Source organism: Streptomyces sp. NPDC026538 (assembly GCF_055567535.1).
This window is the reverse complement of sequence record NZ_JBVHQG010000003.1, coordinates 343,624-717,373: the sequence shown is the minus strand read 5'-3', so window position 1 is coordinate 717,373 and position 373,750 is coordinate 343,624. Positions and strand designations below refer to the sequence as shown.

General features: G+C 71.3%; 315 protein-coding genes, 2 tRNA genes and 11 pseudogenes (1 of these 328 cut by a window edge). 145 read left to right on the top strand and 183 right to left on the bottom strand.

Going from position 1 to position 373,750, the window contains the following annotated elements; all coding sequences use genetic code 11:
• Positions 1 to 178: 178 nt before the first annotated feature.
• Complete coding sequence (locus ACZ4N4_RS16315) at positions 179 to 646, bottom strand: GatB/YqeY domain-containing protein (RefSeq protein WP_360495990.1); 468 nt, start codon at positions 644 to 646, stop codon at positions 179 to 181.
• A 101-nt stretch (positions 647 to 747) separates the two neighbouring features.
• Between ACZ4N4_RS16315 and ACZ4N4_RS16310 the strand changes: the two genes are divergently transcribed.
• The 5 genes from ACZ4N4_RS16310 to ACZ4N4_RS16290 all read left to right on the top strand — a co-directional run bounded on the left by ACZ4N4_RS16310 (position 748) and on the right by ACZ4N4_RS16290 (position 6,245).
• Positions 748 to 1,674: a metallophosphoesterase gene (locus tag ACZ4N4_RS16310; protein WP_453570316.1), complete on the top strand. Its 927-nt coding sequence runs from the start codon at positions 748 to 750 to the stop codon at positions 1,672 to 1,674.
• Positions 1,675 to 1,782: 108 nt separating this feature from the next.
• Positions 1,783 to 2,541 (top strand): Pr6Pr family membrane protein, encoded by a 759-nt coding sequence (locus ACZ4N4_RS16305; RefSeq protein WP_467588891.1) that lies wholly within the window; start codon positions 1,783 to 1,785, stop codon positions 2,539 to 2,541.
• 74 nt (positions 2,542 to 2,615) lie between these two features.
• A tRNA-Pro gene (locus tag ACZ4N4_RS16300) sits at positions 2,616 to 2,689 on the top strand.
• Positions 2,690 to 3,103: 414 nt separating this feature from the next.
• A complete protein-coding gene (locus ACZ4N4_RS16295; RefSeq protein WP_467588888.1) occupies positions 3,104 to 4,993 on the top strand; it encodes a hypothetical protein in 1,890 nt (629 codons plus the stop codon).
• 184 nt (positions 4,994 to 5,177) lie between these two features.
• Positions 5,178 to 6,245, top strand: coding sequence for a PucR family transcriptional regulator (locus ACZ4N4_RS16290; protein WP_467588885.1), 1,068 nt, complete (start codon positions 5,178 to 5,180; stop codon positions 6,243 to 6,245).
• Here the strand turns inward: ACZ4N4_RS16290 and ACZ4N4_RS16285 are convergent.
• The 4 genes from ACZ4N4_RS16285 to ACZ4N4_RS16270 form a co-directional block, all read right to left on the bottom strand.
• Positions 6,227 to 11,104 (bottom strand): DNA repair ATPase, encoded by a 4,878-nt coding sequence (locus tag ACZ4N4_RS16285; protein ID WP_467588882.1) that lies wholly within the window; start codon positions 11,102 to 11,104, stop codon positions 6,227 to 6,229. The two genes, ACZ4N4_RS16290 and ACZ4N4_RS16285, sit on opposite strands and share 19 nt — an antisense overlap.
• 145 nt (positions 11,105 to 11,249) lie before the next feature.
• Positions 11,250 to 13,277 carry an SPFH domain-containing protein gene (locus ACZ4N4_RS16280; protein ID WP_467588880.1) on the bottom strand — a complete coding sequence of 676 codons (2,028 nt, stop codon included), beginning with the start codon at positions 13,275 to 13,277 and terminating at the stop codon, positions 11,250 to 11,252.
• A gap of 89 nt (positions 13,278 to 13,366) precedes the next feature.
• Positions 13,367 to 14,035 (bottom strand): hypothetical protein, encoded by a 669-nt coding sequence (locus tag ACZ4N4_RS16275; RefSeq protein ID WP_467588878.1) that lies wholly within the window; start codon positions 14,033 to 14,035, stop codon positions 13,367 to 13,369.
• A 255-nt stretch (positions 14,036 to 14,290) separates the two neighbouring features.
• Entirely contained in the window at positions 14,291 to 14,758 is a 468-nt protein-coding gene (locus ACZ4N4_RS16270) for a hypothetical protein (RefSeq protein WP_453570405.1), read from the bottom strand.
• Between the two features lie 306 nt (positions 14,759 to 15,064).
• On the opposite strand from ACZ4N4_RS16270, the gene ACZ4N4_RS16265 reads away from it, so the two are divergent.
• Positions 15,065 to 15,994, top strand: coding sequence for a hypothetical protein (locus tag ACZ4N4_RS16265; RefSeq protein ID WP_467588875.1), 930 nt, complete (start codon positions 15,065 to 15,067; stop codon positions 15,992 to 15,994).
• 125 nt (positions 15,995 to 16,119) lie between these two features.
• Here the strand turns inward: ACZ4N4_RS16265 and ACZ4N4_RS16260 are convergent, their stop codons facing one another.
• Positions 16,120 to 16,371 carry a hypothetical protein gene (locus ACZ4N4_RS16260; RefSeq protein WP_467588872.1) on the bottom strand — a complete coding sequence of 84 codons (252 nt, stop codon included), beginning with the start codon at positions 16,369 to 16,371 and terminating at the stop codon, positions 16,120 to 16,122.
• 228 nt (positions 16,372 to 16,599) lie between these two features.
• Here ACZ4N4_RS16260 and ACZ4N4_RS16255 point away from each other — a divergent pair, with 228 nt between their 5' ends.
• Together ACZ4N4_RS16255 and ACZ4N4_RS16250 are read left to right on the top strand one after the other, a co-directional pair.
• Positions 16,600 to 17,415: a class I SAM-dependent methyltransferase gene (locus ACZ4N4_RS16255; protein WP_467588870.1), complete on the top strand. Its 816-nt coding sequence runs from the start codon at positions 16,600 to 16,602 to the stop codon at positions 17,413 to 17,415.
• Between the two features lie 22 nt (positions 17,416 to 17,437).
• Positions 17,438 to 20,593 carry an ATP-binding protein gene (locus ACZ4N4_RS16250; RefSeq protein WP_467588867.1) on the top strand — a complete coding sequence of 1,052 codons (3,156 nt, stop codon included), beginning with the start codon at positions 17,438 to 17,440 and terminating at the stop codon, positions 20,591 to 20,593.
• Here ACZ4N4_RS16250 and ACZ4N4_RS16245 read toward each other — a convergent pair.
• Together ACZ4N4_RS16245 and ACZ4N4_RS16240 are read right to left on the bottom strand one after the other, a co-directional pair.
• Complete coding sequence (locus tag ACZ4N4_RS16245; protein ID WP_467588864.1) at positions 20,571 to 21,380, bottom strand: ABC transporter permease; 810 nt, start codon at positions 21,378 to 21,380, stop codon at positions 20,571 to 20,573. The genes ACZ4N4_RS16250 and ACZ4N4_RS16245 overlap by 23 nt on opposite strands.
• On the bottom strand, positions 21,377 to 22,393 hold the full coding sequence (locus ACZ4N4_RS16240; RefSeq protein WP_467588862.1) for an ATP-binding cassette domain-containing protein: 1,017 nt from the start codon (positions 22,391 to 22,393) through the stop codon (positions 21,377 to 21,379). Before ACZ4N4_RS16240 ends, ACZ4N4_RS16245 begins: the two co-directional genes overlap by 4 nt.
• Positions 22,394 to 22,618: 225 nt before the next feature.
• Here ACZ4N4_RS16240 and ACZ4N4_RS16235 point away from each other — a divergent pair, with 225 nt between their 5' ends.
• The 3 genes and pseudogenes from ACZ4N4_RS16235 to ACZ4N4_RS16225 all read left to right on the top strand — a co-directional run.
• Positions 22,619 to 23,566, top strand: a complete 948-nt coding sequence (locus tag ACZ4N4_RS16235; protein ID WP_467588859.1) for a sulfite exporter TauE/SafE family protein — start codon at positions 22,619 to 22,621, stop codon at positions 23,564 to 23,566.
• Positions 23,567 to 23,687: 121 nt separating this feature from the next.
• Positions 23,688 to 24,056 (top strand): peptidoglycan-binding domain-containing protein, encoded by a 369-nt coding sequence (locus tag ACZ4N4_RS16230; protein WP_453570421.1) that lies wholly within the window; start codon positions 23,688 to 23,690, stop codon positions 24,054 to 24,056.
• 146 nt (positions 24,057 to 24,202) lie between these two features.
• Positions 24,203 to 24,605: pseudogene (locus ACZ4N4_RS16225) on the top strand (cation:proton antiporter domain-containing protein); the annotation flags it as partial.
• A gap of 51 nt (positions 24,606 to 24,656) precedes the next feature.
• Here the strand turns inward: ACZ4N4_RS16225 and ACZ4N4_RS16220 are convergent.
• From ACZ4N4_RS16220 to ACZ4N4_RS16210, 3 genes are all read right to left on the bottom strand, one after another.
• The gene (locus tag ACZ4N4_RS16220) at positions 24,657 to 26,411 is read right to left on the bottom strand and encodes a hypothetical protein (protein ID WP_467588856.1); all 1,755 of its coding nucleotides are present in this window, start codon (positions 26,409 to 26,411) and stop codon (positions 24,657 to 24,659) included.
• Between the two features lie 120 nt (positions 26,412 to 26,531).
• Positions 26,532 to 27,257: a TIGR03943 family putative permease subunit gene (locus ACZ4N4_RS16215; protein WP_453570424.1), complete on the bottom strand. Its 726-nt coding sequence runs from the start codon at positions 27,255 to 27,257 to the stop codon at positions 26,532 to 26,534.
• Positions 27,254 to 28,294 (bottom strand): permease, encoded by a 1,041-nt coding sequence (locus tag ACZ4N4_RS16210; protein ID WP_467588853.1) that lies wholly within the window; start codon positions 28,292 to 28,294, stop codon positions 27,254 to 27,256. Before ACZ4N4_RS16210 ends, ACZ4N4_RS16215 begins: the two co-directional genes overlap by 4 nt.
• 171 nt (positions 28,295 to 28,465) lie before the next feature.
• Here ACZ4N4_RS16210 and ACZ4N4_RS16205 point away from each other — a divergent pair, with 171 nt between their 5' ends.
• Positions 28,466 to 30,355 carry an NAD-binding protein gene (locus tag ACZ4N4_RS16205; protein WP_467588849.1) on the top strand — a complete coding sequence of 630 codons (1,890 nt, stop codon included), beginning with the start codon at positions 28,466 to 28,468 and terminating at the stop codon, positions 30,353 to 30,355.
• A gap of 125 nt (positions 30,356 to 30,480) precedes the next feature.
• Here the strand turns inward: ACZ4N4_RS16205 and ACZ4N4_RS16200 are convergent, their stop codons facing one another.
• Entirely contained in the window at positions 30,481 to 32,289 is a 1,809-nt protein-coding gene (locus ACZ4N4_RS16200; protein ID WP_467588846.1) for a S9 family peptidase, read from the bottom strand.
• A 147-nt stretch (positions 32,290 to 32,436) separates the two neighbouring features.
• On the opposite strand from ACZ4N4_RS16200, the gene ACZ4N4_RS16195 reads away from it, so the two are divergent.
• Entirely contained in the window at positions 32,437 to 33,231 is a 795-nt protein-coding gene (locus ACZ4N4_RS16195; protein ID WP_467588843.1) for an SURF1 family protein, read from the top strand.
• Between the two features lie 33 nt (positions 33,232 to 33,264).
• Here ACZ4N4_RS16195 and ACZ4N4_RS16190 read toward each other — a convergent pair whose 3' ends face one another.
• From ACZ4N4_RS16190 to ACZ4N4_RS16160, 7 genes are all read right to left on the bottom strand, one after another.
• Positions 33,265 to 34,356 carry a hypothetical protein gene (locus tag ACZ4N4_RS16190; RefSeq protein WP_467588840.1) on the bottom strand — a complete coding sequence of 364 codons (1,092 nt, stop codon included), beginning with the start codon at positions 34,354 to 34,356 and terminating at the stop codon, positions 33,265 to 33,267.
• A 230-nt stretch (positions 34,357 to 34,586) separates the two neighbouring features.
• Positions 34,587 to 35,261, bottom strand: coding sequence for a SigE family RNA polymerase sigma factor (locus ACZ4N4_RS16185; protein ID WP_450761693.1), 675 nt, complete (start codon positions 35,259 to 35,261; stop codon positions 34,587 to 34,589).
• 472 nt (positions 35,262 to 35,733) lie between these two features.
• Entirely contained in the window at positions 35,734 to 36,813 is a 1,080-nt protein-coding gene (locus ACZ4N4_RS16180; protein ID WP_453570431.1) for an aspartate-semialdehyde dehydrogenase, read from the bottom strand.
• Entirely contained in the window at positions 36,810 to 38,081 is a 1,272-nt protein-coding gene (locus tag ACZ4N4_RS16175; RefSeq protein ID WP_351317465.1) for an aspartate kinase, read from the bottom strand. Before ACZ4N4_RS16175 ends, ACZ4N4_RS16180 begins: the two co-directional genes overlap by 4 nt.
• A gap of 234 nt (positions 38,082 to 38,315) precedes the next feature.
• The gene (locus tag ACZ4N4_RS16170) at positions 38,316 to 38,975 is read right to left on the bottom strand and encodes a DUF5063 domain-containing protein (protein ID WP_467588836.1); all 660 of its coding nucleotides are present in this window, start codon (positions 38,973 to 38,975) and stop codon (positions 38,316 to 38,318) included.
• Complete coding sequence (gene recR / locus ACZ4N4_RS16165; RefSeq protein WP_366354321.1) at positions 38,968 to 39,567, bottom strand: recombination mediator RecR; 600 nt, start codon at positions 39,565 to 39,567, stop codon at positions 38,968 to 38,970. Before recR ends, ACZ4N4_RS16170 begins: the two co-directional genes overlap by 8 nt.
• A 136-nt stretch (positions 39,568 to 39,703) precedes the next feature.
• The gene (locus tag ACZ4N4_RS16160; protein WP_351940561.1) at positions 39,704 to 40,048 is read right to left on the bottom strand and encodes a YbaB/EbfC family nucleoid-associated protein; all 345 of its coding nucleotides are present in this window, start codon (positions 40,046 to 40,048) and stop codon (positions 39,704 to 39,706) included.
• 300 nt (positions 40,049 to 40,348) lie between these two features.
• On the opposite strand from ACZ4N4_RS16160, the gene ACZ4N4_RS16155 reads away from it, so the two are divergent.
• Complete coding sequence (locus tag ACZ4N4_RS16155; protein ID WP_360495862.1) at positions 40,349 to 41,101, top strand: SLATT domain-containing protein; 753 nt, start codon at positions 40,349 to 40,351, stop codon at positions 41,099 to 41,101.
• A 286-nt stretch (positions 41,102 to 41,387) separates the two neighbouring features.
• Positions 41,388 to 42,542 (top strand): Gfo/Idh/MocA family protein, encoded by a 1,155-nt coding sequence (locus ACZ4N4_RS16150; protein WP_467588833.1) that lies wholly within the window; start codon positions 41,388 to 41,390, stop codon positions 42,540 to 42,542.
• A 19-nt stretch (positions 42,543 to 42,561) separates the two neighbouring features.
• On the opposite strand, the gene ACZ4N4_RS16145 is transcribed toward ACZ4N4_RS16150, so the two are convergent.
• Positions 42,562 to 44,091: a substrate-binding domain-containing protein gene (locus ACZ4N4_RS16145; RefSeq protein ID WP_467588830.1), complete on the bottom strand. Its 1,530-nt coding sequence runs from the start codon at positions 44,089 to 44,091 to the stop codon at positions 42,562 to 42,564.
• Between the two features lie 134 nt (positions 44,092 to 44,225).
• On the bottom strand, positions 44,226 to 46,034 hold the full coding sequence (locus ACZ4N4_RS16140) for a serine/threonine-protein kinase (protein WP_467588827.1): 1,809 nt from the start codon (positions 46,032 to 46,034) through the stop codon (positions 44,226 to 44,228).
• A 210-nt stretch (positions 46,035 to 46,244) separates the two neighbouring features.
• On the opposite strand from ACZ4N4_RS16140, the gene ACZ4N4_RS16135 reads away from it, so the two are divergent.
• From ACZ4N4_RS16135 to ACZ4N4_RS16120, 4 genes are all read left to right on the top strand, one after another.
• Positions 46,245 to 47,600: an aspartate aminotransferase family protein gene (locus tag ACZ4N4_RS16135; protein WP_453570440.1), complete on the top strand. Its 1,356-nt coding sequence runs from the start codon at positions 46,245 to 46,247 to the stop codon at positions 47,598 to 47,600.
• Positions 47,601 to 47,760: 160 nt separating this feature from the next.
• Positions 47,761 to 48,459, top strand: coding sequence for a GntR family transcriptional regulator (locus ACZ4N4_RS16130; RefSeq protein WP_453570442.1), 699 nt, complete (start codon positions 47,761 to 47,763; stop codon positions 48,457 to 48,459).
• Entirely contained in the window at positions 48,456 to 50,879 is a 2,424-nt protein-coding gene (locus tag ACZ4N4_RS16125; RefSeq protein ID WP_467588824.1) for a dolichyl-phosphate beta-glucosyltransferase, read from the top strand. Before ACZ4N4_RS16130 ends, ACZ4N4_RS16125 begins: the two co-directional genes overlap by 4 nt.
• 89 nt (positions 50,880 to 50,968) lie before the next feature.
• A complete protein-coding gene (locus ACZ4N4_RS16120; protein WP_453570446.1) occupies positions 50,969 to 51,619 on the top strand; it encodes a hypothetical protein in 651 nt (216 codons plus the stop codon).
• A 22-nt stretch (positions 51,620 to 51,641) separates the two neighbouring features.
• Here the strand turns inward: ACZ4N4_RS16120 and ACZ4N4_RS16115 are convergent, their stop codons facing one another.
• The 5 genes from ACZ4N4_RS16115 to ACZ4N4_RS16095 all read right to left on the bottom strand — a co-directional run bounded on the left by ACZ4N4_RS16115 (position 51,642) and on the right by ACZ4N4_RS16095 (position 56,271).
• Positions 51,642 to 52,076 (bottom strand): PIN domain-containing protein, encoded by a 435-nt coding sequence (locus tag ACZ4N4_RS16115; RefSeq protein WP_467588822.1) that lies wholly within the window; start codon positions 52,074 to 52,076, stop codon positions 51,642 to 51,644.
• A complete protein-coding gene (locus ACZ4N4_RS16110) occupies positions 52,073 to 52,339 on the bottom strand; it encodes a cupin domain-containing protein (RefSeq protein ID WP_453570450.1) in 267 nt (88 codons plus the stop codon). Before ACZ4N4_RS16110 ends, ACZ4N4_RS16115 begins: the two co-directional genes overlap by 4 nt.
• Before the next feature lie 75 nt (positions 52,340 to 52,414).
• Complete coding sequence (locus ACZ4N4_RS16105) at positions 52,415 to 52,762, bottom strand: hypothetical protein (protein WP_467588819.1); 348 nt, start codon at positions 52,760 to 52,762, stop codon at positions 52,415 to 52,417.
• 229 nt (positions 52,763 to 52,991) lie between these two features.
• Positions 52,992 to 54,824: a bifunctional metallophosphatase/5'-nucleotidase gene (locus ACZ4N4_RS16100; RefSeq protein WP_467588816.1), complete on the bottom strand. Its 1,833-nt coding sequence runs from the start codon at positions 54,822 to 54,824 to the stop codon at positions 52,992 to 52,994.
• A gap of 163 nt (positions 54,825 to 54,987) precedes the next feature.
• The gene (locus ACZ4N4_RS16095) at positions 54,988 to 56,271 is read right to left on the bottom strand and encodes an adenylosuccinate synthase (protein ID WP_453570454.1); all 1,284 of its coding nucleotides are present in this window, start codon (positions 56,269 to 56,271) and stop codon (positions 54,988 to 54,990) included.
• A gap of 197 nt (positions 56,272 to 56,468) precedes the next feature.
• Here ACZ4N4_RS16095 and ACZ4N4_RS16090 point away from each other — a divergent pair, with 197 nt between their 5' ends.
• Positions 56,469 to 57,308 carry a diacylglycerol kinase family protein gene (locus ACZ4N4_RS16090; RefSeq protein WP_453570456.1) on the top strand — a complete coding sequence of 280 codons (840 nt, stop codon included), beginning with the start codon at positions 56,469 to 56,471 and terminating at the stop codon, positions 57,306 to 57,308.
• Positions 57,309 to 57,543: 235 nt separating this feature from the next.
• Here the strand turns inward: ACZ4N4_RS16090 and eutC are convergent, their stop codons facing one another.
• Both eutC and ACZ4N4_RS16080 read right to left on the bottom strand, forming a co-directional pair.
• The gene (gene eutC / locus ACZ4N4_RS16085; RefSeq protein ID WP_467588813.1) at positions 57,544 to 58,326 is read right to left on the bottom strand and encodes an ethanolamine ammonia-lyase subunit EutC; all 783 of its coding nucleotides are present in this window, start codon (positions 58,324 to 58,326) and stop codon (positions 57,544 to 57,546) included.
• A complete protein-coding gene (locus ACZ4N4_RS16080; RefSeq protein ID WP_467588810.1) occupies positions 58,323 to 59,705 on the bottom strand; it encodes an ethanolamine ammonia-lyase subunit EutB in 1,383 nt (460 codons plus the stop codon). The genes eutC and ACZ4N4_RS16080 overlap by 4 nt, the downstream gene beginning before the upstream one ends.
• A 150-nt stretch (positions 59,706 to 59,855) precedes the next feature.
• Here ACZ4N4_RS16080 and ACZ4N4_RS16075 point away from each other — a divergent pair, with 150 nt between their 5' ends.
• Positions 59,856 to 61,367 (top strand): APC family permease, encoded by a 1,512-nt coding sequence (locus ACZ4N4_RS16075; protein WP_467588807.1) that lies wholly within the window; start codon positions 59,856 to 59,858, stop codon positions 61,365 to 61,367.
• A 134-nt stretch (positions 61,368 to 61,501) separates the two neighbouring features.
• On the opposite strand, the gene ACZ4N4_RS16070 is transcribed toward ACZ4N4_RS16075, so the two are convergent.
• Entirely contained in the window at positions 61,502 to 62,002 is a 501-nt protein-coding gene (locus tag ACZ4N4_RS16070; RefSeq protein WP_453570463.1) for a GbsR/MarR family transcriptional regulator, read from the bottom strand.
• Positions 62,003 to 62,076: 74 nt separating this feature from the next.
• Between ACZ4N4_RS16070 and ACZ4N4_RS16065 the strand changes: the two genes are divergently transcribed.
• Positions 62,077 to 62,976, top strand: a complete 900-nt coding sequence (locus ACZ4N4_RS16065) for an ABC transporter ATP-binding protein (RefSeq protein WP_467588804.1) — start codon at positions 62,077 to 62,079, stop codon at positions 62,974 to 62,976.
• Positions 62,973 to 64,541, top strand: a complete 1,569-nt coding sequence (locus tag ACZ4N4_RS16060) for an ABC transporter permease (protein WP_467588801.1) — start codon at positions 62,973 to 62,975, stop codon at positions 64,539 to 64,541. Before ACZ4N4_RS16065 ends, ACZ4N4_RS16060 begins: the two co-directional genes overlap by 4 nt.
• Positions 64,542 to 64,551: 10 nt before the next feature.
• On the opposite strand, the pseudogene ACZ4N4_RS16055 reads toward ACZ4N4_RS16060, so the two are convergent.
• From ACZ4N4_RS16055 to ACZ4N4_RS16040, 4 genes and pseudogenes are all read right to left on the bottom strand, one after another.
• Positions 64,552 to 65,144, bottom strand: a pseudogene (locus ACZ4N4_RS16055) (Uma2 family endonuclease).
• A gap of 90 nt (positions 65,145 to 65,234) precedes the next feature.
• Positions 65,235 to 66,440 carry a cytochrome P450 gene (locus tag ACZ4N4_RS16050; RefSeq protein WP_467588798.1) on the bottom strand — a complete coding sequence of 402 codons (1,206 nt, stop codon included), beginning with the start codon at positions 66,438 to 66,440 and terminating at the stop codon, positions 65,235 to 65,237.
• Between the two features lie 52 nt (positions 66,441 to 66,492).
• A complete protein-coding gene (locus ACZ4N4_RS16045) occupies positions 66,493 to 66,963 on the bottom strand; it encodes an RICIN domain-containing protein (RefSeq protein WP_467588795.1) in 471 nt (156 codons plus the stop codon).
• Between the two features lie 97 nt (positions 66,964 to 67,060).
• Positions 67,061 to 67,291: a hypothetical protein gene (locus ACZ4N4_RS16040; RefSeq protein ID WP_467588793.1), complete on the bottom strand. Its 231-nt coding sequence runs from the start codon at positions 67,289 to 67,291 to the stop codon at positions 67,061 to 67,063.
• A 67-nt stretch (positions 67,292 to 67,358) separates the two neighbouring features.
• On the opposite strand from ACZ4N4_RS16040, the gene ACZ4N4_RS16035 reads away from it, so the two are divergent.
• Positions 67,359 to 67,889, top strand: a complete 531-nt coding sequence (locus ACZ4N4_RS16035) for a GNAT family N-acetyltransferase (RefSeq protein WP_467588790.1) — start codon at positions 67,359 to 67,361, stop codon at positions 67,887 to 67,889.
• On the opposite strand, the gene ACZ4N4_RS16030 is transcribed toward ACZ4N4_RS16035, so the two are convergent.
• The 10 genes from ACZ4N4_RS16030 to ACZ4N4_RS15985 all read right to left on the bottom strand — a co-directional run bounded on the left by ACZ4N4_RS16030 (position 67,886) and on the right by ACZ4N4_RS15985 (position 79,103).
• Positions 67,886 to 68,551 carry a response regulator gene (locus ACZ4N4_RS16030; RefSeq protein WP_467588787.1) on the bottom strand — a complete coding sequence of 222 codons (666 nt, stop codon included), beginning with the start codon at positions 68,549 to 68,551 and terminating at the stop codon, positions 67,886 to 67,888. The two genes, ACZ4N4_RS16035 and ACZ4N4_RS16030, sit on opposite strands and share 4 nt — an antisense overlap.
• Positions 68,548 to 69,912: a sensor histidine kinase gene (locus ACZ4N4_RS16025; protein WP_453570486.1), complete on the bottom strand. Its 1,365-nt coding sequence runs from the start codon at positions 69,910 to 69,912 to the stop codon at positions 68,548 to 68,550. Before ACZ4N4_RS16025 ends, ACZ4N4_RS16030 begins: the two co-directional genes overlap by 4 nt.
• A gap of 130 nt (positions 69,913 to 70,042) precedes the next feature.
• Positions 70,043 to 70,732 (bottom strand): response regulator, encoded by a 690-nt coding sequence (locus ACZ4N4_RS16020; protein ID WP_467588784.1) that lies wholly within the window; start codon positions 70,730 to 70,732, stop codon positions 70,043 to 70,045.
• Positions 70,729 to 72,129 carry a sensor histidine kinase gene (locus ACZ4N4_RS16015; RefSeq protein ID WP_467588782.1) on the bottom strand — a complete coding sequence of 467 codons (1,401 nt, stop codon included), beginning with the start codon at positions 72,127 to 72,129 and terminating at the stop codon, positions 70,729 to 70,731. Before ACZ4N4_RS16015 ends, ACZ4N4_RS16020 begins: the two co-directional genes overlap by 4 nt.
• A 10-nt stretch (positions 72,130 to 72,139) precedes the next feature.
• Complete coding sequence (locus tag ACZ4N4_RS16010; protein WP_467588779.1) at positions 72,140 to 73,393, bottom strand: acyltransferase family protein; 1,254 nt, start codon at positions 73,391 to 73,393, stop codon at positions 72,140 to 72,142.
• A complete protein-coding gene (locus ACZ4N4_RS16005; RefSeq protein WP_467588777.1) occupies positions 73,386 to 74,396 on the bottom strand; it encodes an alpha/beta hydrolase in 1,011 nt (336 codons plus the stop codon). Before ACZ4N4_RS16005 ends, ACZ4N4_RS16010 begins: the two co-directional genes overlap by 8 nt.
• A 208-nt stretch (positions 74,397 to 74,604) precedes the next feature.
• Positions 74,605 to 75,477, bottom strand: a complete 873-nt coding sequence (locus ACZ4N4_RS16000; RefSeq protein ID WP_467588774.1) for an alpha/beta hydrolase — start codon at positions 75,475 to 75,477, stop codon at positions 74,605 to 74,607.
• A gap of 191 nt (positions 75,478 to 75,668) precedes the next feature.
• Positions 75,669 to 76,877 carry a kynureninase gene (gene kynU / locus ACZ4N4_RS15995; RefSeq protein ID WP_467588770.1) on the bottom strand — a complete coding sequence of 403 codons (1,209 nt, stop codon included), beginning with the start codon at positions 76,875 to 76,877 and terminating at the stop codon, positions 75,669 to 75,671.
• On the bottom strand, positions 76,870 to 77,715 hold the full coding sequence (locus ACZ4N4_RS15990) for a tryptophan 2,3-dioxygenase family protein (protein WP_450761760.1): 846 nt from the start codon (positions 77,713 to 77,715) through the stop codon (positions 76,870 to 76,872). The genes kynU and ACZ4N4_RS15990 overlap by 8 nt, the downstream gene beginning before the upstream one ends.
• Before the next feature lie 200 nt (positions 77,716 to 77,915).
• The gene (locus ACZ4N4_RS15985; RefSeq protein WP_467588767.1) at positions 77,916 to 79,103 is read right to left on the bottom strand and encodes a M23 family metallopeptidase; all 1,188 of its coding nucleotides are present in this window, start codon (positions 79,101 to 79,103) and stop codon (positions 77,916 to 77,918) included.
• Between the two features lie 127 nt (positions 79,104 to 79,230).
• Here ACZ4N4_RS15985 and ACZ4N4_RS15980 point away from each other — a divergent pair, with 127 nt between their 5' ends.
• Positions 79,231 to 79,650, top strand: coding sequence for a DUF3151 domain-containing protein (locus ACZ4N4_RS15980; RefSeq protein WP_453570503.1), 420 nt, complete (start codon positions 79,231 to 79,233; stop codon positions 79,648 to 79,650).
• Between the two features lie 228 nt (positions 79,651 to 79,878).
• Here ACZ4N4_RS15980 and ACZ4N4_RS15975 read toward each other — a convergent pair whose 3' ends face one another.
• The 8 genes from ACZ4N4_RS15975 to ACZ4N4_RS15940 form a co-directional block, all read right to left on the bottom strand.
• Positions 79,879 to 81,354, bottom strand: a complete 1,476-nt coding sequence (locus ACZ4N4_RS15975) for an MFS transporter (protein ID WP_453570505.1) — start codon at positions 81,352 to 81,354, stop codon at positions 79,879 to 79,881.
• Positions 81,355 to 81,441: 87 nt separating this feature from the next.
• The gene (gene fbaA / locus ACZ4N4_RS15970) at positions 81,442 to 82,464 is read right to left on the bottom strand and encodes a class II fructose-bisphosphate aldolase (RefSeq protein WP_360492664.1); all 1,023 of its coding nucleotides are present in this window, start codon (positions 82,462 to 82,464) and stop codon (positions 81,442 to 81,444) included.
• A 169-nt stretch (positions 82,465 to 82,633) separates the two neighbouring features.
• On the bottom strand, positions 82,634 to 83,182 hold the full coding sequence (pyrE, locus tag ACZ4N4_RS15965; protein ID WP_365800475.1) for an orotate phosphoribosyltransferase: 549 nt from the start codon (positions 83,180 to 83,182) through the stop codon (positions 82,634 to 82,636).
• A gap of 25 nt (positions 83,183 to 83,207) precedes the next feature.
• Positions 83,208 to 83,996, bottom strand: a complete 789-nt coding sequence (locus ACZ4N4_RS15960) for an aldose epimerase family protein (protein WP_453570507.1) — start codon at positions 83,994 to 83,996, stop codon at positions 83,208 to 83,210.
• 280 nt (positions 83,997 to 84,276) lie between these two features.
• Positions 84,277 to 84,999: an SRPBCC family protein gene (locus ACZ4N4_RS15955; RefSeq protein WP_467588762.1), complete on the bottom strand. Its 723-nt coding sequence runs from the start codon at positions 84,997 to 84,999 to the stop codon at positions 84,277 to 84,279.
• A 93-nt stretch (positions 85,000 to 85,092) separates the two neighbouring features.
• The gene (locus ACZ4N4_RS15950) at positions 85,093 to 86,727 is read right to left on the bottom strand and encodes a polyamine aminopropyltransferase (RefSeq protein WP_467588759.1); all 1,635 of its coding nucleotides are present in this window, start codon (positions 86,725 to 86,727) and stop codon (positions 85,093 to 85,095) included.
• Between the two features lie 84 nt (positions 86,728 to 86,811).
• Complete coding sequence (locus ACZ4N4_RS15945) at positions 86,812 to 87,342, bottom strand: DUF2617 family protein (RefSeq protein WP_453570513.1); 531 nt, start codon at positions 87,340 to 87,342, stop codon at positions 86,812 to 86,814.
• Between the two features lie 382 nt (positions 87,343 to 87,724).
• Positions 87,725 to 88,006: a hypothetical protein gene (locus tag ACZ4N4_RS15940; protein ID WP_467588755.1), complete on the bottom strand. Its 282-nt coding sequence runs from the start codon at positions 88,004 to 88,006 to the stop codon at positions 87,725 to 87,727.
• Between the two features lie 1,113 nt (positions 88,007 to 89,119).
• On the opposite strand from ACZ4N4_RS15940, the gene ACZ4N4_RS15935 reads away from it, so the two are divergent.
• From ACZ4N4_RS15935 to ACZ4N4_RS15925, 3 genes are all read left to right on the top strand, one after another.
• Positions 89,120 to 89,311, top strand: a complete 192-nt coding sequence (locus ACZ4N4_RS15935) for a hypothetical protein (protein ID WP_467588753.1) — start codon at positions 89,120 to 89,122, stop codon at positions 89,309 to 89,311.
• 167 nt (positions 89,312 to 89,478) lie between these two features.
• Positions 89,479 to 90,666, top strand: coding sequence for a pyridoxal phosphate-dependent aminotransferase (locus ACZ4N4_RS15930; protein WP_467588750.1), 1,188 nt, complete (start codon positions 89,479 to 89,481; stop codon positions 90,664 to 90,666).
• Positions 90,667 to 90,789: 123 nt separating this feature from the next.
• Positions 90,790 to 91,977, top strand: coding sequence for a hypothetical protein (locus tag ACZ4N4_RS15925; RefSeq protein WP_453570522.1), 1,188 nt, complete (start codon positions 90,790 to 90,792; stop codon positions 91,975 to 91,977).
• Between the two features lie 6 nt (positions 91,978 to 91,983).
• Here ACZ4N4_RS15925 and ACZ4N4_RS15920 read toward each other — a convergent pair whose 3' ends face one another.
• The 3 genes and pseudogenes from ACZ4N4_RS15920 to ACZ4N4_RS15910 form a co-directional block, all read right to left on the bottom strand.
• The gene (locus ACZ4N4_RS15920) at positions 91,984 to 92,517 is read right to left on the bottom strand and encodes a type III secretion system chaperone family protein (protein WP_450761793.1); all 534 of its coding nucleotides are present in this window, start codon (positions 92,515 to 92,517) and stop codon (positions 91,984 to 91,986) included.
• A 195-nt stretch (positions 92,518 to 92,712) separates the two neighbouring features.
• A pseudogene (gene clpB, locus ACZ4N4_RS15915) lies at positions 92,713 to 95,301 on the bottom strand (ATP-dependent chaperone ClpB); the annotation flags it as partial.
• Between the two features lie 551 nt (positions 95,302 to 95,852).
• Positions 95,853 to 96,149: a (2Fe-2S)-binding protein gene (locus tag ACZ4N4_RS15910; RefSeq protein WP_351317863.1), complete on the bottom strand. Its 297-nt coding sequence runs from the start codon at positions 96,147 to 96,149 to the stop codon at positions 95,853 to 95,855.
• Between the two features lie 302 nt (positions 96,150 to 96,451).
• Here ACZ4N4_RS15910 and ACZ4N4_RS15905 point away from each other — a divergent pair, with 302 nt between their 5' ends.
• From ACZ4N4_RS15905 to ACZ4N4_RS15890, 4 genes are read left to right on the top strand one after another with little or no spacing between them, the layout of a single operon-like run.
• Positions 96,452 to 97,489, top strand: a complete 1,038-nt coding sequence (locus ACZ4N4_RS15905; RefSeq protein WP_467588747.1) for a helix-turn-helix transcriptional regulator — start codon at positions 96,452 to 96,454, stop codon at positions 97,487 to 97,489.
• On the top strand, positions 97,486 to 97,743 hold the full coding sequence (locus ACZ4N4_RS15900) for a hypothetical protein (RefSeq protein WP_467588744.1): 258 nt from the start codon (positions 97,486 to 97,488) through the stop codon (positions 97,741 to 97,743). The genes ACZ4N4_RS15905 and ACZ4N4_RS15900 overlap by 4 nt, the downstream gene beginning before the upstream one ends.
• On the top strand, positions 97,743 to 97,928 hold the full coding sequence (locus ACZ4N4_RS15895) for a hypothetical protein (protein WP_467588742.1): 186 nt from the start codon (positions 97,743 to 97,745) through the stop codon (positions 97,926 to 97,928). The genes ACZ4N4_RS15900 and ACZ4N4_RS15895 overlap by 1 nt, the downstream gene beginning before the upstream one ends.
• Positions 97,925 to 98,905 (top strand): helix-turn-helix transcriptional regulator, encoded by a 981-nt coding sequence (locus ACZ4N4_RS15890; protein WP_467588739.1) that lies wholly within the window; start codon positions 97,925 to 97,927, stop codon positions 98,903 to 98,905. Before ACZ4N4_RS15895 ends, ACZ4N4_RS15890 begins: the two co-directional genes overlap by 4 nt.
• Here ACZ4N4_RS15890 and ACZ4N4_RS15885 read toward each other — a convergent pair.
• Complete coding sequence (locus tag ACZ4N4_RS15885; RefSeq protein WP_467588736.1) at positions 98,868 to 99,920, bottom strand: helix-turn-helix transcriptional regulator; 1,053 nt, start codon at positions 99,918 to 99,920, stop codon at positions 98,868 to 98,870. The genes ACZ4N4_RS15890 and ACZ4N4_RS15885 overlap by 38 nt on opposite strands.
• 394 nt (positions 99,921 to 100,314) lie before the next feature.
• On the opposite strand from ACZ4N4_RS15885, the gene ACZ4N4_RS15880 reads away from it, so the two are divergent.
• The 3 genes from ACZ4N4_RS15880 to ACZ4N4_RS15870 are packed head-to-tail and all read left to right on the top strand — an operon-like array spanning position 100,315 to position 103,635.
• Positions 100,315 to 101,862 (top strand): circularly permuted type 2 ATP-grasp protein, encoded by a 1,548-nt coding sequence (locus ACZ4N4_RS15880; protein WP_453570531.1) that lies wholly within the window; start codon positions 100,315 to 100,317, stop codon positions 101,860 to 101,862.
• Entirely contained in the window at positions 101,859 to 102,791 is a 933-nt protein-coding gene (locus ACZ4N4_RS15875; RefSeq protein ID WP_453570533.1) for an alpha-E domain-containing protein, read from the top strand. Before ACZ4N4_RS15880 ends, ACZ4N4_RS15875 begins: the two co-directional genes overlap by 4 nt.
• A 1-nt stretch (position 102,792) precedes the next feature.
• On the top strand, positions 102,793 to 103,635 hold the full coding sequence (locus ACZ4N4_RS15870; protein ID WP_467588732.1) for a transglutaminase family protein: 843 nt from the start codon (positions 102,793 to 102,795) through the stop codon (positions 103,633 to 103,635).
• 124 nt (positions 103,636 to 103,759) lie between these two features.
• Here ACZ4N4_RS15870 and ACZ4N4_RS15865 read toward each other — a convergent pair whose 3' ends face one another.
• Entirely contained in the window at positions 103,760 to 104,872 is a 1,113-nt protein-coding gene (locus tag ACZ4N4_RS15865) for a sugar ABC transporter substrate-binding protein (protein WP_453578112.1), read from the bottom strand.
• A gap of 294 nt (positions 104,873 to 105,166) precedes the next feature.
• On the opposite strand from ACZ4N4_RS15865, the gene ACZ4N4_RS15860 reads away from it, so the two are divergent.
• Positions 105,167 to 107,584 carry a PA14 domain-containing protein gene (locus ACZ4N4_RS15860; protein WP_467588728.1) on the top strand — a complete coding sequence of 806 codons (2,418 nt, stop codon included), beginning with the start codon at positions 105,167 to 105,169 and terminating at the stop codon, positions 107,582 to 107,584.
• Positions 107,585 to 107,648: 64 nt separating this feature from the next.
• On the opposite strand, the gene ACZ4N4_RS15855 is transcribed toward ACZ4N4_RS15860, so the two are convergent.
• The 5 genes from ACZ4N4_RS15855 to ACZ4N4_RS15835 all read right to left on the bottom strand — a co-directional run bounded on the left by ACZ4N4_RS15855 (position 107,649) and on the right by ACZ4N4_RS15835 (position 112,939).
• The gene (locus ACZ4N4_RS15855) at positions 107,649 to 108,110 is read right to left on the bottom strand and encodes a heat shock protein transcriptional repressor HspR (protein WP_362574813.1); all 462 of its coding nucleotides are present in this window, start codon (positions 108,108 to 108,110) and stop codon (positions 107,649 to 107,651) included.
• A gap of 5 nt (positions 108,111 to 108,115) precedes the next feature.
• Positions 108,116 to 109,291 (bottom strand): molecular chaperone DnaJ, encoded by a 1,176-nt coding sequence (gene dnaJ, locus ACZ4N4_RS15850; RefSeq protein ID WP_453578106.1) that lies wholly within the window; start codon positions 109,289 to 109,291, stop codon positions 108,116 to 108,118.
• 36 nt (positions 109,292 to 109,327) lie between these two features.
• Positions 109,328 to 109,987: a nucleotide exchange factor GrpE gene (gene grpE, locus ACZ4N4_RS15845; protein WP_467588724.1), complete on the bottom strand. Its 660-nt coding sequence runs from the start codon at positions 109,985 to 109,987 to the stop codon at positions 109,328 to 109,330.
• A complete protein-coding gene (gene dnaK, locus ACZ4N4_RS15840; RefSeq protein ID WP_467588721.1) occupies positions 109,984 to 111,825 on the bottom strand; it encodes a molecular chaperone DnaK in 1,842 nt (613 codons plus the stop codon). Before dnaK ends, grpE begins: the two co-directional genes overlap by 4 nt.
• A gap of 94 nt (positions 111,826 to 111,919) precedes the next feature.
• Complete coding sequence (locus tag ACZ4N4_RS15835) at positions 111,920 to 112,939, bottom strand: MraY family glycosyltransferase (RefSeq protein ID WP_453578097.1); 1,020 nt, start codon at positions 112,937 to 112,939, stop codon at positions 111,920 to 111,922.
• A 243-nt stretch (positions 112,940 to 113,182) separates the two neighbouring features.
• Here ACZ4N4_RS15835 and ACZ4N4_RS15830 point away from each other — a divergent pair, with 243 nt between their 5' ends.
• A complete protein-coding gene (locus ACZ4N4_RS15830) occupies positions 113,183 to 115,465 on the top strand; it encodes a (Fe-S)-binding protein (protein ID WP_467588718.1) in 2,283 nt (760 codons plus the stop codon).
• 69 nt (positions 115,466 to 115,534) lie between these two features.
• Here ACZ4N4_RS15830 and ACZ4N4_RS15825 read toward each other — a convergent pair whose 3' ends face one another.
• Positions 115,535 to 115,750: a DUF4177 domain-containing protein gene (locus tag ACZ4N4_RS15825; protein WP_352222334.1), complete on the bottom strand. Its 216-nt coding sequence runs from the start codon at positions 115,748 to 115,750 to the stop codon at positions 115,535 to 115,537.
• 115 nt (positions 115,751 to 115,865) lie between these two features.
• Positions 115,866 to 116,297, bottom strand: coding sequence for an Ohr family peroxiredoxin (locus ACZ4N4_RS15820; protein WP_453578091.1), 432 nt, complete (start codon positions 116,295 to 116,297; stop codon positions 115,866 to 115,868).
• Positions 116,298 to 116,497: 200 nt separating this feature from the next.
• Between ACZ4N4_RS15820 and ACZ4N4_RS15815 the strand changes: the two genes are divergently transcribed.
• The 3 genes and pseudogenes from ACZ4N4_RS15815 to ACZ4N4_RS15805 all read left to right on the top strand — a co-directional run.
• Positions 116,498 to 116,722 (top strand): hypothetical protein, encoded by a 225-nt coding sequence (locus ACZ4N4_RS15815; RefSeq protein ID WP_467588715.1) that lies wholly within the window; start codon positions 116,498 to 116,500, stop codon positions 116,720 to 116,722.
• A 44-nt stretch (positions 116,723 to 116,766) separates the two neighbouring features.
• On the top strand, positions 116,767 to 117,333 hold the full coding sequence (locus tag ACZ4N4_RS15810) for a CGNR zinc finger domain-containing protein (RefSeq protein WP_453578085.1): 567 nt from the start codon (positions 116,767 to 116,769) through the stop codon (positions 117,331 to 117,333).
• Between the two features lie 51 nt (positions 117,334 to 117,384).
• Positions 117,385 to 117,651 (top strand): annotated as a pseudogene (locus ACZ4N4_RS15805) (SDR family NAD(P)-dependent oxidoreductase); the annotation flags it as partial.
• A gap of 13 nt (positions 117,652 to 117,664) precedes the next feature.
• On the opposite strand, the gene ACZ4N4_RS15800 reads toward ACZ4N4_RS15805, so the two are convergent.
• The 3 genes from ACZ4N4_RS15800 to ACZ4N4_RS15790 form a co-directional block, all read right to left on the bottom strand.
• Positions 117,665 to 118,801 (bottom strand): sugar ABC transporter substrate-binding protein, encoded by a 1,137-nt coding sequence (locus ACZ4N4_RS15800; RefSeq protein ID WP_467588711.1) that lies wholly within the window; start codon positions 118,799 to 118,801, stop codon positions 117,665 to 117,667.
• Positions 118,802 to 119,077: 276 nt separating this feature from the next.
• Positions 119,078 to 120,055 carry a helix-turn-helix transcriptional regulator gene (locus ACZ4N4_RS15795; RefSeq protein WP_467588708.1) on the bottom strand — a complete coding sequence of 326 codons (978 nt, stop codon included), beginning with the start codon at positions 120,053 to 120,055 and terminating at the stop codon, positions 119,078 to 119,080.
• A gap of 4 nt (positions 120,056 to 120,059) precedes the next feature.
• The gene (locus tag ACZ4N4_RS15790) at positions 120,060 to 120,908 is read right to left on the bottom strand and encodes a phytanoyl-CoA dioxygenase family protein (protein ID WP_467588705.1); all 849 of its coding nucleotides are present in this window, start codon (positions 120,906 to 120,908) and stop codon (positions 120,060 to 120,062) included.
• 264 nt (positions 120,909 to 121,172) lie between these two features.
• On the opposite strand from ACZ4N4_RS15790, the gene ACZ4N4_RS15785 reads away from it, so the two are divergent.
• The 11 genes and pseudogenes from ACZ4N4_RS15785 to ACZ4N4_RS15735 all read left to right on the top strand — a co-directional run bounded on the left by ACZ4N4_RS15785 (position 121,173) and on the right by ACZ4N4_RS15735 (position 136,346).
• Entirely contained in the window at positions 121,173 to 122,270 is a 1,098-nt protein-coding gene (locus ACZ4N4_RS15785) for a LacI family DNA-binding transcriptional regulator (RefSeq protein WP_467588702.1), read from the top strand.
• On the top strand, positions 122,267 to 123,193 hold the full coding sequence (locus ACZ4N4_RS15780; RefSeq protein WP_453578069.1) for an ABC transporter permease: 927 nt from the start codon (positions 122,267 to 122,269) through the stop codon (positions 123,191 to 123,193). The genes ACZ4N4_RS15785 and ACZ4N4_RS15780 overlap by 4 nt, the downstream gene beginning before the upstream one ends.
• Positions 123,193 to 124,074 carry an ABC transporter permease gene (locus ACZ4N4_RS15775; RefSeq protein WP_467588699.1) on the top strand — a complete coding sequence of 294 codons (882 nt, stop codon included), beginning with the start codon at positions 123,193 to 123,195 and terminating at the stop codon, positions 124,072 to 124,074. The genes ACZ4N4_RS15780 and ACZ4N4_RS15775 overlap by 1 nt, the downstream gene beginning before the upstream one ends.
• Positions 124,075 to 124,123: 49 nt before the next feature.
• Entirely contained in the window at positions 124,124 to 125,659 is a 1,536-nt protein-coding gene (locus ACZ4N4_RS15770; RefSeq protein WP_467588697.1) for an ABC transporter substrate-binding protein, read from the top strand.
• Positions 125,656 to 126,690, top strand: coding sequence for an ABC transporter ATP-binding protein (locus ACZ4N4_RS15765; RefSeq protein ID WP_467588694.1), 1,035 nt, complete (start codon positions 125,656 to 125,658; stop codon positions 126,688 to 126,690). Before ACZ4N4_RS15770 ends, ACZ4N4_RS15765 begins: the two co-directional genes overlap by 4 nt.
• Positions 126,687 to 127,523 (top strand): ATP-binding cassette domain-containing protein, encoded by an 837-nt coding sequence (locus ACZ4N4_RS15760; protein WP_467588692.1) that lies wholly within the window; start codon positions 126,687 to 126,689, stop codon positions 127,521 to 127,523. Before ACZ4N4_RS15765 ends, ACZ4N4_RS15760 begins: the two co-directional genes overlap by 4 nt.
• Complete coding sequence (locus tag ACZ4N4_RS15755) at positions 127,520 to 129,667, top strand: MGH1-like glycoside hydrolase domain-containing protein (protein WP_467588689.1); 2,148 nt, start codon at positions 127,520 to 127,522, stop codon at positions 129,665 to 129,667. The genes ACZ4N4_RS15760 and ACZ4N4_RS15755 overlap by 4 nt, the downstream gene beginning before the upstream one ends.
• The gene (locus ACZ4N4_RS15750; RefSeq protein ID WP_467588687.1) at positions 129,664 to 131,280 is read left to right on the top strand and encodes an FAD-dependent oxidoreductase; all 1,617 of its coding nucleotides are present in this window, start codon (positions 129,664 to 129,666) and stop codon (positions 131,278 to 131,280) included. The genes ACZ4N4_RS15755 and ACZ4N4_RS15750 overlap by 4 nt, the downstream gene beginning before the upstream one ends.
• Positions 131,280 to 132,365 (top strand): dihydrodipicolinate synthase family protein, encoded by a 1,086-nt coding sequence (locus ACZ4N4_RS15745; RefSeq protein WP_467588684.1) that lies wholly within the window; start codon positions 131,280 to 131,282, stop codon positions 132,363 to 132,365. Before ACZ4N4_RS15750 ends, ACZ4N4_RS15745 begins: the two co-directional genes overlap by 1 nt.
• A gap of 315 nt (positions 132,366 to 132,680) precedes the next feature.
• A pseudogene (locus tag ACZ4N4_RS15740) lies at positions 132,681 to 134,198 on the top strand (nuclease/transposase family protein); the annotation flags it as partial.
• A 15-nt stretch (positions 134,199 to 134,213) separates the two neighbouring features.
• Positions 134,214 to 136,346 (top strand): golvesin C-terminal-like domain-containing protein, encoded by a 2,133-nt coding sequence (locus ACZ4N4_RS15735; protein ID WP_467588681.1) that lies wholly within the window; start codon positions 134,214 to 134,216, stop codon positions 136,344 to 136,346.
• A 33-nt stretch (positions 136,347 to 136,379) separates the two neighbouring features.
• Here ACZ4N4_RS15735 and ACZ4N4_RS15730 read toward each other — a convergent pair whose 3' ends face one another.
• On the bottom strand, positions 136,380 to 137,543 hold the full coding sequence (locus tag ACZ4N4_RS15730; protein WP_453578041.1) for a lactonase family protein: 1,164 nt from the start codon (positions 137,541 to 137,543) through the stop codon (positions 136,380 to 136,382).
• A gap of 127 nt (positions 137,544 to 137,670) precedes the next feature.
• A complete protein-coding gene (locus tag ACZ4N4_RS15725; RefSeq protein WP_467588678.1) occupies positions 137,671 to 138,516 on the bottom strand; it encodes an alpha/beta fold hydrolase in 846 nt (281 codons plus the stop codon).
• 265 nt (positions 138,517 to 138,781) lie between these two features.
• On the opposite strand from ACZ4N4_RS15725, the gene ACZ4N4_RS15720 reads away from it, so the two are divergent.
• The 3 genes from ACZ4N4_RS15720 (at position 138,782) to ACZ4N4_RS15710 (ending at position 141,772) form a co-directional block, all read left to right on the top strand.
• A complete protein-coding gene (locus ACZ4N4_RS15720) occupies positions 138,782 to 139,489 on the top strand; it encodes a type 1 glutamine amidotransferase domain-containing protein (protein ID WP_467588675.1) in 708 nt (235 codons plus the stop codon).
• Between the two features lie 71 nt (positions 139,490 to 139,560).
• Positions 139,561 to 140,943, top strand: a complete 1,383-nt coding sequence (locus tag ACZ4N4_RS15715) for an NADP-dependent succinic semialdehyde dehydrogenase (RefSeq protein ID WP_467588673.1) — start codon at positions 139,561 to 139,563, stop codon at positions 140,941 to 140,943.
• A 31-nt stretch (positions 140,944 to 140,974) separates the two neighbouring features.
• Positions 140,975 to 141,772 carry a maleylpyruvate isomerase family mycothiol-dependent enzyme gene (locus ACZ4N4_RS15710; protein WP_467588670.1) on the top strand — a complete coding sequence of 266 codons (798 nt, stop codon included), beginning with the start codon at positions 140,975 to 140,977 and terminating at the stop codon, positions 141,770 to 141,772.
• A 45-nt stretch (positions 141,773 to 141,817) separates the two neighbouring features.
• Here the strand turns inward: ACZ4N4_RS15710 and ACZ4N4_RS15705 are convergent, their stop codons facing one another.
• On the bottom strand, positions 141,818 to 142,327 hold the full coding sequence (locus tag ACZ4N4_RS15705) for a DinB family protein (RefSeq protein WP_467589127.1): 510 nt from the start codon (positions 142,325 to 142,327) through the stop codon (positions 141,818 to 141,820).
• Positions 142,328 to 142,661: 334 nt separating this feature from the next.
• Between ACZ4N4_RS15705 and ACZ4N4_RS15700 the strand changes: the two genes are divergently transcribed.
• Positions 142,662 to 144,623, top strand: a complete 1,962-nt coding sequence (locus ACZ4N4_RS15700; protein ID WP_467588667.1) for a YncE family protein — start codon at positions 142,662 to 142,664, stop codon at positions 144,621 to 144,623.
• A gap of 26 nt (positions 144,624 to 144,649) precedes the next feature.
• Here the strand turns inward: ACZ4N4_RS15700 and ACZ4N4_RS15695 are convergent, their stop codons facing one another.
• Together ACZ4N4_RS15695 and ACZ4N4_RS15690 are read right to left on the bottom strand one after the other, a co-directional pair.
• Positions 144,650 to 144,865, bottom strand: coding sequence for a bestrophin-like domain (locus ACZ4N4_RS15695; protein WP_467588664.1), 216 nt, complete (start codon positions 144,863 to 144,865; stop codon positions 144,650 to 144,652).
• Positions 144,866 to 145,065: 200 nt separating this feature from the next.
• Complete coding sequence (locus ACZ4N4_RS15690; RefSeq protein ID WP_467588662.1) at positions 145,066 to 148,116, bottom strand: FG-GAP-like repeat-containing protein; 3,051 nt, start codon at positions 148,114 to 148,116, stop codon at positions 145,066 to 145,068.
• A 343-nt stretch (positions 148,117 to 148,459) separates the two neighbouring features.
• Between ACZ4N4_RS15690 and ACZ4N4_RS15685 the strand changes: the two genes are divergently transcribed.
• The gene (locus ACZ4N4_RS15685) at positions 148,460 to 150,187 is read left to right on the top strand and encodes an eCIS core domain-containing protein (protein WP_467588660.1); all 1,728 of its coding nucleotides are present in this window, start codon (positions 148,460 to 148,462) and stop codon (positions 150,185 to 150,187) included.
• Positions 150,188 to 150,239: 52 nt separating this feature from the next.
• On the opposite strand, the gene ACZ4N4_RS15680 is transcribed toward ACZ4N4_RS15685, so the two are convergent.
• Positions 150,240 to 151,079 carry a DUF1206 domain-containing protein gene (locus ACZ4N4_RS15680; protein ID WP_467588657.1) on the bottom strand — a complete coding sequence of 280 codons (840 nt, stop codon included), beginning with the start codon at positions 151,077 to 151,079 and terminating at the stop codon, positions 150,240 to 150,242.
• Between the two features lie 188 nt (positions 151,080 to 151,267).
• Between ACZ4N4_RS15680 and ACZ4N4_RS15675 the strand changes: the two genes are divergently transcribed.
• Positions 151,268 to 152,107, top strand: coding sequence for an RNA polymerase sigma factor SigF (locus tag ACZ4N4_RS15675; RefSeq protein WP_453578021.1), 840 nt, complete (start codon positions 151,268 to 151,270; stop codon positions 152,105 to 152,107).
• 21 nt (positions 152,108 to 152,128) lie between these two features.
• Here the strand turns inward: ACZ4N4_RS15675 and ACZ4N4_RS15670 are convergent, their stop codons facing one another.
• The 3 genes from ACZ4N4_RS15670 to ACZ4N4_RS15660 form a co-directional block, all read right to left on the bottom strand.
• Positions 152,129 to 152,587 (bottom strand): ATP-binding protein, encoded by a 459-nt coding sequence (locus tag ACZ4N4_RS15670; RefSeq protein ID WP_453578018.1) that lies wholly within the window; start codon positions 152,585 to 152,587, stop codon positions 152,129 to 152,131.
• 288 nt (positions 152,588 to 152,875) lie between these two features.
• Positions 152,876 to 153,031 (bottom strand): DUF6131 family protein, encoded by a 156-nt coding sequence (locus ACZ4N4_RS15665; protein WP_404168753.1) that lies wholly within the window; start codon positions 153,029 to 153,031, stop codon positions 152,876 to 152,878.
• A gap of 114 nt (positions 153,032 to 153,145) precedes the next feature.
• Positions 153,146 to 155,296, bottom strand: coding sequence for a protein kinase domain-containing protein (locus ACZ4N4_RS15660; RefSeq protein ID WP_467588654.1), 2,151 nt, complete (start codon positions 155,294 to 155,296; stop codon positions 153,146 to 153,148).
• A gap of 488 nt (positions 155,297 to 155,784) precedes the next feature.
• Here ACZ4N4_RS15660 and ACZ4N4_RS15655 point away from each other — a divergent pair, with 488 nt between their 5' ends.
• Positions 155,785 to 156,333 (top strand): DUF4232 domain-containing protein, encoded by a 549-nt coding sequence (locus ACZ4N4_RS15655; RefSeq protein WP_467588651.1) that lies wholly within the window; start codon positions 155,785 to 155,787, stop codon positions 156,331 to 156,333.
• Positions 156,334 to 156,477: 144 nt separating this feature from the next.
• On the opposite strand, the gene ACZ4N4_RS15650 is transcribed toward ACZ4N4_RS15655, so the two are convergent.
• The 8 genes from ACZ4N4_RS15650 to arsM form a co-directional block, all read right to left on the bottom strand.
• The gene (locus ACZ4N4_RS15650; protein WP_453578010.1) at positions 156,478 to 156,831 is read right to left on the bottom strand and encodes a ribosome maturation factor RimM; all 354 of its coding nucleotides are present in this window, start codon (positions 156,829 to 156,831) and stop codon (positions 156,478 to 156,480) included.
• Between the two features lie 802 nt (positions 156,832 to 157,633).
• Positions 157,634 to 157,864 (bottom strand): DUF5133 domain-containing protein, encoded by a 231-nt coding sequence (locus tag ACZ4N4_RS15645; RefSeq protein WP_453578007.1) that lies wholly within the window; start codon positions 157,862 to 157,864, stop codon positions 157,634 to 157,636.
• Between the two features lie 233 nt (positions 157,865 to 158,097).
• Complete coding sequence (locus ACZ4N4_RS15640) at positions 158,098 to 160,050, bottom strand: outer membrane protein assembly factor BamB family protein (RefSeq protein WP_467588648.1); 1,953 nt, start codon at positions 160,048 to 160,050, stop codon at positions 158,098 to 158,100.
• A gap of 11 nt (positions 160,051 to 160,061) precedes the next feature.
• Entirely contained in the window at positions 160,062 to 161,648 is a 1,587-nt protein-coding gene (locus tag ACZ4N4_RS15635) for a VWA domain-containing protein (RefSeq protein WP_467588646.1), read from the bottom strand.
• A gap of 106 nt (positions 161,649 to 161,754) precedes the next feature.
• Positions 161,755 to 164,343: a hypothetical protein gene (locus ACZ4N4_RS15630; RefSeq protein ID WP_467588643.1), complete on the bottom strand. Its 2,589-nt coding sequence runs from the start codon at positions 164,341 to 164,343 to the stop codon at positions 161,755 to 161,757.
• 29 nt (positions 164,344 to 164,372) lie between these two features.
• The gene (locus ACZ4N4_RS15625; RefSeq protein WP_467588640.1) at positions 164,373 to 165,659 is read right to left on the bottom strand and encodes a hypothetical protein; all 1,287 of its coding nucleotides are present in this window, start codon (positions 165,657 to 165,659) and stop codon (positions 164,373 to 164,375) included.
• A 63-nt stretch (positions 165,660 to 165,722) separates the two neighbouring features.
• Complete coding sequence (locus tag ACZ4N4_RS15620; RefSeq protein ID WP_467588637.1) at positions 165,723 to 167,591, bottom strand: serine/threonine-protein kinase; 1,869 nt, start codon at positions 167,589 to 167,591, stop codon at positions 165,723 to 165,725.
• A 322-nt stretch (positions 167,592 to 167,913) separates the two neighbouring features.
• Positions 167,914 to 168,807: an arsenite methyltransferase gene (arsM, locus tag ACZ4N4_RS15615; RefSeq protein ID WP_467588635.1), complete on the bottom strand. Its 894-nt coding sequence runs from the start codon at positions 168,805 to 168,807 to the stop codon at positions 167,914 to 167,916.
• Positions 168,808 to 168,915: 108 nt separating this feature from the next.
• On the opposite strand from arsM, the gene ACZ4N4_RS15610 reads away from it, so the two are divergent.
• Genes ACZ4N4_RS15610 through ACZ4N4_RS15600 form a run of 3 tightly spaced genes read left to right on the top strand, consistent with a single transcriptional unit; the run spans position 168,916 to position 170,486 of the window.
• A complete protein-coding gene (locus ACZ4N4_RS15610; protein ID WP_453577989.1) occupies positions 168,916 to 169,290 on the top strand; it encodes an ArsR/SmtB family transcription factor in 375 nt (124 codons plus the stop codon).
• Positions 169,287 to 170,030: an aquaporin gene (locus ACZ4N4_RS15605; RefSeq protein ID WP_453577986.1), complete on the top strand. Its 744-nt coding sequence runs from the start codon at positions 169,287 to 169,289 to the stop codon at positions 170,028 to 170,030. Before ACZ4N4_RS15610 ends, ACZ4N4_RS15605 begins: the two co-directional genes overlap by 4 nt.
• Before the next feature lie 27 nt (positions 170,031 to 170,057).
• Positions 170,058 to 170,486 carry an arsenate reductase ArsC gene (locus ACZ4N4_RS15600; RefSeq protein WP_467588632.1) on the top strand — a complete coding sequence of 143 codons (429 nt, stop codon included), beginning with the start codon at positions 170,058 to 170,060 and terminating at the stop codon, positions 170,484 to 170,486.
• A 111-nt stretch (positions 170,487 to 170,597) separates the two neighbouring features.
• Here the strand turns inward: ACZ4N4_RS15600 and ACZ4N4_RS15595 are convergent, their stop codons facing one another.
• Complete coding sequence (locus ACZ4N4_RS15595; protein WP_467588629.1) at positions 170,598 to 171,839, bottom strand: PP2C family protein-serine/threonine phosphatase; 1,242 nt, start codon at positions 171,837 to 171,839, stop codon at positions 170,598 to 170,600.
• Between the two features lie 682 nt (positions 171,840 to 172,521).
• Between ACZ4N4_RS15595 and ACZ4N4_RS15590 the strand changes: the two genes are divergently transcribed.
• From ACZ4N4_RS15590 to ACZ4N4_RS15560, 7 genes are all read left to right on the top strand, one after another.
• A complete protein-coding gene (locus tag ACZ4N4_RS15590; protein WP_467588626.1) occupies positions 172,522 to 173,148 on the top strand; it encodes a DUF5994 family protein in 627 nt (208 codons plus the stop codon).
• Positions 173,149 to 173,188: 40 nt separating this feature from the next.
• Complete coding sequence (locus tag ACZ4N4_RS15585) at positions 173,189 to 173,329, top strand: hypothetical protein (RefSeq protein WP_467588623.1); 141 nt, start codon at positions 173,189 to 173,191, stop codon at positions 173,327 to 173,329.
• Between the two features lie 144 nt (positions 173,330 to 173,473).
• Positions 173,474 to 174,646, top strand: coding sequence for a sensor histidine kinase (locus ACZ4N4_RS15580; protein ID WP_467588621.1), 1,173 nt, complete (start codon positions 173,474 to 173,476; stop codon positions 174,644 to 174,646).
• On the top strand, positions 174,643 to 175,302 hold the full coding sequence (locus tag ACZ4N4_RS15575) for a response regulator (RefSeq protein ID WP_467588618.1): 660 nt from the start codon (positions 174,643 to 174,645) through the stop codon (positions 175,300 to 175,302). Before ACZ4N4_RS15580 ends, ACZ4N4_RS15575 begins: the two co-directional genes overlap by 4 nt.
• A gap of 113 nt (positions 175,303 to 175,415) precedes the next feature.
• Positions 175,416 to 176,054, top strand: coding sequence for a GOLPH3/VPS74 family protein (locus tag ACZ4N4_RS15570; protein ID WP_467588616.1), 639 nt, complete (start codon positions 175,416 to 175,418; stop codon positions 176,052 to 176,054).
• A gap of 16 nt (positions 176,055 to 176,070) precedes the next feature.
• Entirely contained in the window at positions 176,071 to 177,633 is a 1,563-nt protein-coding gene (locus ACZ4N4_RS15565; protein ID WP_467588613.1) for a carboxylesterase/lipase family protein, read from the top strand.
• A 116-nt stretch (positions 177,634 to 177,749) separates the two neighbouring features.
• Positions 177,750 to 178,337, top strand: coding sequence for a hypothetical protein (locus ACZ4N4_RS15560; protein ID WP_467588611.1), 588 nt, complete (start codon positions 177,750 to 177,752; stop codon positions 178,335 to 178,337).
• On the opposite strand, the gene ACZ4N4_RS15555 is transcribed toward ACZ4N4_RS15560, so the two are convergent.
• Together ACZ4N4_RS15555 and ACZ4N4_RS15550 are read right to left on the bottom strand one after the other, a co-directional pair.
• Complete coding sequence (locus ACZ4N4_RS15555) at positions 178,325 to 179,302, bottom strand: TolB family protein (protein WP_467588608.1); 978 nt, start codon at positions 179,300 to 179,302, stop codon at positions 178,325 to 178,327. The two genes, ACZ4N4_RS15560 and ACZ4N4_RS15555, sit on opposite strands and share 13 nt — an antisense overlap.
• Positions 179,303 to 179,575: 273 nt before the next feature.
• On the bottom strand, positions 179,576 to 182,683 hold the full coding sequence (locus ACZ4N4_RS15550; protein ID WP_467588605.1) for an FG-GAP repeat domain-containing protein: 3,108 nt from the start codon (positions 182,681 to 182,683) through the stop codon (positions 179,576 to 179,578).
• Positions 182,684 to 183,018: 335 nt separating this feature from the next.
• Between ACZ4N4_RS15550 and ACZ4N4_RS15545 the strand changes: the two genes are divergently transcribed.
• From ACZ4N4_RS15545 to ACZ4N4_RS15530, 4 genes are all read left to right on the top strand, one after another.
• Positions 183,019 to 183,756 (top strand): flavodoxin family protein, encoded by a 738-nt coding sequence (locus tag ACZ4N4_RS15545; RefSeq protein ID WP_467588602.1) that lies wholly within the window; start codon positions 183,019 to 183,021, stop codon positions 183,754 to 183,756.
• A 426-nt stretch (positions 183,757 to 184,182) separates the two neighbouring features.
• On the top strand, positions 184,183 to 185,619 hold the full coding sequence (locus tag ACZ4N4_RS15540; protein WP_467588599.1) for a molybdopterin-dependent oxidoreductase: 1,437 nt from the start codon (positions 184,183 to 184,185) through the stop codon (positions 185,617 to 185,619).
• A gap of 2 nt (positions 185,620 to 185,621) precedes the next feature.
• Positions 185,622 to 186,125, top strand: a complete 504-nt coding sequence (locus ACZ4N4_RS15535; RefSeq protein ID WP_453578115.1) for a hypothetical protein — start codon at positions 185,622 to 185,624, stop codon at positions 186,123 to 186,125.
• Complete coding sequence (locus ACZ4N4_RS15530) at positions 186,122 to 186,844, top strand: class I SAM-dependent methyltransferase (protein ID WP_467588597.1); 723 nt, start codon at positions 186,122 to 186,124, stop codon at positions 186,842 to 186,844. Before ACZ4N4_RS15535 ends, ACZ4N4_RS15530 begins: the two co-directional genes overlap by 4 nt.
• A gap of 38 nt (positions 186,845 to 186,882) precedes the next feature.
• On the opposite strand, the gene ACZ4N4_RS15525 is transcribed toward ACZ4N4_RS15530, so the two are convergent.
• On the bottom strand, positions 186,883 to 187,245 hold the full coding sequence (locus tag ACZ4N4_RS15525; RefSeq protein WP_467588594.1) for a hypothetical protein: 363 nt from the start codon (positions 187,243 to 187,245) through the stop codon (positions 186,883 to 186,885).
• A gap of 22 nt (positions 187,246 to 187,267) precedes the next feature.
• Entirely contained in the window at positions 187,268 to 187,612 is a 345-nt protein-coding gene (locus tag ACZ4N4_RS15520) for a helix-turn-helix domain-containing protein (protein ID WP_467588591.1), read from the bottom strand.
• 691 nt (positions 187,613 to 188,303) lie between these two features.
• Between ACZ4N4_RS15520 and ACZ4N4_RS15515 the strand changes: the two genes are divergently transcribed.
• Positions 188,304 to 188,678: a hypothetical protein gene (locus ACZ4N4_RS15515; RefSeq protein WP_467588588.1), complete on the top strand. Its 375-nt coding sequence runs from the start codon at positions 188,304 to 188,306 to the stop codon at positions 188,676 to 188,678.
• Positions 188,679 to 188,820: 142 nt separating this feature from the next.
• On the opposite strand, the gene ACZ4N4_RS15510 is transcribed toward ACZ4N4_RS15515, so the two are convergent.
• The 6 genes from ACZ4N4_RS15510 to ACZ4N4_RS15485 all read right to left on the bottom strand — a co-directional run bounded on the left by ACZ4N4_RS15510 (position 188,821) and on the right by ACZ4N4_RS15485 (position 193,582).
• Positions 188,821 to 189,132, bottom strand: coding sequence for an SCO5918 family protein (locus ACZ4N4_RS15510; RefSeq protein ID WP_467588586.1), 312 nt, complete (start codon positions 189,130 to 189,132; stop codon positions 188,821 to 188,823).
• A 47-nt stretch (positions 189,133 to 189,179) separates the two neighbouring features.
• Complete coding sequence (locus ACZ4N4_RS15505; protein WP_467588583.1) at positions 189,180 to 189,476, bottom strand: CBS domain-containing protein; 297 nt, start codon at positions 189,474 to 189,476, stop codon at positions 189,180 to 189,182.
• 84 nt (positions 189,477 to 189,560) lie between these two features.
• Entirely contained in the window at positions 189,561 to 191,051 is a 1,491-nt protein-coding gene (locus ACZ4N4_RS15500; RefSeq protein ID WP_467588579.1) for a DEAD/DEAH box helicase, read from the bottom strand.
• A 181-nt stretch (positions 191,052 to 191,232) separates the two neighbouring features.
• Positions 191,233 to 191,436 carry a cold-shock protein gene (locus ACZ4N4_RS15495; RefSeq protein ID WP_004986771.1) on the bottom strand — a complete coding sequence of 68 codons (204 nt, stop codon included), beginning with the start codon at positions 191,434 to 191,436 and terminating at the stop codon, positions 191,233 to 191,235.
• A 644-nt stretch (positions 191,437 to 192,080) separates the two neighbouring features.
• Entirely contained in the window at positions 192,081 to 192,863 is a 783-nt protein-coding gene (locus tag ACZ4N4_RS15490) for a hypothetical protein (RefSeq protein ID WP_467588576.1), read from the bottom strand.
• Positions 192,864 to 192,949: 86 nt separating this feature from the next.
• The gene (locus ACZ4N4_RS15485) at positions 192,950 to 193,582 is read right to left on the bottom strand and encodes an RNA polymerase sigma factor (RefSeq protein ID WP_467588574.1); all 633 of its coding nucleotides are present in this window, start codon (positions 193,580 to 193,582) and stop codon (positions 192,950 to 192,952) included.
• A 486-nt stretch (positions 193,583 to 194,068) separates the two neighbouring features.
• On the opposite strand from ACZ4N4_RS15485, the gene ACZ4N4_RS15480 reads away from it, so the two are divergent.
• From ACZ4N4_RS15480 to ACZ4N4_RS15470, 3 genes are all read left to right on the top strand, one after another.
• The gene (locus ACZ4N4_RS15480; RefSeq protein WP_467588570.1) at positions 194,069 to 194,566 is read left to right on the top strand and encodes a DUF1877 family protein; all 498 of its coding nucleotides are present in this window, start codon (positions 194,069 to 194,071) and stop codon (positions 194,564 to 194,566) included.
• A gap of 165 nt (positions 194,567 to 194,731) precedes the next feature.
• The gene (locus ACZ4N4_RS15475; RefSeq protein ID WP_467588567.1) at positions 194,732 to 195,502 is read left to right on the top strand and encodes a hypothetical protein; all 771 of its coding nucleotides are present in this window, start codon (positions 194,732 to 194,734) and stop codon (positions 195,500 to 195,502) included.
• A gap of 50 nt (positions 195,503 to 195,552) precedes the next feature.
• A complete protein-coding gene (locus tag ACZ4N4_RS15470; protein ID WP_467589124.1) occupies positions 195,553 to 197,721 on the top strand; it encodes a bifunctional polysaccharide deacetylase/glycosyltransferase family 2 protein in 2,169 nt (722 codons plus the stop codon).
• A 276-nt stretch (positions 197,722 to 197,997) separates the two neighbouring features.
• Here ACZ4N4_RS15470 and ACZ4N4_RS15465 read toward each other — a convergent pair whose 3' ends face one another.
• Both ACZ4N4_RS15465 and ACZ4N4_RS15460 read right to left on the bottom strand, forming a co-directional pair.
• On the bottom strand, positions 197,998 to 199,206 hold the full coding sequence (locus ACZ4N4_RS15465) for an MFS transporter (protein WP_467588564.1): 1,209 nt from the start codon (positions 199,204 to 199,206) through the stop codon (positions 197,998 to 198,000).
• 140 nt (positions 199,207 to 199,346) lie between these two features.
• A complete protein-coding gene (locus tag ACZ4N4_RS15460) occupies positions 199,347 to 199,586 on the bottom strand; it encodes a hypothetical protein (RefSeq protein WP_467588561.1) in 240 nt (79 codons plus the stop codon).
• Positions 199,587 to 199,727: 141 nt separating this feature from the next.
• Here ACZ4N4_RS15460 and ACZ4N4_RS15455 point away from each other — a divergent pair, with 141 nt between their 5' ends.
• Complete coding sequence (locus ACZ4N4_RS15455; protein ID WP_467588558.1) at positions 199,728 to 200,675, top strand: phosphotransferase family protein; 948 nt, start codon at positions 199,728 to 199,730, stop codon at positions 200,673 to 200,675.
• A 180-nt stretch (positions 200,676 to 200,855) separates the two neighbouring features.
• Here the strand turns inward: ACZ4N4_RS15455 and ACZ4N4_RS15450 are convergent, their stop codons facing one another.
• Positions 200,856 to 202,049: an alcohol dehydrogenase catalytic domain-containing protein gene (locus tag ACZ4N4_RS15450; protein WP_467588556.1), complete on the bottom strand. Its 1,194-nt coding sequence runs from the start codon at positions 202,047 to 202,049 to the stop codon at positions 200,856 to 200,858.
• 679 nt (positions 202,050 to 202,728) lie between these two features.
• On the opposite strand from ACZ4N4_RS15450, the gene ACZ4N4_RS15445 reads away from it, so the two are divergent.
• From ACZ4N4_RS15445 to ACZ4N4_RS15435, 3 genes are all read left to right on the top strand, one after another.
• Positions 202,729 to 203,094, top strand: a complete 366-nt coding sequence (locus tag ACZ4N4_RS15445) for a hypothetical protein (protein ID WP_467588553.1) — start codon at positions 202,729 to 202,731, stop codon at positions 203,092 to 203,094.
• Between the two features lie 338 nt (positions 203,095 to 203,432).
• A complete protein-coding gene (locus ACZ4N4_RS15440) occupies positions 203,433 to 204,398 on the top strand; it encodes an ABC transporter ATP-binding protein (protein ID WP_467589121.1) in 966 nt (321 codons plus the stop codon).
• Positions 204,399 to 204,445: 47 nt separating this feature from the next.
• Positions 204,446 to 205,240, top strand: coding sequence for an ABC transporter permease (locus ACZ4N4_RS15435; RefSeq protein ID WP_467589118.1), 795 nt, complete (start codon positions 204,446 to 204,448; stop codon positions 205,238 to 205,240).
• Between the two features lie 48 nt (positions 205,241 to 205,288).
• On the opposite strand, the gene ACZ4N4_RS15430 is transcribed toward ACZ4N4_RS15435, so the two are convergent.
• From ACZ4N4_RS15430 to ACZ4N4_RS15395, 8 genes are read right to left on the bottom strand one after another with little or no spacing between them, the layout of a single operon-like run.
• Positions 205,289 to 206,479, bottom strand: coding sequence for an FAD-dependent monooxygenase (locus ACZ4N4_RS15430; protein WP_467588551.1), 1,191 nt, complete (start codon positions 206,477 to 206,479; stop codon positions 205,289 to 205,291).
• A complete protein-coding gene (locus tag ACZ4N4_RS15425; RefSeq protein WP_467588548.1) occupies positions 206,476 to 207,687 on the bottom strand; it encodes an FAD-dependent monooxygenase in 1,212 nt (403 codons plus the stop codon). Before ACZ4N4_RS15425 ends, ACZ4N4_RS15430 begins: the two co-directional genes overlap by 4 nt.
• Entirely contained in the window at positions 207,684 to 208,610 is a 927-nt protein-coding gene (locus ACZ4N4_RS15420) for a thiopeptide-type bacteriocin biosynthesis protein (RefSeq protein ID WP_467588545.1), read from the bottom strand. Before ACZ4N4_RS15420 ends, ACZ4N4_RS15425 begins: the two co-directional genes overlap by 4 nt.
• Positions 208,607 to 210,196 (bottom strand): hypothetical protein, encoded by a 1,590-nt coding sequence (locus tag ACZ4N4_RS15415; RefSeq protein WP_467588542.1) that lies wholly within the window; start codon positions 210,194 to 210,196, stop codon positions 208,607 to 208,609. The genes ACZ4N4_RS15420 and ACZ4N4_RS15415 overlap by 4 nt, the downstream gene beginning before the upstream one ends.
• A complete protein-coding gene (locus tag ACZ4N4_RS15410) occupies positions 210,174 to 212,123 on the bottom strand; it encodes a TOMM precursor leader peptide-binding protein (RefSeq protein WP_467588539.1) in 1,950 nt (649 codons plus the stop codon). Before ACZ4N4_RS15410 ends, ACZ4N4_RS15415 begins: the two co-directional genes overlap by 23 nt.
• A complete protein-coding gene (locus ACZ4N4_RS15405; RefSeq protein WP_467588536.1) occupies positions 212,113 to 213,807 on the bottom strand; it encodes a hypothetical protein in 1,695 nt (564 codons plus the stop codon). Before ACZ4N4_RS15405 ends, ACZ4N4_RS15410 begins: the two co-directional genes overlap by 11 nt.
• Positions 213,804 to 216,407: a lantibiotic dehydratase gene (locus tag ACZ4N4_RS15400; protein WP_467588533.1), complete on the bottom strand. Its 2,604-nt coding sequence runs from the start codon at positions 216,405 to 216,407 to the stop codon at positions 213,804 to 213,806. Before ACZ4N4_RS15400 ends, ACZ4N4_RS15405 begins: the two co-directional genes overlap by 4 nt.
• Entirely contained in the window at positions 216,404 to 217,552 is a 1,149-nt protein-coding gene (locus tag ACZ4N4_RS15395; RefSeq protein WP_467588530.1) for a hypothetical protein, read from the bottom strand. Before ACZ4N4_RS15395 ends, ACZ4N4_RS15400 begins: the two co-directional genes overlap by 4 nt.
• A gap of 137 nt (positions 217,553 to 217,689) precedes the next feature.
• Between ACZ4N4_RS15395 and ACZ4N4_RS15390 the strand changes: the two genes are divergently transcribed.
• The gene (locus ACZ4N4_RS15390) at positions 217,690 to 218,256 is read left to right on the top strand and encodes a hypothetical protein (protein WP_467588527.1); all 567 of its coding nucleotides are present in this window, start codon (positions 217,690 to 217,692) and stop codon (positions 218,254 to 218,256) included.
• Between the two features lie 88 nt (positions 218,257 to 218,344).
• Here the strand turns inward: ACZ4N4_RS15390 and ACZ4N4_RS15385 are convergent, their stop codons facing one another.
• Together ACZ4N4_RS15385 and ACZ4N4_RS15380 are read right to left on the bottom strand one after the other, a co-directional pair.
• Positions 218,345 to 218,521 carry a thiazolylpeptide-type bacteriocin gene (locus tag ACZ4N4_RS15385; protein ID WP_127355226.1) on the bottom strand — a complete coding sequence of 59 codons (177 nt, stop codon included), beginning with the start codon at positions 218,519 to 218,521 and terminating at the stop codon, positions 218,345 to 218,347.
• 259 nt (positions 218,522 to 218,780) lie between these two features.
• Positions 218,781 to 220,298, bottom strand: coding sequence for a SagB/ThcOx family dehydrogenase (locus tag ACZ4N4_RS15380; RefSeq protein ID WP_467588524.1), 1,518 nt, complete (start codon positions 220,296 to 220,298; stop codon positions 218,781 to 218,783).
• A gap of 291 nt (positions 220,299 to 220,589) precedes the next feature.
• Here ACZ4N4_RS15380 and ACZ4N4_RS15375 point away from each other — a divergent pair, with 291 nt between their 5' ends.
• Genes ACZ4N4_RS15375 through ACZ4N4_RS15365 form a run of 3 tightly spaced genes read left to right on the top strand, consistent with a single transcriptional unit; the run spans position 220,590 to position 224,081 of the window.
• A complete protein-coding gene (locus ACZ4N4_RS15375; protein ID WP_467588522.1) occupies positions 220,590 to 222,149 on the top strand; it encodes a class I adenylate-forming enzyme family protein in 1,560 nt (519 codons plus the stop codon).
• Entirely contained in the window at positions 222,146 to 223,000 is an 855-nt protein-coding gene (locus ACZ4N4_RS15370) for a 2-amino-3,7-dideoxy-D-threo-hept-6-ulosonate synthase (protein ID WP_467588519.1), read from the top strand. The genes ACZ4N4_RS15375 and ACZ4N4_RS15370 overlap by 4 nt, the downstream gene beginning before the upstream one ends.
• Positions 222,972 to 224,081: a 3-dehydroquinate synthase II family protein gene (locus ACZ4N4_RS15365; protein WP_467588516.1), complete on the top strand. Its 1,110-nt coding sequence runs from the start codon at positions 222,972 to 222,974 to the stop codon at positions 224,079 to 224,081. The genes ACZ4N4_RS15370 and ACZ4N4_RS15365 overlap by 29 nt, the downstream gene beginning before the upstream one ends.
• A 68-nt stretch (positions 224,082 to 224,149) precedes the next feature.
• On the opposite strand, the gene ACZ4N4_RS15360 is transcribed toward ACZ4N4_RS15365, so the two are convergent.
• Both ACZ4N4_RS15360 and ACZ4N4_RS15355 read right to left on the bottom strand, forming a co-directional pair.
• A complete protein-coding gene (locus ACZ4N4_RS15360) occupies positions 224,150 to 224,755 on the bottom strand; it encodes a response regulator transcription factor (protein ID WP_467588513.1) in 606 nt (201 codons plus the stop codon).
• A gap of 1,918 nt (positions 224,756 to 226,673) precedes the next feature.
• A complete protein-coding gene (locus ACZ4N4_RS15355; RefSeq protein WP_467588510.1) occupies positions 226,674 to 227,048 on the bottom strand; it encodes a hypothetical protein in 375 nt (124 codons plus the stop codon).
• Between the two features lie 62 nt (positions 227,049 to 227,110).
• Here ACZ4N4_RS15355 and ACZ4N4_RS15350 point away from each other — a divergent pair.
• Positions 227,111 to 227,916: pseudogene (locus tag ACZ4N4_RS15350) on the top strand (IS5 family transposase).
• A gap of 91 nt (positions 227,917 to 228,007) precedes the next feature.
• On the opposite strand, the gene ACZ4N4_RS15345 reads toward ACZ4N4_RS15350, so the two are convergent.
• Positions 228,008 to 228,081: transfer RNA gene (locus ACZ4N4_RS15345), tRNA-Gly, on the bottom strand.
• Positions 228,082 to 228,364: 283 nt separating this feature from the next.
• Here ACZ4N4_RS15345 and ACZ4N4_RS15340 point away from each other — a divergent pair.
• The 4 genes from ACZ4N4_RS15340 (at position 228,365) to ACZ4N4_RS15325 (ending at position 230,440) form a co-directional block, all read left to right on the top strand.
• Complete coding sequence (locus ACZ4N4_RS15340) at positions 228,365 to 228,529, top strand: hypothetical protein (protein WP_453579955.1); 165 nt, start codon at positions 228,365 to 228,367, stop codon at positions 228,527 to 228,529.
• 73 nt (positions 228,530 to 228,602) lie between these two features.
• Positions 228,603 to 229,178 (top strand): dCTP deaminase, encoded by a 576-nt coding sequence (dcd, locus tag ACZ4N4_RS15335; RefSeq protein WP_453579952.1) that lies wholly within the window; start codon positions 228,603 to 228,605, stop codon positions 229,176 to 229,178.
• 10 nt (positions 229,179 to 229,188) lie between these two features.
• Positions 229,189 to 229,701 (top strand): phosphoribosyltransferase, encoded by a 513-nt coding sequence (locus tag ACZ4N4_RS15330; protein ID WP_453579950.1) that lies wholly within the window; start codon positions 229,189 to 229,191, stop codon positions 229,699 to 229,701.
• Positions 229,702 to 230,197: 496 nt separating this feature from the next.
• Positions 230,198 to 230,440, top strand: a complete 243-nt coding sequence (locus tag ACZ4N4_RS15325) for a hypothetical protein (protein WP_467588507.1) — start codon at positions 230,198 to 230,200, stop codon at positions 230,438 to 230,440.
• A 435-nt stretch (positions 230,441 to 230,875) separates the two neighbouring features.
• Here the strand turns inward: ACZ4N4_RS15325 and ACZ4N4_RS15320 are convergent, their stop codons facing one another.
• Together ACZ4N4_RS15320 and ACZ4N4_RS15315 are read right to left on the bottom strand one after the other, a co-directional pair.
• Positions 230,876 to 231,448 carry a hypothetical protein gene (locus ACZ4N4_RS15320; protein ID WP_467588504.1) on the bottom strand — a complete coding sequence of 191 codons (573 nt, stop codon included), beginning with the start codon at positions 231,446 to 231,448 and terminating at the stop codon, positions 230,876 to 230,878.
• Between the two features lie 138 nt (positions 231,449 to 231,586).
• Positions 231,587 to 232,129: a GNAT family N-acetyltransferase gene (locus ACZ4N4_RS15315; RefSeq protein ID WP_467588501.1), complete on the bottom strand. Its 543-nt coding sequence runs from the start codon at positions 232,127 to 232,129 to the stop codon at positions 231,587 to 231,589.
• Between the two features lie 690 nt (positions 232,130 to 232,819).
• Here ACZ4N4_RS15315 and ACZ4N4_RS15310 point away from each other — a divergent pair.
• Entirely contained in the window at positions 232,820 to 233,068 is a 249-nt protein-coding gene (locus ACZ4N4_RS15310) for an SCO4226 family nickel-binding protein (protein ID WP_453579947.1), read from the top strand.
• Between the two features lie 61 nt (positions 233,069 to 233,129).
• Here the strand turns inward: ACZ4N4_RS15310 and ACZ4N4_RS15305 are convergent, their stop codons facing one another.
• The 6 genes from ACZ4N4_RS15305 to ACZ4N4_RS15280 form a co-directional block, all read right to left on the bottom strand.
• Positions 233,130 to 233,441 (bottom strand): hypothetical protein, encoded by a 312-nt coding sequence (locus ACZ4N4_RS15305; protein ID WP_467588498.1) that lies wholly within the window; start codon positions 233,439 to 233,441, stop codon positions 233,130 to 233,132.
• Between the two features lie 251 nt (positions 233,442 to 233,692).
• Positions 233,693 to 234,721, bottom strand: a complete 1,029-nt coding sequence (locus ACZ4N4_RS15300) for a Yip1 family protein (RefSeq protein WP_453579942.1) — start codon at positions 234,719 to 234,721, stop codon at positions 233,693 to 233,695.
• A gap of 64 nt (positions 234,722 to 234,785) precedes the next feature.
• Positions 234,786 to 236,213 (bottom strand): FG-GAP-like repeat-containing protein, encoded by a 1,428-nt coding sequence (locus ACZ4N4_RS15295; protein WP_467588496.1) that lies wholly within the window; start codon positions 236,211 to 236,213, stop codon positions 234,786 to 234,788.
• A 2-nt stretch (positions 236,214 to 236,215) separates the two neighbouring features.
• Positions 236,216 to 237,658: an FG-GAP-like repeat-containing protein gene (locus ACZ4N4_RS15290; protein ID WP_467588493.1), complete on the bottom strand. Its 1,443-nt coding sequence runs from the start codon at positions 237,656 to 237,658 to the stop codon at positions 236,216 to 236,218.
• A gap of 233 nt (positions 237,659 to 237,891) precedes the next feature.
• Positions 237,892 to 239,361 carry an FG-GAP-like repeat-containing protein gene (locus ACZ4N4_RS15285; RefSeq protein ID WP_467588490.1) on the bottom strand — a complete coding sequence of 490 codons (1,470 nt, stop codon included), beginning with the start codon at positions 239,359 to 239,361 and terminating at the stop codon, positions 237,892 to 237,894.
• Positions 239,362 to 239,539: 178 nt separating this feature from the next.
• Positions 239,540 to 241,018, bottom strand: coding sequence for an FG-GAP-like repeat-containing protein (locus ACZ4N4_RS15280; RefSeq protein WP_467588487.1), 1,479 nt, complete (start codon positions 241,016 to 241,018; stop codon positions 239,540 to 239,542).
• Positions 241,019 to 241,214: 196 nt separating this feature from the next.
• On the opposite strand from ACZ4N4_RS15280, the pseudogene ACZ4N4_RS15275 reads away from it, so the two are divergent.
• A pseudogene (locus ACZ4N4_RS15275) lies at positions 241,215 to 241,346 on the top strand (antibiotic biosynthesis monooxygenase family protein); the annotation flags it as partial.
• An 86-nt stretch (positions 241,347 to 241,432) separates the two neighbouring features.
• Here the strand turns inward: ACZ4N4_RS15275 and ACZ4N4_RS15270 are convergent.
• On the bottom strand, positions 241,433 to 242,059 hold the full coding sequence (locus ACZ4N4_RS15270) for a hypothetical protein (protein WP_467588485.1): 627 nt from the start codon (positions 242,057 to 242,059) through the stop codon (positions 241,433 to 241,435).
• A 121-nt stretch (positions 242,060 to 242,180) separates the two neighbouring features.
• On the opposite strand from ACZ4N4_RS15270, the gene ACZ4N4_RS15265 reads away from it, so the two are divergent.
• On the top strand, positions 242,181 to 242,504 hold the full coding sequence (locus ACZ4N4_RS15265; RefSeq protein WP_453579924.1) for an antibiotic biosynthesis monooxygenase family protein: 324 nt from the start codon (positions 242,181 to 242,183) through the stop codon (positions 242,502 to 242,504).
• Between the two features lie 81 nt (positions 242,505 to 242,585).
• On the opposite strand, the gene ACZ4N4_RS15260 is transcribed toward ACZ4N4_RS15265, so the two are convergent.
• The 3 genes from ACZ4N4_RS15260 to ACZ4N4_RS15250 all read right to left on the bottom strand — a co-directional run bounded on the left by ACZ4N4_RS15260 (position 242,586) and on the right by ACZ4N4_RS15250 (position 245,688).
• Positions 242,586 to 243,785, bottom strand: coding sequence for an NAD(P)/FAD-dependent oxidoreductase (locus ACZ4N4_RS15260; protein WP_453579921.1), 1,200 nt, complete (start codon positions 243,783 to 243,785; stop codon positions 242,586 to 242,588).
• A gap of 162 nt (positions 243,786 to 243,947) precedes the next feature.
• A complete protein-coding gene (sigJ, locus tag ACZ4N4_RS15255; RefSeq protein ID WP_467588482.1) occupies positions 243,948 to 244,892 on the bottom strand; it encodes an RNA polymerase sigma factor SigJ in 945 nt (314 codons plus the stop codon).
• A gap of 10 nt (positions 244,893 to 244,902) precedes the next feature.
• Positions 244,903 to 245,688 carry an AAA family ATPase gene (locus ACZ4N4_RS15250; protein ID WP_467588479.1) on the bottom strand — a complete coding sequence of 262 codons (786 nt, stop codon included), beginning with the start codon at positions 245,686 to 245,688 and terminating at the stop codon, positions 244,903 to 244,905.
• 418 nt (positions 245,689 to 246,106) lie between these two features.
• Between ACZ4N4_RS15250 and ACZ4N4_RS15245 the strand changes: the two genes are divergently transcribed.
• On the top strand, positions 246,107 to 248,521 hold the full coding sequence (locus tag ACZ4N4_RS15245; RefSeq protein WP_467588476.1) for a SpoIIE family protein phosphatase: 2,415 nt from the start codon (positions 246,107 to 246,109) through the stop codon (positions 248,519 to 248,521).
• A 202-nt stretch (positions 248,522 to 248,723) separates the two neighbouring features.
• Here the strand turns inward: ACZ4N4_RS15245 and ACZ4N4_RS15240 are convergent, their stop codons facing one another.
• The gene (locus ACZ4N4_RS15240; protein WP_467588473.1) at positions 248,724 to 249,338 is read right to left on the bottom strand and encodes a peroxiredoxin-like family protein; all 615 of its coding nucleotides are present in this window, start codon (positions 249,336 to 249,338) and stop codon (positions 248,724 to 248,726) included.
• A gap of 71 nt (positions 249,339 to 249,409) precedes the next feature.
• Here ACZ4N4_RS15240 and ACZ4N4_RS15235 point away from each other — a divergent pair, with 71 nt between their 5' ends.
• Both ACZ4N4_RS15235 and ACZ4N4_RS15230 read left to right on the top strand, forming a co-directional pair.
• Entirely contained in the window at positions 249,410 to 250,069 is a 660-nt protein-coding gene (locus tag ACZ4N4_RS15235; protein WP_467588470.1) for a TetR/AcrR family transcriptional regulator, read from the top strand.
• Between the two features lie 406 nt (positions 250,070 to 250,475).
• Positions 250,476 to 251,534 carry a 2-dehydropantoate 2-reductase gene (locus ACZ4N4_RS15230; RefSeq protein WP_467588468.1) on the top strand — a complete coding sequence of 353 codons (1,059 nt, stop codon included), beginning with the start codon at positions 250,476 to 250,478 and terminating at the stop codon, positions 251,532 to 251,534.
• Between the two features lie 33 nt (positions 251,535 to 251,567).
• On the opposite strand, the pseudogene ACZ4N4_RS15225 reads toward ACZ4N4_RS15230, so the two are convergent.
• Positions 251,568 to 251,756 (bottom strand): annotated as a pseudogene (locus tag ACZ4N4_RS15225) (response regulator transcription factor); the annotation flags it as partial.
• On the opposite strand from ACZ4N4_RS15225, the gene ACZ4N4_RS15220 reads away from it, so the two are divergent.
• The 5 genes from ACZ4N4_RS15220 to ACZ4N4_RS15200 all read left to right on the top strand — a co-directional run bounded on the left by ACZ4N4_RS15220 (position 251,724) and on the right by ACZ4N4_RS15200 (position 255,174).
• Complete coding sequence (locus ACZ4N4_RS15220) at positions 251,724 to 251,939, top strand: hypothetical protein (protein ID WP_467589144.1); 216 nt, start codon at positions 251,724 to 251,726, stop codon at positions 251,937 to 251,939. The pseudogene ACZ4N4_RS15225 and the gene ACZ4N4_RS15220 sit on opposite strands and share 33 nt — an antisense overlap.
• Before the next feature lie 231 nt (positions 251,940 to 252,170).
• Entirely contained in the window at positions 252,171 to 252,509 is a 339-nt protein-coding gene (locus tag ACZ4N4_RS15215) for a MerR family transcriptional regulator (RefSeq protein WP_467588465.1), read from the top strand.
• A gap of 232 nt (positions 252,510 to 252,741) precedes the next feature.
• Complete coding sequence (locus ACZ4N4_RS15210) at positions 252,742 to 252,945, top strand: cold-shock protein (RefSeq protein WP_031482971.1); 204 nt, start codon at positions 252,742 to 252,744, stop codon at positions 252,943 to 252,945.
• Positions 252,946 to 253,124: 179 nt separating this feature from the next.
• A complete protein-coding gene (locus ACZ4N4_RS15205) occupies positions 253,125 to 254,663 on the top strand; it encodes a DEAD/DEAH box helicase (protein WP_467588462.1) in 1,539 nt (512 codons plus the stop codon).
• Between the two features lie 223 nt (positions 254,664 to 254,886).
• The gene (locus ACZ4N4_RS15200) at positions 254,887 to 255,174 is read left to right on the top strand and encodes an SCO5918 family protein (RefSeq protein ID WP_450760127.1); all 288 of its coding nucleotides are present in this window, start codon (positions 254,887 to 254,889) and stop codon (positions 255,172 to 255,174) included.
• Positions 255,175 to 255,413: 239 nt separating this feature from the next.
• On the opposite strand, the gene ACZ4N4_RS15195 is transcribed toward ACZ4N4_RS15200, so the two are convergent.
• Both ACZ4N4_RS15195 and ACZ4N4_RS15190 read right to left on the bottom strand, forming a co-directional pair.
• Positions 255,414 to 256,295 carry an LLM class flavin-dependent oxidoreductase gene (locus ACZ4N4_RS15195; RefSeq protein WP_467588460.1) on the bottom strand — a complete coding sequence of 294 codons (882 nt, stop codon included), beginning with the start codon at positions 256,293 to 256,295 and terminating at the stop codon, positions 255,414 to 255,416.
• A gap of 21 nt (positions 256,296 to 256,316) precedes the next feature.
• The gene (locus ACZ4N4_RS15190; RefSeq protein WP_467588457.1) at positions 256,317 to 257,336 is read right to left on the bottom strand and encodes an aldo/keto reductase; all 1,020 of its coding nucleotides are present in this window, start codon (positions 257,334 to 257,336) and stop codon (positions 256,317 to 256,319) included.
• 165 nt (positions 257,337 to 257,501) lie between these two features.
• Between ACZ4N4_RS15190 and ACZ4N4_RS15185 the strand changes: the two genes are divergently transcribed.
• The 5 genes from ACZ4N4_RS15185 (at position 257,502) to ACZ4N4_RS15165 (ending at position 262,333) form a co-directional block, all read left to right on the top strand.
• Positions 257,502 to 258,077: a TetR/AcrR family transcriptional regulator gene (locus ACZ4N4_RS15185; protein ID WP_453579873.1), complete on the top strand. Its 576-nt coding sequence runs from the start codon at positions 257,502 to 257,504 to the stop codon at positions 258,075 to 258,077.
• Positions 258,078 to 258,101: 24 nt separating this feature from the next.
• Positions 258,102 to 259,685 (top strand): RNA polymerase subunit sigma-70, encoded by a 1,584-nt coding sequence (locus ACZ4N4_RS15180; protein WP_467588454.1) that lies wholly within the window; start codon positions 258,102 to 258,104, stop codon positions 259,683 to 259,685.
• A 195-nt stretch (positions 259,686 to 259,880) separates the two neighbouring features.
• A complete protein-coding gene (locus tag ACZ4N4_RS15175) occupies positions 259,881 to 260,651 on the top strand; it encodes an SDR family oxidoreductase (RefSeq protein WP_467588451.1) in 771 nt (256 codons plus the stop codon).
• Between the two features lie 469 nt (positions 260,652 to 261,120).
• The gene (locus tag ACZ4N4_RS15170) at positions 261,121 to 261,798 is read left to right on the top strand and encodes a TOPRIM nucleotidyl transferase/hydrolase domain-containing protein (protein ID WP_467588448.1); all 678 of its coding nucleotides are present in this window, start codon (positions 261,121 to 261,123) and stop codon (positions 261,796 to 261,798) included.
• A 79-nt stretch (positions 261,799 to 261,877) separates the two neighbouring features.
• On the top strand, positions 261,878 to 262,333 hold the full coding sequence (locus tag ACZ4N4_RS15165; RefSeq protein WP_453568692.1) for a VOC family protein: 456 nt from the start codon (positions 261,878 to 261,880) through the stop codon (positions 262,331 to 262,333).
• Positions 262,334 to 262,474: 141 nt separating this feature from the next.
• Here the strand turns inward: ACZ4N4_RS15165 and ACZ4N4_RS15160 are convergent, their stop codons facing one another.
• Together ACZ4N4_RS15160 and ACZ4N4_RS15155 are read right to left on the bottom strand one after the other, a co-directional pair.
• Entirely contained in the window at positions 262,475 to 263,113 is a 639-nt protein-coding gene (locus ACZ4N4_RS15160) for a hypothetical protein (protein WP_059208097.1), read from the bottom strand.
• Positions 263,085 to 263,558, bottom strand: coding sequence for a hypothetical protein (locus ACZ4N4_RS15155; protein WP_159064051.1), 474 nt, complete (start codon positions 263,556 to 263,558; stop codon positions 263,085 to 263,087). The genes ACZ4N4_RS15160 and ACZ4N4_RS15155 overlap by 29 nt, the downstream gene beginning before the upstream one ends.
• Before the next feature lie 104 nt (positions 263,559 to 263,662).
• Between ACZ4N4_RS15155 and ACZ4N4_RS15150 the strand changes: the two are divergent.
• Positions 263,663 to 263,960, top strand: a pseudogene (locus tag ACZ4N4_RS15150) (barstar family protein).
• 21 nt (positions 263,961 to 263,981) lie between these two features.
• Here ACZ4N4_RS15150 and ACZ4N4_RS15145 read toward each other — a convergent pair.
• Together ACZ4N4_RS15145 and ACZ4N4_RS15140 are read right to left on the bottom strand one after the other, a co-directional pair.
• A protein-coding gene (locus tag ACZ4N4_RS15145) for an IS5 family transposase (RefSeq protein WP_467588444.1) occupies positions 263,982 to 264,841 on the bottom strand; the annotation gives its coding sequence in 2 pieces (ribosomal slippage) (positions 263,982 to 264,490 and positions 264,490 to 264,841; 861 coding nt in all).
• Positions 264,842 to 265,074: 233 nt separating this feature from the next.
• Entirely contained in the window at positions 265,075 to 265,938 is an 864-nt protein-coding gene (locus ACZ4N4_RS15140) for an LLM class F420-dependent oxidoreductase (protein WP_467588441.1), read from the bottom strand.
• Positions 265,939 to 266,159: 221 nt separating this feature from the next.
• Here ACZ4N4_RS15140 and ACZ4N4_RS15135 point away from each other — a divergent pair, with 221 nt between their 5' ends.
• Entirely contained in the window at positions 266,160 to 267,332 is a 1,173-nt protein-coding gene (locus ACZ4N4_RS15135; RefSeq protein ID WP_467588438.1) for a right-handed parallel beta-helix repeat-containing protein, read from the top strand.
• Positions 267,333 to 267,480: 148 nt separating this feature from the next.
• Here the strand turns inward: ACZ4N4_RS15135 and ACZ4N4_RS15130 are convergent, their stop codons facing one another.
• Positions 267,481 to 268,533: a chitinase gene (locus ACZ4N4_RS15130; RefSeq protein ID WP_467588437.1), complete on the bottom strand. Its 1,053-nt coding sequence runs from the start codon at positions 268,531 to 268,533 to the stop codon at positions 267,481 to 267,483.
• A gap of 248 nt (positions 268,534 to 268,781) precedes the next feature.
• Here ACZ4N4_RS15130 and ACZ4N4_RS15125 point away from each other — a divergent pair, with 248 nt between their 5' ends.
• Positions 268,782 to 269,822, top strand: a complete 1,041-nt coding sequence (locus ACZ4N4_RS15125) for a C40 family peptidase (protein ID WP_467588434.1) — start codon at positions 268,782 to 268,784, stop codon at positions 269,820 to 269,822.
• Positions 269,823 to 269,829: 7 nt separating this feature from the next.
• On the opposite strand, the pseudogene ACZ4N4_RS15120 reads toward ACZ4N4_RS15125, so the two are convergent.
• Both ACZ4N4_RS15120 and gndA read right to left on the bottom strand, forming a co-directional pair.
• A pseudogene (locus tag ACZ4N4_RS15120) lies at positions 269,830 to 270,168 on the bottom strand (response regulator transcription factor); the annotation flags it as partial.
• Positions 270,169 to 270,388: 220 nt separating this feature from the next.
• Positions 270,389 to 271,828: an NADP-dependent phosphogluconate dehydrogenase gene (gene gndA, locus ACZ4N4_RS15115; RefSeq protein WP_467588431.1), complete on the bottom strand. Its 1,440-nt coding sequence runs from the start codon at positions 271,826 to 271,828 to the stop codon at positions 270,389 to 270,391.
• 302 nt (positions 271,829 to 272,130) lie between these two features.
• On the opposite strand from gndA, the gene ACZ4N4_RS15110 reads away from it, so the two are divergent.
• Entirely contained in the window at positions 272,131 to 272,688 is a 558-nt protein-coding gene (locus ACZ4N4_RS15110; RefSeq protein WP_467588428.1) for a M23 family metallopeptidase, read from the top strand.
• Positions 272,689 to 272,814: 126 nt separating this feature from the next.
• Positions 272,815 to 273,732 (top strand): glycoside hydrolase family 26 protein, encoded by a 918-nt coding sequence (locus tag ACZ4N4_RS15105; RefSeq protein ID WP_467589115.1) that lies wholly within the window; start codon positions 272,815 to 272,817, stop codon positions 273,730 to 273,732.
• Positions 273,733 to 273,738: 6 nt separating this feature from the next.
• Here the strand turns inward: ACZ4N4_RS15105 and ACZ4N4_RS15100 are convergent, their stop codons facing one another.
• The 9 genes from ACZ4N4_RS15100 to ACZ4N4_RS15060 all read right to left on the bottom strand — a co-directional run bounded on the left by ACZ4N4_RS15100 (position 273,739) and on the right by ACZ4N4_RS15060 (position 282,204).
• Positions 273,739 to 274,020 carry a hypothetical protein gene (locus ACZ4N4_RS15100; RefSeq protein WP_467588425.1) on the bottom strand — a complete coding sequence of 94 codons (282 nt, stop codon included), beginning with the start codon at positions 274,018 to 274,020 and terminating at the stop codon, positions 273,739 to 273,741.
• 26 nt (positions 274,021 to 274,046) lie between these two features.
• Positions 274,047 to 275,450 (bottom strand): zinc ribbon domain-containing protein, encoded by a 1,404-nt coding sequence (locus ACZ4N4_RS15095; protein ID WP_467588423.1) that lies wholly within the window; start codon positions 275,448 to 275,450, stop codon positions 274,047 to 274,049.
• Positions 275,447 to 276,016: a phage tail protein gene (locus ACZ4N4_RS15090; protein WP_450760162.1), complete on the bottom strand. Its 570-nt coding sequence runs from the start codon at positions 276,014 to 276,016 to the stop codon at positions 275,447 to 275,449. Before ACZ4N4_RS15090 ends, ACZ4N4_RS15095 begins: the two co-directional genes overlap by 4 nt.
• A gap of 28 nt (positions 276,017 to 276,044) precedes the next feature.
• Entirely contained in the window at positions 276,045 to 278,006 is a 1,962-nt protein-coding gene (locus ACZ4N4_RS15085) for a putative baseplate assembly protein (protein WP_467588420.1), read from the bottom strand.
• Positions 278,007 to 278,011: 5 nt separating this feature from the next.
• Positions 278,012 to 278,455 carry a GPW/gp25 family protein gene (locus ACZ4N4_RS15080; protein WP_453568674.1) on the bottom strand — a complete coding sequence of 148 codons (444 nt, stop codon included), beginning with the start codon at positions 278,453 to 278,455 and terminating at the stop codon, positions 278,012 to 278,014.
• Between the two features lie 40 nt (positions 278,456 to 278,495).
• Positions 278,496 to 280,406: a VgrG-related protein gene (locus ACZ4N4_RS15075; protein WP_453568672.1), complete on the bottom strand. Its 1,911-nt coding sequence runs from the start codon at positions 280,404 to 280,406 to the stop codon at positions 278,496 to 278,498.
• The gene (locus ACZ4N4_RS15070; RefSeq protein WP_453382204.1) at positions 280,406 to 281,128 is read right to left on the bottom strand and encodes a CIS tube protein; all 723 of its coding nucleotides are present in this window, start codon (positions 281,126 to 281,128) and stop codon (positions 280,406 to 280,408) included. Before ACZ4N4_RS15070 ends, ACZ4N4_RS15075 begins: the two co-directional genes overlap by 1 nt.
• A 122-nt stretch (positions 281,129 to 281,250) precedes the next feature.
• Positions 281,251 to 281,673, bottom strand: coding sequence for a phage tail protein (locus ACZ4N4_RS15065; protein WP_093500599.1), 423 nt, complete (start codon positions 281,671 to 281,673; stop codon positions 281,251 to 281,253).
• A gap of 39 nt (positions 281,674 to 281,712) precedes the next feature.
• Positions 281,713 to 282,204, bottom strand: a complete 492-nt coding sequence (locus ACZ4N4_RS15060) for a hypothetical protein (protein ID WP_467588416.1) — start codon at positions 282,202 to 282,204, stop codon at positions 281,713 to 281,715.
• A 973-nt stretch (positions 282,205 to 283,177) separates the two neighbouring features.
• On the opposite strand from ACZ4N4_RS15060, the gene ACZ4N4_RS15055 reads away from it, so the two are divergent.
• A complete protein-coding gene (locus ACZ4N4_RS15055; RefSeq protein WP_467588413.1) occupies positions 283,178 to 285,139 on the top strand; it encodes a hypothetical protein in 1,962 nt (653 codons plus the stop codon).
• Between the two features lie 140 nt (positions 285,140 to 285,279).
• Here the strand turns inward: ACZ4N4_RS15055 and ACZ4N4_RS15050 are convergent, their stop codons facing one another.
• From ACZ4N4_RS15050 to ACZ4N4_RS15035, 4 genes are all read right to left on the bottom strand, one after another.
• Positions 285,280 to 285,447 (bottom strand): DUF6760 family protein, encoded by a 168-nt coding sequence (locus ACZ4N4_RS15050; protein WP_351316879.1) that lies wholly within the window; start codon positions 285,445 to 285,447, stop codon positions 285,280 to 285,282.
• Entirely contained in the window at positions 285,444 to 285,914 is a 471-nt protein-coding gene (locus ACZ4N4_RS15045; RefSeq protein WP_450760172.1) for a hypothetical protein, read from the bottom strand. Before ACZ4N4_RS15045 ends, ACZ4N4_RS15050 begins: the two co-directional genes overlap by 4 nt.
• A complete protein-coding gene (locus tag ACZ4N4_RS15040) occupies positions 285,914 to 286,357 on the bottom strand; it encodes a phage tail protein (RefSeq protein WP_189262970.1) in 444 nt (147 codons plus the stop codon). The genes ACZ4N4_RS15045 and ACZ4N4_RS15040 overlap by 1 nt, the downstream gene beginning before the upstream one ends.
• A 62-nt stretch (positions 286,358 to 286,419) precedes the next feature.
• Positions 286,420 to 288,003, bottom strand: a complete 1,584-nt coding sequence (locus ACZ4N4_RS15035) for a phage tail sheath subtilisin-like domain-containing protein (RefSeq protein WP_467588407.1) — start codon at positions 288,001 to 288,003, stop codon at positions 286,420 to 286,422.
• 255 nt (positions 288,004 to 288,258) lie between these two features.
• On the opposite strand from ACZ4N4_RS15035, the gene ACZ4N4_RS15030 reads away from it, so the two are divergent.
• From ACZ4N4_RS15030 to ACZ4N4_RS15020, 3 genes are all read left to right on the top strand, one after another.
• On the top strand, positions 288,259 to 290,385 hold the full coding sequence (locus tag ACZ4N4_RS15030; protein WP_467588405.1) for an eCIS core domain-containing protein: 2,127 nt from the start codon (positions 288,259 to 288,261) through the stop codon (positions 290,383 to 290,385).
• 149 nt (positions 290,386 to 290,534) lie between these two features.
• Positions 290,535 to 291,977, top strand: coding sequence for a hydrolase (locus ACZ4N4_RS15025; protein WP_467588402.1), 1,443 nt, complete (start codon positions 290,535 to 290,537; stop codon positions 291,975 to 291,977).
• Complete coding sequence (locus ACZ4N4_RS15020; protein ID WP_467588399.1) at positions 291,974 to 293,419, top strand: RICIN domain-containing protein; 1,446 nt, start codon at positions 291,974 to 291,976, stop codon at positions 293,417 to 293,419. The genes ACZ4N4_RS15025 and ACZ4N4_RS15020 overlap by 4 nt, the downstream gene beginning before the upstream one ends.
• A gap of 8 nt (positions 293,420 to 293,427) precedes the next feature.
• Here the strand turns inward: ACZ4N4_RS15020 and ACZ4N4_RS15015 are convergent, their stop codons facing one another.
• The 3 genes from ACZ4N4_RS15015 to ACZ4N4_RS15005 all read right to left on the bottom strand — a co-directional run bounded on the left by ACZ4N4_RS15015 (position 293,428) and on the right by ACZ4N4_RS15005 (position 296,815).
• On the bottom strand, positions 293,428 to 295,383 hold the full coding sequence (locus tag ACZ4N4_RS15015; RefSeq protein WP_467588397.1) for an ATP-binding protein: 1,956 nt from the start codon (positions 295,381 to 295,383) through the stop codon (positions 293,428 to 293,430).
• Positions 295,380 to 296,039 carry a Pvc16 family protein gene (locus ACZ4N4_RS15010; RefSeq protein WP_453568657.1) on the bottom strand — a complete coding sequence of 220 codons (660 nt, stop codon included), beginning with the start codon at positions 296,037 to 296,039 and terminating at the stop codon, positions 295,380 to 295,382. The genes ACZ4N4_RS15015 and ACZ4N4_RS15010 overlap by 4 nt, the downstream gene beginning before the upstream one ends.
• 125 nt (positions 296,040 to 296,164) lie before the next feature.
• Positions 296,165 to 296,815, bottom strand: a complete 651-nt coding sequence (locus ACZ4N4_RS15005) for a helix-turn-helix transcriptional regulator (RefSeq protein ID WP_453568655.1) — start codon at positions 296,813 to 296,815, stop codon at positions 296,165 to 296,167.
• 426 nt (positions 296,816 to 297,241) lie between these two features.
• On the opposite strand from ACZ4N4_RS15005, the gene ACZ4N4_RS15000 reads away from it, so the two are divergent.
• Positions 297,242 to 299,974: a LuxR C-terminal-related transcriptional regulator gene (locus ACZ4N4_RS15000; protein ID WP_467588393.1), complete on the top strand. Its 2,733-nt coding sequence runs from the start codon at positions 297,242 to 297,244 to the stop codon at positions 299,972 to 299,974.
• Positions 299,975 to 300,323: 349 nt separating this feature from the next.
• Here ACZ4N4_RS15000 and ACZ4N4_RS14995 read toward each other — a convergent pair whose 3' ends face one another.
• The gene (locus ACZ4N4_RS14995; RefSeq protein ID WP_467588391.1) at positions 300,324 to 301,559 is read right to left on the bottom strand and encodes an amidohydrolase; all 1,236 of its coding nucleotides are present in this window, start codon (positions 301,557 to 301,559) and stop codon (positions 300,324 to 300,326) included.
• Between the two features lie 168 nt (positions 301,560 to 301,727).
• Between ACZ4N4_RS14995 and ACZ4N4_RS14990 the strand changes: the two genes are divergently transcribed.
• Positions 301,728 to 301,961: an antitoxin gene (locus ACZ4N4_RS14990; protein WP_467588389.1), complete on the top strand. Its 234-nt coding sequence runs from the start codon at positions 301,728 to 301,730 to the stop codon at positions 301,959 to 301,961.
• Between the two features lie 114 nt (positions 301,962 to 302,075).
• On the opposite strand, the gene ACZ4N4_RS14985 is transcribed toward ACZ4N4_RS14990, so the two are convergent.
• The 3 genes from ACZ4N4_RS14985 to ACZ4N4_RS14975 all read right to left on the bottom strand — a co-directional run bounded on the left by ACZ4N4_RS14985 (position 302,076) and on the right by ACZ4N4_RS14975 (position 304,558).
• Positions 302,076 to 303,014: an MIP/aquaporin family protein gene (locus tag ACZ4N4_RS14985; protein ID WP_467588387.1), complete on the bottom strand. Its 939-nt coding sequence runs from the start codon at positions 303,012 to 303,014 to the stop codon at positions 302,076 to 302,078.
• 135 nt (positions 303,015 to 303,149) lie between these two features.
• Positions 303,150 to 303,815, bottom strand: coding sequence for an SDR family NAD(P)-dependent oxidoreductase (locus tag ACZ4N4_RS14980; RefSeq protein WP_453568645.1), 666 nt, complete (start codon positions 303,813 to 303,815; stop codon positions 303,150 to 303,152).
• A gap of 65 nt (positions 303,816 to 303,880) precedes the next feature.
• Complete coding sequence (locus ACZ4N4_RS14975; RefSeq protein WP_467588384.1) at positions 303,881 to 304,558, bottom strand: DUF4328 domain-containing protein; 678 nt, start codon at positions 304,556 to 304,558, stop codon at positions 303,881 to 303,883.
• A 109-nt stretch (positions 304,559 to 304,667) separates the two neighbouring features.
• Here ACZ4N4_RS14975 and ACZ4N4_RS14970 point away from each other — a divergent pair, with 109 nt between their 5' ends.
• On the top strand, positions 304,668 to 304,850 hold the full coding sequence (locus tag ACZ4N4_RS14970) for a hypothetical protein (RefSeq protein ID WP_467588381.1): 183 nt from the start codon (positions 304,668 to 304,670) through the stop codon (positions 304,848 to 304,850).
• Between the two features lie 171 nt (positions 304,851 to 305,021).
• A complete protein-coding gene (locus tag ACZ4N4_RS14965; RefSeq protein WP_467588379.1) occupies positions 305,022 to 306,344 on the top strand; it encodes a hypothetical protein in 1,323 nt (440 codons plus the stop codon).
• Positions 306,345 to 306,369: 25 nt separating this feature from the next.
• Here the strand turns inward: ACZ4N4_RS14965 and ACZ4N4_RS14960 are convergent, their stop codons facing one another.
• From ACZ4N4_RS14960 to ACZ4N4_RS14945, 4 genes are all read right to left on the bottom strand, one after another.
• On the bottom strand, positions 306,370 to 307,044 hold the full coding sequence (locus ACZ4N4_RS14960; protein ID WP_467588377.1) for a hypothetical protein: 675 nt from the start codon (positions 307,042 to 307,044) through the stop codon (positions 306,370 to 306,372).
• A gap of 193 nt (positions 307,045 to 307,237) precedes the next feature.
• Positions 307,238 to 307,657 (bottom strand): DUF7144 family membrane protein, encoded by a 420-nt coding sequence (locus ACZ4N4_RS14955; protein WP_453568635.1) that lies wholly within the window; start codon positions 307,655 to 307,657, stop codon positions 307,238 to 307,240.
• A gap of 84 nt (positions 307,658 to 307,741) precedes the next feature.
• Positions 307,742 to 308,485, bottom strand: coding sequence for a DUF4232 domain-containing protein (locus ACZ4N4_RS14950; protein ID WP_467588375.1), 744 nt, complete (start codon positions 308,483 to 308,485; stop codon positions 307,742 to 307,744).
• Positions 308,486 to 308,677: 192 nt separating this feature from the next.
• Positions 308,678 to 309,418 (bottom strand): DUF6445 family protein, encoded by a 741-nt coding sequence (locus ACZ4N4_RS14945; RefSeq protein ID WP_467588372.1) that lies wholly within the window; start codon positions 309,416 to 309,418, stop codon positions 308,678 to 308,680.
• A gap of 212 nt (positions 309,419 to 309,630) precedes the next feature.
• Here ACZ4N4_RS14945 and ACZ4N4_RS14940 point away from each other — a divergent pair, with 212 nt between their 5' ends.
• A complete protein-coding gene (locus ACZ4N4_RS14940) occupies positions 309,631 to 310,449 on the top strand; it encodes a DUF4142 domain-containing protein (protein ID WP_467588370.1) in 819 nt (272 codons plus the stop codon).
• On the opposite strand, the gene ACZ4N4_RS14935 is transcribed toward ACZ4N4_RS14940, so the two are convergent.
• The gene (locus tag ACZ4N4_RS14935; RefSeq protein WP_467588367.1) at positions 310,446 to 312,197 is read right to left on the bottom strand and encodes a glycoside hydrolase family 13 protein; all 1,752 of its coding nucleotides are present in this window, start codon (positions 312,195 to 312,197) and stop codon (positions 310,446 to 310,448) included. The genes ACZ4N4_RS14940 and ACZ4N4_RS14935 overlap by 4 nt on opposite strands.
• 181 nt (positions 312,198 to 312,378) lie before the next feature.
• Between ACZ4N4_RS14935 and ACZ4N4_RS14930 the strand changes: the two genes are divergently transcribed.
• The gene (locus ACZ4N4_RS14930; protein ID WP_467588365.1) at positions 312,379 to 313,323 is read left to right on the top strand and encodes an LAETG motif-containing sortase-dependent surface protein; all 945 of its coding nucleotides are present in this window, start codon (positions 312,379 to 312,381) and stop codon (positions 313,321 to 313,323) included.
• Positions 313,324 to 313,451: 128 nt separating this feature from the next.
• Here ACZ4N4_RS14930 and ACZ4N4_RS14925 read toward each other — a convergent pair whose 3' ends face one another.
• Both ACZ4N4_RS14925 and ACZ4N4_RS14920 read right to left on the bottom strand, forming a co-directional pair.
• Positions 313,452 to 314,441: a nucleoside hydrolase gene (locus ACZ4N4_RS14925; RefSeq protein ID WP_467588362.1), complete on the bottom strand. Its 990-nt coding sequence runs from the start codon at positions 314,439 to 314,441 to the stop codon at positions 313,452 to 313,454.
• Positions 314,442 to 314,745: 304 nt separating this feature from the next.
• Positions 314,746 to 315,636: an SDR family oxidoreductase gene (locus ACZ4N4_RS14920; RefSeq protein WP_467588359.1), complete on the bottom strand. Its 891-nt coding sequence runs from the start codon at positions 315,634 to 315,636 to the stop codon at positions 314,746 to 314,748.
• A gap of 95 nt (positions 315,637 to 315,731) precedes the next feature.
• Here ACZ4N4_RS14920 and ACZ4N4_RS14915 point away from each other — a divergent pair, with 95 nt between their 5' ends.
• Positions 315,732 to 316,304, top strand: a complete 573-nt coding sequence (locus ACZ4N4_RS14915) for a TetR/AcrR family transcriptional regulator (RefSeq protein ID WP_467588356.1) — start codon at positions 315,732 to 315,734, stop codon at positions 316,302 to 316,304.
• 60 nt (positions 316,305 to 316,364) lie between these two features.
• Here ACZ4N4_RS14915 and thrS read toward each other — a convergent pair whose 3' ends face one another.
• Positions 316,365 to 317,582 (bottom strand): threonine--tRNA ligase, encoded by a 1,218-nt coding sequence (gene thrS, locus ACZ4N4_RS14910; RefSeq protein WP_467588354.1) that lies wholly within the window; start codon positions 317,580 to 317,582, stop codon positions 316,365 to 316,367.
• Between the two features lie 308 nt (positions 317,583 to 317,890).
• Between thrS and ACZ4N4_RS14905 the strand changes: the two genes are divergently transcribed.
• Both ACZ4N4_RS14905 and ACZ4N4_RS14900 read left to right on the top strand, forming a co-directional pair.
• Entirely contained in the window at positions 317,891 to 319,558 is a 1,668-nt protein-coding gene (locus tag ACZ4N4_RS14905) for a hypothetical protein (protein ID WP_467588351.1), read from the top strand.
• Between the two features lie 143 nt (positions 319,559 to 319,701).
• Positions 319,702 to 320,481 (top strand): hypothetical protein, encoded by a 780-nt coding sequence (locus tag ACZ4N4_RS14900; protein WP_467588348.1) that lies wholly within the window; start codon positions 319,702 to 319,704, stop codon positions 320,479 to 320,481.
• Between the two features lie 28 nt (positions 320,482 to 320,509).
• Here the strand turns inward: ACZ4N4_RS14900 and ACZ4N4_RS14895 are convergent, their stop codons facing one another.
• Both ACZ4N4_RS14895 and ACZ4N4_RS14890 read right to left on the bottom strand, forming a co-directional pair.
• Positions 320,510 to 321,304 carry an SDR family NAD(P)-dependent oxidoreductase gene (locus ACZ4N4_RS14895; RefSeq protein WP_467589113.1) on the bottom strand — a complete coding sequence of 265 codons (795 nt, stop codon included), beginning with the start codon at positions 321,302 to 321,304 and terminating at the stop codon, positions 320,510 to 320,512.
• A 505-nt stretch (positions 321,305 to 321,809) separates the two neighbouring features.
• Complete coding sequence (locus ACZ4N4_RS14890; RefSeq protein ID WP_467588345.1) at positions 321,810 to 323,153, bottom strand: helix-turn-helix domain-containing protein; 1,344 nt, start codon at positions 323,151 to 323,153, stop codon at positions 321,810 to 321,812.
• 196 nt (positions 323,154 to 323,349) lie between these two features.
• On the opposite strand from ACZ4N4_RS14890, the gene ACZ4N4_RS14885 reads away from it, so the two are divergent.
• Positions 323,350 to 323,472, top strand: coding sequence for a hypothetical protein (locus tag ACZ4N4_RS14885; RefSeq protein WP_453568609.1), 123 nt, complete (start codon positions 323,350 to 323,352; stop codon positions 323,470 to 323,472).
• Between the two features lie 364 nt (positions 323,473 to 323,836).
• Positions 323,837 to 325,813, top strand: a complete 1,977-nt coding sequence (locus tag ACZ4N4_RS14880; protein WP_467588342.1) for an Ig-like domain repeat protein — start codon at positions 323,837 to 323,839, stop codon at positions 325,811 to 325,813.
• A 4-nt stretch (positions 325,814 to 325,817) separates the two neighbouring features.
• On the opposite strand, the gene ACZ4N4_RS14875 is transcribed toward ACZ4N4_RS14880, so the two are convergent.
• Positions 325,818 to 326,873, bottom strand: coding sequence for a hypothetical protein (locus tag ACZ4N4_RS14875; RefSeq protein ID WP_467588340.1), 1,056 nt, complete (start codon positions 326,871 to 326,873; stop codon positions 325,818 to 325,820).
• Between the two features lie 429 nt (positions 326,874 to 327,302).
• On the bottom strand, positions 327,303 to 327,992 hold the full coding sequence (locus tag ACZ4N4_RS14870; protein ID WP_467588337.1) for a hypothetical protein: 690 nt from the start codon (positions 327,990 to 327,992) through the stop codon (positions 327,303 to 327,305).
• 136 nt (positions 327,993 to 328,128) lie between these two features.
• On the opposite strand from ACZ4N4_RS14870, the gene ACZ4N4_RS14865 reads away from it, so the two are divergent.
• The gene (locus ACZ4N4_RS14865; protein ID WP_453568599.1) at positions 328,129 to 328,569 is read left to right on the top strand and encodes a hypothetical protein; all 441 of its coding nucleotides are present in this window, start codon (positions 328,129 to 328,131) and stop codon (positions 328,567 to 328,569) included.
• Between the two features lie 357 nt (positions 328,570 to 328,926).
• Complete coding sequence (locus ACZ4N4_RS14860) at positions 328,927 to 329,901, top strand: hypothetical protein (protein WP_467589110.1); 975 nt, start codon at positions 328,927 to 328,929, stop codon at positions 329,899 to 329,901.
• A gap of 19 nt (positions 329,902 to 329,920) precedes the next feature.
• On the opposite strand, the gene ACZ4N4_RS14855 is transcribed toward ACZ4N4_RS14860, so the two are convergent.
• Positions 329,921 to 331,246 carry an aminotransferase-like domain-containing protein gene (locus tag ACZ4N4_RS14855; RefSeq protein WP_467588336.1) on the bottom strand — a complete coding sequence of 442 codons (1,326 nt, stop codon included), beginning with the start codon at positions 331,244 to 331,246 and terminating at the stop codon, positions 329,921 to 329,923.
• Between the two features lie 79 nt (positions 331,247 to 331,325).
• On the opposite strand from ACZ4N4_RS14855, the gene ACZ4N4_RS14850 reads away from it, so the two are divergent.
• From ACZ4N4_RS14850 to ACZ4N4_RS14830, 5 genes are all read left to right on the top strand, one after another.
• A complete protein-coding gene (locus ACZ4N4_RS14850; RefSeq protein WP_467588333.1) occupies positions 331,326 to 332,114 on the top strand; it encodes an alpha/beta fold hydrolase in 789 nt (262 codons plus the stop codon).
• Between the two features lie 343 nt (positions 332,115 to 332,457).
• Positions 332,458 to 334,404: an FUSC family protein gene (locus ACZ4N4_RS14845; protein WP_467588331.1), complete on the top strand. Its 1,947-nt coding sequence runs from the start codon at positions 332,458 to 332,460 to the stop codon at positions 334,402 to 334,404.
• Positions 334,405 to 334,703: 299 nt separating this feature from the next.
• On the top strand, positions 334,704 to 336,506 hold the full coding sequence (locus tag ACZ4N4_RS14840) for a VWA domain-containing protein (RefSeq protein ID WP_467588328.1): 1,803 nt from the start codon (positions 334,704 to 334,706) through the stop codon (positions 336,504 to 336,506).
• Between the two features lie 156 nt (positions 336,507 to 336,662).
• Entirely contained in the window at positions 336,663 to 338,381 is a 1,719-nt protein-coding gene (gene metG / locus ACZ4N4_RS14835; protein WP_467588326.1) for a methionine--tRNA ligase, read from the top strand.
• A 170-nt stretch (positions 338,382 to 338,551) separates the two neighbouring features.
• Positions 338,552 to 340,030, top strand: a complete 1,479-nt coding sequence (locus ACZ4N4_RS14830) for a polysaccharide pyruvyl transferase family protein (protein ID WP_467588323.1) — start codon at positions 338,552 to 338,554, stop codon at positions 340,028 to 340,030.
• Between the two features lie 73 nt (positions 340,031 to 340,103).
• Here ACZ4N4_RS14830 and ACZ4N4_RS14825 read toward each other — a convergent pair.
• A pseudogene (locus tag ACZ4N4_RS14825) lies at positions 340,104 to 340,421 on the bottom strand (pectate lyase family protein); the annotation flags it as partial.
• A 152-nt stretch (positions 340,422 to 340,573) separates the two neighbouring features.
• Here ACZ4N4_RS14825 and ACZ4N4_RS14820 point away from each other — a divergent pair.
• Positions 340,574 to 341,047 carry a hypothetical protein gene (locus tag ACZ4N4_RS14820; protein ID WP_467588320.1) on the top strand — a complete coding sequence of 158 codons (474 nt, stop codon included), beginning with the start codon at positions 340,574 to 340,576 and terminating at the stop codon, positions 341,045 to 341,047.
• A 100-nt stretch (positions 341,048 to 341,147) separates the two neighbouring features.
• Here ACZ4N4_RS14820 and ACZ4N4_RS14815 read toward each other — a convergent pair whose 3' ends face one another.
• On the bottom strand, positions 341,148 to 342,062 hold the full coding sequence (locus ACZ4N4_RS14815; RefSeq protein ID WP_467588318.1) for an intradiol ring-cleavage dioxygenase: 915 nt from the start codon (positions 342,060 to 342,062) through the stop codon (positions 341,148 to 341,150).
• A gap of 132 nt (positions 342,063 to 342,194) precedes the next feature.
• Positions 342,195 to 343,958, bottom strand: coding sequence for an aspartate--tRNA ligase (gene aspS, locus ACZ4N4_RS14810; protein ID WP_467588315.1), 1,764 nt, complete (start codon positions 343,956 to 343,958; stop codon positions 342,195 to 342,197).
• Between the two features lie 170 nt (positions 343,959 to 344,128).
• On the opposite strand from aspS, the gene ACZ4N4_RS14805 reads away from it, so the two are divergent.
• Positions 344,129 to 346,246: a SpoIIE family protein phosphatase gene (locus ACZ4N4_RS14805; RefSeq protein WP_467588312.1), complete on the top strand. Its 2,118-nt coding sequence runs from the start codon at positions 344,129 to 344,131 to the stop codon at positions 346,244 to 346,246.
• A 66-nt stretch (positions 346,247 to 346,312) separates the two neighbouring features.
• Here ACZ4N4_RS14805 and ACZ4N4_RS14800 read toward each other — a convergent pair whose 3' ends face one another.
• The 3 genes from ACZ4N4_RS14800 to ACZ4N4_RS14790 form a co-directional block, all read right to left on the bottom strand.
• Entirely contained in the window at positions 346,313 to 347,344 is a 1,032-nt protein-coding gene (locus ACZ4N4_RS14800; protein WP_467588309.1) for an AI-2E family transporter, read from the bottom strand.
• Between the two features lie 354 nt (positions 347,345 to 347,698).
• Positions 347,699 to 348,676 carry a pirin family protein gene (locus tag ACZ4N4_RS14795; protein WP_450760268.1) on the bottom strand — a complete coding sequence of 326 codons (978 nt, stop codon included), beginning with the start codon at positions 348,674 to 348,676 and terminating at the stop codon, positions 347,699 to 347,701.
• 306 nt (positions 348,677 to 348,982) lie between these two features.
• Positions 348,983 to 349,465: an SseB family protein gene (locus tag ACZ4N4_RS14790; RefSeq protein WP_453568577.1), complete on the bottom strand. Its 483-nt coding sequence runs from the start codon at positions 349,463 to 349,465 to the stop codon at positions 348,983 to 348,985.
• 175 nt (positions 349,466 to 349,640) lie between these two features.
• Between ACZ4N4_RS14790 and ACZ4N4_RS14785 the strand changes: the two genes are divergently transcribed.
• The 3 genes from ACZ4N4_RS14785 to ACZ4N4_RS14775 all read left to right on the top strand — a co-directional run bounded on the left by ACZ4N4_RS14785 (position 349,641) and on the right by ACZ4N4_RS14775 (position 353,237).
• Positions 349,641 to 351,482, top strand: coding sequence for an acyl-CoA dehydrogenase (locus ACZ4N4_RS14785; protein WP_453568575.1), 1,842 nt, complete (start codon positions 349,641 to 349,643; stop codon positions 351,480 to 351,482).
• An 82-nt stretch (positions 351,483 to 351,564) separates the two neighbouring features.
• Entirely contained in the window at positions 351,565 to 352,914 is a 1,350-nt protein-coding gene (locus ACZ4N4_RS14780) for a M18 family aminopeptidase (protein WP_467588305.1), read from the top strand.
• Between the two features lie 80 nt (positions 352,915 to 352,994).
• Positions 352,995 to 353,237, top strand: coding sequence for a DUF6458 family protein (locus tag ACZ4N4_RS14775; protein WP_453568572.1), 243 nt, complete (start codon positions 352,995 to 352,997; stop codon positions 353,235 to 353,237).
• A gap of 9 nt (positions 353,238 to 353,246) precedes the next feature.
• Here the strand turns inward: ACZ4N4_RS14775 and ACZ4N4_RS14770 are convergent, their stop codons facing one another.
• Entirely contained in the window at positions 353,247 to 355,082 is a 1,836-nt protein-coding gene (locus ACZ4N4_RS14770) for a thioredoxin-like domain-containing protein (RefSeq protein ID WP_453568570.1), read from the bottom strand.
• A gap of 66 nt (positions 355,083 to 355,148) precedes the next feature.
• Complete coding sequence (locus ACZ4N4_RS14765; RefSeq protein WP_453568716.1) at positions 355,149 to 355,541, bottom strand: cupin domain-containing protein; 393 nt, start codon at positions 355,539 to 355,541, stop codon at positions 355,149 to 355,151.
• 74 nt (positions 355,542 to 355,615) lie between these two features.
• On the opposite strand from ACZ4N4_RS14765, the gene ACZ4N4_RS14760 reads away from it, so the two are divergent.
• Both ACZ4N4_RS14760 and ACZ4N4_RS14755 read left to right on the top strand, forming a co-directional pair.
• The gene (locus tag ACZ4N4_RS14760) at positions 355,616 to 356,614 is read left to right on the top strand and encodes a GlxA family transcriptional regulator (protein ID WP_467588302.1); all 999 of its coding nucleotides are present in this window, start codon (positions 355,616 to 355,618) and stop codon (positions 356,612 to 356,614) included.
• Positions 356,611 to 357,105, top strand: coding sequence for an LURP-one-related/scramblase family protein (locus ACZ4N4_RS14755; RefSeq protein ID WP_453568566.1), 495 nt, complete (start codon positions 356,611 to 356,613; stop codon positions 357,103 to 357,105). The genes ACZ4N4_RS14760 and ACZ4N4_RS14755 overlap by 4 nt, the downstream gene beginning before the upstream one ends.
• A gap of 66 nt (positions 357,106 to 357,171) precedes the next feature.
• Here ACZ4N4_RS14755 and ACZ4N4_RS14750 read toward each other — a convergent pair whose 3' ends face one another.
• A complete protein-coding gene (locus ACZ4N4_RS14750; protein WP_467588299.1) occupies positions 357,172 to 357,966 on the bottom strand; it encodes a carbon-nitrogen family hydrolase in 795 nt (264 codons plus the stop codon).
• A gap of 181 nt (positions 357,967 to 358,147) precedes the next feature.
• Between ACZ4N4_RS14750 and ACZ4N4_RS14745 the strand changes: the two genes are divergently transcribed.
• Both ACZ4N4_RS14745 and ACZ4N4_RS14740 read left to right on the top strand, forming a co-directional pair.
• Positions 358,148 to 358,972 carry a maleylpyruvate isomerase family mycothiol-dependent enzyme gene (locus tag ACZ4N4_RS14745; RefSeq protein ID WP_453568563.1) on the top strand — a complete coding sequence of 275 codons (825 nt, stop codon included), beginning with the start codon at positions 358,148 to 358,150 and terminating at the stop codon, positions 358,970 to 358,972.
• Positions 358,973 to 359,058: 86 nt separating this feature from the next.
• Entirely contained in the window at positions 359,059 to 359,823 is a 765-nt protein-coding gene (locus ACZ4N4_RS14740; protein ID WP_467588296.1) for an SAM-dependent methyltransferase, read from the top strand.
• 193 nt (positions 359,824 to 360,016) lie between these two features.
• Here the strand turns inward: ACZ4N4_RS14740 and ACZ4N4_RS14735 are convergent, their stop codons facing one another.
• Together ACZ4N4_RS14735 and ACZ4N4_RS14730 are read right to left on the bottom strand one after the other, a co-directional pair.
• The gene (locus ACZ4N4_RS14735) at positions 360,017 to 361,318 is read right to left on the bottom strand and encodes an MFS transporter (protein ID WP_467588293.1); all 1,302 of its coding nucleotides are present in this window, start codon (positions 361,316 to 361,318) and stop codon (positions 360,017 to 360,019) included.
• Positions 361,315 to 361,965, bottom strand: coding sequence for a GntR family transcriptional regulator (locus ACZ4N4_RS14730; protein WP_351696027.1), 651 nt, complete (start codon positions 361,963 to 361,965; stop codon positions 361,315 to 361,317). Before ACZ4N4_RS14730 ends, ACZ4N4_RS14735 begins: the two co-directional genes overlap by 4 nt.
• Positions 361,966 to 362,162: 197 nt before the next feature.
• Between ACZ4N4_RS14730 and ACZ4N4_RS14725 the strand changes: the two genes are divergently transcribed.
• A complete protein-coding gene (locus tag ACZ4N4_RS14725) occupies positions 362,163 to 363,062 on the top strand; it encodes a D-alanyl-D-alanine carboxypeptidase family protein (RefSeq protein ID WP_467588289.1) in 900 nt (299 codons plus the stop codon).
• A gap of 251 nt (positions 363,063 to 363,313) precedes the next feature.
• On the opposite strand, the gene ACZ4N4_RS14720 is transcribed toward ACZ4N4_RS14725, so the two are convergent.
• Genes ACZ4N4_RS14720 through pdhA form a run of 3 tightly spaced genes read right to left on the bottom strand, consistent with a single transcriptional unit; the run spans position 363,314 to position 366,952 of the window.
• Positions 363,314 to 364,744 carry a dihydrolipoamide acetyltransferase family protein gene (locus ACZ4N4_RS14720; RefSeq protein WP_453568553.1) on the bottom strand — a complete coding sequence of 477 codons (1,431 nt, stop codon included), beginning with the start codon at positions 364,742 to 364,744 and terminating at the stop codon, positions 363,314 to 363,316.
• Positions 364,745 to 364,754: 10 nt separating this feature from the next.
• A complete protein-coding gene (locus tag ACZ4N4_RS14715) occupies positions 364,755 to 365,735 on the bottom strand; it encodes an alpha-ketoacid dehydrogenase subunit beta (protein ID WP_453568552.1) in 981 nt (326 codons plus the stop codon).
• 2 nt (positions 365,736 to 365,737) lie between these two features.
• Positions 365,738 to 366,952: a pyruvate dehydrogenase (acetyl-transferring) E1 component subunit alpha gene (gene pdhA / locus ACZ4N4_RS14710; protein WP_467588285.1), complete on the bottom strand. Its 1,215-nt coding sequence runs from the start codon at positions 366,950 to 366,952 to the stop codon at positions 365,738 to 365,740.
• Between the two features lie 548 nt (positions 366,953 to 367,500).
• Here pdhA and ACZ4N4_RS14705 point away from each other — a divergent pair.
• Complete coding sequence (locus ACZ4N4_RS14705) at positions 367,501 to 368,517, top strand: phosphotransferase (protein WP_467588282.1); 1,017 nt, start codon at positions 367,501 to 367,503, stop codon at positions 368,515 to 368,517.
• A gap of 46 nt (positions 368,518 to 368,563) precedes the next feature.
• Here ACZ4N4_RS14705 and ACZ4N4_RS14700 read toward each other — a convergent pair whose 3' ends face one another.
• Complete coding sequence (locus ACZ4N4_RS14700) at positions 368,564 to 370,150, bottom strand: protein kinase domain-containing protein (RefSeq protein ID WP_467588279.1); 1,587 nt, start codon at positions 370,148 to 370,150, stop codon at positions 368,564 to 368,566.
• Positions 370,151 to 370,480: 330 nt separating this feature from the next.
• Here ACZ4N4_RS14700 and ACZ4N4_RS14695 point away from each other — a divergent pair, with 330 nt between their 5' ends.
• Positions 370,481 to 372,133, top strand: coding sequence for a Stk1 family PASTA domain-containing Ser/Thr kinase (locus ACZ4N4_RS14695; protein WP_467588276.1), 1,653 nt, complete (start codon positions 370,481 to 370,483; stop codon positions 372,131 to 372,133).
• 91 nt (positions 372,134 to 372,224) lie between these two features.
• On the opposite strand, the gene ACZ4N4_RS14690 is transcribed toward ACZ4N4_RS14695, so the two are convergent.
• Complete coding sequence (locus ACZ4N4_RS14690; protein WP_453568542.1) at positions 372,225 to 372,764, bottom strand: bacterial proteasome activator family protein; 540 nt, start codon at positions 372,762 to 372,764, stop codon at positions 372,225 to 372,227.
• A 184-nt stretch (positions 372,765 to 372,948) separates the two neighbouring features.
• On the opposite strand from ACZ4N4_RS14690, the gene ACZ4N4_RS14685 reads away from it, so the two are divergent.
• The gene (locus ACZ4N4_RS14685; protein ID WP_467588273.1) at positions 372,949 to 373,473 is read left to right on the top strand and encodes a hypothetical protein; all 525 of its coding nucleotides are present in this window, start codon (positions 372,949 to 372,951) and stop codon (positions 373,471 to 373,473) included.
• Between the two features lie 7 nt (positions 373,474 to 373,480).
• On the opposite strand, the gene ACZ4N4_RS14680 is transcribed toward ACZ4N4_RS14685, so the two are convergent.
• Positions 373,481 to 373,750: the final stretch of an NAD(P)H-quinone oxidoreductase gene (locus tag ACZ4N4_RS14680; protein ID WP_453568538.1), read on the bottom strand. The gene runs 711 nt beyond the window's last position; only the last 270 of its 981 coding nucleotides appear in the window; its start codon lies off the right edge, out of view; the stop codon is at positions 373,481 to 373,483.

The window sequence follows — 373,750 nt, the reverse complement described above, 5'->3', positions numbered from 1 at the left end:
GGCGGCACGACGGACGGCGCGACCACCGCCGGCACCACCACCCCGAACCCGACGTTCTCCTTCCCCGCCGTCGTACCGCCGCCCGAAGCTTCCGGCGCTGCGGGTGCTTCTGGTGCTGCCAGTGCTGCCAGTGCTTCTGGTGCTACTGGTGTTTCCGGTGCTACTGGCGCTTCCGGTGTCAGCCCTGGAGCCGCTTCTTCACCGCGGCGGCGACGCGGCCGCCCTCGGCCAGCCCGGCCACCTTCGGGTTCACGATCTTCATGACGGCGCCCATGGCACGCGGCCCCTCGGCGCCCGCCGCCTTCGCCTCCTCGACGGCCGCGGCGACGATCCCCGCCAGCTCCTCGTCGCTGAGCTGCTTGGGCAGGTACTCGTCGAGGAGCTCGCCTTCCGCCTTCTCCCGCTCCGCGCTCTCGGCGCGGCCGCCCTGCGCGAAGGCCTCGGCCGCCTCCCGGCGCTTCTTCGCCTCCTTGGCGATCACCTTGAGCACCTCGTCGTCGGAGAGCTCGCGCTTCTCCTTGCCCGCGACCTCCTCCTTGGTGATCGCGGCGAGCGTCAGCCGGAGCGTCGAGGAGCGGAGCTCGTCGCGTGCCTTGATCGCGGAGTTGAGGTCGTCGTGCAGCTTCGACTTGAGCGTGGTGGTCATGGTTCCGATTGTCGCAGGTGCCGCATGCGGACCGCCCGCCGATTTACCGCCCGGTCGGCGGCCGGTCATGAGTCCCGCCGCGCGTCTGACACGATGGTTGTATGCGCGCTCGATACGGAGTACCCCTGGGAATCGCGGCGTTCGGTGCCGCCGGTGTGTTGTACGCGGCCGGCTTCGAGGTCCGTTCGTTCCGCCTGCGCCGGGTGACGGTCCCGGTCCTCCCGCCGGGGATGCGCCCGCTGCGCGTGCTCCAGGTCTCCGACATCCACATGGTGAGCGGGCAGCGCAAGAAGCAGCGCTGGCTGCAGTCGCTGGCGGGCCTGCGCCCGGACTTCGTGATCAACACGGGCGACAACCTGTCCGACCCGGAGGGCATCCCCGAGGTCCTGGACGCGCTCGGGCCCCTGATGGACTTCCCCGGCGCGTACGTCTTCGGCTCCAACGACTACTACGGCCCCAAACCCCGCAACCCCGCCCGCTACTTGCTGGAGAAGACGAGCGGCAGGCACGGCCTCAACGGCAATCCGCCGGTGGTCGGCGCGATCCACCTCCCGTGGGAGGACCTGCGGGACGCGTTCGACGGGGCGGGCTGGCTGAACCTGACGAACACCCGCGGTGTCCTGAAGATCGAGGGCGTCTCGGTGGAGCTGACGGGACTGGACGACCCGCACATCAAGCGGGACCGGTACGTGCAGGTGGCGGGCGGCCCGTCCAGTACGGCGGACTTCTCGATGGGCGTGGTCCACGCCCCGTACCTGCGCGTCCTGGACGCCTTCACGGCCGACGGCTACCCGCTGGTCCTGGCCGGCCACACGCACGGCGGCCAGCTCTGCGTCCCCTTCTACGGCGCCCTGGTCACCAACTGCGACCTGGACGCGGACCGCGTGAAGGGCCTCTCGCGGCACACGGCGGAGGGTCGTACGTCGTACCTCCACGTCTCGGCGGGCTGCGGCACGAACCGCTACACCCCGGTCCGCTTCGCTTGCCCCCCGGAGGCGACGCTGCTGACGTTGGTGGGCCGGGAGTAGGAAGAGATCAAGGGGGAGCCCCCTCCCCTCTCTTTTCGTCCCCTTCCTGTAACCCACTCGGCGTAGAACAAAATGCCGGACATGCCCCTTTATTCATACTTTGAGGGCATGACGGCTCCCATACCCCGGGACATCCCGGACCTCCCCGCGGTCCCGGGCACGCCCGTGCTGCTGCCCGGCTACGTTCCGGCGACGGCGGTGGTGGCCCCGACCCGCCGCCCCGCGACCGCGGTGTTCCGCCTCCTGACAGCCGCACTGGCGTCGGCGGGCGTAGCCCTGGAGCTGCTGCTGGGCAGCCCGGGCCAGATCATGAGCTACTTCGGCGTCCAGGCGGCGATACTCCTGACCCTGGTCAGCCTGGCCTCGGCCCGCCGCGCCTGGCAGGCGTCCCGTCCGCTGCCCTCGTCCCTGACGGGCGCGGCACTGCTCTACATCGTGATCTCGGGGCTGGTCTACCACCTGCTCCTGGGCCACACCACGCCCCCCTTCTCCATGACGGGCGCGACACACCCGCCGGTGGCCTGGCACGGCCAGTGGCTGGCCCTGCAGCTCCTCTATACGGCGGCACCCGTCGCGGCCCTCGTGGACTGGCTGATCCTCACGCCGCCCGGCCGCCTCCACCTCCGCCAGACGGCGGCCTGGATGCTCTACCCCCTGGCCTACCTGGCGTTCTTCCTGACCCGAGCGGAGCTGTTGCTGCCCGGAACGCCGGGCCGCTACCTCTACCCCTTCCTGGACGCGGAGGAGCGCGGCTACCGCGGCGCGCTCGCCAACGCCCTCCTCCTGGGCCTCGCCTTCTACGCCCTGGCGGTCCTCCTGGTGGCCCTGGACCACACCCGCCCGAACCCGGTCGGCCGCCGCCCATAAACCGGATTTCGTCTCCGGCCACCGGTGGGCTAAAGTAAACGACGTCGCCGCGACAAGCAGGACAGCAGCGACACCGGGGTGTAGCGCAGCTTGGCAGCGCGCTTCGTTCGGGACGAAGAGGTCGTGGGTTCAAATCCCGCCACCCCGACGCTGGTCAGAGGCCGGATAGTAAATTTACTATCCGGCCTCTGACGTGTCCGGGGGGTCAAACAGGGGGCCAAACGGATTTGATCAGGCTCCGGCGCCGCTCTCCTCCGGGTCGGGGGATGCCGTGGTCGGAGAGCGGGGGAACCCGGCTCGGCTGTGCATCTGTCTCTTGATCATCTTGGTTCGGGTGGTGACGCCCTCGGTGCGTCCGGCGTCGACGGCGCAGATCCCGACTGTGTGCCGGACGCACCGCCCCCCTGCGCAGGTTCCACAAACCCCCTTGCTCCCGTATCGGAGGTGGGCACTAGAGTTCGATGCGTTGCGTGATGTTCACAGCAACCGTACAAAGAGCGCGGTCGGCCTCCGCATAACCGGGGCAGCGAAGCCGCGCCGTTCCCGTGGGGGGAATCCAGCAGTGAGAACACGCTCTTTGGTGTCGGCGGCCGTATCCGCCGCGCTGGGCGCCGCGCTCCTCGCCGCGCCCACGCTGGCGTACGGGGCCGACGGCGGCACGGCCGGGCAGGACCCGGCGGCCACCGCGACCGCGAACCCGACGCCCGATTCGACGCCGGCGGACACACCCACCGGCGCCCCGTCCGACACTCCTTCGGACACACCAACCGGCGCCCCGTCCGACAGTCCTTCGGACACCCCGACCCCGTCCGACACGCCCACCGGCGAATCGTCGGACACCCCGACCCCGTCCGACACGCCCTCCACCAACCCGACGCCCGACCCCAGCAGCAGTGCGCCTGCCGACGGTACCGGCGCCCCGGTGTTCGGCGACGTCGGCTCCGACCCTTCCGACGACGGTTTCCTGACGGTCGCCGTCTCCTCCGACTCCGCGATCACCGAGGTGTCCGCCGAGCTGACCGAGCTGCACGGCGCGGACCCGGTGACCGTCGCGGTCACCGGCTTCACGCTCGTCTCCGGCACGCCGCAGGACGGCGTCTGGCGCTCGCCGCGCATGTCGCAACTGCCTTCGTACGGCAGCTACGACGTGACGGTCAGCGCCCGGGACAGCGACGGCGACAGCACCTCGGCGGCGGACACCACCACCGTGGACGTCGAGCCGACGCCGGTCTTCGCCGACCGCAGCATCAGCCCCGCCGTGCTGGACGTGGAGCACACGCACGTCAAGCTCAGCGGCCGTATCTCGCTCTTCGACCCGATCACCGGCGACACCTCGCCGCTGGCCGGGAAGCCGCTGAGTGTGACGGCCGAGTACGCCTACAGCGCCGTCACCGCCGCCGACGGCAGCTACGCGATCGACGTGGCTCCGCAGCTGAACGGCGAGAACACCACGTCCGTGCCGGTCTCGCTCTCCTTCTGGATCGCGAACCCCGACGGCACGAACACCTATGTGCTGGTCGACGACAAGACCCTGCCGGTCGTGGTCAGCCCGAGCCGGATTCGGCTGGACCACTCCAGCGCGCAGATCAAGTACGGTGCCAAGGCGTCCTCATCCGGTGTCGTGGAGTACCTGTACGACGGCACCTGGCAGCCGGCCAAGGGCGTCGCGCTCGAGATGAACTACTACGCCAAGGCGACCAGCGGTGCCGACGGGCGCTTCAAGCTCACCTACCCGTACCTGCTGTCCGACGACACCACGTTCACGGTGGAGACCAGTCGGGACAGCTACCTGACCGACCCGTATCTGTCCGACTCGGACGCGCGGTTCAAGGTCGACGTCATCAACCGGACGAACATCTGCTTCTGTTCGAGCTGGCTCGACGAGTACTCCGACCTGCACATCCAGGGCAGCATGAGCGCCAGCAACGGCAAGGTGCCGCCGAACCGGAAGCTGTACCTCCAGCAGTCGGCCAACGGCAAGTCCGGTTGGAAGTCGCTCGGCTGGTTCACCGCGAAGTCCGACGGCACCTTCAACCTCGACGCGTACGTGTCGGTGCCCAAGGGCTACTGGCGGCTGTACTCGGCGGGCTCGTCGGACTACCAATCCGGCTACTCCAACTCCGTGCACTTCAACCGCACCGCCACCAGGATCGCCGGCTTCAACGCCGGCCCCGAGCCGGTACGCAAGGGCCACACCGTGACCGCCACCGGCACCTTGCAGCGGCTCAGCGGCTCGAAGTGGGTGGCGTTCGGCAAGCAGCGCGTCTACATCCTCTTCCAGGCCAAGGGCAAGAAGTCCTGGACGCAGTTGGGCTCCGTCAAGACCGACTCGCATGGCCGCTTCACGGCCCGCTTCACCGCGAGGCAGGACGGCACCTGGGTCGGGGTCTACCTCGCGTCCGGCTCCTACGTGGACGCCGAGAGCTACCACGACTACGTGGACGTGCGCTGACCAGCCTTCTCTGACGACCACCGCGAAGGGCGCGCCGGGAACCCCCGGGGCGCCCTTCGCCATGTGCGGCAGGGGGCCAAGCGGATTTGATCCGCACGTGGAAAACGTGACCTCAGGTGTCGGGTGTCCGCGGTGCGGCGTACGCTGGCACGTCGCTGTGGCAGTACGGGGGAGGAAGCGGGAGTTGGCTACGGACAGAGCGGCCTCGGGCGTGTCCGTTTCGTCCGAGGACGGTTCGTGGGGGCGGTTGCTGGAGGACGTGGCCAGGAGCGGACGGCGGCTGCGTCGCGAGGAGTTGGAGTCGCTGCGCGCATACGGCGACCGGGCCGCCGAGGAGGGGCGGGGGCTCCCCGAGCTGGTCGACGAGCGGCTGGCCGCGACCGGCAGGGTCTGGGAGGGGCAGCCGGTGGACGCGGCGTCGATGGCGGCGCTGCGGGCGGCGGTGGCCGCGCTCGCCGCGGGGCACGGGCGGGCCTACCGGGAACGGCTGCGCCGGGAGGAGGCCGGGCGGCGGGAGTTCGTGGCGGATCTGCTGAGCAGCCGCAGCGACCTGGGACGGCTGGCTGAACACGCCGAGCGCTTCGGGCTCAATCTGGCGTGCGCGCATGTCGTCGCGGTCGCCGAGGGCGACGGCTACGACCTGGAGGATCCCCAGGTGCGGGCGCTGGAGCGGCAGTTGCTCGGCCGCTTCGGTGAGGAGGAGGTCCTGCTGGCGGTGAAGCACGGCCGGCTGGTGTGCATCGTGCCCTCCGGCCCGGGTGAGGCCGCGGCGGTCAAGGCGTTCGCGGAGTTGACGCAGGGGCGGCGGGTCGTGGTGGGCCGTCCGCACAGCGGGCCCGGCGGTGTCGTGCACTCCTACGAGGAGGCGCGGAACGCGTTGGAGCAGGCGGCCCAGCTGGGGCTGGACGGGAAGTTGCTGAACGCGGCCGATCTGCTGGTCCTGCCGGTGCTGTTGCGGGACCGGGAGGCCCTGGAGGAGCTGGTGCACGGGGTGTTGGGACCGTTGCGGAAGGCGCGTGGAGGGGCGCAGCTGCTGCTGGAGACCCTGACCGCCTACGCGGAGTCGCGCTACGTCGCGGCGGAGGCGGCACGCCGGCTCGGACTGAGTGTCCGCGCCTTGGCGTACCGCATCGCGCACATCGTCCGGCTCACGGGCCTGGATCCGGACGACGCGCTGCAGCGCTACACCCTGGAGACGGCGGTGTTCGGTGCGCGGCTGCTGGGGTGGCCGGATCAGTCGACGGACGAGTAGGAAGCGGAGGGCGAGCCGGCGGACGGCTGGGCGGCGGACGCGTACGCGGCGCACAGCGCGTGCCAGCGGGCCGTTTGTTCGGGGGTGGACCGGCCGCGGAGCCGGGCGAGTTTGAGCAGGTTGGCCTCGGCGGCGCTGCCGAGGCTCCGTGCCTCGGCGAGGTAGTGGTCGTCGAGCAGGGCCTCGATCTCGGTGTCGCTCTGGACGGGGTCGATCCGGGCGGCCAGGTGGACCATGGTGCGGTAGGAGCCCTGGAGCAGGAACGGCGGTTCGAGGCGGTCGGTGTCCTCTTGGGCGGCGGAGGCGATGTAGGCGCTGTTGACGGCCAGGACGGTCTGTTGGACACGGCGCAGCCGGGTGAGAGTCGCCAGCACCCGGTCCAGGTCGTGCACCGGGTGGGCGAGCTGGTCGGCCTGTGCGCCCGGGTCGCCGTCGGCGAGGGCGGCCAGCAGGGCGAGGTCGGCCGGGTCGGTTCCGGCGAGCGGTGCCAGCACCGGGTTGGCGGCGAGGGCGTTCTCCAGGAAGGAGAGGGCGAACAGGTCCTGGTGGCCGGTGAGGACCTCGCCGAGGTTCCAGACGTCGGCGCGGTTGGCGAGCATGTCGGGGATCTGGAAGCGCCGCCCGTTCGCGGTGTAGGGGTTTCCGGCGAGGCAGACGGCGAAACGGCGCCCACGCAGGTCGAAGCTGCGGGCCACGCCGTCGCTGACGGCCTCGACACGGCGCTGCGCGTCGCACAGCGGGATGAACTTCTGAAGCAGTTCGGCGGAGACGTGCTGGATGTCGTCCACGTGCAGCAGGACGTTGCTGCCCGCCTCCAGGGCGAACACGATCTTCTCGACCTCGCGGCGGGCGGCCGCGTCGGGGGCGCGGTCCGGGTCGAGTGAGGTGGTGCCGGTTCCGAGCGCGGGGCCGTCGACGCGGACCATGAGCAGGCCGAGGCGGTCGGCGACGTATTCCAGCAGGGTGGTCTTGCCGTAGCCGGGCGGGGACAGGAGCAGCAGCAGGCCGCTTCGGTCGGCGGGGCCGGTGGTGTCGAGGGTGCCGAGCTGCTTGGCCAGGTTTTCGCCGACCAGTGGGAGATACACCTGGTCGATGAGCTGGTTGCGGACGAAGCCGGCGAGCGGGCGGGGGCAGTGGTCGTCCAGGCGCAGCCGGGCCCGCTCGGCGACCAGGACGTTCGCGCGCTGTCGCTGGAAGGCCCGGAAGGCCGGGGCTCGCTGCTCACGGAACACCCGTGCGCGCTGGGGCAGTTCGTCGATGCGTACGGTCAGTCGGCCGTCGCGGACGCGGGGGTGGGTGCCGAGGAGGCCGTCGACGGTCTCGCCGACGGGCGCGGTGATCTCGTAACGCGGCAGGTCGGGTGCGCACAGGTGCGCCACGCCCTCCGGCACGCCGTCGCCCTCCGCGTGCATGGCCGCGTACGAGCCCAGCCAGGCGCCGGCGAGCTGGTGCCGTGCGGGCAGGTCGGTGCCGAGCGCGACCAGGTCCGAGGTGAGGACGGGGGCGGCGGCGGTGTGGCGGAACCCGTCCAGGAGGGTGCGCGCGGCGACGCCGGTGGCGAATCCCTCCTGCGGGTCGGCGAGTTCCTCCTGGAGGTAGTCGCCGGCCCGTGGCACCGGCGGTAGTCCGACTGCGGCGGTGAACTCGGCGACCGCGTCCGTGAGTTCGGCCGCCAGCTCGGAGGAGGCAGTCGCCTGCGCGGACGGGGCGGTCGCCGGCGCGGCACCGTCGGGTCTGAAGTGGCCCTCGGCTCCGAAGTGGACGCGGGCCAGCGCCAGGGAGCGGGCGCGGCGCTGCCAGGCGGCCCGTTGGGCGTCGGTCGCGCCGTGGGCCCAGAACAGCTGGGCGGTGGCGCGCACTTCGGCGGGGTGCCGCAGCAGACCGGCACCGGCTCGCAGCCGCAGCAGCGCGCCGAGGATGGCCGCGGCATCGTGGTCGTGGACGCCGCGCTCGTACCCCTCGTCGTAGCCCCGCTCGGCCGCGCGGCGGACCTGGTCGAGCAGCGGTTCACCCGGTTCACCGGTGGCCGTGGCCAGCAGTGAGGCGGCCAGGTACTCGGCACGGTAGAGCGTCGGTGACTCGCTGACCAGGGGCTGTGTCCAGAACTCGCGGCCGGCCGGCATTTCGGGGAGGTCGGCGGGCCGGCGGTAGCCGGTACCGGTGATCACGAAGGCCAGACCGTCGTCGCCGTCCGGCTGGAGGGTGAGTTCCACCGGTTCGCGGCGGACGGCGAAGCGGTGGCGGCCCAGCCGGACGGTGGCGCCGCCGTCCTCGGACAGGTCGGCGCGGTCGCGCAGCTCGCGCAGGGCGGTGCGGACGGCACCGAGCAGGCCGTCCTCCAGTTCCTGGGCGCGTACCCGGTCGTCGAGGCCGCGCAGTTCCCCGGCGGCGGCGCGGACGCGCAGCGCCATCGGGTCGGCGGCCTGGGCGGCGTGGATGTCGGCCGCCGAGCCGAGCCCGGCGAGCCTGCGGCTCAGCGCCTGAAGGGCCCGGCGGGCGGAGGCGGCGGCCCGGTCGGCGCGGGCGGCGGCCTCGTCCAGCAGGGTCTGGCGGCGGGCGGCGAACGCCTGCCGGATCTCCTCCCGGCGCAGGGCCAGGTCGGCGGCGAGATCCTCGGCCTCGGCGAAGCGGGCCTCCAACGCGTCCACCCGCAGCAGCAGACGGGCGAGTTGGTCGTCGCAGGCGGCCGGGCTGTCGGCCGCGGACAGGGCGGCGGTCGTCGCCTGGGCGAGCAGCGCCGACTCCGCGGCATGCGCGGCGCGGTGCTCGGCGTCGAGCAGGACGCGTCGGCGGGTGGTCAGCACCGCCCGGGCACGGTTGACGGCTGCCAGGACCTCGCCGATGGCCAGCAGTACGGCTGTTCCCGCGCTCGGGTCGGCATCGGCCGCGCCGGTGACCAGGTCGGTGACGGTGGCCAGGGCGTCCGCCTGCTCGGTGAGGCGGTCGGCGAGCCGCGCGGCCTCGGCGGCGGTGGCGATCGAGGCGGCTTCCTCGGCGGCGCGCCGCGCGGCGGCGAGGGGGGCGGCGAAGGCGTCGGGACCGGCGAAGAAGGCGAAGGCGCGCTCGGTCGCCGCCGCGAGCTCGGCGGCCAGGTCCGCCTCGACCCCGTCCAGGGCGGCCAGGTCGAGCTGGGGCAGCTCGCGCAGCGTGCGGGTACGGCCCTGGGCCCTGCGCAGTTCGGTGAGGAGTACGGTCCAGGCGTCCGCGTCGGCGGGCGGTTCGCCGTGGGAGCGGCGGACCAGCGCGGCGGCCTCCGCAGCCGCCTGGTCCAGCGCCTGCGCGGCGCGCGCGGAAAGTTGCCGGAGCCTGGCTTGCTCTGCGACCAACTGCTCCGCCGTGGCCCGCAGTTCGGCAAGTGGTTCGAGCAGGCCGGTGTCGGCCAGCCAGTAGTGGCGGTCCGTCGCCTTGGCGCAGGCGTCGAGGATCAGCTCCGGGGAGGCCGTCGTCCGGTTCTCCTGCGCGGCGGCGGTCGCGCCGCGGACCACGTCGAGGCAGTCGGCGATGCCCGCGACCAGGTCGGCGTTGCCGATCCGCGCCAGCGGACCGTCCCCGACCGGCTGGGCGGCGGCGTGGTCGGCGGACTGGAAAGGGGTCTGCCACAGCTGGAGTTCGTGCGTGCGCACGGGCTCGTGGTCCGGTTTGAGGAGAACGAGAGTGCCGTCCGGCAGCAGGGCGTACGCCGCGCCGTGCAGGGCGCTCGCGGCCTCGCGGCGGACGGTGTTCCACGGCAGCAGCAGGACCTGGGCACGGCCAGGCCGGCTCAGGACGTAGAGCAGGTCCTCGCCGTTGGGTGAGGGGAGCACCGCGTCGAAGCGCAGCTCGTCCGCGGCGGACCGGTCGGCCACGGAACCGGCACCCGCACCCGCCGTACCGCCCGCACTACCCACACCACCCGCACTGGACGCACCGCCCGTTCCAGCCGCCCCGCCGCCGATGCGGAAGACCCGATGGCTGCCGTCCGCCAATTCGTAACCGCCGGGGAAGATCAGGCCCTGTTCGGCGGGGAGCAGCCTGGCACCGCGGCCCAGCGAGTCCTGTCGACGCACCGAACCGGTACGGGTGTTGACGACCAGGTAGCGGTCCGCAGGTTCGTTGTAGGGGCGGATCCGCAGAAGCAGCAGGGGTCCGGTCGCCGCGTAGGCGACCGTGGCGTCGGCCAGACTCTGCAGCGGCTCGTCGACCGCTTCCCGGAACAGCGACCTGTCACCGGGATGTGCCCGGACCGTGAGGCTGCCGCCGGTGGTGGCGACCGAGACCGCGCCCTCACCGCCTTGGATCAGGATCCTTCCGTCCGCGTGGTGTTCGCGTCCGGTCGTCGTCCACGGCAGCTCGGAGACGGGCGGCTGCGGCAGGTCGCGTTCACCGTGGTTGCCCAGGTACTCGACCCGGTCGGTCCCCAACTGCCAGCTCAGGACCCGCAGATCGCCCTCGTTCTCGCCGGTGCGGAACACGGCGAGCAGCCGCCCCGACGCGGTACGCCTCAGGTCGGTGAGGCGCGCGTCCCGGTAGTAGCGCAGCAGCTCGGCCAAGTCGCGGTGGAACCGCTCGTCGTCGAGCAGTCCGGGGACCTTCTCGGGTCCCAGGGGCGAACCGTCCAGGGTGTGCAGCGACAGCAGGCCGGCGTCGAGGTCGGGTGCGGAGGTCCCGAGCAGGAGGACGTCGGGCCGTACGGCGACCACGCCGCATGCGGTGGCCGCGCCGTCGGAGCGGGGTCGGGCCGAGCCCGCGAGCTCCAGCGGGCGGGAGCCGAACGCCTCCTGTCGCCGGGAGTTCAGCGAGGCGGCCCGCCGGCCGAGTTCCGCGGCGCGGTCGGCGAGCCTTGCCCGCAGGATCTGGTAGGTGCCGTCCTCGACGCCCATGACTGCTTCCCGTTCTCTCTGGCCCGAGCGCTGACAGCGCCGCGCCGTCGATCGTCTGCGGCGCCGTCGTGGCTGGTCGCGCCCGCGCGGCGGTGGCCGCACATCAATACAGCCCCGCGCCCCTGAAGGGGCGCTGTCGTGGTCGCTATGGGGCAGTGCCGTTGGCGAGCTGTACCGGGTCGGCCGATACGGGGTCCCCACTCTGCTGGCCGCCCAGCAGCTTCATCAGCAGGGCCAGGTTCCACGGGCCGCCGGCCGCCAGCGAGCGCAGCACCTCCGTCGCGTCGCCGCTGAAGCTCTTCTCGCCGTTCAGCCAGTCCGCCCCGAGGGCCTGCACCGTCTCCGAGCCCTGCACCGCGCCGTCGATGGACTTGCCGAAGGACACCGCGCCGACCAGCCGCTCCAGGAACACGCTGTCGCCGCCGACGATGTCGATGTCCGCGCTCTCCAGTCCGGCGGCCAGCACTGCCGCCTGGGCCTCGGCCACCTTGCTCTGGACCTCCAGCGCGGCCATCCGGACCTCCTTGTCCGCGGCCAGCCGCAGCCGGAACTCCTCGTGGCTCCGGGACACCTCGTCCAGCGCGGCCATCGCCGCCGCCTTCTCCTTGAGACCGGCGGCCTCGCCAAGGAGCCTCTCCCGGATGCCCGCCGCCTCCGCGTTCGCCTTGCTCTCCGCGACCGCGGCCTCGGCGAGCCCGACCTTCTCGACGGCCTCCGCCTTCTCCTTCAGGCCCGCGGCCTCGCCCTCCAGGCGGGCCCGCACGCCGGCCGCCTCGGCCATGGCCTGCCGCTCCGCCACCTCGGCCTGGGCCAGACCGGCCGCCCCGGCCAGGGCGCGCTCGCCCTCCGCCCGGCGTACGTTGGCGGCGGCCTCCAGCTCCGCGCGCTTCTGCCCGGCCTCGGCCAGCACCAGCTGCTCCTTGGCCCGCAGGTGCGCGGCCTGCTCGGCGGCCTCGGCCGCCTTGATGTCCTTGACCAGCTGCTCCTGCGCCTCCGCCTCGGCGGCGATGATCACGGTCTGCCGGGTGCGCTCGGCCTCCTGGACCACCCGGACCCTCTTGATCTCCTCTTCCTGCTCCGCGACCGTGCGGTCCACCGCGATCCGCTCGCGCACCACATCGGCCACGCCCCGGCGCTCCACCTCGACCTGCCGTTCCTTCTCCGCCCTGGCGAGCTCCACCTCCCGCTCCCGGTTGACGACCTCCATCAACCGGTCCTTCTCGATGCGCTCGCTCTCCACCGCGAGGACCCGCTCCCGGTTCTTCTCGGCGACCGCGATCTCCCGCACCTGGTTCTCCCGCTGGACACCGAGCAGTTCCTCGGTCCGCAGCAGGGCGCTGTGCGCCTTGAGCCGCTCCTCCTCCTGGACCTGCGCGGTGGCCGCCTCCTCCTGCGCGCGCAGGGTCTCGATCCCCTTGCGCTGCCGGATCTCCGCCTCCGCGCGCCGCCGTTCCAGCTCCAGGACGGCCTCGCGCGCGTCCACGTTCTGGCGGGTGATCTCCATCTCCTCGTTGCGCTGGAAGTCGTTGGTGCGGATGTGCTCCAGCGCCGTCAGTTCGGTGATCTTCCGGATGCCCTGGGCATCGAGGATGTTGGAGGCGTCGAGCTGCTCCAGCGGGGTCTGCTCCAGGTGGTCGATCGCGGCGTCCTCGAGGTGGTAGCCGTTCAGGTCGGTGCCGATGGCCGCGACGATGCGGTCCCTGAACTCCTCGCGCTTGGTGTAGAGGTCGGCGAAGTCGAGCTGCTTGCCCACCGTCCGCAGCGCCTCGGCGAACTTCGCGCTGAACAGGTTCTGCAGGGTCTCCTGGTGGCTGGCCCGCTCCGTGCCGATCGCCTGCGCCACCTTGACGACGTCCTCGACCGTCTTGTTGACCCGGACGAAGAACGTGATCTGGATGTCGGCGCGGATGTTGTCCTTGCAGATCATGCCCTCCCGCCCGGTGCGGGTGATCTCGATGGTCTTCACCGAGATGTCCATGACCTCGGCCCGGTGCAGCATCGGCAGCACCAGGGCTCCGGTGAAGGTGACGTCGACGCTCTTGGGCCGGGAGACGATCAGCGCCTCGCCCTGGACGACCTTGCGGAACAGCCGGCCGAAGAGCAGCAGTGTGCCCAGGCCGATGAGCAGCAGGACGGCGACCAACACGCCGATTCCGATGGTGACGACAGACATGGCTGTTCCCTTGGCCGACCTTGTCGTGGATGGATGGGCGAACTGTGGGCGTACTCGACGCCCGAACGAAGCAGGGGGGTGAGGCCGCGTCAGCCGGTGGCCGGCACGGCGGGCATGACCCAGAAGTACTCGCCCGCGTCGTCGTAGTCGTAGATGAGTGCCGACGCCCCGGCACGGAGTACGCCGCCCGGCCCCGCCGCGTCGTCGAGGCTCTGCCGGACCTGTACGACCGCGGAGGAGCCGTCGGCCGCATGGACCTCGGCCTGTCCGAAGTCGGGGCCGACCCGTCCGGTGCGGATCACGCAGCCGAGGCCGACGAAGTCCCGGCGCGAGGGCGGCGGGGCGGGGGCCGGCATCAGCCGCCGCAGCGGCCACGCCAGCAGCCGCGCCCCCGCCCACCCGCCGGCCAGGGCGGCCGGCAGCAGGACTCCCCCGTGGCCGCCGCCGAACACGACCCGGCCGCTGAGCGCGCTGAACCAGGCGAAGGCGACCACCAGCGACACCGCCACGGTGATCGGCACCCCGCCCAGGCCCAGCACCTTCTGCAGTCCCCCGTGGCCATGGCGTCCCCCACCATGCCCGTGGCCGTGGCCGTGGCCGTGGCCGTGGCCGTGGCCGTGGCCGTGGTGTCCTCCGCGCACCCCGTGGAAGTGGGCGCCCCCCAGGAGCACCAGCAGCCAGTAGACCGCCACCACGACGAGCGCGAAGGTGAAGACCACGGTCGGATACGCCGTGACCGCCCCGAGAAAGTCCCCCACCGCACTCGCCCGCCTCTGCAGAGCCCCCGACGGCCACGTTTCGTGTGCCGCACGCGCAAGGGTGACACCGCGGCAACGATCGCGCAGTGCGTGATCCCGGAAGTATCGGCGGCCCTTTCACGTCCCGGTTCAGCTCACACTGCGGACGCCGGTACCGGAGCCCGACCGCGCTGCTGGATACCCGTCGTCAGCGGAGCCTGCCAGGTCACCAACTCCGAGTTCCTCGACAGGGAGCGGTAGTCGAAGGGCTGCGGATCACGACGCTCCCGGCCGGGGCTCCTCGCCGTCGTAGGCCACCAGTGCAGCCTGGCGGCACTCCAGCAGGCTGCCGAGGATCTCGGGGGTCACGTGCTCCTGGGTCAGTGCCACCGTGGCCCTGGCCTCGACGGAGGCCCATGCGTGCCGGGCGCGCTTGTTGGCGCGGCGCCGGCTGTCGCTGCGCAGGAAGCCCGCTCCCGCCGCGAACCCGGCGGAGGTCAGAGCGGCGAGGGCGGCGGGAACGCGCGCGTCCGCGGAGGCCAGTCCCGCCGTTCCCGCCGTGCCGGCGAGCAGGGCCGCGGGGAAACCGAGGGCGATGTCCATCTTGGTCCAGAACTCGGCCCGGCGGTGGGCGAGCGTCCTCTGGCGCGTCGCCTCGTCCCTCAGCCGCTCGATCTCGGCACGCAGGCGCCGCTCGGGCTCGTCCGGACTCAGGTGGGTGGTTCCGTCAGCGGGAGTGGCCATGAAGGCATTCCAACACGCTTGTGTCGGAAGGTACTTGGTGAGTCCGAACAGCCTTCGGGGGCGACGGACGTGAGCTTCCGACGAATCGTGTTCCACCACACTTCGCAGCCGACCCCACCGACGATCTTCACCGCCACCCGGCTGCCGGGCCGTCAGTTCTTCGCCGCAGCAGGCCGGTCGGCAACCCTCGGGTCCTGAGCCTGTTCCTCGCCTCTGCCTCGGCCCTTTCCGCTCCCCCGCCGCATGGGTGACTCGGCCGGTGTCGGTCCCTGTCGCTAGCATCGCGGCAGTCTCCGGGGAGGAAGCATGGGTTACTCAGGCGATTTCGTTCTGGTGCGCAGCGATTCCCCGCTGCCGGACCTGTCTGTGTTCGACGACCCGGAGTGGTGCGTCGACGAGCGCACCGAACGCTTCCACGAGTGCCCGCCACGCCCCGGGGGCTGGCGGACGCTGCAGGTGAACGACTATCTGCCGGAGAACGACGACGACCGGTGGCTGCACCGGCTGGTCACCGCGACCGGCTCGCCGGTCATGATCGCAAGCGTCCTGGACAGCGACGTCTGCTACGTCCGCGGTCTCACTCCGTCCGGGGTGGCCTGGTCGGCCTTCCTTGATCCGGTGATGGCCGCCGACTACGGGGTGTCGGTGTCGCCGCCCTCGGAGGACGAGGCACCACAGGAGGAGACCGACAAAGACAGGAGGGTCCGCCGGCTGCTCGCGGACGTGCCCCGGACAGCGGAGGAGATAGCGGTCTGGGCAGCCGAGAGCGGGTACACGGCGGATCGTGAGGCGCTGCGCGTGGTCCTGGCCAAGAGGGCGGACCCCCTCGTGGAGAACCTCCTCTTCGAGCTGATCGATGCCTGCGGGCTGCCGTCGGCGGAGACGGTCCGAGAAGATCCCGCAGCCGTGGACCCCCCTGCGCACCCGGGCCACCGCCCCGAGCAGAACTGCCCACGCGGCGCCCGACTGGAAGCGGCGGTGTGGAACCTCCCCCGCGACGGGCACCTTGTGCTGCGGTGCGCTGCGGAGGCGGACTGTTACGCCCAGGTCTGGCTCCGCCCTGACGGCACTTACCAGCTCGAACACCGTGATCGCGATCCCGCCGAGCACTATCAGACACGGACACTCTCGGCGGACAAGGTCATCGCGGCCCTGGCAGGCTGGGCGGCGGGCGAGACCGCCTGGCGGGATGCCTTCCAATGGAACCCGATCGGCTCCTGGTTCAGCGATTCCTAGCCGAGCGGTCACGCGAATCGCCCGGCTGGGAAATCCCAGCCGGGCGATTCGCGAGAGGCCCTCGAATCCGCCGTCATGGCGCGGGGCTTTTGACATCTACTTCGACATGAACACCAGCGAGTCGACTACCAGCCGCGATCGCAGTCGGAACCCAGCTCGGTGACCTGGGCACCTGGGCTGCCTTCGCCGTTGATCAGGTTTCCGCCCAGACCGTTGAAGATGCCCACCTCGCCGAGGATGTCGAGGTTCAGGTCATGGGACCTGCACCCGCCGCCATGCCCACCGTAGGCGACCTGGGCACTGGCAGGGCTGACGCCCATGAAGCTGACACCGCTTATGATCGCGACCGCAACGGCAACCTTACGGAAACTGTTCATTTCTCCTCCTCGGGACAAGTGGAGCGCACCATCAGAAGATCCACTTAGCGCTCATTTCGGAGGCTAGATCGACATCCCGCCCTGCGCTCATCGGGGAAGCCATCCGGGGGTTCTGAGGGCCAATCGGTTGATGCGACGGTCTGAGGCAGGTGGTCTGGATGTCGTGACCGGGGCGGGGCACGATGCGTTCCAGAGGCCGAGCACCCTCATCGTGGACAGGGAGATCGTGTGGACGGTATCCGCCACGACGTCGCGCCCGCCGTGCGCGCCGTCTACGGGCCCCAGGACCTCAGCTCCGCACCGGCGTTCGGGGGCGGGTTCATCAACTTCGGTCACTGGGAGGGGATTCCGCTCGACGGGCCTCTGACCGCCGAGGACCGGGTGCGGAGCCAGCAGGACCTGTACCGCCGTGTGCTGGGCACGATGGGCGCGGCCGGCGGCCATGCCGTCGAGGTGGGCTGTGGGCTCGGGCTCGGTGCGGCACTCGCGCTGGTGGAACACGGGTTCACCTCCGTGACCGGACTGGATGTCCACCCCGAGCAGCTGGAGCGGGCCCGGCGGGTCAACGCCGAGCTGCTCGGCCGGGTGCCGGAGCGGCTTCGGTTCATTCAGGGGGCGGCGGAGGAGATGCCGTTCGAGGACGGTCGGTTCGCGTGCCTGTACTCCGTTGAGGCCGCCCAGCACTTTCGTGACCTGGGCGCGTTCGGGCGGGAGGCAGCGCGGGTGCTGCGGCCCGGGGGCCGGCTCGCCGTCACCAGTTTCTTCCTGCCGGCCGGGGCCGAAGACGTGGGTGCGGAGCTGGCCGCGCGGCTGGACAGCTTCGCGTCCGGGCTGGATGTGGCCCACTCGCTTGTCTCGCTGCTCGACGCCCTGGACGCCGCCGGGCTGACCGACGTACGAGCCGAGTCGATCGGTGGTCAGGTCTGGGCGGGTCTGGATCATTTCCTGTCCGGCATCGACCTGCCCGTGCAGTGGCCGCGGAACTTCCTGCCGGCCTATCGCGACGGACTGCTGGACTACTACGTCGTCTCCGCACGGCGTTGAGGAGGATGGCTACTCTGCACGGGTGACCACCGAGCTGATCCTGCTGCCCCGAGTCGCCTGCCGTGGACGGGAGATCACCGCGCCCCGGCTGCGCGGACTGCTGGCGTTGCTCGCGGAGGATCTGCGCGGTGGCTGCAGCACCGGCCGGCTGGTGGAGGGGCTGTGGGCGGAGGAGTTGCCCGAGCGGCCCGGCAAGGCCGTGCAGATCCTGGTGTCGCGGCTCAGGTCGCAGCTGGGTGCCGAGCTGATCGTGAGTACGCCGACGGGGTACCGGCTGGCGCTGGACGAGACGCAGGTCGACAGTTCCGCCCTGCTGCTGCACGAGGCGGACGGTGCCGAGCGGGCGCGGGCCGGGGATCACGAAGGCTCCCTGGCACAGGCCGAGGCCGGGCTGGCGCTCTGGGACGGGAGCGTGGGCGCCGGTGCGGGCGAGGACCTGCACGATCCGCTGGTGGCGCTGCGCGCCGGGCGGGTCCGGGCGCATCGCGCGCTGGTCCGGGCCCGGGCGCTCGCACTCGCCCGGCTGGACCGGCGGGCGGAGGCCGCGGCGCCGCTGACCGCGCTCGCCCGGGAGCTGCCGCGGGACGAGGAGGTGCTGGCGGAGCTGCTGCGGTGCGAGGCCGCTACCGCCGGGCGGGCCGCGGCGCTGACCCGCTACGACGCCTACCGCCGCAGGCTGCGGGACGAGCTGGGCACCGACCCGGGACCCGGGCTCAGATCGGCGTACCAGGAGCTGGTGCGGTCGGACGTGCCGAGGGTCCGGCACGGGGTTCCGCACGAGCCGAACCCCCTGCTCGGGCGGGACGCGGATGTCGCCGCCGTGGGCGGGCTGCTGCGCACGTTCCGGGTGGTCAGCGTCGTCGGTCCCGGCGGTCTCGGCAAGACCCGGCTCTCCCACGCGGTGAGCCGCGCGGCCGAGCAGCCCGTGGTGTACTTCGTCACCCTCGCCGGTGTCCTCGTCGACGACGACGTGGCCGGTGAGGTGGCCTCGGCCGTCGGTGCCGGGGAGGGCGGCCGGTTCAGCGGCGGCGGGGACGCGGTGACCGGCATCGTCGCCGCGCTGGGCACGGGACCAGCGCTGCTGGTGCTGGACAACTGCGAGCAGGTGATCGCCGGCGCCGCCGGTCTCGTACAGACGCTGGTCTCGCGGTCCAAGGAGCTGCGGGTACTGGTCACCAGCCGGGCTCCGCTGGGGCTGACCTCGGAGTCCGTGTACGCCCTGCCGGAGCTCTCACCGGCGATGTCGGTCGAGCTGTTCGGGCAGCGGGCGCGGGCCGCCCGGCCGGGTGTGGAGCTGCCCGCCGACCGGGTGGCCGAGATCTGCCGGCACCTGGACGGGCTGCCACTGGCCGTGGAGCTGGCCGCTGCCCGGGTGCGGGTGCTGTCGGTGGCCGACATCGCGCGCCGGTTGCAGGACCGATTCACGCTGCTGCGCGGCGGCGCCCGGGACGCGCCCGAGCGGCATCGCACCCTGCGGGCGGTGGTGGAGTGGAGCTGGAACCTCCTGGAGCCCGACGGTCAGGCCGCGCTGCGTGCCCTGTCGGTGTTTCCCGGCGGCTTCACCGAGGAGGCGGCCGAGTACCTGCTCGGGGAGAGCGGTGACGTGCTGGCCCTGCTGGAGCAACTGGCCGGTCAGTCCCTGCTCAAGGTGGGTGACAGCCCGTCCGGAGTGCGTTTCCACATGCTGGAGACGCTGCGGGAGTTCGGTGCCGGCCGGCGCGCCGAGGCCGGCGAGGAGGCGGCGGTGACCGACCGGTTCCTGGTCTGGGCCCGGGAGTTCGGGCGGGCCCACCACGACCTGCTGTTCAGCCACCGTCCGGGGCCCGCCTGGAGCCGTATCCGCGCCGAGCAGGACAACCTCGTCCTCGCCCTGCGGTACGCGCTGGCCCGCGCCGACGGACCCACCACCGCGGGCGTCACCGCCGTACTGTCCTCCTTGTGGTCCACCGGCTCCCACTACGGCCGGCTGGCCTCGCTGGCCGCCGACACCGCGGGCCCCCTCTCCCACTTCCGGCCCGAGAACCCCGCGGACGTGGAACCGGCCCGCAGCGCGGCGGCGGTGTGTGCGGCGAGTCTCTTCATGGGCCACGGCCCGCACGCCGTCCGCCAGTTGGTGACCCTGCGCCGGCTGCCGCCCGCCCAGCCGGACACCGTGCTGCGGGCCCTGTCCGTCGTGCTGTGCGCAGTGCCGGACATCAGGCCGCCGGAGTTCGCTCGGCTCCAGGAGTTGTGCGAGGCCGAAGAGCCGATGCTGGCGGGCATCGCCTCGGCCGTCGCCAGTTACGTCTGGGAGGCCGGGCACGACATGGAGCGGGCCCTGGAGAGCGCCCGGCGGATGCTCGACGCGCTCGCCCCGCTGAACAACCCGGCCATGCACCTGCTCAGCCACGGCCGGGTCAGCGAGCTGTGCCTGCAGTCCGAGCGGGGCGCGGAGGCGTACGACCATCTGCGTGCCGCACTGAGCGCGCTCGACGCGTTCGGCGACGGGGCGGACACCCTCGGCATCCGCTGGGGGCTGGTGCTGGCCTGTCTGCACATGGGCGAGATCGACGAGGCCGAGTACTGGCTGGGCCTCGCCGCCGTGGACCAGCCGCCGGAGTCGGACCAGATATTCAGCCCCGAGCTGCCGGCCAGGGCGGAGATCGCGCTGGCCCGGGGACTGACCGAGGTCGGGCTCGGGCTGTGGCGCCGGGCCGCGGAGCGGGTACGGCGGGCCGGTGCGCTGTTCCCCGACGATCCCTTCGTGGACTCGTGGGTCCTTCAGCTGCAGTCGGCGGCGGTGGCCGCGCACGCGCAGCACGGCCGGCCGGATCCGGTCGCCGCGCTCACCGAGGAGTTGGGGGCGTACCTGCTGGGGCTGCTGGCCGGCGGCCCGGCCGACGGTGCACCGGCCGAGGGGTCCCCGGTGGAACTGCCGGTGTACGGCACGCTGTTGCTGGCGCTGGGACACGCCCGGCTGGCCAAGGGCGATCCGGCGGCCGTACGGCTGCTGGCGCTGTCCGAACGGATGCCGGTGGTGAGGGAGTTCCCCACGCTGTCCCTGGACCGCTCCCGGGCGGCGGCCGAGCACGCGGATCGGGCCGCGTACGCCGACGCGAGGTCGGAGTACGCGGCCCTGGGGCGGGATCAACTGCGGGTCGCGGCCCTGCACGAGCTCACTGCCGGGGCTCGCGGGTGAACCGCGCCCTGGACCACAGGTAGCCCAGCACGGTCAGCCCCAGGCCCCAGGCCAGGGCCAGCACGGCGTTCTTCGTACCGATCCCGCTGCCCAGCAGCAGACCGCGCAGGGTCTCGATGAAGGGCGAGAAGGGCTGGTACTCGGCGAACCAGCGGAACCAGCCCGGCATGGCGTCCACCGGCACGAACGCGCTGGACAGGAACGGCAGCATGACCAGCGGCGTCCCGATGTTGCTGGCCCCCTCGGGGTTGGGGCTGATCAGACCGATGCCGACCGCGAGCCAGGTCATCGCGAGGCTGACCAGGGCCATCAGCCCGACCGCCGCGAGCCACTCCACCGGCGTCGCGTCGGGCCGGAAGCCGATGGCCAGTCCGATGCCCAGGACCACCACCAGCGCCATCATCGTCTGGATCACGCTGCCGATCACGTGACCGACCAGCACGGAGGGGCGGGAGATCGCCATGGTGCGGAACCGGGCCATGATGCCCTCGGTCATGTCGGTGCACACGGACACCGCGGTGCCGAGCGAGGTCATCGCCACGGTCAGGAAGAGGATGCCGGGGACGAGGTAGGCGACGTAGTCGGACCGGTCGGCGTGGCCGCCGGTGATGCCGGCGCTCATCACGCTGCCGAAGACGTAGACGAAGAGGAGCAGCAGGATGACCGGGGTGAGCAGGAGGTTCAGGGTGAGGGAGGGGTAGCGGCGGGCGTGCAGGAGGTTGCGCCGCAGCATGGTGAGGTTGTCGCGGAAGGGGTAGGCCCGCAGGGAATGGGGTGCGGTGTTCATCGGACGGTCTCCTTGTCGGTGGAGGCGGCGGTCTGCTTGCCGGTGGAGGCGGCGGTCTCCGTGCCGGTGACGGGCGCGGGGCTGCCCGTCAGGGCGAAGAACACGTCGTCCAGGTCGGGGGTGTGCACGGAGAGTTCGTCGGCCTCGATGCCGGCGGCGTCCAGCCAGTCGAGGATGGCGCGCAGTTCGCGCTGGGTGCCGCCGCTCGGGATCTGCAGGGCGAGCGCCTCGTCGTCGCGGGTGGTCTCGCGCAGGGCGGTGGCCGCCTGCTCGTAGGCCACCGGGTCGGAGAACCGCAGCCGTACGTGGCCGCCGGGGACGAGCCGCTTGAGTTCCCCTGCGCTGCCCTCGGCGACGAGCCTGCCGCCGTTGAGCACCGCGATGCGGTCGGCGAGCTGGTCGGCCTCCTCCAGGTACTGGGTGGTGAGGAAGACGGTGGTCCCGCCGGAGACCAGCTCGCGGATGATCTGCCACATGGTGTGGCGGGAGCGCGGGTCGAGGCCGGTGGTCGGCTCGTCGAGGAAGATGATCCGCGGGCTGCCGACCAGGGTCATGGCGATGTCGAGGCGGCGCTTCATGCCGCCGGAGTAGGTGGACGCGGCCTTGTTCGCGGCCTCGGTGAGGTCGAAGCGCTCCAGCAGTTCGGCGGTGACCCGCCGTCCCTCGCTCTTGGAGAGGTGGTGCAGGTCGGCCATGAGGAGCATGTTCTCCTCGCCGGTGATCAGACCGTCCACGGCGGAGAACTGTCCGGTGACCCCGATGGCGGCCCGTACCGACTGGGCCTGCGTGGTGATGTCGTGGCCTGCGATCCGGGCCTGGCCGCCGTCGGCGGAGATCAGGGTGGAGAGGATGTTGACCGCCGTGGTCTTGCCGGCGCCGTTCGGTCCGAGGAGGGAGAAGATCGTGCCGGCCGGTACCCGGATGTCGATGCCGTCGAGGACGGTCTTGTCCCCGTAGGCCTTGCGCAACCCGGTCGCCGCGATGGCGAGTTGTTCGTTGTCTGTCGTCGTCATGCCGCAGAGCTTGCGGCCGCGGCGGTTCAGCACGGCTTCAGCCGGGTTTCAGCGCGGGGCGGAGGGTTTCAGCGCAGGGTTTCAGAGGATACGGCGGACGGCCTCGCAGGTTCCGGCGGACGGTTTCGACGGACGGCCTCACGGAGGTCCGGCGGACGGCCCCAGGGAAGCGGAGAAGACAGTTCCACACCTTTCCCATTAGGAATGGTGTTTAAGGTCCGCCCCATGGATTCCACCGGCCCGATCATCATCGCGGGAGCCCTGGTCGGGTTCGCCGTGGGTCTCACCCGCATGGGCGGCGGAGCCCTGATGACCCCGATCATGGTCATGGTGTTCGGGGTGAACCCGACGGCGGCCGTCGGCAGCGACCTGGCCGCGTCCGTGTTCATGAAGCCGTTCGGCGCGCTGGTGCACCAGCGGGCCGGCACCGTGCGCTGGGACATCGTGCGCCGGCTGCTGCCCACCGCGGTCCCGGCGGCCTTCGGCGGTGTCTTCCTGCTCCGCGCCCTCGGCGACGGCGACGACCTGCAACAACGCGTCAAGTACGGCGTCGGTACGGCGTTGCTGCTCGCTGTCGTCGGCATGCTCACCCGGCTGTGGCTGGACCGCCGCCGCGCCGCCACCGGAGCCGACGCGGAGGACGCCCATGTCCCGGTACGGCCGGTGCCGACGCTGCTCATCGGGCTGGCGGGCGGGGCGATCGTGCGGATGACCTCGGTCGGTTCGGGCTCCCTGATCATCGTGATGCTGATGCTGGCCCACCCGCGTCTCAAGGCGAACCATCTCGTCGGTACGGACCTGGTGCAGGCCATCCCCATGGTGGCCGCCGCGGCCCTGGGGCACCTGCTCGTCGGCGACGCAGACCTGCGACTCGCGGCCACCGTCCTGATCGGCGCGGTTCCGGGTGTCCTGCTCGGCTCCGTCATCTCCAGCCGGGTCGCCGGCGGCGCGGTGCGCTGGGCGCTGGTCGTCCTGCTGACCGGGTCGGGGCTGTCGATGCTGAAGTCGTCGTCCACCGTCGTCGTGCTCGGCTGCCTGGCGATGGCGCTGCTCGGCGGGATCGTCGGCATGCGCGACCGCCGTACCGCGCACCACCGGGCGGCGGCCGGGACGGCAGGCGAAACGGCGGACGAAACGGCAGCCGACGCGGTGGGCGTGAGCGGCGGCTCGTAGACGCTCCTGCGGTCCCGCGGTCCTCCGGTCCTCCGGTCCTCCGGTCCAGGCTGCGTGTCCGACTCGCGGAGGTCGCCGCTCGCGCGCGACCATGGCATGAGCCGGCCCTGAAGGAGCGCGCATGCGACGGAACCGACTGCTCACCTCGGCCGCGGCACTGAGCGCGGCCGCCGCACTGGGCCTGGCGGTGCCCCACACCGCCGCGGCCGCCACCGACCACAGCTGTTCCTACGTGTCGTCGGGCTTCCGGCCCACCCTCACCTACGGCGACAGCGGCGCGGCGGTCCAGCAGGCCCAGTGCCTCAGCAACGCGTGGGGCGGCGAGCCGCCCCGACTCGACCCCGACGGCGTCTACGGCACCCTCACGCAGAAGAAGATCGAGTGGATCCAGGTCTGCCACGGCCTCCCGGAGAGCGGCGTGATCGAGGGCCGCACCTGGCAGGCCCTCTACCACCCGGCTCTGGACTGTTACGCGCCGTATCCGACCTGACGGCCGCCCGGCCCACGCGGAACCGAGGCGAACCGAGGCGCACTCCGGCTCGGTCATGTCCGCCCTGCTCCGGCCCCTGCTCGAACCGCTGATCCCGCGCACCCCTGCGAACCGTTCGTCGGTGTCATGCCGTCGGCCGTCAGGCTCTGCACACCGACCCGGCGAGCAGTCCGCCGGTGCTGTCGCCCGCGCTCGCCCTGGCGGTGGTCACCGCGCTGACGAAGATCGCCACCGGGTAGGGGCCGCGAAGCGCGCCGGGATCTCCGCAAGGGCCGCTGGCGGGCCGGCGGCACGCTGGTCGCCCGCGGCGAGTTCTCCATCGTCATCGCGGGCCTCGCCGTCACCGCCGGCATCGAACCCTCCCTGGGACCGCTGGCCACCGCCTACGTCCTGATCCTGGTCGTCCTCGGCCCCCTCACCGCCCGCTACACCGAGCCCCTGGCCCGCCGCCTCACCCGGCGGTCGGGGACTGCGGAACCCCTACCGGCCGAGGGCACCGTGCCCGTCCCGGCCGGCGCGGAGGAACCGGCCACTGTCCGCCGGGCCTGAAGACAGGTCACCCCGGCGGTCGGGTGGCCGGCCGGCATCTTCCGGTGAGGCTCACTGGCGCACGGTGAAGTACTGCCACGCTCCCCACGTGCTGAGGTTCCCGGTGTCCTTGGCGCTCGGGACGTACTCGGCCCGGATCCGGAATCTGCCGCCCGTCGACCTGGTCAGGGCCGTCGACAGGTCGGTGGTGCTCTTCGACGTCAGGGAGTGGCACGTCGACGTGGTCCCGGTGTGCCAGGCGCCGTCCTGGTAGCGCTGGGTCTGGAAGCGGACGCACTGGGCCGGTTTGGCCGGGGCGACCGTGACGGCCAGCTTGGCCTTGGCCGTGTGGTGGTAGACGCGGTAGAGGACGGTGCCGTAGTGGGTCGTCGTGTAGTTGCCCGTCAGGGACTCCGCGACCTTCGCCCGGGCCGTCACCGTCTTCGTGGCCGTCGCGGGGGCGTAATGCTCGTCGCCCTTGAACTCCGCGGTGAACACGGTCCGGCGGGTGACCCGGTACGTCGCGGTCAGGTTGCCGTGGCTGTCGGTCTTGGCCGCCTTGACCAGCTTCTTACTGCCGCCGTACGGCTGGGCGTAGAGGGCAACGGTGCGGTCGTCATACGTCTTGCCCAGGTGGGCGGTGAGTCGCGCCGTCGCGCCGTAGCCGTAGGAGGCGGCGTTCGTGGTCAGGCTCAGCGCCGTGGGTGTGCGGGCGACCTGGACCGTCGCCGACGCGGTCGCCGGCTCGTGCGTGGAGTCGCCCGGGTAGGTCACCGTGTAGGTGTCGGCGCCGGCGTCCTGCGGGACGTCGGTGAAGCGCAGCGTGCCGTTCGGGGCCAGGGCCGCATCGGGAAGGGCGACGCCGGCGGGGTGGGCCCGGTCCGTCCTGGTCACGTGCACGGTCTCGCCTGAGGCGTAGGGCGCCGCCGACAACTGGCCGGTGACCGTCAGCGAGGCCGCCCTGTTCGACTTGGCCGGGGCGGTGAGGGCGAGGGTGGGGGTCGCGGGCGGGAGTTGGTACGGGACCGTGAAGGTGTAGGCGGCGGGGGCCTGGGAGATGTTGCCCGCCACGTCGACGGCCGCGACGTAGAGGGTGTGGACACCCCACGAGAACGCGGTCGTCAGGCTCGCCCTGCCCTGCGCGTCGGCCGCGACCTGGGGCGCGCCGATGCCGGGTGCCTGGTCGAGGCCGTAGACGAAGTGGTCCAGGCCGCTGGTCCGGCAGTCCGGGGCGCCCGCCGTCGTGCAGCCCTCGGGCAGCGACTCGGCGGAGGCGAAGGTGAAGGTGGTCGGCTGCCCGGCCGCCTTCGTCGGCGTTCCCGCTCCCGGCGGCGGGAAGTCCGGGTTCGTGACGGTGGGCGTGACCGGTGCGCTGCTGTCCACCTGGAAGTAGCAGGGGTCGGTCGGGTTCGAGTAGGACGTGCCGTCGTACGTCGAGGCGTGCCAGCCGTAGGCGTGACCGTTCGTCAGCGGCAAGGGCACGTAGACGGACTGGGAGAGCACCGGCAGGCCGTCGACCGAACCGTCAGCCGACTGTGCGCCGTCCGCGTCCCAGGCGTGTACGACGCCCTGGTACTTCACCCCGTTCACGGTCGGCCGCGGGACACCGATCGACACGCTGAAACCCTCGGGCGACGAGGTGGAGGCGGTGCGCCAGACCGGGCTGTCCGCGGTGCCGCAGCCCGTGCCGGCCGGCACGGTGGGCGTCGGCAGCGCCGGGTCGACGGGAGTCTCGTCGGCGGACGCCACCGTCGCCGGGAGCATGGCCGCCAGCGCGCCTGCCAGCAGCAAGGCCAGCCGGGCGCGTCTGTGCGTGGGTCTGTTCATGGTGTCGTCCTCCCCGTGTGCCGCGGTCCCCGGCCGCGGAGCAGGCGGAGCGTAACACCGGGTTCGAACAGACCTGCCGCTTCTTGATCAAGCATTTACTGGAGCCCGTCCCAGGACCGGTCAGTTGTTCCAGGTCTCGTCGTAAGGGTCGGCCGGCGTCGGGATCGGCTTGGCCTCGGTGACCTTCAGGAACGGGATCGGGCCGCCGTTGACCGGGTCGCGGGTCTGGCGGGCGGTGTACGTGCCCGTCACCTGGAGCCAGGCGTCCGGCTGGAGGACCGGGGGTATCTTGCCGGTCAGGGCGACCTTCACCGGCTGGGCGTCCGCCGCACAGCAGTTGAGGGCCATCCGGACCAGGTAGGGGGTGCCGGCGGGGTCCACGGCCACGAAGCCGGAGATGCGGACGCGGTGGCCGTCGAGCGAACGCCCGTGGTCGTACACCGCCCGGCCCGCGTAGTCGACCAGGGCGAGCGGGATCGGGTCCCCGGTCGGCAGCTTCGTGTAGCCGTACGGCTGTTGCAGGGCCGTACCCGCGCGCATCGCGCTGTAGGAGCCGAGCGCGGGCGGGGCGATGAGGATCAGGGCCAGGAGGGGAAGGACCAGGAGCCAGGAGATCCGGGGTTCGGGGTGGCTGTGCTCCGTGCCGGCAGCGGCGGTACGACGGCGGCTGCGGCGCCACTCGTACCAGGCCGTCGCCAGGGCCGAGACGATCAGGACCGCGCCCGCCGCCAGCAGCAGCGGGCGCAGACCCGCCTTCACGTAGCGCAGATAGAGGTCGGTGGCGCCCGCGTGCAGCAGGGCCGCCCCCACCAGGAACATCATCGCCGCCTGGGCCTGCCGGTTCACAGCAGCACCGCCCCGGTCAGGACCGCGCCGGTGATCGCCGCGGCGAAGGTGGCCGGGGCGAAGCGCAGGGCGAAGCCGCGGCCGAAGGTGCCCGCCTGCATCGCGAAGAGTTTGAGGTCGATCATCGGGCCCACGATCAGGAACGCCAGCTTCGCGGTGAGCGAGAACTGGGTCAGGGACGCCGCCACGAACGCGTCCGCCTCCGAGCAGATGGAGAGGAGCACCGCGAGGATCGACAGGGCGAGGATCGCGATCAGCGGGTTGGCGGCGGCCGTGCGCAGCCATTCCGCCGGGGCCACCGCCTTCAGGGTCGCCGCCGCCATCGCGCCGAGGACCAGGAAGCCGCCCGCGTGCACGGTGTCGTGGCGGACCGAGTCCCAGAACGCCTCCGCCCTGGTCTCGCCCTCGTGGTGCGCGTGCGCCGGCAGGCGCAGCCAGTCGGTACGGCCGAGGCGCTGCCACAGCCAGCCCATCCCGCACGCCACCAGCAGGCTGCCGGCGAACCGCGCCAGCACCATCTCGGGGTTGCGTGGGAACGCCACCGCTGTCGCCGTCAGCACGATCGGGTTGATCGCGGGGGCGGAGAGCAGGAAGGCGATGGCCGCGGCCGGGGTGACGCCCCGGCGGACCAGGGCGCCGGCCACCGGGACGGAGGCGCACTCGCAGCCCGGCAGTACGGCGCCGGCCAGCCCCGCGACCGGGACGGCCAGCGCGGGGCGGCCGGGCAGGGCACGGGCGAAGAAGGACGGGGGCACGAAGACCGCGATCGCCGCCGAGAGAAGCACACCGAGGACGAGGAAGGGGAGCGCCTGGACGACCACCGCCACGAACACCGTCATCCAGCTCTGCATCACCGGCGTCGACAGCGCGCCGCGCACCGGGCCCTGGAACACCACGACCAGCAGGAGCAGCAGGGTCAGGGCCAGGGGGGAGCTGAGATGCCAGCCCTCCTGGCCGGGCGGGGTGCGGCTGCCCTCGCCCGGTGTCCCGTCCTCGGACGCGTGGCCGGGCGGGGCGGCTTCTTCGGTGATGGCCACGGGTGGGATACCTCCGGCACTTCGGTCAGATCCGGGATTATGCTCCCTGCCCTTCCCTACGGGCGGCCGGGGGCGGCTGTTCACCTCGTTGCTGGAACCATGCGTGCTGTTGAGGCAGTCTTTTCCCTTGTGGCGAGCGTTCCGTATCAAGGTGGTGGCGCCCCGGCGCACATGGTGGTCTGCGGCGACGACGGGCTCGCGCACCGGCTGGCGGCCGAGTTGCGCGTGGTGTACGGCGAACAGGTCACGCTTGTCGTGCCGCCGAACGTGCGGATCGTCAGGCCGCCGGTGGTCGGACGGGCCCGGGCCGCCTCGGCCGCGCTCCTCGACCGGGTGGTCAGCGCCACCGTCGGACGCGCCGACGGGAACGGCGGCAACGGTGCGGGCGGCGGCACCGTCCCGGCCGTCGGTGAAGGCCCGCGCGGGGAGCGGGTGCTGGAGGCCGTCGAGGCCACCGAGGCCGTGCTCGCGGAGGCGGGCGTGGAGCGGGCCGCCGCGCTCGCGCTGGTGTACGACGACGACGAGACCAACATCCGGGCCGCTCTCACCGCGCGCCGGCTGAACCCCCGACTGCGGCTGGTGCTGCGGCTGTACAACCGGCGGTTGGGGCAGCACATCGAGGAACTCCTGGACCAGGCCGCCGTGTTGGCGGTCGGCGACCTGGACGGCGGTGCGGGCGACACGTCCACGACCGTACTCTCCGACGCCGACACCGCCGCCCCCGCGCTCGCCGCCACCGCGCTCGCCGGGACCGGCAAGGTCGTCCAGACGGACGGGCTGGTGCTGCGGGCGGTGGACCTGCCGCCGGGGGCTCTCGCCGGGCCGGACGCCGGCCAGGGGCTGTGCACGCTGGCACTGTTCTCGGCGAACAACAACGGTCCCGAACCGGTTGAGGGCGCCTGGGAGCAGGGGCCGCGGCTGCTGCCCGACGACGCGGAGGTACGGGCCGCGGGTGAGCGTGGCGTGATGGTGCTGGAGCAGGTGTCCTCGTCCTCGTCCGCGGCGGCCTCGCAGGACCGGCACCGGGCCGGGTTCGGGGCCGGGGTCGTGCCGCTGCTCGTCTCGCTGTTCTCGCGGCGGCTGCGGTGGTCGCTGGCCGGGGTCGTGGGGTGTGTGGTCGCGCTCGCGGTCGCGCTGTCGGTGGTGACGGGTATTCATCCGGTACGGGCTTTCTACTACACGCTCCTCGATCTGTTCGCCATCGACGATCCCGCGATCGGTCAGTCGCTCGGGCGGCAGATCCTTCAACTGCTCTCCGGGTTGATGGGGTTGCTGCTGCTGCCGGTGCTGCTGGCGGCGGTGCTCGAAGCGCTCGGTACCTTCCGGACGGCTTCCACGCTGCGGAAGCCGCCGCGGGGGCTGAGCGGGCATGTGGTGCTGCTCGGGCTGGGCAAGATCGGGACGCGGGTGCTGACGCGACTGCGCGAACTGCAGGTCCCCGTGGTGTGCGTCGAGTCCGATCCGGACGCGCGCGGGCTTGCGGTGGCCCGGCGGCTGCGGGTGCCGGTGGTGCTCGGGGATGTCACCCAGGAGGGGGTCCTGGAGGCCGCCAAGATCCATCGGGCGCAGGCGCTGCTCGCGGTGACCAGCGCGGATACGACGAATCTGGAGGCCGTGCTGTACGCGCGGGCGGTACGGCCGGACCTGAAGGCGGTGCTGCGGCTGTACGACGACGACTTCGCGACGGCCGTGTACCGGACGCTGCGGGCCGCGCATCCGCGTGCGGTCACCCGGAGCCGGAGTGTGTCCTATCTGGCGGCGCCGTCCTTCGCGGGGGCGATGCTGGGGCGGCAGATCCTCGGGGCGATTCCGGTGGAGCGGAAGGTGTTGCTGGTGGCGGCGGTGGATGTGGGCGGGCATCCGCAGTTGGAGGGGCGGACGGTGGACGGGGCGTTCCGGCCGGGGGCGTGGCGGGTGCTGGCGCTCGAGGGGCGGCCGGTCGCCGGGGACTATCTGCTGAGAGATGGGGACCGGGTGCTGGTCGCGGTCACTCGACGGGGGCTGGCGGAGTTGTCCGGCCGCCGGGTGCCGCCCACCCACCCCCCGGACTCGCTCGGTTGAGAGATGGGGGTGGGTGGGTTGCGGTGGTGCGGTTCCGCGCGGGTGCGTGGCGACCGGTCGCGCCCACGCGGCGGCAGCCGCACATCGATGCAGCCCCGCGCCCCTTGCGGGGCGCCGAGTCCGGGTCAGTCCGTCGGCGCTGTCGCCGTGGGCATGAGGTGGGTTTCCGCGAACTCCATCTCCAGTCTCAGCTGCTTGATCCGTTCGTCGACCACCAGGGAGCCGTGGCCCGCGTCGTAGCGGTAGACCTCGTGGGGGGCCGAGCGGGCTGCCAGGCGGGTGACGTAGTTGTCGATCTGGCGGATGGGGCAGCGGGGGTCGTTGACGCCGGCCGAGATGTAGACCGGTGCCTTGACGTCGTCCACGTACGTCAGGGGTGAACTCGCGGCGAAGCGGTCCGGGACCTCCTCCGGCGTGCCGCCCAGCAGCGTGCGGTCCATGGCCTTCAGGGACTCCATCTCGTCGTGGTACGCCGTGACGTAGTCGGCGACCGGGACGACCGCGATGCCCACCGCCCAGGAATCGGGCTGGGTGCCCAGGCCCAGCAGGGTCAGGTAACCGCCCCAGGAGCCGCCGGTCAGGATCAGCCGGTCGGGGTCGGCCAGGCCGGACTCCACCGCCCAGTCCCGTACCGCCGCCACGTCCTCCAGCTCGATCAGGCCCACCCGGTGCTTCAGCGCGTCCGTCCAGGCCCGGCCGTAGCCCGTGGAGCCCCGGTAGTTGATGCGGACCACCGCGTAACCGTGGTCCACCCAGGCCGCCGGGCCCGCCGCGAAGCTGTCACTGTCGTGCCAGGTCGGGCCGCCGTGCAGGTCGAAGACGGTCGGCAGCGGCCCCTCCGCTCCCGCCGGCTTCTGGATCAGCGCGTGGATACGGCCGCCGGGGCCCTCCACCCACGCGTCCGAGACCGGGACGGACGGGGGGCACTTCATGCCCGGCGGATCCAGGACCACCTCGCCCGTCGTCGAGCGGACCACCGGCGGCTCGGCGGCGGAGGACCAGAGGTACTCGACGCTTCCGTCGGGGCGGGCCGTCGCCCCGGAGACCGAGCCCGCCGGGGTCGGGATCCCGGTCAGCTCGTGCGTCGCCAGGTCGTAGCGGAACAGTTCGCTGCGGGCCTTGTGGCTGTGGGCGATCAGCAGAGCGCTGCCGTCCGGATACCACTCCGCGCTCACGTCGCCCGGCAGGTCCAGGGTCAGGTCCGTCTGTTCGCCGGTCACGACGTCCCAGACCAGCGGCTCCCAGCGGCCGCGACGCTGGTGGCCGATGAGCAGCCGCGGATCGCCTTCGACCGGGGCGAAGCCCAGCACCTCCAGGCCCAGTTCCTCCGCGCCGCCCCTGGTGTCGTCCAGCTCGGCGACCGGCGTGGCGTCCGGGCGGATCACGCGCAGCGCCGAGTGCATCGCGTCGCCGTGCTCGGTGTGCTCGATGGCGATCAGCGAGCCGTCGTGGGAGAGGTCGCCGACGCCCGCCGACTCATGGTGGCGGTAGATCTCCCGCGGCTTCTCCCCCGCTCTGACCAGGTAGATCGTCGTACCCTCGTCGTCGGTGGAACGGCCCACGACCGCCGTACGGCCGTCCCGGCCCAGGGCCAGGCCCGAGGGGTACGACGGCTCCAGGCCCGGTGTCGCCTCCTCGTCCGCGCCGCCGCCGAAGGGCTGGCGGCGCCAGACGCCGAACTCGTCGCCGTCCTTGTCGTCGAACCACCAGATCCACGCCCCGTCCGGGGAGAGCAGCCCGTCCGTCGTGCCGTTCGGCCGGTTCGTCGCCTGGCGCTGCTCTCCGCTCGCGCGGTCCCAGGCGTACAGCTCATACGTCCCCGTCGCGTTCGACACGAACAGGGAACGGTCGGGGGCGTCCTCCGCCCAGTCGGGCAGGGAGACCCGAGGGGCGCGGAAGCGCTTCTCCCAGTCCGGCATGTCGCTCTCACTCATGGCCGCAGTCATGGCCCCATAGTGCCCGCACCCGCCCACAATGCGCTGGCGGGCGTCCTCAGCCTGTGGATAACTTTGCGCGCGGCCGCCCGCACGGGGCCGACCCCACTCCCAACCCGCCGCAAAGCGCCCCGTACCGTGGAAGGCGTGTACCGCTTTCTGCTGACACCCCGTTGGTGGGGCATCAACGTCTTCGTGCTGCTCGCCATCCCGTTCTGCATCTTCATGGGGTCCTGGCAGCTGAGCCGCTTCGAGTCGCGGGTCGAGGCGCACCGCAGCGCCGACAAGCAGGTCGAGACCGCCCGGACGGAAGCGGCCCGGCCCCTGGCCGACCTGCTCCCCGTCGACCAGTCGACCTCCGGGAAGCGGGCCACCGTCAGCGGCCGGTACGCCAAGCAGCTGCTGGTGCCCGACCGGCAGCTCGACGGCAAGGACGGCTTCTACGTCCTGACCCTGCTGCGCACCGACTCCGGCCAGGCCCTGCCCGTCGTCCGCGGCTGGCTGCCCGGCAAGGCCGACGCGGCCGAGGCGCCCGCCCCGCCGGCCGGCGAGGTCACCGTCACCGGGGCGCTGCAGGCCTCCGAGACGCCCGGGGACAACGGCGTCAGCACCCAGGGCGGGCTGCCGTCCGGGCAGACGGCGGCGATCAGCGCGGCCTCGCTGGTGAACCTGGTGCCGTACCGGGTGTACGACGCGTGGATCACGCTGGAGAAGGCCGACTCGGGGATGACGGCCGTCCCGGCGATCGCGCCGGACAACTCGGGGCTCGACCTGAAGGCGTTCCAGAACCTCGGCTACACCGGCGAGTGGTTCGTGTTCGCGGGGTTCACGGTGTTCATGTGGTTCCGACTGCTGCGCCGCGAGGTGGAGTTCGCCCGGGACGCGGCGCTCGGCCTGGTGCCGGACGAGGAGACCCAGGCCCGGCAGCCGAGCGCCGTCTGACGGACGCCGACGGCGCCGCCCCCGCGGCGCCGGTCACACCGCCGGCAGGACCCCGGTCCAGTAGACCGTCCCGGCGCACGCGTTCGTCACCGTCGCGGAGCCGGTCGGGGACCCGGCCTCCGGGGTGTACGAGACCGCGACGCCGCCGTCGGCCGTGCCGTCCTCGGTGAGCAGCTGGGCGGTGACGCCGTCCGACCCCGACGTGGTCGTACCGGTGCTGCTGCCGGGGTCCTCGGAGGGGGTCGGGGAGGGCGTGCTGCCGCCGGTGCCGCCGGTGTCGGTGGAGCCGTCGGTGCCGGAGCCGCTGGTCGGGCAGGTCTCCAGGGGGACGAAGCCGAACTTCTCGTCGTAGGCCGCGCCGGGGGCCAGGACCAGGCCGGTCAGCTCGGTGGACGGGTCGGGGAGCCCGGCCGCCGCGTCGCCCGAGGTGTGCCGGACCGCGCTGAGCTTGGTGGCGTCGGCCGCGCCCTGCGCGAGCAGGCCCACGCTGCCGGGGCCGCCGACCGTACAGCTCGTCTTCGAGACGTTCACCACCCGGAAGGTGCCGTAGACGACGCCCGTCGAGTCGGGGGCGTCGACGGTGGCGGTCGGGGTGGCGAGCTGGTCCGAGGTGCAGACCGGGGCCGTGGTGTCGGCGCTGGCCGAGGGGACGACCTTGGTGCCGCCGACGGCGCCGGTGGTCTCGTCCTTGCCGCCGTCCTTGGCGCCGCCGGTCTGCTGGTCGGTGGCCTGGCCGCTGCTGGCGCCCGCGGTGCTGGAGCCGCCGTCCGGGTTCTTGCCGCCCGCGGAGCCGCCCTGGGCCTGGGAGGCCTGGCCGGCCATCGAGGTGTTGGGGTCGATGCCGCCGGAGTTGGAGACGTGCACGAGGGCGGGGACCGCGGTGCCGATGAAGAGGGCCGCGGCCGCCATGCCCACGGCGGCCTGGCGCTTGCGGGCCCGGCGGGCCGGGACGGCGCGGCGCAGGTGGTCGAGGACGCCGTCGCGCGGTGCGAGATCGTCGACCGCGGAGTGCAGCATCCGGCGCAGCGCAAGTTCGTCGGCACCGAGCCCGTCATGGCCGGCGCCGAGCCCGTCGAAGCCCTGTCCGAGCTCCTCGGGGCCCTTTTCGTCGGGGCCGTGGTTCACAGTTCCGTTCCCAGCGTGCGATTGCTTGTGCTCTTGCTCGTGGTCCCGCGCCGGCTCTCGCCGGCCGGCAGGCCCGTGGTCCCGGGCCGGCTCCCCCGGACCGTGCGGCTCTCCCGAGCCGTGAGAACCGTGCGACTCGCGGCCGGCGCGTGGCGCACCGTCCCGTGTCGGCTCGTGCCAGGCGTAGGGCTCGTGGCGATCATGTGAGTCGCCTCCCTGGGGGCTGTCCGTCATGCCGCCGACTCCATCGCCACCCGTAGCGCCGCGATGCCGCGCGAGCCGTACGCCTTCACCGACCCCAGCGATATGCCGAGCGTCTCGGCGACCTGGGCCTCGGTCATGTCGGCGAAGTAGCGCAGCACCAGGACCTCGCGCTGCCGGCGCTGCAGGCCCTTCATCGCCTTGATCAGGTCGCGCCGCTCCAGCTGGTCGTAGGCGCCTTCCTCGGCGCTCGCCATGTCGGGCATCGGCTTGGAGAGGAGCTTGAGGCCGAGGATGCGGCGGCGCAGCGCGGAGCGGGAGAGGTTGACGACCGTCTGGCGCAGGTAGGCCAGGGTCTTCTCCGGGTCGCGGACGCGTTTGCGGGCCGAGTGGACACGGATGAACGCCTCCTGCACGACGTCCTCGCAGGAGGCGGTGTCGTCGAGGAGGAGCGCGGCGAGGCCGAGCAGTGAACGATAGTGCGCCCGGTAGGTCTCGGTGAGGTGGTCGACGGTGGTACCGGCCGCCGCCGTCTCCTCGGCGCCGTCGCGCTGGCTGGGTATGCGGGTGGGCCGCGCTGCGGGCATGGGCGCGATCACCGGCATGCCGCCGGCCGCGCCGGACATACGAGGGCGCAGGCCCGCGCGGGGCGGCCGCAAGGCCGTCGCGCCGAGGGGCGCACTGAGTTCGAGTACCTCTGCCACGTCAGTTGGACACGTCTACCCCCTTCGGGGTTGTACGTGCCGGGCATCACTTTCGTGTCAGGCGCGCCGGGCGGGTTCGCGCCGGGCATGCCGGGCCGGCCGGCCCGCGCGGTCGAGACCGTTCTCCGCGCGTCCGGCAGTACACCCGACGGTGCCTCACATGCCGTCATGCGTCCCGCTCTTCCCTTGTGTCCCATATGAACGGGCGTCCCCACGCCCTGATCACGGCGTCCCCACGCCAGGATCATGCGTCCCACGACCCGAGGGCCGGCCGCGTAAGCGCCCCGTAAGAGGGCGATCGCAAAGACGCTCCCCGCCGCCCGCGTGGTTGCGGAGGACGGGGAGGAAAATCTTCGAACGACGAGGGGCCGGGGTTCAAGTGGTTTGGACCATGCTCATGGCCACATTTCTTACTCGGCCCCTACTTGTGGGCCCGCTCCCACCCAGGACGTTTCCCGTGGTCACCGGCTGTTCACGCGAACTCCGCCATACCTGAACGGCCAGTCAGTTCCGCCGCCACCAGCTCGGCGATCTGCGCGGTGTTCAGGGCGGCACCTTTGCGAAGATTGTCCCCGCAGACGAAGAGTTCCAGCGCGGTCGGGTCGTCGAGCGCCCGCCGCACCCGCCCCACCCAGGTCGGATCGGTGCCCACCACGTCGGCCGGGGTCGGGAACTCCCCGGCGGCCGGGTTGTCGAAGAGGACGACCCCCGGGGCGGTGTCCAGGATCTCCCGGGCGCCCTCGACCGTGACCTCGCCCTGGAAGCGGGCGTGCACGGTCAGGGAGTGCGTGGTGATCACCGGGACCCGGACGCAGGTCACGGCGACCGGAAGCTTCGGCAGCCCGAGGATCTTGCGGGACTCGTCCCGCACCTTCATCTCCTCCGACGACCAGCCGTCCTCGCGCAGCGACCCGGCCCACGGTACGACGTTCAGCGCGACCGGCTCCGGGAACGGCCCGGTGCTGTCCCCGACGGCCCGCCGTACGTCACCGGGCTTGGTGCCCAGCTCGGTACCGGCGACCATCGACAGCTGGGCCCGCAGGGTCTCCACGCCGGCCCGCCCTGCCCCGCTCACCGCCTGGTACGACGACACCACCAGCTCGCGCAGCCCGAACTCGGCGTGCAGCGCGCCCAGGGCGACGATCATCGACAGGGTGGTGCAGTTGGGGTTGGCGATGATCCCGCGCGGCCGGCTGCGGGCGCAGTGCGGATTGACCTCGGGCACCACCAGGGGCACCTCGGGGTCCATCCGGAAGGCCCCGGAGTTGTCCACGACGACCACGCCCCGGGCGGCGGCGACCGGCGCCCAGCGCGCGGAGATCTCGTCGGGCACGTCGAACATCGCGACGTCGATCCCGTCGAAGGCCTCCTCCGACAGGGCGACGACCTCGACCTCCTCCCCGCGCACGGTCAGCTTGCGGCCGGCCGAGCGCGCGGAGGCGATCAGGCGGATCTCGCCCCAGACGTCCGCCCGCTGGGACAGGATCTGGAGCATGACCGTGCCGACGGCCCCGGTCGCCCCAACGACCGCGAGCGTCGGCTTGGCAGTCATCGGCCGGTGCCTCCGTAGACCACGGCCTCGTCGCTGTCGGAGTCGAGCCCGAAGGCGGTGTGCACGGCGCGCACGGCCTCCGGCACGTCGTCGGCGCGGGTGACGACCGAGATACGGATCTCGGAGGTCGAGATCAGCTCGATGTTCACGCCCGCGTCGGACAGCGCCTCGAAGAACGAGGCGGTGACTCCGGGGTTGGTCTTCATACCCGCGCCGACCAGCGAGATCTTGCCGATCTGGTCGTCGTAGCGCAGTGAGTCGAAGCCGATGCCCGGCCGGTTGCGCTCCAGGGCGTCGATGGCCTTGCGGCCCTCGGTCTTCGGCAGCGTGAAGGAGATGTCGGTCAGGCCGGTGGCCGCGGCGGACACGTTCTGCACGACCATGTCGATGTTGACCTGGGCGTCGGCGATGGTCCGGAAGATCGCGGCGGCCTCACCCGGCTTGTCCGGCACACCGACGACCGTGATCTTGGCCTCGGAGGTGTCGTGCGCGACACCGGAGATGATGGCCTGCTCCACCTTCTTGTCCCCAATCGGCTGACTGCTGACCCACGTGCCCTGAAGTCCGCTGAAGCTGGACCGGACGTGGATCGGGATGTTGTAACGGCGGGCGTACTCCACACAGCGGTGGAGCAGCACCTTGGAACCGGAGGCGGCGAGCTCCAGCATGTCCTCGAAGGAGATCCAGTCGATCTTCCGCGCCTTCTTCACCACGCGCGGGTCGGCGGTGAACACACCGTCGACGTCGGTGTAGATCTCACAGACCTCGGCGTCCAGCGCGGCGGCAAGCGCCACGGCCGTGGTGTCGGACCCGCCGCGCCCCAGCGTGGTGATGTCCTTCTTGTCCGCGCTGACGCCCTGGAACCCGGCCACGATGGCGATGTTGCCCTCGTCCAGCGCCGTCCTGATCCGCCCCGGCGTGACGTCGATGATCCGGGCTTTGTTGTGGACCGAGTCGGTGATGACGCCTGCCTGGCTGCCGGTGAACGACTGGGCCTCGTGGCCCAGGTTTTTGATCGCCATGGCCAGCAGTGCCATGGAGATACGCTCTCCGGCGGTCAGCAGCATGTCGAACTCACGCCCGGCAGGCATCGGGGATACCTGCTCGGCCAGATCGATCAGCTCGTCCGTCGTGTCGCCCATCGCGGAAACGACGACAACCACCTGGTTGCCGTTCTTCTTCGCTTCCACGATTCGCTTGGCGACGCGCTTGATGCCCTCGGCATCGGCAACGGAGGAACCTCCGTACTTCTGCACGACAAGGCCCACGTGCGCTCCTCGCTCGGTTTGTCTGTGTCGGCTCAGTTTAACGAGCGGTCGAATTCCACCAGCGTGCTCCCGCATGGTGAGACGTCCTGGCGGGGTGTTCCGCCGCTCGCTTCCGGGACGGAACATGCCCAGCTCGCGGCACACCACGCAGGAAAGTGCGGTGGCTCACAGTGACTGGCGCGACGGCACGACGAGGACGAAAAGGAAGACCTTTTTCCGGGCCGAAGCCCCGGCTCACTTGGCCCTGAGGCCCAGCTGTCCGCCGATCTCCTCCTGCATGACCTGGCCGGCCTCGAACTCCAGTGTCTCGTCGCCGATCGTGTCCTGGTCCGTGTCCAAGCCGTTCAGCTCCGCCAGGGGCTGGTCGAGGCGGACGTGGATGAGGATGGACTGGAGGGCGCGCAGGGTGGCGGAGGCGGTGGGGCCCCAGTTGGAGAAGTAGGAGAACTGCCACCACCACAGGGCCTCGGTGGTGCGGCCGGCCCGGTAGTGGGCCATGCCGTGGCGGAGGTCGGTGATGATGTCGGCCAGGTCGTCCGAGAGACGGGCCGGCACGGGCGCCCTGCGGGGCTCGTACGGGTCGAAGACCTCGGAGTAGACGTCGATGGGCTCCAGGAGGCGCGCGAAGTTCTCGCGGAGCTGGTCGACGTCCGGCTCGGGGCCGAGGTCCGGCTCGTAGCGCTCGTCGGGGACGATGTCCTCGTGCGCGCCGAGGCGGCCGCCGGCCAGCAGCAGCTGGGAGACCTCCAGGAGGAGGAAGGGGACCGCCGAGTCCGGCTCGTCGCCCTTGGCCACCTCCGTGACGGCCACCAGGAAGCTCTCGACCTGGTCGGCGATCTGGACCGCGAAGTCGTCGGGGTCCTGGGCGGTCGCGTGCAGTGTGGCGTCAGACATCTAGGAGTCGTCTCCCCTCGAAGGCGCGACCGAGGGTGACCTCGTCCGCGTATTCCAGGTCGCCACCCACCGGGAGGCCGCTGGCCAGGCGGGTGACCTTCAGGCCCATGGGTTTGATCATGCGGGCGAGGTAGGTGGCGGTCGCCTCGCCCTCCAGGTTCGGGTCCGTGGCCAGGATGAGCTCGGTGACCGCGCCGTCGGCGAGCCGGGCGAGCAGCTCCCTGATCCGCAGATCGTCGGGGCCGACGCCCTCGATCGGGCTGATCGCGCCGCCGAGCACGTGGTAACGGCCGCGGAACTCACGGGTGCGCTCGATGGCGACCACGTCCTTGGGCTCCTCGACCACGCAGATCACCGTCGGGTCGCGGCGCGTGTCACGGCAGATGTTGCACAGCTCCTCCTGCGCCACGTTGCCGCAGGTCGCGCAGAACCGGACCTTCGCCTTGACCTCCAGGAGGGCCTGGGCGAGCCGCCGTACGTCCGTCGGCTCGGCCTGCAGGATGTGGAAGGCGATCCGCTGCGCGCTCTTCGGACCGACGCCGGGCAACCGCCCCAACTCGTCGATGAGGTCCTGGACCACGCCTTCGTACAACGGACTGCCCTTCCTGGAGTCTTTCGGTACGTACCGTAGTTGGCTGCCGCCTGTCCTAGGAAGGCGGTGCGGGTGTCGCGCGGGCGACGAACATCAGAACGGCGAGATCAGAGCGGTGGCGGAAACCGCCCGGGGATCAGAACGGCAGACCGGGAATACCGCTGCCGCCGCCCAGACCCTGCGTCAGCGGGCCGAGCTTCTGCTGCTGGAGCGCCTGGGCGTTCGCGTTGGCCGCCTGGACGGCCGCGACGACCAGGTCGGCGAGGGTCTCGGTGTCCTCAGGGTCCACCGCCTTCGGGTCGATCTTCAGCGTGCGCAGCTCGCCGGCGCCGGTCACGGTGGCCGTCACCAGGCCGCCGCCCGCCTGCCCGTCGACCTCCGTGTTCGCCAGCTCCTCCTGGGCCCGTGCCAGGTCTTCCTGCATCTTCTGGGCCTGCTGGAGCAGCTGCTGCATGTTGGGCTGGCCACCACCGGGGATCACGATCAGCTCCTGGGTCCGCATCCGTGTCTGGTTCTGCTCTGCTGTGGATGAGCCTACGTGGTCGACGCAGCCATCGCCCCGCCACTCTTTCGAGTGAGAATCCTGACGGCCCTATACCTGATCAAGGCCCACTTCCGAGCGGAAAAGAGGCGAAAGCAAGGCCTTCGCCACCCATTGGGCGGTAGGAAGGGTTCCCGTTGTCAGCATCCATTGTCACGTGCAGTGCCATGGCCGACGCCATGCGCAACGACGGTCCGATGTCACGGAACGTGATCGGTTGTGATCAGTAGGGAGTGCCGGGTGGGCCAGCCGGAGATGCAGCCCGAGGGGCCGCCTCAGGACGGGCGGGGCGAGGGCGCGGCCGGACTGCGGCCGGGTGACCTGACCGGGCGGCCGTTCCCGCTCGGGGACTGGGGTGAACCGGCCGAGCGGCTCGACGAGCTGTACCGGTGGGTGGAGCGCGGGGCGCTGCAGACCGCCGCGTGGTACTTGGCGGACCGGGTGTGGAAGCGGCGGGGGGCGCGGGCGCTGCGGTGCGGGGCGGCCGTGGGCGCGGTGCTGGGTGCCGCGCTGCCGCTCCTTGACCTCACCGGCGTGGTCGGCGGGGTCGCGCCCTGGGGGTATCTCGCGCTGCTGCTGGCGGTGGCATGCGTCGGCGTCGACCGGTTCTTCGGGGTGACCTCCGGCTGGATAAGGGACATGGCGACCGCGCAGGCCGTGCAGCGACGGCTCCAGGTGCTCCAGTTCGACTGGGCGTCGGAGAGCGTCCGGGAGGTGCTGGGACCGGCGGAGGGCACGGCGAGCGAGGCGGCCGAGCGGTGCCTGGCGGTGCTGCGGCGGTTCTCGGAGGACGTGACCGAGCTGGTCCGCACGGAGACGGCCGACTGGATGGTGGAGTTCCGGACCGGACCGGCGCCGCTCGGCATGCAGGCGACGGTGACGGCGGGGCCGCGCGCGGACGCGGGACATCTGAACGGCCGCTTCCCGCTGCCCCCGGGCACGAACGGAACCCGCCCGAACATGCCCAGACAACGGCCACCGGAGCCGCGGTGAAGCCCTCGGCAAGTCCCGGTGAGGTCCCGGCTGACCCGGCGAGACCCGGCAAGGTCCCGGCTGACCCGGCGAGACCCGGCTGACCCCGGCGCGGTCCTGCCTGGTCCAGGCGATGTCATGGCCAGGTCCCGGCGAGGCCCGGCAAGGCCCCGGCTGGTCCAGGCGATGTCCCGGCCGGGCCCCCGTGAGCAGATTTGTCACGACGGCCTAATGTCTTGACATCGACGGAACCGGCCCCGCATCGTGAGCGGACAGTCCGCGGAACGGTCCGAAGAGGGGCAGCCACATGGTGCGTAGGCTCGGCGTCGCCGTCGTCGGGTTCGGCTGGATGGGGCGGGTGCACACCCAGGCCTACCAGCGGGTCCCCCACCACTTCCCGCAGCTGCCCGTACGCCCCGAGCTGGTGACCGTCGCCGAGGAGGTGCCGGGCCGGGCCGAGGAGGCCGCCGCGCAGTTCGGGTTCGCGTCCACCACCCGCGACTGGCGTGAGGTCGTCGCCGACCCGCGCGTGGATGCCGTCAGCATCACCGCGCCGAACTTCCTGCACCGGGAGATCGGCGTCGCCATGGCCGAGGCCGGCAAGCACATCTGGATCGAGAAGCCGGTCGGGCTGACCGCGGAGGACGCCGGCGCGGTCGCCGACGCCGTCGCGAAGGCGGGCGTCCAGGGCACCGTCGGCTTCAACTACCGCAACGCGCCCGCCGTCGCGTACGCCCGTGATCTCATCGCCGCCGGCGAGCTGGGCACCGTCACACACGTGCGCATCCGCCTCTTCAGCGACTACGCGGCCCACCCGGACGGCGCCCTGACCTGGCGCTACGAGCGGGCCCGCGGCGGTGGCGGGGTTCTTGGCGACCTCGCCTCGCACGGTGTCGACCTGGCCCGCTTCCTGCTCGGGGAGATCACCGCGCTCGCCGCCGACACCGCTGTCTTCATCCCGGAGCGCGCCCGCCCCACCGGCGCCACCGCCGGCCACACCCTGGCCACCGGCGGCGTACTCGGCCCGGTCGAGAACGAGGACTACGTCAACTGCCTGCTGCGCTTCGCCTCCGGCGCCCGGGGCGTCCTGGAGGCGTGCCGGGTCTCGGTCGGCGAGCAGAACAACTACGGCTTCGAGGTGCACGGCACCAAGGGCGCCGTCTTCTGGGACTACCGGCGGATGGGCGAACTCGGCGTCAGCCGCGGCACCTCCTACCAGGACCAGCCCGTCAGCACGGTCCACGTGGGCCCCGGGCACGGCGAGTACGGCGCCTTCCAGCCCGGCGCGGCCAACGCCATGGGCTACGACGACCTCAAGGTCGTCGAGGCCCGCAACTTCCTGCGCTCCATAGCGGAGGACACCCCGTACGGGCCGACCCTGCGGGACGCCGTGCACAGCGCGGCCGCCCTCGACGCGATGAGCCGCTCGGCCGCCGGGGGCACCTGGGTGAGTCTCGGCTGACCCCCGCGCCTCACCGGCATCACCGGCAGAGCTTCATCCCCACCGGGGTGTAACAGGGCACATGCCCGTGCGTGCGGATCACGTCCTGGCCGTTGCCCCTGACGACGTACGACAGGAAGCTCGACGCCAGTGTGCCGACCGCGGGCCGGCCGTAGGTGTACGCGTACTCGATCTCGCGGTACGGGTACGGGCTGAGGCCGCCCTCGATCGCCTCCACGGACGGGGCGTCGTGGTCCAGGGAGAGAATGTGCAGGCCCTTCGCCCCGGCCGCCACGTTCAGCTCGGCGTAGCCGACCGCGCCCTTCAGCTGGGCCACTTCCGACAGCACCTGGTCGGTCGAGTCCAGCTCGCAGCGGATCACCTTCGCCGTCGGGTCGTCCTTGTGCACGCAGTCGACGGAGGAGTTGGCGATCTCGCCACGCTTCAGCACCCGCCGCTGGAACACCTGCCGGGTCCCGGAGTTGGCGTCCCGGCTGACCAGCTTCACCGGCAGGTCGGGGCCGCCCAGCTGCTTCCAGTTGGTGATCTCGCCCCGGTACAGCCGGCGTACGTCGGCCGTGGCGAGGTCCGCCAGCTTCACGTCGTCGTTCACGACCAGGGCGAAGACCACCAGGGCGATCCGGTTCTCGCGCAGTTCGGGCATGCCGGGCGGCTTGGGGCCGTCCGAGAGCGCCACGACCGAGGGGGAGCCCTTCGTCTTCCCGTCGGCCCCCGCGCTGTTCAGGTCCCTGATCCCGGCCGTCGACCCGTGCGCGTCGACGCGGATGGAGGCCCCCTCGCAGTCCCCTTCGTACTTCTTGGCGGCGTCCGTGATCACCGGCGCGAACGCCGTCGAGCCGTAGACCTTCAACGAGCCCTTCGCGCAGCCGATCGGCGGCGGACTGTCGTCGCGGGCCACGACGATCGTGGCCAGGGTGACGACACTGAGCGTCAGCATGGTGGCGATCAGCCGGGAGGCGCGGCTGAACAGCGGGGTCGCGTCGTCCGGGGTGGCACTGCGGTTGGGGTGCACCTCGCCGTCGTGGATACCGCCTATGAGCCTGATCTCCCGGCCGACGTCGCCTCCGGACAGCAGCACGAGCAGCTTGAAGTGCTCACCGTGGTTGAGCGGGACGCGCGGGATGCGCAGGGAGTTGCCCGAGTAGCCGAAGCCGCGCTCCGGGGTGAAGTGCGGCATGAGGTGGTGGCTGTCGGTCGGCTGGGTGACCGAGACGCCGCGGATCGTCCGGTCGCTGAACACCGCGGTGAGGCCGTGCAGTTCGGGGCTGGTGTAGTCGTCGCGGCCGATGCCCTGCGAGCCGTCGTTCTCGATGCGCAGCAGGACGAGGGTGGCGTCGGCCATGTCCGGGGCCTCGTCGAAGAGGCCGAGGCGCCGGCCGAGCCGGCCCGAACGGACGTCGTCGCCGATCGGGTTGTCCATCTGCACGCGGTAGCCGATCCGTTTACGGCGTGGGACGCGCCGCTCGAACCAGAAGATGGCCGCCGACGCGACGATGCCCGCCACCGCGGTGCCGACGGCCACGATGTTCTCCGCGCTCAGCCACTCCATGTGGGTGCCCCCGCCACTCCCCGGAGTCGAATGGTGCGGTCACCGTAAGGGGCACGGAGGGGCCGGTACGGGATAATTCGGACACCTGGACGAATGTTCCCCGAACGTTCAACTACCCCAGGCGTCGCGGGAGTTCACCGCTTGCTGTACGTAAGGCTCTCCTCGCCGTCCTTCCTCTCCCGCTTCAGCCTGCCGTCCGACAGCAGGGTCACCTCGGTGGCCTCTCCGGCGCTGCACGACGAACGGGGCTTGCCCGTCGTGACCGTGGAAGGACCGATCTCCAACGGGCCGCCCGAGCCGGGCTTCTCGGCGAGCTTCGCGTCGAACTCGCAGTGGTAGCCGGGGCCGTCCGCGACCAGGGTGAGGACCGAGTCGCCCACGGCGCCCTGGCGGATGGTCAGTTCGCGGGTGTTGTGGCCGGTGGAGTTGTCTATCGCCGTGGTCCAGGTGCCGAGGAAGGCGGTGGGCACGGTGCCGGAGGAGGCCGAGGAGGAGGGCGACTCGCTGGGCGTCGGCTCCCCGGAGGAGGTCTGGGCGGTCGCCGAGGGGGTGGGGGTGGGGGTGCCGCCCGCCTTGTCGTCGTCGCCGTTGTTCATGAGCGCGTACACGGAGCCGCCGGCGGCCAGCACCACGACCGCGGCGACGATGACGAGAAGCGCGGTGGAACGGCGGGTACGGCGCGACTCGCCGTCGGGGGTCGGGTCGTACGGCGGGGGTGGCGGGGGTGTGTAGAGCGGCGGCTGGACGGGCTCGGGGGTGGCGACGGTGGTATGGGGGGTGTTGTAGGGATTGCTGTAGGGGTTGTACGGCTGCGGGTGCTGGTGGGGTTGGTTCGGGTAGCCGTAGGCCGGGTGCGAGGCCGGGGCGTGTTCGGGGGAAGGCGGGTCAGGTGCCGGCTGCGGGTGGGTCGCGGCTGGTCGCGCCCCCGCGCCGGCAGCCGCGGATTCAGCACCGCCCCGCGCCCCTTGGCCGGCCGGCCCCCGCGCCCATTCACTGGCCGAGCCCTGCCGGGGCCCCTGCACCGTCGGATCCTCCACCTCCAGCAGTTCGACCGCGTGGCGGCCCAGTTGGGCCACCAGCGAACCCGGTAGCCAGGGGTCCCTGGAGCGGCCCTCCTCGATCGTGTCGACCGCTCCCGTTCTCGCCAGGATCGCGTCCAGGGAGGGGCGGGTCGCCGGGTCCTTGCGGAGGCAGTCGCGGACCACGTCGGCGATGCCCTCGGGAAGCCCGGACAGGTTCGGTTCCTCCTGGGCGATGCGGAACATCTGCGCGTGCGGCCCGCCCTCTGTCGAGCCGAAGGGGAGCCGGCCGGTGGCCGCGTAGGCGAGCACCGAGCCGAGGCTGAAGACGTCGGAGGCCGGGGTCATCCGGTCGCCGCGCACCTGCTCGGGGGCCATGAAGCCCGGCGAGCCGACGAGTGACCCGGTCTGGGTGATGCCCTCGCCGGGGAGGGTCTCCAGCGCCCGCGCGATCCCGAAGTCGATGACCCGGGGCCCCTCTATGGTGAGCATCACGTTGGAGGGCTTGAGGTCGCGGTGGACGATCCCGGCGGCGTGGATGTTGGTGAGCGCGTGCGCCAGCCCGGCGGCCAGGATGCGCACCGACCGCTCGGGCAGTGGCCCGTGGTCGTGCTCGACGACCCGCTGGAGGCTCGGCCCGGCGACATAGCCGGTGGCCACCCAGGGCACCGCGGCCTCGGTGTCGGCGTCGAGGACGGGCGCGGTCCAGAACCCGCCGACCCGCTGGGCGTTGCGCACCTCCTGCCGGAAGCGGGCCCGGAAGTCCTCCTGTGCGGCGAGCTCCGCCCGTACCAGCTTCACGGCGACGGTACGGCCGCGCTCCGACCGGGCGAGGTACACGTGCCCCATGCCGCCCGCGCCCAGCCGCGCCAGCAGCCGGTACTTCCCGATGTGCTGCGGATCCCCGGGCCCCAGCTTCTCCATGGCAGATCCGCCCCTTCTCCACACTTGTGATCGAGCCGAGAATATTCCGGCAGCTCCGGCGGCCGGGACCCGCCTTGTCTACGGTTCCGTAACAGGTACCGGTCGCTCCGGTGTATCCACGGGCTGTGGACAACCTGTCGCGGAATCCCCCTGGCCATGGAACATGTCGCCGATATCGCGTCCGCACCGGATACTCCTAGGCTCGGCGCCATGACCCCTCAGCCCAATCCCCAGGCCGGAGCCGCCGTCAAGGCGGCCGACCGTGCGCATGTCTTCCACTCCTGGTCCGCGCAGGACCTCATCGACCCGCTGGCCGTGGCCGGCGCCGAAGGGTCGTACTTCTGGGACTACGACGGCAGGCGTTACCTGGATTTCACCAGCGGGCTCGTCTTCACCAACATCGGCTACCAGCATCCGAAGGTCGTCGCCGCGATCCAGGAGCAGGCCGCGAAGATGACCACCTTCGCGCCCGCCTTCGCCGTGGAGGCCCGGTCGGAGGCGGCCCGGCTGATCGCCGAGCGGACCCCCGGTGACCTGGACAAGATCTTCTTCACCAACGGCGGCGCGGACGCGATCGAGCACGCCGTGCGCATGGCCCGGCTGCACACCGGGCGCCCGAAGGTGCTGTCCGCCTACCGCTCGTACCACGGCGGCACCCAGCAGGCGATCAACATCACCGGAGACCCGCGCCGCTGGGCCTCCGACGGCGCCGCCGCCGGGGTCGTGCACTTCTGGGCGCCCTTCCTGTACCGCTCCCGCTTCTACGCGGAGACCGAGGAGCAGGAGACCGCGCGGGCGCTGGAGCACCTGGAGACCACGATCGCGTTCGAGGGGCCGGGCACGGTCGCGGCGATCGTCCTGGAGACCATCCCCGGGACCGCCGGGATCATGGTGCCGCCCGCCGGGTACCTGGCCGGCGTCCGGGAGATCTGCGACAAGCACGGGATCGTCTTCGTCCTGGACGAGGTCATGGCCGGGTTCGGGCGCACGGGTGAGTGGTTCGCCGCCGACCTGTTCGGGGTCGTACCCGACCTGATGACCTTCGCCAAGGGCGTGAACAGCGGTTACGTGCCGCTGGGCGGTGTCGCCATCAGCGGGCGGATCGCCGAGACCTTCGCCAGGCGGCCCTACCCGGGCGGGCTGACGTACTCCGGGCATCCGCTGGCCTGTGCCGCCGCCGTCGCCACCATCAACGTGATGGCGGAGGAAGGCGTCGTCGAGAACGCCAAGCGGCTCGGCGCGGACGTCGTCGGGCCCGCCCTGGCCGCGCTGGCAGAGCGGCACCCGAGCGTCGGCGAGGTGCGCGGCACCGGCATGTTCTGGGCGCTGGACCTGGTGAAGAGCCGGGAGACCCGGGAGCCGCTGGTGCCGTACAACGCGGCCGGGGAGGCCAACGCACCGATGGCCGCGTTCACGGCTGCCGCCAGACAGCAGGGTCTGTGGCCGTTCGTGAACATGAACCGGACGCATGTCGTGCCGCCGTGCAACGTCACCGAGGCCGAGCTGAAGGAGGGCTTCGCCGCGCTCGACGCCGCGCTGAGCGTGGCCGACGAGTACACGGTGTGACAGCGGCGCTTCCGGGTGGCGGGATGCGGGGGCTGAGGTTGCGCAGTTCCCCGCGCCCCTGAAGGGGCGTTCAAGGAACCCGAACGCGTAAGGTGGCGTGCTCGTAGATGTACATGTAAGCGAGCACGTCACCCGAACGCGTGAGGAGAGGCACCCGACGATGCCCGGCAACGGCGCTGTGACCCGCAGTACCCTGCGCCAGCAGATCGCGGACGCGCTCCGTGACGAGGTGCTCGCCGGGCGCCTCCAGCCGGGCCGGGAGTTCACGGTCAAGGAGATCGCCGAGCAGTACGGAGTCTCCGCCACGCCGGTCCGCGAGGCCCTGGTCGACCTGTCCGCGCAGGGCGTCCTCGACGCCGACCAGCACCGCGGTTTCCGGGTCCCGGAGTACTCCCTCACCGACTACCGGGGCATGATCGAGGCCCGCAGCCTGGTCGTCGACGGTATGTTCCACGCCCTCGCCGACGGCCGTCACCCCGCCTTCAAGGACCCCCAGGAGCCGCGGGTCGCCGCCGCCCTGGCCGCGGTCCGCCGACGCGGCGAGGAGGCCCAGCGGGCCGCGACCGCCGGCGACCTCACCGTCCTGATCGGCTACGACCTGCGCTTCTGGCGGGAACTGTCCGCGCTGTTCGGCAACCCCTACCTCGGCGACTTCCTGCACCGGCTGCGCGTGCAGTCCTGGGTGTGCGCGGTGCAGCAGCTGCGCCGCCTCCCCGATCTACGCGGGTATCTGTGGTCCCGGCACACCGAGTTGGTCGACGCGCTGTCCCGGCGGGACACCGAGGCCGCCCGGGGGATCGTCGCCGCGTACAACACACACTCCCTCGCCCTCATCGAGCGTCTGTCGGAGAACGGATGACCGCGCCCCCGGAGACCGTCGACCTGTCCGTGGTCATTCCCGCGTACAACGAGGAGGGCCGGCTCGGCCCGACGCTCGACGCCGTCACCCGTTACCTCGCCGACAACGAGTCCCGCTTCGGCACCTGGGAAGTGATCGTCTCCGACGACGGTTCCACCGACGGGACGCGCGAGGTCGCGGCCTTAGGGCATCCGCACGTCCGTCTGGTCACCGCCGACCGCAACCGCGGCAAGGGCAACGCCCTGCGCCTCGGGGTAGCCGCCAGCGGCGGCCGCCGGGTGCTGGTCACCGACGCCGACCTCGCGGCCCCGATCGAGGAGCTGGAGCCGCTCGACAAGGCGCTCGGTGAGGGTCACGCGGCGGCCATCGGCTCGCGCGCGGTGCCGGGCGCCGAGATATCCGACCACCAGCACCGGCTGCGCGAGCTGCTCGGCCGCGCCGGGAACCTGCTGATACGGGCCACCGCGGTGCCCGGCATCAAGGACACCCAGTGCGGTTTCAAGCTGTTCGACGGCGACCGGGCCCGGGAGGCCTTCGCCGGCTCCCGTCTCGACGGCTGGGGCATCGACGTCGAGGTCCTCCAGCATCTGCACCGGGACGGCGGATCCATCGCCGAGGTGCCGGTCCGCTGGAGCCACCAGCCCGGCTCCAAGGTCGGCCCGCTGGCCTACCCGAAGGTCCTCGCGGACCTGGCCCGCCTCCGGCTGCGCCGCCTGCGCCCGGCCGACCTGCTGGTCCCGGTGGTCTTCCTGGCCCTGTCGATCGCCCTCTACTCGGGCCGCTTCTTCGACCCGGGCCACCGCTATCTCACCGACTCCCTCCAGGACCAGAACCAGTGGGAGTGGTTCTTCGCGGTGACCGCGGACAACCTCGCGCACTTCCGGAACCCGTTCTTCTCCGACCTCCAGAACTTTCCCGACGGCGTCAACCTGATGGCCAACACGGTCATGCTGGGCATCTCCGTCCCCTTCGCCCCGCTGACGCTGCTCGCCGGGCCGGCGGTCTCGCTCAGCGTGTGCATGGCGCTCGGCCTGGCCGCGACCGCCGTCGCCTGGTACTGGCTGATCGTGAAGCGGGTGGTACGGCACCGGGGTGCCGCCTTCCTCGGCGCGGCCCTGGCGGCCTTCGCGCCGCCGATGGTCAGCCACGCCAACGCGCACCCCAACTTCGTGATCCTGTTCATGGTCCCGCTGATCATCGACCGCGCCCTGCGTCTGGCCGCGGGCACCCGGGTCCGGCGGGACGGGATCGTGCTCGGCCTGATGGCGGCCTACCAGGTCTTCCTGGGCGAGGAGCCGTTCCTGCTGGCGGCGCTGGGCATGGCGCTGTTCGCCGTCGCCTACGCGGCCGTACGTCCGCAGGTGGCCAAGGAGTCCTGGCGCCCGCTGGGCAAGGGTCTGCTGATCGCCGGAGCGGTCTGTCTGCCGCTCGTGATCTACCCCCTGTACTGGCAGTTCAGCGGCCCGCAGAGCTACCACAGCGTCCTGCACGGCGACAACGCCGGAAACAGCCCGCTCTCGCTGCTCGCCTTCTCCGAACGCTCGATGCTCTTCGGGGACGCGGCCCGGGCCAACGAGCTGTCCCTCAACCCCACCGAGCAGAACGCCTTCTACGGCTGGCCGCTGGTCCTGCTCGCCTTCGCGATCGTGGTACGGCTGTGGTCGCGGCCCCTGGTCAAGGCGCTGGCGTTCACCTCCCTGGCCGCCGCCGTCCTGTCCATGGGCCCGAAGATCCGGATCCCGCTGACGGACACGGTGTATCCCGGCCCCTGGGCGCTGGTGCGGAAGCTGCCGCTCTTCGAGTCGGTGATCGAGGGCCGGGTCGCGATGATCTGCGCCCCGGCGCTGGGCGTCCTGCTCGCGCTCGGGCTCGAGAAGGTGCTGGGCACCCGTCGTATCGGCAACCAGTACTTCGGCCTGCTCGCCATCGCCCTCGCGCTGCTCCCGATCGTCCCCGCCCCCCTCAAGTCCGAGCAGCGCACGGCGGTCCCGGAGTTCATCACGAGCGGGATGTGGAAGTCGTACGTGGGAAAGGGCGAGTCCCTCGTCCCCCTTCCCCTCCCCGATCCCGGGTACGCGGAGGCCCTGCACTGGCAGACGACGGCGGACCTCGGCTTCAAGCTCCCCGGCGGATACTTCAACGGCCCCTACGGCGATGACCGCATCGGTATCTACGGTGCCGTCCCGCGCTTCACCTCCTCCATGCTGCGTGACGTCCGCTACAGCGGGAAGGTGCCGGTGATCGGCAAGAACTGGCGGGCGCAGGCGGCGAAGGACTTCGCGTACTGGAAGGCGGGCGTCCTGGTGGTCGCCCCGCAGCCCAACGACGACAAGCTGCGGCAGGCGGTCCAGGCTCTGACCGGAAAACCCGGTAAGTGGACCGGTGGGGTCTGGGTATGGGACCTGCACGAGGGGAGCTGACCGGCGCCGCACCGATTACTCTTCCCTGACCACCTAGCTGAACACTTGCCGTGAACGCGCTGATATCGCGCTGATACGAGGAGCCCTCTTTGGCCTGTGACCTCTGGCTGGTACCGCTCGTCGACGTGTTGTGCCACACGCCCGACAACCCGTTCGCCGAGGAACTCGCGCAATACAACAAGGTGCTCGCCGAGGCCGGGCTGCCGCCGGTGCCGGTGTACCAGTACATGCCGGGGCTGTCCGGCGAGGTCGCCCCGGTGGCCGGCTTCGACTACGACGCGCTCCACTTCCTGCGCCGCGCCTATCTCCTCCAGGTCTGCGGTCTGCCCGTCACCCCGGTGGACGACCTGGGCGGCGACTACGAGCAGCTCCTGGAGATGTTCGAGTCGACGGCCCAGCAGTCGCACCTGGTCTGGCACTACGACCACGCGGGCGCGTACGTGCCGGTCGACTTCCCGAACCCGCTGTCCAGCGACGAACTCCTTGCGAGCGGCGGCCCGCTGGGCTCCTCGCAGAGCCTGCTGCGCGAGCTGGAGTACGTCGCCCCGTCGATCGGCATCGACCCGGCGAACCCGCCGGCGGCCCCGCAGGCCCCTTCCGCCCCCACCGACCTGGAGGAACCGGCGATTCCGGCCCCCTACGACCCGAGCCCTTTCGCCCGTGAACGCCACGTCTGGCTGGGCCTGCACGCGGCGGCGACCCGCAGCCTGGCCCAGGGGTCGATGATCGTGTTCAGCTGAGGCGAAGGAGGCCCGGCGTACGTCAGTTCTGCTCGACGATGCGGATCGTGCGGATGCCGGTGCCCCGGTAGCGCATCGGGGTCCTGGTCAGCACGGCACGGCCGCGCGGCCATTCGACGGTCGGCAGGGCGAGGTGCAGCACATGGGCGCCGCTCCAGTCGGGCTCGTCCTTGCCGTCCTCCGCCGCGCGCAGGCGCTTGCCCACGGCAGTGGCCGCCGCGAAGTCGAGCGCTTCGATGTCGACGGACGGCAGGGCTCCGACGTGCTCGGCGACACCGGCCCGCTCCCGCTCTGCGGCGGCCAGGCTCACCGCCGGGATGTAGACCCTCAGCGCGGGGTCCTTCTCAGCCTCGACGACCAGCCGCGAGGCCGTACTGTTCCCGGCGCCGAGCGCGAGGGCCGCCGTGTCGTCCAAAATGACGGCACGCGGCAGCGGGTACCGCTCCTCCCCTGTCACTGGACCTCCCCGATGCGCCCCGACTCGATGTCGGCCCACAGCTTCTCGCCGGCCTTCTCGTCCTCTTCCGTGTACGGCCGGCCGAGGAAGTGCTCCTCGACGTACGCCTTCGTCTCCTCGTACCGCTTGCGCTGCTCTTCCTTGGTGGGTGTGGCCCCGGCCAGCTCCGCCACGAGGTCCCGCATGCTCATTCCGCGTTCCCGGGCGAGCTCCTGGAGGCGGTCACGGACAGCCGGGTCGACCTTGATCGTGGTGTCAGCCATGAGGACAGTATACTGTCGGTATACCGTCTCTGGACGTACGAGTGCGACAGCCATCGACGTTCCTTTCTCTGGTTCCTACGCCGCCACCGGGTGAATTTTCCGCAGTTCACCCGTTGGTGATCCGGATTCGCACGGCCTCTCGAACACCTCGCAGGTCGTCGAGTACTGCCGGGTCACCGGATCGCGTCGCACCACCCGCCGTAGATAACCCCGTTCCTCCAGCTCACGCAGGGAGGCGACGACCGTCATGCACCCTTCCCGGCGCCGCGCCGCGAGCATGCGCTCCGTGATCCACGAGCCGTTCGGAAGACTCAGGAGGTACGCCAGTACGCCCGTCGCCGCCCAGGACAGACGGCGGTCCCTGAAACGGGAGTTGGCGAAGGCTGCGAAGGCGCGCAGGGGCGCCGTACGATGAATGCGCATCCGGAGTCAGCTCTCCCGGTGTCGAGCCCCCGGGTGTTGGCGCACCGCGGGGGCAATCTTGTTGATCGTGACTCTAAGGCCACGCAAAGTGGCGCGCGCAAGCCGGAACGCCCTTTTCCTGGGCTTTAGTTCACACATTTCACTCCGGCGAGTGAAACGCGGAAAGCGGAAGGGGCCTCGCGAAGAGGCCCCTTCCGTTTTCCCTGCTTGTCCCGCGACAACGGGTGTTCTAGAAGACCGGCGTGCCGTTCTGCGTCAGCTTCCAGTTGGTCGCCGCGAACGTCGACGGGTCGATGGTGCCCTTCGCCGTGGCGTAGGCGACCATCAGGTCGCGGACCTGGTTGGTGGAGCTGTAGGCGATCTCCGCGGCGGCGATGTGCGGGTAGCCGGAGCCGCCGTTGGCGCGGTAGTTGTTGACGGCGACGACGAAGACCTGGTCGTCGGCGACCGGCGTGCCGTTGTAGGTCAGGTTCTTGATGCGCGAGCCCTCGGCGGCCGCGATGTCGATCTCGTAGTCGACGCCGGCCGCCATGTCGTACATGTAGTCCCAGAAGCTGTTGGCGTTGGTGAGAGTGGCGGTGTTCACCGCCGTGCCGGCCGGGACCTGGTGGTAGTACTTCGCCGCGTACTCCAGGTAGTCCTTGAGCTGGGCGCCGGTGAGCTTCTTGCCGTACAGGGTGTTCTCGTAGACGTAGAGGCCCGCCACGTCGCGGATTGTCACGTCGCCGGCCGGGATGGTGGCCGTACGGCTGAAGCAGGCGGCCACCGAGATCAGCGGGAGCGCGGCGTCCGCCGCCGACAGGCCCGCCTTCACCGCGTCCATCTGGACCTGCTGGATGAAGTCGATGGCGGGGACGTCCTTCCAGCAGGCCTCCGCCGTCGACATCGCCGCGGTACAGGTGCCGATCGCGGTGTTGACGTACTTGACGACCAGGTTGTGGTCGGCGGTGAGGAGTTCGGTGATCCGCGGGTCCTCGGCGACCGTGTTGCTGTTCAGGGTGGTGGCCGTCTTCTTGGTGACCTTCCAGGAGCCGCGCACGTGCTCCAGCTCGAAGTCGAAGCGGGAGAGGCGGTAGCCGTAGCAGTACGGCTCGGAGAGGAGGACGTCCTCCCCGGTCTCCGCGTTCTTCACCGTGTACGACGGGACGTCGACGTGGGTGTGGCCGACGAGGATCGCGTCGATGCCGGGCACCTGCTCGGCGACCAGGTTCGACGCGTTCTCCACGTAGGGGAGTTCGTCGCCCCACGACGTCGAGCCGTCCAGGCCCGAGTGGTCGGTGAGGAAGACGACGTCACAGCCGAGGGCGCGCAGCCGCGGGACGTACTTCTTCGCCTGCTCGACCAGGCCCGTGAAGGCCATCTTCCCGGAGACGTTGTCCTTGTCCCACAGGGCGATGCCCGGGTTGGTGAGGCCGAGGATGCCGACCTTGATGTCCGGGCCGTGCGGGACCTTGATGTGCTTGACGGTGTAGGGCCGGAAGGCGGGCTTGAGCGTCTTGGCGTCCAGGGCGTTGGCACCGAGCAGCGGGAAGTCGCACTGCTTCTCGAAGGTGCGGACGACCTCGATGCCGTAGTTGAACTCGTGGTTGCCGAGGGCGGCCGCGTCGTAGCGCATCTCGTTCATGGCTATCGCCATGGGGTGCTTGGGGCCGCGCTTGCCGTCCTTGCCCGTGATCGGGTCGACGCTCGCGTAGTACGAGGCGAGGGACGTCCCCTGGATGATGTCGCCGGCGTCGACGAGGAGGACCCGGTCCTCGCCCTTCTCCTTGCGGATGTTCTTCACCAGCGTGGCGATGCGCGCGATGCCGTAGGTGTTGCCCTTGGAGTCCACGGGCGCCGCGTTGGTGTAGTAGTCCCAGTTGAAGACGTGGCTGTGCAGGTCGGTGGTGCCCAGGATGGAGAAGCTCCAGGTCTTGGGCGCCTTCGGGGGCTTGGCGTGACCGTGGCCCCGCTCGGCGGCCTGGGCACTGCCGGCGCCGACGGTTCCCGCGACGGCCACGGCCGCCGAGGTGACGGCCGACTTCTGCACGAACTCACGTCGGTTCATGGGATTGACGGGCATTCAGGACTCCTGGAAAGGCACAGAGGACGGGTGAGACGTGCGGGCCGCGGCGGGCTACCCGCGTAGATGCTGACCCTCGCCCGTTACCGGCGTAACCACGGATACCCCAAGGGCCGGTCAAGGATTCCCAAGACCGGCCCAAGTGGACGTGCGTACACATCACTTACAGGAACGAGTTGATCTCGATCGTCTCGTCGCGGCCCGGGCCCACCCCGATCGCGGAGATCGGGGCGCCGGACATCTCCTCCAGGGCCTTGACGTACGCCTGCGCGTTCTTCGGGAGGTCCGAGAAGGACTTGGCCTTGGTGATGTCCTCGGACCAGCCGGGCAGCGTCTCGTAGACCGGCTTCGCGTGGTGGAAGTCGGTCTGGGAGTAGGGGAGTTCCTCGACGCGCTTGCCGTCGATCTCGTACGCGACACAGACCGGGATCTGCTCCCAGCCGGTGAGGACGTCCAGCTTGGTGAGGAAGAAGTCGGTCAGGCCGTTCACGCGGGTCGCGTAGCGGGCGATCACCGCGTCGAACCAGCCGCAGCGGCGGTCCCGGCCGGTGGTGACACCCCGCTCGCCGCCGATCCGGCGCAGCGCCTCGCCGTCCGCGTCGAACAGCTCGGTCGGGAACGGGCCGGCGCCGACGCGGGTCGTGTACGCCTTGAGGATGCCGATGACCCGGCTGATCTTCGTCGGACCCACGCCGGAGCCGGTGCAGGCACCGCCGGCCGTCGGGTTCGAGGAGGTGACGAAGGGGTACGTGCCGTGGTCGATGTCCAGGAGCGTGCCCTGGCCGCCCTCGAAGAGGACGACCTTGTTCTCCTCCAGGGCCTGGTTGAGGACCAGGACCGTGTCGGCGACGTACGGGGCGAGCTTGTCCGCGTACGTCAGCAGCTCCTCGACGACCTGCTCGATGGCGATCGCGCGCCGGTTGTAGAGCTTGGTGAGGACCTGGTTCTTGACGTCGAGGGCCGCCTCGACCTTCTGGGTCAGGATCGACTCGTCGTAGAGGTCCTGGACCCGGATGCCGACGCGGTTGATCTTGTCCGCGTAGGTCGGCCCGATGCCGCGCCCGGTCGTACCGATCTTCCGCTTGCCGAGGAAGCGTTCCGTCACCTTGTCGACGGTGACGTTGTACGGCGTGATGATGTGCGCGTTACCGCTGATCAGGAGCTTGGACGTGTCGACGCCACGCTCGTTCAGACCGCTCAGCTCGGAGAGCAGGACCGACGGGTCGACGACGACACCGTTGCCGATGACCGGAACACACGTAGGCGAGAGGATTCCGGAAGGGAGGAGGTGGAGCGCATACTTCTGGTCGCCGACGACGACCGTGTGGCCGGCGTTGTTGCCACCCTGGTAACGCACCACGTAGTCGACGGAGCCGCCTAGCAGATCCGTCGCCTTTCCCTTGCCTTCGTCACCCCACTGAGCACCGAGCAGCACAAGTGCGGGCACGCGCGTACACCCCTTCCGGGCGGGGCATGTCCAAGGTCAGGGGCGTACGCGTAAGGTTCGGCGCCGCGTACCACCGCGACCGTCTTTGGCCGCACAACCGTCGGACCGGATGCCCCGGAATAGACGAAGCCCCTGGCGCAATAGCGCAAGGGGCTCTTGCACAGTGATGCTACCCGAGGAAGCGAGGCACGACCGAGGTGGCGACATTCGCGACGTCCGATCAGCTGCTGGTGATCATCGATCCGGCGGCACGGCAGACGGACGGTGAGTCCGTCCGGATCGTGAAAGACGTGCTCAGCGCGGGTGCGACCACGAAGGTGTGTCTGCCGGACGGGCCCGAGGAATTCGCCCGGGTACTTTCCCGCAGGGGGTCTCGGCGGCCGGTGGTGGTGGGCGACGACGGCGCGCTGATCCGTGCCGTGACCTTTCTGCACCGGCGGCGGGAATTGGCCGGATGTGTGCTCTCCGTGGTCCCGGTGGGGGGCACGCTGGGCGTCGCGCACGCGCTGGGGGTGCCCACCGGTGCGGTGGCGGCCGCGCGGGCCGTCCTGGACGGGGTGGAACGGCGTCTGGACCTGCTGGTCGACGACAGCGACGGGGTGGTGCTGGGCGCGCTGCGGATCCCGGCGCTGGCGGCGGTGCCGGTGGCCGCGGTGCCGGTTGGGGCCCGGGGGTGGCTGCGGCCCTACCAGACCCTCGTACGGTCCCTGTCCGCCCGCCCGCTCCCGACCGTGCCCCGCCCCGGGCCCGCCCGGCTGCGGGTCGAGGTCGACGGGCAGACGGTGGTGGACCTGGACCAGCCGGTGGAGGGGATCTCGGTGACCCCGGGCGGCCGCGACGGGCTGGCCGAGGTGGAGGTACGACCGCTGTCGGTGGGCGCGGAGGCGACGCCGCTGCGGGCCGCCGGGCGGACGGTGACGGTGACGGGCGCGGACTTCCGGTACCGGGCCGACGTGGGGGTGACGGGTCCGGTACGGCGACGGACCTGGCGGGTGGTGGAGGGAGCCTGGGGACTCACGGTGCCGGGGGCCTCGTAGCGGTCTCGGCGCCGCGGGGCAGCGCGGTCTCGGCGCCGAGAGGCAGCGCGGGCTCGGCGCCGCGGGGCAGCGCGGGCTCGGCGACGCGGGGCAGCGGGCTCGGCGACGCGGGGGACTCACGCCCCGCACCACTCCGCGACACCGGAGAACTCCCCGTGCCACCCCGCAGCACAGGAGACTCCCCATGCCACCCCACGGCGCGGGAAAACTCCTGGTGGCGTGGGACCGCTGTGGCTCAGTGGAGCCGCTCGGGTACGTTCCCCTGGTCGGGCTCGGATGCGGATTCGTCCTTCAGTGCCACGCCCGTGACCCCCAGCTCCCGCGCCCTGCTCAGCAACGCGGCCAGCTTCCCCGCCGCCGCCTCGTAGGTCAGCCCCAGCGGCGGCCGGATGTTGCTCAGACAGTTCCGGTCCGCGTCCGTGGTCACGCCCGGCACCGGCCGGTACGTGAGATAGGCGCCCAGGGAGTCCGCCGCCGACATCCCGGGGCGTTCGCCGATCAGGACCACCACCAGGGCCGTACCCATCGCGTGGGCGATGTCGTCACCGAGGGCCACCCGGGCCTGCTCGGCCAGGACGACCGGGGCGATGCGCCGGCCGGGGAGGCGGGCCGCGGTGGCCCGCACCATCGCCGCCCCGTGCTCGTGCACCGCCCGGCTGGACAGCCCGTCGGCGACCACGAAGACGACGTCCCAGTCACCGGCCGGCAGGTGCGCCCGGTCCACCGGGTGGAGCCGGCGGCCCAGGTCGGGGCGCTGGAGGTAGGTCGTCCGGTCGCCGGCCGCGCTGCGGACCCGTACCGTCGCCAGCCCCGCCAGCCCCGCCGCCACCGCGTCCGGGTCGAACGGCGAGTGCACCGCGTCCCGGGCGGCCGCGTGCGCGGACTGGAGGCCCAGCCGGTGCCGGGTGGGGAGCGCGGAGCCGGAGCGGCCGAGGCCGATCCTGGCCTGGGTGTGGCGGCGCAACAGCGGCCACAGGTCGTCGGGTCCGGCGGTGGGCGCCTCGGTCAGGTCGGTCATGCGGCCAGTTCCCTTCCGATCGCCGTCAGCGGATGGCCGCTGACCTCGCGCAGGCCGCCGTCCCCGTCCAGCAGCCCGATCGACTCCAGCCACGCCTCGAACTCCGGCGCCGGGCGCAGGCCGAGCACCTCCCGCAGGTAGAGCGCGTCGTGGTAGGAGGCTGACTGGTAGTTGAGCATGATGTCGTCGCCGCCCGGTGTGCAGATCACGAAGGAGGCGCCCGCGACGGCCAGCATGGTCAGCATGGTGGCGATGTCGTCGTCGTCCGCGTCGGCGTGGTTCGTGTAGCAGATGTCCAGGCCCATGGGCAGGCCGAGGAGTTTGCCGCAGAAGTGGTCCTCCAGGGCGGCCCGCAGGATCTGCCGGCCGTCGTAGAGGTACTCCGGGCCGATGAAGCCCACGACGGTGTTCACCAGGAGGGGCCGGTAGCGGCGGGCCACCGCGTACGCCCGCGCCTCCACCGTCTGCTGGTCCACGCCGTGGTGGGCGTCCGCCGACAGGGCGCTGCCCTGGCCGGTCTCGAAGTACATGACGTGGTCGCCGACCGTGCCCCGCCCCAGCCCGCGGGCCGCCTCGTACGCCTCGTCCAGCAGGCCGAGGGTGACGCCGAAGGAGGCGTTCGCCGCCTGGGTGCCGGCGATGGACTGGAAGACGAGGTCGACCGGGGCGCCGCGCTCCATCAGGTCCACGCTCGTCGTGACGTGGCAGAGGACGCAGGACTGGGTGGGGATCGCGTAGCGGTCGATCACTTCGGCCAGGAGTTCCAGCAGGTCCCGTACCGCCTTCGGACTGTCGGTGGCCGGGTTGATGCCGATCACCGCGTCTCCGGAGCCGAGCAGCAGACCGTCCAGGAGGGCGGCCGCCACTCCGGCCGGGTCGTCGGTGGGGTGGTTGGGCTGGAGGCGGGTGGCGAGGCGGCCGGGCAGGCCGATCGTCGAGCGGAAGGCGGTGACCACCCGCACCTTGCGGGCGACGGCCACCAGGTCGGCGTTCCCCATCAGCTTGGACACGGCGGCGGCCATCTCCGGCGTGACCCCGGGCGCCAGCGCGGCGAGGGCCCCGGTGTCCGCGGCCAGCAGCCACTCCCGGAACTCGCCGACCGTCAGCCCGGCCACCGGCGCGAAGGCCGCCGCGTCGTGCGTGTCGAGGATCAGCCGGGTCACGTCGTCGGTCTCGTAGGGGATCACCGGCTCGGTCAGGAAGGCGGCGAGCGGCACCTCCGCCAGCGCCCAGCGGGCCGCGACCCGCTCCCGCGCGCTCGCGGCGGCGAGGCCGGCCAGCCGGTCGCCGGAGCGTTCCGGACTCGCGGCGGCCAGCAGGCGGGCCAGGGAGTCGAAGCGGTGGCGTTCGCCGCCGAGGGTGGCCGTGTACGTGCTCATGGCGGCGACCGTACGGGCCGGGTGTTGCGGCCGGATTTCTAAAGGTCTGGTTGACAAACATTTAACGCACCGAGACCCTCTACCGACTCATTCGGGCTACAGAGTTCCGGTCCAGTACAGCCAGCGATCAGCAGGAGAGGGGCCACCCCGATGGCAGTGGACGAGGGAGTCGCCCCAGCGGCGAAGACAGACGGGGACGGCACGGTCCACCGGCTGAAGCCCAACGCGATCGGCCTGCTCGGGGTGGTCTTCATGGCCGTCGCGACCGCCGCGCCGATCACCGCGATGACGGGCAACGTGCCCTTCATGGTGTCGTCCGGCAACGGCATAGGCGCCCCGGCGAGCTACCTCGTCGCAATGGTCGTCCTGGCAATCTTTTCCGTCGGTTTCACGTCGATGGCGAAGCACATCACGTCGACGGGCGCCTTCTACGGCTTCATCTCCTACGGTCTCGGCCGCACCGCGGGCCTGGCGTCGGGGCTGCTCGCCACCTTCGCCTACGCCGTCTTCGAGCCGGCGCTGATCGGCATCTTCTCGGTCTTCGCCAACACGACCCTGAAGGACCAGACCGGACTTGACGTCCCGTGGTGGGCGTTCGCGATCCTGATGCTCGCCGTCAACGCGACCGGCACCTGGTTCGGCGTCAGCGTCGCCGAGAAGCTCCTCGTCGTCCTCCTCGGCACCGAGGTGACCGTCCTCGCCGCGATGGCGATCTCGGTCGCCCTGCACGGCGGCGGCCCGCACGGCTTCACCTTCGGCCCGGTCAACCCGGTCAACGCCTTCAAGGGCACGTCCGCGGGGCTCGGTCTCTTCTTCGCCTTCTGGTCGTGGGTCGGCTTCGAGTCCACGGCGATGTACGGCGAGGAGTCCCGCGACCCGAAGAAGATCATCCCCAAGGCGACGATGATCTCGGTCCTCGGCGTCGGCGTCTTCTACGTCTTCGTCTCCTGGATGGCCATCATCGGCAACGGCGAGACGGAGGCCGTCAAGGCCGCCTCCTCCGCGAACCCGCTCGCCCTCTTCTTCGACCCCACCGAGCACTACGTCGGCCACTGGGCGGTCGTCCTCATGCAGTGGCTGATGGTCACCGGCTCGCTGGCCTGCGGCATGGCCTTCCACAACTGCGCCGCCCGCTACATGTACGCGCTGGGCCGGGAAGGGGTGCTTCCCTCGCTCCAGAACACCGTCGGCCGCACCCATGCCCGGCACGGCTCCCCGCACATCGCGGGCCTGGTCCAGACGGTGATCTCGGCCGTCCTGATCGGGGCGTTCTGGGCCGCGGGCAAGGACCCGTACAACGCCCTCTACGTGCTGCTGGCCATCCTCGGCACGATGGCGATCCTGGTCGTGCAGGCCGTGTGCTCGTTCGCGGTGCTGGTCTACTTCCGGAAGAACCACCCCGAGAGCCGGCACTGGTTCAGGACCTTCGCCGCCCCGCTCATCGGCGGCGTCGCGATGCTCGCCGTGGTCGTCCTGCTGGTGTCCAACATGGGCGTCGCGGCCGGCACCGAGTCCGGCTCACTGCTGCTGAAGGCGACCCCGTGGCTGGTGGCGCTGGTGGCGGCGACGGGCGTCGGCTACGCGCAGGACCTCAAGCGCCGGTCGCCGGAGCGGTACGCGCTGCTGGGACGGACGGTGCTGGAGGAGACGCGGGAGCGCTGAACGCCCGTCAGGGGCGCGAGGCCGTATGGAACGTGCGGCTACCGTCGCGTGGGCGCGACCGGCCCCGACGCTCCCGCGCGGGAGTACGCACCTGCGGGAGCGTCCTCTGGTTGCTCGCGCGGTTCCCCGCGCCCCTATCGGGGCGCGTCCCCGAACTGTTTCTCCCGATGGACCCGCCAGCGCTCCATCATCCGGGCGATCTCGGCGTCCACGAACTCGAAGAACGCGAGCGTCTCGGCCATCCGCCGCCCCGCCGGGGTGTCCGCGCCGAGGCTGCTCACGCCCTCCCGCAGGGCGCCCTCCCACCGCTTGATCACGGCCTCCCGGCTGGTGAGGGCCTCGTACCACTGGTTGCTGTGCACCCGGTACCGCTCCCGCCGGGAGCCCGGCTCCCGCTCGCGCGCGACCATGTGCTGCTGGGCCAGATAGCGCACTCCGCCGGACACCGCCGCCGGGCTGACCTGCAACTGCTCCCCCAGTTCCGCCGAGGTCAGGGTGCCCGAGTCGGACGACAGCAGGGCCGCGAAGATCCGGGCCGGCATGCGCTGCATCCCGGCCTCGACGAGCTGTGCCGCGAAGCTCTCGACGAACTTCGAGACGGCCTCCTGATCGCGCCCCATCGCATCCGTAGTCATGGTCACCAGCCTAGCGGGGGTTTCCACGCTTCCTTAACTTCACAATTTTCTGAAGACAGCGTACGTTCGGAACCATGACGAAGGCAATCACGGTCGCCGGGCTCCACAAGTCCTTCGGCCGCACCCATGCCCTGGACGGCCTCGACCTGGACGTCGAGGCCGGCGAGGTGCACGGCTTCCTCGGCCCCAACGGCGCCGGGAAGTCCACCGCCATCCGGGTCCTGCTCGGGCTGCTGCGCCCCGACTCCGGCGCCGCGCAGATCCTCGGCCGCGACCCTTGGAAGGACGCCGTGGCGGTGCACCGCAGGATCGCCTACGTCCCCGGAGACGTGACCCTCTGGCGCAACCTCTCGGGCGGCGAGGTCATCGACCTCTACGGCCGGCTGCGCGGCGGCAGCCTCGACGCCCGCCGCCGGGCCGATCTGCTCGACCGCTTCGAACTGGACCCCGCCAAGAAGGGCCGCACCTACAGCAAGGGCAACCGGCAGAAGGTCGCCCTGGTCGCCGCGTTCGCCTCGGACGTGGACCTGCTGATCCTGGACGAGCCGACCTCCGGTCTGGACCCCCTGATGGAGGAGGTCTTCCAGCGCTGTGTGGAGGAGGAGCGCGACCGCGGCCGTACGATCCTGCTCTCGTCGCACATCCTGAGCGAGGTCGAGGAACTCTGCGACCGCGTCAGCATCATCCGTAACGGCCGTACGGTCGAGTCCGGTTCACTCGCCGACCTGCGCCACCTCACCCGGACCAGTGTGACCGCCGAACTCGCCGGCCCGCCCGACGGGTTGGCCCGCCTCCCCGGCGTGCACGACGTCGACGTCCAGGGCCACCGGGTCCGCCTCCAGGTCGATGCCGAGCAACTCACCGCCGTGCTCCGCTCGTTGAGCGAGACCGGCGTACGCTCCCTGACCTCCACCCCGCCCACCCTGGAAGAACTCTTCCTGCGTCACTACCAGGACGAGGCGGCCGCCCGATGACCACCCTCACGGGCACCGGTACCCTGCTGCGCTTCGCGCTGCGCCGCGACCGCGTGACGACACCGGTCTGGATCGCGGTGAACGCGCTGATGGTCCTCTCCATGCCGAACACGCTGAAGACCCTGTACGGCACGGAGTCCGAACGCGCCGACCTGGTCCGGCAGTTGCAGACCAACGCCTCCTTCCGCGCTCTGATCGGCCCGCTCCACGACACCTCGCTCGGCGGTCTGACGGCGTGGCGGGTGGGCGTGTACGCCGGTGTCCTCGCGGCCGTCACCAGTCTGCTCGTCGTCGTACGCCACACCCGCGAGGAGGAGGAGACCGGCCGCGCGGAGCTGCTGGCGTCCGGCGCGGTGGGCCGGCGGGCGTCGCTCACGGCGGCCCTGCTGGCGGCGGCCGTGGCGAACGGCGTGACGGCCCTGCTGATCACGGCGGGCCTGGCCGGACAGGGGGGCGCCGGGGCGCTGTCCTTCGGGCTCGGTCTGGCCGGAACCGGCATGGTCTTCGCCACGGCGGCGGCGATCGTGGCGCAGCTGACCGAGAGCGCACGCCTGGCGCGCGGCCTGACGTCGGCGGTCCTGGGCGCGGCCTTCGTGTTGCGCGCGGCGGGTGACTCCACGGACGGTGCCGGGTCGTCACCGCTGACCTGGCTGTCACCGCTGGGCTGGCTGGAGAATCTCCGGCCCTTCGCCGCCGAACGCTGGTGGGTGCTGGCGCTGTTCACGGCCGCGGTGCTGGTGCAGGCCGGGGTGGCCTACGTCCTGGCGGGCCGCCGTGACCTGGGGATGAGCTTCTTCCCCGCCCGGCCGGGCCCGGCCACCGGCGGCCTCGGCTCCGCCGCCGCGCTCGCCTGGAGGCTCCAGCGGGGCGGAGTGCTCGGCTGGTCGCTCGGTTTCTTCCTGGCGGGCGTGGTCTTCGGCGGGCTGGCGGAGGGCGCGGCCGATCTGGTCGGCGACAACGAGAACGCCCGGGAGATCTTCGAGCGGATGGGCGGCCAGAGCGGGGTGACGAACGCGTTCCTCGCCTCGATGGTCGGGATCCTGGGGCTGATCGCCACGCTGTACGTCGTGGCGTCGGTCCTCCGGCTGAACGGCGAGGAGACCGCGGGCCGCGCCGAACCGCTGCTGGCCTGTGCGGTGGGCCGGCTGCGCTGGGCGGCCGGGCATCTGACCATCGCCTTCGGCGGCTCGGTCCTGATCATGCTGCTGGCGGGCCTGGGCTTCGCGGTCGGCTACGGCAAGGAGGCGGGCCCGCTGCTGGGCGCCTGCCTCGTCCAGCTCCCGGCGGTCTGGGTGGTCGGCGGACTCGCGCTGCTGCTGTACGGGGTCGCGCCCCGGCTGGCCCCGGCGGCCTGGGCAGTGGCGGTGGCGGTGCTGCTGATCGGCTGGGTGGGCCCGGCCCTGAACGCCCCCCGACTCGTCCTGGACCTCTCCCCCTTCGGCCACCTGCCGAAGCTGCCGGGCGGGGGGATGCAGTGGGGGCCGGTACTGATCCTGCTCGGGCTGGCGGTGGCCCTGGCGGGCGGCGGCCTCGCGGGACTGAGACGCCGGGACATGACCGGCTGACGGCAGCCTCTCAATCGACGTACTGCTTGAGTTCCTCGGTGTCGAGTTCGATGCCGACGGGATCGGGGAGAGTGACCATGCCCCCGAGCCTCACCACGTGGATGTCCCGGTATCCGTCCTCCGGGTCGGGGTCGCTGTGCACGAGGACCGAGAGGTTGTCGCGGTCGATGAGCAATAGACCGGGATACCTGCCTCGGCGTAGGCGCGGGGTTTCTCGACCCGGTCCCGGTTGTGCGTGTCCGAGTCGTACGACGTGACCTCGACGACCATCAACACCCCCGGGGTTTCGGCCCAATCCCCCTGCCCCGCGAAGTGCCCCACGGGTGCGAGGGCGCCCTCGGGCCGGGCCCGGCCCCGGTGGTACGCCTCCACTTTCAGCCCCTGCGTCGGGTTGAGATCGAGCTCCGGCCGAGCCTGCATGCACTGGCGGATCAACCACATGATGATCGAGCCGTGGTCGCCGTTCGTCAGCTTCTTGACCCCGAGCCGTCCGTCGATGAATTCGAGCCCGACGGTGTCGTCCACGCGCTCGGCGAATTCGGCGATCCGATCGAACACGTCCACCGACATCTGGGACGAGGTGCGCTCTGCCATAACCGTCATGGTGCCTCCCTTCGCAGGCAGGCAGGCACCAGCTTGACCCGACACTCGCGACCGGCCATCGGAATCGGTCAGTGATCAGCCGACGGGTGATCACTCAACGCCGACACTCAACCCTTCCAATCCCCTGATCACGAAGTTCGGCTTCCGCCGCGGCTCCGCCGCCAGGCTCAGCGTCGGGGCCTTCTCCAGCAGGGCCGTCATCGAGGCCGCCAGCTCGATACGGGCGAGCGGGGCGCCGATGCAGTAGTGGATGCCGGCGCTGAAGGAAATGTGGGGGTTGTCGCGGCGGGTCAGGTCGAGTTCGCCGGGGTGTTCGAACACGTCCGGGTCGTGGTTGGCGGAGCCGAAGAGCATCGCGATCTCCGCGCCCCTCGGGATCGTCGTGCCGTCGATCTCGACCTCGTCCAGCACCCAGCGTTCGAAGAGCTGGAGCGGGGTGTCGTAGCGCATCAACTCCTCGACGGCGGTGGGGACCAGGGAGTGGTCGGCGCGCAGGGCGGCGAGCTGGGCGGGGTTGCGGAAGAGGGCGTACCAGCCGTTGACCGTGGCGTTGACGGTCGCCTCGTGGCCGGCGTTGAGGAGCAGGACGGCCGTGGAGATCATCTCCTGCTCGGTGAGCCGGTCGCCCTCGTCGTGCGCGGCGATCAGCCCGGAGATCAGGTCCTCGCCCGGCTCCGTGCGCCGCTCGGCGATCAGCCCGCGCAGGTAGTCGGAGAACTCCACCGAGGCCCGGACGGCCTTCGCGGCCGTGTCCTCGGAGGGGTTCAGCTCGTACATTCCGCAGATGTCCGCCGACCAGGGCCGCAGCGGGGCCCGGTCCGCCTCCGGGATGCCCAGCATCTCGGCGATGACGGCGACGGGCAGCGGTTCGGCGACGTCGGCGAGCAGGTCGCCGCCGCCCTTGTGGACCAGGTCGTCGACGAGTTCGCCGGCGAGTTTCGCCACGTACGGTTTCAGCCGCTCGACCGTGCGCGGGGTGAACGCCTTCGTCACCAGGCGGCGGATGCGGGTGTGGTCCGGGGGTTCGAGGTCGAGCATGCCGTGGTCGTTGAGCGTGTGGAACGGCTCGTGCTCCGGCGGCGGTGCGGTCCGCCCGAAGTCCTCGTGGCTGAACCTGTGCTGGTACGCCCGCCCCAGCCGCCGGTCCCGCAGCAGCGCCGAGACGTCGGCGTGGTGCGGGACCAGCCACTGGTCCGTGGGCTCGTAGTACTGCACCCGGCCCCGGGAGCGGAGCTCGGCGTAGGCGGGGTACGGGTCGGCGAGGAAGTCCGGGTCCCAGGGGTCGAAGGCTGCCATGGACGGACGTTAGACCGCCGGTCCCCCTCCTGACCAGGGGTGTCTCAGGGCCCTACGGGTTGGGCAGGGTCCACCACTGCCAGGTGTTGGAGCCGCAGTTACGGAGGTTGATCCCCGCGTGCTCGCGCTGGTCGCCGTTGTTCTGGATGCTCAGGCACTGGCTGTCGACGTCCGTGCGCAGCCAGCCGCCGTCCTTGTACCAGCGCTGGTTGGCCAGTCCGTGGCAGTCGCCGACCACCTGGGCCGCGGCGTTGACCTCGCCGTTCCGCACGTCGAGACAGTGCTGCTCGGCGCCGTTGACGAGCTTCTTGCCCGCCCAGTACCAGAGCTGGTTGCCGGTGCCCGCGTTGCAGGTCTGCACCTCGACGTTGTCGCCGTCGGAGGCCAGGCACTTGCCGTTCAGCTGGGTGATGATCTGGAAGTACTGCGGCACCGAGGTCGCCCGGACCGGCAGGGCGGTGACCAGGAGGGGGACGGCGGCCAGCGCGAGCGCGGTCAGGCCATGCTCCAGGGGCTTGATCATGTCTCTTGATGTAGCGGGATCCGGTCCCACCCCGACAGCCCCTGAGCAGCGGCTTCACCCGACTGGCGGAACGGTTTCACCGGCCCCGGGGTGATCATCACTGGGACCACCGAACGTGGTGCTGCTCCAGTAGCTGCGCGCGCAGCGCCTCGGCCGTGGTCAGATAGGGCGCCTCTCGGGGCATGCAGGGCCCGGTCATCTGGCTCGCGCCGCTGGTCACCTGTCCGCCGACCGGGCTGATGCCGTTGGCGCGCCCCGGCTGGAGCGTGGGAACGCCCGGGTCGGCACGGGTGGTGCACGGGGCCGACGACGAGCGTGCTTGTGGCATGCGCGTCCCGGTTCCGTCCCGGGAAAAGGGATTGCCCGGGCAACAGCGGTCACGTTGGCTGGGTGGCGTGACCGAACTGCGTACCGATCGCCTCGTCCTGCGCCGATGGCGTGACTCCGACCTCGAACCGTGGGCGGCGATGAACGCCGACCCCGAGGTTCGGGAGCACTTGGGCGACCTGCTCACCCGCGAACAGAGCGATGCCTCCGTGGCGCGGTTCCAGGCCGAGTTCGACCGGCGGGGCTACGGGTGGTGGGCGGTCGAGGTGCGGGCCACCGGCGAGTTCATCGGCTTCGCGGGCCTGGACGACGTGGACGACTACATGCCGTTCACCGGAGTGGAGATCGGCTGGCGGCTCGCCCGTCCGGCCTGGGGCCACGGCTACGCCACCGAGGCCGCGCTGACCGTCCTCGCCCACGGCTTCGACACCCTCGCGCTTCCCGAGATCCTCGCCGTCACCACAGCCGCCAACCTCCGTTCGCAGGCGGTGATGGGCCGGATCGGCATGACCCGGGACCCGGCCGACGACTTCGACGACCCCAACGAGCCCGACGGGCCACTGCGTCCGAACGTGCTGTACCGCATCGCCCCGCGCTAGCCAGGTGTCACCAGCCGTGCCTCGTAGGCGAAGACCGCCGCCTGGGTGCGGTCCCTGAGGCCCAGCTTCACCAGGATGCGGCTGACATGGGTCTTGATGGTCGACTCGGCCACCACCAGGCGTTCGGCGATCTCCGCGTTCGAGAGGCCCTGGGCGATGAGGACCAGGACCTCCGTCTCACGGTCGGTGAGGTCGCCGTAGGCGGCATGGGCCGTGGGCATCAGACGCGAGGCGCCGGAGAGCTTGGAGAACTCCGTGATCAGGCGCTTGGTGACCGAGGGGGCGAGCAGGGCCTCGCCCGCCGCCACCACCCGCACGCCGTCCGCCAGTTGCCGGGCCGAGGCGTCCTTCAGGAGGAAGCCTGAGGCTCCGGCGCGCAGGGCCTGGTAGACGTACTCGTCCAGGTCGAAGGTGGTCAGGACCAGGACCTTGGCCGCGCTGTCGACGGCCACGATCTCCCTCGTCGCCTCGATGCCGTTCAGCTCGGGCATCCGGATGTCCATCAGGACCACGTCGGGCGCCAGTTCACGGACGCGGTCCACCGCCTCACGGCCGTTGACCGCCTCGCCGACGACCTCGATGTCCGGCATCGCGTTCAGCAGGACCGAGAAGCCCTCGCGCACCATCATCTGGTCGTCCGCGATCAGTACGCGGATGGTCATGCATCACCTTCGGTAGGGGTGACGGCCGGCAGGAAGACCGTCACCTCGTAGCCTCCCTCGGCCGTCGGGGCCGCTGTCATCTCGCCGTTCAGCATCGACACGCGCTCCCGCATGCCCGTGATGCCGTGGCCGGCGCCGGGAGAGGGTTTGAGGAGGGCCGGCCGGGGCGGGGGCCCGTTGACTATGCGCAGGCCGAGGCCGCCGATGACGTATCCGATCTCCACCCTGGCGGGGGCACCCGGCGCGTGGCGCAGGGTGTTGCTGAGAGCCTCCTGGACGATCCGGTAAGCCGACAGCTCCACGCCCTGCGGGAGTTCACGGACCGCGCCGGTCACCGCCTTGTCGACGGTCAGCCCCGCCTCCCGCACGTTGGCGAGCAGCGCGTCCAGGTCGGCGAGGGTGGGCTGCGGGGCGTCGGGGGCCTCGTAGTCCTCGGCGCGGACCACGCCCAGGACGCGGCGCAGCTCGGTGAGCGCCGCCACCGCGTTCTCCCGGATCGTGACGAACGCCTTCTCCAGCTCCGGCGGCGGGTTCTCCACGCGGTACGGGGCCGCTTCCGCCTGAATGGCCACGACGGACATGTGGTGGGCCACCACGTCGTGCAGTTCGCGGGCGATCGTCGTGCGCTCTTCGAGGAGCGTGCGCCGGGACCGCTCGTGCGCCGTCTGCGACTGCTGGGCGGTCACCGTCTGTTCGGCCTCCCGGCGGATCTGCCGGACGGTGACGGTCAGCAGGGCTATCGCGGAGACGACCAGCATCGGGCCGACGTCGTTGGTGTAGTGGCCCCCGCCGAGGACCGAGACGAACGTGAAGCCGTAGACCGCGGTGATCGCCCACATCCAGGCCGCCGTGCGCGGACGGGTGCGGACCGCGACGACCGTGAGCACCACCAGGTGGGAGATGAAGTTGCCCGTCGTCCACGGCCAGTCCTCCCAGGACCTGCCCAGCAGGGTGCCGGCCCAGGTCGCGACGAGCGACAGCCAGAAGGCGGCGACCGGACGCGCCAGCGTGAGCAGCACCGGTGCCAGCACGGTCAGGCCGGCCAGCAGGCCCCCGGCCGACCCCAGCGGGCGGTCCGCGACGGTCGCCAGCAGCGCCACCGCGCCGGCCGCGGCCACCGCGATGTGCGGGGTCCAGACCGCGTACTCCCGCATGCGGCCGGACAGGCGGCGGATGCGCGGACCGTCGCTGCTCAGCGGGGGCAACGGCCGGTAGGCGAAGGCATCCTGGAACAGGTCCTGCCGCAGCCTGCGCAGGGCGTCCAGCGCGGCCCGGACCTCCGGACTGCGCGGCTTGTACGGCTCGAACGCGCCGTCCGGCGGCTCCGATGGCATCGCGTGCGTCTGGGTCGTCTCGGTCACGTTCACGACGGTATGCGGCGGGCGGGGTCGCCGTCGTCACCAGTGAGACGGGTTCTCCGGCATCCCCCTCAGGTACTACGGGGGTCACTGCGGGGTTCCGGCCGCGGCGTCACCACAGGGCTCCGGGCCGTCAGTATCCCGACGGCCGTACCAGCCCCGACTCGTACGCGAACACCGCCGCCTGGGTGCGGTCCCGGAGGCCCAGCTTCACCAGGATGCGGCCCACATGGGTCTTCACGGTCTGCTCGGCGACGACCAGCCGCTCGGCGATCTCCGCGTTCGACAGCCCCTGCGCGATCAGCGCGAGGACCTCCGTCTCGCGCTCGGTCAGCTCGCCGACGCGCGTCTTCAGCGGGGCGCGCACCCCGCCGCCGTCCAGCTGGGAGAACTGGGCGATCAGCCGACGGGTGACGCCGGGCGCGAGCAGCGCGTCGCCGGCCGCCACCACCCGGACCGCCTCGGCGAGCTGGTCCGCGGACGCGTCCTTGAGCAGGAACCCGGACGCCCCGGCCCGCAACGCCTCGTAGACGTACTCGTCCAGGTCGAAGGTGGTCAGCACCAGCACCTTGATGTCCGGGCGTTCGCCGACGATCCGGCGGGTGGCCTCGATGCCGTTGAGCTCGGGCATGCGGATGTCCATGAGGACGACGTCCGGGGTGAGTTCGGCGACCTTCACCACGGCTTCCAGCCCGTCCACGGCCTGGCCGACCACCTCGATGCCGGGCTGGGCGTTCAGCAGCACGGTGAAGCCCTGCCGGACCATCTGCTGGTCGTCGGCGATGACCACGCGGATGGGGCTGCTGCCATTGCTGCTCGTCATGCGCGACCGTCCTTCGAATCAAGGGCAGGGATGGTGCCGGTGCGACCGGTGGCACCAGGCAGGATGCCGGGGGTGCGGCGGGGCGCCAGGGCGGCGTCGGCACCGGCGGCCGGCAGCCGTGCGAAGACCTGGTAGCCGCCGTCCGGCCGGGGTTCCGCCGTCAGCGCGCCGCCCAGCATCGCCGCCCGCTCCCGCATCCCGAGCAGTCCGTGCCCGGCACCCGGCGACGGCGGAGCGGGCCGGGTCGGCCGGGTGTTGCCGACCCCCACCAGCAGCCCGTACGACATGTACTCGATCTCTACATGGGCGGTGGCCCCCGGCGCGTGTCGCAGGACGTTGCTCAGGGCCTCCTGCACGATCCGGTACGCCGACAGCTCCACGCCCGGCGGCAGCGGCCGGCTGTCGCCGACGATCCGCGCGGTGACCGTCAGACCGGCCGCCCTGGTGTTCTCGACCAGCGCGTCCAGCCGGTCCAGGGTCGGCTGCGGGCTGTGCGGGCCGACGCCCGCGTCGTCGGGCGCGTCCCCGTCGGGGCTCTCCGCGCGCAGGACGCCCAGGACTCTGCGCAGTTCGGTCAGCGCCTCCAGGGCGTTGTGCCGGATGCCGTCGAGGTTCTCGCGCAGTTCGTCCGACGGGTTGTCCACCAGGTGGGGGGCGACCTGGGCCTGGATGGAGATGACCGACATGTGGTGGGCCACCACGTCGTGCAGTTCGCGCGCGATCCGGCTGCGTTCCTCCAGCAGGGTGCGCCGGGCCCGCTCCTCGGCGGTCAGCGTGGCCTGGTGGCTGAGCTCCGCGCGGGCCTCGCGGCGGCCGCGCAGCGCCGCGCCGAACGGGACGACCACCGCGGACAGGGCGACGGTCACCACCGCGGTCGACGCATGCGGCCGCGCGCCCAGCTGTCCCTCCAGGAAGAAGGTGACGAGTGCGGTCAGCACCAGCGCCTCGACGGCCACCCGGAACCGGACCCGTAGCGCGAGGAGCAGCAGGACCAGCAGCTGCGCGATGATCCCGGACACCGTCCACGGCCAGGCGAACCGCGTTCCCGGGGGCATGTCCAGCTGGTCGAGCAGCGTCACCGCGTCCACCAGCATGCCGCCCGTCGACAGCCACCACGCCGGGATCGGCCGCGACATGGCGAGGACGACCGCGCCGCCCTGCGAGAGCGCGAGCAGGAAGGCGCCGCCGAAGCCCAGACGCCCGTGGTTCTGCAGCTCGGACAGGCCGGCGAACGTGATGACGACAGCCGTCAGCCACAGCACCCCGTGCGGCAGCCAGCGCAGCCACACCGAGGGGGGCAGCGGGTCCGCCCGGACGGTGCACAGGTCGTCCCGCAGGATCCGCAGCCCGAGCAGGACGCGGCCCGCGAACGCCCGCCGGCTCCCCGTTTCCGTCACGGCGGCCAGCCTAGACACGACGGGCTCCGATCGGTGTCGCCCGATCGGACGAGCGCTGGTCCGTGACGATGTGCGGGCGGGTGGTGTCCGGACGGGAGACGGCGACACGCGAGCGGGTGCGGCGGCGGTGTGGCGTGCCGGGGCGCTCGTACGTGTGGAACGCCGCCCAGCAGACGGCGAGCGCCAGGGCGAAGACCGGGAGCCACATCAGGCGGGCCGCGGCCCAGGTGAGGTGGTCGGGGGGTGTGTGCAGGCCGGGGAGGCGGCCGAACAGGAGGCCGGTGGCGGTGGTCGCCATCAGGGCCGTCTGATGCCACAGGAAGATCGTCATCGCGGAGAGGTTCACCAGGGCCACCGCCGCCCAGGCGAGCGGGCGGCGCATCGTACGACGCAGCCGCTCGCGCAGGAGCAGGGCCAGGCCGCACTGGGCCAGGCCGAAGGTGACGGCGGCCAGCGTGGGCGGGTTGAGGTTGGAGACGGACGCGCCGGGGACGCCGACCATCGAGGCCGGATAGCCCGCGCACGCGACGAGCCCGGCCGTCGCCGCCGTACCGCCGACGAGCAGGACCCAGCCGGCGCGTGGCTGGTCCAGTTCGCCACGGGTCCAGGCGGCGCCCAGGGTGTACGGCACCAGCCAGCCCGCCGCCAGGTTCACCCAGCCGAGGGCGGGCGGAGCGCCGAAGCCGAAACGGAGAAGGTCCACATGAAGGACGACGGCCAGCGGGCACAGGGGGTTGAGCCGGGCGACGAGCGGCGTCGCCGCCGTGAGTGCCGCGAAGACCACCAGGAACCAGAGCGGGGACAGGGCGAGTTTGACGAGGGTGTGGACGGTGGTGATGTCGGTGCCGGAGAGCAGGAGGGCGGTGGCCGCGATCGTCCAGAGGGCCAGAACCGCGGCGACCGGCTTGAAGAGACGGGACAGCCGGGACTTCAGCCAACGATGGTAGGGGGTGCCGTCGGCCTGGGCGGTGAGGTGGCTGCGGGTTGCCACATGACCGCCGACCAGGAAGAACACCGCCAGGGTCTGGAAGATCCAGGAGATCGGGGCCAGCCGGGGAAGCTGCTGGAGGGGGCTGCCGGTGTGCAGCCTGCCGCCGTCCGCCACCAGCGCCGTGACCAGCCAGTGGCCGAGCACCACACCGAGGATGGCGAACGCGCGGAGGGCGTCCACGGCGCGGTCCCGGTCGGGTGGGGTGGCGGTGTCGATGCGGTGGGCGAGAAGGCGTATGCGGTTCGGAAGGCGGGGTGGCGGTGACTCAGGCACGGGTGACCTCCGTGGGCGCGCCGAGGACGATCCGGGCGAGGTTGGCCAGAGAGACCGAGCCCGGGGTGAAGTAGTCGCTGTGGCCGCCGGGGCCCGCCGCGAAGACGCGGGCGCCGAAGGCCGGGGAGACGGGGTCGGTGCCGAAGCCGACGGTCGTGCCGAAGAGGTCGGCGGTGACGTGCGGGACCTCGGCTATCCAGTCGCCGGCGCCTCGGGCCGCCCAGACGCGGGCGGACGTGTGCAGGGCCGTGACCGAGTCGGCGCCGGTGCCGGGACTGCCGACCAGCGCGATGTCGGTGACACCGAGGCCGGTGAGGGCGGGGGCGGCACGGGCGCAGACCACCGTGCCGTAGGAGTGGCAGAGGAGGGAGACCGCCGCGGGCCCGGGGGCGGTGAGGGTGTGCAGTTCACGGATGAACGCGCGCAGGTGCGGGGCGGCCTGCTCGGCCCGGCCCGGGGTGAGGACGGTGGTGCTGATGGTGGCGGGGGTCCGGTAGCCGAGCCAGGCAACGACGGCGGTCCGGGTCCGCGGGTGCCCGCGGGTGAGGTGCCGGTAGAGGGACTCGGCCGCGGTGTGGAAGCGGGCGTAGGTGTCGAGGGTGGTGTCGGAACCGGGGACGAGGACGGCGACGCGGCCGGCGTGCGCCAGGTCGCCGAAGGCCTCGGTGGCCTGGCCGGTGCCCCGGGCGTCGAAGTGGAGGAGACGTCGGGAAGGGGAGGCGAGGGCGCGGTCGGCGGCGGCGCGGGAGCGGTCGCCGTGGGCGGCGGCCATGCGGGCGGCCTCGGCGGCGTTCTCGCGGTTGGCCTGGTAGGCGGTGGTGACGGCGGCCGGGGTGAGGGGCGCGGAGAGCGCGGCCGGTGCCGGCGCCGGGATCGGGGGCCGGGTGGCCGCGGAGAGGGGCAGGACCACGGCCGCGGTGAGGAGGGCGGCGAGCGTGGTGCGGCGCAGCCTGTGACGCCAGTCCCCGCGCCTCCGGACAGACCTCTCCCGCTCCCCCGCCATGGTGGGCCCCTCCCCGTTCAGTCCGCCCGGCCGTCGGGCTTGTCTGATCGGGAAATTACGGAGCGGGCGACGTCGTTCGCGTCCCGCCGGAGAACTCACCTGGCGGGTAGCTCTCAGGTACTACGGGTATGTGGGGGAGGCCCAGGAGCAGGTCGTCACGAGGTCGGCCGAGCCCGGTAGGTCGGCCCGGGCACGAGGCCGGCCGGGCTCAATACGCCAGTTGGGCGATCTCCTCCGCCACCACCGCGCACGCGTCCGCCGCCGGGTCGATGAGCGGGAAGTGGCCGACGTCCTCCAGCAGCGTCAGGCCCACCACCTCGCCCGCCTTCGCCGACGCCTCCGCGTAGGACTCGGCGACCGCCTGCGGGACGACGTTGTCCGTGCGGCCCTGGACCAGGGTGGTCGCGATGCCGGTGGGAAGCAGCAGCGCCGGGTCGGCGTAGCGCTGCCGGTCGGTGAACTGGTCGCTTCCGCCGAGGAGTTGGAGCGCCGCATGACCGCAGACCTCCAGCTTCTCCGCCACCGCGAAGTCCGCGATCGGGGCCAGCGCCACCACGCCCCGCAGCGACGCCGGCCCGGACGTGCGCCATGCGGCGTCCGCCGGGAGGACGTGCCGGGCCGCCGCCCACAGCGCCAGGTGGCCGCCGGCCGAGTGGCCGGTGAGGACGGTGCGGCGCAGGTCCGCCTGGGGCAGGGCCTCGCGGGCCAGCGCGGGCAGGGCGTCCAGCGCCGCCGCGATGTCGTCGAAGGTGTCCGGCCAGCGGCCGGCCACCGGGGCCGAGCCGCCCTCCCCGGGAAGCGCCGCGCCGCGCCGGTACTCGACGTTGGCCACCGCGAAGCCGCGCCGGGCCAGGAAGTCGGCGAAGGGGGTGATGTGGCCGCGGTCGTACGGTGCCCGCCACGCGCCTCCGTGCAGGACCACGACCAGTGGGGCCGTGGTCTCGTCACCGCGCGGGACGTAGAAGTCGATGACCTGGTCGGGGTGGTCGCCGTAGGCCGCCGTGGCGTCGGGCGCGACGTGCGGGTGCGAGAAGGCCGACTCCTCCTCGGCGGCGGCCCGTTCTGCTGCGGCGTCCGGCATGCTCAACCTCTCAGCGGCGTATTGACATTGGCGGACCAGGTGGGGAATTCGGCCGTTGGCCGGGACGGTATCAGGCCGGTGACGTGCGGCGACACGTGGATGTCACGCACGGTGAGGATTACACGGTTCTGTACCGTCCCGGTTTTTCCCGACCGGGTCGTCGTATCCGTATGTCGACTCGCCGAAGGGTGCTACACGGCCTCTGCGAGCACCCGCGCCGCCCGTTCCGCGTCCGCGAAACCGACGTACAGCGGGGTGAAGCCGAAGCGGAGGACGTCGGGATGCCGGAAGTCCCCGACCACCCCGCGCTCGATCAGCCGTTTCATCACGTCCCCGGCGTCCGGGCAGCGCAGCGAGATCTGGCTGCCGCGCTCCTCGTGCGCCAGCGGGGTCACGCACTCGACGCGGCCCGCCGGCAGGTACGCCTCGACGCACTCCAGGAAGAAGTCCGTCAGGGCCAGGGACTTGGCACGGACGGCGGCCACCGGCACCTCGTCCCAGACCTCCAGCGCCGCCTCAAGGGCCAGCATGGAGAGGATGTCCGGGGTGCCGACACGGCCGCGCACCGCGCCCGGGGCCGGGGTGTATGCCGGACTCATGCCGAACGGCTCGGCGTGCGAGTTCCAGCCGGGCAGCGGCGAGTCGAAGCGGTCCTGGAGGTCGCGGCGGACGTACAGGTACGCGGGTGAACCCGGGCCGCCGTTCAGGTACTTGTAGGTGCAGCCGACCGCCAGGTCGACCCCGTGCTCGTCGAGGCCGACCGGTAGCGCGCCCGCGCTGTGGCACAGGTCCCAGACGGCCACGGCACCCGCCGCGTGGATCGCCGCGGTGAGGGACGGCAGGTCGTGCAGCCGGCCGGTGCGGTAGTCGACGTGGTTGAGCAGGACGGCGGCCGTACGGTCGCTCAGCGCGGTGCGCACGTCCGCCGGCGCCACCGGACGCAGCGTACGGCCGGTGAGCCGGGCCGCCGACTCGGCGATGTAGCCGTCGGTGGGGAAGGTGGTCGCGTCGACCAGGATCTCGGTACGTTCCTCCCCCACGAGCCGTACCGCGCCGACAAGTGCCTTGAAGACGTTGACGCTTGTGGAGTCGCCGACCACGATCTGGCCGGCCGCCGCGCCGACCAGCGGGGCGATCCGGTCGCCGATCCGCTCCGGCGCCGTCCACCAGCCGCTCTCGTCCCAGGACCGGATGCGCAGCTCGCCCCACTGCCGCCGGACGACGTCCTCGACCCGGCCGGGGACGTGCGCGGGCAGGGCGCCCAGCGAATTGCCGTCCAGGTAGACGCCCGCGGCGTCGGCCGCGTGATCGGACACCGTGTCGAGGACGAAGCGGGAGCGCACCCCGGCAAGCTCGTCCGCCGCGTCCAGTTTCTCCGCCCGCAGGGCCAGTTCAGACATGGGACCTCGCCGTCCACAGCTCCGGGAACACGTTCTTTCGGGCACGCTTCTCCAGCCAGGCGACTCCGGCCGAGCCGCCGGTGCCGGCCTTGGCGCCCATGGCACGGCGGGTGGCGACCAGATGGTCGTTGCGCCAGCGCCAGACCAGTTCGGCGACGTCGGTCAAGGCCTCGCCGAGCCGGGCGAGTTCGGCGTCCCCGTCGCCCGAGTAGACGGCCGTCCAGGCGGCCTCGACGGCGTCCGAGGGGTCGTACCGCCGGGACACGTCACGCTGGAGCACCGCGTCCGGGACCGGGTGTCCGCGGCGCGCGAGGAGCCGTACCACCTCGTCGTAGAGGCTCGGCTCGTACAGGGCCTTCTCCAGTTCCGCGTGGACGCGGGGGGCGCCGCGGTGCGGGACGAGCATGGACGCGGACTTCTCACCGAGCAGGAACTCCATCCGCCGGTACATCGCCGACTGGAAGCCGGAGCCCTCGCCGAGGGCCGAGCGGTAGGAGTTGAACTGGGCGGGGGTGAGCTGGCCGAGTGGTTTCCAGGAGGCGTTCAGCGCCTCCAGTTCCCGGGTGGAACGCTTCAGCGCGTTGATCGCGGTGGGGATGTCGTCGCCGCGCAGGGCGGTCGCCGCGGTCTCCCACTCGTGGACGATGACGGTGAACCACAACTCCATCACCTGGGTCGTGACCAGGAAGACCATCTCTCCGGGATCGTCGGAGAGGGTGTGCTGGAGATGGGTGAGCACGTCCGCCTTGACGTAGTCCTCGTACGGCGTGGTGCCGGCGAAGTCGAGATGCGGGGTCTCGGGCTCCGAAGCCTCGTCGGGCTGAGCCTGAAGGGACATCGCTGTCTCCTGATTGTGTACTCCGGGTAGCGGTCCGCCCCTGCCGTTCTCGACACGGGGGCCCCGGTCCCCACCCGCATCTTCCGCAACGTACCCCGCACACGGCAAGGCCCGCCCGCTGCCAGACGGGCCACACCGGTCACCACCGGCACCGGATCACCCGGTCGGCCGAGCGCCCCGGGCCGCGGGAGCCGGCCGGGCTACGGCCGCACGCGGACCGTCCGCCCCCGGTACAGCCTGCCGGGTACGCCGGTGAACTCCAGGTCCAGGCCGACCCCGTCGCGTTCGGCGTGGATGTGCAGGTGGGGTTCGGTGGTGTTGCCGGTGTTGCCGACCTCGCCGATCGGCTGGCCCGCCCGGACCGTGTCGCCCGCGGCCACCGTGACCGAGCCGGGGCGCAGATGGGCGAGCTTGACGATCTCCCGGCCGGTGTCCAGGAAGACGTGGTTGCCGTAGGGCGGCTGGTAGCGGATCTCGCCGGGTTTCTGGTCCCCGACGGTGTCGGCGGCGGAGACCACCCTGCCGTCGCAGGGGGACCGCACCGGGCGCCCGTAGGCGGCGTACGCGGTCAGCTCGGAGCCCCGCCGGGTACGGGTGCCGTACGGGCCGAGCGCGACCAGGTCCAGGGCGCCGCGCTGCTCGGGCACCCGGGTGTGGTGGTTCAGCAGACGGCCGCCGCCCTGGACGACGTACCAGGAGCCCTCCAGCGGAAACAGCAGCGGCCGGGACAGCGGGGCCCGCCGGCGGGGCAGCCGGGCGGCGACGACCAGTCCCCCGGCCACCGCGAGGAGCAGGGCGCCGCCGGCGAGGCGCAGCACGCCGTGCCCGGTGGGCAGGCCGGGCAGCCGGCACGCGGAGGCGAGGGCCACGACGGCGCCCGCCTCGACCGTGCGCCGCAGCGGGCGGGGGTGCATCGCCGGTGCGCCCCAGCCCTCGACGACCACGAAGCAGGCGGCGAGGATCGCCAGGTCACCGGTCCAGGCCGTGCGGTCGGCGGCGGTCCAGAGGGTCAGGACGTTCCAGAGGACGACCAGGCCCACACAGACCGCCCAGGTCACGGAGGCCGGCAGGCGCGGGCGGCGGCGGGGCGGGGTGTAGGGGGCGCCTTCGATGCGCAACGCGGTGAGTTCGCCGTCCGGGCCCGCCTGGGCCCAGGCCCGCACCCGGCCCGTGCTGCCGGACACGATCAGGCCGTCCGGGCTGTCCGTGACGGTGCCGAACCCGCCGGTCCGGGCGGCCGTGGCGTGCACGATCCGCTCCAGCGTCGCCATCCCGACCGCCTCCGTCACCCGCGGGGCGAGCCGCGGCCACTGCTCCGGGTCCGCGGTGAGGAACCGGGCCAGGACATGGGCCTCCGGCGACTGCCCGCCGGGCATCGGATCACGCACGTGTGCTCCCCCCTTGCCGTCACGTACGGGGCGGCGGTCTGGAAGACGGCAGGACGCGGGGTGAGGTTGCCCCCGCCCGGCGGCCTCCCCGGGGCCCCGCCGCGGGCGGCGGTGGCAGACTGGCGCCATGACGACGCACACGAACCTGCTCGGCGGCCCGGAGCCGACCTATCTGCCCGAGAACGAAGAGGCGTACCGCCTGCTGGGCGACGAGAAGCTGGCTCCGGTCGAGGTCGCGGCGAAGTTCCCGACCTTCTCGCTGGCCTGGGCGCTGCTCGCCGACGACGCGTTCGAGCGCGGCGCGGTGGTCGAGTCGTACGCCTACGCGCGTACCGGCTACCACCGTGGGCTGGACGCCCTGCGCCGCGCCGGGTGGAAGGGACACGGACCCGTTCCCTGGGATCACCGGGCCAACCGCGGCTTCCTGCGCTGCCTGGCCGCGCTCGGCCGGGCCGCGGGCGAGATCGGCGAGAAGGACGAGTACGAGCGGTGCTGGCAGTTCCTGAAGGACAGCAGCGCGGAGGCGTACGCCGAGCTGAAGGGATAGCGCGCCGACAGGCGAAGGGCCCCGGCCACCGGCCCTTCGCCACCGGCCCTCCGGCCACCGGCCACCGCCCCTCCGGCCACCGGCTACCGCCCTCCGGTCACCGGCCCTCCGGCCACCGGCTACCGCCCTCCAGTCACGGCTACCGCCTCCGGTCACGGCTATCGCCCTCCGGCCACCGGCCACGGCTACCGCCCTCCGGCTACCGGCCACCGCCCTCCGGCCCTCCGGCTACCGGCTCTTCGCCTCCAGCGGTGGGGAGGTCACGTTTCCGTGGATGCGGCACTCCGGGCGGACACAGCCCGGGGTCGGCCTGCGAACCAGCGCGAACGCCAGGGCCGACCCCACCACCAGCACCCCCGCGCAGATCGGCATGGCCCGGTCGAACGCCGCGTCGAAGGCCGCGGGCGACCGGTAGGCCTCCGGCCCCATCCCCGCGAGCAGCGGCAGTGCCGCCACCGCGATCAGGCTCCCCGCGCGGGCCGCCGCGTTGTTGATACCGCTGGCGATACCCGCCCGGGCGGTGTCCACGGAGGCGAGGACCGAGGCGGTGAGCGGGGCCACCAGGGTGACCATGCCGGCGCCCATGACCAGGACCGCCGGGAAGACGTCCGTCAGGTAGTTCGCATGCTCGCCCACCCTCAGCATCAGCATCATCGCCGTGGCGCAGAGCAGGGGTCCGACGGTCAGCGGCAGCCGGGGCCCGATCTTGTCGGCCAGCGCACCCGAGCGGGCCGAGAAGAGCAGCATCAGCGCGGTGGAGGGCAGCAGGGCCGTGCCGGCGGCCAGCGCCGAGTAGCCCGCCACCACCTGGAGTTGGAGCGCGGTGAGGAAGAAGTAGCCGCCGAACGCGCCGTACACGCACAGGGTGACCACGTTCAGCGCGGTGAACTGGCGGGAGGCGAAGATGCCCAGCGGGAGCATCGGGTCCTGGCGGCGCTTCTCGACGTACACGAAGGCCACGCCGGTCGCGAGGCCCGCGAGGGCGAGCAGGGACGTGGTCCCGGCCTCGATCAGCGCGTAGGTCACGAATCCGAGGGTCAGGGCGGCCAGCACCGCGCCGAGCACGTCGAAGCGGCCGTGCGTCCGCCCTCCCCCACTCCCGGCCTCGCTCGAGCGGGAGGTGCCCCCGTCCGACTCCGGGACATGGCGCAGCGCGACCGGGACGCAGAGCAGGGCCAGCGGGACGTTCAGCAGGAACACCCACCGCCAGCCGGGGCCGTCCACCAGCCAGCCGCCCAGGAACGGCCCGACGGCCGCCCCGATGCCGCCGAACCCGGACCAGAGGCCGACCGCCTTCGCCCGGTCGTCCGGATGGAAGGAGGCCTGGATGAGGGCGAGGGAGCCCGGTGTGAGGAGGGCGCCGCCGATGCCCTGGAGGGCGCGGGCCGCGATCAGGACGATGTCGTTGGGGGCCAGGCCGCACAGCAGCGAGGCGGCGGCGAACCAGACGACCCCGAGCACGAAGATCTTCCGGCGGCCGTACTGGTCGCCGAGCGAGCCGCCGAGCAGGATCAGGCCGGCCAGCGTCAGCATGTACGCGTTGACCGTCCACTGCAGGGCCGAGAGGCTGGTGCCCAGGTCACGGCCGATGGTGGGCAGGGCGACGTTGACCACGGTCGAGTCCAGCAGCACCATGCTGGAACCGAGGACGGTGGTGAACAGGATCCACTTGCCCTGCGAGGAGGCCAGCCGCACGTCGGACATGGGTCCAGGTATACAGCGGACCCGGCGCCGTAGCACCGGGTCCGCCGAAACGCGACGTGGCTGTCGTACGACAGCCGTACGAACGCCTTACTTGATCTTGTTGCCCGCCGAGCGCAGGTGCTGGGTGGCCTCGACGACGCGGGCGGCCATGCCCGCCTCGGCCAGCTTGCCCCAGGTGCGCGGGTCGTAGGTCTTCTTGGAGCCGACCTCGCCGTCGACCTTCAGGACGCCGTCGTAGTTCTTGAACATGTGGTCGGCGACCGGACGGGTGAAGGCGTACTGGGTGTCGGTGTCCAGGTTCATCTTCACGACGCCGTTCTCCAGCGCGGTGGCGATCTCCTGCTCGGTGGAACCGGAGCCGCCGTGGAAGACGAAGTCGAACGGGGACGCCTTGCCGAACTTCGCGGCCACGCCGTCGGCCAGCTCCTTCAGCAGCTCGGGGCGGAGCACGACGTTGCCCGGCTTGTACACGCCGTGCACGTTGCCGAAGGAGGCGGCGAGCAGGTAGCGGCCCTTCTCGCCCAGGCCCAGCGCCTCGGCGGTGCGGATCGCGTCCTCGACGGTGGTGTAGAGGGAGTCGTTGATCTCGTGCGAGACGCCGTCCTCCTCGCCACCGGTCGGGGTGATCTCGACCTCGAGGATGATGTTGGCCGCGCGGGCCTGCTCGAGCAGCTCCTGCGCGATGGCCAGGTTGTCCGCGAGGGTCTCGGCGGAACCGTCCCACATGTGCGACTGGAACAGCGGGGTCAGACCGGCCTCGACGCGCTTCTTGGAGATCGCGATCAGCGGCCGTACGTACCCGTCGAGCTTGTCCTTCGGGCAGTGGTCGGTGTGCAGCGCGATGTTGACCGGGTACTTCTCGGCGATGACGTGCGCGAACTCGGCGAGCGCGACCGCGCCGGTCACCATGTCCTTGCTGTACTGGCCGCCGAGGAACTCGGCACCACCGGTAGAGATCTGGACGATGCCGTCGCTCTCCGCCTCCGCGAAGCCGCGCAGCGCAGCGTTCAGGGTCTGGCTCGAGGTGACGTTGATGGCCGGGTAGGCGAACTTGCCTGCCTTCGCCCGGTCGAGCATCTCGTTGTAGACCTCGGGGGTTGCGATGGGCATCTGTCCGCTCCTTGAGTGTGCGGGTCGGCGTACTGCTGGTTCTCTACGGCCCTGACCTAGACCTTGAGGTACGACGTCATCGTCGTCCCCATCTTTCCAGACATGAACCGATGCTCCGGGCGCCGGGCGCCGGTCGCATCCGGGTCAATCCCACTCGGCGACCGGGGTGTCAGTCCAGCCCCAGTTCATCCTTCGAGAAGGCGAACAGATACGGCACGCCCGCACCTTCGCGGATCTTCTCGTCGGCGCCGGTGGCCCGGTCGACGATGGTCGCGACGGCGACGACCTCGGCGCCGGCCTCGCGCACGGCCTCCACGGCGGCGAGCGGGGAGCCGCCGGTGGTGGAGGTGTCCTCCACGACGAGGACCCGCCGGCCCTTGATCTCCGGCCCCTCCACCCGGCGCTGCAGCCCGTGCGCCTTCGCCGCCTTGCGGACGACGAAGGCGTCGAGGTGCCGACCGCGCGCGGCGGCCGCGTGCAGCATCGCGCCGGCGACCGGGTCGGCACCCATGGTGAGGCCGCCGACGGCGTCGTACTCCAGGCCGTCGGTCAGGTCGAGCAGCACCTGGCCGACCAGCGGGGCGGCCGTGCCGTCGAGGGTGACACGGCGGAGGTCGACGTAGTAGTCCGCCTCCAGCCCCGACGACAGGGTCACCCTGCCGTGCACCACGGCCTTGTCCTTGATCTGTTGCAGCAGCTCAGCGCGTACGTCCGTCATGCCGACCAGCTTAGAGGCGGCGGGCTCAGAGGCGGCGCCAGGTCCAGATGGTGGTGGCTTCCAGCGGCTCAAGCGGGGTGACGAGACGGGGGAGCGTGTTGAGGCCGTTCGGCGGACCGGTCTGCGGCTCCACGCACACCGCCGCCTCCTGCTCGTCGTAGACCACGACCCACTGCTCGCGGCTGGCGACCTTCAGCTCCAGCTGCCCCGGCCAGGTGAGGGTGACGTCGACGCCGTCGGGCATCCCGAAGCAGTCGTCCCAGGGGCCGGGTTGGGGGTCGATGCGGTTGCCGGTGGGCAGATGGTCCGCGCCGCGCTCCTCCTGCCAGGCGGGGGCGAAGTCGACCTGGGCGTCCTGGCCGCCGAGGTTGCGGTTGAACCAGGGATGCCAGCCGATCTGCGCCGGGAAGGAGTTGTCGTACGTCTCCACGGCCATCGTCAGCGTCAACGAGTCCTCGGTGAGCTGGACCGCGTGCGTGACGCGGGCGGGGTGCGGCCAGGGGTCGCCGAGTTCGCACGTGATCACGGCCTCGTCCGCCGAGCGGCGGGCGATGCGCCAGGCGCCGTCGCGGGCCGTGCCGTGGATGGCGTGCGGCGGGGAGTTGAGCGGCATCTGGACGATGTCGGCGCCGTCGCGGAACCGGCCGTCCCGGATACGGCCGCACCAGGGCACCATCGGGAAACAGCCGAAGCGGTCGCCCTGGCGGAGGAGTTCGAGGGAACCGACTTCCAGTCCGGCGATACGCCCGCCGTTGCCGGGGTGCAGGTGGAGGGCGGCGTCGCCTGCGGTCAGCGTGATGTCTTCGTTACTCACGGGATGACAGTACTTGGGGAGGGGCGCCGAGTTTCGGGTGCGGTCTGTGGGGCCTGGTCGCGCCCACGCGGCGGAGCCGCACATCGATTACAGCCCCGCACCCCTTACGGGGCCCGTCGTAGCTGCGGGCGTCGTGCCTCCCCCAGTGCCTCAAGGGCCTGGAAGGTGCCCCCGGGCGGCACGGGTGGGCGAGGGGGGTCCCCCGCTCGAGCGAAGCCGAGAGTGGGGGGAGGCACCCCGCAAGCGCGGGCGAGTGGAACCCCTCCTGCGGCGGCCTCGCTCAGCGGCGTCTCCGCAACGCCCTCGTCACCACGATCGCGGACGCCAGGGCCAGTGCCGCCGCCGGTGCGGCCCAGCGCAGTGCCGAGGCAGCCGCCACCGTCTGCGGTGCCGGCACCGGCGCATAGCGGCCGCGGGGCGGCGCGTGGTCGACCTCCTCCGCGCTGCGGCCGATCATCGTGCGGCGGGCATGGGCGGCCTCGGCGAAGATCTCGGGCAGCGGCTCCTCGACCGGTTCGGGCGCCAGCGACGGCGGCGGGACCTCCGTCTCGAAGATCGACACCGGTTGGTCAGGGGCCTCGGGCCGCACCTCCCCCAGGCCCTCCACGAAGCGGTTGAGCAGCCGTGTCGCCGCCGACTCCACGGCCTCCGGCGCCAGTTCCGCGACCCGCCCGTCGGCGGAGGCCGTGCCGGTCACCGTGACCTGGCAGCCCTCGTCGGTGTCCGTGAGGCGGAGCGTGAGCGCCAGCTTCACCGTGCCGGCGCCGCGCGCCTCGGTGGCGTCGCCGTCGAGCGCGTAGGAACCGTCGGCACGGGAGCTGACGCGCAGGGAGCCCCGGTAGGTGATCGAGTGGCTGCCGATGCGGACCTTGACGCGACCGGTGCCGGGCGCGGCGCCCGCGTCCTGCTGGAGGCCGGGAAGCGCCCGGGCGACCCGCGCGGGGTCGGCCAGCGCCTCCCTGAGCCGCGAGGCCGGGGCCGGGACGTACACCTGGTGCTCCATGCCGACTGAGCCTACCCAGGAGTCAGGCCGACGTACCCTCCGCGACGCACGGCACGCTGCCGCGGTCCGGGCCCCCCGTGCCCGGGTCCGCGCTCAGTACCGCGGATCCACCAGCGTGGAGGCCGGCAGTTCCGTCGGCGGGGTCTCCAGTGCGTCTTCGCGCAGGTCCCGCCGGGTCAGCGTGTGCAGCCTCGGACCGTCGCCCGGCAGCCGCAGCCGGGGCCCGCGCGAACCCTCCGTCGCCAGGAGGAAGCCCCAGTCGTGCGGGGCCCTGGACTCGCCCGCCGAGCGGTCGGGGCCGGGGGTGAAGCCGGGGTCACGGCCGAGGACCCGGTAGGGGGTCGTGGCCAGGCCGGCGGCGCGCATGGTCGCCGCCACCGTCCAGAAGTCGCGGGGGCGGGCCCGGACCGGGCCGGCGTGCACGACCAGGCGGCCGCCGGGGGCGAGGGCGCGGCGGGCCAGGCCGTAGAACTCCTCGGAGTACAGCTTGGTGCTGGCCGTGATGCCAGGGTCGGGCAGGTCGGCGATCACGACGTCGTACGCGGCGGGCGGCGCGGTCCGGCGCAGCCAGCAGAAGGCGTCGGCGGTGACCACGTGGACGTGCGGGTCGTCGTAGACATGGCCGTTGAGCGCGGAGAGGGCGGGGTCGTGGCGGGCGAGGCGGACCAGGCCCGCGTCCAGCTCGACGACGTCGACGCGGTCGATGCCGGTGTGCCGGAGCACCTCGCGCGCGGCCATGCCGTCGCCGCCGCCGAGGATCAGCACGCGCGCGTGCGGGCCGCTCATCGCCGGGTGGACGAGGGCTTCGTGGTACCGGCGTTCGTCGCGGCCGCCGACGCGCAGCCGGCCGTCGAGGAAGAGATCGAGGGGACGTCCGTGGGTGCCGCCGGTGAGGACTATCTCCTGGACGTCCGTCTGGAGGGCGACCCGGACGTCGTCGCCGTAGACCGCGTGCCGGGCGGCCCGTTCGAAGTCGTCGACGTGGGCGGCGGCGGAGGCGAGGACGCCGAGGACGGTCACGTTGACGGCGAGGAGGGTCCAGCGGGCCCGGCGGGACAGGTCGCGGCGGAACAGGCCGAGGACCAGGGCGCCGCCGGCCACGACGTTGACCGTGCCGGTGAGCAGGGTGCCCGTCAACTGGCCGAGGAAGGGCAGCAGGAGGAACGGGAAGGCCAGGCCGCCGACCAGCGCGCCGACGTAGTCCGCCGCGAACAGGTCGGCCACCGCGCCGCCCGCGTCCTGGCGGCGGATGCGCTGGATGAGTTCCATCAGCAGCGGCACCTCGGCGCCGATCAGCAGGCCGATGGAGAGGGAGAAGGCGACCAGGAGGCAGCGCGGGCCGGCCGACCACAGGCCGCCCCAGCCGCCGGTCCAGGCGAAGACGGCGTACAGGGCCATGGCGCTGCAGCCGCCGACCAGTGCCAGCGCGGCCTCCACCGCGCCGAATCCGGCCGCCGCGTGCCAGCGCAGCCGCTTCGCGGCCAGTGAGCCGACGCCCATGGCGAAGACCATCACGGACAGCACCACGGAGGCCTGGGTGACCGAGTCGCCGATCAGGTACGAGGCGAGGGCGACGAGTTCGAGTTCGTACACCAGCCCGCAGGCCGCGCAGACGAAGACGCACGCGAGGACCAGGAACCGGCCCGTCCCCGGCCGCACGGGCAGCGGCGCGGGGGCACCCCAGGGCGGCGGTGCGCCGGGAGGGGCGGGTGCGTGCGGATCGATCACTCTGCGACGTTACGTCACTCGCTCGGTACGCTTCGTCACCCACACGTGTGGAAATCGGCCGCCTTGACGGCCCGTTGGTTTATGTCACCCGGGGAGGTGTCGGGCCACCGGAACCCGGATGCCGACCCTTGTCCGGGTCGCCACCAGTTGGCCGTCCTGCGGGTACGCGTGCCAGGTCCGCCAGTGCACCTGGCCCTCGTGGCGCTGGGCGAGCAGCGCGGTGAACGCGTGTGGGCTGCCCGGGAAGACCCCGGCGAGTCCGTGTGGGTGCTCGGAGACGAGGGCGAGCAGTTCCTGGGCGCGGCCGGCGAAGGAGCCCGGTGACAGCACCTCGACGCGGGCCGCGAACTCGTACTCCCAGTCGCCGACGCGCTTGGCGACCCCGAGCGGCAGCGGGGTGCTGGACCCCGGGATGCACGCCACCGTCTCCGAACAGCCGCCGCACTCCTCCTCCAGGAGTACCTGATGGGACGCGCCCAGCAGTCTGAGCTGCAGTTTCGCCCCGGACAGTTCCAGGTCGAGGGTGGCCAGGGCGGGCAGCGGCTCGCGCCCCAGGGCCCAGGCGAGGTCGGCCGCGCGCGTATCGGTGTAGGTGGTGTTCAGGGTCGTGAGCATGGATCGGCTCCGCTAACACGCAAATGGGGAGGAGGAGGGGGGGTCCGGCGCACCTCGGTGGACACCGGGAGATCGGCCCGGTCGGCCCAGCCGGGGGAGGGGTGTCGTCAGGACGTCCGAGGCGCTGCTTTCGTGATTTAGAGGGAATCATGAACTGTGGCGCTGCCACAGCGTTTTTACCCAACTTCGTGGGGTTTCCATCCCTCAGAGGGCTCCACAGCTCAACTGTTCAACCACGTTGTGCGCCCTGCTCCCTCTGGCGCACGCCGGGGCGCCCGGAGAAAGCCACCCACTCGCCGTCCGGACGCCCCGCTCCCCTGCTGCCCCGCTCCCCCCGTGTCCCCCGTGTCCCCCGTGTCCCCCGTGTCACCGAGGCTCCGGGTCAGCTGCCCCCGCCGCAGCCACCCCCGCCACCACAGGACGAGCCGCCGCCGCAGGAGGAGTGCCCTCCGCCGCACGAGTGACCTCCGTGGCCTCCGTGCCCGCCGTGGCCTCCGTGCGACGACGACCCCGAGTCCCCGGCCCACCAGCTGCCCGAGCTGTCGTAGGAGGAGGATCCGCCCCGGCCGGACGCCCCCCTGCCCACCCCACCCTTGCGGGCCGCGCTCCCGACGATCACCAGGCAGACGATCGCGGCCGCCGCCACGATGAAGACGATGCCCATGGCGTCACCTTCTTTCGGTTCGCGCGGAGCGACCCCCCGTGGGCGCCCCGGCCGCCGCGTGACCGCGGCGTGCCCCGGTGATGCCCGGGCCGCCCGGCGGCCAAAGCGGAGTTGAGGAACTTCTGAGGGTCCTTGCATGGAAATGGCCCCTGACCTGCGCACATACGCAGTTCAGGGGCCGACCGGATGTCGCTGGGCCGTCTGCGGGCCGTGTTCATCCTGCATGACGTGCTCAGTGGACTACCGCCAGTTGGCATGCGGAGACGAACCGGCAGCATCCGAGGACTGGCTGCCCGTCAGGTCCCATTCGGGCAGATCGCACTCGCAATAGCGCCGAGGCCAGGCTGCTTCACTGTGTCTGCCGCGGCCCTGGTCCTCCCCGGAACTGCGCTGGAACACCAGGTCGATTGCGTGGCGGGCACGCTGGCGACCGTCGGGCGTCAGGTGGGCGTACACCCGCAGTGTCATCGCCGGATCGGCATGCCCCATGCACTCGCTGACGGCGGAATGAGGCCCGCGACCGCCAGAGCAGGCTTCCACTCCTTGCCGCCAAGCCCCGGCATCTCCACCGACCGCTATTGGATATCCAGGTCAGGATGGCTAATGAGAAAGATCAAGTAAGCGACGGCGGCAACTGTCCCCACAGCGCCGAGCACCATGCCGGTTATGGGTCGCGTCCGGCTGAGGCCCTCGCGAGACGCGGCGCGGTACTGGACCCATCCGAGCGCGAGGCCAGCGAGACCGGCCGGCAGGGCAAGAGCCCACGTCAGCATCCAAAAGGGACAACAGAACCAGAAGGCCACGGACGATCCACCAAGCACAACGGCGGAACTCTTACGTCGCCGTTCCCCCTCAGCGCCAGTCACCGGATGATCAAAGCATTTTCTGCCCAGAGCGTGCTAGCTTCGCGCGCCGCTGAGCCGGAGAACCGCGAGGACACGGATCAGAAGGCGCCCGTGCCCCCTTCGTACCATCAGACGACGCATGGCGGGGAACAGCGGGGAACATCGGCGAGTGTCCCGAGAACCCGCAGTTCAGCGTCTCGCCAGTTCAGCCTCGATGCGCGTACGCCACGTGGGCATGCATGGACCAGGGATGACATAGGGTCGAAACATGGTGCAAATCAGTGATGTTGCCAAGATCCGACAACGGTGGATCGACGCCGGAAGTCCGGCATGCGAGCGCCATAATCTCGATCAGGAGTTCCACCTGGGAGCACGCGACACCGACTGGGCATGTCTGAACTGCGGCGAGGAGTTCAGCCGACAGGAAGCCCGCGCCATGCGCGAGGCCAACGGCAACTGACGACATGTGGGCCACCCTCGGGCCGTCTCCGGGCCGAGGGTGGCCAACGACGACCAACGTCGACAGATGACACCAGCCCTCGCCCAGCTCAGAGGAGCCGCATCGGGTATCGCCGCAGACACCACGCCCCGAACGTAAGTTGAGGAACTCCAGAGCTTGGGCGCAGGATGACCGCCATGACCTCCAGCGAACGCCCTCTCCTGAACCGCCGGCTCGCAGAGTTCGGGACCACGATCTTCGCCGAGATGTCCGCCCTGGCGCTGCGCACCGGGTCCATCAACCTGGGGCAGGGCTTCCCGGACACCGACGGCCCCGAGGAGGTCAGGGAGGCGGCCGTGCGGGCGCTGCGCGAGGGGCGCGGCAACCAGTACCCGCCGGGGCCGGGCGTCCCCGAACTGCGCACCGCGATCGCCGCACACCAGGAGCGCCGGTACGGGCTGTCGTACGACCCGGACGCGGAGGTGCTGGTCACGGCGGGCGCGACGGAGGCGATCGCGGCGGCCCTGCTCGCCCTGGTGGAGCCGGGTGACGAGGTCGTCGCCCTGGAGCCGTACTACGACTCCTACGCGGCGTGCATCGCGATGGCCGGCGGCACCCGGGTCCCGGTCACCCTCCGCCCGGACGGCGCCGCCTTCCGCCTGGACCTCGACGAACTGCGCGCCGCCGTCACCCCGCGCACCCGGCTCCTGCTGATCAACACCCCGCACAACCCGACCGGCACGGTCCTCACCCGCGCCGAACTGACCGCGATCGCCGAACTGGCGGTCGAACGGGACCTGCTGGTCGTCACCGACGAGGTCTACGAGCACCTGGTCTTCGACAAGGCCGGGCACCTCCCCCTCGCGACCTTCCCGGGCATGCGCGAGCGCACGGTCACCATCGGGTCGGCCGGCAAGACGTTCTCCTTCACCGGCTGGAAGGTCGGCTGGGTGACCTCGACGCCGGAGCTGGTCACGGCGGTGCGCTCGGCGAAGCAGTACCTGACGTATGTCGCCTCCGGGCCCTTCCAGTACGCCGTGGCCGAGGCCCTGCGCCTGCCCGACTCGTACTTCGAGGCCTTCGGCGCGGACATGCTGGCCAAGCGGGACCTGCTCGCGGGGGGCCTGGAGCGGGCGGGCTTCAAGGTCTTCCGCCCGGCCGGCACGTACTTCATCACCACCGACATCCGGCCCCTCGGTGAGAGCGACGGTTTCGCCTTCTGCCGTGCACTGCCGGAGCGCTGCGGGGTGGTCGCGATCCCCAACGCGGTCTTCTACGACCACCGCGAGCAGGGTGCGCCATTCGTACGGTTCGCGTTCTGCAAGCGTGCGGAGGTGCTCAAGGAGGCGGCGGAGCGGCTACGGCGGCTCGGGTAGCCGCGCCCGATACCACCCCCGGGCTCGCCCGCGGCCCGCGCCACGCCAGGAGGCGTGCCCCTCCGCTACCCCATCGGGCGCATATTTCTCGCACTTCGCCCCGGTCCCCCGCAGGGTGCGAATGTGAGCCACGCCAGCACCACCGCCAATTCGACCACCGGCACGACCACCGGTACCGCCGCTCTCGCCCCGTCCCTCGTCACCGCGGGCGGTGTCGCGGTGGGGCTGTTCGCGGCCGCCCGGCTCACCGGCATGGCCGTGGTCGCGCTGGCCGCCTGGGCGGGCGGCAGGCATCCGCTGACCCTGCTCGGCCGGTCCTGGGACTCGGTCTGGTACCTGGGCATCGCGGCGCACGGCTACGGCCGCACCCTGTACTTCCGCCCCGACGTCATCCACAGCGACCTGGCGTTCTTCCCGCTCTACCCGGCCCTGATCCGGATACTGACGGCCGTCACCCCGCTGAGCGGGGCGGGCGCCGGCCTGCTGGTCTCCTGGACGGCCGCGGGCGTCGCCGCCGCCGGCATCTACGCGCTGGGCGCCCGGCTGCACGGCCGCGCGGTGGGCACCGCCCTCGTCCTGCTCTGGGGGCTGCTCCCGCACTCCGTGGTGCTGTCCATGGCGTACACGGAACCGGTCCTGACCGCGTTCGCCGCCTGGTCCCTGTACGCGGTCCTGGCCGGAAACTGGCTGTGGGCGGGCACCCTGGCCGCCCTGGCGGGCCTGTCCCGGCCGAACGGCTTCGCGGTCGCGGTGGCCGTGCTGCTCGCCGCCGTCCGCGAGATTCACCGCTCCCGGGGCCGGGTTGCCCACAGGCTGTGGACGGGCGCGGCACTCGCCCCGCTCGGCTGGCTCGCGTACGTCCTGTGGGTGGGGCGCCGCGCCGGCGATCCGCTGGGCGGCTACTTCGGCGTACAGCGCCTGTGGGGGTCGCGCTTCGACTTCGGCCGGGGCTCGCTCCGCTTCGTCCGCGACCTGCTGCTGCGCGGCGACCGCTTCGTCTTCCCGACGGCCCTGGTGATCGTGGCGGCGGCGGTGGTCCTCTTCGCGCTCCTGCTGCTGGACCGGGCGCCGCTCCCGCTCGTCGCCTACACCGCCGTGCTCCTGCTGATCACGCTCGGCGGCTCGGGCTTCTTCGAGTCCAAGCCGCGCTTCCTCCTGCCGGCCTTCCCGCTGCTCCTCCCCCTGGCCCGGGCGCTGGTCCGCACGGCGAGAGCCCGGCCCTGGCACGCGTCCGTGGTGGTCGCGGCCCTGGCCGGGCTCTCGTTCGGCTACGGCGCGTACCTGGTCGTCTTCGCCGGCACACCCCTGTAGCGCTGCCTACTCCTCGTCGTCGCCCTCGGGCTGGTCGGCGTCGTTGACGGCCTCCTCCAGGCCGAGCTGCTCGACGAGCCACTTGTCGAACTCGATCGCGGCCCGCACCCAGCTGACCGTGGACGACACGAAGTGGTTGATGTCGACACCCATGCCGATCAGCATCTGTGCCTCGCCGATGAGACGGACGGTGCCGTCGTCATGGGTGTGGGTGTAGACCTTGGGCCACAGCGTCCGGCGGTTCCAGTCGTCGATGGACTCCAGGAGCTGGGGCTTCTCGTCGATCTTGTGGGGACGGTCGTAGAACGTCCGCACCGAGAAGACCGACTGCTCGTCCTCGCCGCGGAACATGAAGTACGTACGGAACTGTTCCCACGGCGCCGCGAGGTCGCCCTCGTCGTCGACGACGTACTTGAGCTCCATCTGGTCGAGGAGCTGCTTCACAAGATCCTGATCCGGGACGACGGGGCCCGCCGGTCCTTGGGGCTGCGGCTCGGGCTGGCCCCCGAAGTTCGGAATCGAGGACGGGTCGATGGTCACCGTGATTTTCCCTTCATACGGATCCCGCCATCCTCCCCCATCCGGGGAGGGGGGTGGCAACCCCCGCCCCGGCGGGTTCATCTCCCGTTGGCGGAATTCCGCTCAGAGCGTTTTTCCGGTCTCCTGACCGGTGCTTTCGACGGCTTCCCCGGCCGTTTCGGCGGCCGATTCCCCGACCGTTTCACCGGCCGCTTCCTCCGCCGTCACCGGGCCCACGATCAGGCCCTCGCCGAAGGCGTCCACCCGGATCGTGTCGCCGTCCTTGACCTCGCCGGACAGGATCTCCCTGGCGAGGCGGTCGCCGATGGCGGTCTGGACCAGACGGCGCAGCGGACGGGCGCCGTACGCCGGGTCGTTGCCCTCCTCGGCGAGCCAGGCCAGGGCCTCCGGGGTGATCTCCAGGGCGAGCCGGCGGTCGGCCAGCCGCTTGGCCAGCCGGTCGATCTGGAGCCGGGCGATCCGGGCCAGCTCGTCCTTGGCCAGAGCCGAGAAGACGACCAGGTCGTCCAGGCGGTTGAGGAACTCCGGCTTGAAGGAATGCCGGACCGTCTCCAGAACCTGCCGCTTCTTCTCCTCCTCGCCGAGTACCGGGTCGACCAGGTACTGGCTGCCCAGGTTGGACGTCAGCACCAGGATGGTGTTGCGGAAGTCGACCGTGCGGCCCTGGCCGTCGGTGAGCCGGCCGTCGTCCAGCACCTGGAGCAGGATGTCGAAGACCTCGGGGTGGGCCTTCTCCACCTCGTCCAGGAGGACCACGGTGTAGGGGCGGCGGCGGACCGCCTCGGTCAGCTGGCCGCCCTCCTCGTAGCCGACGTATCCGGGCGGGGCGCCGACCAGCCGGGCCACGCTGTGCTTCTCGCTGTACTCCGACATGTCGATCCGGACCATCGCCCGCTCGTCGTCGAAGAGGAAGTCGGCGAGCGCCTTGGCCAGTTCCGTCTTGCCGACACCGGTCGGGCCGAGGAAGAGGAAGGAGCCGGTCGGGCGGTCCGGGTCGGCGATACCGGCTCGGGACCGTCGTACGGCGTCCGAGACCGCGCGTACGGCCTGGGTCTGGCCGATGAGCCGGCGGCCCAGCTCGTCCTCCATGCGGAGCAGCTTCTGGGTCTCGCCCTCCATGAGACGCCCGGCGGGGATGCCGGTCCAGGCGGCCACCACGTCCGCGATGTCGTCGGAGCCGACCTCGTCCTTGACCATGGTGTCCCGGGAGGTCTCCACCTCGGCCTCGGAGGCGGCCTCCAACTCCTTCTCCAGCTGCGGGATCTCGCCGTACAGCAGCTTGGAGGCGGTGTCGAAGTCGCCGTCGCGCTGGGCGCGTTCGGCGGTGCCCCGGAGTTCGTCGAGCTTCTCCTTCAGCTCGCCGACCCGGTTCAGTGACTGCTTCTCGCGCTCCCAGCGGGCGTTGAGGCCGCGCAGGTCCTCCTCCTTGTCGGCGAGGTCGCGGCGCAGCTTCTCCAGGCGCTCCCGGGAGGCCGGGTCGGTCTCCTTCTCCAGCGCCAGCTCCTCCATCTTCAACCGGTCCACGACACGCTGGAGTTCGTCGATCTCCACGGGCGAGGAGTCGATCTCCATGCGGAGCCGCGAGGCCGCCTCGTCGACCAGGTCGATCGCCTTGTCGGGGAGGAACCGGGAGGTGATGTAACGGTCGGAGAGGGCCGCGGCGGCCACCAGGGCGCTGTCCGCGATCTGCACCTTGTGGTGGGCCTCGTAACGGCCCTTCAGGCCACGGAGGATGGCGATGGTGTCCTCGACGGTCGGCTCCGCCACCAGCACCTGCTGGAAGCGGCGCTCCAGCGCCGGGTCCTTCTCGATCCGTTCCCGGTACTCGTCGAGGGTGGTCGCGCCGACCATGCGCAGCTCGCCGCGGGCCAGCATCGGCTTCAGCATGTTGCCGGCGTCCATGGCGGAGTCACCGCCGGCTCCGGCGCCGACGACCGTGTGCAGTTCGTCGATGAAGGTGATGACCTGCCCGTCGGAGTCCTTGATCTCGGCGAGGACGGTCTTCAGCCGCTCCTCAAACTCACCCCGGTACTTCGCGCCCGCGACCATGGCCCCGAGGTCCAGCGCCACCAGCCGCTTGTTCTTCAGCGACTCGGGCACATCGCCCTTGACGATCCGCTGGGCCAGCCCTTCGACCACGGCGGTCTTGCCGACGCCCGGCTCGCCGATGAGCACGGGGTTGTTCTTGGTACGGCGGGACAGCACCTGCACGACCCGCCGGATCTCCTGGTCCCGTCCGATGACGGGGTCGAGCTTGCCGTCCCGCGCGGCGGCCGTGAAGTCGGTGCCGAACTTCTCCAGCGCCTTGTACTGGCCCTCGGGGTCGGCGGTGGTCACCCGGCGGCCGCCGCGCGCCTTCTGGAAGGCCTCCACCAGCTTCTTCGCGGTGGCCCCCTGCCGGTCGAGCACCTCACCGGCCGCGCCGCCCTTCGCGGCGATGCCGATGAGCAGGTGCTCGGTGGAGAGGTAGTCGTCACCGAGGTCCCGGGCGCGCTCGTCCGCGTCGGCGAGGACCGCGAGCAGTTCGCGGTTGGGCTGCGGGGGCGCGACCGTGGAGCCGGTCACGCTGGGCAGGGCGGCCAGCACCCGCTCGGCGCCCTGTCGTACGACGGCCTGGTCGGCGTCCACGGACGCGAGCAGGTCGGTGATGTTCTCGTTCTCCTGCCCCGCCAGCAGAGCCAGCAGCAGGTGGGCAGGCGTGAGGTCCGCGTGCCCCTCGGTCACGGCCCGGCTGCTGGCCGCGTTGATCGCGTCCCGGCTCCTGTTGGTCAGCTCGGCGTCCACGTTCGCGTTCTCCTCCTCGGCGTCGTTCGGCTGACTCAGCCAACGTACACAAAGTTGAGTCTATTCCACTCAAGGTGGAGACGGGACCCCTTCCGGGGACCAGCTTCGGGGCACGCGGACCCGGCCGGCCGAGAGGGTGGGCGCGGAGGGGCAGGTGGCCGGAAGAAGGCGGACCGGGGAGGCCCGGGGGTCGCAAGAAGGCGGGCCGGGGCGGCCGGGAGCGGGCGGCGAAAGCACGAGGAGGCCCGCGGAGGCGCGCGGAGCGGCACGGGAGAGCCGCCGGGGACGGGGAACGCCCTCCGCGACGGCCGCCGGGGTCACTGTGACGCGGATGCCGGGGCCTGGGAGCGGTATCGAGCCGGTCCCCCGGGGCGGCCGCCCCGTTCTTTCGGCGGTTCAGCGCCATGTTTCAGCCACGGTGGACCTTGGCCGAAACCGGCCGATACGCCGAAATGTCCCCGGAAACTGCAGCGGCGTCACCGTGTTCAGGTCACGGTGACGCCGCTGCGGGGGGAAGTACCTGAGCGATCTTTTACGACGGGGGAATCGCGTCAGGCACTGCGGGGGGTGGCCGAGATGGTCCTCACGTCCGGGACGTCCGGCTCAGCCAGCCGGTGGTCCCGTTGGTCCAGATTCACAAAAATCATTCCGTACCGGACGGCGCACCGCACGGGCTGCGGCGCACCCCGGGGCTTGCGCAGGCACCGGTAGGCCCGTACGTCCTCGTCCTCGTCCCGCGTGACGACGACCGGCTCACCGAAGACGGTCACCATCAGCGAGTCACCGCTGTGGGGGATGGCGGTGACCAGGTCGATGAAGTGCCAGCCGGAGCGGTAGGCGGTGGCCATTTCACGCCGGAAGGATCGGTCGTCGGGTGGGGTGGTCACGTCAGCTCCCGGTTCCTTCCACGGTGTCCACTGCAACACTCGGCCAGCTGGTATTTGCCCGAACGTCACCCTTCGCGTCGACAGCACCACTCCACGCAACAAGGGCCGCGACGATGGAGCAGGCGGCGACAAGCACCGACCGAAGCAATTTCCCGCGCATGTTCGGCTTCGTCCTCACTTGAAGGTCCCTGCTCCTTCGTCTTGTACGACGATGGCTCATTCGGGCACGTCGTGGCCACACAATCAATGCATCATGTTCCTGCATGTTCAGGACCCTGGGGGGTGGAGATTTGATAACGAATCAGACAAAGGAGACGCATCCCCACGCGGTGACAGAACTGTGTGAGGACGGTGCCCGCATCTACTCCACAGCTCTGCGCGCGGGACGCGTCGCGCGTAGGGATGTGGAGGCTGTCCCCTGCCTGATGGAGTTCGCCCTGCTCCACCCGGATCCGGACGACCCCGACTGGCTGCGTCCGGTGCCCCCTGCGGTGGCTCTGGCAAGACGGCTCGGCCCTCTCGAACACGAGATCTCCGAGCGTCGGCGTCTGTCGACCGAGTTGGCCGAGACATTCGAGCCCTTCATGACGCTCAGCACACAGGTCATGGCGACCAGCGACTCGATCGCCGTCCTCGAAGGCGGCGAACGTATCAACGCGGCGCTCAACCTGGCGACAGCACAGTGCCAGACGGAGGTGCTCAGCGTCCATCCGAGCGAACGCGTCTCCGAGCGCAACGTGCTGCGCGGAATGGAGCGTGACCGGCCTCTCATCGAGCGAGGGGTCCGTATCCGCACCCTGTACCAGCACACGGCCAGGCACAACCCGGAAAAGCTGGCCTACGCCGCCTATCTCGCGGACGGCAAGGCGGAGTACCGCACGATCGACGAAGTCGTGGAGCGCCTGATCATCTGCGACGAGACGGTCGCCTTCATCCCCATCCGGGACGACCAGCAGGTCGCACTCGAAGTACGCCACCCCGGCCTCGTTCGCTATCTGATCAAGGTCTTCGAGTTCATGTGGAGCCGCGCGGTGCCCCTGAACATCGACGGGCCGTACGAAGCGGCACCCGACGGCATCACAGAGATTCAGCATTCCATCGCGAAGCTGCTGGTGGAGGGCCATGTCGACGAGGCCATCGCCCGCCGGCTCGGCATGAACGTCCGCACCTGCCGCGCCCATATCGCCAAACTGGCCCAGGCACTGGGCAGTGGCAGCCGTGCCCAACTCGGGTACCTGATCGCACAGTCGGGGATTCTGAACAGTGGCAGCCCTCCCGCCGGTCCGGAGGGCGAGCGGTGACCCCGGAGGCAGCTCCCCCGCCACCGCATCCGAATCACGCCGTCACCAAGTTGGGCGAGGCCGGTGCCGGGCTGTACGAGCAGGCGCTACGCCAGGGCCACATGGACGCCGCCACGTCCGCCAGGTCTTCCTGCCTGGTCGAGACCGGGCTCGCGGATGCCCACCGCCGCGGCGGCCTCCTGGTGGACACGTTCGAGCCCCTGCTCCGGCTGGACCTCAACCCGATCGCCGACACCGGCACCGGCTTGCGCTGATGCGGCTCCACACCGGCACGGCGCGCATCAACGACGCCCTCACCAGCGCCATGTCCGAGGGGGACCAGGAACTGCTCTGCCTCCACCTGGCCAAGCTCGCCACCACCCTCGGCAGCGACAGCCACGCCCAGCTCGGCTGCCTCATCGGCCGGTCAGGAATCCTCAAGCCGGAGGCAGGTCCATGACCCACTACGAACACAGTGTCGAGGAGCTGTGCCCGACCGGGACGAAGCTGTACGAACACGCCGTGCGCGTGGGCGGCATCAGCATCGCGGATGCCGTGGACGCGCCCTGCCTCACCGACTTCGGCCTCCTCCACCCGGCCCTGGACGACCCCGGCCGGCTGGAGCCCGTCGCCCCCGCCGCCGCCCTCACCCGGCTCCTGCGCGGCGCCCGCGCCCGCGTCGCCGCCGAATGGCGACTGGAGGAGCGGCTGGTGGATCTGTTCGAACCACTGACGCACATCGAAGGCCAGGCCGGCGCGACGACGGACTCCCCAGCGCTACGCCTGCTCAGCGGCACCCGGCGGATCAACGAGGCCATCGGCGAGGCCATGCCGGACGCCCAGCGGGAGGTCCGCTGCGTCCAGCCCCACGCGGGTATGGTCGGCGAGCGCGGCGAGATCGCCAACTCGACCTCCTTCGCACGCGACCAGGCCTTCCTCGAGCGAGGGGGCAGCATCCGGGTCCTCATCCAGCACTCCATGGTCCATCTGCCGGGTGTCCTGGCCTACAACGAGATACTGACCGGCGACAACGAGGTACGCGGTCTGGACGAGTCCCCGGACCGGCTGATCGTCATCGACCGCACCGTCGCCTTCATCCCGGCGGGCGAAGACGGCGGCCTCGCCCTCGAAATCCGCCAGCCCTCCCTGGTCACCTACCTGGCCACGGTCTTCGATCGCCTCTGGCGACTGGCCGCCCCCGTCTACCCGCACCGCGAACAACGCCCCACCGTCAACGGCATCACCCCCCGCCAGCAGGCCATCGCCGCCCTGCTCGTCGAAGGCCACACCGACGCCGTCATCGCCGAACGCCTCGGCATGAACATCCGCACCGCCCGCGTCCACATCGCCAAACTCGCCACCACCCTCGGCAGCGAAAGCCGCGCCCAGCTCGGCTACCTCATCGGACGCTCGGGGATCCTTGATCAGGAAGGCTGACCACGGCCGGCGCCCCGCTCGCCTCGCCCGGCGGCCGGTCCAGCCCCACCTGCGCTATCCGCACGCCCAGTTGGGTACGGCTGGCCGCGCCCAGCGTCTCCGAGAGGCGGGCGATGTGGGCACGGCAGGTACGGACGCTGATGCCCAGGCGTTCGGCGATCACCGCGTCCTGGTGGCCCTCCGCGAGGAGCGCAGCGATGGACTGCTCCCTGTGTGAGATGCCCTCGATACCGGTGTCGGGGAGCGGGGCGGTGAGGGGGATCGCGAGACGCCACAGGCGTTCGAAGACGGTGACGAAGTACTCGACCAGGGCGGGGTGGCGCAGCTCCAGGGCCATCGTGCGGTCGGCGTTGGCGGGGATGAAGGCGACCGTGCGGTCGAAGAGGATGAGGCGGTCGATGACCTCGTCGAGCGTCCGGGCCTCCACCGCGTCGCCCATCAGCTCCAGGTAGTTGAGCAGGCCCTGGCCGTGCCGGGCGACATGGGTGTACAGGTCCCGCATGCGCACGCCCCGGCCGCGCAGGGCGACCGCCCGGTGCAGTCCCTCGGTCAGCTCCGACTCACGGCGGATACCGCCCGGCTGCACGGTCAGCACCTCGCTGGTGCACGCCTCCGTCGCCTCGTCCATCGCCGCCTGGATCCGGGACAGCCCGTCCAGGACCCGGATCGCCGCCGTGCCCTCGGCGGAGGCCGACGCGACCTGCAACTGCCGTCCCAGACCGGCGTACCACTCGAAGGCCGCGACCGCCGAGCCCACCCGCCGCTGGCTGTCGGTGACCTCGTCGTAGACCCCGCGCAGCAGCCGGGTCATGACCTCCTGCGGGGAGGTCGGCACCAGCCAGTCCATGTCGTCGGGGTCCGGGTGCAGCAGCGCCAGCTCCAGCAGACAGGGCACCGCGTCGGCGTCCTTGCGCGGTACCCGGCCCCGGCGCACGGCACGGGAATACACGCGATCCCCGGCGGCGCACAGTCGGTCGGCACCGTGTGGATGCTTGTCCGTCCCGTGCCCGGCCATCGCCCATTCCACCCCCGGTTTGCTGCCTCTTCCGCAGCGCAACTATGAGCGGTCCGGACCGGGTCCGCAACACGGCTCCCCTCGCACCGGGCGTCGTAATCCACGCATACGCCCCGCTATCTCCCGGCCTCCGCAGCCCGCACTGCAACAAGATGACGGTGTTGGTGGAGGGACCTGCGGGGCATCGTGGACACCGCTTCCCGCGGGTGTTCGCCGGACACCCGGAGGGGCCCCGGTCCGGCCTCCCCCGATCGGTCCCGGGGCCCCCGCAACGCGTCCACGGGGGAGGCGCGTTGCGGGGAGGGCCGCTCGCGGGCACGTCACGCGGGGACCTGGCGAATCCCCGAAATCCGCCGGTGATCACCGTGTTACGTGCCCGCTCTAACGTCCCTTCATGGCGGACATATTTGACGCGTACGCGTTGGCCGACGCGTGGGACGAGATGTTTGTGCGGCCGGGTGAGGTCAGGACCGCCTACGAGCCGGTACTGGCGGCACTCCAGCCGATCGAGCCGAGTGAACTGCGCTTCCGGGCCGACCAGATGGCCCGTGCCTTCACCGACCGCGGTGTGACCTACGCCTTCGCGGGCGAGGAGCGGCCCTGGCCGCTGGACCTGGTGCCCAGGATCCTCGACGCCCTGGAATGGGATCTCGTACGCAGAGGCGTCGCCCAGCGCGTCAGAGCCCTGGAGGCCTATCTCGCGGACGCCTACGGGCACGCCCGGGCCTTCGAGGACGGGGTGGTGCCCTGGCGGCTGCTGCTGTCCTCGCCCCACTTCCACCGGGCGGCGCACGCGGTGGAACCGCCCGGCGGGGTGCGCATCCACGTGGCCGGAATCGACCTGGTGCGGGACGAGGCCGGCGAGTTCCGGGTCCTCGAGGACAACGTGCGGGTGCCGAGCGGGGTGTCGTACGTCATCGAGAACCGGCGGGCGATGACCCGGATCTTCCCCTCGCTCTTCGCCGAGCAGCACGTGCTGCCGGTGGACGGGTACGCCGGGCGGCTGCTCGCCGCGCTGCGCGCCGCCGCGCCCGGCGGGGCGGCCGGCGACCCCCGGGTCGTGGTGCTCACCCCGGGGCCGGGCAACGCGGCCTACTTCGAACACGCCCTGCTGGCCCGGCTGATGGGCGTGCAGCTGGTCGAGGGCCACGACCTGGTGTGCCGCAACAACCGGGTGTGGATGCGGACCACCCGCGGCGAGGTGCCCGTGCACGTCGTATACCGGCGCCTCGACGACGACTTCCTCGACCCGCTCCATTTCCGCCCCGACTCGGTGATCGGCTGTCCCGGCATCCTGAACGCCGCCATCGCCGGTCACGTCACACTCGCGAACGCCGTAGGCAACGGTATCGCGGACGACAAACTCCTCTACACCTACGTCCCGGACCTCATCCGCTACTACCTCGGCGAGGAACCGATTCTCCCCAATGTGGAGTCCTACCGCCCCGATGAACCGGGCCAGTTGGCGGCGGTCCTGGACCAGCTCGACCAGCTGGTCATAAAGCCCGTCGACGGCGCCGGCGGACAGGGCATCGTGATCGGGCCGAAGGCCGACGCCGAGACACTGGAACGCACTCGCAAAGCCGTCCTCGCCGACCCGCGCGGCTTCATCGCGCAGCGTCCGGTCGCCCTCTCCACCTCCCCCACCCTCGCGGGTGAACGCATGGCACCCCGCCACATTGACCTGCGCCCGTTCGCCGTGAACGACGGCGACGACATCTGGGTGCTGCCCGGCGGACTGACCCGGGTCGCCCTCCAGGAGGGCAACCTGATCGTCAACTCCAGCCAGGGCGGCGGCTCCAAGGACACCTGGGTGCTCGCCGAGGGTCCCGCCGAGCGGCCCGCGCCCGCCCCGGCCGGCGCCGTCCCGGAGATCGCCCCGCGCCGCCTGGGCCCCGACGGCATCCGTCCCGACGTACCGGAAGGAGCGCACCAGCAGTGAGCGACGTGATCCTCTCCCGTATCGCCGAGGCACTGACCTGGACCGGACGGTACGTCGAGCGCGCCGACGCCACCGGCCGCATCCTCGACGCCTACCTGCACCGGATGCTGGAGGTCCCCTGGCGCGACGAGGACACCGCCTGCCGGTCGCTGTACGCGATCCTCGGTGTCGACGCCGGCCCGGAGCCCGTGGACATGCAGCAGGTCCTGGAGCAGCTCGCCTTCGACGCCCGCTCGACGGGGGCGATCGAGGGGGCGCTGGGCGCCGCCCGCCGGAACGCGCGCAGCGCCCGTGAGTCCGTCTCCTCCGAGATGTGGGAGTGCCTCAACTCCACCTGGCACGCCCTGGCCGGGCAGCGCCTGGCGGCCCGCCGCACCGGCCCGTACTCCTACCTGGAGCTGGTACGGCGCCGGGCCGCCCTCTTCTTCGGCCTCGCCGACTCCACCATGAGCCGCGACGACAGCTGGCGGTTCGTCGTCCTCGGCCGCAGCCTGGAGCGGGTGGACATGACCGTACGGCTGCTGTCGGTGCGCGTGCTGGACGCGGCGCACGCGCCGGACTGGCCGACGCTGCTCAGCGCGAGCGGCGCCGACGAGGCCTACGCGCGGGTGCACAGCGGGTTCGGGGACACCCCGAGAGTGGCCGGGTTCCTGCTCCTGGACCGGGACTTCCCGCGCTCGGTGCTGCACGCCCTGACCACGGCGGAGGAGTGTCTGGCCGCTCTCGGCCGGCCGCGCCAGGACCCGGCGCGGTCGCCGGTCGGGCGGCTGCGGACCCGGCTGGAGTACCTGGACACGCACACCCTGGAGGACCAGCTCCCGGTGCTGCTGCGGGATCTGCAGCAGGCCTGCATGGCGTCCGCCGACGCGGTGGCGGAACGGTTCTTCCCGTACCAGGGGCCCGTCGAGTGGGCCCAGGAAGGAGCCTGACATGGCTCGTCGCCTCCGGATCCGGCACGTCACCCGCGTCGCGTACGCCCGGCCCGCGGCCTCCTCGCACAACGAGGTCCGGATGACCCCGCTGACCCTGCCGGGGCAGACCACGCTGGACGCGCGGGTCACCGTCACGCCGGCGACCACCGTCTGGTCGTACTGGGACTACTGGGGGACCCAGGTCACTGGGTTCGATCTGCTGGAGCCGCACGAGGATCTGACCATCACGGCGTCGAGCCTGGTGGAGACCTCGGCGCCGGGGCCGTTCCCGGAGCCGCCGGCCTGGGCGGAGGTGACCGGACGGGCGGGCGGGTCACGTCTGTCGGAGTTCGTGACCGGGACGTCCCGGACGACGGTGCCGAAGAAGCTGGTGAAGAAGGCGCGGGAGGCCGCGGCCGGGCTGGGGCCGCACGAGGCCGCAGTGGCCGTCTCCGGGATGGTGGCCGACCGGGTGGCCTACCTGCCGGGGGCCACCAGTGTGAACACGTCACCGGCCGAGGCGTGGGCCCAGCGGGCGGGGGTGTGCCAGGACATCACGCATCTGACGATCGCCCTGCTGCGGGGGCTGGGGCTGCCCGCCCGGTACGTCTCGGGGTATCTGCACCCGGAGCGGGAGGCGGAGCTGCACCGTCCCGTCGCCGGGCAGAGCCACGCCTGGATCGAGTACTGGGCGGGTGACTGGTGCGGCTACGACCCGACGAACCGGGTACGGGTCGACGAGTCCCACGTGGTGGTGGCCCGGGGACGGGACTACGACGACGTCACGCCCCACAAGGGGATCTACCGAGGGGTCCCCGCTGGAACTCCCGAGGTGACGGTGGAGTTCACCAGGGTCGCCTAGGGCCTGTCCGACCATTCCCGTCGTCGCCCGGAGGGCGAGGCAGACGGGAATGGTCGGACAGGCCCCAGCGCTCGCGGGCCGGGCGGGGGCCGGTGCGGACCGGGGCCGCCCGCCGCGGCGGGGCCTACTTGAGGCCCGCCGCCGCGCACGCCGACTTGTAGTCGGCCGTGCAGATCTGCGAGATCTTGTAGATGCCGTCCGCGACGACGGTGTCCTTGATCTTGCTCTTCGTCACGGCGTTGACCTGCACCAGCTGGGCCGGGATGTCCTTGGTGGTCGGGCTGTCGACCTGGTCCTGGGTGAGCGCGTCGAACTGGATGTCCTTGCCCTGCACCTTGTAGACGGCCATCTGGGCGGCGGCCTCGGCCTCGTCCGGGTAGGGCTTGTAGACGGTCATGTACTGCTCGCCGATGAGGATCCGCTGAATGGCGTCGAGGTCCGCGTCCTGGCCGGTGACCGGCGGCAGGTTGGTGATGCCGGCCGCCTTGAGGGACTTGATGATCTCGCCCGCCATCGCGTCGTTCGCGGAGTAGACGCCGGCGACGTTGTCCTTGCCGATCGCGTCGATCGCCTTGGTGGTCTCCTTCCCGGCGGTCGGCGGGTCCCAGTCCTTGGTGTCGAACATGGCGCCGTCCGGAATCGTCACCTTGCCGGTCAGCTCGGACAGGGCGCCCGTCTTGAACTGCTTGGCGTTCGGGTCAGTCGGCGAGCCGTTGATCATGATGACCTTGTCGGAGGTGTCGACGTTCGACCCGAGGCCCTCCAGGAGCGTACGAGCCTGCACCTCGCCCACCAGCTCGTTGTCGAAGGAGACATAGGCGTCGATCGGGCCCTCGGCGAGGCGGTCGTAGGCGATGACCGGGATGCCCGCGTCCTTGGCCTTCTTCACCGTGGGCGCGATGGCGTGCGAGTCGACCGAGTCCAGGACGATGACGTCGACCTTGTCGTCGATCATCTTCTGCATCTGCTCGGCCTGCTTGGAGGCGATGGACCCGGCGTTCTCGTAGTCGACCTTGCCCTGCTTGTTGGTGAGCTCGGCGATCTTGGCCTTCATGATCGGGTAGTCGAAGTTCTTGTACCGGGTGTTGATGATGTCCGGCATCAGCACACCCACCGTGATGTCGTTGCCCTTGGTGGGGGTCGCGGTGGTCGACGATCCCGTCGCGTTGAACACGCCGCAGCCGGCGAGCGAGAGGGTCATCGTGGACGCGGCCACAAACATGGCTATACGACGCATTCGGGGGCTCACTTCAGGTGCGTTCCGGACATGGGGCTGCTTGCGACCCAGATGTCTGAAAAGACAACGCGTACGCCACACCCGGCGTCAAGCGGAACTACTTAACGAGTGCGCAACACTACCCTCCGCTGCACCTGTGAAGGCTAAGCGGAATCGTCTGCAAACACTCTTTACGGACCCTCCATCCAAAGGGAGTTCACGGGCAGGCAAAGATCAGTACAACCAACTCCTTTCCTCATGAGTCGACATCCGCAACGGCCATCTCCGTCGTAACGGGAACGACCAGAGGATCGAATGAAGTCAGCCAGACGCACCGCGGCCGGCGCCGTGGTGCTCGCCACCGCCGGCACCCTGCTCGGCGGCGCCACCGTGTCCGCCTCGGCGGCCACGACGACCTGCACCGCACCGGTCTACAAGCGGCAGCTGTTCGCGAACACCACGTTCAAGGGCACCCCGAAGAAGACCGCCTGCGACTCCGCGATCAGCGAGAGCTGGAGCGGCGCCCCCGCCTCCGGCCTGCCCAAGGACAACTTCGGCGTCCGCTGGACGGTGACCCGCGACTTCGGCTCCGGCGGCCCCTTCGCCCTCGCCGTCTCCGGACTCGACGGCATCCGGGTGTACGTCGACGGCGGCCGCAAGGTCGACCTGTGGAAGAACACCAGCAGGACGGTGACCAAGACCGTCAACGTCACCGTCCCCAAGGGCCGGCACACCCTGCGGATCGACTACGCCAACTGGACCGGCGCCGCCAAGGTCAAGTTCACGTACACGCCGAGGACTTCGGCCGCCGTGGACAAGGTCAAGCCGCTCGCGCCGAGCGGGACATCGGTCTCGTACGACACGGCCGCCGGCAGGGCGAAGCTCACCTGGTCGAAGAACAAGGAGTTGGACCTCGCCGGCTACCGGGTCTACCGGCGGATCAAGGGCGGCTCCTTCGGCAGCAAGCCGCTGGCCACGACCGCCTCCGCCACGTACACCGACACCCCGCCGAAGACCGGCGCCACCTACTACTACGAGGTCCGCGCCCACGACAAGGCGGGCAACCAGTCCCCCGGCAGCGCCGATCTGGGCGTCACGACCCCCGACAAGACCCCGCCGGCCGCGCCGTTCGTCGAGATGGACGGGTGCCCGTCCGACCAGCCCTACGCGGCCCCGGAACTCGTCACGACCGCGGAGAACGCGGCGGACATCGCGTGGTACGAGATGCAGCGACGGAACCCCGTCACCGGCGCCTGGACCACCGTGTACACCGGCGCCAAGGGCGCCATCTGCGACACCGGTTACCCGGCCGACGGCAGCAAGGTGACCTACCGGGGCCGGGCCCGCGACGCCGCCGGGAACTGGTCCGTGTACTCGGCCGCCACCACGTTCACCACCAGCGACCTGACGCCTCCGGCGACCGCGGCCGACGCCCGGTCCGGGTACCGCTCGGGCGTGCCCCACCTGGTGTGGTCCCCGGTCGACGGCGCCGCCTCCTACCAGGTCCTCCAGTACGACCCGGCGACCGGCGGCTATGTCGACGCCCTGCCCGGCACCGGCACCGCCGTCCACACCACGAAGGACACCGACGTCGTCCCGCTCCAGCAACTCGCGGTCGCCGACAGCTACCGGTACGCGGTGCGCTCGGTGGACGCGCAGGGCAACGCGGCGGCCCCGGTGGAGGTCACGCTGACGATGGCGGACCGCACCGAGGCCGTCCCCGCGTTCCGGACCACCGCGAACCGGTTCGACGAGGGCGTGATGGTCGAGTGGAGCAGCGCGGACCCGTGGACCTTCGGCGAGGACCGGCCGCTGCTCACCTACCGGATCGTCCGCACCGACAAGGCGACCGGCGTCAGCAGCACCGTGACCGGGTGCAAGCCGAACAACTCGCAGGACCTGCCGCCGGCGGATCCCGAGACGTATTGGACCTGGACCGGCGACGACGCCCCCGCGTACGCCGGGGACCGGCAGATCAACGGCGTCTGCTGGGACGTCTCCGGCGCGTCCGAGACGACGTACGACTACACGGTCGTGACGATCGACCCGTACGGCCACGAGTCGCGGCCCGGTCCGGCCGCCACGGCGACCACGCCGGACACCGTGCGCCCGGCTCCGGTGGAGAACCTGACGGCCGAACCCGTCCCCCTGGGCGTCCGCCTGACCTGGACACCGCCCGCTGACGACGACGTCACCGAGTACTACGTATGGCAGGGCATGACCGACCCGGACACCGGCGAGACGGTCTGGAAGAAGAACTGCTGGACCTCGAACTCCGCAGCCACCGGGATTGTCTGCCCGACCGTCCCCGACGGCGCCACCCACGTCTACCGCGTGGCCGCCGCGGACGGTTTCCACCTGTACGAGAACGAGGGCCCCGACTTCTTCCACACCACCACCGTCTCGGTCACCCTGCCCGACACCCGGCCGCCCGGCTGGACAAAGACCGAGATCCGTGCGGACCGTTACCCGGAGCTGTACGTGAACTGCTCCGCGAGCTCCGGCCTCGGCGACTGCTCCCGGTTCGCCGCCTACCGGGTGGAGCGCTGGGACCCGGCCGCGGCCTCCTACGTCACCCTGTCCGAGGGCCCTACGGGCAACACCGCGTACTACATGGACACCACGGTGTCCGGGGACTCGCTGGGCCTCTACTACTACCGCGTCGTCCGCCTGGACGCCTCGGGCGCCGAGGCCGCCATCACGTCGGCGGCGTACGGCATCTGGGACTTCTGACTCTGAGCGCAGGCAAAAGGGGCCCGGAGGTTCACCACCTCCGGGCCCCTTCGCGCGGGTACCGCTAGTCCTTGGCCTTCTTCGGCCGCCACACGACCAGCGCGCTGGTCTGCTGGACCTCCTGGTACGGGACCAGGTCACGGCGGTACGAGGCGTGTACCGCCGCTTCGCGCTGCCGCATCGCGGCCGCCGCGCCGTCCAGGGCCGCTTCCATCTCGGCCACGCGGGCCTGGAGCGCGGCGACCTGGTTCTCCAGTTCGATGATGCGCTTGATGCCGGCCAGGTTGATGCCCTCGTCCTGCGACAACGCCTGCACCTGGCGGAGCAGTTCGATGTCGCGGGCCGAGTAGCGCCGGCCCCGCCCGGCCGTGCGGTCCGGGGAGACCAGGCCCAGGCGGTCGTACTGGCGCAGCGTCTGCGGGTGCAGTCCGGAGAGCTGGGCGGCCACCGAGATGACGTAGACCGGGGTCTCCTCGGTCAGTTCATACGGCCCGCGGAAATTGTCACTGCGTCGACGGCCGTCCATCTCAGTCATGCTCCCTTCGCGGCCTCGAACAGCTCGGCACGCGGGTCCTCACCCGCGGTCGCCTCGCGATACGCCTCCAGTGCGTCACGAGCATTCCCCGACAGGTCCTTCGGGACACTCACCTCGACGGTGACCAGGAGGTCGCCGCGGGTGCCGTCCTTGCGGACCGCACCCTTGCCACGGGCACGCATGGTCCGGCCGTTGGGCGTGCCCGGGGGCAGCTTCAGGGTGACCGGCGGTCCGCCCAGGGTGGGCACCCTGACCTCGCCGCCGAGCGCCGCCTCGGTGAAGGTCACCGGGACGGTCACCGTGAGGTTGTCCTCCTTGCGGCCGAACACCGGGTGGGTGTCGACGTGGACCATGACGTACAGGTCGCCCGCGGGACCGCCGCGCTCGCCCGGCGCGCCCTTGCCGCGCAGCCGGATCCGCTGGCCGTCCGTCACCCCGGCGGGGATGCGGACCTGCATGGTCCGGGACGACTTGGCGCGCCCGCTGCCCTTGCAGTCGAGGCAGGGGTGTTCCGCGATCAGGCCGCGGCCCTTGCAGTCCGGGCAGGGGTCGGTGAGCGAGAAGCCGCCGCCGGATCCCCGCGCCACCTGGCCGGTGCCGACGCAGGTCGGGCACACCCGCGGGGTGCCGTTCTTGTCGCCGGTGCCCGAACAGGCCTTGCAGGGGGCCTGCGAGGACATCCGCAGCGGGACCGTGGCGCCCTCGATGGCCTCCGTGAAGCTCAGCGTGACCTCGGACTCGATGTCCTGGCCGCGCCGGGGCTGGGTGCGCGTGCCCGCGCCGCCGCCCCGGTTGAACAGGCCCCCCAGGACGTCGCCGAAGCCCCCGCCGAAACCGCCCCCGCCCTGCTGTTGCGCGGTGCCCCCGAAGAGGTCGCCCAGGTCGAAGTTGAAGTTGCCGCCGCCCGCGCCCGGCCCCGGGCGGAAGCCGCCGTTGCCGAAGAGGGCGCGTGCCTCGTCGTACTCCTTGCGCTTCTTGGGGTCACCGAGCACGTCGTTCGCCTCGGAGATCTCCTTGAAGCGCTCCTCGGCCTTGGCGTTGCCCTTGTTGGCGTCCGGGTGGAACTCGCGGGCGAGCTTCCGGTACGCCTTCTTGATCTCGGCCTCGGTGGCGTCCTTGGGGACGCCGAGGACCTTGTAGTAGTCCTTCTCGATGAAGTCCTTGGTGCTCATCCCCGACGCCCCTCCTTCCGCTCGGTACTTATTACGTCAGCCCTCCTCAGGGCCGTTGTCCTTCTCGTCGCCGGCCGCGGCGGCCTCTTCGGTCCCCTCGGCCTTCACCGGGGTCGCTCCCGGCTGCGGTTCGGCGACCGCCACCCGCGCGGGGCGGATGGTGCGCTCGCCGATGCGATACCCGGGCTGCAGAATCGCCACGCACGTCGTCTCGGTGACGTCCGGCGCGTAGCTGTGCATCAGCGCCTCGTGGATCGTCGGGTCGAAGGGCTCGCCCTCCTTGCCGAACTGCTGCAGGCCCATCTTCGCCGCGACCGTTTCGAGCGACTCGGCCACCGACTTGAAACCGCCGACCAGTTCGCCGTGTTCCCGTGCCCGGCCGATGTCGTCGAGCACCGGCAGGAGTTCGGTCAGGAGGTTCGCGATGGCGATCTCCCGGACCGTGATCCGGTCGCGGTCCACCCGGCGGCGGTAGTTCTGGTACTCGGCCTGGAGGCGCTGGAGGTCCGCGGTGCGCTCGCCGAGCGCGGTGCGCACCTGGTCCAGCTGGGCCGTCAGACCGGTCAGCTCTGCTGCGTTTGCGTCCCCGGCCGGGGCCGCCCCCTGTGCGGGAGCGGCCTTCGGCTCGGCGTCGTCGGAGGTGGCGCCGGAGGGGACGTCGGGCTTCTCCTCGAAGCCCGGGGTCTCCTCCGTCACGCGGCACCGTCCTTGCGCTCGTCGTCGACGATCTCGGCGTCCACCACGTCGTCGGCGTCACCGGCGGCCTCACCGGCGGGACCGCCGGCGGCGGCCTGCGAGGCCTGGGCGTCGGCGTACATGGCCTGGCCGAGCTTCTGGGAGACGGCCGCGACCTTCTCGGTGGCGGTGCGGATCTCGGCGGTGTCCTCGCCCTTGAGCGTCTCCTTCAGCTCCGCGATGGACTCCTCGACCTCGGTCTTGATCTCGCCCGGGACCTTGTCCTCGTTGTCCTTGAGGAACTTCTCGGTCTGGTAGACGAGCTGCTCGCCCTGGTTGCGGGTCTCGGCGGCCTCGCGGCGGCGGTGGTCCTCCTCCGCGTACTGCTCGGCCTCCTGGCGCATCCGGTCGACCTCGTCCTTCGGCAGCGAGGAGCCGCCGGTGACGGTCATCTTCTGCTCCTTGCCCGTGCCGAGGTCCTTGGCCGTGACGTGCATGATGCCGTTGGCGTCGATGTCGAAGGCGACCTCGATCTGCGGGACACCGCGCGGGGCCGGCGGCAGACCGGTCAGCTCGAACATGCCGAGCTTCTTGTTGTACGCCGCGATCTCGCGCTCGCCCTGGTAGACCTGGATCTGGACGGAGGGCTGGTTGTCCTCGGCGGTGGTGAAGATCTCGGACCGCTTGGTCGGGATCGTCGTGTTCCGCTCGATGAGCTTGGTCATGATGCCGCCCTTGGTCTCGATACCGAGGGACAGCGGGGTCACGTCGAGGAGCAGGACGTCCTTGACCTCACCCTTGAGGACACCGGCCTGGAGGGCGGCGCCGATGGCGACGACCTCGTCCGGGTTGACGCCCTTGTTGGCGTCCTTTCCGCCGGTCAGCTCCTTGACGAGCTCGGCGACGGCGGGCATACGGGTGGAGCCGCCGACGAGGACCACGTGGTCGATCTCGCCGAGCTGGATGCCGGCGTCCTTGATGACGTTGTGGAACGGCGTCTTGCAGCGCTCCAGGAGGTCCGCGGTCAGCTGCTGGAACTGGGCGCGGGTGAGCTTCTCGTCGAGGTGCAGGGGGCCCTCGGCGGAGGCGGTGATGTAGGGCAGGTTGATCGAGGTCTCGGTGGAGCTGGACAGCTCGATCTTGGCCTTCTCGGCGGCCTCGCGGAGGCGCTGGAGGGCCATCTTGTCCTTGCCGAGGTCCACGCCGTGGCCGGCCGCGAACTGCTTGACCAGGTAGTCGACGACGCGCTGGTCCCAGTCGTCACCACCGAGGTGGTTGTCGCCGTTGGTGGCCTTCACCTCGACGACGCCGTCGCCGATCTCCAGGAGGGACACGTCGAAGGTGCCGCCACCGAGGTCGAAGACGAGGATCGTCTGGTCGTCCTTGTCGAGGCCGTAGGCGAGCGCGGCCGCGGTGGGCTCGTTGACGATACGCAGGACGTTCAGGCCCGCGATCTCGCCGGCCTCCTTCGTCGCCTGGCGCTCGGAGTCGTTGAAGTAGGCCGGGACGGTGATGACCGCGTCGGTCACCTTCTCACCCAGGTAGGCCTCCGCGTCCCGCTTCAGCTTCTGCAGGATGAACGCGGAGATCTGCTGCGGGTTGAAGTCCTTCCCGTCCAGCTGGATCTTCCAGTCGGTGCCCATGTGACGCTTCACGGACCGGATGGTGCGGTCCACGTTGGTGACCGCCTGGCGCTTGGCGACCTCGCCGACCAGAACCTCGCCGTTCTTGGCGAAGGCGACGACGGACGGCGTGGTCCGGGCACCCTCGGCGTTGGTGATGACGGTGGGCTCGCCGCCTTCAAGAACGCTGACGACAGAGTTAGTCGTGCCCAGGTCGATGCCGACCGCACGTGCCATGGTGATTTCCTCCAGCTGACTTGAGTGGAACGGACTCAAGTGTGCATCAAGCCCGGCCAGGGGTCAACAGACCTGAGTCGTCAAGGCTCAACTCTTATCCGTTCCTTACACGCAAGTGCCCGCTGACCTGCGTGGACTCCAGACGCCGAGGCCCGTACACCGGCACCCGAAGGAGTAGCAGCACGACGCTGACGGTGACGCAGGCGACGCATGTGGCGCCTGTCCGCCCGACCCAGCCACCATGCACGAGCACCCCCACGAGCACCCCCGCGAAGGCTCCGGCGCCGAGGACGACGGTCGCGCCCGGCGGGGTGAGCCCGAGCCGCCGCAGCCGGTGGGCGAGATGGTCGGGCCCGCGCCGCAGCACCGGCCGCCCGGCGAGCAGCCGCGACAGCACGACGAGCAGGACGTCGGCGCTCGCGACGGCGGTGAGCGCGAACAGCACGCCCGCGCTGGCACCGGGGTCGTACCCGGTCCGGGTGATCAGCGCGGCCGCGGCCAGCACGAACCCGGCGAACAGCGAGCCGGTGGCGCCCAGCGCGATCCGCGCGGGGTGCCAGTTGTGCATGAGGAACCCGGTGAGCGCCGCCGCGAGCACGCTCAGCAGCACGGCCAGCCCGTCCATGACCTCGGCGGCGGCGCAGGCCCCCACCCCGAAGGCGGTGATCACCCCCACGGTCCCGGCCAGTCCGTCCGCGTGGTCGAGCCCCTTGAAGGCGACGGCGACGAAGGCGATCCAGCCGACCCCGAGCAGCCCTTCGCCCACCCCGAACTCCCCGTACGGCACCACACACGCGGCCGCCACGGCCGTACCGAAGAGCAGGAACCGGGTCTTCAGCCGCCACACGTCGGCGACCAGCCCGAGGAGCGCCACGGCTCCCCCCGCGACCAGCAGCTCCCCGACCCCGGTACCGAGCGGGGCGACCCCGCTCCAGTCGCCGGCACCGGCGACCAGACAGGTGGCGCCCACGACGGCGAACCCGCCGAGCACCGGGACGGGGCGCGCCCGCCGGCGGTCGACGAGCCCCAGCCGCAGCGCGAGCGGCCGGATCAGCGCGGCGAGGACGGCGGCGAGCAGCAGGGCGGTGGTGGCGGCGGCGATCCCGTAGAGCACAGGTCTAAATTAGACCTAAATGTAACAATTCCGTACGAGTAACACGAATAACACGATCACTTTGCCGCCGCAAGGCAGCGGCAGGTCAGGCACACCTCAGCGATTCAGATCACCCCGCACCTGACTACAGTGCGAGTAAAGATGCGGGTAGTCTCAGACCGACTGCATAAGTTACCGCTTAGTAATTTCGGGCACCCTCGCGTAGAGACCCGAAGAGACCCCTCGCAGGCCCGAGGAGCCCCCATGCAACTCGCCGCGATCATCGTGTCGCTGGTTCTGATCGTGGTCGGCGTGGCGTTGTTCGCCCGCGCCGTCCTGCAGATCTACAACTTCATGCGGCTCGGCCAGAACGTGCCCGCCGGCACCCGTACCGACGAGCCCGTGCAGCGGACCGTCACGGTGGTCAGGGAGTTCCTCGGCCACACCCGGATGAACCGGTGGGGCATCGTCGGCGTGGCGCACTGGTTCGTCGCGGTCGGCTTCTTCTCGCTGCTGCTGACGATCGTCAACGCCATCGGCCAGCTGTTCCAGGCCGACTGGCTGCTGCCGGTCATCGGCGAGTGGGCGCCGTACAACGTCTTCGTCGAGTTCATCGGCACCATGACGGTCCTCGGCATCCTGGTGCTGATCGTCATCCGCCAGCTGAGCAAGCCGAACCGGCCCGGCCGCAAGTCCCGCTTCGCCGGCTCCAACTTCGGCCAGGCGTACTTCGTCGAGACGGTCATCCTGATCGTCGGCGTCTGCATCTTCATGCTGCACGCCCTGGAGGGCGCCCAGCACCACGTGGACTCCTACGAGGCCTCCTTCTTCATCTCCTACCCGGTGGTCCACTGGCTCGGGGGCATGAACGTCTCCACGCTCCAGAACCTCACCTACTTCTTCGCCGGCCTGAAGATCGCGACCTCCTTCATCTGGATGATCGTGGTCGCCCTCAAGACCGACATGGGCGTCGCCTGGCACCGCTTCCTGGCCTTCCCGAACATCTGGTTCAAGCGCAACGCCACCGGTGAGACCTCCCTGGGCGCCCTGCTGCCGATGACCTCCGGGGGCCGGCCGATCGACTTCACCGACCCCGGTGACGACGACGTCTTCGGCGTCTCCCAGGTCGAGCAGTTCTCCTGGAAGGGCCTGCTGGACTTCTCCACCTGCACCGAGTGCGGCCGCTGCCAGTCGCAGTGCCCGGCCTGGAACACCGGCAAGCCGCTCTCCCCCAAGCTGCTGATCATGTCGCTGCGCGACAACGCCCACGCCAAGGCGCCCTACCTGCTCGCGGGCGGCGGCAAGACCATGGAGGGCGAGGAGAAGGCGAGCGAGGAGCAGCTGGCCGGGGTGCCCGCCGCCGCCCTCGCGGAGGCCGAGCGGCCGCTGATCGGCACCGCCGAGGAGAACGGCGTCATCGACCCGGACGTGCTGTGGTCCTGCACCACCTGCGGTGCCTGCGTCGAGCAGTGCCCGGTGGACATCGAGCACGTCGACCACATCGTCGACATGCGCCGCTACCAGGTGATGATCGAGAGCGCCTTCCCCTCCGAGGCGGGCACAATGCTCAAGAACCTGGAGAAGAAGGGCAACCCCTGGGGCCTGGCCAAGAAGCAGCGCCTGGAGTGGCTCAAGGAGGTCGACTTCGAGGTCCCGGTCGTCGGCAAGGACATCGAGGACCTCACCGAGGTCGAGTACCTCTACTGGGTGGGCTGCGCCGGCTCCCTGGAGGACCGCGCCAAGAAGACCACCAAGGCCTTCGCCGAGCTGCTGCACATCGCGGGCGTCAAGTTCGCGATCATGGGCGGCGACGAGAAGTGCACCGGCGACTCCGCCCGCCGCCTGGGCAACGAGCCCCTGTTCCAGGAGCTCGGCATGGAGAACGTCATGGCGCTGAACATGGCGTTCGGCGAGGAGACGGACGACGACGGCAAGGTGACCGAGGAGTCCCGCAAGCCGAAGTCGGCCAAGAAGATCGTCGCCACCTGCCCGCACTGCCTCAACACGATCGGCAACGAGTACCCGCAGCTCGGCGGCGACTACGAGGTCATCCACCACACCCAGCTGCTCCAGCACCTGGTGGACGAGGGCAAGCTGGTCCCGGTCACCCCGGTCGAGGGCATCATCACCTACCACGACCCCTGCTACCTGGGCCGCCACAACAAGATCTACACGCCGCCGCGCGAGATCATCGCCAGCGTCCCGGGCCTGCGCAACGAGGAGATGCACCGCCACAAGGAGCGCGGCTTCTGCTGTGGCGCCGGCGGTGCCCGGATGTGGATGGAAGAGCGCATCGGCAAACGCATCAACAACGAGCGCGTGGACGAGGCGCTGTCGGTGAACCCCGACATCGTCTCGACGGCCTGCCCGTTCTGCCTGGTGATGCTCACCGACTCGGTCAACGGCAAGAAGAACGACGGCAAGGCCAAGGAGTCCATCACGGTGGTCGACGTGGCCCAGCTGCTCCTCGACTCCGTGAAGACGCCGGTCGACCCGGCGGGCGAGGCGGAGCAGGAGAGCGCGCCGGAGCCGGAGCCGGTGAAGTAACCCGTTCACACGAAAGCGCCCCCCGACCCACTGCGGGTCGGGGGGCGCTTTCGTGTGCTTCCGGCTCGGTCAGCCGCGCGGGCGCTCGAAGGTGAGCAGCAGGCCCTCGACGGCGCCGGGACCTATCCGGCCCTTGACGTCGGCGGAGGTGATGGCCTTGAGGCCCCAGCCGTCCTCGGCGTGCTTGTTGAGGACCTTCTCCAGCTTGTCGCTGTCCAGCGCGTCGCCGATCAGCGACTCCCGGAAGGTGACGACCTTGTACTCGTACGCGTAGGCACTGCTCATGACTGAGGGATCCTCCTGCCGGCGGGGCCGGGTCGGGACGGGTTGCCGGGGCCAGACAATCACCCCGGGGCAACGCCGCACACCGCGGGACCGGAATTGGGGGGCGCCGGTCGCGTCAGGCCGCGGCGGCGGTGGCGTTGACGGTGACCGGGATGTTGCCACGCGTGGCCTTGGAGTAGGGGCAGATCCGGTGGGCGGCCGCACCCAGCTCGGCGGCGGTGGCCTGGTCGACGCCGCCGAGTTCGAGATTGAGTACGGCGGCGAGGCCGAACTCCCCGTCGTCACCGTGATGGAGGGTGACCTCGGCGGTGATGGCGGTGCTCGTCAGCCGGACCCTGCGCTCGGCGGCGGCGCGGCGCACGGCGCCCAGGAAGCAGGCCGCCCAGCCCGCCGCGAACAGCTGCTCGGGGTTGGTCGCGTCGCCGGCGCCGCCCAGCTCCTTCGGGATGGCCAGCGTGGTGTGAAGGAGCCCGTCGGCGGAGTGGACCCGGCCGCCGTTGCGGCCCTCTCCGTCGACGTTCACGACGGCGGTGTAGCTGACTGCCATGACAGTTCTCCCTTGTTCGTCACCTGTCGAAGCGGTGATCGGATACTTGCAGGGGTTAGCGTCACCAGTCAAGACGGTGACGAATTAGACCGGCGAACAGCTCAGAGGACCTAGTCATTGATAGGCGTCACTCTCTTGACCAGTGACGCTCTCCCATGCGACAGTCACAGAGCATCGAGTCGGACGAAGGGAGTTCAGCGATGGAGAGCCGGAACACCACGGACTTCACGGGCGCTGCCGCCGCCGGGGACGACGCGGCGGCGGCGCTGCGGCGGGCGCGGTTCGGGGCGCTGCCCGTGCGCATCCGCTACGAGGACATGATCGAGGAGCACACCGCGACCCCGGCCGACCCGGCCCGGTACGCCTACGACCCCGAGGGGTCCTGGCAGTCCTTCTCCTGCCTCGCCGCCGACCTGGGCCTCTGAGTGCGGGCCTTGATGGCAGGGGAGTCACCCGTCAGAATGGTGATGTGAACCTCGACAGCCCCCACGTATTCGTCTGCGGAAACCCGGCCCTCGACTTCGCCGCCACGCTCCGGGCGCGCCGTTCGGTGCGCTTCGAGATGTTCGTGACGCCGGACCGGCTGAACGCCTGGTACGTGGAGTCGGGCATCGTCGACGCGGTCTCGCCCGGCGAGGAGGCCGACGTCGAGCAGGCGAGGACCGTGCGCGAGGCCGTCTACAAACTGGTGACCGCCCGGCGGCTGGGCGAGGAGTACGACGGGGCGGCGCTGACCGTCGTCAACAACGCGGCACGCAGGCCGCCCGCGGTGCCGCAGCTCACCCCGTCGGGGCGCTGGACGCAGGCGACGCCTGAGGAGGCCCTCTCCCTGGTGGCGCGGCACGCCGTCGAGCTGCTGAGCGGGCCGGACGTGCCGCTGCTCAAGGAGTGCGAGAACCCGGAGTGCACCCGCACCTACATCGACCGCTCCCGGGGGATGCGCCGGCAGTGGTGCGGGATGGAGTCCTGCGGCAACAGGATCAAGGCAGCCGCGTACCGGGCTCGCAAGAAGACCGTGCCGTCGGCGGCCCGCTGACGCGCAGGTGCTCGATCCCGGTGTCGAGGGCCGCCCTGAGGTGGGTCGAGAACCCGGGCCTGGGCTGCGGAGTTCGGCCCCCAGGGGGTGCGGGTCAACGCCGTCTCACCGGGCGTGATCCTGCCCCCGACCCAGCCGGGCGCGGAGCCCCACCCGGGCGAGGTCATGATGAAGGGCACCCCGGCCGGTCAGGTCGGCACCCCGGACGCCATCGCCCATGCCGTGGTCTGGCTGGCCGGCGACGAGGCGTCCTTCGTGCACGGCACCGTGGTGGATGTCGACGGGGGCAGGACCGGGGTCGCCGTCATCGCCGCGTAGCGCGGCCGGTCCGTCACTTCAGGCCGATCGCCGCGCAGTCCGCCGCGTACGTCGGGGTGCAGATCTCGTCGACGGAGTAGACGCCGTCCGCGACCACCGTGTCCTTGATGTTGTCCCTGGTGAGGGAAACCACCGGCACGAGGGTCGCGGGGATCTTCCGCCCGCTCGGGCCGTCGACCGTGTCGCGGGTCAGCGCGTCGTACTGGATGTCCTTGCCCTGCACCTTGTACACCGCCATCTCGGCGGCCTGGGTGGCCTCGTCCAGGAACGACTTGTAGACGGTCATGTACTGCTCGCCCGAGACCACCCGCTGCACCGCGTCCAGGTTGGCGTCCTGCCCGGTGACCGGCGGGATCCGGGTGGCCCCCGCTTCCTTCATCGCGTCGATGACGGCGCCCGCCATGCCGTCGTTGGCCGAGTAGACGGCGGCGATGTTCTTGAGGCCGACGGTCCGGATCGCCTTCTTCATGTTCGCCCCGGCGACCGCCGGCGACCACTTGTCGGTGTCGTACGCCTTGGCTATCCGGACCTTGTTCCGGAGTTCGTCGAGGGCGCCGTCCTTGAAGCTCGCCGTGTTCGGGTCCGCGGGGTCGCCGTTCATCATGACGATCTCGCTGGTCTCGGCCTTGCTGCCGAGCGCCGCCGTGATGGCGCGGCCCTGGACCTCGCCGACGAGTTCGTTGTCGTGGGAGACGTAGGCGTCGACCGGGCCCTGGGCGAGACGGTCGTAGGCGATGACGGGGATGTCGGCGTCCTTCGCCTTCCGGACCTCCGGCGCGATGGCCTTGGCGTCGACCGCGTCCACCAGGATGATGTCGACCTTCTGCTCCACCATCCGCTGGAACTGCCGGCTCTGAGTGGCCGGGCTCGACTCGGCGTTGGCGTAGACGACCTTGCCCTTGCCGTGGGTCAGGGAGGCGACCTCCTTCTTGAAGATGGGGTGGTCGAAGGCCTCGAACCGGGCGGTGTCCTTGTCGGGCAGGAGCAGACCCACCGTGATGTCGTCGCCCTTCGCCGCGGTCGCGGAGTCACCGCTCCCGCCGATGCCGTCGACGACGCCGCACGCGGTGAGGGCGAGAGCGGACGTGAAGCCGGCCAGGGCCAGTGCGATGCGGGGCACGGGGGTGCCGCAGAGGACAGGAGCGCTCACATCAGGCGCCTTCCGAGTGGGGGGAACATCATGCGCAACCGACGATGTGAAGGAAGCAAACGCGGAGCGGACTTGCGCGTCAAGCCGTGAGGGCAGCCGACCCGTTGGGCGGTACCGGGTACGGCGGGGCGGCAACGGGTGGCAGAGCGAGGGTTGTTGCTGGTCAGGGAGGTGCGGACAGGAGGGCGAGCGGCAGGCCACCGAATGTGCGGATTTCGGTGGGCCCTGGCCGGGGAACAGTGAAGGCCTTGTGACGTCCCGGCCGCTTCGCGACCGCTATCGCCGGTAATCAGCCCGCTCGCCGGTCCCGGCGGCCGACTCGGAACCCGGCGCCGGCTGCCCGGAAGCGGTGTGCGCGGGCGGCGCCAGTGCCTGGAGCGCGGACAGCGCGCCGTTCGTGATCGGGGACGGCGGCGCCGACTCGGGCGGGACGGCACGGAAGACGCTCGGGGGCAGGCCGTAGACCGCGCGGAACCGGCGCGAGAAGTGGTACGCGTCGGCGAAGCCGCACTGGACCGCGATGGCGCGCAGCGAGAGGTTGCTCAGCCACAGCAGTGGTTCGGCGCGCGCCAGACGGAGCCGTTCCAGCGCTTCCACGGGGCCGGTACCGAGTCGCCGCCGGCAGATCCGGCACAGCGTGCTCTCCGAGACCCCGGCCGCCCGCGCCAGCCGCTCCAGGGCGAGCGGCCGGGCGACACCGTCCGACCAGTGGGCCCGGACCGCGGCCATCATGGCGACCAGCGGCGGAGGGAGCGTGCCCGCGCCGCTCTCGGGGCCGGGGCCGTGCACGAAGGTGAGGAGCAGCAGCCGCAGCGTCTCCTCGGCGTGCCGCTCCCAGGCCGGCCGGCGGGCCGCGCCGAGCGTCAGGAGGTACTGGCAGAGCGCGGCCATCGGATCGCCCCGCCCCGTGAGTTCGCGGACGACGGGCCAGCCGGTGTCGTCGGGGGGGTGTACGCCCCGTGCGGCCGGGGGCAGCCGGAAGTGCGTGTAGCCGTGCCGGGTGGGCCGGTTGGGGTCCCAGTGGAAGGTGTCGCGCATACCGGGACGTACGAGCAGCAGCGCGCTCGGCGTCAGCGGCACGGTCAGATCACCGCAGACCCAGCGGGCGCTGCCGTGCAGCAGCCAGACGAACTCGTACGACCCCGCCTCCCGGGGGCCGAAGACCGACCCGGGCGGGTAGTCGGCGACGGCGGGGCCCAGCCGGGCGAGGAGTGCGGGAGCCGGGAGCGGGACGGACCCGGCGTCCTCCGTCATGGCCTCACCGGTCGCAGCCTCCGGACCGGTCGCGGCGTACCCGGGGTGTGCGGATGCCGGTGGTGCCCTTGTAGGCGTACGGGTCGCTCCCCGCGACCAGCACGACGTCCCGGAAGTCGGCCTGGGCCATGGGCGTTTCGGCGTCGGGGGGCGCCCAGGGAAGCAGCGACGAGGCGCTCATGTAGTGGTTGACCAGGGCTCGCCGAAAGCCCCTTCGGCCGGTGTGGGGCAGCGACTTGTGCAGCAGGTAGCCGTTGAAGAGCAGTACCGATCCGGCGGCGATCTCGACGGGTACGGCGTCCGTCTCGTCGTACGGGAAGCCGTAGGACTGGACCGTGCAGTCGTAACGGGCGTCGTCGTGCTCGCGGTTGGGGTAGATGACGCCGGGCCGGTGCGAGCCCGGCAGGACCCACAGGCAGCCGTTGTCGACGGTGGCGTCGTCCAGGGCGAGCCAGGCGGCGGTCAGGGACCGGTCCCGGGTGGGGATGAACATCTCGTCCTGGTGCCACGCCTGGCCCGGCCTGCCCTCGGACTTGACGAACAGCATCGACTGCATCGACTTGACGTCGGGTCCGATCACCTCGGTCAGCGGCCCGACGACGGCGGGATGGCGCATGGTGTCGAGCATGAGCGCCGACAGCTTGTGCGGATAGTGCACGCACAGGAACCGGCGCACGGTGTCGTCGTCGCTCTCGGCCGCCACCGGCACCGGTGCCCCCTCGACGGCGCCCCGTTCGCCACGGCAGATGCGCACGGTCTCCGCGCGCAGCTCGGCCACCTCGTCCGGTGTCAGGGCGCCCGGCAGCACGGCGTAACCGTCCCGGTCGAAGCGGGCGGGGAGATCGTTTTCCACAGGGGCCCGGACGGTCATCGCATTCCCTTTCCTGCCGGGGCATCGGCTCCACGACGGAGAACGGCCGTGATTCCGATGTTCCTGAACGGCGCACCCGCCTGCCATGGCTCGCCCGCGCACGGAGATGGCGAATCCTGTCACCCGGCCTGATCGAAATGCGCGGGAAACGGTCTCGGCAAAGGGAGTTCACGCGTCTTGACGCGTTTCGCGACGCCCGAGTAGCGTCATTCGGCACTTGCTAATACGTATTAACCGGGGGTGCTCATGGTCCCTCCCGAACGGCGTAGACGCTCCACCCAGCGGGACATCGCCCGGCACGCCGGCGTCTCCCAGGCGACGGTGTCACTGGTGATCAGCGGCGGTGCGGCCAGTGCGCAGATCGCGGAACCGACCCGCCGGGCCGTGCTGGCGGCGGCCGAGGAACTGGGCTACGCGGCCAATGTCGCCGCACGCAGTCTGAAAGGCGGCCGGAATCGGCTGCTCGGGCTGTACACGTTCGAGTCGGTCTTCCCGACCGACCAGCGCGATTTCTACTACCCCTTTCTGCTCGGCGTGGAGGCGGAGACGGCCCGGCAGGGATACGACCTGCTGCTGTTCTGTTCCGGCGGGGGCGGATCCGGTCCCTCGGCGGCCGAACGGTCGATCTACGTCGGCGGGACCAACCGGCTGAAGATCGCGGACGGTTGTCTGCTGCTCGGCCGGAACGTCCGCCGCGAGGAACTCTCCGCCCTGGTCCGGGAGGACTTCCCCTTCGTCTTCGTCGGCCGCCGCGAGGTGGACGACGGTGAACTCTCCTACGTGGCCGCCGACTACGTCTCCGCGACCGCGGCACTCGTCGCCGAACTGGCACTCCTCGGCCACCGGCGGATCCTGTATCTGCGGGCCCTGGAGGACAGCGAGCCCACCCGGGACCGCGAGGAGGGATACCGGCGCGGGCTCGCCGAGGCCGGCCTCGACCTGGACGAGGCGCTGATCCGGAGCCTGGCCGACCCGGCGGACCTGACGGTCGAACACGTCGAGGACTGGATCGGCGGGCTCGGGATCACCGCGCTGCTGGTCGAGCCGACCGAGGACAACCGGCTCACCGAGGCGCTGGCGACGATGGCCGGCACGGAGCGCATCCGGTTCCCGGCGGACTGCTCACTGGCCCTGCTGGGCGATCCGCCGTCCTGGACGCCGGAGTTGCGGAACTGGACCCGGTTCTCCCTGCCCCGCGCCCAGATGGCGGGTGAGGCAGTGCGGCTGCTGATCGAACTCCTCGACCAGGAGATCTGCGAGCCACGACAGCTGACGGTGCCCTGCGCGTTCGTACCCGGCGACTCGATCGGACCCGCCCGTACCGGCGGGAGGCCCGGCGCATGATCCGGATGATCGTGCACCGGCTGCTCGTCGGCGTCTTCGTGATGTGGGGCGCCGCCTCACTGATCTTCCTCATCGTCCGGGCCGCGCCCGGCGACCCCGCGACCGTGCTGCTCGGACCCGACGCCGACCAGAGCCAGATCGACAGTCTGCGCGCCTCGCTCGGACTGGACCGGCCGCTCGGCGCGCAGTACCTGAGTTATCTCGGTGACGTCTCCCGCCTTGACTTCGGCGAGTCGCACCGGCTCGGCAGGCCCGCCATGGACGCGGTCCTCGACCGGCTGCCCGCCACCGTCGACCTCACGCTGACGGCCACCGTGATCGCGGTGATCGTGGGACTGACGCTGGGCATGCTGGCCGGCGGACGGCCGGGCGGCGTGGTGGACCGGGTGGTGTCGGCCTGCACGATCGCCCTCCAGTCGTTCCCCACGTTCTGGATCGGCATCATGCTGGTGCTGGTCTTCGCCCTGGGCCTGCGCCTGCTGCCCAGTTCCGGATCCGGCACACCCCAGCATCTGGTGCTGCCGGCCGTCACCCTCTCGTTCCCGTTCATCGCGATCATCGCCCGGCTGACCCGGACCAGCCTCGCGGAGACGATGCGCGAGGGCTACATCCAGACCGCGCTCTCCAAGGGACTGACCGGACGTCAGGTGCTGCTCGGGCACGCTCTGCGCAACTCGCTGATCCCGGTGGTGACCGTGGTGGGCGTCCAGGTCGGGGCGCTGGTCGGCGGCGCCGTGATCGTCGAGAACGTGTTCGCCTGGCCCGGCCTCGGCTCGCTGGTGGTGGACGCGGTGGCCAACCGCGACTACGCCGTCGTCCAGGGCGCCACCCTTCTGGTCGCCGGCATCGTCGTCGTCCTCAACCTGGTGGCCGACCTGCTCATCGCCCAGCTGGACCCCCGGATCCGGACGGGAGCCGTCTGATGGCCGACCTCGCCACCGCCCCCGAAACGCTGACGGCGGCCCCGCCGCGGGCGCGGCGCCGCGGGCTGCTCTCCCGGGTCCCCACCGCGGTCGTGGGCTGCTACCTGCTGGTCGCCGCCGTGGGACCGCCGCTGATCCACTACGACCCGGTGCACACGTCCCTGGACGACCGGCTGCTCTCCCCCGGCTCCCGGACCTCCACCGGGGGCACGGCCTGGCTGGGCACCGACGGGCTCGGCCGTGACCTGCTGGCCCAGATCGTCTACGGGGCCAGGACGTCGGTGCTCATCGGCGTGTCCACGGTCGCCCTCTCCTGCCTCGTCGGGGTCCTCCTCGGTGCCGTCGCCGGTTACGTCCGCGGTGCCGTGGACGCCGTACTCGCCCGGCTCTTCGACATCCTGCTGGCGTTTCCCGCGATCCTGCTGGCGATCGTGATCGCGGGCGCCTTCGAGCGCAGTGTCCTGCTGGTCGTCCTCGCGCTCTCGGCGACCGGCTGGATCACCTTCGCCCGGGTCACCCGCGGTGTCGCGCTCTCCCTCAGGGAGCGGCCCTGGGTCGACGCGGCCCGGGTGCTGGGGGTGCCGGGCCGGAAGATCCTCGCCCGGCACGTCCTCCCGTTCACGGCGGGGCCGATCGTGGCCCTCGCCACCCTCGAGTTCGCGCTGGTGGTGCTGGCGGAGGCCGGTCTCAGCTTCCTCGGTATCGGGCTGCCCCTGTCGACCGTGTCCTGGGGGCAGACCATCGCCAACGGCAAGGAGTACCTGGAAACGCAGTGGTGGATCTCCACCCTGCCCGGCATCGCCCTGTCCTTCCTGATCATCAACGTCGGCATCCTCGGTGACCAGCTCACCGCCCGCTACGGGCGGGGCCGCTCCGACTGAACTTCCCGGACTTCGCGCACCGCTCTCGTTCCCAGACAGGAGCACCTCCATGACCAAGACGCGTGCGTACGGGCGGAGCCGGCTGATCCGGCTCGCCACCACCTGCACGGCGGGCGCGGCCCTCCTCGCCGCCTGCTCGACGACCTCCGGCGACGACAACGGGGGCGGGGCCTCGGGCGACGTGACGGTCGCGGGCACCTACCCGATCGAGAGCCTGGACCCGCACGGCGCCCAGGGCGCCTCCACCGGGACCCAGCTGGCCGCCCAGGAGATCTTCGGCAGACTGGTGAAACCCGACGCGGACGGCACCCTCGAGGGCGACCTCGCCACCGCCTGGAAGCCCAACAAGGACGTCACGCGGTGGACGTTCACACTGCGCCCCGGCGTGACCTTCTCCGACGGCTCCCCGCTCGACGCCGACGACGTGGTGGCGTCCTTCCAGCGGATGATCACCCTGAACGGCCCCAACGCCGGCAACTTCCCCGGCTACACCATGACCAAGGTCTCCCCCACCGAGGTGGTCCTCAGGAGCCCGGCTCCCGACGCGTCCGTTCCGGGCAAGCTCGGCACCTTCTACGTCATCCCCTCCGGCGTCGGCAAGGAGGACACCGCCTTCTTCAACCACCCCGTGGGATCGGGCCCGTTCACCGTCGACGGGTTCACCCCGGGCCAGTCGCTGGTCCTGGTGCCCAACAAGAAGTACCGGGGCACGAAGCCCGCGCTCCACCAGGTCACCGTGCGCAACGTCCCCGACCTGTCGTCACGCCTGACCGCGCTGCGCACCGGCGAGGTGGACGTCGTCTGGGGCATCCCCGACGACCAGCTCGCCGCACTGAAGGGCGACAAGGACCTGACCGTGCGGACGGTGCCGAGCAGCGCCGAGTTCACCATGTGGTTCAACTCCTCGACCCCCGCCCTCAAGGACGCGAAGGTACGCAAGGCGATCTGGCAGGCGGTCGACTTCAAGACCATCATCGCCAAGCTCTATCCGGAGACCGGCAAGCCGGCCGACGCGCCCGTGACCGGCGTCGTCCTCGGCCACGTACCGCAGTCGCCGGTGGCCTACGACCCGGCCGCCGCCAAGGCCGCGCTCACCGCCGCGGGCTTCGACTTCTCCAAGAAGCTGCGGCTCCAGTTCGCCAACGACGAGTTCCGGCCCTTCATCCAGGCCGTCGTCTCCGACCTGCGGAAGGCCGGCGTGCAGGCGGACCCGCTGGAGAAGGAGCAGGCCACCTTCACGGAGGACCTGATCGCCCTCAAGTGGGACATCAACTTCCAGCAACTGGCCACCCCCAGCTACGACGCGGCCAGCAACCTCGGCCGCCTCTACACCTGCGCCGCCAACCGGATGGGCTACTGCAACAAGCAGCTGGACGGACTGCTGGCATCGGCCGGCGCGACGGCCGACAAGCAGCAGCGCACCGACCTCTACGGCCGGGCGAGCCAGATCATCTGGCGGGACGCCGTCGGCATGTACCCGATGTCGGTGAGCATCGCCTACGCCTGGAACAGCGACCTCAAGGGCTTCGTCCCCGACGCCAGCGGCCTGCCGGACTTCACCACCGTACGGACCGACGGCTCGTGACCCCCGCCGGAACCGCACCCGAACGCGGGGCCGCCGCACCGGCCCCGCCCGCGACCGACGGGCCGCCGCTGCGCGTCGACGACCTGGTGGTGGAACTGCCCGGCCCGCACGGCACCCGGGTGCGCGCGGTGGACGGCGTCTCCTTCGACGTGCCACGCGCCACCACCGTCGGGCTGATCGGCGAGTCGGGCAGCGGAAAGACCATGACCGCGCTCGCGGTCCTGGGCCTGCCGCCCGAGGGCGCCACCCTGGCGGGCCGGCTGCTCTGGCACGGCGAGGACCTGACCGCCGCCGACCCGGCCCGGCGCCGGGCCGTGCGCGGCCGGGAGATCGCGATGATCTTCCAGGACCCGCTCGCCGCGCTCAACCCGACCCAGCGGATCGGCCGACAGGTCGGCGAGATCCCCCGCCGTGACCGGCTGCCGCGCGCCGAGGTGACCCGTCGGGTCGTCGAACTCCTCGACCGGGCCGGTGTGCCGGACCCGGAGCGCCGGATGCGCGCCTACCCGCACGAACTCTCCGGCGGCCTGCGCCAACGCGCCATGATCGCCATGGCGTTGGCCGGCCGGCCCACCCTGCTGCTCGCCGACGAGCCCACCACCGCGCTCGACGTCACCGTGCAGTCCCGGATCCTGCGGCTGCTCGCCGACATCCGGACGGCGGACGGCCTGTCGATGCTGCTGGTCAGCCACGACCTGAGGGTCGTGTCGCACGTGGCCGAGCAGGTCGTGGTCATGTACGCGGGGCGGGTCTGCGAGCGCGGCCCCGCCCGCGACGCGCTGCGACGCCCCGCCCACCCCTACACCGCCGCCCTGGTCCGCAGCGTGCCCGCCGTCAGGACCCGCACCGCACTCGCCGACCCGCTGCCGGGCGCCCCGGCGACACCGGCGAACCGGCCGGCCGGCTGCGCCTTCCACCCACGCTGCCCGCTCGCCCGCGCCCGCTGCCGCGCCGAAGTACCGGAGGTACGGGAGGTGGCGCCGGGCCGCCGGAGCGCCTGCCACTTCGCCAAGGAGGTGCTGGGTTCGTGAGCACGAGCGAGGCCCCGCTCCTCGATGTGCGTGATCTGCGCGTCAGTTACGGCGGCCGGCGGCCGGGCCGCCGGGGCGGTCCGGCCGCCGTCGACGGGGTGAGCCTGTCGGTCGCACCCGAGGAGACACTCGGCCTGGTCGGCGAGTCCGGCTCCGGCAAGACGACCGTGGCCCGGTGCGTGGCCGGACTGCTGCGGCCCGGCGCCGGAACGCTCACCTTCGACGGCCGGCCGCTCGCCCGCGCGGGACGCAGGCCCCCCGAGTTGCAGCGCGCGGTGCAGATGGTCTTCCAGGACCCGCGTTCCTCCCTGAACCCGCGGATGACGGTCGCCGCGATCATCGCCGAGGTGTGGCGCACCCATCCGGTCACCGCGCCCGAGGGCGACCGCACCGAAGCCCTGCACCGGCTCCTCGCCGACATGGGGCTCGACCCCGAGGTGGCGTCACGGCGCGCGGGCGACCTGTCGGGCGGACAGTGCCAGCGGGTCAGCATCGCCAGAGCGCTGGCGGTACGGCCCCGGCTGCTGGTCTGCGACGAGGCGGTGTCGGCGCTCGACGTGTCGGTGCAGGCCCAGATCCTGCGGCTGCTGGTGGACCTGCGGAGCAGGCACCGGCTCGCGATGCTGTTCATCTCCCACGACCTGGGGGTGGTGCACCAGATCGCCGACCGGGTGGCGGTGATGCACCGGGGCGTGCTCGTGGAGGAGGGCCGGACCGCCGAGGTGCTGACCGCACCGCGGCACGCGTACACCCGGGCCCTGCTGGACGCGGCGCTGGACCTGGACGACTCGGTGCCCGGCGACGGCACCGCCGACGACAAGGCTGCCGTATGAGCGAGAGGCCCGCCGCGGTGACTCCGGCGCCGACCGGCTGGAACACCTGGGACGTCCGTACGCACACGGGTATGAGCAGGCTGCCGTCCGGCCCACGGGTGCGGTTCGGCGTACTGGGCCCCGACGGCCCGGTCCTCGACGGCTTCACCTGGCGCGACGGTCTCGACCGCCTGGGCCCGCACACCGTGGACGGCAGCTACGCCGAGGTGACGGTACGCGCGGCCGGCCACCGCCTACGCCTGACCTTCGCGGGCGGCCCGGGCGACGTGCTGGACGCGCGCGCCGAGAGTACGGGCGTGATCGTGCTGTCGGTGGAGGGCCTGGACGCCATCGAAAACTCGGCAGACCTGACGGCCACCGTCCGCGCGGGGGGCATCCGTTGGACCGTCACCGTCTCGGCTCCGGCCCGCAGGATCGAGGCCCCGGAGGGAGCGCTGACGCTGGCCTTCGACGCCGAAGCGAGTGAGAGCGCCGTATACCTGCGGATGGCGCCCCAAAGAGGCGCGGGGAACTGCGCGACAAGCCCCCACCGCGCGGCAGCCGAAAGACTACGCATCACGGCGCTGACAACGGAGCACACCTCGCTCCGCTCCACCGGCTGGCTGGGCGCAGCCGCATCCGCCCTGACCAGGGCCGTCACCTGGAACACCGTCTACGCCCCGGACATCGACCGCGTTCTCACGCCCACCTCGCGGGACTTCGTCTGCGCCGAACGCAACGGCTTCTACGGCACCTGGGCCCTGCACGCCTGGGACACCTTCTTCACCGGCCTCGCCGCCTCCGCGGTCGACCGGGACTACGCGCGCGGCGTCTTCGGGCAGATCCTCCCGTATGCGGACGCGGCCGGGATGATCCCGAACCGGATCTCGGACGAGCGGGGCCGCACCGACGACCGTTCGCAGCCGCCGGTGGGCGCACTCACGGTCCACCAGGCCTATCTGGCGGGCGGCCTGTCGCCCGGGACCCGTGACGCGGCGCTCCTCGCCGACACCTTCCCGGCGCTGCTGGCCTGGCACGACTGGTGGCCCCGGGCCCGGCGCGGACCGCACGGGCTGCTCGCCTGGGGTTCCGACCCGGTCCTGGACGACCCCGCGTCGGCGACCCTGGACCGGGCCAAGCGGGAGTCGGGACTGGACGATTCGCCGATGTACGACGAGGCCCGCTACGACCCGGAGACCCACACCATGGATCTCGCCGACGTCGGCCTGAACGCCCTGCACATCGCCGATGCCGAGGCCCTGGCGGAGATCGCCGGCATCCTGGGGGACGGTGCGACGGCCGGCCGGCTGCGCGCCGAGGCCGCGACGGCCAGGGCGGACGCCGACCGGCTGCTGTGGGACGAGGAGCGCGGCGGCTACCGCAATCTCACGGCAGCGGGTGCGCACGATCCGCATGTCTCGCCGACCATGCTGTACGCGCTGCTCGGCGGGTTGCCGGACGCCGACCGTGCGGTGGCCATGGCCACCGACCTGCTCCGGCCAGAAGTACTGGGCGGGGAGCGCCCGTTGCCCAGTGTGGCGCGCGACGACCCCGGGTTCGCCGCCACCTACTGGCGCGGCCGGATCTGGGCGCCGATGGCCTATCTCGCCGTACGCGGTTTACGGCGTTACGAACTCACCGAGTTGAGCCGGCCGGTGGTCGGGGCCCTGCTGCGGCTGTTCCTCGACGAATGGCGGGACTACGGGCATGTCAGGGAGAACTATCCGGCCGTGGCGGGCGAGAACCTGACAGGCCTCCAGAAGCGGTCGGACGGGCTGATGGCCTGGGGCGGCCTGCTGGCGTATCTCGCCTTCGGCGAGCTGGCCGACGCGCGGACCGACGGCTGGCGGTTCGCGCACCCGGGCGAGCCGGCCGAGCTGTGCAACCTGCCGCTCGGCGAGGGCCGCCTGGACGTCCGGGCGGCCGACCGGCTCACCGTCGGCCTCGACGGACGGGTGCTGCTCGACATGGCGCCCGGGGTCGTCGTACGCGGCTACCGGCTGACCGGCGACCGGGTGAGCGGGACCGCGGAGGGTGTCGGCGACGTCCTGGTCACCCCGCCGGGCGGTGGTCCGCCCGTGCCGGTGGACGTGCGGGGCGCACCTCGGAGCTTCGTGTTCGGCCCGGACGGCGGGCGTGACGCACAGGACGGGAGCGGGACATGAGCGCGGAGACGTCGGCGACCGCGGACATCCTCGTGGTGGGCGGGGGCCTCGGTGGTGTGGCCGCCGCGCTGGCCGCCCTCGACCGGGGGCGGTCGGTCCTGCTCACCGAGGAGACCGATTGGATCGGCGGTCAGCTCACCAGCCAGGGCGTACCGCCCGACGAGCACACCTGGATCGAGCAGTTCGGCGCCACCCGCACCTACCGGGCGCTGCGCGAGGCGATCCGCGACCACTACCGGAGGTGGTATCCGCTCACCGAGGAGGCCAGGCGACGCCGGTATCTCAACCCGGGTGAGGGGCGGGTCAGCGCGCTCTGCCACGAGCCGAGGGTGGCCGCCGCCGTCCTGGAGGCCATGGTCGCGCCCTATGTGGCGGCCGGCCGGCTGCGGATCCTGTACGGGTACCGGCCGGTGGCCGCCTCCGTGGACGGCGACCGGGTGCGGTCCGTGCTGGTCGAGGGCCCGGACGGGGCCGGGGTCGAGGTGTCGGCGCCGTACGTCCTGGACGCGACGGAACTCGGCGACCTGCTGCCGCTGACCGGCGCCGAGCACGTGACGGGCTTCGAGTCGCGTCGGGACACCGGGGAGCCGAGCGGGCCGGAGGAGGCGCAGCCGGCCAACATGCAGGCGTTCTCCTGGGTGTTCGCCGTCGACCATCTGGCCGGGGAGGACCACACCGTCGACCGGCCGGCCGGTTACGACGCCTGGGCCGCCTACCACCCCCCGCAGTGGCCGAACCGGCTGCTGAGCCTGAGCGCGCCCGACCCGAGGACGCTGGAGACCGTGGAGCGCGGCTTCACGCCGAACGCCGATACGGCGGGGCCGGTGGTTGCCGACCAGGGCAAGGACGCGGGGGACAAGGAGCTGTGGGAGTTCCGCCGGGTGGTGTCCCGGAAGCTGTACCGGCCGGGCTTCGCGGCGAGCGATGTGACCATCGTCAACTGGCCCATGATCGACTATCTGCCCGGACCGCTGATCGGGGTGGACGACAAGGAGCGGGACCGGCATCTGGCGGGGGCCCGTGAGCTGAGCATGAGCATGCTCTACTGGCTGCAGACCGAGGCACCGCGCCCCGACGGCGGCACCGGCTGGCCGGGGCTCCGGCTGCGCGGCGACGTGTTCGGTACGGCCGACGGGCTGGCGAAGGCCCCGTACATCCGGGAGTCCCGGCGGATCGTGGCCCGGCGCCGGATCGTCGAACAGGACCTGTCCCTGGCCGTCCGGGGCAAGCGCGGCGCGGTGCGCCACCCGGACTCCGTCGGCATCGGGATGTACCGGATCGACCTGCACCCCTCCACCGGCGGCGACACCTACATCGATGTCGCCAGCAGCCCCTTCCAGATCCCGCTGGGCGCCCTGCTCCCCGTACGGCTTCGCAATCTCCTGCCGGTGTGCAAGAACATCGGCACCACCCACATCACCAACGGCTGTTACCGGCTGCACCCCGTCGAGTGGAACATCGGCGAGGCGGCCGGATCACTGGCGGCGCACTGCCTCGACAACCGCCTGGAGGCCGACCAGGTGTACGAGGACGCCGAGTTGCTGAGCCGCTTCCAGACCGAACTCACCCACGCCGGAGTCGAACTGGCCTGGCCCGAGGTCAAGGGGTACTGATGGGCGGTCAGAACAACCAGGACGCAGGGGCCGACGAGGGAAGACGAGGTTCGGGCGCAGCGCCCCGAAGGGGCGCGGGGAACTGCGCGACCAGCCCCCACGGCGCCGCAGCCGAACGACGACACATCGCGGCCCGCACAGCGCAGCGCCCGGCCGACGGCGAGAAGGGGCAGATCGACGGCCGCACGCTGCTGTCCGGTGTCGTCGTCCCGCTGGTCACACCGATGGACCGCCCGGGACGGCCCTCGGCCCAGGCCGCCGACGCTCTGCTGGGCGCACTGGCGGCGGAAGGCGCCCGCGGCCTCATGCTCTTCGGCAGCAACGGCGAGGGCCCCCTGCTGCCCACCGCGGAACTGGGCGAGTTCGCCGTGGAGGTGGCCGAACGCTGGCGCCACCTGGTCGACGGCGGACCGGTGTTGGTGAACGTCACGGCACCCGGCACCGCCGGGGCGCTGGCGCGGGCGGAGGCCGTGCTGCCCGCCGCACCGGACGCGCTGGTGCTCAGCCCGCCGATCTACTTCCACCACCGGCACGACGAGATCGTCGCCCACTACGCGGCCCTGGCCGGCCTCGGCGTTCCCGTCGTCGCCTACAACGCCCCCCGCTACAGCAACCCGCTGACCCCCGCCCTGCTCGATGAACTGACCGGCCTCGCCCACCTCGTGGGCATCAAGGACAGCTCGGGCGACCCCGCGCTGTTCGGCCACGCCCTCACCGCGGCCCGGCGGCGCGACGACTTCGGGGTCAGCCAGGGCGCGGAGCGGCAGGCACTGGACGCGCTGCGCCTCGGGGCCGACGGGGTGGTCCCCGGGGTGGCCAACCTGGCGCCGGGCGCCGCCGTGGAGCTGTTCGGGGCCCACCGCGACGGCCGGGACGGTGACGCGCGCCGCGCGCAGCAGCTGCTCGACCGGGTGCTGGCGCTGCACACCGTACGACCGGGGGTGCCGGCGGTGAAGGCCGTCCTGGCCGCACGAGGACTGTGCCCGCCGCATGTCGCGGCCCCCTTCACCCCGTGTTCCGACGAGGAACGACAGTCCCTGCTCGACCTGCTCGCGCCCCTCGACGCACATCTCATACGCGCCTGATCCCGCACGCTCCTCGCTCCTGACCCGGTACGTGCCGGCGCCCGCTCCGCCGTACCGCCTCCTCCGTTCCGCCCGAAAGGGGTTGTGAACAGCTGGCGATCGGCGTCGATCGAACGCGTTCCGGCGCGCATGAGCGAGGGTCCCGGGCACTGGCAGGCGTGCTCCGGCAGGGAACGGGAGTTCTTGCGTCGAATGCGTGACCTTCACCGTTGGTGGTCGTTGGGTGGGGTGGCGGGTTTCGGCGACACCGGGGCGACACCGGGGCGGGGGTGCGGGCGGTGGGTGGACTGCGGGAGGTGGCGGCGCCGTTCGTGCCTGGTCGGTGACCATCTGGGTTCGCTTGCCTCTCGTGATCTCAAGGCACGGTGTGCGGCCGGGCTGGACCACGACAGTGAGCAGTGGGCGCAGCGTAAGCGTGTCCTGTCCGGGGAGTCGTCCTCCCGCTGGGCCGGGTCGGTCACGAAGGCCACGCACGACCAGTGGGCGCCGGCCCGGCGTGGTCAGCTCGCGCACGTCCAGAGCCTTCAGGTGGGGATTGCGACGATCGCGCACCGGTTGTCCCTGCCTCTGGGCGAGAGGGGCGGCAAGCGCGCTCCGGGCGGCTACCGCTCGCGCAAGGAGCGGCATGCCAAGTCCCGCCGCCTGCACGTTCTCGAAGACCGACTGGAGGCGGCGCAGGCCGACTGGCAGGCAGGCGTCGTGCACGTGGTGCGCGGCGGCAAGCGCCTGCTGACCACCCGCCACCACCTGAAGGCAGCGCAGCTCACCGAAGAGGAGTGGCGCAAACAGTGGCGGGCCGAACGACGGTTCCTCCAGGCCGACGGCGAGTCCGGCAAGCGATACGGCAACGAGACCATCCGCGTCACCCCCGACGGCGAGGTCTCCCTCAAGCTCCCCGCGCCGCTGGCGCACCTGGCCAACGCCCCACACGGCCGGTACGTCCTGGCCGCGACGGTGTCGTTCGCTCACCGGGGCGAGCAGTGGGCCGACCGGACCACCGCGAACCGGGCCGTGGCCTACCGCATTCACGAAGACACGGGCCGGGGCCGCTGGTACCTGACCGCCTCCTGGACAATCCCAACGGTCCAGACGGTGCCGCTGGAGACGGCCCGCGCGAACGGCCTGGTCGGCGTCGATACCAACGCCGACCACCTCGCCGCCTGGCGTTTGGACCGGCACGGCAACCCCGTCGGTGAACCGCTCCGCTTCGGCTACGACCTCTCCGGCACCGCCCAGCATCGCGACGCCCAGGTCCGGCACGCGCTGATCCGGCTGCTGCACTGGGCCAGACGCCATCGTCTCGCGGTCGCCGTCGAGGACCTCGACTTCACCGCGGAGAAGACCCGGGAGAAGCACGGCCGCAAGAAGCGGTTCCGCAAGCTGATCTCCGGCCTGCCCACCTCCCGGCTGCGGGCCCGGCTCGTGTCCATGGCGGCCGAACTCGGCATCCCCGTCATCGCCGTCGACCCCGCCTACACCAGCAAGTGGGGCGCACAGCACTGGCAGAAACCCCTCACCAGCAACACCAGGAAGACCACCCGCCACGACGCAGCCGCCGTGGCGATCGGAAGACGCGCCCTGGGACACCCGATCCGGCGACGGACGGCACCGCCCCGGCACCATTAGAGCGATGGTGCCGGGCATCGGACCGTCCAGGCCAGTTCGGTGGCCCCAGGGCGTGAGGGACACCGTCCCCGCATTCCCGGACCACGGACACGATCCGTCGGCGCCGGACGCGGAGCGAACGCGGTCGACCAGAACTCCCAACACCGTCCGGGGCGCTCGGCTGAGCATGAATCCTGGCAACAGGACTCACTCCCGCTCAGCCTCTAGGAACGGTGGCCCACCATGTCCGACAACGGACCGCAGCACACCGCCATGAACCGCAGATCCTTCGCCCTGGGCGTCGCCGGCGTCTCGGCGGCCGCCGCTTTCGGCCCCACGGCCCTGGCGTCCCCGGCCCACGCCGCCGACCGGTCGTCCGCGTCCGGCCGGCACGGCACCTTCTTCCAGGAGCAGACGCTCTGGGACTCCGCCGAGGGCCCGCTCGTGAACTACCACGTGCACGCACTCGCCGTGCTGCCCGACGACACGATCCTGGCCGTGACGGAGGGCCGGCACGAGGTGTGCGACGCCGGGCCGCGCGATCTGCTGCTGCGGCGCAGTACCGACGGCGGCCGGACCTGGGAGGAGAGCCGCACCCTGGTCGCCTCCGTCGACGGCGAGTCCTGGGGCAATCCGGCGCTGGTCGTGGACCGGCGGACCCGGGAGGTGTTCCTCTTCTACATGCTCTCGCTCCGGCTGCCGGAGAACACCTCCTGCTCGGGCGACTCGGGCGACCTCTACCTGATCTCCAGCCGGGACAGCGGCCGGACGTGGGGCGAAGTACGGCACCTGGCAGGCCTGTTCGACGGGTTTCCCTACAACTGGGCGCTGCACGGCCCCGGTCCGGGCCACGGACTCCAGCTGGGATCCGGCCGGCTGCTGCTCAACTGCCTGCACCGCAGGGTGATCGTCGGCAACACGGTGGCCGAGCGGTACTACGGCGTCGCGCCGATCTACAGCGACGACCACGGCGCCACCTGGCAGGCGACCGGCGAAGTGCCCGTCCAGGTCGCCTATCCCATCAACGAGGCGCGGATGGTGCAGCGCGCCGACGGCAGCGTGCTGGTGAACGGGCGCGCCGCGGCGGGCGGGGAAGGCCAGCGGATCGTCTCCGTCAGCGCGGACGACGGCCTGACCTGGTCGCAGCCGGCGCTCGACGGGGGCACCGGCTCGCTCAACGCGGTGGACGCGAGCCTGTTGCGCCACACCGGCGGCCCCGGCGGCCACGACACCGACCGGGTACTGTTCAGCCGCCCCGACTCCCCCGTCAGACGCAACATGACGGTGTCGGTCAGCTACGACGAGGGCTACTCGTACCGGTACTCACGGGTCGTGAACGAGAACCGTGCCTTCTACTCGGATCTCGCCCACCTCTCCGACGGCACCGTGATCCTGCTCTACGGCTGCGACGGCGACTCGGCGAGCGTCCCGCTCCGGGTCAACGTCTGCCGTTTCTCGCTCGACTGGCTGACCCGCGGCCGTGACAGCCTGCGCCACGGCCCCCACTACCGGGAGACCGTCGTCGCCCTGGCCGGCACGCACCGCGAGGTCACGGGCGGCGGCGCGGTGACCACCGTCGGCGACCCGCTGGCGCGCGGCGGCGAGCGACTGGTCCTGACCCCCGAACAGGTCGGCGACGCGGTCGAGTTCACGATCCGGGTGCCGCGCACCGGCGAGTACGAGCTGCTGCTGCGCTACCACCGCTCGGCGGACGGCGGCCTCGCGACCGTCACGGTGGACGACGGCACCGGGCTGCCCGCCTACGCGATCGACACCACGGCGCAGACGGCGGCCGGCTTCGACCTGGCTCACCTCGGCTCCGCCCGGCTGCGTGCCGGGCGGCACACCGTGCGGTGCGCGGTGTCGGGGACCGGCAGGGGCGGCGGAACCCTGCTCGGCCTCGACTCGCTCAGCCTGATCGAGGCGCCGGGCTCGGCCGACGTCCGCGCGGAGGTGGTCGTGGACAACGACCGGCTGGGCTTCGAGGTGGTCTCCGGCAGCTGGCCGACGGCGACGGCGGACCCCGGCTTCTGGTCGGGCAACTACCGCACGGCGCCCGCCGGTTCGGGCACGCGGAAGGTGCGCTGGCGGCCGGCCGTACCGCAGGACGGCGTGTACGAGATCCAGGCGTCGTATCCCCCGGCGGCCACCCGCGCGAGCAACGCCCCGTACACCGTCGTGCAGGCGGACGGTACGACCACGACCGTCCGGGTCGACCAGCGGACGGCGGGGGCCGCCGATCCGCGCGGCGGCACCTGGGTCTCCCTCGGCGAGTACCACCTGCCGGCCGGTCTCGGCACGTCGGTCGAGCTGACCAACGACGTCGACGCGACGGTGGCCGCCGACGCGATCCGCCTGCTGGGCCCGCGGAGCTGACGTCCCGGGGTACGCCACAGTGGCGGCCGGCGGCTACCGGGCCACGATGCCCTCGCCGCCGGCCGCGTCCGGGACGGTGACCGAGCCGATCGGGGTCAGCGAGCCGTCGTGGTTCACCCGGAACTCGTCCACGACGCCCTTGGCGCCGGTCTGCGCGTAGAGGTAGCGGCCGTCCGAGGAGACGGCGGCGTCGACGGTGCCGCCGTCGGTGCCGGTGTCGCCGAGCGGGACGAGGCCGTGCTGCCCGCCGGTGCGGAAGCCGGACAGGCTGTTGCTGCCGGCGTTGGACGCGTACAGGTGGCGCCCGTCCCGGACGATCCAGCAGGTCGCGGCCTGCCCGGTGGCGGCGGGGGAGCCGACCTGGGTGACCTTGCCGTCACGGGCCACGGCGTAGGTGGCCACGGCGTTGGTGCCGGCCTGGGTGACCTGGAGGCGGCCCTTGGCGTCGAAGACGAAGCCGAAGGGCACGGTCCCGGGCTCGGAGTTCACCACCGGCGTGCGGGCCGGGGCGCCGGAGCGGTCCAGCGGGAAGACGTCGATGCTGTTGGTCGCGGCCTTGGTGGTGACGACCAGCCGGGTGCCGTCGGGGGTGAACGCGATCTGGCCCGGCGTGTGGGTGAACCGGGGCGTGGCCGTGGGGTCCAGGCCCAGGCCGCGGTTCCAGGAGTGGACAGTGGCCAGGCGGTCGCCGACCCGGACGAACCCCTGCACCGAGCCGCCGTCGAGGGCGTTGAGCACGTAGACCCGGTCGCCGTGGACGGCGATGCTGACCGGGAAGGAGCCGCCGGAGGCCACCTGCTGGGTGCGCGTGAGCCGGTCGCCGTGCACGGCGAACACGGTGACGGTGTCGCTGCCCGCGTTCACGGCGTAGAGGAGCTGGTGCTCGCGGTCGTAGGCGAGCGAGCCCTGCGAGGCGAGGTGGTCCACCACCGAGCCGGCCAGGGTGCCGCCCAGGCCGCCGGTGGGGTAGCGGCCCGCGGCGGTGAGGGTGCCGTCGGCGCCGCGGTCGTAGGCGACGATCGCGTTCCCGGCCGGGCCGTTGGTCTGCACGAAGACCGTGGAGTGGTCGGAGTGGTGACGTGCGGTGTGGTGCGAGGTGGTGGCGGCGGCCGGGACGGCGAACGCGGTGGCCACGGCGAGCGCGGCGGTGCCGATCGAGGCGGCGATCCGGACAGTGCGGGCAGGCGTCATCGTCATTCTCCGTGTGTGGGACGGAAGTTCGGAATGACTGAGACGTTAGGTCGCCCGGGCCCGCGACAACCGGACGAATCCGGCATACCACCTGGACGTCCGCGACCCGTAAGGATTGCCGATCTGTTCCCTGCTACTGCTGTCCGGAGTTCCGGGCCGCGCTCACGATGAGGGCCGTGACCTCCTGGGGGTGCGAGATCAGGGACACGTGTGAGGAGTCGATCACCACGGTCTTGCGCGCGTGCGCGCGCTTGGCCTCGTACTTCTCCAGGCTCGGGTTGATCGACCGGTCCTGGCTGCCGACGAGCACGTAGACCGGCTTGTCCCGCCAGGCCGCCGCGGTGAGCTTGTCGCCGAACGCGGACTGCGCGATCGGACGCTGCGTCGCCGCCAGGACGGCCGTCTGCTGCTGCGGGAGGTCCTGGGCGAAGACGGCGTGCAGCTTGCCGGGCTGGACGTACACGTCCGTGCCGGTGGTGCCGTCGCCGTTGCGGAACGGCACCTGCTGGAGCGCGCTGGTGAGCGGGACGGCCGGGAACTTGGCGGAGAGACTGGAGAACGACTCGCCCTTGTCCGGCATGATCGCGTTGATGTAGACGAGCGCCTTGACGTTGTCGAGCCCGGCGGCCGCCTGCGAGATCACCTCGCCGCCGTAGGAGTGTCCGACCAGGACGATCGGCCCCTTGATCGTCTTCAACAGGCTGTTCAGATACGTGGAGTCCTGGGGTATCCCGCGCAGCGTGTTGGCCGGGGCGATCACGTGGTAGCCGTCCGCCTGCAGGCGCTTCACCACCGCGTTCCAGCTGGACGCGTCGGCGAACGCTCCGTGCACGAGCACCACGGTCGGTCTCTGCCCCTGCGGGGTCGCCCCGCCGGCGCCGTCCGCCGCGTGCGCCGGCACCACGGTCAGGGCGGCCAGCACCGTCACCCCGAGGGCCAGCCTGCCCTTGCCTGATTTCAAGATCCCAGAGGCGGTCATGTGCTTCCACTTCCTCGACGTGCACAGCGAAATGGGAGGGCCGAAGGGTCGATATTAGGGAGCCAAATCAGCGTAGTCCCGTATCGACAGCGGTCAAACCGGGACCTCCCCTAATAGGAAAGCGGTAATCAAATTACGCTCCGTGTCTCGCGATGCCGATATCCGTAAATGCACCAGCGCACCGGTCGGCCACAAGTTGCTACCACCAAGAGGCCAGCTCAGACTGATTTCATATGCCTGATCCGCGGAAATTCCGGAGCTCCCCATGGCCAAGATCCTATGCGTACTGACCGGCGCGAGTTACTGGACCCTGAAGGACGGGCACCGACATCCGACCGGCTACTGGGCCGAGGAGTTCGTGGCGCCCTACAGCGTGTTCACCGACGCCGGACACGAAGTCACCGTGGCAACTCCGCACGGTGTCGTTCCTGTTGTGGACACGATGAGCCTGGAGTCCCGGATGGCGGGCGGCGAGGAGAACTCCCTCCGCGAGGAGGCCGTCATCGAGAAGGCGGACGAGCTGCGGCATCCCATCTCCCTCCAGGACGTGCGCCTGGAGGACTACGACGCGGTCTACTACCCCGGCGGACACGGCCCGATGGAAGACCTCTCGGTCGATCGCGAATCCGGCGAACTGCTGCGCAGGGCACTCGCGTCCGGCAATCCGCTCGGCATCGTCTGCCACGCCCCGGCCGCCCTCCTCGCGACCCGGGACGCGAACGGCGACACGCCCTTCGCGAACTACCGTCTGACGGGATTCTGCAACGAGGAGGAGGCCGGCGTCGGATTCGCCGACAAGGCCAAGTGGCTGCTGGAGGACGAGCTGAAGAAGCTGCCCACCGAGTATTCACGGGGCCCCGCCTGGGAGCCGTACACGGTCGCGGACCGCAACCTCCACACCGGGCAGAACCCCGCTTCCTCGGGCCCCCTCGCCAAGGAACTCGTCGCCGTCCTGTCCGGAGGCACGTCATGAGTCCTGTCGCCGCCGGCCCCGACAACCTTCAACTCGAATTTCTCGCCGCACCTTGACGCCCTGGGGCAGACATGGCTATCGCAACGACGAGTCCGGTGACAGGTGAGGTCCTCAGGACGTTCGACGAACTGACCCCTGAGGAACTGGAGGACAAGCTCGCCCGGGCGGCGGCCGCGGCCGCCTCGTACCGGCTGACGAGCATCGAGGAACGGGCGGGATGGCTGCAGCACGCGGCCGAACGCCTGGAGAAGGAGGTCGAGAGCGTCAGCCAAATGATCACCCAGGAGATGGGCAAGACCTTCCGCGCGGCGGAGCAGGAGGTGGCCAAGTGCGTGCACGGGCTGCACTTCTACGCCGCCGAAGGCCCCGGGTTCCTGCGGGACCTGAACGGTGACGCCGAACGCGTACAGGCGAAGCAGACGTTCGTGACGTACCAGCCGATCGGTGTGGTGCTCGCGGTGATGCCGTGGAACCTGCCCCTGTGGCAGGCCATGCGGTTCGCGGCGCCCGCCCTGATGGCGGGGAACGTGGGCCTGCTCAAACACGCCTCGAACGTGCCGCAGTGCGCCCTGTACCTGGAGGAGCTCTTCCGTGACGCGGGCTTCCCCGACGACGTGTTCCAGACGCTGCTGATCTCCTCAGGGCGGGTGGAGCAGGTGCTGCGGGACCCGCGGGTGGCGGCCGCGACGCTGACCGGCAGCGAGCTGGCGGGACGGTCGGTGGCGACCATCGCCGGCGACGAGATCAAGAAGGTGGTCCTCGAACTCGGCGGCTCCGACCCGTTCATCGTCATGCCCTCCACGAACCTGGACCGGGCCACCGAGGTCGCCGTCAAGGCGCGGACCCTGAACAACGGGCAGTCCTGCATCAACGGCAAGCGGTTCTTCGTCCACCAGGACATCGGTGAGGCGTTCATCGAGATGTTCGTGGCGAAGATGGGCGCGCTGGCGGTCGGCGACCCGATGGACGAGAGCACCGACGTCGGCCCGCTGGCCACCGAGTCCGGCCGGCAGGACGTGGCGGCCTACGTCGACGACGCCGTCAGCAAGGGCGCGACGGTGCTGCTCGGCGGCCGGCTCCCGGACGGGCCGGGCTGGTTCTACCCGCCCACCGTGCTGACCGACATCACCCCGGAGATGCGGATGTACCACGAGGAGGTCTTCGGCCCCGTGGCCCAGGTGTGGACGGTCGCGTCCCTGGAAGAGGCCCTGCGGGAGGCCAACGGGCACCCCTACGGCCTCGGTTCGAACCTGTGGAGCGAGGACCATGCCGAACGCGAGCTGTTCGTCCGCGACGTGCAGTCGGGCATGGCCTTCATCAACGGCAACACGACCAGCTACCCCGAGATCCCCTTCGGCGGCCTCAAACGGAGCGGCTACGGACGCGAGTTGTCCGACCTCGGCATGCGGGAGTTCATGAACGCGAAGACCGTCTGGATCGGCCAGGACGCCTGACACCCCGTCCGGAACCCCAGAGGAAGGAACCATGACCCGTACCGGCATCGCCGCCGCGCGTACCTGCACGGCGGACCTGGCGGAGATCGTCTCCCGGACGGACGACGAGCAGTGGGAGCTGCCCTCGGCATGCGCCGGCTGGCGGGTCATCGACATGATGGCCCACCTCGCGGCCCTCGCCTCCGAGGCGGTGAACCCGCCGCCGCCCGACCCGTCGCTGCCGAAGAACCGCGAGCGCTACCACGACCTGCGCGTCGACCAACGCCGGGGCTGGAGCCACACCGATGTCCTGGACGAGTGGCGGCGCAGCACCCCGCGGCAGCTGGACCTCCTGGAAACGGCCCAGGAGCCGCCCGCCGCCGACGAGCCGGTCGAGGTGGCCGGGCTCGGCACGTATCCGCGCCACCTCCTGGCGAACACCATGGCCTTCAACGTCTTCTGCCATCTGCGCAACGACATGCTCGCCCCCGACGGCCCGCTCCCCTTCACCCTGCCGGAACCGACCGACGAACTGGTCGCCCCCGCCGTCGACTTCATGCTCGCCGGACTTCCCCAGATGCAGGGCCCCGAACTCACCGCCACCGTCAGCGGCCCCCTCGTCCTGGACCTCACCGGTCCGGGCGCCACCACGGTCACCGTCCTCCCCGCGACCGGGCCGGACGGGCAGCTGACCGTGGCTCCGGGCGCGGACGCGACGACCCGGATCCGCAGCACGGCACTCGACTTCATCGCCTGGGCCACCACCCGGAAACCCTGGCGCGACCACTGCCGCATCACGGGAGACCCCGCCACCGCGACACCGTTCCTCGACTGCCTCGACATCGTCTAGGCACCTGGCTGGTGTACCGGCGCCCGACGCGAGCGGCCCGGGCGTTCAGGCCCCCACGGACCCGTCGATGCCCTCCCGCAGGAAGTCCGCGTGGCCGTTGTGGCGGCCATATTCCAGGAGGACGTGGGTCATCACCTTCCGGAGCGACACCTCCTCCTGCCACCTGGGCTGGTATCCGGCCCGGTCCAGGGAGCCGGCGGCACGCTCGATGCGGCGCGAGGTCTCCACCTCGGCCTCCCAGGCCGTGAACGCCTCGACCCGGGTCGACGCGCTCGCGTCGTACGCCGCCTGGAAGTCGATCTCGTCGGACCAGACCATGGGCGCGTCGTTGTCCTCGAACACCCGCCGGAACCAGGCCCGTTCCACTTCCGCCATGTGCCGCACCAGACCGAGCAGCGAGAGCGTGGACGGCGGCATCGACTGCTGCCGCAACTCCTCGTCGGTGAGCCCTTCGCACTTCATGGCGAGGGTGGCCCGGTGGTAGTCGAGAAAGGCCCGCAGCATGTCGCGTTCGCTTCCGAAGGCGGGCGGTCCTGTGCGCTTGTCGCTGGTCACCGACAACTCCTCGTCCGTTCCGTGGTCCGGGAGCGGCAGCGCCCCCCGGACCAGATCATCCAAGGGCTCCCACCGCGTCGCGGCAAGTCCCGGACGGAGAGCGGCCGCGCCTGCCGTACGGCGGCAGGCACCACTGCGCGCTCCGCGGGTGCCCGCGCGCGATCGGGTCCGGGGGGGCGCTGCCGCTCCCGTACCCCGGGTTTCCGCGACCCCTGTACTGTGCCGCCCCGCACCATCACTTACCCTTCGCTTACTCGCCACGCGCGGCTCATGGTTCGTACACCGGACGCACGGGTGGCACTCACTCGCATTTCGTTCCGGGGGGTTCGACACCGTGCGTCTGCGCACTCTTCCGGCCGCAGCGGCCACCGTGGCTCTGGCGTCCCTGTTCAGCTCGGTGGTGCTCACCGCACCGGCGTCCGCCGACTCCAGCACGTCCCTGCCGGTCTGGGGCGTGAACGACACCGTGGTGGACGGCGTCCACCAGCGGGTGTTCATCAGCGACAGCTACGACAACCAGATCGTCGTCACCGACTTCACCGGCAAGGTCGTCACCAAGCTCACCGGCCTGTCCGAGGTCCGTGACCTGGAGCTGAGCCCGGACTCCGACACGCTGTGGGCCGCGGTCCACGGCGCCGACAAGATCGTCGCCATCGACACCGCGCAGCTCACGCAGAGCGCCGAGTACCCGACGGGGGACAAGACGGTCCCCTCCCACCTCGCCTACGCCGACGGCCGGCTGTGGTTCGGTTACGGCGACCAGTGGGACTCCGGGCTCGGCGAGGTCGACCTGAGCGCCGAGACGCCCACGGTGACCCTGGACCTGGCGGCCGGTCACGACTTCTCCAGCCCGCCCGTGCTCTACGCCGACCCCGAAAACCCGGGCACGCTGCTCGCGCTGGACGCGGGCATCAGCTCCGGCCCGATGGTCGTCTACGACATCTCCTCCGGCACCCCGGTGATCCGCGTCTCCGCCGAGAAAAACGGTTTCTTCAACGACGCGGCCCTCACCCCGGACGGCCAGAACGTGGTCGTCGCCGGACCCGGGACACGGGCGCTCACCGAGTACCGTCTCTCCGACCTGTCCGAGGTGCGCACCTTCCCGACCGTCTCGGTACCGGAGACGGTCAGCATCGCCCCGGACGGCACGCTCGCGGCCACCGTCCTCGACACCGACGACGTCGGCGACACGTATGTCTTCAGCACCGACCCGGCCCAGCCGGCCAGCGTCCGCAACCTGTCGCGCGACTGGATGCCGGGCGGCCACTCCACCATCTGGTCGGCCGACGGCTCGCGGCTGTTCGTGCTGACCGGGTCCGCCGACGCCATGCGGTTCCAGACCGTCGACGCGCCCCGCATGTACGCCCCCACCCTGACGGCGGCCGCCCCGGCGAAGGCCACCCGCGCCAAGTCCCTCACCGTCAAGGGCAAGCTCACCGCGAACCTGGCGCTGCCCGCGGGCACCCCGCTGCAGGTCACCCGCACCGACCTGGAGTCGCCGAACGGCAAGTCCCTGGGCACCAGGTACCTGGGCACGGGCGGCGCGTACTCCTTCACGGACACCCCGCCGGCCGGCGGCACGGTGAAGTACACGGTGACGTATGCCGGTGACGCCACGCACACCGCGGCGAAGGCCTCGGACACCGTCAGCGTCTCGCGCGCCACGCCCACGCTGACGCTGAACAACAACGGCAAGGTGTACGACTACGCCAAGTCCGTCACGTTCACAGCGCACCTCGGCACGACCTACAAGAACCGCACGGTCGAGATCTGGGCCGACCCGTACGGCTCCGACAAGCCCAACACCCTGGTGAAGTCCGGCAAGGTCAACTCCAGCGGCAACCTCTCGGTCGCCCTCACCCTGAAGCGGAAGACCAGGCTCACGGCGAAGTTCACGGGCGACGCCCGCTACGCGCCGGGGACGGCGACGAGCACGGCCGGCGCCCGGGTCAAGGTCTCCACGGCACTCAGCGGCCACTACAGGACCAAGTACACGTGGAAGCACACGTACTACTACTTCCACCAGTCCAAGGACCCGCTCGTCACGACCACGATGACGCCGTACCCGGGCCGCAAGCAGCTGCTGCAGATCCAGATCTACGCCGAGGGCGTCTGGCAGACCACGGCCAAGGAGTACTTCAAGCTCGACTCCGCGGGCAGGTCCGCCGTCAAGCTCACGGGCACCCCGCCCAAGGGCTACCGCTTCCGGGTCCGCGACTCGTACGTCAGCGGCTCGGGCGACAGCGTGAACACGACGACGTACGGCGCCTGGAAGTACTTCACCTTCACCAGCTGAGGCCCGGCCTCAGTCGTGGCCTCGGCTCACCGGGTCCAGTACCGGGCGAGGGCCCCTTCCCGATACGGGGTGGGGCTGACGCTGAGGTCGCCGGCGAAGGGGCGGTCCAGGACGAAGACCAGGAGCAGGCTGAAGCCGACGAGCCCGGCGACCGAGGCGACGAACAGGATCTGGACCCTCAGTTTGCGCATGACGACGGCCAGCGTGAGGGTGCTGAAGTGGTTGAGCAGCCAGAGCGACATGTGCGCGGAGTCCAGGCCGGGCACAACACCCCGAAAATCTCAACTTCGGCGCCCGCCGGGGATATACGGGACGAAGTTCACACCACCGAGTGAGCGCCCGGCACCACGACGGTCGACGTGAGTGCCGGGCGCGGCTCCCGGGGCCCCGACCCGAGGTTCACCAAGGTGAGGGTCGGCCGCCCCGCGGTTCTTCCGCCGGCTCAGAACACCCCCTTGTAGCCCTGCCAGCCGGTGGCGATCTTCGTGCGGGCGCCGAAGGAGCCCTTGCCGTTGCCGTTGTTGCGCCAGAGGGTGCCGGAGGTGTCACGGGAGACGAGGTCGGCTCTGCCGTCACCGGTGATGTCGCCGGCGCCCACGATCACGTTGTACGACGAACCCCAGTTGTCGAAGACCTTGACGCGGCTCTGGAACTTGCCGGGCGCGGTGGAGTCGTAGCGCCACAGCTCGTTGGACCTGTCCTGGACCAGCAGGTCCCCGTAACCGTCGCCGTCGAGGTCTCCCGCGCCCAGGATCTTCTTGTAGCCCGTCCACTTGGAGGCGATCCTCACCCGGGCGGAGAGCTTGCCCGTGCTCGTCGCCTTGTAGAGGTAGATGTCCCCGGTGGAGGCCTGGCGGGCGATCAGGTCGGGCCGGCCGTCCCCGCTGACGTCGCCCGGCGAGGTCAGCACGTCGTACTGGTTCCAGCCCGTGCCCAGCGAGGTGTACGCGGTGGACGGCGTCACCGCCGCCCCGCACGCGGGCCGGTAGGCGCGCAACGTACCGCTGCTCGACCGCACGAGCACGTCGTTGCAGCGGTCTCCGCTCAGGTCGCCGAAGGGCACCGCCTTCACCGTGGTCGGCCACCCGGAGCCCGTCCGCTTACCGGTGAACGTCCCCTTCCCCGTCCCGTACTGGTACGACAGCCCGCCCGAGCCGTTCAGCGTCAGCAACTCGCCGAAGCCGTCCGACCCGACGAAGTCGCGGCGGGCCGCGGCGGCCCCGGTGACCTTGACCGTGCCCGTCCTCGTCAGCGCCGTGCCCTGCCCGTCCGCGGGGGTGACGGTCAGCTTCCAGGTGTAGGCGCCGTTGGGGACCAGCCGGCCGGAGCCGTCCTTGCCGTTCCACGGCGGGGTGACCACACCGCGCGCCGGACCGCCGGAGAGCGTGCGCACCGTCGTAGCGGCCCTGTTGCCGATCACCAGTTGCCAGGAGGCCGCGGGCTTGTTCAGCCACCACTTCGGACTCCACTGCGCGGCGCCGCCCTTGACGTCCACCGAGGCGGCGACGGTGGCGTCGCGTTGCGCGAGGGCGGAGACGGGGACGTCGCTCGCGGTCAGCCGGACGCTGTTGTCGGAACGGAGCTGGGCGATCACGCCGGTGTAGGGGTCGACGTCCCAGGCGTTCCCCTCGAACGTCCCGGCGGTGTGCGACACGGCCGTCCCGTCGCGGACGTCGATCACCTTGAGCTGCCCGGCCTCGACGGTCGCGACGAAGCCGTCACCGAGCTGCGCCTGTTCCCAGTCGGAGCCCGCGAGCGTCAGGTTCCGCTTGGTGACGGTGTCGTAGACGCCCTGGCCCTCCGAGCCGAGCACGCAGTTCCAGAGCAGCCACCGGCCGACCGCCTGGAAGTCGTTCAGCAGGCAGCCGCGCCCGAACCACACCGGCTCGCCCTGCTTCCCGGTCAGCAGGTCGTAGGGGACCACGGTGTCGTTGCCGGACATCACCCACACGGTGGTGCCCCAGATCGCCCGCACGCTGTCCGTCGTCGTGTACACCGTGCGCCCGGAGTCGAGGTCGACGACCCGGGTCTCGGCCACTCCCTTGCTGTCGTACGGCCTGGTCAGGGCGGCGAAACGGCCGTTCGCGGCGGTCGCGGTCCGATAGCTGCGGGAGCTGTCGATCCGGGTGCCGGGCAGCGAGCGGCCGGCATCGAGGAGCTGGGGCTGCTGGGCGGCGCTCGTGCCGTAGCCGGAGATGACCGTCCGGCCGTCGCCGGTTTCGAGGAGACCCGGGCGGCCGCCCGCGAAGTCCTCCAGCGTGATACGGCCGCGGGTGGTGCGTGCCCCCGCCGTCGGGGAGCCGGCCACGCCGGTCTCCCTGGTGTGGAGATACGACCAGTCACTCACGGGGTCCTGCTCCACAGTGGTCAACCGCCCCTGGGAGAGGGTCAGCTGGGAAACCGTGTGGGCGGTCCGCCGGGGGTAGGCGTCCGCGATCCTGCGTATGGTGACCCCGCCGCCCGTGGCGGCCTCGACGAGGGAGACGCCCCAGTGGTCCGTGTCGGCGCCGCCCGCGACCAGGAGACCGCCGTCCGGAGCCGGCATGGCCTGCCGTGCCGTCCGGGCCAGCAGCGTCCGCGGCGTAGAGCCGTCGAGGGGGACGGCCTCGACCCGGGAGACCGCGCGGCTGGTGTCGCGGCTGCCCAGGGAGGAGTCGTACCGGGACACGATGACGTTGTCGCCGACCAGGCCCAGCACCTGCGTGATGTCGCCGACCGGCACGGTCCGCACGGCGGCGGCCGGGTCCTGGCGGGAGGCGATGTGCAGGACGCCGTCGTAGCACCACACCAGATGAGTCGGGCTGAGAGCGACCTGGTCGTACCACGGCAGCACGTCGTACGGCAGGGCGGTGAAGCGCCCCTGCTCGACGTCGAGCCACCCGGTGACCGTGTCGTCGCCCTTGCGGTACCGCACGACCTGCCCGCGCGCGTCGCCCAGCCCCGCGGCGGTCCACAGGTAGACGCCGGAGGGGACGCCTTCCACCGTGCGGTCCGAGACGGAGCCGTCGGCCCGCGCGTCCAGCAGATGCCACACGGAGTCGGTGCCCGGGGTTCCCGCCGTCGTGACGACCGTCGACCCGAGCGTGCTGAAGTACGCGTACCCGTCGGGGAGCGCGACCGTACCGACCTGACCGGACGTCATGTCCCGCAGCGTCACGGTCCTGGCGGAGCTGTCGTAGCGGGCGACGACGTCCGAGCCGGCGCCGGCACTCGTGACGCCGTACGCGTCCGTGCCCGACGCGTCGACGACCGTGTCGACACCGTCGTACGTCGTCCACAGCTGCCCCCGCCCCTCCTCGTACCGGAGGAACCCCGAGGGCCCCGCGCTCAGCAGGCCCGTCCGGGGAACCATGGCCGTGGTGGCCGGCACGACCACCTCTCCGGTGACCGGCTCCCCCTGCGCACTGCCGACCGTGAGCGGGCCGAGCCCGAGGGCGAGCGCGAAGGAAACAGCGGTGGCGGTGGCGCCTCGTACGAGCGCACGTCTGCCCATGCAGGACCTCTCCAGGGATGGTGGACAAAGCCTCGGAGACATGCGCGCGCACGCCACCGAGCCCCACGTCATGGACGTGCGGCACCTACGACGTTCGGACACCCCCCCAGGCGAGTGGCCGGATCGTAGCATTTTACCTGTGCATGACCTATGGGTCGGGAGGAGCGGCCCCGGCGACGGCCGGACGCCGGGTCCGCTCCCGCCCGCACCGGTGTCCGGGAACCCGGACGTACCGTCGTACCGTCCCTCATGGCTGCCCCGGGAACTGCCCTCGCGGACCTGTGGGCGACGGCGGGGCTCCGGTAAGGATGGACAGGCAGCAGTACGGGGCGAAGGGAACGTCATGCACGCGCGGGAAGAGCGGGACCGGTCGTCGGACGAACGGGCCGCCGCCCAGCGTGTGATCCGGCCCAGTCCGCTGGTCCAGCGGATGCTGGACCTCCAGCAGACGGCGGGCAACACCGCGGTGGCCCGCATGGTCGAGCAGGAGCGGCACCGGCACGGCCCGGGATGCGAGCACGTGGACCCGGCCGTCCAGCGCCGGGAGGCCCCGCACGGCCACCGGCACGACGGTGCCGAGGAGACCCAGCCGGGGGACCAACGCAGCCTCATCGACGCCGCGATGGCCACGCCGAGCAGCCCGCTCCCGGGCCCCTTCCTCACCAAGGCGAAGTCGTTCTACGGCAACGACGCCCTCTCCGTGGGCCGCGTCCACGACAACGCGACCGCCCAGCGCGCCACCGCGGCGCTGGGCGCGCGGGCCATGACGATCGGGAGCCACATCTTCCTCGGCTCGTCGGCCGTCGGCGACACCGAGATCCTCGCCCACGAGACCAGCCACCTCGACAAGAACCTCCGGGGAATCCGCGAGACGGGCAACGACAACGGCGCCGGTGTCACCGTGACCGACCCGGGACAGGGCTCGGAGCGCGCGGCCGTCGCCGACGGCGCCGCCTTCACGGCGGGCGCGGCCACCGCGCCGTCGGCCGTGGCGCAGCGCGCGGTCGCCCAGGACGCGGGCGCGGAGCGGACGGCCCAGCGGGTCCCGGACGCCGGGACGGCCGAGGTACGGGACGGCGGCCCGCACGGCGGCACGGCGGCGGTCCAGCGCGCGGTCTGGGAGTTCGACCAGGCCGCCAGTTTCAGCGACCCCCGCTCGGGCCAGGAGACCCGCTGGCGCGACAGGAGCAACCCGAACGACGTCCGCACCGCCACCCAGCTGGGCATCAACATCCAGGGCACCCCGCGACACGGGGACGTCTACGACGACGCGACCCACCAGGTGCACAGCAGCGCGAACGCGAGGTTCTCCAAGAAGGGCACCATCCCGGAGCGGGAGTACCCGCAGCGCGAGTCCCGGACCCGCCGGGCCCTGGTCGAGGCGAAGCAGGCCATCGCGACGGCCCTCGCCCTGCTGACGGCGGCGGGAGACACGCCGGGCGGTCAGCTGCTGACGGCACTCCAGTCGGGCTTCCCGGCGTTCCGGGCCGCGACACCCGGGCAGGTCGCCGCCTTCCTGCCGCGGATCGTCGAGGTCGTGCGGCGCATCCAGGCGGGACTGAACGCCCAGGGGGCGGAGATCGCCCTGGTGGGCGAAGGCAACGTCCCCCGCGGAGTGGCCGGCTGGGTCGGCTCCAGCTGGTACGACGTGTACAGCCGCGTGACCAACCCGGACCAGCAGAAGAGCGAGGAACTCCCGACCCTGGACACCGGCCGCAGCGGCCCCATCAACCTCACGGACGAGGGCCAGAACGCCTGGTACATCGTCCACGAGGCGACGCACCGGTTCGCCGGCACGCTGGACTACCAGTACAGCCCGCGCGCCTCGGAGTTGCAGGAGGAGGACTTCAACGCCGGGATGGCCGCCGTCGACCCCGACGCGGCGGCGGCGAGCGACGCGGCCACGCTCGCCAAGCGCGCCCTGCGGGACCCCTCCGGCTACAGCGGTGAGAACAACGACTCCAACCGCCAGCCGAACTGGTACTCCATGGGCCGCCGCGCCCTCATGAACGCCGATTCCTACGCCCAGTTCATCGTGATCGCCGCGGGGGCACCGGCCCCGCGGTTCTGACCCGCGGCACACCCGGGCCTCCCCGCCGGGCGGCTGCCGCGTCCACCGCCCGTCAGACCCTGCGCCAGCGCGCGTTGGCCCAGGAGAAGACCCCGAAGGCCATGAGGCCGACCGCTATCAGCGCCAGCAGCCAGGGGCCCGCGGGGGTGTCGGCGAACGTACGCAGGGTGTTGTCCATGCCCTTGGCCTTGCCGGGCTCGTGCTGGACGGCCGCGGCGATGGCGAAGCCGCCCGCGGTGGCGAAGACGATGCCCCGGGCCACACCGCCGAACACCCCGAGGAAGGAGACGACTTTACGCGTCTTCTCCGACATCTCCGACATCCTGAGGTGCTTCTCGAACTTGCGCCTCACGGCCCGGACGGCGATCCAGATGCCGGCAGCGGTCACCGCGGCACCCGCGACACCGACGATCCACTGACCGCCGGGCCAGTCCAACGCCCTCGCCGTGACGTCCTGGGAGTTCTTGTCGGAACTGCCGCTGCCGCTGCCCTTGTCCCCGGCGGCGTAGGAGAGCACCGAGTAGGCGACGAATCCGTAGAAGACGAAACGGCCCGCGGCCGCCGCCCTCTTGCCCGGCTTTCCGCCGTCGGGACCCGCCTGCCCGAAGGCGGCCTCGGACAGCCGCCACAGGGCCATCCCGGCCAGGGCGATGCCGAGCAGCCACAGCAGTACGGCACCGAAGGGCTTCTGGGCGATCTCGGCGATCGCGCCGCCCCGGTCTGCCTGCTGGCCCCCGCCGGAGAAGGCGATCCGCAGGGAGAGAACACCGATCAGTGCGTAGATGACCCCGCGGGCGACGAAGCCCGCACGCGCCGCCGCCGCGACCGCTTTGCTGTTCGCGGCACGTTGAGCCTGCCCGCGTCCGCCTGCCGTTGCCGATCCAGTAGCCATGCCCTACCGGATGCCCCCGAACGACGAGGCCATCCCGGACGGCTGAGAACACCCGGCGCCCGGCTGTCCCACATGGCTGCCGCCCAGGGAAAAAGTGCCAGGAATACCTGTCGGCGGCCAGGGTAGACGCGTGCTTGCCGGGCGACGACCCGGCGAGGACAAGGGCGATTCGACTGGGAGGGCGCATCATGCCGACGACGACCTTGCAGACCGCCGGGCGGACGGTGGAAGTTCCGGAGATAGCGGACCCTTCCAAGGTCGCGCCGAAGGACGCGCGGGAGTTGTCGAAGCTGTTCTTCGACCAGCTGGCGGTGGTCGAGGAGGGCACGCCCGAGTACCAGTACGCCCGCAACACGCTGATCGAGATGAACATGTCCCTGGTCCGCTTCGCGGCCGGCCGGTTCCGCAGCCGCGGGCCGGAGGAGATGGAGGACATCGTCCAGGTCGGCATGATCGGCCTGATCAAGGCGATCGACCGCTTCGACCTCTCCCGGGAGGCCGAGTTCACCTCTTTCGCGATCCCCTACATCGTCGGCGAGATCAAGCGCTTCTTCCGCGACACCTCCTGGGCCGTGCACGTCCCGCGCCGGCTCCAGGAAGCCCGTGTCCAACTCGCCCGCGCCACCGAGGAACTCCGCAGCCGCCTCGGCCGTACCCCCACGGTCAGGGAACTCTCGGACCTGATGAGCCTGCCCGAGGAGGAGGTGCGCGAGGCCCGTCTGGCCGCCAACGGCTACAACTCCTCCTCCCTGGACGCCACGATCAACGCCGGCGAGGAGGGCGAAAGCGCACTGCAGGACTTCATCGGCGCCGAGGACACCGCGCTGGAACTGGTGGAGGACTTCCAGACCCTGGCCCCGCTGATCGCCGAACTCGACGACCGTGACCGGCAGATCATCCACATGCGGTTCGTGGAGGAACTCACCCAGGCCCAGATCGGCGAACGCCTCGGTGTCTCGCAGATGCACGTCTCCCGGCTCCTGTCCCGCACCCTCGCCCGCCTGCGCGAGGGCATGCTCACCTGCTGATACCTGGGGGTGGCGGGCCCGTCATACCCAAGGGGTGGCGGGCTTGCGCAGCCGGAGGTGAGCGACGACCTGTTTGCCGGTGTCCCGTGCGACGGTGTGCAGCCGGCCGCAGAGCCGGGTGACCAGGTACAGGCCGTGTCCGCCGACACGGCCGGCGTCGGGTGCGCGCAGTTCGGGCGGGCGAGGGGAACTGTCGCTCACGGTGATACGCAACAGCGCGGCGTCGGGTGACACCTCCAACGCCAGGCCTACCGGGCCGGGTGCGTGCCGCAGCGCGTTGGTGACCAGTTCACTGACGACGAGTTGGGCGTCCTGGCTCGGCCGGTGCTGGGGGTGGTGGCCAACCCGCGCCAGCAGCACGCGTACGGCCGCTCTCGCGTCGGCGATCGATGTGTCCGTCCTGCCCCAGGCGGCGCTGTAGCGCAGCGGCGCCGCGGGTTCCCGTTCGTCCGATGCCCGGTTCTTCAGCGGGGTGACCATAGAACTCTTCCTGAGGTCGTCCTTTGCTCTTTTCGTCACAGGCTCTCGCCGTCGGCCCGGTTCGTCCGCCCAGGGTCGCCCTGTACGGGCGGCGGGTGCCGCACCCGGGGGCGGAAGGCGACGCCGGGGACGGTACGGGCCGGAAGACAGACCGGACGCCGGTGTCTTCCGGCCCGTGTCCTCCGGCCCGTGGTGTGCCCGGGCCGCGTGCGCTCCGGGCTGGTGCCCGCCGCGACGGCCCGGTCCCGGCCCAGGCGCGAGGAGCGCACCGGAGGTGCGGTGCGTATGTCACCAGTAGTGGCGGCGACCGCCCACCGCGTGGCCCACGGAACCCAGGACCCACAGGATGAGACCGATGACCAGCAGGACGATTCCTATCGTCCAGAGGATGCCGATTCCCGTGAGGAATCCGACGATGAGCAGAATGACACCGAGAGCGATCATGATTCCTCCAGTGGGTAACCTTCGCGGCTCATCGAGTACCCGTCCCCCGAGGATGTACGCGGCCGGAGATGCCTGCCGGGAGGGATGTCCGTCAGCCGGGTCCGTCCGGGCTCCTCAGCCGGGTCCGGCCGGGCTCCGGGAGAAGGCCGTGTCACCGGCCATCGCCACGATCGCGTCCTTGACGAACAGCACTCGCGGCGGATAGCCCTGCGCCTTGTCCCCGGGGTCGTCCAGCGCGGAGGTGCGCCAGATCTCCGCTCCGGTGCGGCTGTCCAGTGCCAGCAGACGGCCGAAGCGGTTGGAGAAGTAGACCCGCCGGTACGTCGGCGACACCGCGGGCGCGGACAGGCTCTCCACGTCCGTCACCTTGTGCCAGAGTTGCCTGCCGCTGTCCGCCGACACCGCGGTGACCGACCCGTCGGACCGGACGAAGTAGACGACGCCGTCCACCAGGGTGGCCGCGCCGGTCAGCGGATGTGCCAGCGGTGTCCGTCTGACCTGCCCGGTTTCCAGAACCACCCGCAGCAGTGCGTTGTACGGCCGCTCGTACCCGGCTTCGTACACGTCCTTGGCGGTCTGGGGGGCGAGGAACAGGGGCTGTCCGCCGACCGCGCCGAGCGCTTCCGCCTTCTTGGGCAGGGTGGCGGTCGAGGTCAGGCTGCCGGGTCCGAGCTTCATCAGCTCGACCGGGGCGTTGCCGGGCTCGGTGCCCTCCGAGCACAGGGCGTAGGGGACGCCTCCCAGCGCCGACGGAGTGCAGTACTCGTCCAGCGAGGGCGCCTGCCACAGTTCCCTGCCGGAAGGCCCGTAGGCCACGAACGACGAGTAGTCGGGGGACAGGGTCAGCAGCCCGCCGTCGTAGAGGACCGCGGCCTCGGACTTGTTGATGTCGCGTTGCCACCGCCGGTGCCCGGTAGTGGCGTCGAGGGCCACCACGCGCCGGGTCCTGTCGTCCGGATCCTCGTACACATAGACCAGCCCGTCGCGGACTCCGATCGGCTGCGCCCCCTGAGGGCGGGTACCGGTCCGCCACAGGGTGCGGCCGGAGGCCGCGTCGATCCTGGCGGCCGTGAAACCCGTACCGCCGCAGAACAGGGCGCTTCCCGCCGCCACGCATCCGGGGCTGTCGTAGTCGAGAGGAACACCCTTCACGTCGTACCGCAGTTCCTTCTGCCACGGCCGCCAGCCGGCGGGCAGTGACGCGGGACGGGCGGTGGCGTCCGTGGCGGAGGTCCGGGAGGCGGCGGTGTCCGGATCGGAGACGAAGGCGCCCACCCCGACGGCCAGCCCCGCGACGGCCAGCGCCGCGCCGAGGCCGGTGAGCAGTATCCGGGCCCGGCGTCGCTTCCCGGTGCCGGTGCCGGCCGCGGCGCCCGTGGAGGCGGTGGCCGCGCTGCGAGGAGCGGTGCGGACGCGTGGTTCCGCGGCCCGGCCCCCCGGGGACTCGGCGGCGTCGGATTCCGGCAGCGCCTGGAGCATGCGGTGGATGTCCGTCAGTTCCGGCCGTGCGGCCGGGTCCTTGTCCAGGCAGCGCTCGACGAGGCCCAGGAACGCTTCCGGCACGCCGGCGAGGTCAGGGGTCCCGTGCACCACCTGATAGCCGGTTATGTACGGGCTGTCGGCGTCGAACGGTCCCGTGCCGACGGCCGCGAACACCAGCAGCGACCCCAGCGAGAACACGTCCGAGGCCGGGGTGACGTCCCGGGGCGAGGCCAGTTGTTCCGGGGACATGAAGGGCGGGGTGCCGATCATCCGCCCGGTCGTGGTGAGGTTCTGGTTGTCGGAAGCGCGCGATATGCCGAAGTCGATGACGCGTGGCCCGTCCTCGGTCATCAGGACGTTGCGCGGTTTGAGGTCCCGGTGCACCAGGCCCGCCCGGTGGATGTCGCGCAGCGCCTCGGTGAGCCCCAGCCCCAGCGCGCGCAGTTCCGGCCGGCTCAACGGGCCGTCCTTCTCCACGACTTCGGCGAGGTTGAACCCCGGCACGTAGAGCGTCGCCATCCACGGCCGGTCGGCGTCCGGGTCGGCGTCCACGACCGGCGCGGTGAAGGCGCCGCTCACTCTGCGCGCCGCCGCGATCTCCTGCCGGAAGCGCGTGCGGAACTCCTCTTCCTGGGCGTACGGACCGTGTACGAGCTTGACCGCGACCTGCCGTCCCGAGGCGGAGACTCCCAGATAGACGACTCCCATGCCGCCCGTCCCGAGCCGTCCGAGGAGGGTGTAGCCGCCTATGGACTCCGGGTCCCCGGTGCTCAGGGGCGTCATCGCCGATCATCCTTCCCAGCGCCTGCCTGCCTCACGGGGATCACATTAGGGCCTGCCGTCCCGGAAACGGAGCCGCGCCCAAGCCGGAGCCGATGGCGGAGCCAACACCGAAGCCAACACCGGAGCCGGCGCCGAACCCGACGTGGAAGCCGACGTCAAAGCCAGCCGTCTCGTCAGCCGGCCGCACGGTCCGCCATTCCATTCGGCATTCCAGGGAGACCGCGTTTCTGCAGCTCAGCGCCGGTATGGGCATTCCAGCGTCCCGAAACCCCCGAGGGGAATGGCGGTCGGGACGCCGCAGGGCACAGGCTTCGGTCATCGAGAACGGCGCCCACCGGACGGGGCTCGTCCTCGCTCAACCCCGCGTTCACGGCCCGCACTTCCGGCGCGCCCACGCACACCACACGCAGCACACCAAGACAGGTCCGTCCGGCACAGTCCACAACCGGAAGTTCGCATTCCGTATATTCCGAGAAAGCAGCTCACTCATGCGTATCGCCACTCGTCTCGTCTCCCGCGCGGCCGCCTCCTCCATGGTCGTCGCCGCCGCCCTCGCCCTCGTCGGCTTCCAGGCCACCGAACAGGCCGCCTCCGCCGCCACCAAGAAGGCCACGTCGGTCGTCACCTGCACCACGGCGAACACCAAGCTGACCGTCACCGAGGTGTCCCGCCCGATCAACCACCTGCTGCTCAAGGCCACCAACACCGGTACCAAGCCCTGCTACGCCTACATCGCCCCCTACCTGAGGGCCGGCGCCGACGCCCAGGCCCCGCTGCCGTGGGCCGAGGAGACCACGCCGCAGGCCGTGGTGACGCTCGACCCCGGCCAGTCCGCGTACGCGGGCATCACGACGTCCTCCCCCGAAGGCGAAGGCGGAGCCAAGGAGAAGACTTTGGGCGTGTTCTTCGCCGACCGGAAGGGCAACGCGATCAACAAGGAGAAGACCCTGAAGCTGCCGAAGGCCGGTGTCTTCTTCAACAGCGCCGCCACCGTCACCTACTGGCAGGACAACGCGAGGGACGCCCTCGCCTGGTAGCAGCCCCGGCGCCCACAGCCGGTCCGCCTCGCCGACGACGACGACGGCGACGGCGACGGCGACAACACGGCGGCCGCACGCAAATGCGGGGGCCGACCGCGGTGTTCCGCGGTCGGCCCCCGCCGAGCGGGTTCGGGCGAGGGGTCAGATGCGGCGCTGGTCCGTGTAGTAGCTGCCCACCTGCTCGTGGTAGCCCGCGTCGCCCACGTGCTTGTCCTTGTCGAACTCCGGCGAGTTCTTGATCTCGTCCTTGGTGAGGTCGACGAAGATCTTCCGTTCGGCCTGGTCGACGGTGCGCACGGTGCCGGCCGGCAGCAGAACGTGCTTGCCGAAGATCCAGACGCCGGTGTCGACCACCAGATACGAGGAGTTGACGTCGTCCGAGTGCTTGTCGACCTTGCCGATGGCGCCGTCCGTGGCTTCGACCTTGTACCCGATCAGGTCGATTCCGGTGGTGTAGCCGGAAGTCGGCTGGTAGCCCCAGATGTTGTCACTCATAAAACTACTCCCTCATAGAGACTTCACGACAGACATTTCACGACAGAGATTTCACGCTGAACAGCCGAAAGCACGCAGCAGATCAGCGGCTCTGCGATATTCGGATACGCTCTGTCAAAACAGTGGGTGCCCATGATCCGAAACCCCACACATCAACACGGCAGAAAATCCTGAAAACCTCTTCGGCCCTCGAGGCGTGCTGCCGGCATCGCGGTGACCACCTCCCACCCGGCGGCGTAGGGCGGCACTGACGGGCCAGCGGGACAGAGCGAGCCACCGTCCCGTCGATCAACGGAATTTACGTACCGGGGCTGTCATCTCGTGCGTTTTCCAGAAGAGCGCCCTGGGTCGGATATCTCGCGGACGGGAGAGCGTCGACGCGTGTTCCCTCTGGGTTCGGTGTTGCGGTGGCGGACACGGATGTGGCTGTGACGACACGCGGCCCGCGTTCTTCCGCCGGCCCCGGGCCCTTCCGTCGAACATGCCGAAGAAGTCTGAAGGCTGAAAAGCGTTGACGGGGGCACCCGGTTTCTGCGGCACCGATGAGTGCCGCCCCCCTGAAGAAGGAGAAACTCGTGTACATAGGTCTGGGTACCATCGTCGTGATCATTGTCATCGTCGTTGTCGTCATGATGCTGCGCCGCTGACCCCGCGCCTCGTGGCGCCCGGCCATCCATGATCAGGGCCCGCCCCGAATGGCCTTTCCCAGGCCTGATGACCTACGTGACGATGCACTTCACCGCGGCCTCCGGTCACCCCTGGTCGGTGACCAGGGGTGACCGGAGGCCGCGAAGGCGTGAGGTCAGCCGACGCCGAGTACGGAGTCGTCCTGGGGGCGGGCGCCGGGAAGCTGGTGGCGGGCGGCGACGAGGGCGAAGTCGACGTCCCGGGTGCCGGTCGCGACGCACAGTGTGTAGGCGATGTCGTCCATCCGCCGCTGGGTGGCGCGGCTGCCGTTCTCGGCGTGCAGCACGCGCAGCGTCTCGTACTGCGCGACCAGGTCCTTCAACACCGCGGGGTGAGCCATCAGCACCAGGGGTCTCCCTTCACTTGAGCCTGCGACACGCGATGCGATTACCCCCGGCCCGCCCGCCCATGCGACGGGCCGTGCGACGGCCCGCACGCGACAGATCGGTTGCGTCCCCGGCCTGTACGGGAGCCCCGTACGGCCCGTGGGTTCGTCGAGGAGCCGGCCCGGTCGACTCGGTGAAGCGGTCGCGGAGTTCGTCCGTCGTCACTGCGGCGGCCGCGGAGCTCCCCCCTCGGTCACAGCGGTACGCCGTGCACCTCGCCACTCGCGGTCGCCGCGTACACGGCCTCCTGCGAGGGGGCACCGACCACGGCGAGCACCTGGCCGCGCACGTCGAAACTCTGCAGTGAGGTGCCCTCGAGCCCGTCGACGACATGCAGGCGCCCCTGCCACCCGCCCCACACCACGACGGTTCCGGTGGCACACAGCGCGAAGACCTCGTCCCCTCCCGGGCCGGCGCTCCGCCACCTCTCCGCTCCCGTGGCGAGATCACGGGCGTGCACCACTCCGGCCGTGTCGCCGACGACCACCGCGTCGCCCACCCGCACCGGCGCGGCGACGACCGGCGCCCCCAGCGGTACCCGCCAGCGCAGCGCGCCGTCGGCGGCCGCAACGCAGTACAACGCGCCCCGCGTGTCGGCGAGGTACACCGCGTCCCTCTCCGGCAGCGGCATCGCCCGCACCGGCGCCTGCAGAGCGACCGGCGCCGCCCAGGCGACCCTGCCGTCCTCGTCGTCGAGGGCGTGCAACCGCCGTCCGTGGTCGACGAGCGCGTACACCCGCTGCCGGCCGGCGGCCAGCGCGGTGGCGCCCGGCAACGGCTCGCCCTGCCACCACACGAGACGGGTGTCGGCGTCGAAGTGGTGCACCCTTCCCCCGGCGTCGCCGAGCAGGACATTGCGTCCGTGCAGCAGCGCCGGAGCCGGGCCCCGGCCCTCCGGTTCGGGCACCGACCAGCGGCGCGTCCGGGACACGGTGTCCCAGGCCTCCAGCCGTCCGGCGGCGTCCTGGACGAGGATCGCCCGCTCTCCCGCGTACAGCCGCAACGGCGGCCGGAATCCGACATCGGTGCGTTCCACCGCGCCCGTCCCCGGGTGCAGCCAGTGCAGCCGGCCCGCTCCGTCGGCGGTGGCCACGGTGTCGTCCCCGACGGCCGCGAGGGCGTGCGCCCACTCCCCCACCCGTCTGCTCCAGCTGCGGCGGCCCGGCCGGAACGGCACGGTGAGGTCGGCCTCGTTGTCGGCGCCCCGCAGGAACTCCGTGAGCAGGGCGCGGTGTGTGTCCAGGGCCCGCCGGACACCGGCCGGCAGCGTGAGAGCGCCGGGCTCGCCGAGCGCCGAGCGCAGTTCGCCGAGCGCGGGCCGGTCGCCGGCGCGTTCGGCGAGACAGGCGGCGACCGTCCGCGCGGCCTGGTCCCGCGGAAGCCCGGACAGATCCGCCGCCCGTCCGGCGGCGGTCCGCGGTCCCGGGTAGGGCGCGTGCCCGGTCAGCACGTACAGCAGGATCGCCGCGATCCCGAAGACGTCGGTGGCCGCGTCCGTCTCGGCCAGGCCCTCCAGCTGCTCCGGCGCGCAGTAGTGGGGATTGCCGAAGGCCTGGTCGAGGGGCCGGGTCAGCTGCTGGCCGCGGATCCGGGTCAGACCGAAGTCGATGATCCACGGCCCGTCCGCCGTCAGCAGGACGTTCCCCGGGTGCAGGTCTCGATGCCACACGCCCTGGTCGTGCGCCGCGAGCAGGGTGTCGACCAGGTCGGCTCCCACCGCGTAACCGGTCTCGGCCGGCAGCGCTCCGCCGTGCACCGCCATCACCCGGTACAGGGCGGGCCCGGGGATGAACCGGGTGGCGATGGCGGGCGGCCTGCCCGCGTCGAACTCGAAGGACAGCAGTTCGGGGATGCGGGCGCCGGCCCCCCGCAGGAGCGCCTTGCTCTCCTGACGGAAGCGCTGCACGTGCAGGGTGTTGCCGGAGTACTCCTGTTTGAGCAGTTTCACGGCCGCCAGCGTGTACGGGTCGCCGCCCGGGTCCACGGCGTGGTCGACCGCCCGTCTGCCCAGGTAGATGTGGCCGAAGCCGCCGGTGGCCAGCCGGCCCAGCAGCCGGAACCCCGCGGCCTCGGCGGGGTCGGACCGCTCCAGGGCGACGATCGGGGCGGGACCCGGGTGCGGGACCGCGGGCGCGGAGGGGTTCACCTGTGCTCCCGTCACCGGTCGGACGTGTGGGAGAAGCCGATCCCGCACAGGACGGTGGACTTGCCGAGTTCGCACTCCCCGCTGTCGACCAGGCGGGGGGCGTTGGCGCGTACGGGTTCCCGCACGCACTCCACGGCCAGCACCGTGCGCCCGGCCGGGCCCCGTCCGCGGACCCTGACCCGGGCGCGTACCTGTGCGACCTCGACGTCCTTCGCGAACAGCCGCCCGTCCAGGGGATGGTGGACCCGGTCGCCCGAGCGCAGGTCCGTGATGACGAGCGTCCCGGACAGCGGGTGGTTGCGCCGTCGGTACGCCGTCCACCCCGCCAGCACCCCGCCGAGCACCAGCACGACCAGCACCGGGTACAGCCACACGGGCGGTTCGCCGGGCACCTGGCCGTGCAGCCGCACCCGTGCCGTGGCGGGATCGGCGAGCCGGAAACCGGGGTAGCCCAGTGCCCCGTGGACCGTGGGCGTCCACGACGACGTCACCTCGGCGGAGACGGCCAGTCCCGTCTCGAAGGGCTTGGTGGAAGGGGCGAGGGCGGACCGCGGGTCCTGACGCCAGAGCAGGGTCAGGCGGTAGGTACGCCGCGCACCCGGTGCGAGGGTGACGGCCTCGTCCGGAAGTCCGACGGACGTCACGGACGGGCCGCCCCCGTCGGTTCGGGTGCGCAGCCGGACCCGGAGCGGCACGTGGTGGGCGGTGGAGGTGACGGTGAGCCGTACCGTCTGCCGCCGTGCGCCTTCGCGGTCGCCGGTGCCGAGGTCGAGCGCGTCGGAGCCGGTGCCGGAGGTGCCGTCGGTCAGGGACAGCCGCACCCCCGCGCCGGCGTCGTCGCGCAGGGTGCGGACCGCCTTGTCGGTCCGCACCCGGTCCTTGGCGCTGTTCAGCTGTGTTCCCAGGGCGGCCGCGCCGACAGGGAGGATGCGCGGCGTCGCGACGACCGCGCCCAGGATGTCGGAGACGTGCGTGTCGTCGGCGAGCGGCAGTCCGTAGCCGACCACCGTGCGGTCCTGGCCCAGCGCGCGGTAGCGCTCGCCGAGCTTGCGCCAGCTCGGCGAGCCCAGCTTGGCGTATGCGCTGTCAGGGGCGTTGATCGCGCCGTCGGTGAGCAGCAGCACCGCCGCCACCGGCGTACGGCTGTCGCGCAGTTGGTCGGCGGCGGTCTCCAGGGCGCTGCCGGGGTCGCTCGCGGTCTCCGTGGCCCGCGCGGGCAGGTCGTCGACCGCGTCCCGCGCGCCGGCCGCCGGGCCCAGCGGGTGGACGACGCCGACGGAGCGCCCGAAGGAAACCAGCGCCACCTGGTCCGAGGGCCCGAGTCCCGCGAGGAACGACCGCAGCCGTTTCCGCACGGTGTCGTACTGGGTGGCGCCGTCGGGGCCGCGGTCCTCCATCGAGGAGGAGGTGTCGACGAGGACGACGTACGAGGCGGGCACGTCGTCGACGTGCAGGGAGCGGCAGATGTCGTCGGGGGACGGCGCCGCGGGCAGGTCGTCGGCCCGGGGCGCCGAGGCGCCGAGGAGCATCGCGGCGGTGAGGAACAGGGCCGTGGCACTCGCGCGTACGCGCAGCGCGGACGGAGCGGATGTGATCATGACGTGCCAACTCTTCCTGGGCATGGCCCGGTCGAGACTCGCGGGTGGTGAACACCCCCGGCGCGGTGGGTGGTTCGCGTACGGACGGGGTCGGTGGTCGGGTCGATCAGCGGCGGGTCAGGTGCAGCGTTCTGAGCACCTGCCGACGATGCCGGGCCTCCTCGCGCAGTTGCTCGTTGCGTCGGATGGCGTCCGTGGCCCGCTCCTCCTGGTCCAGCAGGTGGGCCTCGGCTGCCTCGAAGTACGCGCTCCACAGCCGCTCGCCGAGCCGCTCCCACAACTCCTGCTCCAGCAGCGCCCGTTGCTCCGGTCCGGCCGGGTCGCCCTGTTCCCGGTAGGCCTCCCGGTAGGCGTCCAGCAGCTCCAGCACCGCCGTCCCGGGGCGCGCCCGGCGGTCCGCCCAGGCGGCCAGCGGGCCGCAGAGCTGGGCTCGGGTCGCACCGGCGCGCTGCGCCGAGCGCAGCCTCCTGCCGAACTCCTCGGCGCTCAAGGCCCCGTCCCGGGCCACTTCGCCCAGTGCGTACAGGCGCAGTGTGCCGCTGATCTGCGGTACGGACTGCGCCAGCCGCTCCAGCCACGCGGTCTCCTCGCCCTGCGCACGCCAGCCGGGCGCCGCCATCAGGTCGGAGACGGACTCGGCGGTGATGCGGCGCAGTGCGGGGTCCGTCGGCTCCTGCACCAGACGTTCGGTCACGGCCCGGGCCGCCGCTTCCGGGCGCCGTCCGGTGGCGGGGTCGAAGCGCAGCAGACAGCGCAGCAGGGTCTTCGCGGCGGTCTTGCGCCGATGCTGGGACAGCTCGTCCAGGTGGCGTTTCAGCGTGTCGGCATAGGGGTTCAACTCCTGCCTGGACAGCGCCTCGGCGTCGCGCGGCAGCGCGCTCGGGGCCTCACCGGCCAGCGCGCACAGCAGGTCCCAGCGGGCTCGCGAGGCCAGGCCGAGGGCGGCGCGGGGTCCGGCGGCCAGGGTGGCCCGCAGCCCCTCCTGTTCGGTGCGCGCACCGCGCAGGCGCAGGACGCGGGCCGGCCCGCCCGACCCCAGGGCGTCGCTCAGATCCTCGAAGAAGGACGAGGTCAGCAGGGTGTCGCCGCGTCCGCAGGCGACGGCCAGGCTCAGCAGCCGCGCGGCCTCGTCGGGATGCTTGGCGGGCCGCCACCCGGATCGCGGCTGCCAGACGATCGCCTCCGGCCGCAACAGGTCGTACAGCAGCGCCAGTTCCTCACGGGCCCCGCTGTCGAGCCACTCCAGCCAGCGGCGGACCGAACCGGCGGGCTCCGGGGTGCCGGCCGCGCCGTCCAGCAGGATCCAGGTCAGCTCGGGCCGGGCGGCCACCGCGCCGCGCGCGATGGGCATGGTGCCGGGAGTGAACGGCTCCAGCGACGGGAGCAGGTTCAGGGTGGCCGTGATGTCGATGTCCTCGTCGGGTCCGTCGACGGGGGCCACGAGGTAGCCGAGGGCGTGGTCGACGACGTCGAGGTTGGTGCCCTCCACGCGGGTGGCCCGCAGCAGGCTGTTGACCTTCTCCTGCGCGGCCGCGAAGCGTCCGGCGCGCAGGTCCTCGCGCAGCCGCAGCTGGAGCGAGGCCGCCACCTGGGGATCGTCCAGGTACGGAGGCAGCAGCGACAGGTCGGTGGAGGTCCCGGAGAGCTTTGCCCGGGCCATCATGCTGGCGGTCCTGCGGTTGGTCCGCGGATCGCGCAGGAAGCCGTCGACCACGTCGTCGGCCACCGGCCCGCCGCGCAACACCTCCGCCTCGACCTGGAGTTCGTGGTCCATGGCGCACAGCGACCGATGCGCCTGCTGTGCCGTGGGCAGGCCGGCGTGAGCGCTGTCGGGCAGGGCCGTGCAGCGGGCCAGATGGTCCAGGACCGTGTGGCCGCCCCGGGACTCCCAGGCGTGGATCAGCAGGTCGTGGTAGTGGCGCGCCACGGAGGACAGCCGCTCGACGCCCACCGCGCCGCCCCAGGGCACACAGGCCCGCCCGGGGGCGGGGCGCCCCCAGGACAGGCCGATGCGGTGGTTGGCGCCGGAGGAGGTGGCGGTGGCGGCCGACAGATACGCGCGCAGGCCGTACGGCAGCATGGCGGCGATGTTGTCCAGCAGTCGCAGCCGTTCCAGCGGGTCGTCCTCCGGTGCGCCGGTCACCACCACCGGCCCGTCCAGCAGCAGGGCGGCGACCGCCGCGTGCCAGTGCAGCAGGGAGTCGCTGGCCGAGACGAACTCCTCGTCGAAGCCGTTCATCAGGTGTTCGTCGGTGGACAGCGGCAGGCTTACCGGGCGGTGGAGCGCACCGGACTCGCCACCCGCGGCGATCCTGGAGAGCCCGGTCCGGCCGGCCAGGGCGGCGCGGGCCAGGGAGCTCCAGCCGAGACCGCGGTCGGCCGCCTCCTCGTAGGAGACCCAGAAGTGGGTGACGTGGTTGATCGGTCGGCTGTGGACGTCGGCCGTCTCGGTCCGGTCGAGGACGAAGACCCCGAGGGACATCCGGTTGTCCGGGTTCGTGCCCGGGCCGACCGTGACCCACGGCAGCCGGTCGGCGGGCGAGGGCGTGCCCGGGGACCAGTGCTGGATCGCCTTGGTGTAGTAACTGCTCCACTGCGGTGGCCAGGCCGCCATCACATGGAAACCCTGCGGGCTGTGGGGGCGCTTGCCCCAGACCGCCCAGCCCGCGCTCAGCCCGGCGCCGTCGGACGACATGGGCGCACCTCCCTCTCTCGCTCGGGACGTCATCGCTGCCGGGACAGGCCGCGCAGGAACAGGAAGGGCTCCATGACGTTGACCGGCCGGGGCGGGGCCACGAACCGGACCTTGTCGTCGACGGCGTTGACCAGCGAGGGGTTGTCGAAGTCGAAGCCCCGGTCCGGATCGACCCAGAAGCCGACCGCGCTGCACACGAAGTAGCCGACGCGCTCGGGCACGAAGTAGCGGCCGATCTGGTTCCTGATCTCGCCGAGACTGCCGTGCGGGAAGCGGTCGCACAGGTCGTCGAAGAGCCGTTTGGCGTCTACGGCCTCGGGCTGGCCGGTGCGCGGGTTGAGCCGTACGTTGCCGTGCTCGCAGGCGAACCGGAACACGTCGTCGTCGTCGAACTTGGCCAGGCAGACGGCGATGCTGTGCGGCAGCCGGTGCCCGTCGCGGTGCCCGCGGATGGCGATCTCGGTCGCCACCCCGTCCAGGACCTCGGTGAAGAAGTCGGCGCTCTGCCGCTCGTCCTCGTCCACGGGCCCGTTCTCGCCGTTGACCCGCCACTCGCGGGCCGCGTCGAGGACGTACACCATGGCCCGCGAGTCGGCCAGGTCGGTGACCAGCCGCGGGCCCATCAGGGCACCCATCTCCGAGCGCAGGTCGAAGGCCTCCCCGGGCATGTCCCGCAAGGAGACCTGGAATTCGAGCACGTCCGCCGCGGGCTGCCCACCGCGGCGCCACCGCCGCCTGCCACCGGGCCTGCTGGAGTAGGGAGTTCCGCCGACGTCCCCGACCAGCGTCAGCCGGACGGGCAGTTGCTCGTCCTGGGTGGCGCTGGGAAAGACGCGTTCGCGGTAGAAGGTGTGGGCGAGATCGCTGAGGTACTGCTTGGAGGCGTGGTCCTCGGGAAACACGTTCCACGAGCCGTACTCGGGATCCATCAGCGCTCGGGTGAGCGCGGCCAGCAGGGTCGACTTGCCGCTGCCCATGCCGCCCCACAGCGTGATGGTGGACGCGACCGTGTCGGTCCCGTCGGCGGTCGGGGCCGGGGCGACGGACTCCTCGGTGCTCTCGGCCCACTTCGCCGGCGGCTCCTTGCCCGGCCCCGGCCGGGTGCGGGGCAGCGGTGGTGTCCGTGGTTCCACGTCCTCCGCCCCCCGGGCGTCCTCCTGTACGGGGAACGTCATGGGCGGGCTGGGCGAGGGCGTGGGGCCGGGCAGCGCGAGGTGCTGTTCGAAGGCGGCATAGGGGTTCTTGCGGCCGCTTTCGGCGCGGCTGCGCCCCGCCTGCTGCGGTTCGGATTCGGTGGTGTCGTCTCGGTCGTTCATGTTCCCCCTGGGTCGGCGGCCTCCGCACGGCGCGGAAGCCGGTGTGCGGCGCCCGACGTCGTGTCAGGGCGCCTGCGGCGGCACGTACGGCAGCCAGCGCTCCGGCCGGCCCGCAGCCAGAGCGAGCCCCGGAAGCCCGGCGTCACCGGTCCCGGCGCGGGTGTCGAGCAACAGGCCCGTCACCACCCGCTCCGGGTCCTCGTGCGCGTCGAAACAGCCCTGGGCGCCGATGTGGGCCCAGGCCTGGCGGGCCCAGCGGGCCACCAGCGGTTCGCCGTCGTCGTCCATCCAGTCCGGCTCGTCCACCAGGGCGAGGCAGCTGAGCTGCTGCTCGTGGCGGAGCCGGGTCAGCGCGGTCACCCAGTCCAGCCGGTCGGGGCAGACCCGCACCGGGGCCCGTCGGCGCACCGCCTGCGGCTGCCGGCTGTGCGGATGCGGCGGCCGCGACCCGACGACGATCAGGCCGCGCAAACTGCCGGGGCGCCACCGGCCCTGCCAGGAGTGCAGTTCGTGCGGGACGTGTTCGAGGCCGGTGGCGAAGTCGTGGTGCAGCGGGCTGGGCTCCCACTCCTCCAGGATCCGCAGCGCCGAGGTGACGGGGGAGAATCCGGTCCGGTAGTGGAGGGGGCTGGTGTCGCCGGGGCCGGCCAGCGGCATGTGGTCCCGGTAGCCGATGAGCGCGACCCGCAGCGACTCCGGGTGGCGGGTGCCGTCCCGCACGGCCTCGACGACGGCCTTCGCCCGGCGGACGCGGGCGGCCAGCTGGGCCGCGCCCTGCCGGCGCCGGACCGCGGTTTCCACGGCCAGGACCAGGTCGAGGGGGCGCGGGGGTGCGAGTCTGCGCGGCAGTCTGTCGACGAGCGTGGTCCAGGCGGTGGACTCGGGCCGGTGACCGCCCTCGTACAGGAGCCGGACCCGTCCGGGCCCGTCGAGCCGGTAGCGCAGTGTCGCCTGTCCCGTGGCCGGGAGCACCAGCCGGTCGGCCCGGACGGCGTGCCAGTCGGCTGGGGCGTCCTCGACCGGTCCCGTGACGACGACGGCACCGGCATGCGGCTGTTCCTCGCCGTCGGAGTGGGCCTGCACCTCTACCTCGGCGAGCTGCTCCGCGGGCCCCCGTCCCGGCACAGGTGCCGTGCTGCCCGCCCAGAACAGGGGCTGCCGCACCACCTGCACCGCGCCGGTGGACGGCTGGACGCGCGCGGCGGCGAACCACAGGGTCCGGCGCAGCGGGGTCGGGGCGAGCAGGTCGTCGGGGCCGTCCGGCCACCCGGCCGGGAGCCGCAGCCACAGCAGGGCCGTGGGCGGAGCGAGCCGTTCGACGGCCTGCTCCAGGCGGGTCCAGCCGGCCGCGCGCACGGCGACGACGAGCGGTATGTCCCCGGCCGGGGGCTCGGGCAGCCGTCGCAGGGCCCGTTCCAGCGCCCGGCCCAGGGACCGGTCGAATTCCTCGGCCGTGGGCTTTCCCGACGCCAGCTCGAAAAGTCGTCGTATTCGGCCGGCGGAGCGATCTCCCTCGGCGGCCGGGAGGGTGTCCCATTCCGCTTCGAAAAGAACGCGACTGCTCGGAAAGGCGTCACCCGTGTCACCCGTGACCCGGCTGATCCGGATTTTCTCGCAGCCGCATTCCACGAAAGTCGCCTCGGCCATTTCCCCGCCGGCGAGTGCGGTGGCGAGCCACCCCCGTCCCGCCGGAAAGAGGTGCCGCCGCTCCTGTTCGCGGATTTTCCGCAGCGCCGCCCGCCATCGCTCGGGCGAGTGACGGGCGACCTCGGGCAGACGATCCCTGACCGTTTGTTCGACCTGCTCAAACACCTGCTCGGAACCCGGTTCGGCGGTGGCCGCCGCCGGTGCGCCCAGGGCGTGCACCACACGGGCGGCGGCTGTCAGGATGTCGTCACGGCCCAGAACCCCGTTGTCTTGCTGCGCTCTCACGTGCCCCCCAGGGAAGGACGCACCGCGGTACACGGATTGCCCTGCCCTCACATAAATCGAACGAATGACGCCCCACCGGATTCAGAAGGGCGCACAAATGCACGAATACGCGATGATGCGATTTGTGTGACGGTCGTGAAGATACACGAAATTCCGCCACCGATGGAGGTATCGGTGATTTTCCCGGAGGGGTATCGGACGCGAAACGGAGGGGCATCGGGCGGGAAACGATCGAGTCGCCGTTCGGCGTCCCGGCGCCCGCCCGCTTCACCTGCGACCGGCCGGCCTCCGTTTCCGCCGACCCGCCGCCGGCAGTGACGTGTCAGCCCCGGCAGCCGCATCCCGACGCGGCCTTGGCCTCGGCCACCGTGGCCGAGGGATCGGCGGCCCGCTCGTCCGAGGAGCAGCACGCGGAGACACCGCGGCACGTACCCGTTTCCGGAGCCGAACCGCGCTCCTCGACAACGCCGGAGGGCTTGACCGCGCGGACGATGGCGGAGTGCATGCCGTCGGCGACCAGGTGCGTCGGGGTGATCTCGACGTCCGTGAGGCCGGCGGCGGCCAGGCCCTCGCGGTACTCGGCGAAGGACAGGGCACCGGCGATGCAGCCGACGTAGTCCCCGCGTTCGGCCCGCTGCCCGGCGGTGAGGACGTCTTCGGCGACGACGTCGAAGACGCCGATACGGCCGCCGGGCTTCAGGACGCGGAAGATCTCGGCGAAGACGGCGGGCTTGTCGACGGACAGGTTGATCACGCAGTTGGAGATGACGACGTCGATGGTGTTCGCGGGCAGCGGGACGGCCTCGATGGTGCCCTTGAGGAACTCGACGTTGGTCGCGCCCGATTTCCTCGCGTTGCCGAGCGCCAGGGCGAGCATCTCCTCGGTCATGTCCAGTCCGTACGCCTTGCCGGTGGGGCCGACGCGGCGAGCGGAGAGCAGGACGTCGATACCGCCGCCGGAACCGAGGTCCAGGACGCGTTCGCCCTCGCGGAGTTCGGCTACGACGGTGGGGTTGCCGCAGCCGAGGGACGCGGCGACCGCTTCGGCGGGCAGCGCCTCGCGCTCGTCGTCGGCGTAGAGGGCGGAGCCGAAGTTCTCGTCGACCTCGACCGGTTCGGGCCCGCAACAGGCGGTGCCGCCCCCGGTGACCTTCACGGCTGCGGCGGCATACCGCTGCCGGACGGTTTCGCGCAGGTCGGTGGACTGCTCGCTCATGGCGTCACTCCTGGGTGAGACGGGGCATCGCGATACCCCGGAACGGCCTGTATTGACGTTCGTTGATGCAACCTTGCGGCTTGGATCGAAAAACGTCAACATAGAGGCATGTCGAAACAAGAGCTTGAGGTGCTGGGCCAGGACACGGCCTGCTGCCCGGGGCTGACCGCCGCGCCGCTGGACGAGGAACAGGCCGCCGAGCTGGCGAAGGTGTTCAAGGCCCTCGGGGACCCGGTCCGGCTCCGCCTGCTGTCGATGATCGCCTCGCGCGGGGAGGGCGGCGAGGTGTGCGTCTGTGAGCTGACCCCGGCCTTCGACCTGTCCCAGCCGACCATCTCCCACCACCTCAAGCTGCTGCGGCAGGCCGGACTCATCGACTGCGAGCGCCGCGGCACCTGGGTCTACTACTGGGTGCTCCCGCCGGCTCTCGACCGGCTCGCCGTGTTCCTCACGACTCCGACGGCCGCCAAGGCAGCGGCGTGAGCACCTCTCTGGGGCGCCGCGCCCTGGCCGAGGCCGTCGGCGCCGCCGCGCTGGTCACGGTCGTGGTCGGTTCGGGCATCCAGGCCACCGAACTGTCACACGACGTCGGCGTCCGGCTGCTCGCCAACTCCCTGGCCACCGTCTTCGGCCTCGGCGTCCTCATCGTGTTGCTCGGCCCGGTCTCGGGCGCTCACTTCAACCCCGTGGTCACGCTCGCGGCCTGGTTCACCGGCCGGCGCGCGGGCGGCGGACTCGGCGGCCGGGACGTCGCCGCGTACGTTCCCGCCCAGATCGCGGGATCGATCGCGGGCGCGGTCCTGGCCGACGCCATGTTCGGCAGGCCGCTGGTGCGCTGGTCGACGCACGACCGCTCGGCGGGCCATCTGCTGCTGGGCGAGACCGTGGCCACCGCAGGCCTCGTCCTCCTGGTCCTCGGCCTGGCCCGAGCCGGCCGTGACCGCTTCGCCCCGGTGGCGGTGGCGTCGTACATCGGCGCCGCGTACTGGTTCACGTCGTCGACGTCGTTCGCGAACCCGGCGGTGACGATCGGCCGGGCCTTCACGGACACCTTCGCCGGCATCGCGCCCGGCTCGGTCGCTCCGTTCATCGCCGCGCAGGCCGGCGGCGCGGCACTCGGACTGGCGCTCGTGACAGCGCTCTTCGGCCGCCCGGACCCCACGCGGGCACCGACGCCACCGGTGCATGGCGAGCCCGAACTCGCCGCTCCCACCCTCCCCTGACCCACCGCCCCGAAAGCAACCACCACCATGACCAGCACTCCCGCCGGCGACCGGCCCTCCGTCCTCTTCGTCTGCGTCCACAACGCGGGCCGCTCCCAGATGGCCGCCGCCTTCCTCACGCACCTCGCCGCAGACGCCGTCGAGGTCCGCTCAGCCGGCTCGGCGCCCGCGGACACGGTCAACCCCGCCGTCGTCGAGGCGATGAGCGAGGTGGGCATCGACGTCTCCGCCGAGACCCCCAAGATCCTGACCACGCAGGCCGTCCGGGCGTCGGACGTGGTGATCACGATGGGGTGCGGCGACACATGCCCCGTCTTCCCCGGCAAGACCTACCTGGACTGGACGTTGGACGACCCGGCCGGGCAGGGCGTCGACGCCGTACGTCCCATCCGCGACGAGATCGAGAACCGCGTCCGTGGCCTGCTCGCCGACCTCGGCGTGGAGTCCGGTGCTTGAGGGTGGCCACGCCGTACCGGTCCGGCGCGAGCGCTCACGTGCGGGCCCGTCGACCTCGTGAGGCGCGGGACCACCGCACCCGCCGAGGCCCGGCGCGTCTTCGTCGCGAGGTCAGTCGAAGGCGGCCAGATGCTCGGCGTCGCCGCCTCGCCACTCGATGAGGAAGATGGTCGCGTCGTCGCTCGTGGTGCCGCCACGTTGTTCCTTCAGGGCGTGGGAGAGGGATCGCACCACCGCCCGTACCTCGGTGCGGTCGCGGAGGATCCGGTTGGTCCACTCGACGAGCTGCTCCTCACCGAACTGTTCCCCGCCGGCCTGGTGCTCCTCGAACAGGCCGTCGGTGAAGCACAGCAGCCGGTCCCCGGGGAGCAGCGTCCGCTCGGTGACCACCGGCTCCTCGCCGCCGAAGCCGACCGGCAACGTGGTCGGGCTCTCCAGCCGGTCCACCACGGTGCGGTCCCGGATCAGGAACGGCGCCGGGTGGCCGGCGTTGACCCAACGCAGCCGGCCGGTGACGATGTCGAGAACCATCATCTGCGCGGTGACGAAGTGGTCGGGGCCGAACTGCTCGTTGATGGCCCTGTCCATGAACGAGTACACCTGGGACAGGTCCGTGTCGGCCCGTCGCGTGTGGCGATAGGCACCGATGGCCACCGTCGCCATCGTCGCGGCATCCAGCCCGTGGCCCATCGCGTCGATCATGGCCACGTGCAGGATGTCGCCGTTGAGGGCGTAGTCGAAGCTGTCTCCGGCCACGTCGTAGGCGGGCTCCAGGATTCCGGCCACCTCGACCTGGGGAACGGTCATCGACAGCGGGGGAAGCAGCGACCACTGGATCTCCGCGGCCACGCTCATCGGGGCGCTCCGGCGGGCCTGGAAGAACAGGTCGGTGTAGGCGTCCTTGGTGACGATCATGTCCGCCACCAGACCCGCGAGTCTGCGGAGCAGTCGACGGTCGTCGTCGTCGACCCTGTCCAGGGTGAGGGCCATCGCCCCGATCTGGTCGCTGCCGTCCAGCAGCGGCAGGTACATCCGCACACTGCCGTGCTGTGGCACCTCCACCGTTCTGCGGCTCAGGAACGCCTTGCCGGCGGGCGAGTCCTCGACCGACTCGGGGCCGCCGACCCTCAGCCTCCGGCCCGGCAGCGGCACCAGCAGCACCTGTTCGTAGTCCTGCAGGAGGATCGAGACATCCCGCCCCCCGACCCTGGCCACCTCTTCCGCGACGAGTGGGGCGATCAACTCCGGCGGCATCTCATGGGCCCGGTCCAGCAGCACACCCAGCAGTCGTTCGCCGAACCCTTCCGAGCGGTCCACCCTGATCCCGCCCGGCTTGTACCCACCGTCCGTCATGGCTGCTTGTTTCCCTTCACGCCGGGATCGCGATCTGCCCGGGGACCTCATGGGGCGGCCGCGTCCAACGCGGTCTTCGCCGGGCGGCCCGGCCAAGGCTTGCATCGCCGACCGGTCCGACGAGCCGATTACGCCCATGGGCGGCATGTCGCCCCCAACTGCCCGTCGCCACAAGACGCCAGAGCGACGGGGACGCGGGCACGCCGGCCAGTGAACGGGCCGGACCCGCGACACCGGTCCGGTCGAACCGGGCCGACGGTGGCTCTGGCCCGCTGGTCGGTGGTGACCACGTAGATCGCTCCCACCGAACCGAACCCGCGCCCCGCCCTGCTTCCGATCGCGCGCCCGCCGTCCCCCAACGACCCCGGCGTATACACACCGGGGTCGCCCTTCCAGGTCGGTCGCACGTGAGAGTGTGCCGACCCGCTTTTCACTCTATGCCTGATGCGCATTTCGGGCATCAGGGGTTTCGTGCTCCGCTCGGGGCGCTGGGAGTGGGACGTGCGACCAGGTCCCCTCCCCGGCGATACGCCGGACGCCGGCGCGACGGTCCGTTCGGTCAGTCCGAGGAGTAGGCTGAAATTACCGAGGATATTTCGCGCACCGGCTGCCACGCTCGTGTCGTTTTCGGCGATTGAATAGGCCGGGCCGATCTCGGTCGGCCCGGGGCAGGGTTCGCGTCATGACTGCCGCCATTTCCTTCTCGCCGACACTCGAAGACCGGTTGTCGTCGTCCGCACCATCTCCCTCCTCTTCCTCCTCGTCTTCCTCTTCCTCCTCGTCTTCCTCTACGTCCCCGCTCCGCCTGTCGCTGGCCCCCGTCGGTCGTGCACCGGCTCTCCTGGACGGCGCCTGGTGGCCCCGCTCCCGTGACCTCGGGGCGGAACTCCCCACCCTGACCGCCGTGCTGGACCCGCTGTGGGGGCGGATCACCCGGGTCACGGTGAATCCCACCTACTGGCCGGTCGTGCCACACAAGGTGCCCGTCGCCGGGCATGTGGTCAACGTCGGCTGGTTCCTGGCCGAGCAGGACCCACACGAACTGCTGCTGCTCTCCTACCGGGTGGGCCGGTGGAACCTGCTGGTGATACCGCCGGGGACGGACCAGGTGTCGGCCGCCTGGCTGATGACCGCCGCGAGCGACCCACTGGGTACGTCGACCGCGAGCCGGCTGATGGAGGAGGCGGCACGTCTGCGGACGGTGTCCGAGGCCGACCGGGCGGTGGAGGCGGTCTGGGACTCCGAGGGCGGACACCGAGTCCATGATCGGGCCGATCACGCCACCTCGAGAGTCGCCTGTTCCTCTTGATCCCTTCCTCACCGCATACCGGCTGGTCACGGATGCCGGTATGACCCTGCGACTGCACCACCCGCCGCAGGTCATGGCCCGTGTCATCGAGATCACCGGCTCCGGATTCCTGCTTCACCCGGTACCCACCGGTCGCCCGGCGTCGCGCCGGATTCCCGTCGCCATGGGCGGTGCGCTGTGATGGGCCCGTTCCGGCCGATCCGTATGTCGGGTCCTCCCGCGCGCGGCCCGGTGCGGAGTACCGGCACCGGGAGACGTCCGAACGGCGGCCGACCGGCGCCGTCGGACAGCCCGGCTTCACCGGGTCGCTGGGTAGGGTCGGAGCGTGGACCGCAGCAGCAGGCAGCCGGGCGACGCGTTCGCGGGTGAAGCCGGGGGTGAGCCGTCGCCGCGCGCGGTGCGGGCACTGTGGTGGGGGTCGGCCGGCCTGGTGCTCGCCGTACTCGGCACCTCGGTGCTCGTCGCCGGCGCGGATCGCGGAGAGCGACTGCTCGTGGCCGTGGTCCTGGTTCTCGTGCAGGTCTGGGCTCTGCGGTGGCAGGTGCGCGCCCCGGTCGCCGTACTGGCCGTGAACACGGCGACGGGGCTCGCGGTGTGGACGCTGCTGCCCACGGTGTCCTTGACGGGCGCACTGCTCGCGGCGCAGGTCGCGTTGTGCGTACTGTCGGCCACCAGACCGCGCCGGGCCTCGGTGTGGGCGCTCGCGGCGATGTGCCTGCCGGTGCCACTGGCGTTCCGGGCGGGCGGTGGCCCCACGGGGATGACGGTCTATCTGCTGGCCGTGGTCCTCGCCTGGACCGCGGGGCAGTGGCGCCGGGCGCAACAGGCGCGGCGGACGGCGGAGATGCGCCGGGCCGTGGCCGAGGAACGGGCGCGGATGGCACGCGAAGTGCACGACGTGGTGGCGCACACGCTGTCCGTGATGGTCGTTCAGGCGGGCGCCGCGGACGACGTGTTCGCGGCACGGCCCGACCAGGCCCGGCAGGCGCTGCGCGCCATTGAGACGGGCGCCCGCTCGGCACTGGGGGAACTGCGGCTCCTGCTGCGTGCGTTCGGGCCCGATACGCGCGACGACGAGGCCGGGGAGCAGCGCAGACCGGGCCCCTCGCTCGCGCGCCTGGACGAGCTGGCCGACACCGTGCGCGCGACCGGGATGACCGTGCGCGTGCACCGCGAGGGCGTCCTCGACGGGCTGCCGGCCACGGTGGACCTGGCGGCGTACCGGATCGTCCAGGAGGCCCTCACCAACACGCTGCGCCACGCGGCCGGTGCCGACGAGGTGAGCGTGCGCGTGACCGTCGACGGGGAGTGCGTGAAGATCACGGTGGCCGACAACGGACATGCTCCCCAGGGGAGTTCGGTGCCGGCCGGCGAGGGACGAGGTCTGGTGGGGATGAAGGAGCGGGCGCGTCTCGTGGGCGGCAGCCTGCGCGCCGGTCCGCTGTCCGGGGGCGGGTTCGAGGTGACCGCGCGGCTGCCGGTGGAGGGCGTGTCATGACGTTGCGTGTGGTGGTGGCCGACGACCAGGCCCTGGTCCGTACCGGATTCCGCATGATCATCGACGCCCGGGACGACCTGGAGGTGGTCGGTGAGGCGTCCGACGGCCGGGAGGCGGTGCGGCTGACCCGGGAACTGGCGCCTGACGTGGTGCTGATGGACGTACGCATGCCCGTGCTGGACGGCATCGAGGCGACCCGGCGGATCGTGGCGGACGGCAGTCGCGCCCGGGTGCTCGTGCTGACCACCTGGGACCTGGACGCGCACGTGGTCGCCGCCCTGCGGGCCGGGGCGAGCGGTTTCCTGCTCAAGGACATGCGTCCCGGCGAGCTCGTCGACGCGATCCGCGTCACCGCCCGCGGTGACGCGCTGCTGGCGCCGACCGTGCTGGGCCGCGTCCTCGACCGGTTCCTGAGCACCGCGCCCGACCAGGCACCGCCACCCTCCCTGCGGGACCTCTCCGGCCGCGAGCGGGAGGTGCTCACCCTGATCGGGCAGGCGTTGTCGAACGCGGAGATCGCCGAGCGGTTGCGTCTGTCGGAGGCCACCGTCAAGAACCATGTCACCGCGGTACTGCGCAAACTGGACCTGCGCGACCGCGTCCAGGCCGTCGTCGCCGCCTACGACCACGGCCTCGTGCAGCCGCGCCGCCCCTGACGGCCGGCCTCCTCCTCAGGGAGGAGGCCGGGCCGCGGTCCTCCCGCGTTCCCAGAGCCGTTCCGTTCCCGCAGCCGATCCGGGGCCGGGGTGCCCGGCCCTAGCGTCGAAGGGTGAACGACGACCTGGCCTGCCTCATGTATCTGCTCGCCCACGACGCCGCGGCCGAAGGCCCCTTCGACCGTTCCCGTACCCGGTTCCTGGTGCGGGCCGCCGCCCTCGTCGACCTCGCGTCGCGCGGCCGGCTGGGAGAGAACGGCGGCAGGGTCACCGTGTCCGGCACCGGACCGACCGGTGACCCGGTCCTGGACGGCGTGCTGCGCGACGCCGCCGCGGGGCACGGCTGGAAGCGTCTCGTACGCCGCCACCGCAGGCAGACCCTGACCCGGGTGGAGGACCGGCTCGCCGCGGCGGGAGTTCTCACCGTGAAGGCGCCCCGCACCCGCTTCGGCACCCGGCGCCTGACCGTGAGCGACCCCGCCGTGCCCGCCGCACTCCGAGCCCGCGTATCCGCGGCGCTGCACGGTGACGGCCCCGTGCGGGAGCTCCCCGCCGCCGACGCCGCGCTGCTGGCACTGGCCGCCGCGGGCGGCATCCGCTCGGTGGTCTCACGACAGGACCACAAGACCTTCCGGGCCCGTATCGACAGCTGCACGGGGTCGCTGGCCGCGCTCGCGCCGGGTCTGGAGAAAACGGTACGCACACTGCCGATGACCATGATCGCCGCACAGGGCGGCATGGGCGGCAGCTGACCGAACGGGGAAAACGATGAGCAAGCACCGCGTCCTGACCACCCTGGGCTGCGCCCTCACCGCCTTCCTCGCGACGGCCTGGTCCGCAGCGCCACCGCCCCAGCCCGCCCGGGCCGCCACCCCGACGGTGCGTGTCCACGACGGCCTGGTGCGGGGCACCGGCCACGACGGCTACCGCACTTTCGAGGGCATTCCCTACGCCGCGCCTCCGATCGGCACCCTTCGCTGGGCACCGCCCCGCCCCGCGGCCCCCTGGCCCGGGGTGCGGGACGCGACGCGGCCCGCGAGCGCCTGCCCGCAGCCGGCCGGCGAGGTGCCCGGCGGCAGCACCTCCGAGGACTGCCTCCACCTGAACGTCACCACGCCCGACAGCGCGGGACCGGCACACCCCCGGCCGGTGATCGTGTGGCTGCACGGCGGCGGCTTCACCACCGGAGCGGGCAGTTCCTACGACGCCCACCGCATGGCCACGCGAGGCGACGTCGTGGTCGTCACCGTCGACTACCGTCTCGGCGCCCTCGGTTTCCTCGCCCACAGCGGGCTGCCCGGCTCCGGCACCTTCGGCCTGGCCGACCAGCAGGCGGCGCTGCGCTGGGTCCGCTCCGCGATCGGCGCCTTCGGCGGGAACGCGCACGACGTGACGCTGGCCGGTGAGTCGGCGGGCGGCTACAGCGTCTGCGCCCAGCTCACCTCGCCCGCCGCCGCGGGCCTCTTCGACCGGGCGATCATCGAGAGCGGCCCGTGCACCGGCAGCCCCGACCGCCCGTTCGCGCCGTCCGCCGTTCCGCTGCCCACGGCGCGTGCCACGGGCGCGGGCCTCGCGGCGAAGGTCGGCTGCGGCTCCGCCCGCGACGTGATGGCCTGCCTCCGGCGCGTGACCGTCCCCCGCCTGCTCGCGGCCCAGGACGCCGACCATCAACCCGCCTACGCCACCCCGCTGTTGCCCGGTGACCCCGCGGCCACGATCAGCGCCGGCCGCTTCCACCACGTCCCCGTACTCATCGGCGACAACCACGACGAGGGCAACGGCTGGGCCGCCGGGATCATCCAGGCCGGCAACCCGGTCACCCCCGGCACCTGGCCCGACGTCGTGTCCGCCTTCTTCCCCTCCCCGGGGCAGGCCGAGGCGATCGTCCGCGAATACCCGGTGCACCGCACCGACGGGGGCCCGGTGTTCGGCGCGGTCATCGGCGACGCGGACTTCGCCTGCCCGACGGCGCGCACCGACGCCCTGCTCACTGACCACGTACCCACCTGGCGCTACGAGTTCGCCGACGAGCACGCCCCGCCGCTCACCTCCGGCACGCCCCCGTTCCCGCTCGGCGCACCGCACGCGAGCGAACTGCCCTACCTCTTCGACCTGGGCGGCCGCCCCCGCGACCTGACCGCGGCACAGCACCGACTGGCCGACACCATGATCGACTACTGGACCCGCTTCGCCCGCACCGCCGACCCCAACGGCCCCTCGTCGCCGCACTGGCCCCGGCAGACCGTGCTCTCCCTGGCCCCGGACCACATCGTCCCCACCCACACGGCGGAGGTCCGCCACCACTGCGCGTTCTGGAACGCCCACGGGTGACCGCGGCACGGGCACGAAGGGGCGAGGTGGACGCCGGGCGAGGTACCTGCCCGACAACCGTCGCGGTGGCGAGGCCATCTGGTTCACCATGGGGTGTGCGATTCGATTCCGTGCCCATGCCGGCGACCGTCGAGGCCAGACCTCGTGACAGCCGCGGCTATCCCGTGCCCGCCATCACCCCGTGGGAGGGCGACGCGCCCCAGTTCGCGCTCACCGACTACGGGCGCAGCGCCGAGTGCGCACGACAGCGTCTGTGTTCCGTCTGCAACACCCTGATCCCCAGGGGTCCGGTGTGGCGGGTGGTCGGCGCCGCGGAGAGTTCCGCGATCCGCGACGCGCTCGCCGCCGGGCGGCCGTACCGCAACATGGCGGCGACGCTGGAGGCGCCGGGGCACCGCGCGTGCATGCTCTACGCCTCGATGGTCTGCCCGTATCTGGCGCGGCCCAACGCACGGCGGGGGCTGACGGCACAGAGCCCGGACGACATGACCGCGCATGTCGTCCGGGGCGCCGTTCGTGGGGACATGGGTGCCGTGGTGGGGTACGGCGACTACGAGTTCGCCGTCACCAAGACCCAGGTCCTGTTCCGCTTTCTCGACGTGGTCGAGCACCTGCCGCACGACACCGCCGACCAGCACCTGCCCGAGCTGGAGGCCGAACTCGCCCGCTCCGGAGGCCGGTTGGGCGGCGGTCAGCCGCGGTAGGCGGGCAGGCCGGTGTGGTTGGAGACCTTGACGGGCTTGCCGAAGCCGTGGGTGGTCTTCGTGATGGTGTAGGTGCCGGTCGGGGCGCGGAAGGCAATGGTCTTGCCGTTGGGCGACCAGGTGGGCTCGGTGTAGTCGGTGGTGGCGTTGGGGGTGACGTCCTTGACGACGTGGGTGGAGCCGCCGAAGTCCTCGACGAAGAGGTGATCGTGCCCGTGGACGGAGCGGACGAAGACGACCTCCTCGTTGTCGGGGGAGAGAGCGGGCTCGGAACCCTTGGTCAGCGCGCCGCCCTGCTGCCGCAGGTAGTCGTCGCGGATGTAGACCTCGCCGGTGTGGGTGTTCTCGTAGACGGCCGAGCCGTAGTTGCCGCCGACATTCGGCCAGGTGTTGTCGGTCTGGGGAACGTTGCCGTCTCCCGGGTCACCGTTCAGGCTGATCCTGGTCGGCTTGCCGTGGTTGCTGGTGGCCTTGACGCCCTCCAGGACGGTGCTGCCGTGGATCTTGGCCGAGAAGATGAGGTTGTTCTTCGCGGGGATCCGGTTCGCCCGGTCGGCGGCGGTCACCTGCCAGGTGGGGTGGGACCAGGTCTGCCCGCCCGGGTTGGCGGCGACGGTGACGCGGTGGCTGCCGTCGGGGTTGGAGACGACGAGGTCGCCGTGCCCGTCGACGAAGGCGGCCTTGCTGCCGCTGGGGTTCCAGGCCAGGTCACGGACGGTGGTACCGAAGTCGATCGACTTGCCGTTGACCAGGACGTGGCGGGTGCCGTCGCTGATGGAGAGTCCCCTGGGCACGGTGACCGTGTGGGCGGACACGGCCGCCGCGACCATCGCGGCGCTGCCCTTGGCGTCGCCGCCGGAGGACGGGGCGGCCGTCGCGGCTGCGGCCGTGCCGCACAGGGTGAGCAGAGCGGCGGCGCCCGCGGTGGTGACTGCTGCGGTGTTCCGACGGTTACGAGCGGGCATCGAGGTTCCCCCAGGAATGTGATGGGCACTGCGACGAGAGTTACGCGGGAACCGCCCGCCGTCCCCGAGCCCTGAACCGGTCCGTCGGCTTGCTGCCCTTCGCGATGAGAGAAGTCTTCCCACAGCGAGTGACAGGGCTGTGCGCTCGTCGTCACAGCCCTGCAATAGCGGGTATTACGGCGTACCGCCCATGAGCTCGGCAAAACGCGGGAAGCGCAAAGGCGCCCGGTGACATCAAATCCCCGGGCGCCTTTGGCGGGCCGTACTCAGCGCCTACGAAAGGACCTTGTAGCCGCTCCAGCCGCTCGCGATCTTCACCCGCGCACCGAACGAGCCCTTTCCGTCGCCGCTGGTGCGCCACACGTTGCCGCTGGTGTCGCGGGAGACCAGGTCCGGCCTGCCGTCGTCCGTGATGTCGCCGACCCCGACGACCGCGTTGTACGAGCCGCCCCAGTTCGACAGCACCTTGACGCGGGCCGCGAACGTGCCGTCGCCCTTGCCGTTGTAGCGGTAGACGTTGTTGGACGTGTCCTGGGCCAGGAGGTCGGCCTTGCCGTCGCCGGTGATGTCACCGGTGCCGACGATCTTCTTGTAGCCCTTCCAGTTGTCGTAGAGCTTGACGCGGGAGGCGAGCTTGCCGGCGCTCGTCCCCTTGTAGAGGTAGACCGCTCCGGTGGACGCGTTCCTCGCGATCAGGTCCGGGCGCCCGTCGCCGCTCACGTCGCCGGGCGAGGTGAGCACGTTGTACTGCGTCCAGCCGCTGGTCCCGAGGGTCGTGTACGACGTCGACGGCTTGACCGCCGCCCCGCAGCCCGGCTTGTACAGCCGCAGCGCGCCGCTGCTGTAGCGCACGAGGACGTCGTTGCAGCGGTCGCCGCTGAGGTCGCCGAAGGGGATCGCCGTGATGGTCCTGGGCCAGCCGGTGCCCGTGTACCTGTCGCCGAGCTTGCCCGTCCCCGTGCCGCTGTGGAAGGTCAGCCCGCCCGAGGAGTTCAGGGTGAGCAGGTCGCCGCGGCCGTCCGGGCCGTCGGGGCTGACGAAGTCGCGGCGCACCGCGGCTCCGCGCTGCAGGAAGCCCTCGTCGCCGGTCACCGTGTTCGCCGTGCCGGTGCCGAGGCCGGTCGCCTTCAGGGTCCAGGTGAAGTGGCCGTTGGGGAAATAGCTCCCGCTCGCCGCCTTGCCGTTCCAGGTCGCCGTCACCCGGCCGGGGGTCGCGCCGCCGGTGAGCGTGCGGGTGGCCTTGCCGTTCGCGCCGCTCTGGACCGAGGTGAAGGTGAGCGACCAGGAGGTGACCGGGCGGGACAGCACCCAGGCGCCCTCGAAGGGCATCCCCGGGTCCACATAGCTGCCGGCTGACGTCTCGAAGGCGGTCACGGCGGACGGGGCGATGCCCGTGGTGGTGACGTGGGTACGCTCGTAGTCGTCGAACCAGGCGACCAGACCGGTGTACTCGTCGACCGTCCAGCGGTAACGGCGGTCCACTGAGCCCCTGTCGGGCAGGTCCGAGGCGACCGTGCGGGTGGTGCCGGTGGCCGCCTCGGTGAGGACGAGCGTGCCCGCACCGTGGTCGTGGCGGACGGTGAAGCCGTCGCCGAGCAGTACGTCGCCGGGGGTGACCGCCCTGGACGTACCGGCCTTGGTGTCGTACACGCCCGCGGAGTCCGTCCCGCAGGCCCAGTACACCCAGCGGCCCGCCGCCTGGAGTTCGCTCGGCACGCAGGCCAGGCGCGGGACGGTCACCGTGGTGAGCGTCTTCTCCTGCGGGATGCTGTACGAGGTCAGCTTGCCGGTCGTGGAGGCGCTCCACAGGGTGGAGCCGTTCAGGGCGGCGGCGCGCACGGACCGCTTCAGCTTCTGGCCCTGGCCGAACTCGCCGACGTACTGCGCCGGGGAGGCGCCGCCGGAGTCGAAGACGGCGTAGCGGTCGGAGACGTCGACGATGTGGCCGCCCTGGCCGCCGAAGTCCAGGTCGTTGCCGCCGATCTCCACCAGCCGGTCGTCGCCGAGGCCCTCGCCCTCGTCGGTGCCGCCGTTCGAGTCGAGGTAGACGTCCCGGGCGTCGAGGTTCCCCCACAGCGCCGAGCACGTGGTGCCCGCGTACGGGCAGAGGGCGGCGTAGATCGAGCGGCTCGCCGTGGCCTGGGACGCTGTCAGCGTGGCGGAGCCGTCGGTGGTGAGGGTGCGCACGGACGTGGTGTCCGCGGTGGCGTCCGGGTCGTCCTCGGCGACCCGCAGGCTGCCGCGGCTGAGCGCGATGCCCGTCTTGGCGTTCTCCACCGCCGGGGTCTGCTGGACCTTCTCCACCTTCAGCGTGCCGTCCTCGGCCTGCTTCACCCGCCGCACCCACCAGTCGGTGGCGTCGGTGCCGCCGGTGACCAGCGCACTGCCGTCACCCGCCGCCAGCGTGTACTGGCCGGCGCTCGCCAGCAGCGTCTGCTGCACCGACGGATCGTCGACGTCGACCGCGAGCAGCCGGGAGCCGAGCGCGCTGGAGGACAGCGGCAGCAGCAGCCAGTCGCCGACCAGGACCGGGTCGCCGTCGAGCGCGCCCGGGTAGGCGGGCAGCGTGACGACCTGCTCGGCGGCGGCGAGGTCGGTGCGGGACTTCAGGTGCAGCTCGGCCTTGCCGGCGTCGTACCAGCCGATGCGGTCCTCGCTCATCACGTAGTGCGAGGCGAAGGTGGCGTCGGTGAACGCGTAGGTGTTCACGGCCGAGCCGACGTCGATGTAACCGATCGTGCTGGTGCTGACCGACCAGAGCACACCGTCGGAGTCCGCCGCGCGTACGTCACCCCCCACGCTCGCCACGTCACCGGTGACCGCGCGGGTGCGCCACTCGCCGTCGACCTTGTCGATCAGGGCCCGGGAGGTGACGATCGTGTCGCCTGCGAGGGCGCGGTAGTAGCCCTGCCCGTACTGGCCGGAGCTGTTCCAGCTCACCTTCTTGGAGGTGGCCGTCGCCGGATCCCACAGGGTGGCGTACGCGTCGTTGGCCGTGGTCGGCAGAGCGACCAGGTCGCCGTCCGAGCCGTACCAGGCCTTACGGCACTCGGAGCCGATGGACGTGCAGCCGGTGCCCGGGGTGTAGACGCCGTCGGCGTTCTCGACGGTGACGGTCCTGCCGGTCGCGTAGTCGGTCCACAGCAGTCCGGTCCTGCCGGTCTGCCGGTGCAGAAAGCCGGTGTCGCCCGCGACGTACGGGCGGTCGGTGCGCGGTGTGGTCGAGCTGGGGTCGACCAGTGTGATCGCGGTGGTGCCGGCCTCGGTCGCTTCCGCGGAGCCGTCGCCCTCCGACAGGACGACGGACGCGGCCACGACGGCGACCACGAGCGAGGAGACGGCGGCGGTCAGCCCGCCCCGTCTCAGGGCGTGTCTGCCCACGTGATGTTCCCTCCCCTACGAGGGTCCGTACCCTCGCACAAGTGGCCGGATCTTACCAAGATTTGGTAAAGGCGGCGAGGCTCTCGCAATCTGAAGTGGGTGACGAGAGGAGGCGAGAGTGGCTGGACCGGGGGGTGCTCAGGACGTGCCGCGGTCCGGGACGTGTGGTCCGGCGGGAGCAGGCCGACGGGCCACCGCGAACCCGAGCGGACGGATGCGGGCGAGGCCATTCGGAGGCACTGCTGTGGCACCTGACGTGGGTGACTCGCACGCTGAACCTCGGACATGACGACTCGCCACGCACCACGTGATGGCAGGCCTTCCAGGAGGATCGTGTGACCGCTTCGTCGCCCGCCACCGACGCACCGCCGGCCCGGTACGACGACCTGCGCGCGCTGGTAATCAACTGCACCCTCAAGCGCTCGCCGGAGACCAGCAACACCCAGGGGCTGATCGACCGCAGCACCGCCATCCTGGACGCACAAGGAGTGCGGGTCGACGTCGTCCGGGCCGTGGACCACGACATCGCCACCGGGGTCTGGCCCGACATGCGGGAGCACGGCTGGGAGACGGACGCCTGGCCCGACCTGTACCGGCAGGTCATGGCGGCCGACATCCTCGTGCTGGCCGGCCCCATCTGGCTCGGCGACAACAGCTCCGTGACGAAGCAGGTGATCGAACGCCTCTACGCCTGCTCCAGCCTGCTCAACGAAGCGGGCCAGTACGCCTATTACGGCCGGGTCGGCGGCTGCCTGATCACCGGCAACGAGGACGGCGTCAAGCACTGCGCCATGAACGTCCTCTACAGCCTCCAGCACCTGGGCTACACGATCCCGCCCCAGGCGGACGCCGGCTGGATCGGCGAGGCGGGCCCGGGGCCCTCCTACCTCGATCCCGGCTCCGGCGGCCCGGAGAACGACTTCACCAACCGCAACACCACCTTCATGACCTGGAACCTGCTCCACCTTGCCCGCGCGCTGAAGGACCTCGGGGGCATCCCCGCCTACGGCAACCAGCGCACCGCCTGGGACGCCGGCTGCCGCCACGACTACGAGAACCCCGAACACCGGTAGGGACACCAGTGGCCGGAGCAGCCGCGCGCAGCCCAAAAGCAGCGTCCGTCTTGGCCACCGAGCGTGGCACGGTGCCGCATCGTCAGCCCAGTGCGTCGACAGCGGCGAGGATGTCAGCGGGTTCGGCAGAGGTGGCGAAGGCCCATCGGCACCAGGGCAGGAATTCCGCTGACGCCGGTGGGCGCGCGGCCGGCAGCCGAAGGATGCGGGCCCCTCTGTCGTCGAGCGTGCCGAGGGCATCCCCGCACGCGGCGCGGAGGCAGTGGTTCCGCCGTTCGGCTGGAGACGGACACCCGCTTGCACCTCGGGCCCGGACAGCCCACCTGACCTGTGCCAGCTTGAGGGTGCCCTGTTTATCCGGAACAGGTCGTGGCATTGAGGGCCGTCCACTAGTGGGCACGGCTCGAAGACTGGAGGAGACGGCCGATGGCAGGTGGCGGACGGCCGTCGGGTCCGGCCCCGACCGGTGGGTCGCGACGCCCGGGACCGGACGAGACGTCGGCGCCGAAGCGGCTGAAGCGCGTACGGGGCACTGTGGCTGCCGCCGCGGCTGCGGGCCGTGCCCGGACTCGTACAACGGCACAGCGTGTCGGGCAGCTGCCCCCGCCTCCGGGTCCGTTCCGCCCCGGATTCTGGCGCAGTCCGATCCGCGGGGCATGGCTGACCTCGGTGTTCGGCCTGGTCCTCCTGGTCGGCATTCCGCTGCTGTTCATCACCGGACTGCTCTCCTACGCCGCCTACAACCCCGGGCTGAGCCCCCTCAACGACGAGACCCCTGACAAGGGCGTCCTGGGCTTCTACCTCTTCAGCTGGCCCACGCATCCCTACTGGCTCTACCGGCTGCTCCAGGGCGTGCACGTGACACTGGGCGTGGTCCTCGTACCGGTGCTGCTGGCCAAGCTGTGGTCGGTGATCCCGAAGCTGTTCGACTGGCTGCCGGTACGCTCCGTCGCCCACGGCATCGAGCGGTTGTCCCTGCTGATGCTGGTCGGGGGCGTCATCTTCGAGTTCGTCACCGGAATCCTGAACATCCAGCTCTACTACGTCTTCCCGGGCTCGTTCTACCGCCTGCACTTCTACGGGGCCTGGGTGTTCATCGCCGCCTTCGTCGTCCACGTGTGCCTCAGACTCGGCCGGATGACCCGGGCCCTGCGCTCACGCAGCCTGAGTACCGAACTGCGCACCGACCTCGCTCACACCGTGCCCGAACCACCAGATCCCGACGGCCTGGTGGCGACCGCTCCCGCCCCACCGACGATGACCCGCCGCGGCGCACTCGGCATGGTGGGAGCGGGATCACTGCTGCTCCTCGTCGTGACCGCCGGCCAGAGCATCGGCGGCCGGCTGCGCGCCACCGCACTGCTCGCACCGCACAACCGCGACCCCGCCGGCGGCCCGAACAGCTTCCAGATCAACAAGACGGCGGCGAAGGTCGGCATCACCCCCGCACTCGTCGGCCCCACCTGGCGACTGGAGGTCCACGGACGCGGGGCGCCACGGATCCTCACCCGCGAGCAGCTCCTGGCGATGCCCCAGCACGCCGCCGCACTGCCGATCGCCTGCGTGGAGGGATGGTCCACCGAGGACCAGCAGTGGAGCGGCCTACGGCTGGCCGACCTCGCCGCCCTGTCCGGCCTGCCCGGTGCGGGAAGCGTCCTGGTCCAGTCGATCCAACCGCCCGGCCCCTTCACCAGGGTGGTGCTGCGCGGCAACCAGATCCACGACCCCCGGGCGCTGCTCGCCCTCCGCGTCAACGGCGCGGACCTCTCGCTCGACCACGGCTACCCGGCCCGCGTCATCGTCCCGGCCAACCCCGGCGTGAACAACACCAAGTGGGTCCACCGGCTCACCTTCAGGGCGTGACCATGGCACGATTCGGCCGCTGGTACGGCTCCGGACCCCTGCACCTGCTCGTCCTGATCGCCTCGTTCGCCCTCACCGGCTACGCCCTGGTGCGTCTGTTCGCCGTCCAGCCCTGGGAGGTGGCGATCTGGTTCGTCGGGGCGGCCATCCTCCACGACCTGATCCTGCTGCCGCTGTACTCACTGGCCGACCTGTCGGCCCTCTCCGTACTGCGGCACCGCGCCACCGCCGGAACGACGGTGCCGTGGATCAACCACCTGCGCGTCCCCACCTTCCTGTCCGGTCTGCTCCTGCTGGTCTGGTTCCCCCTCGTCTTCCGGCTTGCGGTCCCCTACCCCGGTGACACCGGGTTGTCCTACGACGTCTACCTCGGCCGATGGCTGGCGATCACCGGCGTGCTCTTCGCGGCCTCCGCGGTCGCCTTCGCCGTGAGACTGCGCAGTGGGCGCCGGTCCGGCGGCGACGACGGGAGCCGGCCCCCTGCCGGGGACGGCGCAGCACCGTGACAACGGACGAGGACGAGCTGTACGACGCAGGCGAGGATCCCTACGCGCTCGCCCTGCGACCCGGCCGTGAGCCGGTGTACCTGCGGCTGGACGACGGGCGCCGCATCCGGATGCCCGTCCACCGCTGGCACGAGCAGCCCACGGCGGCCGACAACACCGTCCTGGAACGCTGCACCGGCCCTGTCATCGACATCGGCTGCGGTCCGGGCCGCATGTGCAGAGCACTCCTGAGCCAGGGAGTCTTCGCCCTCGGGGTCGACATCACACCTCGCGCGGTCGAACTGACCTGCGCCCTGGGCGGGCTGGCACTGCGGGCGTCGGTCTTCGACCGGCTACCGGCCGAGAAGGGCTGGCAGACGGTGCTGCTCATCGACGGCAACATCGGCATCGGAGGCGACCCGCGCAGCCTGCTGAGCCGCTGCGGCGGCCTCATCGCCCCCACCGGATGCCTCGTCGTCGAGGTCGACCCCCAGGACGTGCAAGAGCAGTGCACCGCCCGGTTCGAGAACGTCCAGGGCCAGGCCGGTCCGTACTTTCCCTGGGCGCGGCTCGGACGACCAGCGCTCCACAGGATCGCCGCCGGGCTCGCCCTCACCGTCACCGACCAGTGGACGAGCGGCCACCGCTGCTTCGCCACCCTCACCCACCAGGGGTCATCCTGCGACCGTCCTGACGCGGACCCCACAGCGACGGAGGACGGCGGGGCAGCGGTCGTCTGAGCCGGACGCTGCCCCGCTCCCCTGCGAGAGCTGACCGCTCACTGGTCGGTGCGGTCGATGCGGAGGTTGGCCGTCAGCCGGTTGATGCTCCGGACCGCGAGTTCGGCGAAGTTCGAGCGGGCGACGCCGGCGGTGGTCTCCCCGTGCCGTCGGACGCTGCGCAGGTCGCGCTGGACCTGGCGCGAGAGCTGGTGCAGTTCGCGTGGGGCGGTGGCGAGTCGCTTCTCCGTGGCGGCGCGCATCTGACGGTGCTCTCGCCGGGTACGGGGTGTGCCGGTGCTGTCGGAAGAGGTCTCGGTGGGGACGTCGGTACTCGATTCCGTGGCGGTGGGTCGCGCCGCCGCGACGGGCCGGACGCCGAGGGTCTTGCCGGGGAAGCCGATGCCGAATGTAAGGCGCACCGGGTGGCCCGCGCCCACGCGATCAGCCGGAACCGGAGCTGCCGGCCGCCTCGTCCGCGGCGCGACGGTACTCGGCGTTGATGCGCTGAGCTTCCTCGAGCTGGTCCTCGAGGATGACGATGCGGCAGGCGGCGTCGATCGGGGTGCCCCTGTCGACGAGCTCGCGGGCGCGAGCGGCGATCCGCAGTTGGTAGCGGGAGTACCGGCGATGCCCGCCCTCCGAGCGGAGCGGAGTGATCAGACGAGCCTCGCCGATGGCCCGAAGGAAGCCCGGGGTGGTGCCGAGCATCTCGGCCGCCCGGCCCATCGTGTAGGCGGGGTAGTCGTCGTCGTCCAGAAAATCACTAAGAGGATTGTCCGCTGTCATGTCACCTCGCTGTGCAACGCGTCGAGGGGCCTTGGTGCCGTACGGCACCAAGGCCCCGAAGGAAATTCAACACCATCTGTCGGCCCTACTGCTGTGCCGACCTTCTGTTTCCGCTACCCGGCCCGGCAGAGGGCGGGGTAGCGGGGGATCGCAGCTGCTTGACCGGGGACCACCATCCATTCCGGGGTCTTGCGGTACCCGGCCGAGTGCTTCTCGGGCCGGGCGATCCTGATGGCGTCTGCTCCTCCGTTCCTCTCTGAACCAACCACTGGATGAATCGGCACTGCGGTACTGCTGCGGCAGCTCCTCGACATACGAGCCGCCCAGTGCGGCTCCCAGCGCCGTCGCCGTTCTGGGAAACCTTGGCTTCGAGGCTCGAGAGCCGCACTGACCTGCGAACTTCGTGTACAGCTACCCGCCAGTTCGTTTCTGCCGGGTCTCGTTCGACCGTGTTCTACGACAAGAAGCATAACTACGCCGCCAGGCAATGTCTACTCTGGCAAGAGTAGATTTCACCCCCATGGCAGAGGAGGAATCCTGCCACCTGCGACGATGTCCTCCCCCTAGGTCGTCGCGCGACGGCGGATGGGGCCCCCGCCGCTCGGTCAAGAACCGCCTCCCGCCGTCCGCGAAGCTGCTTCACCCCCCGCGGGGCGGCCCCGAGACAGGCAGCTGAATAGGATCTGCTCTCATGTCGAACCCTGATGAACTGCTTGTCGCTCTCTCGGCCGCGGTGGAGTCCGAGCGAAGCAATCAGATGTCGCTGACCGTGGTCGTCGGCGGCGCCGTCATCACCGGCCGGCTGGCTCCCGAGGCCGTGTGGAGGGAGCGGGTGGCGGAGGTCCTGAAGGGATCGGACCGCCTCGGCCCGTTCTCCGACGTCTTCACCGGCGGCCCGCGAGGGGAACGGCCCGGCCGCGGCGGAGATCCCACGCATCTGCACTTCCACCTCGCGCGGATCCTGCAGGGCAGCCTCGGGATCCCGGAGACGGGCGGCATGTACCGAGTCGCGATCAAGGACGTCAGCGCGTGGACCGTGGGTGATTTCAGCTACTTCGACCAGTGAGACGCCGTCCCCGCCCCGCTGCTCGGCCAGGAGTCCCCGAGCGGACGAGGACACAGCGGTGGGGGCTCTTTCGACGCACGTCGACAGACCCCCCACCGGGATCCTGAGGGCGGTTACCCGCCCGTCCGTTACCCGCCCGCCCTCACACGTCCACAGGGCAGGTGCCGTCGAGCAGTGCCGACGGGGTCCGGAGCGGAAGGGGAACGCTCACGGGCGCGGCCTCGGGGCCGTGGCAGGTGAAGCCGAGGCTCGCCATGGCCCGGGTGACTTCGCCGACGGTGAAGTCACGGCGGTCCTGTCCCGTGGTGACCTGGCCCACCTGCTTGACGGGGTAGCGGCGGCGGCCGATGGTCACGGACGCGCCCGTGACCGGCTCGGGCTTGACGCCCTTCATCGAGGCCAGCACCCCGATCTTGGTCAGGTCGAACGGGTACCGGGCGATGACACAACGCATGATGCCTCCCAGGCATGACGGAAAGGAACTGACCCGGACGGCGAGGATCAGCCGCGGACGGGAGCAGGCCGGAGCCGGCTGCCGAGGACGTCCCGCAGACGGATGCGGTCCGTGTACGTGGAACTGGCACGGAGAACGGCGAGCCGGGCCAGAGTGATCGAACCCGTGCTCTGGTCGTCCCCGTCGCACACCGTCAGGTACTCGACACGTGCACCCGCCATGACGGCCAGAGCCACCTCGACGGTCATGTCGTCACAGACCCAGGGCCCGTACCCTTCCATGCCGTCGACCAGGGTCGTCGATGCGGGTTCCGCCGTGCGGCACTGCGTCTGAGTGGGCGTCAAAAATGCCTCCTGCGATGCGGGTTGGGCGGCTTGGTGGCCACTGGGGCCTGGGGAGACCGCTGCGGCGCCGGGGTCGTGCAGGGCCTAGGCCGCCGAGTCGACGGCGGTGCGCCGCTGTGCCCTGCGGCGCACCGCCGCGCCGGCGGGCCGCCCCTGGCCGGCGCGGCCCTGACGGCCACGGGACGGGGAAGACGTGCGGCGGGGACGCTCCACGGCCGGAGCGGTGATGACGACCGGGACACCGGACGGCGCCTGGGCGCCGGTGATGCGGCTCAGCTCCGCCTCACCCGAGCGCACCGGAGTGATGCGCGGGGTGATGCCGGCCGAGGCCATCAGTCGGCTCATGTCGCGGCGCTGGCCGGGTGTCACCAGGGTGACGACGCTGCCGGACTCCCCCGCACGGGCCGTACGACCGCCACGGTGCAGGTAGTCCTTGTGGTCGCCGGGCGGATCCACGTTGACGACCAGGTCGAGGTTGTCGACATGGATGCCGCGGGCCGCGACGTTGGTGGCGACCAGCACCGTGACGTGACCGTCCTTGAACTGAGCCAGGGTCCGGGTGCGCTGCGGCTGGGACCTGCCACCGTGCAGGGCGGCGGCGCGGACGCCGCTGCTGAGGAGGTGCTTGGTCAAGCGGTCCACGGCGTGCTTGGTGTCCAGGAACATGATGACCCGGCCGTCCCGTGCCGCGATCTCGGTGGTCGTCCGGTGCTTGTCCGCGTCGTGCACGTGGAGCACGTGGTGCTCCATCGTGGTGACGGCACCGGCCGACGGGTCGACGGAGTGGACCACCGGGTCGGTCAGGTAGCGACGGACCAACAGGTCCACGTTACGGTCCAGGGTGGCCGAGAAGAGCATCCGCTGGCCCTCCGGCCGCACCTGGTCGAGCAGGGCGGTGACCTGGGGCATGAAGCCCATGTCGGTCATCTGGTCGGCCTCGTCCAGGACAGTGACGGCGACGTCCCGCAGTCGGCAGTCGCCCCGGTCGATCAGGTCCTTGAGCCGCCCCGGTGTCGCGACGACGACCTCGGCCCCGGCCCGCAGCGCACTCGCCTGCCTGCCGATCGACATTCCGCCGACCACGGTGGCCAGCCGCAGCCGGACGGCGCGGGCATACGGGGTGAGCGCGTCGGTGACCTGCTGGGCGAGTTCACGGGTGGGTACGAGGATCAGGGCCAGCGGCTCCCGTGGTTCGGCGCGCCGGCCTGCCGTGCGGGCCATGACCGCGAGGCCGAAGGCGAGCGTCTTGCCCGACCCGGTACGGCCACGACCGAGTACGTCACGGCCGGCCAGGGAGTTCGGCAGGGTCGCCGCCTGGATGGGGAACGGTACGGTCACGCCCTCGTGGCCGAGCGCGGCCAGCAACGGCGTCGGCATGGCGAGATCGGCGAACGACTCGACGGCGGGCAACGCCGGCGTGGTCGTCTCCGGCGGTGCGAACTCACCCTGTGCGGCCCGCCGATTCCCGTTGCCCTTGGAGCGGCTCTGAACACCGGAGCGGCCGCCGGCAGCACTTCCTCCGAAGCGGTCGTACGTGCGAGTCGTGCGGGTGCGAGTCGTGCGTGCACGGTTCATGTGGAACCTTCCTCGACGTGGGCGCGTATCAAGGAATTTCCGCAGCAAAACGAACGGCGCAGAGAATCGCGAGAACGAGCCGAAAAAAAACAGGGCTGCATCGCCCTGAAAATGAAGCGAGCTGGGGCCCGCACCCCAAGGTGCGGGCCCCAGCTGCGAAGTATGCGTCAGTGCCGACGCGTCACGCGGGAACGATGTTCTCGGCCGTCGGGCCCTTCTGGCCCTGCGCGATGTCGAACGAAACCTTCTGGCCTTCCAGCAGCTCACGGAAGCCCTGGGCGGCGATGTTGGAGTAGTGGGCGAAGACGTCGGCGCCGCCGCCGTCCTGCTCGATGAAACCGAAGCCCTTTTCCGCGTTGAACCACTTCACGGTGCCAGTAGCCATTTTATTTCTCCTTCGGAAACGGTGTCAGGAATACGCTCTGTGCGCTTTCCGTGTCGCCGTGATGCTCAGCCGCCGGAAAAACCATTCTGGCAACCACACCTGCAACTGATACTGACAGTAGCACGTCGTGAGCGACCCCACGCGGCAAGCAATTCCCGGCCGTCTCCCACCTCAGGAATATTTCTCGTGCGCCGTGTCGATTTCTCACTTCCCCACCACAGGAATTGCTCTCCCGGGCCACAGTGTTGCCGTCGAGTCCGTCCGGTCGCGGCGCCGTGACCTCCTTGGACGGCTTGGGCGCGGCTGCCGTCGCCATCAGCTGACGACATGCCGACGAAAGCGCCGCGACCCCAACACCGAGAGGAAGGCCACACGGCGGTTCCGGCGGGGCGACCGCGGCGGTCTTGTGGCCCGCGGACCGATCGAGCTCCGCATGTGGACGCGATTCTCACCCTCGACCGGTGCGACTTCCGCTGTCCGCCCGCTGGGCCGCCACAAGGCATTCCGGGTGCTGCCGACGATCGGCCGCTTTGCCGCGAGCGCTCATCATGGACTTCGACCCGGCCGACCAGGGTGTGTTCTCGGCGCCCGCCGCGGTCACACCGCTGTCGACCACTATGGGCCGCCCACGCGGGGAGGCGGGGCTACTTTTTCTTGCCCTTGCCCTTGCCCTGCCCGCCGTTCGCCTCGCTGCCTGCGGACGCGTTGCCGGAAGCGCTGGTGTCGCCCGCCGTGCCGTTGGCGGAGTTCGCGGCATGCTTGCCGGACTTGCCCGCACCGGCCGAGTGGCTCGGCTTGGCCGTCTCTCGTGTCAACTGCTCGGAACAGTAGACGGCAACCTTGTCCGCACCGCCGGCTGCCGCGACCAGTCGCTGCCAGGCCGTCGCGCTTAGCGCCTTGCCGCGTCCCTGGACCTGGTCGTAGGCACGGCAGTGGGCTTCGGTGTCCTGGGCGGTGGCGGGCCGGTCCGTCGGCCGAGCACTTCCGGACGGGTGGGACGCGGCCCCGGCTCCCGGCCGGGGCGAGGCGACCGCCGACGGGTGCGCCGTTCCCCTGCCGTCGCCCGCGCCCTCACCGGCGGAACCGGCGGAACCGATGGCCGCGACCGCCACACCTCCCAGCGCGAGGCTGGCGAAGGCCACGCCGAACGTCAGCTTCGCCGGGCGCCGGGCCCGCCGCTCTGCCGCAGGCCGCCAGTCGTCCCGGCGCCGGGTACGTGCGCGATGCGCACCCGAGGAGCGGGCGGCCCTGAAAGCGGCCATGGCCTGCTGCTCGCCCTGGGGCGCCAGATCGCCTGCGCGGACGGCGGCGCCCAGTGCCGTCTCCAGCACGGCGTCGTCACCCGCGTCCCCGGGGTCGGACGGGGCGCCGTCGGGCTGCACATGTCGACGGCCCCATCCCCCGTCGCCGCCCAGCCGTTCACCCATGTCCGCTTCCGTTCCCGACCGACCGCTTCGATTCGTCCGCCGCCCCGGATCCGACGCCTGCCTGTCGTTCCTGCCGCGGTTGTCGTTCATGTCGACTCCCCCAGCGCGCGGGAAGCCACATCCGTCACACCCTCCTCGACTCCGCTGCCGATGCCCAGCTGACGGCCGAGGCGTCTCAGGCCCCGGTGCGCGGCCGTGCGCACCGCACCCGGCCGCTTGCCCAGGACCCGCGCCGCGGCGGGACCGTCCAGGCCGACCACAACCCGCAGCAGCACGGCCTCGGCCTGGTCCCGCGGCAGTCCGCGGATCAACTCCAGAGCCCACTCCGTGGAGAGGGACTCCAGAGCCTGCTCATGAGTGTTGTGCGGGCCCGCCAGATCCAGTACGTCCTGGTCGGTACCGCCCGCCTGGGGCCGCACCCGCCGACGACGCAGGTGGTCCAGCGCCCGGTGCCGGGCGATGGTCGCGGTCCAGCCGCGGAAGCCCGCGCCGTCGCCCTTGAAACGCCCGAGGTCGCGGGCTATCTCCAGCCAGGCATCGGACGCCACGTCCTCCGCCTCCTCGCCGACGACGCCGCGAAGGTAGCCGAGCAGGCCCGGCTGCACGATCCGGTAGGCGACCTCGAAGGCGGCCTCGTCGCCGTCCTGGGCGCGCGCGACCGCCGCACCCAGTTCCCCGTCGTACTCCTGTACGCGCCAAGGTTGCCGCGCCTGGCCCAAGATCGCCCTCGTTCGCACCGATCACAACCGATTTCACGCCGTCCGCCGTGCTCCGGTCGCAGCGACGGCCCCACGATGACCAGCGTGTGCTCTCACAGAAACGTCACAACACCCCAGGAGCCCTGTCCGGTATCAACCGCCTCCCAGCGCTCAGCCGCCGGTTTCGGCAGGCGCGAGGGCGACGGAGCGGGACCGGCGCCGTTCGAGCCGGGCACGCTTCCCACCGGCCCTGCGCCAGGGAGCAGGACAGGCTCTGTACCGACCGCACGGGCCGCGGCGAACCTCGCCGACGACGGCACCACGACCCGCCCCGGCCCCCTCTCCGTACCGCTCGCGTCTCTCCCCACGTGAGCGGTACGGAGCGGGACGGCCGACCGGCCGGCAGCGGGCGATCAGCAACGCGCCTAAGCCCGCCACGGCCGCCGCCCCGAGCCCGTGACCGCCAGGCCGCGTGATGCTTCGGCACCCTCGTGCGCTCCCACAGTCATGAGTACGTACCTCCATCTGCGAGCGGTACCGGCTCCGGCACTGCGCAACAGTCCGGCTTGGCTGGAACGGCTTTTCGCGAGCGATGCCGCGACCGTCCGGCACCAGCCCGGCCAGTGCCTCGAAGAGGTGCTGGACGAGTGCTGCCTGGACCAGGAGCGCATCTACACCGGAGCTCCGCCGGCCGGTCCCCCGGAACGGCCCCAGGCCCAGGTGGTGCTCGGCGGCCGCCCGGTGTTCCGCACCGACCGGCAGAAGCCGCCGTTGCTGGTCCTCACGGCCGCCCAGGCCCGCCGGGTGGCCGAATTCCTGGAACAGACCGATTTCGACGCGCTGTGGGACTCCGCCCGGGACGGACTGCTGCCCCGCTACGGCGGAGCGACCACGGAGCCCGAGACGTCGCGCGCGTTCGCCACCACGCACCGGGAGCTGCGGGAGTTCTACGCGCACACGGCCGCGTGCGGGAACGCGGTGGTGAAGTGCCGTTCCAAGGCGTGAGGAGTGGCGATCCGAGACGGGAGAGGTGCCGCCGCGAGGCGGGACATGTGGCTTTCCTGAGAGGGACATATGACGGTCCGAGGGGGGAGGTGTAACAGTTTCGGCCCGCTGCGGTCTTTCCATGCGGACGACCACGTCGGTCGGCCCGGAGAGGAGACAGGACTCGTGCAGTGGACGGGCGACAGCGGCGAAGCGTACGGCGAGGATCCGTACGGCGGCGTCGGGTACAGGTATGCCCACGGCCACGAGGGCACCGGCGGCACCACCACCGACACGGCCATGCCGGAGCCCCGGGCCGCCGGCGCGCCCCTGCACGTCGCCGGGCCTGACCACCTCGCCACGGCGGAGTGGGACTCTCCACACGGTGCCGTCATCACCGTGCTGCCGACGGACCACGACGACTGCGGCCGTCCCGCGTCGGAGCCGGACGCAGCGGAGAACGATCCGGCGCGGCCCGTCTTCGTGGACGCCTCCGGGCACCGCCAGCGCCGCGTGCGGCGCGCCGCACGACTGCTGGTGATCCCCGCCGGCGTCTATGTCGCCCTGCTGGTCAGCACGTTGCTGGGCGGCCCCACACTCAGCGCTCCGTTCGTCCCGCTCCCGGACACCACGCACCCGGCCGCGCCCCGTGCGACCGCCCCCGGCTCCCCCGCCGGTACGGGTCACACGGCAAGGAGCGCGACCTCCGGCGCGACAAACGAGAACGCCCGTGCCACGTCGCCGCGGACGGCCTCCGGCCAGACCGGCAGGCAGACGGCCGCGACCACCCCCGTGGCCACGTCCGCCACGTCCGCCACCACCGCGACGCCCACCCGAACCGCCTCCCCGACCACGACCGCCAGTCCCGCCACCAGCGCCGGCGCCGGCGCCACCAGCACCGACGCACCCTCCGCCAAGGGGCGCGCCAACGCCGCGTCCCACAAGCCCAAGAAGTGATCCAAGGCCCTGACGTGACCGATCCGACCGATCGCGGACGCCGCTCCGCCATGCCCCGCCTCCGCGGCCGTACCCGCGGGGTCACACCCCGCACCCACTGGCTGCTGCTGTCCGTACTGGTGGTGACCCTGTCGGCGGCCCTCCTGCTGCAGGGCTACACCCACCACATGTTCGCGATCACCTCGGACGACGTGACCGGCCCCCGCGGCCGTGCCGACGTGGTGCCCGGTCAGGTGGCCCACGGCGGCCCCGTGATCGCGGACGCCGCCGGCTCCCCGCACACCGCCCGCCCGAAGGCCGGCACCATCGCCCTCACCTTCGACGACGGCCCCGACCCGGTCTGGACCCCGCGCGTCCTCGACGTGCTGCGTCGCAACCACGTGCACGCGACCTTCTTCGTCGTCGGCACCCAGGTCGTGGCCCACCCGGAACTGGTCCGCCGGATCGTCGCCGAGGGCCACCAGATCGGCATCCACACCTTCACCCACCCCGACCTCTCCCGCCTCGCCCCATGGCAGCGTTCCCTGGAACTGCGCGAGACCCAGCTGGCGGTGGCCGGCGCGGCCGGCGTCACCAGCGCGCTGCTCAGGCCGCCGTACTCCTCGGAGAACGACGCCCTGGACGACGCCGACTGGTCCGTCCTCAAGCAGGGCGACGCGGCCGGGTACGTCACGGTGCTCTCCACCCTGGACGCCGAGGACTGGCAGCGCCCCGGCACGGCCCGCGTCCTCGCGAACGCGACACCGCACGGCAAGGCCGGGCAGATCGTGCTGATGCACGACGCCGGTGGTGACCGCTCCCAGACCGTCGCCGCCCTGAACACCCTGATCCCCCGGCTCAAGGCACGGGGCTTCCGGTTCACGACGGTCGGCGCCGCGGTCGGCATGGCCGCCCCCGTCCAGCGTGCCGGGCTGGGGAACCGCCTCCAAGGCATCGCCCTCATCAAGATGCTGCAGCTCGGCGACGGGACCATCCGGCTGCTCGGCGCGCTGATGTACGCGGCCGGAGCGATCAGCGTGCTGCGCGCGGCCGTCGTACTGGTAGCGGCCCATCGGCACCGACGGCTGCGCACCGGGCGCCGGGCCAGGCCCTGGGGACCGCCGGTGACCGAACCGGTCAGCGTCATCGTCCCGGCGTACAACGAGAGCGCCGGCATCGAGGCGGCCGTACGCTCCCTGGTCGCCTCGGACCATCCGGTGGAGATCATCGTGGTGGACGACGGCTCCACCGACGGGACCGCCGCCCTGGTGGAGGCCCTCGGTCTGCCGGGGGTGCGGGTGATCCGGCAGCGGAACGCGGGCAAGCCCGCCGCGCTCAACACCGGTCTGGCCGCCGCCACCTGCGACCTGGTGGTCATGGTCGACGGCGACACCGTCTTCGAACCCGACGCCGTCCGCACGATCGTGCAGCCCTTCGCCGACTCTCGGGTGGGTGCCGTCTCGGGCAACGCGAAGGTCGTCAACCGCGGTGGCCTGCTGGGCCGTTGGCAGCACATCGAGTACGTCGTCGGCTTCAATCTCGACCGTCGCCTCTTCGATCTCGCCGAGTGCATGCCGACCGTGCCCGGAGCGGTCGGGGCGTTCCGGCGCCGGGCGCTGCTCGCCCTCGGCGGGGTCAGCGACGTCACCCTCGCCGAGGACACGGACCTCACCATGGCCCTGTGCCGCGCCGGCTGGCGTGTGGTGTACGAGGAAGGGGCGGTTGCCTGGACCGAGGCGCCCGCGTCGCTGGGCGCCCTGTGGCGGCAGCGGTACCGCTGGTGCTACGGCACCCTGCAGGCGATGTGGAAGCACCGCGGCGCGCTCGTACAGAGCGGCGCCGGCGGCCGGCTCGGCCGTCGGGGCCTGCTCTACCTCCTTGTCTTCCAAGTCCTGCTGCCCCTGCTGGCCCCCGTGGTCGACGTCTTCGCCCTCTACGGCCTGGTCTTCCTCGACCCGCTCGGAATCACCGCCCTCTGGCTGGCCTTCCTGCTCCTGCAACTGCTGATGGGCCTGTACGCGTTCCGCCTGGACGGAGAACGCCCGGGCCCGCTGTGGAGCCTGCCGCTGCAGCAGTTCGTCTACCGCCAGTTGATGTACCTGGTGGTCATCCAGTCCGTCTTCACCGCCGTGTCGGGCTCACGGCTGCGGTGGCAGCGCATGGAGCGCTACGGCACCCTGCGGGCACCGGCAGGTGCGGAGACACCTGGCGAGGACCGCCCTCCGCGGATTCCCGCCTGACCGGGGGCCGGTCCCGGGTCCGGTCCCGGGTCCGGTCCCGGGGCCGGGCCCGGGTCAGGTCCCGGGGCCGGGCCCGGGTCAGGTCCCGGGGCCGGGCCCGGGTCAGGTCCCGGGTCAGGTCCCGGGAAGACGACACCATCCGCACCGGATTTCTGTGCCGCAGGTGGCAGGGTCGCCACACTTGGACCGTTCTTGACCAGAACCTGCCACTACCGACGGCCGGAAGCCGACCGGCTCGTCGCGCCTTCATCGGGCGCCTTCATCGGAGACTCCGGGTCAGAGGGCCGCGGTCCGCACACGGGCAAGGACCGGCAGCGCACCGGCGAGGGCCAGCGCGATGCCGCCGGAGACCAGCAGCGGGAGGTGGCCGTCGGCGCCCCAGGCGAGCCCGGCCCACACGCCCGCGAGCAGGACGGCGGCGCCGGTGGCGCCCTGGTAGAGGCCCTGCGCGGTGCCCTGCTGATGGTCGGGGACGAGCGTGGAGATCCAGGCCTTGCCGACGCCGTCGGTGCAGGCCGCGAAACCGCCGTAGAGCGGCAGCACCACGAACACCGACCAGGGGCTGTGGATCAGTCCGAGGCCCAGGTAGCCGATCGCGAAGAAGACCAGACCGGCGGCGAAGACCAGCCGGCGCGGCAGTCGGTCGGACAGCGCCCCCGCGGGGTAGGACAGGGCGGCGTAGACGAGGTTGTAGACCGCGTACGCGCCCACCACCCCGGCCGTCGAGAGGCCCAGGTCGTGGGCACGCAACAGCAGCAGTGCGTCGGGGAAGTTGACGAGGTTGAAGGCGAGCAGCATCCCGAGCACCCGCCAGTAGGGGCGGGGCAGGGACCGCCAGGGCGTGCGGGCGGCCCGCGTCGAGGAGCCGCCCGTCCCTATGGTTCGGGGGTCGCGGACGGCGGCGACCAGCGCGACCGACGCGACGGCAGGGATCACGGCGATCCAGAACAGCGGGCGCAACCGGTGGTCGAGCGCCTCGTACAGGACCAGCCCGACGAGCGGGCCGACCACCGCGCCGGCGGTGTCGGCGGCCCGGTGCAGCCCGAACACCTTGCCGCGCTGTCCGTTCGGAACGCCCTCGACGAGCAGGGCGTCGCGCGGCGCCCCGCGCATGCCCTTGCCGAGCCGGTCGGTGACCCTGGCGACGAGGACCGGCGGCCACGCGGTCGAGAGCGCGATGAGCAGCTTGCCGACCGCGGCCAGGCCGTATCCCGCACCGATCAGCGGACGCCGGGCGAACCGGTCGGCCAGGCGCCCGGCGGCCACCTTGGTGATCGAGGCGGCTCCCTCGGCCGCTCCCTCGATCGCGCCGACCACGACGGGCGGCGCGCCGAGCACCACGGTCAGGTAGATCGGCAGGATCGGATAGAGGAGTTCGCTGGCCGCGTCCTGGAGAAAGGACACCCCGCACAGCACCTTCACGTTGCGGGTCAGCCAGGCGGGGCGGCGTCCGGTCGGTCGCGGGGCGGGGCTGGGTTCTGTCACGGGTACAGGATCTCCCCGCAACGCGGGCCTGCTCGGGACGCGCTGGCCGATGCACGGTCCCGTGGGCAGCGTCAGCAGCCGTTCTTCCATCGAGATCTCCCAGAGCGGTCCGGTGCACCGAAGTGACGGATGAGTGGAGGTCACATGCCGGCAAGTCGGTTGATGTCACGGCTGGTCAGGATGCTGGGGTCCGTGTTCTCGGGACGGCTGAGGACGATCGCCGCGCGACCGATGGCCTCGGCCGATGTGGCCCAGTCGGGAAACACCCGACGCAGCACCGGGGAGAGTGGGCTGATCACCGTGGCGAACGTCTGCGCTGCCACAGAGGAGGCGCGGGCGCCGTTGAGGGGACGGATATGGCCGGCACTGTTCCGCCGCATACGCGTGGGGGACCGCACGGCGCCCTGCAGCGCTCCGTCACCGGGTGTCGCGCGGGCGACGGGCCTACCGTGGGAGATGGCCCCGGCGTCGGCCCCGCCGACCGGCCGGTCGTTCACGACGAGGGCGGAAGGAGGCACGAGATGTCCGATGCGATACGGGACACCACGGCCCGGCGCGTACGACATTTCGTCGACGCCGGATATCCCGACGCCGGACCCGTCGAGGCGGCGGTGGAGGGAGCTGTCTACCGTCTCGGGGACGGAACGGTGGCCAAGGTGTGGGAGCGCCGACGGGGATCCGAACTGCGGCGGATGCAGCGTTTCTACGCAGATGCTGCGGCGCACCTGCCGTTCGGCTCCCCGGAGATCCTCGCCGTCGAGGACATCGACGGTGTCCCGATGACCGTGGAGCGGGAGCTGACCGGCGAGCCCTTGGCGGGCAGGATCCGCACCGACGACCCGGACGAGGTGCTGCCCGAAGCGGTCGACTGCCTGGTCGGCGTGTTGCGCGCCCTCGCGGACGCCCACGACGTCGACGAGGTCAAGCACCTTCCTGTGCTGGACGAGGAACGCCCGCTGTGGGAAGGCCACACCACTTTCGGATCCGCCCTGGCGGACCTGGTGGACCGGCGGGTCAGCCGGTGCGCGGACCGGCTCTCCTCGCATGTCCGCGACTTCGGCGACACGCGCGCCCGGCTGCTACGGAAGCTGCGCTCGCTGCCCCGTACCGACCAGGCGGTCGTCCACGGTGACGTCTTCCCGGAGACCGTGCTGGTGGACGACGACCTGCGGCCGCTCGCCCTCGTGGACTACGGCTTCCTGTCCACGGGCGGGGACCCCCGGTTCGACGCCGCCGTGGCCGCGGCCATCTTCCCGGCGGCCACCGAGCACGCCCCGGAGATCACCCGGCAGCTCACCACGCGGTTCGCCGACGAGTTCGGCTACGCGGTCGACGACCTCCTGCTGTACCGGGCCGCCTATGCGATGGCCACGAGCGACACCTTCGCGCCGGGCGGCGGTGACGAGCACTTCGCCTGGTGCGTCACCGTGCTCGAGGACCCGGCCGTCGCCGAGTCCCTGCACCGGTGACCCACGGCGGCCACAGCCGAGCAGCCGGGAAGTTCCGGTGGCGGTGTGTGCGGTGCCCTACGTCAACCTTCTGACCAGCGGCGGAGCAGTCGACGTTGGTCAGCGTTGGTTGTCGCTGAGCAGCCCCCGCAAGGCCCACGGCCTCCGCGAACGGGGACCGCGGGCCGGGGAGGGCGGCCCTCAGGCGGGAATGAGGCCGTGGGGGTTGATGATGAACTTCTCGGGCACTCCCGTGTCGAAGGTCGCGTAGGCGTCGGGGGCGTCGTCGAGGCTGATCACCGTCGTGTTGAGCATGGCGCTCAAGTAGGGCATGCGGTCCCACAGGATCGCCATCATCAGCTCGCGGTTGTAGTGCATGATCGGTGCCTGCCCGGCGGAGATCCGCGGCGACTTGATCCATGCCTTGCCGAAGTCGATCGGGTACGTTCCCTCTTGCTCGGCCTTCGACTTCGCGAGCGGGTCGGGGCCGTAGACGCCGATGACTCCGGTGGCTCCGCCCGCCCGGGTCGCGTCGACCACCTGGTTGATGGCGTAGGCCGGGTCCATGTCCCCGCCCTCGCGGCCGATGCCGTGTGCCTCGGTGCCGACGTAGTCGACTGCGCAGTCGACCCTGGGTTCGCCCAGGATGGCCTCGATCTGGTCGGTGAGTGCTGCGTCCTGCCTCAGGTCGATCGTCTCGCAGCCGTTCTTCTTCACCAGCTCCAAACGGTCCGTGCTGTAGTCGCCGACGATGATGCAGGACGCCCCGAGGAGGCGCGCCGCTGCCGCGCCGCAGCGGCCGACCGGGCCGGCGCCGGCGATGTACACGGTCGAGCCCGGCTTGGCACCGGCCTCCATGAGACCGTGGAACGCGGTGGGCAGGATGTCCGAGAGCAGCGCCAGGTCACGGATCTTCGCCATGGCCTGGTCCCTGTCCGGGAAGCGCAGGAGCTGGAAGTCGGCGTACGGGACAAACAGGTACTCGGCCTGGCCGCCGGTCCAGTCGCCCAGGTTGAAGCCGTACGCGCCGCAGGACACCTTGGGGTTCGTGGTCTCGCAGACGTCGGTCCGGCGCGCCCTGCAGTTGCGACATCGGCCGCAGGCGACGTTGAACGGGACGGAGACGAGGTCGCCCTCGCTGAGGAACTCGACGTCGGGGCCGACCTCGATGACCTCCCCGGTCATCTCGTGCCCCATCACCATGCCCTGGGGCACGGGGAAGGACCCGCGGTAGATGTGCAGGTCACTACCGCAGATGTTGGTGGCGACGATTCTGAGGATGACGCCATGCGGGGCCCTTTTCCCGTTCGGCATCTCAAGCTTCGGGAAGTCGAGTGACTCTACGCGCATGTCCTTCGGGTTATGGAAGACGACGGCGCGGTTGCTGCTTGCCATGACGCTCTCCCCTGCTGATCCCGGGTGACTTGGCCGCGTATGCGCCTGTAGCATTTCGGTCGCTTTGCGACCTCGGCTTTCCAACGTAGGCCTGTCACCGAACGTCTGCACGGCGGGATCGGACCCCTCCATGCCCGCGCGCCATCGCACTAACGCTGCGTGCGACGCTCCCGGCCAAGCACGTCATCTCCATCCGCCCTCGCCCGTCCAGGCCGACGTCCGATGACGGGCGCTCGCGAGCGGACCTGATGCCTTCGGCAGGGTCTGCAAGGGCTTCAGAAGCGACGCGTTACGGACCATCCACCCTCAGCCACGACACACCCCCGCTCCCATCCCGTCCGAGGGGTCAGCCACCGAACGTCGTATCGCCGCCGGCGCCTCGTGATCTACCTCGGCACCCACGGCCCGATGCACCCCGAAGAACTTTTCGCTGGTATCGGAGTCGGCCGCGGCGACGGCCCTGTCCGTGTCGTCCGCCGGTCGCACCGCGCGCCTCGCTCGCCTCCCAAGCGACCTCGCGCCAGGGATCGTCCCGGAGTCCTTTGATCCTGTCCCCGCCCAACCGGGGTCGAGTGGGCCGGTATCTATGCTGAGAAGGACGCCTCGGTGGCCGCATGCCCGGCACCGAGAGGACAGGGCGGCCTCACCATGTACGGTCGCAGAGGGGGAAGGACGACTGATGGGCTGGGTCTGGTGGGTGCTGATCCTCTTTTGGTCAGGTGGCTTCGCGTGGGCCGCCGACACGATCCGTACCGCGTTGCGGAACCGCCACGAGCGGAAGCTGGAACTGATGGACGCGGCGAGACAGGAACGCCTAGCCGTCGAAGCGGCCCACCAGATGCCGGAACCCGTGTGCGGGTGCACGCACCATCTGGCCAAGCATGACAATCAGAGCCGCTGCCATGAACGTGTAGAGATCCCGACGGCCTGGGACGAGAACAAGAAACCGTTGCGCTATGAGGCAGGGCAATGCAACTGCCAGCAGTACGTTGGTCCGCAGCCACTGTCTCAGGTGTTTGCCGAGGATCTGACGGATCGAACGTGAGGCCAGGTCGGCCAAGGTCGCTGATCTCTTGTGGTTGGCTTCGTGGGCCGCGCCACTGGGCCATGCACCCGCTTGAAGTCTGACCTCATCCACTCGAAAGCAGACCCTTCACCAGGTGGGCTGTGTGGTGGGAACCACAGCCGCCGCTTCGCGATCGAGCGCTTCTCCGTCCGGGGCGCTTGACAACTGTCGCCGCTTCGATGACGTCCGTCATCAGTTCGTCGAGTACCGCTCCCTGTGGGCGAGGTGCCGCCCATAAGGTCCACCTGCCGGACCGTTCAGGTCGGCGAATTCGGCAACCTGAGGAGGAGCGGCATGAGGAAAGCGGAGTGTCCGCGATGACAGCAGTCGTCGTGGAAGGGCTGAAAAAGGCGTACGAGAGTCACGAGGTACTGCGTGGGATCGACTTCACTGTCGCCGAAGGTGAGATCTTCGCGCTCCTAGGGCCCAACGGCGCAGGCAAGACGACGACGTTGGAAATCCTTGAGGGCTTCCGCAGCCGGGACAACGGTTGCGTGAAGGTGCTCGGACAGGACCCCAGCACTCCCGGCGGCAGCCGTCGGTTGCGCGAACAGGTCGGGCTCGTCCTGCAGGACATAGCGGTGGAGCCGTACCTGTCCGTGCGGGAGACCGTCGCGCGCAGTGCCGGCTACTACCGAGCTCCCCGCGACGTCGACGGGGTCATCGAACTCGTGGGCCTGCGAGAAAAGCAGGGCGCCAAGGTCAAGGACCTGTCGGGCGGCCAGAAGCGTCGACTCGACCTGGCGCTGGGGGTGGTGGGCAACCCATGTCTGCTCTTTCTCGACGAGCCCACCACGGGCTTCGATCCCAGCGCCAGGCGCGGTGCCTGGGAAGTGGTACGGAACCTGAGGGATTCCGGAACCACGATCGTTCTCACAACGCACTACATGGACGAGGTGCAGGCACTCGCCGACTCGGTGGCCGTGATCGCGGACGGGCAGATCGTCGCGTCGGGAGCGCCGGCCACGCTGGGCGGACGGGACAGCGCGTTCGCCAAGATCCGCTTCGAACTGCCGTGGGGGACACAGACGGGGGATCTGCCGACACAGGAAATCAAGGCAGTCGAAGGTTCTCTGGTCACCATCGAGGTGGAGGATCCGACGCCGGTGCTGCACTCCCTCACCGACTGGGCCCTGCGTCGAGGAACGACGCTCGGCCGACTGACCGTCGAACGGCCTTCCCTCGAGGACGTATACCTCGACATCACCCGTTCCTACGACCACGAATCGTCCCAGCCGGCCACTGTCATCCGAGGGCGTCGACCGAAGCGGAGCCGTTCATGACCCCCCACTCCTCGCCGCCCACGGCGGAGGTCTCACGGACCGCGCCGATGCCGGCGCCGGTGACCAACGACTATGGATCGCCCGGTCGCGGCCGACTTGGCCTGCTGCTCCATCAGGTGCGGTACGAAGAACTCGCCTTCTGGCGCAATCCGCAGGCCGTGATCTTCACCTTTCTCCTGCCCGTGGTCGTGGTGACGATCTTCGGAGCGGTGTTCGGGGGAGGCGACAAGCAGGACTTCTTCTTCGGGATGTCCGGTATTCAGTACTACACGCCGACGGTTGCCGCGGTCTCTGTACTGGGCGCCTGCTACGGGCAGTTGGCGATCGTGCTGTCAACACGGCGGCAGACCGGCCAGCTCAAGCGGTTGCGTGCGACCCCTCTGCCGGCCTGGATCTACTTCGTCGGCCTGCTGGCCCACTGCCTCTTGGTCAGTTTCGTCGACGTCGTTCTGGTCATGGCCGTGGGAGCCTTTTACGGTGTGAGCTTTCCTGCCCACTGGATGGCGATCGTGCTGACGTTGATCCTGGGCGCCGCCAGTTTCTGCGCACTCGGAGTCGCCGTCGCGTCGTTGGTCAGGAACGCCGAAGCCGCCCCGGCGTTGGTGCAGTTCATCCAGTTCCCGCTGGTGTTCATCTCGGGCAGCTATTTCCCGATTCACGCCGGCGTGCTGAACGACGTCGCCGGTCTGCTGCCGGTGAAGCCTTTCAACGACGCGATGCTGTCCCCGTTCACACAGGGCGGCAGCTACCAGTGGAAGGATCTGGGGGTGTTGGCAGCCTGGGGCGTCGTCGGGGCCGTGGTGGCCGTGCGGCGGTTCCGGTGGGACCCCCGGCCCGAGTGACAGCCGGGTGCGGTGCGCCTCGAGCCGCACCGCACCCGTATCTGATCGTCAGCCGGCGACCAGCACCCGGCCCGTTCCGAAGGTGTCACCGTAGAGCCAGTCGAGATGCGCGAGGTCCGCACGATCCGCCAGGTCGGTGTCGCGCGCGTTCTGAAGCGGTCCGTCCGGGAAGTGGAAGGTCTCGGCGCGCATCCGTGACTGCCTGTGGACCTCTGCCGTGCGCGGCCTCCGGACGGCTTCGTACCTGCGCAACCCGCTCGGGACATCAGCGGGCTGCGCGGTGAGACAGTCCGCCAGCACGACGGCGTCCTCGAGCGCCTGGCTCGCTCCTTGCGACAGAAAGGGGAGCATGGGATGAGCGGCGTCTCCCACCAGTGCCACCCGACGCGTGCGGTACCGCGCGGACACGTTCCGGTCGAACAGCCCCCAGCGGGTCACTGATCCGGCGGATGCCAGCACCCGTGCGACATCCTCGTGCCAGTCTCCGAACTCCGCCATGAGGTCAGCGTTCCCGGCGCGGGAGCTCCGGGGGGCGTCTCGCCCGGCAGGATCTGCGCACACCGCACTGAAATGGATCGTTCGTCCGGATGAAACGGGGTAGTAGGTGACGTGCCGCCCAGGGCCGAGCCAGAACATCACTCGCGGATCGTCTTCGAAGGACGGGACGGCCGAGGCCGGTACCAGCCCTCGGTACACCGCATACCCCGCAAACAGCGGCCTGTCGTTCAGGACGGCATCACGCAGCACCGAGTGCACGCCATCCGCGCCGATGACGACGTCGGCCGTAGTCGAACCACCGTCGGGGAAGCACAGCTCCACCCTGTCGTCATGTTCCACGACTCCGCTCACCGCCTGCCCGAGGTGGACCCGCCCCGGTGGTAGCAGATCGACAAGGCAAGCCTGCAGATCGGCGCGGTGCACGAGGTAGTAGGGCGCGCCGAACCGATCCTCGCAGAGTGCTCCGTGCGGGACCCGGGACAGGAGCGTTCCGTCGTCCCAGCGACGGGTCTCGATCGCGTCCGCCACAATGGCGTTGCGGCGCATGGACGGCTCGGCCCCCAGTTGGTGCAGAATGCGAGCGCCGTTGGGGGACAGCTGGATTCCCGCACCTATCGCGGACAACGCCTGCGACTTCTCGTAGACGTCACATCTCATACCTCGCCGGCGCAGCAGGATGGCGACAGCGAGCCCCGATACCCCGGCACCGACAACAGCCACCCGCAGTCCGTCGACCGTCATGACACGCCTTCCCTTTCCTGCCGTGCGCCACGAAGGTTCCCGGCTTCGTGTCCGTAGAGCCAGGCGCGCTCACGTAGTCCCGCGGGGCCCGCGGCGAGCCGCATCACCCGGTCCCGTTCGCGTTGTGCCGGTCCGTCGGCGAGGTGCATGGTCTCCGAGTGCGCGCGGGACCCCCGCTGGATGGCTGCTGTACGCGGCGCGCGGGCCTGCTCGTATCGGGCCAGCAGTTCCGGTACGTCCACGCGGTCGGCCCCGGCCAGCAGCGAGGACAGCTCCATCGCGTCCTCGACGGCCTGGTTCGCTCCCTGTGCCATGAAGGGCAGCATCGGGTGTGCGGCATCACCGAGGACCGTGAGCCGGTCCGCGGACCATCTCGGCAGCTCCGGCCGGTCGTACAGAGCCCAACGGCGGACCGTGTCGGCTGTGTGAGCGATGTCCGCCACCAGTCCGTGCCATCCCTCGAAAGCGGCGGCCAGTTCGGCGGGGTCACCAGTGGCCGACCAGGACTCCGTTCCGCCGCCCGGGAGGGGAGCGATCGCGGCGAAGTTCATCAGTGCTCCGCCGGCCACGGGATAACAGACGAAATGCCGGCCCGGGCCCAGCCACATCCTGATCAGTGGTTCCCTTGCCTTTGCCGGCAGTCGGTCGACCGGAACGAGCCCCCGGAAGACGCCGAGACCGGAGAACACCGGTGCATCGCGCACCAAGAACTCCCGGACGACGGAATGAATGCCATCGGCGCCTACCACTACGTCTGCGCGATGCGTCGTGCCGTCCTGGAAGGTGATCACCATTTTGTCGTCGTCCCGGGAGACGGACCGAAGCCGATGGCCCAGCCGCAGCGGCCGGGGGCCGACCAGATCCAAGAGCGCTTTCTGCAGGTCCGCGCGGTGCATGGCGTAATAGGGTGACCCGTACAACTGCTCGCAAGCGGATCCGAACGGCGTCCAGGTGATCGGTTCGCCACCCCAGCCGTACACATGCATCTCCTCGACGGCCACGCCGTGCTCCCGCAACGCGGGGCCCAAGCCGAGCCGCACCAGATGACGCGCTGCGTTCGGGGCGAGCTGGATGCCGGCTCCGATCTCCGTCATCGCACCGGCCTGCTCGAACACCTCGCAGGGCGTGCCGGACCGGGCGAGCGACGCCGCCAGGGTCAGTCCCCCGATGCCGGACCCAATCACCGCGATCCGCAGTCGTCCGCTCATGACCGGCCTCCGTGAGCCGGGGCCCGGGCTGGCGACGGGGACGGGAATGCGTGCGTCAGCCATGCGTAGGTGCGGAGTTCGTCGAAGAGATTTCTGCCGAGACGATTGTGGAGCATGTGCACGTGGGAGACGAGGATCTGCCCGGGAACGGTCGTCGTGGTGGTGCGTACCGCCTCGACGAGGTCCGACAGAGCCGCGTGCCACACCTCGAACGGGCCGTGCCGGGACGGGTCGACCGGCTTGGCTCCCGTCCCGGCCGTACGGCACATCTCGTCCAGCTGTTCCTCAGTGCAGCCGAACCCGGCCGCCCATGCCCGCCAGGCCATGAGGCTGTGGGCGTAGAAGGCGGCCTGCTCCGTCCTGTCGCCGAGCGCGGCGGCCGCGGAGATCGTGGCGCGCAGCGCGAGAGCGGAGCGTGCTTGCGGGCTCGACACGTGGGGCAGCAGGGCGAGCACCAACTCGCTGGACAGCTGAAACAGCCGTTCCGTGCGGGGCATCAGGGCGGGGCCGCCATAGCGCGCGGTCTCCGGCTCGTAAACATCCCGGTGCACGCCCGGGGCGCGAAGCGCGAGTACATCCTCATCCCGGACCGATTCGTTCCGGGCGAGGAGCCGGGCCTCCGCGCTGTAGGTCTCTTCGTCCAGCGGGTTCTCACCCATCAACGGACGGCCGGCATTTTCCAGCCGCTCCTGCAACACCTTTTCCGTCTGGGCGTACTGCGCCTCAGTCAGGTCCCCCACCCGAAATCTGATGTGCGGGCCACCCTGCCAGTAGCGAATGAAGAACCAAGGCGCGCCATCGAGTTCGCTGACCGTGGGGGCGACGACGTCGCTCACCACTCGATCGAGCAATGACTGGGCGTCCGATGCCAAATGCAGGTGCCAGGAACTCCATTGCCGTGACAAGGTGTTCTCCTCCCTCATACCCTCACGTCCAGCAGCGCGTGGGCGGCGTGCCTGGGCATGCCCGACACTGCGGCAAGGGTGATCATCTCGTCGTCGTCGAGCCGGAGAATGTGCTGCGTCGGCATCTCGTTGAAGGCGCGGACCGGTCGGGTGAACATTCCGTGCGCCGTGGTGGACACGCACAGGCCGTGCAGAGCCCAGCCGCAGTAATACTGTGCCGCGCTCCACCCGTTGGGTCCGAGGCAGGCAAAGAGCTCGCGGGGCTTCACCGACAGGAACCAGATGGCCGAGGCGTGGCGTACGTTGCAACCGGCGTCTGGGCTGAGTCCGTACCCGTACTCCGCCTCCAGTTGCGATGCGGCGCTCCCGTCCGCGACGAGCAGCTCCGGCTTTCCGTCGCGAACGCGGTAGATGCCGTCCTCATGCCCCTCGACGTCCTGGAGTACGGCGGTGAGCGTCACCAGTTTTGAAGCGGCCCGCAGACTGTGTCCGGGCGGTGGTACGCCCAGCCAGCGGATGGCGTCAGTGACGCAGTCCTCGGCCACGCGGGCGGGTCGGCCGCTCATGCCGAGCAGACGGCGGGGCATCCGGCCGGAGTTGCGCCGCCACATTACCTCGGCCCAGGACAGTGCGCCGGGCGGCGCCGAAACGTGTGCGGGAACGGCCGGCGTCACGTCGGCGGGCGGGTCGTCGAATGACTGGGTGCGGTTGACGCGCACCACGTCCGCGAGTGAGACGTCGTCGGGCCGGTCCTCCGGCGATCCGAGGGGCCCGCAGGTGCGCCGGACCGAGGTGCCGGGCTCCTGCCCGATCTCGATCACGAGGGGGAGCGACCACTCCCAACTCGGTGCCAGGCCCAGTTCGTCCAGCAGGGCGGCGGAGCCTTCGCCCGGCGGCACCAGTCGTCCCGACAGCCCGAACAGTTCGAGCCCCATAGCCAGGGAACGCAGGGTGATGCCGAGTTCCAGGTTCACCAGGGGGCCTCGGACCCATTTGTAGGCGCGAGGTATGCGCGTGTATCTCCCGGTCAGCGCGATGCGTCGGCGTCGGCCGTGGTGGCTGCCGGCGGTGAGAGCGGTGAGTGAGTGCCGTTCGGGCTCCAGCAGGTGCCAGCGCTCACCGTCGTCGACGAACACCTGCACCGGGTAGAGGCAGCGCGGTGAGGCGTATCCGCGGTGTGGGTTGTAGACGTTGTCCGGGTCGGACCATTGCACGCCGAAGCCCGCGACGAGCGCACGGGTGAAGCTCTCGCCCGGACCCACGGAGACGGCTCGGCCGTGCGGGAAGGCGAGAGTGTCGAGCAGGTCGGCGGTGCCTCGGGGAAGCTCCGTACGGCTGCCGCCTTCGACGCACTCGGGTGCGCGTGGCATCACGTGCGAGGTCATGGGCGGTACCGGCATGCCGGTCCAGGCCGGTACGGGTGGCGCGTCGTCGCCGGCGCCGAACTCGTACCACAGCGATTCGCGTTCGATGTTGTGGTCGCCGTACGGCGGAGGAAGGTCCACGGGGGCCCGCCGCACCATGTCGGGGGACCATTCGATCATGCGCTTCACCTCGGCGCGTGGCAGGGCGTCGACGCGTTCACGGGAACGGGTGCGGGTCATAGGGGATCTCCCGGTTCTCCTGCGGTGTTCCGGTGAGCGCGGCCACCAGGCGGGGCAGGTTCTTCAGTCGCTGCTGGGCGTGGCCGAAGCACATGGGCAGGATGCCGGGGACGACCGCCTTGGCTACTGACACGCCGACATCGGCGTGCTCGCGGGTGGTCTGGTTCACCAGGACGATGCGGTCCAGGCCGGCTTCCGCGTACAGGCCGCGCACGTGCTCCAGGGCTCCGCGGACGGTCCCGCCGGAAGCCCGGCGCAAGGTGTCGGGCCAGCCGGGGAAAGCCTCCTGCAGGGTGATCTCCGGGCCACCGAGCACCTGGGAGACGCGGGGCAGTTTCTCCGGCAGTGTGTACAGCTGCGGGTGCTGTTCCAGTTCCACCAGCTTCCACGGATCGTCCAGCATCCGCTCGGCCTCTTCGCGGTTCCACTGCACCTTGTTGGTCACCAGCTGGGCGACCTCGCGCAGCGCACCGCGGATGGCGGTGTTCGGGTTGGCTCCCGATCCTCCGGAGGAATACGTGGCGGGGAACGGGTTCAGGCGGTTCACCACCAGCACCCAGACGATGGGCAGATCGATGTCCTGCTTCGCCAGCAGGATGTGCACATCAAAACCACGCGTCTGGATCAGGTCGATCAGACTCCGATTCTCCGGGTCCGTGATCGAGGCGTTCGATATGCGGGGCAGAGGTACCTGGCGGTGCCAGGAGAGTAGGAAGGCGTCACGTTCGGCCAGTTCGAGCAAGGAGTGCAGCGCGGCCTCGGCAAGGCTCCCCCCGGCCGCGCAGCCGCTGGACGAGTCATGGAAGTACTTCCTCAGGGTGCCCGGTTCGGGCGTCCCGCCCTCGGCGCGGATTTTTCGCGCGACGACGCGCGCCGCGCGCGCCGCGTGACGGGCGAGCTTGAAGCGCTGCTCGTACTGGTAGAAACCGGCCTCGGCTGGCACCAGGAGGGGCTCACCGGAGGCCAGGTCGTGACCCCACACCCAGTCCATGGGCGTGTCCGCCGTATAGGGGAGCACCTGACAGCTCGGGTGGGCCAGCTGCTTCTCGGTGTGCTCACCGAGCGTGGCCGGGTCGAGTGCGTGATCGGCCACTTCGCGATAGCTGCGCTCCAGCAGTAGCGGCGTGTCGAACGGGAAGCTTCCGAGCCTTTCGTACGTCTCGATGATGCCGACGGGATCGGCCTCGGCGAATGTTCCGGCGCGGCCGTGTCCCGGCGCGGCGGCATCGGGCGCCAGACACATGCTCATGGCGAAGGGAACGTTCGACTCACGCATGATGACCTGTATCGGCCCGTAGCGTGCGTCGAGCAGCCGGTCCCGCAGGGCGCCGGGCTCGACGAGGTGCGCACCGCCGGTGCCGCGTGTCGGGTCCTGGGGGGAGAGGGACTCGACGTCGAGCGTCAGCGGCGCCGGCCGCCAGTGGTCGTCGAGCACTGCTCCAGGTTGGGCGCAGACCGGGCAGAAGAAGCTGCGGGGGATGCGGTGCCGTCGTACGTAGTGAGCGCCGACAGCGTACAACTCGCCCGGCTGCAAGGGATGGTCCGCCAGGTTCTCCAGCGCGGCATCCAGGAGTACGGGCAACAGGGGCCGGGCAGCACGTGGTACGGCACGTGGTTCGTCCAGTGCATCGGCCAGCGGGTGCTCCGCCGTGTTGCGCTCGCGCACCTCGGCACAGCAGGCGCAGCCCGAGTCCGTGCGGGGGGCCCACCGCGGCCCGATGACCACCTCGTCGTCATGGACCCGTACGGAGACGAGTTCCTCTCCGTTCGCGGCGCTCTTCTCCCACTGTGCGCGCTCCCAGGCCAGATCCCAGCCCCGGTTCAGCGCGATCGGCGCGCGCACCGCGTCGCCGATCCGCAGGACGGTCTCCGCCCAGGACGCGTCGAGCGACGCCATGCCCGGGCCGTGGTGCTCTTCATCGCGCATGTCGGGTCTCCTGCGTGTGCTGCTGAGCCTGGACGGGTCCACACCAGAAGGGGAGGTCGCCGAGCGAGGGGTCGGTGCGGCGGGAGTGGCCCTGGTAGGAGACGTTTCGCGCCGCGGCGAGCCTCGCAACCTGTGTACGCAGCGAATAAATCTCCTGGTCGTCCGCGACGTTGACCGCGTCCGTGCGCAGGAGCGGCAGCCCCGCCTCGCCGCCACGGGCGGCCGTCACCTGTGCCGATGTGAGGGCCGTGCTGAGCGCCTCGCGCACCGCGGCGTCGCTGTCGGAAGCCCAGGCCGCCCCCAGCAGTCGGCCGCTGTCGGACACCTCCACACGTGCCAGCCGCCAGTCGAGGCCGGGAATGTGCAGAACGTGGACGGTGAGCGGCTCCGGCCGCAATTCCTGCAGGATCCGACGGATGCGTGCCGTTTCCTCGCGTTCCACCGTATCCGTGCACGTGGCCCGAGCCTCGTCGGCGAGCAGCCGCAACACGCCGTCCAGCAGCCAGCGTTCTTCCGTCAGGCCAGCGGCGGCCGTAGTGCCGTCCGTCGACGGGCAACAGGTCCGCAGCACCTCGAGGGCAGCCCCCACTGTCGCGGACCACTGATCCTGCGCCCATACGGTGACGCGTCCCCGGGCGCCGGTCCTCAGCTCCATCTCTCGTACTGCGAGGGGCATTTGGGAGAGGGTCTGCTCGGTGGCTGCCGGCGTGTACAGGCCCTTCCAGCGGGCCGTGAGAACGTTGACGCGCTCGATTGTGTCATCGGCGTCCGGGGCCTCATCGGCCGGTGCGTCTTCGAGCTTGCTGAGCCCGTCGTCCGTGACGGGGTCCCCGAGCAGGATCCGTTCCGCGACGAGTGCGGCACCGTGCACGACGTGCGCCGCGCCGACCTCGTCGATTCCCAGCAGGACGTCGACCGCCAGCTGGCCGGCGATCGCGCCGATCATCGCATCCGCCACGGGCCTGGCCGCCGGAGCGAGTTCCTCGCCGCGCGCCCAGCCGAGAATTCTGTGACGGACAGCGAGCGGCACCGGATCGCCGTCGGTGCCCCGGACGACCGGCCCGGCCTGCAGGACACGGTCGTGCACCAGGGCCGGCACAACCGGCACACCGGCCGGTATCAGCCGTGCACCATGGAAGTCGAACACGCCGGCCCGCAGCTCGTCGTCGGTGCCGCAGTACAACACGGCGTCCAGCTCGCCGCACGCGCCGAGTCCGGTCGCCTCCGGAATCAACACCTCGCCGACACCGGCCCGGCCGAGCCCGCGGGCAGCCGAGCGCACGGCGTCCGTCTGACCGCACACCGCGACCCTCGCGGAACGGAGACGAGCGAACGCGGTGTACGGGTCGGCGCACACCGACTCCGCATAGGCGAGCGAACCGGCGTACCGTTCACGGTCCGCGGTGCTTGGCTCGGGCCCGCTCAGCATCTCCGCGTCCAGTAGCATGCCGTGATCGCGAAGCCCTCGAGTCACCTGTCGCACGACGGACCGGGCCCGTTCCGATCCCAGCGCCGCGACGAGCTCGTCCTCGGTCGTCCCCTGTTCCAGCAGCGGCAGGCACAGGTCCGCGACCTTGAAGAGGTGGTCCCAGCCTTTGAGGACGAACTGCGTCCGCGCGCCACTGAAGTACACCCCTCCCGGCACCGGTGCGCAGTGCAAGTACGGCCTTGCTTTCATCGTCATCGGTTCTCCCCCTCGTACCTGAACAAGCCGCCGGGACGACGTCCTATCTCCACCACCCACTCCTGCGCGTGCGTCCCGTCCACGACCGAAGGCAGCGCCTCTTCCAGGTAGTTGACCGCTTCGTCCCCCGTCGTCCGGCGGTCCAGCATCTTCGGCAGGACACGCGTGCACAGCGCGCTGGCGAGGTCCACGTACTGCGGCTTGTGCTGGAGGCGGCGGGGCAGTACGTCGGTCGGGTCGAGCGTCCTTGGTGCGTCCTGCTCGAACGCCGTTTTCAGGACCACCTCCTCGGGTACGTCGTACCGCGCGCGCCAGGAGGTCAGTTGCCGCAGCAGTTCGTGGTCGGCGAGTCCCGCGTTCAAGGCCGAGGCCAGCTCCGCACCGCCGTACCAGCGGCGCCTGGCCAGTACGACGTCACCGACCGAGATCCTCGGCGACATCAGTGTCCGCCGCTGATCCCACGCCTGAGCACGATGCCAGCCGTCGACCAGGTCGTTGTTCAGCCGCCCTCCGGTGGACAGCGACGTCGCTAGGGACAGCGGAGGCGGGAAGAGCCCCGGATGGCCCGTGCCGAGTGCGAGTACCCGGATCCGTCGCCCGTCGGCGTCCTCGACGGCGAGCGTGTCGGTCTCCTCGTCGTGCGTCAGACGCAGGGAGAACCAGTCGTCCGGGTGCAGACCCTCCGGCAGGATCCGTGGATGCGCGTTGACGTTGAGGCGGTGCAGGCCCAACTCCTCCACCACGCGGGCGCCGTCCCACGCGTACCGGTCGAGCAGACGCCGTGCCAGGTGTTCGACGGCCTCGCCGGCCAGCTTCCGGTCGGCGTCGAGGAACCGGGCGTACAGCATGCCGTGTCCCGGCAGTCCGTCGTTGAACACGAGCCGGTCGCCCACGGCCTGCACCAGCACCCCGTAGCTCAGCGGATCCTGGCGGATGCGGACGGGCATGTCCGCGGTGAGGTCGCGGGCTTCCGGCGCGGACAGCGTGACGTCCGCCTCCTGGCCGTTCACCGCCCTGGTGATGCGGGTCTGCGTCTCCTCGATGACCCGGTGACGCAGGGCGAAGAGCCGCTCCAGACTGCCGTCGGGTGTGCCGAGACCGGCGAGGGCCTTCATGTCGCCTTGGGTGTAGGACGCGTTCATCACGCCCGCACGCCGGGAGACCTCCCGGACCAGCGACTCGGCATGCTCGGCGAGCGGAACGCTCGCTCCGGAACCGAAGCGCTGCACGAAGGCGGCCGTCGTCAGGACTCGTACGTCGTGGAGCCAGTCGAATGCCGAGAGGAGTTCCACGGTGGCGCCGAGGTCGTCGAGCCGGCCCTGCCAGCGGCCGGTGTCGACCCTTTGGGGGGAGAGCACATAGTCCTCTTCGACGGTGACGCGCGCGGGCCGCCGGGCCAGTGTGCTCAGCTCCCGGAAGTCGACCTCGATCGCGCGGAGTTCGTCCCGTCGAAGGGTGACCGGGCCGGTGGCCAGCTGGGGTAGCCGGGACCTGATGTCCTCCAGCAGCTCGCAGCCCGGGGTTCCCGGCCGCGCCAGCAGTTCCTCGAGGTCGGCGGCCCCGTCCTCCGGCTCGTTGTAGGTACACAGGATCCCTTGGTGGGCCGCCTGCAAGACCGCTTTCGCGGCGTCCTGTCCGGTACATCCTGTCTGCTCGGCGATGTGGCTCACTACCGAGCGCACCGGTCGGGGACCCATGACGGTCGCGTCGACCATTGCCCGCACGACGCCTTTGACGGGAGCGGACAGCCGTTGGAACCCGGAGTCGGCAGGACGGAGAAAGAAGAGCGTGCTGCGTTCCTCGTCGAGCGCCGAGGTCGGGGAGAGGGACACCCAGGCGTTGAGGAGCGCGGAGCCCGTGGGCTGCGGCAGTCCTCCGAGGACGTAGTTGAGCATGACGCGGTCCAGGCTCGGAAAGGCGGTCGCCCCCGCGAAGCCCACCTCGCCCGGATCGACTCCGCCGGGCCCGGGTGCGGCGATCCCGACGGCGGTGAAACGGGCGAGCGGGCTGGTCCGCACCATGGCTCGCGTCACGTACTGGATCAGCCCTCGCTCGGACTTGCGGCTCCGTGCGGGCAGTCGGCCGGGGCCTGCGACCGCGGCTCGGTAGCGCTCCGACTCCTCGTACACCTCGGGGGAGACGAGGGCCAGCGATCGGCGCAGGTCCTCGTCACCCAGCAGTTCGGCCAGCGAATGACGCTCCTGTTCGGCGGCCTGCTCGTAGCACTGGGCAACCTCCTCACGCAGCAGTCGCCGTTGGTCGGTGGCGTCGTGCCACGCGGCCACCGAGGGTGCACTGGGCAGGGCGCCCTTGACGGCACGGTCGTTGTGGATGGCGCGGCGCACGGCGATGAGCCGGCCGCGCGCGGTGTCGTCGGACGTCGCGCCGATGAGGGTGTACAGCTCCTCGGAGCACTGTTCGGCCGTTGCCCGTACGGCACGTTCGGCCTCCGCCAACCGCGTCAGCAGGTTCCTGAGGGCCCGGTCGCCGAGACGGCGACGTACGAGGGGGTTGATGCGCAGCAGCCACAGGGGCCCTTTGCCCGGAGCGGGGTGTAGCGACTGCGTGGCCGTGACGGCCGGTGTCTCCAGCGTGGTCATCGGACGGCCTCCCCGGCCTCCGCCCAGCGCAGCTGCCCTTGGGCGAGCCGCTCCTCCCAGGTCTCGCCGAGGACCTCGTCGATCGTTTCGGCGAGGGCGTAACACATGTAGTACCGCTGGACCGGGGAGACGGTGAGCAGCGGCAACTGCTGGTAGAAGAGGTTGATGAGCAGGCGGTATGCGGCGAACCATGGGGTCGGGTCGTCGATCACCCCGGCTTCCGCGGTGGCCCGGTGAAACTCGGTGTCGGGGTGCCTGCCCTGCGGCACCACCTCGGGAGCGGTGGGCGGGCCCATGGCGGTGCCGTCCACGGACGCGTTGACCGAGTCGAGCAGCGCGGGGGTCAGCCTGCCCTCCATCACCGCGCTGTCCAGTGCGCCGGTGCAGTAGGCGAACGCCACGCGCCAGTCTGCGGCCGCGGGGCTGACCTCTGCGGCGAGGCGTTGCTCGACCGCGGGGCGCAGGAGGTGTGCCTCTTCGGTCAGGCGAGCCGCGAACACCGGGCGCATGTCCTTGCTGGGGGACGCCCAGGCGAAGAACGCCTCGGCGTGGGAGCGGAACGAGAACGCGCCGTGCGCAAGGCCCAGGAAGTAGGAGTCGCCGAGTGCGAGGAAAGCCTCCGCGAGCCTGGTGGTGGCCAGCGAGGGGTTCCGAGTCAGTTCCTCGATCGTGTTCATCAGCGGCGGGCACAGGACCGCGGAGACCACTTCGGCTTCGCGCACATCGCGCAACAGCGGGTTGCCGGGGGCCACGTCGTCCGCGCCGAGGAATTCGATCTCGCCGTGCTCGCGCATGGGCAGATACGGCGGGGCCACCGCCTCGAGGCGGCCGAACTCTCGTGCCTGCGCGAGATAGGTCTCCTCGTTCAGCGCCTTGTCCGGAGGCAGCGGGCCGGCGTCCAGCCGGTGTGCGAGGTCGTTCCAGGAGTGTTCCCGCCCCGACGCGCGGCGTGCCGTGATGTCCACATGCGGTCCGTACAGCCATCCGCGGCGCAGCCGTACGCCCGTGGCTCCGCCGTCCCTCAGTGAACGGGCGAGTGGCACAACCGACCTGGAGAGCCATGACAGCGTCACCGGCGCCCTGGTGTAGAGCCGGATTCCTTCGATGCGGCCTGCCACCGGCCCGACGACACCATCTTCAGTCACGTTGGCTCCCATGGTCAGCCATCCTTCAAGAAACAAATGAGGCCAGAAAAGAGCTTCCGCTCGATTACTGACATGCGTCACGTGTCGCATGACACTTGTGTCATATTCCGTGCGATGTGCTGCGATAGGCTGAGCGGGTGACCAATGAATTTGGCAGGAGAAAACTGAGCGAAGACGGATCCCTGCAGGGTGCGGTGGTGATGTCTGTTTTCGCATCACTGTGGGAACTTCTGGGAGTCTCTGGGCTGATATCCCGGGTGTCGACGCCGGCATTGTCCTGCACAGCCGTCCTGGCCGTGGCTCTTGCCATCACCGCGGTGACCTTCACGATGCGCTTCGGCAGTTTGCCGGGGCCCAGACGCGCTCGCCGGCCTGCCCCGGACAGCTTCCGGGTCTTCGGTCAGGTGAACATCGGACAGACCGTGGCGATCGTGGTGGCTGTGCTTGCACTTGGCCGGCTCGGTCTGTGGTTGTACATCCCGTCCGCCGTCTGTCTGGTGGTGGGACTGCACTTCTTCCCGCTCGCGCGCTCCTTCGCCCAGCCGCAGTACTGGTGGACCGGCACACTGCTGACGGTCCTGGCGCTGGCCGGCGTACTGGCCCTGGCAGGAGGTGGCGCTGCCGCCGACGTCCGTGTGCTGATCGGTTTCGGAGCTGCCCTTGTGCTGTGGACCACCGCCCTGCACGTCGCCCGTCGGGGCTGATCCGGCTGCCCTGGACGGCACGGCGGTGTCCACCCGGCGAAGGGCGGACACCGCCGTCCGTCTCACTGGCTCAGACGAGCAGCCTTCGTCAGCAGGTGGACGAAGAGCAGGTCGACGAGGAGGACGAAGTGCCGCCGTTGCCGCCGGAAGCGCCCATCTCCGGCAGGGCCACGCCCTGGGAGACCTCGAGGACCTCGAGTTCGGTCACGTCGAACGAGTCGAAGACCTGCTCGATGTCAGCCGAGTTGACCGAGACGGTGTTCATGAAGAACTCCTCATAGTTGCCTTGTGCGACCGGGCGGCCGCACAAGGCAACTATTTCGAATTGCACGACTGAAAGCCACCGTGCGGCCTCTTCGATTGACGATTGTCACTTGCGTGATTACGGCTATCACGAGGGGGCGGGTCAGGGAAAAGCTGAAGAATCCCGGGGGGAGGGAAAACGGAATTTTTGCCTCCATGGAAAGATAAATGAAATGCCCCCACCAGAACGGCAGGGGCTTCATCGGGAGGCCGGCCGACGGTCAGATCCGGCGCAGTTCCGAGGCGGCCCAGGCCGCCCACTGGGCGTCGTTCTCCCATTTCCAGCCCTGCTCCTGGTCCCAGATGCCTGGGGCTCCGGAAGGCCGGCTGCCAAGAATGAAGTCGCCCACGGACGACTCCCGCAGATAGTCCAGGCCGAGCACGCGCGCTGACATGTCGGCGTCCCCGATGCCGATACCGCACGGAGCCATGCCCATTGCAGTGGCCACGAGATACATGGTCTGGTACAGCACTCCGGTGTGCCGGAGCGTCGTGGCGTACGCCATGCCGCTGTATTTCCATGACAACCGCTGGAAGCGGGACGTCATGGTGATCAGAATATCCGGATCGGCCTCCCGGTTTGTCGCCACGGACGCCACGTCCAGCATGGCCGTGCGGTCGCCCGGGTCAGCGTTCACCAGGACGAGCCGGTGCCCGACGGGATCGTAGTAGTAGATGCCCTGATCGATGCCGGCACACCGCTGGACGGTCAGGTACAGCTCCAGCTCGAAGGCCGAGCCTCCGGTGGGAAATGGACGGGAGACGATCTCGCCCCCCGGCTCGTCGTCCGCCGCCGGCACGAAGCGGGTCCTGATCCTGCCCACCCGGTATAGGAACTCCCCGATCTGCTGGGCCGTGAGGGGCAGTTCGCCGTATCCCCGGAACGATCTGCGGCCTTCGAGCGCGGCGGTCAGGCTCGGGTCACGGCGCTCGAGGTCGTCCAGCGAGGGACGGTACAGGTCGATGGACGGGCCGTCCGGCACGGGCTTGACGGCCGGCTGTGGCGCGACAGCCCCCTTGTGCGCGAAGACGCCCCCCAACGGTTCGTCGAACCGTCCGGCGCGAACGCGAGAGTGGAAGAGCAGGTCATGAAAGTCCCACTGACGCAGCGTCGGATCCTCGTCGAAGTCCTCCTCGGCGGCGTGGGCCTCGACGAAACCGGCGTCGGCCAGGACGCTTACGAGCGTGCGCACCTCTGCCGCGGTGAGGTTCCCCTCGGTTTCCTCGACCAGGTCGCCGAGACACCGCGGGTTCGTGAGCGATGCCACGAGCTGCCGGGCCGCTGGATGCACCAGGAGCACTCTGACCCTGGCCAGCGGTGACTCCAGCACCCAAGCTCCCGACCTGTTACGGCAGAGGGCGAACCGGGACAGCCTGACCAGGTGGCTCGGCGGCACGTCTGAGATGCCCGGGTCGGCGTCCTGCGCGGTGTGCTCAAGACGGATCAACTCCTGGCCGCCGACCACCAGGCCCCACACAAGCAGACGCCCGAGACGGCCCAGCAGCCGCTGGAAGGGCGCCCGTTCGGCGGGAAGAAGTCCGCCGAGTGCCTTGTCCAGGGGTATGAGGTCGTCGGCGAGCTGAGCGACAGCATCCCTCAGCCGCCCCTCTGGCAGCCGCACGGCGAACGTGTTGACGGGCGTGACGAGTCTGACCGACGTGGCGTCGAACTCGACCCGGACGTCCTCCCGGAAGCCCACGAGGTACTCGGCTTCCGGCCCCGGTTTGGCAGGCCGCATGCTGACCTCCGAAATCATGGTTGCGAAGTCACCATGGTCCGGTGAGGGACATCCGCTCCGGCAAGATGCCGATGACGCGAGTCAGAGGTCTCATGACATTGGTCACGTAGCCATGTCGATATTGTCGACGCAGCCGCCCGATTATATTTGTGTCGCCGTTGATGATGATTGTCATGCCTCTCCCTGCACTGCTTGCGGCTGGCCGGCTGCCATTTCACCATTGCCACTGATCACCTGATGCGCTGCCAGGATCGGCAACAAGGTGCAATGTGGCGGAGGATAGGGTCGCTAATGTCTGCTGGACAGGCGCTTGAAAGACGGACGGAACAGAGCCAGCACTATGTTCTGCGCATTCTGGAAGGGCTCGAAAGGGATCCGGAAAGAATCGCCGTGCATTCCTGGAACGGCGCCCTCACCGCGGCCGAGTTCCAGGGGGCTGTAGCACGTGCCGCGACCCTGTTGGCGGAAGTGGGCGTCGGGCCGGGCGACACCGTGGCCGTGCTCACCGAACCGAACTGCGCCGCCATGCTCGCCGCACGGTACGCGGTCCATCTGCGCGGTGCCGCCGTGGTCCACATCCGTTCCATGAATGCCCGGTCCGACACGGATGAGCTGCCCGCCGACGAGCAGACACGACTGCTGCGCGCCACGGGGGCGCGGGTGCTGGTGGTGGACGGGCCCAACCTCGAGCGCGGTCATGTTCTGTGCCGCGCCCCGGGCGGGCCGACCCTCGTCACGCTGCCCGGGGATGCTTCCCGGAACGGCGCCACGAACCTGCCCACCGCCGTTCCGTACGCGCCGCAGGACCTGGCGGTCGTGGACCTCACCAGCGGTACCACGGGCACCCCCAAGCTCGTACGCCGGTCGTTTCAGGTCAGAGGCCGACTCATCGACCTCTCCTTCGGCGCGTCGGCGCCCGAGCACCGTCCCACGCTGCTGTCGGTCACGCCGATCAGCCACGCCACGGCCACGATGGTGGATGCGGCGCTCGTCACCGGGGGCACGGTGGTTCTGCACAACGGCTTCCAGGTGAAGGACGTGCTGCATGCCCTCGCGGAGCAACGCGTGACCGACGTCTATCTGGCCGTGCCCCATCTCTACCGACTCGTCGACCAGCCCGGCATCGAAGAAGCAGTCTTCCCCGCTCTGCGGCAGATCCTCTACAGCGGTACCGCGGCCGCACCCTCGCGTATCGCTCGGGCTGCGCGCGTCTTCGGGACCGCCTTGGTCCAGCTCTACGGCAGCACCGAGGCCGGCGGCATGTGCACCCTCACCCCGCTGGACCACGCCGAACCCGAACTGCTCTCCAGCGTCGGCCGCCCTTTTCCCTGGGCGGAGACGCAGATCCGGCGGATCGAATCCGACGAGACCGTTCCGCGCGGAGAAACAGGGGAGATATGTGTCCGGTCGCCCACAGTCATGGACGGATACCTCGGTGACGAAGAGCCCGACGGTCCGGTGATACGGGGCGGTTGGCTGCGCACAGGGGATATCGGCCACTGGGACAAGTACGGATACCTTCATCTGCTCGGCCGGCTCGGCAGTGTTGTCAAGGCCAATGGCATAAAGATTCACCCGTCATCGGTCCAGGACGTTCTGCTACGGCATCCGAAAGTGGCGAATGCGGTGGTGCATGGAACGCGCGATGCGGAATCCGTCGAACAGCTGGAAGCCGCTGTACAACTTCACGCCGGGACCCGCTGTACCGTCGACGAGTTGCGCACGCATATTGCCGCCTCGCTTTCCGCGGCGCATGTTCCTGGACGTTTTTCCTGGTGGGCAGAGATACCCCTCAATTCTTCCGGAAAACCCGACTTTGCACTACTTCACGGTCGAAAGGATGCGCAATGATCCACCATGGGCATTTCGCACGGTCGTTGCGCTTGCGGCGGCTGTTCCACCACACCTTGTCAGGGTTGATGGTCGCGCCACTGGACCACTCGATCAGCGACGGCCCCGTAGTGCCGAGGAACAGCTCGATCGATCTGCTCGCGGGGCAGCTCGCGGCAGGCGGCGTTGACGCGGTCGTGGTGCACAAGGGCAGTGTCCGGCACATTCGTCCGGAACGCTTCGCCGACATGTCACTGATCATTCATCTCAACGCGAGCACGGGGCAGGCGCCGGACCCGGATGCCAAATACGTCGTCACCGAGGTGGAGGAGGCGCTGCGCCTGGGCGCGGACGCGGTGAGCGTGCATGTCAATCTGGGCTCCGGCGACGAGCGTCGGCAGATCGCGGACCTCGGCAGGATCTCCGACGCCTGCGACCGCTGGAACCTTCCGCTCATGGCCATGGTGTATCCCCGCGGACCGCGCATAACCGACCCTCACGACCCCAAGCTCATCGCCCATGCGGTGACTCTCGCGGCCGACCTGGGCGCGGATCTCGTCAAGACGTCCTTTCCGGGTTCGGTGTCCGACCTGATGGCGCTCACCGAGGCATGCCCGGTTCCGATCCTCATGGCGGGCGGCCCGGCGCAGGCCACCGAGGAGGGCGTCCTCGACTTCGTCGAAGGCGTGCTCGCGGGTGGTGCGCTGGGTGTGGCCATGGGACGCAACATCTTCCAGTCCACGGCTCCGCAGCGGATGGCCGAGCGGGTGGCGCGGCTCGTGCACCGGTTGCCGACCGGACAACCAGTACAAGAACTCAACGACTTGACGAGGGGACATCAGCGTGACGGACAGCAAGCTGTGCTGGCTTGACATACGCGAGGCAGGCGATCTGGCTCCGGCGATCCTCGAAGAGGCGATACATCAGCGCATAGACGCCGTGGTGGCCGACGACATGACGGCGCTGGCGGATCTGCCCCCTACGATCCGCCGAGTCCTCGTACATGACGCTGGTGAGCCGACGGACAGCTTTGCCGGCGCCGACCTGGTCCTGGTCGCCGGTAGCGCCGACGACCGGGCCAAACTTGCCCAAGCCCATCCGCCGATCGAATTCGGCCGCTACGTCGAGATCGTGGATGCGGACAGCCTGGAGGTGGCCTGCCTGTCAGCCAGAACCGAACAGTGGAGCCTGCTCGACTTCCGCGACCCCACGAAGATCCCACTGGAGATCGTCCTCGCGGCCGCGGCCGGCTGCGAGGGGACCATCGTGACCACGGCCGCGGATGTCGAAGAGGCCCGGATCGTTTACGGAGTACTCGAACTGGGCTCCGACGGTGTGCTCATGCCGGCGCGAACCATCGGCGACGCCACCGCGCTGAGGCAGGTCGCAGGAACCACCGTTGGGCAGATCGCACTCGTCGCATTGGAGGTCACGGCGACCACGCACCTCGGCATGGGGGAGCGGGCCTGCGTCGACACCTGCAGTTACCTCGGCCAGGACGAGGGCATCCTGGTGGGCTCCCACTCGAAGGGCATGGTCCTCTGTGTCAGCGAGACCCATCCCCTTCCGTACATGCCGACACGGCCCTTCCGGGTCAACGCGGGTGCGATCCACTCCTACACGGTCTCTCAACACGGCCGTACTCACTACCTCAGTGAACTCGTCGCCGGTAGCAAGGTCTTGGCCGTGGACACAAAGGGTCGCACCCGGGTGGTGAGCGTTGGGCGCGTCAAGATCGAAACCCGCCCCCTCATCTCGGTGGATGCGGTCGCACCGAACGGGCAGGCCGTGAACCTCATCCTCCAGGACGACTGGCACGTCAGGGTTCTCGGCCCGGGCGGTGCCGTGCTCAACAGCACGGAGCTGCGTCCGGGGGACAAGATCCTTGGGTATCTGCCTACGGCGGACCGACATGTCGGCTATCCCATCGACGAGTTCTGCCGAGAGCAGTGACATCGGCGCCGGTTCCCGGAGGCGAGATCCGCCACGGGAACCGGCGCCTTGGTTTGCCGGTCATCCATTCAGATCCAACATCGCTCGCTCGCTATGCGCACAGCGTCATAGCGATTGCGCGCGTTGAGTTTCTTGATCGCCGCCGAGGCCAGATTGCGAATCGTCCCTGCGGACAGGTACAGCTGGCCTGCCATCTCCTTGACGGATGCCCCTGATGCCGTGAGCCGGAGTACGTCCGCCTCGCGGTCGGTCAAAGGACCACACTCTGCGCCCGCGGCCGACAGTAGCCGCGGGTCCATGACCAATTGTCCTGATGCGACGCCACGCACCGACTCGACCAGTCTCCCCAGCCCGGCATTCTTGGGTACGACGCTCAGCGCTCCGGCCTTGAGGGCCCGGTTCACAAAGGGCCGCGTCGCGGTGTCGGCGGTCAACGCCACGCCGCAGGTGGGCAGCGTCCTGCGAATCTCACAGGTGGCCGCCGCCCAGTCTCCGTCGATCTTGTCCGGGTCTATCAGAGCAACCTGCGCGCTGGAGTGCTCCACGGCTTCGACCAATTTGTGATACTTGCTGACCACGCTCACCACCTCGAGGTCCTTTTCATAGCCGAGCGACCGGGCCAGCAGCTCGGCCGTGAGAAGGGCCCCACAGGCAATGGCAATGCGTTTCGCCATACTCGTTCCCCCATCGCGTCTGACGCGGCCCGTGTGGTCTGCACAGGCAGCTTGTGATCAACTCTAAAAACGTCCGTTCGAAAACTATGGCCTCCTGAGGAAGATCTGAGGTTGGACTTCTGCTCCTCCGCACGGTTCCCCGGACTGGATCGGCCGGGCCACACGCTGCGTCGCGCCAGCACGTTTTGTACCGGAGAGGTGTTATCTGGCGTTGGCGCATTGGGCCATGCCTCGCCCTATACCGCGACATCGAGGATGTCAGGCGTGCCTCCGACGGTGAGTGCGGTCCATGCCGGCAGGGCGAGGACGAGCTCTGGTGTGTCGTACGGCGGGGCGAGCACTCGCCGAGGCCAGTTCTCCTACAGGTTGGGGCCCCACTCAGACGCCTTCGGGGCCCGAGTGATCTGGAGAAGTGCGGTCTGCGGGGTCGAGTATCGGGGGCAGGACATGCGCGAAGGACATTGCGGGGCGGTGCGCGGCGGAGTAAGGGACAGCAGCAGCTCCTGGTGGGCACCCTTCGACGACACAAGCTCAAAGTTCAATGTCACAGGACATCGGCGCATCGCGGCCGAGTTCGACTTGGACGTCGTCCAGGGCGCGGCCAGCGGCAGTGATCCGCTCCCGCAGCACTGTAGGTCACATAGTGAGTGATGTATGTGGCTGCCTCTGATAACGGGGCGAAGGCTCGTGGCGTCCAGCAAGACATGTGCGTGCCTGATCGGTTAACGCTGGTGTAGGTGCGTGACGGGCCCGACCGAGAGAATCGGTCGGGCCCGTGGTGCAACGTGGGGTTGGTGACATCGGTGGTGATGTCGCCTACGGACCTTCGCCGGGATCAGCGGCGCGGTGTGCGTGATGCCGAAGGCGCTGCGGGGGGTGGTGTCATCGCCTGGCGGTCCGTGAGCTGGCCGCCCTGGCTGGTGGCCGGTGCGTAGGCGGGAAGGTCGGCCATGCGGCGCAGGCGCCACACCAGGACGTCGCTGGCGGAACCGGCGGTGTCCAGTTCCCTGCTGGCAGCGGCCTCGGCGAGGAGATCTCGTGCGTTGTGGCCTGCCTGTGTCGCGTCGGCGAGGGTGGCGTTCAGGACGTCCCAGCCGGGCTCGGCCAGGAGGGTTCCGCGAGCTCGGGCAGGGCGGCGCGCACGGTGGTGGTGTGCTGGCGGCGCAGCGTGGGGGGATACGGCGGCCCCGTTCGCGGAGCACGGTGAGGGGCTCGGCGGCTGCCTGCTGGTAGGCGGCCCGCAGGTGTGCGGCGGCCCGGCGGGCGGCCTCGGCCTGCTGGGCATGGTTACGCTGGGCGTGCCAGTGGGCTGCGGCGATGGCGAGGAAGACCAGCGTGTCGAGGAGCATGGCGGTGCCGGCCTCGTCCTCCCCTCGGCCGAACTCGGGTCCGCCGTGAACCAGGTCGCGGGCTGCCCGGGCGCAGGCCCGGCGCATGGCGGAACTCGGCTCGCGGGTGAGAGCGGGACACCCGCTCGAACTCCCAAGCCTTTTGACGCAGTTCGTCGCGGGTGTGCAGGGCGGAGGTCTTGGCGAGGGCATCGAGCACCTCGCCGCCGGCGCCGATCTGAGCGGCGGCTGCACCGTCGTCGCCACTGTGGTCGAGGACAGGCAACGCCGCCCAGGCCGCGTGTGCAGTGGTGCGCCGAGCCGCGGCAGGTGCTGAGGGCGCGATAGGCCGTTCTGGCGCTCGGCGCTGGTGGTGCGCTTCGCCGCAGTGCCGTCGCCGGGGGCAACGCGGTGGAGATCGTCCCCCTGGGCAGCCTGTTCGGCGAGAAACCGGGCAGTGGCCGTTGGAGGTTCGGACACTCCCCCGCAGGGGGAGCGCGGCGCTGTCCAGGTCGAGCTGACGCCCCAGGATCCTCTGAGTGGTCGTTTGGCCTGCACTTACTGATCGTTTCAGAATGAGAGCTGGACGATCATTCGTTGTCGAGCCGCTGGAGAACCTGTGTGAAGTCGCCGTCGTCGAGCAGGCCGGCCAGCACCTGCGTCATGTTGTCGATGCCGGGATCCCGGACGATGAGGCCGTCGGAGCACCAGAAGTAGCGGCCGTCCAGGGCCTCGCCGGTGCGCGACCACCTGTCCATGATGCGTTCGACCTCGGCGAGCGTGAACACGGTCGCGCTCCAGCGTGAGCCGTCCGCCGTCAGCCGAACCTCGACGTCGACGTTGCAGATGCTGTCCAGAGGCTCGCCCGCATTGGGTACGAACGACGCCTCGAACCGATCCGTGCGGACGCGGTAGAAGGGTCCGTCCCAACCCTGCTCCGCGGTTTCGCTCCTGGTGTTGGCCATCCGGGGAGTATGTCCAGCCAGCCCGAGCTGCTCAACTGGGTTCTCTGGCAAGCTTCAGCGTCGTGATCGCGAACCTTGTCCCCGACGAGCTGCGGGGGATAGCCCCGCTCTTGCCAGCGCGGCCCATGCGACGGCATCGCCACCCTGGGCGGCTCCCGGTGCCGGACCGGGTTGCCCTGGCCGGGATCGTCTACGTCTTGCGCAAGGGCGTGGCCTGGCGTGACGTACCGAGTGAAGTGGTGGGCTGCTCCGGGGTGACGGCATGGCGCCGCCTGCAGGACTGGACAGAGGCGGGCGTCTGACCTCGCCTCCATGCCGCACTGTTGACCGAACTGCGTCGAGCTGACTTGCTGGACCTGGACGACTGCGCCGTGGACGGCTCGCACATCCGGGCCCTCAAAGGGGGGATCACGTCGGCCCCTCGCCCGTCGACCGCGCCCGCCCCGGCTCAAAGCACCACCTGATCGTCGACCGCCACGGCACCCCGCTGGCCGTCACGCTCACCGGCGGCAACCGACACGATGTCACTCAGCTCCTGCCGCTGCTGGACGCGGTCCCACCGATCCGGGGTCTGCGAGGGCGGCCCCGCCGCAAGCCCCGGCGCCTATACGCCGACCGGGGTTACGACTTCGACAACTACCGCCGCCAGCTGTGGAAGCGCGGCATCAAGCCGGTGATCGCCCGACGCGGCATCGCTCACGGCTCCGGACTCGGCAAAGTGCGCTGGGTCGTGGAGCGCGCGTTCGCCTGGCTGCACCAGTTCAAGCGCCTGCGCATCCGCTACGAGTACCGGGCAGACCTTCACCAGGGGCTCCTTGAACTCGCCTGCTCGATCAGCTGCCTGCGGCGGCTCTCTCGATCATTCTGAAACGATCAGTTAGGGCACGCAGAGGGCACGCCACCCTCAAATTGGACTAGACAACAAACAAACCCCAGGCCGCTGACCTGGGGTTTCATCGTGGAGCGGGTGACGAGAATCGAACTCGCGCTCTCAGCTTGGGAAGCTGATGTTCTACCATTAAACTACACCCGCGTAAGACGTCGACCGGAGTCGGTGTCCGAACGCTCGCTCACTGTACCTCATCGTGAACCCCCGGCGCTCAGGCCTTGGGGTTCGCGTGCGTTTCAGGGGTGGGTCGGGGGTGGGATCCGGGTGCGGGCGGCCGGAGTTGGGGCGTACGGTGGGGGCTCGGGAGAGGGGCCGGGCGTGCCGGAGTGCCGCCTGGAGAGCCGTCCCTTTGATCCCGTAATGTGGCGTTTCGTCGTCACGGCAGTAAGCCCGACGCGGCTCCTGGGGAAGGGATTTAAGGGACTTGATGGAACGCACCGTCGTCCGCTGTGCCGAAGGGCACGTGTTCAGCACCACTTCGTTCCCGATGCAGCAGGCCGCGCGGCTCGGCCCCGGTCGGCTCGTCCGGTGTCCCAAGTGCGCCCGGCTGCGCAGCGTCGTGCCGGTCGCCCTGGAGAAGCAGCAGCAGTAGCCGGCAGCAGTAGCACGGGCGCGTGGACTGTCACGATTGTCGTGGGTCCGCGCGCCTTGCGTATCCTCGGGGCGTGCTTCTCTCAGACAAGGACATCCGGGCCGAGATCGACGCCGGGCGGGTACGGATCGATCCCTACGACGAAACCATGGTGCAGCCGTCGAGCATCGACGTGCGGCTGGACCGCCTGTTCCGGGTGTTCGAGAACCACCGGTACCCGCACATCGACCCCTCCGTCGAGCAGCCGGACCTGACCCGGCTGGTCGAGCCGGAAGGCGACGAACCCTTCATCCTCCACCCCGGGGAGTTCGTCCTCGCGTCGACGTACGAGGTCATCTCGCTCCCCGACGATCTCGCGTCCCGGCTGGAAGGGAAGTCCTCGCTCGGCCGGCTCGGGCTGGTCACGCACTCCACCGCCGGGTTCATCGACCCGGGGTTCAGCGGGCACGTGACCCTTGAGCTGTCCAATCTCGCGACCCTCCCCATCAAGCTGTGGCCGGGCATGAAGATCGGGCAGCTGTGCATGTTCCGGCTCTCCTCCCCCACCGAGCACCCCTACGGCAGTGAGCGCTACGGCTCCCGCTACCAGGGGCAGCGCGGGCCCACCGCCTCCCGCTCCTACCTCAATTTCCATCGGACGCAGGTGTGAGGGGCCGGCCATGAGCAGTGACGTACGGGAGAACCTCACCTACGAGCGGTTCGGCGTCGCCGTGCGCGAGCTCGCGCAGACCATCGCCGACGACGGGTTCGAGCCCGACATAGTGCTGAGCATCGCCCGCGGTGGCGTGTTCGTCGCCGGCGGGCTCGCCTACGCCCTCGACTGCAAGAACCTGCATCTGGTCAACGTCGAGTTCTACACCGGGGTGGGGACGACTCTCGAGATGCCGGTCATGCTCGCGCCCGTCCCCAACGTCATCGACTTCAGCGAGAAGAAGGTGCTGATCACCGACGACGTCGCCGACACCGGCAAGACGCTGAAGCTGGTCCGCGACTTCTGCCTGGACACCGTCGCCGAGGTCCGGTCCGCGGTGATCTACGAGAAGTCCCACTCCCTCGTGAAGTGCGAGTACGTGTGGAAGCGGACCGACGACTGGATCAACTTCCCGTGGAGTGTCTTGCCTGTGGTACGTAAGTCGGGCGAGCCGATCACGCCGTCAAAAGAAGCGCTCTGACCTGCACCTTCTCTAGATATCCGAGAGTCCCTCGCTAGATCAGCGAGGGACTCTCCTGCTGTCCGGGTCTTCGGACCGCCTTCTGATCCGTAGCTCTGGCCAGTACGGTCAACGACGTCATTCCGGTGGCTCCGAGGCCTCTGAGGGACGCCGACGGGCGCGGGCAGCCGCTGGGGTTGCGGTACCGCGCCGCTGTACGGCTTGCTTCGCTGCCAGATTCCGGGCGTGAGCTTCACGTCGTAGCCGCCGTTCGTAGTCGGCGATCTGGCGGGCGACGGGGACGCTGGTGCGTGTTCGGATCAACCGCTCGTTTTCACGATCCACCAGGAAGGGGCCGTTGCCTCCCAACCGAGGGCGCGGTCCGTTCGGACCATCCCGGACTGCCCCCCCCAGTAGAAGATCCACCCGAACGGCAAGGCCTCACACGCAGGATCCGAAGGTAGTTGACCGGAGGAGCCGCGGTTGCTCTACTGCGATGCCGGACCGGGGAGGACGTGTGGCAGAACTGCCGGAGAGTGTAGATCGCGACATTCTGGAGGGGCGCGCCATCCTCGCAGTGAAGGCGATTCGTGAGGCCCAAGGATGCCCGCTCCGCGAAGCGGTTGATCTCTACCATCAGCGCTACGGAGAGCTTCATCCTGAGCCGGTCTCAGCCCAGGAAGCTCCTCGGCCCCGCGTGCTGCGGTTCGAGCAGGATGGCTCTTTGGTCGTGCTTGAGGGACTGCAGGACGGTCAGTAGCCGAAGAAGTGAAGGACCCGAGCTGAGCTGTAGTCACAGCCCGTGCCCCACGATGACCGCCGATAGGGCGATGCCGCTTGCTGCGACGCCAGCGTGTAGCGCGATCCACAGAGGCGCACCTTGAAGATCTTCGGGAAGCGAAGACGCTGTGGAGCCTGCGCGCTGTCGTCCGTCTACCGAGGCCGACGCCACCGATTTTGCACTCTGGCTTCATCCTTTTCAGGTCGGTGACGGGTGGTCGGCGGCCTCGGTCATCCGGTGGTGGGCGTCGGCTGACCATCCGCCGGGGATACGGCGCTGATCGCTGGTGTCCGGGGCTGTTGGTGTCAGACGTTGGTGTCAGCCCCCACGGCCGGACTTGACAGGTTCGCGCTTTCAAGGTCTGACGGGTCACCGGTCACGGAATAAGCCGGTAGTCGACTACGTGCCGTCCTCTCAGGTGTCCGCGCCGTCGGTGGTCGGCAGGAGTGCGGCCAATTCGGCGTCGTCCGGGCGGTGGACCGCCTCGGCCGCCTTACGCAGAATGGCGCGGTCGACCTTGTCAGCGTCGGCGATCAGATGAATCACCACGCCGCCGTCGGGCACCGCGTATTCATGGCTGTCACCTGCCTTGCGGTACCAGGCGTCGCCGTCGTGCTCACAGGTGACCTGCCGCTTGTCCGACACCTCGCCCAGCGGCTGCTTGGGGCAGTTCTCCGCTGTCAGCGTGCCGCGACCTACGAAGAGGCCGAACTTGGTGGCACCCTTCTCAGACCGATACGCAGCGGCGAACTCGTCGTCGTACTCGCCGACCGACTGCTGGAACACGGTGTAGCCGGAGACCTTGGTGACATAGACGAGTTCCGGTGCGACGCCCCAGTCGCGAGCGGCAGCGTCGAGGGCGGCGCTGTCGGCGGCCGTCCCACCGTTCTTGTCCGCGTCGCATCCTGTGAGGAGAACTGGCAGCAAGAGAAGGGGGAGCAGCGCACGCGCGGGTCGCATCATGCGCACAACATTTCGCATGGCCATGCCACAAGCGCAACCGATTTCCGGATTCCCCCAGGTAACTCAGTCGGGGGCCGTTCTCGTGAGCATGGCCGTCAGTGACCGCGGCTCCCCGTTGTTTCCCGACCGAACGGGCACGCAAGGGCGGTGGAGGCAGAGGGGTCAGGGGCGGTTCAGACCCCACGTCTGTAGGGCGTAGGGTCGCCCCTTCTCCTCACCCGTGATCAGCGGCACGTCGAGCAGTCTGAAACCCGCCTTGGCGGCTACGGCGACGCTGGCGGCGTTCTCGGCCTCCAGCTCCAGGATTACCTGCCTCGCGCCCAGCTGCTCGAAGGCGTACGCGGCCATCACCCGCACCGCCCGCGCCGCCAGTCCCTGGCCGCGGTGCGCCGGACCGATCGCGTAGCCGAGCTCCGTGCCCTCGGAGGCACGCCGCAGCATCACCTCGCCGAGCGGTGCGCCGCCGTCGACGGTGATGGCGAGCAGGATCGTCGTGCCGTCCGCCCGCAGCTGCCGGTCCCGGTCCAGCCGTGCGCGGGCGGCCGCTTTGTCGAAGGGGGAGACCATCGGTGTCCAGTACGCGATGTCGGGGTGGTCAAACAGCTCCGGCATCGCGGCCAGGTCCGCCTCCGTCCAGTCGCGGAGGACGAGACCCTCCCCCGAGAGCTCGATCCGCTCGGGAAAGGAGGACATGGTGCTGCTCATGGTGGGGGACCTCCCTGGCCTGTTCAGGACGAGGCAGGATAACCGGGGGCAGGCAAAGGCTCACCAGTATTTTCCGGGGACTCTCGCACCTCGGCCGTGGTGGTGCGCTCGGCTTTTCATCAGCCCCCACCCCCACCTACCCCAGCTCCCATCCCGTCCGCCGTCGACCCACACTCTGTGGAGCGGGCGTGGTTCATGGCGTCCAGGTGGAGCGCGCCACTGTACGAACGACCTGGACGCCGTGGGCCGCGTCTGCTCGGCTCTGCCTGGGTCGACGGTGGGCGGATGGGAGCACCCCGCGCACGCCCCAACGGACCCGCCGTCGGAAACGGCGCCCCCTCCATCCCGGTGCCGGCCGATCCCCCGCCGGAGGCACCGTTCTGACCGTGGCCTTGCCCGTCCAGGTCTCGACTCAGGGCCGTAGCTCCCTGCGGCCCCAGGGGCCGGCCCGCGCTGTGCGCGGGCCCTTGACGAGTTCGTCATCAGCCTCGTTCTCGCCGAGCAGCGGGAGCGAACCGCGAGTACCACCGTGGAGCGCCTCTCCCATCCGATGCATTTCGCCGGCAACTCGCTGGCCCGGGCCTGCACGGTCGCCGTCATGGTCGTACGGGCACAGGATGGAGATGACGGAGCCGGCAGGCGCGACTCGGCGATTCGCCGGGCGCGAGAGCCGGAAGGAGGCGCGGAACCATGCCCCAGTTCATGGATGTCCACCACGGGATGAACGGCATCACGGCCGACCAGCTGAAGCAGGCCCACGGGGCCGATCTTGCCATTGAGCAGGAAGAAGGCGTCCACTTCGAGATGGCCTGGGCGGACCCGGAGTCCGGCACGGTCTACTGCCTCTCTGAGGCCCCCTCGGCCGAAGCGGTCCAGCGTATTCACGAACGTGCTGGTCATCGGGCCGACGAAATCCACCCGGTTCCCGTGACCGTGTGAAGACAGGAGTGGTCGTTCGCTGAGGTCCGGCGCCGATCGCCCCTGTTCACGCTTGTTGGTGTCAGCCGCTGGTGTCAGCCGATCCCCTCTGGGCGGGGGTATGCACCGCCGCCTCTTGGCCGCTTCCGAGGAACCGCATGGCCTCCTCGCGCCCGCCGGCGTCCTCGCCCGCGGTAAGCACTTCGAGTGGCCGCACGAACTGGCCCCGCTGACCATCTGCGTGAATCTCGACGTTCGTCGGCCCGAACTCGGTGTCGAAGTCGTTGCGGTCCTCACCCCACCGCGCCGCGATCGCTCGCGCTCGATCGATACGCTCGTGGGTGCCTCCCCTGTTGCCCTCCCTCGCGTTGATCACGGCGAGAACCAGGTTCATGGCACCCAACGGCGACAAGACTTCTGGTGGGCACGAGGGGGCATCCGCCCAGGGGTGTGGAGCCGCCCGTGGTGAAGCGGGACGGGCAGGTTCTCGACGCCTGACCGGGGGCCGATGAGCGGCGACCGGGGGCGGCAGAGGGCCGGACAGGGGTCAGCTGGAGGCCGGCCGGGGTCTTGGGGGCGGGTGGGGCACGCGGCGAGGGCCCCCGGCCGAGTCGCCGGGGGCCCTCGCCGTACGGGGGTGGAAGCCTAGAACGTGCCCAGCTTCACGATCGACAGCAGGGCGATCAGCTGGATCGCCGACGCGCCCAGGGCCTTGGGCCACGGCAGGTCGTGGGACTTGCCGACCATGAGGGTGAGGAGGGCGCCGGCCGCGATCCAGGTGGCCCAGCCGAGGATCTGTACGAAGCCCGCGTCGCCGCCGAAGAACATGGCGAAGAGCAGACGGGGGGCGTCGGTGATCGACATGATCAGCATCGACAGGCCGACCGTCGGCTGCCAGGCCCCGTCGCCGCCCAGCTGACGGGCCAGGGTGTGGGTCACCACGCCCAGCACGAAGGAGGAGAGCACCATCGCGACCGCCGTCGTCAGCACGATCGGTACCGCGTTGGTGAGGGTGGCGCTTATCGCGTCCGCACGGGCGCCGTCGAAGCCGAAGACCGCGAGCAGGCCGTAGAGGAAGGTCACGATGAGGGCGGGCCCCCACATCGCGTAGTCCCGCATCTGGAGGAACGTCTGGTTCGGGGCGAGCACGATCCCCTTCAGGAGGTCCTTCCAGTGCAGGCGCGGGCCGATCGGGCCGGACGGCGCCGCCGAACCGGCGTGGTAGGTCGCGCCCCGGGTGTAGCCGTCGGCCTCGTCGACCGAGAACGCCTGGGTGTGGCCCGGATTGTCGGCCGCGTACGGGTCCGGAGTGCCGGCGCCCCGGCCGCCGTACCCGTGGTCGTCGCCGAAGTACTCCGGGCCGTCGCCGCCGGGCTGCCCCTGCCCCGGGTAGCCGCCGCGGCCCTGCGGCCAGCCGCCGCCCCCGCCGTTCTGCGGGTACGGCTGCGGAGCCGACGGGTACCCGTACGACGGTCCCGCCGGCTGCCCGCCGAAGCTCTGGGGCGGCGTCTGCTGCCCGTACGCGGGTTGTTGCGGTCGCGTGTGCGGGGCACGGTCGTCCCGGCCGCCGCGTCCGATCCTGAATCCAGCCACGTCTTCGAACGTACCTGGTCCCGGAGATCCGTGTGGCGGGCTCGGGCGCCCGAGCCCGCCTTTGCCGCAGAGCTGTGACATCCCCTAAGGGATGCTCACGGAATACCCAAGGGGCGTCCAAGAACTCCCCGTAGGGGCCCGGGCGTCACTGGCCGATGGTGAATCCCAGCTGGGGCGCCCCCGCCGTCGAGACGCCCACCGACGTCGGTCCGAAGCTCACCGCGCCCGTCGCCGTCAGGCCCGAGGCGGAGCCGCGCAGGGTCCACACGGCGCCGTCCGAGCCGTTCTCGCCGCGCGCGCCGACCGCCAGGTCGGCCTTGCGGTCACCGTTGAGGTCCGCCAGGTGGACGGCGGAGCCGAAGAAGTCGTTGTCCTCGTCGGCGCCGGGGACACCGGGTGTGTTCTCGGTGTAGCGGGTGGCGCCCGCGCCGGTCAGACCGGCGGCGGAGCCGCGCAGCAGTGTGACCGTGCCGGTCTGCCAGGCCGCGCCGACCCCCTCGTACTCGGCGCCGACCGCGACATCGGCGTATCCGTCGCCGTTGACGTCGCCGATGGAGAGCGAGTCGCCGAACGAGCTGGTGCCCGGGGCGCGGGTGGCGCCGGGGACGCCCGGGCTGTCCTGGGTGAGCGCCGCCTGGGGTGTGGGGCTGATGCCGTGCGCGCCGCCCAGGTAGGCGGCGACCGTGCCGGGCCCGACCTTGTCGCCGTAGACCGTGTTGTAGGACGTGACGACGTCGTCGTAGCCGTCCCCGTTGAGGTCGCCGACGACCGCACGCTGCCAGCCGCCGCTCTCCAGCGTCCGCAGGGCCTTCGGCCGGGACTCCGCGCCCAGGTACACCAGGTTGCCGTCGATGTACTCGCCGTTCCCCGACCGGATCGAGCCACTGATCACCAGGTCGTCGACGCCGTCGCCGTTGATGTCGCCGGCGGCCAGGGACTGGGAGCCGTAGAGGTCGCCGGTCTCCAGGGACGGCACCACCCAGGTGCGGGACGCGGCCCCGGTGGTCTTGGTGAAGGTGCCCCGGAAGATCTGCACGTCGGCGCCGGTGCTGCCGACGGCCAGGTCCGCCCGGCCGTCCGCGGTGAAGTCGCCGACCGCCAGGGACATGCCGAAGCGGGTGTGGGAGGTACGGGCCGGGTCGGCGACGATACGGCCACCGGTCAGGCCCTTCTTGCTCCCCCAGACGATCGTCACCGACCCGGCCTCGCCGTCCTCGCCCTCGGCGCCCACGACCAGGTCGGCGTACCCGTCCCGGTTGAGGTCCCCGAAGGCGAGCGACGAACCGAACGCGTCGTCCTTCTCGGCCGTGCCCGGGACGCCCGCCGAGTTCTGGGTGACGACGGTGCGGCTGGACGCCCTGACACCGGACTTGGAGCCGTAGGTGACGACCACCGCGCCCGCCCGCGCCCTGCCGCCGACCGTGGCGCCCGGGGCGGCGGTGGCGAGGTCGCGGTAGCCGTCACCGTTGAAGTCGTCGGCGTACTTGGCCGGCGCGGCGGAGGCCGGGCCGGCCAGCGGGACGAGCCCTGCGGTCAGGAGTGCGGCGAGGGTCGCCGCCGTGCGCATACGCATGATCAGCCTTCCAGTACGTCGCCGAAGTAAGCGGTCCCCGACGGGCCGCCCAGCGTGGTGCTCGTGAAGGTCCTGGAGCCGCCGGCCTGGACGCCGGAGGCCGTGGACTTGAACAGCCAGACGGCGCCGGCGCCGTGGTTCTCGCCGTAGGCGCTCGCGACCAGCTCCGCGCGGCCGTCGCGGTTGGTGTCCGTGAGACGGACGGTGGAGCCGAAGAAGTCCTTGGACTGGGCGGTGCCCGGGACGGCCGTGGTGTCCTGGGAGAAGAGCTTGGCGCCGCTGCCCGTCAGGCCGCCGGCCGAGCCGCGCAGCACGGTGACCGTGCCCGCCTCCTTCTTCGCGCCGAAGGTCTCGGCGTAGGCGCCGACGGCGACGTCGGCGTATCCGTCGCCGTTGACGTCCCCGGCGGACAGGCTCCAGCCGAAGCCGTCGTTCTTCTCGCCCTTCTCGGGCACGCCCGCCGTGTCCTGGGTGATCCGGACCGGCGTACGGCTGCTGAGGCCGCCGGCCGCGCCGTACGTCACCGTGACCGCCCCGCCGAGGCCGCCGTTCGGCTCGGTGGCCGACTTCTCCATGAAGTTGCCGGTGACGATGTCGCCGTAGCCGTCCCTGTTCACGTCGGCGATGACCGCCTCGTAGCCGCCCGCGAGCTTCTTGCCGGCCTTGAGCGTGCCGGTGGCGGAACCCGTGTAGAGGACGCTGCGGGTGCGGTAGTCGCCAGAGGCGGTCTCCTCCTGGCCCATGACCAGCAGGTCCGTTCTGCCGTCGCCGTTGACCTCGCCTGCGATGATCTTGTCGGTGTTGATGCCGGTCTGGGTGGAGGTGTCGATGCCGACGAGGGAGGCCGCCTTGCCCTTGCGGGTGATGGGGCCCCGGAAGATGTTCAGCTCGGGCGCGGCGACGTTGCCGACGGCCAGGTCGGTGTGGCCGTCGCCGTCGAAGTCGCCGGACGCCAGCGCCCAGCCGAGTTCGTTGCGGTACCTCGGCATCGGCGAGGTGAGGTTGCTGGCGCCCTTGAGGCCGCTCGCGCCGCCCCAGAGCACGGTCACGTTGCCGTAGGAGTCGGTGGTGCCGATCCGCTCGCTGTGCACGCCCACGACGAGGTCGGTGTAGCCGTCGCCGTCGAGGTCGCCGGTGGTGAGCCGGTCGCCGAAGTAGTCGCCGGAGGCCGGGTTGCCGGGGACGCCGGTGGTGGCCTGGCTGATGATCTGGCGCTTGGTGGTGTCGAGGCCGTTCTTCGTGCCGTAGACGACCGCCACGTAACCGGCGCCGGACTTGCCGGAGACCTTGGCGACGGGTGCGGCGATCGCGAGGTCGCGGTAGCCGTCGCCGTTGAAGTCGCCGGACAGGCCCGAGGGGGCGGCGGTGGCGGTGGCGGCGGGCAGGGCGGTGAGCAGGCCCGTGGTGAGGGCCGTGGCGAGGAGCAGGGTGGTGCGCTTGGGCATGGATTTCCCCGTGAGGTGGTGAAGTGACGAGGTGAGGAGTGGCGAGGCGTGGGCGGGTGGCGGCGCGTCACGTCGTGGTGGTCACGCCGTAGTCGCCGTCGCCGTCGCGGTTGCTTGCGGCAGAGCAGGTCGCCGTGTTGCGGCAGAGCAGGTCGCCGTTGCCTGCGGGAGAGTTGTGGGATCACCCGGATCCGGCCCCCAGGGGCCGGATCCGGGACCACCCAGGGTCGAGGTCAGCCGGTGAGGCCCATGCCGAACGCACCGTACGTACGGGAGAGCCCGAAGGTGCCCGGGCCGAAGGACTTGGCACCCGTCGCGGTGATGCCTGAGGCGCTGCCACGCAGGGCGGTGACCGCGCCGACACCCCCGTCCTCGAAGCCGGCCGCGACGGTCAGGTCCGCCTTGCCGTCCTTGCTGACGTCCGAGAGCACGAGGTCCGAGCCGAAGTAGTCCATGGACTCGGCGGTGCCAGGGACACCGGTGGTGTTCTGGGAGATCGTACGGGCGCCGGTACGGGAGACGCCGCCTGCCGAGCCGTTCATCAGCACGACCAGGCCGGTGTCCTCGGCCGCGCCGATGTCCTTGAAGACGACGCCGATGGCCAGGTCGCCGTAGCCGTCGCCGTTGGTGTCGCCGATGGAGACGGCGCCGCCGAAGCCGTCGTCCGCCTTGTCGGTGCCGGGGACGCCGGTGGCGGACTGGGTGAGCTCGGCCATGGGGGCGTCGCCGTTGACCGGGCCGCCCTTGCTGCCGCGGATGACGACGACCTGGCCGCCGAGCGTGCCGGTGTGGTCGTCGTCCTTCGAGAAGACGTTGCCGATGGCGATCTCGTCGTAGCCGTCGCCGTTGATGTCGCCCAGGGCGAGGGAGGTGCCGCCGTTCAGCGGGCGCGGCTGGGTCACGACCACGCCCGTGGACGCACCGAGGTAGGCGGCGCCCTTGGACCAGCTGCCCGACGGGTCCGAGGTGAGCGCGGTGCGGTAGGTGAGGACGAGGTCGGCCTTCTTGTCGCCGTTGGTGTCGCCCGCGGCGAGCGCGTCGATACCGTACTTCGCCTTGTCCGGCGTGGGGACCTTCTGGGTGGAGCCGGTGGTGCCGGACTTGGTGAAGCCGCCCTTGACGATGTAGGCGTACGACGCCGCCGTGCCGGACGCCAGGTCGGCCTTGCCGTCGCCGTTGAAGTCACCGGCGGCCAGGACCGAGCCCCAGGCCTCGTGCTTGGTCACGGACGGGTCCTTGACCGTCGTACCGTTCTTCAGGCCGCTCGCCGAACCCCACAGGATCGTGACCGAACCGCCGTCGGTGTCCGAGCCGTTGTCCTCGCCGGGCGCGCCGACGGCGAGGTCGGTGTAACCGTCCTTGTTGAAGTCGGCCACCGCGAGCGCTCGGCCGAAGAGGTCCTCGGTCTCGGCGGTGCCGGGGACACCGGCGGTGTTCTGGCTGACGACCGTGCGCTTGGCCGGGTTGAGTCCGGAGGCGCTGCCGTAGACGACGGCGACGTACCCGGCCATGCTCTTGCCGCCGACCTGGGCGTAGGGGGCGGCGAAGGCGACGTCGCCGTAGCCGTCGTGGTTGAAGTCGGCCTTGTAGGCGTGAGCCGTGGCGGCGGACGCGACGGGGGCCGAGAGGGTCAGCAGGCCGCCGGTGAGCGCGGCGGCGGTGACCGTCGCGAGGGCGAGGCGGTGGCGGTGGTTTCCGTTCACGGGGAGGGAGCTCCTGAGATCGGCGGCATCGGTGCCGGAGGTACGCGGGTAGGCGGAGGCGGTGCGGCAGCAGGCTGGGGCTCACGTGCGGGAGCGGGCGCGGGACCGGGCGGGCCCGTGGTCGTACGACCGACGGGCCCGCCCGTACGCCGTCCGGAGAAGCTCTTCCGGCCTGCGGTCAGTCGGCGAAGATGGCGCCGAGCTGCGGGGTGCCGGTCGTCGACACGCCCAGCTTGCTCGTGGACAGGGCCCGGGAACCGGTCGTGGTGATCTTCGAGCCGTTGGACGGCAGGTAGGTGACCGCACCGTCGCCGGCGTTCTCGTACGAGCCGACGATCAGGTCGGCCCTGCCGTCGCCGGTGACGTCGTCGAGCTTGACGTCGACGCCGAAGAGGTCGTTCTTCTCGTCGTCGCCGGGGACGCCGGCCGTGCTCTGGGCGAAGGACTGGGCGCCGGAGGCGAGGTTGACCCCGGTCTTCGAGCCGTAGAAGACGGTGACCTGGCCGGTGTTGGAGTTGCTGCCGATGTCCTCGTACGGGGTGGTGACGACCAGGTCGGCGTAGCCGTCGCCGTTGACGTCACCGAGGTCGATCTCCCAGCCGAAGTTGTCGCCCTTCTCGGAGGTGCCGGGGACGTTGGAGGAGTTCTGGTTGAACATGGTGGCCTTGGCCGGGCCGGAGGCGCTGCCGTAGGTGATGGCCACCCGGCCGCCGGTGGCGGAGTCCGGGAAGACGGTCCCGCCGCTGCTGGAGTCCCAGGAGGCGCCGCTGACGATGTCGCCGAAGCCGTCGCCGTTGATGTCGCCGACGCCGGTGACGATGCCGCTCTTCAGCGTCTTGGCGCCGGTGACGGTCACGCCCTTGGAGCTGCCCGGCAGCCAGTAGTTGGTGTTCCAGTGGTCGCTGGTCTTCGTCTCGTACCCGTCGACGACAAGGTCGGTACGGCCGTCGCCGTTGACGTCACCGGCGGTCAGCTTCATCGGGCCGTACGGGTAGGAGCTGGTGCCCGGCTCGATCGGCGGCTTGACGGTGTACCGGCCGCCGGGCGTGCCGCTGGCGGAGAAACCGCCCTTGAACACCCACAGGGTGGCGGCGGAGCTGCCGACGGCGAGATCGGCCTTGCCGTCGCCGTCGAAGTCACCGGCGGCGAGCTGCAGCCCCCAGTAGTCGTGGCCGCTCGGCGACGGGTCCTTGATGTCGACGCCCTTGCCGGTGAGGCCGCTCCTGGAGCCCCACAGGAGGGTGACGGTACCGCCGTCGGTGTCGGTGCCGACCTTCTCCGACGGAGAGCTGACGGCGAGGTCGTCGTAGCCGTCCGCGTTGAAGTCGGCGTATGCCAGCGCCTCGCCGAAGCTGTCGCCGGCCTCGGCGGTGCCGGGGACGCCGGCGCTGTTCTGGCTGAGGGTGGTGCGCTTGGTGGTGGTGATGCCCGAGGCGGAGCCGTAGAGGGCGACGACCTGGCCGGCGCCCTTGTGACCGCTGACGTAGGCGGTGGTGGCCGAGGTGGCGATGTCGCCGATGCCGTCGCCGTTGAAGTCGGCGCGCGCGACCTTGAGGGAGTCCGCGGCCGTGGCCGAGGCGGCGGAGAACGTGAGCAGACCGCCCGTCAGCGCGGCCGCGGTGGCCGTCGCGAGGGCGAGTCGCGGGAACGTGTGCATGCGGGTCGTCTCCTGCGGCATGCGGGGGCCGCCCGCCTCCCGGCGGACGGCCGGAGTCAATTGGTGTCCGGCGATCAGGAGACCCGCACCGGGGAGTAAGGGTTGTACATGGGTTCGGTGAATCTTTGAGGCTGCTGTGACTTCGAAGCGGCCGTGACTTACGGGTCGTTGGTCCCGACTGGTGCTCGATGGGCCCATGAGCGTAGTGAAGATCAACGTGCTGACCGTGCCGGCGGAACAGCGGGAGATGCTGGAGAAGCGGTTCGCCTCCCGGGCCCACGCCGTGGAGAACTCCGACGGGTTCGAGTGGTTCGAGCTTCTCCGGCCGCAACGGGTGCGCTGATGTACCACTAGGCCTGTTCCGCGGATCCGTACGCAGGGGTCATCCGGCTTCGCACCTGACAGGTGAAGTTTTCATCGGTAGCGGATCTCGGCCGGATTGCTCCGGTCACGCAGGTCGCGGACGACGACGCTGCCCGGTCCGTGGGGATCACCGCAGTGCGGACCGTGCAGGTCCAGCGAACCAAGGTCGGTGGCAAGTACCGTCCGAGCCCCTGTATAGCTCTGGTCCAGTTCGAAAACCACCCGCGTTCCCGCGCCGGTCGGCGAATCGATCTCCTGGGGTTCCTCGATCGGACGGACCCCGGCAAGCTCCTGCCGGAAGCCGTGTCCGTCACGCCATACCTCGATCACGGTGCGCGAACTCAGAGCTGCCGCTGCGGCACTGGCCCACCGGTTGGGGCCAAGCAGCGAGCCGTAGTAACCCAGGTACGGCCTGCCCTGCTCATCCAGGGCGTCGGCCTGCTCATCGGCAACCCGGAATGTCAGATCACCGAGGACTTCCGCTTCGACCTGCGGGCTGTGTGCTGGTGCGACACGGGTCGCCGGATGCAGGGCGTGCCTCAGCACCGTGCACAGCACCTGGGTGGCCAACTCCGGGCTGCCCCGGCCCACCCCGAAGTACATGCTCGGTCTTGCACGCACATGCTGATCGAACTCGACGACCTGGACATCGGCCGCGCTGTAAGTCTTCCCCACCACAGATGCACGCTACTTTCCGGCTGAGCTGTGCTCCAGGGGCGGCTCGGCAACACTAGAGACCGACCTGACAAGTCCTCGTCGCTCACGCCCTCCTGATCACCCCTGCGGCAGGATGGGGCCCATGAGCGTAGTCAAGATCAACGTACTGACCGTGCCGGCGGAACAGCGCGAGACGCTGGAGAAGCGGTTCGCCTCCCGGGCCCACGCCGTGGAGAACTCAGACGGCTTCGAATGGTTCGAGCTTCTCCGGCCAGTCGAAGGGACTGACAACTACCTCGTCTACACACGGTGGCGGGACGAGGAGGCCTTCCAGGCATGGATGGAGGGGCCGATGAAGACGGCGCATCAGGGGGGTGCGGAGGGCGAGCGTCCGAAGCCGGCGGCCTCCGGGTCGACGCTGTGGTCCTTCGATGTGGTGCAGTCGGCGGGGCCCAAAGGCGAGTAGCGACCGGGCCGCGCGGGGATCACGGATCACGGCACGGCACGACCCGCCGGCTTGGCGGGCCGTGCCGGTGGGCCAGTCGGATCAGGCCGGGGTGGCTGTCCTCTCGGTTGCCGGGGCCGGCTTCGGCAGGACGCGGCGGGTGCGGGTCGGGAGGGCGAGGGTCGGGTTGGCGACGGCCCAGGCCGCGCCCTTGCAGACCAGTTCCTTGTAGAGGGCGGCGGTACGACCCGTCAGGGCCGCCCGTACGGCGCGGTCGTCCGCGGTGACGTACTGGATCAGGCCCTGCCCGCGGCCCAGCGAGATGCACTGGTTGAAGTAGCGCAGCGGCACCTTCGGGAGTTTTCCGCCGGTCAGGCGGGCCGCGAGGGCGTCGGCGGCCTGCCACGCCATCGGGGCGCCCGTCGCGCACGACATGCGCAGCGGCTTGTCGGCGGGGCCGGTCGCCAGCGCGGCGTCGCCGACGGCGTACACGTCCGGGTGCGAGACCGACCGCATGGTCCCGTCGACCACGATCTGCCCGGAGCCGGTGACCTCCAGCGTGCTGGCCCGCGCGATGGGGTGGACGGCGAACCCGGTGGTCCACACCGTGACCGCGGCGGGAATCGTCCCGCCTTCGGCGGTGGTGACCCGGTCGGCCGCCACGGCGGTGACGGCGGTGTGCTCGTGCACGGTGACGCCGAGACCGTCGAGGACCTTCCGCAGGTGCCGGCTGCCCTTGGCGGAGAGCCAGTCGCCGAGGGCGCCGCGGGCGGCGAGGGCGACGGCGAGGTCCGGGCGGGCTTCGGCGATCTCGGTGACGGCCTCCAGGCCGGTGAGTCCGCCGCCGACCACGAGCACCGGTTCTCCGGCCGGCAGGGCGGCGAGGCGCTCGCGCAGCCGGAGCGCGCCGGGGCGGCTCGCGATCTGGTGGGCGTGCTCGGCGGTGCCGGGGACTCCCTGGTCGTTCCAGGCGCTGCCGAGGGCGTAGACGAGGGTGTCGTACTCCAGCACCTCCGTATCCTCCCCGGCGTCGACGGTCGTGACCGTCCTGCGGTCGGCGTCCACGGCGGTGACCCTCGCGAGCCTCAGCTCCACGCCGGTGCCCGCGAACATCTCGGCGAACGGCCGGGCCTTGAGGTCCTGGCCGGTCGCGAGCTGGTGCATGCGGACACGTTCGACGAAGTCGGGTTCGGCGTTGACGAGGGTGATGGCGACGTCTTCGCGGTGCAGTCGCCTGGCGAGACGGCCGGCGGCGATGGCTCCGGAGTATCCGGCGCCGAGGACGACGATGCGGTGCTGCATGTCCGTGCTCCTGTCGGGAAACGGCGAGTCTGGAAACGGCGACCCGGGAAACGGCGAGTCGCCCCTTGAACCGGGCGGCCCGCCGTTTCCTGACAGGAACGCGGAGTGAGGCGGCTCACACCGGGTCAGAAGAGCCGGAGCAGGAGCAGGAGTTCGCCCGGGTCAGAAGAGCCGGAGCAGGGGTTGGCCGTGGCCGGTGGCCGCCCACTGCCTGGTCGCTCGTTCGAGCTTGTCGGGGTTGACCTGGTTGCGGAGCGCGGCGATGCCCTCGGCGGTGATCTCCAGGCACATGACGCCGAAGACCCGGCCGTCGACGACCGCCACCAGGGCGGGGCCGCCGTTGGCGGTCGCGGCATGGAGCTCGACCGTGCCTCCCGCCAGGGCCCGCTGCGCCGGGCCCGGCTTGAACAGGCCCCGCATGAACGTCGCGACCGCGAGGGCGCCCTCGAACGCCTTGGCGCGGGCCGGCACCTTCCCGCCGCCGTCGCCGACCGCGACGGCGTCCTGGGTGAGCAGCCGGACCAGCGGCTCGGTCCGGCCGCTGGTGGCGGCCGTGAGGAACTCCTCGATGATCCGCCGGGCGGCGGCCTCGTCGACCTCGGCGCGCGCCTTGCCGGCCGCGACGTGCTTCTTGGCCCGGTGGAAGGTCTGCTGGCTGGCGGCCTCGGTGATGTCGAGGATCCTGGCGATCTCCCGGTGCGGGTAGTCGAAGGCCTCCCGCAGCACGTACACCGCGCGTTCGCCGGGCGTGAGCCGCTCCAGCAGGGTCAGGACGGCGTACGACACGGACTCGCGCCGTTCGGCGGTGTCGGCGGGTCCGAGCATCGGGTCCCCGGCGAGCAGCGGCTCGGGCAGCCACTGGCCGACGTAGGTCTCGCGCCGGGCGCGGGCCGAGGTGAGCTGGTTGAGGCACAGGTTGGTGAGCACCTTCGTCAGCCAGGCCTCGGGGACCTCGATACGGCCGGTGTCGGAGGCCTGCCAGCGCAGATACGTCTCCTGCACGGCGTCCTCGGCCTCACTCGCGGAGCCGAGGAGGCGGTAGGCGATGGCCGCCAACCGAGGCCTGGCCGCCTCGAACCGGTCCACCTCGCTCATGGTCTGGCCCATGGCCCGGATCCTAGCCCGCACAGCCCACGGCGACCGCACCCCCGCCGGCCTCCGGTCCCCCGCCCCCGCCTCCGACCGCCCTCGCTCCCCGTCCACGCCGGGCGCCCCGTCCGACCCGTACGACCCGTCTGACCCGTCCGACCCGGCCGCCTCCGGTCCCCCGCCCCGCCTCCGACCGCCCCCCGGCCCCCCGTCCACTCCGGGCGCCCCGGCCGACCCGTCCGCCTCCGGACACCCGCCTCCGCCCAGGACGCCACGGCCGCCTTCGGTCGCCGCCCCGGCCGCCTCCAGTCGCCGCCCCGGCCACCGTTGCCGTAAGGGGCAGCAACGACGTCACCGCCTGGGTGGGGGTGACCGGGTTGTCGTCGTAGCCCGCGAGGTCGAGGAAGAGGGCGCCGCCGGCGAACCAGCCCGCGGTGCGTGCCCGGTGCGCGGCCTTCAGGGCGAGGGCGGTCTTGCCCATGCCGCCGAGTCCGGTGACGACACAGACCACCGGTGCGTCCGGGGCCGGGTCGGCGGGCGCCCGCAGCCGTGCCTCCAGCGCGGCCAGCTCCGTCGCCCGCCCGGTGAAACCGGCCTGGACCATGGGCAATGTGCACGGACCGGTCCGGTCGGGGGGCGTCCCGTGCTGCACGACCACCTTCCCGACGACGGGCCCCATGAAGGTGCTCCGGCGGAAGTCGACGCGGTCGCCGACGCGGTCGCCGACGTGGTCGCCGCCCGGGTCCCGGTGGTCGCCGCCGGGGGCCGGTTCATCGTTGCCGGAGTCCGGTGTCCGGCCGTCACCTGCGTGCACCCGTGGCTCCTCTTCGGCCGGCATCCGCCAGGCTCGGACCGCTTTGAGGTGTTTCACGGTAGAGCATCCCCACCGCCCGGGGGACGACTTCACCCAACCCGGCCCGCCCTGCCCGGTCACCGACGGCCTCGCGTTCACGGGGACGCCGGGCGGCTGCCTGGCCACCCTGCGAGCGAACCGGCCATCAGGGGCGAGGGCGCGCGCGCTCGGCTGCGCGGCAGAACCACCTGGCGGGGCGCCGCTCGTCGCGGTGGTCCTCGACTCGCCGCCCCGGCGCACGGGGGCCGCCGCCGGGCGACCCGAGGGGCCTGCCGCCCTGGCGAGGCCGCCGTCGGTTGAAGGGCGCACCGTGCGGCGGGATGCTGGGAGCGGGTGCGGGCGACCCGGACGCCCGGGCCGCCGGGCACCCGGAGGCACCATGGAGGGACGCGCACCGCAGGACCCGACGGCCGTACCGGACGACCTCGCGGTCGTCGTCGACGCCGACGGGTCGGTCCTGGTGTGGAGCGCCGGTGCCCGGCGGCTGCTCGGGTACGAACCCGCCGAGGTCGTCGGCCGCCCCGCCCGGAACCTGCTCGCCACCGACCTGCCGGCGTCCGCGCGCCGTCACATCGCCGTCGCGCACCGCTGGTCCACCGAGGCGGCCCTGCGGCACCGCAACGGCGACCGGATCGTCGTACGCCTGCAGGGCACCCCCCTCGTGGACGCGGGCGCCCGGCCGCTCTGGCTGGTGACCGATGACGTGCGGACGGCCGTGTCCGGGCGCGACCAGCCCGGGGCGGCGGCCCTGTGGGACCTCACGCTCGCCCAGCTGCCCATGCCGGTGGCGATCTACGACCGTGAGGCCCGGCTGGTCGCCGCCAACGAGGTCATGACCCGGATCATGGGCCTGTCCGTGGCGGAGATGCGGGGCCTGACCCTGCGGGAGATCGAGTCCGGGCCGCCCTTCGACGAGTACGACCGTCTCCAGCGGCAGGTGCTGCGCACCGGGCGGACGGTCTTCCACGAGCAGCACGGCCAGGCGCCCGGGGAGACCCGGGAGCACGCCTGGTCGATGTACTTCTCCCCGCTGAAGGACGAGTCCGACCGGGTGCAGGGCCTGTCCGCGATCGTCTTCGACACCACCGAGCAGTACTGGGCCCGCCGCCACCTGGCCGTCCTCAACGACGCCAGCCTGCGCGTCGGCAGCACCCTGGACGTGACCAGGACCGCCGAGGAGCTGGCCGAGGTGGCCGTGGGCGGGTTCGCGGACTACGTCACCGTCGACCTGCTGGAGTCCGTCACCGAGGGCGACGAGCCGGCCCTGCTGACGCCGGGCGAGGCGATCACCGTACGCCGTGCCGCGCAGCGCTCCGTCCTGCCCGGCTGCCCGGAGCGGGTGGCCGAACCGGGCGACCCGATCCACTACCCGGTGGACACGCCCCCGATGTGGACCCTGCTCGCCGGTCACGGCACCCGCAACCGGCCGGGCGACCCCGGCATGCCGGAGTGGATCAGCGCCTCCCAGGCCCGCGCGGACACCGTCGCCCGACACATGATCCACTCGGTGCTGATGGTCCCGCTGCGCGCCCGCGGGGTCACCCTCGGCCTCGTGCACTTCCTCCGGCACCGCACGCCCGAGTCGTTCACCGAGGACGACCAGCGGCTCGCGGAGGAGATCGTCGCCCGGGCCGCGGTGTGCGTGGACAACGCCCGCCGCTACACCCGGGAGCGCCGCACCGCACTCGCCCTCCAGCGCAGCCTGCTGCCCGGCCGGCCGCCGCCCGGCCTGGAGGCGACCGAGGTGGCCTACCGCTACCTCCCCACCGGGTCCGGCGCGGACGTCGGCGGCGACTGGTTCGACGTGATCCCGCTGTCCGGCGCCCGGGTCGCCCTGGTCGTCGGGGACGTCGTCGGCCACGGCATCCGCGCCTCGGCGACGATGGGCCGCCTGCGGACGGCGGTACGGACGCTGGCGGACGTCGACCTCGCCCCCGACGAACTCCTCACCCAGCTGGACGACCTCGTCATCAGGCTGGCCCGGGAGGAGGACCCGTGGACCACGTCGGGGGAGGTCGGCGCGACCTGCCTCTATGCCGTGTACGACCCGGTGTCCCGCCGCTGCACCATGGCCCGGGCCGGCCATCCGCCGCCCGCCCTGGTCACCCCGGGCGGAGCGGTCCGCCTCCTGGACCTCCCGGCCGGCCCGCCGCTCGGCCTCGGCGGTCTCCCCTTCGAGTCCACCGAGCTGGAACTGGCGGAGGGCAGCCTGCTCGCCCTCTACACCGACGGCCTGGTGCAGACGGCCGACCATGACATCGAGGTGGGCCTGGGCCTCCTCCGCCACGCCCTCGCCGCCCCGGCCGCGCCCCTGGAACAGACCTGCGACCGCGTCCTGCACACGGTGCTGACCGACCACCCGGCCGACGACATCGTGCTCCTGCTGGCCCGCACCCGCGCCCTGGACGCCGGGAAGGTCCGCACCTGGCAGCTCCCCCAGCACCCGGCGGCGGTCGCCGGGGCCCGCAAGATGGCCGGCCAGCAGCTGGAGGCCTGGGGTCTGACGGACGCGGCCTTCGCCACCGAGCTGATCGTCAGCGAGCTGGTCACCAACGCGGTCCGCTACGGCGACGGCCCGATCGCCCTCCGCCTGATCCGCGACGCGTCCCTGATCTGCGAGGTCTCCGACGGCAGCAGCACGGCCCCGCATCTGCGCCGGGCACGGGTCTACGACGAGGGCGGCCGGGGTCTGCTCCTGGTCGCCCAGCTCTCGGAACGCTGGGGCAGCCGCCAGACGCCGACCGGCAAGACGATCTGGGCGGAACAGCCGCTGCCCGCCCCGGCGCTCGTCTAGTGGGTGACCGGAATGTCCCGGCGCAGAAGGTCGATCACGGCGCGAGGGCCGCGGACGCGACGAAGGTCCCCACCACGTACCGGCCGGGGTGCGGCCCGCCGGGCTGTTCCCGTGCGTGCGGAGTGGCGCCGGGGTCACGGCCGTTCGGCGGCCGGGGTGCGGTCCGCCGGGCTGTTCGCGTGCGTGCGGAGTGGCGCCGGGGTCAGGGCCGTTCGGCGGCCGGGGGATGCGCGGAGGGCGGTGTCCGGGCCACGCGGGCGGCCAGTTCCAGGAGTTCGTCGACCGACCACTGGTCGTAGGCGTGCTCGCCGTACTTGGTGGCGAGGACCTGGCCGCCGGGGGCGATGAGGAAGTCGGCGGGAAGGCCGAGCCGGCCGCCGTGCGGGCTGTTCGACGGCAGGTGTTCGCGTCCGCGGACGACGTGCCACGCGCCGCTCACCACCGCTCGGACGATCGGCCCCCAGGCGCGCGGGTCGAGCAGGGCGCGGGGCGACTGTTCCACGCCGAACTCCCGGTACAGCCGTTTGTCCGGGTCGGCGAGGACGGCGAACGGGAGGTCGCCGGTGTGGGGGCGGAGTTCCTCGGCGGGCGAGTGGAAGACCACGACCTCGCGTACGCCGGCGTCCGCTATCTCTTGGTGCCGCCGTACCACCGAGCGCAGATGCAGATTGCAGACCGGGCATCCGGCGAAGCGCCGGAACTGGAGGTGGATCGGGCGGGCGGGGTCGGGGACGGTGACGAGGTCGCCGGAGACCGTGGTGAGACCGCGCTGAGGCACGGTGGCACCGGGGGTCATCTGACTCCGAGGTGTACGCATGACTTCTCCCCTCCGTAAGCGTACGGCATACGCTTACCAGCGTAAGCGTATGCCGTACGCTGTCAACCGCCATGCCACGACCGCGTTCTCTCACCCCCGACCAGCTCGCCTCGGCCGCTCTCGCCGTCATCGACCGCGAGGGGCTCGCCGGGCTGTCGATGCGTGCCGTCGCCAAGGAACTCGGCATGAGCACCATGGGGCTCTACCGGTACGTGCGTGACCGCGAGGAACTGGAGAGGCTCGTCGTGGAGCTCGTCCTCGGGGCCGTGGACACCGGGCCGCCGGATCCCGCCGCCGCATGGCGCGAACGGATCACGGTCATGGTGCGGCGCATGCGCGACGCCGTGGGCGCCCATCCCGCGGTCGTCCCGCTGATCATCGCCCACCGGCACCACTCTCTCGGGGTGCTCCGCTGGTCGGAGACCGTGCTCGTGGTCCTCGGCCAGGCGGGGGTCGAGGGCGAGCGGCGGGTCGTCGCCCTGCGCGCCCTGCTCAGTTACCTCAACGGGGCGATCCAGCTGGAACATCTCGGCCCACTGGCCGGCCCGGGGACGGTGGCCATCTCCGAGTTGTCGCCCGCCGACTTCCCGCACATGGCCGAGACCGCCCGGACCGCCCGGACCGTCGACGCCGACCGCGAGTTCCTGGGCGGCCTCGGCATGCTGCTCGACGGTCTCGAAGGACCCGGCGGCCCGGGCGGCCCAGTGGACCCCGGCGGTGTCAGCCGTTGATCACGCGGTCCACGACGAGGCTGTCGCTGACCTGCTGGAGCTTGACGAGCCTGCCGTAGTCCCGGCCCACGCTCTGAGGGCCGTGGTAGACCCGGCCGCCGGGGAAGCCGGGCGTGATGTCCCAGACGACTTCCGGGTCATGAACTCCTGGAAGACCTCCGGCGCCACCTTGGACTCGTGGAAACGACGGACGAGGGCGATGTTCTCCGATGCGGGCATGGGGTGCTCCTCTGACGGAAACTGACGTCGGATCAGGGACGGGGTCTGTATCAGAGCGTGAGAGCGGCGGGGCGGCGAGGAGAAGCGCCGTGCGACGGGTACGGGTGACGACGGGTACGTGTGACGCCGTCGCCAAGGGGGCGCGAACGTGAGTACGGTTGATCACGAGCCTTCCGCAGGAGCCCCCATGCCACCCGTGTCACCCGAGCCCCCCGTGGCCCCCAAGCCCAAGCCCCGCTTCGCCGTTCTCGGTGCCGGCACCATCGGGTGTCACCTCGGCGGCCATCTGCTCGCCGCCGGATACGACGTGACGCTCATCGGCCGGCCCGCGGCCATGGACGTGCTGCGCGAGCGGGGACTCACCCTCAGTACCTCCGTCCGGCCGGCCGTCCGTCTCGCGCCGGAGCGGCTGACGTTGGCCACCGGCCCACAGGCCGCGGCCGGCGCCGACTACGTGCTGGTCACCGTGAAGAGCGCCGGTACCGCGGCCGCCGCCGAGGACCTCGCCGCCCATCTCGCCCCCGGGGCGATCGTGGTGAGCTTCCAGAACGGGCTGCACAACCCCGCCACCCTGCGCGCCGCGCTCCCCGGTCACACCGTGCTGGCCGGGATGGTGCCGTACAACGTGGTGCAGTCCGAGCCGGGTGCCGTGCACCAGGGCATGCCGGGCAGGCTCATGACCGAGCCGGACGACACGCTCGTCGCCGCCTTCCGCGAGGCGCACCTGGCCGTCGAGGCCCGTACCGACATGTCCGAGGTGCAGCACGCCAAGCTGCTGCTGAACCTCAACAACGCGATCAACGCCCTGTCCGGGCTGCCGCTCCGCGACCAGCTCGGCGGGCGGGCCTACCGCCGCTGCCTCGCCCTGTGCCAGCGTGAGGCCCTCGCCGTCTACCGCGCCGCCGGGGTCACCCCGGCCCGCCTCGGCCCCACCGCGCCCGCCGTCACCCCGTACGTCCTGAGGCTGCCCGACGGCCTCTTCCGCCGGCTGGCGGGGGCGACCCTGCGGATCGACGCCCACGCCCGCTCCTCGATGTGGGAGGACCTGCAGCGCGGCCGGGCCACGGAGATCGACTCCCTCCAGGGCGAGATCGTCTCCCTCGCCACCGCCCACGGGCTGAGCGCGCCCGCGAACGCCCGTCTGGTCACCCTGGTGCGTGCGGCGGAGGCCACGCCGCGCACCTGGCAGGGCCCGGAGCTCTACGCCGAACTGCGCGCCGCCCGCGGCCGGATCCCCACCGGCTGAGTCCGACCGTGCCGGTCACAGGTGCGGTCGCCGCTACCCGCCGGCCGGTGGCGTGCCCTGCCGGTCGGTGAGGGCGCGGAGTTGGTGGCGGCCCGCGATGCCCAGCTTGGGGTAGGAGCGGTAGAGGTGCGAGGCGACCGTGCGCGGGGACAGGAAGAGCCGGTCGGCGATCTCGCCGTTGGTCACGCCGTGTCCGGCCAGGACGACGATCTCGCGCTGCTGGGCCTCCCGATCGGAGCCGCGGCGGCCACGGTGATCCCGGTCGGGACCACCGACACCGGGCACTCCAGCGTCGTCCACGTCCCCGAGCTGAGCCTGGTCGTCTCCGGTGACGTCGTCTGCAACCGGACCCACATGTGGCTGGCGGGCTCCACCCCCGGCTCCCGGGCCGACCGGGCGGGGTGACCCGCCGTCGCGACCTGGGTGATACGCCGAACGGACTGATCACGCGCCGGGCGCGGGCCGGCCCGCCACGCCGCGCACGGGCTCGACGCTAACAGAAATCTGTCACGGCGAAGCCACATCTCCAGGGCTGCCGGAGTTAGGGTTGCCGTGCGACGCGGATGGCGCCGAATCCTTCGGAGACCGGCGCCAGGCCCGCCCGGACCCTCGCCGCGTCCCCGAAACGAAGGTGTCATGCCCGCTGAGAACGCCCCGGTCGCCGGCAACCTCGACGATGACGACTACCCCGCCTACACCATGGGTCGGGCCGCCGACGTTCTCGGCACAACCCCCGCCTTCCTCCGCTCCGTCGGGGACGCCGGGCTGATCGCTCCGTTGCGTTCGCAAGGCGGTCACCGCAGGTACTCCCGCCGTCAGCTGCGCATCGTCGCCCGTGCCCGGGAGCTGGTCGACCAGGGCACCTCCGTCGAGGCGGCGTGCCGGATCATCTCCCTGGAGAACCAGCTGGAGGACGCCCTCCGGCTGAACCAGGAGATAAGCAGGAAGCTCGACGGGTGCCGCACAGATACCTAGTCCCGCCAGCACAGAAATATCCCCGACGGCGGCACTAGAATTCCCGTGCGGCCGCGAAAACACATGGCCGCCTACAGCCCACCTGTGTTAGCGTGATAGCAGTTGCAGTTTTGGTTGCCAGAGAAATTTTTTCTTTGTAAAGCTTTCCGGATCATTCCGGAGGGGTGATCATCGCGGCGACTCGGCTTCGTAAAGTGCGGAGTCCGGCACTGCCCCTCAAGGGAGATTCAATATGGCATCTGGCACCGTGAAGTGGTTCAACGCGGAAAAGGGCTTCGGCTTCATCGAGCAGGAGGGTGGCGGCCCCGACGTCTTCGCCCACTACTCGAACATCGCCACCCAGGGCTTCCGCGAGCTTCAGGAAGGCCAGAAGGTGACCTTCGACGTCACGCAGGGCCAGAAGGGCCCGCAGGCCGAGAACATCGTTCCCGCCTGAAGCTGACGCGAACCGTGGCGAGCCACTAGCTCGCGCGATTTGAGGCTGGGGCCCGCGCTCTTGGGGTGCGGGCCCCAGCTTTTTCCTTTTTTTCTCCGGCTCATTCTTGTGATTCCTCGCGCGGTCACCCGCCCGCCGGCCGGAATTCCTCGATACGCCGCATCGAGGAAGGTTCCTTCTTGAACCGCACCCGCCGCACCGGCGGCACTTCCGGCCGCCACCGCACGGACCGCAGCACCGCACGCTCGGCAGGCTCCAGTTCCACCCCCGGCAACCGCTTCCGCGGCCAGGGATCCGGCCACCAGGGCCCCCGTCAGGGCGTCGGCACCGGCCGCAAGAACGGCCAGGCCCAACGCTCCGCCCCGCGCCGCCAGGAGTTCGCCCTGCCGGTCACCCTCACCGAGCCGCTGCCCGCCGTCGAGACGTTCGACGAACTGGACATGCCCGAACGGCTGCTGGCCGCCCTCCGCACCGAAGGCGTGACCGTTCCCTTCCCGATCCAGGCAGCCACCCTGCCGAACGCGCTGGCCGGCCGGGACGTCCTGGGCCGGGGCCGCACGGGCTCGGGCAAGACGCTCGCCTTCGGCCTGCCGCTGCTGGCCCGCCTGGACGGGCAGCGTGCCGTGCCCAAGCAGCCGCTCGCCCTGATCCTCGTCCCCACCCGCGAGCTGGCCCAGCAGGTCACCGACGCGCTCACCCCCTATGCCCGCGCCCTGCGGCTGCGGCTCGCCACCGTGGTCGGCGGCATGTCGATCGGCCGTCAGGTCAGCGACCTGCGTGCCGGTGCCGAGGTCGTCGTCGCGACGCCCGGCCGCCTCCGGGACCTCATCGAGCGGGGCGCCTGCCGGGTCGACCAGGTCAACATCGCCGTCCTCGACGAGGCCGACCAGATGGCCGACATGGGCTTCATGCCGCAGGTGACCGCACTGCTCGACCAGGTCCCGGCCGGCGGCCAGCGGTTGCTGTTCTCGGCCACCCTGGACCGGAACATCGACCTCCTGGTCCGCCGCTACCTCCACGACCCGGTCGTGCACTCGGTCGACCCGTCCGCGGGCGCGGTCACCACCATGGAGCACCACCTGCTGCATGTGCGCGACGCCGACAAGGAGACCGCCGCCACCGAGATCGCCGCCCGTGACGGACGCGTGCTGATGTTCCTGGACACCAAGCACGCGGTGGACCGGCTCGCCAAGCGGCTGCTCGCCGTCGGTGTGCGGGCCTCGGCGCTGCACGGCGGCAAGTCCCAGTCGCAGCGCACCCGGACACTCGCCCAGTTCAAGGACGGCCATGTCTCGGTCCTGGTCGCCACCAACGTCGCCGCCCGCGGCATCCACGTCGACGGCCTCGACCTCGTCGTCAACGTCGACCCGCCCGCCGACCACAAGGACTACCTGCACCGCGGCGGCCGTACCGCGCGCGCCGGCGAGACCGGAACCGTCGTGACCCTCGTCCTGCCGCACCAGCGGCGGGCCGTGGACCGCCTCATGACGGACGCCGGGATCACCGCGAGTGCCGTCCAGGTCCGTCCCGGTGAGGCCGAACTGCATCGCATCACCGGCGCCCGCACCCCCTCGGGTGTGCCCGTCACCCTGGCCCCACCGGCCACCGAGGCAGCACGCGAGGGCACACGGTCCGCCGGCCGCGGCCGGGGCCGTGGTCGCGGAGGCCGGTCGTCCGCCGCCCGTACCCGCCGTACCTCCTCAAGGGCCGATTCGTAGCCGAAGGAGGACCGGCTCACTGCCGGAGCACGGGGACGCGCTCCCGGCGGCCTGGCCGAGCCGACGCCCGTCCCGGCCGCCCCGACGCTGGACCGCACCCCGGACGTGTCCCCCGTGGTCGACGAAACACGGATACACCCCGGGCGTTCTCGCCCTCGCCCCCTGACAGCCGTCCGAAATCCCGTCCCGCCGCGTCTCGCGGTCGCCCCCTGAGGAGGCATCCATGCGTGTTGTCATCGCCCGTTTCCCCTTCGACCTGACCAAGAGCGAGGTCGAACAGTCGATGAGCAGCCACACGCCCGAACCTGTCACCGGCGTCGGCGTGACCATCGACGGCCGCGTCTACCCCGTGATGCAGGTCGGTGAGGTGATCACCCGGCAGAACCGCCGCGACTTCACGACGCTGGAAATGCGCCGCGCGCTGACCCGCCTCGGATTCACCTGCCACGACCCGCGCCCGGTGACTCCGCCCCGGGAGGAGCGCGCCGACGAGGACGTCCTCGGCTGGTGACACCCTCGGGGCGACCGCGAGTACTGCGCGGTTCGCGGGTTGGAAAGCCTGAGATGTGGCACCCGGATCCTGAGCGGGCCGTACTTCGGTAGGAGCGGCCGACGGTTCAGCAAAGAGCCGCACACCGCACAGACCCGGCGCGCCCCGCTCAGCCGGTTGTCGCCGTGGGGCTGCCCGGCGGCAACCGGTACGCCGCGCGTCCGGGACGACATCTCTTCCCCCTCCCTCCCCCGGGGAAGTCAGGCCTCCTTGTCGATCAGTTCGTCTGTCACCCAGCTCGCGACTCCCTCCGGATACGGGGCCGGCAGGCCGAGGACGATGTGCCGGAAGCCGGCGTTCAGTGCCTCCGCGATCGCGGCGCGGGTCGTTTCCGGGTGGTCGTAGGAGACGGGGAGATGGATGGAGCGGGTGATCTCGGCGGGGTCCCGGCCGATCTCCGAGCAGTAGCGGTCCAGAAGGGCGCTGCGGCGCACGCAGTCCTCGATGTCGCCGCCCGGGATGTTCCAGAGGTCGGCGTGTTCGGCGGTCACCCGCAGGGTCGCCGCCGAGCGGCCCCCGATCAGGATCGGGGGATGCGGGCGCTGGACGGGTTTGGGGTTGGCGAAGGCGCCGGTGAGCTGGTGGTGGGTGCCGTGGAAGTCGAAGGGCTCGGCGGCCGTCCACAGCCGGCGGATCAGGGCGCAGGCCTCGGCGAGGTTCTCGACGGCCTGTGCCGGAGGGATGAAGGGCAGGCCGTGCGCCGGGTACTCGCGGCGGGCCTCGGGCGGGTGCGGCCGTGAGCCGACACCGATGCCGAAGTCGAGCCGGCCGCCGGAGACGACGTCGACGGTCGTGGCGATCTTCGCCAGTATCGCGGGCGGCCGGAGACGGTTGCTGGTCACCAGGAGACCCAGGCGCAGCCGTCGCGTCTGCGCGGCCAGAGCGGACAGCAGCGTCCAGCCCTCGAAGATCGGCCCTTCGGGATCGCCGCCGATCGGCATGAGGTGGTCGAACAGCCAGGCGTGCTCGATCTGGGGAAAAGCGTCCGCCTCCCGCCAGACCCGCAGGATGTCGTCGTACGACACCTGCATGGGAGCGGTCATGATCCCGAAGCGGGGTGGGGTCGTGGTCGTGGATGCCATGGGCGGCCTCTCTGCCGTCGGTCAGCGGCGGCGCAGCAACGGGTCGAGCAGGGCGGGCGGGGTGTCGTGCTTCTCGTGGGCGGCCAGGTCGGTGCCGGGGGCGACGATCGCGTCGATCGCGTCGAGGACATCGGCAGAGAGCACCGTGTCGGCGGCGGCGAGCTGGGAGTTCAGGTGGTCCTGGGTGCGGGGGCCGATGAGGGCGCTGGTGACGGCGGGGTGCGCGGTGACGAAGCCGAGCGCGAGCTGGATCAGGGTCAGTCCGGCCTCCTCGGCCACGGCGGCGAGCCGCTCCACGGCATCGAGCCGGGCCTGGTTGGCGGGCAGGGCGAGATCGAAGCGGTCGAGAAGGAGCTGGGACCGACTGGTGGTGATGGGCCGGCCCTTGCGCACGGCCCCCGACAGCCAGCCCGAGGCCAGCGGGCTCCACGCCAGCACGCCCATCCCGTACTCCTCGGTCACCGGCAGCACGTGGGCCTCGACGCCACGCTGGAGGAGGGAGTAGCTGGGCTGTTCGGTGACGTAACGGCTCAGGTGGTGCTCGCGCGCCGCCCATTGGCCCTGCACGATCCGGTACGCCGGGAACGTCGAGGAACCGAAGTGGCGGATCTTTCCCGCGCGTTGCAGGTCGGTCAGCGCCGACAGGGTCTCCTCGTCGCTCGTGGCCGGGTCCCAGCGGTGTATCTGATAGAGGTCCACGTGGTCGACGCCGAGCCGGCGCAGGCTGTTCTCCAGCCCGGTGACCAGCCACCGCCGTGAACCGCCGCGGTGATTGCGCTCGTCGCCCATCGGCATGCCCGCCTTCGTGGCCAGCACGATGTCCTCACGGCGGCCGGCGATCGCCTTGCCGACCATCTCCTCCGACTCGCCCTGGCCGTACATGTCGGCGGTGTCGATCAGGTTGATGCCGGCGTCCAGCGCGGCGTCGACGATCGCCGTCGCCTCCGCCTGCGTGGTGCGGCCGACCGCGCCGAAGTTCATCGCTCCGAGCGCGAGCGCGCTGACCTGCACACCGGTACGGCCCAAGGTGCGGTACTGCATGACCGAGTCTCCTCACATTGACGCAACACGACATAAAGACAAACAGGACGAACCAGAAAGCGGGACGATGTCCCGTTTCACGTCTTCGACGATACGGAACGCTGTCCCGTTTAGCAACGCCCCGATAGGGTGACACCGGAGGGAGCACCCGACGAAGGACGGACGATGAAGGACGAGGAGCAGGCGGTCCGGCCCCGCCGGGCGGACGCCCGCCGCAACGAGATGACCCTGCTGGAGGCGGCCGCGGCGGCGTTCGTCGCGTCGGGCGTGGAGGCACCGGTACGCGACATCGCGGCCCGGGCGGGCGTCGGCACGGCGACGATCTACCGGCACTTCCCGACCCGCGCAGACCTGATCATCGCCGTCTACCGGCACCAGGTGGAGGCCTGCGCCGAGGCCGGCCCGGCCCTGCTGGCCGACGCGCCCAGCCCGTACGACGCGCTGCGCCGCTGGATCGACCTCTTCGTGGACTTCCTGGTCACCAAGCACGGCCTCGCCGCGGCCCTGCGCTCCGACCAGGCGGGCTTCGACACCCTGCACGCCTACTTCCTGGACCGTCTGGTCCCGGTCTGCACCCGTCTCCTGGACGCGGCGACCGAGTCCGGCGAGATCCACACCGACATCGCCGCCATCGAGCTGATGCGCGGCGTCGGCAACCTCTGCATCGGCGCGGAGAACGACCCCGGCTACGACGCCCGCCGACTCGTCGCCCTTCTCGTCACCGGGCTGGGCCGGACATGACACGCCGGGCATAAGGTGCCGGGCATGAGAGGCAGTTGCGAGGCCTGCGGCAACCCGATCGAGAGCGGCGGCGGCCCCGGCCGTACCGCGTCGTACTGCTCCCAGGCCTGCCGCCAGCGGGCTTACCGGGAACGGCGACGGGCGGACGGCACGCCCCCGGCCAGGGAACTGCTCTCGGACCTCGGAGCCCGGCTGGGGCGGGTGCGGCTGGCGCCGGGGACCGCGTTCCACGCGGACGTGGAGGGCCTCACCACCCGCTTCGCCCAGCTACGACGCCTCGCCCGGGAGGCCGGGCAGGGGGCGGGGCAGGGGCCGGGGTCGGGGTCGGGGCAGGGACAAGGACCGGGCCGGACCACCCCCGGAGGCGTCGGCGCGGGAAGCGTCACGACCGCCGGTGCGGGAAGCGTCACGACGGTCGGCACGGGAGACATCACGGCGGCCGACGCGGGAGGTGCCACAGCGGCCGACGCGGGAGACGTCACAGCGGCCGACGCGGTAGATGTCACAGCGGCCGACGCTGGAGACGTCACGGAACACGTCGCACCCGCCGCCCCGGAAATCGTCACGGGAAGCGTCGCACGGCCCACCCCGGAAATCGTCACGCCCCCCACCGAGACGAAATCCGACGACACCGACTTCACCGCCCTCGTCGAGGGCCACCGCCGTGAACTGCGCGTGCACTGCTACCGGTTGCTCGGGTCCTACGACGAGGCCGAGGACCTCACCCAGGAGGCGTTCCTGCGGGCCTGGCGGGTCAAGGAGACCCTGGACGGGGTCGACAACACCCGCGCCTGGCTGTACCGGATCGCCACCAACCTGTGCCTGACCTTCCTGCGCAGGCAGAACCGGCGCCCGGTCCCCTACGAACCTGTGCCGGGCATGGACTCGGGCGACGGTCCGCCGCCACCCCGTATGCCCTGGCTGCAGCCGTTCCCCGACGACCAGTTGCCCGAGCCTGCCGCGCCGCAGCACGAGCCCGACGAGCAGGCCGTGGCCGGCGAGACCCTGGAGCTGGTCTTCCTCACCGCCATCCAGCAGCTCCCGCCCCGCCAGCGGGCCGCGGTGATCCTGCGTGATGTGGCCGGCTGGTCGGCGCAGGAGACCGCCGACCTGCTGGGCGCGAGCGTCGCCTCGGCCAACAGCGCGGTACAGCGCGGCCGTTCGGCCCTGCGGGAGGCGCTGCCCGGACGCCGGGAGGACTGGTCGGCCCCGGCCACCGCCCCCAGCGCCACGGACCTGGCCCTGCTCCAGCGCTACATGGAAGCCGCTGCCCGCGCCGACATCGACGCCATGGTCGACCTCGTCCGCGAGGACGCGGTGCTCACCATGCCGCCGAACCCGTTCTGGTTCACCTCCCGCGACGCGCTCTTCGGCTTCGTCCGTCCCAACCTCGACCCGGCGTCCCCGATGTTCGCCGGCCACTGGCGCCACCTGCCCGTGCGCGCCAACGGCCAGCCCGCCGTGGCCGGTTACCTGCAACGTCCCGGGACCAGCGTCTTCCGCGCCCAGCTCATCGACGTGCTGCGGATCGAGGGCGGCCGGATCGCCGAGATCACCACCTTCGAGCCCCACCTCTTCCCGGCCTTCGGCCTGCCGATGACACTCTGAACCGACCGACCGAACCGACCGACCGACCGAACCGAACCGACCGACCGAACCGACCGACCGACCGAACCGAACCGACCGACTGAACCGAACCGACTGAACCGAGCCGAACCGATTCGATGAGACCGATGAGTTCACGGCTGCCGCGCGTCCTATGAGGCGACGGACATTCACGAAGCCGAACGGAGCTCACCAGTCATGTTGCTGAAGGACAAGGTCGCGGTCGTGTACGGCGGAGCCGGTGCGCTCGGGGCCGGGGTGGCGCGGGAGTTCGCGCAGGCCGGGGCGCGGGTGTTCCTGGCCGGGCGTACGGAGGAGACGCTGCGGGAGGTCGCGGCGGAGACCGGCGCCGAGTTCGACGTGGTCGACGCCGAGGACGAGGCCGCCGTCGAGGCGCACGCGGAAGCCGTGGTCGAGCGGGCGGGCCGGATCGACGTCTCTTTCAACCTCGTACCGCGCGGGGACCTCCAAGGCGTCCCGCTGACCGAGATGTCGGTCGAGGACTACACCCGGCCGGTGGTGCGGGGCATCGCCTGCCAGTTCATCACCGCCAGGGCGGCCGCGCGCCGGATGGCCACGCAGGGTTCGGGTGTGATCCTCGCCCTGAACAGCGGTTCCCACAACGGCACCCCGATGCTCGGCGGCACGGGCGCCGCCGACGGCGCGACCGACGCGCTCATCCGCCAGCTCGCCCAGGAGGTCGGCCCGTCCGGCGTCCGGGTCTGCGGGATCTGGGCCGCCGGGGTCACCGACACGCTCACCCCGGAGAAGCTGAGCGCGGCGGGCGCCCCGGCGATGGACGAGGCGGCGGTGGCCGGTATCCGCGCCCACCTGGATTCGCTGCGGATGACGAAGCGCTCTCCGCGGATCGCGGACATCGCGGCGCTGGCCACGTTCCTCGCCTCGGACGCCGGGGTCGCCCTCACCGGCACCTGGGTCAACGCGACCGCCGGGATGTTCCCCAGCTGACGCCACGGTCCCAGACGCCGAGTGGGAACGGGGGTCACCGGTCCGGACGCCGGGTGCGGACCCGGATCACCGGGCCGGACGCCGGGTGCGGCTCCAGGTCGCCGACCCAGGCGCCGGTGTGGACCCAGGTCACCGACCCAGGCGCCGGTGCGGACCCAGGTCACCGACCCAGGCGCCGGTGCGGACCCAGGTCACCGACCCAGGCGCCGGTGCGGACCCAGGTCACCGACCCAGGCGCCGGTGTGGACCCAGGTCACCGGTCCGGACGCCAGCTGTGGACTCCGGTCACCGGCCGGGCGCCGCCGGTGGGCGTGGCCCCAGGTCAGGGGAGTCCGACCCGGCCGGGCGCCGCGCGGCGCTGCCTGCCTCCCCACCAGCCCACCAGCCCGTCCGTTCCACCCCCCGCCGACGCCGTTCGGGCCGCGGAATTGCCTGGCATCGGGGCCCGGCCCGGGCGGAGACTCGTGCCATGGCCGACATGAGGGCGTTCCGGGACGCGGTTGCCGACTGGGCGGGGAGTGCGGGCGCGGGCCGCGTCCCGGAGTCGGCCGGGCGGCTGGGCGAACGGCTGGGGGTGCGGGTCGCCGTGCTGCTCGAAGGGCCGAGTGATGTCGCCGCCGTCGACGCACTGGCCGCGCGGCGCGGGCGGGACCCGGCGGCCGAGGGAGTGTGCGTGCTGTCGATGGGCGGTGCGATGAACGTCGGGCGCTACGCCCGCCTGCTCGGACCACCCGGCCTCGGGCTGCGGCTGACCGGGCTGTGCGACGAGCGGGAGTGGCCCTACTACGCCCGTGGCCTGGAGCGGGCCGGTGCCACGCGGCACGGGTTCTTCGTCTGCGCCGCCGACCTGGAGGACGAACTGATCCGCGCCCTCGGTCCGCCCCGGGTCACGGAGCTCATCCGGGCCGAGGGTGACGGGCGAGCCCTGCGCACCTTCCTGAACCAGCCCGCCCAGCAGGGCCGCACCCCACAGCAGCAACTCCGCCGCTTCCTCGGCACGAAGAAGGGGCGGAAGATCCGTTACGGCCGGGTCCTCGTCGAGGCCCTGGAGCCCGACCGGGTGCCCGCGCCGCTCGCCGGGCTGCTCGACGCGTTGCTCGACGGCCTGCCCGACGGTCTCCCGGCGGAGGTGCGCGGCACCCGCTGAGGGCGGTTACGAAAGTGCGCCCATGCAGCCGGCGCGCTGGTCCGGCGTGAGTGTCAGACCCGTCTGCCACGCTCCGGTCATGGAGACGACGCTGCAACTGACGATCGACTGCGCCGACCCGCAGAGGCTGGTGGCGTTCTGGAGCGAGGCGCTGGGATACGTGCCCGAACCGCCACCGGGCGGCCATGTCACGTGGCGGGAGTACTGGGCGGCCATGGGGGTGCCGGAGGAGGAGTTGCCCGTTGGTGCGGGCGAGACCCCGGAGTCGATCGTCGATCCCGCCGGGCTGGGGCCACGGGTGTGGTTCCAGCAGGTTCCCGAACCCAAGGTCACCAAGAACCGGATACACCTCGACCTGAAGGTCGGCGGCGGACGCGGGGTCCCCTTGGCCGTCCGCACGCGGCGGGTCGTCGCCACCGTGGAACGGCTGGTCGAAGCCGGCGCCCGCGTCCTCCGGACCACGGACGAGCCCGACAACGGCCACTACGCCGTCGTGCTGCAGGATCCGGAGGGCAACGAGTTCTGCGTCGTCTAGAGGCTGTCTCCTTGAAGTGGCGGTGAGCTGGTGTCACCGGCACGGGGGTGAAGCAGCTCGTGGGTGCACCACGAGAACGACCAGCACGCGGAAGCGCGACTCTGCGGCAGCGCCGAGTCTCGTCCGGCCAGTTACTGTCGATCAGCCGTGTGTCGACCCATCGAAGTTTCGGTTGAGGCCGTGGCATCCCGCGAGGCACTTATCGCAGCTGAGCCTCACTCCCGGCCGAAAATTCGGCCCAAGAGCAGCACGCAGCTCGGTAGATGTGCCGAGCGACAGGCTGCCGAAGCGCGCATCCCGGAACCTCGGGTTAGCTACGAGGGCCACTGCCAGGATCTGGGCCTTCGTGATGATGACGAGGCACTCACGGCCTTCGTACGACTCACCGGGGATGTGATCGCATTCGTCAGGATCAAGTCCGCAAATCGAGCACTCCTGCTCGTCCACGCGTGTCTCCACGCTAAACCCGACTCGAAGATGCCCAAGATCGACTGGACACTCCCGGTAGTAGACGCCGTCGCGATAGGCCATGGTGCAAGCCTTCGGATAGGTTCGCCTCAGCAATCCGCCTACCTCGTCCAGCAGCTCATGAGCCCGGTCGAAGAGGGCAAGGTCGTACCCCTCGGAACGGTCCATTACCTGCCGCAGCTCCCCTCTCAGCCGCCGCAGGATCTCTAGCGCAGCTGGATCGGGGTGGCGTGCAGCTTTGGCCTGCTCAAGGTCGGCCTGGCACTGCTGGAAGACTTCGTTCTCATCCCTCGGGTAGCTGACGGCGCTCATCCTCAGAACCCCACCTCTCGATCCTGGTGATCGCTTCGAGGACCGAGTCAGCCGGGCCGTCCAGCACCAGCTTGGTGGTCAGGTCACCCTGCCGGGTTACCTCCACGTGCAGAACGGGGGACGGAACAGTCACCTCTTCGCCGGACGAATCGCCCCTCCTGAGGATCTTCATCGTCGTGTAAGAGGAGATCAAGCCGGTCAGCGTTGCGATCAGGGTCTCTTTCCCGACGTCCCTGGCGAACTCAATGATCGGCAACCAGAACTCGGCGGCGTCGTGGGTCAGGTAGGTGCGATCAGGCTTCTCGTCCTCGAACTCGACGGTCAAGCCGGCGGCTCGGATGAGCTTCGCCACCCTGATCGCTTCGTACGGGTAGTTCCCGGGGACATCCGAGCGGGACACGCTCGGCAGTCCGGCAACTCCGCGCCTGATCAGCACGTCAGCCAAGGTCAACCCCCTCAGGTTTCTTCTCAGTTGCCATGATTCCACAACTGGAGCCCGTCTCTTTGATCGGTGAGTGCATCGTGGTGGGGGCTGGTTAGTCTGCTGCGATGACGTATAGCGAGTTGATCGTTGATCTGCGCGGTCGGCCGATCGAGACACTCAACGACTTCTGGGATGCTGTTGCCGAGCCGTGCGGGCTGCCGGAGTGGTTTGGTCGGAACCTGGACGCGTAGTCGGACACGATCGAGGCCCGGGGCATCTCCGAGGTGATCGACAGCCACGACATTCTGATCGTCCACGTCGACCAGCGGGGTCTCTTCGGTGGGGACCGCCGGGGAGGCCAACGTCCTGGTCGGCATCTTTGACGGAGAACAGAATCGACTCGTCGTCCATGGGCTGGTCTGACGAATCCTTCGAACGCCTTGCTCAGCGCCGGGTCCAGATGAGGATGGCAGCAAGGTGGAGTGCGGCCTGGTAGGCGATGGCGAGCTTATCCGTCCGCATTGCGAGGCCGCGCCACTGCTTGAGTCGGGCGATGCACCGCTCGACGGTGTTGCGCTCCTTGTACGTCTCGGCGTCGAAGCCGGGCGGGCGGCCTCCGGCACGGCCTCGCCGCAAACGGTGACCGATCTGATCGGCGGGCTGTGGGATGACCCCACGGATGCCACGCCGACGGAGGTGTCCACGGATCGCGCGGGAAGAGTAGGCGCGATCCGCAAGCACGACCGCAGGGCGGGTTCTTGGCCTACCGAGTCCTCTTCGCGGGACCCGGATTCCGGCCATGACCGCCTCGAAGGCCGGCGCATCACCGGCCTGGCCTGCAGTGACGTGGATAGACAGAGGCCGCGCCCGGCTGTCGCTGGCCAAGTGGACCTTCGTGCTCAAGCCGCCGCGGGAGCGTCCGAGCGCGTGGTCCTCAGGCTCGGACCGGCCGGGCGCCCCCTTTTCCTGGCTCCGGCCGAATGCTGGTGAGCCCGGCAGACGGTGGAGTCCACCGAGACCGTCCAGCCCACGTCGTCATCGGCATCCGCCACTGCAAGTACCGCCGCGAGGACCCGTTCCCATGTGCCGTCCACGGCCCATCTGATCAGGCGCTTGTGCGCGGTCTGAAAGGGTCCCAGCTCTTCTGGCAGATCGCGCCAGGGTGAGCAGGTGCGGTACTTCCACGCGATAGCTTCCAGGGTCCGGCGGTGGTTGGCCCATCGTCGTCCACGGACCGGATCGTCCGGCATCAGCGGCTCGATCCGGTCCCACATCGCATCGGTGATCACTAACCGGACACACATATCCGATCAACTGATCAACCCGTCAAAGAGACACGCTCTAGTCGTCCAGGTGCTTTGGTTCGCCCAGGAGCTCTTGCCGGGCAGGAGTTCCGGCCGTCTACGACCTCTGGTCAGCCGATAGCTCTCGCCCTCTACGACATCCGGCCGGCCAGGAGCTCCCGGCCTCTACGACCTCTGGGCGTCTACGGCATCTCGCCATCCAGGACATCTCGTCATCTACGATCTCTGGTCGTCTAGGAGCCGTCACCCGCCCCGCCCAGCCCCAGCGCTTCCGCCAGTGCCCGGTATCCCGGCAGCGGGTCGGTGTCCGCGGGGTGCAGCAGCTGGAGCGCCACATGGTCGGCGCCCGCCTTCTGGTGGGCTCGGACGCCCTCCGCCACCCGGGCCGCCTCGCCGTGCAGGATCAGCGCGTCGAAGAGGCGGTCACTGCCGCCGTCCGCGAAGTCGGTGTCGTCGAAGCCGAGTCGGCGGAGGTTGCCGAGGTAGTTGGTCAGGTGCAGGTAGAAGCCCAGGGTGGCGTCGCCGATGACGCGGGCCCGGGCGGGGTCCGTCTCCAGGACCACCTTCTGCTCGGGGGCGAGGATCGGTCCGGCGCCGAGGATCTCGCGTGCCTGACGGGTGTGGTCCGGGGTGACCAGGTACGGGTGTGCCGCCGCCGTGCGGTCGCCGGCCAGGCGCAGTACCCGGGGACCGAGGGCCGCCAGGGCGCGGCGGGCTACCGGGACACCGCCCTCGTCGAGGACGTCCAGGTAGTCGTTCAGGGCTTGGTACGGCCGTACGAACTCCTTGGTCGCCTCCGGGTGGCCCGCGCCGATGCCCAGCAGGAAGCGGCCCGGGTGGCGCTCGGCGATCCGGCGGTACGAACGGGCCACCCGGTCGGCCGGGTTGGACCAGATGTTCACGATGCCGGTGGCGACGACCAGCGTCTCGGTGGCGTCCAGCAGTCGCTCGACCACGGTCAGGTCGGGGTCGGTCACGTTGCCGAGCCACAGCGTGCCGTAGCCCAGGCGTTCCAGCTCGACGGCGAGCTCCGGCTCGGTGTCCTCGTGGCGCCATGCACCGACGGCGCCCAGGTCGATCTTGTCCGTCTCATCCACGATCTCGTCCATGTCTGGCACAACCGGGGCCCGACGACAGCTATTCCGATTGCCATCGAAATAACGGTCACCGATTCTCGGTGATCACACATCTGAATTCTCTTTACATACATGACTATTGACGCGCCCACGACACCCTCCCTAGCTTCACAGAGAAAGCGCTTTCCGTCGCCATCTGTCCCGCACGTCCGGTCACACCTCTGAACGAACGGAGACGAACGATGCATGTGAGACCAGTCATCGCGTCCGTCGGCCTGCTCGCCGGCTCTCTCGTCGCACTGTCCGGCACCTCCGCGCAGGCCGCGTCCACCGTCCTGTACGTGTCGCCGACCGGCACCGACAGCGCGGCCGGCACCCAGTCGGCGCCGACCACGCTCACCTCCGCGATCGGCCGTATCGCCTCCGGCGGCACGATCTACCTGCGCGGTGGGACGTACAACTACTCCTCCACCGTGACCATCCCGGCCGGTTCCAACGGCAGTTCCGGCGCCCGCACCACCCTCTCCGCCTACCCGGGCGAGACGCCGGTGCTCAACTTCTCCTCACAGAGCGAGAGTTCCTCCAACCGGGGCATCCAGCTGTACGCCAACTACTGGCACCTGTACGGGCTCACCGTCCAGCACGCCGGTGACAACGGCATCTACGTCGGCGGCAGCAACAACGTCATCGAGCGTGCCGTGACCGCCTACAACCGCGACACCGGGCTGCAGCTCGGGCGGATCTCCTCCAGCACGCCCAGCAGCCAGTGGCCTGCCGGCAACCTCGTCGTCAGCTCCGAGTCGCACGACAACGCAGACAGCGACGGGGAGGACGCGGACGGGTTCGCCAGCAAGCTCACCACCGGGACCGGGAACGTCTTCCGGTACGACGTCTCGCATCACAACATCGACGACGGCTGGGACCTCTACACCAAGACCGACACCGGGGCGATCGGGCCGGTCACCATCGAGTACTCGCTCTCCTACGGCAACGGCACGCTCAGCGACGGCAGCCAGAGCGGGGACGGCGACCGCAACGGCTACAAGCTCGGCGGCGACGACATCGCCGTCAACCACGTGGTCCAGCACGACATCGCCTACGGCAACGGGCACCACGGGTTCACCTACAACAGCAACCCCGGCACCATGACCGTCTCGAACAACGTCGGCATCGACAACGCCGAGCGCAACTTCTCCTTCGACAAGGGCACTTCGGTGTTCCGGACCGACACCTCGTGCCGGTTCGCGGTCGACGGCTCCAACGACAAGACCGTCGGCGACGCCGACAGCTCCAACCAGTTCTGGACGGGCACCAACGGCTCCCGGTGCTCCTCCTACTCGGGCGCCCTCGGCTGGTCCTTCGCGTCGAACGGCAAGCTGAACGTCACCTTCGGCGGGAAGGTCGTATCACCCTGAGAGGCTCACCGGCCGGGCGTCCACAGCCTGTGGACGCCCGGCCGGGACATCGGCCGCACCGATCAGTCCGCCAGGCCCGCGCGGAGACCCCTGGGCGCGGAGCGGGGTTGCAGCGGGAGCTCGGGGAATGCCGCGCGGGGCCTGGGCCTTACCGCCGCGGGCCGGCGAAGCGGGCGAAGGTGTGACTGAACTGCCAGGTGTCCTGGGCGGTTCCGGAGCAGGAGTTGGAGCCGCCGGTGCCGACGCAGCCGCCGTTGTCGCGCTGGAGCGCCCAGAAGGAGAGGGTGTCGATGCCCCGGGCGGCGGCCCAGTGCTCGACCTCCACGGCGTTCTGGGTGGTGAAGGTCTCCTCGGGGCCGTAGTCGTCGATGCCGGGCATCTCGGTGACCCCGACCATCCCCCACAGCTCCTTGGCGCTCTTGTGCGGGTAGAGGGCGGCGAGTTGGGCGTGCAGGCCGTCGGCCGCGGTCCGGGTGTCGGTCGCCATGTCGTGGGTGGCGCCGTCGTAGTAGTCGAAGGTCATGATGTTGACGACGTCCACCCGCGCGTGGTGGGCGACGGCGTTCTGCAGGACGGCCAGGCCGTCGGCCTCCAGGCCCTTGGTGGTGGTCGGCAGGGTGTAGGAGAACTGGAGCGGGTGGCCGGTGCGGTCGGCCCAGCGCTCCGCCTTGGCGATCGCCTGGTTACGGCGGTCGACCCCCGCGGTGTCGGCGAGGGAGTCGGCCTCGATGTCGAGGTCGATGCGGGAGATGCCGTACGTCGTGACGAGCTTCTCGTACACCCCGGCGATGGCGTCCACGTCGGTGCAGCTGTCGGCGAGTTCGGTGCCGGTGGTGTCGGCGCCGTAGCCGCCGAAGGAGGGGACGGCGTTGCCGCCGCGGGCCTGGAGGGTGGCGATGTCGGCGCCGAAGGTCGACCGGGAGACCGGCTGGGTGGCGTCGCCGTTCCAGTCGGCGGTGCAGGAGCCGGCGGCGGGCGTCTGGAGGAAGGCCAGGGTGAGGTACTTGTTGCCGGACTCGGCGGCGAGCGCGGCGGGGCTCTGACCGGTCCAGGCCTCGAAGTAGGGTGCCGCGACCCGTGCGGGCATCGGCTTCGCGGCGTGCTGCGGGGAGGCGTGCGCGGCGCCTGATCCGACGGCAACGAGCGCGGTGGACAGAGCGGTTGCGGTCAGGGCGGCCTGCAGGGCACGAGTGCGTCTCATGGACGCCCATATTTGGTTTAGACCAATTGACTGTCAAGGTTCCTTACAATCGGCGCCCGGCACCCCGCGACCGACCGGCGGAGAAGGCCAGTTGGCGACAGGTGGCCGGATTTCTTCCATGCGGAGATTTGAACTGAACATAAGAGAGTCATTAATGTCTGTGACTCGTACTACCAGTTGAACGATCCACCGCTTGATCCGTTGCCTGATCCACCGCTCGACTCTTCGCTCGGAAGGAGATCGCCTCCGTGGCGTTCCACCGTCGTCCCAAGCAGCCGGGCCGTGCTCGGGTCACCGTGCTCACCACCGCCGCCGCTGCCGCCGTGGTCCTCTCCTCGCAGGCCGCGAACGCCGCGCCCAGTGAGAAGCCCAGCAAGGACGAGGTCAGGTCCCGGGTCGACAAGCTGTACGAGGAGGCCGAGCAGGCCACCGAGAAGTTCAACGGGGCCAAGGAGAAGCAGGAGAAGCTCCAGAAGCAGATCTCCGCGCTGCAGGACTCGGTCGCGCGCGGCCAGGACGAGCTGAACGAACTGCGGGACGGCATCGGCTCCATGGCCACCGCCCAGTACCGCAGTGGCGGCCTCGACCCGTCCCTCCAGCTGTTCCTCTCCGCCGACCCGGACGACTACCTGGACAAGGCCTCCACCCTGGACCAGCTGAGCGGCCAGCAGGTCGAGACGCTGAAGAAGATCCAGGCCAAGCAGCGCGAACTGGCCCAGGAGCGGGCGGAGGCCACCGGCACGCTCAAGGACCTGGCCGCCACCCGCACCGAACTCGGCACGAAGAAGAAGGAAGTCCAGGCCAAGCTGGCCGAGGCGCAGAAGCTGCTCAACAGCCTCACCGCCGCCGAGAAGGCCGCGCTCGCCGCCGAACAGGACCGCGCCAACCGCTCCGCCGGCGAGCGGGTGGACCTCGGCAACGACACCTCCGCCACCGGCCGGGCCGCGGCCGCCTTCGCCGCCGCCAAGACCAAGCTCGGCACACCGTACGTCTACGGCGCCACCGGCCCGTCCTCCTTCGACTGCTCGGGCCTGACCTCCTGGGCCTACGCGCAGGCCGGGGTCTCCATCCCGCGCACCTCCGAGTCCCAGACGGGGATCGGCACCAGGATCTACTCGACGTCCGACCTCCAGGTCGGCGACCTGGTCTTCTTCTTCAACGACCTGCACCACGTGGGCCTGTACGCGGGCAACGGGCAGATCCTGCACGCCCCGCGCACCGGCACGGTCGTCCGCTACGAGTCGATGAGCACCATCGGCGGGCCGTTCATGTTCGGCGTCCGCGTCTGAACCTGGATCAGCGAGTACGCGCCCGCGCGTACTCCAGGTAGTGCAGGACCGCCGCGACCCGGCGGTCCGCCCGGCCGGCCGGTGACAGGTCGAGCTTGGCGAAGATGGACCGGATGTGCTTGTGCACGGCACCGTCGGTGACGACCAGGCGTTCGGCGATGGCGGAGTTGCCGAGGCCCTCCGCCATCAGGGCGAGGACATCGCGTTCGCGTGGGCTCAGCCGCTCCAGGCGGGTGTCCTGCCGGGAGCGGGTGCACAGCTGGGCGACGACCTCGGGGTCGATCGCGGTGCCGCCGCCCGCCACCCGGTGCGGGGCGTCCAGGAACTCCTCGACCCGGCCCACCCGTGTGGCTGCTCCCGGCAGCGGCGGCGACGGTGTTCCTCACCTCCTACGTGACGATCGAACTGCCGACGAGAAGAGCCCTCGCGGTACCTCCGGCCGAGGCCGTCAGAGCCCCGTAAGGAGCGCGGGGAACTGCGCGACAAGCCACGACGGACCGGCAGACGACAACATGCGACATCGTCGTGGCTGATCGCGCAGTTCCCCGCGCCCCTAAAAGCATTGCTCAGCCCTGCGTTTCGGGGCGGCCCTCCGTCGCCCAGTGGGTGTGGAACGCCCCCGCGCGGTCGACCCTGCCGTACGTGTGCGCGCCGAAGTAGTCCCGCTGCCCCTGCAGAAGTGCCGCCGGAAGACGCGGGGACCGCAGCGTGTCGTAGTGGGACAGGGCCGCCGAGAACGCCGGGACGGGGATGCCCCGGCGGGCCGCCGAGGCCACCGTCTCCCGCCACGGCACCTGCGCGTCGGCGATCTCCTTCGCGAACTCCCCCTCGGCCAGCAGGCCGACGAGGTCCGGGTCGGCCCGGTACGCCGCGCGGATCCGGTCCAGGAACGACGCGCGGATGATGCAGCCGCCCCGCCAGATCCGGGCCACCGCGCCGAGGTCGATCTTCCAGCCGTACTCGGCGGCCGCGTCCTGGATCATCGTCCAGCCCTGGTCGTAGGCGATGATCTTGGAGGCGTACAGGGCGTGTTCGACACGGGAGGCGAAACGGTCGGCCTCGGTGGCGCTGAGCGGGGGCGTCGTACCACCGGGCAACCCGGCGTACGCGGAACGCAGTTCGCCACGGCCGGACGCGGCACGGGCGAAGGTCGCCTGGGCGATCGCGGTGACCGGTGAGGCGAGGTCCAGCGCGGTCTGGACGGTCCAGCGCCCGGTGCCCTTCTGCCCGGCCGCGTCGGCGACGATGTCGACGAACGGCGCACCGGTGGCGGCGTCGACGTGCGCGAGCACCTCCGCGGTGATCTCGATGAGGTAGGAGCCGAGCCGGCCGCCGTTCCACTGGCGGAAGATGTCCGCGATCTCGGCCGGCGGGTAGCCGCCGACCTGGCGGAGCAGGTCGTACGCCTCGGCGATGAGCTGCATGTCGGCGTACTCGATGCCGTTGTGGACCATCTTCACGAAGTGCCCGGCGCCGTCCTCGCCGACGTGGGTGGCGCACGGCTCGCCGCCGACCTTCGCGCTGATGTCCTCGAACATCGGCCCGAGGACGGCGTACGACTCCGCGGAGCCGCCCGGCATGATCGACGGCCCGTTGAGCGCGCCCTCCTCACCGCCGGAGACCCCCACGCCGACGAAGTGCAGGCCCTTCTCCCGCAGGGCGGCCTCGCGGCGGCGGGTGTCGGCGAAGTGGGCGTTGCCGCCGTCGATGACGATGTCACCGGGTTCGAGGAGCGGCACGAACTCGTCGATGACGGCGTCGGTGGCGGCACCGGCCTGCACCATGATCATGAGCCGCCGGGGACGTTCGAGGGCGGCGACGAAGTCCGCGGCGGTCTCGGCGCCGACGAACGTGCCCTCGTGGCCGTACTCCTCGACCAGGGCGCGGGTGCGGGCGGGTGTGCGGTTGTGGACGGCGACCGGGTAGCCGTGCCGGGCGAAGTTCCGGGCCAGGTTGCGGCCCATCACTCCGAGGCCGGTCACGCCGATGGCTGCGGATGCGTGCACGGGGGACTCCGATCTGCGGACGAACGCTGTCCCCGCAAGTACGGGCGGCCGAGGGCCGGGTGTTCAGTCCGCGGCCATGGTGAAGACGATCCGCCGGCAGAACCTGGTCCGGCGCCGTGAGCCCGAGGTCGAGCGGCAGATCCAGGCCCTCACCGACGCCCAGCGTGGCCGGCTCTCCCTGCTCGCGAGCGCCCTGGCCGGCCCCGCGCCCCGATCTGACCGCCGGATCCGAACGGGCGAAAGTCACGGCACCCGGCGTGTGAGGCCGCCCCGGGGCCGGCCGGCCGTCCGAGGATCCGACAATGCGAACGGATGATCTACGACTCGTGACGGCCGCGATGGTCCTCCTGCTGACGGGCGCGTTCCTCATCCCGCCCGCCAAGGCCGGCCCACGCACCGAGCACTGCGCCTTCGGCACGTCCAGCACCCCGCCGTCCGAGGGGCCCACCGGCCAGTGGAGCGCCCCGACGGTCCGCTACCGGCTCTCCGCCGGCTACTCCGCCGAGGGCCACCACTGGAGACACCGGCACACCGGGCAGGACTTCGCGGTCGAGGCCGGCACGCCCGTGTACGCCGTCGGCCCGGGCCGGGTCGTGACCGTGTCCTGCGGCGACGGCTACGGCAACCAGGTCGTCTTACGCCACCCGGACGGCTGCTACACCCAGTACGCCCACCTGTCCGTCGTCAACGTCCGTCCCGGACAGCCCGTCTCGGCCGGCCAGCGCATCGGCTCCGCCGGCTCGACCGGCAACGCGGACGGCCCCCACCTGCACTTCGAGGTCCGCACCGGCCCCGCCATGGGCTCTACCGTGGCACCGCTGCCGTGGCTGCGGCAGCACGGGGTGCCCGTACCGCCGTAACCGCGCCGGGCGCCGGCGGCCGGGGTCCTCGCACAGCAGTCCAAGATGCCCACAACGGGCAACTCGCCCCTCCGGAGCGGCCAGACTCACCTCATGGCACGTCTGAAGTTCCTCCTGGTCGCCACCATGGTCGCCCTGTTCCTGCTCCCCATCTCCCGCCCGGAGACCGCACGGCTCGCCGCCCCCGGCCCCTTCGGGGCGTACGTCGGCTACGGCGCCGACGGTGTGCGCCGGGTGAGCGCGCTCGGCAGCTGGCTGGGGCACGAGGAACCCCGGGTCGGGCACACCTACCTCCCCGGCGACGTGTGGCGGAACATCGAGGGCGCCCCCGACTTCGTACGGCTGTGGGCGAACTGGCGACGGGCCGAGCCGGACCGGCTCCTCGTGCTCAACGTGCCGATGCTGGAGGGCACGGAGGCCCATCTGCCGGACGCCGAGGTGCGCCGGCAGCTCCGGTTCGGGGCGCAGGGGCGGTACGACGGACACTTCCGGACGCTGGCCCGGCGACTGGTGTCGGTCGGCGCGCCGGACACCGTCGTGGTGCTCGGCTGGGAGATGAACGGGGTGACGTACACCCACCGCTGCGGACCGGACCCGGCCGCCTGGAAGGCGTACTGGGTGCGGATCGTCACGGCGATGCGGTCGGTGCCCGGCCAGCGGTTCCGGTTCGACTTCACGCCCAACCGGGGTCGGGACGCGGTCCCCTGGACCCGGTGCTATCCGGGGGACCGGTTCGTGGACATCGTCGGCATGGACGCCTACGACTCCCCGCGCGGGATGTCCTTCGCGGAACAGGTCACCGAGCCGTACGGGCTGCGGGCGCAGGTCGCCTTCGCCCGCGCCCACGGCAAGCCGGTCTCGTACCCCGAGTGGGGGCTGTACGAGAACGGCGACGACCCGGCGTACATGAAGGGCATGGTCAAGTGGTTCGCGGACAACCGGCCGCTCTACCAGACCATCACCGACTACTGCCCGCACGGGGTGTGGAGGTGCCGGGGCAACCCCAGGTCCACGGCCGTCTACCGGTCCCTGATGAGGAAATAGGGGTCTTCAGCTCTCCGGGCTCGGCCGGCCCCTCCTCGACCGGAGACGGTCGAGGAGCCAGAGGAGCAGGCAGACGACCACCAGGCCCGCGACCAGGTTGAGCACGGCGTGCAGCAACCTGCCGATGGAGAATCCGGAACCGGAGACGAGCGCGAAGGCGAGGAGGAGCAGCGTGCCGAAGAACTTCAGCACCCTGTTGCCCACGACCATGAGGGCCGCATGGCCCAGCGGGACATCGCGCCGGATCCTGCGCGCGCCGCGCCGCTCCCCTGCGTCCTTTTCGGCCACGGCCGGATTATGACATCACCATTTTGTCAGGAGGAGTTCGCGCTCGACGGGCCGAAGAACTCTATTTCGGCGATGGCCACCTGGGTGGCCCCCGAGGCCTGGTACGACGACTCGATCGTGAAGCGGACCGAGATGACGTTCTTGGCGCGGAAGTCCCGGGTCTGACCGCCGGCCGTCTGGTCGAGGGTGATCTCCCGGGTCTCCGTCCTGCCGTCCGACGTCTTGATGGTCGCCTTCATCCGGTGCGGCAGGGCCGACTTCTTCAGCTGGTCGAAGCGTTTCGACTCGCCGGAGGAGATGACGACGTTCAGCAGGCGCGTCGGTTCGTCGAAGCGCGCCTCGATCCACTCGCCCACGCCGCCCTGGACCACGCCGGGGCCCCACCAGGTGTTGTTCAGCTTGTCGAAGACGAGGTCCGGCTTGTGACCGGCGTAGGAGCGGGACGCGCTGACCCGGTCCGGGGAGACCTGGGCGCGCTTGGCGAAGTGGTCGCGGGTGGCGCTCACCGCGTTCGGGATGTTGAACGCCAGGACCGTGACGAGCGCGATGACGACGGCCGCGCCGAGCCAGGTCAGCACGCGGTCGAAGGTACGGCGCAGGCGGGGCCGGTCGCCGGCCCACGGGGTCTCCCGGTTGCGGAAGTCGAAGATACGGCGCCACCAGGGCCGGGGGGCCGAAGCCGCGGCGTGGCCGTGGCCGGCCATGGGCATGGCGCAGCGGGTGCAGAAGTGGCGGTCGGGACGGTTGGGGGTGGCGCACCAGGGGCAGGGGGTGCCGCCGTGGGCGCCGAGGTCCTCGCCGGGGGCGCGGACGGACTGGGGGCGCTGGGGGGTGGGGCGGCCGGGGAGGACGGGGGTGACGGAAGCGGGGGCCGGGGCGGGGGGGTTGGGGTCCGTCACGGGGATGAGCAGACGCCGGGCTCGGTCGTGGTCGCCTTCGGCGAGTCCCTGCGGGGGCTGGGCGGCGGTGTCGGTGACGGCGGCCTGGGGAGCGGGGGTGGCGGGGATGGGGGCGGGTGCAGGAATGGGGGCGGGTGCAGGGACAGGGGTGGTTTCCGCCGTGGGTGTGGTGACCGGGAGTGGGGGCTGGTCGCGCTCACGCGGTGGTAGCCGCACATCCGACTCGGCCCCGCGCCCCTGAAGGGGCGCTGTCGTCGCCGTTCCTTGTAGGTCCCGCTGGGGGGAGGCCAAGCCCGTTCCGCCGTCCCCGCGGGTGAAGGCGTCCCAGCCCGGGGCGGCCGGGGTCGCTGACGGAGTCGGTGCCGGGGCCGGCGCCGGTGCCGGTGCCGGAGTCGGCTCGGGGGCAGGGGCCTGCTGTGGGGCCTCTCCCCCGCTCACCGCCCAGCTCAGTACCGAGCCGCAGGCGTCGCAGAAGGACTGGCCCGGTTCGGCGACCGTGCCGCACTCCGTGCAGTTCCGGTTGGTCGTCATCGCTGCGGGGTCCTTTCGGCGGACGAAGAAGAAGCGGTCACCTGGACCGTGTAGGGCATGTGAGCGGGGCGGGCGGCCGCCACGAGGTGTTCCAGGCGGACCTCGTCGGCCGGGGTGGGGGAGGGCAGCACGAGGTGGACGTGCAGGCGGGGGCGGGCTTCGCCGGGGAAGGGGCCCAGCGGGCGGGCGTTCCAGTCGGCGCCGCCGCTCTCCGTGATCTCCGGTGTCACGCCGAAGGCCAGCCGGACCGCCTCGGACAGGCCGAGGCGGGTGCCCCGGATGCGGTGCAGATAGGCGGCCGCCGCCACGGCCGCACGGAGCAGGGGTTCCGCTTCCGTGCCGTCCGTCTCCGCGCCGACCCAGGTGCCGAGCCATTCCGCGAAGTCCAGTGGGGCCAGGGCCGGGTCGAAGTAACTGGGCAGGCAGTCGAGGACGTTCGGGATCGGGGCGATCATGTCGTCCAGGCCGGCGACGAAGCGCAGCGCCAGGTCGTCGTCGGCGAAGACCGCCGGGAGCATCGCGCCGATGGGGACGGAGGAGCCGAGGCCGTCGATGGACCCTCTCAACGGACGCCTCCTGTCGAGTCGTTGACGGTCATTCGCCGATCACCCGGACCCGGTGGTCGTAGGAGAAGACCAGGGACGGGGCGTCCAGGTCGATGCGGTCGGTCGGGTCGCCGCGCTTTCCGGTGAGCGGGTCGGCGGGGTGCAGCACGACCTCGTCGACGAGCTCGACGCCGGGGACCCGCTGCAGCACCGCGAAGACCTCGCCCGACTGCACCGGGCGCCCGAACGGCCAGCCCTTGCCGTCCGCGCCGCCGGTCAGCGGGTCCAGGTGCCGGTAGAGGGCGTCGTGGGCCTGGCGGCGGACCCGGTCGACGTCCACTCCACGGAAGGCGTGGACCGTGGCGACGACCGTGACGCCCTGGTAGAAGGGCGGCCCGACCGCCAGCCGGGTGCCGATCAGCCGGCGTTCGTCCAGGTAGCGGGTGATGCGGTCCAGCAGGGCGTCGCCGGGGACGAGTTGCTCGAAGCGCAGGCGGCCGCCGGGGTCCGGAACGGCCTGCGGCACCACCAGCACCCGTACCGCGTACGACCCGTGCTCGCCCTCCTCGCCCTCCAGGCAGGTGATCCGGGCCGTCTCCGGAGCGGCGCGGCGGGCCAGCTCCTCGTAGTCGCGCAGGGTCACCGCCCGCTCCTGGGCGCGGAGCGTGATCGGCGCGCGGACCTTCGCCTCGGCGACCGTCTCGCCGTCCACTCCGCCGCGCGCGGCCTCCCGGTTGACGACCTCCGCGACGTACGGGATGGAGGAGCGCAGGATCTGTACGGCCCCCCGGGCCACGTTGCCGTCCCGGCCGCCGCCCGTGCGGTAGCGGCGGGCCCGGATGACCGCTCCCTTCGCCGCCACCGTGCCGTACTGGCGCAGCGAGCCGTCCGGTTCGCGGACCGCGGGGCCGAAGGCGATCTCGCCGGTCGTCGCGTCGAGGGTGAGGTGCCGGTCGTACGGTCCCGAGGCCGCGAAGTGCGGGACGACCTGCCAGTCCACCCAGCCGCCCTCACCGTCGTGCTCGGCGGTCTGCAGGAGCAGCGGCGGGGTGTCCCCGACGACGGGGGCGTGGGCGAGCCGCAGGCGCTGGCCGGGCAGGCCCGTCGACTCGCCGAGCGCCTCGTCCTCCACGGTCTCCGCGTGCACGGCGCCGGTCGTGCCGCCCACCGTGCAGGCCTCGACGAACCGGACCGTCGGGGAGGTGGTGTAGAAGGGCTGGTCGGCACGCGGCTCGGTGACCCGGCAGCGCAGCCAGCTCGCCTCCAGGCCGCCGTTGCGGGACAGGACGTGACCGCCGGGGACGTGCAGCACGACCTCGCCGGGGCGGTTGAGGCCACCCGTGCCGTCCCGGTCGACCTCGCACTCCCGCCAGCCGTCCTCCGTCCACGCCTCCCACACCAGCGGGGGCTGGCGCGGGTCCACGCCGACACCGTCGACCCGGCTGTCCAGGTCGAGGGCGACCGCGCAGTGCGGGACGGCGGCGGACAGGCCGAGCAGCATGCAGTCACCGGGGTTCGGGGACTCCGTGAAGCACAACAGGTTCTTGCCCTCGGCGAGTTCGTGGGTGAGGTCGACGACGGCCGAACCCTGCTGCTGCCGCAGCAGGTGCCGCAACTCGCTGGGCACGATGGTCAGTTCGCGCTCGGTCGCGAAGACCACCGCTTCCTGCGTCTCGGTACGGCGGGTCGCCACCTCCGTGCCGACCGGCACCGGCACCGGTTCCTCCTGGGCCGCCGACAGCCAGAACGTCACGTCGGTACGGGCGGCCGACGGCGGGAACAGCGTGATGCCGACCAGGTCCAGGAAGGCGAGATGGTTCTTCTCCGGGACCCGGTTGAGGCGGTACACGATCTGGTCGGCCATGTGCGCGACCGTCTCCACCAGCGTGATGCCGGGGTCGGAGACGTTGTGGTCGGTCCACTCCGGGGCGCGCTGCTGGATGTAACGCTTGGCGTCGTCGACGAACTGCTGGAAGCGGCGGTCGTCGAGGTTCGGGGAGGGCAGGGCCATCGGGATCAGCGGTCGCTTTCGGAGGGGTCCGAGGAGGCGGGAGGCAGGTCCGGCTCGTCGTGGGAGGGGATGACGTAGAAGGGGAACACCAGGCTGCGCGGGTTGTTGGTGCCGCGGATCGAGTAACGGACGTCGATCATCAGCACGCTCGGGTCGGCGCCGGTGGTCACCTCGACGTCCTCGACCTCGATCCGGGGCTCCCAGCGGTCGAGACTGGCGTGCACCTCGTGCTGGATACGGCCGGCGGTCTGCTCGTTGACGGGGGCGAAGACGAGGTCGTGGATGGCGCAGCCGAACTCCGGCCGCATCGGGCGCTCCCCGGGGGCCGTGGAGAGGATGAGCCGGATGGCCTCCTCCACCTCCTTCTCGCCGCTGACCAGGGCGATGCCGCCGGTGGGTCCGATCCGCAACGGGAACGACCAGCCGGAGCCGACGAACTGCTCTGCCATCAGCCCCGCACCCGCCCCTCCGGGAAGACCTCGCACCCGCTCATGCCGGAATCACCATCACCGTCAGTCCGCCCATCATCAGGTTGCCCAGGACCGGCACCTCCGGGGCCTGGATCGCCACGGTGGCGAGGGAGGTGAGCGCGACGGCGGCGTTGCCGCGCAGCGACAGCGCGGCGTTCGCCATCAGGCTCACGGCGGAGGCGTTCACGGAGACCGCGCCCGCGGGCGCCTTGATGTCGACGAGTTCCGCGCTCTGCAGGGACAGCGGTCCCCCGCTCCTGATGCTGAGCGCGCCGCCCGCCTTCAGGGACAGGTTGGCGCCGGCCTCGACCGACACCGACCTGCTGCCCTTGATGGAGACGCTGCCCTTGCTGTCCACGGTGATCTCGGTCTGCTGCCGGTCCAGGAAGACGGTGAGTTTGTCGTCGCCGCTGGCCAGCCGGACGCCCTGTTTACGGCCCCGCTGGTCGAGCAGGTCCATGCGGTTGCCGACCCGGTCGGAGACGGTGTGCCGGGTGGCCCGGCCGCGCATGCCGTCGTGCAGCGGCACGTCCTTGACCCTGGTCGGCTTGTCCTTTCCGTTGTAGAGGCCGCCGACGACGTACGCGTGGTCGAGGGCGCCCCGGTCGAAGGCGACGAGCACCTCGTCACCGACGTCCATCGGGAAGACCCCGCCGCCGCGCACGCCGCCCCACTGCACGGTCCGGGTCCAGTCGCTGACGTAGGTGTCGTCCAGCCACGGGAACTTGAGCTTCACCCGCCCCTGCTGCAGCGGGTCCTGTACGTCGGTGACCAGGGCCTGCGCCACGCTGAGCTGCCGGTCGGCGCCGGCGTCCGAGGCGCCGCCGGAGGCCACGCCGTACAGGGACCGCCACTGGCGGCCGCTGACCGTCACCCAGGTCTCGTAGTGCTTGGCGTCGCCGAAGACATGCCGTACCGAGGTGACCGTGTACTTCCCCTCGAAGGGGTCCCCGACGTCCGCGAGCGCCACCGGAACCCCCGGCCGCAGCTTCGGGTTGCCCCGCACGACCACCTCCACCTCGGCGAACGTCGAGGTGACGTCGTCGGAGAGGGCGTCGGCCGCGAACTTCACCTCGGACTGCTTGTCGTACGGCGTCCGCGTCTCGACCAGCTTCGACGTCTTGAACTCGCCGGCCGCCGCGCCCGGGGTGGTGCCGATGCTGTAGCCGGTGTTACCGGCCGGCGTGACGGTCGCCGTGAGCGTCTTCTTCGTGCGCACGTCCCAGCCGCGTGACTCGACCTTGTTCACCTGGTCGGAGGCGGTGACCGCGGTGCGCAGCCGCAGGATGTCGTGCCCGGCCTCCAGCACGAACGGGCTCTTGTCGCCGTCGGTCTGCGGCGACGGCGCCCCCGAGGCGCTCTTCTGCTTCACGAACTGGAACTTGCCGTCCGCGTCCACCGACATGACCATCTCGTTCTCGTCGGCGAGCCGGGCCAGGAAGTCCCAGTCGGTGACGTTCGACTGGCTGATGAACTCGTAGACGGTCTTGGTGGCCTGGATCCGCCCGACCGGCACGCCGTCCTGCGCGGCCAGCTTGCGGGCGATGTCGGAGGCGGTCTGGTTGCGGTAGGCGACGACGCGGCGCTGCCGCATCAGCCGGAACCCGTAGTCGTAGCCGCGGACCACCGCGTAGCTGCCGGTGCCGTCGTACTCGGCCTCCAGCCCCGTGACCTCACCGGTGAGCAGCGGGTCGCCGGTGCCCTGCCCGTCGGAGACCGGCGTGATCACCACCGGGGTGCCGAACTGGACGCCCAGCTTGCCCAGCAGCTTGCGGGACGGGTCGCGGAAGGTCAGCTGGAAGGCGGCCGGCACCCCGACGCCCTGGTCGACGTGGGCGTCGACGAGATACCGCCCGTACTCCGAGGTGGCCGTCAGCTCCTTGCCGCCGATGACGACCTTGACGACGTTCGAGAAAGCGTGCTTCACCATCAGGACCGCACCTCCTCGGCGGCCGGCAACACCAGTTCCGTCCCCGTGGGCAGCCACCCCGGGTCGTCGATCCCGTTGGCGTCCGCGATCGCCCGCCAGGCGGCCGCGTTGCCGTACTCCCGCCAGGCCAGCGACTGCAGCGAGTCGCCGGCCACGACCCGGTGCACGCGCTGCGCGGTGAGCGCGCCGGACGTCGGGTTCTGTCCCGCGGTCTTGCTCGGGATCTCGTGCAGCTGAAGCCGGCAGCTGGCCCGGATCGGCATCCCGCTGGTCCCGAACAGGGAGTAGGAGACGTCGACGGAGGCGACGTACGCCGTGAAGTGGGCGGTCGAGAACGAGCCCCACTGGAACACCACCCAGGGCGGCGACGGCTGCTTGGCCGCGATGCTCTTGCTGGTGACCTCGCAGCAGGCCAGCAACGACTCCACCTTCTTCATCACGTCGTTGCTGTCCGGGTCGTCGGACCGGTCCAGGAAGATCTCCACGCTCATCTCGCGCGGGTGGGTGCCGAGGAACTCCGGCAGCGCGCCGTCCCGTTCGATCGGCGCCGCCGACGACTTCCAGTCCGCCCGGCGGGCGATCGACAGCTCCGCCGGGTTGAACTCGAAGCCGAACGTCTTGATGATGCCGCCCGGGCTGGTGCTGGTGCCCACGGGCGGCTCATGTATCGCGAGGGTGGCCCGCACGAGGCTCTTGCCGGCGCCCCGGCTGCTCCTGGCCATGATCTGATCTGCCTCTCAGTCCGCTCTGCTCGATCTGCCCGCGCTGTTCGCTCGGTTCGCGCTGATCGCTCGGTTCGCTCGGTTCGCGCTGATCGCTCGGTTCGCGCTGTTCGCTGGTTCGCTCAGTCGGTGAAGCCGTGATGGGCGATCTCCAGGACCTCCGTGGCCACGGACGGATTGCCCGCGTCCAGGGATGGCCCCTGCCAGCTCACCGGCAGCACGTCAAGGAGCCCCCACCGGGCCACCTCCGAACCGTCCGCGCGCAGCGCCGTGATCTGCCCGGTGGGCCGCTCGATCCCCGTCTGCACGGACGAGATCCACTTCGCGACCTTCGAGGTGTCCGGGGTGAGCGGCCGGGTCAGCCGGATGTGGGAGAAGGTGACACGGGTCGGCAGCTGCCACACGAACCCGTTGTTGCCGCCCTCCTGCCGCTGCTCGATCTCCACCTGCGACGACAGCCCCTCGCACCCGTTGAAGTAACCGAGGTCCTCGCCGTCGATGGAGAGGCTGAACCAGACTGTGGTTCCCGGGTCCTGGCGATCCATCGGGGGCCTTTCTGTGGGGTGGGTGCGCGGTCGTCGTGGTCAGGAGCGGAAGTCGCGGAGCTTTCCCACGCGTTCGCGGTCGCGGCGGAGTTCGGTGCGGACGTGCCGGGTGACCCGGTCGATGATCCGGTGGACGAGGGCGTCCACCTGGAACTCGGTGAGGGCGCGCGGGTCGAAACCGCCCTCCTCGACCGCCGAGTACCCGGGGGGCGAACTGTCCGAGGACGAACCGGAGCCGGAGCCGGAACCGGAGCCGGATCCGGAGCCGGAGGATGTGCCGGAGTACGAGGGTGGCGGGTCGGTGGGAGGCGGTGGCTGCCGCTCGGCCCGGGCGCTGGTGATCGGCGTCTCCTTCACGGTGGTCGTGGGGAGTGCGTCGCGCTGGACGGTGGGGCGGTTCAGGGGCGCCACGGGGAGGGGGGCGGTGGCGGAGATCGGGGTGGCGGCGCGCAGGGGTACGGGGTGGGTGGGCGCGGCGGTGGTGTTCGGCTTGACGGGCAGGGCGGCACCGGGGCTTGCCGCTCGCTGCACGGAGGGGGGCCGGGGCGCCGGCGCCGGTCGGGTGGGGGACGGGGTGGCGCTCGCGGGCAGGGGTGGTGACTGCGACCGGCTCCGGCCGGATGCCGGAGGGGCGCCGAGACCGGGAGTGGCGGGAGCGGCGGCACGCTGGAGGAAGGGGGGAAACGGCGAAGGACCCGTCGGTGCGGGGACGGGCAGAGCCGGTGGAGGCGGCATCGCCGGGGCGGCGGGGGTGGACCGGACGTGTTCGACCGTCGGCGTCGGCAGGTCTGACGGGGCGGCCGGCGGTGCCTGCCGGGGCGGTTCGGGCACCGGGCCGGAGCCGGCGGCCGGCCGGACCGCCGGACCGCTCGGCGCCTGCCGCCGCCGCACGGACGGCACCGCCGCCCTGTGCCCGGCACGCCTCGCCGGAGCCGCGCTCGCGGCCGGGCCGGTCACGGGGGCGCCGAGACCGAGGCGGGGGGCGCCGGGGGTGGTCGCCGTGGCGCGCTGCACGGATGCGGAGGCGGAAGCGGAAGCGGAAGCCGGCTTCGGCGCCGGTGCCGACGCGGGCCGGGCCGTCGTGGCCGGGCCGGTGGACGGGGCGGCTGCCCGCTCACGCGGACGCGGCGGTGTCGGTCCGTCGGGAGAGGAGGAGACCGAGGATCGCTCCGTCGTCCGCCGACGCTGCACGGCCGCGTCGCCCGTCCCGCCCGCCTTGCCGCCGTCCGTCGGAGAAGCTCCGGCGGTACCCGTGAGGGGGGCGCCGAGGCCAGGGCGAGGGGAGCCGGGAGCCGGCGCTGAGGGCCGGGACGCTGTCGAAGTACCTTCCGGCGCGACCCTGCCGGGCTCATGCGCGGGCATCGGCACGGCAGCCGGTACGGCGCCGGTGGCGGCCGCGCTCTCCGTGACCCGCCGCTGCACGGGCGCCTCGCGGCCACCGCTCGCGGCCGGGGAGACCGAGGCTCGCCGACTCTGCGACACGGCAGGGGGCACGGTGCCGGGGGTGGGCGAAGCAGCGGCGGCGGCTTCGGTGGTGGGGCCGGTCATGGGCCGCGGTGCCGAACTCCCCGCCGTACGACCGCCTTCCGGGGCGGGGGTGTGCGGGGCGGCCGGGCCCGTGGCCGTACGGCGCTGCACGGGAGGCGTCGCGGGGCTGCCGCTCGGGGTACCGCTCACCGTCCGCCGCTGCACCGGGGTCCGCGTTCCGGCGCCGGACATGCCGGAAGGCCCGCCGCGGTCCGGGGACCCGGCGGACGGCGCGGGCGTCGGGGGCACCGGGGGTGTCGCAGGGGGCGTGGCAGGGGCACGCGGAGGTGCCGTACGTTCCGTGGCCCTGGGAGACACGGGAGCCGCTGCCGTACCACGGCCACCGGACGCGGACCGCTGTACGGCGGCCGGTGCCGGTGCCGGTCCGGACGGAGCGCCGCCCGGGGCATGCGTGGAGGTATCGGGGGAGGTACGGCCACCCTCGTGCGGAGGCGACGACCAGCCGCCGCTCACCGGCACCGGATCCCCGGCACCGCCCGCCGCCGTTTCGCCCGCGGCTCGGTCACCCTCACCCGATGCCGACACCGCACTCTCGCTCGTCACCGTCCTGGGCGCCGACGGCAACGTCCGCCGCTGCACGGCCGTCACCGACGTGCCCACCGGCGCATGCGTCAGCGCGCTGCGGCGAGGCGGGACGGGCGGTGCGGCCGTGACCCGCGGACCGGTGGCCGGAGCCGGAGCGACCGGAGCCGCCTGCGGAGCCCATGCCACCGGTACGGCCGCCGGCACGACGGCCACCGCCCGCTGCACAGCAGGCACCGCCCGCCGCCCGTCCCCAGCGGTCCTCGTGGCGGAGGAGCCCGAGGAGAACGACGGGGTCGAGGAGATCGCGGGGGCCGCTACGACCGAGGCGGCCGACGCAGCTGGGGGAGCGGAGGGGGTGGAGGAAACCGACGGGGCCGGCGCGGCTGGGAAGGCCGACGAGGTCGAGGACGCCGACGGGGTGGACGAGGTTGAGGAAGCCGGCGAGGTGGACGCGGCCGAGGAGACCGACGGGGTCGCGGAGGTCGAAGGTGCCGAGGACATCGGCGAAGTAGGTGTAGGCGAGGTCGAGGAGACCGGCGGAGTCGGGGAGACCGACGGAGTCGGGGACATCGGCGAAGTAAGCGAGGTCGAAGGGGTCGAAGGGGTCGTGGACGACGGGGTGGACGGGGTCGAGGAAGCCGACGGGGTCGCCGGTATCGGCGCACTCCCCCCGCTCCGTACCGCTCCCGCTCCTGTCCCCGGCGTCCGCGCGGCCGCACCACCGCCACGCTGCCCCGCCGACGGCGCGCGCTGCACCACCGGAACCCGCTGCACCACCGGCGCGCGCTGCACCACCGGAACCCTCTGCACCGCCGGCGCGCGCTGCACCGCCGACCCAGCCGAACCCACCGATCCAGCGGACCCGGTAGACCCAGCCGACCTCACGAAACCAGGCGCACCCGCAGCCCCGGCCGAACCCGCACCGGAACCCGCAGCCCCAGCCGAACCCGCACTCCCGGCCCCAGCCAAACGCCTAGTTCCACCCGCACCCGCAGGTCCAGCCGAACCCGCAGCCGAAGCCGGCCCACCACCCGCGGTCGGCCCGCCCCCGCCCACCGGCGTCGAAGATCCTGCTCGTATCGCCCGCAGCGGCACCACCGGAACCGCCGAGGTCCGGCCGGTGGCCGGACCCGTCAGGCCCGGCGTTCCCGTCAGGCCGGCCGAGTCGGCCGGACCCGACAACGGCAGCCGCTGCACCGGGCGTTCCAGGCCGGACACGGCCCCCGTACCGGTTGTCCCGGTGCGGCCGCCGCCGGACAGGCCCGCGCTCGACTCGCCGTCCAGGACCGCGTGCGAGCGCATGCCCATGAACGACGGGTTCTGCCAGGTCGGCAGTCGGCCGCCGAACCCCGAGTCCGCGACCGGCCCGGCCGCCGTCCCCAGCGCACGCTGAATCGGCGGCAGCCCGGACCAGGCCGCCGCCACCACGGGACGCGGCGCCTCGACAGGACGCGGCGCCTCGACAGAGGCCTCGGCCCCGGCCCCGGTCGCTGCCGCCCCGCGCCCCCGTATCCGATCCCACAACCCCACCGCTCAGCCCTCCGCCCCTGCGGAGGCCGCCCGGGTCACCAGGGACGCGATCTCCGCCGTGTAACGGCGGCGGTCGGCGTGCTCCAGGTCCAGGATGTCCTCCAGGCTCCAGTGGAAGTGGTAGGCGACGTACGCGATCTCCTCGTGCAGCCGGTCGGTCGCGTACGTCACGATTCCCCCAGGCGGCTCCCGCCGAGTTCCACCTCGAAGGGCTCCGAGCAGTGCGGGCAGTTGACCGCGGCCCGGGTGTGGCCCTCCGCGTTGATCTGGCGGTAGAAGTCCTGCAGGAACGCCAGGTCGGAGGCGAACATGTTCTCCACGATCCCGTCGTGGACGAAGGAGAGCGTGCCGAGCCGGGTGATGACCCGGCCGAGCAGTACCACCGACAGGAACGCGGGATTCTCCTGGACGCGCACGTCCCGGAGCGGGATCAGTTCGTCCCGTGCCGTGGACAGGCGCATCACGCCGTCGCGGTGGACGGTGCCGTGCTCGTCGACGTACCCGCGGGGCAGCTGGAACGGGAACTCCGTGCGCAGCACCTCGACGGGTGTCTCCGGTTGCTGAGGGGCCTGGGGCGCCGGCTCCTCCGGTGCGAGCGGCGCGCCCACTCCCCCGGCCCTGGCAGCCGAACGCCTCATTACTCGATGACCAGTTCTTCGAACGTGATGGTCACCGTCTCGGTCAGCGCGGCCGCTTCGCCCGCCTTGACCGTGCTGGTGTCGATCTTGCTGCACCAGGCGTTGCGCAGGTTGTAGCGCTTCACCGGGTTGTTCTCGAAGTCCATCATGATGATGGAGGCGTTCTTGCGGGCCGTGGCCATCTGGCCGTTGATCGACTCGTTGATCCACTGGGTGAACGACGAGGACTGGGTCATACCGCGTACGACCGTGCAGGTGCCGTTCTTCTTCACGCCCGGCAGGTTGCGGACGTGGTTCTTCCCGTCCGGCGTGTTCTGCTGGTAGGTGATGACGTCCTGCTCCATCGTCATGCCGCTGACCTCGGCGAGGTACTCGACCATCACGCCGTCGATCTGCAGGCCGAAATTGTGCGATGTGAGGGCGTCACCCGGCTGGAGACTCATGTGTTACTGCCCGTTCTTCTCAAGATGCCTGGGAAACAAGGGGGTTGGGACCCGGGGGTCCGCTACTCCTGGAGCTCGCCGCTGCCGCTGGAGAACTGGGCCAGCCGGAAGATCACGAACTCGGCCGGCTTGACCGGCGCGATGCCGATCTCGCAGATCACGCGGCCGACGTCGACCGACTCCGGCGGGTTGGTCTCCTCGTCGCACTTGACGTAGTACGCCTCCTCGGGCCGCTGCCCGAACAGGGCGCCGCTGCGCCACTCGTTGACCAGGAACGCGGAGATGTTGCGCCGGATACGGGCCCAGAGGTTGTGGTCGTTGGGCTCGAAGACCACCCACTGGGTGCCGATCAGGATCGACTCCTCCAGGTAGTTGAAGTACCGGCGGATGTTCAGGTAGCGCCAGGCCGGGTCGGAGGACAGCGTGCGCGCGCCCCAGATGCGGATGCCCCGGCCCGGGAAGGCGCGGATGCAGTTGACGCCGATCGGGTTCAGCAGGTCCTGCTCGCCGCGGGTGATCTGGAGTTCCAGGTCGACCGCGCCGCGGATCACCTCGTTCGCGGGGGCCTTGTGGACACCGCGCTCGGCGTCGTTGCGGGCCCAGACGCCGGCCACGTGGCCGGACGGCGGGATCAGCCGGGACTGGCCGGAGGCCGGGTCGAAGGTCTTGATCCAGGGGTAGTACAGGGCCGCGTACTTGGAGTCGTAGCCGGCCGTCTCCTGGCGCCAGACCCGGATCTGGCGGGCGTTGAGGCTGGGCGGCGGGTCGATGACCGCGACCCGGTCGCCCATCAGCTCGCAGTGCGCGATCAGGCCGAGCTGGACGGCCTTGACGGCCTCCAGGTCGATCGCGCCGCGCTGGTAGGCGGCCATCAGGTCGGGCACGGCCACCATGGACACCTCGTCGACGGCCTCCAGGCCGCCGAAGCCGGTGCGGTCGGCCGAGTCGCCGAGGTAGGTGGCGGGGCCGGGGTGAGAACCGGCGTCCGCGACGGGGGACGCGGACGCCGGGGCAGGGGTCGGGGCCACGAGGGCCACCGTCTGGTTCTCCGGACGGGCCAGCTGCGCGGCGGGCGCGGCCTCGGTCACGGTGATGAGCTTGGAGCGCTCCTTGACCTGCGTGACGACGTAGTTGCGGCCGCCCTTCTTCGCGGTCACGTCGAAGGTCTCGACGGCCTTGCCGCCGTCCTTGACGACCAGCTTGAAGCGCTCGGCGGGGCCTTCGCCCTCCGGGTCGGCGACCTCGACGCTCAGGTCACCCGAGGCCACCGCGCTCACCGTGAAGGTGCCGAGCTGCTTGGCCTCGCCGGGCGGCAGCGCGGCCGGCGCGGCCGGACTCCCGACGGCGGCGGGCGCGTCGACGGCGCCGTCGGCGCCTCCCCGGGTGCCGCCGACACGGACGACGTAGGCCGCCGTGCCGCCGTTGTTGAAGAAGCCGTAGACGGAGTGCGCGAGGTAGTACCCGTCGGTGAACTCACCGAAGGACGCGACGTACTGCGTCCAGTTGGTCACCAGCGTCGGCTCGTTCAGCGGACCGGTCGGGGCCAGGCCCACGAAGGCCGCCACCGACGTGCCCACCCCCTCGATGGGGCGCGAGCCGCTGGCCACCTCCTCGACGTAGACGCCGGGCGACAGGTAGGACGGCATGCTCTGCTCTCCTCGGGGTACGAGACAGGAACAATCCCACCCTCACGCGCGAAGCGCGCATCCCGAAACGTCCTCCGGTGCCTCACCGGGGGCAGTTCCCTTGCCCGCAAGGGCAGTCCGGGCCGCCCCGCAGCCCTTCGGCCGGCGAGTCTGCCCGCGATCCTGCCCCCGCGGACCTCCCGGTGTCCGGGACCCGCCGGGTACGGAGGAGGAAGGCCCCTGTCGAGGCCTTTGTCGACCGAACGGGAACCGGCCATGCGCACTCAAGCAGAGAACCGCTCCACCGCGGGCCGTGACGGCGACCGCCCGACCACCCGGAAAGCCGCCGCCGCTCCCCCCTTGGCAGCCCTCCAGCGGTCCGCGGGGAACGCCGCGGTGACCCGGGCGATCCAACGGGCCCGCCAGGAGGGCGAGGCGGAGGAGCAGCAGGCCGACGAGGCCGTGCCGGTACGGCCGCGGACGTCGGTCGCCGACGCCGTCGGCACGCCCGGTGTGCCGCTGGAGCCCCGCATCCTGCAGCGGGCGGAGAGCGCGTACGGAATGGACTTCGGCCATGTGCGCGTGCACAGCGATCCGGTCGCCCAGCGCTCGGCCGAGGAGCTCGGGGCCCGGGCCTACACCACCGGCCCGCACATCGTGCTCGGCGGGAACCGCGTCACCGACGAGGTGCTGTACGAAGAGGTCGACCACGTCCGCCAGCAGGCCCTGGGACCCGTGCCCGGCACCGCCAACGGCAGGGGCGAGAAGGTCTCCCATCCGGACGACCCGTTCGAGCGGAGCGCCGGCTCCAACGGGCGCAAGCTGGCCCGGGGCGCCGCGCCCGACCTCGCCCTGCCCGGGTCCCCCGCACCGTCCGCCGACGCGGTGCAGCGCAGCCCGGACGAGGACGACGCGGTGCAGCGCAGCCCGGACGGGGACGTCCCCGTCCAGCGGGCACCCGGCGAGGGATCCACGACGGAAGCCACGGCCGAACCGGAGATCGCACCCGCGACCGAGCCCTCGCCCCCGGCCTCGCCCGCGGTCGGCGCCGCCACCCCCGTGTCCGCGCTCCCGGCCACCGCCCGCCTCGCGCGGCTCATCGTCGGGGGGACCGCCGAGATCCGGAACAAGCAGGTGCGGTCCGTCCTCGACAAGCGGGAGCGCAACGGCCCGAAGTTCACGGCCGAGGAACTCCAGATGATCAGGACCGCCGAGGCCGAGGATCCCGGCTGGCTGCGGACGGTCGGCCTGTGCACCCACCTCGAGGCAGAGGACTACATCAAGAAGGACGACTTCCACAGCTGGCTGGCGCAGCCCAAGGGCAAGCGTCTGCTCATCGCCACCCTGCGGTGGCAGCAGCACGCCGAGGGCAAGGGGAAGGCAGCGGCCGGTGCCGGCCCCCGGCCGGACTACCAGCTCGGCCGCCACCACGCCATGCGCGACGCGTCCAACCCCGAGGAGGAGCGGGAACAGCTCACCGGGGAGCGGAACGAGCAGATCTTCCGGACCTTCGTCGCGACCATGCTCCCTCCCGGTGTCTCCGACGACGTACCGAACGCCGCCGAGCACCGCAAGCGCGTGGAGCGCGGCACCGAGATCCTCACCAAGATCTTCCTGATCCTGAAGGAGGGGCTGCAGGTCTTCAACCCGAAGACCGGTCTCCACGAGGACTTCAAGGACGACGTCGCGCACGCCCTGGCCTACGGCGGTCGCGTCAACATCCGCATCCCGCAGCTGGCCGACGGCCAGCACGGCTACGAACTCCCCCGATGGCTCCACATCACCAGGGAGAATCCCAGGTTCTACGAGCCCAACGCGAAGCCCGAGGCCCCGGTGTACAAGCGCACGTACGCCACCCACCACATGGACATCGGCGACAACAAGCCCGGACAGCCGGGCCGCTTCGTGGAGAAGGGCGGGCTGGCGGCCACCGCCCAGAACCTCGTCGACCCCCACAGCCACCTCTACGGAATGGGGGTGGGCATCGGAGGCACGGGGAACAAGGGCTACCACGGCGGGACCATCCTCCCGGACGAGTCGCACGGGCACCTGTTCATGGGGTACAAGCCGCCGACCGGCAAGCGGGACGGGGCACTTCAGGTCGGCATCGAGACCGCCGGACCGGGCGGCCGGACCCCCGAGGGCTACGAACACAACTGGAAGAGCAGCGAGAAGACCGCCAACCCCTTCAGCAACTTCGGAGGCCACAAGGACGACAAGATCGGCGGCGACGCGCCCCTGAGTGCCAGTCAGCGCTATGTCGACCTACGGCAGTTCGGCGACTGGCTGAAGAAGCTGAAGGATCTGGAAGCGGCCTGGACGACCGAACTCGCCAAGGCGACGACCAACGAGGAGAGGGCGGCACTGTACCGGGACCTGATCGGAAAGCGCTCCGATGCGTAGGCCATCCGCACCGCACACGGCACGGCACGGCAGCGACGTCCGCACCGCACACGGCACCGTCCGCAGGGGCAACGAGTCCGGCCCCTGCGGCACCGCGGTGTGCCCCGCTGTCCGCTGCGTCGGCTTCGCGCCCCGCATAGCGTCGACGCGTGAGCCTGTGGACTTCCCTGGAACCCGCCTCCGCGACCGTGGACCCCGGGTCCTCCACCCGCGTCCGTCTGCGATTGCGGAACACGGGTGACGTCGTCGACGAGTACCGCTTCGAACCGGTCGGCCCGATCGCCCCCTGGACGACCGTCGAGCCTCCCACCCTCCGGCTCTATCCGGGCACCACGGGCACCGTCGAGCTGACCTTCGCCCCGCCACGGACCTCCGACGCCACGGCCGGACCCAACCCCTACGCGGTCCGCATCACGCCCACGGAGCACCCCGAGGCCGTCACCGTCCCCGAGGGCAACCTCACCATCACGCCCTTCACCGAGCTGCGCGCGGAGCTGGTCCCGCCCACGGTCAAGGGCCGCTTCCGGGGCCGCCCCAAACTGGCCATCGACAACCTCGGCAACACCAGACTCACCGCCTCGGTCAGCGGCAACGACAACGGCGACCAGCTCGTCTACGACCTCCACCCCAGCAACGTCCAGATCGAACCCGGCCGCGCCGCCTTCATCGACGCCAAGCTCAAACCCCGGCGAATCATCTGGTTCGGACCGAAGGAACAGCGGCCGTACCGGCTCACCATCCAGCGCTCGGGGCTGAATCCGGAGCCCGTCGACGGGACGTACATCCAGCGCGGGTTCCTGCCCCGCTGGCTGGCCACCCTCTTCGGCACCCTGCTGGCCCTCGCCATCACCTTCGCCCTGATCTGGTTCAACTACAAGCCCCACGTGGGGAGCCTCGCCGAGGAGCAGATCCAGGAGGCCGGGGTGAGTTCGCTCGCGCCCAGTCCCTCGGCCACCCCGACTCCGCCGCCGGCGCCCAGTGTCACGGCCTCCACCCCGCCCGCCACTCCGGACGCCGGGGACGGCGGCAACGGAAACGGCGGCGGCGGGGGCGGGGGAGGCGGTGGTGCGACGGCCACCGTGACCGCCAAGCCCAAGCAGGACACCGCGGCGACGGCCGTGAACCGGCTCGCCGCGGCCGACCCGGCCGGCCGGCACATCTGCTACCGCGCCTACGTCCAGGGCACCGGCTGGCAGAAGCCCGTCTGCGACGGCACCATGGCCGGCACGGTCGGCAAGAACACCCCGATCAAGGCCATCAACATCGCGGTGTACGGCGTCCAGGGCTCCGCCGCCAACGCCTTCCTCTACAACCCCCAGTCCACGGACGGCAAGGGCAAGTGGAACCCGAACTGGACGGCGATCATGCCCGACGGCAAGGACAACTACATCGGCAGCACGAAGGCGGCCGACCCCTACATCGAGGGCTTCGCCTTCAACGTCGGCAGCGGGCAGGGCTGCAACTACGCCAAGGTCCGCGACCACGACTGGGGCGACCAGTGGTGCAAGGGCGCCCGCCCCGACCTCGACTTCGTCGGCACCCTCGACAACACGCTCTGGCTGGAAGCCTTCAAGCTGACGGTGCCCGCATGACTCTCTGGACCTCCCTGGAGCCCGCGTCCGCGACCGTCGACCCGGGCGCCTCGACCCGGGTACGACTGCGGCTGCGCAACACGGGTGACATCGTCGACGAGTACCGCTTCGAACCGGTCGGCCCGATCGCCCCCTGGACGACGGTCGAACCGCAGACGCTCCGCCTCTATCCGGGCACCACGGGCACGGTCGAGCTGACCTTCGCCCCGCCACGGACCTCGGACGCGACAGCGGGCCCCAACCCCTACGCGGTCCGCATCACGCCCACGGAGCACCCCGAGGCCGTCACCGTCCCCGAGGGCAACCTCACCATCACGCCCTTCACCGAGGTACGGGCCGAGCTGGTCCCGCCCACGGTCAAGGGCCGCTTCCGGGGCCGCCCCAAACTGGCCATCGACAACCTCGGCAACACCAGACTCACCGCCTCGGTCAGCGGCAACGACAACGGCGACCAGCTCGTCTACGACCTCCACCCCAGCAACGTCCAGATCGAACCCGGCCGCGCCGCCTTCATCAAGGCCACGCTCAAACCCCGGCGAATCATCTGGTTCGGATCGAAGGAACAGCGACCTTACGCGCTCACCATCCAGCGCTCGGGCGTCAATCCACAGCCTGTGGACGGCACCTACATCCAGCGCGGCTTCCTGCCCCGCTGGATCGCCACCCTCTTCGGCACCCTGCTGGCCCTCGCCATCACCTTCGCCCTGATCTGGTTCGCCTACAAACCCCACGTGGGGAGCCTCGCCCAGGAACAGCCCCAGGAAGCCGGGGTGAGCTCCCTCGCGCCCAGCCCCTCGGCCGGCGCACCCCTCGCCGCCGCACCGGCGCCCTCCCCGTCCCAGGTGGAGCAGCAGCCGGACAACGACGACCACGACTCGTCCGACACCCAGGCGGGCGGAGGCGGCGGCCGGCCCCAGCCGTCTCCGAAGGCGTCGAAGAAGAAGGTCCCGAAACCCGTCGTACCGGCGTACAACATCCTGTTGCGCAACACCACGACCAAGAAGTGCGCGGACGTCCCCGGCTACGACAAGGGGAGCAGCAACGGCCCGGTGCGGGAGTACACCTGCAACGAGACCACCGCGGACAACCAGCTGTGGAACCTCGAGGTGCGCTACGCGAAGGGCGGCCCCGGCTCGGCCGCGCTCTTCCAGATCCGCAACGTCAAGGACCAGTTGTGCATGGACCTGCCCTACTACGGTTCGGCCAAGCTGTCCTCACCGATCACCGAGTACAAGTGTGACGGCACCAAGGCCGACAACCAGCTCTGGTGGATCGACAAGCAGCCCAGCGGCGCCTACTGGATCCGCAACTTCGCCAGCGACAACCTCTGCCTGGACGTGGCCGGGTACAGCACCGGCGCCAACGACACCAACCTGACTCTGTACTACTGCTCGAACACGGACGACCAGGAGTGGGGGATCGTGCACCCGTCGGGCGACTAGCGAACCGGTCACCAGGTGCCCGGTACCAGGCGTCCCGCCTTGCGGTATTCGCGCCGGGCGCCGTCCAGGAGGTTCGCCGCGGTGACCGGCTCTCCGGCTCCGGCGGCCAGGTAGGCGGCGGTGACCACCGCGCTGCGGATGGCGCCGCCGGCCAGTTCGAAGTCGCGGGCCAGTGGGCCGAGTTCGATGTCCGGCTCGCTCGGTACGTGCACCAGCCCGTGCCGCCACAGTGCCAGCCGTTGCTCCTCGTCCGGGAACGGGAAGTCGATCACCAGGTCCAGGCGGCGGGTGAAGGCCTCGTCGATGTTGGCGCGCAGGTTGGTGGTGAGCAGCGCGATGCCGTTGAAGGCCTCCAGTCGCTGGAGCAGGTAGGCCGACTCCAGGTTGGCGTACCGGTCGTGGGCGTCCTTGACCTCGGAGCGCTTGCCGAAGACGGCGTCGGCCTCGTCGAAGAGCAGCACGGCGTCGGTGCGGTCGGCCTCGGTGAAGATGCGCTCCAGGTTCTTCTCGGTCTCGCCCACGTACTTGTCGACGACGGAGGAGAGCTGGACGACGTAGAGATCCAGGCCGAGTTCGGCGGCCACGACCTCCGCCGACAGGGTCTTGCCGGTGCCCGACTCGCCCGCGAACAGGCCCAGCACCCCACGGCCCCGCCCGCCGCCGGCGCTCAGCCGCCAGTCGCCGAGCACTCGGTCGCGGTGGCGGGCGCGCAGGGCCAGTTCGCGCAGTTCGGTGAGCGGGCGATCGGGCAGCACCAGGTCCCGCCAGTCGACGGCGGGCCGGATCCGGCGGGCGTGCTGTTCGAGTCCCGAAGCCGACTGCTGGCGGGCGGCCAGCCGGAGGTGGCCGGCGGCCAGCGGGGTGCCGTCGAAGGCGGCCAGCGCCTGCGCCGCCCGCGCCGCCCGGGCGAGCCGGTCGCCGCCCAGGTGGTACGGGGCGACGGTGGCCGCCAGGTCGAAGCCGGAGGTGTCCGGCAGTACGGCCGCCCAGGCATCCACGGCCACGGCGCGCCGGGACGGCACCTCCAGGACGAGGGGGTCGCGGTGGTCGCACCACTGGGGGTCGTAGGGGTGAGGGGTGGTGATCAGCGCGGTGACGTCGGCGTAGCCGTTCAGCCTCTCGGCGAACGCCCGGGGCCCGGCCGCGTCGACGAGTACCGCCCGGCCGCGCAGCCGGGCCTCCCGGAGCACCTCCGGGACGTGTTCCTCGGGGCCGGTGTAGTGCAGGACCTCCATGCCGGCCAGCCGCAGCGCGGCCGTCGCACAGCCGAGGCCCTCGCCCTCCCGGCGCTCCCGCAGGTACCCGAAGAGCGGCCCGGCGGCGATCCGCCCGGCCAGCCGCCGGACGAACTCCTCGTCGACGGGTTCGCTGTCGTACGAGGGGGCGCGCAGGTGTCCGGCGAGGGCCGGGTCCGGGGTGTCGTCGCCGAGGAGGTGGGCCAGGACCCGGTCGGGGACGCGCAACGAGCGGCTGAGGAAGGGGCGTTCGGGCTCCTCGACGGTGAGCAGGCCGAGCGCGGTGAGCGGGGCGGTGGGATGGAAGCGGGCGCGGGCCTCGGCGAGCTGGGCGGGGACGCCGTACAGGTCGAGGGCGAGGGCGATGGTGGCGCGGCGGCGGCCGACGTCGTCGTTGAGGTAGCCGTACAGCGGCTCGAAGGTGCGGTCCAGGTCCGGGGCGAGCGCGATGAGCAGGATCGCGGTGTCGAGGGAGGTGAGACGGAGGCGGCCGGCGAGTTCGGCCAGCCGGTCGGTGAAGTCCTCGCCCAGCTCGGGGAGTTCGACGGGGGTCTCCGGGCGCAGAAGGTGCCGTACCGCCTCCTCGGAGAGGTACAGGCCGCGCAGCGGGTCGGTGGCCGTCGGGTCGCCGGCCGAGCGGTGGGCGACGAGGGCGGCGGCCCGGTCACGCAGTCCCGCCAGCCGGGCGAGAAGCGGTGCGACCGGCGTCAGGGAGACGTCGAGGGTCACGCCCGGGTCCTCCGGGCGGCCTTGGCCTGGGCGATCTGGCCGGGCCGGTGGGCCCGCTCCTCGAGGACCGGTGCGTCCTCCTCCAGTCCCCCGCGGACACGGACGGCGGCGCCCTCGGTGACCGGCGGACCGGCGTCGTACTCGGGGTAGGCCGGGAAGGGTGCGGTGATGACGACGTCCAGGGAGGGCTTGAGCTCACCGCCGAGCGCGGACCAGATCTCGGCCAGGGAGCGGGCCTCGGTCTGGATGCCGGCCACCGAGAGCTGCACGGTCAGCCCCAGTTCCCGCAGGGAGGGCGGCAGTTCGTCCGGATGGATCAGCTCTCTCGGGATCAGGGTCGCCAGCACGGCGCTGATCAGCCGGTGTTCGTCCTCGGGGCGCTTGGTCCACGCCGTCACCAGGTACGACAGCCGGAACCAGCGGGGCGGCTGCCGGCGCTTGACGACGACGTCCCGGTCGTCCCGGACGTCGATGTGCCCGCGCTGCCGCCGTTTCACGTCCTCCCGGATGTCGTACAGATAGCTGTTGATCACCGGACCGTTGCGGCGGGCCGCCCAGTCGCGGGTCGGGGCGTCGAAGGAGACGTCGATGCCGGAGCCCTCCAGCGCACCGCCGGACAGCATGTCCCGCAGCACCTGGTCCACCTCGTGGATCACGCCTGACTCACCACCCCATGGACCTGTCCGCACTCATGTCCATCCTGCCCTTCGGCCCCGGCGTGCCCGCAGGAGCGGCCGGGCAGACCGTGTTGCCCGGGAACCGGTGGCTGCTGCCCGTTCGGTCAGATGTAGCCTTCCCGGAGGGCATGGGCCACGGCGTGTGCCCGGTTGCGCAGATGCAGCCGGGTCGTCAGCCCGTGCATGACGTTCTTGACGGTGCGCTCGGAGTAGGACAGCTTGCTGGCGATCTCACCGGTGTCGAGCCCCTCGGCGACCAGCCGCAGTACGTCCACCTCGCGGGCGGACAGCCCGGAGGCCGGGGCGCCGGGACGGCCTGCGGCGTTACGGTGCAGGGTGCCGACCTGGTTGATCAGCCGGCCGAGCAGGTCGGCCGGGAGGTCGCCGTCGCCGCGGGCGGCCGCGAGCACGGCCTGCACGATGCGGAGTTCGGTGGCCTCGTGGCGCCAGACGATGGCGCCGACCCCGCACTCGATCACATCGAGCAGCTCGGTCTCGCGCAGCGCCCCGACCACGAGCACGGCCCGCGCGCCCTCGCTGCGTACGACGCGGCGCAGCCGGGTCAGTTCCGGTTCGTCGAGGCTGTCGCTGACGAGCAGGGCGACCGTGCCGGGGCCGGTCTCGGACTCCTCACGCACCTCGATCTCCGGGTGCCGGCGCAGCTGGCTGAGCGCGCCCTCACGGGAGATCGGGTCCGGTGCGTACACGGCGACGGGCGTGCGGGTGACCGACGCTAATGAGCTGTTGCTGACCAACCGCTTCCCCTATGTCCACGTGCTCGTCACCCCTGAGGGAACGGTGACGGGCGGGAGTACCCAGCCTGATGGGACCAAAGGGGCAACGACAATCGTGGACGACCACGACAGGGACCACGAGATGTGGGGGGGGTGCATCGGTCCGTGGCTCGCTGCGGGTACGTCGTGGCTGGTCGCGCCCACGCGGCGGCGGCCGCATATCGAACACAGGCCCGCGCCCCCCAGAAGGTGGGACCAGTGAACCGACCTGAAAGGGGCGGGGGGAACTGCGCGAACAACCCCCGCCGGCCCGCAGCGACCCACGGCCCCCTGCCGAATGTGCCAACCCGGCAACAAACCCCCAGCCCAGCCCGCCTCCCCACAACCTCTCCCGTTGCCGCCCCCTCTAACCCCCCGAACCCACCAGCGCACCGCGAGGAGCCAGGAATGATGCATTCGTCCCCTGAACTCGTCGACGCCATGCACCTGTTGGCCGAAGAGGCGACGCGCACCCGGTCCGGGACCGGCCGCCTCGTGCTGCTGCGGGGCGCCACCGGAACCGGCCGCACCACCGTCATGGAGGCCGTGGCCGAGCAGGCGGCCGCCCTCGGCCTGAGAACGCTCCGCGCCCGCTGCTCCCCCGCCGACACCGGCATCTCCTTCGCCACCGTCCTGCAACTCCTCGGGCCTGTTCCTGAGTTCGCCGACCTCGCGGTGGACGGCGACGAGCGGGCGACCGCCGCCGCACTGTGGCGGGTGCTGCGCGCCTACGCCGAGGACTCGCCGCTGCTCGTCGCCGTGGACGACGTGCACCTCGCCGACGCCCCCTCGCACCGCTGGCTCGTGGAGTCCGCCCGCCACATAGACCGCTTACCGATCCTCCTGGTCGTCGGCGAACGCAGCCAGTACGACCTCGACCCGCCCACCCCCGGCTTCGCCCACACCCTCCCCCCGGCGCTCGTCCGGACCCACACCCTCGCCCCCCTCACCCCGCAGGCCGCGGGCCGCCGGGTGCGTGACGCGTTCCCGGGCGCGGACCGGGCCTGGGTGGAGGACTGCGTGCGGGCCGCCGCGGGCAGTCCGCTGCTCCTGCGCGCCCTGCTGGACGACCTCCGCGAGGCCCGGCACACGGCGGTGCCCACCGCAACCGCCGCGCTGTACCCGGGCGCGTACCCGGCCGCCGTCCGCTGGTGGCTGGACAGTGCCGGACCGGCCACCACGGAGGTCGCCCGCGCCCTGGCCGTACTGGAGGAGAACACCGGCGCCGCACTGCCGGAGATCGACTTCACGCCCCTGCTCGCCGAGCTGGCCGGCGCCGACCCCACGCGGGTGGCCGGCTGGCTCACCGCGATGACCAACCTCGGGCTGCTCGCCCCCGGCCCCGGCGGCCGCCCGCACTATCCGCACCCCCTGCTGCGCGACGCGGTCCTCGCCGGTGTGCCCGCGGCCCGCCGCCGGGCCGTGCACCGGGCGATCGCCGAGGCGATGCTCCGCCAGGACGCCCCCGCCGAGGCCGTGGCCCGCCAACTGCTCGCGACCGGCCCGGTGACCGCGCCCTGGGCGGTGCCCCTGCTCCAGGACGCGGCCGCGCTCGCCCTCTTCGACGGCCGGGCCGCGGACGCGGTCGGCTATCTGCGCCGGGCCCTGGAGGAACCGCTCTCCGACGACCGCAGGCAGCGGCTGCTGACCGAACTGGGCTCGCTGGAGTACGCGGCGCCCCGCTCCTCCGCGGCGATCCCCCGGCTCGCCGAGGCGGTCCGGCTGCCCGCCGCCCCGCAGGACCGGGTACGCGCGGCCGTCGCCCTCGGCACCGCGCTGACCGGCCGGGGCCGCACCCGCAAGGCCGTCGAACTGCTGCGGTCCGTGGACGACGAGCTGAACGACCACCCCGACCTGGTGCGCACCCTGCACACCGCCACCGTCCTCCTCTCCGACCAGGACCAGGAGATACGGCAGGAGGTCTACCGCCGGCTGTCCGAGACCGCCGAACGCTCCCCGGAGCTGGTCGGCTCCGCCGGGCACGCCCTGCTGGTGCGGCACGCGGCCTCCGCGGGCCTCACCTCGGCCCGGGACGCCATGCGGCGGCTGCGCACCCTGCTCGCCGAGCCGACCGACCCGCTCACCGAGCCGTTCCTGGTCGGTACCGCGGCCACGGTCGCCCAGTGGGCCGACGAACTCGACGAGGCCGACCGGCTGGTGGCCCGGGGGCTGGCCGGGCAGCGCCCCGACCTGCTGCACCCCATGCACCAGGCCCTGCTCAACAGCCGCTCCGACATCGCGGCGGCCCGCGCCGACTACAGCCGCCCGCCGGTCGTGCCCGAGTCGGTCACGCCCGGCAACGCCCAGGCGCACACCCTGGTCGCGCTGGTGGAGACCGGCCGTACCGCGCAGGCCGAAAACCTGGTCGCCGGGCTCGACCTGCGGGAGGCACCGGACTCCTGGGAGCTGAACCGGTTCCTCTACGCGCGGGGAGTGGTGCGGGCCGCCGCCGGTGATCCGGCGGCGGCGCTGCACGACTTCCTGGAGTGCGGCCGCCGCCAGTCCGCCCGTGAGGTGATCAGCCCGGTGGTCACCCCCTGGCGTACGGCCGCCGCCGAGTGCCGGCTGGCCCTCGGCCGCCCCCTCGAAGCCATCGTCCTGGCCGAGGAGGAACTGCGGCTGGCCCGGATCTGGGGCACCCCGCGCACGGTGGGCCGGGCGCTGCGCGTTCTCGGTACGGCGACCGGCGGCCGCCGGGGTCTGGAACTCACCGAGGAGGCCGTGGCGCTGCTGCGCGGCGGCGGCCCCGCCGGTACCGAGCCGGCGCTGGCCCTGCTCGCCCTGGGCCGCCAGTTGACCGCCGCCGGCGAGGCCGTCCGGGCCCGCGACTGCCTGCGGGAGGCCCTGGCGTACGCCGAACGGCTCGGTGCCGTACGGCTGGTGGAGCTGGCGGAGGAGATGCTGCGGAAAGGCGGCGCCCGCTCCCCCAGACGCCGTACGGGCGCCGCCTCCCTGACCGGCAGCGAGCGCCGGATCGCCGAACTCGCCGCCGAGGGCCGCACCAACGTGGAGATCGCGGCCCTGCTCCATCTGGCCCGCCGTACCGTGGAGACCCATCTCACCCACACGTACAGGAAGCTGGGCATCCGCCGGCGGGCCGAACTGCGCCCGGCTCTGGATCAGGGCGCCCCGCGCCAGTAGAGGTCCAGGGCGTCCAGGGCGCGGCCTGGTCGCCGGTGAGCCGGTCCCGGACGTGCGGGGCGCGCGCGGTGTCCAGCATCCTCCGCGCGACCGTGCCGTACGCCGGATGGCCGGGGGTGCGGCCGTCCCCCAGCCATTCCAGGCAACTTCTCACCAGGTTCCGGTAGTTGGTGCGGGTCGCGTTGCCGTGTTCCAGGTCGGTCCCGTAGCCGGGGCCCTGCTGCCGGGCCAGCTCCGTCCACGGCTCGAGCACCCGCGGCGCGATCAGATGGTCCTCGAAGCGGCTGGCCGGCGATCCCGGCGGACCGGCGGACGAGCGCCCTGCGTTGACCCCGGAGCGCGCCCGGGGTCAGGGAGCCAGCCAGTGGCCGGCCGCCGCGAGCAGCGCCCGTACGCCCGTCTCGATGGTGGGCTCCGGGACGGGGGCGAAGTGCGGGGAGTGGTTGGAGGGGATCTGCGGCGGTATGCCGTCGCGGACCAGGGCCTCCAGGTCGACGTCCACGAAGAGCCGGTGGTCGGCGCCGCCGACGAACCAGAACACCGAGGGCGCCCCCAGGGCCGTACCGAAGGCGCCGAAGTCCTCGCTGTTGGGGACCGGAGAGGTCAACTCGAAGGTGAGGCTCGGGAATTCGGTGGCCAGCGCGGCCTGTACGGCCTCGGTGGCGGCGGGGTCGTTGTGGGTGACCGGGAAGGAGTCGATGGGGACGATCTCCGGTTCCCTCGGGGCGGCGGAGGCGGCCGCCTCGGCCAGGACGATCCGCTCGACCGCCGCCAGAACCCGCTCCCGTACGGCCGCGGTGGTGGAGCGTATGTTGATCTTCAGCTCCACAGTGTCCGGGATGATGTTCTCCTTGGTGCCGCCGTGGATCGAACCGACGGTGACGACGGCCTGCTGGCCCGCGCCCACCTCCCGGGAGACGACCGTCTGCAGCCGCATCACCACGGCGGCGGCCAGCACCACCGGGTCGACGGTCGCCTCCGGCGTGGAGCCGTGGCCGCCCCGCCCGAACAGCGTGACCCGCATGCTGTCCGCACCCGCCATCAGCGCCCCCGCCCGGGTCCCGACCAGCCCGGCCGGCGCGGCCGCCACATGCTGGGCCAGGCACACGTCCGGCCGCGGGAACCGCTCGGCGAACCCGTCCGCGAGCATCTTCGGCGCCCCGCCCACCTCCTCGGCCGGCTGGAACACCGCCACCACCGTCCCCCGCCAGCCGTCCCGCACGGCGGCCAGCTGCCCGGCGGCACCCAGCAGCCAGGCGACGTGCATGTCATGCCCGCACGCGTGCATCACCCCGTCGTTCTTCGAGGCGTACGGCAGCCCGGTCTCCTCCCGTACCGGCAGCGCGTCCATGTCGGCACGCAGCAGGACGACGGGGCCGTCACCGTTGGCCAGCACCCCGACCACCCCGGTGCCGCCGACCCGCTCGGTGACCTCCCAGCCCTGCTCCCGCAACCGCTCCGCGACCAGCGCCGCGGTCCGCTCCTCCTCGAAGGACAGCTCCGGATGCGCGTGCAGATCCTCGTACAGCGCCCGCAGTTCGGGGAGCTTCCCGGTCAGGCCGGTCAGGAGGGGGCTGTTGCTCATGGCGTCGTCTCCAGGGTGGGCGGAGTGCTTGCCTTCCGAGTCTCCACCGTCACCCGCCGCGGGGAACGCCCGAGCGCTCCTTTCACACCCTGCCGAACGCCTCACGCCCTGCCGAACGCCCCCGGTGCCGTCTTGCCGCGGCCCGCTTCCGCCGGAGAAGATTCCCGCATGTTCGATGGACTCGACGGACTGAAGAACCTGGCGGAGAAGGCGAAGGACGTCGCCGAGGAACACGGTGACGTCATCGAGACCGGTCTGGAGAAGGCCGGCGACCTGGCCGACGAACGCACCGACGGCAAGTACAGCGAGCAGATCGACACCGGCGTCTCGAAGGCCCAGCGACTGGTGCGGCGGCTGGGCGAACAGGGCGGCGAGCAGGGTTCGGAGAAAACCGGGCCCTGACCACCGCTCACCACAGCTCCGGCTACGGCTACGGCTACGGCCACGGCCACGGCTACGGCCACGGCTACGGCTACGACGACCGGTCTGCGGCCACGGCTCCAACGACCGGTCCGGCTACGACTCGTCCGTCGTCGGGCGGGTCCGGCCCGGCTCCGGCAGTTCGCCGCGCTTGAGCCGGGCGTGCAGGACGTCGCCGATGAACAGGTCGTAGATCAGTACCCCGATCACACCGCCGATCAGCGGTCCGACGATCGGGATCCACCAATAACTGCTGAACCCGGCCCCGTTGCCCGGGAACGCGAGACTCTTCCACCCGGCGAGCCAGGTGAACACCCGGGGCCCGAAGTCGCGGGCCGGGTTGATGGCGTAGCCGGCGTTCGCGCCGTAGGACATGCCGATGGCGGCGACGGCGAGGCCGATGACAAACGGGCCGAGGTTGGACCCCACGGCCGTGTTGCGCAGGTCGACGACCGCGACGACGAACATGACCAGGAACGCCGTTCCCACGATCTGGTCGATCAGCGGCCCCCAGATTCCGCCGTGGAAGTACGGCGCCGGGAAGGTGGCGAAGATGGAGAAGGTGGCCTCGGTGTGCCCGCCCACCTTCGGCGGCTTCGACACGGAGTCGAACGCGTTGATCGCGTCGTGGTAGACGAGGAAGACCAACGCGGCCCCGGCGAAGGCGCCCAGCACCTGCGACACCCAGTAGGGCACCACCTTCGCCCACGGGAACTTACGGCGCACGGCGAACGCGAGCGTCACCGCCGGGTTCAGATGAGCACCGCTGACACCGCCGGCCACATAGATGGCGAAGGTCACGGCCAGGCCCCAGCCCCAGGCGATCAGAAGCCAGTCACCGGCGGCGAGGAAGATCGTCGTGGGGGTCTCCGCACGCCCCGACCCTGGCAGCGCGGCCACTGCCATCGCCACCACACCCGCTCCGAACGAGAGGATGACGAAGGTCCCGAGAAACTCTGCCAGGCACTCACCGAGCAGGCCTCCACGGCTTCTGAGCCGGGAGGGCTTGAGGAGAGGAGATATTTCCACAGCCATCGCTGGCCCCCTTTAGCCATCGCTGACTCCCTGAGAGGAGCAATCGGGCCGAACACCATATTGACCCACAAATGATGTTCGCGCAGATCGGCCCATCGCGCCCGACGGGGCTACCGTCCGTCCCTCGTGCTACGGCTATCCCTCGAGGTCGTCGGCGTAGTGCCGGAATCCGTGCCGGTCCCGGTGGATCGCCCAGAGCGTGTCGGCGAGCACGGCAGGGTCCTTGCGCGGGTGCCCCGCGACGATGGCCCCGGGAATGATCAGTTGCGCCACATGGATCCCCTCCCCGGCGAGCCGGTCGTGCAGCAGATGCCCGTAGGCACTCTCGGCGGCGAAGGCGATGGAGGTCCCGGCGCGGTCCGGATGCGGGATGACGGCCGTGCCGCCGTTGACGAGGAGGATGGTCCCGCGGCCCAGCTCCCGCATCCCCGGCAGCACCTGCTGCACGGCGGCGACCGGCCCGTACACCGAGAACTCGACCGGCCCGAGCAGATCCGCATGGGTGGTCTCCAGCACGGGCCGCATGAAGTCCCGCTGCGGGACGGGACTGTACTGCAGGACCTCGACGGTCCCGAGTTCCTCGGCGGCCCGTTCCAGCGCACCGGCGAGGGCGAGCGGATCCCGTACGTCGGCGGAGTACCCGCGGGCCTCGACGCCGAGGCCGGAGAGTTCCCCGGCGATTCCGTCGAGCCGCTCCCCGTCCCGGGCGATCAGCGCGACACCGTACCCCTCCTGCCCGAACCGCCTGGCGACGGCGGCCCCCAACCCCGGCCCGGCACCCACGATGGCGACACTGCTCACGACGTGACTCCTGACGGCTGAGGCGGCGAGGACGTACCCAACTCCGTACCGCGCCGCCCCCGACTTCACACGTGCGCCCCGGCCCTCACCTCGACGAACCGCTCGCCCTCGCGCGCCATCTGCACCCGGGTGACGGCCCGCACGACCAACGCGCCCGCGACGGCGGCTCCGACGAGCGCGAGATCGGAGAGCACGAGCGGCCAGACGTTGCCGTAGGAACGGGCGATGAGTTCGTCGGTCGAGTTGCGGTTGATCAGCCCGACCCCGCTCACCAACCCGACCAGCCAGAGCCCCCACCACACATTGACGACCCAGGGCAACCGCTGTCCGGGTGCACTGTCCCGGAACACGTCGGCGATGATCCGGCGCGGAATCCAGAGATTCCCGAGGGGAATGACCCAGCCGACCAGCACCCAGATCCCGCTGTACCGGGGCGCCTGCCCGGACAGGAGCCGCGCGTTGTCGCGCACCCGCCCCAGCCACATCAGGAAGGCGACGGCGATGAGGAACGTCACCACACCCCCGACGGAACTGACGATGTGGTACCCGTTCTCCAGGGAGGTCAGCGGCCGATGCCGGCCGCCGCCCTGGTCCGGCACCCCGCCCGCGGGCGCCCCGGCCCCGGCCAACCGCAGCTCCCACACCGCCCGCACGGCCCAGGCACCACCGGCGAGCAGCAGCCCGGAAGAGGCGACGACCCCGATGGTCCGGACGGGGCTCAGGGAGACTGTTTCTTCACTCACCGGGTCATCCTGGCCCACCGCCGGCAACGGGGACCATGGCTGTTACCACCCTGGAACAGACGGGTTGCGGCATCTGCGCAGGTGGGGGACCGGGCCGGGGGCGACACCGGTGGGGACCGCGCCGGCGGGGACGGCGCGGGTGGTGGTCGTGCCGGTGATGGCCATGCCGGTGATGGCCGTGCCGGTGATGGCCGTGCCGGTGGTGGCCGTGCCGGTGGTGGCCGGCTTCGGGGCCGAGGGCTACTCGTACCGGAGGGCTCGGGCCGGGAAGCATGAGCGGGTGAGCGAGTGACGGGGGCCGCCTCACCCGTACGGCCTTCATGCGCTCGTGGGCGTGGAGGCGCCGGGTGAGAGTGGCAGTGGCCGCGTCCGCCATGGCGGCGCCGATGTCCGGCACGCCCGTGCCCAGCCTTCCGTTCGACGCCGGGCTCGCGGCCCGGTCGTCGGCGAGGAGGAGGCACGGATGGAGGAGGACGACGGCGCACCCGAGGACAGCGGCGCCGAGCGGGCCGAGTTGGAGGAGCTGCGGGGACGGCTGGCAGCTCTGGAGAACGAGCGGGCCCCGCGATCGTCCCGGCCCCGGCACCACGGCAGGTCAATCCTCGGCGCCGTGCTCATCGTCCTCGGCTGCCTCCTCGCCCCGCTGTCCGTCGTGGCCGCGTGGGCCGCCGACGTGGTGGACGACACCGACCGCTACGTCGCCACCGTCGCCCCGCTCGCCTCGAACCCCGCCGTGCAGGACGCCGTCGCCAACCGGGCCACCGACGCACTCATGTCCCGCCTCGACCTGCCCGCCCTGCTCGCCGACGTGACCCCCGCGGACCGGCCCCGGCTGCAACAGGCACTCGGCGGCAAGCTGGGCGGCGCGCTCGAAGGGGCCGTACGCAGCTTCGTCCACGACCAGGCCCGGAAGGTCGCCGCGTCGGACGCCTTCCGAACCGTCTGGACCGACGCCAACCGCCGGATCCACAGCACCCTCGACAAGGCCCTCACCGGCAAGGGCGGCGGCGCGGTCCAGCTGAAGGACGACACCGTCACCCTGGACATCGGTCCCCTCGTGGACCAGGTAAGACAGCGGCTCGTCGACGCGGGCCTGACCCCCGCCGAGCACATTCCCGCCGTGCACGCCGACTTCACCCTCGCGAGGTCCGACCAGATCGACCGGTACAAGACCTACGTACGGATCCTGCAACTCGCGGGCAACTGGCTGCCGGTGCTGGCCCTCCTGCTGATCGCCGCCGGTGTGCTGCTGTCGGTCCGGCGCCGCCGGGCCCTGGTCGCGGGCTGTCTCGGCGTCGCCGTCGCCACCGGGATCCTCGGCGTCGGGCTGAGCGTGTTCCGGGTGATCTATCTGGACCGGCTGCCCGCCGGTGTCTCCCCGGACGCGGCCGCCGCCGTCTACGACGCGCTGGTCCACTTCCTGCGGACCACCGTGCGCATGGTCGTCGCCCTGGCCGTGGTGGTCGCCCTGGGCGCCTGGCTCACCGGGCCGGGCCGGTACGCCGGGCTGGTACGGCGGCTGTGGGCCTCCGGAATCGGCGCGGTCCGCGCCACCGCCGGCCACGCCGGCCTGCGCACCGGCCCGGCCGGCCCGTTCGTACGCCGCCACCGCACCTGGATCAGCTGGCTCCTGGTCGCCGTGGCGCTACTGGTCTACCTGCTGTGGTCCTACCCCACCGGCTGGGTGGTGATCGGCATCGCCCTGTGCCTGCTGTTCGCACTGGCGGTGGTGGAGTTCCTGGCGGCAGAAAACCCGGGCACCGAGCAGCTCACCCGACCGGCATGAGCGGACGGGTGCACGCAGGCAAGCGCTATTCCTCCGGCGGCTGGGCCTCCATCAGTCGTTCCGCGATGTCGTCCGCCCAGGTCTGGGCCCACTGGCGGAGGGCCGTGACGGCCTCGTCGTCCAGGCCGTACGCGGTGAACTCCCTGTCGTCCATCCAGTCGGTGCCGGTCAGGCGGGACTGGAGGTCGGTGAGGTCGAAGGTGTCGCGGGCGTGGCGGCGGCCGAGGTCCTCGAGTTCGGGCAGGCTCCAGCGGTCCGCGGCCGCGTGCACGACGAGGAGGTCGCGGGGCAGGCCGCGGTCGGTCAGCGCCCAGACCCGCATGCCGACCGTGTCCTCGAGGGAGAGGGTGAGGCCGAGTTCCGTCCGGACCGGCGGCTGCCAGAGGGCCTCCTTGAGGAGGTCGACCTCGCCGGCCTCCTCCGACACCGCGTCGGTGACGATGAGTTGGGCGGAGAGCGGGTCCGTCTCGCGTCTGCGCACGTGCCAGCCGTGGTCGCGAAGGACCGCGGCGACCGTCTCGGCGATCGTCCGCATCGGCGCCGGGTGCTGGGTGGCGGCCTCCACCGTGCGGCCGGGACGGTCGAACAGGCCGTGGGCCAGGGCCGCGTAGTCACCGGTCAGGGCCAGGGGGTACGCGGCGCCGGCCGACAACAGGTCGGGCAGCAGACGGCGGTGGAGTTCGGGGAGGTCAACGTTCACGGGGCGGCCGGTGAGTGGTGCGGGGGGCGGGCGGCCGAGGGGGGTGCCATGGGGGGATTATCGCTGGTGGGGCGGGACACGGGTGCCACGACTCCGCGTACGGTGTCGCGAGTCCAGGTGCAGTGCCGTGCCGCGGCATCGCCCGGCGCCGACAGCCCCACCGGCCACACCGGTTTCGGCTGCGGCCCGGAGGTCAGGCGGGCTCCGGCCTGTACACGGCCAGCGCCCAGATCACGAAGAAGTCGATGCCGATCATGATGAGCGCCCAGATGGGGGCGTAGGGCAGGAAGAGGAACTGGGCGACCATGCTCAGCGCGGCCAGGAAGATGCCGACCACGCGGGCCCAGCCGGGGGCGCCCTTGAGGAGCGCGGCGCCCGCGATGACCCCGAGCGCGCCCAGGATCACCAGGATCCAGCCCCAGCCGGTGAGGCTGATCTTGTAGACGTAGTCGTGGACCCGTGCGTACACGTCGTCGGTGGCGATCGCGGAGATGCCCTGCAGGATGGCGAAGATGCCGTTCATCAGCAGGAGGACCCCGGCGAAGACGACTCCGCCGGTGGTCCAGCCGCTGCTCGGCGCCGGTGCCGGTGCCGGATGCGTCTGCTGTGTCATGGGTACGACGATCCGGCCGCCCTCGGCCCCTCACCACGGGAGTTACTCCGAACGGGTGAACCCGGGGTCCCGGGTCCCCGATCGTCACTTACCGACCGGGCCGACGTACGTCCCCGGGTGGGTCGCACCGTCCTGGAGCACCACGGCGCCGCCGCGCCACGGCAGGTCGTACGAGGTGCGCTGGTCCGGCGCGGTGATGACGACCGTGGTCGGCCTGAACGCGGTGGAGTCGCTCTGGTCCGACGCCAGGTAGGTGATGGTGAAGTGGGCGGAGTCGCCGCTCGCCAGGGTGACCCGCTGCGGGGTGGCGTCGGTGCGCCGCAGCGACCACTGCTGACCGCTGTTGACCAGATCGACGCCCGGGAAGCCGTAGAGCGTGCAGGAGTGGCCACTCTTGTTGGTGAGCGCCACGACGGCGTGCTTCTGGCCGCTGCCGCTGCCGGTGTCCGCCCAGGAGTAGCCGAGCCCGGAGGCCTGGCAGGCGGCCACCGAGCCGCCGGCGGCGGAACCGCCCGAGCCGGACGAGCCACCCGAGGTGGCGGAGCCCGTGCTCCCGCCCGTGCCGCTCCCCGAACCGCTGTTCCCGGCCGGCGTGGCCCCGGACCCGGAACCGCCTGAGCCCGTGGAGCCCGTGGAGCCGGTCGAGCCGCCGGAGCCCGTGGAGCCGCCGGTGCCGGCCGCGTCGCCCGCCGCCGGAGCCGCCGTACCGCCGTCGGAGGTGACGGAGCCGGTCGCGGTGCCGTTGCACGCGGTCAGCAGGGCCATCAGCGCGGCGGCGCCGGTCAGTGCGGCGGCGGTCTTGCGGAGGTTGCGGCGGCGGTTCGACATGGGGTCCCCCAGCGGTGGTGTTCTCCCCGGCTCTCTGCCGGACACCTCTTTCGATGCGGCCCCGGGTGGGGAAGTTCGGGGCCCGCCGTCACGGGACCGTCGTGGTCGTGTCACGCCCGCCGTTACAGAATCCGGTACCGAATCCCGTACCGAATCCCGTACCGGATCCGGCGGCTCAACTCCCCTGTGCCATCAGGCCATCCAGAAGAACACCGCCGTCATCCGCTTCTCCTCCAGCGTCTTGCCGGCGTAACCGGTGGCGCTGTGCACGAGGTTGGCGTTGTAGAGGAGCAGTCGGTTGTACCGGTGCGGGACGCGGACGTCCTCCTCGAAGTGGTCGCCCGGGACGAACCGGGTCCCCAGCGCATCGACCAGGTTGTTGTGCGGGGCCTGGACGATGTTGCCGCCTAGCCGGCCGCCGGGCAGCGACTGGCGGTAGAAGGCGGTGCCGCAGTCCTTGGCGACACCGGGGTTGAGATACAGCACCGCCGCGTACCGGCACAGCGCCCGTGAGTCGGTGTGCGGGCGCGGCTCGCTCTCGCCCTCACCGACGACCTGGACGCAGTTGTGGTTGAGGGTGCCGCCGCCCGGCGCCTGCTGCACCCACAGTTTCCCGGCGCCGGTCGCCTGCTTCACCAGGCCTTCCACGACGGCGAGTTCGGCGGGTTCGAGGCCGGGCATGGTGCGCAGTCCGGGCCAGGTCTCCGAGGTGTACGGGTATCCCTGGACCCAGTCGTCCTTGGCCAGGCAGCGCTCCCGTACGGCGTCCACGTCCGGCAGGACGTCGTCGAACACCCAGTAGTCACGGCCCTTGGTGGGCTTGCGGTAGGGCAGGACGGGCAGCGCGGCGGGGCCCCGGCCGGGTCCGCTGCCGGGACCACGACCGGGAGCGGCGCCGTGCGGAAGGCGCGGGAAAGGGGAGTGTGGGGGCATGCGGCGAAGCTAGTCCGCGGCTTTGTCATGGCCACACCCGCCAGAGGAACTCATCGCCTTCCCGTGGCCAAGACATGAGAAGACGGCGCCCCGGGCAGAGCAATACCTCACAAGTTCTTTGCCAAACCAAAAGGTTTCCGGCGCTCCGCCCTCCGTATTCACCGTCGACCGACCCGCCCCTGCGCGGGACCACTGACCGGCAGGAGGCACCGGTGCGCTTTTCGCGGAACGCGACGGGCACGCTCTTCGTGGGCGGAGCCCTGAGCCTGACCCTCGTGGCGCTGGCCTACCCGAGCATGCTGGGCGTGAACACCGTGTCCAGCGACACGACCCGCGTCATCGCCAACACCCAGTGGGGGCCCCTGACCGAAGGCGACCGTGACTTCGTGGTGAAGGTGCGCGCAGCCGGGCTGTGGGAGTACCCCGTGGGCCAGCTCGGCCTGAAGAAGGGCCAGAGCCAGGCGGTCATCACCGCGAGCAAGCACCTGATCGACGGCCACGCGGCGCTGGACGCCAGCTGCCGCAAGATCGCGCCCATGCTCAACATCACCATCCCGAACCTGCCCTCTCCGCAGCAGCAGGGGTTCGTCAACACCCTGACCGCGGACAGCGGCAAGAAGTTCGACACGGATTTCGCCAACATCCTGCGGGTCACGCACGGTTCGATCTTCAACACGATCGCCAAGATCCGCTCCACGACGCGGAACACCCTGGTGCGGATCCTGGCCGACCAGGCCAACGCCACGGTCCTCGACCACATCACGGTGATGGAGCAGACCGGCCTGGTCGACTTCCCGTCGGTCCTCTTCCAGGAGACGACCCCACCGAAGCTGCCCGCCACCGACCTGACGCCGCCGCCCCCGGACGGGGGCCAGCCGCAGGTCGTCCTCACCCCGCCGGTCAACAGCACGACCAGCCCGCCGGCGCTGCCCGGCGAGAACGGCTTCACGGGCAGCGGTGCCGGCGTCGGCACCGGCAACGCCGATGGCAATGCCGGCGCCTCCCCGACCCCCAACCCCACCGCCGGCTAGGCGCCCAGCCACACCGTGGTGTCGGGCGGCAGCGTGCCGTCAAGCGGCAGCGGCACGCTGGCCAGCAGCACTTCGCCCGGCGGCAGCGGCACCGGCGCGTCCGTCACGTTCGTGACGCACCGCCAGCCCTCCGACCGGGCGAAGTGCAGCACCCCGCCGGGCGCCTCGGCCCAGGTCAGCGTCTCGCCCTCGATCAGTTTGCGGCGCAGCCGCAGCGCGGTGCGGTAGAGCTCCAGCGTGGAGCCCGCCGTACCGGCCTGCGCCTCGACGGCGTACGACGCGAACCATTCCGGCTGCGGCAGCCAGGCACCGCCCGGCCCGAAGCCGTACGACGGCCCGCTCGCCGTCCACGGCAGTGGCACCCGGCAGCCGTCGCGGCCCTTGCGGGCATGGCCCGTCTGTTCCCAGACCGGGTCCTGGAGGACGGCCGCGGGCAGGTCGGCGGCCTCGGGCAGACCGAGTTCCTCCCCCTGGTAGACGTACGACGATCCGGGCAGCGCCAGCATCAGCAGGGTGGCGGCGCGGGCCCGGCGGAGGCCATGCGGAGCATCGATCTCCGGCGCCCGGCCGCCGGACAGCAGCCAGGCGTTCTCGTCGGTGCCTGGCGGCAGCATCAGCCGGGAGGCGTGCCGTACGACGTCGTGGTTGGAGAGCACCCAGGTGGCGGAGGCACCGGCCGCACGGGCGGTGGCGAGGGAGCCGGTGATGACCTCACGGAGCGCGGCGGCGTCCCAAGGGGTCTGGAGGTACTCGAAGTTGAAGGCCTGGCCCAGTTCGTCGGGGCGGGCGTACAGGGCGCGGCGGGCGCCGGGCACCCAGGCCTCGGCGACGGCCGTGCGGGGCGGGGTGTAGGCGTCCAAGATCTTGCGCCAGTCCCGGAAGATCTCGTGCACCTCGTCGCGGTCCCAGTAGGGGTGCGTGCCGGGCGGCACCCGCTCCAGCGCCTGCTCGCCGGTCGCGCCGAACTCCGCCACGTCCCGCAGCGGCTCGGCGAGGTCCTTCACCAGGGCGTGCGCCACGTCGATCCGGAAGCCGTCGACGCCCCGGTCGGACCAGAAGCGCAGGGTGGTGCGGAAGTCGGCGCGGACCTCCTCGTGCGCCCAGTTCAGGTCGGGCTGCTCGGGGGCGAAGAGGTGCAGGTACCACTCACCGTCCGGGACCCGGCGCCAGGCGCTGCCGCCGAACACCGACTGCCAGTCGGAGGGCGGGCGTTCGCCGTGCTCGCCGCGGCCGGGCCGGAAGACGTAGCGGTCGCGGGCAGCCGAACCGGGGCCCGCGAGCAGGGCCTCCTGGAACCAGGGGTGCAGATGCGAGGTGTGGTTCGGGACGATGTCGACGATCACCTTCAGACCCAGCCGGTGCGCCTCGGCGACCATCACGTCGAAGTCGTCCAGGGTGCCCAGGCGCGGGTCGACGTCCCGGTAGTCCGCGACGTCGTAGCCGCCGTCGGCGAGTTCGGACGGGTAGAACGGGCTGAGCCACAGGGCGTCCACGCCGAGCGCGCCCAGATGGGACAGCCGCTCGGTGACGCCCCGGAGGTCACCGTGCCCGTCGCCGTCCGCGTCGGCGAAGCTGCGCGGATACACCTGGTAGATCACGGCCTGGCGCCACCAGTCGGGGTTCCGGGAGGAGAGGTCGACCACGCGCGTTCCTTTCGGGCGGGACGGAATTCGAGCGGGGGGAAACCGAGAACAAGTCTGTCCATAATGCCGAGAAAGCGAACCTTCACACCGCACGGAGCTGATCATTCCCTGTGTGTAGGAGTTGTGATGAGCCCCGAACGCCTCTTGCTTACACGCAGGTTGACAGGGTTCGGCACGTCCCACGACCATGGGCGCACACCGTGGCGCATGCGATCAATGAGCCTGGTGTTTCTTCGCTTTCCGCAGCCTCCGCTGCCCTCCTCGCGAGATCCACGATGGGATATCCATGTCCATAACCAGACATGTCACCGCGCACCGCCTGCTGGGGACGGGCCTCGCGTCGTTCGCCCTGTGTGCCGCCTCCGTCGCCGGGGCGTCCGGCGCCTTCGCGCACGGCACCCCCGGCGGTGACGGCTGGAAGTCCGGCGGCCACTACAGCCCCGGTACGGGCGCCGGCACGGAGACCGGCACCGACAAGTGCCAGTTCTCGGTCGACGGCGTGAACTTCTTCGACTCGGTGAAGGTCGACGACCAGAACCTGAAGGTCACCGACGACGGCAAGGTCCACATCAAGGTGCGCGCCGCCGCCGACGCCGCGAGCTGCACCGCCTCGCTCGCCTCCTACCTGGCCCACGGCGCCACCTTCGCCACCTCGGGCGAGCAGATCTTCGTCGACTTCGACTCGGTGACGGTCAAGCAGGGCCAGACCGACTCCCTCGACATCGCGGTCCCGGACGCCGGCTGCTTCGCGCAGATCGACCTCTACCGGGGCGCGGTCAAGTTCGACGGCGAGAAGGACGCGAACGACGGCTTCGAGCACGGCGACCTGCCGGCCGGCCCGGACCACGCGGTCATCAAGGACAAGCTGATCGCGTCCTGGAACGGCGGTACGAAGGACTGCGCGACCGGCGAGTCCTCCTCCCCGTCGCCGACCCCGTCGCCCTCCGCCTCGGAGTCGACCCCGGCCGAGGAGAGCACGCCGCCGGCCGCACAGACCCCGTCGCCCTCGCAGAACGAGTCGACCGGCACGGCCACCCCGTCGGCCTCCGCCTCCGAGTCGACGACCGCCCCCGCGCCGGCCCCGAGCACCGACTCCGGCGGTGGCGGCGACCTGGCCCACACCGGCGCCAGCTCCACCACCCCGCTCCTCGCCGGCGGCGCGGCCGTACTGCTGGCCGGCGGTGCCGCGATCGTCGTCGTCACGCGACGCCGCAAGGCGACCCGCGCCTGACCCGAGGCCCCGCGCACCCCGCGACGCACGTACGCCCCGGCCGCCTTGAGCGGCTGGGGCGTACCTGTGCGGACGGGGCTCAGCAGTTCTTGACGTGCCGGACGAGACCCCGGTTGCAGGGGTGGTGCCTACCGCCCACCGCCGCCTTCGGCCCAGTCGGTGACGACCGTCTCCAGATACAGCTTCACGTACCGGGCCACGTCCACGTCGAGTGCCACGTCCACCATGGCCCGTTCCCGGCCACCGCCGTGGATCTCGGCCTCGCCCGGGCGGGGTCGGCGGTCGACGACGGTCTGGCCGCGGGTCGGTCCCGGGACCAGGGAGACCTCGACCGGGAGGTGCCAGGTGGTCAGACCGGCCGGGTCGGCGACGGCACAGACCGCGCCGGCGTCGCCGAGGCCGCCGGATGGGTCGTCGCCGTCCGGGTCCGGGGCGGCGGGCCGGTGCGCGAGCAGGTCACCGGCGAGCCGGGCGCCTGGTTCCGCACTCGCGCGCAGCCTCCGCACGTCCGCGCCCGGCACCACGACCCGCTGGAAGACGTCCAGGCCGTACATGGTGATCGGCACTCCGGCGGTGAGCAGGATCGCGGCGGCCTCCGGGTCGTGCCAGACGTTGAACTCGGCGACCGGCGTGGCGTTCCCGGTGGCGACCGCGCCGCCCATGAAGACGATCCGCTCGATGTTGCGGGTGACCTCGGGGTGGGTGCGCAGCAGCAGGGCGATGTTGGTGAGCGGCGCGGTCGGGACGAGGGTGACCGGGCGGGGCGAGGCGAGGATCTCGCGGCGGAGCAGGGTGACGGCGTCGACGTCGGCGGGGCGGCGGGTGGGCGCGGGCAGCCCCAGGTCGCCCATGCCGTCCGTGCCGTGCACGTGCCTGGCCGACCGGGCCGCCTCGACGAGCGGCCGCTCGGCCCCCCGCGCCACGGGAACGTCCCCGGCCCCAGCCCGCTCCAGCACGGTCAGCGTGTTCCGGACCACCCCGTCCACGTCGGTGTTCCCGGCCACACAGGTCACCGCCCGCAGGTCGATCCCCGGGTGCCGCACGGCGAACAACAGGGCGAGGGCGTCGTCGACACCGGTGTCGCAGTCGATGATCACGGGGATGGGCTGAGCGGGCACGGGGGGCTCCTTCCGTCGGCCCGACTCTATGCGCCGACCAGAACACCCGAACGAACGGCACGACAGCCGGGACAGGAGACGCCGGAAACTCCCCGACCGGCGGGAGGACAGCCGACCTCGGAGACGCCGGAAACTCCCCACCCAGAGGCAGGACAGCCGACCGGAAAGGGCACCCGGAACTCCCCGACCAACGGCAGGACAGCCGACCTGAAGGGGCAGGGGCCTGTGCCCTGGTGCGGCTCCGCCGCGCGGGCGCGACCAGCCCCACGGCGCCACACCGCCTCACGGGCAGTCCCCCCAAAAATCATTCGCCCTTGAAGTAGTGCCCCTCCTCAAGATCCCCGATCAGCCCCACCTCGACCGGCTCCCACCCCAGCAACTCCCGCGTCCGCGCACCGTTCACCGGCACGTCCATCGAGATCAGCGCCCCGAAGAACCCGAAGTGCCCGGCGACCCGCTCCTCCGGCACCCTTTCCACCGGCACCCCCAGCCGCCCCCCGATCACCTCGGCGATCTCCCGCACCGTGACCCCCTCGTCGGCCACCGCATGCAACTCCGCTCCCGCCGGCGCCTTCTCCAGTGCCAGCCGGTACAGCCGGGCGAGATCCAGCGTGTGGACGCCGGACCACCGGTTCCCGCCGTCCCCGGCGTATCCGGAGATCCCCGTGGCCCGCGCGATCCCGATCAGTATCGGCAGGAACCCGCCCCGGTCACGCGTGCTGTGCACGACCGGCGGAATCCCGACGACCACCGTGCGCACCCCCTGTCCGGCCAGCTCACCGAGCAACTCCCGGGTGGCGGACCGGGGATTCGCGTTGACCGTCTTCTCGATGTGCCCGTTGCCGTCACCCCGCCCCATACCGATCCCGACGAGGGTTTTGCCGGTGCCGGCGAGCGCCTCGCCGAACGCCCGCGTCACCACCAGGTCGGTGGCCGCGGCACCGGCCATGTCGCCGGCGGCCATGGCCGCGTGGTCGAAGGCGAGATGGACGACGGCGTCGGCTTCCCGCGCGGCCGCCCGCAGCCCGTCCAGGTCCGTGAGGTCACCGCGGCGGACCTCGGCGCCCAGTGCCGTGACGGCCGCGGCGGAGTCGTCGGAGCGGGCGAGGCCGACGACCTCGTGCCCGGCCCGGAGCAGTTCGGGGATGACGGCGGAGGCGATGTGACCGCTGGCGCCGGTGACGAAGACACGCATGACAGCTCTCCCGAGAACGAGAAGAAGGTGATGTGACTCGGTACCGTCACCGTAGCACTGTGACGGTACCGAGTCACATCACCTAAGCTGTGCCCATGGCTCGATGGGAACCGAACGCACGGCAGCGACTCGTGCAGGCCGCGATCGACCTGTTCGGCGAGCAGGGTTACGACAGCACCACCGTCGCCCAGATCGCCGAGCGGGCCGGACTGACCAAGACGACCTTCTTCCGGCACTTCCCGGACAAGCGCGAGGTGCTGTTCGCGGGGCAGGAACTGCACGGCCGCCTCCTCACGGAGGGCGTGGAGGCCGCGCCGGCCGCCGCGACCCCGCTGGAGGCGGTCGCCGCGGCCCTGGAGGCCCTGACCGCCTCCTTCACTCCGGAGCAGCGCGCGTTCGGCCCCCGCCTGAGCGAGGTCATCGCCGGTCACAGCGAGCTGCGGGAGCGCCTGGCCTTCAAGGAGCTCAACCTCGCGGCCACCCTGACCGACGCCCTCCGCCGCCGCGGCGTGCCCGACCCGACCGCGGGCCTCGCCGCCGACCTCGGCATCCGCGCGTTCGCCACGGCCTTCGCCCAGTGGATCACCCCGGCGAACGACCGCCCCTTCCCCGACCTGGCCCACGACGCCCTCACCGAACTCCGCGAAGCGGCGGCCGCCCTCACCTGACGGCCGCCCTCACCGGCCACCCCGCCACCCGGCCCGTCAGTCGCCCCGCCACCCGGTCCGTCAGTCCTCCCACAGTCCGGCCCCCCGCCCCGCCACCCGCGCCCCGATCCGCCGCACCAGCTCCGCCGCGGGCAACGCGCCCACCCGGCGCCCGTCCCGCAGCCGTACGGCCGCGAGCCCCGCCTCGGCCTCCCGCGCGCCGATCACCGCCTGGTACGGCACGAGCCGGCCGCCGCGCACTCGCGCGCCCAGACTCCCCTGCCCGGGACCGGCGACCTCGGCCCGCAGGCCGCCCGCGACCGCAGCATCGACCAGCGCCTCGGCCTGCTCCGACTGCGCCTCGGCGACCGGCAGGACGAGCAGCTGCACCGGCGCCAGCCAGACCGGGAAGGCCCCGCCGTGCACCTCCAGAAGATGCGCGACGGCCCGCTCCACGCTCCCGATGACGCTCCGGTGCACCATCACCGGCCGGTGCCTGCCGCCGTCCGCCCCGACGTACCGCAGATCGAACCGCTCCGGCTGGTGGAAGTCGATCTGCACGGTGGACAGGGTCGACTCCCGCCCCGCCGGGTCCGCGATCTGTACGTCGATCTTCGGGCCGTAGAACGCGGCCTCCCCCTCGGCCTCCTCGTACGCCACGCCCGCCCCGTACAGGACCTCCCGCAACAGGACGGTGGCCCGGCGCCACAACTCCGGGTCGGCGACGTACTTTCCGCCGTCGCCGGGCAGCGAGAGCCGGTGCCGTACGGCGCTGATGCCGAGGTCGGCATAGGCGCGGGCGATCAGCTCCAGGGCGGCGCGGGCCTCTTCGACGGCCTGATCGAGGGTGCAGAAGATGTGCGCGTCGTTGAGCTGGATGGCCCGTACCCGGGTGAGGCCGCCGAGGACACCGGACAGCTCGGCGCGGTACATGCCCCCCAACTCGGCGATCCGCACCGGTAGTTCCCGGTAACTGCGCGCCCGGGACCGGTAGATCAGGGCGTGATGCGGACACAGACTCGGCCGCAGCACGACCTCCTCCGCCCCCACCCGCATGGCCGGGTACATGTCCTCGCGGTAGTGCGCCCAGTGCCCGGAGATCTCGTACAGCTCGCGTTTGCCGAGGACGGGCGAGTACACATGCCGGTACCCGGCCCGGCGCTCCGCGTCCCGGACGTACTCCTCCAGGGTGTGCCGCACGACCGCGCCGTCGGGCAGCCAGTAGGGCAGGCCCGCGCCCATCAGCGGATCGGTGTCGAACAGGTCGAGTTCACGGCCGAGTCGGCGGTGGTCGTGCATGGCGGATCTCCTCCGTCAGGGAGGCGGACGACCCGCGACACGGCAGAGCCCCGGGGCGTTCGCCCCGGGGCTTCGGACAGGTCAGGTGTCAGCGCGCCGGGACGGTCTCCGGCGTCGTCGTGGAGAACGGACACGGCTGGGCGCGCTTCATGCGGTCCACGGTAACGAGCGGGGCGGCCGACGGGCCACGGGTTATCGGCTGCTTCGACGGGTCGGCCCCGGCCGGCGACCGCACCGACGTCACGCATTCGTCACAACTCCCTCACGTGATCCGATCGTCTGACTGACGGCGGGTCATGATCGGTCGTATGACGAAGACTTCGGCGCCGAGGAACCTGACCGCGGCCCTCACCGCCGCGCTCCTCGCCGGGACCGCGGCTACGGTCGCGGCCCCCTCCGCGGCGGCCGCGACGGTGCCCGGCTGTTCCTCGACCGCCGACTCCACCAACCAGAAGGCCGACATCCACAGTCTGGCGGACCACCGCGGCGTGGTGGTCCTCAAGCTGGACACCAGCGTGAACAGCCTCCCCACCGAGCTGCACGTCGGCTCGTGGACCATGCCGGTCAGCTGGGTGCCCACCGGTACCGCGAACACCTGGCAGACCGACGGGCCGATCCACCTGGACGCCTACGGCACGTGGGCCGCCTACGTCGACGCGCCGCTCATCCACTACCCGGGTCTGTCCACGGAGCTGTACGGCCTGGTGGACTACACACTCCAGCCGGTCGTCCAGACGGCCCGCACCGACCGGGCCGCGTCCGACACCGACCACCGGACAGTGACCGTCTCCGGCACGGTGCTCGGCCGCGATCCCTACACCGGGCAACTGCGGCCGTACGCGGGGCTGGCGACCGTGAAATGGATGTCCGAGACCGAGCGGGATCCCAGGACGACGGATGCCCCGCTGGCCGCCGACGGCACCTTCAGCCAGGCGATCACCGTGGCGGGCGGCGCCTGGATCTCGGTGACCGCCAACCCGGGCACCGACCCGGCCGCGCACGTCGCGGGCACCGCCGCCTGCACGCTGGCGCCCGACCTCGCCAGGATCGACGGCGCGGTCGGCATCGGCGCCAGGACGTCCGCCTCCCCGGCGCGCTCCGGCGCCACGGTCACGCTGTCCGGCAAGGCGACCTGGACCGAGCAGGTCAGCCCGTACACCGTGCATCCCCTGGCGGGCCGCACGATCCAGGTGAGCTACGCCGACGGGGGCGCCGCTCCGGCGGTCACCACCACCGCGGTGACCGGCGCCGACGGCTCGTACAGCGTGAAGGTCACCGTCACTCGTCCGGGCTCCTTCTCGCTCGGCACGTCCGCGGAAGCCCCGTACCTGAGCAACGCCTGGGCCGATGTCACCCAGCAGGTCCAGATGCCGCTGTCGATCACGGGCTTCAAGGCCACGCTGGGCGCCGACCACGAGGTCACCGCCTCCGGCAAGCTGGCCGCGACCGTGAGCCGTTCGCCCGGTCTGGGCGGCCAGTCCGTGGACCTGGAGTACTCGGCCGACGGACACACCGGGTGGACCCGCGTGGCCACCGGCAAGGCCAAGGCCGACGGCTCCTTCACGATCGGCGCGAGCAACCGTGCCTCCGGCTGGTACCGGGCGCACCACCGCGCTTCCACGACCTACCAGGACCAGGTCACCACCGCGGTCAAGAAGTCCCGGACCGCCAGCCGGATCACCACGCTGAAGATCACCCCGCAGCCGGTGGCCAAGGGCAAGACCCTCACCGTGACGGGGGTTCTGCAGCACCACACCACGGCCTGGAAGGCGTACGGCGGTCAGCGGGTCACCGTCCTGTTCCGGGCGACCGGCACCACCACCTGGAAGACCGTGACCACGGCGGCCACCAACAGCACCGGCCACTTCACGGCCAAGCCGAAGGCGACCCGCGACGGCACCTGGGTGCTCGACTACGCGGGCAACAGCACCCACTTCGCCACCCGGTCGGCACAGGACTTCGTGGACGTCCACTGACCCGGCGACGCCGGTGACCGCCCGGGGGAGCCACCCGCACCGTGGGACTCACCCGGACGGACCGGAGCGGTGGTAGGCGGGCGTCAGTGGTGATGGCGTGATCTCACGCGTCCACCGCTCCTGTTCCCGGGGAGGCCCCCGCCATGAGAGTCATCGCCTCCGGTCTTGCCGTGGCCGGCCTGCTCGCCGTCTCCGCCTGTACGGCCGGCCGGGCGCCGGAGGCGTCCGCCGCGGGCGCCTCCCCGGCGGCGAACGCGACCGCCGCCGAGCGTCCGGCCCCCGCCAGCCCGGCCGCCTCGCCCGGCATCCCGGCGCTCACCCCCGACCAGGCCCAGGCCGCGCTGGTCGAGGAGGGCGACCTCGGGGTGCCGTGGACGGCGGGCGAGTCCACCGCCACCTGGCACGACGGGCTGCTCAAGGCCGTCACCGGGCAGCCCGACTGCCAGCGCCTGCTCGACGCCCTGTACGCCGACGAACTGCTCGAACCGGCCGGCCCGCACGCCGTCACCGTCCTCGACGACGGTGACGACAACGCCCAGCTCCGCTACCAGGTCTACGCGAGCCGTGCCGCCGACGTGGACCGGACCCTGGCCTGGCTGCGGGCGGTGCCCGGCGTCTGCGGGCGGTTCGCCGCGCAGACCACCTCGGCCGGGACCGAGACCGTCCAGGTCGCCGACTCCGGGCTGGCGGCCTTCGGCGAGGCCCGGCAGGGGCTGCGGGTCACCCTCACCGCGCAGCCCTCGCCGAGCGACGACCCCACCACCCTCACCGTCGACATCGCCGTCGTCCGCGTCGGCGACGACGCGATCGTCCTCACCGCCGGCGCTCTCGGCACCCTCCCGGCGCACACCACCGAACAGACCCTCGACGTCGGCGTCCAACGCCTCGCCCAGGTGCGGGAACAGGGCCGGGCACAGGCGTAGAGCCCGCCCTGGACCCCGGCCCCCGCCGTCAGGGGAGGATCGAGTCGACGCAACCGCCGTCCACCCGCAGGGCGCCCCCGGTCGTGGCCGATGCCTGCTCGGAGCTGAGGTAGACGACCATGTGGGCGATCTCCTCCGGCTCGATCAGCCGTTGCAGCAGGGACTGCGGCCGGTACTCACGCATGAAGGTGCGCTGCGCCTCCTCCCACGGCAGATCCCGGTCCACGAGTCCGTATACGAAGTCCTCGACGCCGCCGGTGTGGGTGGGGCCCGCGATGACCGAGTTCACCGTCACGCCCGTGCCGGCCGCCTTCTTGGCGAACCCGCGGCTCACCGCCAGCAGCGCGGTCTTCGACATCCCGTAATGGATCATCTCGGCCGGGATGACCACCGCCGAGTCGCTGGCGATGTACTGCACGCGCCCCCAGCCGCGTTCGGTCATACCCGGCAGGTACAGCCGTGTCAGGCGTACCGCGGCGAGCACGTTGACCTCGAAGTAGCGCCGCCATTCGTCGTCGCTGAGCTCCAGCGGGTCGGCGGCCCCGAAGACACCCAGGTTGTTGACGAGGATGTCCACCTGGGGCAGCAGCTCCGTCGCCCGGGCCGCGCCCTCGTCGGTGGAGACGTCGGCGGCCACGGACACCAGGTCGGCGCCGGGGGCCTGCTCGGCCAGGGCCCGCACGCTGTCGGCCACCCGGCGTTCGTCACGGCCGTTGACACCCACGCGGGCGCCGGCCCGGGCGAGCCCCACGGCGATGGCCGCACCGATCCCCTGGGTGGAGCCGGTGACCAGTGCGGTGCGTCCTGTCAGATCGATATGCATGGGCGGGAGGGTTCCCTTCGTCCATCTGCGAATGCCAGGGTTCGTGGGCCGGTGCCTACGGATGCCACCGTCCGTCATGAGGGGCGGCACGACCCGGTCACGTGAGCCGAACGGGCTACGGCGTCTCGTAGGGGTCCGACGGCTGCCGCACCGTCTTCGCCGACCTCGCATGAACCGGCCGACCGGGAAGTCGGAGCCCGCGCTGGCCTGGGCGCCCAGGTCGACCCGGCCGCGGGCCGGGAAGAGGCGGGCGACCCGCTCCGGGCCCCAGAAGCCCTCCTCCACCTCGGCGGTGTCGTGCAGCAGGGGCTGCCGGATGGTGACGGGAACGCCGAGGGCGACCGCGCGGGCGCGCTGCTCGGGGGCTGCGAGACCGCCGTGCTCCATCACCAGGAAGCCGTCGGCCGATCGGCCGCCATATCGAGTCCGCTCACGCAGGGAACACGACAGTGGAGCCGCCCTCGACACCGATCATGCGACAACTACCGGGCGGTAGCGGCACCCCCTACAGCGGCGGCTGGGCCGGTGCCGGGCCCAGGGTCGTGGTGCCCGGGGCCGTTCGGTGGCCGAGGCCGGTGCGGTACGCGTCCAGGGCCGCCTCCACCCGGCCGGTGCGGCGCAGCAGGTCCCCCAGCAGCCGGCACAGGTCTGCCAGGTCGCCGGCCGCGCCCGCCCGCTCCAGCAGGCTCAGCGCGCGCACGTAGTGCTCCTCCGCGGCCTCCGTCTCCCGGGCGTCCTCGGCGATGATGCCGAGCAGGCGGTGCGCGGCGGCCGCGTGCACCGCGCCGCGCTCGGAGGAGAAGTCGCCGAGCACGTCGTGCAGCAGCGCGGCGGCCTCCTCGGACTTGTCCCGGCGGTGCAGTACGTCGGCCAGCTCGACGGCCGCCTGGCTGCGGTACAGGGCCGCCCGGGTCTCCGACAGCATCGCCAAGGCCTCCCTCAACTCCCCTTCCGCGCGCTCCAGTTCGCCGTTCTGGGCGTAGACGTAACCGCGCATCCAGTGACAGTTGGCGAGTTCGGTGCGCAGCTGGAGCTGGCGGTACAGCTCGGCGGCCTTGGCCAGGGAGGCGTCGGCCTCGGCGACCCGGCCCTCGGCGAGCAGGGTGCGGGCGACGGAGCGGTGCATCCGGGCGATCAGCGCGGGGTCGCCGGCCTGCGGGGCGAGGGCGAGGGCGAGTTCGGCGGCCTGGGCGGCGCGGGCATGGGCGCCCATGTCCATGTACGGGCCGATGGCGGAGGCGTAGAGGAGCAGCAGCGCGTCGGGGTCGTGCAGGCCGCTGCGGTTCAGTTCGTCGAGCGTGGTCTCAAGGAGGTAGACGGCGTACCGGAGTTCACCGGCCAGGTAGTGGCTGACGGCCCGGCCGCGGATCGCCGGGACGCGTACGGGCAGCGGCTCGTCGGCCGTCCACACCTCGGCCCGCTCGAAGAACTCCCTGGCCTGCCCCAGCTCACCGGTGTCCAGGGCGCACTCGCCCATGCCGAGCAGTGCGGTGGCCTGCTCGACCGCCAGCCCGTGCGCCTCCGCCTCCGCGAAGAGGGCGGTGTACAGGGCGGCGGCCTCCTCGGCCGCGCCGGTGGCCAGGGTGCGCTGGGCCTCGGTGAGCCGCAGCCTGAGGTCGGTGGCGAGATGGGCGGGGCGCCCGCTGGCCAGCTCCTCGAAGCCGACGCCGAGCCGCCCGGCGATGTGCCGCAGCGCCTCGTCGGAGGCCCGCACCCGACCCGCCTCCAGCGTGGAGATATAGGCCGGTGTGTAGGCCGGTTCGGCCAACTGCCGCTGGGTCAGCCCCCGCTCGGTGCGCAGTTGCTGCACCCGTCGCCCGATGGTCTCCGGATCGTCCCGTTCCTGCATTCTGTCACTCCCCCCAACTCCCCTTGGACCTCTTGCCGTTGAGCTCTGTCAGCCCCTAGGTTAAACGGCGAATTAAACACGCTTAACCCGCCCCTGTCGTTGCGAGGTCGCCGTGCTCGGACGCACATCCGCACGCCCTGCCGCACTCCCCCACTCCCGGCTCCGCTCGATCGGGGGGACCGCCACCGCCCGTAGTGTGGCAGCCGCCGTGATCGCCGTGGCCGCGCTCATCACGGCCGCCAACGCGGGGCCTGCCAGAGCGACGGACAACGGCTCCCGTTCCACCGCGCCGGCCACCGCCGAACACGCGTCGCGCTGAAACGCGCCCAGCCTGCCCCCGGCGGGACCGCCCCGGCCCCGCCGGGAGGGCTCCGCCCCCGTGCGGCGGCCCCGACCTCTCGCTCCAGGACTCCCGGTTCGACGACCACATCGAGGTAAAGCCGACCGGCACCACCTTCGACGCGTACGCCTGACCAGGTCGCGGCCGTGAACGCCCCCTCCCCGGCCGTCGGCGGCCGCTTCCCGACGGGGAATCCCGGGTGCTGATTGTCAGTGGCATGACCTAGTCTTCATCACATCCGCCACACGCGGCCCACAGCGCGCGCACACCCTTAGGCACCCGTGGGCCACCTCCCCGTGGCGCCCCACTTCATTCGATCCGGGGGGTTCGAATCAGCGTGCGTATGCGCACCCGCACCGTCACAGCCGCCACCACCCTGGCGGTCCTCTTCAGCTCGGCGGCCCTGGCCGCCACCACGCCGGCCTTCGCCGACACCAGCGCCCTGCTGCCGATCAGGTCGACCGGTGACATCGTCGTCGACGGCGTCCACCAGCAGGTCTTCATCAGCGATCCGAGCAACGGCAAGATCGTCGTCACCGACTACTCGGGCAATGTGCTCAAGCAGCTGACGACCAACCTGTCCGGGGTCACCGGCCTCGAACTGTCGGCCGACTCGGGCACGCTCTACGCGGCCGTCCGGGACCTGGACGCCGTCGCCGTCATCGACACCGCGACGGACACCGAGACCACCCGCTACACCGTCGGCGACAAGCCGCGCAGCGTCGCCCTCGCGGACGGCAAGCTGTGGTTCGGCTACGGCGGTGACGCCGAGGGCAACATCGGCTCCGTCGACCTGACGAACGACCAGCACGAGGTCACCCTCAACCAGGACAGCAGCTGGTACTCGGCGCCCGTCCTGGACGCGGCGCCGGGCACCGACATCCTGGTCGCGGGCGACCGCGACCTCAGCCCCGCCTCGCTGTCCTCCTACGACGTCTCGTCGGGCACCGCCACCCAGCTGGCCCACATCCGCACCGACGGCAGCAACCTCAACGACCTCCAGGTCACCCCCGACGGCAAGGACGTCGTGGTGGCCAGCGGCGCGCCCTACTACCACCAGGTGTACAGGACGTCCGACCTCAACGAGGACGGCAAGTACACCAGCACCGCCTACCCGAACGCGGTCGCGATCGCGCCCGACGGCACGGTCGCGGGCGGCAGCTTCGCCTGGTACGACCCGGACATCTACATCTTCCACCCGGGCAGCAGCGAGGCCGTGCGCACGTACGACTTCCCCAACACCGGCACGTCCAGCGGCGCCGACACCCTCGCCGACGGCGGTCTGGCCTGGACGCCGGACGGCTCCCGGCTGTTCGCGGTGACGTACAACGACGCGGACGTGTACTCCCTGCGCGAGTACGACACCCCGGGCCGCGCGGCCACCACCGTCACGGTGAACGCCCCGGCGACCGCGACCCGCGCCAAGCAGCTCACCGTCACCGGCACGGTCTCCTCGACGGCCGCGCTGCCCGCCGGCACCCAGCTCGCGGTCACCCGCACCGACCTGGACTCGCCGAACGGCAAGGCGCTGCCCGCCGTCACCGTCAAGACCGACGGCACCTACTCGTTCACCGACACCCCGCCGGCCGGCGGCAAGGTGACGTACCAGGTCTCCTACGCGGGCGACGCCGAGCACACGGCCGCCTCCGCCAAGGACACCGTGGACGTCTCCCGCGCCAAGCCGACGCTGACGCTGAACAACAACGGCAAGGTGTACGCGTACGGGCAGGACGTGAAGTTCACCGCCCACCTCGGTACGACCTACAAGAACCGCACGGTGGAGATCTGGGCCGACCCGTTCGGCCCGGACAAGCCCAACAAGCTGGCCAAGTCCGGCAAGGTCGACTCGCACGGCAACCTGTCCGTCACCCTGGACCTCAAGCGCGACACCAAGGTCACCGCGAAGTTCACGGGCGACGCGCGCTGGCAGCCGCGGTCGGTGTCCAGCTCGGTGGGCGCGAAGGTCAGCATCTCCATGTCGGCCAGCCGTCAGTACAAGACGAAGAAGACCTGGGGCCAGACCTACGCCTTCTTCCACAAGACCAAGAACCCGCTGTTCACGACCAAGATGCCGTACTACACCGGCCGTGCGCAGCGCTTCGACTTCCAGGTGTACTACCAGGGCAGGTGGTACTCCGACGACTCGAAGTACTTCGCGCTGTCCGGCAGCGGCATCTCCCAGGTCGAGTTCACCGGCAACCACAAGCAGGACGTCGGCTGGCGCTTCCGGGTCCGCTCCGACTACATCAACGGCACGTCCGGCGACACCGTCAACTCCACGACCTACGGCGCGTGGAAGTACTTCACCTTCACGAACTAGTGCATCAGCTGGTCTGAAGCTGCCGCAGGTGCTGCTGGACATGGTCCAGGGCACCCTCCCGGCGGCCCGGCACCCTGAGTCTCAACTCCGCGAGCGCGGGCCCCAGTTCACGGGCCCGCGCCGCGTCCTTGATGGCCCCCCACTGGTGGTGGGCCCGGTCCACGGCCGTCTCGACGGCCGGTGCGTCGGCCGGCTGCCCGGCGGCCAGCCGGGCATGCGCGACGGTCAGCCAGGTACGGCAGCTGCGCGCCGCGTCCCCGGCGAACATCGCCAGGTCGGCCCGCACCTCGGACCAGTGCAGGGCGTCCTCGGAGGCCGGCCCGTGCGCCCGCGCGGCGGCCTCCTCCCAGCGGGCGGCGAGCCCGTCGGCCTCCGTGTACCGGCCGCCCCGCGCGGCCGCGCTGATGGCGTCGTGCGGATCCCCGCTGTCCGGGGTGTGGGTGCTGAACAGAATGCCGCTCGCGGCCTCGGCACCGAGCCGCGCGAGCACCTGCTGGTGCAGCTGCGCCAGCGACGGCCGGTGCCCGCTGCGCAGCACGGTCGCCACGGCCTTCATGTACGACGGCGACGCGACCTCCCGGCGGGCCGGCGGCGGTGCGATACGCCCGTACACGGCGTTGTTGCGCCCGGAGTCCAGGGGCACGGTACGCAGCCACTCCCAGGTCTCGTGGTCGGCGTGCAGGTCGAGGACGAGCGTGGTCGCCCCGGCCGGCCGCAACCGCAGCTCCTCGCGGATCCAGTGCCAGGGCAGACCGGTGTAGCGGACGGTGGCGGGCGTGGTCCGGGCCAGCGCGAGATGCGGCAGCCGCTGCTTGCGGTCCAGCTGCAGCTGACCCGTGACGAACACGGTGAGCGGTCCGGGGGCGGCCGCGGCGGCCCGCAACCGGGTCAGGACGGCCTGCGGCTCCAGAGGGTCGGCGAGTTCCACCACGTTGGCGGTGTCGGTGCCGGAGAGTATCGCCGGGGGCACGGCCGCGAGCACGGGGAGCACGGAGGCCGCGTCCACCAAGCACCCCTTGCCCGTCGGCGAGGCCGCGAGCAGCAGCACGGTTCCGGGCATCGGCCCTCCCCTTTGTTCCCCAGGTCCACTTACGTCAGCACGGTAACCGCTGCGCCTGCAAAGCGGGGGGCACGGGAGAGGTTTGGGGCGGGATGGGAGTGTTCCGAGGTGCGAGAGAACACCACCGGCCGGTGACCTGTGCGCAAGGACCTGTTGACGACCACCGTCTTCCACACCCCGGCCACTGTGTTCCACACCCCGACCACCCCGGCTACCGCACCCGACCACCATCTTCCACACCCCGACCACCCCGGCTACCGCACCCGACCACCGTCTTCCACACCCCGACCACCCCGGCTACCGCACCCGACCACCGTCTTCCACACCCCGACCACCCCGGCTACCGCACCCGACCACCGCGTTCCACAGCCTGGCCACCGCCCTCCGCCGCACGTCGGCCACCGTCTTCCGCGCCCCGGCCGCCGTCTTTCACACACCGGCCCCGACTTCCCGGGCCCCTATCCCGGTGTCCGCGTTCTGCGGATCGCGAAGATCGTGGTGTCGTCGGAGAGGCGGCCCCGGCTGTGCCGGAGGACGCCGTCGCGGACGTGGGCGACAAGGAGGGCCGGGTCGGAGGTGGCGGTCCGGGCGGCCTCCTCGGGCAGCGCGTAGAACTCGCGTCCGCGTTCCGCGCCTCGGTGACGCCGTCCGTGGTGACGAGAAGCGTCTCGTCGGCGGCGAGGGTGATCGTGAGGGTCGGCGGGAGGCCGGACCCCTTCGCACGGCGATGTCCCGCATGTGCAGCAGCCGCCGCTCGCCGCCGGCCCGGACCACGCAGGCGAGTATGGCCAGCACCCCGGCGAAGGCGACCAGGATGAAGTCGGGCAGCCCGGCCTGGTACTGGTGCGGCCAGACGCTGTCCACGGCGATGTAGTCGAGGACCGCCAGCACCGCGAAGACGGCCGTCGCCCAGACCCCGCAGAGCGCCGCCGCGATCCCGGGGACCAGCACGATCCAGGAGATGATCCGGAACCGTTCCGTCGTGTTGAGGTCGACCGCCGTGATCCCGGCCAGCAGCAGCAACGGCGCGGCCCAGCAGAAGCTCCGGCCCCGGGCCCACTCCAGGGGCTGCCGGCGCAGCAGGTCCTGCCACCGCCGCGTGGCCGCGTGGTCGGTCACGACAGTCAGAGAATCATGCGCCGGGCCCCGCCGCATGTCGTGGGGGCCGCAGCAGAAACCCCGGACGGCCGACTTGCCAGGGGGTACCCGCAGGTGTGCCCTGGAAGCTGGGGGGCGAGGAGAGAGGAGCACTCTCATGGCTCAAGCGGCACCCACGTCCGGAGGCATGCCCCGGCGCGGCCCATCGCCCGACATCTTCAGCCCGCAGGCGCACGCCATGGCCAGACTGGCCTTCCCGATCGTGACCGGGCTGATCTACGGCTACTGGGCGGCCGCGAACCGGCGCAGCGGCGGGCCCATCACCGGCTGGAACCTGCTGTTCGGCTTCGTGACGGCGATCGTCTTCGCCCTGGTGCTGTTCGGCGTGCTGACGATCGCCCCGCGGCTGCGGCGGGAGGTGCACGCGCTGATGTGGACGGCGTTCATGGGGATCGCCTTCGGCTTCCTGTACAGCCAGAGCGGAGAGTCGATCCTGCGCTCCACCGGCATGGCCCTGGCGGTCGCGGCGGTGACGTTCGCCGTGATGTTCTACCGGTTCTACACGCACGAGGACGCGGTCGGCCATCGCGTCCGTTGACCGCTCCCGGCCACGCGTGGGCCCCGGCCGTGCCGGCCGGGGCCCACGCGTTCCCCTTTTTCCCTCACGGGGGTTTCCCCTCACCGGCCGCCGGGCCGCCCGAGGGCACCCGGCGACATCCCTGCGGAGCCGCTCCGGCCGTTCCACCGGGGAACAGATCTCCGCACGACCAGGAAACACCCGTTCGGGCCAACCCTCCACCGGAGCACGGCGCCCCAAGGGTTTCCGGCGCCCGTCCGCCCGTCCGCGGCCGCCGTTTCGTCCATTCGGCTCGACCTGACGCCCCGCCGTGCCCCGGATGCAGTCACACCGCTCGCCCGACCTGCCCTCAGGGGCTTGCCTGGAGGCGTGCCCCCCGTGCCCTCCGCGCCCACAGGGCCCGCGCGGCCGGTTCGGCGCACCCGGGCCGTACGTCACCGGAACGCCCTGTCGGCCCTGCTGATCGCGCTGTCCAGTCTGCTGCTGCCGTTCGGCGCGCTGGCGGCCTGGGCGGCGTACGGGCTGGCGGACACCGGAGAGTACGTCAGCTCGATGGCGCCGCTGGCCGACGACCCGGACGTCCGGGACGCGGTGGCGGACACCGTCGGCGAGGGCATCATGCGCGAGGTGGACGTGGGCCGGCCGATGCAGGGCACGGTCGCGCCGTTCGTGCGTGAGGCGGTCCGCTCGTTCACCCAGACCCGGGCGTTCCGGCTGGCCTGGGACGCGGGCAACCGGGCCACCCACGACGCGATCCTGCGCGCGCTCCAGGACGAGCGCGAGGAGGCCGTGACCGTCGACCTCGCGCCGGTGACCGCCCAGGTCAAGGACCAGCTCACCCAGGACCATGTGCCGCTCGCGGCCCGTATCCCGGTCCAGCATACGGCCGTCGCGGTGCTTCCGGCGGCCGAACTGGACCGGCTCCGGAAGGGGTTCCACGTGCTCGAAGTCGCCGGCTTCTGGCTGCCCGTGTCGGCCGCCGTCTTCGCGGTCGGCGGTATCGCCGTCGCCGTCCACCGCCGCCGTGCGGTGCTCGCGACCGCGCTCGGTACGGCGCTGGGCGGCGGCCTGCTGGGGATCGCCCTCACCGTCGGCCGCTCGCTCACCCTGTCCGGCCTGCCGTCCGACGTCTCGCACCCGGCCGCGGCCGCCGTCTACGACGCCCTGACGTCCACCCTGCGCACGGTCTCCTGGCTGCTGCTCGGCCTGGGCCTGACGGTGGCCGCGCTGGCCTGGCTCGGCGGACGTGTCCGGCGGCGTCCGGGCGAGGAGCAGGAGTCCTCCGACACGTCCGATTCCGCCTCCCTCAGGACGGATTCACAGCCTGCCGGTCAGAACCTGCCCATCCTGTGACCGGCCACCGCGGCGGACGTCAGGGGCGCCGCGCCGCGAGTTCCGCGAGCGTGCGCAGCGCCCCCACCAGCTCGGCCTCGGCCACCGAGGCGAGCCCGAGCCGTACCGCGTCCGGAGTCCGCTTCGGGTCGACCCGGAAGGCGGTGCCGGGCGTGATCCCGATGCCGTGCGCCGCCGCGGCCGCCGTGAAGCCGTCCGCCCGCCAGGGTGCGGGCAGTTCCCACCAGGCGAAGTACCCGCACGGGTCGGCCCTTACGGCGTACCCGTCGAGCAGCTCGCGGACGAGCCCCTGCCGCCGCCCGGCCTGCTCCCGCTTGGCCGCGACGAGCCGGGCCACGGTCCCGTCCCCGATCCACCGCACCGCCGCCTCCAGCGCGAACGCCCCCGGCCCCCACCCCCCGGACCGCACGGCCGCCGCCACCGCGTCCACCCGGGCCTCGGGTACGACGACGAACCCGACGGTGAGCCCGGGCGCGACCCGCTTGGAGAGCGAGTCGACGACATGGACGAGGCCGGGCGCGAGCGCGGCGAGCGGTGGCTCGGGGCCGGTGTGCAGAAACGACCAGACCCGGTCCTCCACGACCGGGAGCGCCAAGTCGTCCACACAGCGTGCGAGTCGGAGCCGCCGCTCGGTCGGCACGGTCCGGGAGGTCGGGTTGTGCAGGGTCGGCTGGAGGTAGAGGGCGGAGAGCGGGGCGGACCGGTGCGCGGCGCGCACGGACTCGACGACGGGCCCCCACTCGTCCGTCTCCACCGGCACGAGCGTCACGGAGAGCCGGGCCGCGACCTCCTTGACCAGCGGATACGTCAGCGGCTCGACCCCGACCCGGCCACCCGGCCGGACCAGCGAGGCCAGGGTGGCGGCGACGGCCTGGCGGGCGTTGCCGGTGAAGAGGACACGGCCCGGTTCGGGCCGCCAGTCGCCGGTGGCGAGCAGCGCGGCGACGGCCTCCCGGGCCTGCGGGGTGCCGTCGGCGGCGCCGGTACGCAGCGCGTCGCCGAGCGCGTCGGGCCGCAGCAGGGGAGCGAGCGCGGGGGCCAGCAGTTCCGGCTGCCCGGGCACGGAGGGGTAGTTGAGCTCCAGGTTGACGCGGGCGGTGCCGTCCTCGACCAGTGCCCGCCCCTGCGGGGTGACCTCGGTCGCCCGGACGAAGGTGCCGCGCCCGACCTCGCCCACCACCAGCCCGCGCCGCACCAGTTCGGCGTAGACCCGCCCGGCGGTCGAGGGGGCGATGCCGTGCCGTCGTGCGAACGCCCGCTGCGGAGGCAGCCGTTGCCCGGCCCGCAGCCGCCCCCGCGCGATGTCCAGCGCGATCCGGTCGGCGATCCCCCGAAAGTCGTTCACGGCCATCCCCTCATCGGCATTGCACCGAGGGCAAAGATCTTATTGCACCGAGGAGTTGGCCGCACCTAGGGTCGTCCACATGCCCCCCTTCCTCGCATATGACGACAATGACCCCCACACCTCGCGAACCCCCTTGCTGCTGATCCACGGGCACCCCTTCGACCGCACGATGTGGCACCCCCAGCGCACCGCCTTCGCCCCCTTCCGCCGGGTCATCGCCCCCGACCTGCGCGGCTACGGCGCCTCCCCGGTCACCCCCGGCGTCACCCCGCTCTCCCGCTTCGCGGCGGACCTGGCGGAACTCCTCGACGCGCTGGAGGTGGAGACCTGCGTTCTCGTGGGCCTGTCGATGGGCGGCCAGATCGCGATGGAGTGCTACGACCTCTTCGGCGCCGAGCGCGTACGGGGCCTGGTCCTGGCGGACACCTTCCCCTCCCCGGAGACACCGCAGGGCAGGCGGGCCCGCAACGTCATGGCCGACCGGCTGCTGCGCGAAGACATGGGGGACTACGCCGACGAGGTCCTGGAGAAGATGGTCGCCCCCTACGCCCGCCCGGAGGTGAAGGCCCACGTCCACCGCATGATGACGGCCACCGACCCCGAGGGCGCGGCGGCGGCGCTGCGCGGCCGGGCCGAACGCCCCGACTACCGACCCCTGCTGGCGAAGGTCACCGTCCCGGCGCTGGTGGTGGTCGGCTCCGACGACGAGTACACCCCCGTCTCCGACGCCGAGGCCATGCACGCCCTCCTCCCCGACGCCACCCTCCGGATCATCGACGCCGCGGCCCACCTCCCGAACCTGGAACGGCCGGAGGACTTCAACCGGGCGCTGTCGGAACTCCTGGCACGGGTGGACGAAGGGTCCTGATCCCAGTGGACGAAGGGTCGTAATCCCGGCGGGCGGGAAGGGCCGGTGATCACGGCGGGCGAAGAGTCGGTGATCCCAGTGGACGAAGGGTCGTGATCCCGGCAGGCGAAGAATCGGTGATCCCAGTGGACGAAGGGTCGTGATCCCGGCGGGCGGGAAGGGTCTGTGACGCCGGTGGGCGGCAAGGGTCGGTGATCCAGGGCGGGTGCGACGGCGACCGGTCCCGGATCCCGGCTCGCTACCTGGGCGGCCGCCCTGCTTTTCCTCCGCCTGACCCACGCCGGCCACCGCGCCCTCGTCGTGGACATCACGCTCCACCAGCACCGGAGCCGATAATGGGCGCATGTCCCGCGAGTTCCCCATCGGCCTCACCCCTCCCGACTGGCTGGTAAGGAACCTCCGGCCCCAGCAGGCCGCGCCCCTCAACTGGCCCGCCCTGGCCCGCGCCGCCCTCGGCATGGCCCTCCCGCTCACCGTCGGGCTCGCCGTCGGACAGCCCGCGTACGGCGCGCTCGCCTCCATGGGCGCCCTGTCCGGGGTCATCGGCGACACCGCCGACGCCTACCGGATGCGGATCCTCAACATCGCGGTTCCCCAGCTCTTCGGCGCCGTCGGCGTCACCGCCGGCGCGCTGGTCTACGGCCAGGGCTGGCTGACGGTCTTCGTCATCACCGGCATCGCAATGACCTCCGGGATGATCTCGACGATCGGCGCGGTGTCCTCCGTCTCCGGCCTCCTGCTCCTGCTCAACTCCGTGATCGGCGCGGGCCTGCCGCTGCCCGGCGCCTGGTGGCTGACCCCGGTCCTGATGACCGGCGGCGGCCTGCTGGTCCTCCTCCTCGCCCTGCTGGCCTGGCCGCTGCGCTCGGGCGTACCCGAACGCACGGCGGTCGCCGCCACCTACCGCACGGTCGCCGACCAGCTCACGGCCGTCGGCACCGCCGACGCCGAGGAGTACGACCTCGCCCGGCACACCGTCACCCAGTCGCTGAACCAGTCGTACGACCTGATCCTGGCCCGGCGCGCCCGGTACCGCGGCCGCAGCCGCGAACTCACCCGCATGCTGGCCCAGCTGAACGCGATCACCCCGGTGGTGGAGGCCGCCCCCGCCGCCCGGCTCGCCGGGAAGCCGCTGCCGCCCGAGATCCCGGCGGCGATCCTCCACATCGCCGACGCCGTAGACACCGGCTACACCGGCCCGATGGAGCTCGACCTCGCCGAGCCGCGCAACGAGACCGCCCGGGCCGTCGACCACGCCCTGCGGCACCTCGCCGAGGTCGCCACCAGCCCCGACGTCGACCCGCGCGGCATCGACGACCGCCTCGGCCGCCCCGCCGCCCTCGGCATCCGCACCGCCCGCGCCGCCCGCAACGTCGTGCTGTCCGCCAACTCCTGGCGCTACGGCACCCGCCTGGCCCTGTGCATCGGCATCGCGCAGGCGCTGGTGTCCCTGATCCCGGTCCCGCGCTCCTACTGGGTCGCCCTCACCGTCACCTTCGTCCTCAAGCCCGACTTCGGCTCGGTCTTCTCCCGGGCGCTGCTGCGCGCGCTGGGCACGGTGGTGGGCCTGGTGGTGGCGGCGACCGTCCTCACCCTCGTCCCGCGCGGCTGGCCGGACGTCCCGGTGATGCTGCTCCTGGCCCCGCTCATCCCCGCCGTCACCCCCCGGGGCTACGGCTTCCAGACCGCCGCCATCACCCCGGTGATCCTGCTCCTCTCCGACGAACTGAACCACCAGGGCACCGGCCTGCTCCTGCCCCGCCTCCTCGACTCCCTGATGGGCTGCGCCATCGCGCTGATCGCCGGCTATCTCCTGTGGCCGGAGAGCTGGCGCACCCGCGTCGGCGACCGGCTCGCGAACGCGGTCGCCGACACCGCGGACTACGTCGACCTGGCCTTCGAGGAGGGCGCGGAGCCGGCTGCCCGCGCCCGGATGCGGCGCCGCCTCTACCGCGACCTGTCCACCATCCGTACGGAGTTCCAGCGCGCCCTGACCGAGCCGCCGCCGACGGGACGGCGGGCGGCGGCCTGGTGGCCGCTCGTCGTCGCCGTGGAACGCATCGTCGACGCGACGACGGCGGCCCGGGTCCGGGTACGGCACGGAGCACCGCCCCCGCCCCGCGCCGAGGTGGACCAGATCGTCCTGCAACTACGCGAGTTGGCGGACGGCGTCCGCGAGGCGGACACCCTGGTCGCGGTCCGCACGGACCTCACGGGTCCATCGCACAGCGTCCTGGAACCCCTCCGCCAGGAGGTGGCGGCGGCCCGCGCGATCGCGTCCCCGCACTAGGACGCGCCCTGCCCGCTCGCCGGACACCGGCAGCAGCTCGCGTACTTTACTATCCCATTGCGACCTCGTGGTGTGAGCGTGACCTCGGGGGCACGGGCGTGCACACGGGCGGCCGCCGAATGAACGAGAGGTGAACCGAGAGGAACCGGCGGGGAGTTGAGAAGGGGCCGGAACTCGACGACCGTACGCCCGACAGGAGTCATCGACCCTCCCCAAGATCGCAACCTGGGGCCGCTAACCTTACGTGTCCGTCCTGGCCAGCGATTGACGGGTATCAACTCACGCGAAGGGTTGCGCACATGGGCATTCTCACTCTCCTGCGGAACGCATTCGGCCGGTCGCGAAAGCCGCGGCCCGCCGAGGCGGAGGGTGCAGACCAGCTCCCTTCGCAGCCGACGCCGGCGCCGGCGTCGAAGCAGGAAGCACCAGAACCGGCCGCCCAGGCAGCGGTCCCGGAACCCCGCCCGGGGAACACCGACGAGCACGATCTGGTAACGGCGGCGTTCGAGAACGTCACCGTGCCGAAGCAGGCCTCACGAACGATCGAACCGGAAATCGAGGTCCGCGGAGAGACACCGACCGACCCGAAGCCGACCGCATCGGCCGAGCCGGAAGCCGCGGCTGAGGGCGAGCCTGCCGCACCGGCCGAGCCGGAAGCCGCGGCTGACGACAAGGCTGAGTCGCCGACCGAGTCAGAGGCCACGGCGCGGGCGAAGGCTGAAGCGCCGACCGAGTCAGAGGCCGAGGCGGAGACCGAGGCCAAGGCGGAGGCTGAAGCGGAGACGGTGGCTGCGCCTGAGGTCCAGGCCGCGCCGGAGGCTGCGCCGGACGCCGAAGCCGAGCCGGTGGCCGAGGCGAAGGCCGAAGCCGAGGCCGCGGCCGACGTGACCGCGGAGCCAGAGCCGGAGACCGAGGCCGAGCCCGTGGCCGAGGTGGCGGCTGATCCGGCAGCCGAGGCCGCGCCTGTGACGGAGCCGGCGGCCGAGGTGGTTGTCGAGTCGACTCCGGAGACGGAGGCAGCGGCCGAGCCGCAGGCCGAGGCCGTGATCGAGCCGACGCCGGAAGCAGCGGCCGAGCCTGTCGCCGAGGCGGTTGTCGAGCCGTCGCCGGAGCCGGAGGTCGAGTCCGAGCCGGTCGCGGAGGTGGAACCCGCCACCACCGAGCCCGAGAACAGCCCGGCCGAGAAGGCCGAGGAGGAGCCCGCACCGGCGGCCGCCGAGACGCCCACCGCGGCCGAGCCGGAGGCTGAGCCGCAGGCCGAGGCCGAGCCGGCTGGCGGACCCACACCCGCACCGGCTGCCGAACCGGTCGCGGAGCCCGCCCCCGAGGCCACTCCGGCCGACGCCCCGGAACCCGCCGCGGCCGCCGACGGCGCATCCGCCCCGCAGGGGCCACCCGCACCCGACAACGAAACCGTCACGGGTGGTGCGGGTGGGAACGACCCGGCCGAAGGCGAAGCCGAGGCCGCGGTCGGCGACGACGCCGCGGCCACCGCCCTCGCCAAGGCCGGCCTCACCGGCACCCACGCCGCCACCTACCTCGTCCTCGACCGCTCCGCGAGCATGCGCGCGTACTACAAGGACGGCTCCGCCGCGGCCCTCGCCGACCAGACCCTCGCCCTCGCCGCCCAGCTCACCCCGGCCACGGAGACCCCCACCGTCCACGTGGTCTTCTTCTCCACCGAGGTGGACGGCACCACCGACCTCACCCCGGCCTCCCCCGAGAACGCGATCGACGAGGCACACGCCGGCCTCGGCCGCATGGGCCGAACCAGCTACCACGCCGCCGTGGAAGCCGTACTCGCGCACTACGACAAGAACGCCACCCCCGGCGCCCCGGCCACCCCCGCCCTCGTCGTCTTCCAGACCGACGGCGCCCCCGACGCCAAGACCCCCGCCACCCAGTCCCTCACCGGCGCCGCGAAGTCCCACCCCTCGGTGTTCTTCTCCTTCGTCGCGTTCGGCGAGCACGAGAACAAGGCCTTCGACTACCTCCGCAAACTGAAGACCGACAACGCGGCCTTCTTCCACGCGGGCCCGACCCCCCTGGAGCTCACGGACGCGGAGCTCTACGACGGCATCCTGATCGACTGGCGCCCGTAACCCCCGGCGGCACACTCCGCCGCCACCACCCACCGCACGGCCCCCATGCCGCCCGCTTCTCACCCCGTAAAACGGGAGGCGGGCGGCATACACATGTCGGCTACGATTTCAAGGTTCGCAAAAGCAGCAACGAATCCGACCTGGGAGCAGCCCCCGATGGCTCGACACCTCATCACCAGCGCCCTTCCGTACATCAACGGGATCAAGCACCTGGGCAACATGGTGGGGTCCATGCTCCCGGCGGACGTGTACTCCCGGTACCTCCGCCAGCGCGGCCACGACGTCCTCTACATCTGCGCGACGGACGAGCACGGCACGCCCGCCGAACTCGCGGCGAAGGAGCAGGGCATCCCGGTCGACGAGTTCTGCGCCCAGGCGCACGACGCCCAGAAGGCGGTCTACGACGGCTTCGCGCTCGCGTTCGACTACTTCGGCCGCAGCTCCAGCCCCGAGAACCGTGAGATCACCCAGCACTTCGCCCGCCGCCTGAACGAGAACGGCTTCATCGAGGAGCGGTCGATCCGCCAGGTGTACTCCCCGGTGGACGGCCGCTTCCTCCCGGACCGCTACGTCGAGGGCACCTGCCCGCACTGCGGCTACGACAAGGCCCGCGGCGACCAGTGCGAGAACTGCACCCGCGTGCTGGACCCGACCGACCTGATCAACCCGCGCTCGGCGATCTCCGGATCGACGGACCTGGAGATCCGCGAGACCAAGCACCTCTTCCTCCTCCAGTCCAAGCTGGAGAACGAGGTCCGCGAGTGGGTCTCCAAGCACGACAAGGACTGGCCGCAGCTGGCCTCCTCGATCGCCCACAAGTGGCTGACCGAGGGCCTGCACGACCGCGCGATCACCCGTGACCTGGACTGGGGCGTCCCGGTCCCGGCCGACACCTGGCCGGATCTGGCGGCGGAGGGCAAGGTCTTCTACGTCTGGTTCGACGCCCCGATCGAGTACATCGGCGCGACGAAGGAGTGGTCCGACCAGGACCCGTCCACCCGGGACTGGAAGTCCTGGTGGTACGACGTCGACAACGACGTCCGCTACACGGAGTTCATGGCGAAGGACAACGTCCCCTTCCACACGGTGATGTTCCCGGCCACCGAACTCGGCGTCCGCGAGCCGTGGAAGAAGGTCGACTACGTCAAGGCCTTCAACTGGCTGACGTACTACGGCGGCAAGTTCTCGACCTCGCAGAAGCGCGGCGTCTTCACCGACCAGGCCCTGGCGATCCTCCCCGCCGACTACTGGCGCTACTTCCTGATCGCCAACGCCCCCGAGTCGGACGACTCCTCCTTCACCTGGGAGCACTTCACGGCCACGGTGAACAAGGACCTGGCCGACACCCTCGGCAACTTCGTCAACCGCGTCCTGTCCTTCTCCAAGAAGCGCTTCGGCGAGGAGGTCCCGGCCGGCGGCGAGCCCGGCGAGGCGGAGGCGAAGCTGGGCGAGCAGATCGCCGAACTCCTCGCCGAGTACGAGTCGCAGATGGAGTCCCTCCAGTTCCGCAAGGCCGCGGCCGCCCTCCGTGCCCTCTGGTCGGCCGGCAACTCCTACCTGGAGGAGAAGGCCCCCTGGCTGGAGATCAAGACGGACAAGGACGGCGCGGCCCTGACCCTGCGCACGGCGATGAACCTGATCCACCTCTACGCGGTGGTCTCGGAACCCTTCATCCCGGCGACGGCGAAGACCATGCGTGAGGCGTTCGCCCTGACCGACGACACGGCGACCTGGGTCACCGCCGCCGAGGCGAAGGCGCTGACCGCCGTCCCCGCCGGCACCCCCTTCACGGTCCCCCCGGTCCTCTTCGCCAAGCTCACGGACGAGGACCTGGAGACGTACAAGGAACGCTTCGGCGGCACGCCCGCCGAGTAGGACCTGCCCGCACCGCACCCACGCCCCACCGCAGCACACGCACCGCCGAAGGCCCGGCGGGAGGCCTCCTCCCGCCGGGCCTTCGGCGTGAGGTAAGTCCCAGGAAAGAGACCTATCAGACTCTTACCGCACCTTCACCTCACGTTTACCTGCGGGATAGTGTGCCGCTCGTGAAACGAATTCTGATCCGTTCCGGGAAGAGCCCGTTCCGTGTCGCCTCTCCGGCGGAGTTCATCCACCAGGACCTGATCGGAACGAACACCGGGAATCTGCTCTTCAGCGACTCGGCCCACAAGATGCTGACCACCCCGGACACCGAGGTGACGTCCAACGGCATCCGCACCGACCCCTCGGCCCGCCGAGCCGCGGAGATCAACGAGCAGTACGACGTCTTCGTCGTCCCGCTCGCCAACGCCTTCCGCCCGACGTTCCACGCCTCCCTGGACCGGCTCACCACGCTGATCGAGCAACTCACCATCCCGGTCGTGGTGTTCGGCGTCGGCGCCCAGGCCCCCGCGGACTACGACACCGGCTGGCTGACGCCCATGGCGGACTCGGTCCGCCGCTTCGCCCGCGCCGTCCTGGACCGCTCCGCCTCCATCGGCGTACGCGGCGAGCTGACCTCGGACTACCTCAGGAGCCTCGGCTTCAAGGACATCGACATCATCGGCTGCCCGTCGATGTTCCTGTACGGCGACACCTTCCCGGAGATCCGGGCCACGGAGCTGACCGCCGCCTCGCGCATCGCCCTGAACCTGTCGCCGGACGCGATACCCGTCGGCGACATATCGGGCCTGGCCCGGCACGCGTGGGAGCGCTACCCCCACCTCACCTACTACGCGCAGAACACCGTCGACGCGGAACTGCTGATGTGGGGCGACACCTCGCCGGAGTCCGGGCACACGGACCCCTTCCCGCTCCAGCTCAGCCACGCCCTGCTCCAGGAGAACAAGGTCCGCATGCCGCTGGACCCGGCCACCTGGATCGACGAACTGCGCGGCTACGACTTCGCCTACGGCACCCGTATCCACGGCAATGTCGCCGCCCTGCTGGCCGGCACCCCGAGCGTGGTCCTCACCCACGACTCACGCACCCTCGAACTGTGCCGCTACTTCGACATCCCGCACCGCTCGCTCACCGAACTGGGTGCCGACACCGACCCGCGGGAGCTGTACGAGGACGCCGACTTCTCCGCGATGATCAAGGGGCACGGCGAGCGCTTCGAGCGCATCATCGCCTTCCTCGACCGCAACGACCTGCAGAACACCTACACCCACGGTGACGGCGGCGCCGCCTTCGACGCCCGGCTGGCCGCCCTCGACCTGCCCGCCTCGATGCCGGTCTGGGACGGCGGGGACGACGGCCAGATGCGGTACCGGATCAGCCGGCTGCGCGAGCGGATCACCGCGGCCGACACGAAGGCCGCCCAGCACGCCAAGGAGAACAGGGAGCTGCGCAACCGGCTGGCCACCGCCGAGAAGCGCGCGACCGAGACGACCCGCCAGCTCGACGCCCTCCGCAAGGAACTGACCGCCGCCACCAAGCAGCTGTCCGCGGTGGAGCGCCGGGTCACGGGCATCGACAAACGCCTCCTGGTCCGCCTGGGCCCGGCCCTGCGCCGCCGCATGCGCAGCGCCCGACAGGACTGACCACCGCCGCAGCCCCGCGCGCCCGTGCCCCGGCCCCCGGATCCTCCCCACGGATCCGGGGGCCGGGCGCTTCTCAGCTCGCGGTGAGCGCCCCGGCGCCCGCCGTCTTCGCCAGCTCCGCCGGCAGGTTCCCGGCGCTGCTCTCCAGGCCCGCCGTCAGGGTCGGGGTCCAGTTCACCGTCGTCTTGATCTTCTTCGAGTTGGCGGCGTTGTAGGCGGCGACGAGGTCGGTCGTGGCGCCGTTGACGAGGTTGCCGCTGCCCGCGACCGAGCCGGTGCCGTCACCGCTCAGCAGCTTGGAGATCTTGATGGAGCCGGGCACGGTCCAGTAGTTGTTCTGAGCCACGACCTGCGCCTTCGCCCGGGAGTTGATGCTGTACTGCAGCGCGTAGCGGCCACGGAGATCGAAAAGGTTGCCGGCGGCGATCAGGCGGGTCCTCTGCTGCGAGAACGCCGTGGCATCCTCGGCAGAATCAGGTGAATGTTTGGGCGGGGTGAGGCCCCGGCCCCTGCATGTCCCCGACACATCCGTATGGTTTCGCCATGACCCCTGAGCTCATCCCGATCGCCTATGAGCCGCACGGCCGTACCGAGGCGATCGGCCGCTACTCCGACGGACAGTTCCTGGCGTCGGTCACCTACGCGTTCCCCGAGGGGTTCCGGCTCGACGAGGGCTGGGAGGAGCAGAAGCGGCTCTACTCTGTGCTGCATCTCTTCGACGCCGAGGGGCACTACCGCGACTCACAGATCTGGTGCGCGGGCAGCTGGGCCGAGCAGCAGCGCGACCCGGACGGCACCGGGTCGGTGCTGGCGCGGGCCCGCGCGCACCTGGCGAACATGCTGCGCAGCCTGCCGCGGCGGACGTACACGGACATCGCGATACAGCCGTTCCAACTCACGGTGGACGGCGTGTTCTTCGGGCTGGTGGCGAAGGACGACGAGGACGGAGGGTGGGCCGAGCTCTACCCGGACCACCTGGGCTTCGGCGAGCCCTGGGACGGCCGGTACGACACCTGACCGACTTCGACGACGACACCGGTGATGTGAACACGCCGGAGCCGCCCGGGCCTTCCTTTCAGAGTCCCGGGCGCCCCGCGTCACGAATGTCTCACGGGGGTCAGCCGTTGCTCGTCTCGTCCGGCTCGACGCCCAGCGTCAGGTGGGCGCGGACGCCGCGGCCGATGTGGTGGCGGTCGTACTTCAGGTAGAGCAGGCCGCCCTCGTGCCCGTTGTCCGGGTAGATGCTGTCCCCGTCGAGGGTGGTGCGGGTGGTGGTGTTGCTCGCGTACGGTTCCACCTCGGCCGACAGCAGCACCGACTTCTCGTCGAAGAACAGCTGGCCCGTGTGGCAGGTGTGGCCGCCCTCGTATCCGGCGTCCGTCCATTCGCCGTCCACGTGCACCTTGACGTGGATGTGGACGCACCGGCCCTGGTACCAGCCGGGGAAGACGGTCTTGAAGGTGACGTACCCGTGCCGGTCCGTGTGCCAGGTGCCGCGCAGGTAGCGGGTGTCGTCGGTGGGCTCCTGGTGGCCGCCGCCACCGCCGGGCGGGGGGCCGGTCGGAGCACCGGTGGGCGCGTCGGTCGGCGGGGGGCCGGTCGGCGGGGTGCCGCCACCGCCGCTGCCCACCTCCTCGTACCCCGAGTAGATGCCCGACGCGTTGCAGTGCCAGATGTCCACGGCCGCGTTCCTGAGCGGCTCGCAGGTCTCCGCGTCGATCACCTTGAGGGTGAGGTGCAGGGGGATGCCCTCCTGGTCCTCGGTGACGTCCTGGCGGAGCTTGTCGGCGTCTATGTAGTACGGGCCCTCGACCAGTTCGGAAGTGAGCGTGTAGCAGGTGCCCTCCGAGGACGAGGGCGAGGCCGCGGCTTGGGTGCCCTGCTCCGCGGCGGTGCCGTCGCCGGCGGCGAAGGCGCTGCCGACGCCCACCGCGGTCACGGCCACGCTGCCCGCCGCCAGGACCGTACGGCGGGCCAACTTCCTTCTCTCTTCCGCGGATTGAACATCTGTGGGGGTGTGGGTGTCTGTCATGGTCAGGGACCGTAGACAAGGCGGAGCCGGTGGGAACATCGGAGCAAGCTGTGAATCACGCTGCGCAAGCGAAAGGCTCGAAACCGACGCCGGTTTCGAGCCTTTCCTTCAGCTGTGCTGCTTCTGTACGCCTTACTTCGGCTGCGGCTTCCGGATGGTCAGGTGCAGCTCGCGCAGCCGGGCCTCGTCCAGTTCGGTCGGCGCGCCCATCATCAGGTCCTGGGCGTTTCCGTTGAGCGGGAAGGCGATGGTCTCGCGGATGTTGGGCTCGTCGGCGAGGAGCATCACGATGCGGTCCACGCCCGGGGCGATGCCACCGTGCGGCGGGGCGCCGAAGCGCAGCGCACGCAGCATGCCGGCGAACTCGCGCTCGACGGTCTCCTCGTCGTAGCCCGCGATGCCGAACGCCTTGAGCATGATGTCCGGCTCGTGGTTCCGGATCGCTCCGGAGGACAGCTCGACGCCGTTGCAGACGATGTCGTACTGCCAGGCCAGGATGTCCAGCGGGTCCTGGGTCTCCAGGGCCTCCATGCCGCCCTGGGGCATCGAGAACGGGTTGTGCGAGAAGTCGATCCGGCCGGTCTCCTCGTCCTTCTCGAACATCGGGAAGTCGACGATCCAGCAGAACCGGAAGACGTTCTCCTCGAAGTGCCCGGCACGCTTGGCGGCCTCGACACGCACCGCGCCCATGATCTTGGAGACCTCGTCGAACTCGCCCGCGCCGAAGAAGACGGCGTGGCCGGCGGCCAGCTGGAGCCGCTTGGTCAGCTCGGCGACGTTGTCCTCGGTGAGGAACTTGGCGATCGGGCCGGAGAGCGAGCCGTCCTCGGCGACGCGGACCCAGGCCAGGCCCTTGGCGCCCTGGGAGACCGCGTAGTCACCGAGCTGGTCGAAGAACTTGCGGGGCTGGTCCTGGACCGCCGGCACCGGCAGCGCACGGACGTGCTTGCCGGCGAAGGCCTTGAACTCCGAGCCCTCGAAGATGTCGGTGATGTCGACCAGCTCCAGCTGGGCGCGCAGGTCCGGCTTGTCGGAGCCGTACTTCAGCATCGCCTCGCGGAACGGGATCCGCGGGAACGGCGAGGTGACATGGCGGCCGCCGCCGAACTCCTCGAACAGCTCGGTCATCAGCTGCTCGATGGGCCGGAAGACGTCCTCCTGCTCGACGAAGCTCATCTCGACGTCGAGCTGGTAGAACTCGCCAGGCGAGCGGTCGGCGCGGGCGTCCTCGTCACGGAAGCAGGGCGCGATCTGGAAGTAGCGGTCGAAGCCGGAGATCATCAGCAGCTGCTTGAACTGCTGCGGGGCCTGCGGCAGCGCGTAGAACTTGCCCGGGTGCAGGCGGGAGGGCACCACGAAGTCCCGCGCGCCCTCGGGGGAGGTCGCGGTGAGGATCGGGGTGGCCATCTCGTTGAAGCCGAGGGCGACCATCTTGTGGCGGATGGCCGAGATCACGGCCGTACGCAGCATGATGTTGCGGTGCATGCGCTCGCGGCGCAGGTCCAGGAAGCGGTACTCCAGGCGCCGCTCCTCGTTGACCCCGTCCTCGGCGTTGATCGTGAACGGCAGCGGGGCGGCCGCACCGAGCAGCTCGACCTCGCCGACCTCGATCTCGACCTCGCCGGTGGGCAGGTCGGGGTTGATGTTCTCGGTGCCACGGGAGACGACCTTGCCGTCGACCCGTACCGTCGACTCCTTGCTGAGCTTGTCCAGGGCCTCGTAGGCGGGCGTGCCCGGACGCGCCACCAGCTGGGTGATGCCGTAGTGATCGCGCAGATCGATGAAGAGGATGCCGCCCAGGTCGCGCCGATTGTGCAGCCAGCCACTCAGCCGGACGTCGGTGCCGACGTCAGAGGAGCGGAGCTCGCCGCAGGTGTGGGACCTGTACCGATGCATCGTGGTTCATCCAGCCTTCGCGGATCGGGGTGTGGTGTCAGCCTGGTGCTTCACGCTGGTGTTTCACGTGAAACACCACCCAGCGTACCGGGCCCCCCAGGGCCGACTCCCCCCATTGCCAGGGAGGTGATCGGTAGCTTTTTTCGATCTCATCTTCCTAAAGTGGGGCAATGCGAACTGGCGAGCCCCTGCCCGCCGTGGAGGACGTCCTCGCCGCCCTCGCGACCGGGCTGTGGCACTGGGACACGGCCACCGGGCTGGTCACCGCGGATGCGGAGGCGGCGCGGCTCATCGGGCTGCCGGCCGAACCGTCCCTTCTCTCGGAGGCCCTGGTCCGGTCCCGTTTCCACCCGGTGGACTGGAACGAGAACACCAGCATCACCCGGCTGGCCGCCACCGAGGGCACGCTCGGCGAGGTACGGCTGCGGGTCATGGACGAGCGGGGCCGGCTGATCCGTACCGTCCGCAGCCGTTTTCGACCGGTGTACGACTCCGAGGAGCGCGTCTACCGGGTCACGGGCACCATTCAGGAGGTCTCCGAGCCGTCCCCCGGCAACGCCGCCCAGCATCCGGTCACCGGCGACTGGCGGCGCTCCCGTGAGGCGTTCCTGCTGGACGCGGGCCGGGCGCTGGCCGAGGCGCGGTCCACCGAGGAGGTGCTGCGGGTCGCCGGGGGCCTGTCGATGCCCGGGTTCTCCCCGGACGGGCTGGCCGTCTTCGGAGTCAAGGGCGACCGGCTGATGATGATCGGCCACCACGGTCAGCACATCGACGAGGACAGCCCCTTCACCAGCATGCCGCTGGACACCGACTACCCGGCGGCGGAGGTGGTGCGGACCGGCCGGGCCGTCTATCTCTCCTCGGCCGAGCAGTACCGGTCCCGCTACCCGGTCACCTGGCCGCTGGCCCAGCGGTTCGGCCGCCGGTCCTGGGCCTTTCTGCCGCTGACGGTGGCCGGGCGGACCATGGGCGCCTGGATGGCGGGGTTCACCTACCCGGTGTCGTTCACGCCCGACGAGCGGTCCGTGCTCACCACGGTCGCCCGGATGCTGGCGCAGGCCCTGTCCCGGGCCGGGATCGCCGACTCGGAGCGGGAGCTGACCGACGGCCTCCAGCGGTCCATGCTGCCGACGCTCGGTCCGGAGATACCCGGCATGGACGCGGCCGCCCGCTACATCCCGACCGGCGGCGGACTCCAGGTGGGCGGCGACTGGTACGACATGATCCCGCTGCCGTCCGGCCGGTTCGCGCTGGTCATCGGGGATGTCCAGGGCCATGACGTACGGGCCGCGGGCATCATGGGCCAGCTCCGGATCGCACTGCGCGCCTACGCCTCCGAGGGCCACCGCCCGGACGCGGTCCTCACCCGGGCCTCCCGTTTCCTGCACGGGATCACCTACGACGAGGAGATCGCCGACACCCGGTTCGCGACCTGCCTGTACGTCGAGGCGGACCCGGTGACCGGGGTGCTGGAGATCGCCCGCGCGGGCCACCTCGACCCGGCGATCCGGATGGCCGACGGCACGGTGCTGCGGCGGCCGACGGCGGGCGGGCTGCCGCTCGGCATCGACCCCGACGCGGACTATCCGACCACGCGCTTCTCCCTCGAACCCGGCGAGATCATGATGATGTGCACCGACGGTCTGATCGAGACCGGCGGCCATGACATCGAGAGCGGCTGGCAGAGGGTCCGGGCGATCATGGAGGACCACGACAGCGACCTGGAGAAACTGGCCGACGCCCTGGTGCAGGCCGTGCACGGCCCCTCCTCGCACCACACCACCGGACCGCTGGCCGACCGCCGCGAGGACGACATCGCGGTCCTGCTGCTGTCCCGGCCGGGTGCCGTGCGCGACGACGGGACCATCGCCGTACGGCCCCGGGTCCGCCGCACCCTGCTGTCGGTGGCCCAGGACGAGCCCGAGCGGATCGCCGAGGCCCGCCAGCACCTGCGCGAGCTGCTGTACGACTGGGGCTCGCCCGACCAGGTCGACTCGGCGGTGCTGCTGGTCTCCGAGATGCTCACGAACGTACTGGTGCACACGGACGCGGACGCGCTGCTGCTCGCCGAGGTCTGGGGCCAGGCCCCGGACCGCCGGCTGCGCATCGAGGTCACGGACGCCGGCGACGACCTCCCGCACAAGCGCCGCCCCGGGGAACTGGCCTCCTCCGGCCGGGGCCTGGTCCTGATCGAGCTCCTGGCCGAGGCCTGGGGCGTCGACCCGCGCGGGGAGGGCAAGAGCATCTGGTTCGAGCTGTACGAGGGCCGCGAGGGCTGCGAGGGATAAGGGCTGCGAGGGATAGGGGAGCCACGGGGCCGGGCCCGGGCGGGGTGACCGGTCCGCGGGGCCGGTCTAGTCCGTCGCGTACCGCGCTCGCAGCTCGTGTACGACCCCGAAGGCGGCCGCGGTGAGCGGTACGGCGAGGAGCATGCCCAGGATCCCGGCGACGGAGGCCCCTGCGGTGATCGTCACCATCACCACCGCCGGATGCATCTGCACGGTGCGGCTCTGGATCACGGGCTGCAGCACATGCCCTTCCAGCACCTGAACGGCGAGTACGACGCCGAGCGCCCACAGCGCGATGACGAAACCCCGGTCGGCGAGGGCGACCAGTACGGCGACGGCACCGGAGATGAAGGCGCCGAGGTAGGGGATGTAGGCGCCGACGAGGACCAGCGCGCCGAGTCCGACGGCGCCCGGCACCTGGAGGATCAGCAGGCCGACGGTGATGCAGACGGCGTCGATGAACGCGATGACGGTGGTGCCGCGCATGAACCCCTCGATGCGCTCGAAGGCACGGCGGGCCATGGCCTCCAGCAGATCGGCGCTGCCGCCTGGCGCCACGGCCCGGATGGACTCGACGACGAGATGCGAGTCGCGGAGGAAGAAGAAGACGAGCAGCAACGCCAGTACGGCCATGGCGATGCCCTCGCCGACCACGCTCACGCCGCTGATCACGTTGGAGGCGGCCGTCCCGCCGAACTTGCTCAGCAGCTCCTTGGCGTTGTCGGCGAGGTCGTCGAGCGAGGTACCGGCGGCGCCGAAGTGCTGGGCGAGCGACTTCGCGGCGTTCTTGAGGGACGAGGTGATCTGGCCGCCGGTGTCGATGAGTGCGGCGACGACGATGTACACGGCCCCGCCGACGACCGCGACGACGGCGACGCAGGTGAGACCGGCGGCGAGGGAGCGCTGCACGCCGGCCGTGACGAGCCGCCGGTACAGGGGCCCGAGCAGGGCGGTGCCGAGGAGGGCGAGCAGCACGGGGATGACCGCGGTACGGAGCTCCGAGCAGAGCCGGATGCCGACCCAGCCGACGCCGGCGGCCAGCAGCAGAACGGCACACCAGGCGGCGAACCGGCGCACGGGCTCGGGCAACAGGGACACGCGTCCAGCGGATCACGCAGAGCCGCCACACGCCCTGCAGTACACCCCCTGCCGAGTGACCGGCCCCCGCCCGGACCCCACCCACACCCACCCACCACCCGACTCGGTTACTTGGAAAGCGAGGCCGAGCGCCAGGGAGCGGCTCGGTCGTTCAGAAGTCGAGGTCGAGGGCTCCGGATCGACTCGGTCGGTCAGAGGGCGGGATCGAAGGGCCGGGAGCGACTCGGTTCGCGCAGAGGGTGGGATCGGGCGCCCGGGAGCGGCTCGGTCGGTGGTGGGGAGAGTGGGGGGTCGGGTGGAAAGGGGAGAGGCCCGATGTCCGTGGACGTCGGGCCTCTCGGGGTGGTGGCTGTGTTACGCCTGCGGGCCGGTCTCCGTCATTCCGTGGACCGCCGGGATCGTGCCCAGGCGGCCCTTCTGGAAGTCCTCGAAGGCCTGCATCAGCTCGTCCTTGGTGTTCATGACGAACGGACCGTAGTGGGCCATGGGCTCCCGGATCGGCTGCCCGCCGAGGAGGACGACCTCCAGGTCCGGCGTGTGCGAGTCCTGCTTCTCGTCCGCGCGGACGGTCAGCGAGGAACCCGCGCCGAAGACGGCCGTCTGGCCCAGGTGGATCGGCCGGCGCTCCGTGCCCACCGCCCCCTTGCCCGCCAGCACGTACGCCAGCCCGTTGAAGTCCTCGCGCCAGGGGAGCGTGAGCTCGGCGCCGGGGGCCAGCGTCGCGTGGATCATCGTGATCGGCGTGTGCGTGATGCCGGGGCCGGCGTGACCGTCCAGCTCACCGGCGATGACACGCAGCAGCGCACCGCCGTCGGGGGTCGTCAGCAGCTGGACGTTGCCACCGCGGATGTCCTGGTAGCGCGGCGCCATCATCTTGTCCTTGGCCGGCAGGTTCACCCACAGCTGGAGGCCGTGGAAGAGACCACCGGACATGACCAGGGACTCCGGCGGAGCCTCGATGTGGAGCAGGCCGGCGCCGGCCGTCATCCACTGGGTGTCGCCGTTGGTGATGGTGCCACCGCCACCGTTGCTGTCCTGGTGGTCGAAGATGCCGTCGATGATGTAGGTGACGGTCTCGAAGCCACGGTGCGGGTGCCAGGGCGTGCCCTTGGGCTCGCCCGGCGCGTACTCCACCTCACCCATCTGGTCCATCATGATGAACGGGTCGAGGTGGCGGTAGTTGATCCCCGCGAACGCCCGGCGTACCGGGAAGCCCTCGCCCTCGAACCCGCTCGGCGCGGTCGTGACGGTGAGCACGGGACGGGCCACGGCGTCGGCCGGTGCGGCCACCCGGGGAAGGGTCAGCGGGTTCTCGACGGTCACTGCAGGCATGTTGGCTCCTCCTTGTACGCCCAGTTTAGTTGAGCGTTGAACTTTCTGCCAGCCCTAACGACGAGAGCCCGGAGGACATTCCCTCCGGGCCCGGTCGTCGCCGATCAGTGGATCAGTTGTTGAAGGTGTTGCGCATGCGCCGGTGATGAACCCTCCACAGGAATCCCGGCGGGACCGGGAGATCGAGAGCGCCGCGCGACACCCGGACACGTCCATGAGGAAGGTGGATGTACGGGGCGCGGCGGCCGGAGCTCACCCTATGACATGCCTGTGACATTCCGAGGCGCTTTGCCGCCCTCGCGGAGGTCAGCCGTACATCCGCCGCATCGCGAAGTCCACCATCTGTTCGACGGCCTTCGCGTCGAAGACCATCCGGTGCTCGCCCTCCATGTCGAGGACGAAGCCGTAGCCGGTCGGCAGCAGGTCGATGACCTCCGCGCCCGTGATCACGAAGTACTTGGACTCCTTGCCGGCATACCGGCGCAGCTCCTTCAGGGAGGTGAACATCGGGATCACCGGCTGCTGGGTGTTGTGCAGGGCGAGGAACCCGGGGTTGTCGCCGCGCGGGCAGTACACCTTGGACGTGGCGAAGACCTGCTGGAAGTCCTCGGCGGTCAACTGGCCTGTGGTGAAGGCCCGTACCGCGTCCGCGAGCGAGGGCGGAGACGGCTCCGGGTAGAGCGGAGGCTGCTGGCCGTACCCGCCCGCGCCGGGCATCTGCTGCTGCGGCTGGGCGTACTGCTGCTGAGCAGCAGTACCGTCCATGGGCTGGCCGCCGTATCCGTACATGGGCGCAAGCCTACCGAGACACGCGGCCTCCGCCAGAAGGTAGACCCTTCTCACACTTCACCGGTGGGGGTTGCGTCTTATTACCGACGGGTAGCATCATCGGAGCTACTCGTTGGTATGTGAACGCTTGCGCGAGGATTCAGTGCCTCGCCGATCCGGATACGGAGCCGTCACCATGGGGCACTACAAGTCCAACCTCCGCGACATCGAATTCAACCTCTTCGAAGTGCTCGGTCGCGACAAGCTGTACGGCACCGGCCCGTTCGCCGAGATGGACACCGACACCGCGAAGAGCGTCCTGGAGGAGCTGACCCGGCTCGCCGAGAACGAGTTGGCCGAGTCCTTCGCCGACGCCGACCGCAACCCGCCGGTCTTCGACCCGGAGACCAACACCGCGCCGGTCCCGGCCTCCTTCAAGAAGAGCTACAAGGCCTTCATGGACTCCGAGTACTGGCGGCTCGGCCTGCCCGAGGAGATCGGCGGCACCACCGCTCCCCCGTCGCTGATCTGGTCGTACGCGGAGCTGATCCTCGGCGCCAACCCGGCCGTGTGGATGTACTCCTCCGGCCCGGCGTTCGCCCGCATCCTCTTCGAGGAGGGCACCGAGGAGCAGAAGAAGTGGGCCCAGATCGCGGTCGACCGGACCTGGGGTTCGACCATGGTGCTCACCGAGCCGGACGCCGGTTCGGACGTCGGCGCCGGCCGCACCAAGGCGGTCCAGCAGGAGGACGGCTCCTGGCACATCGAGGGCGTGAAGCGCTTCATCACCTCCGGTGAGCACGACATGGAGGAGAACATCCTTCACTACGTGCTGGCCCGGCCCGAGGGTGCCGGCCCGGGCACCAAGGGGCTGTCGCTCTTCCTCGTCCCCAAGTACCTCTTCGACTTCGAGACCGGCGAACTGGGCGAGCGCAACGGCGTCTACGCCACGAACGTCGAGCACAAGATGGGCCTCAAGGCCTCCAACACCTGCGAGATGACCTTCGGCGACCGGCACCCTGCCAAGGGCTGGCTGATCGGCGACAAGCACGAGGGCATCCGCCAGATGTTCCGGATCATCGAGTTCGCCCGCATGATGGTCGGCACGAAGGCGATCTCCACGCTCTCCACGGGCTACCTCAACGCCCTTGAGTACGCCAAGGAGCGCGTCCAGGGTCCGGACCTCGCGAACTTCATGGACAAGACCGCGCCCAAGGTCACCGTCACCCACCACCCCGACGTCCGCCGCTCGCTGATCACGCAGAAGGCGTACGCCGAGGGCATGCGCGCCCTGGTCCTCTACACCGCCTCGATCCAGGACGCCATCGCCGTCAAGGAGGCGAACGGCGAGGACCCGAAGGCCGAGCACGCGCTCAACGACCTGCTCCTGCCGATCGTCAAGGGCTACGGCTCCGAGAAGGGCTACGAGCAGCTCGCCCAGTCGCTGCAGACCTTCGGCGGCTCCGGCTTCCTGCAGGAGTACCCGATCGAGCAGTACATCCGCGACGCCAAGATCGACACCCTCTACGAGGGCACCACCGCGATCCAGGGCCAGGACTTCTTCTTCCGGAAGATCGTCCGCAACCAGGGCGCGGCGCTGAACTCCCTCGCCGAGGACATCAAGAAGTTCCTGGCGCTGGGCACCGGCGGCGAGGAACTGGCGGGCGCCCGCGAGCACCTCGCGAAGGCGGCCGTGGAGCTGGAGGCGATCGTCGGCCTGATGCTGACCGACCTCGCGGCCACCGAGCAGGACGTCAAGAACATCTACAAGGTGGGCCTGAACACCACCCGCCTGCTGCTCGCCTCCGGCGACGTGATCGTCGGCTATCTGCTGCTCAAGGGCGCCGCGGTCGCCGCCGAGAAGCTGGAGACGGCGTCCACCAAGGCCGTGTCCTCCAAGGACGTCGCCTTCTACACCGGCAAGATCGCGGCGGCGAAGTTCTTCGCGGCCAACGTCCTGCCGGGCGTCACCCTGGCCCGCAAGATCGCCACCGACGTGGACCTCGACCTGATGGAGCTGGACGAGGCGGCTTTCTGATCGCTCCGATCGACCCGGTTTGCCACGGTGGCCCGCTCCCTCGCCGGGGAGCGGGCCACCGTACGTCGTTAAGGTGAAGAGCATGAGCGAACCAGCCCGCCCGTCGCCCGCCACCGCCCTGCCCCGGAGCGCTGCGCGCACCCCCGCCGTTTTCGACCGCGGCCACACCGACGACCTGATGTCCTTCCTCGCGGCCGGCCCCACGCCGTACCACGCCGTGGCGAACGCCGGCGAACGGCTGGAGAAGGCCGGTTTCCAGCAGGTCGCCGAGACGGACGCCTGGGACGGGACGACGGGCGGCAAGTACGTACTGCGCGGCGGCGCGATCATCGCCTGGTACGTCCCGGAGGGCGCCGCACCCCACACGCCGTTCCGGATCGTCGGCGCGCACACCGACTCACCGAACCTGCGGGTGAAGCCCCGCCCGGACACCGGGGCGCACGGCTTCCGCCAGGTCGCCGTGGAGATCTACGGCGGACCGCTCATGAACTCCTGGCTCGACCGGGACCTGGGCCTGGCCGGCCGGCTCAGCCTGCGCGACGGCACCACCCGTCTCGTCGACGTGCGCCGGCCGCTGCTGCGGGTGCCCCAGCTCGCCATCCACCTGGACCGTGCGGTGAGCAGCGACGGGCTCAAGCTCGACAAGCAGCGCCACCTGCAGCCGATCTGGGGCCTCGGTGACGACGTCCGCGACGGCGACCTGATCGCCTTCCTGGAACAGGAGTCGGGTCTGCCGACCGGCTCGGTGACCGGCTGGGACCTGATGACCTACGCCATCGAACCGCCGGCCTACCTGGGCCGCGACCAGGAGATGATGGCCGGCCCCCGGATGGACAACCTGCTGTCCGTGCACGCCGGTACGGCCGCCCTCGCGGCCGTGGCCGCGGGCGGCCCGCAGCTCCCCTGTATCCCGGTGCTCGCCGCCTTCGACCACGAGGAGACCGGCTCCCAGTCCGACACCGGTGCGGACGGCCCGCTGCTCGGCAGCGTGCTGGAACGCTCGGTACTGGCGCGCGGCGGGTCCTACGAGGACCGGGCGCGGGCCCTCGCCGCCACCGTCTGCCTCTCCTCCGACACCGGTCACGCCGTGCACCCCAACTACGCGGAGCGCCACGACCCCACGCACCACCCCCGCCTCAACGGCGGCCCGATCCTCAAGGTCAACGTCAACAACCGCTACGCGACGGACGGTTCGGGCCGCGCGATCTTCGCCGCCGCCTGCGACCGGGCCGGAGTCCCCTTCCAGACCTTCGTCTCCAACAACTCCATGCCCTGCGGCACCACGATCGGCCCGATCACCGCGGCCCGCCACGGCATCCAGACCGTCGACATCGGCGCGGCGATCCTCTCCATGCACAGCGCGCGTGAACTCTGCGGCGCCGACGACCCGTTCCTCCTCGCGAACGCGCTGGCGGCTTTCCTGGAGGGCTAGTTGCACATGCCCCGCGCCTCCCTGGGTACCCGGCACTTCGAGGAACCGGAACCACCGGACCTGAAGGGAAGGCAACGCTCATGGGGCTCGGCGGGTGCATCATCCTCATCGCCGTGGGGGCCATCCTCACGTTCGCGACCGACTGGCACATGCAGGGCGTCAACCTCGATGTCGTCGGCCTGATCCTGATGGCCGTCGGGATCATCGGCGTCGCCACGTTCACCAACATCGCCCGTCGTCGGCGGGTCATGGTGCCGCCGACGACGGTCGTCGAGGAACGGCACCACCACCCGGACGAGTACGGCGGCGGGTACGGCGCCTGACGAAGACGCCTAGGCCTCCTGGTCCATTCCGGCCAGGACCAGCGGCAGCCGGTCCGCTCCGCCCTCCGTGAGGCGGACCGGGACCCCCCAGTCCTGCTGGTGGACATGGCAGGCCGGGTACTCGTTGGCAGGGTCGTCGTCGCAGGACGCGGCCATCGCCGAGACATGCAGGACGCCTTCGGCCACGGCCGGGTTCAGCTCCAGCTCGCGGGAGAGGTCCGTGTCCGGGCCGTCCCCCTTGAGCAGCAGCTCCGGCGGGGTCGAGGACACCAGGAGCCGCGTCGACGGGCCGTAGCGCACGTCCAGCTTCTGGCCCGCCGGGGCCTGGAAGATCACGTCCAGCCGGAGGCGCCCGGGGGCCACCTCGGTCGCCGCCCGCTGGGTGCGGTGGGCGACCGACTCCACCCGGACCGCCTCCTCGGGCAGCCGCAGCCGGGTCAGCCGGTGGCGGGCCGACTCCACCACCACGATGTCGTCACCGGCCAGCACCGCGTCGCTCGGCTCTCTCAGATCCGTCGCCAGCGTGGTGACCTCGCCGGTCGCGGGGTCGTAACGGCGCAGCGCGTGGTTGTAGGTGTCGGACACCGCGACCGAGCCGTCCGGGAGTGCCGTCACGCCCAACGGGTGCTGGAGCAGCGCCTGCCCGGCCGCGCCGTCCCGGTGACCGAAGTCGAAGAGGCCGGTCCCCACGGCGGTGTGGACGTGTCCGTCCAGATCGACCCAGCGCAGTGCGCTGGTCTCGGAGTCGGCGAGCCAGAGCCGGTCGGTGGTGGCGGCCAGACCGGACGGCTGCGCGAACCAGGCCTCGGCCGCCGGCCCGTCCACCAGCCCCTCGTTGGTGGTGCCGGCGGCGACCGCGACCGTCCGGCTCTCCGGGTCGTACGCCCACAGCTGGTGCACGCCCGCCATGGCGATCCACACCTTGCCGCCGAAGACCGCCACGTCCCAAGGGGAGGACAGGTCGATCTCGCGGGCCGGACCCGAGGTCGGGGAGCCCTGCCACCACTGGCGGCCGGTGCCGGCGAGGGTGGTCACCTCGCCGGTGGCCGGGTCGAGGCGGCGCAGAGCGTGGTTGACGGTGTCGGCGACGACCACCGAGCCGTCGTCGAGAAGTGCCAGGCCCTGCGGTTCGCTGAAGGCGGCATCGGCCGCCGGGCCGTCGGCGAAGCCGCGCGTGCCGGCGCCGATCCGCCGCACGACCGTCTCCGCGTCCTCGGCCAGCTCCACCAGCTGGTGCCGGGTGGTGTCGCTGACCAGGAAGTTCCCGGAGGGCAGCAGCAGCGCCTTGCCGGGGAAGCGCAGAGCGGTCGGCTCGGGCTCCGGCGGCACGTACGGGCCGTCGCCGCGCCGCAGGGTGCCCTTCGCCTCGTGCTCCGCCTCCAGCTCCTCGACCAGCCGTGCGATCGCGTGTGCGTGGCCCTCGCCGGCGTGCTGGGCGACGACGTACCCCTCGGGGTCGATCACCACCAGCGTCGGCCAGGCCCGCACCGCGTACTGCTTCCAGGTGGCGAGCTCCGGGTCGTCGAGCACCGGGTGCTCCACGCCGTACCGCTCCACGGCGTCGACGACCGCCTGATGCTCCGCCTCGTGCACGAACTTCGGCGAGTGCACCCCGATGATCACCACCGTGTCCCGGTGGCGCTCCTCCAGCTCCCGCAGCTCATCCAGGACGTGCAGGCAGTTGATGCAACAAAATGTCCAGAAATCCAGGATGACGATGCGTCCGCGCAGGTCCGCGAGGGTGTACTGCTTGTCGCCGGTGTTCAGCCAGCCACCCTTGCCGATCAGCTCGGGGGCGCGGACGCGGGCACGGCGCGGGGTGGGGGCCGGGGATGTGTCGCTCATGGATCAAGGGTGCCACTTGCCGGCGGGAGCGCGTTCGCCCCTGTGGACAACTCGCGTCTGCGCTGGTCAGGCGAGGGTGTGGCCCGTGGTCGCGTCCACGTGGTCCGGGATTTCGTCGTGGCGGTCGCCGACCGTGGAGGTGCCGGTCGGTTCGAAGAGGAGGATCGAGGCTCCGGCCGGGGCGGCCGGCTTGTGCTCGGTGCCGCGGGGGACGGTGAAGAGCGAGCCCTTGTGCAGGACGACCGTGCGCTCGCCGGCCGGCTCCCGCAGGGCGATGTGCAGCTCCCCCTCCAGGACCAGGAAGAACTCGTCGGTGTGGTCGTGGACGTGCCAGAGGTGCTCGCCCTGGACCTTGGCGACGCGGACGTCGTAGTCGTTGACGGCGGTGACGATCCGGGGGCTCCACAGGTCCTCGAAGGAGCCGAGGGCGTGGGCGAGGGAGACGGGTTCGCTGTTCATGGCGCTGCTCGTGGCGTTCATGGCGTACATCCTGGGCGCTCGCCCGGTGGTGGGGTGAGTGCTAGAAATCGCATATGGCGCAAGGATCCTCGCAGTCGACGCACCGGGTGGCCGTGATCGTGGACGCGGGCACCAATCCGTTCGAGGTCGGTGTCGCCACCGAGCTGTTCGGGCTGCCGCGGCCGGAGCTCGGCCTGTCCGTGCCGCCGTACGAGGTGACCCTGTGCGCGCCCACCGGCGAGGTGCGGATGAACCACGGCTTCTTCACCCTGAGCGGGGTGGCCGGGCTGACGGCGGTGGACGCGGCGGACACCCTCGTCGTGCCGGGACGCCCGGACAATGTCGTACCGCGCGGTGCGGACGTCCTGGACGCGATCCGGCGTGCGCACGCACGCGGGGTGCGGGTGGTGAGTTTCTGCACCGGGACCTTCGCGCTCGCCGAGGCCGGGCTGCTGGACGGGCGGCCGGCCACCACGCACTGGCGCTGGGCCGACGCCTTCCGGCAGCTGCATCCGCGGGTGCTGCTCCGTCCGGACGTGCTGTTCGTCGACGACGGCGACCTGCTCACCGCCTCCGGCAGCGCGGCGGCGCTCGACCTGGGCCTGCACATCTGGCGGCAGGACCACGGCGCCGAGACCGCCAACGCGGTCTCCCGGCGGCTGGTGTTCGCCTCGCACCGGGACGGCGGACAGCGCCAGTTCGTGGAGCGGCCGGTGCCCGAGGTGCCGGACGAATCGCTCGGCCCGCTGCTGGCCTGGGCACAGGAGCGGCTGGATGAGCCGCTGACCGTGGCGGACCTGGCGGCGCGGGCGGCCCTCTCCCCGGCCACCCTGCACCGCCGGTTCCGGGCCCAGCTCGGCACCACCCCGCTGGCCTGGCTGACCGGGGAGCGCGTGGCCCTCGCCTGCCGGCTGATCGAACGCGGCGAGGAGCGCCTGGACGTGGTGGCCTCGCGCAGCGGCCTGGGCACCGCGGCCAACCTGCGCGCACGGCTGCGGCGCGAGACCGGGCTCAGCCCGTCGGACTACCGGCGGCGTTTCGGGCCGGTGGGCCGGGAAGGGGTACGGACATGAGATTCCTGGTACGCGACCGGCTCCTCGGGTTCGGCGAGGACTACTGGATCGAGGACGACCACGGCGACAAGGTGTTCCTCGTCGACGGCAAGGCCATGCGGGTGCGGGACACGTTCGAGCTGAAGGACCGGCACGGGCGCGTACTCGTCGACATCCACCAGAAGATGTTCGCCCTGCGCGACACCATGGTGATCGGACGCGAGGGCGAACCCCTGGCCACCATCAGGCGCAAGCGGCTGTCGCTCCTGCGCAACCACTACCGGGTCAACCTGGTCGACGGCACCGAACTCGACGTCAGCGGCAAGATCCTCGACCGTGAGTTCGCCGTCGAGTACGACGGCGAGCTGCTGGCCGTGGTCTCCCGGCGCTGGCTGCACGTCCGGGAGACCTACGGTGTCGACGTCGTACGGGACGACGCGGACCCGGCGCTGCTGATCGCGGTGGCGGTCTGCGTGATCCACCTCGCCGACAAGGAGCGGGACGAGGACTGAGGCGGGAGGGCTGACGCGGGAGGACTGACGCGGGAGGACTGACGCGGGAGGACTGACGCGGGAGGGCTATCGGCGTGGAGGTTCGAGACCCAGCAGGCGGTCCTTGAGCGCCGGGAACTGTTCGCGGGTGACGGCGACCTTGGCCGGGTCGAGGTCGACGGTGAGGACCTCCTCGCCGGCGCCCGCCTCGGCCAGGACCTCGCCCCAGGGATCGACCACGATCGAGTGACCCGCCTGCGGAACTCCGGCATGCGTCCCGGCCGTTCCACACGCGAGCACGAACGCCTGGTTCTCGACCGCCCGCGCCTGGGCCAGCAGCGTCCAGTGCGCGCGTCGCCGCTCGGGCCAGCCCGCCGAGACCACCATCGTCTCGGCGCCGGCGTCGACGAGTGCGCGGAAGAGTTCGGGGAAGCGGAGGTCGTAGCAGGTGGCCAAGCCCAGCGTGGTCTCCGGGAGCCGCACGGTCACCAGTTCCCGCCCGGCGCCCATCAGCACCGCCTCGCCCTTGTCGAAGCCGAAGCGGTGGATCTTGCGGTAGGCCGCGGCCAGCTCACCGGAGGGGGAGAAGATGAGAGCCGTGTTGTAGAGGGGGCCCTCGGGGTCCCGCTCGGGGATGGAGCCGGCGTGCAGCCAGACGCCCGCGTCGCTCGCCGCCTTCGCCATCGCCTCGTACGTGGGGCCCTCGAGCGGCTCGGCCTCGGTGGCGAACTCCTCGTAGGCGAACGCACCGGTCGTCCACAGCTCCGGCAGTACGACGAGATCGGCGTCCGTCTGCTCGCGCACCAGTGCGGTCACGCGCCGCCGACGAGATTCGACCGATTCGCCCTCGTTTACATCGATCTGGATGAGCGAGGCGCGCACACTACCACCGTCCTGGCATTCGAGCCGTCCACACAGGCCTACGATCGTCACACGAAAGCACTGCCGGGGTGCCTCACAGCAGCGTAACTTAGCGTTTCAAGACACCCGCCGACAGCAGCCACCTCCACTGGCAGCGCCGCCACAACCTGCCCGAGTACCGACCGCCGAGGGGTCCCGTTCCGTGAGTCTGCATCCCACCCTCCAGCCCTACGCCGACGCCTGGACCCACTCCATCGAAGCGATATCCGAGCTGGTGACGCCCCTCGCCGAGGGCGAGTGGAACCGGCGGACGCCGTGCCCGGGCTGGTCGGTGCGGGACGTGGTCTCCCATGTCATCGGGATGGACTGCGAGATGCTGGGCGACCCGCGCCCGATCCACACCCTTCCGCGCGACCTCTACCACGTCACCAACGAGCACCAGCGCTACATGGAGATGCAGGTCGACGTACGACGCCATCACACGGCGCCGGAGATGACCTCGGAGCTGGAGTACACGGTCATCCGCCGCAACCGCCAGCTGCGCAACGAGTCGCGGGAGCCGGGGCACCTCGTGCGTGGGCCGATGAGCAAGGAGATCACCCTCGAAGAGGCCATGCGCAACCACGCGTTCACCGTGTGGGTGCACGAGCAGGATCTGCGGGCGGCGCTGGGCCGGCCCGGCAACCTCGACTCGCCGGGCGCGCAGGTCGCCCGGGACGTGCTGCTCGGCGAGCTGCCCCGGGTGGTCGCCAACGACTCCGGCGCGCCGCGCAGTTCGGCGGTCATCTTCGATGTGCACGGGCCCGTGGAGTTCCTGCGCACCATCCGCATCGACATCCAGGGCCGTGGCACCCTGGAGACCACGCCCGCCCTCGGCCCCGCGGCCATCTTCACCCTCGACTGGGAGACCTACGTCCGCCTGGCCTGCGGTCGCACCACCCCGGACGCGGTCGCGGACCGGGTCAAGGCGGAGGGCGACCCGGAACTGACGGCGGCGATCCTGCGGAACTTCACGGTCACGCAGTAGCGGTTCACGGTCCCCCGGGAGGAACGGTGGGCACGCGCCGGTAATTCGGTGTGCCTCGGCGGCCGTCGGGATCTACCTTGCCCGGCATGACCACTGCCACCACAGCGCACGACGACCTCCCGCCCCGCCTGACCCGTCTCACCTTCCACGGCCCGCTCTCCGAGACCCGCGCGGCCGCGATGGTACGGCGGCTCGCCGCCACTCACCCCACCACCGTGCTCGACATCGGCTGCGGCTGGGGTGAGTTGATGCTCCGGCTGCTGGAGGCCGTACCCCGCGCACACGGCGTGGGACTGGATGTGCACGCCGGGGATCTGGCCCGCGGACGGCGGGCCGCCGAAGCGCGCGGGCTGGCCGCCCGGGTGGAGTTCGCCGAGGAGTCGGCGGCGGGCACGGCTCGCGGTCCGGCCGACGTGGTGCTGTGCCTCGGGGCGAGCCAGGCGTTGGGCGACGACCTGATGACGGCCCTGCGGGAGCTGCGGCGGCTGGTGGCCGACGGCGGGCGGGTCCTGCTCGGTGAGGGCTTCTGGCAGCGCACCCCGACCGAGGCGGAGCTCTCCGGGATGTGGCCGGGCGCCTCGACCGCCGACCACCACGACCTGGCGGCCCTGGTCGACCTGGCGGTGGCGGCGGGCTTCCGCCCGGAATGGACGGAGACGGCGAGCCCGGCGGAATGGGAGGAGTTCGAGTCGGCGTACCAGGCGGACCAGGAGGTGTGGCTGGCGACCCACCCCGGCCACCCCCTGGCCACGGAGACCCGGGTGCGCCTGGACACCCACCGATCGTCCTGGCTGACCTACCGAGGCGTACTGGGCCTGACCTACCTCACCCTCGTACCGACCGCGAACTAACCCCCCCACCGCACCGCCGCCCACCCGACCGCCACACCGGCAGCTGACCGATCGCCGCACCGCCGCCCACCCGACCGCCACACCGGCAGCTGACCGATCGCACCCACGGAAAGCCGCCGACGGCGATCGTCCCCGCAGGTCGCCCGGTCTCTCTGCCGACTGGAAACGGGTGGTGCGCGGGTGGGAGAAGAATTCACGCAGGCACGTGCACCGTCTCCACCCGGCTCGCCACCAACCGTTCCCGCTCCCGCCGAGCCGCCCGCCCCCGCAACCGCAGGATCTGGCTGACCCCGATCGCCTGCAGCACGAACACGCACGAGAACGCCACCGAGTAGTCGTCGCCGGTGGCGTCCAGCAGCACACCCACCGCGAACAGCGTCGTCATCGAGGCCACGAAACCACCCATATTGGTGATCCCGGACGCGGTCCCCTGGCGCTCGGGCGGATTCGCCGGCCGCGCGAAGTCGAAGCCGAGCATGGACGCCGGTCCACACGCCCCCAGCACCGCGCACAACACCACCAGCAGCCACATCGGCGCGTGCTCGGCCGGATACGCCAGCGTCGCCGCCCACACGACGGCCGTCGCCCCGACCGTGCCCAGCGCCAACGGCAGCCGCGCCGCGTGATGCCGGGCGACGATCTGGCCGTAGACCAGGCCGATCACCATGTTGGACAGCACGACCAGCGTCAGCAGTTCACCGGCCGTGGCACGGGACAGCCCCTGCGCCTGGACCAGGAACGGCAGACCCCACAGCAGCAGGAACACCATCGCCGGGAACTGGGTGGTGAAGTGCACCCACAGACCCAGCCGGGTCCCCGGCTCCCGCCAGGACGCGGCGATCTGCTTGCGTACGTACGCCGCACCCTGGTGCGGGAAGGGCGCCGGCTCGTACCCGTCGGGGTGGTCCTTCAGGAAGAACAGCACGAGCACCAGCACGACCACCCCGGCCAGCGCGCTGCCCGCGAACGCCGGGGTCCACCCGATGCCGTGCAGCAGCCGGGCCAGGACCAGCGTGGAGACGAGGTTGCCCGCCATGCCGACCAGACCGGCGAGCTGTGCGACGAGCGGCCCGCGGCGCGCCGGGAACCAGCGGGTGCCGAGCCGCAGCACACTGATGAAGGTCATGGCGTCGCCGCAGCCGAGCAGCGCGCGCGAGGCGAGCGCGGTGCCGTACGACGGGGAGAACGCGAAGCCCAGCTGGCCGGCCGTGAACAGCACCGCGCCGATGGAGAGCACCTTCTTGGTGCCGAGGCTGTCGACCAGCAGGCCGACGGGTATCTGCATGCCGGCGTAGACCAGCAGCTGGAGTATCGAGAAGGTGGACAGCGCCGAGGCGTTGACGTGGAAGCGGTCGGCGGCGTCGAGACCGGCGACACCGAGGGACGTACGGAAGATGACGGCGACGAAGTAGACCGAGACGCCTATGGACCACACCGCGACGGCCCGGCGGCCGCCGGGCGGATCACCGGGCAACGAGACGCTGCTGCGGCTCATCGGACCTCACCCCGCGCCAGGTGCGCGAACCAGTCGACGTGCCGGTGCACCAGCTCGACGGCACGGTCCGCGTCCCCGGCGCGCAGCGCGTCCAGTATCTCCTCGTGCTCGGTGAGCGACTTGGCGATCCGGTCGGGGTGGGCGTTCATGATCGCGACGCCCATGCGCAGCTGGCGGTCGCGGAGCTGGTCGTAGAGCCGGGAGAGGATCTCGTTGCCGCCGTCGCGGACGATCTCGGCGTGGAAGCAGCGGTCCGTGACGGCCGCGGCGGCCAGGTCACCGGCGGCGGCCTCGGCCTTCTGCCGGTCCAGCAGCTCCTCCAGGCGGGCCACGAGCAGCGCCGACGGCGGTACGGCCTTGCGCACCGCGTGCTCCTCGACCAGCATCCGGGTCTCCACCACGTCCGCGATCTCCTGCGCGGAGACGGGCAGCACCAGGGCACCCTTCTTCGGGTAGAGCTTGATCAGGCCCTCGACCTCGAGACGCAGGAGCGCCTCGCGGACCGGGGTGCGGGACACCCCTACGGCCTCGGCCAGCTCGCCCTCGGTGAGGAGCGTGCCGCCCTCGTAGTGACGGTCCAGGACAGCTTGCTTGACATGGGAGTACACACGGTCGGCGGCGGGGGGCTGCTTGACGGCCAGGCTCATGCCCACAGCTTAGATACAACACGTACGCAAGAGGCAGGGACGTCCACCATCCGGACGTGACAAAAATCGCCCCCAGCAACCGCACAACCATCTGTGCTACTTACGTGTCACACACGTGCGGCTCCATTCGCTTTGGCACCCCCAACTCGGCCGCACGCCAGGGGCATTACGACTCGACTCGACTCGGGGTATTTCAGTTGATTACCGGTATTAAGGGCACTCGCCTCCGCAAGGCCGCCGCCGTCGCCGTCACGTCCGGCGCGCTGTTGGCGACCGGGGCCCTCACCGCGGCGCCCGCGCAGGCCGTCACCAAGCCCTCGATCGTGGCCAAGGGCGGCTACATCATGAACAACGCGAACGCGAAGACGCTGTACACGAAGGCGGCGGACACCAAGCTGTCCACCGGTTCGACCACGAAGGTCATGACCGCGAAGGTCGTGCTCGCGCAGTCGAACCTGAACCTCGACAAGAAGGTCACGATCCAGAAGGCGTACAGCGACTACGTCGTCGCCAACAACGCCTCCCAGGCGCACCTGATCGTCGGCGACAAGGTCACCGTCCGTCAGCTGCTCTACGGGCTGATGCTGCCCTCCGGCTGCGACGCCGCCTACGCGCTCGCGGACACGTACGGCTCGGGCACCACCCGCGCCAAGCGCGTCGCCAACTTCATCTCCAAGATGAACACCGCCGCGAAGAACCTGGGTCTGACCCACACCCACTTCGACTCCTTCGACGGCATCGGCAACGGCAACAACTACTCGACGCCGCGCGACCTGACGAAGATCGCCAGCAGCGCGATGAAGAACTCCACGTTCCGCGCGGTCGTCAAGACGAAGAAGTACACGGCGAAGACGATCACCAAGACCGGTTCCACCCGCACCATGGGTGCCTGGACCAACACCAACACGCTGCTCAGCAGCTACAGCGGCGCCATCGGCATCAAGACCGGATCCGGCCCCGAGGCCAAGTACTGCCTCGTCTTCGCCGCGACCCGCAACGGCAAGACGGTCATCGGCACCGTCCTCGCCTCCTCCTCCATCACCCAGCGCGCGACGGACGCGACGAAGCTCCTGAACTACGGCTTCTCGACGATCTGATCCCCCTCGAACCGAGCCGACGAAGGCCCGCCGCAATCCGTGCGGCGGGCCTTTCGCATACCCGAGCGACCCGGCGCAGCAGAACTCGCGCCCTTACCTCGCGATCGTGAACATCGCCGTAGCACTCCTGCGTTCACTCGCGGGGCGCGACGGAGGAGGGGGCGCCGGTCTACGTGCTGAACCGGCTCCGAAAGTGAGTGGGCGGTCGCAAGACGAATCTGCGACCGCCCACTGTCCCAACCTGTCCGGCCTCAGCCCCAGGTGATCAAACGCTTCGGCTGTTCCAGGATCGCCGCGATGTCCGCGAGGACCTTGGAGCCCAGTTCGCCGTCGACCAGGCGGTGGTCGAAGGACAGGGCCAGCGTGGTGACCTGGCGGGGCTTGACCTTGCCCTTGTGGACCCACGGCTGGAGCTTGATCGCGCCGACCGCCAGGATCGCCGCCTCGCCCGGGTTGAGGATCGGCGTCCCCGTGTCGATGCCGAAGACGCCGACGTTGGTGATCGTCACCGTGCCGCCCTGCATGGCACCGGGCGAGGTCTTGCCGTCCCGCGCCGTGGTCACCAACTCACCCAGGGACTCGGCCAGTTGTGGCAGCGTCTTCGCGTGGGCGTCCTTGATGTTCGGGACGATCAGGCCCCGCGGGGTGGCCGCGGCGATGCCCAGGTTGACGTAGTGCTTGAGCACGATCTCCTGGTTCGCCTCGTCCCAGGACGCGTTGACGTCCGGGTTGCGCCGGATCGCGACCAGCAGGGCCTTGGCGATCAGGAGGAGCGGGTTCACCCGGAGGCCTTGCAGGTCCTTGTCCTGCTTCAGCTCCTCCACCAGCTTCATCGTGCGGGTCACGTCCACCGTCACGAACTCCGTGACATGGGGCGCCGTGAAGGCCGAACCCACCATCGCCGCCGCCGTCGCCTTGCGGACGCCCTTGACGGGGACCCTGGTCTCACGCACGCCGTCGTACGACACCGCGGGAGCCGCCGCGACCGCAGGAGCCGTCGGCGCGGCCGGCGCCGGTTCCGGGACAGCCGTCGGTACGGCCGCCACCGCCGCGTGGATGTCCTCGCGCGTGATGACGCCCTCCGGGCCCGACGGGGTCACCGTGGCCAGGTCGACGCCCAGGTCCTTCGCCAGCTTGCGCACCGGCGGCTTCGCCAGCGGGCGCGGACGCTCCACAGCGGGGGTCTCGGGGACCGCTTCGGCGACCCCGGCACGGCCGTGGCCGTTCAGCTCCTGCTGGACCGCCGCCTGCACAGCGGCCTCGGCGGTCGTCGCCTCCGGGCCCTTGCGCGGGCGGCGCTTCGTGGAGGAGGCCGCCACGCCGTAGCCGACGAGGACCGGCTGGCGGCCCTGCGGCTCGGACTCCTCCTCGGGCTCCGGCGCTTGCGCGCGCGGGGGCTCCTCCGTGGGAGCTGCCGTTCCGCCCGACACGTCCACGGCGATGATCGCCGTGCCCACGTCGACCGTGGTGCCCTCGGCGAAGCGCAGCTCGCGCACCACCCCGTCGTAGGGGATGGGCAGTTCGACGGCCGCCTTGGCCGTCTCGACCTCGCACACCACCTGGCCGTCGGTGACCGTGTCACCGGGCTGGACGTACCACTTGAGGATCTCGGCCTCGGTGAGTCCCTCGCCCACGTCCGGCATCTTGAACTCGCGTACGGACGCTTCCGTCATCGTCGTCACGACCCTCTCCTCAGTACGCCAGGGCACGGTCGACGGCGTCGAGCACCCGGTCAAGGCCCGGAAGGTACTCCTCCTCCAGGCGGGCCGGCGGATAGGGGGCGTGGTAGCCGCCCACCCGGAGCACCGGGGCCTCCAGGTGGTAGAAGCAGCGTTCGGTGATACGGGCGGCGATCTCCGCGCCCGAGCCGAAGAACACCGGTGCCTCGTGGACCACGACCAGGCGGCGGGTCTTCTCGACCGAGGCCTGGATGGAGTCGAAGTCCAGCGGGGAGACGGACCGCAGGTCGAGGACCTCCAGGGACCTGCCCTCCTCGGCGGCCGCGTCGGCGACCTCCTGGCAGAGCTTCACCATCGGGCCGTAGGCGGCCAGGGTGAGGTCGGTGCCCTCGCGGACCACCCGCGCCTTGTGCAGCGGGCCGGGGATGGCCTCCGCGTTGACCTCGCCCTTGTCCCAGTAGCGGCGCTTGGGCTCGAAGAAGATCACCGGGTCGTCGCTCTGGATGGCCTGCTGCATCATCCAGTAGGCGTCCGAGGAGTTGGACGGGGAGACGATCTTCAGGCCCGCCACGTGCGCGAACAGCGCCTCGGGGGACTCCGAGTGGTGCTCGACCGCGCCGATGCCGCCGCCGTAGGGGATGCGCACGACGACCGGCATCTTCACCTTGCCGAGCGAGCGGGCGTGCATCTTCGCGAGCTGGGTGACGATCTGGTCGTACGCCGGGAAGACGAAGCCGTCGAACTGGATCTCCACCACCGGGCGGTAGCCGCGCAGGGCGAGGCCGATCGCGGTGCCGACGATGCCGGACTCCGCGAGGGGGGTGTCGATGACGCGGCTCTCGCCGAAGTCCTTCTGCAGGCCGTCGGTGACCCGGAAGACGCCGCCGAGCTTGCCGACGTCCTCGCCCATGACGAGGACCTTGGGGTCGGCCTCCAGGGCGCGGCGCAGCGACTCGTTGATCGCCTTGGCCAGAGCCATCTTTTCCGCTGCCATGGTCAGGCCCCCTCTACGTCCGCGAACGACGCCTGGTAGGCGGCGAACTGGGCTCGTTCCTCGTCGACGAGCGCGTGCCCGTCCGCGTACACGTGCTCGAACATGGCGAAGTTGTCCGGGTCCGGCATGGCTCGGACCGCTTCGCGCACTCGCCTGCCCAACGCCTCGGACTCGGCTTCGAGTTCCGCGAAAAATCCCTCGTCCGCGTGGTTTGAGGTCTCCAGGTACCGGCGAAGGCGCAGGATCGGGTCCTTGGCCTCCCAGGCCTCGCGCTCCTCGTCGGCCCGGTACTTGGTCGGGTCGTCGGAGGTGGTGTGGGCGCCCATCCGGTAGGTGTACGCCTCGACCAGCGTCGGACCCTCGCCGCTGCGGGCGCGCTCCAGCGCCCACTTGGTGACCGCGAGGCAGGCCAGCACGTCGTTGCCGTCCACGCGGACGCCGGGGAAGCCGAAGCCCTGGGCGCGCTGGTAGAGCGGGACGCGGGTCTGCCTCTCGGTCGGCTCGGAGATCGCCCACTGGTTGTTCTGGCAGAAGAACACCACCGGGGCGTTGTAGACCGCGGCGAAGGTGAAGGATTCAGCGACGTCGCCCTGGCTGGAGGCGCCGTCACCGAAGTAGGCGATGACCGCCGAGTCCGCGCCGTCCTTGGCGACGCCCATGGCGTAGCCGGTGGCGTGCAGCGTCTGGGAGCCGATGACGATCGTGTAGAGGTGGAAGTTGTTGCTGTTGGGGTCCCAGCCGCCGTGGTTGACGCCGCGGAACATGCCCAGCAGGTTGGTCGGGTCGACCCCGCGGCACCAGGCCACGCCGTGCTCGCGGTAGGTCGGGAAGACGTAGTCGTCCTCGCGGGTGGCGCGCCCGGAGCCGATCTGGGCGGCCTCCTGGCCGAGCAGGGACGCCCACAGGCCCAGCTCCCCCTGGCGCTGCAGGGCGGTGGCCTCGGCGTCGAAGCGGCGGGTGAGCACCATGTCGCGGTACAGCCCGCGCAGTTCTTCGGGGGTGATCCCGGCGACGTACGCGTCGTACTCGGCGTTCTTGACCCGTTTGCCCTCGGGCGTCAGCAACTGCACGAGTTCGGGATCGGTGCTCTTCTTCGTGGTGGTGGGATGCGTGGTGGCGCGGGTGGTGCGCTTGGTGCCGGTCTTGCTGCCGGTGGTCCCGGCTTTGCCTGCGGCGCTGCGTCGCGGTTGGCTCGCGGCACTGCTGTCCACGGTCACGTGTGCTCCTCCGTCGGTCCGGCCCCCGGGGTTGCCGGGTGAACCAGTGCGGCTCACCTGCTTCCGACACCCGTGGCACGGGGTGGGTGCCACTCGGACGGGAACAGGCGTGACAGGTGCCCCGGCGAGCGTCCTGCAAGATGCACGTTACCCAGTGCTCCACATTTCTGTGAAACCCCTCCTGACCTGCGATTTTGCTTGGAAATCCAAGTATTTTTTGCTTGGGTTTCCTAGTAAGTCGACAGGGGCCGGAAGGTCGCTGGTCAGAGCCTTGCAGGCGGGCCGGAGCTACCGCACGTTATCCCGCCGCACCGGGCCACGGGAAGAGTTCGCCGACGCTCACCGAGCGCGCCCTCCTCGGCTCCGCTCCGCCACCGCGCGTGTCGAACCGTTCGTTCCCGTGCTCCCGTCCGGCGCACCCGGGTCCGTCACCGTCCACCACGTGACCGAAAGCGACCAACAGCGACTGTCTGCGACAATCCCCAGCTCACAGGCCCAGGCGTTGCCCTAGCATCTGCCGCGTGCCGCGCCCATGTGTACCACCCCCAATGCCCCATGCGCCCCCTCTGGGCGCCTTGCTCCGGCTGTACGCCGCCGGTTCCGCGCTCACCTGCGAACCCGTTGAACAGGGCCTGCTCAACCGCGGCTACCACGTCCGCACCACCCACGGCCGTTACTTCCTCAAACACCACTTCGACCCCGACACCGCCGACCCGGCCGCCATCGAGCGCCGCCACCTGGCCACCCAGCGCCTGGCCGCCCTCGGCGTCCCGGTCGCCCCGCCGCTGGCCCACCGCGAGGGGCGCACGGTCGCCGTCGTCGGCGGCCACGCCTACGCGCTGCATCCCTGGATCGACGGCAGGCACCGGCACGGCGGGCAGCTCACGCACGGGGAGTGCGCGCGGCTCGGTGCGCTCCTGGGCGCCGTGCACGCCTGCCTGGAGCGCGTGATGCCTCCCAAGGGGCGCACGCGCCCGGCCACAAGCCCCCATCCCGTCGAGAGCGCCGACCCCGCCGACACCTTCGCGCTCATCGACGACCTGCTCGCCCACGTCAGCCGGCACCGCCCCGCCGACGCCTTCGACGAACTCGCCCGCCACCGGCTGCTCGAACGCCGCGCGCTCCTGGAGCAGCACGCCGGCCGGCGCCCCCCGCGCGGCGCCTCGGTGGGCTGGGTGCACGGCGACTTCCACCCGTTCAACCTGCTCTACAAGGACGACGCGCCCGCCGCGATCGTCGACTGGGACCGGCTGGGCGTGCAGCCCCGCGCGGAGGAGGCCGTGCGCGCCGCCGCGATCTTCTTCGTGCGCCCGGCGGGGGCGCTCGACCTGCCGAAGGTGCGGGCGTACGCGCGCGCGTACCGGCGCGCGGCCGGCGCCGCGCCCTCGGAGCTGGCGGCGGCCGTGCACCGCGTGTGGTGGGAACGGCTCAACGACTTCTGGATGCTGCGCTGGCACTACGAGCGCGGCGACACCCGCGCCGACTCCCAGTTCCCGGCCGCCTCGGCGCTGGCCGTGTGGTGGACCAGCGAGTACGACGCGGTGTGCGACGCGTTCGTCCGGTGAGGACCGTCAGCACCGGCGCTCAGCCCCGCGGAGGCGTCGGTGTCCTTCAAGGGTTGCCCAGGCCGGTGCCGGCGACGGAACCCTCGTCCGTGTTGCCGCCACCGCCGTCCGCACCCGTCGACTCGGTGGGGTCCGTCTCGGGGGAGCTCGCGGTGTCGGTGGGCTCGGAGGCGCTCGCCGTGTCCGACGGCTCGTCGGTCGGGTCGGTGCTCTCCGTCTGGGACTGGGTGTACGACGGGGTCTCCGACGGCGTGTAGTGGGAGTTGTCGTCGTTGCCCGAGCCGCTGGTGTCGGTCTCCGTGTCCGTGGCCGTGTCGCTGGCCTTGTCGGAGGGGCTCTCGCTGGGCGTCTCGTCCTTGGTGGACTGCGAGATGCTCGGCGACGTCGACGTCCCCGGGTCACCGCCGTCGCCGCCGCCCTTGTTCAGCGCCAGCGCGACGCCCGCCGCGATGGCGATCACCGCGAAGACGGCCAGGATCCACAGCTTGCCGCGGCCGCTGCCCCGGTTGCCGTGGCCCTCGAAGCCGCCGTCGTCACCGCCGCCGTAGCCGGACGGCAGGATCGGCTGCGGGATCTGCGAGGTCCCGTTGGAGTCCATCGGGTTCTGCATCACCGACGTGCCGGCGAAACCGCCCGCCGCGGCGTGCCGGCCGTCGTGCACGGTGACCGGGCCGGTGTTCCAGGTGCCGGTGTGGGCGCCCTGGTCGTACAGCATCTGCAGGCCGTACTGGACCAGACCGCGCATCTCCTCGGCGGTCTGGAAGCGGTCGTCGGGCTCCTTGGCGAGCGAGCGCATGACGAGACCGTCCAGCTCCGGCGGGGCGGCGCCCTCGGAGGTCTGGGACGGCGGCACCGGGATGTCCTGGACGTGCTGGTAGACCACCGACAGCGGGGTCTCGCCGATGAAGGGCGGCCGCAGCGAGAGGAGCTCGTACAGCAGACAGCCGGTGGCGTACAGGTCGGAACGGTGGTCGACGGCCTTGCCGAGCGCCTGCTCCGGGGAGAGGTACTGGGGGGTGCCCATGACCATGCCGGTCTGCGTCATCGTCGTGGACGCACCGTGCAGGGCGCGGGCGATGCCGAAGTCCATCACCTTGACCGCGCCGTTGTGGGTGATGATCACGTTGGCGGGCTTGATGTCACGGTGCACGATGCCGTGCTGGTGCGAGTAGGCCAGCGCCTCCAGTACCCCGGAGGTGATGATCAGGGCCTGCTCGGGGCCCGGCGCCTCGGCGTTGAGCAGCAGGTCGCGGATGGTGCGGCCCTCGACCAGTTCCATCACGATGTACGGCACCGACTGGCCGCCGACGACGTCCTCGCCGGAGTCATACACCGCCACGATCGCATGGTGGTTGAGCCCGGCGACCGACTGTGCCTCGCGGGTGAAACGGGCCTTGGAGACCGGGTCCTCGGCGAGATCGGCGCGCAGCAGCTTGACGGCCACGGTCCGGCCGAGCCGTACGTCCTCCGCGGCGAACACCTCGGCCATGCCGCCCCGGCCGAGCCGGTGGGTGAGCCGGTAACGGCCGTCGCCGACCAGGCCGCCGTTGCCCCACATCTCGGGCGTGTCTGACATGCCGCCGCCAGTCGCCTCGGGGTCGGACGGGCCCTGGGCGCTGTGCGTCTGTGCCATCGGTCCTCGCCGTCGTTTCTGCCCGCGGTGCGCGCGGTGTTGTCACGGTCTCCGTCGGCCACGCTACAGCCTCCGCGCAACCCCCAGGTCCGGGTTCCGGCCCGTGGACGGACCGGCCATCAAACCCGTACCCCGCGTTGTCGTGCAAATTCTGTGTACCGGAGGTACGGCAGCTGTAACGCTTCCGCGCCTCTTCTTTCGCGTACGGTCACGGAACGGGCACCGCGCTTGACGTGTCAGTGCCCTCGGGCAGACTTGGGCCGGAACTTGACCAGGAACGGGACATTCGATCAACAAGGGTGCCTGAGCGCCCGGCGGGGGACGGGGAAAATGAGCCAGGACGGCGCACACGGCCGTTACGTGGGGCGGGCTCTGGCCGGTGGCCGCTACCAACTGCGCGACCTGCTCGGCGCGGGCGGTATGGCCTCCGTACACCTGGCGTACGACTCGGTCCTGGACCGGCAGGTCGCGATCAAGACCCTGCACACCGAACTCGGCCGGGAACAGGCCTTCCGCGAACGCTTCCGCCGCGAGGCCCAGGCAGTGGCCAAGCTCACGCACACCAACATCGTCTCCGTCTTCGACACCGGAGAGGAAGAGCTCGACGGCTCGACCATGCCGTACATCGTCATGGAGTACGTCGAGGGCCGCCCGCTCGGCTCGGTGCTCGACGAGGACGTGACGCAGCACGGCGCGATGCCCGCCGACAAGGCGCTGAAGATCACCGCCGACGTGCTGGCCGCGCTGGAGATCAGCCACGAGATGGGGCTGGTCCACCGCGACATCAAGCCCGGCAACGTGATGATGACCAAGCGCGGGGTCGTCAAGGTGATGGACTTCGGCATCGCCCGTGCCATGCAGTCCGGGGTCACCTCGATGACGCAGACCGGCATGGTCGTCGGCACCCCGCAGTACCTCTCCCCGGAGCAGGCGCTCGGCCGGGGCGTGGACGCCCGCTCCGACCTCTACTCGGTCGGCATCATGCTGTTCCAGCTGGTCACCGGCCGGCTGCCGTTCGACGCGGACTCGCCGCTGGCCATCGCCTACGCGCATGTCCAGGAGGAGCCGGTCGCTCCCTCCTCGGTCAACCGTGCCCTTCCCCCGGCCGTGGACGCGCTGGTCGCCCGCGCCCTGAAGAAGAACCCGAACGAGCGCTTCCCGACCGCCGAGTCCATGCGCGACGAGTCCCTGCGGGTCGCCGCCTCGCTCCAGCCGGCCGCGCCCAGCATCGTCCCGGGCATCCCGCCCGCGCAGAGCGGCTCCGGGGTCGGCTCCGCGGTGTTCCCGCCGGTCGACCAGGCGACACCGGCGCCTCCCGGTCCGGTGCAGACCCCGTACCAGCCGATGCCCACCCCGAACCCGTACGGCACCCCGGCTCCCGCTCCGGGCCCCGTTCCGGCGTACGGCTATCCGCAGCAGGCGGGCTACCAGACGCCTGCCGGGTACCACCAGCAGGCGCCGACGACCCCGCCGCCGTACAACATCACCCCCCGGTCGCCGTCCTCCGGCGGTGGTGGGGGCAAGGGAAACCGGCCGGTGGTCATCGGGTCGATCGTGGTCTCGCTGGTCGCGGTGGTCGGTCTGGTCGTCGCACTGACGCTGAACGGCGGCGGCAGCGAGGACGACAACGGCGGAGGCGGCAGCGGTGGTGGCACCGCGAGCACCGGGGCCTCGCACACGTCGGGCTACCGCGGCCCGGACACCTCGAGGACCATCGAGAAGTCCGAGTGCACCGAGCCGCAGGAATCGTACGACGACGCCGACAAGATCCAGGTCCCGAACTTCAAGTTCAAGTACATCAAGTCGGTCAAGGAGTGCTTCCAGGCCGCCGGCTGGCGGATGAAGATCACTCCCGAGGACGAGAACACGTACGGCGACGGCACGATCATGGAGCAGTTCCCGGCCTCCGGCACGGACGTCGACCCCGAGAACATGCCGACCATCGAGCTCAAGGTGTCGACGGGCAACCCGCCCACCGGCTGAGGCAGCGGCGCAGTAGTACCCAGCAGTAGTACCGAGTAGTGAGGGCCCGGCGGTGTCACCGCCGGGCCCTTCGCCGTGCTGCTCGGTGGTCCTAGAGGTACGGTCCGCCGGAGCGGCCGGCCGGCCCGTGTTCCTCGCCCGCGTCGCCGACGCCCGGCGGCAGCGCCCGGCGCATCTGCTCCAGCTGGGCACGGGCGGCCATCTGCTGGGCGAACAGCGTCGTCTGGATGCCGTGGAAGAGGCCCTCCAGCCAGCCCACCAACTGGGCCTGCGCGATGCGCAGTTCCGCGTCGGTCGGGGTCACGTCGTCGGTGAAGGGCAGCGAGAGCCGCTCCAGCTCCTCCACCAGCTCCGGCGCCAGCCCGTCCTCCAGCTCCTTCACGGAGCTGGCGTGGATCTCCTTGAGCCGGACCCGGCTGGCCTCGTCGAGAGGAGCCGCGCGCACCTCCTCCAGGAGCTGCTTGATCATGCTGCCGATCCGCATGACCTTGGCGGGCTGTTCCACCATCTCCGTCACCGGGACCTCGCGGGAGTCCTCGTCCCCGTTGCCGCCACCGAGTGCCATCCCGTCCTGGCCCACGACCAGGATCTGCGGGTTCTCGGGCGACCGTTCGTTCCTCGGCATCTCCATGCCGCCATTCTCTCGCACCCGTACACCTCACCACCGTGGTGCCCCCCGTTGGGCCTGATCCACCTTTCCGCGCCGCCCCTGACGGGCGTAGACCCATCGGCCGAATCAGAAAGGCCGGGCTTGTCGGTGAATGTGAGGCTGGTGTCCGTCGGCTCTGACGACTGTGTTCCAGGAGGTCACCGACGTGACTCCAAGGTCGCGATCCACCCTCGGCGGCGTACGGCTCGCGCCGGTCCGCCTGCTGTTCGTCCTCGCGACGGTCCTGCTGCCGTACGGCACGGCCGTCGCGTACGACCCCGAGCCCGTGGTCGTCCACAGCCCCGAGCCGGTGTCCTCGGACTCCTCAGCCGCCTCGGCCTCCCCCGAGCCGTCCCGGGCCGGAACCCTGGCCGGCGAGGGCAGGCTGCGGCCCGGACGGCCCCAGGGCCCGGCGGCGGCCGTCCAGGGGCAGGACGAGGACGAGAACGAGGACGAGCCCGGCGAGGAGACGGGTGACGCCAGCCCGGCCGCCAGCTCGGCGCAGCCGCCCCGGGATGTCGAGCTGGTGCCCAGCGCACCCCAGCCGCACCCCGCCCACCAGGCCGTGGCCCACAGCGAGGACGACGGTTCCGAGCCCGTGCTGCACATCCTTCCGCTGGGCAGCGGCCTGGTCCTGATCGGCCTCGGGCTCGGTCTCGCCTTCGTCGCCCTTCGGGTGCGGCGGAGCTAGTTCCTGGTCAGGAGGCCACGAGGAGGACCTTGCCGATGTGCCCGCTGGCCTCCACCAGCCGCTGGGCCTCGGCCGCCTCGGCCATCGGCAGCTCCCGGTCGACGACCGGCCGGACGTGGCCTCCTTCGATCAACGGCCACACATGCTCCCGCACGGCCGCGACGATGGCCGCCTTCTCGCCGAGCGGACGGGCCCGCAGCGAGGTTGCGCTGATCGCGGCTCGCTTGCCGAGCAGCGCACCGATGTTCAGCTCGCCCTGCACCCCGCCCTGCATACC

Bases quoted from the DNA above. Each gene is read 5' to 3' on its own strand.
- ACZ4N4_RS15815 (WP_467588715.1), top strand. From the start codon at position 116,498: ATGGAGAGCCGGAACACCACGGACTTCACGGGCGCTGCCGCCGCCGGG.
- ACZ4N4_RS15855 (WP_362574813.1), bottom strand. From the start codon at position 108,110: ATGGACGGCCGTCGACGCAGTGACAATTTCCGCGGGCCGTATGAACTG.
- ACZ4N4_RS15445 (WP_467588553.1), top strand. From the start codon at position 202,729: ATGGGCTGGGTCTGGTGGGTGCTGATCCTCTTTTGGTCAGGTGGCTTC.
- ACZ4N4_RS15260 (WP_453579921.1), bottom strand. From the start codon at position 243,785: ATGCAGCACCGCATCGTCGTCCTCGGCGCCGGATACTCCGGAGCCATC.
- ACZ4N4_RS15565 (WP_467588613.1), top strand. From the start codon at position 176,071: ATGAGCAAGCACCGCGTCCTGACCACCCTGGGCTGCGCCCTCACCGCC.
- ACZ4N4_RS14950 (WP_467588375.1), bottom strand. From the start codon at position 308,485: ATGTCGAACCGCCGCCGCAACCTCCGCAAGACCGCCGCCGCACTGACC.
- thrS (WP_467588354.1), bottom strand. From the start codon at position 317,582: ATGCACGACCACCGCCGACTCGGCCGTGAACTCGACCTGTTCGACACC.
- ACZ4N4_RS14790 (WP_453568577.1), bottom strand. From the start codon at position 349,465: ATGTACGGATACGGCGGCCAGCCCATGGACGGTACTGCTGCTCAGCAG.
- ACZ4N4_RS14895 (WP_467589113.1), bottom strand. From the start codon at position 321,304: ATGCATATCGATCTGACAGGACGCACCGCACTGGTCACCGGCTCCACC.
- ACZ4N4_RS15690 (WP_467588662.1), bottom strand. From the start codon at position 148,116: ATGGGCAGACGTGCGCTCGTACGAGGCGCCACCGCCACCGCTGTTTCC.
- ACZ4N4_RS16285 (WP_467588882.1), bottom strand. From the start codon at position 11,104: ATGGGCGTCGAGGACGGCACCTACCAGATCCTGCGGGCAAGGCTCGCC.
- ACZ4N4_RS15495 (WP_004986771.1), bottom strand. From the start codon at position 191,436: ATGGCTACTGGCACCGTGAAGTGGTTCAACGCGGAAAAGGGCTTCGGT.
- ACZ4N4_RS15785 (WP_467588702.1), top strand. From the start codon at position 121,173: ATGGTCCCTCCCGAACGGCGTAGACGCTCCACCCAGCGGGACATCGCC.
- arsM (WP_467588635.1), bottom strand. From the start codon at position 168,807: ATGAGCGAGCAGTCCACCGACCTGCGCGAAACCGTCCGGCAGCGGTAT.
- ACZ4N4_RS14935 (WP_467588367.1), bottom strand. From the start codon at position 312,197: ATGATCAGCTCCGTGCGGTGTGAAGGTTCGCTTTCTCGGCATTATGGA.
- ACZ4N4_RS15430 (WP_467588551.1), bottom strand. From the start codon at position 206,479: ATGACGGTCGACGGACTGCGGGTGGCTGTTGTCGGTGCCGGGGTATCG.
- ACZ4N4_RS16235 (WP_467588859.1), top strand. From the start codon at position 22,619: ATGGATTCCACCGGCCCGATCATCATCGCGGGAGCCCTGGTCGGGTTC.
- ACZ4N4_RS15110 (WP_467588428.1), top strand. From the start codon at position 272,131: ATGCGAACGGATGATCTACGACTCGTGACGGCCGCGATGGTCCTCCTG.
- ACZ4N4_RS16070 (WP_453570463.1), bottom strand. From the start codon at position 62,002: ATGACTACGGATGCGATGGGGCGCGATCAGGAGGCCGTCTCGAAGTTC.
- ACZ4N4_RS16205 (WP_467588849.1), top strand. From the start codon at position 28,466: ATGGTGGTCTGCGGCGACGACGGGCTCGCGCACCGGCTGGCGGCCGAG.
- pyrE (WP_365800475.1), bottom strand. From the start codon at position 83,182: ATGACGGACGTACGCGCTGAGCTGCTGCAACAGATCAAGGACAAGGCC.
- ACZ4N4_RS15575 (WP_467588618.1), top strand. From the start codon at position 174,643: ATGACGTTGCGTGTGGTGGTGGCCGACGACCAGGCCCTGGTCCGTACC.
- ACZ4N4_RS15300 (WP_453579942.1), bottom strand. From the start codon at position 234,721: ATGTCACAGCTCTGCGGCAAAGGCGGGCTCGGGCGCCCGAGCCCGCCA.
- ACZ4N4_RS15165 (WP_453568692.1), top strand. From the start codon at position 261,878: ATGGAGACGACGCTGCAACTGACGATCGACTGCGCCGACCCGCAGAGG.
- ACZ4N4_RS14920 (WP_467588359.1), bottom strand. From the start codon at position 315,636: ATGCGTGTCTTCGTCACCGGCGCCAGCGGTCACATCGCCTCCGCCGTC.
- ACZ4N4_RS14915 (WP_467588356.1), top strand. From the start codon at position 315,732: ATGGCTCGATGGGAACCGAACGCACGGCAGCGACTCGTGCAGGCCGCG.
- ACZ4N4_RS15905 (WP_467588747.1), top strand. From the start codon at position 96,452: ATGTTCAGGACCCTGGGGGGTGGAGATTTGATAACGAATCAGACAAAG.
- ACZ4N4_RS15775 (WP_467588699.1), top strand. From the start codon at position 123,193: ATGGCCGACCTCGCCACCGCCCCCGAAACGCTGACGGCGGCCCCGCCG.
- ACZ4N4_RS15135 (WP_467588438.1), top strand. From the start codon at position 266,160: ATGCATGTGAGACCAGTCATCGCGTCCGTCGGCCTGCTCGCCGGCTCT.
- ACZ4N4_RS15650 (WP_453578010.1), bottom strand. From the start codon at position 156,831: ATGAGTGACAACATCTGGGGCTACCAGCCGACTTCCGGCTACACCACC.
- ACZ4N4_RS15590 (WP_467588626.1), top strand. From the start codon at position 172,522: ATGACTGCCGCCATTTCCTTCTCGCCGACACTCGAAGACCGGTTGTCG.
- ACZ4N4_RS16265 (WP_467588875.1), top strand. From the start codon at position 15,065: ATGGGTTACTCAGGCGATTTCGTTCTGGTGCGCAGCGATTCCCCGCTG.
- ACZ4N4_RS15435 (WP_467589118.1), top strand. From the start codon at position 204,446: ATGCCGGCGCCGGTGACCAACGACTATGGATCGCCCGGTCGCGGCCGA.
- ACZ4N4_RS16220 (WP_467588856.1), bottom strand. From the start codon at position 26,411: ATGAACAGACCCACGCACAGACGCGCCCGGCTGGCCTTGCTGCTGGCA.
- ACZ4N4_RS15290 (WP_467588493.1), bottom strand. From the start codon at position 237,658: ATGCCCAAGCGCACCACCCTGCTCCTCGCCACGGCCCTCACCACGGGC.
- metG (WP_467588326.1), top strand. From the start codon at position 336,663: ATGGCTCGACACCTCATCACCAGCGCCCTTCCGTACATCAACGGGATC.
- ACZ4N4_RS15910 (WP_351317863.1), bottom strand. From the start codon at position 96,149: ATGGCCACCGCCTACCGCTCCGGCTGGCACTTCATCGACCTGGTCACC.
- ACZ4N4_RS15730 (WP_453578041.1), bottom strand. From the start codon at position 137,543: ATGACGATGACGCCTGCCCGCACTGTCCGGATCGCCGCCTCGATCGGC.
- ACZ4N4_RS15940 (WP_467588755.1), bottom strand. From the start codon at position 88,006: ATGGGCATCGTCTTCATCGTGGCGGCGGCCGCGATCGTCTGCCTGGTG.
- aspS (WP_467588315.1), bottom strand. From the start codon at position 343,958: ATGCATCGGTACAGGTCCCACACCTGCGGCGAGCTCCGCTCCTCTGAC.
- ACZ4N4_RS14775 (WP_453568572.1), top strand. From the start codon at position 352,995: ATGGGGCTCGGCGGGTGCATCATCCTCATCGCCGTGGGGGCCATCCTC.
- sigJ (WP_467588482.1), bottom strand. From the start codon at position 244,892: ATGGGCCAGACCATGAGCGAGGTGGACCGGTTCGAGGCGGCCAGGCCT.
- ACZ4N4_RS15030 (WP_467588405.1), top strand. From the start codon at position 288,259: ATGCGCACTCAAGCAGAGAACCGCTCCACCGCGGGCCGTGACGGCGAC.
- ACZ4N4_RS16125 (WP_467588824.1), top strand. From the start codon at position 48,456: ATGACCGCGCCCCCGGAGACCGTCGACCTGTCCGTGGTCATTCCCGCG.
- ACZ4N4_RS16135 (WP_453570440.1), top strand. From the start codon at position 46,245: ATGACCCCTCAGCCCAATCCCCAGGCCGGAGCCGCCGTCAAGGCGGCC.
- ACZ4N4_RS16050 (WP_467588798.1), bottom strand. From the start codon at position 66,440: ATGGCAGCCTTCGACCCCTGGGACCCGGACTTCCTCGCCGACCCGTAC.
- ACZ4N4_RS15410 (WP_467588539.1), bottom strand. From the start codon at position 212,123: ATGCGCGATGAAGAGCACCACGGCCCGGGCATGGCGTCGCTCGACGCG.
- ACZ4N4_RS15240 (WP_467588473.1), bottom strand. From the start codon at position 249,338: ATGCGTACACCTCGGAGTCAGATGACCCCCGGTGCCACCGTGCCTCAG.
- ACZ4N4_RS15280 (WP_467588487.1), bottom strand. From the start codon at position 241,018: ATGCACACGTTCCCGCGACTCGCCCTCGCGACGGCCACCGCGGCCGCG.
- ACZ4N4_RS16150 (WP_467588833.1), top strand. From the start codon at position 41,388: ATGGTGCGTAGGCTCGGCGTCGCCGTCGTCGGGTTCGGCTGGATGGGG.
- ACZ4N4_RS15780 (WP_453578069.1), top strand. From the start codon at position 122,267: ATGATCCGGATGATCGTGCACCGGCTGCTCGTCGGCGTCTTCGTGATG.
- ACZ4N4_RS16065 (WP_467588804.1), top strand. From the start codon at position 62,077: ATGACGAAGGCAATCACGGTCGCCGGGCTCCACAAGTCCTTCGGCCGC.
- ACZ4N4_RS14770 (WP_453568570.1), bottom strand. From the start codon at position 355,082: ATGAGCGACACATCCCCGGCCCCCACCCCGCGCCGTGCCCGCGTCCGC.
- ACZ4N4_RS14765 (WP_453568716.1), bottom strand. From the start codon at position 355,541: ATGAACAGCGAACCCGTCTCCCTCGCCCACGCCCTCGGCTCCTTCGAG.
- ACZ4N4_RS14795 (WP_450760268.1), bottom strand. From the start codon at position 348,676: ATGCCTGCAGTGACCGTCGAGAACCCGCTGACCCTTCCCCGGGTGGCC.
- ACZ4N4_RS15930 (WP_467588750.1), top strand. From the start codon at position 89,479: ATGACCGCCATGACCTCCAGCGAACGCCCTCTCCTGAACCGCCGGCTC.
- ACZ4N4_RS16110 (WP_453570450.1), bottom strand. From the start codon at position 52,339: ATGGCTGACACCACGATCAAGGTCGACCCGGCTGTCCGTGACCGCCTC.
- ACZ4N4_RS14905 (WP_467588351.1), top strand. From the start codon at position 317,891: ATGACGAAGACTTCGGCGCCGAGGAACCTGACCGCGGCCCTCACCGCC.
- ACZ4N4_RS15745 (WP_467588684.1), top strand. From the start codon at position 131,280: ATGGGCGGTCAGAACAACCAGGACGCAGGGGCCGACGAGGGAAGACGA.
- ACZ4N4_RS14995 (WP_467588391.1), bottom strand. From the start codon at position 301,559: ATGAGCAACAGCCCCCTCCTGACCGGCCTGACCGGGAAGCTCCCCGAA.
- ACZ4N4_RS15415 (WP_467588542.1), bottom strand. From the start codon at position 210,196: ATGACCCGCACCCGTTCCCGTGAACGCGTCGACGCCCTGCCACGCGCC.
- ACZ4N4_RS15480 (WP_467588570.1), top strand. From the start codon at position 194,069: ATGAGTACGTACCTCCATCTGCGAGCGGTACCGGCTCCGGCACTGCGC.
- ACZ4N4_RS14815 (WP_467588318.1), bottom strand. From the start codon at position 342,062: ATGACAGACACCCACACCCCCACAGATGTTCAATCCGCGGAAGAGAGA.
- ACZ4N4_RS15490 (WP_467588576.1), bottom strand. From the start codon at position 192,863: ATGGGTGAACGGCTGGGCGGCGACGGGGGATGGGGCCGTCGACATGTG.
- ACZ4N4_RS15585 (WP_467588623.1), top strand. From the start codon at position 173,189: ATGACCCTGCGACTGCACCACCCGCCGCAGGTCATGGCCCGTGTCATC.
- ACZ4N4_RS14730 (WP_351696027.1), bottom strand. From the start codon at position 361,965: ATGAGCCTGGCCGTCAAGCAGCCCCCCGCCGCCGACCGTGTGTACTCC.
- ACZ4N4_RS14695 (WP_467588276.1), top strand. From the start codon at position 370,481: ATGAGCCAGGACGGCGCACACGGCCGTTACGTGGGGCGGGCTCTGGCC.
- ACZ4N4_RS14785 (WP_453568575.1), top strand. From the start codon at position 349,641: ATGGGGCACTACAAGTCCAACCTCCGCGACATCGAATTCAACCTCTTC.
- ACZ4N4_RS15625 (WP_467588640.1), bottom strand. From the start codon at position 165,659: ATGAACGACCGAGACGACACCACCGAATCCGAACCGCAGCAGGCGGGG.
- ACZ4N4_RS16200 (WP_467588846.1), bottom strand. From the start codon at position 32,289: ATGAGTGAGAGCGACATGCCGGACTGGGAGAAGCGCTTCCGCGCCCCT.
- ACZ4N4_RS15945 (WP_453570513.1), bottom strand. From the start codon at position 87,342: ATGCTCACGACCCTGAACACCACCTACACCGATACGCGCGCGGCCGAC.
- ACZ4N4_RS15460 (WP_467588561.1), bottom strand. From the start codon at position 199,586: ATGCGGCGGAACAGTGCCGGCCATATCCGTCCCCTCAACGGCGCCCGC.
- ACZ4N4_RS15665 (WP_404168753.1), bottom strand. From the start codon at position 153,031: ATGATCGCTCTCGGTGTCATTCTGCTCATCGTCGGATTCCTCACGGGA.
- ACZ4N4_RS15695 (WP_467588664.1), bottom strand. From the start codon at position 144,865: ATGTCGCTCTGGCTGCTCAACCACTTCAGCACCCTCACGCTGGCCGTC.
- ACZ4N4_RS15020 (WP_467588399.1), top strand. From the start codon at position 291,974: ATGACTCTCTGGACCTCCCTGGAGCCCGCGTCCGCGACCGTCGACCCG.
- ACZ4N4_RS14755 (WP_453568566.1), top strand. From the start codon at position 356,611: ATGAGATTCCTGGTACGCGACCGGCTCCTCGGGTTCGGCGAGGACTAC.
- ACZ4N4_RS15265 (WP_453579924.1), top strand. From the start codon at position 242,181: ATGAGCGTAGTCAAGATCAACGTACTGACCGTGCCGGCGGAACAGCGC.
- ACZ4N4_RS16260 (WP_467588872.1), bottom strand. From the start codon at position 16,371: ATGAACAGTTTCCGTAAGGTTGCCGTTGCGGTCGCGATCATAAGCGGT.
- ACZ4N4_RS16060 (WP_467588801.1), top strand. From the start codon at position 62,973: ATGACCACCCTCACGGGCACCGGTACCCTGCTGCGCTTCGCGCTGCGC.
- ACZ4N4_RS15720 (WP_467588675.1), top strand. From the start codon at position 138,782: ATGGCCAAGATCCTATGCGTACTGACCGGCGCGAGTTACTGGACCCTG.
- ACZ4N4_RS15860 (WP_467588728.1), top strand. From the start codon at position 105,167: ATGAAGTCAGCCAGACGCACCGCGGCCGGCGCCGTGGTGCTCGCCACC.
- ACZ4N4_RS15295 (WP_467588496.1), bottom strand. From the start codon at position 236,213: ATGCGTATGCGCACGGCGGCGACCCTCGCCGCACTCCTGACCGCAGGG.
- ACZ4N4_RS15830 (WP_467588718.1), top strand. From the start codon at position 113,183: ATGCAACTCGCCGCGATCATCGTGTCGCTGGTTCTGATCGTGGTCGGC.
- ACZ4N4_RS15670 (WP_453578018.1), bottom strand. From the start codon at position 152,587: ATGGTCACCCCGCTGAAGAACCGGGCATCGGACGAACGGGAACCCGCG.
- ACZ4N4_RS15540 (WP_467588599.1), top strand. From the start codon at position 184,183: ATGGCAGGTGGCGGACGGCCGTCGGGTCCGGCCCCGACCGGTGGGTCG.
- ACZ4N4_RS15885 (WP_467588736.1), bottom strand. From the start codon at position 99,920: ATGGCCGGGCACGGGACGGACAAGCATCCACACGGTGCCGACCGACTG.
- ACZ4N4_RS15190 (WP_467588457.1), bottom strand. From the start codon at position 257,336: ATGCAGTACCGCACCTTGGGCCGTACCGGTGTGCAGGTCAGCGCGCTC.
- ACZ4N4_RS15085 (WP_467588420.1), bottom strand. From the start codon at position 278,006: ATGGCCCTGCCCTCCCCGAACCTCGACGACCGCCGCTTCCAGCAGTTC.
- ACZ4N4_RS16105 (WP_467588819.1), bottom strand. From the start codon at position 52,762: ATGCGCATTCATCGTACGGCGCCCCTGCGCGCCTTCGCAGCCTTCGCC.
- ACZ4N4_RS16100 (WP_467588816.1), bottom strand. From the start codon at position 54,824: ATGCCCGTCAATCCCATGAACCGACGTGAGTTCGTGCAGAAGTCGGCC.
- ACZ4N4_RS15170 (WP_467588448.1), top strand. From the start codon at position 261,121: ATGGCCGACATGAGGGCGTTCCGGGACGCGGTTGCCGACTGGGCGGGG.
- ACZ4N4_RS15520 (WP_467588591.1), bottom strand. From the start codon at position 187,612: ATGACAGCGGACAATCCTCTTAGTGATTTTCTGGACGACGACGACTAC.
- ACZ4N4_RS15635 (WP_467588646.1), bottom strand. From the start codon at position 161,648: ATGATCACATCCGCTCCGTCCGCGCTGCGCGTACGCGCGAGTGCCACG.
- ACZ4N4_RS15725 (WP_467588678.1), bottom strand. From the start codon at position 138,516: ATGACCGCCTCTGGGATCTTGAAATCAGGCAAGGGCAGGCTGGCCCTC.
- ACZ4N4_RS16075 (WP_467588807.1), top strand. From the start codon at position 59,856: ATGGCAGTGGACGAGGGAGTCGCCCCAGCGGCGAAGACAGACGGGGAC.
- ACZ4N4_RS16040 (WP_467588793.1), bottom strand. From the start codon at position 67,291: ATGCCACAAGCACGCTCGTCGTCGGCCCCGTGCACCACCCGTGCCGAC.
- ACZ4N4_RS15825 (WP_352222334.1), bottom strand. From the start codon at position 115,750: ATGAGCAGTGCCTACGCGTACGAGTACAAGGTCGTCACCTTCCGGGAG.
- ACZ4N4_RS15560 (WP_467588611.1), top strand. From the start codon at position 177,750: ATGCCGGCGACCGTCGAGGCCAGACCTCGTGACAGCCGCGGCTATCCC.
- ACZ4N4_RS15500 (WP_467588579.1), bottom strand. From the start codon at position 191,051: ATGAACCGTGCACGCACGACTCGCACCCGCACGACTCGCACGTACGAC.
- ACZ4N4_RS15215 (WP_467588465.1), top strand. From the start codon at position 252,171: ATGCCCGCTGAGAACGCCCCGGTCGCCGGCAACCTCGACGATGACGAC.
- ACZ4N4_RS15180 (WP_467588454.1), top strand. From the start codon at position 258,102: ATGAGAGGCAGTTGCGAGGCCTGCGGCAACCCGATCGAGAGCGGCGGC.
- ACZ4N4_RS14700 (WP_467588279.1), bottom strand. From the start codon at position 370,150: ATGGCACAGACGCACAGCGCCCAGGGCCCGTCCGACCCCGAGGCGACT.
- ACZ4N4_RS15380 (WP_467588524.1), bottom strand. From the start codon at position 220,298: ATGCGGCCTGCCAAACCGGGGCCGGAAGCCGAGTACCTCGTGGGCTTC.
- ACZ4N4_RS15200 (WP_450760127.1), top strand. From the start codon at position 254,887: ATGCGTGTTGTCATCGCCCGTTTCCCCTTCGACCTGACCAAGAGCGAG.
- ACZ4N4_RS15750 (WP_467588687.1), top strand. From the start codon at position 129,664: ATGAGCGCGGAGACGTCGGCGACCGCGGACATCCTCGTGGTGGGCGGG.
- ACZ4N4_RS15975 (WP_453570505.1), bottom strand. From the start codon at position 81,354: ATGTCCGACGTGCGGCTGGCCTCCTCGCAGGGCAAGTGGATCCTGTTC.
- ACZ4N4_RS15735 (WP_467588681.1), top strand. From the start codon at position 134,214: ATGTCCGACAACGGACCGCAGCACACCGCCATGAACCGCAGATCCTTC.
- ACZ4N4_RS15685 (WP_467588660.1), top strand. From the start codon at position 148,460: ATGCACGCGCGGGAAGAGCGGGACCGGTCGTCGGACGAACGGGCCGCC.
- ACZ4N4_RS14740 (WP_467588296.1), top strand. From the start codon at position 359,059: ATGACCACTGCCACCACAGCGCACGACGACCTCCCGCCCCGCCTGACC.
- ACZ4N4_RS15675 (WP_453578021.1), top strand. From the start codon at position 151,268: ATGCCGACGACGACCTTGCAGACCGCCGGGCGGACGGTGGAAGTTCCG.
- ACZ4N4_RS15470 (WP_467589124.1), top strand. From the start codon at position 195,553: ATGCCCCGCCTCCGCGGCCGTACCCGCGGGGTCACACCCCGCACCCAC.
- ACZ4N4_RS14690 (WP_453568542.1), bottom strand. From the start codon at position 372,764: ATGGAGATGCCGAGGAACGAACGGTCGCCCGAGAACCCGCAGATCCTG.
- ACZ4N4_RS15320 (WP_467588504.1), bottom strand. From the start codon at position 231,448: ATGGCCATGCGAAATGTTGTGCGCATGATGCGACCCGCGCGTGCGCTG.
- ACZ4N4_RS15405 (WP_467588536.1), bottom strand. From the start codon at position 213,807: ATGACGATGAAAGCAAGGCCGTACTTGCACTGCGCACCGGTGCCGGGA.
- ACZ4N4_RS15555 (WP_467588608.1), bottom strand. From the start codon at position 179,302: ATGCCCGCTCGTAACCGTCGGAACACCGCAGCAGTCACCACCGCGGGC.
- ACZ4N4_RS15420 (WP_467588545.1), bottom strand. From the start codon at position 208,610: ATGAGGGAGGAGAACACCTTGTCACGGCAATGGAGTTCCTGGCACCTG.
- ACZ4N4_RS16170 (WP_467588836.1), bottom strand. From the start codon at position 38,975: ATGTCTGACGCCACACTGCACGCGACCGCCCAGGACCCCGACGACTTC.
- ACZ4N4_RS15440 (WP_467589121.1), top strand. From the start codon at position 203,433: ATGACAGCAGTCGTCGTGGAAGGGCTGAAAAAGGCGTACGAGAGTCAC.
- ACZ4N4_RS15070 (WP_453382204.1), bottom strand. From the start codon at position 281,128: ATGGCCAGGAGCAGCCGGGGCGCCGGCAAGAGCCTCGTGCGGGCCACC.
- ACZ4N4_RS15660 (WP_467588654.1), bottom strand. From the start codon at position 155,296: ATGACGCCCCTGAGCACCGGGGACCCGGAGTCCATAGGCGGCTACACC.
- ACZ4N4_RS14805 (WP_467588312.1), top strand. From the start codon at position 344,129: ATGCGAACTGGCGAGCCCCTGCCCGCCGTGGAGGACGTCCTCGCCGCC.
- ACZ4N4_RS14990 (WP_467588389.1), top strand. From the start codon at position 301,728: ATGTTCGATGGACTCGACGGACTGAAGAACCTGGCGGAGAAGGCGAAG.
- ACZ4N4_RS15535 (WP_453578115.1), top strand. From the start codon at position 185,622: ATGGCACGATTCGGCCGCTGGTACGGCTCCGGACCCCTGCACCTGCTC.
- ACZ4N4_RS14735 (WP_467588293.1), bottom strand. From the start codon at position 361,318: ATGAGCCGCAGCAGCGTCTCGTTGCCCGGTGATCCGCCCGGCGGCCGC.
- ACZ4N4_RS15305 (WP_467588498.1), bottom strand. From the start codon at position 233,441: ATGAACCTGGTTCTCGCCGTGATCAACGCGAGGGAGGGCAACAGGGGA.
- ACZ4N4_RS16030 (WP_467588787.1), bottom strand. From the start codon at position 68,551: ATGACCATCCGCGTACTGATCGCGGACGACCAGATGATGGTGCGCGAG.
- ACZ4N4_RS15600 (WP_467588632.1), top strand. From the start codon at position 170,058: ATGACCAGCACTCCCGCCGGCGACCGGCCCTCCGTCCTCTTCGTCTGC.
- ACZ4N4_RS15235 (WP_467588470.1), top strand. From the start codon at position 249,410: ATGCCACGACCGCGTTCTCTCACCCCCGACCAGCTCGCCTCGGCCGCT.
- ACZ4N4_RS15175 (WP_467588451.1), top strand. From the start codon at position 259,881: ATGTTGCTGAAGGACAAGGTCGCGGTCGTGTACGGCGGAGCCGGTGCG.
- ACZ4N4_RS15245 (WP_467588476.1), top strand. From the start codon at position 246,107: ATGGAGGGACGCGCACCGCAGGACCCGACGGCCGTACCGGACGACCTC.
- ACZ4N4_RS15990 (WP_450761760.1), bottom strand. From the start codon at position 77,715: ATGTCCCTTCAGGCTCAGCCCGACGAGGCTTCGGAGCCCGAGACCCCG.
- ACZ4N4_RS15045 (WP_450760172.1), bottom strand. From the start codon at position 285,914: ATGAGGCGTTCGGCTGCCAGGGCCGGGGGAGTGGGCGCGCCGCTCGCA.
- ACZ4N4_RS14780 (WP_467588305.1), top strand. From the start codon at position 351,565: ATGAGCGAACCAGCCCGCCCGTCGCCCGCCACCGCCCTGCCCCGGAGC.
- ACZ4N4_RS15890 (WP_467588739.1), top strand. From the start codon at position 97,925: ATGACCCACTACGAACACAGTGTCGAGGAGCTGTGCCCGACCGGGACG.
- ACZ4N4_RS15075 (WP_453568672.1), bottom strand. From the start codon at position 280,406: ATGGTGAAGCACGCTTTCTCGAACGTCGTCAAGGTCGTCATCGGCGGC.
- ACZ4N4_RS14845 (WP_467588331.1), top strand. From the start codon at position 332,458: ATGTCCCGCGAGTTCCCCATCGGCCTCACCCCTCCCGACTGGCTGGTA.
- ACZ4N4_RS15160 (WP_059208097.1), bottom strand. From the start codon at position 263,113: ATGAGCGCCGTCAGCTACCCGAGGGATGAGAACGAAGTCTTCCAGCAG.
- ACZ4N4_RS16315 (WP_360495990.1), bottom strand. From the start codon at position 646: ATGACCACCACGCTCAAGTCGAAGCTGCACGACGACCTCAACTCCGCG.
- ACZ4N4_RS15040 (WP_189262970.1), bottom strand. From the start codon at position 286,357: ATGAGTCTCCAGCCGGGTGACGCCCTCACATCGCACAATTTCGGCCTG.
- ACZ4N4_RS16140 (WP_467588827.1), bottom strand. From the start codon at position 46,034: ATGGAGAAGCTGGGGCCCGGGGATCCGCAGCACATCGGGAAGTACCGG.
- ACZ4N4_RS14955 (WP_453568635.1), bottom strand. From the start codon at position 307,657: ATGACACAGCAGACGCATCCGGCACCGGCACCGGCGCCGAGCAGCGGC.
- ACZ4N4_RS16240 (WP_467588862.1), bottom strand. From the start codon at position 22,393: ATGACGACGACAGACAACGAACAACTCGCCATCGCGGCGACCGGGTTG.
- ACZ4N4_RS14875 (WP_467588340.1), bottom strand. From the start codon at position 326,873: ATGCCCGGAACCGTGCTGCTGCTCGCGGCCTCGCCGACGGGCAAGGGG.
- ACZ4N4_RS15510 (WP_467588586.1), bottom strand. From the start codon at position 189,132: ATGCGTTGTGTCATCGCCCGGTACCCGTTCGACCTGACCAAGATCGGG.
- ACZ4N4_RS15035 (WP_467588407.1), bottom strand. From the start codon at position 288,003: ATGCCGTCCTACCTGTCGCCCGGCGTCTACGTCGAGGAGGTGGCCAGC.
- ACZ4N4_RS15610 (WP_453577989.1), top strand. From the start codon at position 168,916: ATGTCGAAACAAGAGCTTGAGGTGCTGGGCCAGGACACGGCCTGCTGC.
- eutC (WP_467588813.1), bottom strand. From the start codon at position 58,326: ATGACCGACCTGACCGAGGCGCCCACCGCCGGACCCGACGACCTGTGG.
- ACZ4N4_RS15080 (WP_453568674.1), bottom strand. From the start codon at position 278,455: ATGGCAGAGCAGTTCGTCGGCTCCGGCTGGTCGTTCCCGTTGCGGATC.
- ACZ4N4_RS15425 (WP_467588548.1), bottom strand. From the start codon at position 207,687: ATGAGCGGACGACTGCGGATCGCGGTGATTGGGTCCGGCATCGGGGGA.
- ACZ4N4_RS16280 (WP_467588880.1), bottom strand. From the start codon at position 13,277: ATGTCTGTCGTCACCATCGGAATCGGCGTGTTGGTCGCCGTCCTGCTG.
- ACZ4N4_RS15450 (WP_467588556.1), bottom strand. From the start codon at position 202,049: ATGGCAAGCAGCAACCGCGCCGTCGTCTTCCATAACCCGAAGGACATG.
- ACZ4N4_RS15935 (WP_467588753.1), top strand. From the start codon at position 89,120: ATGGTGCAAATCAGTGATGTTGCCAAGATCCGACAACGGTGGATCGAC.
- dnaK (WP_467588721.1), bottom strand. From the start codon at position 111,825: ATGGCACGTGCGGTCGGCATCGACCTGGGCACGACTAACTCTGTCGTC.
- ACZ4N4_RS15130 (WP_467588437.1), bottom strand. From the start codon at position 268,533: ATGAGACGCACTCGTGCCCTGCAGGCCGCCCTGACCGCAACCGCTCTG.
- ACZ4N4_RS16130 (WP_453570442.1), top strand. From the start codon at position 47,761: ATGCCCGGCAACGGCGCTGTGACCCGCAGTACCCTGCGCCAGCAGATC.
- ACZ4N4_RS15105 (WP_467589115.1), top strand. From the start codon at position 272,815: ATGGTCGCCCTGTTCCTGCTCCCCATCTCCCGCCCGGAGACCGCACGG.
- kynU (WP_467588770.1), bottom strand. From the start codon at position 76,877: ATGTCTGAACTGGCCCTGCGGGCGGAGAAACTGGACGCGGCGGACGAG.
- ACZ4N4_RS15210 (WP_031482971.1), top strand. From the start codon at position 252,742: ATGGCATCTGGCACCGTGAAGTGGTTCAACGCGGAAAAGGGCTTCGGC.
- ACZ4N4_RS15865 (WP_453578112.1), bottom strand. From the start codon at position 104,872: ATGCGTCGTATAGCCATGTTTGTGGCCGCGTCCACGATGACCCTCTCG.
- ACZ4N4_RS15710 (WP_467588670.1), top strand. From the start codon at position 140,975: ATGACCCGTACCGGCATCGCCGCCGCGCGTACCTGCACGGCGGACCTG.
- ACZ4N4_RS15375 (WP_467588522.1), top strand. From the start codon at position 220,590: ATGTCTGCTGGACAGGCGCTTGAAAGACGGACGGAACAGAGCCAGCAC.
- ACZ4N4_RS15955 (WP_467588762.1), bottom strand. From the start codon at position 84,999: ATGGAGCACCAGGTGTACGTCCCGGCCCCGGCCTCGCGGCTCAGGGAG.
- ACZ4N4_RS16180 (WP_453570431.1), bottom strand. From the start codon at position 36,813: ATGACTGCCAAGCCGACGCTCGCGGTCGTTGGGGCGACCGGGGCCGTC.
- fbaA (WP_360492664.1), bottom strand. From the start codon at position 82,464: ATGCCCATCGCAACCCCCGAGGTCTACAACGAGATGCTCGACCGGGCG.
- ACZ4N4_RS15310 (WP_453579947.1), top strand. From the start codon at position 232,820: ATGCCCCAGTTCATGGATGTCCACCACGGGATGAACGGCATCACGGCC.
- ACZ4N4_RS15795 (WP_467588708.1), bottom strand. From the start codon at position 120,055: ATGACGGAGGACGCCGGGTCCGTCCCGCTCCCGGCTCCCGCACTCCTC.
- ACZ4N4_RS15195 (WP_467588460.1), bottom strand. From the start codon at position 256,295: ATGGCATCCACGACCACGACCCCACCCCGCTTCGGGATCATGACCGCT.
- dnaJ (WP_453578106.1), bottom strand. From the start codon at position 109,291: ATGAGCACCAAGGACTTCATCGAGAAGGACTACTACAAGGTCCTCGGC.
- ACZ4N4_RS15400 (WP_467588533.1), bottom strand. From the start codon at position 216,407: ATGACCACGCTGGAGACACCGGCCGTCACGGCCACGCAGTCGCTACAC.
- ACZ4N4_RS15185 (WP_453579873.1), top strand. From the start codon at position 257,502: ATGAAGGACGAGGAGCAGGCGGTCCGGCCCCGCCGGGCGGACGCCCGC.
- ACZ4N4_RS16230 (WP_453570421.1), top strand. From the start codon at position 23,688: ATGCGACGGAACCGACTGCTCACCTCGGCCGCGGCACTGAGCGCGGCC.
- ACZ4N4_RS16245 (WP_467588864.1), bottom strand. From the start codon at position 21,380: ATGAACACCGCACCCCATTCCCTGCGGGCCTACCCCTTCCGCGACAAC.
- ACZ4N4_RS15880 (WP_453570531.1), top strand. From the start codon at position 100,315: ATGGCGGACATATTTGACGCGTACGCGTTGGCCGACGCGTGGGACGAG.
- ACZ4N4_RS15515 (WP_467588588.1), top strand. From the start codon at position 188,304: ATGTCGAACCCTGATGAACTGCTTGTCGCTCTCTCGGCCGCGGTGGAG.
- ACZ4N4_RS14900 (WP_467588348.1), top strand. From the start codon at position 319,702: ATGAGAGTCATCGCCTCCGGTCTTGCCGTGGCCGGCCTGCTCGCCGTC.
- ACZ4N4_RS14715 (WP_453568552.1), bottom strand. From the start codon at position 365,735: ATGGCAGCGGAAAAGATGGCTCTGGCCAAGGCGATCAACGAGTCGCTG.
- ACZ4N4_RS15980 (WP_453570503.1), top strand. From the start codon at position 79,231: ATGACGACGCACACGAACCTGCTCGGCGGCCCGGAGCCGACCTATCTG.
- ACZ4N4_RS14880 (WP_467588342.1), top strand. From the start codon at position 323,837: ATGCGCACCCGCACCGTCACAGCCGCCACCACCCTGGCGGTCCTCTTC.
- ACZ4N4_RS15755 (WP_467588689.1), top strand. From the start codon at position 127,520: ATGAGCGAGAGGCCCGCCGCGGTGACTCCGGCGCCGACCGGCTGGAAC.
- ACZ4N4_RS15595 (WP_467588629.1), bottom strand. From the start codon at position 171,839: ATGACGGACGGTGGGTACAAGCCGGGCGGGATCAGGGTGGACCGCTCG.
- ACZ4N4_RS15680 (WP_467588657.1), bottom strand. From the start codon at position 151,079: ATGGCTACTGGATCGGCAACGGCAGGCGGACGCGGGCAGGCTCAACGT.
- ACZ4N4_RS15385 (WP_127355226.1), bottom strand. From the start codon at position 218,521: ATGAACACCGTCTCGGTCAACTCGGCTGACATCGAGCAGGTCTTCGAC.
- ACZ4N4_RS16270 (WP_453570405.1), bottom strand. From the start codon at position 14,758: ATGGCCACTCCCGCTGACGGAACCACCCACCTGAGTCCGGACGAGCCC.
- ACZ4N4_RS14705 (WP_467588282.1), top strand. From the start codon at position 367,501: ATGCCCCATGCGCCCCCTCTGGGCGCCTTGCTCCGGCTGTACGCCGCC.
- ACZ4N4_RS15065 (WP_093500599.1), bottom strand. From the start codon at position 281,673: ATGGATCGCCAGGACCCGGGAACCACAGTCTGGTTCAGCCTCTCCATC.
- ACZ4N4_RS15355 (WP_467588510.1), bottom strand. From the start codon at position 227,048: ATGGCCAACACCAGGAGCGAAACCGCGGAGCAGGGTTGGGACGGACCC.
- ACZ4N4_RS15770 (WP_467588697.1), top strand. From the start codon at position 124,124: ATGACCAAGACGCGTGCGTACGGGCGGAGCCGGCTGATCCGGCTCGCC.
- ACZ4N4_RS15370 (WP_467588519.1), top strand. From the start codon at position 222,146: ATGATCCACCATGGGCATTTCGCACGGTCGTTGCGCTTGCGGCGGCTG.
- ACZ4N4_RS14760 (WP_467588302.1), top strand. From the start codon at position 355,616: ATGGCGCAAGGATCCTCGCAGTCGACGCACCGGGTGGCCGTGATCGTG.
- ACZ4N4_RS16000 (WP_467588774.1), bottom strand. From the start codon at position 75,477: ATGCCGGACGCCGCAGCAGAACGGGCCGCCGCCGAGGAGGAGTCGGCC.
- ACZ4N4_RS14985 (WP_467588387.1), bottom strand. From the start codon at position 303,014: ATGGCTGTGGAAATATCTCCTCTCCTCAAGCCCTCCCGGCTCAGAAGC.
- ACZ4N4_RS15895 (WP_467588742.1), top strand. From the start codon at position 97,743: ATGCGGCTCCACACCGGCACGGCGCGCATCAACGACGCCCTCACCAGC.
- ACZ4N4_RS14945 (WP_467588372.1), bottom strand. From the start codon at position 309,418: ATGCCCCCACACTCCCCTTTCCCGCGCCTTCCGCACGGCGCCGCTCCC.
- ACZ4N4_RS15455 (WP_467588558.1), top strand. From the start codon at position 199,728: ATGTCCGATGCGATACGGGACACCACGGCCCGGCGCGTACGACATTTC.
- ACZ4N4_RS14965 (WP_467588379.1), top strand. From the start codon at position 305,022: ATGGAGGAGGACGACGGCGCACCCGAGGACAGCGGCGCCGAGCGGGCC.
- ACZ4N4_RS15330 (WP_453579950.1), top strand. From the start codon at position 229,189: ATGAGCAGTGACGTACGGGAGAACCTCACCTACGAGCGGTTCGGCGTC.
- ACZ4N4_RS15715 (WP_467588673.1), top strand. From the start codon at position 139,561: ATGGCTATCGCAACGACGAGTCCGGTGACAGGTGAGGTCCTCAGGACG.
- ACZ4N4_RS15630 (WP_467588643.1), bottom strand. From the start codon at position 164,343: ATGTCGTCCGACGGCGCCGGGCTGAGCGCGGGCTGGGCGGTCTGGGGC.
- ACZ4N4_RS15000 (WP_467588393.1), top strand. From the start codon at position 297,242: ATGATGCATTCGTCCCCTGAACTCGTCGACGCCATGCACCTGTTGGCC.
- ACZ4N4_RS14840 (WP_467588328.1), top strand. From the start codon at position 334,704: ATGGGCATTCTCACTCTCCTGCGGAACGCATTCGGCCGGTCGCGAAAG.
- ACZ4N4_RS16310 (WP_453570316.1), top strand. From the start codon at position 748: ATGCGCGCTCGATACGGAGTACCCCTGGGAATCGCGGCGTTCGGTGCC.
- ACZ4N4_RS15340 (WP_453579955.1), top strand. From the start codon at position 228,365: ATGGAACGCACCGTCGTCCGCTGTGCCGAAGGGCACGTGTTCAGCACC.
- ACZ4N4_RS16305 (WP_467588891.1), top strand. From the start codon at position 1,783: ATGACGGCTCCCATACCCCGGGACATCCCGGACCTCCCCGCGGTCCCG.
- ACZ4N4_RS14890 (WP_467588345.1), bottom strand. From the start codon at position 323,153: ATGCAGGAACGGGACGATCCGGAGACCATCGGGCGACGGGTGCAGCAA.
- ACZ4N4_RS15095 (WP_467588423.1), bottom strand. From the start codon at position 275,450: ATGACGACCAACCGGAACTGCACGGAGTGCGGCACGGTCGCCGAACCG.
- ACZ4N4_RS14850 (WP_467588333.1), top strand. From the start codon at position 331,326: ATGCCCCCCTTCCTCGCATATGACGACAATGACCCCCACACCTCGCGA.
- ACZ4N4_RS15315 (WP_467588501.1), bottom strand. From the start codon at position 232,129: ATGAGCAGCACCATGTCCTCCTTTCCCGAGCGGATCGAGCTCTCGGGG.
- ACZ4N4_RS15655 (WP_467588651.1), top strand. From the start codon at position 155,785: ATGCGTATCGCCACTCGTCTCGTCTCCCGCGCGGCCGCCTCCTCCATG.
- ACZ4N4_RS16145 (WP_467588830.1), bottom strand. From the start codon at position 44,091: ATGGAGTGGCTGAGCGCGGAGAACATCGTGGCCGTCGGCACCGCGGTG.
- ACZ4N4_RS15820 (WP_453578091.1), bottom strand. From the start codon at position 116,297: ATGGCAGTCAGCTACACCGCCGTCGTGAACGTCGACGGAGAGGGCCGC.
- ACZ4N4_RS14930 (WP_467588365.1), top strand. From the start codon at position 312,379: ATGTCCATAACCAGACATGTCACCGCGCACCGCCTGCTGGGGACGGGC.
- ACZ4N4_RS16080 (WP_467588810.1), bottom strand. From the start codon at position 59,705: ATGAGCACGTACACGGCCACCCTCGGCGGCGAACGCCACCGCTTCGAC.
- ACZ4N4_RS16045 (WP_467588795.1), bottom strand. From the start codon at position 66,963: ATGATCAAGCCCCTGGAGCATGGCCTGACCGCGCTCGCGCTGGCCGCC.
- ACZ4N4_RS16020 (WP_467588784.1), bottom strand. From the start codon at position 70,732: ATGACGAGCAGCAATGGCAGCAGCCCCATCCGCGTGGTCATCGCCGAC.
- ACZ4N4_RS15870 (WP_467588732.1), top strand. From the start codon at position 102,793: ATGGCTCGTCGCCTCCGGATCCGGCACGTCACCCGCGTCGCGTACGCC.
- ACZ4N4_RS14820 (WP_467588320.1), top strand. From the start codon at position 340,574: ATGACCCCTGAGCTCATCCCGATCGCCTATGAGCCGCACGGCCGTACC.
- ACZ4N4_RS14865 (WP_453568599.1), top strand. From the start codon at position 328,129: ATGGCTCAAGCGGCACCCACGTCCGGAGGCATGCCCCGGCGCGGCCCA.
- ACZ4N4_RS16005 (WP_467588777.1), bottom strand. From the start codon at position 74,396: ATGGCGGGGGAGCGGGAGAGGTCTGTCCGGAGGCGCGGGGACTGGCGT.
- ACZ4N4_RS15360 (WP_467588513.1), bottom strand. From the start codon at position 224,755: ATGGCGAAACGCATTGCCATTGCCTGTGGGGCCCTTCTCACGGCCGAG.
- ACZ4N4_RS15230 (WP_467588468.1), top strand. From the start codon at position 250,476: ATGCCACCCGTGTCACCCGAGCCCCCCGTGGCCCCCAAGCCCAAGCCC.